Source organism: Lysinibacillus sp. RS11 (assembly GCF_042019215.1).
GTDB lineage: Bacteria > Bacillota > Bacilli > Bacillales_A > Planococcaceae > Lysinibacillus > Lysinibacillus xylanilyticus_A.
Genome location: NZ_CP168124.1, coordinates 4,471,029 through 4,867,385 on the forward strand (window position 1 = coordinate 4,471,029; position 396,357 = coordinate 4,867,385).

A 396,357-nucleotide genomic window follows, 5' to 3' on the forward strand; every position below is an offset into this window, starting at 1 on the left:
CGCCTTTACTAGATGGTGTGGTAGTTTGCTGACGAAACCAACTGTATCTGTTAATAAGAATGTCTTTTTATCTGGCAATTCTATTTGACGGACAGATGTTTCAAGTGTGGCAAAAAGCATATCCTTTTCAAACACTTGTTTATGATCTTCTTGCCCTATCTTAGCAAGTAGCTGATTCATAATAGTTGACTTACCAGCATTCGTATAACCAACAATGGAAACGACAGGGATAGCGTTTTTGCGTCGTTGCTTACGCTGCGTCTCTCGTTGTTCCTTTACATGCTCTAGCTCCTTCCTAATTTTCGCAATCTGATCCTCAATTTTCCGACGGTCTAGTTCTAGTTTTGTCTCACCAGCACCACGGTTTTTAAAGCCACCACCTGTGCCACCACCTTGACGGCTGAGCGACGCATGCAAGCCGACTAATCGCGGTAGCATATATTGCAATTGAGCTAACTCGACCTGCATCTGTGCTTCACGTGTTTTAGCACGACGTCCAAAAATATCCAAAATCAACATTGTTCTATCAATAACCTTCGTCTCTAAATCACGCTCTAAATTACGGATTTGTGAAGGTGATAATTCATCATTAAAAATCACTAAATTCGCTTGTGCTTCATCATAAAAGTTTTTTATTTCTTCAATTTTACCAGTACCAACATAATGAGATGGCGTAATGCGCTCTAAATTTTGCGTGATAATGCCAGCAACTTCAACATTTAAAGCTTCAGCTAAATTTTTCAGCTCCTCCATCGAATAATCAAAATGCTCATCATTCCGTAAATTTACGCCAACCAAAATGGCTTTTTCCAATAAAATATCTACTTCTTTAATTCTATCCATCCACAAACCTCCCACTAATACCTTAGTACTACTACGACAAATTTTCTCCATCTTACCATATAATGCACAAATCCATGTCGTTTAAAAGCTAACTCTTGCTTTTACTAACGTTCATACCTAAAAATGCGCCCTCCTATGCAAAAGGCGCATTCTCATTCATTTACTACTACCGTTCTTCTTTTAGTAATACTTCAGTACGATTGAATTCATCTTCAATATCCTTATTCGGTTTATAAGTTACAATGCTGACAACTACTGCAACGATTAAGCATACTACGAAACCTGGAACAATCTCATATAAGGCATCTGATAAAACGTCAATTTTCCCCCAGATGAAAGCTGTCGCAGCCCCTGTCACCATCCCACTGAGTGCTCCGTAATTCGTTAATTTTCTCCAATATAGTGACAGCAATATTACAGGACCAAATGCCGCACCGAAGCCTGCCCAAGCGAAGCCCACTAAATTTAAAATAGAACTGTCTGGATTCCATGCTAAAATCGCTGCGACAATAGCTACAACTAAAACAGCGACACGGCCAATAAAGACATAATGCTTATCGTCCGCTGTTTTATTAAACAACGCTTTGTAAATGTCTTCTACAAGCGCTGACGAAGTAACAATTAATTGTGATGAAATGGTACTCATTACTGCGGCTAATATAGCAGCTAGCATGATGCCTGCAATAAATGGATGGAATAATATTTGACCAAGCACAATAAATACTGTCTCAGCGTCCTTTAACTCACCTGCATTTTGCTCAAAATACGCCACACCTACCAATGCTGTGGCAAGTGCCCCGAATAGGCTTAACATCATCCAGCCAATACCGATACGACGAGCCTGCTTTGTTTCTTTTACTGAGCTAATGGCCATAAAGCGTACGATAATATGTGGTTGTCCAAAATAACCTAGTCCCCATGCAAGTGATGAAATAACGACTGCCGCTGTTACAGTGGATGGTAATAAGCTCAAATGTTCAGGATCCACTATTTTAATAGAGTCTATTGTGTCTCCAATTCCACCTGTTAAAAATAATCCGAATAACGGTACAGTAATAAGCGCTAAAAACATAATTAGACCTTGTAAAAAGTCTGTATAACTTACTGCTAAAAATCCTCCAAATAATGTATATGCCACAACAACCCCAGATACAATTAGTAAGCCTGTGTGATAGTCATATCCAAAGGAACTATCGAAAAATTTGCCTCCCGCTACCATTCCTGAAGAAACATAAAATGTAAAAAAGATTAAAATAATAATACCTGACGCAATTCTTATTAACTTTGTATTGTCACGTAAACGATTGTCTAAATAACTCGGAATGGTAATTGAGTCATTAGAAACTTGTGTATATACACGTAACCTTGGTGCTACCAATAACCAATTCAAATAAGCGCCAATTGTTAAACCAATGGCAATCCAAGCCTCAACAAGTCCATTTAAATAGATTGCACCTGGTAAACCCATTAACAACCAGCCAGACATATCTGCCGCACCTGCGCTCAACGCTGTGACAGCAGGACCTAGCGAACGCCCACCAAGCATGTAATCCGTTAAATTCGATGTTTTAATAAATGCATACCAACCGATCCCTAGCATAGCGACCATATAAATAATAATCGCAAGTAATTGATACATGTTTGCTGACATATTTCTCCCCCTCTTTCCCAGTTAGTCTTCTTTAGTAAAAACCTTATAATAAAAATACCATAAATATGGCTCAGCACCATAACGTGTAATTGATTTCCATTCCGACTGGGCGCTTTGTTGCTGCCGCTACGTAGCGGCAGCAGCAGGATGTTGGTCACGAAGGCGTTATCACAGGACGTGATGCTCTTAGCATTCGTTCCTTTATCGCTGATCCCCAAGGAGTCGCCCAGTCTCCATTCCAATCAACTTATACACAATACATATATCTTAACAAATGTCATCCACAACTTTGGGTGAAGATTAACAAATAGACAATTTAACCTATAATCATTCAGAAAACTAATTCCGAAATGTAAAGTAACATTGTACTGCATAAAATGTGATAAACTAGTGCCATCTATTACACGATAAAGAAGGCGAAATGTATGACATTTGAAGAAATGAAAGCCCAGCTTATGGAGCTAATTTTACAACAGCAGCTCGTTACTGCTACAATCAGTCAACCCCGTATGAAATCAAACGAAGTAAAACGCATCAAACTAAAGCCTCTGTTGCTTAAGGATGTTTATCATATACAAATTGAATACCAATTTGAACGTATTTTAAAACACGAAAACATTCTATTAGAAGATTTCCCTGCGAAGCTAGAAGCCATTTTGAACGATTACCGTCAAGCACATATTGATTTTATGGATGAAAAAGTACATGTACAACTATCAAAAAAGAACAAAGTACTATGGAAATCTGATAAATCCTCGGCTCCAAAGGAAGTAAACTTAGCACATAATCGTAAGAAAAACTATTTACTAACTGAGGATAAACCATACCCCTTTTTAATTCGTCTTGGGGTGCAAACAGAAGAAGGAAAAATAAAAAAACAAAAATACGATAAATTTAAACAAATTAACCGCTTCATCGAATTTATAGATGATGCATTAACATATTTACCAAAGGATCGTCAGGTTCGTATTTTAGATTTCGGCTCAGGTAAATCCTATTTAACATTCGCCCTATACCATTATTTAAAAGTTGAAAAAGGCCTAGATATCCGTGTCACTGGCTTAGATTTAAAGAAAGAAGTCATTGAAGAATGTTCACGAATTGCACAGGATTTAGGCTATGAGCAACTCGAATTTCAAGTAGGAGATATTAATGATTATAATGATGAGTCTGCTGTGGACATGGTGGTGACGCTTCACGCCTGTGATGTTGCTACAGATATGGCATTAGCTCGCGCTGTAAAATGGGGAGCGAGTGTTATTTTAAGTGTTCCTTGTTGCCAACATGAGCTAAATCGCCAACTTAACACACCAGCACTTGATATCATGCTTCAGCACGGCCTAGTACGGGAACGTTTCGCAGCGCTCGCAACCGACGCAATCCGAGCAGAAATTTTATCACTTGTTGGCTACGAGGCTCAATTACTGGAATTTATTGATATGGAAAATACACCGAAAAACATTCTCATCCGAGCATATCGTACAGGCAAAAAGCCAAGCTTAGAACAACGTGCTAACTATGATGCATTTTTAAAGTTACTAAATGCTACACCATTTTTAGCAAAAGAGTTACAAGAGTACTTGTAACCTATTCACGAATATTTGTGATCGAAGTGAGCGTATTTGTCTTCTTGCTGCTCGTATTTCTAAATTTTGTTCAATCAAATGGAAAGGGCAGTCCAAAACATCTGGACCGCCCTTTCAAATTATAGTTCTTGTCGTAACGCTTGGATTACGTCAATTTTAGTGGCCTTACGCGCTGGGCGATAGCCTGAAATCATCGCTACACCAATACTAATCGCTGATGCAATGATAACAAGCTGCCACGGAATTAATGAAAATATAATATCACTTTTACTAAAAGCATCTTCACCTGTTGCTGCTTCAAGAATTAAAGGCAATGCAGCATTTGCCACAAAGCTAATGACATACGAGATTGCTACAGCTATCAAAGTACCCACAATACCGATGAAGGTGCTTTCCATTAAGAACAATCGTTGAATAAGCTTCGGACTTGCCCCGATTGCCTTTAAAACACCGATTTCACGAGTACGCTCTGTAACTGCCATTGTCATAGTATTGAAAATACCAATTGATGCGATTAATACAGCAATTGTTCCTACAAATATTAAACCGATTTTTAACACTAGGAAAAATACATTCATTTGATCCAGTTCTTCAGTAACCGAGTATACGCTATAACCTTTATCTTTTAGTTTGTCTAATATCGGCTTAACATTTTCCATACTATCAGCAAAAATATTAAACTCCGAATAAAACATTTCATCCTCTTTAACATCACCTGCTACTAAATTTGCAGCTAGCACAGGCTTTTGCTCTACATCCACATAAATTGAGTTATTTATCATCCAATCATTAGAAGGCTTCTCCATCACACCGACAATTGTATATTTCATCTTCTCTGTCTCTTCTACAGTACCCGTATTAGGAACTAAAGACATTTCAATCTCTTTACCGATTAAAGATTCCTTATACCCTTCTTCATTGCCATCATAATACGTGCCTTCCACTTCAGCTTTTTTATTTTTTTCAACAATAATATTGCGCTCAGCATCATTTAATAATGTTTGAGCAAAATGATAACCTACAATGATTTCGTTTGGCTTTGATGGATACTTCCCTTCCGCAAGCTTGCCATTCACTTGCTCAAAATTCTGCATATTAGTAACGTACAAATTAGAGTTTGTATCACGTCCCTCAAAAAATGAGTGTGCTGACGCATTGACAGTAATCGTTTCGAGCACCGTTTCCACATGCTCTATACCTTTTATTTCATGTATTTCATCTTCAGTAAATTGTTTATCGCCAAACACTTGAATTTTCGTAACTTTTTCATTTGATAGTATTTCATTGCGTAATGAATCTTGAAGCCCAAATCCGACTGATGCAAGGACAATTAAAAATGCACAGCCCATTGTTGCTGCTAACACAGTCATAAAAACGCGTACTTTATTTTTCTTTATATGCTGTGTTACAAAATCTAATTGATCTTTAAATAACATGCTATGCTTCCTCCTTCACAAGCTCACCATCGTACATACGGAAATGTCGATGTGCTATTGTCGCTACTTCCTCGTCGTGAGTAATAATGACAAATGTTAAACCAAGCTCACGGTTTAAACTTTGAATAAGCAACAATATATCTTGCTCTGTTTCTGAATCAAGACTTCCTGTCGGCTCATCCGCCAACAAAATAGGTGGATTTGTAATCAGAGCTCTGGCAATACTAACACGCTGTTGCTGACCACCTGATAATTCATTTGGATAATGGTCTGCCACCTCCGTTAGACCCACCTTGTCCATTATTTTTTTCACCTTTGCTTTACGCACAGCTTTCTTAGTACCCTGTAATTTTAATGGCAGTTCTATATTTTCAAACGCCGTTAAGCCAGGCATCAGTTGAAAGTTTTGAAAGATAAATCCGAACTGTTGCAAGCGAAAAGCTGCACTCTCTGCTTCCGTGAGATTAGCTATTTCCTTTCCGTTGATCTTAATAGACCCTTGTTCAGACTTCATAAATCCAGCTAACGTTTGTAATAAAGTTGATTTTCCAGAGCCACTTTTACCAACAATTGCGACAATCTCCCCTTTTTTCACCTCGAAGTTGACACCTTTTAATACCGGAACCTGTTTTTCCTTGCCTTTTTTTCCTATTAAAAATGTATGTTGTAAGTTCTCGACTTGAATCATTGTCAAATAAACGCCCCTTCCTCATGCTTTCTCCATTGTAGTCAAGACTTCTTAATAAAGTTGAAGAATAAAAATGAAGATATTCTTAAGAAAAAGGGAAAACTTTTAGCAAAGCGACATCTTTACATTTCCTTTACAATTCGACTGAAAATTTTTCTGGAATATTATGTACAGATAGTATAATTTGTGTATTAAACAGCAGGTATGAATCTTTAAAAATACTATTTTTAAAGTGTTTATCTGTATTAATAAAAACAAATACAGTGATACTTTTATTATTTTGTGAACAAATTGTATATTACAGGATTGTAAATTTTTTTGTAGAATCGAAGAATTTTATGTAGATAATTTAAAGATTTTGTTATGATAGTAAAGTTTAGAGGCCAATTTAATTATATCCAGGAGGATTCGATTTACATGCTTAACTCAAAAAAACAAGACCCTTTCTTTATAGCTTTGCATAAAATTGCTGAGAATATGAGAGAGGCCGTACATTACGCAAATGATTTTCGTATTAACAGTGTAGCTGACCTAAAAGAGATTAGCATTACTATGAAAAATTACGAAACAGCTGGTGATAAACTTATTCATGAACTGATCGTGATGCTAAACAAATCATTTATGACACCTATCGAACGCGAAGATATTCTCGAATTTGCTATTCGTATGGACGATGTATTAGATGGTACAGAGCATTGTATCGCTCATTTTGAAATGTTTTCCCTAACAGAAGTTGATGAATCAATGCGTATTTTCTTAGGCTATATTTCAAAAAGTGCTGACGAAATTGTTAAAGCAACAGAAGAGTTAAAGAAAAAGAATCTTATTGGCATGCGCCCACACGCAATTCTTATTAAAGACTACGAGCGTGAATGTGATGAAGTACAACGTTCATCTATTAAAAAATTATTTGTAAATGAAAAAGATCCAATTCGACTTATTAAATATAAAGATATATATGAGCAACTTGAAGATATCGCTGATCATTGCCAAAACGTTGCAAATACAATGGAAACAATTATCATGCGTAATGCGTAATTAGGAGATGGGCACTTACAATGAACACAATCATTATTCTAACCGTACTGGTCGTTATCTTTGCCCTAACATTTGACTTTATCAATGGCTTCCACGATACAGCAAATGCTATCGCAACTTCAGTTTCCACTAGAGCATTGAAACCTCGTGTAGCTATCCTGCTGGCTGCAACGATGAACTTTATCGGAGCGATTACCTTCGTCGGAGTTGCAAAGGCTCTAACAAAAGACATTGTAGATCCATTCGCTTTAAATGCCTTTCCAGGAGACACGACAGGCTCAGTCGTTATTTTAGCAGCATTAATTTCAGCTATTGTTTGGAACTTACTAACATGGTATTTCGGTATTCCATCAAGTTCTTCTCACACTCTGATTGGATCCATTGCTGGTGCAGCAGTTGCATCTTCCGGCTTCGGAGTTCTAAACTATAGCGGTTTTACTAAAATCATTATGGCACTAGTGCTATCTCCAATCCTTGCGATTTGCGCTGGCTTTATTATGATGACACTATTTAAATTATTGTTTAAAAACTTGAATTTATATCGTACGAACAAAGGTTTCCGTACAATGCAAATTTTCACTGCTGCCATTCAATCTTTTACACATGGTACAAACGATGCACAAAAAGCAATGGGAATTATGACGATGGCATTAATCGCCGCTGGTTTGCATACAGGAGATGAAATTCCTTTTTGGGTACGAGCATCAGCAGCAACTGCAATGGGGCTTGGTACCTCTATCGGTGGCTATAAGATTATTAAAACAGTCGGCGGTAAAATCATGAAAATCCGTCCTGTAAATGGGGTAGCAGCAGATTTAGCTTCTGCTTCAGTTATCTTTGGTGCTACATTAATTCACCTGCCAGTATCCACAACACACGTTATTTCTTCCTCTATCATGGGTGTCGGCTCGGCACAACGTGTTCGTGGTGTAAACTGGGGAATGGCACGTAAAATCGTAACTACTTGGATTATTACAATGCCAATTTCAGCCGTTATGGCAGCTGTTATTTACTTCTTGTTAGCTTTATTCTTTTAACTTCTTTCCTGAAAGAAGTTAAAGCCGATTCCGGACGAAATTATGCCAAGGCATAATTGATTTTGATCGCATACTAAGACTCCTGTTCCTTATCGGACAGGAGTTTTTACATTATCACACGACAAAATGTGACACATCCTTTACACTATTTATAAGGAGGATCGTACACTACTATGAAAACTTTTTCAGCCTTTATTACAGCTCACGCAAAAGCTATCGTGGCAATATGGTTCGTCATTTTTATAGCGATGTCTATGTTTGCCATACAACTTCCAAGCAAGCTTCAAGGAGACGGCTTTTTTGTTGAAGGAGATCATACCTACGTCACAAATGAGCTGGCAGAAACATTTGATTTGCCTTCTGATACAATCTTAGTCGTATTTGATCCGGCCGAGGATAAGAAAATTCAAGATACTTTAAAAAAGTTAGAAAAAGTAAAGGAGATTCATTCAATCCAGTCACCGCTTGATGATCCTTCTTTACAAAAGAATGGTATAGCCTATGCAATGGTTCATATTAAAAATGATGTTAACAATCTACCTGATGTAGTGAAGGACATCCGTTCTTTAATAGAGGATGACGGAGTGAGCATTACAGGTGGGCCTGTTATTTCAGAGGACATTAATACAGCCAGTCAAAAGGATTTGGCGTCAGCGGAAGCAATTGGCTTACCAATCGCCATCATAGTGCTATTACTAGCTTTTGGTACTGTTGTAGCCTCAATCTTACCGATCATTATTGGTGTTGTCACTGTTGTAACTGCGTTCGGAATTTTAACACTGCTTAGCGGTAATGTGAATTTATCGATTTTTGTGTTAAATATAGTACCTATGCTTGGACTAGCATTAAGCATTGATTTCGCCTTATTGTTTATTAACCGATATCGCGAAGAACGTGCCCATACATCCATTGTACAAGCTATTCAAACCGCTATACAGACAGCTGGCCGTTCTATCATCTTTTCTGCTGTTTGCGTCATGATCGGTTTAGGTGCCATGATTGTCATTGACGTCGAAATATTTCACAATATCGCTTTAGGAGGCACCATTGTTGTATTACTTGCCGTACTTTCTGGCTTAACCTTGCTTCCTGCTACTATGACACTATTAGGGGACCGCCTAAATAAATGGCGATTATTACGTGTAAAGCCTGGTGGCGCAAATCGTTGGCGTGGCTTTGCAGGTTTTGTTATGAAACATCCAGTTACCATCGTTATTGTAGCATTATTATTACTAGGTATTGGTATGATTCCATTGAAGGATATTAAACTTACCATTCCTCAGGTGGATTCATTACCGACAAAATATGAGGCACGTGCAGCGTATGATAAATTAGATGAAACGTTCGGACTTGGTGATACCTCAACTTTATATTTACTAGCAGAACGTAAGGAAGGCTGGGAAGATAGTGAGGCCCGAGAGCTTATTTACACTATTCAAGAAAAGCTACTCGATGACCCACTGGTAAATGATGTCGCAACCATTTATACGACTGCGAACATTAAGTCACCCGAGGAACTAACTGCTTCTTTGGAAATTCCACAAGTGGCAGAACAATTAAAACCAATTCAAGATACGTTTTCTAAGGGCAATCAACTCTTTATCCCAATTACATTGGATGCAGCTGGTTCATCAACTACCGCTCAAAAATTCGCTCGAACTTGGAAAGATCAAGATTTAGGTGTCAATTTTGCACTCGGCGGTCCTGCGAAATTCAACCAAGAAATTTTTGATGAAATCTCTAGTAAAATTCTCTTGGCCGTATCCATTATTATCATATCAACATTCTTTATTTTAATGCTCGCTTTCCGTTCGATTTTAATCCCACTGAAAGCGATTATTATGAATATCATTGGACTTTCATCAGCCTTCGGTATTCTCGTCTATATTTTCCAATACGGACATTTGGGATTTGAAGCTGGAACGATTGTACTCATAATTCCAGTCATTGTATTCTGTCTTGTATTCGGCTTAAGTATGGACTATGAAGTCTTTTTAATATCACGTATTCAAGAGGAATATCAAAAAGGTGCGGATAATACACGCGCTACGATTGAGGGTCTAACCTCTACAAGTCGTATCATTACATCAGCAGCGCTTATTATGATTGTCATAACAGGGGCATTCGCTTTCACAGATGTGATGCCAGTGAAGCAAATTGGTGTTGGTATAGCCATTGCAGTCGCCATCGATGCAACTATTATTCGTCTAATGCTCGTACCAAGTCTTATGAAGCTCCTCGGGGATTGGAATTGGTGGCTACCCTTTGCGAAGAAACAGAAATAAAAACTTTTGATAAAAAAATCCGCTTCCTTTATGGGCTTCACTCACACAAAGGTTGCGGATTTTTCTTATTTTGAATAAATACGGTCGTACCATTCTTTTGCTGCTTCTACCTCAGGCATCGTTAGCTGATGACCATAATGAAACCATTTCGTCGTCACCTCTGCCCCTGCCGCCGTTAAAAGCGCCTGTAAGTCTTCCGATTCCTGTGCAGAACACATTGGATCATTCGTTCCAGCACCAATAAAAACAGGGATTGAAGAAAGTACAGGCAACTCAATACCACGTCTAGGCACCATTGGATGATGCAGTATTGCGCCTGTTAGAGCATCCTCAAAATGGAATAATAGGCTAGCAGCAATATTTGCACCATTTGAATAGCCAATAGCTACAACTCGATTACGATCAAAGCCATACTGCTGCGCTGCCTCTAATAGAAAGTCATTTAATTCCTTCGTACGGAAAATTAAATCCTCTAGATCAAAAACACCCTCCGCCAATCGACGGAAAAAGCGTGGCATGCCATTTTCAAGCACATTTCCACGCACACTTAAAATGCTTGCCGTATCATCAATTTCCTTTGCAAGACCAATTAAGCTTTGTTCATTTCCACCTGTACCATGTAACAGTAAAAGAATCGGCTTTGTTTCATCTGTTCCTTTATGAAAAACGTGCTGCATTGACAGTCCACCTCTCGATTATCTTGAATTCGAGATAATTGTAGCCTGTGGCAAAATTAAATTCAAGCTCTTGGACTTATTAATTTCTCGATTTTCACGATTTGGCTGTTCCACATTGTTTTTATAAAAGTTTTTTATCGAAAATACTGAAATTAAACATACAGCTATAACAGAAACAATCACTATTCCCACTATTTTTTTCCCATTCATTTGTTATGATCCCCCGGGTTACTTATTTCTTTTTACGAAAGCCCTCTTCTAGTAAATATTCTTTCGCAGCATCATGTGTACCAAAGGCTTCCTCTAAATTTTCGCCATGATAAACATTCCATGAACGTTGCTCAAAGGCTAGCTTTAATTGAACACCTTCACGACTTTGCCATATCTCTTCAATTGGCTCTTGCTCTTCTTCTTCCGATAAATATTGAATGGCATCTTCAATAATCTCACGAAGCTGTTGTTCATTGTAGTCACGAATATTTACGAGCCCTTTATCGTTTGCTTCTTCCTCATAGCGCAATAAATCACCAACAAAGACAAAGCCGTTGCCATTTGGATGTAGCTTTTCTACAACAATGGTCTTCTCATAAAGGCTATCCATCAAGTGATAATTTAAGCGTTTTAATGAAATCTCCTTCTTTGTAAGTTCAGGAAATGACTCAATAATAGTTTGTTTTTGTTCAAATGTTAGCATATAAAAATGCTCCTTTTCTATTCAATCTACCTTACAGTATAACTTATTTTTCCTGTTAGTTTGAAGTAAAATAAGCAGTTCTAAAAGTGAAAATAGTGGCTTCTTGTCCATAGTGTGTGGTTGATTTCCGTTCCAACAGGGCGCTTTCCTGGGGGCGTCCGATGAGCCGCTTCGCTTCGCTGCAGGGTCTCATCTGTGACGCTGATCCCCAAGGAGTCGCCCTGTTTCCACTCCAATCAACTTATATACATGAGATTTGTTTTTTAAAAAATTTTATTCTCAATTTTTAATAATGAGGCAAAAATAGTATTTTTATGCGGGAAGATACTAATTATTTTCTGATATAAAGATAAAAATCCGCGTATGCCTCTGCGGGGAAAGCCAGAGAACGAGACCAGACCCACCATGGAGTTAGCGAAACTATGTTGTGCGACGAAGCGTGATTAGACGCAGCGTCAGGAGCACAGCACTTTGGCTCGTACCTTGCCCGCAGGAGGCGAAGCGGATTTTACCATTTACAATTATGCTAGAATTCTTATGAAGTGCTTTCTCAGACATCCTCCACAATTCATAACTTTTTATTAAACATTTTTTCTTTTACAAACTGAATAACATGCGCAACGTATAGTTCTCGATAAGGGACAAATTGTGCAGTACTAACTGGGCGCACAATTTTCACTCGTTTACCATCAGGGAAATATTCATAGCCTTCAATATTAAGAGTAGCTGTTCCGCCTAAAAAGAATGCCTCTGCCTCATCAAGCTTTGCTCTAACGACCCCTGATACTTCTTCATATTGAAGTTCAAACGAATCCCAATCATGTTTGAATGGATATGTAAAAACATGACAAAATTCATTGTCGATCATATTTTCCGAAACGATACTACAAGACGTCATGCCCATTTTAACAACCTCGTGAACGTGAATATCAAGTCCTAGCTCTTCCTTCACTTCACGTATTCCTGATTCTACTGTCTCGGCGGCTAACAGATGCCCTGCCGCTGTAATATCAAGTAAACCAGGGTAGTCCTTTTTTTGTGCACTACGGATTTGGAAATAAATATAGTCCTCATTGACAAGCCAACAGTGGAATGTTTCATGCCACAGCCCTTTTTCATGTACTTCTGCTCTTGTTGCTGTCCCAATCTGTTCATGCTGCTCATTAAAAACTTTCACAATTTCCTGTTCCATTTTTTTCGACTCCTATACTGACTTCGTAGCCTTATTCTTAATCGCGTTACGCTGATCATAAATATTGGATACAATCACTTTTAATACGGCATAGAATGGTACAGCAATAAGAATGCCGATGAAGCCTGCAATATTACCCGCAGCTAAAATAATCGTAATAACTGTTAACGGATGTATATCGAGTGTTTTCCCCATAACATTAGGTGTTATAAAGTTACTATCAATTTGCTGTGCCACGAGTGTGACAACCGATACCCATATTACTAGAACGGGATCCTGAATAACTGCTACAACTACTGCTGGTGCAAAGGCAATCCAAGGTCCAATAAACGGAATCATATTCATAAAGAACGCGAATATAACAAGTAGCAACGAATACTCTAGACCCATCATTAAATACCCGACAAACATAATGAGCGCTAGTAAAAAACTAATTTGCAGCTGCCCTTGAATATAGCTACGTAATACACTATCAATTTCACTTAACGTCTTCTTCACCCATTCACGGCGCTCACCGCTGAAATATTTATAAATTGATGGTGCAAATTTTTCATGATCCTTCAACATAAAGATAAAGAAGAATGGAATTAAAATAGCTAATAAAGAGGCAGATACAATTGATTGTAAAAACGAAACTAGCCCCTTACTTGCCACAATGGCAATATCTTGTACAGAATTCGCGATACTATCGATCATCTCTTTTAACTGTGGTGGGAAATTTTCCATATTTCTCACCACGTAGTCAGTTGCATCCTGAATACCTTTACTAATCATTGGTGCATTTTTCACTAGCTTATTTAACTGTTCCGCAATCGGATTACCAACAACCCAACCAAAGCCAACAGCGATTGCTATAAGTCCAACAACTATTGCCAATATACTTGACCATCTCGGCCATCCATGTTTTTCTAAAAACCTTTGAATTGGCTCTGTTACATAGTACAAAACACCACCAAGTAACAAAGGGACAAAAATAGTTTTTAAAATAATGACAAGCGGTGAAAAGATCCAATGAATCTCTACAAAATATTTAATGATTAATAGAACAAGTAAAAACCCTACACCTACTTGAAACCAAACTTTCCTCGTCACTTTCATTCACTTCCTTTTATCACATATAATGAGAATACTACTTATATATTTACCATTTCGCAAGTATCCTATTATTTATTATCAAATAAAATAGGTTTTGAAACAAAAAAATCCGCTCCCCTCCCACGGACGTTCCGCAAGCCTCTCTATGCAAAAGCATCTAAAAGGGCTTGCATAACTTGTTTTCCCGTAGGAGTATAGCGAATCTTCACTTCTGTTGCATAACTTAACTGTTTATAATTTTGTATCGTCTACTGAATTTAAGTAATCTTCAATATCACCGATTACAGATTCAACACAGCCGTCCTCGAATGGCGAAATTAACCCTGCTTCTTTTACAAGCTTTGTAAAGGACATAGAGCCTCCTAAACCACATAAATGGATATAATCCTTCCAAGCAGCTTCAAATTCTTCACGTGAACGTTTCCAGAATTGGAATGCACAAATTTGTGCTAACGTGTAATCAATATAATAGAACGGGCTCGCATAAATATGTCCCTGACGTTGCCATATACCACCCGCCTCTAGATAGCTATTATGATCATAGTCACGGTGCGGTAAATATGTTTCCTCAATCTTTTTCCATGCAGCCTTGCGTTCAGCTGGTGTCATATTCGGATTTTCGTAGATAACATGCTGGAACTCATCAACTGCAACACCGTAAGGAAGGAATAATAAACCGCTACTTAAGTGTGTAAACTTATATTTTTCTGTATCTTCCTTAAAGAATAACTCCATCCATGGCCATGTGAAAAATTCCATACTCATCGAATGAATTTCACAAGACTCATATGTTGGCCATAAGTATTCTGGGATACCAATATTACGACTTGAATAAACTTGGAAAGCATGTCCTGCTTCATGTGTTAACACATCGATATCGCCTGAAGTACCATTAAAGTTCGAGAAGATAAATGGTGAGTGATAGTTTTCGATAAATGTACAATAACCACCACTCTCTTTTCCTTTCTTCGCCACTAAGTCCATTAAATCATGGTCAATCATGAAGTTGAAGAATTCACCAGTTTCAGGTGATAGCTCTTCATACATTTTTTTACCGTTCGCAACAATCCACTCCGGATCGCCTTTTGGTGTAGCATTTCCTGATAAGAAGTTTAATGCTTCATCATAGAACTTAAAGTCAGAAATACCAATACGTTTCGCCTGACGTTCGTATAATTTTGTTGCAAGTGGTACGATCAAATCACGAACTTGGTCACGGAATTTCTGTACCATTTCTGCGTTATAATCAATGCGATTCATTCGAACATAGCCTAACTCAACATAGTTTTTATATCCTAATTTAACAGCAATTTCATGACGCACCTTGACAAGTTCATCATACAATCGATCAAATTCCTCTTCATGGCCCGCAAAAAAGCCAAAGCGTGCATCTGTTGCCGCTTTACGCATTGCACGATCAGTAGACTCCGCATATGGTCCAAGCTGTGCAAGTGTTAATGTTTCACCATTAAAATCAATTTGCGCAGAGGCAACTAGTTTATTGTATTCTGAAACAAGCTTATTCTCCTTTTGCATTAAATCAATGACTGTTGGTGAAAAGCCTTTAATTTGATAGGTTGCTAAATCGAATAACTGCTGACCCCATTTTTCTTCTAACTGTTCACGGAATGGAGAAGCGATTAGTGCTTTATAATATTCTGTCGTTACCTCTTCTAGCTCAGGGCCAACCTCGTCGAAATAATCGCGTTCTGCATGATAAAATTCATCATTTGTATCAATTGAAGCACGAATATACACTAAGTTCGCCATTGTAGCATAATCATTACTTAATGCGTTTAACTTTCCGATTATCCCACTTTGTTCGTCCATCGTTTGAGCATTTTTAAATTGCTCAATTAAAGATAATTGTTGCTCTTTCATTACCTCAATATTTGGACGGCTGTATTCATAGTCTTTAAACGTTTTCATAGAAATCCCCTCTTTCTGTCATATACCCCGTTATCTCTCTATTATATGCCAAATCTATCATATTAAGAAACAATTTAGTAACCAATTATATATGTTTTTAATAGTGCTGCTCTTTCACGTAGTTCTAGCTTTGCTTCCACTGATTTTGGTGTTTTTGCCGCAACGACATCTACTTCAAAATCTAAAGTCTCAGCTAAATATTTTGCACGTTTTAAATGAAAATCATTAGAGACAATCGTGATTCGCTTTGTTCCTGTAGGCAATAGTTCTTTAGAAAACAATAAATTCTCATAAGTGGATGTAGATTGGTCTTCCACTAATATTCTGTTCGTATCAATACCGTTATCCTGTAAGTACTTAAGCATTACAGAAGCCTCTGTTCGATCTTCATCCGCTCCTTGCCCGCCTGAAACAATCACTTTCACATGAGGATACTTATTTAAATACTTAACAGCCTCCTCTAATCTATTTTTCAAAGAAAGCGATGGAACTCCCCCCGGTTTTACCTTCGCCCCTAGCACAATCACGTATTCAGCTGTGCCGTTTGCAACCGGCTGGACACCTTGTTTCATCTCCTCGCCAAGCCAAATATAAACAACACCACCCACAGCGAGTAGCAAAATACCAACCCATAACACCCATTTTTTCACAATTCTCCCCTCCTTTACCTTTTATTAACGATAAGTGAAGAAAAAGGATGCTTGTACGAGTAATTTTGTACAAGCATCCTGATTGATTATCTTAATATAAAGCGCTTAATAGAGTCCTGTAATGCCGTTATTTCATCTGTTAAATCATTGGAAGATTCACTAACAATTTGAATGGCATGCTGTTGTTCATCAACAGATGCCGTTACTTCCTCTGAAGCAGCAGCATTTTTCTCACTAATCATCGCAATACTTTCGATAGATTGTATAATGTTATCCTTTGAGCTATTCAAATATTCTACGCCCGCAGTCATGTCCCCAATGACAGCAATAATTTTCTCTACGGCTAATTCGATTTCCTTAAAGGATAATTCTGTTATGGCAACCGAATCATTTTGCTGACGAACAATGACATTTGTTTTTTTCATCTCATCGTTTACTAAATTAGTTTCACTTTCAATCCCCTTTATGGTTGTACGCACTAGCTCGGTTGCTACAGATGTTTGATCCGCAAGCTTACGTACCTCCTCAGCAACAACTGCAAATCCTTTACCATGCTCACCGGCTCTAGCTGCTTCTATTGATGCATTTAATGCAAGTAGATTCGTCTGATTTGAAATTTCAGTTATGGTACCGACAATACCTTCAATTTCCCTAACTTTCACAATTAAGCTATTAAATACAGCCTGAACGTTATTAATCAACTCAGAAGACTCATGTGATTTCTCTTTTAAACCATTTACATTAACGAGACCTTTTTGATTTGATTGCTTCATATGTTGAGATGCATCAAGCATTACTTCATTTTTATCATGTAATATTTCAATCTGCTGAGCAAACTCAATGGCAGTTCTATTTGTATCCTCAGCATCTGAAGCTTGCTTTAATGCACCGCTTGAAACCTCGTTAATTGCTTTTACTATTTCATCTCCATAAGCGTTTGTTTCCTCTGCCACAGATGTTAAATTTGACGATGTCGATTGAATTTCTACAATAGCTTCCTCAACATCTGTAATTAGTGTTTTTAATTGATGTACCATGTCGTTAAAGCCTTCATTTAGCTGACCAATTTCATCTGTACGTTGTAGATCTTCAATTTCTACAGTCAAATTCCCCTTGGCTACCTCACGTACGCGTTTAGATAGTTTTTGGACTGGTAAAGCCAAATGTCTAGAGACCATTATGACAACTACTGTACCCATAATGATAGCTCCTACTAATGTAATACCAATAATGAGTAATAATGAGTTCGCTTCTTTATTAAAGTCTTGCATATATGTACCTGATGCTATGATCCATCCCCAGTGAGGATCTTTTGCAGAATAAATGATTTTATCAGCGATTACATCTTGACCCGGCAACTCAAATTCATATTGCGTGAAGCCCCCACCAGCAAGTGCTTTTTTGGTTACTTCCCGAATAAAATAGTTACCACTACTATCTTGATCATTCCATAGGTTGTCCCCTTCTCGAGTCGGATGAGTTGTTAATGTCCCTTTTTCATCTAAGATGTATATATATCCGTTCTCTCCCAAATCCCCAGGATAATTGATTGGTCTCTTTCCTTCACTATCCTTCGGTCCGAGTATCGCCTCCCGCACTCGCTCCTGCGCAACTTCTAAAGGAATATCACCCTTTTCAACACTTTCATTGGCTAACTCGATTAATTGCAAAGTAGTTTCAACACTATTCTGAATAACTTGTTCTCCAATATCCTCCATACCATTTTTAGCTTTACCATAACTAACCAAACCTATAATCAGGCTTGGTATAATTAATAATGCTAATGAAATAATAATTAGTTTTCCCTGTATCGAACGTAAAAATTTCATGCTTTAGCCCCCTTTTCTTCTTCATTAACCAAGACTATTAATCTATATTATGTTATGGTTTGATTTTTTTCACAATGGGTAAATTGCAATACAAGGACGAATTATTTGCTTTTTTAGCCAAATACGGATTAATAATGAGGGATTGATTTCCGTTCCGGTTGGGCGCTTTCCTGGGGGCGTCCGATGAGCCGCTTCGCTTCGCTGCAGGGTCTCATCTGTGACGCTGATCCCCAAGGAGTCGCCCAACCTCCACTCCAATCAACTTATGTACACGGAATATGTTTTAATAGTTAAGAAAAAAACTATCTTTCTACAGAGGCATACCCTATTAGAAAAATAGTTTTTTGATTTTTATCCTAGTTTGAGATTCAATCCATGATTTTGGAGGTTCTAACCACCACTTTGACGTTTCTATCCACGATTTTGGACGTCCTATCCATCACTTTGACGTTTCTATCCACGATTTCGGACCTATCCCTCACTTTGACGTTTCTATCCACGATTTTGGACGTCCTATCCCTCACTTTGACGTTTCTATCCACGATTTTGGAGGTCCTATCCATCATTTTGACGTTTCTATCCACGATTTCGGAGGTCCTACCCACCACTTTGACGTTTCTATCCACGATTTTGGAGGTTCTATCCACCACTTTGACGTTTCTATCCACGATTTTGGACGTCCTATCCACGATTTTGGAGGTTCTATCCACCACTTTGACGTTTCTATCCACGATTTTGGACGTCCTATCCATCACTTTGACGTTTCTATCCACGATTTTGGAGGTTCTATCCACCACTTTGACGTTTCTATCCACGATTCTGGAGGTTCTATCCCTCACTTTGACGTTTCTATCCACGATTTTGGACGTCCTATCCATCACTTTGACGTTTCTATCCACGATTTCGGAGGTCCTATCCCTCTTTGGAGATCAGCGATAGAGGAACGAAGGCTAAGAGCATCACGTCCTGTGATAACGCCTTAACGGAAATCACCCCCTCATTTTGCCGAAGAGCCATACTTTATCTAATACGCTATCTTAATTTACAATAGTTTTTCATAATAAAAAAACCAGTAGCTTTAAACGCTACTGGTTCTATTAATTATTTTCTTATTCGCCTAAATCTGCATTATGGTAAACATTTTGTACATCTTCTAAATCTTCTAATGCATCAATTAGTTTTTCAAATTTCGCTACATCGTCACCAGTTAATGTTACTTCTGTTTGCGGCAGCATTGAAAGCTCTGCTACTGTAAATTCTTGAACACCAGCAGCTTTTAATGCTTCTTGTGCAGCAAAGAATTGGTCCGGCTCTGCATAAATAATGACAGCCTCATCTTCTTCTAGAATATCACGAGCATCAACATCTGCTTCCATTAAAATTTCAAGAACTTCATCTGCTGATTTACCTTCTAAACCGATAACCGCTGTTGAATCAAACATATAGGCAACAGATCCACTGACACCCATATTCCCATTATTTTTACCAAATGCCGCACGTACATCAGAAGCTGTACGATTAACATTATTCGTTAAAGCATCAACGATTAACATCGTGCCTGCTGGTCCGAAACCTTCATAACGTAATTCGTCGAAGTTTTCATCGCCGCCACCCTTCGCTTTATCAATGGCTTTTTCAATAATATGTTTAGGAACACTGTATGTTTTTGCTCGTTCAAGAACAACTTTAAGGGCACGGTTTGACTCAGGATCTGGCTCGCCTGATTTAGCTGCCACATAAATTTCGCGTCCGAATTTTGCATTAATACGGCTTGTACTTTGGTCTTTAGACGCTTTCTTTTCTTTAATATTGTTCCACTTACGACCCATAGTTTCCACTCTCTTTCAATGTTTAAGTTTATAAAAAATCATAGATGCGCAGCTGCACATCTGTAAATGGTAATTAAATACTCATCGTATCTTTACTCTGCAAATAATATCATAAATGATGATTACAAAGCTAGATATGTCAATGTTTAAGGTGACTTTCTTAAGGATTGATTGTCAAAAAAATAGAATTTTCAACATAACGTGTGGTTGATTTCCGTTCCGACCAGGCGCTTTGTTGTTGTTGTTGTCGCTTCGCTTTCGCGCAGATAAACATTGTTGCTGTCGCTTCGCTTTCGCACAGAGCAAAGCTTCCTGGGGGCGTCCGATGAGCCGCTTGGGCCAACAGATGTTTTTTGCGCGAAAGCGTAGTGCTAACGTAGCGGCAGCAGAGGGTTTTGTTTGTGCGAAAGCGCAGCGACAGCAACAGCACGATGTTGGTCACGAAGGCTTTATCACAGGACGTGACGCCCTTAGCCTTCGTTCCTCTATCGCTAATCCCCAAGGAGTCCCCCAGTCTTCACTCCAATCAACTTATTTACATGACAAACGTTTTAACAAATGTCATACCTAGCTTTCGGTGATGGATCAAAAAATGTGTCATTTATAGTCACTTTACAATTGGTTTTCTATTTTGATTTTTTCTAACAAGGCATGACAACCCTCTAAAACTAAATCATAGGTTTCTTGAAAATTTCCTGTATAGTACGGATCAGGTACGTCTTTTTGATGGTCAGTTAAATCTAAAAAGCGAAAAATCTTTGGTGAATCAGGATTGCCTACCATCGTTCGGATATTACGTATATTACTTTCATCCATGCCAATAATGTAATCAAAATGGTTAAAGTCAGCCTTTTGTAATTGTCGGCCCTGCATGCCTTTCGTTGAGATGTCATATTCTTTTAGCTTATCTTGTGTTCCTCTGTGAGGAAGTTCTCCTATATGCCAAGAGCTTGTCGCAGCCGAATCTACTTCAATTCTATGACTTAAATGCTCCTTCTCTACCAAATCACGCATGACCGCTTCAGCCATTGGCGAGCGACAAATATTTCCCAAACATACAAAAAGTACTCGAATCATTTTTTGCTCCTCCTATAACAAGACACTCAAAATCAACTTGATTCTGAGTGCCTTCTAAGTTGTCCCACATTTTACTGGCATGAATGATGTTTCAAGTTATTTCTTTTCCGCTGTAACTCGCTTCTCTAATTCTTCAGTTAATGCTACTAATTCATGCTCAAGGCGATGCGTAAATTCCTCGCGCCCTTCTTTACCCTTGCCTGTTACATAAAATGGCTCGCCATAAATTAGATAGCCTTTACCACGCTTAAAAAGATCACCAGCATTACGCGCACCAATATACGCGGCTGGGACAATTTGCGCTTTTGCCAGCTGTGCTATTGTAATTGCACCTTGTTTTAAATCCGTACCTTCAGCATTTCGCGTACCAGATGGGAAAATCCCAACAATTTTACCCTCTTTCAATAACTGTGAAGGAATTTTAATAACACTTGGTCCTGGATTGTCACGGTCAACCGGAAAGGCATTTAAACGCTCTATAAGCCAACCAAGACCCTTTATATCAAACAATTGCTTTTTAGCCATAAAGTGAATTTCCCGAGGGTATACTGCAACACCAAGATTTAAAATATCAACATAACCCGTGTGTGTACATGCAATAATAAACCCACCTTCCTTCGGTAAGTTTTGCTCTTCATATACACGCGCTTTTGAGCCCGATAATTTTAATATCACTTTTACAACACTTGCTATAAATTTATACACTGTTTTATTCCTACCTTATTCAATAGTTACTCCCATTGTAATCGAAAATGTCCATGTACTGCAATTGCATGTGAAATAAATCAATTATGCTTCGGCATAATTACGTCCAGATTCGGCTTTGTGCTTAGGCGTGCACGAAGGCAGACACGATGTCGGTCATTTCGGTAATGCCACAGGACGTGGCGTTATTACCGATGTAGGTCAGTTAGCCGTTATCGTATGGATACGATGATTTTAGGCTAACATCCTTTGTGAATTCCTTTCCGAATTCCGTGACATCCGCCTGCATCTGCTGAAATAAGTTAAACCCTTCCCACTAATACATCCACATCAATCGTAATTTCTTCTAATTGGATATTGGCTTCCTCTTTTTTATGCCAGCCCATTGGTGTCATTTCAAGCAATGCCGGTACAAGCTCAGTAGCAAGCGGTACCGTATAAGTAATACGCTCTACACTAACATCGGCAAAGCTGTCTTTAAAACGAGCAACTATTTGTTCATTCGAATATGACTCTTTGGTAGAATCCGCATACAATTGTGCTCGAAGCTCATGTAAGTACCCACTTTGAGGCACAACCTTAACAACACAACCATTCTGAGTTAATAGACGTTTAAATTCTTCGTAATTGGCAGGAGATAAAATATTTAATATGGCATCGAAGCTTGATCTTGCAAATGGACTTTTCGCTAAATCACCAACACACCAAATTTGCTCTGGATAATGTCGAGCTGCAGCAAGTATGCCTTCTTTTGCTATATCAATACCAATGCCAATCCCTTGTTTCTTCGCCATAATACGTGCTAAATGTGAACCTTCACCACATCCTGTATCAAGCACGGTTTCTGCATTAGCAATTAGCTCCCCAATCTTATCTTCTACTAAATCATAGATCCCACTATCAATAACCGCTTTTCGAGATTCAAAGAGTTCTTTACTGTACTTAGAAATAGCACCATGTGTCAGCATATTGACATAGCCCTGCTTGGCAATATCAAATGAATGATTTGAGGAACATACTAGTCTTCCCTGTTCAAAAACACCTATTGACTCTTGACATATTGGACAAGCGAAAAGCGTTATATTTTCATCCATTAAGGCTGCCCCTGCAGCTCTTTTTGAAAGTGCCCCCATTAATTTACCTCCTTCTGTTCTGTAGGTGAAACAAGTGCGAAACGCTCCCACTTACGACTTCTCCATCTAAAGTATACAATAATGGCTCGCATCCATTCATCTGCCGAAATCGCTAGCCAAATACCTACTAAGCCCCAATCTAAAACAAAAACGAACAAGTAACCGAGTGGAAGGCTCATACAAACCATCGATAAAAAACCTATTTTCACTGGAAATCTCGCATCCCCTGAGGCACGCAAAGAGTTAATAACCACAATATTCATTGTACGGCCTGTCTCAAGCAGAATACTTAATGCTAGCACAGATGCTCCGATGGCTATTACCTCTGGATTATCAGTAAAAACGTGCATAAGTTGCTTCCGGAATATTGTCACAACTGCAACCATAATGATCGTAAAGATAAAAGCTGCACGCACACTTAACCAAAGCTGCTGATAAGCTTCATCCTTTTTACCAGCACCAACATAACGCCCAATAATAATAGCTGTTCCTGTACCGATTGCAATCGCAAACAAATACGTAAACATCGAAATATTCATGGCATATTGTCTTGCTGCAAGCGTCTCTGAGCCTAAGTACGTTGCATAATATAGGAAGACAATCTGACAAAACTGATAAAGAACTTGTTCAAATGCAGACGGCAAGCCTATATTTAATATTTTTCGAACATATTCCTTTGAATACTCGAAATAATAATCTAGCTTCAACCTTACTTCCATAACTTGATACAACAGCCAGAAAAACACAAGAACTGCTAATCCACGACTTATAACTGAGGAAATAGCTGCACCTTTTACACCTAGCTCCGGTAATCCTAAGTTACCAAAAATTAAACCGTAATTTAATACAACATGCAGCACATTCATACCTAGTGATACATACATCGTTTGCTTTGTCCTACCATGTACACGGATAATCGCTGCTAACGCATTTATAATTGCCTGTAAAAAAATAAAACTTCCGATAATAGCTAAATAGCTTTGTGCGTATTGAAGCACTTCCCCCTGCAAGTTCATCATCGTCATTAAATGACTTGAAAAGAAGAAAAATAAAATACTCATCACGAGTCCAACGATCAAATTCATCGTTACTGCTAAAGCGGATATCTTCGCAGCTTCCAAAAAACGCCTTGAGCCTAAATATTGCGACACAACAATTGAAGCACCATTACCAACTACTTCAAGTATTAAAATGGCAATATGAATATATTGATTGGCAGCACCCACCCCTGATACAGCATTATCTGATAAAGCACTGAGCATAAAAGTATCGGCTAGTCCCATCAACATAAATAAAAATACTTCTAAAAATATCGGCCACGTTAAATGAAACAAACTTAACTTATTAGTCTCTTTTCTCTCACTTTCTCTTAATGGATCTGCCAATACGTTTCACTTCTCCTATACGCGTCATAAAATAATAGTATCTTATCATAGATTATTAGGCTGTAAAGAGTTTTAGTATTTATTATCAAAAAGATTAACACTTCACAAAAAAATCCCTTTCACAAGACCGTGTGAAAGGGTTGCCTACTAAGTTAAGCAATACGCCTGCAATTGCTCACGCTTTTCTTTTGTTAGACCAAATTCTTGCTCTAAAAATGCTGTCTTTGAGCCAAATCGGTTATCCATTGCATCAAATGCCGCCTGTAAATAATCCTCACGGGCAGACATTAATGCATAAAATTGCTGTAATTCTCGATCATTATAATCTTGCTGAATTGCCTGAGCCATCTGTTCTACCAAGGACCGTAAATGTATATTTGTAACTAAATAGTCCTCCATGATTGTTTCCTCAGGCACATCTAAAGCGAGCAAAATAAGTGCACCACCGATACCTGTTCGATCCTTTCCTACCGCACAATGATGTACAAGCCCTAAATTTTCAGGGTTTTGAATCGTTACCATTAACTCCTTAAACGACGCATTATTAAAAGGCATTTGTGCATAAAATTCTCGGAACATCTCTGGATTTACAACCTTATAAAAATCTTTTTTTCCAGCGTTTGTAGGCATCTCAAAAGCATGATTGCCCTTTGCTGGAATTTGAATATATTTAGCTTGCGGGAAGATCGGATTAGGATTATTTTGTGCCTCATGGTTGTCGCGATAATCGAAAATTGTTTTCACACCTAGCGTTCCAAAAAGCTCCTTATCTGCTTTCGTCATTTTGCCAAGCGCCGCTGAACGATAAAACAAGCCATTCTTTACTGAACGCCCATCTCTCGTCTTATATCCACCCATATCACGAAAATTATGAACAGCCTCAAACGGAATAATCTTCATATCAAACTGTTTCATTTACTGCACCTCCCTCTATTAATAAACATTCTTATTTATATTCTATAAAACAATTCGCTATAATACCAATTTTCACACTAGGAAATGTCACCAGCTAGTCTCAAGCCGAGTGATGTATGGTTCTATTCGAGCACTTCTTCATCGAAGCGAAACACCTGTACAATGATCATTAGATTCGACCAACATCAAAAAAAGCTGCCCTGGATAAAGGACAGCTCTAAAATACTTTTCAATATAGATTATTTAAATAACTCAGGATATGCTGCTTTTGCTACTAGCTCAACAGCTTCACCAATACGTGGACCTGGACGGTTCGAAATATCAGTATCTATATAATAAACCGCTTTGTTTTGAATGGCTGTGATTGAATTCCATCCATCACGTGCAAGAATTTCTCCCACTGAGTTTTCTACATAGCTTACTGTTGTTAAAATGACTTCTGGATTTTTCGCAATGACATCTTCCTCAGATACCTTTGCCCAGCTTTGAACGTCAGCAAATACATTTTTCACATTAGCAGCATTTAAAATCTCTTGTTGGAATGTATCAGAACCAGCTGTATAGATGTCTGGCTTTGGACTAATTTCTAAGTAAATATTTTTTGGTTCTTTTACATCTTTGACTTTTGCCTGGACTTCCGCAATTTTAGCTTTAATATCTTCGTTTAACTTTTCGCCTTTATCTTCAATCCCCATAACAGATGCAATTTGTTGGATATCCCCGTAAACATCATCAAATGAAGCAGCTGATTTGATAGCAAAAACTTTAATTCCTGCATCTTCAAGAGTTTTTAGAGCATTTAAGTTTTCATCATCACCACCAGTTGTATAGGCAATAACAACATCTGGCTTTAACGCTAAAATACGCTCACTATTGAAAGTTGCAGCAGTAGAGACGCGCTCAATTTTTTGCGCTTCTTCTGGATACGTATCATACTCTGTTGCACCGACGATTTTATCACCAACACCTAGGGCAAACAAAATTTCTGTATTACTTGGTTGTAATGAAACAATAGTTTTAGGTACTGCATCAAACGCTACTTCTACACCACGATCATCCGTAACTTTATAGCTTGTGCTCTCAGTTTGTTGCTCGTCCTTAGAAAAAGTGTCTTTGTTAGCATCCTCTTTTGTGCCGCAGCCTACTAATACGAGTGCTAACATTAATACAGAAAGCCATTGTAGATTAAACAATTTCTTCATTTCATTGATTCTCCTTTTTCTTTTTCATTGGGTATGACTTACTAATAAACGGTATTTCAGCAATACCAGCGCGCTGATTCATATAGACAGCCATAACAAAAAATACATTGGCTAGTAATCCTATATAATCAAACAGAATAGCTGGTACTTCCCGTTCCTCAGAAACTTTGTGTAAAATACGGTATGATTTTTTCGACTCACTACGACATACATGTAATGCAGCAGCAGCCTCTGTTCCTTGTGGTAATACAAAATTCTGAATCTCATCTTTCACATGACTAACATAAAAATCATAACGATCACTAAGCCACGCTAAGTCATCTTCAGTTACTGCTAATTTCCCTCGGACGGAGCCATTAACATGGTAAGCCATTGGCAAAATAGCTAATAAATCATCTGCCACTACCCTTACTGTCTCTTTATTTACTGCTACTAAAGCGACACCCATATGTGTTGTAAGACTATCTGTTCGAATTTCAAAATCTACTGTTGATGCCTTTTCACGCATAAATGGATAACAAGAATAACGTGCATCTTTTTTCAACTCTAGTCCCCGCTTTCCTTCGTGAAAAATTCTTACTAATAGTGAGTATACATAAAAAAACGTCGCCCCTACTCCTAAGGGACGACGAAAATAGCATAAATAGTGTCGCATAGACACGACAAAGCCTATGTATTTGCCGCATATCCTCCTAGCTTCCGAAGAGCATCTATACGTTCAAATAAAGGTCGGTCTCCTGGCTTGTACATCCAATCATGTTATGAGTCATAAAAACCTGCCCATCCGATATTTCGACAAAGGTATATCTTTATGATTCCTGTACTTACAGTTGCGGAAACAGCTTCGGTCTTTCACCGAATTCCCAATTATGCTTGTTAACACCTTTATTTTGCAAAAATAATTCACTTGTAAAGCAGTTTAACACATATTGATAGGAAAAAATAGCTTTGAAATGAACGGAAAACAAATGAATACGAACAACAGTAAGCCTATTTCTACATAGCTATACAAAATCATTCTCTAATCTAAATTCAAGACATTTGAAGTATGCCCCTTCAACTTGACTGCACATTCTGTGGTGAAACGCTCTCTGCAAACGTATCCTCCCTCCACAATATGTACTTTCATCAGCATACTTCTTTAATCAAGAACAGATCCAAGTATTGATTCAAAGTTTTATAAAATTTTTTCAATAGCTTGCTCAACATCAAGCTGTGAATCTGTCGGTTCAAAGCGGGCAACTGTTTTACCATTTGTATCTATTAAAAATTTTGTAAAGTTCCAGCGAATATTACGACCGTCTAAAAAACTAGGTGCAATTTGGATAATTGCTTCTGCTAACATTTTTTCCTGCATACTTGCCTTGCCAAATTCACGATAGTCTATCTCGTGCTTTAAATAATTGAATAATGGATGTGTCGCATCTCCGTTTACCTGCACGAGTTCAAAAATCGGGAATGTTACCCCATAGTTGATTTTGCATAGGTGTGTAGTTTGTTCGCCATCTTCAGGATTTTGGTTATCAAATTGATCACAAGGAAAACCTAAAACGACAAAATTATCCTTCCCATATTTATCATACATTTTTTGCAAGTCTTCAAATTGATATGTAAAACGGCACTTGTTTGCTGTATTAACAATTAACAGCGTTTTTCCTCGATAAGTTTCCATTGATAGTATCTCACCGTTTGGCTTCTTAACTAAATAATTATAAATACTCATTGTTTAACTCCCTTTTTCCCTAAATTGTCAGGAATGTTGATTAACAATATTAATTGATTAGAATATGTAATTTTCTGCCACAATCAGTTAAACATGGTTCATCATGTTCATCACCAAAAGTTGCGAATGACATTTGTTTAGACGTATGTCATTTAATCTTCATTCAGTACAGACGAAATCAACCCTATGTTATGCCGATGGACCTTAAAAATAGGCATACAATAGTGAAACAGCCACAAAAAATCATATTATCGGTCAATAATAAACCTATATTTTCCTACTCAGCACGCCTGATATATTATAAACTATTTCTCTATTAGCGAAAGAATTTTCACAAAACAAATAGCCATTCCACGTCTTTAATGGATGGCTTTCATATATTTCTTTTTGTATTTAACATCTTTTTCTTCCGCAATTAAACGCTCCGCAATTTTTAGTAGCTTCGGGTCTTTCGTTTCATCAAATAGCTTTTTAAAAGATACAATAATATCATAGCGCATTAATGCCGGTTGTTTTTCGTCTAAGCATGTTTGAAATCTTTTTGCCAAATATGAAACGACTAAATCTTTTTGTACTTTCCCCGCTAAACCTATTTTCCAAATTGCCTGCAAAGTATGTCTCGCCGTTTCTGTTTTTTCATCATAGGTCACTGCCCAAATCTTTAAGAAATCCTCTAATACTCTCTCTTCTGGATCACTTTTTGCTGCCAATGCGCATAAAATTTGTGCCGCGCTTGCACGAACATGCCCATTTTTGTATGTAAGAGCCTGAACAAGTTGTTCCCAAACTGCATATGTCCAATCAACTGGTTCCTGCATTATTTTCATCAATTCTTCGTAAGATTCATATTGAATATCGCTGTCACGTTCTGTTAAATTACTAAAAAGTTGCATAATCTTTTTTTCCATGATTCATCCCTACCTTTATTGTTTCAGACCGTAATAATATTTTTATGTTTTATGGTACACTTAACTTACTTTGCGCAAAGAAGGTGAGTTTATGAATAAAATTAATTCTAGGAAACTGATTTTTAGAATGATTATGATTATTACTTTAATTGTAGCTGCATATTTTATTATCCCAGTTTCCGTTCCCGTTATATTAGCTGGTGTTACTGCATTTTTTTTAGAGCCAATTGTTATGTTCTTTAAACGGCGATGGAAAATGTCTCGGAAAATTGCAGTTGCGTTTATTTATATAGTGAGCGTTATTTTAATTTCCATTATTTGCTATTTTACTATTACACAACTTATGTCGCAAATAATTTCAATTTCAAAGCAAGCTCCCTATTATATTTCAAAACTATCAGAAATGTGGCTTAGTATGCAAGAAAACATTTCTAAATACACAGAAGACTTCCCTCCTGAAGTAAGTGCCTCGCTTCAAAGTACAACAATGGATTTCATAAAGAAAATCGAAGAATCTTTTTTAAACTTTTTTAATTATACTAAAGTTACAGCCTTCTTTGCTGAAATCCCAAGCCTATTTATCAGTCTTCTCGTTTATACGATTGCTCTATTTTTATTTATGCTAGATTTACCCAAGTTAAAACAAATCACCTATAAATATTTAAAGCCTAGCACTGCAAATAAATTAAAAATCGTCGCGAATCGTTTAAAGGATGCTATTTTCGGATATATGAAGGCACATTTACTCGTTAGCTTTATTATTGGGGGCGTCACACTTATTGGGCTATTACTAATCCAACCAAAATACGCGATAACGATGACAATTATTATATGGCTAATTGATATTATTCCTTTCCTCGGTTCTATTATTATTTTGGCACCATGGGGGCTTTATCACCTGTTAGTAGGAAATATATCTATAGCTGTAAAATTATTCATACTAGCTGCTATTTTACTCATTATTCGTCGAGTAGTCGAGCCTAAATTAATGGGTCACCATATCGGTTTATCAACTTTACCTACATTAATTGCCATGTTTATTGGTCTTCAGTTATTTGGTGTGATCGGTTTACTCGCAGGACCTTTTGTCATTATTTTCTTTATTGCATTAAAAGAAACAGGTATTATCAAGCTGAATTTTAAAATATAGCATTTTATATAAACATCAATTCAATCATCCCCTAAACAAAAAAAGTCATCTTTGTATTTTTTCTTTACAAAGATGACTTTTTTGTCATTTCAAACGTCTATATAATGTAAGGCTTATTGAACACGACCGAAGCCTACTAAATATTGGTTCCACCAGTCAAGTGACTCAATGACAACACCCTTATTTTGAGCGTCAATCATCGTGTTGTTACCTAAGTAAATGCCAACATGCGCTACACCTGAACCATAGCTGAAGAATACTAAGTCACCTACACGAGCTTCACTTGCTGAAATACGTTGTGTTGCTGAATATTGTTGTGATGCTGTACGTGGTAAAGATACACCTGCTTGCTTGTAAGACCATTGTACAAGACCTGAGCAGTCAAATCCTGTCGATGGGTTATTGCCGCCCCAAACATAGCTAGAGCCTAGGAATTGCTTCGCAGTGGAAATAGCATCACCTGAAGATGCAGTGCCTGCGCCAGACCCAACAACGACTTTTTGTGAATTACCTTTTTTACCATCGCTATCATTGTTTTCATTGTTACTATTGCTATTATCGTTACCATTGCCGTTTGTTGCTTGTACAACTGGAGTAACTGCTTGAAGCGCACGTAAACGAGCTGCTTCTTCCTCTGCTTTTTTACGTTCTGCTTCTAAACGTTCTTCTTCTTGTTTCGTTGCAATTTCTGCCTTTAATGCAAGAGATTTCGCTTCGTTTTCAGCTTTTTTTACTTCCATTTCGCTTTCCTTTTGTTGAAGCTCTTGGAATTGCTTTTGAAGCTCTTTTTGTTTTTCATCTAATGTTGCTTTTTGTTTCTCTAAGTTAGCCTTATCTGCTTCTTGTTGATCTACTAATTCTTGGTCAGCATCCATTAATGTTTTTACCGCTACGACACGGTCCATTAAATCTGCAAAGCTTTTTGATTCAAGAACAACGTTTAAGTAAACACCCACAGTGTCATCTTGCGCTTGATACGCAGCCATACGCTCACTTAAAATTTTAGAACGTTGCTCAATACGCTTTTCAGTTTCTGTAATATCTGCATCAACGTCTTTAATATCTGTTTGTACTTTGTTAAATACTTTTACTTTTTCATCGATCTCTTTTTGTAAATTTGTTAATTCTTCTTGTAGCTTTTTAACTTCTGTATCTATTTTAGCTTTCTTATCAATCATTTGTTGAGATGTTTCTTCTGCGTGCACTTCTGTCGGTTGAACTGTGTTAAATAATAAGCCACCAGCTAGCGCTAATGCTAGCACCATCGACTTACGCCATTTATTGCGCTTACCCACGTTACTTCTTTCCCTTCATTAGTCAATTTCGCTCTTGGAGTTTTAATGTAATCAATTGAACGATTTATTTTGTAATTTCTTATATTTATATTAGCCTTTTAAAGTTTAGCATTATCAGCACAACTTTTATACTATTTCACACCTATTTAATCGTTTAGTAAAACTCGAAATATATTTGTAACATTCGTGTAAAATCTAAAATATTCTACAAAATACCGTTTCTTTCTACAAAATATCATTTTCAGCTACTTTCCTATTAGATTCGCTCACTAATTTGTAATGTTTTTGTAATATTTCTCGACGACGTTTTGAACATAAAAAAAGGTAAGGGAACATCTCCCCTACCTATTGCTTCATAGAACGTAACGCTTGAATAGAAAGCCGAACTAACAGAATAGCACACAAAAATAAACCTATGTATGCAGCTGTATTTAAGTAAACGGCGTATGAATCGTGAATAAATTGTGAGATTGCTAAAAGTGCTACAGAAATAATACCAAAGGTAATACCAACGAGAAGTAAGACCAAACGGGAAAACAGATTTGTAATAAAACGTGCATTATGCTCATCCGAAAAAACATCGTGATGTAAAATAATTTTTCCGCTCTCTACTCGTTGAATAAGCTGATCAACCCGTCTTGGCATTTTGCGTAATGTCGGAATAAGCATTGATAGTTCTTCTTGCAAGCGTTCCTTTGTTGCCATCGGTTCTTTAAATGGCTTTAGGAGAGATGCCCGCATATACGTAGATGAAAAATCTTTCGCTTCCATAAAAATATCAAAACGCGAATCAATTACCCGTAACGTCCCATCTAATGTTACTAATGATCGTAGCGCTAAACCTACTGCGGGATAGAAAGCAAGACCGAAATCACGGACAACCGTAAATAACGCATGTATCAATTCTTCTGTTGGAATTCGATCCACGTAAGAAATCTTCAACAAAATTTGATCAATGGCTTGCTCCATCTTTGCACGCTCTGCATGATCAGCATTTTCAACCAATAGTGTTAGACCATCATATAAAATATTTGAATCATTTAGCTGAATCCCCATTAAAAATAGCTTTAAGCCCTCTTGTTGTGTAGCCCCCAAACGACCAACAGCCCCAAAATCAAGGAGGATTGGTGTACCATCCTTCTCATCAATATGAATATTTCCCGGATGAGGATCTGCATGAAATATACCTGAAAATAGCATCTGCTCAAAGAAGGAATATAAAACAGTACGCGCAAACTGCCTACGATCAATTTCTAAACTATTAAAAACAGCCGCACCATCTGCAACACTTTTCCCCCGTACGTATTCCATGACAATAATATTTTCATCACAATATGCTGTATAGATTTTAGGAATACGCACCTTATAATCGCTTTTAGCAAGGGCATTAGTCACTTGCAATGTATTCCGAACCTCAATATCTAAATGAATTTCCTCGCGTAATCCATCTGCAAATCCTCTAGCAAGTTCTCGAAAGCCCAACGATTCAGCCCATGTAGACTTGCTTGTTAGCCAATTAGAAAATTCCTCCAAAATCTCAAGGTCGTCTCGCATGATCCCCTTTATTTCTGGTCGCAGTAGCTTCACCACGACTTCATCATAATTCTTTAATCGCGCCTTATGTACTTGTCCAATAGACGCTGCCGCAATAGGCTCCATTTGAAAACTTGCAAATATCTCATTCACCGGCTTAGGAAGTGAGCCTTCTAAAATTTGAGTTACCTGCTCTGACGGTAAAGGCTTCACACGATGCTGCAGCCTCTCCAATTCGTCAATAAAGATGGGTGAAAACAGTTCCTTACGTGTAGAAAGCACCTGACCAAATTTAATAAATATCCCACCACATTGCTCCAAAGTAGACCTTAAAGCAATCGCAAGCTCCTTTTCATTTTCTCGTTGTCTTGCGTATTTAATCGTTTGCACAACACCATTTGTCACAGCTATTTTTAACACCTGTCGTAAGCGCTTTTGTTGTCGCCAGTAGCTACGAAGGCGCAACAATAAATTTTTTTGGTCATTACGACGATCTCCAGCTGTAATACCACTTGAGTCAAAAAGCTCAAAAACAAGGTAGAGCAGCATAGAAATTAGCAGCATGCTACCAAGCCAAATAAGTGTACTGACCTCTGTCACCGTTTGCATCACTGTTTCAGACAAAAAATCTGTATGGCGCAAATAAGAATACCAGTAGACAAAGGACGTCAGCGTCACACTAATAACTACAGAAAGAACCCTACGAACAAAATTGATATTTGAGCCAATTAATCGACCACTTACAAAATAAATAATCCCTGATACGGCAATGATTTGGATTAAAAATTTCAAAAAAATCAACAGCGTCACCTCCGATGCTACTTCCTAATACTGCTAGTATAACAAATTACGATCTGTACTTCTTTTAATATAAAACGAATCCATTTTGAAAAAAGATCTCTCAAAATGGATTCTGTATATTTAAATACCTGTTTTTACAAAAGATTAATCACTCTTGTTACTTACTGTATCATTTATCGATTTTCGGCTTTATCATTGCACCTTTTTTCGGCATTAAATCGCCATCTATCTCTTCAAAAAATAGAGGCAGTCCTTCTGCTAAGACAGGGTGAATAACTTTAGTAGGATCTTGTCTTTGATGATGAATATGTAAATGAGGCTCTGAGGATGAACCGCTATTCCCAACACGTCCAATGACATCTCCTGGCTCTACAGTATCTCCCACTTCAACGGTGACGCTATCTTTTTTCAAGTGATTAAGTAAAAGATAAGTGCCTGTTTCTTTTATTTTTATGTACACATAATTTCCTTCTATTGACGTAAAATCTTCTGTCCCTGGTGTAATGTCAACTTCATCATTTGAAACAGCGACAACAATTCCAGAAACCGGTGCATTAATTCCTTTATTCCATATCCCGTAATCCTCATTGCTATCACTGTTAATGTTATAAGGCTCCATTACTAAATCATAGGCCCATCGCTCTGATGCCCATACTGCATGTGGTAAATTATCTTTAACACGATTACCGCCCCACCCAACAACAGTTTCTTCAGTTAAAGGCCAACCTACAGTTATAGATGGTTGAGTACGTTCAATAGTGTTCGGATAAGCACAAAGAATAATATTCATAGTCATTAAAATTGGAAAGATGAATATGATGTTTATCACTATATTCATAAACAACTTAAAACTTCTTTGCTTTTTAACAATTAATATGATTAACATGACAAAATTAATCATCAATCCTATAGCTCCTACTACTGGTAAAATTAATTTAAGTATTGTCCATGAATATATACCGAATATATCACCAATAAAAAATGCACTGATCCATAATAATAAAATAAGCGCTATTAACACGCCATTTGTATAACCATACTTCCGCAACAATTTTTTAAAAATAAACTCGTTCCTCCCTATGTCAAAAATCCACAATCATCATTACTAAATATAGCAATTTAAGGATAAAGTGCCCATACGACCTGAGGTGTAAATTTAGAAGGCTATAATAAAAAATACCTTTAAACAAAAATTGTCTAAAGGTAAAAGGCATTGAACGTTTTATAATTTTTTCGAATTTGTTACGTAATTTATCTCATCGTTTCTAAATAGCTTGTAAGAAATTCTGTCAATTCACAGCATCCTTTAATTTGTTGAAAGGACCTTCTCCCAATCTATTGTGCCATTTTTAACTTGTTCCCGTTTTTCTTTATTCATAATATCATTAGGACGTCCACCGTTTGGCCAATCTTTATCATGATTAGCCCATTCAGGTCGATCCTGCGATAAAATATAGGCTGCTAAATCTGCAGCATCTTGATCTGTCAAAGTTCCAGCTGCTCCTATTGGCATATTGGTTTTAATGTAGCCAGCCATTTTTGACATACGTGCCATACCCGCTCCATCATTAAATGAATTTTCACCCCATAATGCCGGACCTGTATTAGCACCAGTACCTGAACCATCAACTGCATGGCAAGTAATACAAGACTGGGCATATAACTCTTCACCGTTCGTTACGTCCGGTATAGGAACGTTTTTCATAGTACTTGTACCTGCCCATTCACGCTCCGCTCCAATAGGTACACCTTCTGAAATATAGGTGAAGTATGAGACCATAGCTTCTAACTCTTCGCTGTTCATGTCAAATTTTTTACCGTTCATACTACGAACCATACAACCATTAATACGCTCTTCAATCGTTACAACATCTCCTGATCGTGCAATATATTGCGGATAATTCGCTGTAACCCCAACTAATGACGCAGCTTGCTCATCAATGCCTGCTCCTGCATGACAGCTTGTGCAAGACAATTGATTCCCAACATATTCATCTGCAGCTACATGTGTATTATTGACAAGCTCATAGCCATTTAATATCGTTTCTTTCATAGGTCCATCTGGTACTTCTTCAATACTCGGCGGTGCATAGACAGCTGACTGAGCAGCTGCTGTTGTTGGTATTTTTGCCAGTTCTGCGGCTTCTTTGCTTTCTCCGTTAGCATCACCTAAAATTTTATCACTAATGACTGCCCCGACAAAAAGTGTACCTGCTAATAATACTGTCCCCGCTACTCCCGCTACTAAAGGTTTCATCTACAATACCCCCCTTTGTATAATCACCTATATTTTAGCAAAATAGCATATTTTTCGATGTGATTTTCCTCACACCTCGTGCAAATAGAACCATTCAGATGATAAAAATGGATAAATTTTGTAGTAATCATTGTTATACAACACAAAAAACACAACTTAATACCTGTTGCAGTATGTATAAATTCCTCCAAAAATGCCGAGCACAGCATTGTACCCGGCATTGTAGAATTCCCTTATAATTTACATTCACCATCAGCACAAGTAGCTTCACCGTCGCCTACCATCTTTAAGACCGGCTGAATACCCGCTATCTCTGCCGCTTGATGCAAAGTTCGTACGAAAACCTCATTCGGCTCCGCCCCTTTAATTCCGTAACGATTTTCAAAAACAAAGAACGGTACACTTTCTACACCTAGCTGTTGAGCATCATATCGATCCTTATCAAAATCTTCACTGAAGTCCTTTGACGAAAAAACACTCTTCGCTATTTCAACATCTAAGTCTAAATCTTTTATGACTGTTAATAAAAATGTATCCTCATTTAAGTCTTTTCCTTCTGTAAAATAGCCACTCATAAGTGCCTCTGTATAGGCTCCCTCTTTGTCAAACTGCTTTGTCCACTTTGCCAATCGATGCGCTTTTTCAGTATGCGCTGTTTTCATATTTTGAAAATCGTAATGTAACCCAACCTCTTCAGCACGCATTGCTATACCCTTAGTTAGTTCCTTTACTTCTTCTAAAGTTGAATCATATTTTACAGCCATACTCTCATATAAAGCTGGCGCATTTTCCTTAGGCGTATCTATACCAATTTGATATGCTTTGTATTCAATTTCTACTTGCCCTGTATAACCTGCTATGTCAATGGCACGTTCCAATTCTCGTTTGCCAATGTAGCAAAACGGACATGTAAAATCTGAGAAAACCTCAATTTTCATTTTCTACAACCCCTCTACAATATATCCATCCAAATTTTAATGGCCGTTGCTAAAATAAGCACCGCTAAACTGCCTTGTAAAACTTTTGTATTTAATTTTTTCCCTGCCTTTGCACCTAGTGGGGCTGCTATTAAGCTAGCTACAATCATAATGAATGCAGGATAGTAATCAACTTGACCCGTCATCAATTTTCCAATTGTCCCACCTATTGAGGATATTAAGGTAATGGCAAGGCTTGTAGCGATTGTCATACGTGTTGGTATCCCTAATATCACTAGCATTATAGGTACTAACAAGAAGCCACCAGCTGCCCCAACAATCCCCGACCCAACACCAACAATAAACGCTAATATAGCTGCTATTGGCTTATTGAACGTTACTTCATCCAACGGCTTGTCGTCAATTTGCTTCTTAGGAATAAACATCATCACCGCTGCAATCAACGCCAACACACCATAAACGACGTTAACCCCCGCTTCTGATAAAAATTTGGAGCCATAACTACCAACGAAGCTTCCTACTAATATGGCACCACCCATATAAATAATCAGTGATTTATTTAAATAGCCACCTTTTCGATATGCCCATACCCCAGCAAGAGAAGCAAAAAATACTTCTACTGCACTAATACCTGATACCTCATGTGCCGAAAATGTAGCAAAACCAAATAAAGGTGGGATATATAATAACATTGGATATTTTATAATCGCCCCGCCAATTCCTAGCATTCCCGATATATACGAACCCACAAAGCCAATCAAAAATATTGTAACGACCCATGCCAAATCCATCTTTTTTCCTTCTTTCTAGCCACTCATCCCTACCAATATCAAATGAAAGGAGGGTTGTTCTAAACTTCAAACCGAAGAAACAACCCTCACTAGCCTTAAGCTTTTTGAATAAAGAATGTAATGACACCAGCTTCTTCACATTTATCTAAAATTGCATGACCGCCAGCTTTTGCCCAAGCAGGAATATCCGCCAAAGATCCCTTATCTGTTACTTGAACCTCTAAAATTTCACCTGAAGCCAATGTATCGATAGCTTTTTTTGTTTTCACTATAGGCATTGGACAAGATAAGCCCTTTGCATCTAAATGTAAGTTTGATTTCATATTTTTCTCCTTTGGAACAGCAAAGGTTGTAAACCATTTTGCCGGTTCTAATTGTTTTCACACAACTTTACAAAAATAGGATATAGCATATTATCGAACTGCACAGCGATTCGGACCAATTTCCATCTCTGTTTGCTCATCTTGCGCAGGGGTCAGCTTCCCCATATTTACTTGACGAATTTCTTGATAGGCATTTGGCTGCGGAGGCAAATGATCTGTCACAATGCTACGGAAATTAACTGCATCTTCAATATTTAAACCGTGATTTTCTACAAATAATTGCCCGAGACGTTTTGCAACAGTCCCATCTCCATTTAATTCATCAATAATCATAAAATGAGCTGGTAAAACAATCAGTTCATCCGATAATTCTCTATATCGCTTGTAAAGTGTTTCACGCAAATCACCCACCCAATCTTCAGCAAGACCCGCTAAATCAGGGCGTCCAATTGAATCAATAAATAAAATATCTCCGGTTAATAAATACTTGTTGTCCACAACGAATGACGTTGAACCAATTGTATGACCAGGTGAATAAATCGCTCCTACATCAATTTGGGATGCGCCAATTTGGACAGTTGTTCCATCAATTAAAGGTGCATAGTCAAACACAACCTCTTCTGCATCTTTTGGCGGTAAATAATACGTTGCACCAGTTGCAGCTGCGATATGGCGTCCACCAGATATATGATCCGCATGCAAATGTGTATCAAATACATATTTAATTTTTACGTTTTTATCATCTGCAAAGCTTGTGAATGCGTCTGTAAAACGCACAGCATCGATAATAGCCGCTTCGCCACCAGAGATGACCATATAAGAAAGACAACCCTTCCCTAAACGAACAAATTGATAAAGCTCACCACCACCTGTTAAATCCCCTACTTTAATCGGTTCTAAATATTCACTCCACGTTTTCATTCCACCTGCTAAATAAGCAACTGTACGTCCTGCTTCTGATAGCATCTCAGCTACCATCATCGATGAACCTTCTTTCGCACAAACGACTAACACATCTTTATCCGTTGGAATCTCCGGTAAAATATCCTCGACACCATCTAAAAGCTCAAAATACGGAATATTAAGATACTCAAATTTACGCCCATCAATTTTCCAATCTTCGAATGCATCTGCATTTCGAACATCTAAAATAAATAACTCTTCATTGTTAATTACCTTTTCCGCCACTTGGGCTGCGCTCCATTTTAGAACTGACACTTCACTTACCCCCTGCAGTATTATTCTGTTGATTTTTTTAGCGGGTGTTTGGATACCCGCTAAAAGAAGTTAAATTAGAATGTTAATGATGGTGCTGCATCTTTAGCAAACTCCAAGAATGTCACCGCTCCCCCAACTTCGATACCATCAATAAAATCCTCTGTCGTTAAACCCATTACATCCATCGTCATTTGACACGCGATAAATTTCACACCTAATTCCTGTGCCATTTCTACTAATTGCGGAATTGCTGGTACATTGGCTTTCGCAAACCCTTCTGCATAATGCTCCGCCCCTGCAGGCATCGGCAATGCATACATTCCTTGTTTATGAATTAAATTCAACCCTTCGAATGTGAAGAAAATAGCCACTTCTTTCTCTGAAGCTGCCGCCGCCGTTGCAATATTAAACACCTTATACGCATCAAAAAGACCACCGTTACTTGCAATTATCGCTACTTTATTTGACATAATAAAATTCCTCCTAAATGTTTTTTATTAAAGTACCCTTCCAGGATGTCATACCTGGCAAAACGTTATATACCTTCGCAAAGCCATGTGCCGAGAGCCTTTGTGCAGCTAAATCACTGCGCTTCCCAGTTCGACAAATAATATAAATCTCTTGCTCTTTATCTAGCTCAGAAAGGCGTACCTCCAGCTCCCCCATCGGTATAGACTTTGCTCCCTCAATATGACCAAAAGCAAATTCTACCTCCTCACGCACATCAAGAATTAACCCTTCTCTTTTCGTGACTTGCTCTAAATCAATTGTGTGTTCAAACGTTTTTTCATCCAACATGTCATTTGAACATTTACGAATGTAATGCTTAAGCACATTTTCCTCTTCCACTGTCCCAATATATTGGTGACCCACAGTTTCAGCCCATGCAGTAAGATCCGCTTTTGAACCTTTATCTGTTGCTAACACCTCTAGAATTTGACCATCCACTAACTCAGCCATCATCTTCTTTGTTTTAACAATCGGCATCGGACAAGAAAAACCTTTGGCATCCAGCTGAAAATCCACCTTAATACTCATAACTTCCGCCCCTTCATACCTATATGGGTATTATTTTTACTAAAAAAATATAGCAAACGCTACAGATTCCCTTACTTTACTTCACCTTCCCAAGCGAGCATACCACCTACCATATTAGATACATCAAAACCTTGGCTTTCTAAAAATCGAGTAGCATTACCACTGCGACTACCAGATCGACAGACTATAACATATGGTTCATTTTTATTCAGCTCATGCATCCGAAATTCAAGTAAGCCTAGTGGAACATGAATGATACCCGGAATATGTCCTGACTCCACTTCGTCTAATTCACGTACGTCAATTAAATTTAATGCCCGACCTTGTTCTATAACTTGTTGTACTTCCTTTGCTGAAATCTCTTTCATGCTATTCTCCTCCTAATATGCGCTCATGCCACCACGGACATTTGTTACACGCTCAAAACCCTGTTTTTTCAATCGCTTACAAGCCTGACTACTACGCATGCCACTTTGGCAGATGACAATGATCTCTTTATCCTTTGGTAATTTGTCAAAGCTAGAACCGAGAGGAATATTTTTGAATTGCGGGATGTTTCGCCCCTTATATTCGGCCGGCGTGCGTACATCGATAAAAACTTTATCCTTGTCATTCAGTATATTTTTCAATTGTGCCGCTGAAATTGTCTTTACCCCTTTCGTTGGCTTCATTCTCCACACGAAGAATGCTATTACAACAGCAAGTATCACCCATGTTTCCAAGTAGTATTGCCTCCTCTCTTATACTATTTAGGGTATATAAAATTTATCTACTTTTCACGACTAGATCCATTGCCTCCCGGATGACTTCATTCATTTTTTCAGCATCCCCTTCAGCAGTCGTTACACAATCCAATAAATTTTCACTAACAATAACTCCAATAGTCCGATCAACCGCAGAACGCACGGCAGTTAGCTGTGTAATCACATCTTTGCAGTTTTTTTCTTCTTCCATCATGCGTAAGACACCACGCAGTTGACCTTCTATACGCTTCACTCGATTAGCTGTTTTTATACCGTAAGCCATACCGTTCACGCCCCCTTTCAAAACGATTGATTGCACTCGCTTACGAGATTTATAATATACCCCATTAGGTATATTGTCAACATGAATGCTCGGACTTTTTGAAGCGCACGATCTGGAGAGTTCTTGTTCTATCTGTCGCTCCGCTACCTCTATCCGCTCTGAAGATTCTATCCGTCACCTTGCCACTTCTATCCGTCGCTCAACATCCCCACCAAAAAAAATCCCTGCCATGAGCCGTTACTCATAACAGGGAAATCCATTATTATTATTTTGCTAGCTGCATTGCCGGACCAAAGAATTCATAATGAATTTTTTCGTCTTTCACGCCAATTTCATGTAACTTTTTAATAACTGCTTCCATAAAACCAACAGGTCCACAAACGTAAACATCTGTATTATTGGCTACTTTTTCAGCTAATAATTCTGTTGTGATCAGTTTATCTTCATCTGAATATAACGCTGTATAAGTTGCATTTGGTAGTGCATTCACTTTCCCTTGAATATCATCACTAAATGCTACTACTTTTTCATTGCGCGCACATTGGATAAAGTTCACTTCATTAGCTGCATCATCTTTCAATGATTGCAACATACTGTTTAATGGTGTTACACCGATACCGCCGCTAACAAATGTAATTGGAGCAGCAGTTTCTTCTAAAACAAATAGCCCTCCTGGAGCACTTACATCTACTAAATCTCCAACTTGTAATACGTCGTGAATAAAGTTTGATACTTTACCATTTGGTGTATGATCGCTTTCACGCTTCACTGAAATGCGATAGCCCTCTTTTGCACTCGCTTGTGAAAGTGTATATTGACGGTTCAATAAATACTCTTCGCCTGGTACTTTCACACGGATACTGATGTATTGACCTGGCTCATACGCTGGTAGAGGAGAACCATCTTCATTTTCAAAGTAAATAGATGTGACAAGATCACTTTCTACTACTTTTTTCGCCACTTTCAATGGTTTAAATAAACGCCATCCACCATTACCCTCAGCTTTTTGATAGAGCTCTTCTTCTACTTGAATAAAGATATCTGCAATGACACCATATGCTTCAGCCCAAGCATTAATGATGTCGTCTGTTGCCGCATCACCAAGCACTTCTTTAATTGCTTTCAATAAGTTTTCTCCAACAATTGGATAGTGCTCAGGTAAAATACCTAGACTACGGTGTTTATGAGCAATTAACATAACTGCCGGTAAAATAGCTTCTAAATTTTCAATATGAACTGCAGCAGCATAAACTGTGTTTGCTAACGCTGTTTGCTGACGACCTTTTTCTTGGTTTGTATGGTTAAAAATATTTAATAATTCCGGATGAGCTTGAAACATATTTCTGTAAAACGTCTTCGTAATCTCTACACCATGAACCTCTAATACAGGAACTGTTGCTTTAATAATTTGAACTGTTTCTTGTTTTAACATATCGCTTACCACCCTTTCGTGATTACAATATAACGCTATCAACACGTTAAAGCAATATATAAAATACATCTTTAACAAAATAGACATAATTGATGTATTATAAATACATCTTTAAAAAAGTATTGAATTTATTATACTTCAATGTAAAAATGCTATAATTATTTTGAACTATAGAAAGTAGGGTGTTCTTATGCGCTTAACTTTATACACAGATTATTCTCTTCGAACACTCATATATTTGGGTGCGAAGGATGAAGGCCAATTATCAACGATCCAAGAAATTTCGGATGCTTATAATATATCGAAAAACCACTTAATGAAGGTGACACACCAACTTGGGTTATTAGGCTATATTGAAACGATTCGTGGGCGCGGTGGCGGTATACGTCTAGCAATTGATCCAACAACTATCACAATTGGTGAAATAGTACGTCATACAGAAGAGGATTTTCATCTTGTCGAATGCTTTGATAAAGAAAATAATCTATGTAAAATTGCACCAGAATGTCAGCTAAAAGGCGTATTATATGAAGCACTACAAGCCTATTTAGCCGTCCTAGATCGCTATACACTTGATGATTTTTTACATTCGAAAGAGAAGTTGATGGCACTGTTGCTTGGCGAATAAAAATACCCGCACAACTCAAAGTTGGACGGGTATTTCTTTATTATAATGCCTTAGAAAAGAAAATCATATCTAGTGCACGAATTCCATTTTCATAGATTGGCTCTGGGTAATTACTGAAAAAATCTTTTTCAATTGCTTCCATACGAAAACCAGCTTTTTGATAGAAGGCAATATTATCAATACTAGAATTTGCAGTTCCAACTATTATCGTTTTATATCCCTGAGATCGACAAACTGTTGTTATATGTCGTAGTGCTTCTTTCCCAAGCCCTTTACCTTGATACTTCGGTACAATCGCAATATTTTTTAACTCAACTGTCGTATCAGACTGTTCAAGAAGTAACGCTACACCCGCTAACTGCTCGCCACATTTAATCTCATATAATTCACCATCATTTAAATATTCTCGAACAGCGACTTCACTTTCATCAGCTAATAATAATTGTGGTACATAGTCTTCCCGTACACCTTCCACTTTCTTTAAGGCTGTGCGATATCGAACAAAATCTTCGCGCTCAAAAACATTTAAAACACACGGCTGCTTTTCTTTAACCTCTAACCATGAATGCTCCTCAGGAAAATCCTTTTCTACTCCTAATTGAATAAAAGGCAACTTCTCCTGTGCCTTTTGCGAGCGAATATTGACCATTCTAGCGCCTGCAAAAACACGCTCTAGCCCTAACTCAAAAAATGCTATATCTAAAATGGCCATTTTAGATTGGAGATTGTAGCCTTTTCCCCAAAATTCATAGCCAAGCCATGAACCAATATGACAACTCTTTTTATTGTGATCAATAAACATTAACGCCGTCACACCAATAAGTTGTCCTTCTTCATCTAAAACAACACGAGGGACTGTCTTTCCAGCCTCTTCGTCCACACATTCACGTTTAATAAAGTTAATCGTATCTTCAACTTTGCCAACAGGTAACCCTAGTGCATCTCGAACCTGTGGCATGGAAGACAACGCATGCATTGCTTCAGCATATTTTATATCGTGTCTTACTAAAGTTACTGTCATATTCTATTCTCCTTTTACCGTAATTTCGCCTTATTGCATCGGATTTTTTGTATCATCCTCTACCGGCATATGAAGTTAAGTTATTATTCAGTTCAATTATACGTTAGCTGCCAGGACACACCGAAGCGATCCTGAACCCAGGCAAATTGCTTAGAAAATCCATAATTATCAAGTGGCATTAACGCCTGTCCACCTTCTAAAACTTGAGCTACAAGACTGCCGATTTCTTCAGCAGACTCACATTCCACATAAATAGATGTTGACGGCGTAAATGTAAAGTTATGCTTTATCACACTATCATTGACCATAATTTTCAAACCTTTTAAATGAAGAACAGCCATTGCAACCTGTTGTGAGTTTTCCATATAAGTTAAGCTTTCTATCTGTAAATCAGAAAACCACTGTTGATACTGCTGAATAGCTTCATCGGCTTGTCCCTGAAACATTAAAAATGTAGTGGCACTTTTCATTTATTAATCTCTCCCTCGTATTTTGAAATCCATTGTGCTGGTGTCATTTTTGAAACAAGCTCTCCAATTAATTCATACGGAATAGTTTTAGTGCTTGTAAAACGAATACAACTTTTCCCCATATTGAGCTTTGTTGGTACTCGTTTGGCATATTCCTCTTGGAACCAGGAGAGCAACGCTGGATCTGAATAAATACCCATATGATAAACCGCAATATGACGTTTTTGTGTAGCTAGGCTTATAAAGGGTAACGGAGTATTCGGTGTACAATGATAACCCTTCGGATACGTTGATAAAGGGACAACGTAGCTGATCATGTCATAATTCATACTTTCTTCAAAACCTTCTGGTAAGTTACTTTCGACCACATCCACAAGTTTGGCAAAACTCTCTCGCCATTTTTCATCTACTTGTTCAATATATGTGTTTTTCATACTCTGCCCTCTCTTCAACATAGTATTAGTGCTACCTGATGAACCTTCACACTACGCGATAAATTAAATGATAGGATGACCAATTTACATTGAATTTAGCATCGTCAATAGGTCACCTCAAACATCCTAAAGACCATTCGTCATTTACGCCTTACCCTCTGCTTTTGCCTTACGATACAATTCCTTTGTTTTGTAGCCTAATCTTATAATTTCACGCATTTCCCCCAAGCGTGCTACCTGTGTTTCTTCCTTTTTCGCACTATAAATATAACGAGCCCAGTCCTTTTGATAGCCTGGTGTTAATCCATCGTAAAATGCTAAATCATCTGGATGTTCTGCAAGTGAATTACGCAATGGAGGAACCATACTTTCATAGTCACTTACGCACTGACTACTGGCTGTTTTTTTCTTACCTCGCCCCTTGCCATCTTTCTTGATGCTCAATATAGAGAACGTCTCATCTAACGACATAAGACTTGCAAATTTATAATCACTGCCTACAATATATTTTTCATCGTCCACTTGAATAGCCGGGAAAATCTCATCCCGATGGATGAACTGTTCATATTTCTTATTTCCCTTTTTCGGATAAACAAAAAATAAATAGCCCTGTTCTATGAGCGTGTTTAACTCTAATGCATTTTGTAAGTACGTTACCATTTCGTCAATATTAAACACAAAAGCAATAATACGATCATATGGCATTTCCCCTGATTGAGAAACCCCCTCTAGTATCAAATCCTGTGGCTGATGATGAATTGCAATGGATAATCCATCCTTAAGTTTAAATTTCTTTTGCATAGCTTTGGCCCTCTTCTAATTTTCCTCTTGGTTTTGATAGTATAGCTGATTTAGTGAAATTTTCGCACCAAAAAACGCTCGAACATTTTCTCGAGCGTTTGAGATTTACTTTATTTTTATAGTGGCCACTATTCCTTTAATAATCGGAATAGCTGTTCCAATCAGCACTATTGGTAGGAACCACCACCCTAGAGACGCTGCCTCTCCTAGAGAAATACGCACCATTTGGAATGATATAGCTGCAAATAAAATTAGGCAGAAGTTTTTTAATTCGTTTAACATTTTGCGGCTATTCAAATAAAATGCCTCTACATTTCTTTCGTTTAAGCGCGCTGGGTAATTATGCATATGCGGGGCTTTTTCGAGTAAACCTAGGAAAATCCATAGAAAAATTCCGATAAACGGAAGTATGAATAATTCTATTTTTGAGCCCCAACGATCAACTTCTCCTGCACCATTAAAATGACCTGGAATCTCTTTAGGTAATTTGCCCCACATGACAAAAATATAAAAAATGGATAGCACAAATAACCCGCCACCAATACAGTCCCATATCTTTTCATATTTTGTTTTTGGTAATTTTAAAATAGGTCTATACATCTTCCCACACCCCCGCTTACTTCTTTATTCATTCTACGTTGCTATCGCTTATCAAGTTTCAAATTTACGAAAATTGTCATAATTAAAAATGTTTTATCGGTAATTATCCGCTTCCACTAACAGTAAAACGGCAATTTATTCTGCTTTTTTTATTATTCTAACTACAACCTACTTCCTTTTTTGATACTATTGATCAATGTGAAAATACTCATAATACTTTGTAAAATTCATATAATCTGATATAAATGGTATATATACATATTTCAAATTTTTGTAACATTTCTACTAAATTACTGAGAAAGGGAACTACAACTATGCGATTTACAATCTATAAGAAATTAATACTCGCTTTTTTTATTGTTATTTTAGTGTTGGTCGGCACAATCGGATTAAATATCAAACAACTTAATTCCGTAAACGAGACGAATCGTTTGTTACTCGAAGAACAAACAACTAAATCTCTTAGTATTCAAGAACTACAAGTGATTGCTAAACAAGAAATTGTAAGTATGAGGGGTTATCTATTACTTGGGGATAAACACAATCTTCAAAGTAATACAGAGTCACGTGAAGAATTTAAAAAGAAATATGATGAATTAATGGCATCATTCGATTCTAAAAAATCTATTGAATTATTAGAGGCTATCCATAAAAGTGAGCAAGATGTCCAACGGTTCGCAGATCGCATGTTTTCATTAAGGGCTGCCGGAGAAACAGAGAAATATGAAAAACTGGATAGCACACAAGGCCGCCTTATTATTAAACAATTTGACGAACGCGTAGAAAACCTTGCCGACTATCAAGAAGAATATATAGCAGGGAATATCGCTGCTACATCAAAAGAGATAGAAGCCATTAAATCCCAAATGATTATTCTTGGCGTGTTTGCTGTTGTCCTTAGTCTGATCATTGCTATTGTCATAGGAAGACTTATTTCCCGCCCTATTAAAGGTATGGCAAAGACTGCTAAAAAGATTGCTGAGGGCGATTTAACAGCTGAACAAATTCACATAAAAAATCGAGATGAAGTGGGTGATTTAGCGCTTGCCTTTAATCAAATGGCGCTAAATTTAAAGGATCTTATTACAAATGTACGTCATAACACCGTGCAGGTAAGTGGCTCTGCTGCTGAGTTAACCGCAAGTGCCGAGCAAACAATCCAAGCAACAGAACAAATTACTTCCTCCATACAAGAAGTTGCAAGTGGCTCCGAAGCTCAAGGCAAAAATGCTACTGAGAGCTCAGAGGCTATGAAAAATATGACAAAAGGCATTCAACAATTAGCTACAACCACAGCTGCCGTTTCTGAACTGGCTATAGAAACAAATACAGAAGCTTACAAAGGGAATGAATCACTACACCGTGTGATTGCACAGATGGACACAATTAATTCAGCAGTTTTAGAATCTGCTAGCGTTGTGAAAAATTTAGGAAATCATTCCGTTGAAATCGGAAATATTATTGGCCTCATTACGGATATCGCGGAGCAAACAAATTTACTAGCACTGAATGCTGCAATTGAAGCAGCTCGCGCAGGGGAACACGGTCGTGGCTTTGCTGTAGTTGCCGAAGAAGTAAAGAAATTAGCGGATCAATCCAAGCAATCTGCTGAACAAATTGCCAGTCTGATTTCAGAAATACAACGAGAGACAAATCGTGCAGTTACCGTAATGGATAATGGAACACAAGAGGTTCAAATAGGTATGCAAGTTGTAAACGTGGCTGAAGAAGGCTTTTCAAAAATCGTTGACCTGATCGCACAAGTATCCAATCAAATTCAAGAGGCAACGACAGTTTCTGAAGAAATGTCATCAAGTGCTGAGCAAATTTATGCATCCTTCGATGAAATTGCAATCATTGCACAAACGTCCTCTTCAAATCTACAAAATGTAGCTTCTGCTTCTGAAGAACAACTAGCAACTATTGAAGAAGTTGCCGCTTCTGCTGCTACATTATCAAACATGGCCGAAGAATTACAAACACAGGTTTCACGTTTTAAGGTGGAGTAAAAATGATAAGAGTAGGTGAAACTCCCCTTTCAGCAAAGCTTAACATTAACGACCTTAACCTAAATTTATTAACGAAATAATAGCATTAATTTCAAAACTGTTAAAATCCATTTTTTCAGGTATTCAAGCATAATTTGATAATTCAAATGAACTCTAAGAAACTTGATTAATCTATCTTGTTTTTTCTCTAAAAAGGGAGAGGAAATATGATGCCTCTCCCTTCTATATTATTTTTATCTACTTCTTATGTCATTTCATGCTCAATTACGAAACCAACTTGATACACCATTGAGATACTACGGGAAGATGCGCCCATCAACTGTTCAGGTGCCAAGGAATCCGCTTAGGAAAAGCCGCTTATTTGTACTTTTCACTTAACGTTTGTAGCATTTCAATTACTGCTGCTTCCTCACTTGATACTTGTAAGGACGCAAGCTCACGCACTTTATGCTCACCTACACAAACACTTTCTTTGGCCTTTACAAACATAGACGCATCATTCGCGTCATTACCAAATGCAATGAAATCACGTTCAGCAATACCTAGCTTCGTTAAACCATTCCATTTATCTATGCCATTTGGGCTCATATCTACAATATTTTCTGATGTATGTTCATATATCGAGATTGGTAACTTCTTTAACTCTACTAATAGTTCATTTAGATGCTCTCCAGGAAATAATACAATTTTCACTATATCCTTAAGGTCCTGTAACGCTACTTTTCTTGCAAGCTTTAACGGATCTAAATTTTGATAAATTGGATGTGCCTCACTACCTGTATATGCATAATCCCAATCACCATCTACTAAATACAGCAGTTGGTATGCTGAAATAATGTTTTGAATCGCTTCTACTATTTCTGCCTCAAATGCTGTTACCTCAAGTGTTTCGCCATTTCGTGCAACAAATGCCCCATTTCCCCCGACCATTGGAAATTGACGCATTGTTTCAGGTAATACCGGCAATAAATCACGAATTGGACGAGCTGATGCAAAGATGATTTCATGCCCATTCTCTATACAAGCTTCTAGAGTACTAGTAATTCCCTCACTTAATGGTTGTCCCTTAAAACAAATCGTACCGTCTAAATCAAATACAAATTTCATAGTCACACCTTCTTTCTAAACTGTTAATTACCTAAATATTATCTCATAAATTTTTACATTTATTGCGAAAAATATTGATTATTATCATAACGTGGGATTGATTTCCGTTCCGGCTGGGCGCTTTGTTGCTGTCGCTTCGCTTTCGCACAGATAAAACCTTGTTGCTGTCGCTTCGCTTTCGCACAGATAAAACCTTGTTGCTGTCGCTTCGCTTTCGCACAGATAAAACCTTGTTGCTGTCGCTTCGCTTTCGCGCAGATAAAACATTGTTGCTGTCGCTTCGCTTTCGCACAGATAAAACCTTGTTGCTGTCGCTTCGCTTTCGCACAGATAAAACCTTGTTGCTGTCGCTTCGCTTTCGCACAGATAAAACCTTGTTACTGTCGCTTCGCTTTCGCACAGATAAAACCTTGTTGCTGTCGCTTCGCTTTTGCGCAGAGCAGAGCTTCCTGGGGGCGTCCGATGAGCCGCTTGGGCCAAAAGGATGTTGGTCACGAAGGCGTTATCACAGGACGTGATGCTTTTAGCCTTCGTTCCTCTATTCGCTGATCCCCAAGGAGTCGCCAAGTCTCCACTCCAATCAACCTATATACATGGCATACGATTTAACAACACCATCCCCAAATTCCGGAGATAAGTCATAAATAAGGGGGTTTTTTATTACTATCAAATGATTAACTTTATAATAAATTGTTGCCCCATTACGACAAGACAGAAAAAAAATAATTTTTAGAATATTATTGACATTCACGCGATATCCAAGTAATATTGCTTTCAACAACACATTGTAGGCCAAGATTGGAAATAGTAGAAATGCAAGTGTACTTGTAGAGAGTCGGTGGTTGGTGCAAACCGATAGACACACATTTTGAACTCGTCCATGAGCTACTCCCCGAACCTTAAGTAAGGGATGTCGGTTTCCTCCGTTAACGGGATAGACAGTAATGGCTGTCGATAAGGGGACTTTCTCTGTAAAGAGAGGGTCAATTAGAGTGGTACCGCGAGCATAAACTCGTCTCTATATTTTTATAGAGACGGGTTTTTTTATTTTTGTAAAAATCCATTGGCCTAGGTGTAGATTTCGTCTCTATTGCGCAAGGCTGAGACATGATCAATATAATAACAACTACTACAAAAGGAGTGTTTGAAAATGGGAAGAAAAATTTGGGTGTTTGATACAACTTTACGTGATGGCGAGCAAGTGCCAGGTGCAAAACTGAATTTATACGAAAAGGTAGAGATAGCACAGCAACTCAAAAAATTAGGCGTCGATATTATCGAAGCCGGTTTCCCTGCTTCATCACAAGGTGATTTTGATGCAGTCAAAGCTGTTGCACAAAGAGTTGGTAATACAAGTGACATAATGATTACTGCTTTAGCACGTGCTGTAAAGTCAGATATTGATGCTGTTTATAACGCTGTAAAATACGCTGAAAATCCTATGATTCATATGGTACTTGGTACTTCTGATATTCATGTTGAGAAAAAATTTAGCAAGTCCAAAGATCAAATTCTACAAATTGGCGTGGATGCCGTAAAGTATGCAAAAACACTTCTACCGCAAGTCCAATATTCAACAGAAGACGCATCTCGTTCAGATTTCGAGTATCTTTGGAAAACGATTGAAGCCGTTATGAAGGCTGGTGCAACAATGATTAATGTACCTGACACAGTCGGCTTTGCAGAGCCAGAAGAATTTGGGGCCATGATTTATAAACTAAATGATCGCATGAAAAATTTAAACGATAGTGTTTTACTAAGTGTTCATTGTCATAACGATCTTGGTATGGCAACTGCTAACACACTTGCTGCAATTAAAAATGGCGCTGACAAAGTAGAATGTACAATTAACGGCATTGGCGAACGTGCAGGTAATGCGGCCTTAGAAGAAGTTGTAATGGCGCTAAAAACACGTAGCTCTGTGTACAATGCTGAGACACGTATCAACACAAGAGAGATTATGAATACATCACGTCTTGTTTCTAGCTTTATGGGTCTAGACGTGCAAGTAAACAAAGCCATTACTGGAGATAATGCCTTTGCACATTCATCTGGTATCCATCAGGACGGTCTTCTTAAATCACGTGATGCTTATGAAATTGTTCATCCAGAAGATGTAGGTCTTGACGATATGGAGCTGGTTCTTACAGCTCGCTCGGGGCGTCACGCAGTGAAAAATGCCCTTGAAAAACTTGGCTTCTCAAACCTGTCGACCGATGAATTTGAAGGGATCTTCGAAGGCTTCCTGAAGCTTGCGGATGCGAAGAAAGAAGTTTACGATCACGATTTATACGTTATTGTGGAAAGCTACTATGAAAAACATGACGCAAACAATGCGAATGCCACTCATTATAGCGATCAATTCTTTAATTTCGATGATTTACAAGTCGTCAGCAACGCGAGCTTCCCTTCAGCCAGTGTAAAAGTTCGTAAAGGTGACGAGGTATATAAAGCAAGTGCAGTTGGCTCAGGTCCAATCGACGCCCTTTATTCAGCTATCGCAGAAATTACAAACATTGATGTAAAACTTGTGGAATATAATATCAATAGTGTTTCTCGTGGTAAAGAAGCGCTTGGTAAAGTAAAAATTACAATCGAGCACGAAGGCGAAAAGTATATCGCAAAAGCTGCAGATACAGATATTTTAAAAGCCAGTGCGCTAGCTTATATTAATGCCATCAATAGCATTGTGGTTGCTAAATTAACGCCTGTTATGAACTAAATAATTACCTTCGGAAAGAAGTTAAAAGCAGTATGACATTATTGAGTCATACTGCTTTCGTATTTTTCCTATCGACTGCCTTCCACTAACTTTTGATATTCCTCTTCAATCAATTCAACATTAAGACGTTCAAACAGTGGTGTCACTTCACTAATGCTTTCTGGCAATTCTACTTGCTCACGCCACTTCACTTCATCTATGCCTAACATTTTTCTCACTTTCTCAGCTGAAAACGGTAAGAATGGATGGAGTAGCTGACCTAGATTAGCAATTATATAAACACATGTTGCAAGTGTCTGATTCCCAGCTTCCACATTGTCCTTCACCTGTAGCCATGGCTGTTGCTCGTCAAAATAGCGATTAGCTGCACGAATATATTCAAAAATAGCCTCTAAAGATTGTTTAAAATGACCCGCTTCAATATGTGCCCCAACATCATGAAACAGCTGAGTCGTGTGCTTTTGAATAGTACCATCTACCTCTGCATGAGGAACTTTACTATCGAATGATTTCTCTAAAAACTTCAATGTACGATTAACAAAATTACCATAAGCGCCAAGTAACTCACCGTTATGACTATAAATAAATTCTCGCCAAGAAAAATCAGTATCACGGTTTTCAGGTGCGTTCATGGTTAAAAAATAACGAATAGAATCTGCATCATAACGACTTAAAATATACGGCACCCATACCGCCCAGTTTTGGCTCGTCGATAATTTTCGTTTTTCTAATGTTAAATATTCATTGGATACAATATGTGAAGGTAAAGCCTTTGCTCCGATTCCCATTAGAATGGCCGGCCAAATAACTGTATGGAACGGGATATTATCCTTCCCATGCACATAATACGAAATCGTTTCTTCATTCCATAAATCTTCAATAGCTATTTGATGTTGCTTTGCCCATTCGATACTTGCTGTGAAGTAACCTGCTACTGCTTCAATCCACACATATATTTTTTTGCCTTCAAAGCCTGGTACTGGTACATCTATTCCATTTGGCAAATCCCTCGTTACAGCGCGGTCTGGAACCCCTTCTGCTAAGTAACGCTCCGTTAAACCTATAGCGTTGTCTCGCCAACGTTTCTCTGCCTTTGCTTCTGCTAAATAAGTTTCGAGCCTCCCTTGAAACTGACTAAATGCAAAATAAAAATGCTCTGTCTCCTTGATTATTGGCTCATTCCCACAAATTTTGCAGCGTTTATCAATTAAATCGAGCGGATCTAAAATTGTAGCGCAATGATCACATTGGTCACCTCGTGCCTTCGCACCACAGTTTGGACATACCCCCTCTACAAATCGGTCCGGTAAAAACTGATTATCCGTTTCACAATAGGCTTGTTCAATTTTCTTTCTATATAAAAAATTGTTTGCTAGTAGTTGTAAAAAAATTGTCTGAACAGATTCATGATGGTGCTTAGCGTCTGTTCTCGTATACAAATCATACGTAAATCCTAAATCATTAAAGCATTGCGTAAACTCCTCGTGGTAATGATTAGCAATAGCCTCCGTTGTCGTGTTTTCCTGTGCAGCCCGAATCGAAATCGGGGTACCATTACAGTCACTACCTGAAACATATAAAACCTTCTCGCCCTTTTGTCGGTAATATCTAGCCAAAATATCACCTGGTAATAATGCGGCAACATGCCCTAAATGCAATGAACCATTTGCATATGGCCATGCCCCTCCAATAACAATCGTCATCCTAACTTGCTCCCCTCGAAAAAATTATAAAAAAGTGTAAGGTGTGTTGATTAACCATTTTTATCTAATCAACATACCTAAAAAAGTGTATAAAAAAACGCCCTAATCAAAATTGATTAGGACGAGTATACCCGTGTTACCACCTATATTTACAAATAGCTCACACTATTTGCCTCCATCAGTGCGTCTCATTTTATTTAATCAATTATGCCTCGGCATAATTGCGTCCGGAATCGGCTTTGTGCTTAGGCCTGCACGATGCAGGTCATTTAGCCGTTATCGCATGGATGCGATGATCTTAGGCTAACATCCCCTAAGAACTCCTTTCCGATTCCGTGACATCCGCCGGAGGCTTGAACTTCTTCCAGCGGGTGTTTAGACACCTGCTGGAAGAAGTGAGAGATACTGCCGCTGTTGTAACGAGTGCCCATCTCGTCGTAATCTACTCACAAACTTGCTTTCGGTACGAAGCTCAAAGGTCATTTTCAAAAGGGGTCATTTACCTCATTTCCACCAACAGAGGCTCTCTATTTAACGCTTACCCAATTTACTTTTCCTTCTCAACGCTTTCACTATAGATTGGTATCATTTTACTATTTTCCCTTATGAATTGCAATGAATGTCGATAAATGACTGAAAACGTTCGATAAACTATTCATAGTTCTCGATAAAATGAAAAAGTTGGGCGGTAAAATAGAAAATGTAGTCGATAAAATTTTATCCTAGTTTTAAATAGAGTAACTCATTTAAATTATTTATGACGATGTCTGCTTTTTCTAATTCCGTTTCTTGTGCAAAGTCGAAACGTACTCCAACTGAGAGTAACTGATTGTCATGAGCTGCCTGAATATCAGAGGAACGATCCCCTACAACTGCTCCACTTTGAATAGCATTTTCCTCGATGACCTTTTTGGCCAAATCAGATTTATGGCCACTCGAAATAGACTGAATGCTATATGTACCTTTAATAAAACGCTGTAATTGATAAGTTTCTACTATTGCTTGTAAATACTCAGTTTGTCCATTACTTGCTATGAATAAATGAAAGTTTTCTGCCAAAGCCTCAAGTGTTTGCTCTGCATTTGGATACAGTGCGCCCTGGTGATTACGTATTTGTTCAATCAGCTTAACATGGAATAATGCATTGCTCTCTTCACGTGTCTCTAACGTATGCATAGGACATAACGTTTCCCACACAACAGATAATGGAACACCCATAATTTCTCGGTACTTCTCTAGCGGTGTATCTCCCTGCCACAAGCCCTTTGCACGCAATACATCGAATGTTGCTGATAGCGCAGGCTCTAATATTAGATTTGTTTGAAATAAAGTACCATCCATATCAAAAATAATCGCTTTTTTCATAAAAACACCCCTTCTATAGTATCAACGTATTTATTAGAAGGAGTGTTTCAACTATTAGACATCAAAAAACTCCATATGCGTTTTTTCCTTCTTATAGTAATCCAATCGATCCTGTAAAGTCCCTGTATGGAATTCGAATTTATGACCGTCTGGATCTGTGAAATAAATCGACTTTTTATCTCTTACATCTCTTTGTCTACCTTCTAGAACGTTGACATTATGTTGGATTAGCTTTTCATACATTTTGTCAAAATCATCCTCATGGATAGAAAATGCGATATGAGTATAGGATTGATGTATTTCATCGCGTGGAATATCCTTTTCTACATTAAGAGCAAGCCACAGCCCATTTACATCAAAATAGGCTGTACTGCTCCCCTTCACCAATAACTTTGCGTCAAAAACTTTTTCATAGAATGCAATGGATTCCTCTAGATTTGACACCGAAAATAATAAATGGTTAATGTTTTGGATTGTCATGCCTGTGCCCCTAACTTTGAAATCGCTGATAGAAGTGTGATTATCGCTGATAAACTGTTTAAAATCGATGATAAATCCTATCCCACCGCTGATAAATTACTATCTGCGCTGATAAAACCTTCAATATCGCTGATAACTCGCTCGTTCTTAGATCAAGAGTCATTTATTTTGATTTTTTACCTTTCTTTAAGCCTTTCGAGATTTGCTTCCATTTGCGTTGCTCAGTTAGTTTTGCCTGCGCATTTGTTTTTCGTTCAATAAAGGCAAGCTCTTTCTGTAGCTTAAAATAGCTTTGGAGACGCGATTGTTCCAGCACACCATCTGTAATCGCTTGCTGTACAGCACAATGTGGCTCCTTTTGATGTGTGCAATCCCGATAATGACAGGCTGCCGAAAGTTCCTCGATATCCTTAAAGCTAGAGGATAAACTATCACCCTGATCCCATAATTGTAGCTCTCGCATTCCAGGTGTATCGATTAAACAGCCCCCACTCGGCAATACAACTAACTCACGATGTGTTGTTGTGTGGCGCCCCTTTGCATCATCTTCACGAATACCCGCAACCTTCATAAAGTCCTCACCACTTAGAGCATTTGTCAATGTGGATTTCCCTGCACCAGAAGAGCCGAGCAAAGCACCTGTCACGCCTTCTGTAAATAGCGCGCGAATATCTGCTAAGCCCTCACCCGACAAAGCGCTAGTGACAAAAACATCCACGCCGAACGCTACAGACTCAACCTCACGTATCATACTAGAAATATCTTCACATAAATCGGCCTTCGTCAATACAACAACCGGCTTTGCACCAGAATCCCAAGCAGCTACTAAATAGCGTTCTAAACGACGAATATTAAAGTCTGCATTTAAGCTCATAACTAACAGCACAATATCAACATTTGACGCTACAATCTGCTCTTGTATTTCCAGCCCTGCGACCTTGCGGGAGAAGACTGATTTTCGTGTAAATAATTTATGAATAATCGCCTTTTCCTCACCTGGCATTTTCTCAACTAGCACCCAATCTCCCACTGCTGGGAAATCCTCACGTGCCAATGATGTATACGCGTAATGTCCAGCAATCGTCGCTAGCCACTCTCCTTCTTCAGCGAGTACACGATAGGAATGCTTATGCTCTAAAGTTACCCTTGCCGGCACACAATTCGCTAACTTAGCCTCCTGTTTAAATCCAGTCATTTGCTCTTCAAAATATGTTGAAAATCCTAAAGTTGTTAAATTCAATTTGTTTTCCTCCTAAATGTGCATATCATTTGTCATCAATTGATAAAAAACATAAAAAAACCTTGTCTCTGCGCAATTCGGCAGTTACAAGATTCACAGGCACATTTAAGAGAATATACAAATCACCACCATTGTGATTTAAATACACTGCGTGGTTAATTTATATATTTTAGGCGTGTGAAATTGAACAAACCGAATTGCAGTTCGTTAAAAACGGATCTATTCATCATGTCACATCACCTACTTCCGATATTAGTTGTTTTTAATATATCGGAATTTTCCTAAAATGTCAATTACAATCTTACAAGCATGTATCCCCTCCTCCATTGCATACAATAAACTAGACCACTATTTGCGAAGGAGATGTTGAATTGTCAAAAATCACTTCTATCAGTACATACCAACCACCATACACATTACAACAGACAAACGCGGAGGGGCTAACGAAGGAGCTGTTTCATGCAAAAATCCCTAAATTAGAGCGCTATTTAAAAGTTTTTGAGAATGGTGGTATTGAAACACGTCATTTTTGTGTGCCGCCAGAATGGCATCGTACGGATCATTCCTTTGAGGAACGTAACAATTTATATATTGAGCTAGCTACACAATATAGTGTTGAGGTCATTCAAGCCTGTTTACAAAATGAAGCGTTTTTAGAAACACCAATTTCTCCTAAAGATATTGATGCCATTATTTTCGTGAGTAGCACCGGCATTTCAACTCCAAGTATTGATGCCCGAGTTATGAATAAACTTCCTTTTTCAGACAGACTTAAACGTATTCCACTCTGGGGACTTGGTTGCGCTGGTGGTGCGGCCGGCATTAGTAGAGCCTATGATTTTTGTCGTGCCCATCCAGAAGCAAAAGTTCTAGTCGTTTGTGTCGAGCTTTGTAGTCTAACCTTTCAGCCCAATGATTTTTCAAAAAGTAATTTAATCGGCGCCTCTCTTTTTGCAGATGGAGCCGCATGCATACTTGTCTGTGGAGATGAGGCGGAAATTACAGTAAAAAAATCAGTACCTGCTATTATCGGGACTGGATCTAAATGGATGCCTGATTCCGAAAATGTGATGGGGTGGAATATTAAAAATAATGGTCTACATGTCGTTTTTCAGAAAAGTATTCCTGCCATCATCACCAAATGGTTCGGGCCATTCATTGAACAATTTTTATTGGAACATGAGCTATACAGTGAACAGCTTAACCATTTCATTGCACATCCTGGCGGTAAAAAAGTGTTAAAGGCTTATGAGGATACTTTGTACCTAGCTTCCAAAAAAACTGATATTTCTCGGGAAATATTGAAATTTCACGGAAATATGTCATCTCCTACGGTGCTATATGTATTGGAGCAATTTATGTTAAATGAAGGACAGGTGGAAGATACTGCCCTGCTAGTCGCTCTCGGCCCTGGCTTCTGTGCTGAAGCTATATTACTTAAATGGAGGGAGTAGCATGATTTTCTACATTATTTTATTTCTCGTCATTCTACAAAGATTGACAGAAGTTTCAATTGCAAAACGCAATGAAAAATGGATGCTTTCACAAGGTGCCTATGAAGTGGGTGCCTCTCATTATTCATATATGGTTACGATGCACATTAGTTTTTTCCTCTTTTTAATTGTTGAAGTAATTACTAATGACACTGGTTTATCGCCCTTATTTCCGTTATTGTTCTTTTTGTTTGTGATCGTGCAAGCATTGCGTATTTGGTGTATTCGATCACTAGGAACTTTTTGGAACACCAAAATATTGATTCTACCTAACGCAGAGGTGGTAAAGAAAGGGCCTTATACATTTATGCGCCACCCAAATTACGCAGTTGTTTGTTTGGAAATTCTTCTTCTACCTTTAATGTTTCAAGCATATTTTACGGCATTTTGCTTTACACTTTTAAATATGACAATATTATCAGTACGCATTCCAATTGAGGAAAAAGCTTTGCGTGATGCTACGAACTATAATCATGTATTTCAAAAGAAGACTTCGGAATCCTAGCCGAAATCTTCTTTGTTTTTTTCGTTAATGCCATTCCCAATTGAATGGATCTTGTAAACTCTCCCACGGTTTCTTAAACTCATCTTCCGTTAATAAACATTTGTCCAATTCTTTTATAATCGATTCTTTCTCTAGATTAATCCCAATGAGCACAAGCTGGGTCATCCGATCTCCGAATTTTTCATCCCAATCTTCTAGTACCTCAGGGCTCTGCAAGAAAACATCTTGCTGCTGTTCCTTTGGCAAAGCGGCTACCCAATAAGAAACGGGTTCTATTTTTGCCGATGAGCCTGCCTGTGATAGTAATAATGCAACATCTTGATGTTTCGCACTCCAAATAATCCCCTTTGCTCTAACAATCGATTCTGGCATATGATCACACCATTCTACAAAACGCATTGGATGAAATGGTCTACTACGCTTATAGGTGAAAGAAGAAATACCGTACTCCTCTGTTTCTGGTGTATGATTTTCATGACCTAGCTCTAATTCCTTTAACCAACCAGCAGATTCAGATACCCTTTCAAAGTCAAAGTGCCCAGTATTTAAAATTTCAGTTGGCTCTATGACACCATTAACTGTACGAATTAGCCTAGCTTCAGGTTGTAAAGCGCGCAAAATACGCTCTAATCTTTCAAGCTCGTCCACTGATACTAAATCACATTTGTTTAATATAAGGACATCACAAAACTCAATTTGGTCGATGAGTAAGTCGGCAACATCCCGCTCATCTAATTCACCTACTGCCTCCTTACGCTCTAAAAGACTTTCACCTGATTGGTAATCGTGCCAAAAACGATTCGCATCGACAACAGTCACCATCGTATCAAGCTGGCAAAACTTTGTTAAATCAATACCAAGCTCCTCGTCTAAATAGCTAAACGTTTGGGCAACGGGTATTGGCTCACTAATCCCTGTCGATTCAATTAAAATGTAATCAATAGTACCAAGCTTGGCGAGACGTTCCACTTCCAGCAACAAATCCTCACGCAACGTGCAGCAAATACAACCATTCGATAACTCCACAAATTTTTCCTCTGTTCGTGAAATGCCGCTTCCATTTGCGATTAGCTCTGCATCAATATTAATGTCACTCATATCATTGACGATTACAGCCACACGCATATCCTTTTCATTTTGTAGAACATGATTCATCATCGTTGTTTTACCAGAACCTAAATAACCACTTAAAACTGTAACAGGAATTTTCTTTACCATTTTTACAACTCCTCAAATCGTAATCATTACTATTTATAGTTTGTAATTAAAACACAGATTCCTACATAATGCAACGATCAATTATGCCTCGACATAATTTAGTGAAATTACCTTATTGACATATTTCATTAAAAATAATAATGTATAAAGCGTAATGATTACTATTTAAAAGAGGAGGCTTTTTATGCGCGTACAAGTAACATTAGCCTGTACCGAAACAGGTGATAAAAACTACATCACGACGAAAAATAAACGAAATAATCCTGAGAGACTGGAACTTAAAAAATATTCCCCACGTTTGAAAAGAGTCACACTGCACCGAGAAACGAAATAATTCCCCTAATCACATAAAAATGGCTGTTTCAAAAGTGACTTCACTTACTTTTGAAACAGCTTATTTAAAACGGGAAGAAAAAAAGATATGATCCCCTTTCAACAACCTACTTTATACGGTTTTATTAGTGTTTATTTCTATAGCTAGCTCGTTCAATTTCTGCTCCATTTCATCAAGAAAACGTAATTTATGATCCAGCTGCCCTTCAAAATCTACAGATTGAGCCAATACTTTATTTACCTGAGCATCCAATTGTGTAAAAACTTCCGGATGAATTATCGTTTTTCCATTCAAGGAAGAGATTTGTTTTTTTTCATTCGCTAATTGTTGCGATAATTTTTCTATCTCGCTGTTTTTTTCCTCTATTTCTTTAGTTAAATATTTATTGAGATTATCTGAATTGGCTTGTTCTAAGCGCGATCTCTCCATTGCTTCAACGATTGCCTCCATTTGTTCGCTTATTTCTTTTGTAAAATCACTCACCTTGTTTTCAAGGCCAGCAATGTCCGCCCTATAATTAACATCTGTATTCACTGAAAGTAATTCAACTTTAGTGTCTTTTAATAGTTTATTTTCTGCACGCAGCTCTTCTATTTCTTTTAATAATGTCTCTATCGAAGAAATTTGTTTTTTTTTGTGAATTTCTCTAATTTGAATATCATCATTGTAGGCTTCTGTTTCTTTTTCATAGTCTCTCTTCAGCTTTAAAAGCTCCATCGAAAGCTCCTTCTTTTGATTGGTTAATTGGACATTTTCTCGCTCTAGTCTTAGTACTAATGAATAATAATCGCTATCTCTGAGCCTGTTAACTTCATTTTTATATTTCGCTAATTCGGCTCTTAAAAAAATGATCATTTGCTGCAGTTGAGCAGGATCATTGTTTTTGACAATATCATTATCCACAATTGCACCTCCTATCACGACATTTTTTTAAGTAAACTTATCACTTCTTCAAATTGCTCCTTACTATCCTCTAACATTTCATCAAGCTGCTTTATAATCTTCAATTCTAGTTCTTTGTTGTAAATTTCTTTATGACCAATTTCTCCAGTTTTTCTCTTTTCTCCTGACATTAAATAGGCAATGAGTAGATTCAATGTGCCTTTTTCGAGATACGCAAAGCTGTTATTTTTCGTATTACTAGAGTTAGATAGATTCGTAAGTTGTTCCTTTATTAGTTGATGGACAACACTATCTATTTTTTGATTTATATTTTCAGACTCACTCATTTTCATCCTCCTGTGCATAACTAATGCCATTGAGATTAATAGGATTTAAGACAACGACACCATCTTTTAGCTGATCACAATATGTAAAACCCATGATACTTCCTGAATAAGAAAAATTATGACTCCATTTAATTTGAAAGTTAGGAAATGATAATGTTTCGTTTGGCTCTAACGTTGTTTTTCCAATAGGTCTAAGCCAGAACTCCTCCTTGCTTGATTGATCATTGATTCTCTCCCAACTACTGTTTCCTTTTAATTTTGGTGCGAAATGTTCATAGACATACCTTCCAGAGAAGGAGAATGGAGAGTCTTCAGGCAGTTTTATACATAGATGCGGATTTGTTATAGGCTGATTACCTATATTGCGAATATGATAAGAGCCCAAGCATAAGCTCTCCTCATCAGGATTATAAGAAATATTGAACGAGGATGTGAAATAACTAATGATATTTACATTTTCCGGAATAACAAGCTCCTCAACCTTTTTTTTAATTTCATGAACATAAAAATCCGTTTGTTTTTTTAGTTCATTTATCTTTTGTTCCACATGATCGATACGAGTAGTCATAATTAGAACCCCCTTGCCAATAGTATTAAATTAATCAACCCACTGTCTGAAATCCTTTCATAAAAAAAAGAGAGGATTATCCTCTCTTTACAATATGATTTTGTTCTATGTGTTAGTACCATTAACGGACAGGTGGAAATACAGCAGGGCATTGCGCTGGGCGAACTACACCCGGACACGCAAACGGTAATTCTGCTCTTGGCTCGCAGAAAGTTGCTAAGAATTCCACTGTAACTGGGAATGTAGATTGAATACTTTGGCAAACTGATATAGTAACTGTTAATGCAGTAAACGTAATTGTGCCTGCTGCAGCAGTTAGAGTTCCTGTTGAACAAACGAAACAATCTAAATCTGTGAATACAATTTCTACATCTGTCCCTTTCGGCGCGCATAATGTAACTTGTTCACAACGTGAAACTGTAATAGGATTGCTTGTAAACTTAGTACCATTTGGTAAAGTAACAACTAACGTAACAGTAAAGTTCTTTTGAATAGTCAGATTTTGAAGACATACCGTTGCACCATCAATAGTGAATTGACGATTCTCACGGTTCAAAATAACAACAGGGTTAGTTGCTCTTGGAACTACATTACATGTAACCATTGCACCAGTTAAATCAGTCGTGGCTGTTACTCCTGGAAAAGCAATTGGGCCAGTAGGAGAAAACTCAAACGTAGCTTCCTTTACAATCCAGTCAAACACCTTATCGACGTTTATACAAATCGGTTCCTGCAATTGGGATGGCATATTATCGTGCATCCTTTTGACACCTCCATAATTTTTTTACCTTTCGTTTGTATCTTATGTTTTCTGACTAAAAGTGCATGGGCTAAAAAGTAATGCGTTCTGATTTTTATTAAAATACTTAAGTATCACTATGTACCGTTTTTGCTTACATCTCCTCTTCTTAAGGAGAAACTAAAATGTTTGAAAGGACCAGTATATTTGTAACAAAAAGTAAATATTTTTAATAAAATATTAGTGGACTGAAAGGGGTGAATTGCTATGGAAAATTCAAAATTGTACTCCACGCAAGACATTGAAAATTTGAAGCAAAGGATTGAAACGTATAGGGAAACGTTAACCTCATTAAAAATGGGGACTTCAATAGAAGATTACCTATTTATGAAAAAGGAATTTGATGCGATTAAAACACAAATCGCCCATTTAGAAGGGCTAACGGAAACATTAGACGATAAGCAAAATTCACAAATTAGGGGCTATGAGGGGCAGATAAGACTTCTTTCGACGCAAATCGAGTCTCTGAATCAAACGATTGAGGAAATGAACCAAGAAATACTAAGGGCTTTAAACAAATTACTTACGATTGAAAATACTGAAGCTCCAATCACTACACCTAAAACTGAAAACACATCTAAATTTATTGCTAACGGTTTACAAAGGGATCCGATCATTACACAGACAACAAGCCAATCGGCGATTGTATTTAAACAGCCCTCTTATAAAATGCTACAAAGTCTGGCAGGTAAAGCAAGAAATGCACAATTAGATGTAAATAACGGTATACCTCCTACTCACAATGGAAATCAAAGAAATACACCCGAAGATCGCCATTTTAATCAACAATATTTTCAATCCAAAAATACTCATCCAAGCCGAATATATAATGGTTTATATAAAAATACCACTACCGAATCCACCTTACATTTTAAAAACGCTACCAATGCACAGGAAATTCCAATTAGTGTTTATGAATCTAATACTTTACCGCATGCAGAAATCCATTATTCTACTGACCATGACTTTAAAGCGGAAGGTTCAGCTAATTATAGAGAATCCGAAGATATTAATAACACTGTCACTTTAGATGGAGTGAGCTCTGTAATAACAAATGAGCCTGTTATTCCTGTAGCTTCTGAAGTAATTAATGAACCTGCCTTCCCTGAAGCTTCTAAAGTTGTTAATGAACCTGTCATTCCTGTAGCTTCTGAAGTTGTTAATGAACCTGTCATTCCTGTAGCAGCTAATGCGGTTAATGAGCAAGGGGACGTAAATAAATCCCCTATTTTAAAAAGTGATGAATTTGAGATTTTTGAACCCACTTCAATTGAAGAGATCAACAAGCAAACCGAGCTAAAAGAAGAATTTCCTGAAGAAAGCCAAAAAAAGGAAAAAGGTTCTTTGTTTTTCAATTTCTTTCGAAAATGGAGCTAGCTTAACGTTGCGGTGTACAGTGTATAGTTACAGTGGAGATTTATACGATAAACCGTCCAATAAGTATGAATATACATATTGGACTTTTTTCTGTTCAATTAACAAATTAGCAGAAAGTCATATCATTAGAGAATACTTGCCATTGACAAAAACACCTCTAAAGAAGCCTCCATATTTTCACATATAAAAACTGCAATGTAGTTAATGGCCCTACCCCTATACTCTTAGTTGAATAGAATAATGAAGAAAGGGGGTGTAAAAATGTGTATGAATAATTCAATGTGCGGCTGCTCTAATAATCAAAACGAGTGTCATGCACTTGGTCCTTTCGAGGCTATAGACGCTGCATGTATTACTACTCCACCAGCAACAGGCTCCATTATCCCATTCGCATCAGGAAATGTGCCTGTTATTTTAACATCAGTTCTTGGTGGCGCGATCGGCACAGTAAGTTTGGTAGGATTCGGTACTTCTATTCCAGGGGTAACTCTTACTGGTACAAATATAGATTTAACAGCTGCTACAGGAACGGAAGCCTTTTCAGTTCCACGTGACGGTACTATTACATCTATTTCTGCATCTTTGTCTGCAACAGTTGCTGTAACCCTTACAGGAACAGCAACAGTCAGAGCACAAATTTACCGCGCGGTTGCGGGAAGTAATGTTTTCAGCCCTACAGATGCATTTGTTGATTTAGCTCCAGCTCTCTCAACAATAGCAGTAGGTACTATTACATTTGGTACTAGAAACGTTACACCAGTGCCAGTAGCTGCTGGTGATCGTTTATTAATGGTGTTCTCCATTACTTCGTCGGGGATTGTTGCTACTGTTACCGGTAACGCAAGTGCAGGTATTAATATTGTATAAAAGATTATGTTTGTAGGTTAGATTAAAGCTACCATATAATATCATTATCCGTGTAACATACGATATTTACTTGAAAACAATTTCAAAAATAGGCGATTTTCTTCTAGATCAGAAAATCGCCTATTTTTCTCTCTGGAAAAATTTTTTATTTAGCCAAAGCAATTTGAATATGAGCAAGATGATGCTTTCCATGCCATGCATATAAAGCTAAGGCTTTTTCAAGCGTCATCAACCCTGAATCAGGATGATTAAACGCTCGCTGTAATTGGTCTTCTGTTAAGCTTTTCAGCAAAAAAATCCAACGTTCATGTAAACCTTCAATTAATTGATATGAGGCTGCGACAGGCATTTCTGCATCCGGAAGTTTTGCCCATTCCTCCTCATTGTAAGGCTTAATCGTTGGAGCATCTTCTGTCAAAGCTAACTTAAAACGGATAAAGCTATTCATATGACTATCTGCAATATGGTGAACAAGCTGTGTAACCGTCCAGCCATTTTCTCGGTAGGATTTTTTTAATGCTTGCTCACTTACTCCTTTAAGTTCCTCTGCTAGTTGTTTCGGTAATAGACGAATATCCTCCATCCATTCCTGTACTTGCTGTGCTGTAACTACTTCAGGAAATTGAAATTGTCCAATTGGAAATCGTAAGTCGGTCATGTAGCTCTCCTCCATTTCTATTTTCTTACTTTTCATATTACCAATTTAATATTTTCCGTGCCACTATGTATAAAACCCTCATTTTGCTAGAATTGTAGCTTACAAAACAAAGGTCATTGCTTGAACCATTAACTTTTCTATTCATTAATATCATAGATCAACGTATCAAAATAGCTTCCATTCGTATAAAGTAAAATCGCCCATTCACCAGATTTCGGTATTTTTACACTTGAAGGTGTATGAGCATCTGCACCATTAACAGGCCCACCAAGCCCTATAGTCCAACCATCTACTAAGATAGGATGCACTGTTTTAGATTCTTTATGATACCCGACAATGGTTAACTTGCTATCTCGACCTTCTTCAATTCCCCAAAGATGCCACATCCATTTTTGAGTGCTTAAACTTGGCATATTGACCCCGATAACACCTGATTTATTCACATTACCGACAATACCTCTGTCTCCAAACTCTACTGCCTTTTTGTCCCAATCAATTGATGTAAAGTCACTTTCTTGTACAAAATCAGGTAAATCATCGGGCAGAGCGACTACTTTCTCGTTATTTGCGCAGCCTGCTAACAATAATATCACTGTAAGAAAAAGTATACATCGCCTCAAAACATCACTCCTAGTTCAGGGTATTTCCTATGAAACGATTCTTTCACACACTTTGTTACAGATTATTCAGAAAATCACCCCTCTATTAATCTCATTACAAATTTAACTAATGACTTTAACGGGTGAGTAATCGTTGACGCAGACTCCTTTTCGAATTGCTGTGCAGCATCAACCATCGAAAGCTGTGCAACTGAAATTCGTCGTCGTTGCTCCCTCGCTATATCATGAAAGGTTTGTATAATAGCGTTATTATACGCTTCCTTTTTCCCCTGCATAATTAGCTCAAACGTATTGTCGATAACCTTTGCTACAACATCTATCGACTTTCCATGCTGTTCGGCATATTGCTGAAGTCTGTTCATCGTACCTTCTACGGTTTCCGGATTTGTAAAAAGAATCGTTTGAGGCTGCTTTTCTTCACATATGGTTTCAAAATAGGGCTCATCTATTTTAATAATTGGAATAGAGAGTTCCAGCCGTTCTTCCTCTAACACTGCAATATAATTCGTGCACGTTATTAAGATGGCGTCCATATCACAACGTTCCATCCATTTAAGTTGCTCTTTAACCTCAAAAGCTAACCCGTCAGTCCCTTTTGAAACTTGCTGTATAAGACCTGGATCCACAAAATGAACTAGCTCTACATTCTCAATGTTTTGAAATGCATATTCTATATACTCAATATTTGAATGGTGTGCATGTAAGCAGCCAAGCCTTTTCCTCAAGAGCAGTCCCCCCTATTACGTAAGCTGTTTTTCCATGGTTGCGATAGCAAGAGAAATCCCATTACAGTTTTCTCCCTGTGTCAACACTCCTTTAGATTAAAAATACAATACATTGCATTTATAATCAAAAACAAACCACATCATCACAAGATAATGCAGTTTGTCCTATTAATTTTTATTTAAAAAACGAATTGCTCTACTCATAACCGTTGGAACAATTGAAGCATGATTTTCCTCCAACGCTTCATAAAAAGCAATATCCATAATTTTCTCTAAATCGCCGGCAATCTGTTTTGCATCATCCACCATAAAGGTTTCCAGTTCCCCCACCCCTATGAATAATTTTTCATAAGCAAATGGACGCTCTTTTATAAATGTTGGAGCATACTTTAATAGTTCATGCTCATTCCACCAAATAGAAGGGCTAATCGCAATATAACGTTGGAAGTTTGCTTGATGATGGAATAATTGCCAAAGTACAAAGTAACCCGCTAATGAATGGCCGAACAGTGCTTGTTGCTGTACATTTACAGGGAATTGCGCCTGAATGCTTGGCTTTAATTCCTCCTCTAAAAATCTACTAAAGTTCTCAGCTCCTCCATGTTTCTTATGGCCCTTCCCTTTAAATCTTGCAGGATACGTATACGTCTCAGCTTGTCCTGTAAAATCATAAAACCGTCGTTCGTGCATATCAGCTCCATGCCCAATGCCAACTACAATAGCTGGTAAAATACCTGTTTTCGATGCATTACGACTTTGCAGGCGGACTGCTTCCTTCACAAGGTGAAAATATGATGAACCGTCCAATACATATAAAACTGGAAAACCACCTTCTGGTACGTCTCCGCTCGGTACATAAATGTTTACTGTATACGTATAATCCGTAAAATTCGATGTTATTTGCTGCGATGTATAATCAGATGCTGCTGCAATTTTGTCTATCATCATTTGTCGGCCTCCTTCAAAACATCATAGCCATAGCATACGGGTGTTTTCGTAACAGGATCTTCCATAATACGTGCATTTATATTGAATACTTCTCGCATTACATCTGCACATAAAATTTCCTGAGGTGTTCCCGTTTTCATCACAACTCCCTGTCGCATCGCAATTAAATGATCGGAATATCGTGCAGCGTGATTAATGTCGTGCAATACCATAACAATCGTACAACTATGCTGCGCGTTCAGATTTTTAACAATTTCTAGTACCTCTAACTGATGCGCCATATCTAAATAAGTTGTCGGTTCGTCTAATAACAAAATATTGGTTTCTTGCGCTAAGGCCATTGCAAGCCATACACGCTGGCGCTGTCCCCCTGACAACTGTCCAAGCTCGCGATTGCGATAGTCATTTGTATTTGTAACAGTTAAGGCCCACTCAATCATTTCCTCGTCCTTCTTTGTTAAGCGATTCACATTATTTCGATGCGGATAACGACCATAAGCAATAAGCTCCTCAACCTTTAGCTGACCTGGTGCAATAGGCGTCTGAGATAAGATCGCTAGCTTTTTCGCAATTTCCTTTGTCGATAAATTTTGCATGTTTTGGTCCTGCAAATAAACCGTGCCCTGCTGCTTCTTTAATATACGACCAATTGTTTTTAATAATGTTGATTTTCCACATCCATTAGGTCCTATGATGGTCGTAATCTTCCCATCCTCTATCGTTAAATTTAAGCCTTCAAACACACGAACCTGCTCATAGCCAGAAGATAAATTTTCCATTCTAAATGCCGTTTGCACACCTATTTCCTCCTATGCTTTTGATTTCACTAGTAAATATAAGAAATACGGAATCCCAATAATCGAGACAACGATCCCAACCGCTAGCTCAGACGGTGCAAATACTGTTTTTCCTATAAAATCAGCTATAATAAGCAATCCTGCGCCAATCAATGCACTTACTGGCATGACATAACGATGTTGTATACCGACAAGCTGTTTTGCAATATGTGGTGCCATCAATCCGATAAACCCGATGCTACCTGATACTGATACACAAGCACTGACTAAGCCAACGCTTTCCAATAACAGCTTCTTTTTCTCTTTTTCTACCGCTATCCCTAAACTTGTAATACTATCCTCTTCCAGTTGAAAATAATCGAGCAAATACGCTTTCCGATGGACATAAAAGCCCAATAATATAAGCCAAGGTAGCATAGTCACAACAAAAATCCAGTTTGCATTATAAATAGAGCCTGCCATCCAAACTGCGGCAGATTCAAAATCTTGAGCACTCATTTTTAATGATAAAAACAGTGACAGTGCCCCAAAACCACTGTTTATAGCAATCCCGGTTAAAATAAGTCGCTGCATATCTAAATGACCATTTTTCTGGGCAAATGAAAAAATAAGTAGCGCAGCCAAAGCACCGCCTACAAACCCGAACATGGGCATCATTAAAATCGATAACCAGCTACTCATATCTGCAGATGTGAGACGTAATTGAAAGAAAAACATGAATATAACCACTGCTGCCCCAGCACCCGCATTAATCCCTAAAATACCTGGATCAGCTAAGCCATTTCGTGTTATGCCCTGTAGCACCACCCCTGCCATCCCTAGGCCAACACCAACAAGCGCTGCAATGACAATACGTGGTAAACGGAATTCAAAAATGACAAGATCAAATTTTGGATTTGGTTCAATACGTAACAATGTTTTGACAACATCTATCACCGACATATCAAAGACCCCATTTGTCATATGGAGATAGCTGGTACCCAAAATAAATAAAATGAGTATTGAAACAGTCATAACGAATACACGCGAGGTTTTTTTACGCACCTTTTTCACCTCCGTGTTTACGAACTAAATATAAGAAGAACGGGACACCAACTAATGCTGTTAATACGCCAATTGGAGTTTCATATGGGTAATTAACAAAACGACTAAGCACATCACAAAGTGCTAAGAAGAACGCACCGATTACAGCTGCACATGGAATGATAAAGCGGTAATCTACTCCAACAAGAAAACGCGTAATATGAGGAATGACTAACCCTACAAAGGCTATCTTCCCTACAAGTGCAACTGCCGTACCTGTTAAACAGACAACAGCTAGCATACTTATGATTCTCACCGCTTTTGTTTTTTGGCCAAGTCCAATAGCGATATCTTCGCCTAATGACGTGATCGTAATAGCTTTAGCTGAAGCGAATGCAAGGATTAAACCAATCAATCCAAATGGAATCGATAGCAAGAGCATATCTACATCCACCATATGTACCTTTGTGTTATACCAAGCACTTACTGTTTGTGATACTTGGAAATACATCGCAATGGCTGTGGCTATACTGCTTAAAAATGTACCAATGACTGTCCCAATAATGGCAAGTCGTACTGGTGATAAACCATTTCGAATTAAAGAGCCAAAACCAAATACAATACCTGCCCCTAATGCAGAACCGAGCATAGAGAGTAGGATCATTTGGTAATTTGGAAGCCCTGGGAAAAATACGATCGCTAACGTAATCACAAATGCAGAACCATCATTAACGCCCATTAATGAAGGAGACGCCAAATAATTTCGTGTTATACCCTGCATAACAGCGCCGGCTACTGCTAAAAATGCTCCCACTAGTAAAACTGCGGCGATTCTAGGAATTCGTCCTGTTCGCACAATTTGGTGGTCCACATTTGAAGGGTCGAATGCAGAAATCGCCTGCCACACCGTTATTGCGCTAATGTCTTTTGTACCGTACATTACGGAGACTAATGCCACAATCGCAATGAGGAATGGAGAAGCTGCTAATATTGAAAATGCCGCAATGTTTGTTTTTTTCAACTTCCACACCTTTTTCTTTATCAATTTCTCTCTCAATCTTATAAAAGGCTGGTAATAGCCTGGTGATGCCACCAAATCTACTACCAGCCTATCTATGCCGAGGCATAATTGATACTATTTAAGTAATTTTTCAGCTGCGACATCTAAGAATTTTACCTTAGACCATGCAGTACCACCTTGCGCTAAAGGATCAATCGCATTGACGAAAATTTGATTATTTTGTGATGCCTTCAAGCTTGCAAAAATCGGATTCTTTTGTAGCTCTTCCAGCGCTTTTGGTGCATCGGCATTTTCTGATACCTCGAACTGAAGGAAAATAGTATCAGGATTTACCTCTGCTAATGTTTCAAGAGATAGTTCAGCCTGAGCCTTTGTAGTTTTTAAAATTTCTGGTATTGGAGCTCCTAAATCTTCATATAGCACAGGATTTAAGTAAACTCCTGCAGGATAAATATACATTACGCCACCGCGTACTCGAATAACTAGAATCTCCTTGTCCGCTAGTTGCTCTTTAGATTTGGCTTGCGCATCAACAACCTTCGCTTCATAATCTGCAATGATTTTTTTAGCATCATCTTCTTTACCTGAAAGCTGTGCAAGTAATGTTAAGTTCTCTTTCCAATTTGTAGAGACATGTGAATACGGAATCATCGTTTGAATTTTATTTAGTTTTTCGGCAGTTTCCTCAGGGAACTTTGAGGTACCTAAAATAACATCTGGATCAAGACTTAGAATGGCCTCTGCATTCGGCTCCATTTTATTTCCTATAAGCTGAGCACCCTCTAATTCTGAAGCAAGATATGATGGAATTTTGCCACCTACTTCTAGTACACCAGCAGGCTTAATACCAAGCATCGCCGCATCTTCCATAGATTCTAAGCTTGCCGTTACAATGTTTTTCACATCTGCAGGAACTACATATTTTTCTCCCAAATATGTAATCGTTTGTGTTTTCGTTTGATCTGCTTGCGTTTCTGTTGCACTTGTTTCTGACGCATTATTTGTTGATGTAGTAGACTCTTCTGCCTTATCCGTCCCACACGCAGCCAAGGATAGCGCTAATAGAGCAGGTGCACACATTTTAAAATATTTATTCATAATATTCTCTCCTAACAAATCGCTACATACCGATAATGATAATCATTTTCAACTATAAGTCAATAGGAATTAGCGATTCAATTGATATTCATTATCATTTACGGATACTATCCTAACAAAGCGAAAAACAATTGTGAATGGATAATTTCATGAACAACATGGACTTTTGCCGATTTCCAACTTCTTTCAACAGATATTTTTGTACCGAAAGCGTAGCGGCAGGTACAGAAGTCTCCTACCTCTATAGGTTGTGAGATGAATGCGGGTCTAAGTTACATCTTGTTGGCCCAAAGCCTCTGGCAAATGTCACAAAAAAAGCTGCTTCTTTTTCAAGAAACAACTTGTTTATACGTATTTTGCTTCCTCAAGCATTTTTTTTCGATACGCTGTCGGGGACACTCCCGTACACTTTTTAAATACCCGACTAAAATAAAAACAATCTGCATAGCCTACACATTCTGCTATTTCCGCTACTGTAGCATCGTCATATTGCAGTAAATCCTTCGCCCGTCGTAAGCGATACTCCGTTAAGTAGGCGCTAGGGTTCATACCCGTATGCTGTTCAAACAAATAGGCAAACCTACGACGCTCCACGCCAAATTCCTCAGCAATTTTTGAAACAGAAAGTTGTGTAGCATAGTTCTCATGTATGTATTGTAAAGCTTGCTCCATCTGGTCGCTTGCTTTATCGAGAACCTTCACTTTTGCCGACACAAGAATAGCTTCCAAAAGATTCATAAACAGAGTCTTTGCTTTGAAAATGGACATATTACCTGGCAGTGAATAGCTTTCTATTAATTGCTGTACATAGTCAATAATTTTAGTATGATAGCCCGTATGAATTAAAAAGTGCTGAGCTGCTAATGGATATAAAGATACTTCTTTCTGAGGAATATTATAATGTACAACCGCATACTCCCATACTTTATCGCCAGAAACTTTAATTTCAATTGGCATTTGTGGCCCTGCGTGTACGACCATACCTGGCTCCATTACATAAGGGATACCATTAAAACTAAATATGGCACTACCAGCAAGTGGCACAACTAACCCGCACTTCCCAGGAGCTGTTGTACGTCCTGTATCTACTTGACCTGGCTCCATTTTATTTGTAAAAACATCTGTAAAACTTACAGACGCATGTGCATAGTAATCAATTAAATGCTTGATATCCACTTTATAGCTCCTACATTCTTTAAAACTTTTTGGATTTGTGAAAAGTGAAGCAAATCATGATCTACTAAACTAGCAAAATACCCGTAAAGCGTTAATTCAGATGTACCTATTTTAAAAGACTTTTGCCATTGCTGATCATCTATTGGATAAAGTGCGTTCATTAGCTGATGTCTCTGATTTATAAAATTGGCTATCGTTTCTTCTTTACTTTGTACACAGCTGTTATATGACGCGCTTGCATTCATTTCTTCTACAGCTGGCCCTTTTGGTAGACTTTCCTCTGTAAAAAGAAACGGAAGACGTTGTTTTAACACGAATTCATCCCATGGCGTAAGATGTCCAATCACCTCTGCAACCGTCCATTTGCCAGCTTCAATAGGCGTACGCCATTGTTCTTCCGTAACATTTGCTAAACTTTCCACAAATGCTATAGATTTTTCATAATGTAAGATTATTTGATTTTTATCGTGACACAAATTCTTCAGCCCCTTCACTTCTTTTTAGTAGACAACCTGTAGCTTCAGCCAAATTGATTTCCACTGCTTGCTTTGAATCCTCTTCTCATAAACCTCATGCATTTGTGAACCTTTTTGAAAATATGATGTAGGAGCGACAATCCCAGAAATTAAGTGCTCGATCCCATGAGGTGCAGCAATCTCAAGTTTTCCATTAGCAAGCCTCACACCGATAGCTGTCGGTATTTCTGGAAAATGTGCAATGCCATCAATCGATGACCGATAAGGTTTACTGTTATTTACTACATGCATCCTTGCTTGATTTTTCACAGACCAAGGCTCATCCGGTAAATATTTCTTCAGTTCTTGTTCATACTGCTTCTCATATTTTTCTAAAGAGTTTACTTTATCAAAATATATCACATCAATATCAGCTAATGGTGTTCTGTATTTTTTTCATGCAGAACATCCCACACCTTAGACCGAACAAATCCAGCACATACCGATGAATCCGGTAATTGTAGCTTTTCTTTTGTTTTTATCAGTTTCATTTACCTCTGATTTTGTCATACCAATGTTTGCGCTGTTTTTTTATGAATGATTCATAAGCCATGCTCTTATTTTTTCAGCGACATCCTTAGGTGCTTCACGAAAAATATCATGACCTGCATCAGCGATTGGTTCAATATCAAGGTTTTTCATTCTCGATTGCAAAGTTTGAATACTCTTCCTTCTAGTAGATTCTAATTCAACTGGTTTCGTTGCACGTATTAACAAAGCTGAGCAATACACCTGCTCTACGAAATCTGTCACTGGTTCCGCATAAATACCTTTTATGATGGATTGCCCTGTAAAAGTAGATATCGTTAGTCTAATTTCCCCATCCTGTTCCTTAACTTGAGCCCTTGATGCTTCTTCAAGCTCTTCCGACCATCGAAAAAGCTCTTCTTTTTCCGATTCAAAAAATACGTCCCAAGATGGAAATCTCACTTCATTACAAAATTTCTCTATACCTTGTAATTCGTTTTCTAATGTCATACCTAAATCTTGCGATGACAAATAACCGCCATCTAACAAGATAATACCCTTTATCTGTTCAGGATATTTAGCAGCATAATGCAATGCTAAATCAGCTCCAAAAGAATGGCCAATTAAAAAATGCGATTTACTACCTAACTGCTGATTTATTATTTTTTCTATACCTACAATCAAATTGGAAGGAAAATAAGCATTCTCTTCTTCCAAAGCTTTTGCATAGCCGTGTCCAGGTAAATCAAAGGCGACGATATGATACTCCAGTAAATGTTTCGCTAGTTCCCCAAATGCTAAGCCCGTACTCCCTAGCCCATGTAAAAAGATTAACGTTGGATTTTGTGTGTTACCCCATTGATATATATTTTGCTTCATTTCTACCATCCCCCCTTGTTAAATAATTACTTCCATTAATTACAATAATAACTATTTTTAGTTCTATTTCAAAGGGGCTAAGGGGATAAAAATAAGCATGGCAAACTAGGTGAGGTTAGAGCTTTAAGGGGCCTGTATTTCGAGTAGTATTTATAGCAGAAGAGAGAAAATTTGCCGTATATTATACAGATTATATTTATAAATCTAATTTATACAAAACGAAAAATAATATATTAGAATTATATTTTATTTACCAGTACCCTTTAACTAATAACGTTAAAGGAGACGCGTATGAAAAAATCTTTTATTTTGATTGTGTCCTTTGCCATTGTAATTGGACTTTTTTATACAAAGCTTTCAATGACGCTTGTTGGTATCGGAATTATTGCCGCTTTTATCGGTACCCTTGCTGGGGGTGGTGGGCTTATTACGATCCCTGCTATGATGCTTGTTGGCATACCTATTCAAACAAGCATTGCTACGAATAAATTTTCATCAGGCATTGCAGCGTTGTCGAGTATCTTTTATCTTCTTTATCATCAGGAACTTCGTCTAACATTTATTATAAAATACGTTGCAGTAGCCATTGCAGGAGGTATTTTCGGAGCACTTCTAACTGTATCTATGTCAGAAAAGACCATGAATATTATTGTTTGTATTTTACTTATTTTCGCCCTATTTGTAACGTTGAAAAATAAAGAATGGACTGTTACTTCGGAAGAAAATGACACGAAGCACACCAATAGATTATGGCAGCCATTTTTAATTGCGGTTTATGATGGAGGCTTTGGACCTGGCTCTTCAACCTTCAGCATACTACATTATTTACGCTACCATTACTCCTACATAAAGGCAGTACAGCTCACACGTGTGCTTATATTCGGGAGCTGTACTGGAGCATTTTTAGTATTTTACCAAACCGGCTTTATTCAATGGCACTATGCGATTGCGATGGCTGTAGGGTCTATTATCGGCTCTCAACTCGGACTTTTAGTTCTACCGAAAATTCCGATAAAAGCAGCTAAAATACTACTAATCGTTATTATTTCATTACTACTTATTCAAGTAGCCATAAAAATAATTTAACTACTCAAATGCTCATGAATTAACTTCCATTCATTATTTAAGAGAGTAAAAATATTCGTTGCTCTACCGCTACCTGATACAAATTTTCCGTTATGATAGCCTTCATAATGGTATGTATAAATACAGGTAGCAGATTTTTCATCCACCGTAAGCCATTGAACATCAGTAGCAGAATAAACTTCTTCCTTTATCAAATTCCATGCATTATTAAAATAAGCTCCTATTTCTTCTAAGGTTGTGCATGATTTATCGCTAAACCAATACACTGCTTGAGGATGCAAAATTCCCTTTACGTTATTAAAATCATGGGAATTTGTCGCTGTAATATAACGCTCTAAAGCTTTTTGATACATCAAGAAACCCTCCTTTCCCAACAATATTAGCTGAAATCCCATTATATAGGAATATCATTATGGCTAATTACGAGAAGTACATGCTAGTAGTATTGCTTGTTTAATAATTTTCACTTCTAGTTAACATAGCTGGATTAATGATATCTGCTACAGCCAAATATAGATTCTCCGGATATTCAGCAAGACGATGGCATAAGTATAAATACCAATCAGTTCCATACGTAAGATAAATCTTACAGCGGTACCCCTTCTCTTTTAATTGACGTATCAAATCAGGCTGGATACCATAAAGCATTTCTATCTCAACATTTGGCTGATTAAAATATTGTCTTTGTTCCATTTCTTGAATCAATACTTCATCATGCGTAGCTATCGAGATAGAATGCTTGGCATCAATCAACTGCTCTACATAATGAAGATAACGTTCATTCAGTGCTTCTGATCTCTTCATAGCAAGGTCGATCGGCTCCTGGAAAGCACCTTTAACAAGCCTTATTTTCCCTGGATATTGAATAAGCTGCTGTATATCCTCCTCTGTACGATAAAGATGAACTTGTAATGTAATCCCGACATTGGAATATTGGCTTGCTATTTTTTTATAAATATCGAGGATATCGCTCGTCTTTGATGACTCCTCCATACTAATCATTAATGTAATTCTGAACTGATATGCTTTTTTAGCTAGCTCGATTAAGTGTTTATATGCTAGTTCTGCATTAACAGAAAGTCCAATATGCGACAAATCTAATGACACTGTTTGTCTTATCTCCAATGCACCCATACCCTCAATAAGCTGCAAATATTCATCTTTAGCCTTTTGACATTCCACCAAAGCAGTTGTATTCTCCCCTATAAACTCTAGGGATATTTGATAATCCTTGGAGATGAATTCTCGAGCAATTGGAATAGCATCCTTTCTCCCTTTACCGGTAACATACCGTTTCGCTGCCTTCCATAATAACGGATAGAGTTCTGTTGACTGTTGAACGTCCTGTTTCATTTGAGCATTTCTTGCTGCAGATTTTAATGCTTGAATCACTATTTCTTCTGTCTTTTTCATTTTTATTCCTCCTCTTTTCTATTTCCCAGTACTTTAACATGATAAAATTGGTAGGAGTAGAACCACTTTATAGAATTTTTTAAGGTACCAATTTTAAGTAGGAGGAGAGAAAGTTGTTATGGATACCAATCGATCGTTCTTCAGATATACCTCTAAACCGGCAAGTTTATCAGCAAATTCGGGAAAAAATATTAAATGGCCATCTTCAAGCAGGTGAAAGGCTAGCATCAACACGTGAGCTCTCTTTCGAGCTGAAGGTTTCAAGAAATGTCATACTGGAAGCTTACGATCAATTGTTAGCAGAGGGATTTTTAATTGCACGAAGTGGTTCAGGTACATTTGTTGCAGAGGGAGCCTTTTTAACACAGCATGAGGCACCATTTTTATTTGAAGTCGATGAAAAAAAGCTGAAAAATCATATTATTAATTTCCGTTCAGGTATTCCAGCATTGGACTTATTCCCCCGTAAAACATGGGCCAAGCTATCACATCAACTGTGGAATGATATTGAATCAACTAATTTTGGATATGATTTTCCAGAGGGTCGTTTAGAATTAAGACAAACGTTAGCACACTACTTATTAAGAACTAGAGGTGTTCACTGTCATCCAGAACAAATTGTCATTACATCCGGCGCTACACAAGCATTGACACTTGTTTCTCGATTGCTTTTATCACCTAATGATATAGCCATTATAGAAGATCCTATTACGAATGATATTCAAACGATTTTTAAATCTTCAGGTGCCTCTCTTTATCCAATACCTGTAGATGAATATGGGATGAAGACAGCCTTAATACCAGAAAATTTGCATCCTAAATTTGTCTTCCTAACTCCATCACATCAATTCCCACTAGGGGGTACGTTACCAATACAGCGCAGAATTCAATTAATCAATTTCGCCAGAAGGAATAATTGTTTTTTAGTTGAGGATGATTATGATAGTGAGTTTCGCTATGAAGGTCCACCTGTCAGCTCTTTACAAGGTTTAGATCTAGAACGTGTACTCTATATAGGCTCTTTTAGCAAGATTCTCTCTCCAGCATTAAGAATAGGTTACATCGTTCTCCCAACTCATTTAATCGAGAAATGTCGGCAGCTGAAATGGCTTACTGATTTACACACACCATCATTAGATCAGCTTATTCTTGCTCATTTTATTAAAGAAGGCTATTTAGAAAGACATATTGCAAAGATGAAGAAGTTTTATAAAAACCAGCGAGATTTTCTTATCCAATGTTTGCAAACAACCTTTTCAAATAAAGTGAAGATTTTAGGTTACTCTACTGGTATGCATTTAATTGCTGAATTAGAGGATATTCATTTTTCTAAAGAGCTATTGTTTAAAATCGAGCAACTTGGTGTAAGGGTATACCCTGTAGAGGATCATTCGATAGAGAAAGGGAAAAATACTAATCGGATTATTTTAGGGTATGGACATTTAAAGAAGAATGAAATAGAAGAAGGCGTGACAAGACTATTTCAAGCAGTCTATGACGAGGTAAAGTAAAAAAGGGGGATATCAAATGCTCGCTACTATTCAGAAACAACAAAATAACTATGTCGTAAAATTCAACCGTCCGCTGTCCCATTCAGTTGATGCTGTTTGGGCTGTATTAACGAAGAATGGCAAGCTTCAAAAATGGATGAACAATTTAGAAATTATTGATCTTCGAAAAAACGGTAAAATCCATTTTAATATGAATGATGGAACGGATGCTTATATGGAAATAGCAATTACAGACTATGTTGAGAAGGAAGTGCTCGAATTTGAATGGGGCAAAGATACAGTCAGATTTGAACTCTCCCCCACTAGCAGCGGTTCCATATTAGTATTACTTGAACCGATTGGTGAGCTAACTGAGCATACACCAAAAGATTTAGCTGGCTGGCATATATGCTTAGACCTGCTTTCAGACTTATTAAATGGAACTGTACATGAAGAATTTCCAATGGAAGAATGGCAAAAATGGTTTGCAGAATATAAGCAACTTGTGGATGACGTAGAAATGATTTAAGCCATCATAAATAAAACTCCTAGGGTGTAAAGTGCCCTAGGAGTTTTTATGTTAAAAAACAAAATGGTCAAGGAAATCTTTGTGAATGTTGCGGCGATTTAAATGAGGTTGCTTTCGTTCCATGCTACTCGCTTTCAGACAGATAATAACATTGTCGCTGCCGCTACGTTTGCACTTCGCTTTCGCATTTTATCACTATAAATTAGAGTGACATGCGAGAAGATACACACCATGTGAAGTGGTTGATTGGAGTGGAGACTGGGCGACTCCTTGGGGATCAGCGTCACAGATTAGACCCTGGAGCGTAGCGAAGCGGCTCATCGGACGCCCCCAGGAAGCTCTGCTCTGCGCGAAAGCGAAGCGTCAGCGGCAAATGTTTTATCTGTGCGAAAGCGAAGCGACAGCAACAAATGTTTTATCTGCGCGAAAGCGAAGCGTCAGCGGCAAAGCGCCCAGTCGGAACGGAAATCAACCCCTCGTTTTGCCGAAGAGTCGTACTTTATTAATATGGCACCTTACAATATTATTTAATGGTAAAAAGCTGTAGCCATTTCAAGTGCTTTTAGCGGATCCTTGATTGAATCAAGCGTATAGACAAGCTTGTCGTCCTGCCACACGATTAAATTTCCTGATTCATTTACATCTAAATGTGCAGATCCGTGTTGCTTTGGAATAGGAAGCATATGCGATTCTAAAAATTGTACCGCCTGCTTAGCAAGCTTTACACCGGCTTCCGGATTGTCTGTTCTTGTTTGAGTCGCTATTGCCCATCTTCCCTCATTCCAACCAGTCCATAAAGAGCCTGCCCCTGCATCCTGATAGCCTTTAATATTGGAACCAAGATCAACTTCTTGACCGCCACTTTGGCTAAAGTTCTCAAAAGAAATTTGCTTACTTGCTTCGTCTGCACTTTCATATTGCTTCACTAAGAGACGAGCAATAACGGTCGCTCTATCTGGTTGTTTTAGTTTAATATCGTTGATTGGCAAATACTCTTTGCTTTCAAAAAATACTATTTCAACTTCGTTAGCTTCTGCCTTCGTTGTTGCCGTTAAAAATGTACCTTCTGTGATTGGTAGCCCTTTGGGTAAAGTTATAGGTAAATCCGTTTTAAGCTGGTCCTTAACATTTTTTAATGCCCCAGCCTGTGTAATCGATGCTACTGTGTTTTCCTTATTCGGTTTAGAAGATTCCTGTTGATTTTCCTGCGATTGCTGCTCTTCTTGCGGCTTGTTTGGCACGTTAGGTTTTTCTTCTTTATCAGAGCATGCAGTGATTATACTGAAACTTAAAAGCATGAAGGCAAAAAGTACTTTTTTCATGGCGTTGGCCCCCTTTATTAAGAGTGATCGAGTTGACCTTAGAAGTAATCTGGTATGCCCCGAAGAACTGATCGGGTTCGATCCGAAACTGATCAGGTCCCCCGGGTTCATCTCAGAACTAATCGTGTAAGGTCACTTCTTTCTTCCCTACCTAAAAACTATTGTAGTTACTTAAGTTCATTAATCTGCTTCGTCAGTTCGTTAAACTTTTGATCAAGCATAGCGTAATCCTTATCCTTTGCCGTAAGAAAACTAAGCTTGCCGAGTATTTCTTGTCTTTCATTTTCAAGTTTTAAACGAAGAGCGGCTTTATCATCGGCTTGAGAAGGAGCACTGTTTCTCCATTTTTTCTCAATACGTTTATTTTGAACTTCCCACACACTATCAGTTACCTTCTCAAGAAGATATCTATCATGTGAGACAACAAGTAATGTTCCCTTATATTGCGCAAGTGTTTTCTCTAACTGCTCACGAGAAGGTAAATCAAGGTGATTCGTCGGTTCATCTAAAATAAGCACATTTTTATCCTCTAAAATATATGCCATTAGTTTACACTTTACACGCTCTCCCATACTCATTTTGCCTATTGGAGCAGTCCAATGTGCTGGTGTAAAACCTAAATGCTTCATTAAATTTCGGACTTTCCCTTGCTCCTCAAAGGTTTCTTTATAAAAGTATTGCTCCGGTGTCTGATCCAGTGGTAAATCAAATACTTCCTGTGTTAAATAGCCGATGTTTGCTGCAGGAGATAGCCAAATTTCCCCTTCAGCCTCTACCTGCCCTAAGAGTATCTTTAATAATGTTGTTTTGCCACTACCATTTGTCCCAATAATAGCAATTTTCTCACCAAACTTTGCAATTAAATTTACATCCTTCAATAAAACTCGTTGCTCAAAGCACTTCGTTAAACTCTTTGTCTCTAAAAAACGCTTGCCCACTCGTTGATTTGTGTCTAAAGAAAAACGAATCTCTTCTTCAGGTTCTACAGCTTCAATTTTAACCTTCGCAAGCTCCTTCTCTAATCGTTTTTTCTTAGATTTAACTTGCGAGTCCATACGCTTTGCTTTTACACGATAGAATTCCTTAAAGCCCTCCTGCTTTGTAGACTGCGCATGTGCCTTCTGTGACCAGGATGTTAACTCTTTCATCTGTGCCTCTATACGTTCAATATTTTTTTGCTGTTTATCATAGGCACGTTGTTGTGTTAGTCTTTGGTGTTCTCTAGCGGCTATATAGCTACTATAATTGCCACTATGCTCCATGAGCTTCCCTTCTTCTAGCGACCAAATTTTAGTCGCAATCTCGTCTAAAAAATAGCGATCATGGGAGACAACAATGATGGTACCATCGTAATTTTTTACTTGCTCAATTAACAGTGTAGTACTTCGCTCGTCTAAATGATTCGTTGGCTCATCTAGTAAAAGTAATTGAGCATTTTGTGCAAAACCATCAGCAAGACGCATTTTTAGCTTCTCTCCACCACTTAATGCTGAAAATAACACATCTGGAACCTGCCATTTAGCAAGCAAATCAGCCTCGTTTGCAGTTACCTCCAGCGTATCAAAATGCGCACTCTCCTGTTCTACATAAGCAATTTTAGCAGACTGCAACCAACGTAACTGTCCCGAAGTCGGCACTATCGAGCCTGCAATCAACTGCAATAATGTGGATTTGCCCGCCCCATTTCTACCAATAATGCCGATGACCTCGCCCATCTTCACCGTTGCTGTTATATGCTCAAAAATCTTTGCATCCTGTATTTCATAACGTACATCTTGTAATTTTAAAAGTTCCTTCATAACATCCATCCTTTTCCGTTCGAAGGGACAAAAAAATCCCTCCAAGTATTTTGGAAGGATTAGTCTTAAAAATTATCATACACAAAAAAGCTTATGAACAAAGCTTTGTTTGTGTTCCATTACTAAGTAAGCCACTTCTCCTATCTGCTTCTAAATAAAGAGGTTCAGATGGAAAATGAAGCACTTGTAAGTATCGTACAACCTCGTATCGACAAAGCTTCGTCGATACGAGATGCGCGTTTTGGAAAATGGGCAGACTAATCCTATTTTTGATTGAAATATAATATTCCATACGCAAAAAATAAGATTAGTTAATCATTAGCCACCCATCGTCCCTTCATCAGTAATTACAATAATTGTAACATCATTGTCTCTAAAACAACAACGGTAAAGTTGTAAAATAATTCTTCACAAGTAACATCATACTAATCAGAGAATTCTTATTGGTTCATAGTGTCCTACTCTTCATTACCATCTCGAGCAATCATACGAGCGAATCTCTCTTCTTGCAATGGTTTGGAAGCGCCAACCCCTTCTGCTACTCCATCGGAACCCAGCAATAGACTCTCTCCCTACAGCAGTTAGGAAGAACCAAAAGCTTGATCCATTAAACATCCATATATACGTATTTCTAAATAAGCATGATTGAATACCACTTGTACCTATTCCCCACGGTGGAGTCGATGGCACAAAACTAGGTGGTGGGCCAAGAGGCATTTGACCTGCTGGTGGTGGTCCAAATCCAGGTGGTCCAAAATTAGGCGGGCCAAATGATGGTGGTGGGCCAAATCCAGGTGGGCCAAATCCAGGCGGGCCAAATGATGGTTCGAAATTAGGTTCATTCCCGCTTGGAGGTCTGAAATCCTCTCCATATGGATTGTTATACATTAAAAACTCCCCCTTCTACATATTTCAATATATGTAAAAAGGCGAATAACCGTTGAGCAATTGCCTATCTTCAGGGGAGCTTTGTAGACTACACTCAACCAATTATTCCATTGGCTAATATTGTATAATGGGAGAGTATTTCCAAGAAAAGGAGCACTCATGCGTAAATTACTTTTCAACATTACTACTATAATTGTGTTACTAAGCATTTGGTTACTAATTTCTTCGAAGCAAGCCACTGAATCTACAACAAGGATCCAAGCGAAGCTAGCTAACGTAAAGGATTACAAATATTATTTAGATCAAGGAAACGATAAGATTGGCAAGGAAATGGCTAACTTGGATTTGGTCATTGTGGAGCCAATCGAAATGCAGCAGAAGTATATCGACCTTGCTCAAAAAAATGGAGCACTAATATACGGCTATATAAACGCTATGGAAGCAGACAAATGGAATTCAGCGCTTTATAGTCAATTAAATGAAGCAGATTTTTATAAAGATGCGCATGGAGAAAAGATGTATTTCGCTGAGTGGGATTCGTATTTAATGGATATGACCTCTCAACACTATCAAAAGCTTTTACTAGAAGAAATTCAGAAGCAAATTGTTCAAAAAGGGTTAGATGGTGTGTTTTTAGACACTGTGGGCAACATTAATTCTTATTTACCTGAAAAAGAGCAGGAAGCACAAAATGAAGCAATGTTATCCTTCATCAAAAAAATAAAACAGCAATATAACGGCTTGTCTGTTGCGCAAAATTGGGGCTTTCAAACATTAGCTGACTATACAGCGCCATATATCGACTTTATAATGTGGGAAAACTTCTCGTATGATGTAGTTGGAGAAGATGACTGGGCATTGGATGGGATGAAGCAATTAGTTCACATACGAGATAAATTCGGTACTCAGGTGATGGCGATTGGATTTGAGGATGAAGAAAAAAGTCGTGCTTTAGCAGAGAAATATCAATTTAAATTTTTCTATAGCCCCGCTGGATCTCACTACAATACTTGGCAGTAACGTCCTTTAATAGCATTATAATACCCTCTGCAACACTCATCAGAGGGTATTTTTTAGAAGTGAAATTATATCACTAGCGTCGCATTAAAATAATTCAACGTATTTTAAAAAACTTCAACGTATTTTAAAAAACTGAATTTTCTGCAATATTATCCGTGCACAAAAAAAGCCTTTATAATGGTTGGGTGGTAGTAAACCATCCAAATCCAAAATAAAGGACATAAGCATGGATAAGTTTACACGAAAAACTTCATTTGAACAATGGTTTTCACCTATTTCTTCTACACAAATGGAGAAATTAGTTGAAATTCATCAATTAAATTACTATACAAAGAAGCTTCACATCGCTTCATTCTTGAAATTATTACTGTTTGCGCAACTGAATGAAACCGAAAGTCTACGTGCCATTAGTGACACGTTGTTATCAGACGACTTACAAAAAGCAACGTATTTAGAGTCCATCAGCTTTTCGCAGTTAGGTCGGCGATTAAACCAAGTGCCAACTGAGTTTTTCCAACAAATTTTTCTAGACTTAATCGGGCAAATTCATGAGAAAACGCATTTTGAGCAGCGCCGAAAAACCACAACACCACTAAAAATCATTGATTCTAGCACATTGCCATTGAACTTAAACAACCATAGATGGGCTGAATTCCGTAAAACAAAATCAGGTGTGAAGTTACATTTGCGCCTTGTTTACCTAGAAAAAGGTTGTTCGTACCCTGATAAAGCGGTGCTGACGAATGCGAAAGAACATGATCGTGGTCAGCTTGAAATTCTCGTTGATGACAAGGAGTGCATGTACGTGTTTGACCGAGGCTACTTAGATTATGAGCGCTTTGACCGCATGACAGATGACGGACTTTTCTTTGTCTCACGCTTGCGAAAAAACGCCGTAACACGTGTGATTGAATCATTTAAAGTACCTGAACAGTCATCGGTGTTATCGGATGAAATGATTCTGATTGGCAACACGCAAAATCGTGCTGAAAATGTATTTCGCCGTATCGAAGTACTAGATCCAAACGGTAAAGAGCTACATCTGATTACGAATCGTTTTGATTTAAGCGCAGATGAAGTCGCTGAACTGTATAAGTCACGCTGGGCAATCGAACTGTTTTTCAAGTGGATGAAACAGCATCTGAACATTAAAAAGTTCTACGGGCAAAGCGAGCAAGCTGTGCATAATCAGGTGTACATTGCGATGATCGTTTACTGCTTAAACGTGCTAGCACAGCTTTACACAAACAGTTCACTGACGTACTTACAAATTAGTAGGTACTTAAAAGCAACACTATGGAAGCCCGCACGTATTTGGCTTCGGGAAATCGAAGGAACTACGGTACCATAAGGATTTAGAACTGTCAGTTGCCCCAGTCAAAGGTTATAGTAAAAAAATGGATGTTTACTATCTCTATTTAAGTATCTTTCATTTTCTTTAAAAACGGAAGGAATAGAAAACAGAAAATTCAATTAAAATTCATGCGACATTAGTGAAATTATATAGATAAATAAGATTGCATCACTCGCCAATCCTCAAGCTTTTCCTCAAAAGATTTAATATTTTTACCTGGTATCGGACTAGTTGAGGGCATTTTTTGATAGGCCCGACCAACTAAAACCTCAAAGCCAATATGTTTTTTAAAAACTTCGAATGCCTTTCCACCATTAAAAAGCACCAACTCAATATTTGGATACTGTTCAAAAAGCATTTTAAAATCATTCGGTTTTTCATTACGAATAGCTGCATCTAAGCTTCCTTTACGCTCACACGATTCTATCGTATCCCAGAGACCGATATGATTGCTCTTTAACAATTTTAATCTTCGTTCATAGTCATCTGGTATATTTACCTCTAATATTTCCCCTACAATCGGCCAAAAGTGATTGCGTGGATTGCCATAATACTGCTGTTTCTCTAATGATTGCTTTCCTGGCATTGAACCGACAATTAGCACCTTTGTTGACGAATCAATAACTGGTCGTAAGACATTTTTTAGTTCATTTGACACTACAATCACTCCTCCCCTTTATTGTAGCGGAAAATTAGAGCCGACAAGTATTTCCTTCGAACTTTTCACATGAAGTTTATTTGATGAAAAATTTTTTATATAAGACCTTACGATTTCATAACCAATACAGTACCCTATCCATTTAGGAAGCTTTCCACCATATAAAAATTCAATATGATTGTCTAATCCTTGAATATTAATTTTAGGCAAAAAACGCTTCTTCCATATCTTCAACATTTTATCCAAAGAGTAGTAACTCAACCAAGGGGCTAACCATTTATCTCCGTAAATTTCTTCAACTGCACATTCTGCTAATCCTTCTAAAATTAAAGAATCCAACAAGGACACTTCGTCTAGCGTCTTATTTAAAAATTGTAAACGACAAACATGATTGTACTCATGTGCAAATAACGCTTTAAGTTCCTCTTTTTCAAGCTCTCCTATAAATAAAAACAAAGCATTTGGATAGGCGACACCATTTTTATTTGTCATTGTTTGTTCCTGTGTTATCGGAAAAATATAGATTGGTATATTTGGACCGCTCCATCTCTTTTTTAAATAAATAAATTCCTTTTGGACAACTTCCCACACATTTTGTTCCTTTAACTTTTTTATATCTATTTTTTCATGTGGCTGAAAAAGACCCTGTTGCTGTAGTTCAAATTGTAGTTCTTCCGGATATCCACCATTAAAAATTTCAACTAAACGACTACAAAGAATGTAACACTGTATTTCATTAAAATTCCTACTGTGATTTTGCCTTTGATTCTCTATTAATTCATTAAGCCACTCATCGGTAGGTATTACTGACATCCCCTCACCTCCTGCTATAGCTTATGTCTCAAATAGACAATCGGCTAGTGAGGAATGTATGAAACAGCATATATTAACTTGTAAGGAAGTCGAAAGGAGGGATATTTTATGAATCCAGCTGATACTTATAATCTTTGCTGTAAATATCATGGTAAACGTGTAAGAATTACAGATACATCTGGCAGAGTACATGTTGGAGAGATAACGATGGTGGATAGAAAACATGTGTGGATTCTACCTGATAGACGATATGGAGGATATGGTTTAGGTTTTTTTGGTCGTCGGAATTTTAGAAGACCAGGTTTTGGCGTTGGGATTGTACTCGGAACTATTATCGGAATTGCACTCGCGCCTCTATTATTTTTCTAAAATGAAATGTCCAATGCTCAATATCCGCTGCGATATGGCAGACTCATTTTTTTATTTGAGGAAAAAATAAGCCATTTCAATGGTTGAGATGGCTTATTTCCCCTTACTGTACTTGCTCTTGTTGTTGTTTGCGTTCAATCAACTCGGATATTGTGACAAATGTATAACCTTGTTTTTTAAGTTCTGGTATTATTTCTTCCAGTGCCTTAATGGTTTGCGTGCGATCGCCGCCTCCATCATGGAATAAAACAACATCTCCAGGCTTTGATCCCTTCAATACCTTTTGTGTAATTTTTTTCACACCTGGTTGTTTCCAATCTTGAGTATCCTGATGCCAAGACCACATAACTACTTTGTATCCATCCTTTACAGCAGCATTTATCATTTGATCGTTATAATTACCACCTACAGGACGGAATAAAACTGGGGAAAATCCAGTAATACTATTAATGATTCCCTTTGTCTGACGCAGTTCCTTCTGCAATTCAGCTACGGAAACATTAAACGGATGTGAATACGTATGATTGGCCAACTCATGACCTTCAGAATAAGACCTTAAAACTAGCTCTGGATATTTTTCTGCATTTTTTCCAAGAATAAAAAAGGTAGCCTTTGCATCATACTTTGCCAATACATCTAAAATTGCTGCCGTATATTTGGGATGAGGTCCATCGTCAAAGGTTAGAGCAATTATTTTGTCTTCTGTTTTAATATCCCACACAACTTCCCCTGTCTCCTCATAATAAGGTCGACCTTTATCCGCATAGATGGTCAGCTCTGTAAAAAATACCGATATGATTAAAAAACAAAGGGTTAAACTTAATACATATTTACGTGTCATAGCATCACCTCCCAAGTTCAAATTCACATAACTCCGTCAACTTACTATTTACGATTTACAATGAATTATACTCGTAAAGGATTGGCGGTTTTCATACCTTGTCACCGAAAAATTGCTGTTAAATTTTGAACGAATTGTGAAAACACTCACAAACCACTTTATTTTTTTACTAATTGATGTAAAATAAAAAACACAAACTGATATATAACAACTATAAGTTTAATTAATTTTTCTGCCGATTGTTATAGTACAAAAAAACAATAAAGGGGATCTCATTATGTGGATTATTACAGTTTTTGAACAAAATACTTATCGTATGTTCGAGTACGACACTAAAAACGAGGCAACAATTGCATTAAAAAAATTCAAGCATACAGCAATGCTTTCTTATACGAAATAAATAAAAAGAATCAACTCATTCTTACAAAAGGGAAATCGAGTTGGTTCTTTTAGTTTTTTACGAACAACATATCTTATTTAAGGTGGCAGAATTACGCTTACAATAATTTTTTTACGGAAAATGTCGAACACCTTTTTATCTATTGCCATATGTATATAGAGAAAAGGAGTGATATTAATGGTGACAATTGAGCCTATTATGATTAAGGGTCATTTTTTCACTGCAGTGATTGTTCAATTACCTAAAACAACACTACTAACAATTTCAAATGAAACGGGCTACATCATGTGTGGGGCTTTAGATATCGGTTTATTAAATGATCGCTTAGCTGACCGTAAAATTATTGCAGGTCGTGCAGTTGGTGTGAAAACAATCGATGAACTATTGACAGCCCCATTAGAATCCGTGACGTATGAAGCGCAGCAGCTCGGTATTACAGAAGGAATGCCTGGTGTAGAGGCATTATTAAAAATGATATAACCGGAAGTTTTTATGTATAAACAAAGCGTCAGTTCAATTTCGACTAGACGCTTTTTTTTGATGTATTATGTACAGTTTGAATAAGCTAGACACTCTTTCCCTATACTTTGGGCAAAGGAGTGTTCATTTTGGATAAAGATAAACATTGGAAAATACATGTAATCTTATTATTAATAGTCGTTATTATTTTTGTCTGGTCTGTCATAAAACCAGCTACCTATTTGGATTGGCTCGCAGAAGTTAGCCCTGCTGTGGTTGCTATTATTATTGTAGTCGCTATTTACAACAAATTCCGCTTCACAACTTTCTCATATGTGATCATTGCCCTTTTATCCATCTTAACATTTATTGGCGGGCACTATACTTATTCAGAGGTTCCACTTTTTAATTGGATAAAAGAAGAATTTCACTTACAGCGGAATGACTACGATCGTTTTGGACATTTTCTTAAAGGTTTGATGGCCATTGTCATAAGGGAAATATTAATACGAAAAACACCACTAACGAAAGGTGCTTGGTTAACAGGTATTACAATAAGTATTATGCTGGCAATTGCTGCTCTCTACGAAATCATTGAATGGCTCAGTACAAAAGTTTCAAAAGGCGGCAAGGGTGCTAAAGACTTTGTAGGGATGCAGGGAGATCCCTGGGATGCACAATGGGACATGTTTTCGGCCTTCCTTGGAACCATTTTAACTTTACTGCTATTTACAAAATTCCATGATAAATTATTGAAAAAGCAGGCAAAGTAAATCAATTTCACCTTGGCGTATACAAAAAATATTTGCTAAATGATGATAAACAATTTTCCTCTATAGTAAGCATAGCATAACTAATATGAACCTTTCGAAGGGTGGTATTCTATGTACTATGCAAATATAAGTCAGCACTCGCCCCATCCATCTCGTGTGATTGACGTCACTGGAAATGGAAAAGTAATGGCTACTCCAAGTTATGTTCAACTTCAAATTGAAGTCCAGACAAGAGGAAAAAATGTACAAGAAGCACAGCAGGAAAATGCAATCATTATGAATCGTGTTATCCAAGCTCTTTTAAATCTTCATATCCCAAGGGAAAATATTCAAACAGCTGTCTATACGATTTCACCACTTTATGATTATGAGGACGGCAAACAGATTTTTAAAGGCTATGAAGTCACAAATGGTATTACCGTTAAAGTAACGGATATGAATCAGATTGGTGTAATTATTGATACAGCCGTGGAAAATGGTGCAAATCGAATCTCCTCTATCCAATTCAATATTGACAATGCCGATGCCTATTATCAACAAGCTCTTAGTTTAGCCCTTCATAATGCGCAAATGAAGGCTAAAACGATTGCCGAGACAATGCATTTGCCTTTACAACCACAACCTATCGAAATTGTTGAGGAACTAGAGCGCGCCCCAGTTCTGTATAGATCCATGGCGATGGCCGATTCCAAAATTTCTACGCCTATTGAACAGGGTCAAATAGCCGTTAATGCGACTGTTCGAGTGAAATTTCAATATTAAAATGTATAATTCCAAAGCGAAAACTCCTCTCTTGATTTGTCTCGACAACAATTAAGCTATGAGAGTTTTCGCTTTTCTTCTACAGTAAAATGACAATGACACTCTCATTCCATATTTAATCTAATTGCAACGTAGCATTGCGGACTTGATACTATTGGTTTCGTTTGCAACAGCATTAAATTTGGTATGGTGATGATATCAAATATAAAAAGGAATGATAAAAATGAAAATTAGCAAATCGATTTTAGATTATCGTAAAAGTAATAATTTAAGCCAAGAACAATTGGCAAATAAAATCGGTGTGACTAGACAGGCCATTTCAAAGTGGGAACAAGAAAAAGGTGCCCCAGATATTGAAAATTTAATTTTATTAAGCGATGAAATGAATATTAGTTTAGATCATTTGATTAAAGGTAACAGCCCTATAAAAAAGCAAATCGCGAATAATGAAAAAGCAGTAAAGTTTCATTTTCTAGTAATTTTATTTTTAGTTGCTATTGTAATTTATATAGCTTATTTTGCACTTGTACACGAAATTTTTATGATTGGATTTTTAATTGCAACGCTCTTTATGCTAGGTATTGAACTTTATGTTTACATGAGAAAACATTCGAATTAGTTACGTCAAAATCCCAAGGAAAAGAGGCCTATCCGCTTTTCCTTGGGATTCAACACACATGCCAATACATATGGACATCAAGAATATTCCGCATACATGACTATATATTATTTAGGATTAAGTAAATTTTTTTCTAGACATACTACTTCATCAGATGTTTTAAAAATAATATCAAATGGCTGACTATACGAATGCATAAACAATTCATATTGAATCCGACGTTCTTCATGGGACTGCCTTAAATAATTGATATCGGTTCCTCTTTCAAGTACATCACGACCCAACCTTCTTATTAATTCCGTCTCACTATCTGTATAAAAATAAATTTTTAAATCAAATAATTCGGGATTAATAAATGCTACACTCATTCCCTCTACAATCGTTACTTTAGTTTTTGAAGAAATTAACGTACTTTTCATATAATGCGTATCTATTGTCAATAAATCTAGACCTTCTCGAACCATCTGAATATCTCTTTCTAAAGAAGGCAAATGATGGGCTGCTGGATGACAAGCCGTCATTTTAAAACAATGGTTTTCATTTTGATATGTATAGTCGATAATTGTTTGCTTACGTATATCTGAACTAACAATATACGGATCTGTATTCATATAATTCACTTCATTTTGATGTAGACAATTAACAAATTTATTGGCAAACGTTGTTTTCCCTGCTGCTCCATGTCCTGAGATACCAATTATAATCCTTTTATCATTCATCTTTATCCAATTCACTATTTCTTGTAGAATCTTCTCCATCTTCCTTCTCCTTTTACCAATAATCACAAAATAGGTGGTATGAAATTCGTTTCATACCACCTGATTAATTCGCAATTTTTTTATATGCTCCTGCTGCCGCCCTAACCACCGCAGGAAAACGTAGCTACAGAAGCGATCTTCTTCCTGTATCGGGAGGCGATTTTAAGCAAAACAAACTTTTATCATTTCCATACACGTTCTATTGTTATTTCATTATGCTTAGTGCTACATTGAAAAATATCTGGATTACTTAATTTTCCCCAAACTTGAAAATCGACCTCATTATTATAATACTTCAATAGTAAAGTAATTATATTTCCATGACTAACAATAATGGAATGCTCAGCACCACTTTGGAAAGTTTCCTCAACTACGTGAATGATCCGTTTCATTGCTTCGCTACTTGACTCTCCACCGTCAAACTTTAACTCCATATCGGTAAAAGTTGCTTGAAGTTTTTCATACCAATCAGGTAAATCTCTAGTGCTTAAAATACGTTCTGAAAGCCGTTCATCGATTTCAATATTTATATTTTTCCTATTACTTAACGGTTCTATAGTTTGAATTGCACGTAAAAAAGGACTGGCAATGATTCGATCAATTTTTATGTCAGCGAAAAAATCAGCTAAATCTTCTGCCTGATGAAAGCCATCTTCTGTTAAAGGAGCAGCCGCCGATTGTCCTTGAGCTTCGCAATGTCTAATTACATAAATATGCTTAACCATATAAACCTCCTAGAGAAAATATGGAGAACCGACATCATTGTTATTAATCACAATATCTGCATTGTCTTGAGGGTTATGTTCCTTTAAATATAAACTTGATGCAGCATGATACCGGTTAATGAACATAGCCTCTGCACTTTCATAGCTTCCAAATGCAATCGTCTCCCGTTTTGCTCCCCTATTTCGGGCTAGCTCAAAATCTGTCTGTACGAAAATTTTATAATCGAATAAATGTATTAGTTCTTTTTTAAATAAAAATGTTCCATCCACAATGAAAATGGTATCGTCTGTTGCAAGCAGTTGTTCTGGATTTACATATGCATCCTTTTCTAAATCTAACGAAACTGTCTGATACTGCCGATCTCCATCCTCTCCTAAAGGAATTAACAGCTTTTCCTTAAATGCTTGATAATCGTGTGCATCTTCATAATACCCGATTGCTGAATCCTTTCCCTGCCTATAGCGAATCGCTCTTGGATTATGAAAATTGTCAATGCTTGTTCGTACTACTTCCCTTTTTCTTCGACGAAGCTCTTCAGCAAGTTCATTGGCAAGAGTTGTTTTCCCTGAAGCTGTTATTCCACTAATTGCTACTCTAATTGGATGGTGAAGTTTTAAATCTATAATAGTATTGGCTACTTCTGAAATCAGTTCTCGTCTTAACATCTCTCGTTGACCTCATAGATTTTTAGATTTTAATTTACAATTATTATACCTTCTTTACTAATTAGTTCCAATTTATTTAATGCGTCACCAATCTTACCTTTCTTTAATTGCTCCGTATGTTCTTCTTTCTGATAACCTTCTAAATCAACGCTTATGTCGGATGATTCACTATTCGCCATAAGCTCTAATGATTTGGGTGCCTCTTTGTAGGATATTGTAATATCTCCCGAAGCAGTCTCTACAAATAATGCTTTTCCTTCGATGATTTCTTTCATAAAAACTTCACCGCTAGTCGAAGTAATTTTCGTTTTCGAACTGTTGACTCTAGTCATATAGCTATCACCATTCGTAGAGGCGATCGTTAATTCATTCACGGTACTATCCATCATTTTCAATTCTCCATCCTTTGATGTAATTTCACCTTTATCGGCCGATAGTCCCTTAATGATTTTAGAGCCCGAATCCGTTGAAATCGACAGTTCCTCTGTTTCAATGTTGTTCATTTTAACATCACCATAGCTGTTTTTTATTGCAATCTTATTCACAGCATTTTTAGGAACAGAAATGTGAATAGTACCCTTTTTTCCAAAGCTAAAGTTTTTCATAACCCCTCCTTCAGTGTCTTGTTGATATACTACAACTTTATTTCCGTCTTTCTTAATTTCAACAGGGTTATTTTCCTGCTTTTCTTGTAGTTTACCTTCAGTTTCAATTGTTATTTTTTCAGAATCTGTATTTTCTAATGCTATATCCCAAGACTCACCGTTTATTTCAAGTTCTTCAATTTGCTGAACATCAAAGGACTGTTCTTCGTTAATACCCTTTTCACCATTTGTTTTAAGGGTGAATATAATTCCTCCTATTGCAATTACAAATATCAAAGCTATGATCGCTTTTTTCACTTTGCATCCTCATTTCTCATATCAATTACGCCTCGGTACAAACAACATTTGCTGAAAAAATTTACGTTAAATCTACTTTGTCGACTTTATAATAAGAGAGATAACCAATAATAAGCCCTAATAGACACATGCTGATTGGGACGCCGACAAATTGGAATAAGCTAGCGGATGAATCCCCATTTGAAACTGTTGCATTAATAACAAATCCAATTAAGACCGCTGATGTAATTGTCGAAGCTGTTGATTTTCTTCGCATACCAAAGTACAAAGGAATTAAGCTTACCCCAGCCATCATAAAAGCATTAACAAAAGTAGATGGAATTGTAGCTACCATCTCCTGAATCTCTACAGGCGTATCAAACAGGTTCATCATTGGATTTAAGAAATAAACAGCAATATTAATCATAAAAGTTGCAATAATAATACTAAAGAAACAAAATCCGAAAACTAAAGACAGTTTAGCGAGAATTATTTTTTTCCTTTTTAATGGATACGTAAATAATAATTGGACCGTTTTATTTTTATATTCGTCAATGACTAAACGCGATAAAATCACACTCGAAAAAATAATAAAAACAATTCGAATTAAAATATTTGTTAAAGACATAAAATCTGTATAATCCCGAAACACCTGTTCATCTCCGGAACCCAAGGCCATAAGCACAACCGCCGCCAAAATCCCAACAATACAACTGATTAATCCTTTAAAATAACCAGCTATACAATTCTTTTTCCATTCAAGCCTTAATAGTTTAAGCAATTTGATTCCCTCCATTAATAAGATTTAAGAAATACTCTTCTAAATGCTGTTGCTGTTTTTCAATTCCATTGATAACAATGTCATTTAAAATAAGCTCTTTATTAATTTGAGATTGAGAAATATCATGTTCAAAAATTCGAATACAATGCTGATTCACAATTTCATATTTCCGAATTCCTAACTTGTTCTCTAGCACACGAATCGCTTTTTTCAAATCGTCTATTTTGATTTCCAGGTACTCCATGTTTTCTTTTCGAATATCCTCCATTTTTACTTCCTTTAATAATTTCCCATGGTGAAGGATGCCAATAGTATCTGCTATTGATTCAACTTCTGACACGATATGACTTGATATTAAAATAGTGATTCCATGCTCTTCTTTTAACAGCATTAAAAGCTCGCGTATATCTTTAATACCTATAGGATCAAGACCATTTATCGGCTCATCCAGAATTAGAATCTCTGGTTTCGTAACAATTGCCCGTGCGATGCCTAATCTTTGCTTCATCCCTAGCGAAAATTCATGTATTTTTTTATGTTCCACTCCATCCAGACCTACAATAGCTAGTGCCTCTTGTATAGCCCCTTTTTCATAAACACCAACATACTCACAGTGAAGCTCTAAATTCTCCTTTGCTGTTAGCCTTTCATAAAATTCCGGATACTCAATAATGCTGCCTATTTTGTTTAAATATTGATAGGAGGACGTTGTGATTAGATTATTAAAAATCTTTATTTCACCTGAAGTTGGTTTTACTAAATTTAATATCATCTTCATAATCGTCGTTTTCCCTGCCCCATTCGGACCTAAAAACCCATAAATCTCTCCCTTCTTAACATTCATATTGACATTCGAGACAGTTTCGACTCCTTTAAAGCTCTTACTTAATTGCTGTATTTGAATAACAGTTTCCATGTTGTTTACTCCTTACCATTTTGAATTCGTTACATTTATCTTAATAAGTGAAAGTAAAAACAAAGTAAACTCGATGGAAAATGACAGTAATTTTTGCAAGAGAGTAAGGATATAACAATCAGAAGCTGTTATGATGAAATTGAAATGAGGGATAAAAATGGAATCTACAGAAAAAATCTTAATCGTAGATGATGAGATTGGTATATTAAAATTATTAGAAATTACACTTAGAAAAGAAAACTTTACAAATATTGATACTGCATCGACGGGCAAAGACACATTGCAGCTTGTCAAAACCAATATATACGATATTATTTTGCTCGATATCATGCTGCCAGATATAAGTGGCTTTGAGCTCTGTACGGAAATACGGAAGCATACAAATACACCGATCATTTTTGTCAGTGCTCGCTCTACAGATTTTGATAAATTAACAGGACTAGGGATCGGTGGAGATGATTATATTACAAAACCTTTCAATCCTTTAGAGGTCATTGCTCGGATAAAGGTCATCCTTCGACGTCAAAAAATGTATGAGAATTCACAGCAACAGCAAAGTGTGAAGTTCGATTTCGGTTATTTTGCTCTTAATCCTGAATCTGCAACATTAATCGTTAATAATCAGATCGTCGAATGTACAGCTAAGGAGTTAGAGCTACTGCAGTTCTTTTGTAAAAATCCTAACCGTATTTTCACTACTACACAGCTCTATGAATTTGTTTGGGGAAATGACGTTTATGGTGAGGAGAAAACCGTTACGATCCATATTTCGAAGCTAAGGAAGAAACTTGGAGATGATACGCGTAACCCTAAAATCATTGTAAACTTACGTGGAATTGGTTATAAATTTATTCCACCAAAAGAGGATTCACGATGCGAATAAGTACACGATTTATGTTTCACCTCGCGTTGGGGATAATTTTGTGGATATTTGCATCAGGTATTTGTATTTTGATTAGTGTAGAAGGAATCCTTCCACTTATCAATAAATCTGTAAATGAAGATTCTGAGAATATGATTGTACTATGGACTTTCGGGTTCAGCACTATAGCTTGTATCGGAGCATTTGGATGGTATTTTGGGGGTCCCCTTGGATTTATCATGACATGGATTCATCAGCTTTCACAAGAAAATTACGAAAAGCCGGAGGGATTCTCTAAAATCTATACTCGAAAAGGAAAGCTTCGTATGCGCTATCTTTTATATCAAGAGGTACTTCAACATTTACAAAGCTTATCTTTCAAATTACAAGCAGCGGAGATAGAACGAGAAAAAGTAGAGCAAGCTAAACAAGAATGGATTGCGGGTATTTCGCACGATTTAAAAACACCATTAACTTATGTTACAGGCTACTCTACTCTGTTATTAAACGAGCAATATGAATGGTCTAAAGGGGAAGCCCAATCCTTTATTCAAGAAATTGCAGATAAAGGCAAGCATATGGAGGAACTTATTCAAGATTTAAGTCTCGTTATTCAGTTAAATAGTGCGAATGGCTACTTACCTTTGCATAAAGAAAATCTGGATATAATTGAATTTACTAAACGAATTGTTGCCACTATGAGCAATAATCCACAAGCTAATGCCTATAGGCTTCATTTTGACACGGATATTTCAATACTTAACGTTGAATTTGATGCTAAATTCATGCAACGGATATTGCAAAACATTCTTATGAATTCAATTATCCACAATCCACATAACACAGATATTTATACACAGATTTTTAATAGGTCCGAGCATGTAGAAATTCACATTGTGGATAACGGTGTGGGGATATCCAAGCACATGTTAGATAATATTTTTCAGCAGTATTATCGCGGAACTACGACAGATGCTTCTTCTGAAGGTACTGGACTGGGCATGGCGATCGTTTATAAGCTTGTTCAAGCTCATAAAGGCTCCATCGCCGTACAAAGTGAACCTTCTAAAGGGACGACGTTTATTATTACATTGCCTAAAAAATAATAGGATACTGGACTTTACCTGAGCTGTTCTTCTGCGGGCCCGAGCGATTGTTGACTCTTCTTGGTCCCGCTAGAAACCATTCATGAAATTATATTGTATGTCATATATTTAGACATTATAAATAGGTTCAATAAGGAGGGTTCCATGCAATCTGAAAAATTGCGACTAAAAAAGATTCAACATCTAGCCTATGAAATTACGGATGAAATGAACAGAGGGAAAGAACTTACTCAGTTAGATACATTGATTCCTGTTATTGATAATTTATCGCGTGCAATTGGTGATCTAACTGATTCATTTGGAAAGTATTCTTTAGACAATGTTGAGGAAAGAGTAAAAAATGCTCATTCATTATTGTTTAATAAGGACAGCGTAAATATGTACTAATCGAACGTTTGGAAAAGGGTAATCATAAAAATAATGATTACCCTACCTCAATTAATGCGTATCAGGTTCAAATGTTTTGCAGTCGGTTTCTTCACTATTAGATGCCTGCTGTCCCTTTTGACTTACAACATAAATTTTTTCTGCAGTACATTTGTTTCCAGAATCCCAAAATGTACAGTTATTTACTTCACAGAGAATTTCTTGTGCCATTTTTTTCACACCTCCTCTTTTGTTATCATTAACAAAATCGAGGTATTCAATACTTATTAATAGAAGGTTAATCCGCAAATCCCGTAGCGGAAATCAGAGCCTTCAAATCAATCAAGGTGGATAAAAATAGTTAATCAACACACCTGAAAAATTATATTTATCTTCAAAAGCTTCATTCTAATTATGCTATGATTACTTTATCCGCAAGTGATGATATTTGGGTTTATATACAAAAATACTATTACCTATTTGGAGGTAATAGCATTTTTATGTTGCATGATACGTTGTTATTCAATAACTTCTGTTGCTGTTGCCTCTTGAACAAGAATAATGCCATCATAAGCTTCTTGAGGTGTCATTTTAATTGTATAAAGCATCTGTGTGTACTTGTACCAAAAGCTAAAGTCATCACCGATATTCCCCATTCTCTGCTTCTCAGCAAGAATTTCTGCTAACTCGTCAGATTCACTTGCTTTTTCAAAATCTACATAGAAAATATTTTCCTTAACTTCGCTGAAAGCATCGATTAATGCATTATGATGCTTAACTGTATAAGTTTTTCTTTCACCAGATCCATTTTGTGCCTGAAACGTATTGTTAACAAAGTCCGTCCCAATGGCAAAGTACGCATCTTTATACTCTTCGTCTAAGTATTGACCCATAGATGTGTATCCTGCCATATTTGCAGAAGTTTTCTCTATATGTCCATTATGAGCAGACATTAATACTTTATCATGACCTTGAGCCGCTTCAAATTCAACAATCCACTGTAAGTTGTTAGCTAAATATTTATCACGAAGATTCATATAATCACTGTCATTTAAAAATAATTGCGTGCGTTGTTTCATGATTTGTGCATATTGGGCAGCAAATAAATAGGCTTCTTTCGATGATTGCTTTATGTAAGCTTCTTTATTTGTTTGCAAATCCTTTATCATTGCATCAATATTTCCGTCTAGTTCTTTTAGTTGATCACTCTTTAAATCGCGCATTGTCTTATTTGAAACGTGTTGTAATTGGACTGCATATTCCTTTGCTTTGTCCTGATCAACTGCTTCATAATAATCCAATAACCCTTTTTTACTAAAATCATAGCGTTGCATATCATTACCGTAAAAATAAATTTTATCTTTCTCATCGGCAGTCAAGTTATAATCATGCATCCATTGAACAAAGTCAATCATTTGCTCCGTTTTATAGATACCATAATCCAAAGCTTTTACCGCTTCCTCAGCTGTGCCAGTACCATTTAAAATGAACTGATTGATTTGCTGAGCGCCACCAAAATCGCCTTCTAATACAAAAACACGGACATTTTCATTTTTTATTAAAGCCTGAAAAACATCCTTCTTTAATGTTTGAAATTCAACATTTCCGTGTGTCGCTTCGCCGAAACCAATTACTTTCACATCATTCGGAATATCTATATCTTCAACTGCAGATGTATACTTTGGAGCATCCTTAACGGCTTCTCCCTTTCCACAGCCCGCTAAAGATAATAAAAGAAATAATGCTGAAATTAATAAAAAGCTCCTTTTAACAAATACCATTTTAAGAAATCTCCCTTACTCTATTAAATGCCCGTACTCGCCCAATTAGTGAAGGCTGATCATCAGTGAAGATGAAGTAAATCCCCACTGTTTAAAATTCACTTTATACAGCTTTTCGTTGGAAGTATAAATATCCTCCAAGGAAAAACAGTAAGAACCCTCCGCCTACAACTGTTAATAATTGATCCCAAGGCACAAAGAATACCTCCCCTGTATCGCCACCAACATTCATCATCAAGAAGGGCTGACCCCATGGATAGTAAGGTCCAAAACGTTTGGAATTGACTGCTAAGATAGAAGGTAAAGTAAAAATGACGTTTACGGCAAATGGAGCAGCAAAGCTTTTAAACATAACGGACGTCCACAGCTGCAACGCGACTAATGGCAATGTCGCTATCCATCCTCCAAAAATACTTTTCCATACAATCTCCATTGGGAAAGGATCTGTGTAGCCTTTTATAAGACCTACTGCATATATAGAGCATAAATATAGTACCTGCATCGCCAACACAAGAAGCATAATTAATAGATACTTTGCAACAAATACTTTCCCTCTTGTAACAGGTAATGCTAAAAGTTGTTTCCAGCCACCCGATTGATGTTCATATCTACAAATAACACTCGCAAATACTCCTGAAATTAAAGGCAGGAATAATAATGCATATGTTAAATTCATGGAAATTAAAGAGACGTACCATTCATTAATTTCAGAACCTATTAAACCATTCATAGTGTTTGATGCTAATCCTATAAAAAGTCCGATTATAGGTCCTGCCAAAATTAATGGCACCATTTTAGATTTTCGCAATTTAAACCATTCAGCGCTCAGTATAGATCCCATTACTTTACATCCCTTCTAGCAAAATCGATCGTTCCGATAATATACAGTACAATACCAATGCCTATTCCAAGCATGACATTAATAATCGGCTCATCCCATTGATTCATTAACGATGGCCATTTCCAAATCATCCAATCAGGTAAAAAATATGATAAGTAGGCAAAAATCACGCCAAAAATACCTACTGTTATTGGTATCCCCTGATTATGACAAACACTTGCAATCCAAAGCTGAAGTGCCAATATTGGCAACGCAGCAAAATATGGATAATAACTAAATTTAGCAATTTCCCCAATTGGTATGCTATCACCTAAATCTAAAAACACGCCATAAGCCATCGTAACTAACATTAACAACGTGGAAGACAAAAACAATAAAATGGCTAGCACTGTGAATTTCGATAAGTACACCGTTAATTTTGAGACAGGTAGTGCAATTAATTGCTTCCAAGCATTTGTTTCGTTTTCAATGCTTGCCATAAATGAAGTTAAAATAGCAATCCCTAAAACAATAGCAAGCGGTGTAAATGAATGAACATTTAATAAATAGTAGCCCCAATCGTCCTTGCTTTGCTCTAACAAATAGTCCTTCCTTACGCCGTAATTCACCATTTGTAGGGCAACAACACCTATGGGTCCTAAAGCTGTTAAAAACCATAATCCTTTGCGTTTAATTTTCAAAAAGTCAGAAGTTAATAGTTTTCCTATCATAGCGCTTGCTCTCCTGCTGTCATTTGAAGGAAAATCTCTTCTAATGATCGTTTCTCTTCCTCTACTCGGTATACCGAAATGCCTTCTTGTACGAGGATTTGTACAATATGTGCTACTTTTTCATCTGAGCATTCATCGAATAAAATCAGGTCATCCTTATGTTCTGCCTTAATACCATTTGCTACTAGTGAACGCCAACCCTTTTCGCCATTACTCACCTTAATTAATACCTTTGGCTGAGCAAATCTGCGCATTGCCTCAATTGAATCTTGGAAAATCATCTTTCCCTTCGTAACGATCCCCACCTGTGTAGCCATTTGATCGATTTCTGATAGTAAATGACTTGAAATAATAACCGTCATTCCATATTCTGAAGGCAATCGTTTAATCAAATTACGGATTTCGATAATACCTGATGGATCAAGACCATTCGTTGGTTCATCTAAAATAAGTAATTCAGGATTGTGTAACAAGGATGCTGCAATACCTAAACGTTGCTTCATCCCAAGTGAAAAGCCCTTTACTTTTTTATTGGCAACATCCTTTAAACGAACAATCTCTAGTACTTCATCGATGCGTGATTTCGGTACACCTAAAATTTTTCTTAACGCTTCTAAATTTTCATAGGCTGTTAAATGTGGATAATAGGAAGGGTTCTCTACCAATGAACCGACCTTTGCTAAAATATTTATTCGTTCTTTCGTTAAATCTTTTTGGAAGATTTTAATTGTCCCCGAAGATGGCTTCATCAGCCCAAGAAGCATACGAATAGTCGTCGTTTTTCCCGCTCCATTCGGTCCTAAAAATCCATATATTTCACCTTTACGTATTTTTAAATTTATATTTGATACAGCTTGCTCTTTACCAAAGCTTTTTGATAAATTTTCTGTTTGTACGATATATTCCATTGTCCTCACCTCTGTCATTATCATAAGTAATGAAGGTTAAAAACAGGTAAGGCCCAAGTTTAAATTTTGTTTAAAAAAGACACTTTATCATAACGTGGATTGATTTCCGTTCCGGCTGGGTGCTTTCTTTGGGGTGTCCGATGAGCCGCTTCGCTTCGCTGCAGGGTCTCGGGCCAACACGATGTTGGTCACGAAGGCGTTATCACAGGACGTGATGCTCTTAGCCTTCGTTCCCCTATCGCTAATCCCCGAGGAGTCGCCCAGCCTCCACTCCAATCAACTTATTTACATGGCGTACGTTTTAACAAATGGCATCCCTACTTTTGTGATGAGCATTAAAAAGAAGATAGCAATTCAATTCCAATCGCCTTACTATTAAGTACTGCTCCATTCTACTTTCCCAAGAAGTCCGTATGTATTATGAATTAAAAAAAAGCATGCCATAAGCTTTGCTGGCATACTGTTTGGACATTACTGAAATGAAGCATGCCTTAACATGCTTCACAAATTATTCTATTTGTAGTGTTTAATTTTAATCTTTGTGCCGGATTCGCTTGACTCAATATCCCAGTCTAAATCCATGCCCTTTACCATGATATCAACGATAGATAAGCCGATGCCCGCACCTTTAGCATTGGATTCATTTTTCATGCCGTTTCCGTGATCTTTAATGATAAATGCATCATAGTGCTCCGTCGATTCAGTTTCCACGCCAATATATTTCCCGCTATTTGCATGGCGTAATACATTTTGAAATAAATTATCAAATATACGCCCAAGCCAAATCGGATCAACTTGCCACTCATTTTTCTCAAATGGATGTACCTCAATATCGATTTCAAAGCCTTCTTTTTCGAATACCGGATACCATGTTGTCATTTGCTCACGTACAAATCGTATAACGTTGATTTCTTTTTGTTCAAATTTATATTTACTAGCCATTAGTAAAGTATAGGACATTAAATTTTCTATTAAAGCATCGATATTTACAATCGAAATTTCCATTGCTTTAATAGCCTGTTGCCCCTCTTCTGATAGTTCCTCTTTGCTGAGAGAAAAAGATTGCGCTCTAATTTTCGTTAAAGGGGTACGTAGGTCATGTGATAGATTAGCAATCAGCTCTCTTCGTAACTGTTCTTCCTGCTGCTCACGATTTTTACTCTCCCTAAGCTCACACACCATTCGGTTAAAGCTTTGTTCAAGTTGACCAATCTCGTCCTTCTTTTTGACCTTCGTTTCAATAGGTAAGCCATCTACATCACGAATTTCCATCGCTTCTTGAAGGTGCAATAGTCTTTTCCGAATCCCTCTGAAAAATAAAAAGGAAACTACAATGAAAAACAAAATAATGGAAATAACACCCAATAATATAATGGCACCATATTTTTCATAAACATTCACAAGTGGTGGTTTAAATAATTCTTTTGGCATTTCAAAAACAATAAATCCATTGGACTCGTCATCTCCTAAAAAAGCGATAACTGTAAACGGATCACCACCATAACGCTCTTTAATAAATTTTGTAGTATACGCTGGTGTCCATTTGGATGGAATCTGTTCCTCCACATTCACTTTTGTGAGTAAAGTTCCATCCTCACTTACCCAAAACATAGAAGCTTTTGGATATTGCTTCTGCCAATCCTCAAAACGTTGAGTAATTGTTTCCTCTGTAATGATTTTTATACTTTTAGCTTCCGCATGCCATTTTTCCTCTATTTCGCTTTCCCTGAGAACTTCACTTGAAAAATCAGTTTTTCCTATTCCAAACACAAAAGCAGCAATAGCAAAGTATGATAATTGAACAATAGAGATGGCTAAAAAAATAATCAACATATACTTAGCTAATAATGATCGGAAAAATTTCATAGCTTCACCCTATAGCCAATACCACGAATGGTTTCAATAATTGTCGGCTTCGCTGGATCTATTTCTATTTTTTCTCTTAAGTATCGAATATGCACCATTAATGTTTTATCGCCTTCTATGTAGCTTTCACCCCAGACACCCTCATAAAGCTGTTCCTTTGTTAGGATTTGATTTAAATGGCGAACAAAATATTGAAATAAATAGAACTGCTTGCCTGTTAATTGAACCTCTTCATCTGTCTGCGTATTCATGATTCGCATTTCTTTCGTAAAAATTTTAAGATGCTGAAGATCCAGTACATCGTCGTTCTTTTGATATCTTCTTAACAATACTTCCACACGCGCTACTAGTTCATCAGGATGGAATGGCTTCGTTAAATAGTCATCTGCGAAATTAAGCCCCTCTATTTTATCCTCCACAGCCGTACGTGCTGATAACATCAAAATAGGAATTTCTTTATTTTCTCGCTTAATTCTTTTACCAATTGAAAAGCCGTCTAATCCAGGCAGCATCACATCCAATATCGCGATATCCTTAGAGGCTATGTGCTGATCGACCTCTTCACCAGATTCTAGCCATGTCACTTCATAGCCCCTTTCGGTTAAATCCTTCGTCACCCATTGGCCAATCTCTTTTTCGTCTTCTATGTACAATATGCGAAACAATGTTCATCCTCCTATTCTATGTATTCATATAGCCTTAAAAATAACGTTATACTAAAAACCCATATTTTGCATTATATAATTTCAAATAGGGTCTTCACCCTAACGTGTGGTTGATTTCCGTTCCGGCTGGGGGCGTCCAGCCTCCACTCCAATCAACTTATATCAATTTCGCCTTGGCGTAATTGCGTCCGGATTTTGAATTGTGCCAGCACAATTCATTCCTTTGAAATCCGTGACATCCGCTGGAGGCTTTATCTTCATTCAGTAGAGGTGGAAACCTATTGACGGGAACCACATCCGCATTTATCTCACTACCTTCAGAGGTGGGAGTCTTCTATTGAATGAAGATAAAAGGCATATACCTTAACAAATGTAAATCTACAACTTTTGGTGAAGAGCCTTCAACTATTTATTCTATTTGAAATTTATGTAACAGCTCTTCTTACTATCTCTCCCATCTCCATTGCCAAAAAGATTGCGTTTTTTACTCATGTGTCCTTTCGGATTGAATAATAAACTTGACGTACTGATGAAATGAAGGGAGCAAAAAAGATGAATACATTAGTATCCGCAAAAAATGTGACAAAAATTTATAACAAAAATCAAGTGCCTGGACTCAATAAAGTATCTTTTGACATTCAATCTGGTGAATTTGTTGGAATTATGGGGGCATCTGGATCAGGAAAAACAACTTTATTAAATATTCTATCTACGATTGATACGCCTACAGATGGTGAAATTTTAATTGATGGTGTTGATATAAAAACACTCAATGATAACCAATCTGCTGATTTTAGAAAGGATCATTTAGGCTTTATTTTTCAGGAGTATTTTTTACTTGATAGCTTATCCGTAAAGGAAAATATTGCAGTACCCCTTACTTTACTGCACAAATCTCCAGAAGAAATAGATTCAACGATCAACTATTTAGCAAAGCGTTTTGGGATATTCGAACAATTATCAAAGTACCCTAGTCAGCTTTCTGGCGGGCAAAAGCAAAGAGTTGCCGCAGCCAGAGCAATTGCGAAACAGCCAAGTATTTTATTTGCTGATGAACCAACAGGCGCATTAGATTCACACTCTGCAACTGAGTTACTTCAAAAGTTAAGAGAAGTAAATGAGGAACTCCATACTACTATTTTAATGGTAACTCATGATGCTTATGCAGCAAGTTTTTCAAGTAGAATTCTGCTATTTAAAGATGGAAATATCATAAAGGAATTAAAAAGAAACAATCAAACCAGAAAACAATTTTTTGAAGAAATATTAAAGGAAATCTCTAAATAAAGACTAAAGGGTGAAAGGAATGCATCATGGTGGGATTATTAACAATTGCAAAAAAGAATTTGAAGAATAATTTTTCCTTCTATTCGTTCTATTTCGTTTCTGTAGCCTTTGTACTGACGGTATTCTTCTCCTTTATTTCATTTTCCATGAACAGTATTGTTTTGGAGAAAATTTCGTCAGATGGCCGAGTAGAAACAATGTCAAGAGTAGTAGTGATGTTTGTTATGGCATTTGTATTATTCTATATGTCTTATTCTAATACCTTTTTTATGAAAAAAAGAACGAAAGAACTTGGGATTTATTCGCTCTTAGGGTATCGGAAGTCGACTATGGTAAAACTATTAACGCTCGAAAATATTTTAATTTGTTTCGCTGCTTTAATTGTTGGAATCATTCTTGGTGCTGTTGCTCATAAAGGAATTGTTGGAGCGATCGTCAAATTATTAAAATTACAAATTGAAACTTCCGAAATTCCATTTATTAATATAAACGCTGTTGTATTTACATTTATTTTTATATTCGCTATTTTAGCTGTCTTATTATTATCAAACTGGATAATCCTTCGGAAAAGTTCGTTACTGATGTTAGTACGATTGGATAAGAAGGAAGAAAAACAAATAAAAATTAATACAGCTTTCTCGTTCATTGGTCTACTTCTTATTTTGTTCGGCTATTTCTTAGCGCTTGATATGACAAGAGGAACTCAATCGTTGTGGAAAACAATAGGTTTTTCACCTATTGCACTTGTAACAATGATAAGTGTAGTTCTAGGTACTATTTTCTTTATTCATTCTTTTTTACCATTCGCTATTCAAAAATTAAAGATGAGGAAAAGTTGGTTTTATAACGAATCCAATATTATTATCATTCCAAATTTTATTTTTAAAATCCGTTCAATGGCAAAGACTTTAATTTTATTAACTTTATTAGTTTCAGGAACTTTAGCTTTATTAGGCTCTACTGTCCTGACTCTTTACCATCCAGTTGTTGCCACAGAACGTATTATTCCGTCAGCTATAGAATTCCCGGTGGAGGACAAACAACTGGCTACTGAGGCAATCAAAATTGCAGAGGGTACTGCTGGCAAAGAAAATGTGAAACACAAAAAAACAACTATTATCTATATAACATCGCCTTCTAATAATTTACCCCAAGAATACAGTATTAAGGAAGAGCCAGGGTTTGATCTCATCTCCGAATCAGATTATAAGGAACTAATACGTAATCAGGGAAAAAATGTAGAATTCGAAAATTTAAGTGAAAATGAAAGTATTTTAGTTAAATATCGACCTGACAAAAAGAAGCTAGATAAAGGGAATATTTATACCTTAAACTTAACACCTACAAATAGCGTAGATATAAAAGTCAAAGACACGACATTACTTAACCCAATAGGATTTGCCAATAGTGTCGGAACGCTTATAATATCGGACAAACTTTATAAAGAAGTAAAATCCTTCGGGTTACCAGAAAAGACGATAATCAGCATTAATGGGACGAATATGAGGGAAAGTAAAGAAGTTTACGAAAACTTAGCTCCGCTATTTAAAAATAACAACTATTTTTCAAGTAGCTACCAAAAAGTAGATTTTCTTATCCAACAAAATAGTTCAACATTCTTACTTATTAGCTTCGTCACAATTATCTTTTTTATTGCAACAGGTAGCATTCTGTATTTCCAAAATCTATCAAATGCTATGTCAAAAAAAGATGAGTTTACTATTCTACAAAGAATGGGCTATAACAAGAAAAAAGTAAAAAAAATAATTAGTAAAGAAGTTTTTGCGATCTTTAGCATCCCCTATGTATTAGGATTAGCACACAGTATTTTTGCAGTAATCACTTACAAAACCGCTTTAATGGACGACTTATTAGGAAAAAACAGCGCCTTTATATTACCTATTCTATTCGCAGTCATAGTTTTCACTCTAGTATATATCATTTATTATTTGTTAACGAAACAAGCATGTAATAAAATTATTTTTGATAGTAAATAGTAAAAAATTACAGATATAGCTGATGTACATGCATCAGCTTTATCTGTATGTAATCTAGTAAAGGTATGTGAATGGATGAAAAAGTACTATGAACACAAACAACTTTTTATTTTAATACATCAACTTTTTTTAATTATTTTTTTATGCTATGAGTTTTTGCAGGAAAGTATTATAGGAACAACAAAAATACTACCATTAATACTTATAACGATTATGGTTTTCTACGGAGCATATATCCATTTTATAAATATTAAAGAAAATAAAACACTATCGCAATTTTCTAATTTGTTAATTCTTACAGCATGGCAATTTTTACTTACCCTTAATGGAAATCCCTTTTTTTATACACTAAGCATAGTACTTAGTGTAGTCATTCTATATATGACCGTACAATTTTTGCTCGTGTTCTTTTTCCAAGATTCCAACTATATTTATAAAAAAGAAAAAGATTCGATTTTAAAAATGATATGCCTATTAACACTCATTTCAAAATTGATTAATGATACACTGTTCGCCTTTCTATTTTCATTTCAAATAATTGTAAGTTTCACTTGCATGGTCTTTCTATTTTTGAAGCATCGAAAACGAATTATATTTGTCTTAAAAAATGAAAAAAAGCATTTACTTCAATCTGTTGCGATTCTTATAGTTCCCCTTTTTGGATATGCTGTGTTGTTTGCAAATAGCCCTGAACACTTAAATAATTTTGGATGGTATACAGTCATTTTTTTACCTTTATTTAGTATCCACGCAATTGCTTTTAAAAACCATAAATTTATGAGGAAGTATTTTCTTTTAAAAGAATATAAAATGGGGCTATTATTGTTATGTTTTCTCGTTTTCATTAGTTCACTTGGCATGTTGTTTCAATTCAATATGATTACCTATTTTATTATCCTACATACAATTTTTTGGTTTGTGTTGCTTTATTTCACCTTGTTATTTCATGACATTAAAACTAAAACGCTATATTTTGATACAGAACAACCAAAAACATTCCCTGAAAGTTCTTACGTACAGCATCTTATACAGATAGTTAAAGAAGAGAAGTTAAAAGTTTCTTTTTCAAATTATTTACATGATGAAATATTACAGGATATATTAGCCGTAAAAATTATGATGAATAAATCTAATAAACAAGAGGTTCGTGAAATAATCGTGAATACGCTGGATGACTTAAACTTGTCTATCCGTGAACAGATGCAGGAATATCACCCGACCATATTAAAAACGCTCACATTAAAAGAAAATTATAGTAATTTAATTAATATGATTCAGCAGAAATTTGGAAATAAAAATATAGACATCACATTTAACTGCAATGATGATTTCTTTTTAGTTGAACCTTATCATTTAGTTATATATCGAATAGTAAAAGAACTAGTAACAAATGCGTTCAAACATTCTAAATGTACTAATCTGGTAGTAAAACTTGCACTGAATAATGACGAAATAGAGCTTATAGTAAAGGATAATGGGATTGGTCAAGTAGATCATGAAAATTATGAACCTAATGACCATAGAGGTTGGGCTTCTATCAAAGAGCAGTTATTTTTATTGAATGGCAACATGTTAATTTCAAAATGTTCCCCTTCTGGCTTATGTATTACTATTGTTATTCCCATGAAAGGAGATGAATCCTATCAATATTTTATTAATAGATGATCACGCTCTGTTTGCTAAAAGTCTTGAGATTGTCTTAGCAGATTCCCCTGAAATAGAACAATTTCATTCATTACAAAATATTGAAAATGTCATTTCAGTTATCAATGAAATTAAACCTACAATTACGTTAATAGATATAAATTTAAGTAACATCAGTAGTGAGGACGGACTAGGATTAGCAAAGAACATTTTAGCTAATAAATGTTCTACAAAAATAGTCATATTAACAGGGTATGATTTGCCTGTTTATCGGTATGAAGCTCAAAAAATTGGCGTCAGCGGGTTTATTAATAAAAACATTATGCCAGATAAGTTACTACAAACTTTAGTAGAAATTAATGAGGGTACCTACTATTTTCCGTTACCCGCGGATTATATCGAGGAATTGACCGACAGTGAAAAACAAATATTACAATTGCTATGCGATGGATATAAGCGTAAAGAAATTGCATCTATGTTATTTGCAAGTGAACGTACAATTTCAAACCATATTCAGCATATATTTAATAAGCTAGATGTGTCCTCCTCGCTAGAGGCAGTGACAAAAGGAATAAAATTAGGCTATATTCAGCCAAATTATTAACAAATGTAAAAACAGAGCGTGACAATCACAATGATGAAGTCATGCTCTGAAATGTCACATATATGGTTTTACGTAATAATCAACATATCATTATCATCAAACTGCCACATGTCTCCGTAGGCCACTTCCCAATAATAGCCGTTTGGATCTTGAAAATAGCCACTATAGCCTCCCCAGAATACTGTTTCGGGTTCCTTCACGATTGTTGCTCCTGCTTCTTTAGCCAAATCAAATACTTGATCAACTTCTTCTTTAGACTTTCCGTTATAAGCAAGTGTCATTCCGTTAAAGCCGTTGCCGATCGCTGGTGGATTTGCTTCGTTAATATCTTTTGCTAAACGGTCAATCGGAAACAAGGAAATTTTTGTTCCTCCATTATTAAAGAAAATAACATCAGGATTTGTTTCTTCCCCATAAACAATCACTTCAAATCCTAGACCTTCTCGATAAAATCTAAGTGACTCGACCATATCTTTTACACCCAATGTGATTAAATTTAAACGGTTCATCTCACGATCTCCTTTATAAAAGTCTTAATTACTTATTCTCTTTTTAGCATTGAATTCCCTTTTCGCCTTTGTAAACCACTCATTTTGCTACAGACTAAATACTTTATTAAAGCTGAACCATGTGGACAAAGAAAAATTTCTTACGATGAACCTTTGATATCTCACAAAAGTAACCTCCACGTTTCTATGAAACCAAAAAGTGCGTACTTTATTTTGCATTGGCATGAAAGCATAATAAGTAAGCAACGAAGCACTAATAAAAATCGGAGGACAGAACAATGATTAATCATTTACAAGATAAAATTACATTAAATAACGGCTTACAAATGCCTGGTATGGGGCTAGGCGTATTCCAAGTACCGAATGATGTTACAGCAGAAATGGTGAAAAATGCGATTGAGGTTGGTTACCGTAGTATTGATACTGCAGCTATTTATGGTAATGAAGCAGGTGTCGGTGAAGGAATTAGACAAGCATTAGCATCTACAGGTCTAAAACGTGAGGATTTATTTATTACGTCTAAAGTCTGGAACGATGGCTTGAGCTATGAAGAGACAATTGCAGCATACGAAGACAGCTTAGAAAAATTAGGGCTAGATTATTTAGACTTATATCTCATTCATTGGCCAGGTAAAAATAAATTTGCCGAAGCTTGGAGAGCACTCGAAGATTTATACGAGCAAGGGAAAATTAAAGCTATCGGGGTATGTAACTTCCAAGTTTCACACTTACAGGATCTTCTTAAAATAGCTCGTATCAAACCAGTTATTAACCAAGTGGAACTTCATCCACGATTACAACAAACTGAAGTACGTTCATTCTGCGAAGAACACAATATCCAAGTGGAAGCTTGGGCACCATTAATGCAAGGTGGACTTCTTGATAATGAAACTATTTCAAAAATAGCTGAAAAATACGGGAAATCAAATCCTCAAGTTATCTTGCGCTGGGATATTCAAAATGGTATCGTCACAATTCCAAAATCTGTGCGCAAAGAACGTATGATTCAAAACGCTGATATTTTTGATTTCACACTAACTGATGAAGAGATGGCAATCATTAACGCCATGAATCTAGATCAACGTGTTGGACCAAACCCAGATGAGTTTGATTTTGTCATGTAAACAATAGCTATGTAAACGTGAAAGAGACTGTCTTATTTTCTTCTCTTAGACAGTCTCTTTCCAATCTATTTAAGATGTATGCTTAATCGCGATATCTTCATCACGTTGCATTAACAGTACATCTTCACCTTTATCTTGTAGCACTTCGATATGTTTTTCACCCCAAGTGCAAAGCATGTTCAGCACAGGGTCCATCTCTTGACCATAAGGTGTTAACGAATATTCAACTTTTGGCGGTACCTGATTGAAAACCTTGCGATTAATTAACCCAGACTGCTCTAATTCACGTAATTGGCTCGTTAGCATTTTTTGCGAAATGCCTGGAATCAATCGGCGAAATTCATTCGTACGAATCTTACCATGGTGGTTAAGGTGACAAAGAATAATAGGTTTCCATTTGCCCCCAATGACTTCAAGAGTGGCTTCAACACCAATATTATAAACTTTTTTCATTGTAAACCCCCTGTAATATTCAAAAGTAACTAAAAGTACCCTATATGACTTTTAGATGTATATGAATATTACTATATACTATAAAAAAATCAAAGGAGATATTATTAGAATGAAAGATACAAAAGTGCCGAATGCCAAACTAACATTACTCGCACTTGCAATCAGTGCATTTGGTATCGGCTCTACAGAATTTATAAGCGTCGGACTTCTTCCATTAATTACAAAAGATTTTGATATAACATTAAGTACTGCAGGTTTAACCGTATCCATATATGCACTAGGTGTAACTATTGGTGCACCGCTTTTAACAGCATTAACATCGCGCCTTAGTCGCAAAAATGTGTTGCTGCTCGTCATGGTACTGTTTATTATCGGTAACTTACTTGCAGCCTTAGCACCCTCATTCTTATTACTACTAACTGGGCGTGTTATTTCAGCATTGGCACATGGTGTGTTTAGTCCATCGCCTCTGTTATAGCTGCAGATGTTGTGGCACCTAATAAACGAGCAAGTGCAATAGCTTTTATGTTTACAGGACTAACATTAGCAACTGTGACTGGTGTCCCACTAGGAACTTTTATTGGACAAGTAACTGATTGGCGAATGTCGTTTATTTTCATAGTTATCATAGGTATTATTGGATTAATTAGTAATGCCCTACTTGTACCTAGTCAATTGTCTAAAGGGAATCCAATATCTATTCGAGATATCGGGAAAGTATTAGGGAATATAAGAATGCTCTTAATTCTCTTTATTACTGCAATTGGATATGGTGGCGCATTCGTTGTATACACCTATGTTTCTCCTATTTTAGAGCAGTATATGGGCTACTCACCTAAAGCAATTGTCGTAATCTTAGTTGTATATGGTATTTGTGTTGCCATCGGTAATACATTAGGTGGTCGTTTTGCGAATAATAACCCTTTACGTGCTATCTTTTTTATCTTTATAGGCTTAGCATTAGCACTACTCGGCATCAACTTCTTTTTAGAATCAACAATCGTTGGATTAATAATGGTCTTTATGATGGGGCTATTTATGTTTATGAATGTACCGGGATTACAGCTTTATGCCGTTCAGCTTTCAGAAAAATATATACCATCAGCTATTTCAATGGCTTCAGCATTAAATATTTCAGCCTTTAACATTGGTATTTTTCTAGGTTCGTACATTGGAGGAATCATTGTTCGCCACCAATCATTAGCTCATACTCCTATATATGGATTCGGCATGGTGATGATTGCCGCGGTTACTACGTTCCTATGGTTACTCTTTGATAGAAAGAAGCAATAGATCCCTTGCTATGTATTTATTAGAATAAAATGATGAAAGGAAGCTTTAACAATAGCCAGGGCTTCCTTTTGTTATTCATCCTATTTAAGGAACGTAGCATCAAAGTATGCCTTGAAATTTGGATACAGATAGTCTAATGACGCTTTAATATCGGCGTTATCATCAAATAAAACTTCATGTTCAATTTCATATATTGCACAAGTTTCTTCATCTGCATTGTCATTTAAATCAATGCAAAATATTTTTCCATACTCTTCATCCCATGAAAACGGAAGATATCCTAAACTACATAACGATGGATTATACATATCTCTAACGTTATTTAAAGGTTCATTAACACTTTGTTCCGGTATGACATCAAAATAATGATGATACGTTGAAATAAAGGCTTTATACCATTCAGGAAATGGAAGTCCGAACTCTTTTTCTAAAGCTTGAATATCATCTTCCGTTACTATAGAAGGGACCAGCTTCCATCTTGACCATTCTTCATCAGTATCTGCTAATTTCATCTCAACAGGAACATCCGGACGCATCCATCTGCAAAATCCATCTTCCGAAACCTGATTATAGTGCTCGTAGTAAACTTCAAAACCTTTTTTTATATATTCACGAATATTCATCTTTAAACCCCTTTTTATCTCAGAGTAAAATCTTTTCTCCCTAATCCCCTACAGTCCTAGGTTTTTCACATCAGTCACTAACACCTAAAACATTTTTATACATAAGATAGAGTATCAACTATAGGATAGGAGGAATTTAGTTGTATTACAATCCTTATCCGTATTTTGTCTACCCTAACTATTATCCAACATGGGCAATGGCCACTCAACAACCTTCAAGATATCTAGCAATGCCGACGAACCCAGCAAACAGCAATCCATTCCCACCCGTCAATATAAATAAATTGAAGACTTCTGCGAAACGAATTAAGGCCATTATGCAGCAAGCACAATTACTTACGGATAAAATTGACGAATCCGAGCAATTTGCCCATGATCTGATGAACGCAGCACAACTGTCAAATAAAACAGAAGTTGAAAAATTAATTGCGTCGACAGGTATTACCATCAAATTCGAAACTAACTATACACCAGATGGGATCCGTATAATATTTACTGACAGTGACTGTTGTAAGCTCACCTTAAATTTGACCTGGTGAGTTTCATCTAATCTATAAATTACCACAAATTGACACTCTGAAGGTTCTGGAAATTTTTTAACTATGTATCCCTATTGAACTTGTAAACTATAAATAAATATGCTAAAGTATTCGTAATCTATTTCTGAAAATTCTTATATTACTTTTTCTTATCAAGAGAGACGGAGGGATTGGCCCTATGATGTCTCAGCAACCAGCCTATAGGTATGGTGCTAATTCCAATTGGCGAAATCAGCCTTGAAGATGAGAAGACTTACTTAGTTGCTTTGCACAAGGGTCCTCTTTCTACAAGGAGGGCTCTTTTTTATATTCACTAGTAAGTAAAGTCTAAGCATCCAAAAATAATTACAAGAAAGCAGGAAAATATTATGACAAACGACCTTTTACAAGCACTTCAACTATTGAAATCGAAAGAATGGATAGATTTAACACATACATTTGGTCCTAATTCACCTCATTTCTTTATGTTTGATGATGCAAAATTTGAAACATTATTTTCCCATGAGGATGGTTTCTTTGCGCAACAATTCTCTTTCCCTGGGCAATATGGAACACATATCGATCCACCTATCCATTTTGTGCGAAATACACGCTTTTTAGAAGAATTGGCGTTAAAAGAACTTGTCCTACCACTAATCGTTATTGATCAATCTAAGGCAGCCGAATTGAATAACGATTACACATTAAGTATCCAAGATATTCTTGACTTTGAGGCTGAATATGGGGAAATTGAAGCGGGTACCTTTGTTGCGCTTCGTACTGATTGGAGTAAGCGTTGGCCAGATAAAGAGGCTTTCAGCAACAAAGATGCTGATGGTAATAATCATATTCCTGGCTGGGGATTAGAAGCGTTACAATTTTTATTCAACGAACGAAACGTTAGTGCGATTGGTCACGAAACTTTTGATACGGATTCAGCAGCTGATTTTCGTAAAAACGGTAAGTTAGATGGCGAATATTTTGTGCTTGAGCAAGATACTTACCAAATTGAACTTATGACAAACTTGGATAAGCTACCTCCTAAAGGTGCTGTTATTTTCAATATTGTACCAAAACCTGAAAAGGCCTCTGGATTCCCTGTGCGTTCATTTGCAATAGTGCCTTAAAAATAGCAATAGGTCTGAATCAAACCATGATAGGTATTGAATCAGACCCTTTTTATTTAGGTGAATTCCTTTTTTTAAAAATAAAATAAACGATCAAAATTATTATGATGAACAATGCTATAAGATACATACTGTAGCGGGATAAATATAACCCAACATAACGCCATTCCTCCCCAAGTACTTCTCCTAAGGTAATAAAAGTAAATGTCCATATAATTGCTCCCGTATAAGCAAAGAAAGCAAACTTTTTAAAAGGATAATTATTAATAGCCGCAATATATGCTGTTAGATGACGTACACCAGGAATAAAATATCCGACTACTAATAATATCGGTCCTATTTTTGCAAATAATTTTTTAGTAACGTCAATTTTCTGTTCAGTAATATGGATTTTTGGACCGTATTTTCGCAATAATGGTAGCCCGAATCTATAGCCTATATAGTAGCTTAAGGTAATTCCCCCTGCCGCACCTACCACAGCGCTGATTAGAGCTGGAATATGCGAGAGAGTTTCTCGATATACGCTATATCCTACATAGGTTAAAAATATCTCATCAGGAAGTGGCAGCCCGACAATCCCTCCAATTAGGATAAGAATAATGCCAAAATACCCGTAATGTTCAATAAGAGATTGCACATGATGCGCCATAAATCCATCCCACCTAAAGCATAATGATTTCTTTTCAATGTTAGCTTTATAATAACTCAAAGTAGACAGCATTATGAGTATTATAACGTTCATAAAGTTTTCCCCAACGTATAGTGGCTAGTCCATGCTATAAATATAGTTTTCTTAAACTATTATTTGTAGCTCACGTAGAGCAAACTCAATACCACCATCAGTTGATTTCTTCGTTATAAAATCAGCGACATTTTTTAAGGCTTCACTACCATTGCCCATTGCAATACCAAAGCCAACCTGTTCCAGCATGTCGATATCATTATCTCCATCCCCAAAAGCAAGTGCTTCCTTAGGACTCAAGTTGAAATAATCTAGTACAGCTTGAACAGCAATCGATTTGGAAACATCTTGCTGCAAAACATTTGTAATGTACGGATGCCATCTTTTGAACAATAAATGAGGGAATTGTGATGCATATCTTCTCTCTATCTCCTCATCGGCATATAGACACATTAAATATACCTCTTGCGTTAAAATATCTTCATTAATAACGGGAAACTCTAGCAAAGATAATGTCTCTTGCATAGCTGTTAATGTCTCTTTCTCTTGGACGTTATTCATCGATAATTGTTCTGTAAAAAACGAGAGACTTTGTTTATTTTCTTCAGCAAAAGCCTTAACTACTTGGACAATTTCTTTTGCAATAGGTATTTTATGTATTACTTGATCTTGATGCTTAACATACGCGCCATTAGCCGTAATAAACGTCTCTATTCCTATGTTTCTTAACTGTTGGCACATCGATAAAGGTCTTCCTGTAGCAGCAACAATACGAATTCCTTTGTTTATTAATTGTTGTATAGCCTTCCTTGTGCTTTCTTCTATACAGCCATCTTCATAATTAACAAGCGTTCCATCTACGTCAAAAAATACAATTTTATAATCCATCGTTTGCTCCTTATCGTTTTATATAATTTTTAACCGGGTGTGTAAATTTATTATCCATTTCCATTAATCAGAGGATCATCAACATAACGTGTGGTTGATTTCCGTTCCGACCGGGCGCTTTGTAGCTGTCGCTTTGCTTTCGCTACAGATAAAACATTTGCCGCTGACGCTTCGCTTTCGCGCAGATAAAACATTTGTTGTTGCTGTCGTTGCACTTTCGCACAGATAAAACATTGTTGCTGTCGCTTCGCTTTCGCACAGACAAAACCCAGTTGCTGCCGCTACGTTAGCACTACGCTTTCGCACAGAGCAAAGCTTCCTGGGGGCGTCCGATGAGCCGCTTCGCTGCGCTCCAGGGTCTCGGGGCAACAGGATGTTGGTCACGAAGGCGTTATCACAGGACGTGATGCTCTTAGCCTTCGTTCCTCTATCGCTAATCCCCAAGGAGTCGCCCAGTCTCCACTCCAATCAACTTATATACATGGCATACGCTTCCCTACTTTTGTTGATGATTCCAATTAGAAAATGCAAAACAAGTTCAAGCTGCTTCATTGTCACTGTCTCTTCACTTAAGAATCCTTTTTTAGTCAAAAATATCCCTATATTTACCTAATCAGTATATCTCTAATTTTACATGAATAATTGAAAAGATGGCATTTTTCTTCTTATATTACAGATAGTTAATTTAACCTATATAAGCTATTGTAAAATATAAAAATTAGCAGCAATTTAGTTAAACATTTGTACATAATTTTACAAACTAAAATAAATGTGTAACTTATTTCAACTGCACAGATAAATACTATTACGAATACGTTTCACAATTTCAAAAGACTAAAAAAATAATGCTCATTTTAATTTTTATAATTCTAAAGGAGTATACCAAAGAACACAGAATTGTTAATATAGAAGATAGTTAATTAAACATATTGGACGATATAATCATCGTATACATAGAACAAAAGAAATAATAACCTAATTGGATGTAAAGGAGTTGATTCTTATGGCATTTAACATTTACTACTATGAAAGTAGTGTGGATTGCAAGTTTTGTAAAAAGCATTTTACCACATATAAAGTACGTCCCAATCGTTATAAAGTAGTCGATGAGCAAACAGACTTCATGCCAGTCTATGAAGGTTTAAATCCGCTGTTATATGAAGTTGCTGTTTGTCCGCATTGTGGCTATGCCTATCACAAATCTATGACAAGAACTTATGGGCCTTTTATGCTTCTTATTGATGAGCTGTACATTAAAGAACTCCAAAAACCTATGGATATATGTAAGGAACGTACTATCGATGATGCCATTATAAGCTTTAAATTAGCTTATCTTGTATCAAGAGCATCCATGGAAGAATCACTTCTTATGGCCAATTTCGCCCTGAAAATAGCTTGGCTGTATCGCTTAAAAAATGATGATCAATCGGAAATGCACTACCTCTTTGCGGCTAGAGACTTTTACAGTAAATCTTTTGCTTCCAATCAAGAGGGCGGAGAACGAATTCAATTTTTGCATGCTGAAATAAGCCTCCGACTTGGTGATATTACTGAAGCGAAGAAAGGTTTCTCACGATTAATTGCGGACCGAAATGTTTCCAATAAATATCGAAAAATAGCACGTAATCGTTGGGAAAACTATAAATATGACGTGGAGCCTATTAATGTGAATGAAGGTGTAAGCGAAATCATCAACTGAAGTAAACGAGGAGCGGAATAGACATGCAGCTATTTACAAAAAGAATTGATGTGAGAGAAGAAGATATTTTTTCAGAATTACATCATTTTTTACTAAGAAAAAATAATCGCTATTTAACGAATGATGAAGTAGTTGCAATAACAGGGGTTTCATCCGAGCTACTTTATAAATGGGTAAAATCAGGGAAATTAAAAAAATCAATTTTTCCTAATTTAGGCGCACCTTGTGAACGATGTGGACAGATTACTCAAGCAAAAATCTGTGTTAGCTGCTCATCAACCATCGTTAATACATTAAAGCAAGAGGAAAAGGATCGTGCATGGTTCAACCAAATACAACGAAATAATGTAAGAGCTAGCACGTATCACTATAAATAATAAATAGCATCTGCAAAGCGTGCTCTATCATTGCACTTACTTAATAGATTCAATAATGGCTCATCACCAAAAGTTTTGGATGACATTTGTTAAAACATATACTATGTAAATAAGTTGATTGGAGTGGAGGCTGGGTGACTCCTTGGGGATCAGCGGTAGAGGAACGCGAGTGAAGCGGCTCATCGGACGCCCTCAGGAAGCTTTGCTCTGTGCGAAAGCGAAGCGACAGCAATGTTTTATCTGTGCGAAAGTGCAACGACAGCAACAACAAATGTTTTATCTGCGCGAAAGCGAAGCGTCAGCGGCAAATGTTTTATCTGTAGCGAAAGCAAAGCGACAGCTACAAAGCGCCCAGTCGGAACGGAAATCAACCACACGTTTTGGTGACGAATCTCAATAATGGAAATCAACCCAAAATTATCACAACAAACCAAATTTAAACAAAATTTAAACAAATACCCCCTTTACTTTAAACTTACCAACCTATAATTAGCCTTAACATAAAGAGAAGGACTGATAGAAAGTGTCAAAAGGGAAGAAGCGTAAGGTTTTATTATCATTAAGTATTGCGTTGACAAGCTTTGCAGCGTTCAACGGAGTATCAAATGCATCAACAGCAGTTCCGGCATTAGAAGAGCGTGTAGCTGTAGAGAACAATTCGGAAGTAAAGCAAGCCCGCACATCCAATGAGACATTACAAGATTGGAAAAAGTGGACAAACGACCATGCCTATAGCTTAACGTCTATTCAGCCTGAAACAGTTGGTCAACAAAAAATCTCGTCAGATAAATTTGAAGATTTAGAAATGCTTAAGCCTTTATTACAAGATAAACGTATTGTTTTTTTAGGGGAAAGTTCTCATGGTGTGGCTGAATTTAACCTAGCAAAAACACGTATTATTCAATTTTTACACCAAGAAATGGGCTATAACGTTCTTGCCTTTGAAAGTGGTATGGGGAATGCCATGAATGCCCAAGGTCAAATTGATAAACAAACAGCGCAACAAACAATGAAGGATGCTATTTTTGGTGTATGGTGGTCGAAAGAAACACTACCGTTATTTGAATATACTAAAAAAACACAGAATACAGATCAACCATTAAAATTAGCAGGCTTCGATATTCAACAGCAAGGTGCATTTACGAACGGTGACTGGCTACAAAATAGTCAGCTCGCAAAACAGTTCAGTGAAGCAGAGAAGCAACTTGCAGAATGGAGCTTCGGTAAGGATTTAAAGGGTTATCAAAAGGCAAAACCAAGCATTATCGAAGTATATAAACAAGTAAAATCACAAGTACCGCTTAAAGAAAAAGAGTTAAAAGCGGCTTATCCGAGCGAGCCTCATATTGTAAAGCTTATGGAACGTACTTTAGCTGACCGTATCCGTTTAGCAGACGAATATGTAGAACTATGCATTCAATCAAATATTGATCTAGAACAATATAACCCTGAGTCTTTTTATAAGACAATGGAATGGCGTGACCAAGCAATGATGGAAAACTTACTTTGGTTAGCGGAGGAGGTTTATCCAACTGAAAAATTTATCGTCTGGGCGCATAATGACCATATTCGTAAAGCACAATCCGAAGTAATGGGTTCTCCTTATCCGGTAAAATTAATGGGTGAGCGTCTACCAGATATCTACAAGAAATATAGCTATGTGCTTGGCCTTTATATGGCTGGTGGTGAAACATCAGACAATCTGGGGGAACCTATGGCCGTTTTACCGCCAATAAAAGGATCTATCGAGGATATTCTTTCATCGACAAATAAACCATACACATTTATCGACTTACGCAATCGTCAAAATGAACGAGGAAACTCATGGATGTTTGAGCCACGCTTATCGTATAGCTGGGGATCCATGCAAGAAAGCCTTGTTCCACGCGATCAATATGATGGCATTCTTCTGATTGATAAAGTAAGTAAACCAAATTATATAAAGTAAAACTTTAATCAGTGGGTTTTCTTCATCCCCACTGATTATTAGTCTTTACCAATCGGGCTTTTACGGGCAGTCCTTTCTTTGCCTTCATTGAATTTGGAGGTGCAGTCTTGTACCTGACTTTTCGCTTTCGGTACAGACAAATTACTGCCCGTTAATGCGGGATAAAATAAGGATATAAAAATAGCAAACTAGTTCATTCTTCTAGTTTGCTATTTTTTTAAAATTTAAGTATCCATCGAAATTGTATCCCAAGCTTCATCGCGATGCCCTATCATCCAGAACAACCCTCTACGTCTTTCCATGACGATACTTTCATTCATATTCGCAGGAGCTGTGTGTTCTTTTATCCGACTATCTACACAAGCCCAATGGTATCTGTAAATCTTGTCGGCCTCATCCAAAATCTCTTCCTGACTTCGCATAACAGTTTGTAGATAAAACTGTTCAAACGTTTCACAGTTAGAAACAACTTTAATGGCATGCTCGCAATCACATACTTCATCAGGAACATCAAGCTCTTCAACTAAGCCAAGAGCCCAAATAAGCGTCCAATAAGCCTCATATTGCCATGAAATATTAATGGCCTCTTGCACACCTGGTTGTGAAGCTTGTAAAAAGTCTCTTTCATTGCTAGTTAGATCGTCTTCCACTTTATATGTACGTAACATATTGATGAAAAAGTCTCGCGATTCTTCCACATTTCCACCTTGCGCTACATCACAGGCAAATTGAATGACAATTAACAGGGCTACAGCTCTTCTAGCAATGTCTTCTTGGCTTTTAAACTGACAAGCCTTTATTGTTGGGAGTTGAGGAAGGGAAGCTGTATATGGAATAGCTTTTTCTTTTAAATATGCTATCGTTTTATTTTTTCTTTGTTCGCCTTCTTCTGATGACACCTCTTGTCCCCCTACTTTTCGTGTACAAGCGTGGGGTCTAAAGTCAGATGGTCCTGATTGCCCGTCAGGATAAACAATAACCGCCCCTTCATCGTCTAATAAAGTGCCATTCGGTAAAAAGCCTATGCCACCTATACTCGATAACAACCTCGAAAATAACTGCAGCTGCTCTTCATTTATCTCTTTTTCTGATTCAATAGCAATCACTGTATTTAAAACGGATATTTGAGTCAACACTAATTCTTTTAAATGATCATCTTCAAAAGGAATGTTATCGTAATACCCCATCATCCCAGGAATGTTTTTAGTGAAGTAATCTGGATTCGTGTCTTCAGATATGACTCTTATTATAAATTTATGTTTTTTAAACAATGCTTTGGATTTTATCGAATACTCATTTTCACCTTTAACAATAGCAAAGCCCTTTGCAAAAGCATCTGAAATTTTTAACTCGATATCATCAATGTCATTTTTAGAAGCAAATATCGTGAAATGGTTCAATCTTCTCTCTCCTTTACAATGAATTATCCAAACCTTCGAGTGCTTGGCTAAATAGCTGTTTGTTTTTTCTTAGTATTTCATTTTCTTTCCAAAAGCTAAGCAATTGTCGCCATTTCTCCTTATCTATAAGAGTCGTTGGTTTCATTCCTTTCTGCATCATTTGACATACTGTGCGAATAGCCGTAAGTCGCTCTACTTCACTGCCATTTAGCCATTCAAATAGTGTCTCTGCACTTGGCTGTGATTCCGAAAAAAGTGTGTCCCACCCATCTATAGGAAATGCAACATAATGCTTCATCCACGTTATAATTTTTGGATTATGGAAATGGCGTAGTCGATGTAAAGCTGTATAGGCATCAATTTTCTGTTTCTCGATATCTAGAAGAACAAGAGATAACCCTTCTTCTGCTGGTAGACAATAGGCTGTTAAAAAATCACGAATTGAGCTAAGGAAATCATTTTGGTCTTTCCAAAGCGTTCTTACCCAGTCTCTTGCCTCCACTGCACAGACATTTACTAATACTTCACTCCAAGCTTTTTTATCAGCTGGTGGCAGTGCTTGTTCAATTTTACTCCGAAGTGCATGATACACTTTCGATGCATCAAACTGCGCAAAGGCTTCCTGTATACTAGCATCTTTCACCCCATGCATGGATACATAAATTAATAATGACTCTAAATTGAACATCGCTTGCTTAACAGTTAGTGTTAAAAATTGTTCAAGCCACTTTAGCCATATTTGAGAGCTAGTTAGGCTTAAATCCAATCCACCCTCACTACAAAACTGTCGATGCTGTCCACAATCTGCTCCTATACACCCTAAAGTCGTAACTCGCTCTATATAATTATGAAAGCCCCCTGCAAGTAGATCAAATTCATCCTCCTCATGACTCCAATACCAAACAGAGCCATCCTCAATCCTAATAAGGAGCGCATCACCGTTGCCAGCCGTATGAAACTGTAAATATAGTTGTTCGTCTAAATTTTCATCATCTCCCCCAAAACAAGGGAAATCTAGCTCTTCCAAGCTCCAACCGAAGTCACCAGAAGGCGTATTATCTAGTTCAATAGGAAGCAGCGCCTCGTCTGGTAATGACCAATACACCCCCACTTGTTGAGAGCAATGTCGTAATAAATCACGTAACTCAGAAGGAATTCGAACGCCAAGCCGCTCTTCTACTATTATTAGCTCTTGCTCTGTAGCTACAGGCTTAATCTCAAGCGGATGTACCCAGGCCCCTTGCTGTTCTAGCTGTTTTAATAAATGATGCCAACGTTCAATCCACATCCTATTTCCTCCCCCACGTTAAGAAAGATACTTTTATTTAAGTTTGCACCAAGTATTACTATTATTTATAGATTCTCTACTATATCGTCAGGAAATCATTCACTTATTAGGATTAGACTTCAATTTACTTTAAAACACTAGGATTTTACTTCCATTAAAGCGCCATACACATGCTAAATTGCTTACCTTTACTAGTTCTTTTCTAATTGTTTAGAGTGACTCTTTCTAATAGTAAGTTGTTGATAAGCAAAAACGTTATCAACAACCTTTTTTAATTTCCACCATAATTTTCGTTACATATTCCTCCTCACGATTTTTAATAACGGCATCATAAATATATTCCTCATAAACGTACTGCCCTAATTCGTAACCTTTTTCTCGCATGACTTTAAATAATCGCTCGTATGTTTCACCAAGTGTAGTGGCCAGCCCTACGTGATAGCCAACGATAAAATTCCCTTCAATCGCTTTAAAATAGGGATGGCCCTCTCTCGGCTGTGGCTGCTCTATATATAAGTAACTATAATTATCATAGTTTCCGGCTAATACTTGCTCTCTTCTTGTCATACCTCCAATAGGATAACCCGTGTCTAATTGAGAGCGGTCTAATTCATCTATAAAGTCTGAAACAGCCTTCGTAAACTGCTCCTCCTTCGAATCCTCGATATTTTTACTTAAATACAATGTTGCCTCTGGCAGATGCTCGATCGTAATGCTATCAAAATCAAGGTGTAAGGCTTCCTCTGTTAAATCGATTTTTACATCGATAATGTTTTCAATCATCTCAAGCTCTCGACGTTTTTTCGCTACAATGTCCTTTTGCTGTCGCATCAAGTCTAAGAAATTTTCAGGTGATTTTTCTGCCATGTATGTTTGAATATCCTTTAAAGACATACCAACTGCCTTTAATAGCTCTATCACACTAAAAAATTCATATTGCGCAATGGAATAATAACGATAGTCCTTACTATCCTTCATGATTGGTGATAATAAACCAATTTGATCGTAGTAAATGAGTGTTTGTTTATTCACCTTACAAATTTTAGCGAATTCACCAGTTGTAAAATATTTTACATTTTTATTAAACATTTTTAAATTTCCCCTCCTTGACTATATAGTTACTATATACATTAAATTGTAGCTATTCGCAATCAATTATGCTACGGCAAAATTGCGTCCGGAATCGTCTATTTCAGCGGATTTCTGGACATCTACTGAAAGAAATTATAAACAGAAAGGTTTTGACATTATGTTCACGGAAATTCGTGACATTACAGCTTTAAACAAAAAGGAAATTTTATCATTACGCATTGCAGATAATCAGCAGGATTTTATTGAGAGTACCGTGCAATGTTTGGCGGAGGCAGAAGCTGATACACGTTTTATTCCAGTCGGATTGTATAGAGAGGACATTGCAGTTGGCTTCGCTATGTATGGTGCGTTCCCATATAAGAACAATACGCAGCGTATTTGGTTAGATCGCTACTTCATTGATGAACGCTATCAGCACCAAGGATTGGGCAAATACTTTTTACAACAACTTATTAAATATTTAGTAGCTAACTTCAGCTGCCAAAAAATATATTTAAGCGTTTATGACAACAATATAGTAGCCATTCAGCTATATGAAAAATTTGGGTTCGTTTTTAACGGTGAACTCGATGAAAACGGCGAAAAGGTAATGCTATTGGAGGTACATGCTCATGACAACCATTAATCCTATTGAGACCAGGCCACTAAAGCCATTATTTTTATCATACTTATTCCCAGCGATGATTGGCATGTTGTTGATGTCAGTAAATATTTTAGTGGATGGTATTTTCGTTAGTCACGGAGTTGGACCAACCGCTCTAGCAGGAGTAAATATCGCCGTACCAATTTTCTCTATTTTGCTATCCATTTCCCTTTGGATTGGTATGGGTGGAGCTACGCTATTTTCAATCTCTCTCGGTGAAGGCAATAAGAAACAAGCACACCAGCTTTTTACATTAGCATTTACAACCATGGTCGTTGTGGTTATGGCAATCGTCCTATTACTTTTATTAAATTTAAAGGAAGTTTCCTATATATTCGGGGCAAGTGATGCTACCTATCCTTATGTCCAAGAGTACCTACATGTTATTTTAGTATTCGGTGTTTTTTATACGATTGAAAACCTATTAAGCATTTTTATTCGCAATGATGGTAATCCAAAGCTCGCCATGATGGGCTTAATTACTACATCTGTTTTAAACATTATATTAAACTATATCTTTATTTTCGTGCTCGATTATGGCGTAACAGGCTGTGCCTTAGCTACATCTCTTTCCACAATAATCGGTATGTCCGTGCTCTGCCTTCATTTCTTCAGAAAGCAATCCGAATTAAAATTTGTACGTAATTTTTTCAGCCTATCTGATTTAAAGAAAATGTTTGCTATTGGGCTACCAAGCTTTATCGTTGAAGCTTCTGTCGCCGTAATGGTCATTTTATATAACGTGACATTTTTACATTATTTAGGATCAAACGGAGTTACTGCATACGCCATGATTAACTATATTCATACGGTACTGTTAATGGTATTCCTTGGTATTGGCATGGCTCTACAGCCTCTAGTTAGTTATCACCACGGCGCCAAATTAACAGAGAGATTAACAGCGCTGTTGAAAATCGGTATTGCCACTGCCCTTATTTTAGGTTTAACTACTGCCATCATCGCTATGTTATTCCCTTCACAGCTAATAGCACTATTTGGTGATAGCACGCTTGAAATTCGCAACATGGCGGCACAGGGCTTTACACACTTTGCAATTGGCTATGTATTCCTTGGTATGAATATGGTGTTTGCGGAATTCTTCCAATCGATTGAAAAAATCCGACTTGCAACTACCATTATGTTATTACGGAGCATTATACTATTTATCCCTACGCTCATACTGTTACCTAAATTGCTTGGCCCACAAGCTATTTGGTGGACCTTCCCTGTCGCAGAAGGCATTACTGCATTGCTCATTTTTATCTTTCTGAAGAGAAAAGCACATACGATTTTCTCAGAGAGGAGCAGCTTAAATTAGTGCTATAAACGAAGAAGAAAACCCCTTTCGATTATTGTTTCGAAAGGGGTTTAAATTGTTTAATTTCTATTTTTCACAAGCCCAACCATCTTTATCTCTGTCAAGCTTATCTTGATAGGCAGGGTGACCTTTTTTCACACCATTAGGACATTTTTTGTTTAATTCTTTACAGTTTTTAAATGTCTCTTTCGCTTGTACATCAGCATTAAATGATGTGACTGAGAATACTAAAGTTGCTGTTAATAAAGTTATAAGTAGTTTTTTCACTATAACACCTCCTAATGGATAATATTACAGAATATAGAATACAGAAACAATACTAAAGTAACAGACTTACTGAAAGAAAATACAAAAAGGACCTTAAATAGGCCCCTTTTTCTTGATTATTATTCGTTTAAATATTTAATGACAGCCATTTCTTTACCAAAGCGATCACCATAATCTTTGAATCCCAAGCTTGAATATAAATAATGTGCACCTTTATTTTCTGGATGATAACCTACTATAATTTTTTGCGCATTTGGTAATTTAGCTATTTCTGCAATCATTAGCTCAGTAGCTGCTTTCCCTATACCCTTACCTTGAAAATGCTTATCTATCATAATTCTATATATCCAATAGCCATCAAGCTCTTCTATTACAGAATTAAACATTAAGAAACCTACTACTCGCTCTTCAAAATAAATAACGTATGGTTTTAATGTTGGGTCAAACTTTGATTGTGCTATTGAAATAGCGTTTGGTTCAATATAATCTCTTTGCTCTTCTGATATTTGTAATAGGCAACACTCATACCAATTCTCTGCATTGACTTCTACAATTTTCACAGCATTCTTATTCATACATTTTTCCCCTTCCGAATTCAGGGAAACGCTTCATATCATTGTTAATTATGCGTTATCCCCCAGTATTTCATCATAAAAACAGTTTTGTTTGTCATAATGACCGCCCCCTTTAACTGTATTTCTATAAAAGTATATCATATTTTACCATTTGTAACTCTTATTACTTAAATATAGAAAAATCTTGTATTTTTATCTAGGACTCTCCTTTTTTAAGAAACTAGTTAAGGCATTTCTCCATAAAGATTAAGTCATCCCTTTTATAACCCTGTTTTTCATAAAAGTCTTGAACATTATGATTACTTAATTCAATTAATAAATTTACTTTTTCACAGCCAACTTGCCTTCATGCCTTCCAATGTATCCGAACGTGAAGGTATTAATCCTGATTTTCGCCATAAGTCTACCACCTGCTCAAAATCATCTAAATCAAAATTACGAAATTGTATATTCTCCCCTCAGATTTATTTATGACGATCTATCATAAAAAAATCCAGCACTACTAAATCAGCGCTGGCAACGATCTATATTTTCTAATGGTTCTTTTTTAGTTCCATATATTCATCACGAAGAATACTCATAATAATTTCATCAGAATACTTATCGTTCATATATAAGGATTGCCTTAGTATGCCTTCCTTCTTGAAACCTACCTTTTCGTACGATTTTATCCCCCGGAGATTATGGGAGTACACTTGTAATTCTAAGCGATTAAGCTGAAGCTCCTCGAACGTGAATTTTTGAGTAAGCTGAACCGCTTCAGCCCCATATCCCTTGCCGCAATTCTCTATACTGTGTAAAGCTATACGGAACATGGCCTTTTTATTGTCCAAATCTATTTCCATAATGGCTAAATCACCAATAATTTGACTATTCTCTACTAAACAAATAGCAAAATCATAACGTGTGGAATCTTCGCTAAATCGATTCAAAGCCTCTTTAATCTGACCTTTCGTTAAAAGGTGACGAGTGCCCGTCATATACATAATTTCTTCATTTTGAAAGCACATGAAAATACTATCTACATCATTTTCAGTAATTGGTCTTAAAAATACATCTTGTCCTATAATCATTAAAAACCCCTCCCTTGAACTATATTAAAAGGGATTTCGATTAGAAATAATATGCCTAGTTCCTTTAAGAAACGTTTTAGACATACGAAAAGCACCAACATTTCAGCTGTTAGTGCTTCTACGAGTTACCTTGTATAAACAATTTTTTTAATCGTTTCTACCGCTAGATGATGCTGGGTAGATAGTTGTTCAATTGAAGTTCCATTCGTAAACGCTTCTTTTATCGACTTATTTCTACCTTCAATATATTTCTTTGTGCCTGAACGTGCACCCCACTCTAAATAAGTGTTTTCTATTTTAGGAATATAAATCATTTCACCTTGAACATATTTTTGGATTTCTAGTAAAAGCTCTTTCGGTAAGATAACTGAAGCCTTCTTATAAGCCATATTGCCAACCCCTCATTTTTATATTGAAAATAAAATAAGGTAGCAAAGCTAATTTTATAAGAAATACTTCGAGGCAAATAATCAATTATGCCTCACCACCTATAGAAGTGGGAGACTTTTGCTGAAAGAAGTTAAAATTTACCCCATGCAAAGTATTGCCATATTAAAATTAAGCTTTGCATGGGCTGCTTCCGTATCTAGGAAATTACTATATTCACTCACTTCTATCCCCCCTTACGTTGTCAATTTATTCAAGTTTATCTTAGCATATATATTTTTTTCAATTAACAAAGACAAAAAGGAATCATACACACTTGATTCCTTTTTGAACAAAAACTTTATTCACTTTACTTACCTGGCACTGCCGTGGCATGTTGCTCTTCACCCTCTGAGGACGTAACCCCCAGAATATCGAGTAAGAACATAAATAATGGGATACCGATAATTAAGCCCCACACACCGAAGAAATGCTCTGAGAAGAGAATAACGATAAATGTATAGAAAATCGGTAAATCTGTCTTCGCCGACATAAGCTTTGGATTTAAGAAGTATGCCTCTATAGCATGTAAAATCATAACAATAACCAAGATATAAAAAATGTACATGAAACCACCGATACTGTATGCAATGATACTTAGAGGAATCAAAGACATAATGACCCCTGCGACAGGTACTAACCCTAATATAAAGAGCATAATCCCTAATGCAATCAAATGTGGGAAGCCCATAATATATAGGGCAATAACAGATAAAACACAATTGACGGCTGCAATTATAAATTGTGCCTCAATCACTTTACCAAAAGAACGAATGAATATTCTTGAGAAATATTGTAACTCATAGTAAAGGTGACTCACTTTACTATCCTTAAATTTCGCTGTAAATTCCGTAATACGTTTCTTCTCAAGCAAAATAAACAAGCTTAAAATTAGGGCGATGAACACATGTAAGATGATTTTACCAATATTCGTAATATTTTTAAGAGTTAGGTCCACACCCTGCTCTAAATATTTGCCAAGTTCAATTTTCTCAAAAGTTGGAGCTAAATACCTTGTAATCTCGTTATCATCTGGATCGAGACTAAAGCTAGCAATAAGGTCAAAAAGCTGCGTAATTTGTTGGGTTACGACGGGCAAATACTTATAGATAACAGCCACAATCCCTGCAACAAGTAAAAGATAGAGGGTAACTGTCACGGCTTTCTCGTTCATTGGTACATACTTTCTAATCTCTTTTGTTGTCTTTGTGGTAAGCTGATTCATCAAGTAAGTAATAATGAACGTGAGAAGAACAAGATTAATCATACTTCGCATCAAATATAGTGCAACAGCGATCCCGACTAGAATTATAAATCGTTTAAATCCATTACTTCGAAAGAAATTACTCATGTATTCACTCCTTCTACAATACGGCTTCGCTGTCTTTACTGCCTGGGTGTCGCTATCAAATGAACATAAGCAAGTAAAAAATTGATGTAAAACATTACGTATCATCCTTATGTAATTTCCCTCCTTCATTGGAATATTATTCCTATTACCACTTAAATGCATGCGCTTTTTAAGTCTTATTAGAAAATAATTAATCCAAGGAGCGAAAAGAATTGTATGCCTTATCATAATAAAAATTAATGACACTACTTTTGTACTTTATTGAAAGCTGTATCAGCGTTATAAGCCTTGATTCTATTATTCTATTATAACCTTTTCAACCACCATATCCAATGTAAGTTCTTTCATGATGGTAGTAAAATTAGAATTAGTTTTAGTATGATATTATCATTACAATTTTCACCATAATAGAAAGGATTGATTATATGAAAGTTGCAAGAAACCCGGAGGACATTCATCTACCAGTTGCTCCTTATGTACATCAGATTGAGGTGACAGGACCACAGAGATGGTTAACATTATCTGGACAAATAGGAATGGAGAAAGACGGGACTGTACCTGAAGAGCCATTAGCTCAAATGAAGTTAGCATTAGAAAATATCCGAAAGAATCTTGAAAGTGCAAATATGGAAATTCAAGATTTAACGAAGCTAGTCTTTTATTGCGTTGGGGAAATGAATGCAGATCAAAGAAAACAAATAATAAGTGATTTTCTTGGTGATCACCTTCCATGTACGACATTAATTTACGTAGTAGCACTCGCTGCCCCTACCCTAAAGGTTGAGATTGATGCCTGGGCATGTCAGGAAATTTAAACCTATAATATGTTGGTATGAACAAGAATGTGCGTCCAGCTCTGTATGTAAGTTAGTTAGTTAGTTATAAAAACACCCCTTTAGAACCAAAGGGGTGTATGTCACATTTATAGATTTTCATTTTTAGCGTTCATTTTAGCATGTTTATATCCATAGGCAAAATAAATAACTAAACCTATTGCCAACCATAACAAAAAGCGTAGTATCGTAAATAATGGGAGACTAAAAATTAATACAAGACATCCTCCAACACCTACAGTTGCTACAAGCCATAACGCTGGTACTTTGAATACACGTGGTTGATCTGGTCGTGTATAGCGAAGGACAACAACACTAACTGTTGTTAAAGCAAAAGCAGTTAAACCGCCGATATTAGCAAATTCCGCTAATTCTCCGATCGATAAAAATCCTGATAAGAGAATTCCTGTTCCAACCACAATTAAAGTTGATAATACAGGTACTCCTGTTTTCTTATTTGTTTGTGCAATACGTTCTGGTAGAAGTCCATCACGGCTCATTGCAAACAGCACGCGTGTCGCACTAGTTGTATTGGCAATCATCGTAGCAAGCAATCCAAAAATAACTGATACTGCAATGATAGCACCTCCCCATTGAATACCAACAGATTGTAGTGCATATACAGTAGGATTTGGAACATCTAACTCAGGGGATGGTACAATACCTGTTAATACTAGTGCAACAAGTGCATAAATAAGCGTTAATACACTTAAACCACCAATTAAAGCTTTTGGTATTGTTTTTTGCGGATTTTTTACTTCTTCCAGAACAGTTGTTACACCATCAAATCCAGTAAAAGCAAAGAACACTAATGCCGCTCCCGCCATTACACCTGACCAGCCAAACGGTGTAAATGGTGTCCAGTTTATAGGGTTAACGTGAAAAGCCCCAATAGCAAGGAATAAGATAATCGCGCCAACCTTTGCAGCTGTAAATAACATATTTGATCGGCCCACATTTTTAATTCCGCTTAGTGCAATCCAAGCCACAATAAGCCAACCAGCCACAGCAGGTAGATTCACAATCCCACCATGAGCAATATCCTTTGTTAAAACTCCTGGCAAGTGAATTCCCACCGATTGTAAAAACGAATTGACGTATCCACTCCAACCAACTGCAACTGTACTAGAAATAACGATAAACTCTAATAGTAAGTCCCAACCGATTATCCAAGCAATAATTTCACCTAATGCAATATAAGAATAAGTATAAGCGCTCCCGGCGACAGGTACCATCGCTGCGAATTCGACATAAGCAAGTCCAACTGCAATTGTTACAAGACCCCCAATTAGGAAAGAAACAACGACACCAGGACCTGCATGTAAAGCAGCTGTAGTTCCTGGCAGTACAAAAATCCCCGCTCCAATTGTGGCTCCTAGTACATACAGCAATAATTGCAACGATCCCAGTTCACGTTTAAGTTTAAAGCGTTCAACTTCAGTTATTTTATTGGCTTGCTCGATTGACTTTGTTCGTAAAAAATTTGCCATAATAACCACTCCGTATTCAATAAAAATAGTAAACATAATATTTATACATTTTTTAAAATAATTATTATATTATCTATCTTTTAGAATTGAGTCAATAATAAGATTATTGACTCAATTAATACCTTGCTTAAAATGAAGCTATCCGACATATTATTTTATACAGAATTTACCGATCTCAGGTTATTAATTTACAGGGAAGCGCGACGATAGAAGATGCTTCAATTTCCATATGTGAGGGTTTCAAAATATGAATAATGGGATTTCTTGCTTTAATTGTCTACTACTTTACAAATTTGAGTTTTGCTTATGCTAAAAAATAAATGATTGCCTTTATAATATTAAAAATGTAACTATTAATAATTCACACGTACAGATTAAATTATTTTAGAAGTTAGGAGCGGGCAAAATGGAGTCCTATGAAGTATCGACATTAAAAAAAGGCATTTTGATTTTGGATGTATTACGTCAAAAACATTCTCTTACATTAACTGAAATTATGGAAGAATTATCAATGAACAAGACATCCGTTTTTCGCATGCTTTATACACTAGAAAAAATGAACTATGTGATTAAATATCATAAGTATTATCAATTAAATCCGCATATTTTTAGGGATGAACATTTATTTTGGCATAAAGATATCCAGTGGACATCTCTCGTAGCGCCCTATCAATTAGCCCGGCAAGAAGAAATAACGACTTATATTGGTATTTTGGAAGATTGTGAGATGGTGATAAAAAATGTGATCAGGGAGCCTTTTGAACAGCCTGCTTTTCACGCAATCGATACTCGAACACCCATGCATTCAAGCGCACTTGGAAAAGTAGTATTAGCTCATCTGTCACCTAAAAAACAACGTGAACTATTAAATAGTATTGAACTGAATACATTTACAGCAAAAACCTTCTATGATTATGGTCTTTTGATTCCTCACTTACAGGTCATTAAAGCACAAGGATATGCTGTTGATCATGAAGAAACGAATCTAGGTAAATGTTGTATTGCCGTCCCGATTTATGTGAATGAAAAGGTCCTCGGTGCGATTGCTTTGCATGGTTCAACGGAACAAATTAAGAAAACTGCCATTCGTTCGTTTGCAAAAAAATTAGTGGAGGCAAGTCAGCAATTGACAGAAGAAATCCATTATCTTTTAACATAATGTTAATTTCTTTGGAAAGTTCTATTTGCAATTAAAACGCATTTGTTTCTATATATGAAACTGCAGCTATGTATGTTGGTAATTTAATTTTTTTACTCTATTCTGATTACAGAAAAGCGAGGAGGTAGGAATATGAAATTCCATACATTAAAAAAAACGAATATCAACATTTCAGAAATTGGTCTTGGGACGAATGCTGTAGGTGGACATAACTTATATGAAAACTTAAATGAACAAGATGGGAAGGAGCTAGTCTCAGCTGCACTTGATTTAGGGATAAATTTTTTTGATACAGCAGACATATATGGAACAGGGCGTTCAGAAGAGCTCGTCGGCGAAGTATTAAAGAAATATCCAAGGGAAGATTTCGTTTTAGCGACAAAGGGAGGTAGACATTGGTTTGAGGATGGTTCAGTAAAGACAAATAATCATCCGCAATATTTACGAAGTGCACTCGAAAATAGCTTGAACCGACTACAGATGGATTATGTAGACCTTTACTATTTACATTTCCCGGATAATGAAACTCCTCTTGCTGAGGCGATTGGTGAATTATCACGCTTGAAAGAAGAAGGAAAAATCCGAGCAATAGGCATTTCAAACGTAACATTAGATCAGCTTATAGAAGCGAATGTGCATAATGATATTGCTGTCTTACAATCTCCATACAATATGTTGAATCGATCAGCAGAACAAGATTTATTGCCATACTGTGTAAAAAAGGAGATTTCATTTATTCCATATGGTCCACTTGCATATGGCCTACTCGGTGGAAAATATACAAAAGACTTTAAATTAAATACAGGAGACTGGCGAATTTCAGATCCTTTATTCCAAGATGAATTATTTGAGCGTACGTTAGTAAAAGTGGATGCATTAAAGAAAATTGCTGAGGAAAAGGAAACCACATTACCAAATCTAGCACTTGCTTGGTTATTAGATCAAGATGGCGTTGATGCAGTTATCCCAGGCGGGAAACATAAAAAACAAGTAGCTACCAATGTAAAAGCAACCGATGTCCTTTTAACAAAAGGAGATTTACTGAATATAGAAGGAATTTTAATAAAAAAATAAAACAAAAAATGCGAAAATGCTGTTATATCAACATTTTCGCATTTTTTATTGAGGACGTTCTAGCGCAAATATGTCTCCATTTTTTGCGTAATTTGAGCCAGCCAGTCTGCTAACCGCTTTTAATTCCCTCGGGTCAATACGACCTTCATTATAAATGGTTTCATCTATATGAAATTGTACAACCTGACCAATGAACAAATCACCTGTCTGTTCGTCACCATTCATCAAAGGAATCGTCTGTACTAAGCTGCATTCCATTCGAACCTTTGCCTCTTTAATACCTGGTACAGATATACACTGGCTATCGGTTAATGTAAATTGAGCTCTATCAATTTCACTTTCAGTTACAGGTAATGAAGCTGCCGTTTCATTCACCTGCTTAACATTCCCCTCATCTACAATATGCACAACAAATTGTTGCTGATGATGAATATGTCGAGCGGTATCTTTTAAGCGCTCCTGTGGTCTTTGAACCGCTAGAGAAATCATAGGTGGATTTGATGACACAATATTAAAGAAACTAAAAGGTGCGCCATTGATGACTCCTTGCTCTGACTTCGTCGTAACAAAGGCAATTGGTCTCGGAATAATACTGCCAATTAATAATTTATAGTTTTCACGCTCAGTATTTTTAGTAGGATCAATCGAAATCAAACGACTCATCCTCCTTAATCAAGCGCACGCACTTCGATTGGAATTAATGTTCTTTCTAATTGTTCACGATGCTGTTCATATTGAGCTGGTAACATTAATTGGCTACCCATTGTCTCAGGTGTTTCATCATGAGCAAATCCAGGTGGATCTGTCGCAATTTCAAATAAAATCTCACCAGGTTCACGGAAATATATCGCATTAAAATAATTACGATCTTTCACTTCAGTTACATGTTGTCCATGATTCATTACATACTCTTGCCATTCTAGGTGGTCCGCATGATCTTGGGCTCTCCAAGCAATATGATGAACTGTTCCGACTCCCATTTGACCACGCATACCAGGAACAACTTTTAAATCTACTGTATTACCAATATCTGCGCTAGATTTGTAACGAGTATACTCACCTTCCGTTGCTACTTTTTCAAGTCCCATGACTTCAGTTAAAACTTTTGCTGTTTCTTCAGGATGACTTGAATAAAGTGTTACACCACCAAATCCTTTAATCGCAACCTCAGGAGTTACTTCACCAAATGTCCATTCATTCAATTCGCCTTCTGGACGTGCCACTAATTCAATATGAAGTCCGTGTGGATCATCAAATTGTATTACTTGTTCACCAAAGCGTTCTGCTTTTTGGAATGGAATAGCGAATTTTGCAAGGCGATTAGTCCAATAAGATAGTGCTCCCTCTTGTACAACATAAGTAGTTACACCAACTTGACCATCACCAATGCGACCTTGATAAGCATTCGCCCATGGGAAGAATGTAATAATTGTCCCCGGCTTACCACCTTTGTTACCGAAGTAAAGATGATATGTGCCTGGGTCATCGAAATTTACCGTCTGTTTAACTAAACGAAGGCCTAAAACACCAGCATAAAAATCAATATTTTCTTGTGGATGCCCTACAATGGCTGTGATATGGTGAATACCCGCAGTATGTTTTTTCATGTTAACAGTCCCTTTCATGATAAATGTATTTCTCACCTATACTTTATCCAATACCGTTCTACCTCAATCTTTGAACAAAAATCAATTATGCCTTGGCATAATTGCGTCTGGAATCGGCTTTGTGCTTAGGCCTGCGTGATGCAGGTCAGTTAGCCGTTATCGCATGGATGCGATGAATTTAGGCTAACATCCTTTATTGAACTCCTTTCCGATTCCATGACATCCGCCGGAGCTTTGGGCCAACGTGATGTTGGTCACTCAGTCGTCGCCACAGGACGTGGCGTTCTTAGACTGAGTTCCTCTATTTCAGCGGGCGTTTGGACACCCGCTGAAAAACAGCTTATATTCGCATTCAATTCACCACCTATAGAGGTGGGAGACTTCTGTACCTGTCGCTACGCTTTCGGTACAAAATACTTTTGCTGAAAGAAGTTAACGAATTGTATATAAAGCTTTTGACCAAGGAATTAATTGGTCTAACATTTGGTTAACAGAATCTGTTTGTACCTCTTTTGGTTTAAAATCAGTACCATTTTCAAAGTCTGTGAATAGTGACAATGCTGGATGTACACGGACATCTGCAATTAAAAGCTCGCCCATAATACCACGTAAATGTTCAGCTGCACGTGCACCACCTACAGAACCATACGATACAATACCTGCAGCTTTGTTATTCCATTCTACACGTAAATAATCTAGTGCATTTTTTAGAGCACCTGTAATAGAGTGATTGTACTCTTGTACGATAAATACAAACCCATCTTGTTTTGCAATAATTTCTGACCAACCTTGAGCGCCTGAAGCATCTTGCTCTGGTTCACCTAGTAAAGGTAATTTGTAATCCGCAATATCAATAATTGTATAATTAGCATCTCCTCGTTGATCTGCGATTTCTTTTACCCATTGTGCTACTTGTGGACTAACACGCCCTTCACGTGTTGATCCGATAATAATCCCGATATTTAATTCTGCCATTGTTTTTTCCTCCTCTTTTTTTGAACTGAAAAATTTATTTAAAAAACCCATTATGATTACCTCCTTATGATGTGAAAAGTTAAACTTTCCACCCGGATTAAAAGGTTAGAATTCATTTATCTCGAATTCAGTTATCTTGAATTCGAGATAATAGTAACACGCTGGTTTAATTTACGTCAACAAGTTTGTTTAATGTTAAAAAAAGCAAGGATGTTATCTTAACAACATCTCTGTTTAACTATAAACAAAAGAATAAATTTAAATTAATATGGCTCATCACTATAAAATAGGGTGATTTTCGTTCCTGCTGAGCGTTTTCCTGAGGGCGTCGGGGCAACAGGATGTATTATTGCATGAATATTCCATCTCCAACTTTTGGTGAATAGCTAAATATAGAAATGAACAAAGGTGAATTATCATTCAAAAAAACACTTCCGCAAAAGTTCAAAGATTACTTTATCACAGGATGAATCGCTAAGCTGGAATCAAAATAGTACTATGCCATACTAAACTATCAAGAGAATCAGACAAATTAGAATGAGATATGTTTGATATTTTTCATCCAATGTAAACCTCACCATGGAGGAAACGAGATTTAGCAGAGTTGTTGTGATACCAACATTTCTGCCTTCGACTCTCTATCCTTGTCCTAAATTCTCATAAACTTGCGATTTTAAATAGCTATATTGAGCATCATTGGTATCTTGAAAAGCCTCTTCTCTGCTTGAACAAAGGTCTTGATATTCGAGGTTGTACGAAAACTGCTCTTCTGTAAAATCTCTTCTTTCCCCTGCGAGCATATTATAGAAATGCCAGCCTTCATCAAGCCATGTTTTATAAATCTCGCCTCCAAGAATATCATTTACAACTAATGCAGTAACTCCGCATTGTCCTCTTGCCGGATTATCTAGACTCCATTTTGAACTTGATTGACTTGACCAGGATTTTTTTAAAGCTCTTAGCAAATCTTTTTCTGTGTACATTCCACTACACCCTTTTCTAACCTAAAATTTTTAATAGGGTACATCATCCATTTTTATAGGCGTTGTTCTACCTAACATCCAATCATCTTTAATTGCACCATATAAGATACTATCTGTCACCGTACCATCTGCATTTTCCCAAGCATTTCTTAAATAACCTTCTTTCACAAAACCTGCTTTCGTAAAGCATTTTCTCATACCAATATTATCAACTCTCGTATAACCTTCAATACGAATCTTACCTCTTTCTTCAAACAAGTAATCTTGTAACCAGAGAAGTGTCTTTACCCCGTATCCTTTTCCTCTATAACGTGCATCTAAACGGATATCGAATAATGGGATTGTGTCATTTATGTCATGAATTATGATAATCCCAACCTTTTCTTCATTATCAATAATCCAATGCGTTTCGCGATCGTTGTGATAGTATCCTTCTGCATACGCTTTTCGAATAGATTCCTCTTTTAAAATTTGGTCAACATGATGAATCCACTTATTTTGAGTTAGTAATTCCACTAAATTTTCAATTTCGTCTACTAATAGTTGATATTCCATTCATATAATCCTCCAATGAATAAAATTAGCGTTCTTGAACTTAAAATACCACATTTCCTTTATGCTGCATGATATATGCTTTGAAATTTTATGTCCTCCCAAAAGTATTCGTAACAAAAACATATACTTGAAAGAAGTATATACTTTTGTTAAAGTCAATTTATGGATAGAACAAGTTTAATAAAAGGTCATTTAGAAATGTGCGTGTTGTCTATATTGTCGCAGAAAAAAAGTTATGGTTATGAAATTATGAAGGAGTTAGAAAAACACAACTTAAAACTGAAAGGAGTAGGCAGCATTTATCCCATTTTGACTAAGCTGAAGGATCATGAATGGGTTGATACTTACCGTGAAATGACGGACAACGGGAAGGTTAGAGTTTATTATGAAATCAATGAAAAAGGAGAAGTGTATCTTCAAAAAAAAATCAGCGAGTGGTTGGCGTTACAACAAGATATAAAATCACTACTGCAAAGTGGTTTGAAAGGAGAACTTTTTGAATGACTATGGAATTGAGTTTAGCAGAAAAGCAATATTTAAACGAAGTCCTAAAGGAATTGAAACAGTATCGTATCAGCACAACAGAAAGAAGGAATATCAAACAGCAGCTGGTAGAACATATTCAAGAATGTCGTGACTATGGAATAGATAGTATAGATGAATTGGGAGATACTACGACATTTATTAAAGATTTTCTAGAGATTAAGGGGATCGACCTTCATTCGGAAATACAACAAATACGGAAAAGTAGACCAGGATTATCATTAATTATTGGATTTTGTACTTTTATTGTTGCCTATCTTGGCTCCCAACTAATACTATCAATGTTTTTAACGGATTCCTTTAACCCGCAACATATGAACGCAACATTTGATTATCATATTGTCTACCAAATTTCTAATAATGCTTGGTGGAATTCCTTACTGATGTTAATGAGTATTTCTATTTCCTTTTCAATATCTATACTTGCAGTAAAATTTATTAGAAGAAATAGGTGAAATAACGATGAAAACATTTCCGATATTTAAAGTTATATTAATATGTTTATTATTTATTCCGTTCAATCTATTTCTCCCAGTCTCACAAATTTCCGCACAACAAGATATTGAGCGTACTTTAGATAATTATGTCGAAAACTTTTTGAAAGAACAGCGAATTCCTGGGGCATCTATTGCCATTGTTCATAATAATGATCTTTTTTACTCCAAATCGTGGGGCGTAACGGGCGAATCTGCTGAAAAAGTAACTACTGACACTCCTTTTGCAATTGGCTCTATTAGTAAATCATTAACAGGCTTAGGCATAATGAGATTAATTGATGAAGGCAAGGTTCAATTAGATGATCCAGTCCAAAAGTATATTCCATGGTTTACGCTTAAAGATAAACAAGCAGCATCCCAAATTACCATCAAACATTTACTCACACAAACTAGTGGGATAAGCACTTATTCTGGCTTATCTATTTCTGATAAAGAATCTAAAGATTTAAGTGCTATAAAAGACAATGTAGAAAGTTTATCGAATGTTAAGTTGACTGCTGCACCTGGGGAAAAACATCAGTACAGTAATGCTAACTTTTCTATTCTTGGTGCTCTCATCGAAGAAGTTACCAATCAAACCTACTCTGAGTATATGGAAGAACAAGTTTTTTCACCATTAGGGATGAAAAATGCAGCCGCTAATGAAAGCATGGCCTATAAAAAAGGATATTTATCTGGCTATCAGTCATGGTTTGGTCTTCCAAGAAAAAGCTCAGTAACCTACGATAATGGCGGGGCACCATATGGATATATAACAGCAAGTGCAACAGATATGGTCCAATACATTAGACTTCTTAGTCAATCTGACAATAATAATTTTTTAAGCAAAAATGCTATGGACCTTTATGTATCCCCTCTCGTTCAAACTAGTAAAAATCGATATTATGGCCTTGGTGTACGAATCACAAATCCAAACTCAAAAGAAGAGATGATATGGCATTCTGGTTCAAACCCTGATGCACGTTCAGAAGTATTTTTTATACCAGAAACAGGTTGGGGCGGTGTGATTCTTACTAATAAAAGCCATATATTAGAAGAAGAGGCACTTCTATATCTTAAACAAGGGATTATCAATATTTTAAACGGAGAAGAACCGGTTGATGTACCTAAATATAAACCTACTATTCAACTCATAACAATTGCTCTATTATGTTTACTTTTCGCGATGTTTATTTGCCTACTAATAAAGGCAAAATCAAAAAAATCGAAAAAAAGACGTGTATGGCGTATTTTCGGTATGATACTTTTAGTTTTGGCAATTTTCACCGTTCCGTTATTAAGTTATAGTACAGGATCACCTTGGAACACTATTAGATCTTTTTCTCCTGACATTGCCTTTTTGACTATATTAATGGTTACTCTTTTAACATTAAATGGCTTATTATCTATTTATATATCATTTAAACGACATCAAAAAAGACAACTTCTCTAAGTAGGAGTTGTCTTTTTCATTAAACCTTAATCACCTGCAGCCATCGCATCTGCTTTCGTAACATGTACAGTGCCAAATGGGTGGTTTGGCGGAGCATATATCGTGTAAAGTTTTAGGGGTATATTCCCTGTATTCGTTACGTTATGCCACGTACCAGCCGGAACCATTATTGCGAAATTTTCATTTACATTTCTTTGGAAGTTTAAATTGTCTTTGCTAGGACCCATCTGAGTGACTCCATTGCCTTGTTCAATACGTAAAAATTGATCAACATGAGGGTGCATTTCTAAGCCAATATCTTCTCCAACATTAAGACTCATAACTGTAACCTGCAAATTTGATCCCGTCCATAGCGTAGTACGGTAATTATTGTTCTGCTTAGTAGCTTCTTCGATGTTAACGACAAAGGGCTTTGGTCCATAATCCTTTAGCTGGGGATTGTTGTTGCCATTGTTGACATAATAGAAGGAATTCGGTCCGTTATCATATGCTACATTGTTAGGATAAGCCCAGTACACAGGTTGATAACCATAATTATACACCGATGTATTTCCGTAATAAGGATAGTACATTTACTTCAATCCTCTCATACATATTATCAATTTCGCCTTGGCGTAATTGTAGCTGACGCTTCGCTTTCGCTACAGATAAACAATGCATCCGGATTTTGACCTGTGCCTAGGCCTGCACGAGAGCCGACACGATGTCGGTCATTTCAGTAATTCCACAGGATGTGGCGTTTTTACCGATGCAGGTCAATTAGCCGTTTTCGCAGGATGCGAAGGTTTTAGGCTAACATCCTTTCAAAATCCGTGACATCCGCCGGAGGCTATCTCTTCATTCAGTAGATGTTTGGATACCCTGAAAAGAAACCACATCCGCATTCATCCCAGCTTCTTCAGAGGTAGGAACTTCGCTTTCATTACAAACCATTTGCTGAATGTAGATAAAATTATCGTATGCAAAGCACGGACGGAATGTACTTCATTTTCATATATCAGAGAGGATTACCCGTAGTGGAAATAGAGCTTTGTGATGAATAAAAGTGGTTAAACAACACACCTGCAGTACTATACAAGAATTTTATATCTCGGACAATTCTTTTTTTAGTTGCATACGAAACTTCTCTTCTTTTAAAAATTTCAATTGAAAACCATTCAGGTTTTTAGATAATTTTGCTTGTTCTATCATATTTAAGTTATTAGCAAAAAAAGCAATCTCCGTCTGATTACCATCTTTATCTTTTGCATAGAACGCTAGTGTCAAAACAAATGCAGTAGATCCACCCTTTTGACCTGCATGAGTTAGCCATTCGCGATTTTTAGGATTTTGCATTAATTGTTCCAAGACTGGATCAAGATACTTATGTACATCTTCATGAAAGTATTTTTTACTATTGAGCTTTTCTAAAATAGAAATGTAGTCCGCTGTAGTTGCTTTTACCAAACGATCAGACCATACTTTTTGTATATCCATATTTAGAGTTTTTAATGACTGTTTTTTCTCCTCATCAGTAAGAGGATTCTTTAACCAGTTATAATGAATATTCAGCGCTCGATCCCGATATTCAGCCATATCCATATTTTTCATAACTTTTAATGTTTCTTCTTTAGTTATATTCTTTTCATTCATCAATTGAGTAGGAATATACGTTGCACTTGTGCTTGGATATAAAAGTTCATGATCTACTAGATCCAAACTCTTTAGAACCTCATTAATATTTTGAAGCCCTAGTACTCGCATTAAATATTCCGTATTTGCATTAGAACTGTAAGCAATCATTCCATTTGCTACTTCACTTAAAGGTACGCTATCAATATTTTTGCTTTGATTTAACTCAGAGATCCATGCTTCATGTGCCCCACCGTCTGTTTCTGGAATATAAAATGTTTCTAATTCCTTTAAACTAACTTGTTGTTGAGGACTTATACGTCCGTCTGCTGCCTGTTGTGCATATTCTATGGCTATAATAATTTTAACCGTGCTGGCTAAAGGAAATTGCTTATTCGTATTAACATCTACCCATTTCTCATTATTGTAATTAATCGCTAAGGATACATTTTCACTAGCTATATTGTCCCTGATGAATTGTACAATATAGTCAGGATTCTCTTCATTTATTTCTTTCTTAAACATCCAAAATCCAATTCCCATCACTAAACCACCGCAAACTAATATACCTGCGATAATCCAAAGTACTATATTCAAATTAATACCTCCATTATTAATAAGCCCCTTCCTGCAATGCTGTGGAGTTTGATACTATGTCAAGAAAATGGACAGGGAAAATTGAGATTTTGCTTTAAATCTAAGCGCGCTATCGCTTGCTCGCCTCACAAACAATTTAAGGGGCGTAACCCTTAAATTATTTGTAAGGTTAAAGGGGTTTAATTATATGACCTTAGTTTTCTGTGAAGTTTTGAAATATTGCTTTTCGTATGCAATGGGCGACATATAATTTGTAAAAGAATGGATACGCTTGTAGTTATAAAAACTAACGATGTATTCAATGATACTTTTCTTGGCTTGATCTCTCGTTTTATACTTTTCATGAAAAACTAACTCTCTTTTGATGACGCTATGAAATGACTCGATACATGCATTATCGTAACAGTTTCCTTTTCTGCTCATACTTGTAATCATTTTGTTAGTTCGTAATACTTGTTGGTATTCCTTCGACGCATACTGGCTCCCACGATCTGAATGATGAATGAGCTCAGGCGTTGGAGTCTGAGTTCTGATTGCTCGTTTTAAGGCGAGGATCACTAATTCCTTTGTCATTCTCTCATCCATTGCCCAACCGATGATTCGTCTTGAAAACAACTCCATAATCGTTGCTAGATAGAGCCAACCTTCACTGGTCCATATATACGTAATGTCAGCTACCCACGCTTGTCCAGGGCGTTCTACTTTAAATTGTTGGTCTAATAGATTTGGATATACCGGTAGATTATGTTTTGAATTCGTCGTCGCTTTGTATTTTTTCACTGTTTTTGAGCGAATGCCTTCTTCTTTCATAATTCGCGATACTGTTTTTTGCGATACAGAGACTCCTTCTGAATTCAATTGTTTTGTGATTTTCGGACTACCATAATTTCTTCTTGAGTCCAAATACACTCGTTTTATTTGGCTTGTTAACTTTTCTTTCCGTTCTTTTTGATTACTCTTTGATCGGTTCAGCCACTCGTAGTAACCACTTCTTGAAACACCTAATACTTCGCACATCTTTGCCACACGGAATTCATGTCGGTGCTGTTGAATAAAGTTGTAAACTACTTCCGGTCTTTTGCAAAGATGCCCATAGCCTTTTTTAAGATGGCATTTTCCTCTTCTAGGTCACGTATTCTTTTTTCTAATTCTTTATTTTCCTTATCCTCAGGCTTTAAATTCCCACTACCAACAAATGCAGCTTCGCCATCTTTACTAAATTTCTTTACCCAATTGTGTAATGTCTGTTCTGCAAGATCCAGCTCACGTGCAACCTCGGCAACCCTCTTGCCACTTTCAACTAATTGTACTGCCTCTAATTTAAATTCTTTGTCATAACTTTTTCGTTTTGTCATCTTAGACACTCCTCGTAAATTGTTAAGATTATTATACTTTATAAACTCCCAATTCTCTGTGTCCATTATTTAGACTAACATCAGTTAGCATTATCCACACGCAATGCTATCTGCACTTTTAGTAACTCCCCACTTCAATGCCTCCGAGATGTTAAGAGCCTAGACCTCCTTAATAGTGTAACTTACTATATTTATATAGGCAATTTTTCAAAAATACCCCAATTTACACCAATATTTCCGGCATCACCATTGGCCATCTCTTCTACGCAAATATACTATTCAATTTTCTCTCTGACAAAGGACATACTAACAATTACAGATTTATCACAAATGAACATTCCAAAAAGTATATAATATGAATAGAACTTGATATAGTATGTTCTTTAGGAAAAAATCAATTTTTTATGGTGGTGTGTGTATGAAGAAATACATTATGGATATTTTAATGATTATGGTTGGGTCGCTGCTTTTTGCGCTGGCTGTAAACTTATTTGTTATTCCTAATGATTTAGGTGAAGGTGGCGTAACAGGTATAACAATTATCGCGTTTTATCTGTTTGGTTGGTCGCCAAGTATTGTAAGCTTTTTGCTAAACGCAGTTTTATTAGTGATTGGTTATAGATTCTTAAGTAGACAAACGACGATTTATACGATTATTGCCGTATCCTTCCATTCACTCTTTTTACATTTGACAGAATCATGGTCTATTTCTTCAAATGAAATTATTGTGAATACTATTTTTGGCGGGGTTTTTGCTGGCGTTGGCATAGGCTTAATTATAAGAGTTGGTGGAACAACAGCAGGTTCAACAATCTTAGCTAGAATGACGAACAAATATCTAGGCTGGAGTGTTAGTTATGGCTTATTATTCTTTGATTTAATTGTTGCTTTTTCATCTTATTTTATTATTGGGGCAGAAGCATTAATGCTCACTATTATTATGCTATATGTCGGAACGAAGGTAATGGAATTTGTAATTGAAGGTGTGAACCCTAAAAAGGCAGTTACGATCATTTCGAAAAAGCCCGAAGAGATTGCCAGCCATGTGAGTGGTTTTATGAATCGAGGCGTCACAGTCCTATCAGGTCATGGCTATTATACGAAAGAGCAAAAAGAAATTCTTTATATTGTCATTAGTAAACAGGAAGTTGTAAAGCTAAAGAAAATCGTTAAAGAAATAGACAAGGATGCCTTTATCGCCATTCACGATGTAAGAGATGTGTTTGGACAAGGATTTATTGAATTATCGAAAGCTTAGTTTATAAGAACTGAATTTGAAAAACACCTTTTGTTGAAACAGGGATTATCACCTGTTAACGTAGAGGTGTTTTTTTATTATGCATACTTACTCGCTTTTCCTAACCTTTAAGGAGGATTCAATTATCATATCCAACAATTTCGTATAACTGATTCCAGCCGCAAGTGCACTTTTAGGTAGCAAGCTTTTTTGGGTCATCCCTGGCAATGTATTGACCTCCATGACATACGGGATTCCATCCTTCACCATCAAGTCAACTCTGGCATAAACACTGCATTTTAATGCGTTATAGCAGGCTTTTGCGGCTTTAGCAACACGTTCATGGGTTGCAGGCGGTAACTCAACAACCTCTTCAATCGTTGCTGCATCATCATACTTCGCCTTATAGTCAAAAAACGCCGCTGTATGGCTAATTGAGATGATAGGTAAAAGCTTGCCATCAATAATGGCACATGTTATTTCATCGCCCTTAATATACTTTTCAATAATGATTTCAGAGCCCCATTTGAATACTTCAGCAACAGAGGCTAATAAAGATTCACTATCATGTACTATTTGTACGCCTACACTAGAGCCACCCGAATTTGGTTTTACGACTAAAGGATAGCCCATTTTTTCTACTTGATCTAACTGAAGCTCTTCTCTATTTGAATAATGAAGCCAGTCCGGTGTTTCAACGCCCTCATAACGAAGAATTTTTTTGGATACATTTTTATCCATACAAATACTGCTTGATAGTATCCCACTTCCCGTATATGGAACACCCAACGTTTCTAGGGCACCTTGAATCGTTCCATCCTCTCCAAATTCACCGTGAAGCGCTAACAAGGCTATATCCAGGTTTTTCACCTTTTCTATAAGCTCTTTTTTGTCATGTAGTTCAATTGCTACAACTTCATATTTACTTTTATCTAAATGAGCAATCATTTCTTGCCCTGTCATAATTGAGACTTGTTTTTCTGAGGATACCCCTCCCATAACAACGCCAACTCTCATTTTTTCAACTCCCCATGTCATTTTTTAAAGTATCACCAATGATTTGAATACCACGGACAATATCCTCGTCCTGTAACCGAGAAAACCCTAATCGAAATGTGTTACTTCCCCCACCATTCGTGTAAAAAACATCTCCAGGATAAAAAACAACTCCTCTTTTATAGCACTTTTCCAATATGATCCGAGCGTTTATTCCTTCCTCTAACTCAATAAAGAGATGAAGTCCACCATCTCCAGTCATTCTTTTAAAAGAAATGTATTGCTTGCAAGCTTGACGCGCTAGTTCATATTTTTTCTTATAGACCGATCTGGCCTTTTTTAAGTATTTTTCAAAATAGCCGTCTTGTAAATATTGATAAAGAACAGCCTGATCTAGTGTTGATGTATGAATAGTCCGCGCTCTTTTCATACTTTCTAAACAGTGGATGAGTTGCTTATCTGCTAAAATCCAACCGACACGTAAGCCTGGGAATAAAATTTTTGAAAAGCTACTAATATAGACAATACTGTTACCCGCTCCAATGAAAGTCATAAGCGGCGCTAAATGGGAGCCTGAATAACGTAATTCCTCATTAAAGCCGTCCTCTACAATAGGGATTTGGTGTTTCGAAAAAAGTTGAATGATTGCATTCCTTTTTTCAGAGGAGGTAACGATCCCTGTCGGATTATGATAGGACGGAATTAAATATGCAAAATCAAAATCCTTTTCTAATAAGCTTTTCTCTACTTGATCAATATCGATACCATCATCCTGCATGTCAATTCCGTGTATTTCAAGTCCATGTAAGCGAAAAAGCTTTATTGCAGCATGGTGTGTAGGGTTTTCACAAAGTACTCGGCCAGATTTTTTAGCTAAGGAGGATATTAAAATATCCAGTCCCTCCGTAAAACCATTCGTAATCAAAATGTCTTTATTGGAAATATCGACGCCCTTTATTTCCATATAGTGCAGGAGGTACTCGATTAGAGGTTTATAGCCCTTCGCATAGCCATAATTCAAAACGATATCCCCTTCCATAGACATCCTCGTCAAAAAAGCTCTCTTAAAATTTTCAACGTCAAATAGCTTTTCTTCCGGAGCAACACTATTGAATGAAATCATCCCTTTTTTCCAATGAATATCTTGCCTTATTAAATCTAATTCATCAGCTAACAGGGTAGCCTTATTAAGTCTTTCCTTCCAGTTCAATTCAATGGATGGTGTTTTCAATGTTGTGACCTTTCCTACAAAATTGCCTTTTCCCTTCACCGCATAGATGATGCCCTCTTGCTCTAAATCTGCATATGCATTCAGTACCGTATTTCTGCTGACTGCTAATAATTTACTTAGTTCACGGGTAGAAGGAAGCTTTTGATGCTCCAGCAGATGTCCCTTCACAATCATTTCCTTTAAATAATCCTTTAACTGCACATATACCGGACGATCATCTATAAGCTTAAAATCATTAAACACTCCCTTGACCCCCTTGCCTCATTTTTGCATAACTACATTTAACCTAAAAGGTCCACACCATATGTATTTTTCTTTCGTAGTGGTTGCTCAAAGAAACCACATTTATTGCAAGCGTTGTGTTTATAATAAAAGAAAAACTCCCTTTTTGAAAAAAAATAGATCAAAATGGAAGTTATATTCATTCACAGGTGTATTGATTAATCATTTTTATCCACCTTTATTGATCAGTTAAGATAGAAATTGATACTATGTCAAGAAAATGGACAGGGAAAATTGAGATTTTGCTTTAAATCTAAGCGCGCTATCGCTTGCTCGCCTCACAAACAATTTAAGGGGCGTAACCCTTAAATTATTTGTAAGGTTAAAGGGGTTTAATTATATGACCTTAGTTTTCTGTGAAGTTTTGAAATATTGCTTTTCGTATGCAATGGGCGACATATAATTTGTAAAAGAATGGATACGCTTGTAGTTATAAAAACTAACGATGTATTCAATGATACTTTTCTTGGCTTGATCTCTCGTTTTATACTTTTCATGAAAAACTAACTCTCTTTTGATGACGCTATGAAATGACTCGATACATGCATTATCGTAACAGTTTCCTTTTCTGCTCATACTTGTAATCATTTTGTTAGTTCGTAATACTTGTTGGTATTCCTTCGACGCATACTGGCTCCCACGATCTGAATGATGAATGAGCTCAGGCGTTGGAGTCTGAGTTCTGATTGCTCGTTTTAAGGCGAGGATCACTAATTCCTTTGTCATTCTCTCATCCATTGCCCAACCGATGATTCGTCTTGAAAACAACTCCATAATCGTTGCTAGATAGAGCCAACCTTCACTGGTCCATATATACGTAATGTCAGCTACCCACGCTTGTCCAGGGCGTTCTACTTTAAATTGTTGGTCTAATAGATTTGGATATACCGGTAGATTATGTTTTGAATTCGTCGTCGCTTTGTATTTTTTCACTGTTTTTGAGCGAATGCCTTCTTCTTTCATAATTCGCGATACTGTTTTTTGCGATACAGAGACTCCTTCTGAATTCAATTGTTTTGTGATTTTCGGACTACCATAATTTCTTCTTGAGTCCAAATACACTCGTTTTATTTGGCTTGTTAACTTTTCTTTCCGTTCTTTTTGATTACTCTTTGATCGGTTCAGCCACTCGTAGTAACCACTTCTTGAAACACCTAATACTTCGCACATCTTTGCCACACGGAATTCATGTCGGTGCTGTTGAATAAAGTTGTAAACTACTTCCGGTCTTTTGCAAAGATGCCCATAGCCTTTTTTAAGATGGCATTTTCCTCTTCTAGGTCACGTATTCTTTTTTCTAATTCTTTATTTTCCTTATCCTCAGGCTTTAAATTCCCACTACCAACAAATGCAGCTTCGCCATCTTTACTAAATTTCTTTACCCAATTGTGTAATGTCTGTTCTGCAAGATCCAGCTCACGTGCAACCTCGGCAACCCTCTTGCCACTTTCAACTAATTGTACTGCCTCTAATTTAAATTCTTTGTCATAACTTTTTCGTTTTGTCATCTTAGACACTCCTCGTAAATTGTTAAGATTATTATACTTTATAAACTCCCAATTCTCTGTGTCCATTATTTAGACTAACATCAAAATATATTAGCAAAATAGCAATAAAAAAATCCTTTTATCGCTCAAAAATAAACCTATTTTTTCCTAATCAACACGCCTGATTCATTTATACAGTTTAAAATAACTAACTTCTATTTAATTTTATTATGATTCCATTCAATCAGATTGAGGGTTTCTCTCTATCAGGACATAATAGAGATGAGCTCTGGTTTCAGAACATATTCATAATCAATTTCACTTAAAGTATCTATGAAATTTGGCACTTCATCTGCTTATTTCTTTTTAAATAAACCTACTAAAAATCCTTCTAACCCGAAATATGGCTCTTCATTAGACATGGCTATCATTTCTCGTATTTCAAGCGCTTCTAATGACTGAAATACTTCTCTTAGCTGATTTTTTGTATACCCTAATCCACCTTCTAAACTACGTTTAATATAAACTTCTTCATCCGAGATGGTAGAACCACCATATGCACCTTGTTCTTCAAACGAGCATAAAGCAAAGTATCCATTAGGTTTTAATAATGTATGAATCAATTCAATATACGTCACACGTCGGTGAGGGGCTATGTGATGGAAACAGCCTGAATCATAAATAAAATCAAAACTCTCCTCTTGTAGATCCAGCTCAAAGATATTGGAACCAATTAACTCTACATTTATGTTAGCTTTATCAACCCTTTCTTGCGCCAATTGTAAGGCTCTATCCGATACATCAACACCAACAACTGAACAACCTTGCTTCGCTAAGTAAATGGCATTTCGTCCTGCACCGCAGCCTAGCTCTAAAACTTTACTAGGCTGAATCATCTTTTTTTCTAAATAACTGACTAGATTTTCATCAGGTTTATTAACAAAGAAAGGTATCTTTTTAAATGTTTTATCATAAAATTCATTCCAAAAATTTTGTGGTTCACGCAATAAATTATCCAGTAAAACAAGCAATTGTTCATTCGACTTAATTAGCATTTTACGCCAACCATTCTGAATTTTTCACATTCTTAAAATAGACAAAATATTCTTTCTCCTTATTATATTATATTTATAGATATTTCCTAAATCAATTACACTGAACATAAGATAAACAGAAAGGAGCATACACAGTAAAAATCAAAAACAGCTTCAACCTCATATTTTTATGAGATCAAGCTGTTTTTTGGAGCATTTTATTAAAGAGGTGCAACTCCATCTTGAATCATTATGTATAAATAACTTGGTCTAATCGGATCAAGTTATTTTTCATTTGCTGGCTTTTTATTAGCTAAAACAAAAATCAAATATAATACAGAGATCATTACAGCAATACTCGCACCAATATTATAAGCTTCTATATTGTATAAATTTATAAATGTAATGCCTACATTATCTAAAGTTCCAGATAGATTGTCAGTTCCCCTTACATCAACTTCGATTTTATCCAATAACCCAAAAACAATAAAAATCCCAAGTAAGGTCACTAACGTAGAAATAAGGGCTTTAGATTTATCCACAATTACCCTCCTTTAAACTACATCCTAAAAAGCTTTTCTCTCATATATACGAATAGACAGTAGCCACGATCCAATATATAAAATAACCGTTGTAAGGATAGCTACGAAATACATTTGCGTTTCTTGTAAAGTCAGGAAGTTCTGAACAAACCCTCTTAATATATCATGGAGATTAGGAAGTAAAATGGTGATTGTTACTAGATAGATACCACCTAAAGCAACTAAAATCATCAATAAATGTTTGCTTTTGAATTTATAAGAGATTGGCAGTATAAAAGATATTGTAACCATAACAAGCCCCATAATAAGCAGTATTTCTCTCCATAAAAACACTTCTCCCATTCCATTCAAGAAGAAATCGCCAAGATATATGATAAAAATAATAACGGATGTAAATATTAATGCACCCATATATTTAGAACTGACGACTTCCTTTCTTGTATATGGAAGTGAATTTAGAAGAATATTCGCGTTACCTTTTTCATCCGTAGAAAAAGCAGTCATGATAAATACGACACTATATAAAACTCCTAAGAAGATTGGCGAAACATCTACCAACAAATAGAGTATAATCGTAGAAATGTAGAATATTATCGTATTCTTTTGTATTATAATATCCTTAAGTATAAGGTTAACCATACAATTACCGTCCTTTTTTCGTATAATACATAATATCTTCAAGCGTTGGCTTTTCCACAATAACAGTATCTCCAAATATGTTTATCACACGATTTTTATCCGCTGTTAATGCCTCAAAACCTGTGTTCGTTTTTCGGATTGAAATAAACTCCTGTTCCGTTTCACGATCCAATAAATCTAATGTCCCTTTTACAATGGCATATTCTTCTTCAATTTTATAAAATTCTTTCGTGAAAATATGTTCCCCATTATGAACAAAGGTAATATAGTCCGCAATGCGATCTAAATCTGTTGTTATATGCGTCGAGAAGAAAATCGTTCTATCTTCATTCTGCATTAGTTCATGTAGAATATTTAGTAACTCTCTACGAAATATTGGATCGAGCCCGGCAGTTGGCTCATCCATAATAATTAATTCCGCATGATGAGCTAGTGCAATCGCTAACGAAGCTTTCATCTTCATTCCCTTTGAAAATGTTTTCATACTTTTGTTCAGTGGCAGTTCGAATTCGTTAACATAGCGTTGAAAAGCGTTATCATCCCAGTTTTTATAGGCTGGTTTAATAATCCTTTTCATATCCTTTAACGTTAAATTTTCATAAAAGATATTTTCATCATAGACAAAACCAATACGTTCCTTTATTTCTTTTTCATGCTTCTTATAATCCATGCCAAACACTGAAACCGTACCACTATCTTGCTTAAGTAAGTTCATAATCAACTTAATCGTCGTTGATTTACCTGCACCATTTCCTCCAATAAATCCAGTAACAAAGCCTTTTTTCACATTAATAGAAAAATCCTTTATCTCAAATCCTTTAAAAGATTTATGAATATGCTGTAATTCAATAACATTTTCCATCATGCATCCTCCGTATACAATAATGTAAGCATTTCCTTAAGCTCTGCTAAGCTTAGATTCATTTCTTTTGCGTTTTGGATAGCAATCAACAAATTTTCTTCGATTACCTTTATTTTTCTTTCTCTCATCATTTCCTTATTTTGTTCGGCGATGAATGAACCTTTTCCAACAATCGAATAAATAAACCCGTTTTTTTCAAGCTCTTCATAAGCACGTTTTGTTGTAATAACGCTAATTTCTAAATCCTTTGCAAGCTGTCGCATAGAAGGCAATGCCTGCCCTTCTTGTAATTCACCTGTTAAAATAAGCTTTTTGATTTGAGCATAAATTTGCTCATAAATTGGCTCTTTTGAGCTATTTGAAATTATAATTTGCATGCAAATACCTCTCTAGGATATATTGTATATATACTTTATATACAATATATCTACATTTTTATTATTTTGCAAGTAAAATTAGTATTGAACACAAAAAAGAAAACATGAGATTGAAAAAACAAACCTCATGTTTTCTGTATTTAAATATGTTGTTAACCTTGCCTATTCATCATCACAACTCGTTGAAAAATTTGAATTTGACAGACGGCTAATGATTAGAATCATTCTTCCAAAGGTAATGTATAAACTGCAATATTTGACCATTCATTTCGAACATATCATCACTTATACAGATTTGTTTAAAGCCACTTTTTTCAAGAACCTTTTGAGATGCAATATTATTTGTTGTTGTTTTTGCCTTAATCTTTTGTACACTGATCTCTGTTTCTAAAAGTAGTTTTAAGGCTGTAGCCCCTATCCCTTTGCCGCCATATTCTTTACCTACTCTATATCCAACTTCTGCAATATTATTCGTTGTATCAATATCTACTAAATTTATTCTTCCAACAATATTGCCTGAGTTGTCCCTTATTAAATAGAATTTTGATTTTTCTTCTTGTTGTTCTGCTAATAGCTCTCTATGTTTTAATTGAAACGTTTCAAACTTATAATAATCTTCCCCACGACTAGGTACCATTTGTTCAAAAAATAGTCTATTATTCTTCTCAAACTGATACAATTCTCCTGCGTCATGTTCTTGTAAACTATTAATTGCTATGTCCAAGCTAAATTGCCTCCACATCTTCAATTCTAAATTCTCTTAGTAATACTTCACCACAGTCGATTGTAAATAAATTGTTAATAGCCATCCCCTAGTCCTTATTGATATAAGTGAAAAAATACAGATCAATACTCGTCATTCTTCTTCGAAAACTCTGTATGCAATAAACTATAGATCAACATATCTTTACATTCTCCCGTAACACTATGGCATTCAAATTGTCTTAAGCAGCCTTCTTCCTTAAAGTTGAATTTCGTCAATAACTTCTTTGAAGCTATATTTTCTTCCGTAACAATTGCCTGTATTCTCACTAAACCTAACTGATTAAATCCTATTGATAATACTTCTTTAACAGCTTCCGACATAATACCACGATGCCAATATTCTTCAGATAATTCATAGCCAATTTCAGCTCGTTTGCCTGCAAATTCACTCAAGAAAATGGTCCCAATAATTTCATCAGTTACTTTGTTGGCAATAGCAAAACGTAAAATCCAACCTTCATCATAGCCTTCATTCCAAGCATTCATTACTTCATAACATCTTTCTAAACTTTCTGGTCCATTCCAATCGAGATGACGATATACATTTTCATTTGAATAATAATTGAATAATGTAGGGGCATCCTCCAATCTCAACTTCCTTAATTTAATTTGTTCAGTTTGTACTGTTGGGAAAGTGGTTCCTAATAATTTGGAAAAGTTCATTTTTTTCTCTCCTATTTTTTGAATAGAAATCAAAAGAAGCTGATTAGATTATAGCTGACCTATATTACTAGAAAAAACCTTATACATATTTCATAAAAGAGAATAAGCCATTGCAGTCAAAAACCACACTGGCTTATTCTATTCTTCTTCTTTTCTCTTTTAGTACAATTCTTTGAATACTCTTTGAGGACAAATAATATTTTTCACCTAAAGTACCCGTATCCACTCCCGATAGATAATCGTTATAAATATTAGAATTTCTTACTTCCAATTCTTTTCTAGTTGCAGTACTGGATCCCCAGGTCTTTTTATGTTCTGTTCTTCGCGGTATATAAATATATTCACCATCAACAAATTCTTGTATCAACTCAAGTAACTCCACTGGTAGAATATGCTTTGCTTTTTTATAGCTCATATTGCACTCCTAAACATTCGTATTTTTTAGGAAGAGCAAAGGCCATTTCATCTTATTGCAATAGCCTTCGCTATGCAGAAATAGTATACCTTCTCATCAAACAATCCCCCTTGTTTTCTGTAAGTTTAATCCATATTATACCATATAATTTGAAGTATAGGCTCATCACCATAACGTGTGGTTGACTTCCGCTTTACCAACTTACTATATATTTTAAACAGGCATTTTCGACCTATTCAAAACTTCAAAACTCATTAAACAACAAAGGGACTTTTACACCTTAATTTCTTATTTATTAAGTAATAAGCCTTATATAATCTGTTATTGACAATCCGTCTTTTTTGCATAATACTAAAGTTGAAAATTATGCATTTATTGAGTTTTCATAGGCATAAAGAACCTCAATAACTGAATTTACATATAAATTATTTAAAAGGGGGAAACTATTTGAAAAGCAAAAGTATTAAGCGTCGATTATTGTTATTTACATTAGGTTTGCTGTTATTGTCATCTGTGGTCAATTCTTTATTTGGAGTATGGTTTGTTGGAAAAAACAGCAAAGAAGTTTTAATTGAAAAAGCCAACGAACAGGTCTTTGAAATGGCAAAACAAGCGGAGACTATCTTAAATTCAGAAAGTGACCCCATTCCATCTTTACAAGATTTTGTGGAATCAAAGGCAAAACAAGATAATGTAACTTATGCTGTTGTCATTGATACAAACGTTCAAGCGGTGGCACATAGTGATACAAATAAATTAGGAAAAGTGTATGAAGACGAATACACGATTGATGGAGCTAAAAACGGGAAAAACCAATTTACAAGATGGTATGCTGAAGTTCAAGGTATATGGACATATGACATCATGGAGCCTATATATAAAGATGGCAAGCTTTATGGCGTGCTCGACATTGGGGTGCCTGAAAGCGGCATTCAATCCATTACAAACTCTGTACTAAGCTATCAGATTATTACTGGTGTAGTAAGCTTTTTAATTATTGGTGCTTTAATGTGGTGGATTATTGGTCGCATTGTGGCTGCCATTAAAAATCTTGAAAAAGCCATTCATCAAACAGCAAGTTTAGACTTTACAGAAAACCTAGAATTAGAGAAGTTATTAAATCATCAAGATGAAATTGGGCTTATGGCAAAAGGAATCTCTGGCATGCGGTCGGCATTAAAGGATGTTACCGTCAATATACATAAAACCAGTTCCGAGTTATCAGATTCTTCTAATATTTTATTGCAAATTTCTGAAGATTCAGTACGTACAACTGATGAAATTAGCTTAGCCATTAATGAAATAGCAAAAGCTACCGAAGAACAGGCTCATGATACAGAAAAAAGTGCTGAACAATTAAATCAGCTTTCTGTAAATATTGACAGCGTTATGGAGCGTACAGAGAAGATTGCTTCCATGACAGAGGATATTGATCATTTAAGTAATCAAGGTGTGGAAACCGTCAACCAACTCTCTATTTGGTCAGAGAAGAATCGCGTGTCTTCACAACAGGTAAGTAGCATCGTTCAAGAAGTAGATAAAACATCTTCTGATATATCAAGTATTGTCAATACCATTACAGATATCGCAAATCAAACGAATTTATTAGCTCTAAATGCTTCCATTGAGTCAGCTCGTGTAGGCGAAGCAGGAAAAGGTTTCGCAGTTGTTGCTGATGAAATTCGAAAATTATCAGAACAGACATCTAAAGCAACTGAAGTTATTAAAAACAAAATCACCGCAATTCAGGATATTTCTAAAAGTGCTGTACAGGAAATTAGTACGAGCCTTAGCATTGTTGAACAAAACGCTAAAGCTACAGAGGATACGAGTGAGATCTTTAATACAATAAAGGCAGCTCTAGATCAAACAAGTGAAGTAGCACAAGAGGTGAAACATTTATCTTATGAGATGAATGAGCGCAAAGAGCAAATCATTGGTGTGATTCAAAACATATCTGCTTCTGCAGTCGAAACCTCTGCAGGGACAGAACAAGTTTCTGCTTCCGCAAATGAACAAATTAACAGCATCGAGACTGTTTCTGAAAAAGCTAAGGACCTGAATGCTATTGCTGATGCTTTACGAGGAGAAATGAAAAAATTCACTATTTAAGGATAAGTTAATTATATTGAGTTCTATAGTAAAAAAGCTGATTCATTGAATCAGCTTTTTCTATGGATGTATTAGAGATCCACTTTTTAAAATATAGTTTGATTACAAACACTTCGTAAAAAAGGATCTATCTACGCTATTGAATTAATGGTTTTTCCAATCTTTTGTTTCTTTATTTTAAATCGTTTTTCAATACCAAGGTAACGGTCTAAGCTTAAAACATAGCTACGATTTAAAAATAGCAATATACAAAATGCACTAGTATAAAGAGTTAAACTAATTAAATTCATATTTCCGGAAAGAATAAAATTAATATGCATAAGAAGACAAATGATAACGGAAGGAATAATCATTAATCCCATTATTAAAACAATACCAATTATAATCTGAGCAATTGGAATCATGTAATTAAAAAACATAATATGTTTTAATGCGAAATGTGCAATGAAGTACTTATAAAATTCTGGCACATTTGGTTTATCAAGTGCCATTATTAAATAGTTTTTTATAAATACTCCAGGTTCACTAAACCAATTTTTCTCCGTAATTTTCGTTATACCAGCAAAAAGCCACCCAACCCCAAAAAGAAGACGCATTAAAGTAACTAGTAATTGAAAGACTTGTTCTCCAAATCGTTTTGATAATAATGTCATAAGCTTAAATTATCCCCTATTATTAATATTCTAACTTACTATTTTTTATAGACCTATCAGACTTAATTTATTGGTTCGTGGAACTCTTCCAAATTTTCAACGTGACGATCTCAGTCATCTTCCCTCTTTTCCTTTAAGGGTATATAAACAGCCTTAATCTCCATTCCATTTTCAGTCCTATGAATTATCATTACATCTCCATCCATTCCTTCGTGGTGTTTAGCAACTGATACTATTAAGATCGTATTTAGTGCAAAATTGTCATGATTTTTTCAATGGATTTACCTTTTATAATTGATAATGATAATCATTACCGAAAGATAATATCAATATTAATTATTATCGTCAATGGTATATTTAGGAGAGATTTATAAGGTTTACTAGTGATAATAACGAATTCAGATCTCCATAAAAAATGGAGTGGTTGCAACGGAAAGTTGACCACTCCTCTTACCCCTTATTTTAAAAATCTTACAAATCGTTTCTTCCCTATTTGTAAAACCTCCCCATTCATTAAAATTTGGTCAGTGTCATCTACTGTAATTTTTTCACCATTTAAAGAAACACCATTTTGTTTAATTAATCGCATAAATTCACTTTTACTTTTAATATAGTTTCTTCGGCTACGTTTAGAAACAGATCGCCGATTTTGTCACCCAAAATTTTGTCGATAAGTATTCTTTTGAACTTATCAATTTTTGTTCTATTTATTACAAAAATTGATAAAAAGCAAAGAAGGCGGAAAACACGATTTAAATTAGGAACTATTTCATGTAGATATGAACACAAAATATTGATTAAGTGAAAGATAGTAACTTATTACACTATAAAAACAAGCAAAATTAAAACAAATTTCTCGGAAGTAATAGATAATTTACTGACTTTCCCTAATTTTTGTTCAATTATCAACAAAACTTGATTTCTTAATATTCATAACTAATGATATGTTATTAACATACCCGGGGAAAAGTAAAAAAAAGAGGAACATGAAAAAGATTGATAGCAATGAACAAAAGAATGTTCAGAATGCGTAGGTAAGCAAACGGAAACTACTAACGAAAGGAATGATAAATTATGCTTAAAAAAATAAGACTAATGTTATCAGGAGTTTTAGGCATAATGGCTTTTTTTTCGCTTCTAACCTTTTTAAAAATAATTGATATCCCTAATTTTATTTCAAATATCCCTTATTCTATTCCCTTTGTTTTTATTATCGTTTTATTATTAATTGTTTCATTATTGAATCAATTTCATAAATCATATTTTTCAAAAGCCTAGACTACTCCTATTAAGAAAACTTGCGTTTTTAAAAATTATGCTGCTTGAATTTGTACTTGTGAAAAAGCATTCAGACGATCCACCGCTAACTTGCAGGCATTATAAATAAACGTCACCAGGTTGAAATGTAGTTTAGCTTTTCTTCCTGTTCTGTGACGGACATTGTTTAACTGAAAATATTGCTTTAGGTATGCATTTACACGTTCAACGGCTGTACGTTCCTTATAAAGTTGCTTCCATAGTTCGGAGCCTCGTGCTGGATAAGTGAATTTTCGTAAATCCGTGTCACATTTGATTTTGAAACCTTTCTGACAGAGGGAATCATCACGTAACGGACAGGTTGCACATTGCTTTGGTCTTGTGAATTTTAGTGTACGGTACTTTTCATCGAAGCTGTCGTAACGGTAGCTATGTTCACGTACACAAGTCGGTCTGAAATTCTCATCAAATCCAAGATATTCGCCTTCATTGCGGACATTATAGGGAATGACTGCACGCATTTGATACTTATGTAGTTGACGGTAAATTGGTTCATAATCATACCCTGCATCGAATATAGCGGTCGTGAAATGTTCAGGAAATTGGTTTTCTACTTTCTTTAAAAGAGGAATCGCGGCTTTACTATCTGACAAATTGGCAGATGTCATAAGGCGTCCAACGATATATTGCCCTTTTGTTGTCACGGCGAGATGACCTTTAAAGCCAAACCAAAACGTATTTTTGCCGTCACTGTTCTTTTTGATGCCCCAATTCGGTTCGATGGGCGCATCTTGCCACAGTGTCTCCAGCGGTGTGTCGAGTTGGTCCTTGATTTCTTTTTCATAAGTTGACTGATTGGCTTTGATTTCTACTTGTTTCGTCAGCCAAGCATCGCGTTCTTTTTTTGATTTCCGTCCTCGTTTTTTAAGTGGTGTAGGTTCTTTTTTCTCAGAAGGTTTCGCTGCATCGCGTGATTCGAAATGCGTGGCATCAATCGCGAGGTGCTCATCACAAAGAAACCCTTCTATAAAGGCTGTTTCAATCAATGTATCTTGCATGCAATCGAGGACATCTGATTGACTAATGACGTCGATCATACGCGAATAAGACGCTTCAGAAGGCACAACATCTGAAACAAGAAAACCACAATCTAAGCGGAATAAAGGGTCATTGACCAAACGTTTGATTAAATCCTTAATCGTTGGAATACGCTCGACAATGCGAATAATCAGTGATTGGATCATCGCACCATAGTTTAGTTCACGTGGGGCACCACGCAATGTCCTTTTTAAAAATAACTGAAAAATAGGTTGTACGTCGAAAGTGGCAAAAATCGCATCAAAACGACGGGAACTTTCCATTTCCAATAATTCTTGGATGTCAAATAGGCTCATTTGCTTTACAATAGTCATAGGGCATTCACCTCATTCAGTATGTTAGTTTCGTCGCTATCATTATACCGAATTTGGGGAGGTGCCCGTTTTTTATTGTTTCAGAACCCCTGATGCTAAAGGGATTAGAATTATGAAATTAACTCTATTGGAAAAAAAAAATCTTAATAAAAATATGTAATTCTAAAAAGAGTAAAGGAGTAGCATTCGCTACTCCTTTACTCTTTTTCCATTCGGTCTAACAGTTCTCTTCGCAACAAAGCAATATAGTCTTGTTCTTCTGGCGACCGCTGATAGATACGGTTATAGTGACTGTAAGCTTCCAGCAATTCTTTATTGACCATTTCACTTGGATGTTTTCGTTCCTCTTTTATTATATTAATTGCTCCTCCTAACAAATGAAATAATTTTGCGCCTTCCAGTTCCACTGGATAACAATCGAATACTCTTTTTCTTCAACATCCGAATCCTCATCATCCACCCGTATCAAATCACCAACTTCGATGTCATCCAAGTTCAATTGCTTATGTATTTCTTTCAGCAATCCGCCATATGAAACCATACGTTTTCGATACAATTCTTCTTCCAAATCTTTGAGCGGACGTTCCAACGAAAGAACGAACTAACGTTGATTCTAAGATGATTTAAACGAACCAATAAAGGAACAACGAGATTGTTCTTGTTTGTACGATTCGTTTTATTACCTATGGCTCTTAGTAATTTTGATTCAAAAAAATGAGTTAATTGAAACTAGTTTAAACTAATTTACTTTTTCTAATTATCATATTTTCCGCAACATGGGGCCCGTCAGATTTATGCGTATAACGTTACAGAAATATACAGGATTTTATGCAAAGTGAAGAACAAACCAACAAGTAAAAATACTGCTACATCAACCGTTTGCGCCACATGTATAAAAAGATGTATAAACAATGTTCACAAGAAAAGCCACGAAACGTTGATTTAACAACATTTGTGGCTTTTTGATGTGTTTCCAAACTTTCATTTGAGAACGTTTATTAGGTTTGTTTTGTATATTGTATAAATCCTTGTTGCACTAAAGCACCTATTAGTGGAATATCAATTTATATTTTATCTCTAATGTCTTCCAGTATTTCTATTACACGATTGTTTTTTTTTAATAGATTTTAACCTTTTTTCAATTATGCTTGAAGAGAAAAACACAATAAGTACAATAGCTATTCCAATTATTAAATCCATTTTAATTGTAAGCGTCAAATATTCCCCACCTACTAGTTTAAGTCCCTATCACTATCTTCTTTATTTGTTTGAAACACTCCCCAATACCGATTGAAAAATAAAGAAGAAATTGATAAAGTCTTGCCATGGTCAACGGATATGCCATCCAGTTGTAGTGTGCCGAAAAAAGTGAGGTAAACAAAAAATAACTCCAAAATCAACTTTTATCGTATATTTTGGAGTTACTTTACATTTACTTATATACCGGATTGGTACAAATCAAATAGGTAAATCAAAAGGCTTCCAATTGTATAGTTGGAAGCCTTTACTTATAACAAGAGTTGATTGCTTTTTGAAGTCGAGAGATCCCTTCAGTAATATCATTTATATCTACTTTTCCATATGATAGACGGATATAACCATCTTTTGCACCAAAAATACTGCCAGGCATAAAGGCAACTTGTTGTTTTAAACCTTGAATAGTGAGTTGTTTTTCTTGTATAGGTTGCGTTAATTTTCCCCATATGTAAATGCCACCTGTCGGCACGGGGAATGAGAGTTCCTTCTGTAGGGAGCATTGTAATGCGTCTACCAATACATTTCTTTTTTGCAATAATTTAGAACGTAGCTGTTGTAAATGTGTTTCAAATGGAACTGTTTCAAAGAATTGTTGCATAATCCATTGCGGAAAGATACTTAAGCCTAATTCCATTTGGTGCCTTGCATCTGATAATCGTTCAATAACGGACTGAGGAGCAACGAGCCAGCCGATTCGCAAGCCTGGTGCTATCAGTTTAGACAGAGAATGAACATAAATGACTGTTCCGTTTGTATCGATTGATTTTAATGTTGAACATGTTTGTTCTCTATTTTCTAATGTTAATAAACTAGAAGGGTCATCTTCGACAATCGGAATTCGTAAATCGGCACATAAAGATAGAAGTGTTTCTCTTCTTTTTGGATGAAGGAGTGTCCCTGTTGGATTTTGATAATTGGGATTTAAGAAAATCATTTTAATCCGGTGCTTTCGATAAAGTTCATGAACATCATCTGGATGAATGCCATGTTCATCAACAGGTAATGGGAAAATGCGAATGCCAGCTGATTGAAAAAGAGGTAAGGAATAACAATGCGACGGACTTTCAAATGCTACTGCATCACCTGGATTTAATAAACATTGCACAATAAGGTGCAGTGCTTGTTGCGCACCGGAAGTAATCATAATCGATTGTTCGGTTGCATCAATTTGTAAATGCTCCTTCATATACTTAGCTACAATTTTTCGTAAAGGAAGATATCCTTGTGGGTGATCATAGCTTAACGATTGCGTTAGTGGTTGTTGATGCAAAATTGCTTGTAATTGCTGATGCGGAAATAAATCACATCCAAGTTCACCATTTGCAAAATCAATGATATTTTCATTTTGCTGTACTTCCTCACGAATATAACGAAGTAGTGGTAAGTTAGGTAAAAATGTCCCACCTTCCACAAAACCACTCCAATTCGGTGCGAATTTTGGTGATACACCCCACATCTGTGTACTCACCCTTGTTCCTTTTCCAGTTGTACTCTCAACAATTCCAATTGCACGTAGTTCATTATAGGCTGTTGTAATTGTACTTCGATTTACTTGAAGCTGTTCTGCTAGCTTGCGTTCCGAAGGGAGAAAACTCCCTGGTGGAAGCTCTCCGTACATAATACGCCTTTCAATATAATCAAGAACTTGTAGATAAATCGGAATTTTACTATCTAGATCTAACTTCCATTTCAATTGTAACGTCTCCTTGTTCCTTCATTCTAACCATTATAGCAAATTGGCTGTGTGAAAAAACAGTGAATTGGCTGGTGTAACAGGGGGCCAATTTCTCTATACTAAATATGTGAAGGAGAGATTTGGATGAAACAAAAGCAAATGGAATGGCTCCTAATGTCAGTTGCTTTAGTATGGGGAGCAAACTATTCGATAGGAAAATATGGAGTGGCATATATGTCATCCATTCAATTTAATAGTATGCGATTTTTAATTGCATCACCAATTTTGCTACTTATTACCTTTATTATGGAACGTTCATTACGTATAGGGAGGAAAGACTGGTTGAGACTTTTGGTGGTTGGTATTGTTGGGACAACATTATATCAAACGCTATTTATGCTTTCAGTAAAATATACTTCTGCGACGAACGCCTCATTACTAATTGCGATGTCACCAATCTTTACAGGGATTTTAGCTGTATTGCATAAACAAGAACGTTTTTCTCTGAAAATACAAATCGGATCTATGCTCTCTTTCGGAGGAGCAGCACTTGTACTATTAACTGGGCATACGAACCAATCTGCATATGAATATGCATGGTTTGGAAATATAATTGGATTGGTTGCGTCAATCGCATGGGGCTGGTATCCAATCCTTGCTCAGCCGCTAATTACAAAATATTCTGCGATGCGAGTAACCGCTTGGTCAACGTTATTAGGAATTGTCCCGCTTGTTTTATACTGCTTAATAAATGTAGACTCCTTAACATTGCCGTCTGATACGCTAAGTTGGGGATCGTTAGGATATTCTATTATATTTGCAACGATTTTTGGACTAGCAATGTGGTATGTTGGAATTAGTAAAATTGGTTCAACAAAAGTAATGGTTTATATGTATCTTGTTCCACTATTTGCAGTTATATTTGCAGCTGTAACGATAGGCGAACAGGTGAATATCATGCAATTGTTTGGTGGACTTGTTATTTTCGCTGGGTTATATGTTGTGAAAAAAGGAGCAGTGATAAAACCAGCCCTCAATTTAAAAAAGATAAGTTAGTATGAAAAGTGACCACGTCCTAAGAGTGGTCATTTTTGTTTACAAAACAAGTTTGATTGCTTCATGGCTCGCGTTTGAAAAGGTGTCTAACTCAAATTCTTCTTTTACAATAGCCGCTAGCTCATCAATTGATTTACGTAAATCTGTTGCCCCTTATGCAAGATATACTTTTTCAATTACGATTTCTGATATCATTCCTCGTTATGCACACTCATCCAATCATACCTAGCCTTATATGAGATTCGTGTTCCTTGGACCGGTGTTTTACCTTCAGATTCCGCGTCGCCACGGATACCCTTGCTCTTGGCTAACCTCTTCTTCTGTCTTCGGGGTTCGGGACTTGCACCCTATAGTTGGGCAGCCACTGAGTATGTAAGGAGGTACCTTGTTCGACAGCAATAACCGAACAAATGTCAAACAGACCAAATCTGCCTGAGTTCAGATTTTGGCCTGTTTATGCTCTTCTTTATGGTCTTGATCTTGATCATCAATAAACAACGTACCCAAGCGAGAGACTTTTATTGATAACCTTCTCCATAATTTTTACTATTTATTTTTGCTAAGAAGCTACGGTTGCGCTGAGAGGCTTGGCATCTTTAAATTTATCTTGAATCTTGGCAATGATGTTCCCTGTCGAGTCGTCAAGCGAAACCGTCAGTTTTTCTTCCTGACCCGTTTGCGGTACATATTTTACAACAATTGTTTGAGATCCTGTTTTGTCTACGTTCTTCTTCGCCTGTTCGATCATTTGCGTAAGTATTTCCTTCGGAGGAACGCTTCCCGTAAATCCGATCGCGTTTTCAGGTTCTGTTCCCGGCTGCACTTTGACAGACACGCTTGTGATGCTACTCGCAGCCGAACCGTTTATCTCCTGCTTGCCTACGGGAGCTGCGGTTGCGCTAAGAGGCCTAGCATCTTTAAATTTCTTTTGAATCTTGGTAATGATGTTCCCTGTCGAGTCGTCAAGCGAAACCGTCAGTTTTTCTTCCTGACCCATTTGTGGTACATATTTTACAACAATTGTTTGAGAACCTGTTTTGTCTACGTTCTTCTTCACCTGTTCAATCATTTGCGTAAGTATTTCCTTCGGAGGAACGCTTCCCGCAAATCCAATCTCATTTTCAGATTCTATTCCCGGCTGCACTTTGACAGACGTGCTATAAGTGTTGCCAATCTTTCCTCCGAATTGTGCCCCATTTTCCGCATATGCACTGAGCGGGGCGAGTGCAGTTGCCAATACAAATGTGCCTAACAAAAGTTTTTTCTTCATGGTGAATCCCTCCATTTTGGTTTGAGGAAAATTGTTTTTGTTTTTCAATTTCCTCTTGTCTATAAATCTAACAGGGCTAACTGGAGTTGATTTGTAGTTAATCTGGAGTTTGTGTGTATTTTACCCGGGAATATCGGCACTAAATAAAACGCCTTGCTCCGTATTTCTCATTGAAAAATTGATCGACAGCGCTTCGAGTACCATCTTTACAATATATAATCCCAACCCACTGCCTCCGGTATTTCGGTTTCTTGATTTTTCCAGACGGTAAAAAGGCTCAAAGATTTGATTGAAAGCATCCTCCGGTATATGGGCGCCTGTATTTAAAACTTGAAACTTTAATATTCCGCTCTCCGTCTTTTTTAATTGAATCATCACTTGCTCTGACGAATGGGAATAGACAATCGCATTATGAATCACATTTTTTAACGCTTTTTCTAAAAGCTTTGGATCCGTATGAATAAAAAGATCGGCTTCAATATCAATGATTACTCGAATATTTTTCTCCATTGTAAAATAATCGAAGTCTTTAATAATCGCTCCGATCAATGCAGACAGGTTGATATACTCCGATTTTGGAGAAACGATTTGGTGTTCGAATTTAGATATATGTAGGATGTCATGGATCAAATGCTCCATGTTTTCCAATATCTTATAGGACCTTCTCAAATACGTATCTCGATCCTTGTAAATGCCAATTTCGTGAATCATCCCGTCAAGCTGCCCTTTCACAGCTGTAATCGGCGACTTTAGTTCATGGGAAATGACTCCGAATAGCTCCCGACGTTTGGTTTCGATTTGCCTTTCCTTCTCCACTTCGCTTCTTAATTTCATATTCGTTGTTTTCAAGTCCTGCATCGTTCTCTGCAATTTTGTCGACATGTCATTTAAGCTATCAGACAGCTCGCCGATTTCATCCGTCAACTTATGTTCGATTTTAACCGCAAAGTCCAGATTAGACATTTTCTTGGCCGCCTGGTTAATCGCCAGCAGCGGCTTGGATACGATTCGCGAGTACACCAACGCCCCGCTAACCGAGACAAAGAAAATAAAAAGGCCGATATAGGGAATCAACATAAGTAATACTTGTGATGCTTCATTTATCGGCTGCAGTGTTGTATTTACTCTAAGCGTCAATACACGATCCTTAAAAGCAATTGGTTCGGTAATGATGTATTGATTCGGAGAATGTTCCGTTAGGGGACTGCCCGACGATATAAAAATGGATATATCATCCACGGAAGAACCGCTCACAACCGCGCTGCCGCTTGACGAAACAAAATTGGGGTACACGATCTGCTGTTGATCATTAAACAAAAATGGCATAGCATTCGTCTTTTGTCCAAATTCATCGAGGCGTTGACGAGCATCTTGAAAAGAAAGACTATGGGCGTCTGTTATCAATTCCTTTACAGCGGTATCCATTTGCGCCTTTTTATAGTTTTCGTAAAATATCGGCAGAAAAAAATACAAGGTAGAATAAATAATCGCCGCAGATATAAATAAAAGCAGCGTAGTCACGACAAATATTTTCCAGGTTATACTTTTCCAGAAAGCCCGTTTTCGCAGTTTATTGATCAATTTTATATCCCACACCCTTCACCGTTTTGATATAAGGAACATTTATTTTTTTTCTAATGTTCTTCATGTGGGTATCGATAATGCGGGTATCCCCATAGAAGTCGTAGCCCCAAAGCTTGTCTATCAGGGTTTCTCTTGTTACAATCTTGCCCCTGTTCTCGAGCAGTGTCTGAACGATATCGAATTCTTTGATAGTCAGAGTCACTTCGCTTCCATTTATGAACACTTTATACCCATCACAATCAAGCTCAAGTTCGTGGAACTTAAGGATATTTTCATTTTCCTTAGAGTGGCTTCTTCGGAGAATCGCCTCGACTCTTTTGATAAAAATGTGAAAAGAGAAAGGTTTCGTTATATAATCGTCAATGCCTAATTCAAAGCCTTTCACTTGATTCTGCTCTTCATCAAGTGCGGTCAGCATAATGATCGGTACGTTCGATTTACTTCTGATCAATTGAGATACTTGATAACCGTCCAAGTTCGGCATCATAATATCTAGAATCACCAAATCAAAATCGAATCGGTTAAATAATTGTACGCCTTCCAACCCATCCGATGCCGCATGGACAATATAATTCTGAGCCAATAAAAACTCTTTTATGACTTCCTGAATATCTTGGTCGTCTTCGATTACTAAAATATGGTATGACATGTTTTGATCCCTCCTATTCTAATCATTATAGTCTCGCAATCTGTATTTTGTATGAAGTTGTAACACACTTACTTTTTTAATCGTGTGTGCACTGAATAGAGTGAGAAATCGGGGCCATGCAAATTTCGAATGGTTTAGGAAACGATAAACCGTATCTTTTCCTGGATATTGATCACTTTTTTACTTTGAAGTAGGGTAAACCAGCTTTTGTGTTGGAATACGAGGCAAAAGACAAGCTGAAATAAATAGCTTGTCGAAAAGCCAAATACTTTTATAATCCCGGCGTTTTTTAGATGTTTATTAATTTCTAATTCACGAAATTCTTTTGGTAGTTGATTCTTTTGGTCATTCTGTTCTATCATAGTGGAAGCACCTCTTCTGCTTGGTAGTGTTTTCTAGTCAATCACACTATACCAAAGAATGAGGTGCTTTTTGTATACCTAAAATTGTGTCAAGAAACATAAATCCATATAGTGCAACCTACAGCTATCTGTTTTGAACTGGTTTTTCTAGCTGCGAAGTTTGAGTTAATGACTTTAGGATTTCACCTTGTTCATTAAAATAAATAAAAAACTCGATCCATGACTAATGGATCGAGTTTTTTATTTGATTTTATTTTTTCTACTCTCATTTATATCGTTGAATGTCAGTTCCCGACTTTTTTGTCATTCCACAGCTACAGCGGTAATAATCTTTTTTTTCAAGTAACGCACTTTTTTAACAAGTGTCAATCTTTTTTTCGATACAACAATAGTTGTTGGTTTGGAATAAAGTTTGATCAAAAGTATGTTGCAAACGTTGATTTTATAATAGAAGAAATCCATACATTTTGAAAAAAGATTGATCAAAATGTGTAGGTTTTTTTTGACATGATGAAAGTTTTTATAAAAAAGATTGATCAAAATATTAAATAAAATGGCTTCTGAGTTTTGCAGGTGCCACCTTTTCAAGCTCCTTTTGCTAGGTCAATTTTGTAGGGGATTTTTCTCCCTTTGTCGCTATCGGACAAACTTTTTTACCTATTAGAGGACTTGGTAAGTTACAGATCCCTTTAGATTATTTACTCGAAATGTAAAATCAAATTTGACAACCGTAGAACGAGAATTTTTCATCTTTTCATGATCTGTACTTTGTAAGGTTTTTTAGCAACTACTACACCCCTGTAATTTAAAAAATAGGCCAAGACTCTGTTTTAAATATTCGTTCTCGACGTTTTGTGAGGAGTCTCGAAGTCAATATATTGCCAATGTAACCTATTTCATTTAGATGTTCATTAGTAAGTGCTTCCACATGGAATTCCTTCTTACATGCATGTTCATATAATTCTAAATCAGATACAGGTAGCTTTTCTGCAATTTCATGAATAGAGTATCCCGTTTCCCTTTCTTTTTTTAAAACCAAGTCTTCTATCTCAATTCTTGTCATACTAGGACTAAACATTTTTTCACCTCCTTCTTTTTTCTTCAATGTCATCTCCCCCCTCTACGTATTTCATAAAGACAACTTTATGTTAGAGATATTGTCTCATAAAAAATTTTTCTTTTGGACTCTCTCATTTTTATTTTTTTGAGATACCCCTTTGCTTAAAAAAACACGCTCAATTGAGCGTGCTTTTATTTTGCTATTCATAATAGTCATCATCTAACCCATTTAATTTGCCTAATCGTTTAAGTTCCGACTCGATTATTTGTAATGACTCTTCAGTTATTTTTGGTGGTGGTGGCTCATTAAGATCCTCTTCATACATTTCCAACGCTTTTTGTAGAGCCTCATACGGAGGGATATATTCCCCTTCTTCCTCTTCTTTATCTGATCGTAATACAAAATATGGATGACCTTTATAATCCTGCTCTTTAAATCGCTTAAGCTCATTTCGCGCCTCAGATTCTGATAAGGAGAATCGGGTAGTTATCGTGTCATAGAAAATTCTGACAAGTTCATGATTCTTCTTTTTACTATCTAACAAAATTTTCACGACTAATCGATCTAGTTCTTCTCTTTCGGGGTAAAGTTCAACATTTTCATTACGTTCAATTGCTCTCAAACTCGCCATAATCACTTCGTCATTACGAATTTCAATCATATTCTTGCGAACTTCCTCAAACTTCTCTTTCAATAAACTAAGCTCCTTAACGTAATAAGAATAAAGCTCAATTTCATCAAATGGATTAAGTGTTTCACTTAAAGATACAGCGGAAATACTCTGAACAAAATTATTAAATTGAATTCGTATATTGTGCGTCATAAATTCGACAGTAGCTAGTTGCCTATGTAATTCTTTTTCATCTTCAATTTCAATTGTTAATAAACTTCGTAAGTTTGTTGTCAATTCATCAAGAAGAAGAGTATCTCTTTTGTCAGGATGCATTTTCATTAATTTTTTATACACTGAATGATGCTCTATTAAATTTTTTACAAATTCCTTAGACTCCTCTTTAAATTCGTAATTGTTTCCATTTTTAAAGATCAATTCATCAATCGCCACACTATTCAAAACTTCTACTAAATACTTGCAATTATTGGAGTATTGGCTATCAAAATCTTTCTTTTCACTTTCTCCTTTTTCTTTTAAGAGCTCCTCTGTAATTTTATAAATTGTTCTTGTCACTTCTATCACCGTCCGTATAAAGGGAGTTTATTCAATTATATACAATCAATTCTTACTAATCCCAATATTCCATCCAACTATATTTTCACCACACGCCTTTTAATAAATATATAAAACTGTTGATTTGGAAAACGTTTTATTAAAAGTATGCTGCAGACGTTGATTTTATATAAAAGAAATCCAACCAATTTTGAACAAAGTTTGATCAAAATCAATTGGATTAGTCTTAATATTAAAGATTGATTAAAATGTATGTACAGGACTTTCATCGATTATCAACTCATAATAGTCACAGAAAACAGCACTCAAATCTTTATAAATAATTTCTAAATCTTTGTAGTCTTGATTATTTTTTTCACGGAACTCTATTTTTTCTTTAAGGGCTTTCCGTTTCATTCTTATCTTTTCTAAATTAAATAATATCTCATGTCTCTTTAAATATAATTTTAATTCTTCATGTATGTACTGACCCAAGGATGTTTTATATATAATTTTACCATCTATATCTCTGCCGAGGTGTATATCGTATTCATCCGTACATGGGTCAACAAATCCTTTATTTCCCACAACCGCTTCTTTGGATGTCTTTCCTATCCATTTATTTGACTTAGCTATATTACAGTAAGGACAACTGTATAATAAATTATCATAAGTGAACTCTAACTCTCCAAATTTCTCTTTAGGAGCGAAGTGTTCAACATGATATACATTGTACCCTCCACTGTAAATATCATGATCTCCACAATAGCCACACTTATTGTAAAAGTCTACTGCTAGTCTTTTTTTGTTAGATGAATTAGTACGCCATACTTCACCAGTATGGCTTCTTATAGGTTTAGTGTCGTGAATTTTACCCAAACTTATCTACTCCTTATCTAAAATAGAGTCGATTTTATCTATTAACTGAAGTAATTTATTACTATCCAAATCCTTTTTTAATTTTTCAGGTAAAGCAACGTTAGAATTAATAGATCTTTCCAATTTAGAATCTATCTCTAATATTTTTTCATCGATTTCCCTACTCTCACCTGCTCTTGGTAACAGTTCTTTTATATCTTCTTCCCATTTTTGAACTTGCTTTTTTGATTTTAATATTTGCTCAATGATTTTATAATTTAATTCAATTCGTTCTGATTCTTCATTTAAATACCTTTCAAAATCAAACACTTGATAGGCATTAAAAATTTCATTTAAGAAAAGATCATCTTCGAATGAAGTTAGAATAAAAATAGGGAAATCCTGGATGATGCTATCCATTTTCTTAGCAATATCAATCCCAGAATAATCAACATTTTTATATGAGGAAAGCTTATAATCAACTAATAAACAATCCAATTCCTTCTCAAGAATATCTTTCAATATTTCTTCAAATTCTTCTTTTATTTCAATTTCAACAGGTTCTAACCTATAGTGCGAATACTTACTTTGTTTTTCAGCACTAGCATTGTCAAACCCTTGCTTTAATTTAATCATTATTTGTGTAACTTTTGCTCGATCATCATCGATAATCCCGATCTTAAATTGCATCAATTTTCCTCCCTTAAATAGAGAATGTGATTTCTATTCCAAATCCCGATTGACTTTTGGTAATCTTATATTTAGCATCGTATTCTCTCAATGTTGATTCTACAATATACATTCCTAATCCTGTTCCTATTGGTATGCCATCTTTGTCTAACTTACTTGTGACACCATACTTAAATATATCATAAGGATTTTTGAAAATAGTAGAAATACCACTCCCATTATCTTCATAATGAATAACAAATTCTTTATCCGTACTTAAAGTAATATCAATATTTCTATTTCCTACTTTATTTCGTTCAAAAGACTCTACAGAATTGATGATCAAATTATACAAAATGCTTTCAAAATCAGAAATATAAATTTTTTTTAAGGTTTCTTTTCCATCATCATTAACATTTATAGCAATATTCTTTTGTTTCAATATCGAGCTAATTAAATTTACACTACTCTTTACCGCTTCATATAAATTTTGCTTTGGACGCTTACGTTTGTCATTTTTCTGATGTGTTGATATAGTAATCCAAGCTTTTAAAAATTCATCAGAATTCCTTAAATCCTCTAAACTACGCTTGAGTAAATCTTGTTCGTTATTTTCCATTAAATACTCAATAGAATCTACCCTATTAATAAAGGTAGCTTTTATGCTCTTCAAATCATGAACAATTGAAGAAGTCATCAATCCGTTTGTTGCTAGCCTTCTCAAAAGTTTATTTTCTGATATTAATTCTTCTCGTTCTTCTTTAAAATATGTTACAGCTTTCGCTAATTTTTCAACTCTTTGATTATTATTTTGTTCATCAGCAACAATATTTAAGTTTTTATTTTGAAGAGGATCTTTACTATTTTTTTCATTGCTTTTCTTTTGGTCATCAATAATTTCCTTAGCTATCTTACTACCTTCTATTTTTGCAATTTCTTTTTCGTTTACCATATTATTGTATTTTTTTATATATCTTGCAATATATGCTCGGTCATTTTCAAATATGCTAATGATTTTTTTTATGACATCTTTTAGAATGTTAAAATACTCATTTTCAATTAAACCTTCTCGACTAGATTTATCGATAATATTGTAATTTTCTACTCTAGATATATGTAAAGTGCCTTGAACTTGTCTATGAGCAACTCCCCAAGTACCAGAATAATGACTTACTGAAGTCGGATTACCTGTTTTTTTAGCGTCAATTCCTAACCAATCAAAAGAATTTGAATTAGGATCACCATACGGCCTAACTAAAAAATTATCTCTGTAAATTTTTACTCCGTTGTGCAGCCGCATCCATTCATTTCTATTTTTACTGATGGCTTTATAAAAATAATTATTTTTATCTGCTTCTTTCATAGTCAACTTCATAAATGTAAAATCAAATTTAAACTTACCTAGTTCTTTTACTTTATGAATATACTCTTCGTTATTAGTTTGCATTAACTCAGAAACTTCGTATTCATAATTCAAACTTTTTTGTTTAAAATCCTCCAATGTATATGGAGCTAATTTAAATTCTTCCATTTCAAATAAATCTTTAGGCATTCGATTTATATCGAATTCATTTCTATTTAAATGAATTTTAAACTTATTATCTATAAATTCAGCACAGATTCGATAATCGTACTCTTCGGAGATTTTATTTTCAATAATATAAGCAGGACTACTAACATTTTCTTGCACACAAATAATATAATCTTTTTGTTCGGATGGAGGGATTAAATAACCTAATGAGTCTAGTACATTATTTATACTTTTAGAAGTCCATTCATCTCTTAAATCACTTATTTTTAGAAGTGTTCCCGTTTTTAAATCCTTAGTATTAGGACTGTCTAATGTATGTTCAATATTGTCCAGTATAGATTCAGGTATTATTTCAATAAATAATCTTGAGTCATATTCGAAATCTGCTTCTATCTGATCTATTGTCAGTCCGCTCTGCTCAAACATAGACCAATCATTTTTCCATATTATTAATTGTTCTTCTTCGTTTTTAGTAAACATCTCGCATATACTACCTAATCTATCTAGCGCAAACCTTCCTATACCTTTTTCTCCAGACTTAATTCTACTCTTGCTTGATTTATATTCTTCTCTTTTATTATCAGTACCAATCATCATCCAATGATTTTCGATTATCCTTTTTGTCATACCAACGCCATTATCTAGAATATATATGCTATCGTTATCTATATCAAAAAAGATATAACACAATTCAGCATCAGCATCATAAGTATTTTTAACAAGTTCTATTATGGCACTATCAACTTTTGAAACACTTTCTCTACCAAGTAAAATAGTTGCTCGAGAAGAAATTTTATATTTCATTTTCCCCATGATTGATTAGCATCTCCTTTTCAAACTCAAAATTGCCTATATCTTTCACAGTTATTCTCAATGAATTACCACTAGCATTTATTCCAATTAATTTAACATAATCATAAAAATCTTTATTAGATAGTATTTTTTTTGCTACTTCTAATTCAATGTCTTCTTTTTGTGTAATATAGATTCCTGAATAAGGAATACATGAGGCTGGTAGCTCGTAGATATTCACTGTTTTAGTTACGACAGTCGACAATAGTAACTTAGGTTGATTTAAATGTTTTAATGCCTGGGTTCTCCCATATTCAAACCAGGAAACATTTTTACTTGACTTTCTTTTTTTTAATTTTGAATAGAACGATTGCAAATATTTTGTTGCTTCTGGAAATTTCTCTTCAAAGACTTTTGTCTCGTATCTTTTTAGAATACCTTTATCGTAATGATACGGAAAAATTATCATTTCGTTCTTTTTATAAGCTAAACTTTTAGGACTTGCTGCAGTTCTAACTAATTCTTTTTCTACTTTGTATTCACCAACTATTAAATATTCATTATCAACTATGTAATCATTAATAACAAATGCTTTATTTAGCAAAGTAGCTATAGAAATAGATACGTTAAAATAATCACTAAATCTACATTTCTCTTTTACTAATAAATCAGAGGGGTTTGAAAATACCCACTTATCACCGAATTTACTTTTATCAAGGGCTTGTATATTTTTTTCATTCATATCATAATAATTTATGTGATTTAAATTCTCACCACTATCTACAACAATGATTGCAGAGGAAGTTAATGCTTCCTTAAATAACTTCTTTCCTTTATAATCATATACTTCTGTTAATTTCGGTAATAAAATTTTTCTTAGCTCTTTTCCAAACACATTTTTAAAAATACTATTCGGTATTAAATACACCATCTTTCCATTAGTATTTAAATTATTTATACTATTTTCAATAAATGCGTAACAATAATCAAATTTTCCATTAATACATGACTTATAATTTTTATTTAAAAATAATCTAGACTCTACGTCCATCTCACTATATTTAATATACGGTGGATTCCCTATAATAAAATCGAATTTTACTTTCCACTGTATTTTCAGACTATCTTTGTTTATAATGTTCCACTTAACGTCATGGATATTATATCCATTAATTAATTCATCTAAATTTTGTATACATTTTTTGTAGTATTTTTCATCAATTTCCGCTGCATAAATATCCTTTTCTAATCCCATTTTAATATCTTCAAGGGGGATTTTATTGGCTAAGGCACTTTCAATATATCTAATAACTATTCTCTTTAGAATATTTCCGTCTCCACAAGAATTTTCTAATACTTGTTTCCCAAATAAATCACCTTCGTAATTAACAATATTCAGCATTTCTTCTGCAATATCTTCCGGAGTAAATATCTGACATTTTTCATTCATTATAGTGTTCCTTTCAATACTTAAAACTTACATATTTAAAAAATGTATTTTCCCCATCAGCATCTTCGCTCTCTGGTATATATTTTTATTTGTATGTCTACATTTTACAACTCTATCACCATAATTCTCGACTCTTTTTAAAGAGTCGAATTTCCATGTGCCTCCATCATTTACTAATGACTTTATTAATACTCTATGTATCCTATCATATATGTCTCTTTGAATTGAAGAAAAAATTAATGTAGAAAGAGATTTACCTTCTCTCTCTATTTCAACAATATTATAACTATTACCACTTTTCATAGATACTTCAGCAATCACATATTTTCTCTCTGTCACACCATCACTCAAATATACAAAACGTTTCGTACTAGAAAATTCCTTTAAGCTGCCTTGAATAATATTAATGGACTGTACTTCAGGAAAATCCTGCAACACTCTCATTACTTTAATAAACTCACCCAATTCACCATCAATCTTTACATCTGATAATACTTGCTTCTCTAATCCTCTTGTAACTTGATTTCCACCAACATCAGCTGTTGATCGTTTTAAAGAGTCATTAATAAATCGTTTCTTAGTATGCTCATCCTCAAAATCACGTCTCTTATTGGAATTTCTACGAAGTTTAGTTATTTTAGGCATCTGAATATATTCATGCTTTTGATTATCCATTTCGACAACATCAAAGTCATCGCTTGTTCCTTGCATTTCTTCATCTAATAATAATTCATCTTGTGGACCACTTAGCTTTTTCTTATTATGTAATGTAAATTTCTTAGGCTCACTTGATTTTTCAGATTGAACTACTTCAGGGTGCTCAAATGAGATTTCGTTATAAGGAATATGTTTATTCTTCACACTTACAACACGTAGAATTGTGCCACCGTTTATATTAGGTTTCACTATCGCTTTAATACTAATTGGCTGTTTAAATGACCAATCAAACTTTAAAATCCCAGTGTTGTTAAATGTAAATGCTACATTCTCAAATACATTTCTTAAATCTTGATTTGTAAGCAGCCATACAAGTTGGTACAGATAATTTGATTGCGTATATTTTGGGTGGTATTGCGATGAAAAATACAAATGAATTTTATTACTCTCATAGTTCTCTATAAAATATTGAGGAAAGGAATTCGCCTCAAAAAGCCTATATAATAAAAAACGATTCGGTGCTAAAATGCTACGAACCACTTCAATTAAGGGCAAGATATAACTCTGATTCCCTTGCTTTACAATAAAGCTCCTTGAAACATCTTTATCATTAGTCCCTTGCACACGCCATTCCTTTTCATACATAGCAACATTGTTTGGATAAATGGTGATTTCTACTTCCTCTGTTTCTTCAGGGGGCGCACTTTTTCTAATATCACCATCAATATAATAATGTTGAATGGCTAGTACTGGAAGTGTTCCCCAATCAACTAATAATTCCTCTGTTTTTCCACCTGCTCTAAAGTAGGCATACATCATTACTTTCTTTTCATATTGGAAAGGAGAGCTAATCCAAATTAATTGTGCTTGCTCTCCCTCTTGAAATGGCCAATTTTTTAGTTTAACTTGTTGTTCGCTCATTTTCGGTTCACTTCCTGCTTGATTTCAATATAACGTTTTAATTGAGGTTTTATTTCATGAAAATGATGTGATTTAATTGCTGCAACTCCCTGGATTCTCCATAAATCAATTGTGCTGTTCTGCTTTAATAATTCATCAATGATTTTATAACATCGACGTAATTGAAACTCTGGGACAGACTCGGTAATATCGTGCAATAACTTATTTGTTTTTGGGAGCTTATCTAAATGACGCTCTAAATTGGCTAATATACCTAATCGTCTGCCTAAAACGGATTTTGTTATTCTAATGGGCTTAGGTTCTTGTATTAGTTTCAGATATAATTTTTTTATTCGCTGAACATATTGCTGATCGCGTTTCAACCAGTTCACAGATGTTGTTGGTTTATTCTGTCTCTGTACTTTAGGTAACATGCTTTCTAAATAGCTTTTTTCATTACGATATAAATACATGTATTGCTTTGGAAATTGTTCTCGTAATTCAGTATGGGATAGTCTTGGATTCTGTCGAATTTCATTTAACAACTCTTTTTTGTATTGACTCAATTTATTAACACTGTGTTCATGGCTTGCTGCTTGTTTTAATTCGACACTTCCACTTAAATACCTTTTGATTGTTTTAGAATCTACCCCTAATATTTTTGCCATCGCTCGAATGCTCAATTTTTCTTGTGTAAGAGTTTTTAATTTTTCTATCCATACACCACCAAATGCCTTTACTCGACCTATTTCAAACATATCCGTTGTTTGCTTCCTTGCATAAATAAAACCACATGAACATGTAAATGTACCAATCAAATTTTTGGATTTATAGTCTCTGGTCACTTCTACCTTTTGAATTATTAGTTGCTTGTAATGCGATGCAGCCTTATTCAAACAAGGGAATGGTCCTGTACCAAAAGCACCTAAGTCTTTTGTAAGCACAACAAGTTCCTCTATATCGTGCTTTAAAAAATAAAGAAAGAGCAAATGACGAAATGGATGTACATGACGCTTCATATTACGAGTTAATACCTTTATCCAATTATATTCATCTTCCTCACTTAACTCGCTTTGATAACATTTTAAAAAGTCACTTGAAAATGTAATCTTAAAAGCTTGATACAACTCATGCTGACGAACTCGATTCGAAGCTGTTATTAAATTATGCTCTCGTAACAATGCTTTATATTTAGAATTAATGTCTTCCCTTGAAAGTTTGTGCAACGGTAAATGAAGCAATTTGTAGGCCTGCTTTGCTAAATATACTGACATCTCTTTATGTGGATCAATCTCATATAACTCTGATAAATTCATATGGTTTAATTCGAAACGAATATACTCAATGCGACTATCTTTAATTACAGGGTATTCTCTTAATAGAACTTCATGGTGGGGACAATAATCTATTCCTTGTAGTTGATGCTCCCGATGAATATATGGCTCTCCATATTGCTCTATATCTGATTTTGCACAAATAGCACAATAATAGATACCGTTTTTAATACAAATGCTTCCAGCGATCATCCCTAGCCTTGTATAAAGTGCCTTACCATCTTCTTTTACATCGTTTAATATTTCTTGTTGACGCTGCTTCGACAAAAATGAAGAATAATAAGGATAAATTGTATGGTTAGCCAATAGCGATTCTACAGAATATTGAGCACCTAGTTTTTCTGCTAAAACAGAAAAATAGCTACCAATTCCTACACTCGGTATCACAGAACGATTGTCAAACAACTCTTCCAACGTATCTTTACAATCAATATTGCCACTATAAAAATGATACCGGGCAATTGCTGAATAGATTAATTCATTTGGATAAGGATTTGTAAAAAACGGTAACATCTAATGTCCTCCTAGGAATACTCGACTTATTTCTATAGTGCCGATATAACTAGCTTTTCAGACATAAGATGTGCCAATAGTTATGAAATAGTATTATAAATCATTTAATAAATTCCTCTACAAATGGTTTTATATATCCATTTATTTTTAATAATTCATACGGATGCTTTTTTCTTTCTAACGCTTTTGCTCTTAACCTTACTAAAGGTAACAATTCATCTTTATGTGTATGATTTAATTTCTGGTCTTTTTTCTTTTGATTTAAAGTCATTGCATTCTGTATAGCTTCTAACTTTAAATTGTTATATTCACTTTCAATTGGCTGGTTAGCTACAACTTTGGAGACTACCTTTCTTATATCATTAGGATTTAAGGTATCGAAAATTCCTAATGAAGCAATCTCATAACTAAGATTTTCAGTTATCTCTAGTCGTCTGTACTGAAGAGTATTTTGACGCTCTGTCATAGCTTCCTTGACTTTACCCTCATATTCGGTATTCTTTTTATGATTAATCATAAGATCATCTAGATTAATCATAATATCCTCATATTTATACATTGCCTTTAAGTCATTTGTACGTAATGCATTCATCATTGGTTGGATAATTTTCATATCTTCTCTTGCTGTTTTCTTTATTACTTTCGGTGTAATTCTTTCTTCTCCATTTGCTTCATCAAATATGGCTCTTTCTTGAGCTAAAATGAACAAGTTAACTGCTACTGAGGTAATTCCTTGGCATTCTTCAAAAAATGTTTTTTTCAACTCTTCTGTTAGTTCTGAATGAACCTTTAAACATTGAAATGCCCATAGAGTTTCTAAGAAGAATTCCCACTCTTCACTATCTTCTACCATACGATCCCATATAATTGAACCATCACTTGCTGCACGGCGAGCTTGCCGAAAGTTCCCTTTAAATAGCTGTTGTGCTTTCGAGGTACCAATTAATACTGTTGGTATACCTACTGTGTTTGATAATGTCACAAAGAAATTCAGCATTTCTTCCTGGTCATTTTTAGAATGAAGTAAATGTTGAATTTCATCAATAACAAGAATACCAATACCGTACATACTAGCTAATGATGTCATGTGTAATAACATTGTTGATGTAACACGATTTAAATAACCGAATTTCTCCAAATAACGTGTGCCTAATAAATCATCAATTGCTTTGAAAAAACTTTTACATAAGGTCGATAAACTACCGTCATAAGGACAATCTATTTTAAGCCAAACGATTTGAGTGCGATTAAAAGGCTGACCTCTATACAATTCATGCTTAATGACTTGAGGATACATTAACAACAAACGTTCAATTGCAGTTGTTTTACCTATACCTGAGATGCCAATAATCGATAGACTATCTGCTGTTGAACGAATATGGTTTAAGCGTTCATCAATATATTGATGTGCCTGCTCTTCATCCTCACGTAGGTGATGCAATATTCGAATCCGTTCAAGGAATGATTTATCTAACGGATTACGGGCTAAATAACCACGACGAATCAAAGTCGATAACCGACGTTCTACTTCAAAATGGATTGGCAAGGGCTGAATGAAGTTTTTCACACGTTTTAAAACATGGTACCGAATATTCGCTGCACTCTTCTTATCTTGTTCACTAATACGTGGCGTCACCATAAAACGATCCAACACATCATCTTCATCAAAGATTGGCGGTAGGGCTTCAATAAAAGGATTATGAGCATATTCAGTAAGCATTTGAGTCTTATAACTTGCTTCTTCCATATCTCCTTTTAAGACGACATTATTCATCTTTTCCAAATTCCTCATCTCGCTTCCTCTTTAATTTTTCCATAAGACGTGAAGGTGATTTCTTTTGCGGTCGCTCTTCTAGTTTTATTCTTGATGTAAAATCTATGATTTCTGTTGATTGTTCAGCTACAGTGTGTGACAAATCAAATTTTTCTCCCTCGCGATTAGCTTGTTTTTCATTCGCTTTATTATCTCGAATCGCAGCTAGTTTTTCTTTTTTACTTGTTGGTTGATGTAGGGCTTGTTTTTTCTTTTGCTCTGCTGCCTTAATAATTTGATCCATCATCGTATCTGTATTAATTGTCAGTTGCACTTGCTTAGAGCGCTCCTCTTCCTCTAATTCATTTCGTAGTTGTTGCTGGAAAACAACTTCTTCTAAAAAATCCAATTTATATTGCTGGCTAGGCTCTAATAAAATGCACGTTTCATAATCCATTCCGTTATCATTTGGGATATAAATTTTGTCTAAATGACGTGGATCATACACAATATCAATACTTTTGTTTTTCAGCTTTGCATACCATTGTTCTTCGATTGCTCGCTTTGATCCATATAATAAATTTTTGAACTTGATACCTGCTCGTGAAATTGTGGCTTTACCACGTGGCAACACATTTAAACGTAAAATATCCCTATCTACTGTACGAAGACGACCTTTCCGATTTTGAATACTCCAGTTCCATAAATTTACAGGAGTTGGCACAATGCCATCTGTAATCATCGCTTTTTCCATCGGATACTTATCAATGATTTTATGGTTATGCTGAAGCATCATCGTAATGATTAATGCCGTAAACTCCTTTAAATTCAGCGTAGCATCGAGCCTATAATCTCTATCTCCACGCTCTCGATATTCTTTTTGAATAGCACCAGGCGCTTTCTGCTTTACTTTGCCATTAATTGTACGGAATTTACGTTCAACGATACCTTTTAAATCCCCTCGATACGCTGTTGTATTTTCGATTTTGATATTTAAATTATTAATAAGACCAGCTACTGCGTAGCCTTCAAATTCGCCTCTGTCAGCAATAATTATTTCGGGTAAATGATAAGTTGGCCATTGCTCATCAGTAATCTCAATATCATATTGCTTACAAAATTCAACCTTATCAGCAACCATATTATCTAAAGCCATCATTGCTCCTAGCCAAGACGGGCCTTCCAATCCTACATATATCCCTGTAACGATACGTGAATATACGTCAATAATTGCATAAACAACAGGTCTACCTATAATTCGATTTATATCAAAAGAGCTAACCAAATAAATATCCGCAATCGTTGCATCGATTTGAAAGCGTGTGCCAGGTCCGTTTGTTTCAATTTTAGAATTACTTAAAATAGGACGATGTTTTAACTCGTATTCCTTAGCACTTTTACGAAATTCAATATCTTTTTTAGGGTCTTCAAGCTTTTTAAACCAGTAGTAAAATTGATGATATGAAGGAATACGATTTGCTTCCCAAATACGATATTGAATTTCTCCATCTTCTTTATAACGGTCTGCATAAAAATCACGCAAAATAAAATGGTACACATCTTTTAACGAATAGTTGTTGGCTTTGCGGTAGTATTTATTAATGGCATGTTCAAATTGCGTCTTAATCTCCTCAGTTATATTAATGCCACTTCGATATTCACCATTTACAGTTACTCTACGTGGGCGACCAACCTTATCATTGCTAAGATTTTTAGTCTTCCCTCGACCACCTGAGTTTGCGTAATCGGGTAACATAGCATTTTTGTTCATACCACGTTGCCAATAGCGACTTAGCAGTTTTTTCACCTTTGTTTTGCCTAGTCCACTCTCAGCGGTAATCTCTATTATTTTTACTTCACGTCCCTTTTTCTTTAGTAGCTCTTTCATATTAGGGAGGATAAAATTTTCTACAGTTGCCCAGTCCTCATCTCGTTTGCTAATTTGAACAGACGTTAATTCATCATCTGGAATTGCTTTTGCAAAAGGATCGCTTATTCTCAATAATTCACCTTGCTCAAGCTCTATCTCTAAATGGCTATATAGCTCTCTTTTAGGCATAGCACTCGTTGTGTCGATATTAACTATATAGGCGTACGATTCTTCAATTTCAATAATACGAATGCGTTGTGAATCAGCTGTATATTGAAGTACTTGATTAATATAAATCATCCGTATTTCACCTTCTTCAACTTGCTTTCATCTATTGATTGAATAACAACTATTTGTTCCACGTTTAACGGCTCTAACATGTCTACCCGAATGATTTTCTGTGCCAGTAAATGATAAAATAGCGTCATACCACTTCCTAAAGGCATATGTGTCTCTTTATCAAATACATTTGTAACTTCTCTAATGCTTTTGCTTTCACATAATATTCTCTGTAACAGTGCCATTGCTAAATCTTCAATATGTTGTCGGTTCACATTTTGAAATGCATCATATTGTTGAATATCATAATAATCATGAAAATAGCTAATATTCCGAGCCATTTCTTTAGGAATCTCCAACTCTGTTACAATGCCCCAATCAATTTGCCTTCGCTCCCAATAAACTCGTTCAATCTCAAACTTTTCAATAACTCGCTGTTTTAGTAGCTCATCTTTCATTTTTATTGTTCGTGCAAGCTCTACTAACCCATCTCCTTTTTCTACAGTTAATAAAAAATCCGTTGTCATTACAACTGGCTCATTCGTTTTAGGGTCTGTAGGATGTTTTAGACCTAATTCATCAGCAATGACAATTGTTTCTTCCAACGGCAATAAAGGAAATTGTTCTCGAATATCAACAACAAAATCCGAATATTCAATTAAATAAAAGTAGTTTCGTTCCAAATCTGATAAAAATTCATGCTGCCTTTTCGTTTTAATACCTTTTAAACGAGTGGATCTTCCCAATGAGGAAACATCTTGAATATTCAACCACGGTTTATAATCGGCACCAATTCCCGAGCCACGACCTTCTTTAATCCACTTTTCAACTTTAGATGTTCTAGTTCTTTTAGACATAAAAAACACCCCTTTGGCTAAATAATAACCAAAGGGGTAAAGATTCGCAACTTTTTTACAATCGTCGCGACTTTATTTTAAACGTCGCATCTTTTTTATAAACATCGCGACTTTGTTTCAAAGCTACAATAGTAGCGAACTCTAACTAATCAACTACTCAACAGTTACCGATTTAGCTAAGTTACGTGGTTTATCTACATCACAGCGGCGGTGTAAGGCAGCATAATAGCTAATTAATTGTAATGGCACTACAGATACAAGAGGCGTTAGTAATTCATGCACATGAGGGATTACTAAACGGTCACCATCTTCATCTACGCCAGCCATTGCAATAATGCATGGGTATGCTCCACGTGCAGCTACCTCTTTGACGTTACCACGGATATTTAATGCTACTGCTTCTTGTGTTACAAGGGCAAACACTGGTGTACCTTCTTCGATCAAGGCAATCGTACCGTGTTTTAGCTCGCCTCCTGCAAAACCTTCTGCTTGGATGTAAGAGATTTCTTTTAACTTTAAGGCACCTTCAAGGCTTACATAGAAGTCTATGTTACGGCCGATGAAGAATGCGTTGCGTGCGATCTTTAAGTAGTCCTCTGCGATATCCTCTAAGACATCTTTTGAATCGATAATTGTTTGGATACCGTTTGCTGCAATCGCAAGCTCTTGTTTTAAATCGAATTCTAAGCCTTTGCCATTAGCTTTCGCAGTTACATATGCTGCTAGAGCAAGTACAGCTACTTGTGCTACATACGCTTTTGTTGAAGCTACTGCAATTTCTGGGCCTGCATGTAATAAAAGCGTATGATCCGCTTCACGTGATAGTGTAGAGCCTGGTACGTTTGTGATTGTTAACGTTGGGTAGCCTAGCTCTTTAATTTTCACTAGTACTTGACGGCTATCTGCTGTTTCACCTGATTGTGTAATAAAGATGAACAATGGTTTTTCTGATAGTAATGGCATATTGTAGCCGAACTCACTTGAAATATGAACTTCCACTGGAATACCAGCCATTTTTTCGAAATATTGCTTACCGATTAAGCCCGCGTGATAGCTTGTGCCGGCTGCAATAATGTATAGACGGTCTGCTGCTCGTAATGCTTCTAAAATATCAGCGTCGATTGTTAATTCGCCATTTTCGCCTTCGTATGCTTGAATAATTTTACGCATAACTGTTGGCTGTTCATCCATTTCTTTTAACATATAGTGAGGGTAAGTACCTTTTTCAATATCGCTCATATCAAGCTCTGCTGTATAAGGTGCACGCTCTACTACTGTACCGTCTAATGTCGTAATTTCAACGCCAGCTTTGTGTACGATTACGACTTCTTTATCGTGTAGCTCCACATATTGATCTGTTACTTGTAGCATCGCCATCGCATCTGAAGCTACAACATTGAAGCCGTCACCAACACCTACTAAAAGTGGAGATTTGTTTTTCGCAACGAAAATCGTATCAGCCGATTCTGCATCTAAAAGAGCTAATGCATAAGAGCCGTGTAATAAAGATAAAGTTTTGCGGAACGCCTCAGTCGTACTTAGACCTTCTTTCACAAATAACTCTACTAATTGCACGATGACCTCTGTATCTGTATCAGATTTCATTGGAATGCCTTTTAAATAAGTTTTTTGTAATAAATGATAGTTTTCAATCACACCATTGTGTACTAGCGTAAAGCGTCCTGATGCACTTTGGTGAGGGTGCGCGTTTAAACGGTTCGGCACACCGTGAGTTGCCCAACGTGTATGACCAATACCTACTTTAGCAGCAACGTCTTCGTCTACAGCTTCACGTAAATCTGCAATACGTCCTTTTTCTTTGAAGACTGTTACACCATCTTCATTGCGTACTGCAATACCCGCTGAGTCATAACCACGGTATTCTAGTTTCTCTAAACCTTTTAATAAAATTTCCTTTGCATCTGATTCACCAATATATCCTACAATTCCACACATAAATTTCTTATCCTCCGATATTGTCAATTTGACGCAATGACAAATTTGACCTCAGCCTATCGAAATTTTTTATGAACGTAAAAGCTATGCTTATTTATCATTTTGCCTCGGCATAATTGCGTCCGATTTAGCAGGTGTTTGGACACCCACTAAAAGATAAAATAAACATACAAATACATGCATATTATCAACACTCATTCAGCCGTCTGAAGAGTTATCATTCGATACGAGAGATTCTCTATTTATCTATTGCTTTAACTATACCTTCTCCATCTTCTGTACATTCAATCACTCAAATGCTTTCAAAATGAAAAGTGACAATCGGGTATGTCGATCGGGAGGCATCCGCCGAACTTTCGATAAACCTCCACCTCGTCTGCTGAAGATACTTTCGTCCAATTTCTTCAGCTCAGGCGCTATAATTGTTTTCCGTTTTTGCGCTTCCTTCCCTCCTTATGCGCTCGTTAAATGATAAGGTCGGACCTCATCTTCAACTTCACTATCATACTCAATCATATGCTGTACGTCAAATTTTCGTTATAAAAAACACCTACTTACCCTTCTTTTTAGTGACAAAATGTAGACAAACATCTGCTATAAAACAATAACTGGAAATTCTATTAGAAATATGATGCTAATTCTTGTTATTGTAACTTCTTACTACAAGGGATTCATGTCAAGGCAGAAGCACAATATGAAGCTTCCCCAAACGTTCTGGCGGCTTATAAAGTTCTACCCATCACCTTGGCTCTTCTATCCTCCGTCACTCTTGTTTCTACAGGTACAATAGGAAACTTGCACCCTGTATTCATAATCGCCTTTAATTGTACAGATACTCCAACCAATATTATGGAACCTAAAAAAACTCGACCTCCTTGTTTAAGGAAATCGAGTTATAGACTGTTTATTCTGTTAAGCCCATTTCAGCACGGACAACATCTGCAATACGCTCTACATAACGCTCACAGTCTGCCTCTGTAGCCGCTTCCACCATTACTCGTACAAGTGGCTCTGTACCAGAAGGACGCACTAAAACGCGACCGTTCCCAGCCATCTCAGCTTCTACCTCAGCAATCACTGCAGCAACCTTTGCATTCTCCGTTACAGCATGCTTGTCTGTTACACGTACGTTGACTAAACGCTGTGGGAAAATTTTCATTTCAGAAGCAAGCTCTGACAGTTTTTTACCTGTAGCTTTCATGATGTTGACAAGCTGAATACCTGTTAATAAGCCGTCACCCGTTGTATTAAAGTCTAGGAAAACAATATGACCAGATTGCTCGCCACCTAAATTATAATCATTGGCACGCATCTCTTCTACGACATAACGATCACCTACAGCTGTTTGTACACTTTGCATATCATGATCTTCAACAGCTTTGTAGAAGCCCATATTACTCATAACCGTCGAAACAATTGTTTGCTTTTTCAAACGACCAACTGTATTCAAGTGCTTCCCAATGATGAACATAATTTGGTCACCATCAACAATATTACCTTTTTCATCTACTGCGATTAAACGGTCACCATCGCCATCGAATGCTAGACCAACATGAGCACCCTTTTCAGTAACGAATTTAGCTAAGCCCTCTGGATGTGTTGAGCCAACACCGTCATTAATATTTAAGCCTGTTGGTGAGGCACCCATCGTTGAAATATCAGCTTCTAAATCTGCAAATAGGTGTGTAGCTAGTGAAGACGTAGCACCATGCGCACAATCTAATGCTACATGGATACCATCAAATTCTTCATCCACTGTTTGTTTTAAGTATTGAATATATTTTTGTCCACCCTCGAAGTAGTCGGTTACAGAGCCTAAATCTGCCCCGATTGGACGTGGCAATGTATCCTCTGGTGCATCTAGTATCGCTTCGATTTCGGCTTCTTGCGCATCTGTTAGCTTAAAGCCATCAGGACCGAAAAATTTAATACCATTGTCAGCAACTGGGTTATGTGAAGCTGAAATCATGACGCCTGCATCTGCGCTCATAATTCGAGTAAGATAAGCCACACCTGGTGTAGAAATAACACCAAGACGCATTACCTCTACGCCGATTGATAAAAGACCAGCTACAAGTGCACCTTCAAGCATTTCACCTGAAATACGTGTGTCACGACCGATTAAAACCTTTGGACGGTCAGTTGCATCCTTTGTTAAAACATAGCCACCTACGCGGCCAAGCTTAAATGCAAATTCCGGTGTTAATTCACTATTCGCGACGCCACGGACGCCATCTGTTCCAAAATATTTACCCATTTTGATTATTCTCTCCTTCAATGCAAGATGGTGGTCATGCTTGTCTACACTGACAACTAGACCGCTCATCTGCTTACTTTTGGAAAAGTCTATTTTCGTTCATTTACTGTAACCATTAATTATGCCCCTATCCAAATTTATCTGGGCTTGTAATGCGTTACACTTTCTAGTCAGCACAGATTAATTTAGCATAGGCTATTTTGATTTTAGCCTGAGTACCTCGTTTTCGTTAATGCTTCAAATTCGAAAATGAATACCCTTACCGATAGAGAACAAAATCTCTACTGAATCAAAATAAAATTATAGTCAGTTATTGTTTAAGAATCAATATCTTCTGTTTTCTCAGTAGTCGTGTTGTCCTCAGAATGATCGTTAGATTCCTCTGAAGGAGGCGACGGATTAAGATCAGGCTTAGTATCAGGCTTACTATCAGGCTTAGTATCGGGCTTAGCATCAGGTGTAGGTTCAGGAGTCGTAGTCGTTGTTGTAGTCGTTGTTTTTTCCTGCTCTACCTTCGTAATATCTGCTTTCACTTTAATTTTTGAAGCAGAACTACTTGTGACACCTTCTGGTAATTTCACATCAAATTCATAAGTTTTTGATTCTGTAATTTTTGATAGATCCACCTCTATTGGTATGGCCGTTAAAGCATCTATGATAGATTTTCTACCATACACTTTCACCGTTGTAGGATTAAATGTTAATTTGTTGACGATAATACCATCCGCCGCTTTCCCTACTTCTTTAAGCACAACAGGCAGCTCTCTGCTATATGCTCCAATATCTACTTGTACCTTCACAGTTTCTGGTTCAATCTTCACATCTAACTTATTTAAATCACGATCTAGTACTTTAACTGTCGCTACCTGTGAGAACGGTTCTTTCATGCCTTGCTCACCCGTTACAGTAGCTTTTACATAACTAATGTTTTCAATAACACTTTTGGGACCTGTAACATACACCGTAGCTGGATTAGCAGTCATGCCTTCTAATATATAGCCTTGTTCAATTAAACGATTATTCATCTCAGGGTCAACACGAAATTCCTGCGTGACCTTTTCCTCAATACTTACCTTTACAGTCGCTGGGTCTAATGTAACTTGCAACTTATCAGAAATATTCTCGTACTTCAACGCTACGGTATGTTCACCAATTAGTAATTTACTTAAATCTGCGAATATGGAGAAATCCTTCGATGTCTGTGCTTGTATAACAAGCGGCATCGGTCCTTTTATTGTAACATCCACAGTCTTTGGTATCCCTGTAACAATAAGGTTCTTATCGTCGTAAAAAACATCTACTGGTACATCGCGAATTACCGTTGTTTGCTCACTTGTTATTGTTTTACTTAAAGGAGATAATTCAGTACGAACGGAGAAAAATAACAAACAAGCTAGAACTAATGCGATGATTCGTAACACCCAAGGGCTATCCATCATTTTATCCATTCTTTTTCCCCCTCCAAGTCAACTTAGAGGCTGCATTTGATTCTTGTGTTGATCCGAACCACATTTTACGTAACAGACCTTCGAATTCCTCTAGAGTAAGATTTCGGTGTAGATTACCATTCAGTGTAATACTGATGGCACCAGTTTCCTCTGATACAACAATAGTAATGGCATCTGTCACTTCACTTAAGCCAAGTGCAGCACGGTGGCGTGTCCCAAGCTCTTTTGAGATAAACGGGCTTTCAGAAAGCGGTAAATAACAGGCTGCTGCCGTTACTTTATCTTTCTGCATAATAACCGCTCCATCATGAAGTGGTGTATTAGGTATAAAAATGTTGATCAGTAACTCTGATGAAATTTCAGCATTTAGACCTATGCCTGTTTCGATATATTCATTTAGACCAGTTTCCTTCTCAATAGAAATTAACGCCCCAATACGACGTTTGGCCATATAACTAACAGATTTCTTCATGGCCTCAATAAGTCTGGTTTGCTCTTCCTCCACTTGACTAGTTGAACGTTGGAATAACTTACCTCGACCAATTTGTTCAAGACCACGTCTTATTTCAGGTTGGAAAATGATAATAATCGCCAAGAAACCGAACTCGATGACTTGATTTAGCATCCAACCTAAAGTTTGTAACCCTAAATAATCAGTAGCGATGCGCGCAATAATAATCACGAAAATTCCTTTTAATAATTGGACAGCCTTCGTACCTTTAATGAGGGTTAAAATTTTATAAACAACGTACCAAACAAGCAGTACATCTATGAAGTTAATAACAATATTCACGGGTGTTAAATCTGTGAATTGTTCGATAATTTGCATGTGGCATCCCCCACTTTTCATTGCGAATACATACACATTTTAGTATAGCACATCCTTAACAAATGTAACTTTTTTCAAATAAAAAGTCTACTCAAAAGAGTAGACCTTTCAGCCTCTCACGTGCACTATCTTTTAGGACGTATAGAGTGTTATTTAGTTTCTTGGTTCTCTTCGAATGTTATGGCATCTTTTACTGAATTTTTGATCGTATACCAGAGCCATTCGAATGCTTCGTCAATTTCCTCTATTTTACCTGAAACAACTGCTGAAGATGCCATATACTGTCCGTTAATAACTGTGACATTGCCATCCACTTCACCTTCAACAATTAAATCACCATTTTTAACAACAATGTCGCCTTTTACAACTTCTCCCTCAGGCACAATAACCGTCTGCCCTTCAACAACTAGGTTTGGTTGTGTGGTCACGGAGAAATGCTGGTCATCCATAAAATTACCAAGTAAAGTTGCACTCATGAATAAACAAAAAACTGCTGCTGCCACAAAGAACGGATGCCGGCGAATCCATTTTTGTATGCCTACACGACTTTTGGGTTTCGGTAAACGAGCCATCACAGCTTCTTCAAAATGCGGAGGTGCTGTAATATGGGAAGCACTCTTCACAAAGGCGATTGTTTCACTCAATTCCTGCATCAATTGTTTACAATCACTGCATGTATGCAAATGTTGTTTTAACTCTTGCTCATGCTCACGACTAATGTCACCATCTAAATAATCATGCATATAGTCTATAATATGCTCTGGACAAGTATTCATGACGCTTCCCCTCCTACAGATTGTTTAATTGCTTACGTAATGCTTCACGTCCGCGGTGAATTCTCGTTTTCACCGTTCCAAGAGGCATATCTAAAATCTCACTAATTTCCTGCAACGATAATTCTTCAATATATTTCAACACTATAACTGAACGGTATTTATCCGGCAAACATCCAATCTCATATTGAATCCGATCTTGTAATTCCATTTGCTCTACCTGTTCCTCTGGTAGCTGATCATCTGCTGCGATTTGCGAATACATATCAAGCCCTTCTGTACCAGCTACTTCCGCATCTAAATAATAATCCGGCTTTTTCTTCCGGATGCGGTCTATACAGAGATTTGTCGCTATACGATAAAGCCACGTCGAAAATTTTCTTTTCTGATCAAAAGTATGCAAGTTCATATAGGCACGAACAAACGCTTCCTGAGCAATATCCTCAGATTCTTGCTTGTTTGCTAACATCCTATAGCATACTTGGTACAGTTTGTGCTGATAGAGACTCACAATATCGGCAAATGCGTTTTGATCGCCCTTAAGCACTTGTTTTATTTTCTTGTTTACGAACGCATCCATTGTGTTGATTTCTCCACCTTTACAACTGTCTTATACTATACGACCCAACTATAAGAAAAGTTTCATTTTGTTATTAATTATATCAAAAGATTTTTATACATTGTGGCAATAGGCAAATTTTTGTTAAATTTCTTTAAACTAGTGTTTCACCAAATAAAGAACCCATTAATGCAACAGCAACATCTGCTGTTCTATTCTTTTCATCTAAAATCGGATTAACCTCAACAAATTCAGCAGATGTTAGCATACCTGATTCCTGAATCATTTCCATCGCTAAATGACTTTCTCGATACGTAATACCACCAGGTACAGGTGTCCCCACCCCTGGCGTATAAAGTGGATCTAACCCATCTAAATCGAGTGATAAATGCAAACCATCTACATTGCGCTCTCTTAAATAGGCCAGAGCATCTTCCATTACACGCGTCATACCAAGACGATCTATCTCATGCATTGAGTACACCTTGATTCCTTGTTGACGAATCAATTCACGCTCTCCTGGATCTACAGAACGTGCCCCAATAATAATAACGTTTTCCGGTTTAATTTTTGGCGCATAATTACGAATTTGCACTAAGCGTTCATGACCGAGCCCAATGCTAACAGCTAACGGCATACCATGTATATTACCAGACGGTGTCGTTTCAGGAGTATTTAAATCAGCATGTGCATCAAACCAGATAACGCCTAAGTTTTTGTAATGCTCGCCAAGCCCTGCAAGTGTACCAATAGCAATACTATGATCACCACCAAATACAAGTGGAAACTTCTTCTGTTCCAATGCTTCATTTACATTGTTTGCTAAAGATGTACTTACATCAATAACTTCCTCTAAATTTAATAGTTGTTTATCCACAATAGTACCTTCTTGTTTCTGACTAACACGTATATCCCCTTGATCCTGTACCTCATGACCAATTGCCTCTAAGCGTTCTACAACACCTGCGTAGCGAATAGCACTTGGTCCCATATCTACTCCTCTACGTGTTTGCCCATAATCAGTAGGCACACCAATAATAGAAATATTTAATTTATTCATCTTTCCATACCCCCTTTGAGTTGTAAGACTATTGTAAAGCCTACATCTACCTTGGCTCAACTCAACAGTTTTTCGCATATTTATACAACTAAAATCTAGTCTTCATTAAAAGGTTTGTTGTCATGAAAGCATATGGCGCGAAGGAAGGCGAGAAGCTACGGTCGCTTTGTTGTCGTCACAGAGCAAAACTTTCTGGAGGAATAGCCGTGAGATCTCAGACACCGCAGGAGCGAAGTATGAGCAACGAGGAGGCTTTAGACTATGTTTGTAGAAAGCGCTCTCCCGGAGTAGAATGTGCAGTTAAGTACATATTTCGATGAAGAGTCAGAAAAAAAACATAAAAAAAATCTCCTACTGTTTTCAGCAAGAGATTAGTATCTGTAGTTAATGTAACACTTTTGAATAAGTTTTATTCTATAAAAAAGTGAGCCATGAAGGACTCGAACCTTCGACCCTCTGATTAAAAGTCAGATGCTCTACCAACTGAGCTAATGGCTCATAAAAGAAAAAAATGGCTGGGGTACTAGGATTCGAACCTAGGCATGACGGAATCAAAATCCGTTGCCTTACCGCTTGGCTATACCCCAATCATTTATAAAAACTGGTGGAGGGGGACGGATTCGAACCGCCGAACCCTAAGGAGCGGATTTACAGTCCGCCGCGTTTAGCCACTTCGCTACCCCTCCGAAATAACACATTATGGTGGAGGATGACGGGCTCGAACCGCCGACCCTCTGCTTGTAAGGCAGATGCTCTCCCAGCTGAGCTAATCCTCCATAGAAACAGGTGTTTATTTCTTAACAGTTTATATTCTTTTTAAGCCTTCGCATTACTACAAAGCTTTTAAAATGGTGACCCCTACGGGATTCGAACCCGTGTTACCGCCGTGAAAGGGCGGTGTCTTAACCACTTGACCAAGGGGCCATTTTTCAATGTCTCAAACAAGACAATATTTATTCTAACACTATTTGTTTTTTAATGCAACACTTTTTTAAAATTATTTATATGTATAAGATTATCTTAAAAATGAGCAAAAAAATGGCTCCGAAGGCAGGACTCGAACCTGCGACAACCTGATTAACAGTCAGGTGCTACTACCAACTGAGCTACTTCGGAACAATAGTATTCAATTTGGTTTTTAAAACCTCTTAAGTACATTTATTATTATAGCAAGCACACTAAATTATGCAATACTTTTTGTGAAAATTTTTATATTTTTTGTCGAAGCCTTCCTGGACATTAACAAATACCATAATAGTTCTCTATTAAATCTAATATTTCTATCCTATGTATAAAATATTCTTGCTGTATATTATTGTAATTGTTAAAATGAGAATAGTTTTATGAATTTTCTATTAAATTTGTTTGGGGGAGGAATGTTCACATGGTAACAAACGATTTAATTGCACCAGAATTTTATAATATTACAGAGGAGTTAGAGAAATTTTCCCAGGATAATGACCGTCAAGCAATACGATGGCTAAATACTCAACAAGAGCGCCAGACAATTTCCTATGTTGAGCTTGTACAAAAAATGAATCAATACGCGCATGCCTTTACGAAGAAGGGGCTTCAAAAGGGAGATCGCGTATTAGTTATTATTCCACGTTTGCCTGAGGCTTACTTTGTCTTCCTTGGCTGCCTAAAAGCTGGTATTGTTCCTATTTCATGTTCAGAAATGTTACGTGCTAGTGATTTAGAGTATCGTATGGAGCACTCTTCTGCAAGTGCCGTAATTGCCTATGAAGCGTTCATTGGTGAGGTTGATCGTATTACTTCTTCAGTAGAGGCTTTAAATAATAAATTGATTATAGGTTCTGCTATAGGTGATTGGACATCTTTAAATGAATTGGCTAGTACACAGCCAGATACATTTACGGCAGCTGCTACTAAACGAGATGATATGGCATTCCTTTCTTATACGTCTGGTACAACTGGCAAACCAAAAGGAGCTGTTCATTCTCATGGTTGGGGATATGCACATATTAGAACAGCCGCGTCTCAATGGCTTTGTGTACGCGAAGGTGATTTAGTATGGGCTACAGCAGCTCCAGGATGGCAAAAATGGATTTGGAGTCCATTTTTATCCACAATTATGTTGGGCGCAACTGCATTTGTATATCACGGAGGATTTGATCCAAAAACATACCTTCAGCTAATTCAAGATGAAAAGGTCAATGTATTATGCTGTACTCCAACGGAATATCGAATTATGGCGAAGCTTGATAATTTAAAAGACTATAATCTATCTTCTCTACGTAGTGCAGTTTCTGCTGGTGAGCCATTAAATCGACCAGTCATCGAAACATTTAAGAACAACTTTGATCTTAAAGTGCGCGATGGCTATGGCCAAACGGAAAACACTTTATTAATCGGCACACTTGAAAACACTGAGTTACGTCCGGGGTCAATGGGTGTTCCTACCCCAGGCAATATTGTCCGTATTATAGATCATGAAGGCAACGAGGTACCGATTGGAGAGGTTGGAGATATCGCAATACACAAATCATCTCCTGCTCTATTTAAAGAGTACTATCGCGAACCTGAACGCACACAAGCTGCCTTCCGTGGCGATTGGTATATTACTGGTGACCAAGCAAAATGTGATGAAGACGGTTACTTCTGGTTTGAAGGTCGAGGAGATGACATTATTATTTCATCAGGCTATACAATTGGTCCATTCGAGGTAGAGGATGCTTTAAATAAACATGAAGCTGTACAAGAATGTGCTGTTGTTGCAGCACCAGATGAAATTAGAGGACATATTGTTAAAGCCTTCGTCATCTTACGAGAAGGGTTCAGAGATCGAGATGAAGAGGAGTTAACAAAAGAGCTACAGGAGCACGTTAAAGCATTAACAGCTCCTTATAAATATCCTCGTAGTATTGTCTTTATCGATGAACTACCAAAAACAACTTCGGGCAAGATTCGTCGTATAGAGTTACGAGCAGCAACTGTATAAAATAATAAAGGAGACATTTCACCAATTACTCGGTTGAAATGTCTCCTTCTACTTTTGAACATAAAAAAAGCCACTACTGATTTTATCAGCAGCGACTTTTTGCGCCTAGCGACGTCCTACTCTCACAGGGGGAAGCCCCCAACTACCATCGGCGCTAAAGAGCTTAACTTCCGTGTTCGGTATGGGAACGGGTGTGACCTCTTTGCCATCATCACTAGACTATTGTCGGCTTCCAATATACGTCGTATTTCTTCGTCAGCTTCTGTCGCTCAGTCAGTCACGTACTTGAGTACGCTCCTTCCCTCTCTCCATCGCTTCCTCGAACTACTCGTATCTTGAAACCCTTATATGAAAGGTTTTGTTCTTTCAAAACTGGATAAACGTGCATTGAATGTTTCAAACATTTTGGTTAAGTCCTCGATCGATTAGTATTCGTCAGCTCCATGTGTCACCACACTTCCACCTCGAACCTATCTACCTCATCGTCTTTGAGGGATCTTACTTACTTGCGTAATGGGAAATCTCATCTTGAGGGGGGCTTCATGCTTAGATGCTTTCAGCACTTATCCCGTCCACACATAGCTACCCAGCGATGCCTTTGGCAAGACAACTGGTACACCAGCGGTGTGTCCATCCCGGTCCTCTCGTACTAAGGACAGCTCCTCTCAAATTTCCTACGCCCACGACGGATAGGGACCGAACTGTCTCACGACGTTCTGAACCCAGCTCGCGTACCGCTTTAATGGGCGAACAGCCCAACCCTTGGGACCGACTACAGCCCCAGGATGCGATGAGCCGACATCGAGGTGCCAAACCTCCCCGTCGATGTGGACTCTTGGGGGAGATAAGCCTGTTATCCCCGGGGTAGCTTTTATCCGTTGAGCGATGGCCCTTCCATGCGGAACCACCGGATCACTAAGCCCGTCTTTCGACCCTGCTCGACTTGTAGGTCTCGCAGTCAAGCTCCCTTGTGCCTTTACACTCTACGAATGATTTCCAACCATTCTGAGGGAACCTTTGGGCGCCTCCGTTACCTTTTAGGAGGCGACCGCCCCAGTCAAACTGTCCGCCTGACACTGTCTCCTGCCCCGCTAAGGGGCATGGGTTAGAATTTCAATACAACCAGGGTAGTATCCCACCGACGCCTCCTTCGAAGCTGGCGCTCCGAGATCTCTGGCTCCTACCTATCCTGTACAAGTTGTACCAAAATTCAATATCAGGCTACAGTAAAGCTCCACGGGGTCTTTCCGTCCTGTCGCGGGTAACCTGCATCTTCACAGGTACTATAATTTCACCGAGTCTCTCGTTGAGACAGTGCCCAGATCGTTACGCCTTTCGTGCGGGTCGGAACTTACCCGACAAGGAATTTCGCTACCTTAGGACCGTTATAGTTACGGCCGCCGTTTACTGGGGCTTCAATTCGCAGCTTCGCTTGCGCTAACCACTCCTCTTAACCTTCCAGCACCGGGCAGGCGTCAGCCCCTATACGTCACCTTACGGTTTTGCAGAGACCTGTGTTTTTGCTAAACAGTCGCCTGGGCCTATTCACTGCGGCTCTCATGCGCTTGCACGCTCAAGAGCACCCCTTCTCCCGAAGTTACGGGGTCATTTTGCCGAGTTCCTTAACGAGAGTTCTCTCGCACACCTTAGGATTCTCTCCTCGACTACCTGTGTCGGTTTGCGGTACGGGCACCTCTCACCTCGATAGAGGCTTTTCTTGGCAGTGTGAAATCAGGAACTTCGTCCATACGGACTCGCCATCACAGCTCAACGTTACAGTGTGCGGATTTGCCTACACACACGCCTTACTGCTTGGACGCGCACAACCAACGGCGCGCTTGCCCTATCCTACTGCGTCCCCCCATTTCTCAAACGGTGAGGAGGTGGTACAGGAATATCAACCTGTTGTCCATCGCCTACGCCTATCGGCCTCGGCTTAGGTCCCGACTAACCCTGAGCGGACGAGCCTTCCTCAGGAAACCTTAGTCATACGGTGGACGGGATTCTCACCCGTCTTTCGCTACTCATACCGGCATTCTCACTTCTAAGCGCTCCACCAGTCCTTCCGATCTGACTTCAACGCACTTAGAACGCTCTCCTACCACTGACATCGTAGATGTCAATCCACAGCTTCGGTGAATCGTTTAGCCCCGATACATTTTCGGCGCAGCGTCACTCGACCAGTGAGCTATTACGCACTCTTTAAATGATGGCTGCTTCTAAGCCAACATCCTGGTTGTCTGTGCAACGCCACATCCTTTTCCACTTAACGATTACTTTGGGACCTTAGCTGGTGGTCTGGGCTGTTTCCCTTTTGACTACGGATCTTATCACTCGCAGTCTGACTCCCGTGTATAAATATCTGGCATTCGGAGTTTGTCTGAATTCGGTAAACCGGGATGGCCCCCTAGTCCAAACAGTGCTCTACCTCCAGTATTCTCATCACGAGGCTAGCCCTAAAGCTATTTCGGAGAGAACCAGCTATCTCCAAGTTCGATTGGAATTTCTCCGCTACCCACACCTCATCCCCGCACTTTTCAACGTGCGTGGGTTCGGGCCTCCAGTAAGTGTTACCTCACCTTCACCCTGGACATGGGTAGATCACCTGGTTTCGGGTCTACGACCACGTACTAATTCGCCCTATTCAGACTCGCTTTCGCTGCGGCTCCGCCTTCTAAAGCTTAACCTCGCACGTAATCGTAACTCGCCGGTTCATTCTACAAAAGGCACGCTATCACCCATTAACGGGCTCTAACTACTTGTAGGCACACGGTTTCAGGATCTCTTTCACTCCCCTTCCGGGGTGCTTTTCACCTTTCCCTCACGGTACTGGTTCACTATCGGTCACTAGGTAGTATTTAGCCTTGGGAGATGGTCCTCCCGGATTCCGACGGAATTTCACGTGTTCCCCCGTACTCAGGATCCACTCAGGAGAGAACGAACTTTCGACTACAGGGCTTTTACCTGCTCTGGCGGACCTTTCCAAGTCGCTTCATCTAACTCGCTCTTTTGTAACTCCGTATTGAGTGTCCTACAACCCCAAGAGGCAAGCCTCTTGGTTTGGGCTCTTCCCGTTTCGCTCGCCGCTACTCAGGGAATCGATTTTTCTTTCTCTTCCTCCAGGTACTTAGATGTTTCAGTTCCCTGGGTCTGCCTTCAAGACGCTATGTATTCACGTCAAGATACTACGCGATTAAACGTAGTGGGTTCCCCCATTCGGAAATCTCCGGATCAAAGCTCACTTACAGCTCCCCGAAGCATATCGGTGTTAGTGCCGTCCTTCTTCGGCTCCTAGTGCCAAGGCATTCGCCGTGCGCCCTTAATAACTTAACCTACAGCTTTCAATACACATCGTATTTCGTCGTCAGCTTCACTCGTTCAGTCAGTCACGTACATAGGTACGCTCCTTCCTTCTCTCGTTTGCTTCCTAGAACTACTCGTGTCTTGAAACCTTCTTAAATTATTAAGCCTATAAAAAAAACTTAAAAAATAAATGTGTTTGTTACAATTTCAATGTCGTTTTATCCAGTTTTCAAAGAACAAGTTTTGAAGTATTTCATTCAGAAGAATGAACCTTCAAAACTGAACGCAAAACGTAATCTTACAAACCCTAGGTTTGTATTCCGAAAATATCCTTAGAAAGGAGGTGATCCAGCCGCACCTTCCGATACGGCTACCTTGTTACGACTTCACCCCAATCATCTATCCCACCTTCGGCGGCTGGCTCCAAAAGGTTACCCCACCGACTTCGGGTGTTACAAACTCTCGTGGTGTGACGGGCGGTGTGTACAAGGCCCGGGAACGTATTCACCGCGGCATGCTGATCCGCGATTACTAGCGATTCCGGCTTCATGTAGGCGAGTTGCAGCCTACAATCCGAACTGAGAACGACTTTATCGGATTAGCTCCCTCTCGCGAGTTGGCAACCGTTTGTATCGTCCATTGTAGCACGTGTGTAGCCCAGGTCATAAGGGGCATGATGATTTGACGTCATCCCCACCTTCCTCCGGTTTGTCACCGGCAGTCACCTTAGAGTGCCCAACTAAATGATGGCAACTAAGATCAAGGGTTGCGCTCGTTGCGGGACTTAACCCAACATCTCACGACACGAGCTGACGACAACCATGCACCACCTGTCACCGTTGTCCCCGAAGGGAAAACCATATCTCTACAGTGGTCAACGGGATGTCAAGACCTGGTAAGGTTCTTCGCGTTGCTTCGAATTAAACCACATGCTCCACCGCTTGTGCGGGCCCCCGTCAATTCCTTTGAGTTTCAGTCTTGCGACCGTACTCCCCAGGCGGAGTGCTTAATGCGTTAGCTGCAGCACTAAGGGGCGGAAACCCCCTAACACTTAGCACTCATCGTTTACGGCGTGGACTACCAGGGTATCTAATCCTGTTTGCTCCCCACGCTTTCGCGCCTCAGCGTCAGTTACAGACCAGAAAGTCGCCTTCGCCACTGGTGTTCCTCCAAATCTCTACGCATTTCACCGCTACACTTGGAATTCCACTTTCCTCTTCTGCACTCAAGTCCCCCAGTTTCCAATGACCCTCCACGGTTGAGCCGTGGGCTTTCACATCAGACTTAAAGGACCGCCTGCGCGCGCTTTACGCCCAATAATTCCGGACAACGCTTGCCACCTACGTATTACCGCGGCTGCTGGCACGTAGTTAGCCGTGGCTTTCTAATAAGGTACCGTCAAGGCACAGCCAGTTACTACTGTACTTGTTCTTCCCTTACAACAGAGTTTTACGATCCGAAAACCTTCTTCACTCACGCGGCGTTGCTCCATCAGGCTTTCGCCCATTGTGGAAGATTCCCTACTGCTGCCTCCCGTAGGAGTCTGGGCCGTGTCTCAGTCCCAGTGTGGCCGATCACCCTCTCAGGTCGGCTACGCATCGTCGCCTTGGTGAGCCGTTACCTCACCAACTAGCTAATGCGCCGCGGGCCCATCTTATAGCGACAGCCGAAACCGTCTTTCAGTATTTCACCATGAAGTAAAATAGATTATTCGGTATTAGCCCCGGTTTCCCGGAGTTATCCCAAACTATAAGGTAGGTTGCCCACGTGTTACTCACCCGTCCGCCGCTAACGTCGAAGGAGCAAGCTCCTTCTCTGTTCGCTCGACTTGCATGTATTAGGCACGCCGCCAGCGTTCGTCCTGAGCCAGGATCAAACTCTCCATAAAAAGAAATTTGATTAGCTCAAATTGTTTTGCTGGCATCATGTTTGATGTCCAAAATTTTGTTTTGTTCACTAACTCAAGGTTAGTTACTAAAAACTTTATTGATTACGTTTTGCTTGTTCAGTTTTCAAGGTTCATTTTTTCGTTTAATGCGTCACCTCTTGGCGACTTATACATAATAACATCGATTATTCATGAAAGTCAACACTAAATCATAAGTTTTTTTAAGAACTTTATTTTTATCTAGAAACGAGGTCGTTATGATGTTTCGTAAAACGTTGATTTCACTGCTTTTTATTGTAATACTCTTTGTCTTTATAAAGCCGATAAATTCTACTATGATTTCTGTATTTAACATCGCTGATGCTCCAGCAGTTGTAACAAAAGGATATTATGGTACATCACTTATTGTCGAAATTTCTTTTTCTGATGAAACTCTGTTGGACTGGCTTAAAACTGTAAAAGCACCTTATCCGCTTCTCTTGTTAGATGCTGCTTGGATTGAACGTTCACCCGAACACATAAAAATTATTCAAGAGAGAAAACTACCTATAGGATTATTAGGACCTGAGGATTCAGTGGATAAACCCATTGATCTTGCCGTCGTGCAAAAAGATATTGATATTTACGAAAAACACATGAAAGAAACACCGCTTTGGTTTGCAACTCGAAACCATCAATATTCTCAGGGTTTACAAAAAAACTTATTTCAACAGCAGATGAATATACTTTCTCCCTCTCTAATCTGGAAAGGGGAAAAAACACCAAAAATACAAAAGGGAGATTTTGTTTTTATTTCTTTACACCAAAATAATCAAATCTCGTTTAAAGAGCTTAACACATTTCTACAACAAAATAAATTTATGTCGGTTGAGGAAAATATATTTGGCTATAAAGTGCAAACTAAAAAATCACCATAACAAAAAAGTTGCCACCTACGTTTTCTAGGGGCAACTTTTTCTTTAAATTATTATGCATTTTTTGCTTGTTCAAGACGTGCTTTACGGCGTGCTTCTAATTTTTGACGATCCTCATCGGATTTCGCATTATATTTTGGTAATACTAATAATTGATAAGCATTTACCGCGAGTAGTGGAAATAGTAATAATGCAACATACTCGTTAATATTTTCATCGCGACCCATTAATGCAATTGTCCATTCCAATGTTGTAACGACAACCATAAAAAATAAAGCTGAAATGAAAACATGTTTTTTTCCTGTTAATTTTACTTTTTGAACGGCTGTTGCTACGGCTCCGAATATTAATACAATTAACAAGCCAATATAGAACACCCAACTTTGCCCATCCTTGACGCCAGGTACAAAACGGAAGAAAATAATATCGAAAATAGTAATAGCAATTAATAACAGCTGTACCCAATTCCATAATGTAAGTGTTCTGAAAATATTAACTCCCACTTGATGGAGCGTTAAATACGCAAAAAAGCCTGCCTGTGCAATAACACTCATTGTAAATCCTAAGAAGACCATCCATAAAAGTCCGGCCAAAAATTCACCCCATTGACCATTTGCCGCATATGGTTGGAAGAATTCCCATCGAATAAATAAACTGCAAATTCCGTTGACTGCGCCACCAACGAGCATCGCAAAGAAGAAAAACTTTGCCCAATTTCGTATCGTCACAACTAAAAGTCCCCCAATTTCTCAATGTATATCTGTATTCATTTTAACAATGCATCGTTAAAAAAGCTATTTCTCATCCTAACCAATACATAAAGTCATCGTAAATGTGAACAATAATTGAAAGAGTCTATCTATAGAAAGGACTGATTATTAATGCGAAAATTTACCTTATTGCTATTTCTAATACTTTTTCTTTCTGCCTGTTCACAAGAGAAAACCTCTACCATGTCCTATGATGAAATAAAAAAAATAATGATCGACTCTTTACAAACCGAGGATGGTAAAAAGGCGTTGCGGCAGCTTTTAGAGGACCCCAGTTTCCGTGAATTATTGGTTTTGGAACATGAAGAAGTGAAGAAGGCTACCGAGGAAACCTTGCTTTCCCCGAAAGCAGAAGAATTTTGGAAGAAAACATTTGAAGATCCAAAATTTAAGGAAACCGTAGCTAAAAGTATGCAAAAGCAGCAGCAAGATATTATGAAGGAATTAATGAAAGACCCTGCTTTCCAAAAGGATATGGAGGCATTCTTTGGTCAGCCAGATATGCAAAAACAGTTAGAGACTATTTTAAAATCCTCCAACATGAGGAAACAAGTGGAGGAAATTGTGAAAGAAACGATAGAAAGTCCACTTATGCAAGCAAAATGGCAGGAGCTTATTAAGAAGAGCGGCGGTGAAGCTGGGAAAGCTGAAGGCAGTGGAAAAAAAGCAGCTGGCGGTGAAGGTACAAACAAAGAAGGAAAGAGCACTCAGTAACCCCTTATATGTAAAAAACGGATTTCCTCTATTGTTTGAGGAAATCCGTTTTCATTATTTATTTAATTTATTAATGATTTTCGTCGCGATGTCTAAATAAATTTGTCCTGTTGTGTGTTTTTCAGCATAAACAGAAGGTGCAAAATCTGCATCTGACCAGTCAGGTTGACCAAGAGGAATTTGGCCAAGTAGCTCTGAACGTAGCTCTTCTGCTAATTTCGGACCTCCCCCTTGACCGAAAACGAATTCACGTTCACCAGATTTCGATTCATACCATGCCATATTTTCAACAACACCTAAAATTTCATGGTCTGTTTGTAGAGCCATTGCACCTGCACGAGCTGCTACGAACGCTGCCGTTGGATGTGGTGTTGTTACGACAATTTCTTTAGATGAAGGAAGCATCTGGTGAATATCTAATGCAACGTCACCTGTACCTGGTGGTAAATCCAATAGTAGATAATCTAGCTCGCCCCATTCTACATCACGGAAGAACTGATCTAACACTTTACCTAACATTGGTCCACGCCATACAATCGGTGCGTTATTTTCAACAAAGAAGCCCATTGAAATCATTTTCACTCCAAGGCGATCAACAGGGAAAATTCGATTATTTACCACTTTTGGCATATCTGTAACACCCATCATATCAGGTACACTGAATCCGTAAATATCAGCATCAATCAAGCCAACCTTCTTACCTAGACGAGCTAATGCAACAGCTAAGTTAACTGATACTGTAGATTTCCCTACACCGCCTTTACCAGAGGCAATTGAAATAACTTGTACCGTGCTAAGCGGAGATAAAATATCTTGTGCCTCAGCCTCAGTTGCAACTCCACGGAAGCTTTGAAGTTTTTCTGCAGACATCTCTTCGAAACGAATACCAACTGTATCAGCACCCGCTTCTTTCAAAATTTCAACAATTTTCATTTGGAACTGTAATTGTTCAGGTGTATTTGTTTTTGCAATCGCAATTTTTACACTGACATGATTTTTCTCTTCTTTTATTGCTACATTTGTAATACCGTCTGTTTCTGCAAGTGATTTATGTAAAAATGGATCTTGTAGTTGTCCTAATATTTCATGTACTTGTTGTTCAGTTATCACGACGAACACTCCCCTTATATTATCTCAATGTTAGTATATCATAAATGATTTGATTTACGTTGTGTTGTTGCTCTATTCAATTTTAGCTAATAAATACGCTTCAATACCTTCAACAATTGCATCTCCCATTTTTTCTTGGTATTTTTTATCAGTTAATAGTGCACGTTCCTCATCATTACTTATAAACCCTGTTTCTACTAGAGCAGCAGGTACCTCAGCTTTTTTCAGTAAATATATTTGTTTTATAGACAACGCTTCTCGATCGGTATTTTTCAAATTAGTACGAATAGATTCTTGAATGCTCTTGGCTAATAATTCACTTTCAGCATGTCCCTCTTTATGATAAAACACCTGTGCTCCACGCCATTTTGTTTCAGGAATGGCATTTGCATGAATTGTAATAAAAACATCCGGTTTTTCCTTTTCTACTATGTCTTTTCTTAGAAAGATGTCCTGCTTCTTTCGTTCTCTTAATGTTCCATACTTTTCTGATGACGCGTGCTCGTCGATAACATCTCCATCTTTTGTTCGTGTCATTACGACTGTTGCGCCTTTTTTCTTTAATTGCTTCTCCACATGCTGAGCAATTGCAAGTGTAATCTCCTTTTCAATTACTTCGCCCTTTGAAGCCCCTCCATCCTGACCTCCGTGCCCCGCATCAATAACTATTTTCAGGCCACCAAGTGGGTCCGGTAAGAAGAAGTTGCGGTCCGAAGCATTCGTTTCGTATGCCACGACCACTATACTCATCAGCATAATTACTCCTAGTGCAAGCCAGCGCTTCACCTATATCCACCACCCTTTTACATTCAGTGTACGAAGTTAGTGATTAAACTATGCCAGAAAGTAAAAAAAACTCTCAAGTATTGAATTTGAGAGTTTGATCTTGATCTGCACGAGGACTATTGCTGTTTATTTTAGTGTAAATTCTGGTTTAAACTTACCTGTATAAGGCTCATGCTCAACAAATACTGTTATATCCTTACCATCTTTGCCTTTGCCAGTTCTTTTATACGTGAACTTCTTATTATTTAGCTCAGTAATTTCGAGTACAGCTCCATATTTATTATCGCCAATTGAAACATGTGCTCGTAATTTATTGCCATCGATAACATTATAGTAACCATAGTCACCACGGCTGTTACCCGTGTCAAGGTTGAAAAATTCATATTTATTCGTATTAGCATCATATTTCGCAAGGCTAATAAAATTAGTATTATATTGTGTTACATCATTTTTGTTTACATCTAATACAACGGTTCCCTGCCAAAGTGTATCGGCTAAAATCTTATCTCCATCAACATCTTTTACGATAGTGCCTGTAGAAGTATTTAAAGTTTTATCTGGTTCAGTAAATGTAAGCTTTTTATCCTTATAAGGGACATGCTCAACGAATACTTCTACATCGTTACCATTTGCATCTTTCCCCATTCGTTTATAAGTGAACATATTATTTTTTAGCTCAGTAATTTCAACAATTGCTTGATAATTTTTCGTCTCTGAAATCAATATTCTATGTTTTCCATCATTCGTAATAAAGAAAACACCTTTATCGTCGCGGCTTCGACCTGTATTTGGATCGAAGAATTCATAACGTCCTGACTTAGCGTCATATTTGGCTAAACCAATAAAATTTGAATTTTCAGCTGTTAAATCTTTTTTATTTTTATCGTAAACTTTTGTTCCCTGCCAGTTTGTACTACTAAGAATATTGGCATTTGCTTGACCTTTTGTTATTTCTACTTGCCTTTTATCTGCAGTATTTTCTGTTTTTACTTCCTCCATTTTTTTAACATCTTCCTTATTTTGACATGCAGCAAGTAGTGCCATTGTTGCAAGTGATACAATTAATAGCTTTTTCATAGGTACTAACCTCCATTTTTTAGCATAAATAATCAACCTATAAGTAGTATCAACCATTTTCACATTAAATACTCATCCTTGTTTATTACTAAATCAGCGGTAACTTTTTATCGGTAAATGCAAATACTTGATATATGTTTATTTTTCTAGTACTAAAAAACGCAAAAAACCCGCCACTAAAGTGAAGTGACAAGGTTTTTGCAATTCTATGCAGTTATGTATGCAGTTGCAAATGATTTTTAAGTAATTCGATAAAGTGTTGGGCGGTATTGGACAAGCGATAATTCTTCATCCATATTAACCCAGCAGGTGACGAAAACTCAGTTGCACCTGAAATTTTATAAGCATGTATAGCATACCCTTTATGACGTTTAAGCAATGTCTCTGGAACAATCGATGTGCAAAAATCAGATGAAATTAAATCCATTAACAGAGAAATATCAGAGCACTCACCAACTAGATTAGGATTTAAATCCATTCGAGAAAAAGCTTCCAAAATCAAATAGTGAACACCTAAACCTTGTGTACTTGGTAGTATTATTGGATAGTTTTGAACATCTGTAAGCGTCACTTCATGATTGAACGGTTTCTGTTTATTAGATGTGATGAAATAAAAGGGTTCATTATAAAGATGGACAACTGAAAAGTCATTTAACTCAAGCGGTAATCGAATAATTGCTAACTCAATTACACGATCTCTTACTAATTGACAAAGGACAGCAGACTCATTTTGCTGAATTTTAAACGTCACCTTAGGGTAGTAATTTCGGAACTGATGGAGGATTTCAGGTAACGAAACATCCGAAAACGTATTTATACCTATCGTTAGTCTACCTTTTACTCCACTTCCTACTTCCTTCACTTCCATCTTTGCCTCGTCCATTAACTGAATCATTTGTAAAGCATATTTATATAAGGCTTTCCCTGCTTCCGTTACTTCTAAATGTTTTTTGCTTCTCTCTATTAATATTGAGCCTAGTTCTTCTTCCATTGCTTTCAATTGTTGACTTAATGGAGGCTGAGAAAGATGCAGTCTCTTCGCAGCAGCTGAAATGCTTTTTTCCTCTACAATTGCAATAAAATATCGCAGTTGTCTTATGTCCATCGAAGAAAACCTCCTTTTATATATGAAAAACTTAAGTAATTGATAGTATTAATATATTTTTTGTTTAAATATCTTCATGTTACCATATTTTTAATGAACGATGAAACGAGAATCGGAAAGAGGCATAACGATTATCCCTGCTTCAACGCGGACATGTTCAATCTGACGCTGATACAAGTATTGGGGATAGAGATGGGATGACACCGTTGCAACGTGCTCGAAAACTAGGATTTCATGAAATTCGACAACATATTAATAAAAGTTGGAGAGGAAAATAATAGGTAAATCTTAGGCAATGGCTCGTTAATTGGAAAGCGTTTATGAAAGTTCATTACTTAATATCGTAAGTTACTTCTAATATTCAAGGAGGATTCAACATGATAAACGAGACAGATTTAAAGCATCTAAGACGCTGTATTGAACTTGCAAAATTTGCTTTGCAGATTGGAGACGAGCCATTCGGTTCAGTTCTCGTTTCTGCTAACGGAGACGTGCTTGCGGAAGACCATAATCATGTTTCGGGCGGGGATTATACTCAGCATCCAGAATTTGCGCTGGCACGTTGGGCTGCTGAAAACATGACTACTGAAGAGCGAGGCAAGGCAACCGTATACACCTCTGGTGAACATTGCCCAATGTGCGCTGCCGCTCACGGATGGGTTGGCTTAGGTCGGATTGTTTATGTAAGTTCCTCAAAACAGTTAACACAATGGCTGAATGCGATGGACGTCGTTTATACATCACGTGTACGCAGTTTGCCTATTCATGAAGTCATACGTGATACTACAATAGAAGGCCCTGTTCCTGAGCTTGTGGAGGAAGTTCATAAACTTCATCGCCAGTTTTATGCGGCGAAGCATTGAACTTATCGTCGGGAAAGGCTTATGAATAATTTTCATCAGAATAGCGCGAGAAATCAACGTTTCTAAAATTGATTTCTCGCGTTTTTTAAGGGTTTGGCCCAGTTTTGTTCCAGCCCTTTTCTGTTATAAAAGAAGAATTGTATCTATCTTTTTTGGTAGGTATCTGTGACTCCTAACTTAAAGCTACCTGCCATTCTTTGTACTTTCTTATAGCATTAACATTTGGGTGCCCCTTTCGCATGAAGTCGGTTGACCAGACCAAACTTTATTGTGCGTTTGGGGTATTTTCCTACCAGCTTTCCAGAACCACTCACATAGCAAAGGGGTTCAATGCATACAAAAAACCCTTTCCCGACAGAACCGGGAAAGGGCTTGAAAACGTTGATATAATCGTATGATTAACGTTTTGAGAACTGAGGTGCACGACGAGCGCCGCGTAGACCTGGTTTTTTACGTTCTTTCATGCGTGAATCACGAGTAAGTAATCCAGCAGATTTTAATGCAGCACGGAAATCTGGGTCTACTTGAAGTAGAGCACGAGCGATACCGTGACGTACTGCACCAGCTTGACCAGTGTATCCACCACCGTTAACGTTTACGTGGATATCGTAGCTTCCAGTTGTTTCAGTAGCCACTAATGGTTGTTTAATTACTTCGCGTAATGCAGCGAATGGTACGTATTCTTCGATTTCACGTTTGTTGATAACAATTTTACCTGTACCTGGTACTAAACGTACGCGAGCTACAGAGCTTTTACGGCGACCAGTGCCGATGTATTGAACTTGTGCCAAAGTAATATCCTCCTCTTAATTTATATTATCCGCGAAGCTCGTAAGCTTCTGGTTTTTGTGCAGCATGTGGATGCTCTGTTCCAGTGTAAACGTTAAGTTTAGTGAACATTTTGCGACCTAAAGAGTTTTTAGGAAGCATCCCTTTAATTGCTAATTCGATCATTCGTGTTGGGTATTTATCTAACATTTCACCAGCAGTACGAGTTTTTAAACCACCCGCAAATTGAGTATGGTGACGGTAAAGTTTACCCTCTAATTTGTTACCAGTTAAATGGATTTTGTCAGCGTTGATGATGATTACGTGATCACCTGTATCAACGTTTGGTGTGAATGTTGGTTTATGTTTACCACGTAAGATAGCAGCTACTTCAGAAGCTAAACGTCCAAGAGTTTGGCCTTCTGCATCAACTACTAGCCATTTACGGTCTACTTCGTGACCTTTAGCCATGAATGTTGTACGCATGTATATATCCTCCTAATCGATTCGATTACCGTTATTTTTCATTAAACTACACTATAAGTTTTCGGGGCTTATTTGTGGTGGTAATGAAAATACCATCTGTTATCATATAATGAATGACTTTTAAAGTCAAGCAATTTCAATAAACACCTGGAGAAGTTGTTCAGATTCATTAATTGTTAAAATTAAGGCGTCTGTGAGCCTTTATTTTGTAAAAATACAATGATATTTCGCTTCAAGGATTCTATAACATTTGCTAGTTGTTCTTCTTAATGATTCGTCACCATAACGTGGGGTTGATTTCCGTTCCGGCTGGGCGCTTTGCCTCTGACGCTTCGCTTTCGCGCAGATAAAACATTTGTTGTTGCTGTCGTTGCACTTTCGCACAGATAAAACATTGCTGTCGCTTCGTTAGCACTACGCTTTCGCACAGAGCAAAGCTTCCTGGGAGCGTCCGATGAGCCGCTTCACTCGCGTTGCTCGCTCCAGGGTCTCGGGCCAACACGATGTTGGTCACGAAGGCGTTATCACAGGACGTGATGGTTTTAGCCTGCGTTCCTCTATTGCTGATCCCCAAGGAGTCGCCCAGCCTCCACTCCAATCAACTTATCTGCATGGCATACGTTCTAAAATGGCATCTTAACTTTTGGTGGTGATTCTTTAATAGAAGACTTGCTCAAGATACAGACCTTGTGGAGGTGCAGTCTTACCCGCCTGATCGCGATTCATAGATTTAACGACTAACTCCACGTTTTCAATGTCACGACGTCCTATACCGACTTCCCAAAGTGTGCCTGCGATAATACGTACCATATTATACAAGAAGCCATTCCCTTCAATTACCATATGTAGCTCTTCACCATGCCATTCAAATTGTAGCGTCGTTACCGTTCGCACCTTATCTTTGACACTTGTATTGGCTGCACAAAAGCATGAAAAATCATGTGTACCGATAATAGCTCTTGCTGCCTCCTGCATTGCCTCAACATTTGGTTTTACACCATTTGTCTCTACCGTATAATGTCTACGAAATGGACTCTGTACAGACTCACATGACCATATATATCGATACCGCTTCCCTGTTACACTGTAGCGCGCGTGAAAATCCACAGCTACTTCTTCAATCGACATTACTCGAATATCTCTTGGCAGTTGAACATTCAATGCCTTCATGTATTTATCTACTGGGATCGCAAGTGGTGAATCAAAATGCAAGGTTTGGCCTATTGCATGCACTCTTGCATCTGTACGTCCACTCGCTGTTACCTTTACCTTTTCCCCTTTATGCATAATGGCTAGAACACGCTCAAGTTCTGCCTGTACTGTCCGCTCCCCAGGCTGTATTTGATAGCCAGAAAATTGCGTTCCATCATAACTAATTATTACTTTTAATCGTCGCATAAAGTTACTCCTTTTAACTTCTATAGAAGAATAGTAAAACGGCCATTGCTCCTAATAGCACGAGTGCAAATGTATCACTCATATCCCACTTTAGCTTGCGATATCTTGTACGGCCTTCTCCTCCACGGTAACCTCTTACTTCCATAGCTGTTGCTAAATCCTCGGCTCGTTTAAAAGCACTTACAAAGAGAGGCACCAATAATGGTACAACCGCTTTGATACGATCTTTTATCGGTCCAGAAGATAAATCAGAGCCACGTGCCATTTGCGCCTTCATGATTTTATCTGTTTCATCCATTAACGTTGGAATAAAGCGCAATGATATAGACATCATCAGAGCTAACTCATGCACAGGCACTTTCACCGCTTTTAATGGATTTAGCAGTACTTCAATACCATCCGTAATAGAAATCGGTGATGTGGTAAGCGTTAAGATAGATGTCATAAACACTAGAACTAAGAAACGTATCGAAATAAATATCCCTTGTCGGAGACCTTCTTCATAGATCGTGATAAACTTCCATTCGAAAACTACAGCGCCTTCCCTCGTCATAAAAATATGCAGCAGGAATGTAAAAGCCATTAAAAAGAGCACTGGCTTTAGACCATTAATTAAAAAATACAGGCGAATACGTGACACTAGTACAACGAGTAAGGTAAATGCCAATAGTAGGGCATATGTCACTGTATTGTTTGCTAAAAAAACAATAATAATGAACGCAAACACAAATATAAGCTTTGATCGTGGGTCGAGCTTATGAACTGGAGAATCCCCTGGTAGGAAGCGTCCAAATATCATTTTCTCCATCATGATTCTGCACGCTCCTCTCTTAGCACTCGAGCAATTTCAGTTGCTAGCTCTTCTTCGGTTAAGCATATCTTTGAGAAGGGTGTATTAATCATTTTTTCGATTTTTTGTTGAAAGCGTACGATACGAGGTGGTTCTAAGCGAAGATTTTTTAATGTCTCCACATCTTTGAAAATGTCTTGTGGTGTACCACGTAATACATTTTTCCCTTCATGCATAATGACGATATTGTCTGCATAACGAGCTGCGTCCTCCATACTATGCGTAACGAGAATCGTCGTTAAACCACGTTCCTGATGTAGCTTATAAAACATATCCATAATCTCTTTCTGACCACGTGGATCAAGCCCTGCAGTTGGTTCATCTAATACAATAACTTCAGGCTCCATCGCTAATACACCAGCAATGGCCACTCTGCGCATTTGGCCACCTGATAAATCAAAAGGTGATTTTTCAAGTACGTCCTCTGGTAAACCTACTAAGCCTACAAGTTCTCTTGCTCGCGCTTCGGCCTCTTTCTCCGATACACCAAAGTTCATAGGACCAAACATAATATCCTTTAATACCGTTTCTTCAAATAACTGATGCTCCGGGAATTGAAACACAATACCAACCTTTTGACGTACAGCCTTTAAATCCTTCGCCTTTTTTCCAGCTACAACAATGCGATCTCCAATATGTACTTCCCCTGAAGTTGGTTTTAGAAGTGCATTAAAATGTTGAAGAATTGTCGACTTACCGGAGCCAGTATGCCCAATTATCGCCTGATACGTATGTGAAGGAATTTCAAAATCTACATCGAATAATGCACGTTTTTCAAAAGGCGTACCCTGTGCATAGGCATAACTTATTTGTTGAAGTTTGATGTCCATAAATCATTCACCAACTCTTCTTCTGTCATATGTTGTCCCATTAACGGAACACCTTCCTTTTGTAATAACTTTGATAACTTCATGGCAAATGGTAAGTCTAGCCCGAACTCAACTAACTTGTCCCCCAGCGCAAAAATTTCATCAGGTGAACCTTCAGCAAATTTTTTTCCATCATTCATAAAGAGAACACGATCTGCAAGCATCGCTTCCTCTAAATCGTGTGTAATGGATATTACCGTTAGCCCTGTTTCAGCACGTAATGCTTGTACTGTCTGTAATACCTCCGCACGTCCCTGTGGATCTAGCATTGACGTAGCTTCGTCTAGAATCAGGAGCTTTGGTTTCAATGCAAGTGCACCGGCAATAGCAACACGCTGCTTTTGCCCACCTGATAAGTGATGTGGCTCGTGATCTAAAAAATTACCCATTTTTACTTGTCCGAGTGCTGCATGTACACGTTCCACCATCTCTTCGAACGGTACTCCGTTATTTTCAAGGGCGAAAGCAACATCATCCTGCACTGTCGCTCCAACAAATTGATTGTCTGGATTTTGAAAAACCATGCCCATCTGTGAACGGCTCTCCCATAGGTTTTCCTCATTCAACACTTCGCGCAGTATACGCACATCGCCCTGTTGTGGGTATAGCAAGCCATTCATAAGCTTCGCAATCGTGGATTTACCAGAACCGTTATGGCCGACAATGGCAATCCAATCCCCTTCCTGTACCGAAAAGCTTACATTTTCAACAGCATTACGACTTCGTTCTTCTTCTGGTGTATATGAAAATGTCACATTATTTAATGATAAAATTTCTGGCATTTCTAGAACTCCTCTCTACTTGCTCAGCTCTACTAACTAACTTACACTTTTTTATGTATGAATTCTACTACAATCATTATGTCGATAAAAGAAAAGTGCAAAAAAGACTTTCTTTTGTTTTCCTATATAGTTCTAAATTTAATGTATAAATTATCTTTTAATATACAAAATGATATCTCAAATTTAAGTACATCAAATATTAAAGTAAAGACTTAAAAGTTATCCAAACGTTCTGATAACAATTATTTTAGAAACAAAATATAAAAAGCCCGTATATTAAAAAAAGCACCACTATTGGCGCTATCAAATACTTCTCTAAAAAATAAAAAAGCGCGCACCTCATTCGATAGAAATGCGCTAGTCGTTACATTTTCAAGAAACATGGGTGCTCAAGCCCTTGTTTCCTCTGAATGAGGTGCGGAGAGCTAAACGAGACGCCACACAACAGTGTCCGCTCATCATAACGCTCAGCTTAATTATTTGTCGTATAAATCATTTATAAAGAAAGAGGGTGGTGATTCCACCCTCTTCACCACTTGTCTTCTATTATGATTAAACTAATTCAATCACAACAACAGGTGCACCGTCACCACGACGTTGACCTACTTTAAGAATACGAGTGTAACCACCTTGACGCTCTGCATAACGTGGTGCAACATCATCAAATAACTTTTGAAGTGCAAATGAAGTTGTTTCGTTACCTTCTGCATCAGTAGTTGTTACTAGTTCACGACGGATGAATGCAGCAGCTTGACGGCGTGCGTGTAAATCTCCGCGTTTACCTAAAGTAATCATTTTTTCAACAGCTTTACGTACTTCTTTAGCGCGAGCCTCAGTAGTTTCGATACGCTCGTTGATGATTAAATCAGTAGCTAAGTCACGTAACATCGCTTTACGTTGAGAACTTGTACGACCAAGTTTTCTGTAACCCATGGATGTTTCCCTCCTTTATTAAAAAATATCTGATCTTGTAAGTTTTGTTTAAATCGCTTAGTCTTCTTTGCGTAATCCTAAACCAAGCTCTTCTAACTTCGCTTTTACTTCTTCTAGTGACTTACGTCCAAGGTTACGAACTTTCATCATATCGTCTTCTGACTTATTCGCAAGTTCTAGTACTGTGTTAATACCAGCGCGTTTCAAGCAGTTATAAGAACGAACAGAAAGATCAAGTTCTTCGATAGTCATCTCTAAAACTTTTTCTTTTTGATCTTCTTCTTTTTCGACCATGATTTCAGCAGTTTGTGCCTCATCTGTCATGCCAACGAAGATGTTTAGATGCTCGGTTAAAATTTTTGCTCCGAGCGAAATCGCCTCTTTCGGACCGATGCTACCATCTGTCCACACATCAAGAGAAAGTTTATCGTAGTCAGAAGACTGACCTACACGAGTATTTTCCACTTGGAAATTGACGCGTGATACTGGAGTGTAAATAGAGTCGATCGGGATCACGCCGATAGGAAGATCCTCACGTTTGTTTTGATCAGCAGGAGTGTAACCACGGCCGCGTTGAGCGTACATACGCATACGTAAATGACCGTTTTTAGCGATTGTTGCAATATATAGATCCGGGTTTAAAATTTCTACATCACTGTCATGTGTAATATCAGCAGCCGTAACTGTACCATCGCCTTTTACATCAATCTCAATAACTTTTTCTTCGTCAGAGTAGATTTTAAGAGCTAGTTTTTTCACGTTCAAAATAATTGAAGCTACATCTTCTACTACGCCTTCTACAGTTGAGAATTCGTGAAGAACACCGTCAATTTGAATTGAAGTGACAGCAGCTCCTGGTAATGAAGACAGAAGGATACGACGTAAAGAATTACCCAAAGTGTTTCCATATCCGCGTTCAAGCGGTTCTACAACAAACTTTCCATATTTGGAATCTTCGCTGATCTCCACCGTTTCAATCTTTGGTTTTTCAATTTCGATCATTTCATTTACCCTCCCTCAAAACATCGAATGTATAGGTTCTTTCCATCATAGATTCGATCGTCAATGACGTATCGTTTATTATCTGCACAAGACAGTCTGTACAAAAAATGATGTTCTCATACAATATGAGACGCACCCATTACACGCGACGACGTTTTGGCGGACGGCAACCATTATGAGGAACTGGAGTAACGTCTTTAATAGCAGTTACTTCTAAACCAGCAGCTTGAAGTGCACGAATTGCAGCTTCACGACCTGCACCAGGACCTTTAACAGTTACTTCCAACGTTTTCAGACCATGTTCAAGGGATGCTTTAGCAGCAGTTTCTGCAGCCATTTGAGCAGCGAATGGTGTAGATTTACGTGAACCACGGAAACCAAGAGCACCAGCACTTGACCAAGATACAGCGTTACCTTGCATATCTGTAATCGTTACGATTGTATTGTTAAATGTAGAACGAATATGTGCAATACCTGATTCGATATTCTTTTTCACACGACGTTTACGAGTTTGTTGTTTACGAGCCATGTTAAGAAGGAACCTCCTTTACTTATTATTTTTTCTTGTTCGCAACTGTTTTACGAGGACCTTTACGCGTACGCGCATTGTTCTTCGTATTTTGACCACGAACAGGTAAACCACGACGGTGACGGATACCACGGAATGAACCGATTTCCATCAGACGTTTAATGTTTAATGAAGTTTCGCGACGTAAGTCACCTTCAAGTTTGTATGAATCTAATTGTTCACGGATTTTGTTTAACTCATCTTCAGTTAAGTCGCGTACGCGTGTATCTTCTGAAATACCTGCGTCAGCTAGTACTTTCTGAGCTGTAGTTTTACCAATACCGAAAATGTACGTTAATGAAATTACCACGCGTTTGTCGCGAGGAATGTCAACACCAGCAATACGTGCCATGTACGTTGTGCACCTCCTTTAGAATTAACCTTGTTTTTGTTTGTGTTTAGGATTTTCACAGATTACCATTACTTTACCGCGTCGGCGAATTACTTTACATTTTTCGCAGATCGGTTTCACAGATGGTCTCACTTTCATCTAACCTAACCTCCTTAGTAGTCCGGAGCGCAAAAGATTATTTAAAACGGTATGTGATACGACCGCGAGTTAAATCATAAGGAGATAACTCGATAGTAACCTTATCTCCAGGTAGAATACGGATAAAGTGCATACGAATCTTACCAGAAACGTGTGCTAGAATCACATGTCCATTTTCTAATTCTACCTTAAACATCGCGTTTGGCAAAGTCTCAACAACTGTCCCTTCGACTTCAATTACATCATCTTTCGCCATCTACTCTGTCTCCTCTCTATATGCAAATTAAAGTTCTCATCGTTACATCAAACGGATATCTGCTGCAACCATAGAAGCAACCTCGTTTCAACATATGTTTGGATTGTATGAGAGATGTTTGAAAGACGCTCGTCTGGTTTCGCTTCACACAATCCACGGAATATACAGAACCAGTAAGGGAACTGAATCTCCCATGTTTACACGAATACCGGAATGTCTTTGATGAGATATTCATACCCGTTACACAGATGCTTCCACGAAACCCATTATACTCTTTCAAAAGTAATGTTGCACTTTTTAAAAGAAATATATACCGGGCACAATATGCTTTTGCAACTCTCAAAAAAATTATGTTTCGTTGTTGCTCCCGCATGCCTCCCGCGGAAGCAGTATTCTGCGCCCGGAGCCGGGTATCAGCTGCGGCTGCCCTGTAATAGAGCATCAAGATCAGCAAACACTATATTAATATCTTGCTGTCCATCTATATTTGTTAACACATTTTTTACTTGATAGTAGTCAAGTAAAGGTTGTGCTTGTTTCATATTTACTTCCAGACGGTTCGCAACCGTTTCAGGATTATCATCCGCACGTGTATAAAGCTCGCCACCATCTTTATCACATTTCCCTTCCTCTGCTGGAGGATTGAAAATTAAATGATAAGATGTACCACAAGTTTTACAAATACGACGACCTGATAAACGAGCAATTAGCTCATCCTTTTCAACCTGGATGTTTAACGTATGCTCAATAACTTTGCCAAGATCCGCAAGAATGCTGTCTAAAGCTTCAGCTTGAGGAACAGTACGTGGGAAACCATCAAGTAAGAATCCTTTTTCACAATCAGGTTTAGCAAGTCGCTCACGAACAATACCAATCGTTACTTCATCAGGTACTAGAGCACCTTGATCAATAAACGATTTAGCCTGTAAGCCTAGTTCTGTGCCATCTTTCATAGCAGCACGGAACATATCGCCTGTAGAAATATGAGGAATCGCGTACTTCTCAACGATTTTATCTGCCTGTGTACCTTTACCAGCACCTGGCAGACCCATTAAAACGATATTCATACGGAAATATTCCCCCCACAAAAGGTTTGCTGATTTCAGGAAACGATAGAACGTTCCCTAAAAACCAACATTATTTCATAAAGCCTTTGTAGTGACGTTTAACAAGTTGAGATTCTAGCTGTTTCATCGTTTCTAGCGCTACGCCGACCACGATAATTATACTAGTACCACCGATCTGCACTGTAGCAGGTAGATTCATAAAGTTTGTGAATATAATCGGCATTACAGAAATAACAGTTAAGAAAATCGCACCGACAAATGTCAGACGATATAACACGCTTGTTAAATACGTTTGTGTGCTTTCACCAGGACGAATACCTGGAATGTAAGCACCTTGTTTTTTCAAGTTATCTGCCACATTTTCCGGATTCACTTGTACGAATGCATAGAAATATGTGAACGCGACGATCAATGCAACGTAAATAATCATTCCAACAGGTTTTGTATAATCAAACGTGTTTTCAATGAATGTTGTTACGGCACTTTCACCAAAGAACGGAACTAACGTACGTGGTGTCATTAGAAACGCTGATGCAAAGATTACCGGAATAACCCCTGCAGCATTCACTTTTAACGGTAAATGCGTTTGTTGACCACCAGTTTGTTGGTTACGTCCAGTAACTCGTTTTGCATATTGAATTGGAATTTTACGTAGTGCTTGTTGCACGTAGATAACCCCAACAACAACTGCAAGCATAACTAAAACAAGTAATCCAAGGATCACTAGATTGATAAATAGCTTATCACCAGCGCCCTCAATTTGCTGTGCATAGATTTGGTTGATACTTGTTGGTAATGCCGCAACGATACCTGCGAAAATTATAACAGAAATACCATTCCCAACACCATGCGCAGTAATTTGTTCAGCAAGCCATACTAGGAATGCTGTACCCGCTGTCAATACAATGGAAATCGTAACGTAAGTTAAAACTCCTTCTTCTTTAATCAATGATCCGCCATACATTTTATTAAAGCCAAATGACATCGCGAATGATTGGATAAAAGCAAGAACAATTGTAAAGTAACGAGTAAATTGAGCAAGTTTACGTCTTCCGACTTCACCTTGCTTTGCCCACTCAGCAAATTTCGGTACTACGTCCATTTGCAATAACTGAACAATGATTGAAGCAGTGATGTAAGGCATAATCCCCATCGCAAAGATAGAGAAGTTCTTTAAAGCACCACCGCCAAAAGTATTGAGGAAACCAACGAGATTGAACTCATCAGTTGCCTGTAATACATTAGCGTCAACGTTCGGTACTGGTACAAACGTACCAATACGGAAAACGATTAACATTAGAAGAGTGAAAATGATTTTATTTCGTATATCTCGAACACGCATAAAGTTAGAGATTGTCTGAAACATTAAATCACCTCAGTAGTTCCGCCGGCATTTTCAATTGCTTCTTTAGCCGAAGCTGAGAATTTATGAGCTTTTACTGTAAGCTTTTTATTAAGAGTTCCGTTTCCAAGAACTTTAATTCCAGCTTTTTCATTGCTCACTAAACCTGTTTCAAGTAATAATGCAGTTGTTACCTCTGCACCATCTTCAAAACGGTTTAATGTATCAAGATTAACGATCGCGTACTCTTTACGGTTAATGTTAGTAAAGCCGCGTTTCGGTAAACGACGGAATAAAGGGTTTTGACCACCTTCGAATCCTGGGCGTACACCGCCGCCAGAACGAGAGTTTTGACCTTTATGACCTCTACCTGCAGTTTTACCGTTACCAGAACCGATACCGCGACCTACGCGGTTACGTACTTTACGGGAACCTTCTGCTGGTTTTAACTCATGAAGTTTCATATTGGATGGCACCTCCTTGTTCGTTAATTAAAAATTAGTTTTCTTTTACAGTAACTAAGTGAGCTACTACATCAATCATACCGCGAGTTGCTGCATTATCAGCTTTCTCAACAGTTTGGTTTAATTTACGTAAACCTAATGCTTCGATAGTTTTACGTTGTGCTGGTTTAGAACCAATCACTGATTTTGTAAGGGTGATTTGTAATTTGTTAGCCATTATCTTTCCCCCCTTATCCTAATATTTCTTCCACTGATTTACCACGTAATTTCGCTACGTCCTCTACGCGTTTTAATTCAGTTAAACCTTGAATAGTTGCACGCACCATGTTAATTGGTGTGTTAGATCCAAGTGATTTTGAAAGAATATCAGTAATACCAGCAAGTTCTAGTACGGCACGTACTGGACCACCAGCGATAACCCCTGTACCAGGAGCAGCAGGTTTAATTAGGATTTCTCCTGCACCAAAGCGACCTTGCACTAAGTGTGGAGTTGTTCCACCTACGCGTGGCACTTCGATTAAGTTTTTCTTCGCATCTTCAACAGCTTTGCGGATAGCGTCTGGCACTTCTTGAGCTTTACCAGTACCGAAACCTACATGTCCGTTTTTATCGCCAACAACAACTAATGCTGTGAAGCGGAAGCGACGTCCACCTTTAACAACTTTAGCAACACGGTTAATAGTAACTACGCGTTCTTCAAGTTCTCCAAGTTTGTTTGCGTCAATTCGACTCATGAAATGTGTCCCTCCTTCTTATTAAAATTCTAAACCGTTCTCACGTGCAGCTTCAGCTAAAGCTTTTACACGTCCATGATATAAGTAACCACCACGGTCAAATACTACAGCAGTAATATTTTTTTCCGTAGCGCGTTTTGCGATTGTTTCACCGACTTTAGTTGCAGCATCAACATTGCTACCAGCACCTTCAAAACCATTTTCTTGAGAAGATGCGCTAACAAGTGTTACGCCTGCTACGTCATCGATAAGTTGCGCGTAAATGTTCTTGTTAGAACGGAATACGTTTAAGCGTGGACGCTCAGCAGTACCCGAAATTTTAGAACGTACACGTGCATGACGTTTTTTACGAACCTGATTTTTATCTTGTTTCGTAATCACAAGGGTCACTCCTTTCTAATGCTTAGGCAGCATTATTTACCTGTTTTACCTTCTTTACGACGAACGTATTCGCCTTCGTAACGGATACCTTTACCTTTGTATGGCTCTGGTGGACGAACGTCACGGATGTTAGATGCAAGAGCGCCAACGCGTTCTTTGCTAATACCTTTAACGATGATTTTAGTGTTAGAAGGAACTTCTACTTCTAGACCATCTTCAGGTGTGAACTCAACTGGGTGAGAGTAACCTACGTTAAGAACAAGTTTTTTACCTTGTAATTGCGCACGGTAACCGACACCGATTAGTTCTAATGATTTTTCGAAACCTGCAGAAACACCAGTAACCATGTTCGCTAAAAGCGCACGAGTTGTACCGTGGTTTGTGCGGTGTTCTTTTGAGTCAGAAGGGCGAGATACAGTAATCACGTTACCTTCTTGCTCAATTTTCATATCTTGGTGGAAAGAACGAACAAGTTCGCCTTTAGGACCTTTAACAGTAACAGTGTTGTCAGCTGCAACAGTAACAGTTACGTTAGCTGGTACCTCGATAATTTTTTTACCTACACGAGACATTTAGTTGCACCTCCATTCATTTATTGCTAATTACCAAACGTATGCTAGAACTTCGCCGCCAACTTGTTTAGCGCGAGCTTCTTTATCAGTTAATAGACCTTGTGAAGTTGACACTAAAGCGATACCAAGACCGTTCAGTACTTTAGGCACTTCATTTGTTTTAGCATATACTCGTAGACCAGGTTTAGAAATACGTTTTAAACCAGTGATAACACGCTCGTTATCTTTACCGTATTTTAAGAAGATACGGATAATACCTTGCTTGTTATCTTCTACGTATTCTACGTCACGTACGAAACCTTCGCGCTTTAAAATTTCAGCGATTTCTTTTTTCACGTTGGAAGCTGGTACTTCTAACTTCTCGTGACGAACCATGTTCGCATTACGAATGCGAGTAAGCATATCTGCAATCGGATCAGTCATTGTCATTACATTTACCTCCTTCCCAAATTAGGGGATTACCAGCTGGCTTTTTTCACGCCAGGAATTTGTCCCTTATATGCAAGTTCTCGGAAACAAATACGGCAAAGTTTGAATTTGCGATATACAGAGTGTGGACGACCACAGCGTTCACAACGTGTATATTCTTGCACTTTAAACTTTTGCTTACGTTGTTGTTTAACGATCATAGATTTTTTAGCCACGTTTTCGCCCTCCTTGTTTAATTACTTTTGGAACGGCATACCGAATTGTGTCAATAACTCGCGAGCTTCTTCGTCAGAGTTCGCTGTCGTTACGATCACGATGTCCATACCGCGTACTTTTGAAACTTTATCGTAATCGATTTCTGGGAAAATTAATTGCTCTTTAACACCTAAAGTGTAGTTACCGCGACCATCGAATGCTTTTTTAGAAACACCGCGGAAGTCACGTACACGAGGTAGTGAAATTGAGATTAATTTGTCCAAGAATTCATACATACGCTCACCGCGTAATGTAACTTTAGCACCGATAGGCATACCTTCACGTAGACGGAAACCTGCGATCGATTTTTTCGCTTTAGTTACAACTGGTTTTTGACCAGTGATAATTGTTAATTCTTCTACAGCTGAATCTAATGCTTTTGAGTTTTGAACTGCATCACCAACACCCATGTTGATAACGATTTTCTCAACTTTCGGCAATTGCATAACTGATTCATATCCAAACTTGCTCATAAGAGCAGTTGAAACTTCATTTAAATATTTTTCTTTTAGGCGGCTCATGTGTGTACCTCCCTTCTTTTTATACTAGTTAGTCGATTACTGCACCTGATTTTTTTGCAACACGAACTTTTTTACCGTTTTCGATTTTATAACCTACACGAGTCGGCTCGCCAGATTTAGGATCGATTAGCATTACGTTCGAAACGTGAATTGCAGCTTCTTGGCTAACAATTCCACCTTGTGGATTCAATTGGTTAGGTTTTACGTGTTTTTTCACGATGTTCACACCTTCAACAAGAACGCGATCTTGTTTAGGGTAAGCAGCAAGGATTACGCCTTCTTTGCCTTTGTCCTTACCAGTGATTACCTTAACCTTGTCACCTTTTTTTACATGCATGCTGTCGCACCTCCTTGATTGGCACTATCATGAAATTAAAGAACTTCTGGAGCTAGAGAAACGATTTTCATGAAGTTGCTGTCACGTAATTCACGTGCAACAGGTCCGAAAATACGAGTTCCGCGTGGTGATTTATCATCACGAATAATTACACAAGCATTTTCATCAAATTTGATGTACGTACCATCTTTACGACGTACGCCTGATTTAGTACGAACGATAACAGCTTTAACAACGTCACCCTTCTTGACAACGCCACCTGGTGTTGCTTTCTTAACTGTACAAACAACGATATCACCGATGTTAGCAGTTTTACGGCCAGAGCCACCAAGCACTTTAATTGTAAGAACTTCACGTGCACCTGAGTTGTCAGCAACTTTCATACGACTTTCTTGTTGGATCACTTAGGTTACCTCCCTTCGGAAATTGGTTGTTCCGAAATAGTTATTAAATAATAACCGCTTTTTCTACAACTTCAACTAGACGGAATCGTTTAGTAGCTGATAGCGGGCGAGTTTCCATGATACGTACGATATCACCGATTTTCGCTGTGTTTAACTCATCATGAGCTTTAAACTTTTTAGAGTATTTTACACGTTTACCATAAAGCTTGTGCTTTTTGTGAGTTTCAACTAAAACAGAAATCGTTTTATCCATTTTATCTGAAACAACGCGGCCCGTGTAAACTTTGCGTTGATTACGCTCAGTCATACTTGAAAACCTCCTTTATCAGTTATTTGCACTGATTTCTCTTTCACGAATAACAGTTTTCATACGCGCGATTGCTTTACGCACTTCACGAATACGAGCTGTGTTTTCTAATTGACCAGTCGCCAATTGGAAGCGAAGGTTGAAAAGCTCTTCTTTCAGTGATTTCACTTTTAATTCGATTTCAGAAGTGGCAAGGTCACGGATTTCATTAGCTTTCATTAGATTCACCACCAGTTTCTTGACGTTTTACGATCTTACATTTAACAGGAAGCTTATGTGATGCTAAACGAAGTGCTTCACGTGCTACCTCTTCAGATACACCAGCGATTTCGAACATAACTTTTCCTGGTTTTACTACTGCTACCCAGCCTTCAGGAGAACCTTTACCAGAACCCATGCGGACTTCTAGAGGTTTTTTAGTGTAAGGCTTGTGTGGGAAGATTTTAATCCAAACTTTACCGCCACGTTTCATGTAACGAGTCATCGCGATACGGGCAGATTCGATTTGACGGTTAGTAATCCAGCTAGCTGTTTGAGCTTGTAAGCCCCATTCGCCGAAAGATACTTCTTTGCCGCCTTTCGCTTCGCCACGCATGTTTCCGCGGTGTTCACGACGGTATTTTACGCGTTTAGGCAATAACATATTATTTGCCTCCTTCCACAGATTTCTTCGTAGGAAGAACTTCACCACGGTAGATCCATACTTTAACGCCTAATTTACCGTAAGTAGTGTCAGCTTCTGCGTGTGCATAGTCAATGTCAGCACGTAGAGTATGAAGTGGAACAGTTCCTTCACTATAGTGTTCAGCACGCGCGATATCAGCGCCACCTAAACGACCAGATACTTGTGTTTTAATTCCTTTTGCACCAGCACGGATTGTGCGTTGGATCGCTTGCTTTTGCGCACGACGGAATGATACACGGTTTTCTAATTGACGAGCGATGTTTTCAGCTACTAGACGAGCGTCAAGATCAGCACGTTTGATTTCGATAATGTTAATGTGTACACGTTTACCAGTTAACTCGCTAAGGTATTTACGAAGATTTTCAACTTCAGTACCACCTTTACCGATTACCATACCTGGTTTCGCAGTGTGAATTGTAATGTTTACACGGTTCGCAGCACGTTCGATTTCTACTTTAGAAACAGAAGCGTCTTTAAGAGCCGTTTCAATATATTTACGCACTTTGATGTCTTCGTGAAGTAGAGTTGCATAGTCTTTTTCAGCGTACCATTTTGACTCCCAGTCACGAATAATACCAACGCGTAGTCCTATTGGATGTACTTTTTGACCCACGGATTAACCCTCCTTCTTCTCAGATACCACTAGAGTAATGTGGCTTGTGCGTTTGTTAATTGCGCTTGCGCGTCCTTGTGCACGTGGACGGAAACGTTTTAATGTTGGACCTTCATCAACGAATACTTCAGAAACTACTAAAGAGTTGATGTCAAGATCGTAGTTATGCTCAGCGTTAGCAACTGCAGATTTTAATACTTTTTCAACGACTGGAGACGCCGCTTTTGGAGTATGACGTAAAATTGCAACTGCTTCACCAACTTGCTTGCCTCGGATTAAGTCTACAACTAGACGCACTTTACGAGGAGCAATGCGTACTGTACGAGCGATAGCTTTAGCTTGTGTCATTAGGATTTACCTCCTCTCAAAATTAGCGTCTTGTTTTCTTGTCGTCTGCACCGTGACCTTTGTAAGTACGAGTCGGTGCGAACTCACCAAGTTTGTGGCCGACCATATCTTCTGTTACGTATACAGGAACGTGTTTACGTCCATCATAAACAGCAATCGTTAAACCGATGAAGTTCGGGAAGATTGTAGAACGGCGTGACCAAGTTTTAATAACTTGTTTTTTCTCAGAAGCCTCTTGCGCTTCCACTTTTTTCATTAAGTGGTCATCGACAAAAGGTCCTTTTTTCAAGCTGCGACCCATGTAGGAACCTCCCTCCGTGATTCCACCACGGCTCTCACATAGAACCGTAGTTTAACCACTTTATTTTTTACGACTACGGATGATGAATTTATCCGATTTGTTTTTCTTCTTGCGAGTTTTGTAACCAAGTGCTGGTTTACCCCAAGGAGTCATTGGTGATTTACGTCCGATTGGAGAACGTCCTTCACCACCACCGTGTGGGTGATCGTTAGGGTTCATTACAGAACCACGAACTACTGGGCGTTTACCTAACCAACGGCTACGACCTGCTTTACCGATGTTTACAAGTTCGTGTTGTTCGTTACCAACTTGACCGATTGTAGCACGGCAAGTAGCTAAAACTAAACGTACTTCACCAGATTGAAGACGAACGATTACGTACTTATCTTCACGACCAAGTACTTGCGCAGAAGTACCAGCAGAACGTACTAATTGTCCACCTTTACCAGGTTTTAACTCGATGTTATGGATTGTAGTACCCATTGGAATGTTTGCTAATGGTAATGCGTTACCTGCTTTAATATCAGCATCTGGACCAGATACGATTGTTTGACCAACCTCTAGACCTTTTGGTGCTAAGATGTAAGCTTTTGCTCCATCAGCGTAATTAATTAATGCGATATTCGCAGAACGGTTTGGATCATATTCAATAGTAGCAACTTTTGCCGGAATGCCATCTTTAACACGTTTGAAATCGATAACACGGTATTGCTTCTTATGACCACCACCATGATGACGAACAGTGATTTTACCTTGGTTGTTACGACCAGCTTTGCGTTTAGTTGGTTCAAGCAATGATTTCTCAGGCTTGTTAGTTGTAATTTCCGCAAAGTCTAAAGACGTCATATTACGACGACCATTAGAGGTAGGTTTATACTTTTTAATCGCCATTGTGTTTTCCCTCCTTCTTAAGTGTTCAAATCATAAATCCTTTAAGGATTACATTTCGAATAATTCAATTTCTTTGCTGTCCGCAGTTAATTTAACAATCGCTTTACGACGTTTGTTAGTGTAACCACCGTAACGGCCAACGCGTTTGAATTTACCTTTGTAGTTAAGAACGTTTACTTTCTCAACTTCAACACCAAAGATTTCTTCTACAGCGTCTTTTACTTGAGTTTTGTTAGCGCGAGTGTCTACTTCGAAAGTATACTTTTTCTCTGCCATAAGTTCTGAAGAACGCTCAGTAATGACCGGACGTTTTAAAATATCACGTGCTTCCATTATCCAAGCACCTCCTCAACTTTTTCTACTGCAGATTTTGTGAATACAACTTTTTCATGACCTAATAGATCAAGAACGTTGATTCCATTTGCAGTTAAAACTGTTACACCAGGGATGTTACGAGCAGATAATGCTACGTTTTCATCTAGGTCAGCAGTAACGAATAAAGATTTTTTCTCTAAAGAAAGATCTTTAAGGATTTTTGTAAATTCTTTTGTTTTTGGTGCTGCTAGTGTAAGAGCATCAAGAACTAAGAAGTTTTGTTCTACAACTTTAGCTGATAAAGCAGATTTAAGAGCTAAGCGACGAACTTTTTTAGGTAATTTGTAAGAGTAGCTACGTGGAGTTGGACCGAATACGATACCACCGCCGCGCCATTGTGGAGAACGGATAGAACCTTGACGAGCACGACCAGTTCCTTTTTGACGCCATGGTTTACGACCACCACCAGCAACTTCAGAACGGTTTTTAACCTTGTGATTACCTTGACGAAGAGAAGCGCGTTGTGCTACTACAGCGTCGAATAATACTGCTTCATTTGGCTCGATTCCAAAAATCGCATCGTTTAACTCGATTTCACCAACTGAAGCACCTGTTTGACTAAGTACAGATACTTTTGTCATTCCTGTTTCCTCCTTTCCTTAGGTGATTACTTAGCTTTAATTGCAGTTTTAACTGTAACTAGAGCTTTTTTAGAACCAGGAACATTACCTTTAACAAGTAGTAAGTTACGTTCCGCATCAACTTTCACGATTTCTAAGTTTTGGATTGTAACTACTGTGCCACCCATTTGACCAGGTAATTTCTTTTGTTTGAATACGCGGTTCGGAGCAACTGGACCCATTGAACCAGGACGACGGTGGTAACGAGAACCGTGGGCCATAGGACCACGAGATTGACCATGGCGTTTAATTACGCCTTGGAAACCTTTACCTTTAGTAACACCTGTTACATCAATTACATCGCCTTCTGCGAAAATTTCTACTTTGACTTCTTGACCAACTTCGTATTCTCCCACGTTCACGTTGCGGAATTCACGAATGAAGCGCTTAGGAGCAGTGTTCGCTTTTGCTACGTGACCTTGTTCTGGTTTGTTAGAAAGCTTAACGCGCTTGTCTTCGAAACCAACTTGGATCGCTTCGTAGCCATCTGTATCAACAGTTTTCTTTTGAAGAACTACGTTTGGAGTAGCTTCGATAACTGTTACCGGGATTAAATCGCCGTTTTCAGCGAAAACTTGTGTCATACCAATTTTTCTACCTAAGATTCCTTTAGCCATTTGTCACACCTCCTGTAAGTTTTAAAAAGTTATATTTTTACCATTAAAGTTTGATTTCGATATCAACGCCAGATGGTAAATCAAGTTTCATTAACGCATCAACAGTTTGTGGTGTTGGGTTAACGATATCGATCAGACGTTTATGCGTACGCATTTCGAATTGTTCACGAGAATCTTTGTACTTGTGAACCGCACGAAGAATTGTGTACACAGACTTCTCAGTTGGAAGTGGAATCGGACCTGATACACTTGCACCTGAACGTTTTGCAGTTTCCACAATTTTCTCAGCAGACTGATCTAAAATACGGTGATCATACGCTTTTAAACGAATACGAATCTTTTGTTTTGCCATTATTTTCCCTCCTTCTCGCCTATTTTCTAGACATTCTCCACGAAAATTTTCCAACGCACCGCCATGGCAAAGCGGCCGGGTGTGTCGGCAACCTCTCGCTTCATCGCAGTCAAAGACCAACATTCAACATTATATACAATAAAAAAAGAATAAGCAAGTCTTTTCGCTAAATTCTTTTAAATGTTGCAGGTATTCATACTACTTAATATTTCTCGCTTATCTAAGCCGTTTATTAGTATATAAAATTTCTATGCATATTGCAACACTTAAGGTTGTTATATCAACGTTTTCGAACATTTCAAACAATTAATTAATCCAAGAACGAGTTCACTTAATCGCTGACAAACTTACTTCGAGGATGTAGTGCTATATCCTAGATGAAAATTATGCCCTTAGTTATGTCTTAATTAATAGTCTATCGTTTCTTTAACAATAAAAAAGCAGTCTCTAATATTTAGAAACCGCTCTTTCTATATCTTTATAAGAAGAACACACATGCAACCCAACCAAATATAATAAGTGGGATGTTAATAAATAGGAACGTCGGCACACACGTATCCCAAATGTGATTATGCTGTCCATCTACATTTAAACCTGCAGTTGGTCCAAGCGTAGAGTCTGAAGCAGGAGATCCTGCATCGCCTAAAGCACCCGCTGTACCTATTAGACAAATAATCGCCAAAGGACTCAATCCTAATCCTTGTGCAAGGGGTACGAATAAGGTCGCAATAATAGGTACTGTTGCGAACGATGAACCGATCCCCATCGTTACGATTAAACCAATAACCAACATAATGAATACAGCAAGACTCTTATTCCCTTGAAGAACTGCTAATGCATTAGTAATTAAGCTATCTACTTGACCTGTGGCGTTAATAACAGATGCAAACCCATTTGCAGCGATCATAACAAAACCAATAAAGGCCATCATTTTCATTCCCTCAGAAAGGATTTCATCTGCTTCTTTCCATTTAAGTGCACCTGTAAAATACATAATCATAATCCCTGCAAAAGCACCAACAATCATCGAATCAGTATAAATTTGCGCACATAATGACACGATTAAAGCCGCAGCCGTTGAAAAAATAACATATTTACTAACATTAACATTTAAAGACTCTGTTTCAACATCATTATTTTGATATTGCCGAGGTTTTCGATAAACAAAAAATGCTATACCTAATCCAATTAGCATCCCTAGAACAGGTATAGCCATCGCTACCGGTACATCACGTGAAGATACCTCCATACCAGCTTCAGATACTTGTGTAGAAACGATATCTTGGAAAATAGCTCCGAAACCAGCTGGGACGAAACTATATGTTCCTATTAAACCAACAGCGATTAATGTTGCAATAATTCGTCGGTCAACCTCTAGTATATTTAAAACCTTTAAGATTGGAGGAATCAGTAATGGAATAAAAGCTATATGAATTGGAATTAAATTTTGTGAGAAAATTGACATCAAAAAGATGAGTAAAAAGATTAAGACCTTTACTAAACCTTTTCGATTACTTGAACCGTTTTTATTTAATATCTTTAAAATCCCTGCAATCATTAATTCAGGAATTCCCGTTTTTGAAATGGCAATAGCAAAACCACCAAGCAATCCATAACTTAAAGCAATCGTTGCACCTGCTCCTAATCCCTCTGTAAATGATTGAACAGTTGCTTCTATCCCCATGCCACTCGCTAAGCCTCCTACAAAGGCCCCCAATACAAGAGAAAGAACAACATTGATACGGAGCAAGCTTAATATTAACATGACAGCTACTGCCACTATTACTGCGTTCATTTTAACACTCCACTTTCACACACTAGATTACTAACAGATTAAACTTTAATCGTCTGCTAATTGAAAGTCAAGATATTTTTATACCTCTATAATAATTTTCCAAGTTCAAACGACGCAAAAAAAAACAGTATGATCTTAAATAATCATACTGCTTTTAGTTTTTTTCCTATTACAGTGATTCGCGAATGACTTTTTTATAATAACCAATAGAAAGTACAGCGAAAATAGCATATAACGCTATATAGCAGCCCATAGCAATCCATAATGGGATTGTTAACTCAGTTCCAAAGAAGAACCACCCTGATTTAACAGCAAAGTAACTATGGAGTAACCCTATTATTAATGGAACACCGAAGTTAAAGGCTTGTTTCATATATATACCTTTCATAATATCTTTTTCTGCAAAACCGATTTTCCTTAAAATTGTGTATGAACCTCTTTCCTCTTCAGCCTCAGACATTTGTTTAAAGTATAAAATACTACCTGTTGTCATTAAAAATGCTAAAGCTAAAAAGGCCGTTGTAAAAATTGTTATGCCTAATGTTTCAATATTTTCTTGACGCTCACCTTCATAAGATGTTTGCGTAAATTTCATTGTTCTGCCTTCGCTATCTCTAACAGATATAACACCCGAACCTATTGTTTGTTTATACAATTTCTCAGCTAACTCTATATCGCTTTTCGACTCTAATATAATGGTAGTTTGTTTATGAAATTGGAAAAGATCCGATTTTGTAGCAAGCTTTTCAAATACATCATCTGCTACTACAAAAATAGGTCCTCCTGCCCCACCAGTCACAATTCCACTAATAATACTTTCCTTTTGAATATCTACAACATGGAAAGTTTCCTCAAGCTCTCCCGCAGATACTACAATATCACGGTCTTTCTCTAACTTGAACATCGCTTCCATATAACCACCATAGTTTGTTAAGATGGCTTCATTACCAGATACTGATGCCTCAGGAACTCTTTGTTGATAATCAGAAAGTGGAATTGTATAGACAGTTCCTTCCATAGAATAAAAAGGATTACCTTCTTGTTGATCTTCTTCTGGTATTAATTGTCCAACTGCCGCTGTTACACCCTGTAATCGGTAGTCTATTTTATTATAAGCAATTTTATTTTCCTCTAGCTTTTTTAAAAAATCCTGATCATTATCTTCAAGCAATATATAATCACCTGGTACTGAACTATGTGCATGTGCTTCTGATGAATAATATGAAATATATGCTAATGTGGCAATCCCGAGTGATACACCCGTTAAAACAGTAATGAGCGTCAATGATTTTGCATTACTTTTCATACGATGCATAATTGGTGTTAATGCGAGTACATCATGTACAGATAAATGCCCATTTTTCTTTAGACGAATTGAATTCATAATAAATGCTACAGAGAAACGGAAAACGAGAAATGTTCCGCCAATGGTAGAAGCTAAAATAATGATCATATTTAAAAATAAATTGCCTGAATTGTCAATATCGAATAACTTTGTTGATGCATAGTAGCCATATACAATTAACACAAGACCTAAAAAACCGATGACCATTTGAAGTGGACTAAATCGTTTTACACGCTCATCGGCTTGCTTTGCAGCACTGAATAACGATAGTAATGATACGCGATAAATCATCCAAGCCATTTGCACAAGTACAATTACTAGTAGAATGGCAAATACTACGATAGACTGCTGTAATGCCTCTGTACTAAATTTCATTGCCACAAATGTCTCTTTTTCAAGTATGCGCAGTAAGATCATTGCGAATAAGCGTGAGCTAAAGAACCCCGCAAGTATACCTAAAACGACCGCGCCTACAAATAACAGGATACTTTCTACCGCCAATAAGCGTACGATAAGCCCCTTTGTCATCCCTATCAACTGATACAAACCTACTTCCTTACTGCGACGCTTCATAAATAAATGGTTTGCATATAGTACGAAAAACAAAATAATAAAGTACAACATATATGTTGCTGCTTCAAAGCCTGCTGTGGCTGTACCGCTCTGTTGTACAGTAACTAGCACTTCAGGGTTATTTTGCAATGTCACAAAGGAAAAATATAAAGTAACACTAAAAATAAGTGCGAAGAAATATAAATAATAGTGCTTCATATTTTTCTTCATGCTGCGTAACACGAGTTTACTAAGACTCATAACCGTCACCACCTAGCACACTTTGCGTATGCATGATCTCTTGGAAAAATGCCTGTCTCGTTTTATCCCCTTTATATAGCTCACTATAGATGAGTCCGTCCTTTAAAAATAACACGCGTGTACAAAAGCTTGCTGCCACCGCATCATGCGTAACCATCATAATCGTCGCTTTTTTTGTCTCATTAATACTTTGTAGGTTTTTTAAAAGTGCAGTAGCTGATTTTGAATCAAGTGCGCCTGTAGGTTCATCAGCAAATACAAGCGATGGATTTGTAATAAGTGCACGCGCTGCCGATGTACGTTGCTTTTGGCCACCAGATATTTCGTTTGGGTATTTATTTAAAATCTCGGTAATACCTAATAAGTGTGTAAGCTCCTTTAAACGACTCTCCGCAACAGCCTTCGGTAGTTTACTAATGGCTAATGGGAGCAGAATATTTTCTTTCACCGTCAATGTATCTAATAAATTATAATCCTGGAATATGAACCCTAATTGCTCACGGCGGAAATTAGCCAGCGCCTTCTCCTTCATACCACGTAGGTTTTGACCGTTTATTTCAATAACACCTTCTGTTGCAAAGTCAATCGAACACAAAACGTTTAAAAGTGTTGTTTTTCCTGAGCCTGATGGTCCCATAATGCCGACAAATTCACCTTTATTCACTTCTAAATCAATGCCCTTTAAAACCTCTTGAGCTGTTGATTTTTTTCCATATACTTTTTTTACCTTACGACCAATTAAAACTGCCACTTGTAAACGCCCCTTTCTATAGTTCAAGTGTACCCTGTCTACTCCGTCAATTCGTGCGTTTTACATGACAATATAAAAAGGTAGGTGACAATTTCGTCATCTACCTTTTAGTTTGACATATTCATTTTGTAACGGAAAACGTAAGGTAAATATTGAGCCTTCATCTACAGTTGATTGTACACTAATACGAACACCTATCTTCTGAGCCACGTTATGCGCTAAATACAAACCCATGCCTGTTGACTGTGCAGATTCTCTCCCAGCTGTTCCAGTATACGACTTTTGAAAAATTCGAGGCAGATCCTCCTTACAAATACCAATGCCTGCATCTTTTATATGTAGTAAAGTTGCGCCCATCGGATCTACCTCCGTAAATATCAACACTTCTGAATTTGTAGGACTATATTTAATCGCATTGGATAAAATTTGTCGCACGATAAAAGCTAGCCATTTACCATCCGTCTTCACTGTCTCCGTTAACTCATCCACATCAAAACCAATACCTTTTTCAATACACCACGCTTGCATAGCTCTTATTTCCTTATAGACAACCGTTCTGAGCTCGATCTCTGCCATATAATTATCTTTTTCAATCGAAGAAAAACGTGTTTGATGTAGCTGCTGATCGACCAATAAATGTAGCCTTAACCACTCAGCTTCCAATTTACGACGTAAAGTTAAATCTTCTATACGGTCTAACATTAAATTAATCGAAGTTAATGGTGCTTTTACCTCATGAACCCAGGCCAAGAGCTCATCTGTATATTCCTGTATCTGTACTTTTGCCTGATTTAACTCCGTATCCTTATCGTAAAAGACATCTTCAATCTTTGTAAAATACGCAGCTTGAAAAGGTGATAACGCTAAGTTTCTACTGTGTGCGTCATCAAGATGGCTGTCCACATTTCCCAGGAAATCCTTCAACTGCCCTACTTCAACTACATACCGCCATATAAAAAAAACTATAAAACTAACAATCAAGGAAACATTCACATACCAAATTGAAACACCAATTAATCCAGCATCTAAAGTGAATAAAACGTTAAGAATAACAATAATAAATACAAAAAAGCCTATCCATGCAAGGCGTTCTTTTAAAAATAAAAGTAACATTTTCACTCACGTCCCCTGCGTTACTGCCATATAACCCAGTCCCTTTTTTGTTAAAATAACATCCTGTAAACCGATATCCTCAAGCTTTGCACGTAATCTATTTACGTTTACAGATAAGGTATTATCATTTACAAAACGCTCATCGTCCCATAACTTTCTCATTAAATCATCTCTAGAAACAATTTGATCAGACTTCTCCACTAAAATACGTAAAATAAAAAGCTCATTTTTAGTTAAGGAAACAAGCTGTCCTTCATACATAATTTCACTTCGTGCATAGTCAATAACTGCACCATTAAATCGTGTAACATCCATCGACTCTTCTACATAATCATATGTACGACGTAAAATGGCCTGTACCTTTGCAAGTAGTACGTCCATATTGAAGGGTTTCTGTACGAAATCATCAGCGCCCATTTGCATTGCCATCACCATATCCATTGGGTGATCCCGTGATGATAGAAAGAGAATTGGCACCTTTGAGATATGGCGAATCTCACGACACCAATGAAAGCCATCATAGGCTGGTAGTTGAATATCAATCAATACAAGCTGTGGCTTTTCCTCAATAAAATCATCCATCACTTTTCGGAAATCTTTAGGACCAATAACTTCAAGAGTCCATTGTGCAAAACGCGTCTGAATCATTTCAAAAATTGATGGATCATCTTCGATCAGCAATATTTTCATCTCCACTTGCAAATTCCCCTTCCATGAAGTGTTTTTATGTACTAAATATGCACAGTATCATAACGTGAGGTTGATTTCCGCTCCGGCTGGGTGCTTTGTCGCTGACGCTTCGCTTTCGCGCAGATAAAACATTTGTCGCTGACGCCTCGCTTTCGCGCAGATAAAACATTTGTCGCTGACGCCTCGCTTTCGCGCAGATAAAACATTTGTCGCTGACGCTTCGCTTTCGCACAGATAAAACATTTGTCGCTGACGCTTCGCTTTCGCACAGAGCAAAGCTTACTGGGGGCGTCCGATGAGCCGCTTGGGGCAACAGATGTTTTTTGCGCGAAAGCGTAGTGCTAACGTAGCGGCAGTAGCACGATGTTGGTCACGAAGGCGTTATCACAGGACGTGATACTCTTAGCCTTCGTTCCTCTACCGCTGATTCCCAAGGAGTCGCCCAGCCTCCACTTCAATCAACTTATATATGGCATACATTTTTAACAAATAGTCATCCTAACTTTTTGAAGATGAACTATTTAAACGATTGTTAGCAATTAAAAGGGATGCGATTCTGTACTGTACTTTATTTTAATCTCTGGCACTAGCTTTCATCGCTAGCAGTTCGTAAAAAAGACTACTAATTCTGCTTTTTTGGTATTTCACCTATTATGTATACATAAAATAATCTAATTCAAATAAGATTATCAAATGTTCTTTACTTATTTTAACATAAAAAACCAATCTGTAAGCGTCCCTACAGATTGGTTTTGAAAAATTAGCTTGCGCTAAAATTATTTTTGGATAGAAGCAACTACGCCAGCGCCTACAGTACGGCCACCCTCACGGATAGAGAATTTAGTACCTTCTTCAAGAGCGATTGGAGCGATAAGTTCTACTGTCATTTCGATGTTATCACCAGGCATTACCATTTCAACGCCTTCTGGTAAGTTACAGATACCTGTTACGTCAGTTGTACGGAAGTAGAACTGAGGACGGTAGTTAGTGAAGAATGGAGTATGACGGCCACCCTCTTCTTTTGATAAAACGTAAACTTCAGCTTTGAAGTTAGTGTGTGGAGTGATTGAGCCTGGTTTAGCTAATACTTGACCACGTTGGATTTCTTCACGAGCTACACCACGAAGTAAAGCACCGATGTTGTCACCAGCTTCAGCATAGTCTAATAATTTACGGAACATTTCTACACCAGTTACAGTTGTAGATTTAGCTTCTTCAGCGATACCGATGATTTCAACTACGTCACCAACTTTAACTTGACCACGTTCAACACGGCCAGTTGCAACTGTACCACGACCAGTGATTGAGAATACGTCCTCAACTGGCATCATGAATGGTTTGTCAGTTTGACGTTCTGGAGTTGGGATGTAAGCATCTACAGCGTCCATTAATTCAACGATTTTTTCTTCCCATTCTGCTTCGCCTTCAAGAGCTTTAAGAGCAGAACCTTTGATTACAGGAAGATCGTCACCTGGGAAGTCATATTCAGATAGTAGGTCACGGATTTCCATTTCTACTAATTCTAATAATTCTTCGTCGTCAACCATATCACATTTGTTCATGAATACTACTAAGTATGGAACACCTACTTGACGAGATAAAAGGATGTGTTCACGAGTTTGTGGCATTGGACCATCAGCAGCAGATACTACTAAGATACCGCCGTCCATTTGTGCAGCACCAGTGATCATGTTTTTAACATAGTCAGCGTGTCCTGGGCAGTCAACGTGTGCATAGTGACGAGTAGCTGTTTCATATTCTACGTGAGAAGTATTGATTGTGATACCACGCTCTTTTTCTTCTGGAGCGTTATCGATGTCAGCGTAAGATTTAGCTGTACCACCCATTTTTTTAGAAAGAACTGTAGCGATTGCAGCAGTTAAAGTAGTTTTACCATGGTCAACGTGTCCGATTGTACCAATGTTAGCATGCGTTTTTGAACGGTCAAATTTTTCTTTAGCCATTAGAGATTGCCTCCTCAAAATTATATGTTTATATTTTTTTTGTAATTATAGAATGCTTGCTGATGGTGAACGGGCCCATCCACCATCCCACAATCATAGCTTACAAATTAGTTATACTTTATGCAAGATGAAATTTCAATTATTCACCTTTATTTTTTTTGATGATTTCTGCAGCGATTGATTTTGGTACTTCTTCATAATGATCGAATGTCATTGAGAATACACCACGTCCTTGCGTTGCAGAACGAAGAGTTGTTGCGTAACCAAACATTTCCGATAAAGGAACCATTGAACGAACAACTTGAGAGTTACCGCGAGCATCCATACCCTCAACGCGTCCGCGACGAGAAGTAATGTTACCCATGATATCACCAAGGTATTCTTCTGGGATTACAACTTCAACTTTCATCATTGGTTCTAAAATAACTGCGTCACATTGTTTCGCAGCTTCTTTAAGAGCCATAGATGCAGCAATTTTGAACGCCATCTCATTCGAGTCAACGTCATGGTAAGAACCGAATACTAATTTCGCTTTAATGTCGATTAGTGGGTAACCAGCTACTACACCGCGTTCAAGAGAGTCACGAAGACCCGCTTCTACTGCAGGAATGTATTCACGAGGTACTACACCACCAACGATAGCGTTTTCGAATTCAAAGCCTTTACCTTCTTCATTTGGAGAGAACTCAATCGTTACGTCACCGTATTGTCCACGACCACCAGATTGGCGAGTGAATTTACCTTGAACTTTTGCAGAGCTACGGAATGTTTCACGGTAAGATACCATTGGAGCACCTACGTTAGCTTCTACTTTGAATTCACGGCGCATACGGTCAACTAAGATATCAAGGTGAAGCTCACCCATACCTGAGATGATTGTTTGACCAGTTTCTGTGTCAGTGTAAGCACGGAAAGTTGGATCCTCTTCTTGAAGTTTTTGTAAAGCTTGACCCATTTTATCTTGGTCAGCCTTTGATTTTGGTTCTACAGAAAGAGAAATTACTGGCTCAGGGAACTCCATTGATTCAAGAATAACTAGGTTTTTCTCGTCACATAGAGTATCACCAGTAGTAGTATCTTTAAGACCTACTGCTGCTGCGATGTCCCCAGCGAATACTTTAGAAATCTCTTCACGAGAGTTAGCGTGCATTTGTAGGATACGACCTACACGCTCACGTTTACCTTTAGAAGAGTTTTGTACGTATGAACCTGAATCTAATGTTCCAGAGTACACACGGAAGAAAGTTAATTTACCTACGAATGGGTCAGTCATAACTTTGAATGCAAGAGCTGAGAATGGCTCTTCATCAGAAGATTTACGTTCTAACTCTTCGTCACCATCAACTGAAGTACCTTTGATTGCTGGTACATCAACTGGAGATGGTAAGTAATCGATAACTGCATTTAACATTGGGCGTACGCCTTTGTGTTTGAATGCTGTACCACAGATTACTGGGTAGAATTCTACTGCGATCGTAGCACGACGGATAGCCGCTTTAAGTTCAGCAACAGAAATTTCTTCACCTTCTAAATATTTTTCCATGATTTCTTCATCAACACTTGCAACAGCGTCGATTAGTTTTTCACGGTACTCTTCAGCTTGTTCACGGTATTCTGCAGGAATTTCACCTTCAGTTACTGCTGTACCTTTTTCGTCACCGTAGAAAGTAGCTTTCATTTCAACTAAGTCGATGATTGCAGAGAACTCATCTTCAGATCCGATAGGTAATTGAACAGGGTGAGCGTTTGCTTGTAAACGGTCATGTAGAGTTCCTACAGAATATAAGAAATCTGCTCCTGTTTTATCCATTTTGTTAATGAATACAATACGTGGAACACCGTATGTTGTAGCTTGACGCCATACAGTTTCAGTTTGAGGCTCAACACCAGATTGAGCATCTAGTACTGTTACAGCACCGTCAAGTACGCGTAATGAACGCTCTACTTCTACAGTGAAGTCTACGTGTCCAGGAGTATCGATGATGTTTACACGGTGGCCTGCCCATTGTGCTGTTGTTGCAGCAGAAGTGATTGTAATACCACGTTCTTGCTCTTGCTCCATCCAGTCCATTTGAGAAGCGCCTTCATGAGTTTCACCGATTTTGTGAATCTTACCAGTGTAATAAAGGATACGCTCAGTTGTTGTTGTTTTACCAGCATCAATGTGAGCCATGATCCCAATATTACGAGTATTCTCAAGTGAGAATTCGCGTTTCATAGGAAATTTCTCCTTCCATATTGGGGTAAAGACTGTATAAAAGACCTTGTGTTAGCCAATTAGCTAACACATAGGTTAAATTACCAACGGTAGTGAGCGAATGCTTTGTTCGCTTCTGCCATTTTGTGCATATCTTCACGTTTCTTAACTGATGCACCAGTGTTGTTTGAAGCATCTAGGATTTCGTTAGCTAAACGCTCTTCCATAGTTTTTTCACCACGAAGACGAGAATAGTTAACTAGGTAACGAAGACCTAAAGTTGTACGACGTTCTGGACGTACTTCAACTGGTACTTGGTAGTTAGAACCACCAACACGGCGAGCACGTACTTCAAGAACTGGCATTACGTTGTTTAGAGCAGCTTCGAATACTTCGATTGGATTTTCACCAGAACGTTCTTTAACTAGTTCGAACGCACCGTATAAAATCTTTTGAGAAGTACCTCTTTTACCATCAACCATCATTTTATTGATTAAACGAGTTACTAGTTTTGAATTATAAATTGGATCTGGTAACACGTCACGTTTGGAAACAGGACCTTTACGAGGCATGTGTTTTCCTCCTTTCGAATAGTTATCGATTTATTTTATAAAGTTGCCTTATCGTAGTTGTTATTATATTTCAAATCTGCTAGCAAGATTTGAAATTTGTCACACCTACATAAGACTCTTATTAAGAAACACTATATAGTGTTATATTATTTTTTTTCTTTAGGGCGTTTTGTTCCGTATTTAGAACGTGATTGTAAACGACCGTTTACACCAGCTGTATCAAGAGCTCCACGTACGATATGGTAACGAACACCCGCTAAGTCTTTTACGCGTCCGCCACGGATAAGAACAACACTGTGCTCTTGTAAGTTGTGGCCTTCACCTGGGATATAAGCTGTAACCTCAATTTGGTTAGTTAAACGAACACGAGCGTATTTACGTAACGCTGAGTTTGGTTTACGAGGTGTCATTGTACCTACACGAGTACAAACACCACGTTTTTGTGGAGATTTAACATCAGTTAAAGATTTTTTAAATGAGTTATATCCTTTGTTTAACGCTGGTGATTTTGATTTCGTGCTTTTAGATTGACGAGGCTTACGTACTAATTGGTTAATTGTAGGCATCGATTTTTCCTCCCTTCATTTATTCCTTGTTAATACCACACATCCAGGTGGTTCATTTTTTGGGTAAAAACAAAGTCTTTGTGTTTTATACACAAAAACTACACTACAGCAATAGCAACAACCGCTGCTCCAACGTGGATTCCACAGGCCTTGCCCAGTTCCTTTTTGGACTCAACAAGAATAACTGGCACACCGATTTCTCTCGCGAAAGTAATGGCCAAATCGGTTACCCAATTGTCTGCATCAAGTGCCACAAAAAGTTCTTTCACTGAACCATCGCGCATTGCTTTTACTGCTTGCTTTGTACCTATGATTGTTTGACTAGCCCTTACTCTATCATAAGACATTTTCATATCCTCCAAAGTACAGAACAGTTAACTATCAACCTTCAATATATTATCATTACCAATTTCGACTGTCAACTAATATCTTTAAAAAGCCCGAAGAGATGATGAAAATACATCTCTTCGGCATTTATTTAATGATTATTCAGCAGAAATTAGCTCATCTGTGTCAAGCTCATCTTTTTCGATACGGATTTGACGATAACGTTGCATACCAGTACCTGCAGGAACAAGTTTACCGATAATTACGTTCTCTTTTAATCCAAGAAGCTCGTCACGCTTACCTTTAATAGCTGCATCTGTTAACACGCGTGTTGTTTCTTGGAAGGAAGCAGCAGATAAGAATGATTCTGTTTCAAGAGAAGCTTTTGTAATACCAAGAATTACAGGGCGACAAGTTGCAGGGTTTTTGCCATTTAACACAGCATCTGCATTTGCTTCTGAGAATTGGTGGATATCTAGTAATGAGCCTGGTAATAATTCTGTATCTCCAGCTTCAATTACACGTACTTTACGAAGCATCTGGCGAACCATTACCTCGATATGTTTGTCTCCAATTTCTACCCCTTGCATACGGTATACTTTTTGTACTTCTTTTAGTAAATATTCTTGAACTGTTGAAACGTCTTTAACTTTTAACAATTGTTTTGGATCGATAGAACCTTCTGTTAATACTTGACCACGTTCTACAAAGTCGCCTTCTTGTACTTTCAGACGAGCATTGTAAGGTGCTGCATATTTACGAGTTTCGACGTCACCTTGAACTGTAATTTCTTTTAGACCTTCACGGATTTCAGTGATATCCGAAACAGTACCAGCGATTTCTGAAATAACAGATTGACCTTTTGGATTACGTGCTTCGAAGATCTCTTGGATACGTGGAAGACCTTGTGTAATATCGTCACCGGCAACCCCACCAGTATGGAATGTACGCATTGTTAACTGTGTACCTGGTTCACCGATTGATTGAGCGGCAATAATACCAACTGCTTCCCCAACTTCAACCTTTTCACCTGTTGCCAAGTTCATGCCGTAACATTTTTTACATACACCATGTTTTGTATTACATGTGAATGCTGAACGGATTGTTATTTCCTCGATACCAACCTCGATAATTGTACGTGCGATATCTTGGTCGATTAAACCGTCTTTTTCTAAAATAACTTCACCTGTTTCCGGATGTACGATTGTTTTCTTCGTATGACGACCGATAATACGTTCATCTAACGCTTCAATTAGCTCTGTACCTTCCATTAACGCACCAATTGTTAAACCACGGTCAGTTCCACAGTCATCCTCACGAACGATAACATCTTGTGCTACGTCAACAAGACGACGTGTTAAGTAACCTGAATCGGCAGTTTTTAGGGCTGTATCGGCAAGACCTTTACGAGCACCGTGAGTTGAGATGAAGTACTCTAATACCGTTAAACCTTCACGGAATGAAGATTTAATTGGAAGTTCGATGATACGACCAGCCGGGTTGGCCATCAGACCACGCATACCTGCTAACTGTGTAAAGTTAGATGCGTTACCACGGGCACCTGAGTCAGACATCATGAAAATTGGGTTTGTTTTTTCAAGAGACTTCATCAGTTTCGCTTGAATTTCATCTTTTGCAGCACTCCAGCTTGAGATAACACGATCATAACGCTCTTCTTCCGTGATGAAACCACGACGGAATTGCGCTTGAACTTTATCTACTTTTTCTTGAGCTTCTGCTAAAATTTCACCTTTGTCTGGTAATACGACGATGTCAGATACACCTACAGTAATACCAGCGCGTGTTGAATATTTGAATCCTAGGTTTTTCATACGGTCAAGCATTTTAGATGTTTCAGTAATGTGGAAACGTTTAAACACTTCAGCAATGATATTTCCTAAGAACTTCTTACGGAATGGGTTAACAACTGGTACTGATGCAAAGTGTTTGCGTAATACAGCTGTACGTTGTGCATCAACTTTGCCTTTTTCATCAAGTGCATTATAGGCTGCATCTGCTTCAAGTTCTTTTAACGTTTCTTCATCAATTGTTAAATTAACAAAGAATTTGTCTGGTGTTTCTTGCTCTAAGTTGAAATCAGTTGGCTCGTTAATGTATGGGAATGATTTCGGCAAGATTTCGTTAAAGATTACTTTACCAACAGTCGTTAATAAGAACATATCATTTTGTTCTTCAGTAAACGTTGGGTTATTTAACGAACCTGCTTTAATTGCAATACGAGTATGCAAATGAACATGACCTGTATCATATGCAATTAGTACTTCGTTTGGTCCATAGAAAATTGATCCTTCACCACGAGCATCCTCGCGTTCAAGTGTTAAGTAATAGTTACCTAATACCATATCTTGAGATGGTGTTACAACTGGTTTACCATCTTTCGGGTTCAGGATATTTTGTGCAGCAAGCATTAGAAGACGGGCTTCAGCTTGTGCTTCTGCTGATAATGGTACGTGAACCGCCATTTGGTCACCATCGAAGTCAGCGTTATAAGCTGTACATACTAACGGGTGAAGACGAATAGCACGACCTTCAACTAATGTTGGTTCAAAGGCCTGAATACCAAGACGGTGAAGCGTTGGTGCACGGTTAAGTAATACTGGATGCTCGCGAATTACATCTTCTAAAACGTCCCATACGTCGTTGTTTAAACGCTCGATTTTACGTTTAGCAGATTTAATATTATGTGCAAGACCACGTTCTACTAACTCTTTCATCACGAACGGCTTGAACAGCTCAATTGCCATTTCTTTCGGCAGACCACATTGGTACATTTTTAAGTTTGGACCTACTACGATAACCGAACGACCAGAGTAGTCAACACGTTTACCTAGTAAGTTTTGACGGAAACGACCTTGTTTACCTTTCAGCATATGTGAAAGTGATTTTAATGGACGGTTACCTGGACCTGTTACTGGACGACCACGACGACCGTTATCAATTAATGCATCAACAGCTTCTTGTAACATACGTTTTTCGTTTTGAACGATGATACTTGGAGCACCAAGGTCTAGTAAACGTTTTAAACGGTTATTACGGTTGATTACACGACGATATAAATCGTTTAAGTCAGAAGTTGCGAAACGGCCACCATCTAATTGCACCATCGGACGAAGCTCCGGTGGAATAACTGGTAGTACATCTAAAATCATCCATTCAGGAGAGTTACCTGAGTTACGGAATGATTCAACAACTTCAAGACGTTTAATTGCACGTGTACGACGTTGACCTTGTGCTGATTTTAACTCTTCTTTTAAAGATTGAGTTTCATCTTCAAGATCAATTTTGCCTAATAATTTTTTAATTGCTTCAGCACCCATAGATGCTTCGAATGTGTTGCCGAATTTTTCGCGATATGCACGGTACTCTTTTTCAGAAAGTAGTTGTTTACTTTCTAAGTTTGTAGCACCTGGCTCGATTACAACGTAAGAAGCAAAGTAGATTACTTCTTCTAGTGCACGTGGGGACATATCTAAAATAAGACCCATACGGCTAGGAATACCTTTGAAGTACCAGATGTGAGATACTGGTGCTGCTAATTCGATGTGGCCCATACGTTCACGACGAACTTTAGCGCGTGTTACTTCCACTCCACAACGATCACAAACTACGCCTTTATAGCGTACACGTTTGTATTTACCACAATGACACTCCCAGTCCTTAGTTGGACCGAAAATACGCTCACAGAATAAACCATCTTTTTCTGGTTTTAAAGTACGATAGTTGATTGTTTCAGGTTTTTTAACTTCACCGTATGACCAAGAACGGATCTTGTCAGGAGAAGCTAAACCAATTTTCATATATTCAAATTCATTAACGTCTATCAAGGAGCCTACCTCCCTCTAGTATAGGTCTTTATAAAGACTCTTTTACGCAGCTCGATAATCGTTTGCAAAGAAATGCCTCTTTAACAAAGGATTAAAAATAGAATGATTTATTGAAAGAAAAAGCCGGGCAGGGCGTTAAATCCTGCCCGGCTAGTTTGAAAAATAAGTTTGACCTTATTCACAAAGGCTGTGAATTTGGGTTATCCATTATTCAAAAGACTCTACTGGCTCTTCTTCTTTATCTTGCTGTGGTGCAATGTTAAGAGCATCAGCTGGTTGAAGATCATCTTCCTCGTCTAAGTCACGAAGTTCTACCTCTTCATCATTAACTGTTAACATTTTCACATCCATACCAAGAGATTGAAGTTCTTTAATCAATACTTTGAATGATTCAGGAACGCCTGGCTCTGGTACACTTTCACCTTTAACGATTGCTTCGTATGTTTTCACACGACCAACAACGTCATCAGATTTAACTGTTAAGATTTCTTGAAGTGTGTAAGCAGCACCGTATGCTTCAAGTGCCCATACTTCCATCTCACCAAAACGTTGTCCACCGAACTGTGCTTTACCACCAAGTGGCTGTTGAGTAACAAGTGAGTAAGGACCAGTTGAACGTGCGTGAAGTTTATCATCAACCATGTGAGCAAGTTTGATCATGTACATGATCCCTACTGATACGCGGTTATCAAATGGTTCACCTGAACGTCCATCATACAGGATTGTTTTACCATCACGGTTCATACCTGCTTCTTCCATCGTTTCCCAAACATCTTCCTCGTTGGCACCATCAAATACTGGAGTTGCCATATGAACGCCTAAGTAACGAGAAGCCATACCTAAGTGTAGCTCTAAAACTTGTCCGATGTTCATACGAGAAGGTACGCCTAGTGGGTTTAACATGATATCGACAGGAGTTCCGTCTGGCATGAATGGCATATCCTCTTCCGGTAAGATACGAGAGATAACCCCTTTGTTACCATGACGTCCGGCCATTTTGTCCCCAACGCGAATTTTACGCTTTTGAACAATGTAAGCACGAACTAATTGGTTAACACCTGGTGGTAATTCATCGCCATCTTCACGGTTAAATACTTTCACGTCAAGAATAATACCACCAGCACCGTGTGGTACACGTAATGAAGTATCACGAACTTCACGAGCTTTTTCACCGAAGATAGCATGTAATAGGCGTTCTTCAGCAGTTAATTCTGTAACTCCCTTAGGTGTTACTTTACCTACAAGAATGTCACCGTCACGTACTTCTGCACCGATACGGATGATACCACGTTCGTCTAAGTTACGAAGTGCATCTTCCCCGACGTTTGGAATATCGCGAGTGATTTCTTCAGGTCCTAATTTTGTATCACGAGACTCTGATTCATATTCTTCAATATGAACAGATGTATAAACATCGTCTTTTACAAGGCGTTCGCTCATGATAACAGCATCCTCATAGTTAAAGCCGTTCCAAGTCATGAACGCCACAAGTACGTTACGACCAAGAGCAAGTTCACCATTTTCCATAGATGGACCATCTGCTAAAATATCACGAGGTTTCACACGTTCGCCAACTTTTACAAGTGGACGTTGGTTGTATGAAGTACCTTGGTTAGAACGAATGAATTTTTGTAATTTATATTTTGTTAAATCGCCTTTAACTTCTTTACCATCGACGACTTCAATTCGACGAACATGGATAGAGCGAGCTTCTACATGCTCAACAATACCATCATATTTCGCTACTACAGCCGCACCAGAGTCACGCGCATCAACATGTTCCATACCAGTACCAACGAATGGTGCTTCTGGGTTAAGAAGAGGAACTGCTTGACGTTGCATGTTGGCACCCATAAGTGCACGGTTCGAGTCATCGTTTTCTAAGAACGGGATACATGCAGTCGCAGCCGAAACTACTTGTTTAGGAGAAACGTCCATGTAGTCCATTTGTGCTTTATTGAATACTGTATTATCCCCACGGAAACGACCTACTACTTCGTCTTTAGCAAATGTACCATCAGGATTTAATAGTGAGTTCGCTTGTGCTACATAGTAGTTATCTTCTTCGTCAGCTGTTAAATAATCAATTTGCTCCGTTACTCTACCTGTCTCGTGGTCAATACGACGATAAGGTGTTTCAATGAATCCAAATTTATTTACTTTGGCAAATGAAGATAATGAGTTGATTAAACCAATGTTTGGACCCTCTGGTGTCTCGATAGGACACATACGACCATAGTGAGAATAGTGAACGTCACGTACTTCAAATCCTGCACGCTCACGTGTTAAACCACCAGGTCCTAATGCAGAAAGACGACGTTTATGTGTTAATTCTGCCAATGGGTTTGTTTGGTCCATGAATTGTGATAACTGAGAGCTACCGAAGAACTCTTTAATTGACGCAATTACTGGACGAATATTAATTAATTGTTGTGGTACGATAGCAGCTGTATCATTAATAGACATACGCTCACGTACTACACGTTCCATACGAGATAAACCGATACGGAATTGGTTTTGTAACAGCTCACCAACAGAGCGTAGACGACGGTTACCTAAGTGGTCGATATCATCTGTTGCCCCTACTTGGTAAAGTAAGTTGAAGAAATAACTTACTGAAGATAATACGTCAGCAGGTGTAATATTCTTCACTTCTTCATCGATGTACGCATTACCAATAATATTGATTTCTTTTTGTGCTTCATCTTTTGGTGCATAAATTTTAATAGACTGAATTGTTACGTCATCCTCAAGCACTCCACCTACTTGTGATAAAGTGCGGTAACCGATTCCTTTTGATGAATCTTCTAGATACGGTAAGATTTTATCTAAAGTACGACGGTCAAGAACTGTACCTTTCTCTACTAAAATTTCGCCTGTTTCTGGGTCTACAAGCGTTTCAGCAATCGTTTGGTTAAATAAACGATTTTTGATATGAAGCTTTTTATTCATTTTGTAGCGACCAACATTCGCTAAATCATAGCGTTTTGCATCAAAGAAACGAGAGTATAATAAACTCTTCGCACTTTCAACTGTTGGTGGCTCACCTGGACGTAAACGTTCATAGATTTCTAAAAGTGCTTTTTCTGTACTTTCAGAGTTATCCTTTTCTAGCGTGTTACGTAAATACTCGTTGTCACCGATAATATCGATAATTTCTTGGTCTGAACCGAAACCTAATGCACGAAGTAACACTGTTGCTGGTAGCTTACGCGTACGGTCAATACGTACATATACTACGTCTTTCGCATCAGTTTCATATTCTAACCATGCACCGCGGTTCGGAATAACTGTAGCTCCAAAACCTTTTTTACCGTTTTTATCAGTTTTATCATGGAAATACACACTCGGTGAACGAACTAATTGTGAAACGATAACACGTTCAGCACCATTGATAATGAACGTACCTGTCTCTGTCATTAATGGGAAGTCACCCATGAAGACATCCTGTTCTTTCACTTCGTCTGTTTCTTTGTTGTAAAGACGTACTTTCACACGTAATGGAGCTGCGTAAGTAACATCTCGCTCTTTACACTCATCGACATCATACTTAGGATCACCTAATGAATAATCGATAAATTCTAATGAAAGATTGCCTGTAAAGTCCTCGATCGGCGAAATGTCACGGAACATTTCACGTAAACCTTCTTCAAGGAACCACTCGTAAGACGCCGTTTGAATCTCAATCAGATTTGGAAGCTCAAGCACCTCTTTAATACGCGCAAAGCTTCTACGCTGGCGGTGTTGTCCATACTGAACTAGTTGACCTGTCAACTCATTCACCCCTCAATAAAGCGATATTAGGTCTTTGCAAATTCATACAAATAGTGTATGATTTCGAAAGACAAAAAGAAAACGAGTCTTCAAAAAGATCTCATTTTCGGTTAACTAAACTTATCTTGGCAAGTATACCCACATTTAAACAATCATATACAAAAGGGCACACGACCTCAAAATAATATTTTTGCATTGTATCATGTTATCATAGCCGATTTGTCAAGTCAATATTTTATACATATTTCACTTATTTTTTTGCACGTACTATCCAGTACCCTTTTTTCTTCTCCACAACATCGACTTCTGAAAATTTTTCTTCTAAGTAACTTACCGTTGATGGTGCACCTTGCTTCTTCTGTATAACTACCCACAGCTCACCGGATGTCGCTAACTTATCGTAAGCACCATCGTAAAAACGGAAAACTGTTTCCTTTCCTGCACGAATTGGAGGATTAGTTAATATAGCTGCAGCTTTTACATTTTCTTCGACCATCGATAGTCCGTCACTCACAAATATTCGTACATTTTGAACACCGTTTACTTGCGCATTTTTTTGCGAAAGCGCGACTGCACGTTCATTAATATCCATCATAAAAACGGTACGGTCTGGGTTTGTTTTGGCGATCGATAATCCTATTGGTCCGTAGCCACAACCCACATCCAAAATTGCACCATCAATATCAGGCATTTGAAAAGCATCTATTAAGACACGGGATCCAAAATCTACTTCGCTTTTACTAAATACACCTGCATCCGTTTCAAAGGAAAACGTATGACCTAATAATTTGAAGGTCCAATGACGAGGTTTACTCTCAGTTTGAGGCTTACTTGTATAATAATGATCTGACATTTTCACGCCTCCTCAGAATGAAGAAAAAAGCTCGCCGCAATGACGAGCTTTCCTCTTGTTTAAAAGTAATGCGAGATTACTTAACTTCTACAGATGCGCCAACTTCTTCAAGTTTAGCTTTGATTTGTTCAGCTTCATCTTTAGAAACGCCTTCTTTAAGAGCTTTAGGAGCGTTATCTACTACTTCTTTAGCTTCTTTAAGACCTAAACCAGTGATTTCACGAACCACTTTGATTACTTTAATTTTTTCTGCACCAGCAGATGCTAATACTACGTCAAACTCAGTTTTTTCTTCAGCAGCGCCAGCAGCAGCACCACCTACTACTGCTACAGGAGCAGCAGCTGTTACACCGAATTCTTCTTCGATAGCTTTTACTAAATCGTTTAATTCAAGAACTGTCATAGCTTTGATAGCTTCTAAGATTTGCTCTTTATTCATTATAATTTCCTCCTAATTGGATAATGTTTTATTTTTGCGGGTCAGGCCGCAGAAGTTATAGTGCGTAAGAAATTACGCGCCTTGTTCTTCTTTTTGTTCTGCAACAGCTTTTGTTGCAAGTGCGAAGTTGCGCACTGGAGCTTGAAGTACAGATAAAAGCATAGAAAGAAGACCTTCGCGTGATGGAAGTTCTGCAAGTGCTTTAACATCTTCAACAGAAGAGATTGTACCTTCGATAATACCTGCTTTAATTTCTAAAGCTTCATTTTTCTTAGCGAACTCGTTGATGATTTTAGCAGGAGCTACAACATCTTCATTTGAGAACGCAATTGCGTTAGGACCAACTAATACGTCGTTGATTCCTTCAAGGCCAACAGCTTCAGTAGCACGACGTGTTAAAGTGTTTTTGTAAACTTTGAACTCAACGCCAGCTTCACGAAGTTGCTTACGAAGCTCAGTTACTTGTGCAACGTTAAGACCACGGTAATCCACAACTACTACAGAAGCAGCGTTTTGGAATTTTTCAGTAATCTCTTGAACTTGTACTTGTTTGTTTTCGATTGCTTTGCTCATGATGACACCTCCTATTAGAATGGGTCATTTATACCGTCAAAAGAAAAGCCTCTGGGTCACATAGACACAGAGGCTGAAAGTCATCATCTTTAATAAGAATCCGAATTCCGATGTCCTCGGTAGGATCATTAAGTGACAAGTCACTCCTACTGTCTACGGTACAAATGGATGATTCACAACAGCAACCATCTTATCATAGATAGACAGCGCCGTCAACAGGTTTACATAAAAACTTTAATTATTTTACTACTACGTTTGAAGCGTCAATTTTAATAGCTGGACCCATTGTAGTTGTAACGTTTACAGATTTCATGTAAGTACCTTTAGCTGCAGCAGGTTTTGCTTTTTGCACTACATCAAAAACAGTTAAGAAGTTTTCTACTAATTTTTCTGTAGAGAAAGAAGCTTTACCGATAGGTGCGTGGATGATACCAGCTTTATCTGCACGGTATTCTACTTTACCAGCTTTAATTTCGTTGATAGCTTTTGTTACATCGAAAGTAACTGTACCAGTTTTAGGGTTTGGCATTAAACCTTTAGGTCCTAATACACGACCAAGTTTACCAACTTCACCCATCATGTCAGGAGTTGCAACGATTACATCGAAATCAAACCAACCTTGTTGGATTTTTTGGATGTATTCTGCATCGCCTACATAGTCAGCACCAGCAGCTTCAGCTTCTTTAAGTTTTTCACCTTTAGCGAATACTAATACACGTTGAGTTTTACCAGTACCGTTTGGTAGCACTACTGCACCACGGATTTGTTGGTCGTTTTTACGAGTATCGATTCCTAAACGGAAAGCAACTTCTACAGTAGCGTCGAAGTTCACTGTGCTAGTTTTTTGAGCAAGTTCGATTGCTTCTTGAGCGCCGTATAATGCGTTACGGTCGATTAATTTTGCTGCATCTTGCAGTTTTTTACCTTTTTTAGCCATTATATAATTCCTCCTTGATTGTGGTTATAGCGGATTTTACCTCCCACGAATAAAGGTTGCGCGTTCACAAAGAAACTCCGCAACCTTCCAAAAAAACAAATACATCATCAAGTAATGGGATTAGTCTTCGATAACAATACCCATGCTTCGTGCAGTACCTTCAACCATTAACATAGCAGCTTCTACTGAAGCAGCGTTAAGGTCTGGCATTTTAGTTTCAGCGATTTCGCGAACTTTATCACGTTTAACCGTTGCCACTTTTTTACGGTTTGGTTCACCAGATCCAGATTGGATACCAGCTGCTACTTTAAGTAGAACTGCTGCAGGTGGAGTTTTTGTAATGAAAGTGAAAGAACGGTCTTCGAATACTGAAATTTCAACTGGAATAATAAGACCAGCTTGATCAGCAGTACGCGCATTGAATTCTTTACAGAATCCCATGATGTTCACACCCGCTTGACCTAATGCAGGACCAACCGGCGGAGCTGGATTTGCTTTACCAGCAGGGATTTGAAGTTTTACAACTTTAATAACTTTTTTAGCCACGAGACACACCTCCTTAAGTCCGTGATGTGGTAATTGGGTTGCCCCTCCCACTCAATATCTGTCTGTCAGCTAATTGCCGATAACATTAAAATTATCATTGCAGACGTCAAACCAAAGTATGACAATCTGACCTAGAAATGATACCACTTTTAATTTTTTTAAGCAAGTAGTAATTAACAAAATCTGCGACATACGTCTTAGACATATGTCACTTTAGTTACTAGAACTACATTTTTTGTATTTGCTCAAAATCTAGTTCCATAATTGTTTCGCGACCAAACATGTCGACAGAAACTTTCACTTTTCCTTTTTCAGTATCAATTTCTTCAACACGTCCTTGGAAGTGAGCAAAAGGCCCTTCTAATACTTCTACTGCTTCTCCAACAGAAATATCAATCTCGACAATTTTGTCAGTCATTCCCATTTGTTGTAATAGACGATCCGCTTCTTCAGGTAATAAAGGTGTCGGTTTTGCACCACCACCAGATGAACCGATAAAGCCAGTTACACCTGGCGTATTACGTACAACATACCATGAATCATCTGTCATAATTAGCTCTACTAAAACATAACCAGGGAAAACTTTACGCATCATTGTACGCTTTTTCCCATCCTTCATTTCTGTTTCTTCGTGTTCAGGCACAATAACACGGAAAATCTTATCCTGCATACCCATTGTTTCTACACGTTTCTCTAGGTTTGCTTTTACTCGGTTTTCATACCCTGAATACGTATGAACAACATACCAATTTTTCTCCATAACTACTAGGACTCCTCGTCCGTCCCTCCCTTACCAAATCAATTACGCCTTGGCGTAATTGTGTCTGGATTTTGTATTGTGCTTGCACAATTGGTTCCTTTCAAAATCCGCGACATCTGCCAATGACTTTATCTTCATTCAGTCGGTGTTTTAACACTTACTAAAAAGGAACTGCATTTGCATTTATCCTACCACTTTTAGAAGCAGGAATCTTCTACTGAATGAAGATACAAGTGAAAAAATGAATCGCGATATACACTAAGCGTATCCTTTACTCTTTTCACAAACTACCTATTAGAAAAACATTGCTTCCGCTAATAGTCTAGTGAAAGCCCGATGATCTATACCAAAACTAGCATAGTCATCTATTGCTACCCTCATACTATCCCTAGTAGCATACTTATCATATTGAGAATATTTTACTGCTGTTCACTTCTTCAATTTCACCTTGGCGTAATTCTTTCGCACAGAAAAGATCTGCCGAATGAAGATAAAACAAACGAAAAAACCCGTTTATTGTAATGACGGGCTATTTCAGAAGTATTAACATGCTATTCACTAAATAAATTATAACTCTAAGTACCAGCGGAGTAATGATGAAATACCTAAATCAACTAACACAAAAAATAAAGCCATAATTACAACAGTTGAAATTACAACGACTGTATATTTCGTCAGTTCTTTACTTTTTGGCCAGCTTGTTTTGCGCATTTCCGACATTACATTGCTGAAAAAGCCTTTAATCTTGCCCATTCTAGCCTGACCTCCGAATCAATCATATCTGTCTATTTACAAATTGTTTTATAGCGTTTGTTTATGCATTGTATGTTCATTGCAATGCGAGCAAAATTTCTTTAATTCGAGGCGTACAGTTGAACCTTCCTTAGCAGGAAACGTGTAATTTCTCGATCCACATTTTTCGCAATTTAAAACGACTTTTTTTGCCATATAATCACCTTTTCGGCACTTTGTCTTTTCAAGACTAACACCTATATTTGTCAATGTCAACAAGGGTATGCAACCGCTAGGACATTTCTTCAAGTACTAAATGTCGCTCTAATTTACGCTTTACTCGTTGTAAAGCATTGTCAATGGATTTCACATGACGATTTAATTTCTCGGAAATTTCATGATAAGACTGGCCATCTAAGTAAAGAGCTAATACTTGTAGCTCTAATTCACTTAAAATCTCACTCATCTTTTCTTCTAAGTAACCAAACTCTTCTCTATGAATCATTAATTCTTCTGGATCATCCATAATAGCACCTGTTAACACGTCCATTAATGTACGATCTGATTCTTCATCAAAAATAGGCTTGTCCAAAGAAACGTAAGAATTTAATGGTATATGCTTTTGCCTTGTAGCTGTTTTAATAGCCGTGATAATCTGTCTAGTAATACACAGCTCAGCAAAAGCTCTAAAAGAAGCCAGCTTATCTCCCTTAAAATCACGAATGGCTTTATATAACCCAATCATGCCCTCTTGCACAATGTCTTCCTTATCCGCACCAATTAAAAAATAAGATCTAGCCTTTGCTCTTACTAACAAACGGTATTTCGTAATTAAATAATCCAACGCATCTGTATTACCTTGATGCACCATTTCAATAAGTTCTTCATCATTGAATCGTTCAAAATCTTGTGTCACTTGTACAATACTATTTTTAAACATGGTATCACCTCAGCCACAACAGATAATTAGGAACAGTATAACGGAATTGGAAAATATGAGTCAATCAATCATTTCAAACCACGCCGCCATTTTTCAAAAGCCACAGCAACATCAGGCTTTAGCTCTATCCGAGATGGCGGCTTGCTATCCTGTTTTTGTTTCACATCATGAGAAATTTTATGCTGAATAATGCCCATATCAATTTCTAGCTCTCGGGCCGATTTCCGCAAAGCACCATTACCAAAAATCACACTTTGCTCTGCCATATCCGAAGTAGCTACATGAATCTGAACATTTCTAGCTTTTAGTTCTCGTGTCATCTTTTCAATACGTTCATCTGCTGTTTCGTTTTTTCTTGTATAAATGACTTCGATATCATTTTCTATATAAGATTGCTCCACACCTGGTACAAGATGAGCGTCAAAAACGATAACGACGCGCCATCCCATAGCAGCCTTATACTCAGCCATAAGTTCAATTAATCTCTTACGAGCATCTTCAAAATTCGTATCTCGTAATGGCCGTAGCTCTTTCCAAGCTCCAATCATATTATAGCCGTCAACCAGCAAAATGTTGTTCATTGTCAATCATTCGCTTCTTGACGTTTACGATACACTTCATACATTAAGAGTGCCGCAGCTACCGATGCATTTAGTGATGTGACATGCCCGATCATTGGTAAATGATATAAAAAGTCACATTTCTCTTTTAATAAGCGACCCATTCCTTTGCCTTCACTACCAATAATAATCGCAAGTGGCAACGTTGCATCCATTTTACGATAATCTGCAGAACCTTTTGCATCTGTACCCGCAATCCATACTCCTCGTTCTTTTAGCTCGTCTACTGTCTGCGCTAGATTATTAACACGAACAACAGGTACGTGCTCTATTGCTCCAGTTGACGCCTTTGCCACTACAGCTGTTAAACTCACAGAACGGCGCTTCGGAATAATTATGCCATGCGCACCTATCGCATCAGCAGTTCGCATTATAGAGCCCAGATTATGCGGGTCCTCTAGCTCATCTAAAATTAAGAAGAATGGATCTTCTTGTTTTTTTGCCGCTGCAGCGAATAAATCCTCTAGCTCTGCATATCTATATGCTGCAACAGAGGCAACTATTCCTTGGTGATTGGTATCTGATAATTGATCCACCTTTTTTTTCGGGACAAATTGAACGATAACTCCACGTTCTCTTGCCAAATCTAGAAGTTCATTAACCCCTGATTTTTTCACACCTTCTGCAATCCATACTTTATTCATATCGCGGCCTGAACGAAGTGCTTCTAACACTGGGTTTTTACCGGCAATAATTTCACCATTTTGCTCTGCCATTATTTCGACACTCCTTTTGATTCCTCGATTATTTGAATAGCGTATGCAATGATTGCATACACGCGTTCTAATTCATTTAATAAATACAAACTACCAAGCACCGCCTCAAAGCCTGAGCTATTACGGTATGTTTGAACATCTGTATTTTTTGGCACAGAGCCGGATTTGGCATTGCGTCCACGACGGAACACAGCCAATTCCTCCTCTGTTAAAAAGCCTTCATCCATCATTTGATGTACAATCATAGATTGCGCTTTCGCTGATACATAACGTGTCGCCTCTCTATGAAGTGTATTAGGTTTAACACGGCCAGCACGTAGCAAATGCTCTCGTACCTTTTGCTCTAAAACTGCGTCTCCCATATAGGCTAACGCTAAGGCATTCAATTGCTTGACATCTTCGTTACGGAGTTTATCCAAGTTACTTACCCTCGTTTCCATCTAGTTCCTTGTCGCGTATCTTCTAAAATGATACCTTGCGCTTGCAAATGGTCACGAATTTCATCTGAACGAGCAAAATCACGGTTTTTACGTGCCTCTACACGCTCCTGTAAAAGTGCTTCAATTTCTTCGTCTAATAGCTCTTCTTCTTTTGCAAATTCAATACCTAAGACGTCACCTAACACCTCAAAAGTTTCAGCAAAACGCAATAATACTTTTTCATCGGTATTTGTTTCATTTAAATAAATATTGGCGATACGTGCTATTTCAAATAATACGGAAATGGCATTGGCTGTATTAAAATCATCATCCATCGCTTCTTCAAAATGCGCTTTTTGTTCAGCAATTTTTCCAAGCCATTCTTCCGAATGATCACCTAGGCCAGCAGTTGCTGTTAAACGGTGCTTAACATTGTTGTAGGCAGTACGAATTCGTTCTAAACCAGTTGCTGCTGCATCTACTAAATCCTTCGCGAAGTTAATTGGATGTCGATAATGCACAGAAAGCATAAAGAAGCGTAAAATTTGCGGGTCAATTTGTTTGCGGATATCATTGACGAGAATAAAATTACCAAGAGATTTGGACATTTTTTCATTATCAATATTAATATACCCATTGTGCATCCAATAACGCGCAAATGTTTTATCATTATGAGCTTCAGATTGTGCGATTTCATTTTCATGATGCGGGAATGTTAAATCTTGCCCACCAGCATGTATATCAATAGTATCTCCTAAATGTTCACGTGCCATTACCGAGCATTCAATATGCCAACCCGGACGACCTTTCCCCCAAGGACTTTCCCAATAAATCTCACCTGGCTTAACAGCTTTCCATAGCGCGAAATCTAATGCATCATCTTTTTTCTCGCCGGCTTCAATACGAGCACCGATTTTTAAATCATCCACCAATTGATGCGATAATTTACCGTAGCCATCAAATTTACGAGTTCGGTAATAGACATCTCCAGCTGACTCATAAGCATAGCCTTTATCGATTAAGATTTGAATGAATTGTATAATATCATCCATATGCTCTGTAACGCGAGGGTGTACATCTGCCTTCTTGCAGCCCAATGCTGTAACATCTTCAAAATACGCAGCAATGAAGCGCTCTGTTAATTCGTGAACTTCCTCTCCAAGCTCGTTAGCAGCCTTAATAATTTTGTCATCCACGTCTGTGAAATTTGAGACAAACTTCACATCATAGCCTTTGTATTGAAAATAACGACGCACTGTGTCATAAACAATTACAGGGCGTGAATTTCCAATATGAATATAGTTATAAACCGTCGGACCACAAACGTACATTTTTACTTTACCTTCTTCTAGTGGTACGAAAGTTTCCTTTTGTCGTGTTAATGAGTTGAAAATTTGAATACTCATTGTGTTTCTCTCTCCTTTTGTAAGCTTTCGATTTCCTGTTGCAATGTTGCAATCTGTTTCTCAAAAGCTTGACAACGTTCTTCTACAGGGTCAGGTATATTTTGGTGGTCTAGTTTTTTCTCTAGACGAACTCCATCCTTAATCACTATTTTACCAGGAATACCGACAACTGTAGCATTTGGTGGCACTTCTTTTAAGACAACTGAACCTGCACCAATTTTACTATTCTCACCAATTGTAATAGAACCTAAAACTTTTGCTCCTGTTGCAACAAGTACATTGTCCTTTAATGTCGGATGGCGTTTCCCCTTTTCTTTTCCTGTACCACCTAAAGTTACCCCTTGATATAAGGTTACATTATCACCAATCTCACATGTTTCGCCAATAACAACGCCCATCCCATGGTCAATAAAGAAACGTCGACCAATCTTTGCTCCAGGATGGATTTCAATTCCGGTAAAGAAGCGACTAATTTGTGAAATGGTCCGGGCTATAAAATAAAAGCGCCTTTTAAAGAACCAATGGGCTACTCGATGCGCCCATGTAGCATGTAAACCTGAGTATGTTAGCACAACTTCAAGTACACTACGAGCTGCTGGATCATTCTCAAAAATTGTTTCTACATCTTCCTTCATTCTTTTAAACACAAAAAACTCCCCCTTTTCATCCTGATTGGCCTTGACCCTTTGAAATACTGCAGCAGACGTTGATTTCACCATAGAGTTAGCTGAGTTGTGTTCGCGCACCCCACCATATCAACATGTGGATAAAAAATAAAAAGCGCCCCTATCATCCCTAAAAGGAATGACAGAGACGCTAAATTTGCGCGGTTCCACTCTGATTGAAGGCAAAAGCCCTCCACTCTGGACGTTCTGTAACGGGAACGAATCGATAAAGCCTACTACTGTTCAGCTTTATACTCAAAGGTGCATTTCAGTTTTGCCTAGGCTCAGACCACTTTCAGCCGGTGATGGTCCTCTCTTTAGAGCATGCGCCACTTACTTCTCCTTATCAACGCTTTTTCAATGTAAATTCATTTTACAACGAACTGACAAATTGTCAAACAATTTCGTCTTGGCGTAATTGCGTCCGGAGGCTTTATCTTCATTCAGTAGGCGGTTGGACACCCACTGAAAAAGAACTACATCCTCATTCATCTCACCACCTTCAGAGGTGGGAGTCTTCTGAGCTAGAGCTTTGCTTCTGCTTAAAAAACATTTGCTGAATGAAGATAAAATTCTATTTATTGTGCAAATTTTTCTACACGGTCAATTGATTTCTCTTTACCGATTAAGCAAATTGCGTTAGGAAGCTCTGGACCATGCGTTTCACCTGTCGTTACAACGCGAATTGGCATAAATAGATTTTTACCTTTGTGACCTGTTTCTTTTTGCACAGCTTTAATAGCCGCTTTGACAGCATCAGGTGTAAATTCCGCTATGCCTTCTAGCTGAGCTTTAAATGCAGCCATTACCTCAGGAACTTGCTCTCCCGCTAAAACTGCCTTTGCTTCTTCATCATATTCAATGTGATCATTAAAGAATAGGCGAGATAATTCTACAATTTCAGATCCAAAGCTCATTTGCTCATGATAAAGTGCGATTAAATCTGTTGCCCATGCACGTTCTTCCGCTGTTAGCTCTTCTGGTAATAAACCTGCTTTTTGTAAATGTGGTAAAGATAATGTCACCACTTCTTCTAATGATAGCTTTTTAATGTATTGATTATTCATCCACGTAAGCTTTTGTTTATCGAACATAGATGGTGATTTTGAAAGACGTTTTTCATCAAAGATTTTAATAAATTCTTCTTTTGAGAAAATCTCTTCTTCCCCTTCAGGAGACCAGCCAAGTAATGCGAAGAAGTTGAACATCGCTTCAGGTAGGTATCCTAAATCTTTATATTGTGTTACGAATTGAATAATTGATTCATCACGTTTTGATAATTTCTTACGGTTTTCATTAATGATTAATGTCATATGACCAAAGCGTGGATATTCCCAGCCAAATGAGTCAAAAATCATCATTTGTTTTGGTGTATTCGATAAATGCTCTTCACCGCGGAATACATGGGAAATTTCCATAAAGTGATCATCTAACACTACCGCATAGTTATACGTTGGAATACCATTTGCTTTAACAAGTACCCAGTCACCAATATCTTTTGACTCAAATGTTACTTGTCCACGTACTAAATCCTCAAATTCATATGTTACATTTTCAGGTACACGCATACGAATTGTGTATTGTTCACCAGCAGCTTCTTTAGCCGCAACTTCCTCCGCTGATAAATGACGGCAAGTACCATCATAAGTTGGAGCTGCAACACCTCGTGCTTTTTGCTCTTCACGAGATGCTTCTAATTTCTCTGAAGAACAGAAGCATTTATAAGCTAAACCTTGCTCTAAAAGCTTTTCAGCGTGCTCTTTATAAATATCGAGACGCTCCATTTGACGATAAGGTGCATATGGTCCACCAATATCGATTGACTCATCATATTCGATACCTAACCATTTTAAGTTATCAAGCTGAGATGCTTCTCCGCCCTCTACATTACGTTCAATATCCGTATCTTCAATACGTACGATGAATTTACCGTTATGATGTTTTGCATATAAATAATTGAATAACGCTGTACGCGCTCCACCGATATGTAAGAAACCAGTAGGGGATGGCGCGTAACGAACACGAACTTCTTTCGCCATTATTAAAAGCCTCCTAAATTTTCGTTCAAAAAATTGACTTTGTTCATTTTACCACTCTGTTACAGGAAATAAAAGCGTTGAGAGCCTGCTTTTACTTCTTCACCAATAGGATTGTCGCCATAGATGCAATCCCTTCCTCGCGACCCGTAAAACCTAAACGCTCAGTTGTTGTTGCCTTGACATTCACTTGAGAAGGCTCTGCATGAAGTAATTCAGCAATACGATTTTGCATTTGTTCAATATAGGGTGCCATTTTCGGACGTTGTGCCATAATCGTACAATCCACATTGCCTAGAACATAACCCTTGTCCTCAACAATCTTCCAAATATGCTCTAATAATTTCGCTGAATCCGCATCCTTAAACGCGGGATCTGTATCTGGGAAATGACGGCCGATATCTCCTTCACCGATAGCCCCTAATGCTGCATCCGTGACAGTATGTAATAAAACATCTGCGTCAGAATGCCCTACTAGCCCTTTTTCATGAGGAATTGTTATACCCCCAATAATTAACGGGCGTCCTTCTTCAAATGCATGTACGTCAAATCCTTGTCCTACTCGAAACATATGATATTGAGACTGTCTAATAAGTTAAATAAAATAAATCTATTCAGCTTATAAGGCAGCCTCATTCACCTTCCTTTACTTTTTAATTTTATCTATATTATACCCTCACATTTTAACATATTTCCTAGGAAATTGAGTTAGTAGTGAGCCGTTCGCTCAATGAATATTCAATTATGGTTACAAATCTAAAAATATAAAAGGGGCTGGGACAGAACTCGATTATTTTGAAAAATAGCGAAAACAGATAATAACTTTTTCGCTTCAATGAGTAGAGCGTTCCTTCCTAAATCAAAAAAATGTTAGACCGATATCGGTCTAACATTTTTTCTTTTTGTTCCAGCCTCTTTTTAGTTGGCTATTATAACGTTTCCAAAGCACGTTTACGCAATATCGCTTCTCCGAAAACTAAATCTTCTTGCGTCGTCATTTTTACATTCTCGTAGCTACTTTCGACAATATGCACCTCATGACCAAGACGTTCAACTAGCATTGCTTCATCGGTACCAAGAAAGCCTACTTTCTCAGCGACATCCTCCGCCTCCACAATTAAATCAAATTGGAATGCTTGTGGGGTTTGTATCATCCATAAGCTTTCACGATCAACTGTCTCTTCAATCACACCATCCCGTACTTTTTTCATCGTATCCTTCGCACGAACACCTGCAATCGCAGCGCCAAAGTTATGAGCACTTTGTACAAGATTCGCAATAATGTCATGCGTAATAAATGGACGCGCAGCATCGTGCACAAGCACAATATCGACCTGCTTCATCTCTTTCATACACGAATGAACAGAATGCTGTCGCTCAACACCTCCATCAGGCAGGCCTTTAACTTTAGAAATTTCATATCTCTGGAGCATTTCTTGAATAAATACACGTTCTTCTGGCTTCACAGCAAGCCAAATACCCGTACATTGACGATCCTTTTCAAAAATTTCCAGTGTGTGTATAAGAATCGGTTTCTCTAAAAGATTTAAAAATAGCTTATTTTGCCCCGCTCCCATTCGCTTTCCGCTTCCTGCTGCAGGCAACACTACTTCATATTGCACATTTCCCACTTCCTAGTCATCCTTTGGTTTAGCAAAAATCATACGACCTGCCGATGTTTGTAGAACACTTGTTACGGTTACCGTAATTGCCTGTCCTATATAGCTACGTCCACCTTCAACAACGATCATTGTGCCATCATCTAAATAAGCAACGCCTTGATTATGCTCTTTCCCATCTTTAATGACCATCACTTGCATATTCTCACCTGGAATAACAACAGGCTTCACTGCATTTGCTAAATCATTGATGTTTAGCACCTTCACGTGATGTAGCTCACAAACTTTGTTCAGGTTAAAGTCGTTCGTTACAATCTGTGTATCGTTGCCCATTTTCTTAGCAAGACGTACTAACTTTAAGTCTACTTCTTGTACATCCTCAAAATCCTCTTCAGTAATCTCAACCTTCGTCATACGCTCATCCTGTAATTTCTTTAAAATATCTAAACCACGACGACCTCTTGTACGCTTTAACGTATCCGAAGAATCCGCAATATGCTGAAGCTCAGTAAGGACAAATTGAGGTACAACCAGGATACCTTCAATAAAGCCTGTTTCAGAAATATCTGCAATACGACCATCGATAATAACACTTGTATCTAACAGTTTATAGCTTCCTCGTACTTCTTGAGGTTCTACACCTTCAGGTGATTTTTTCTTCGCGTTGTTACCGCGTAATGTAAAAAGCTGGATTAATTCATCTCGCTTTTTAAAGCCTACACGGAACCCTAAATATCCAAGTACAAATGACAGTATTATTGGTAAAACCTTCGTAAAATTAGGTAAATCAATACTATCAATTGCAAAACCTAAGAAATACGCAACGATTAGCCCGATAATAAGTCCAAGCGTACCAAATAATAAATCCCCAACAGGTACTTTAAATAGCACCTCTTCCATCCAGCTAATGAGCCTTACAAAATAATCGGAAAAGGCAAACGATAATGTAAACAGTAAAAGTGCTCCTAAAGCTACTGATACATAGGGATTATCTAGCCAAGGATTAGATGATAAATGAAGCAATTCGTATAATGGCGGTAAGAAAACAAGGCCTAATGCTCCTCCAATCAGTAAAAAAGCAATTTGAACAAATTTTTTCATAAACTGTCACCTCCAATTCTTAATTTATAATTATACATAGTTTACTGTAGAAAATCCTTTATGAACCCACCAAATTATCATTATTTCATCTACTTTTGAATGAACATTTCAGGTCTACTAAAAAAGGAACAATCAAGCATTCAATTTGTCCTTCTCCCATCATAAAAAGTGCTCTTTGGGCGTCCGAAGAATCATTACAAAAAGCCTTATTCTCGGATGTTATCTAGGACGCCGATTCCCCCCTTTGAGTTTCCTACCTTTATTCTATGAATTCAAAGCTTTCTTTAAGTAAATATCTTCCTTTGTAAGGAAAAGTGCATGTCAGAACATTGTCCAACATGCACAAACTTTTTTATAGCTCTCTAAAGCAAGTATTCAATGCATCTTTTATCGTTTCTACACCAACTATCTGAATACCTTGCGGAAAATCCCAGCCACCGATATTCGAGGCCGGGATGAAGGCTCGTTTAAATCCGAGCTTCGCTGCCTCAATGACACGCTGTTCAATACGAGATACTCGACGCACCTCTCCCGTCAATCCTACCTCCCCAATAAAGCAATCGGTCGCTCCGACAGCTTGATCCTTAAAGCTTGAAACAATGCTTGTCAACACCGCCAAATCAATTGCAGGCTCATCAAGCTTTACACCGCCAGCAACTTTAATATATGCATCCTGCGCCTGTAGCATGAGACCCATTCTCTTTTCAAGGACTGCCATAAGCAGTTGCACACGGTTTTGATCTACACCCGTTGCCATTCGTTTCGGATAATTAAAACTCGTTGGTGTTACAAGCGACTGAATTTCAACTAGAATTGGTCGTGTACCTTCCATCGAGGCAACAATTGTTGAACCTGCCGCCCCTTGTGAACGTTCCTGCAAGAACAACTCAGACGGATTTAAAACTTCCTTTAAGCCTCCTTGAAGCATTTCAAAAATAGCAATTTCATTAGTAGAGCCAAAGCGGTTTTTTTGGCTACGTAAAATACGGTGGTTATGATGTCGTTCCCCTTCAAAATACAATACCGTATCAACCATATGCTCCAAAATACGCGGTCCTGCAATTTGTCCCTCTTTCGTAACATGTCCAACTAAAAAAATAGCGATTCCCTTTGTTTTTGCAATTCGCATTAGCTCCGCTGTACATTCACGCACCTGTGATACACTACCAGGTGCACTCGTTACCTCAGGATGAAAAACTGTTTGAATGGAATCGACAATGACAAACTTAGGCTGCACATCATCGATGGTCTGATTTAAAAACTCTAAATTTGTTTCTGAATATATATAGAGCTCCTGTGATATCACTCCTAAACGCTCTGCCCGTAGCTTTGTTTGACGAATTGATTCCTCACCGGAAATATAGAGCACACGATGTCCTTTATTCGAAAGTAATGCCGATACTTGTAATAATAACGTCGACTTCCCAATCCCAGGGTCTCCCCCGATTAATACAAGCGAACCAGGTACGATGCCTCCACCTAGCACTCGGTTGAGCTCACTCATTTCTGTTGCAACTCGTGATTCCTCAGCTGCTTCAACCTGCATAATAGGGAGAGCCTTTTGGGTAACTGTAGCGGAGTGTTGAAAAGCCCCTCGAGGCCCTTTAGCTACAACCTCTATCTCTTCAACCATCTTATTCCATTCCCCACACCCTGGGCATCTTCCCATCCATTTTGCCGATTCATAGCCACAGCCTGAGCATACAAATTTTGTTTTTTTCTTTGCCAAATTACATTCACCTCGAATATTTGTTCTTATCTATTTATTGTACATAAAAAAGGACAGCTTGGCACTATAGCCTTGCTGTCCTTTTCAAATGAAACATTTATCCGCATTAACGGGCAGAAATTTATCTGTACCGCCAGTAAGTGACAGGTACAAGATCCTCACCTCAAAATTCAGCAAAAGCAAAGAACTTAGGCGGGAAATTAACTACCTGTAAAAGCCCTTTTGGTAAAGACTAATACTCAGTGGATGGGATGAAGAAGCCCCCACTGATGGAGATTATTTAGAAGTAGAAACTTCTTCTTTTTTCTTTACAACAAACTCATCATTCACATAATCAATGACCACTTGATTACCCTTCTCTACATTGCCTTTTAGTAGTTCTTCCGATAGACGGTCTTCTACTTGTTTTTGTAATGCTCGGCGTAGTGGACGGGCACCATATTGAGGATCATAGCCTTCCTCAGCAATTTTCTCTAATGCTGCATCCGTTAACTCTAACGAAATGTCTTGTTCTTTTAAACGTTTTGTTAAAGAATTCGCCATCATTGATACGATTTCTTTTAAGTGTACTTTTTCTAGTGAGTGGAAGACGATCATTTCATCGATACGGTTTAAGAACTCTGGACGGAATGCTTTTTTCAATTCCTCTAACATTGTACCCTTCATATCTTTATACTTCGTGTCAGTACCACCTACATTGAAGCCAAGGTTTTTCTGATATTTTAAAGCATCTGCACCAACGTTTGATGTCATAATAACAACTGTGTTGCGGAAATCTACCACACGGCCTTTAGAATCTGTTAAACGGCCATCTTCAAGTACTTGAAGTAAGATATTGAAAACATCTGGATGAGCTTTCTCAATTTCATCTAGTAATACTACAGAATATGGTTTGCGACGGACCTTTTCTGTTAGCTGACCACCATCATCAAAGCCTACATAACCCGGAGGTGAACCAACTAAACGTGAAGTCGAATGTTTCTCCATGTACTCAGACATGTCAACACGAATCATTGCGTCCTCATCGCCAAACATCACTTCAGCTAATGCTCTTGCAAGCTCTGTTTTACCAACCCCAGTAGGACCTAAGAAAATGAATGAACCAATTGGTCGTTTCGGATCTTTTAAGCCAGCTCTTGCACGGCGAATAGCACGAGAGATTGCTTCTACCGCTTCTCCTTGACCTACAACACGTTTGTGCAACTCTTCTTCAAGCTGTAATAACTTAGAAGATTCTTCAGAAGCAATTTTAGATACTGGGATTCCAGTCCACATTGATACAACCGATGCTACATCATCCACTGTAACTTTGGATTCAGCTTTCCCTTGCTCTTCTTTCCAATTTTTTCTCGTAGATTCGATTTCATCTTTTAGCTTTTGCTCTGTATCTCTTAATGACGCTGCCTTTTCAAACTCTTGACCTGAAACAGCTGCATTCTTTTCAGAGCGTACATTTTCAAGTTTATCTTCAAGTGCCTTTAAGTTTGGTGGCACTGCGAATGAACGTAAACGTACTTTAGAGCCCGCTTCATCGATTAAGTCAATAGCCTTATCCGGTAAGAAACGATCAGAAATATATCGGTCACTCATTTTTGCTGCCGCTTCAATTGCTTCATCTGTAATTTTCACACGGTGATGTGCTTCATAACGATCACGTAAGCCTTGAATAATTAGAATAGCTTCTTCTACAGTTGGCTCATCAACTTGAATCGGTTGGAAACGACGCTCTAATGCCGCATCCTTTTCAATATATTTACGATACTCATCTAGTGTTGTCGCACCGATACATTGGAGCTCACCACGAGCTAAAGATGGTTTTAAAATATTTGAGGCATCAATGGCACCTTCTGCACCACCTGCACCGATTAATGTATGCAATTCATCGATAAATAAAATCACATTGCCTGCTTGGCGAATTTCATCCATTACTTTTTTCAAGCGATCTTCAAATTCACCACGATATTTTGTTCCAGCAACAACTGTCCCCATATCAAGAGTCATAACACGTTTATCACGGAGAATTTCTGGCACTTCATTATTAATAATTTGCTGAGCTAAACCTTCAGCAATAGCCGTTTTACCGACACCAGGCTCACCGATTAATACAGGGTTATTTTTTGTACGGCGAGACAATACCTCGATAACACGAGTGATTTCCTTGCTTCGACCAATGACCGGATCTAAAGTGCCTTCGCGAGCAATTTGCGTTAAATCACGCGCAAGGCTATCTAATGTTGGTGTATTGGCAGCCTGTGCAGCTTGCTGACCAGATTGAGCATTATCGTTATTACCTAATAACAATAGCACTTGTTGACGAGCTTTATTTAATCCGACACCAGCATTGTTTAATACACGGGCCGCTATCCCTTCACCTTCACGAATAAGCGCTAATAGTAAATGCTCTGTTCCGATATAGGAATGACCTAATTTACGTGATTCATCGACCGATAGTTCTATTACTTTTTTAGCTCGAGGCGTGTAGTGGACAATTGGACCAACATCTTCCTTACCTTTCCCTACAAGCTCTTCAATACCCGCTTCAATCATTTGAGGACTAATATCAATGGCTTCTAATGCTTTTGCAGCAATACCACCGCCTTCACGGATAAGCCCTAATAGAATATGCTCTGTTCCAATTGATTCGTGTTTCCAACGAATAGCCTCTTCTTGTGCAAGCTGTAATACTTTTTGCGCGCGTTGTGTAAAACGATTAAACATCAAATGAATCCTCTCCTTTTCCCCCAATAATAGGCTTACTCACATTTTCTCGAAATAATGCCTCACGAAGCATTTCGGCCCGTACGCGATCTCGCTCAGCAGGCGGCAAAACATCCCCTGCATAATTCTGCAAAAAACCAGGTTGCATACTGACAACACATTCGTTTAAAGTCATCGCTTTAATACCTTCAATTAGCTTTAAATCAACCCCTAAACGAACATTTGATAGGCAGGTAGCTGCTTCCTCACTCGTTAAAATTCGAGCGTGTGTTAAGGTACCTAAAGCACGATATACACGGTCTTCTAAAGCAAGCTCTGCTTTTTCCATTAACTTACCTCTTGCATGTCGTTCTTTTTGAATTATTTTTTCAGCGACACTCTGAATGTCCGCTAAAATATCATCTTCTGTTTTTCCTAGTGTAATCTGATTTGATACTTGGTAAACATTACCTAAATTTTCGCTACCTTCTCCATATATTCCTCTCACTGTCATGCCTAAACGCGTCATCGCATTAATGATTTGATTCATCTGACCTGTCAGTGTAAGTGCTGGCAGATGCATCATGACAGATGCTCGCAAACCAGTACCAATATTTGTGGGACAACTTGTTAAATAACCAAATGTATCTCGAAATGCAAAAGGTAAAGCTTTCTCTAAGATACGATCAATTTTATTGGCCTGTTCATATGCTTTTTGAAGTTGAAAACTGGCCGTCATACATTGAATGCGTAAATGGTCTTCTTCGTTCACCATAATGCTAGTTGATTCATCATCAGATAAAAGTATGGAGCCCACTAGCTCTTTTTTTGCAAGCTGAGGACTAATTAAATGTTTTTCTACAAGTATTTGACGTTGTAAAGGTGTTAAATCCTTAATCGCAAAATAAGAGTAATTTTCTTGAAGTTTCGTACTATCCTTTATTGCATGTGTAACTGCCTGCTCTACCTGTAATGCCTCATTCTCTGTAAAGGCTAATGGAAAGCGATAACCATCTAAATTTCGCGCAAGGCGGATGCGTGTACTAATAACAATATCTGAATAATCGTCTTCTACACCCATCCATGTTGGTGTTGCACGTTCTAAAAACGATTCAATCATCACGACACATCACCACCTTCAAATTGTAGCTGCTTCTCAAGTTCCTTAGCTTCATCACGAAGCTTGGCTGCCACTTCAAATTGTTCTTCATCTACAGCAACTTTCATACGTTTACGAATATCTTCAATTTGCTTTTTGATAACATAAACATTGCTTCTGGCACCAGGCATTTTCCCTATATGTTGAGGACCTGCCTGTATACGGTTAAAGAGCTTCGGTAAGTGCTCGCTAAAGGTGTCATAACAAATAGGGCATCCAAATTTACCTTCTTTTAAAAACTGTTTATACGTAAATCCACAGTGTGGACAGGTTTGAGGTTGTGGCTGCGCCTGCTGTTTTTCATCTGCTTTTTGTTGCTGCCATGAAGGAGAGCCAAACCAATTGGATAATAGCTGTTGAATAGATACTGGCTCTTGTTTAAATTCAGCATGAAATGGATGGAACTGAGAGGCGCAGACGTCACAATAATGATGCTCCACCTTTTGACCACTTTGAACTTGTGTTACGGTAACTGTTGCATTACGTTGTTTACAATGTTCACAAATCATTTCCATCACCTCTCTATTTTTGCTGTTCATATTTAATCGTCGTTAGCATCGCCCTTAATATTTTTCCTCGAATATGATCTCGTAAAGGGAGCTGTAAATCTATGGTTGAGCGATCAATCGCTGCTAACATTAATTTCGCTTCTCGCTTTGAAATTACCTGCTCATCAATTAGTCGAAAAACTAAATCTTCCGCCATTGTTTGCGATGCCCCACATTCTATTTGCCCGAGGACATCATCGATTAGATCAATTTGTGAATTCGCGCGGACACGTAAAATTCGAATGTATCCACCACCACCACGTTTGCTTTCAACAAGGTAACCTCGTTCGGCTGTAAATCTTGTATTAATTACATAATTTATTTGTGAGGGTACGCACTGAAATTTATCTGCGATTTCACTACGTTTTATTTCAATATGCCCTTCTCCACCTAATTCAAGTACTTGCTTTAAGTAGCCTTCTATGATGTCTGATATATTACGCATTTTAGGAATACACCTCGCTTACTTCACTGACTTTGACTATCTTTGACTTTCTTTGAGTATATTATACAAAACGCTTAAAAATAATTGCAATTATTTCGCACACTGAAATGTTGAAAGCGGCTGCTCATCTCTATACTCTACCCTTATCATCAATGAAAAAAACGCAAGCATATGCCACTAGCATATACTTGCGTCTATAAAAATTATACCCAGCGACCGACAATTGGATAACGCCAAGGCTCATCAGATAAAGCCTTCACAATACCGATAATTGGGACGACGAATAACATAATACCGAAAATAATTAAGAACGGTATACCAATTAATAAAAAGCTTAGAATACCTGAAATTGCAATTAAAGCCCACATAATAATTTGGAACAGCAATGCCTGAACGGAAATTGTTTTTATTTCTTCATCAGAACTAATTAAGAAAAATATTATGGGTACTACCCATGGCGCGAAAAACGAACTTGCGTGTATGATTACCTTAGACCATTTTGTTTCCATTTATATCAACCCTTCCTTATTATTTTATTTTTTATGTACTATACTTACGGATTTATACCCTAGATAGTTTCAATTTAAATTGAATATATAAATATTTTTGAAAGGAATGTGATACACGATGGAATTTAATAACACACTTGCAAATGAATATGAAAAAGGCATTCGTCGTACGCTACCTAGCTATGATGCGATGCTACGGTTAACACATACCTTTTATCATTCTACATTACCCGAGCAAGCTGAGTTTTTAATAGTTGGCTCAGGAAGCGGCAATGAAATTTTACAGTTCGCTGAGAAAAGACCTCATTGGTCATTTGTTGGTATAGATCCTTCTTCAGCAATGCTACAAATTGCTGAAGAACGTTTAAAGCCTCTACCTAATAATATGTCTTTACATCAAGGCACGATACTTGATTCTTTACTGCCTTCAATAAAATTTGATGCAGCTAGCTGTATTTTAGTGCTTCATTTCATCGATGATGATCAAGAAAAACTTGCAACATTGAAGGAGATAGCAAATAATTTAAAGCCTGGTGCACCATTTGTGCTCGTCTCAAAATACGGGCAACTAGGTTCTTTAGAAACGGAGTTACAATTTGATTTGTGGCGTGCTTATTGGCTACAGCATACAAAGCTATCACCATCAGAGGTAGCAGAAATGGAGAAATCCATACGTTCTCTTTCATTTATGCGTGAAGAGGACATTTTATCACTATTACGGCAGGCAGGCTTTACAGAACCATCTAGATTCTTTGCCACTACTTTATTTGGCGGTTGGATATGCTATAAAGAGGGCGAATAAAATTTAGGGCGCGCCTGTTAGGATAGAGTCAACAGAAGTGAGGTGAATGCTGTGATACGTACAATTGGAATTACAAAAAACCAACAGCTTATAAAGGACTTTCCACTTGAGGATATACACAATAACGAATTTGAATGGTACTGGGTAGATTTTAATTGTCCGACCGACGAGGAAGAACTACTATTAGATACATTCTTCCATTTCCATCCACTTGCTATAGAAGATTGCTTAATGCGTTTACAGCGGCCAAAGCTCGATTTTTATGATGATTTCCATTTCTTTGTTATTCAAAGGGTTAACGAAGAATTAATAGCTGAGGAAGTAAATATTTTTGTTTCTAATAAATTTATTGTTACATTCCACAAAAACGAAGCACCTGAAATAGATCGAGTACAAAAGATGCTAGAAAAAAAGCCAAAGTATTGGGAACGAGGCACAGTATATTTAACGTATCAGGTAATCGATAAAATCGTTGATAGCTATTTTCCTCTTGTCTATAAAATCGAGGATCATTTAAATGTACTTGAAGACGAGCTTACCTATCAAAGTAACCCCAATGCCATGAAAATTGTGTTCGAATTCCGCAGTGATTTGCTTCATTTGCGTCGCACGATTTTACCGATGCGTGATTTATTATATCGGATACTTAATTCTTATCGCTTTTCACTAAAGAAGTCTGAACGAGCTTACTTTGGCGATATTTACGATCATCTGCTAAAGCTTACAGAAATGGTCGAATCCAATCGAGAACTTACAGCTGATATGCGTGATAGCTATATGGCGATGAGCTCTAGCCGTATGAATGGCATTATGATGACATTAACTATTGTATCGACAATTTTTATTCCGTTAACATTTATTGCTGGTGTTTACGGTATGAACTTTGATAATATGCCTGAACTTCATGGTCGTTATAGCTACTTTATTGTACTTATTTTGATGATTTTAATTGCAATATCTATGCTCGTCATTTTTAAATTGAAAGGCTGGTTCAAATTATTTAAACCTTAGGCTTTTCACAGCCTACGTAAACGCAAAGAAATCTGCTTCTTTTTCAGTTTTCACACTGAAGAAGAAGCAGATTCTTGCTAATAACCTTATTTTTGCTTGTACGGCCCACGATTATCAATTTTATCTTCACCCTGCTGTGGAAATAAAAAGTATGCGAGTACCCCTGAAAATAATGTTGCACAAATTGTAATTAGTAATTGATCTAAGCTTGGTACTTCAGCATAGTATTTTCTTAACATATAAACTGAGCCAATTGCTACAATTACCATGACTGGAATAACAAATTTAAAACGTTTTTTCTCCATGTAATCCCCCTCCTGAAACCTATTTTTTCACGTACAATTTTTTATCCAGCTAAACAGTTCGTATTTTACAGGTTTCCTATTTAGAATTCAATTTGCTCATTCTCTATAAAAAAGTCCATTTCATGACGTTTAATCGACAATCGTCTGTCATTATTATAAAAAATTTTAGAAATAAACGAAAATTTTAACCAAATAACCAACAAAAAATAGTAAAATATTAAAATACAATATATTTAGTACATTAACAAAATTTACAAAGAGTCTTTATTTGATCTATTTATTTTGCATTTATAAAGAATGGAGCAAACAACAATGAGTTGGTTTACAAAAAACAGCAATTCTAGCTACTCAATAACGTTAACACCTGAGGCATTTCAAAACAATGTACAATTAAATGTTTCTAATCACCCTAGATTACAAAAACAATTGCAATTATTAGATTTAACGGCTGAGGATTTAGCCGTTATTAAACAACTACAACCTTTAGCTAAAGATCTAATTCCTAAAATGGTAGAACAATTTTATGCAGCTATTAGTTTAAGTCCGGAATTAGTAAATATTATTAATAGAACTTCACATATTGACCGTTTAAAAGTTACTTTACATAAGCATTTAAGTGATATCTTCGAATGCAATATTAATGACTCTTATATTAACGAACGGAAGGCAATTGCGGAGACTCACGTTCGCATCGGTCTACAGTCGAAATGGTACATTGCTTCATTCCAGTCATTAACTTCGACTTTTACAAACTTTGTAAATGAGTTAGACATTTCTAAGAACGATGCAATTCGTGCCATTAATGCCTTCTGCAAAATTATTAACTTCGAGCAACAGCTTGTTATAGAGGCATATGAAAAAGAAGAAGACCGTATTCGTACCGAAGCTACTGAAACAAAGATCTCTCTTGTTACTACCATTCAAAAAACCGCTGAGGAGCTAAACTCAATTAGTGAGGAGACAGCAGCTTCGTTACTAGTCATCTCCTCTCAAACAGATGACATTGCAGTAGCTACTAAGCAAGGGTTAAGCTTCGTTGCTGATACGCAAGAAAAATCTAAAAGAGGACAGCAACAGCTGCAAGAGCAGAATAACTTAATACAAGTCATTTTACAAAGTGTGAACGGTCTTGAGGTAACAATGAACCAGTTACGTACTTCATCTCAGAAGATTTCAGAAATTGTTGGACTTGTAACTGGCATTGCAGATCAAACAAATTTATTAGCACTAAATGCTTCTATTGAGGCAGCTCGTGCTGGTGAGCATGGGAAGGGCTTTGCTGTTGTTGCTGAAGAAGTCCGTAAGCTTGCTGAGGAAACAAAAAATGCCGTACAAAACGTTTCCCATCTCATTAAAGAAACAGAAAGTAATATTACAACAATGTCGAATTCAGTTATTAACGTTGACCAAAAAATTCAACATAGTGTAGATACACAAAACAGTTTATCTAAATCATTTAATGATATCGCCGATGCTGTGTCTGGAATTCAACAGCAATATGTAAATACATCCAGAGATATTTCAGCCATCTCCAATTTAATAACTGAGCTGTCACAAGGAGCTACGCTTGTTTCTTCCTCTTCTGACTCGCTTATCAATGTTGTAAATGAGCTAAATTTGTAAAACCGCAAAAAAGGGAAACTGACAGTATACGTCAATTTCCCTTTTCATTTAATGCGGCAATGCACGTTTTTGTTTCCGATGCTCTCGACGTGCTGGTCCCGTTTCAAACAGACGCTTTTCTGCATCTGTTTCAGGATAAATTGCTGGAACTGGCTTAGGTTTCCCTTCATCATCTATTGCAACCATCGTTACAAAGGATTCCGTTGTTAATTTTTCCTCACCCGTTCCAATGTTTCGTGAAATTACTCGAACATAGACTTCCATTGAAGAACGTCCAGTTGACGAAACAATACTTTCAATTTCTAAAATATCCCCTACATGTGCTGCTGACAAAAAATCAACAGAATCAATAGAGGCTGTGACTACAAGCCCTTTTGCATGCTTCATTGCTGTGATCGCAGCAATTTCATCAATATAAGCTAACACTCTTCCACCGAAAATGGAATTGTGATTATTTGTATCTGGCGGTAATACGAGACGCGTTTGAACCGTACGTGACATGCTCATGGGTACAGCGTTGTTTGTCATAAATCTTATAACTTCCCTTCATGTATGTTCTTTCGTCATCGTATCGCAGAAAAAGAGTTGATGCAAATTTAGAATGATTTTTTCATCGTAATAAACTTCATATCCGTCATTTCCTCAATAGCCCACTTAATGCCTTCACGACCATAACCACTCATTTTTACGCCACCATATGGCATATTATCAACTCTGAATGTCGGAATATCGTTTATAATAACAGCGCCTACTTGTAATTCATCCGCTGCACGTAACGCATCTGGCAATACATTCGTATAAATCCCTGCATTTAAGCCAAGTTCCGACTCATTCACTAGTCGAATAGCGTCGTCTAATGTTTCATATGAAACAATTGAGACGATTGGCGCGAATGTTTCTTGACAAACTACTTTCATATTCGCTGTCACATTCGTCATAACAGTTGGTGTTAATGTACGCTCAGTGAACGTTCCTCCTGTTGCAACTATCGCACCTTGCGCCTTTGCTTCCTCAATCCATTGACGAATACGTTCAACTTCACCAGCATTAATCATCGCACTAACATCTGTATTTTTATCGAGCGGGTCACCTACTACAAGCTTTTCAGTTTCTGCCACAAATGCTTTTGTGAACTCATCAATAATCGATGCATGGACATAAATACGTTGTAATGAAATACAAACCTGGCCAGCAAAATTAAAGGCACCTCCGACACAACGCTGAATAATTTTATCAATTGGTGTCGATGGTTCAACAATTACTGCCGCATTGGAACCAAGCTCTAATGTTATTTTACGTAAACCGATTTTTTCCTTAATGCCCAAACCGACCTTGCCACTGCCCGTGAATGTCACCTTTTTCACGTATGGATGTGTCACGAGTGTATCGCTAAGCTCACCACCGCTACCGGTAACAATCTGTAGCGCACCTTCAGGTAGACCCGCTTGCTGAAAAATTTCCGCCATGACGATAGAACTTAATGGTGTTTGTGTCGCTGGCTTTAACACGACTGTATTACCAACTGCAAAGGCAGGACCTAATTTATGTGCTACTAAATTAAATGGAAAATTGAATGGCGTAATGGCGGAAATCACACCTAAAGGTTCTCGTTTTGTCCAGCCAATACGGTCCCCTGCCCCAGGTGCAGCATCCATAGGCACCGTCTCACCCATTGCTTGCTTAGCACCTTCTGCAGCAAATTGATAAGTTGCTATTGTGCGTTCTATTTCAGTTAAGCCTGCAGATATCGGCTTACCTGCCTCTAAGGCCAAAATCTCAGCTAATTCCGCTTTACGTTGTCGCATTATGTCGACCACTTTATATAAAATTTCGGCGCGTTCGTAGGCTGTTGTCTTTTTAAACGTTTGGAATGCCTCCTGTGCACCTTCTATTGCTTGCTCAACATCAGAAATTGACGCCTTAGCTACCTTTGCAATAACCTCACCACTGTAGGGTGACTTCAGCTCATATGTTTCCTTTGCGTTCTTCCACTGACCGTTTATCCAAAGCTTCGTTTCTTTCATCCTTCAAATGCACCTCCAAAATCAAGTTCTTCTTTATTTTATCACGAAGAACTTGAACTAGAAGCTGCTGCAGAAACTGCTGCTAACATCGCTGTTTGTTGTGCTTGGATTATTAATTGAATAGATGACATAATTGTCATTGATAAAGATTGTTGTACCTTAGCCATATCATACATAGCAATTTGTATAGCCATAAAAAACACGAATTCACGGTGCCATTTCAATAGTTTCATACCCTTCAATTCATGGTATAAATTCACAATCTGTTGAAGGTGTGCACTATTCACTTCAAGAATTGCTAAAAATCCGAGTAATGGATAGTGCATCGTTTTAACCTTTACATCCTGTTTTTTTAATGTGTCACGGATTGTCACCACATTTGGCACTAACTTACTATCATGTTGAGGAGATAAGAACGTCAATATTTGTGATAGCCATTGTAGTTCGTTCCCCGCATTAAAATTATATGTACGCAACTCTTTATAATAACGATTCATTGTTTCAGCACGAAGAACAACATCATCAGATGCGGCACTCAACAATACTGTATAGGGTATATCATCGTTAGCTGTTAAAAATCGATGATGCTTACGGACCTCTTCAAATAATAACCGTGCTGCCTGTGCATGTGCACGTTTCTCACTTTCCACCTCAGTTAAAAACTGTGCACCAATAAAAATAAAGTTGCCGCCTCTAAATTTAGCTTCCTTCAATATGCTTACGTTTGACAGTAGATTTTTTACCGCTTGTTCTGTATCCTCTTGCTCCACCAAATTTGCAGCAATACTATACCTTACTGCTGTTCTTAACGGAGAAGCCCATGAAGATTGCTCTTTCATTTCTTGTAATACTTCTTTATATTTAACGGAATCAAAGGTTTTTCCTGACGCCACATATTTGCTTGCAATTGCTAGTACAATTTTACGATCAACGGTCCATCCGACAGCCTTCGCTACATCCTCCACAGTTTGTGTAAATTGGTTTTCAATCATAGTAAATTCCATTTTCAACACACTCCTTTTTCCATATTTACGTAATAAAACATTAAAAGGATTCATCACTTTTGGCACATCACTATCCCCAAGGGGTCGCCCAGCCTACACTCCCATTAACTTCTATACATGGCAGGATGATGAGCTTCAGTTTTGTAACAATTAACACAAATAGTAAGCTTAATTTAATGTATGTGGCTCGATTTTATATGGTTTAATGAACATAATTAAAAATGAGTGGAGGAACTGATGTTAATTGAAATAACCATAACCAGTAGAAAGGCCTTATTCAAGGAAACCTTACAAGATCGATTACGATTATTTTTGATATTACGTAACTCTCCAAATAATATAGCCTTACATAAACGGTTTCAGAAAAAATAACATAAAAAAGCAGCGACTAAACGTTGTCGTTTTGCCGCTGTTTTCATTTTCAATATAATGACGCTGTTAAATTAACCCCAATTCCCTTAACTCCTCTGTTGAAAAGGCTCTTGATCTTGTTAAAAATCGTTTACCTTCAACGCCTTCAAGCGAGAACATACCGCCCCTGCCATCGACTACATCCAAGATTATTTGTGTATGCTTCCAATAATCGTATTGATTTTTATGCATATAGAAAGGAGTACCACCCATTTCCCCAAGGCAAACATCTTGGTCGCCTAATAGTAAATCGCCTTCAGGGTAACACATTGGTGAGGAACCGTCACAGCATCCACCAGATTGATGAAACATAACGGGTCCATGCTTTTCTTTCAATAATTCGATTAGTGCTAGCGCTTCTGCTGTTGCTAAAACTCGCTCGACCACGCTTATGCACCTCCCTATTAATTAGAAGAAACCAAGTTTGTTTTCGCTATAGCTAACTAGTAAGTTTTTCGTTTGCTGATAATGCGCTAGCATCATTTTATGGTTTTCACGGCCGACACCCGACATTTTATAGCCACCGAACGCTGCATGTGCAGGATAAGCATGGTAGCAGTTTGTCCAAACACGACCTGCTTGAATACCTCGACCGAAGCGGTATGCTGTATTCATATCGCGTGTCCATACACCTGCACCTAAACCATATAATGTGTCATTCGCAATTTCTAATGCTTCCTCTTTTGTTTTAAATGTTGTTACAGCAACAACTGGTCCGAAAATCTCTTCTTGGAAAATACGCATTTTATTATGCCCTTTGAAGACAGTTGGCTTAATGTAGTAACCATTTTCAAAACCAGATCCTACATTATTTTTCTCTCCCCCAATTAGACATTCTGCACCTTCTTGCTTACCAATATCTAAATAAGAAAGGATTTTTTCCATTTGCTCACTTGAAGCCTGTGCTCCCATCATCGTATTCGGATCAAGCGGATTTCCAACTTTAATCGCTTCAACACGTTGTAGGACACGCTCCATAAATTTATCGTAAATGGATTCTTGAATTAATGCACGAGAAGGACATGTACATACTTCACCTTGGTTTAGAGCGAATAATACAAAGCCCTCAACTGCTTTATCTAAAAAGGCATCATCTTCGTCCATAATATCTTCAAAGAAAATATTTGGTGATTTACCGCCCAATTCTAATGTAACTGGAATAAGGTTTTGCGAAGCATATTGCATAATTAAGCGACCTGTCGTAGTTTCACCAGTAAAGGCAATTTTACCGATGCGTGGATTCGATGCTAGTGGCTTCCCTGCCTCTAAGCCAAAGCCGTTGACAACATTCAGTACACCCGCTGGCAATAAATCTTCTATTAATTCAACGAGTAACATTATCGAAATTGGTGTTTGCTCTGCAGGCTTTAACACTACACAGTTTCCAGCTGCAAGTGCAGGTGCTAGCTTCCAAACAGCCATTAATAACGGGAAGTTCCAAGGGATAATTTGACCTACTACCCCAATTGGCTCATGGAAGTGATACGCAACTGTATCATTATCGATTTGGCTTACTGCGCCTTCTTGTGCACGTAAAGCCCCTGCGAAATAACGGAAATGGTCAATGGCAAGAGGGATATCTGCATTTAATGTCTCACGTACCGCTTTACCGTTATCCCATGTTTCCGCAACAGCTAGCTTTTCTAAGTTTTGCTCAATGCGGTCCGCGATTTTAAGTAAAATGTTTGCACGCTCTGTTGCGGATGTTGTTCCCCATGCATCTTTTGCGGCATGTGCTGCATCAATTGCAAGTTCAATGTCCTCAGCAGTAGAACGAGCTACTTGTGTAAAAACTTGTCCAGTAACAGGCGTAACATTATCAAAGTATTGACCTTTCACTGGGGATGTCCATTCTCCGCCGATAAAATTATCATATTTCTCTTTGAATTGAACTACCGATCCTTCAGTGTTTGGAAATGCATAAACCATTTTACTTCTCCCCTTTACACAAAATAATGAGAATATATCTACAAAAATCGATATTTTTATCGAAATAACAATATTTTCATAGAAGCTCTCTTACCTAATATATTGTCAGAAACAAAAAATAATTTCAACTTTTTTAAAAATTCTTTCGACAATTTATTTTTACTAGAAAAGCCTCTAGGATTCACGGTGTGATCAACGATAATGTATACTTAAAATAATATAAATGTATAGGAGAACAGTATGCGAATTAATAAATATTTGAGTGAAACAGGCATCGTATCTCGTCGCGGCGCAGATAAATGGATAGCAGAAGGTAAAGTAACGATTAATGGTGAACTTGCTACAGTTGGCAGTCAAGTTGAGGCTGGTGATATGGTTTGCGTTGATGGAAAAGAGGTAAAAAAAGAAGAACAGCTCGTATATATTGCCTTGAACAAACCAGTAGGAATTACAAGTACAACTGAACGTCATATAAAAGGAAATGTTGTTGATTTTGTCAATCACCCTCTACGTATTTTTCATATTGGACGACTCGACAAAGAATCCGAGGGGCTATTATTACTGACAAATGACGGTGATATAGTCAATAAAATTTTACGTGCGGAAAACCATCACGAAAAAGAGTATATCGTACAAGTTGATAAACCTATTACGGAGCAATTTATTAGAAAAATGGGAGCTGGTGTAGATATTTTAGATACTACAACTTTACCTTGTTATGTTGAAAAAATATCTGATAAAGTCTTTAAAATTATTTTAGAACAGGGCTTAAATCGTCAAATACGTCGTATGTGTTCGGCACTTGGCTACTCTGTAAAACGTCTACAACGTATTCGTATTATGAATATTAAGCTTGGAAATTTAAAGGTTGGTCAGTGGCGCGATTTAACAGAAAAAGAACGAACAGAACTATTCAGACTACTTAAATACACACCAAAATAAAGCAATTTAAGGGGATGAGACTATGCTGTCAATTCAAAGTACTGCGCAGTTAACAGGGGCACGAGTTAGTGGGGATTTTTGGGATTTAGATGAGCTGATTAATGCCATTTACAAAATAACTGGGGATGAAAATAAGTATTATGATTATCAAGGCGCACGCTTTCGCATCCTTAGTGTCTGCTATAATCTACGCCAAGCTACCAGGGGAGAGCATCAGCTTGAATTTGTCAGTAATGGACTTAATAAAAGTGTACTGACACAGCATGGACTAATTTTTCCAAACAAAAATGTTTATTTCGCAACAGAGGTTCTATGGCCAGAGCTGATTTTTACTGCTATCGCATTAAATGATTTCATTCGACTACATCAGGAGCTAATTGATTCCTCTGATTGGAATATGGACATTGCTGCAGTTCGTAAATTCCAATCAGCAGTTGCTGAATGTCTAGAGCAGGAGCTTAAAGAGGAAGAATATTTAGTATTTATAAGAATGCTGCATACTAAAAGTCCGTTAACATTCCGTTATGCGACACAATATGTTGATATATTGAATCTAGAGTATATTCAACTAGATTTGGAGGCACGTAAAGCTCGTTTAGCGTCATTTGCTCTCCGATTAATGTTAGAAGATGATGAGTATGTAGCGCTAAAATCACAGCTCATGAAAGCTGCGATTACTACTAAAAAAGCGTTGCATGAAATTGAAATTACAGCTAAATATCCTGAAACTATTTTGTGGTAAATAGGAAGCGCCGTCTCAACTAATTTTGAGACGGCGCTGTTCTTCTATTGAATCTTCTTGTAAGCCATTTTTAGAATAACTTCCTCGTGTTGCGGATAGTCAGCTAAAAGCTCCTCTTGTGTAAACAATTCAAAGTCCTCAAAATCAAAACCTGGTGCAACCATACAGCCTACCAAACTAAAAGTATCTGCATCCTCTACGGACGAGCCAAATATAGTGTTTTTTGGTACTGCTATTTGCGGTACTTCTCCTGCTTCAACATTTAATCCAAGCTTCTTGGCCTCATATGTACCATCCGGAAAAATCATATGGACTGTTAACGGACTGCCAGCATGATAATACCAAAGCTCGTCTGATTTCAAACGATGTAAATGCGATATATCCTGGGAACGTAGTAAGAAATAAATGCTCGTATAAATTGGCCTCTGCACATCACTTACAGCCATATCCTCAGATGCCCGAAACGAGGATATATAATAACCTCCTTCTGGATGTTCTGCTAAATTTAATTTTTCAATAAAATATTGTGCTGAGTAATTCATAAACTTCACTCCTTTCTTTCACATTACCAAATGCTATTGCTTCATTTGATCATTCTACGTCGTTTTGACTGTTCTATCCATCACTCTGGACTTTCTTTTCGTCGTTTTGATAGCTCTATCCGTTGCTCTAGCCTTTCTTTCCGTCGCTTTGATTGTTCTATCCGTCGCTCTAGCCTTTCTTTCCGTCGTTTTGATTGCTCTATCCGTCGCTCTAGCCTTTCTTTCCGTCGCTTTGATTGTTCTATCCGTCGCTCTAGCCTTTCTTTCCGTCGCTTTGATCTTTCTACGTCGCCCCGGCCTTTCTATCCGTCACCTTGACTCTATCCGTCTGCTCACTCTCTTCGCTCATACAAAAAAGACGTCCCAGAAACCAAGACGCCTTCTCCCTCTATAAACCACCTAAATAAGCTGCCTTTACTTGTTCACTCTCTTGAAGCTCTTTTGCTGTACCTGATAATACAATACGTCCTGTTTCAAGTACATACGCACGATTTGCTACTGATAAAGCCATATTCGCATTTTGCTCAACCAGCAACACGGTTGTACCCTCTTTATTTACTTGCTCAATAATATTAAAAATATTTTTTACCATAAGTGGTGCAAGCCCCATTGAAGGTTCATCCATCAATAACAATTTCGGTTTTGCCATTAATGCCCGCCCCATCGCCAGCATTTGTTGCTCACCACCAGATAATGTACCTGATTGCTGTTTACGACGCTCTAAAAGACGGGGAAATAGTTCAAACACATGGTCCATATCTTTTTTAATGCCAGCTTTATCGTTACGCAAATATGCCCCAAGCTCTAAGTTCTCTTCAACTGACATATTGGCAAAAACACGACGCCCTTCTGGAACATGTGAAATACCTGATTTTACAATTGTCTGTGCAGCCTTTCCTGCGATGGAGAACCCCTCATATTCTATGATGCCGCCCTTTGGTTTTAATAAACCTGATAATGTTTTTAATAATGTACTTTTACCAGCACCGTTTGCACCGATTAACGTTACAATTTCACCCTCATTTACTTCTAAAGAGAGGCCCTTTAATGCTTGAATGTTTCCGTAAAATACATCTATATTTTGTACTTTTAGCATTAGCTGATAACCTCCTCGCCAAGGTAAGCTTCAATTACCTTTGGATTGTTGCGTATTTCTTCTGGTGTTCCATCAGCGATTAATTGACCGTGATCGAGCACATAAATGCGTTCACAAATCCCCATTACTAAGCTCATATCATGCTCAATTAGAAGAATGGTTAAGCCAAACTCTTTTCGAATAAACGCTATTAATTCCATTAAATCTTGCGTCTCCTGCGGGTTCATCCCCGCTGCTGGCTCATCTAATAATAGCAGCTTAGGTTTCGCTGCTAGGGCACGAGCAATTTCTAGACGGCGCTGCATCCCATAAGGTAAATTTTTCGCAAGCTCATCCTTATAACCATCTAAGCCAAAGATTTTTAGGAACTCAATAGATTGATTCTCCATTTCTGCCTCACCTTTAAAATGATTCGGCAAACGGAAAATAGAAGACCACATGGAATGCTTGGCAAGCGAATGGTTCGCTACTTTAACATTATCTAGAACAGAGAGCTCTTTAAATAAACGAATATTTTGGAACGTACGGCTAATACCTTTTTGTGTTACTTGATATGGTGCAAGCCCGTTCAACTTTATACTGTCAAATCTAATCGTGCCTTCAGTTGGCTTATACACTCCGGTAAGCATGTTAAAGCTAGTTGTTTTACCAGCACCATTTGGCCCTATCAGACCTACTAGTTCTCCTTGGTTTAGGTACATATTAACGCCCTGTACCGCCTTTAAACCACCGAATTGAATGCCCATGTTTTCAACATTGATAAGAAGGTTTCCAGTCATTATTTTGTACCTCCTTTTTTACCAAACTTAAATAAATCCGTCACTTCTTTTGTTCCCATCAAACCTGTTGGACGGTACAGCATTACGACTATTAATACTAAACTGTAAATAATCATACGTGTTTCTGGGAAGTTTGCTAGATATGCCGAGACTACTGTTAAGAAAATCGCAGCGATGACCGATCCTGAAAGACTTCCTAAGCCACCAAGAACGACATAAATTAAAATATCAAATGATTTTAAGAAACCGAAAGTTGTCGGTTGAATAATGTAAAAGTTATGTGCAAAGATGGCCCCTGCAAGACCAGCAAAGAAAGAACCAATCGCGAACGCTACAACTTTATAATAGGTTGTATTAATGCCCATTGCATCAGCCGCAATTTCATCCTCACGAATCGATATACATGCACGACCGTGGCGAGAATTTGTAAAGTTAGAGATTACTAGAATTGTTAAAACCACACCTACGAATGCATAAGTCCAGTTTGATAAATATTTAACTTGCATTCCCGCTGCGCCACCAACATAATCCGTATTTAAAAAGACAATACGAATAATCTCCGCAAATCCAAGTGTTGCAATCGCTAAATAGTCACCCTTCAAACGTAATGTTGGAATACCTACGATTAAACCGGCAACCGCTGCTGCAAGCGCCCCTAAGAAAATGGCTAAAGGGAAAGGAAGCATTAATTTAGTTGTAATAATCGCAGAAATATACGCTCCTACCGCTAGGAAACCAGCATGCCCAATGGAGAACTGACCAGTAATCCCAATAACGATGTGCAAGCTGACCGCAAGCATAATGTTAATACACATTGTAATTAGCATATTTTGATAGTAAATATCAAGAACACCTGAAGAAATAAGTACTTGTACTATCGCATAGATGACCAACGCTAATACGGCATAGCCCCAAAAAACTTTAGACTTTTTCATAATACCGCTCACCTACACTTTCTCACGGGCGTTTTTACCAAAGATACCCGATGGTCTGAAGATTAAGATTAAGATTAAAATAACGAATGCCGCTGCATCGCGCCATAAAGAAAAACCAAGTGCACTTACTAATGATTCCACAACACCTAATAACATACCGCCAACCATGGCACCAGGAATAATACCAATACCACCTAGTACTGCAGCGATGAACGCTTTAACCCCTGGAATAACCCCCATTAATGGATCGATTTTCGTATAGTAAATGCCAAAGATAACACCTGCTGCGCCAGCTAGAGCAGAACCAATTGCAAATGTTGCTGAAATTGTATTATCTACGTTAATCCCCATTAAACGCGCTGCATCGGCATCATGAGAAACCGCGCGCATAGCTTTTCCGATCTTTGTTTTATGAACGATGAATTGTAAAAGAATCATCAGTACAATTGCTACAGTTAAAATTAAAATAGATGTACTACTAATTTGAACCCCGAAAACATCAAAAGATTTATTTTTAATGACTTCAGGATATGCGGCTGGTTGCGCACCTCTGAAGAAAATAGTCGTGTATTCGATTAATAGCGATACACCGATTGCTGTAATTAAAGCTGCAATACGTGTTGCATTTCGTAAACGCTTATAAGCAATACGTTCAATTAAAACACCAAAGATTGCACAAACTGCCATCGCCAATAATAGTGCCGGGAAGAAGCCAAGCTCCCATTTAGCAATTGCATAAAAGCCAATAAATGACCCAATCATGAAGACATCACCGTGGGCAAAGTTAATCAGCTTAATAATGCCGTATACCATCGTATACCCTAACGCTATTAACGCGTAGATACTACCGAGTGAAATACCATTCACAAGCTGTTGTATCCATTCCATGAGCGTTCACTCCTTTTATTTTTTGAAAAATACAAAAATTTAACTTACTTCTACATGTTATTATCGAATGTAGAATTACTTGTGTCCTCTAAAAAAAATTTTTATAAAATACAAAAAGGAAGACGTGTTTACCCGCCTCCCCTTGCCTAGAAAACATTAAGGATTAACTTTAGAGTTGAACACTTGTTTACCGTCTTTAAATTCAAGAACTGTTGCTGTTTTAATTGGGTTATGATCTTTGTCAACTGAGAAAGTACCTGTTACTAAAGAAAGATCTTTAGTGTCAGCTAATGCTTTTTGAATTGCTTCCCCATCCGTAGAGCCTGCACGCTTAATAGCATCTGCAATGTAGTAAATTGTGTCATAGCCAAGTGCATTGAATGCATCAGGTGCTTTGTCTTTGTTCGCTGCTTTAAATGCCTTTACAAAGTCTTGAATTTTTTGATCTGGGTCTTCTGCAGAGTAATGGTTTGTAATATATGTGTTATTTAACGCATCTGCACCAGCTAGCTCTACTAATGTTGGTGAATCCCAACCATCAGCTCCCATCAGTGGTACATCGATACCCATTTCACGTGCTTGTTTAACAATTAAACCAACCTCTTCATAGTATCCTGGGATAAAGATAAAGTCTGGTTTAGCTGCTTTAATAGTTGTTAATTGTGTACGGAAGTCCGCATCCTTAGCTACATACGCTTCTTCTTCTACAACTTTCCCACCATTTTTAGTAATCGTTTCTTTAAATGATTTTGCTAAACCTTTTGCATAGTCGGATGCATTGTCCGCAAAAATAGCTACGTTTTTAGCTTTCAATTCACCAGAAGCGAAGTTCGCTGCCACAATCCCTTGGAATGGATCAATGAAACAAGTACGGAATGCGTATTCATTAACGCTGCCATCATCATTTACTGTAATGTTAGGAGCTGTACCAGAACCAGTAACGATTGGAATTTTATTGTCGTTCGCAATTTGCACAGTTGCAACTGTATTACCAGAAGTTGCTGGGGCTAGCATTGCTACTACTTTATCTTGTGTTGCTAGTTTAATAGCTGCTGTAGTTGCCTCTGAGTTTTCTGATTTATTATCTACTTTAATAAGCTCGATTTTCTTACCGTCGATACCGCCCTTATCATTAATTTCTTTAACTGCTAGCTCTGCGCCTAGAGCAATTGAAGAACCATAAGAGGCTACGTTACCAGAAAGCTCTAAATTTGCACCAATTTTAATCGTATCGCCGTCAGAGGAACCGCCTCCTGATGAAGATCCACCTCCTGAACTTGAGCTGTCTCCGTTTCCACAACCAGCAAGAACACCCGCAAGTAATGAAGAAGCAACTAGAAGTGAACCGAACTTTTTAAGCTTTTTGTTCTCTCTCATAATTTTATCCCCCTTTAAATTTCTCAAAAATTAGATATTTCTGATAATTATAAACAATCAGATCCATTTCCTCAATAACAAAAATGACCAAAACTATTATTTATAACTATACTAAAACTAATTTAGAATATTATTCATTTAAGCCTTTTACATTGTAAAGCATTCTTTATATTTAGTCTAGAGTGATTTTTCAGTATAATTAGTAATTTGTGAATTATCTATTAATTATTGGTGTTTATTTCTACTAAACTATCATTTACAATTATTTGAAATCTCAATTGAAGATGTCTTTTTTGCGAAAATTGCAAGATCTTTAATGATTTTTATTTCCGGGAAAATAAACAATGATTGCAACAAGAATTTCATAAATAGAAAAAAGCTTAGAGTCGGGTTTCCCACAGCTCTAAACTTTTTTCAATGCAAACACGCAGAGGCGTTCGTTAATATTTGTTTCATTCTCTAGATGAACCTCATGAATTAATTCAAAAGGTGTCCCGTGATGTAAAAACTGCAAATAATCATAAGGCGGATAGTATAAAATAATATGAATTTCACGCATATGCTGCTCATAAGACTTCCAAATATTGTGAATGACCGTGCGGAAAATATGAATAGAAAACGGATTGAAAAAAAAGAAAACCGTGTCGCGTGATTGAATAGCATAGTTCTCCGCTATTGAATGAATAAAGGAAATTGAAGCTTGAGCATTCTTCTTTTGAAGATAACCCTTTTTATTGTTCTCTGCCTCTGCATAAAAACCTGCATCCATTTCTATTCCAATTGTCGGGATATGAAATTTATGATGCACATAAATAGGTACTCTCCCTTTTCCACATCCCATATCGATAAACACTGGATTATCTGGCATTTCATACTGTGAAAATAATTGTTCTAATCCGACATATGGTGTTGGCTCATAGCGATGGTAATGAGCTAATTTAGGGAAACCATACTGTTCACCAACTGTATTAATATGCAATAACTTATCAAATTGATGTTCATTCATACTATTATACTCCTAAAAAGAATGCTTTATTTTAGCACGATAAAAGGCAAAAACCATACCAAAAAGGTTTGAAAATGGCTATTTTTTTAGCGACCTCTTCAATTATATTTACAATTTACACGACTCTTCTATTGACAATGTCTTCCTATGCCAATTATCATTGATTGCGAATGATAATCACTGATAACTCATTCGAATAGTAGATTTTTTCTAACTAGAAAATGATTAGGGGGGAAAAGCATGATTATTGTTACAAATCGTATTCAAGTTAAACCAGGCTTTGCTGCAAAAATGGCACCGAACTTTACAAAACCAGGACCACTACAGCAATTCGAAGGCTTCCATAAAGTAGAGGTGTTAGTTTCAACTGATGATCCGACTTATGACGAAATGAGCGTCAATATGTACTGGGAGTCTAAGGAACATTTCCAAGCTTGGCGTAATAGCGATGCATTCGCCGCTGCACATCAACGCCCAGAAGCAGGCTCTGAGGGAGCAAAACCTGAAAATAGCCCAATGATAGGTAGCAAAATAGTTATAGCTGAATTAGCTTCTTCCATTGAAGCATCACGCTAATTTTTAATTTGTATATGAAAAACTAAAAAAATCTAAAATATCTTCTGATTCTATCTAAAAAAATCCTGCATATTCGAATATGCAGGATTTTTTCGAAATATTTTATCACATAAAAATGACTAATACATACCCTATTATCGATAAACAAACCGAACCGATAAGTCCTGCAATAAATGCTTTTACACCTAATTGTTTAAAGGTTTTTATCTCTACATTTAAACCTAGGCCAGCCATCGACATCCCAATTAAAAGATACGAGATATTTACAAATGTTTGCGCTACATTGGCTGGTATAATCCCTAACGAATTAATCGCACTCATTGCTAAAAATCCGAGAATAAACCATGGAATGATTGACCATGAAAATCCTTCTTTTTCCTGCCCCTTCTCCATTCTCTGATAGAAAATACCGATGATAATGGCTACCGGTACAAGCAATGCGACACGTGTTAGCTTAACAATAACCGCCATATCAACTGCTTCATTTCCACCAGCAGAGGCTGCTGCAATAACATGGGCAATCTCATGTAGAGTGCCTCCTGCGAAAATACCATATTCAGTAGGCGTTAAGTTAAATACTGAGTATAACACTGTGTAGACTAATGTGAATATAGTCCCTAGTAATGCGACAATTGCCGCGCCCACTGCTGTTTCTTTTTCATTTGCTTTAATTTGAGGAGCAATAGCGACAACAGCGGCCGCTCCGCAAATAGCTGTTCCACAAGCTGTTAATATGCCCAACTTCTTCTCCACATGAAATACCTTCGTTAAGCCATATACAACCACTAAAGCAAATACCAAATCAATCAATGCAATGAGAAAGACACCCGCACCAGCATGATAAATATCCGCTAAATTTAAACGCATACCCAGTAAAATAATGCCTAATCGTAATAGCTTTTTACTTGAAAATGATATGCCTGCTTGCCATGAATCCTGTACCTTAAAGGCTGCTCTCCAAGCCATACCTAAAATAATTGCAATAACAAGCTGCCCCAGTATTGAGAAAAACGGAAATGTCGAAATATACTTTGCGACTAAGGCAATAATGAGTGTCAACAATATTCCCTTCAAAAACGCAGGGGTTAGGAAACTTTTTAACCTTTGCCCAATATCCATGTTGTTCACTTCTTTCATCCTTGATGATTATTACTTTATTAAAAAGTTAATCATTAGTAAAATACATATATATAATTGTAATTATTAATATTTCTAATAGTAGGGGTGATGGCATGCAATATGATGCTTTAAAAACATTCATTACACTAGTGGAGGTCAAAAATTTTACGAAAGCCTCCGAAATACTTCATATTTCACAGCCCAGTGTCAGTTTACACATAAAAAACTTAGAGCAGGACTTTCAAACGACGTTGTTTATCCGCTCTCCAAAGTCAGTACAAATTACACCAACTGGGGAAATTTTATATAAACGAGCGAAGCAAATGATGGCAATTGCAGAGGCAGCACGGGAAGATATTTTAGCCTTTCATCATGAAATTCAAGGTACGCTTGTTATTGGCTCTAGTTTTACAATTGGCGAATATATATTGCCACCTATTATAGCGAGTCTGCAACAGCAATTCCCTCAACTTGAGCTTCAAGTTATTATTGGCAATACGGAAGAAATCATTCAATATACAAAGTTGTTACAGGTCGATATTGGCCTTATTGAAGGACAGTCAAACGACAATGAGGTTATTATTAAACCGTTTATGCAGGATGAGCTATTTATTGTTAGTGCTAGCAATCACCCTCTTGTAAAGAAGTCGACTATTACGGTTGCGGACTTACAGCAGCAAAATTGGGTTGCACGTGAAGAAGGCTCTGGCACTCGTTATTATTTAGATCATTTATTTAGAACAAATGGGCTCCAAGTACGTTCACTTCTTACTATTAGTAGCAATCAAGGTGTGAAAGAGAGTGTTATACAGGGGCTTGGACTGTCCCTACTGTCTGCTAGTGTTATTGAGCGTGAACTAAAAAATGGCGATATAAAAATTTTGCCGCTTGAAGGACAGCATTTTATGCGAACATTCTCTTATTTGTACTCACCTACGATGAAAAATAAACGCAATGTTGACACCCTCATAGAAGCACTACTAAAAAGAGCTTAGCGGATTTTTTAGTCGCTAAGCTCCATGTTGTTGAAAAAATTATTATGTCAATGAAATTAAGGTGGCATATTCAATAAAGTATGGCTCTACGGCATAACGAGGGGTTGATTTCCGTTCCGACTGGGCGCTTTGTAGCTGCCGCTTTGCTTTCGCTACAGATAAAACATTTGCCGCTGATGCTTCGCTTTCGCGCAGAGCAGAGCTTCCTGGGGGCGTCCGATGAGCCGCTTGGGGCAACAGGATGTTTTTTGCGCGAAAGCGTAGTGCTAACGTAGCGGCAGCAGCAGGATGTTTTTTGCGCGAAAGCGTAGTGCTAACGTAGCGGCAGCAGCAGGATGTTTTTTGCGCGAAAGCGTAGTGCTAACGTAGCGGCAGCAGCAGGATGTTGGTCACAAAGGCGTTATCACAGGACGTGATGCTCTTAGCCTTCGTTCCTCTTTCGCTAATCCCCAAGGAGTCGCCCAGCCTCCACTCCAATCAACCATTTCGTATAATATGTATCTTCTGACAATATATTAAAACCAAATTTCAGCAAAATGGTGTTTTTTAGGAAAGTGTAGTGTTAACGTAACGGCAACAACAAATGTTTTTCTGCGCGAAAATGAAGTGTCAGCGGCAACAGATTTACAATCTCCTCACTGTTATACGTCTATTCCGTTCGATCATGGTGAGTAGCAACGGGCGCTCACTTGAAAAATGCATAAAATTTCTACACTATCGCTGATTGGAGTGGCAGGCTACTCAAGTGCTCCTGTCGCCTCACTTTCCTCGCAGAGCAAGCTCACTTTATAGTTCTTGGATTTAGACGTTTACGCTCCTGCTTGTGCTCAATAATTTCTACAAATTTCAACGCCGCTCGAGATAACGGTACACTTTTCAAATAACACATACCAATGCTTCGTGTTGGTATACTATCTGTTAATGTTAGCTCATATAGAAGCCCTCGTTGCAAATAATCTTTAGAAAACTCTTTCGTTACACACGCAATGCCTAAATTACTGCGTGCAAAGTCTAGCACAAGATCATGTGAACCGAGCTCAAACTCAGGTTCAATGTGGATTCCCCTCGTAAACAAATAATTTTCTACATACTTTCTTGAATTTGATTTTTTCTCTAGAAAAATAAGTGGAAACTTTAAAAGTTCTTCAAACCTTAAGCTGTTCGACGCTAATGTTTTATATTTTTCACCACATACAAAAATATCTTGAACCTCTGTGCATGCTGTTAACTGTAATGTCTGATCTTCTATCGGAAAATTACAAAGCCCTATATCAACCTCACCAGATTTAATAAAGTTACAAATTTCAGAAGTCGTTCCATTTAACATTTGTAATTTTATATTGGGATACATTGTATGAAACGCCTCTAGATAAGGCATTAAAAAGAAACGGGAAATGGTGTCCCCTACCCCAATTTTCAACTGACCTGTTGTTAAATTTTTAAATTCTAGTAACTTCTCCTCACCAGCATCTATAAGGCCTAATGCTGAATTCGTATATTCATATAGAAGGTTCCCCTCAGTCGTTAATGTTACCCCCTTCGGAGTACGGTTAAAGAGACGTGTACCGAGTTCCTTTTCTAATTGCATCATGGCTTGGCTAACGGCTGGTTGAGTCATATATAAATCTTTAGCAGCCCTTGAAAAGCTATTATTTTTAGCAACAACAGTAAAAACACGATATAAATCTAATTTCCCTACCATATAAGCACTCCTTATAGCTATTATACGAACTATTAATTTTACTTATATCACTAAAGGGGCGTATAGTAAAATCATATTGGTTATATTTATTTATTTAACATACATTTACCATTAATGAGGAGAGATTATTTTGGAACGTGTAGTTGGTACAGTAGTAAGAGGTCTTCGTGGTCCAATTATTAACGAAGGCGATAATATTGAACAAATCGTTGTTGATACAGTATTAAACGCAGCAAAGACAGAAGGCTATTCAATTGAGGACCGCGACATTGTAACAGTAACAGAATCTGTCGTAGCACGTGCACAAGGTAACTATGCATCGATCGATGACATCGCAGCGGACGTGGCTGCTAAATTCGGTGACGATACTGTAGGTGTTATTTTCCCAATTCTAAGCCGTAACCGTTTCGCTAACTGCTTACGTGGTATCGCTAAGGGCGTGAAGAAAGTTGTTCTTATGCTAAGCTATCCATCTGATGAGGTTGGTAACCACCTAGTTGATATTGATGAACTAGACGTAAAAGGTATTAACCCTTGGACAGATACTTTAACAGAAGTTGAATTCCGTGAACATTTCGGCTTTAAAAAACACACTTTTACAGGTGTAGATTATATTGAATACTACAAAGAATTAATCGAAGCTGAAGGCGCTACTTGTGAAGTTATCTTTTCAAACAACCCAAAAACTATTTTAGACTATACAAAGAGTGTATTAGCTTGTGATATTCATTCACGCTTGCGTACAAAACGTATTTTAATGGCAAATGGCGCTGAAAAAGTATACAGTCTTGATAATATTTTATCTGTAACTAATAACGGTTCTGGCTTCAATGCGGAATATGGTCTACTTGGTTCAAATAAAGCAACTGAAGATAGCATAAAATTATTCCCACACACTTGCCAACCAATTGTTGACGGCATTCAAGCAAAAATCAAAGAAGCTACTGGTAAAACAGTTGAAGTAATGATCTACGGCGATGGCGCGTTTAAAGATCCTGTAGGTAAAATTTGGGAGTTGGCTGACCCTGTTGTATCTCCTGCTTATACTGCCGGATTAGATGGCACACCAAACGAAGTAAAGCTGAAATATTTAGCAGATAACGATTTCGCAAATCTTCGTGGTGAAGAGTTAAAAGCGGCAATCTCTGAATATATTCAAAACAAAGATGAAGATTTAACTGGGCAAATGGCTGCTCAAGGTACAACACCTCGTCGCTTAACAGACTTAATTGGTTCACTATCTGACCTAACTTCTGGTTCAGGTGATAAAGGAACACCTATGATTTATATTCAAGGTTATTTCGATAACTATACTAAATAAAGCTATAAGAAAACGAACTCCCACTTCTGTTAGGGAGTTCGTTTTCTTATAGTGACATATTTTTATACTAGCAGGGTTTTTTACACGCACTGCCCCTATAATGTAGTGTCGAATTATTGTTAACTTTTATTTTTGTCATTCAATTTATTACGGTATTTTTTAGTGAGGATGACAGGAATCGAACCTGTAAATCCCTTAAGGGACATGCCACCCACTGCATACTTCCTCATAAACATTATGTATTTTGAACCCCATTAAGAATTACATTTTTCTCAGTCCTTTTGCTTTATAGTAGATTAAATCTTTTCAAGTAAAACTTATTTCAGGTGATTAGGAATCATTTCTTCATTTAACCAATGTTCACTTGTTCGAACATGATTCTGTCTAACATATTTCCCTAGGTTATATTGAAAATCATCATAATGAAAGGCAGCCGTATTTCTAATAACATACCCTTCCTGCTCACCCCCAAGAAGTGATTTCCCTGTAAAAGTCTTCTTTATTTTTTCTTCATCGAAAATGCCTCGATATAAAACAGGTACCGTTTCAATACCCAGTTCAGCTGCATAGTCGACTGTTTCATCCCAACTTAAACAAATATTTTTTTCATTCCACATACTAAATAAATAAAAGTAGCTCGTTAACTCATTATAGTAAATGGAATGTTTGGCAAAAACATTTTCACCACATAATCTCCAATCATCTGGAATCTGAAATGCAAATGTTGCATGAAACGTTTTTACCCAATGCCTAGATGGGTGATCTCCTGAATTTAAGCTTCTAGCATGCATATAGTTTCGATAAAGTGTTGTTCCTTCACCATCTAATTTTTCTGTTACAACAACCTCCTTCCCAATAAAATGATCCACATTTTTAGCAACCTTATCGTCATGTGTATACCCTCTACTCCACGGCAAATGAAAGCTTCTAGGGTATTTCTTTAAATTGGTCATAAACTCACTTCCTTTATTTACACCTATTTAGCAAATTGATCTGCTTCACGAAAGAAATAAAGTTTTGTTAATAAGTCACCATCTAATAAATGATAAATCTTACTTCCTCCCTTATCGCCCCCGTATTGAATTAACATATGAAATTGCACTAAATTAACAACCTTTAAAACAAATTCTTCTTCAAATCCTAGCTCTAATAAAAAATGACATACCATTTGGGCAGATACATTTTCATGTCCGTAATATCCATATCTTTGTTGTAATTCTTTATATTTTTTACAAAATGGTTTGCCTACATCATGAAATATAGCGGCTATTTGTAATGCTAGCTTGTCACTTTCCATATAGTATTCGTTCATATATTCATACACAAAATACGTATGCTGGCATAGTAAAAATTGATGGTATGGATTTTCTTGATTAAACCGATAAATCTCTTCAAATAGTTGGACTGATTTTAACGCCCGAAATAGCTCCTCATATGTGGGCTGGCTTTGGATTAGTGAAATAAATTGGTTTTTTGAGATTTCATATGGACTCGCTTCATGTACAATATGCACCTCATCAAATCCTTCTCCCATTATCGGAAACTCTAGGTTCTTCCTCATTTTATCCATTATCACTAACGGAACTTTCCTCTTTCTTTGTTGATTTCTTGTTACACACAATGCGTAAGGTGTATCAAAATAATAGCATACAACTTTCACATTACTAGACAATTTACCTAGTGCAAATATTCTACGTTCCCTCTCAATATTTGTCGCATCGACAATAACCGATTGACCTTTGGCTACACATTCATTCAAACGTTCATACAAAACACGGAACACTATTCGCGATTGCTGCCTTGTAGCGTCGCCGAATAACTCTTGACGTATAGCATCACTCGAAAGAATAAGTGCATTTTCGCTTTTTGCTAGACTCTTAACAAACGTGCTTTTGCCACTCCCTGGTAGCCCTACTGTAAATATCACCTTCATTTTTTCACCCCCTTTCAAGTGTCATGTATCGAGTTCTATCGTTGATCGCCAAAGAACAACCCAATCAACTTATACACATAATGTCATACCAAAATATTGGTGTCTATCCATAAAAAGCAACATTCTTCAAAAAGGGAAAATCTGGATAAAAATGACTGCACTGACTTTTCGGAACAGTTTTTTATTAAAAATTTGATTTTTTATCACAACTTCATAATATCAATATTTTACAAAAAAATGACTAGACTATATTTCTTTCTTAAATGTAGTACGTATAATCCTCTGGAATAACACGTTTTAAGAATTTCTTCGTGCGCTCCTCTTTCGGATTAACGAATATATCGTGAGGGCTTCCTTCCTCTACAACGACGCCACCGTCCATAAAAATCACTCGGTTTGCGACGTCTTTGGCAAAGCCCATTTCATGTGTGACAACAAGCATCGTTGTTCCTTCAGCCGCAATGTTTTTCATAACCTGAAGGACTTCCCCCACTAGCTCTGGGTCAAGTGCGGAAGTTGGTTCGTCAAATAAAATAATATCCGGATTTAACGCCACTGCTCGCGCAATACCAACTCGCTGTTGTTGACCACCAGACAATTGACTTGGATAGGAATCGTATTTTTCTGATAAACCTACTTTATCTAGCGCCTTTTTGCCAATTTCAATGGCCTCTGCCTTTGGAACTTTACGTCCTATAATTAGCCCTTCTGTCACATTTTCTAGCGCTGTTTTATTCGTAAAAAGATTATAGTTTTGGAATACAAAGGCTACACGTTGACGAATCGAATGTACGTCCTTCTTCTTCACATTTTGAAAATCCACTTGAATATCACCAAATGTCGCATGTCCTTGATCGGCTTTTTCTAAAAAGTTAATGCAACGTAATAATGTCGTTTTTCCTGAGCCGCTGGGACCTAAAATAACAACAACATCACCTTTATCAATAGCTAAATCGACACCCTTTAAAATTTCATTGTCACCAAATGATTTATGAATATTTTTAATCTCTAACATGCGCGTTCACCCCTTAGGCTTTTGCCACTTTGAATTTGCTTAAATATTTTTCATATCGTTTAAAAATGTATTCAACTGTACTACATAAAATTAAGTACACAATGAAAATATCAATATATGCTTCTACGTAATTGTAGCCAACATTTGCAGCTACCTTAGCCTTTAATGTAATTTCAGGTAAGGACATTGCATAGCCTAAAGATGTCGCTTTAATGAGGTTGACTGTAGCCGTACAAATATTTGGCATAGCCACTACTAAAGCTTGTGGAATAATAATACGGCGATAGGCTTGAAATGTTGATAAGCCAACAGCATGAGCAGCCTCTAGTTGGCCTTTTTCAATTGTACTTAAAGCAGAACGAAATACTTCTATTAAAATCGCAGTCGTACTAAAGGCGAAGACAATAAATGCATACCAAATTGGATTAATTTTATAAATATCATACGTAATATTATATTTTTCAAAAATAGCTTTAAGTAGCAGTGGGATACTACTATAAACAATAAAGATTTGAATGATGATAGGTGTACCTCGGACAAAGGAAACATAAATTTTTGCTATATGATGGATCACTGGGATTTTATTAATCCGTGTTAGTGCCAGTAAAAAACCAAGTGGCAGGGCAACGAGCAAAGCAACAACTGTCACAAGGAGTGCGATAGGTACACCTGATAATGCAACAAAAAATGTTTCAATTAAAAATTGATAATTCATGGTTACGCCTCCTTACGTCGTTTCTAATGTCTTTTTCCCCTTGCCAAAAAACTTTTCTAGCATAGCAAAGAACTTTTCTATAATAATCGACAGCACCCAGTAAACAATCGCTAAGGCAATATATATTTCTAATGCATGTGCATTAATATTACTTGCGATAATTAAATTTGCTTTTCCGACAATGTCAATTAAGCCGATTGTATAAGCAAGCGCGCCCTCTTGTAATAACGCGATCATTCCATTCCCAAAGTTCGGTAATGCGATAACGAGTGCCTGCGGGAAAATAATACGTCGATATGCCTGAAATGGTGTTAATCCTACACTAACCGCCGCTTCAAATTGCCCTTTATTAATAGCTAAATAGGCAGAACGAATAACCTCTGACATAATCGCTGCAAACTGCAAAGTAAATGTTACGACTACGAAAATGGCTGTTTCAATTGAATGGAGATTTATGCTGAAGTTTTCCGCTAATGCTGGAACACCATAATAGACGAGGAATAATAAGACAATCGATGGTGTACAACGCATAATCGTTGTATATAAGTTCGCTAATTTTTGTAATAATTTTATTGAACTTAACTTGGCAGCCGCTAAAAGTAAGCCAAAAATTGTGCCTAGTACAATGGAAGACCCTGCGACTAAGAAGGTAACTTTTAAAAACGGCAATAATACAGGAATTGAGTTCCAAATGTATGATGCATCAAAATACTTCTCCATTTCCTCACCAACTTTTATTAAATGTTTGGACTATAGCATAAGTTTTAATGCTCTGTATGAATAAAGACTGCTGAGTTTACTGACTCAACAGCCTTTTATTCAGTACCAACTGTAAAGAGAAATTATTATTAGCGATTCACAGTTTCTAACACTTCAAATAAATCTCGGCCGTAAAACTTAGTGCTTAATTCATTTGTTTTCTTCTGTTCTTTAATTTGAGTGATCGCTTTATCGTAAGCGTCTGCAAATTCCTGTTCCTTTTTATTGAACAATGGCCATGTTTTAATAACGGCAAATTCGTTGTACACTACTTCATCCTTTAAATTATGATATGGGCCATCTTCTGCTAAAACTTGTTGTTTAAATGGACCTTCAATCATGACACCACCATCGACACGTTTTTCATTTACCCATTGCACGACATCGACAGTGAATGCATCTCCAGCCTGTAATTTAACTTGATTGTCAGGGTTGGCCTTATTATATTCATCAATAATTGTGTATTGAGCATTATTCGCAGCAATTGGTGCTAATGAATAACCCTTTTTAGCAAAGTCGGCTAAAGTTTTCACACCTTCATCTTCTTTGCGTAAAACTAAACCTGCACTACTTAAGCCTAAAAATTCTTTAGGGAAAATAAATTTCTCTGTACGTTCCTGCGTAAAGAATGCGTTTTTTACACCTACTTGATATTTCCCTTGCTCTACACCAATCAGTAAATCGTCGCTCGTTGTCCCTACATATTCAAACTTATATTCAGGTAATAGTTCATCCACTAGCTTCATGACTTCCACATCGTAGCCTGTTGGATTTCCTTTATCATCCAGATAACTAATTGGCTTAGACGCCTGGTCAAATGCAACTTTCACTGTACGTACTTCCACGCCATCCTCCGAGTCTTTGTCTGAAGCCTCGCCTGAATTACAGCCTGCTAAAATAGCAAGTGAAGCCAATCCAATTGCGGCCAATTGAAAAATCTTTTTCTTTTGTTTAAACATCTATCATTTCCCCTTATTCTCTATGGTTTCGTCATTGATTTCATCCGATTTCTGCTGTTCAATTGCGGCATTTGCCAATTTAATAATGGTCATATCATCCATAGGTGGATTATGAAGCCCCGCACGAACATTTCGATAATAGCGCTGCAATGGATTTGTTAATTGTAAACTTTTCGCACCTACTATACGCATTGCCTTATCTACAATTTCAATCGCCAAATTGGTTACCGTATGCTTAGCAACTGCCATTTCATTTGTTATAAGCTCACGCCTAGCTGGGTCATCATAAGCCTCAGCTACTCCATATAGAACAAAGCGTGCCTGATGTAGCATCAATTCAATATCGCCTAGAAGTTGCTGTACATTTGGTAATGTACTAATTGGAGCATTCAAGCTATTTGGTTGATGATGATTGGCAAAATGCAGTGCATAATCACGAGCTGCCTGTGCAATACCTAAGTACGTTGCTGGGATATGTAGAATCCAACCATTTATCTTACCACCGCTTGGATGACCTGGTAATTCTACCAAATGGCTTACAGGGACAATTACATCCTTTAAAACTAGATCATGGCTACTAGTACCTCGCATAGCTGACATTTCCCAGTTTTCTTCGATTGAAAGCCCTTGAACATCTTTATGAATAAGGAAGAAGCCGATTTTATTTTTTTCCTCAATCCAAGCTGATGTTAAGAAATAATCTAGGACCGGAGAAGCCGTCGTAAAGATTTTACGTCCATTTAAGAGCCATCCTCCTTCTATAGAGACCGCGTTTGTTCCTGGTCGCCCTCCACGTGTTGGACTCCCAGTTGCCACTTCACTCACGGCTCTATTTATAATTGCGCCGTTGTTTATTTCTTGCGCAAAGAGATTGAGTAAATCATCTGTCCATAGCTTTTTCTCATATAGTTCACCTACAACACCTAATGTCCACCCTAGTGAGAGTGAGGCATTCTCATCATAGCTCGCTAACGTTTCTTGAACGAGCACCATATCATAGACAGATAAACCTTCACCACCATATTCTTTTGGCAAAGTTAGTTTTGGGTAACCGATTTGCAAAAGTAACTTATGTGCTTCGAATGGAAACCGAGATTGTTCGTCTACCTCTTTGGCCTCAGCCTTGATTGGCTCAGAAATAGATGCTAGCTGTTCAAGCCAGTACTGTTGTCGCTTTGTTTTAATAAATAAATCCTTCAAGAAAATCTCCTTCTTCCTAAATTGTATAAAACATATACACTTACTAAGAATTAATGTTGTAAAAAAATCTCTAACTACATTTTAGTAGCGAGATTATAATTCGTACTGAATTTTCTGATTCGTTGACACTTATGATACTTCCCACATTTGGAAATGTCAATGGGTTATTATAAGTTTTTTTATTGGTTTTATATGATATTTGTTGTTTATATTTCTACATTTTACTCACCAAGCCATATTTACAACATATGCTAAAACTAAAGAAAGAGGTGTATGTATGACCAATAATATGAATCCATCTTTAAATAATATTGCTATTTCACCTATGGCTCCTCAGATTATTCAGACGAAATTTGGAGATATTAATGGTGATGGCTATCTCGAAACAGTTCTTTTAATGGGAACTAAAACGCCGGATAGCCCATTGTGGCAAAACCTAACACTTGTTATTTTTTATGGAAATACACAACAATTTGAAAAAATAATGCTCAAACAAAACGTTGGCTATAATCCAACTATATTTTTAGGTGACTTTACCGGCAATCATCTAGATGATATTTTAGCTATTTCCGATACTGGTGGCAGTGGAGGTATTATCAACGGTGAAATATTCTCCTCAATAAACGGGAAAATACGTTCAATTTTTGATGCAGAATCATTTAATAATAAACTAAAGTACACGGTTAATTATCAAGATCAATACAAAGTAGCTGTCCGTAGTATGAATCCTAAAAAGCAATATATCATCGATTTACAATACAAGGGACCGGATTATTTAGCGGAAATTTATAATCAAAATGGTACCCTAAAGCAGCCCATTGAAGGATGGGTTGATCCAATCAGTGGATTGTATCCAGTGGACTTTGAGCGTGACGGAATATATGAGATTTTATCTTATCAAGCGATCGCAGGCAGATTTCATGCTGATCGATTAGGTTATGTCGAAAACATTCTAAAATGGAACGGTTATGAATTTACAATTGACAGCCAAACTGTGGGGATTTTCGGAGAAGACTTAAAATAGACTTACTACCCTTTATTGCGGGATAAATAACTACCACTTCTATAAGAATAAAAAGCAAGAATCTGCTCGACTTCTACATGAAACGATCGAAATCGGACAGATTCCCTTTAAAATTTTTACTTATAGAACAACCATGATTTATTTTTCTACCAATGCAAAATAATTATTTTCGTGATCGGCGAAATTAAAAACTCTACCCATTGGCATCATGACTAAATCGCCTACTTTAACACCTTTTGCTTGGAAATCTTGATATAGATTTTCTATATGATCTGCATAAAACATAATAGAAGGTGTCCCTAAATTTAATTCAGGCTGCATTTTGGCAATGATTTCTTTATTGTGTAAAACCAAAGAAGTTTGAGCTCCTTTAGTTGGCGCAATTTCAATCCAGCGCATTCCCGCCTCTTCTTGGTCAGCAACTACAACGAAACCAATTTTTTCTGTCCAAAACTTAACGGCAGTATCCTGATCATTTACATACAGCATTACTTGTCCAATTTGTCGAATCATGAAGCAATTCCCTCCTCTTTTGAGCATTAGTATACATCAAAATGCAGCTATATATGTCATATTAATGAGCGTTTTTAGAAGAATTTCGATGTATTAATTGATATAGTTACTACTCTATTATTTCAAAATACTTATTCGTAATGAGGCTTCGGCTGATGTCCAGGTTAGTCTACAGCTATCAAAAAATACGAGTAAAAAATTCGCAAGTATTATTAAGAGTTTACGCAAAGCTATTTAAATCTTTTTACATACTAAAAAGAAAGCACGATAAAAAAGGGGTTCCCTATTCATCGTGCTTTTTAGCATTGTTATTATTTATTTTCCTCATGACTAAATTGCCATTCAATACCGAATTTATCAGTTAGTGAGCCGTAACATTTGCTCCAAAATGTTTCTTGCAACTCCATAGTAACCTTTCCACCATCTTTAAGAGCCTCAAAAGCTTTTCGCATCTTATCCTCATCACTTGAGACAACAGCTAACGTTACATTGTTACCGATTGTGAACGGTGAGCTTGGAAATGTATCTGAAAACATTACAGTACTACCGAAAATCGAAAGTCGTGTATGCATTACAAGATCTTTGGCTTCTTCTGGTAATTGATAATTTGGATTTTGCGGTGAATCACCAAATGTCATAATTTCAGCCTTGTCCGTATCAAAAACTTTCTCATAAAACGATACTGCCTCTCGACAATTTCCATTAAAAATTAAATATACTTCTACTGCCATTTCCAACACTCCCTTGTCATTTTTTGAAACAATTCTATTGTACATGGATAGCAAATGATAATACAAATTTTAGATAAGCTAATTTTGTGCAGAGTTTTGCAAAAAAAGATTTTTTAATCAAACTTTTACTTTTCATCTATAACAGGCGTGTTGATTAGAAAAAAACAGGTGTATTATTGAGCGATAAAAAGATTTTTCGATGCTATTTTGCTAATATATCCCCATCATTTTTAACTGATTGTAGCGTAGGGCTCGAGGCTCGCCCGTAGGAAGCCTTGCTCTGTGCGAAAGCGAAGCGTCAGCACCAAATGGTTTATCTGTGCGAAAGCGAAGCGTCAGCACCAAAGCAATAACCCGTAGCAGAAATTTGAGCCTTCCAATTAATAAAGGTGGATAAAAAAAGAGGTCCTTCCCATTCCAGCCTACTAATTTTTTATTTATTTGGACAAAAACTTTGACATTTACTCGAAAATCATGTAAATTACAAAAGGCGAACAATATTAAACAAATCTTAAAAAATATTCGTATTTTAGGAGTGTATATAATGGATAACGTATTTGACTATGAAGATATTCAACTAATTCCCGCAAAATGTATTGTAGAAAGTCGTTCTGAATGTGATACTTCTGTTACTTTAGGCGGTCATACATTCAAACTTCCTGTAGTACCGGCAAACATGCAAACAATTATCGACGAACGTCTTGCTTTGAAGCTCGCTGAAAACGGTTACTTTTATATTATGCACCGTTTTAATCCAGAGACACGAGCTGATTTCATCAAAGATATGCATGGTCGTGGATTAATCGCCTCAATTAGTGTTGGTGTAAAAGAAGAAGAATATGCTTTTATTGAAGAATTAGCAGCTGCTCATTTAGTGCCTGAATTTATTACAATCGACATTGCACATGGGCATTCAAATGCTGTCATTCGTATGATTCAACATATCAAAAAACATCTACCAAATAGCTTTGTTATTGCTGGAAATGTTGGTACACCTGAAGCAGTACGTGAACTTGAAAACGCTGGTGCAGATGCAACAAAAGTTGGTATTGGACCAGGTAAAGTATGTATTACTAAAATCAAAACTGGTTTTGGTACAGGTGGTTGGCAGCTAGCTGCACTACGTTGGTGTGCAAAAGCTGCTACAAAACCAATTATCGCTGATGGTGGTATTCGTACACATGGTGATATTGCAAAATCTGTTCGTTTTGGTGCTTCAATGGTGATGATTGGATCATTATTTGCAGGTCATGAAGAGTCACCTGGTGAAACAATCGAAATCGACGGTAAAACTGTGAAGGAATACTTTGGCTCTGCATCTGAATTCCAAAAAGGTGAACGCAAAAATGTTGAAGGTAAAAAGATGTATGTTGAACATAAAGGCAGCATCAGAGACACTTTAATTGAAATGCAGCAAGACCTTCAATCATCTATTTCCTACGCAGGTGGCAATAAACTTGATGCCATTCGAAATGTAGATTATGTAATTGTGAAGAACTCTATTTTTAATGGAGATAAAGTATACTAACAACTAGAGAAACCCCAACAAGAATGAAGTACTTTCTTGTTGGGGTTTTTTGGATTTCGTTATCTATTCTGTAGGAGTTTTATATTGGGTAGAGTGATTGTGGTTCTTGGTTTATCAGTTCTTCGGACTACCCGAGCAGTTCTGGCTTTTGGCTTACCGTTCCTTTATTTTAAAATGCACCTTTTTAACAAAAGAAAAAATGCTACCAATTAAGTGTAGCATTTCTCTAAAAATTACAGCTTGTTAATAACAGCGTGAATCGTTTCTTTTAATTCTTCATCATGATCAGAAAGGTCAACAAGATTTGCTACACGCTCACGTAATACTGGACGTTCAATTACAAGTTTTTCATCAAGTACTTGTACTAGTAACTCGATAATAAGACGATCACGAACGTTTAACGCCTCTTCTAAACGCTCTGGTGTAATTTTTCCTGTTTTTGCTGCTTTAGCCATTTTAAAAACCCCTTTTAAATTTTATATTCATGCACATCTATTTTAGCATACAGCTAAATTATTTTGAAAACTTTCTTTCGAGAACATATACCAAAACTTTACAAAATCGCACTAAAATATTTACGAAATAATGTTATATTCAAATCATAATGAACTAAATGATTTCTAGAAATATAGCCTGGGATTTACGATCAATACGTAGATAAGATGGGAGGAATTACATGGATCCAAAAAACTCAACATATTTACAACTAATAAAGGCCGTGCCGAAATCTTTACAGCTGTTTCTGAATGTTTGCTTAGTGCTTCTAGCGCTCATTCTATCCTTTTTGCTTTTTAAAGAACTCATCGAATTTCTTAAAATATTAATTTTCAATAAGGGCGACGGTGATTATAAGCTTTTCCTCGCCAATATTCTTATTTTCTTTTTGTATTTTGAATTTATCACGATGATTATTAAATATTTTAAAGAGGATTATCATTTTCCTCTAAGGTACTTTATATATATAGGTATTACAGCCATGATTCGATTAATTATCGTAGAGCATGACCACCCCATCAACACCTTAATTTATTCACTTATTATTTTAATATTAATTATAAGTTATTTTATTATTAATATTACGCCATTGGAACGCCCTGTACGTTCATCACTTTTTGTGAAAAAAGAATAATAATCTTATGGGATGCCTATTTTGGGGCTTCCCTAAAATGCTGTGCTTTATCAAGGACCAAGAAGAATTGATTTTGATGCAGTGCATGTAAATATTGTTCATCACTAATTTTCACTTTACTGAGCATAAACAACGCTTGTACCGTACAACACCCATAACAAGAGAAGATAGCTCTGCAATATCTATCGCTATTTGCACATCATCGTGATCACATTCAAAAATTTTCATTTCACCATTGATAGCCTCTTTAGAGAAGAGGCTCATTTCAAAATCATGAAGTCTCATTGTTTTGATTGTGCATAAAAAGTGTTTTTAACTGCTCTCTCGTCGGCTCTAAACCATCCATCCTTCCTGGATCAGCACCAACCACGATATCAACAAAGTTTATAAAATCTACTTCCTTCACTAATTTTCCCTATGATCTTCATATACATCTCCACCCTACACTAAATTTATTTTAAGAACGCTCTTTTCATAATTTTTATCACATTAATTTCAGGTCTTGATAATAACATATATTACCACGCGTAAATGGTGCTGTATGTTGACAGTATTGGAACCTGAGGTGGTTATTCAGCATCTCGAGCAAGTCGGAAGAAACCGTGAACAGAGTACACTATTCTGGTTGCCTCAGCGATTAGGAAAGTGATTACAAGTAGCTGGGATACAACCAAAGGTACAGCTCAAAAATATATTGTTGGGCACATATAGCTCAACTCAAAAAGTGGACTTAGGATTGCATGAATTATTGAAAGGAGAAGGAAAGAATGAATTTGATTGATGCATATATTCATGAAGTAACTAAAAGGATCAGGAAAGATAAACGTGAGGATACCAGTCTAAAACTAAAATCTACTATTGAAGATATGTTACCTGAAGATTATTCAGATTCAGATATGAAGGAAGTGCTCAAAAAGCTAGGAAATCCTGTAGAAGTTGCAGCAAGCTATCAAAACACACCACGATTTTTAATAAGTCCCAAAGTGTTTGACACTTATATTAGGACAATAAAATTAGTTATTCCTTGGGCAATTCTTATTACAGTTATTGTACAGATGATCGAAAGTATTGTGCTTTATAACGGAGAAGGTGCACTTCTCACCGCCATTATTAAAACAATTTCTCTAACGATCGCGCATATTATTTCAGTAATCATATACGTACTGTTCTGGATTACAGTCACTTTCATTATCATTGAAAGATCTGGTGGAAATAATATTCGAATACCCATTTTAAAAGTACATCCAGAATGGACACCTGATGATTTAACAAAAGTTAAAATCATTCCTAAAGAAAAAATTATTTCACGTAATGAAAATATTTTCAGTCTGTTAGGTATCGTTATTTTCTCCTTTGTCTATTTTAATGCCAATCACCTTTTAGGAATCTATACTTCCCAAAATAAAGGCGACCTGAAATTCGTTATGCCTATATTTAATCAAGATGTCTTACTCTCCTTTGCACCAATCGTTTTATTTTGGATAGCTTTAAGTGTAGCTTTAACATTATGGAAAATGAAGACCGGTCAATGGACTATGTTAATTGCCGTAGCAAATACGCTTCTTCAATGTATAGGAATCATTATTTTTATCCTCATAGTTATTCATCCTGATTTCATACACCGTCCCGCTATACCTTATATCGCTGCGATTACCGAAACAACCTCTGCTAAAATTTTTGTTGCTATAGATCGACTATTATTTCTAAGCATTGCTATTACCATCATCGCCAATGCATTTGATATTTATAGTGGTTTTAAAAAGGCTAAAATCGGAAAATAGCTATAAATTTTATCGAAGGTGTTATCACAGGATGTGAAGGTTTTGCCTTCGTTCCCCCTGTCGCTGATTCCCAAGAAGTCGCCCAGCCTCCATTCCAATCAACTAATATATAGGGTATATATTTTAAAAAATGTCATCCACAACTTTTGGTGAGGAGTCTCAAGATACTGTAAAACTCTAATATTTTGTATAATGGTTCTTTAAATACATTTTAATAATCTGCACGAATTCAAACAGAATATGGGGAAATAATTATGACTATTCTTCTTGTAGATGACAATCAGGTCAATCTATTTGTAATTGAAAAAGTATTAAAAAATGCAGGTTATGATAACTGTGTTTCTCTAACATCGGCTTATGATCTTTTTGATTATGTACAGCTAGATGCACCAAATCCAAAAGGAAATTCAGTGGATTTAATTTTATTAGATATTATGATGCCTGAAGTAGATGGTATAGAAGCCTGCAAACGGATTAAGCAAAATGAACGATTAAAAGATATTCAAATTATCTTTGTCACAGCTCTAGAAGATAAAAACAAGCTCGCAGAAGCATTGGATATTGGTGGCGTAGATTATATTACAAAGCCGATTAATAAAACCGAGCTTCTTGCTAGAATTCGAGTTGCTTTACGATTGAAGGCTGAATTAGATTGGCATACTCAACAAGAAAATAAAATACAATACGAACTAGATTTAGCAACACATGTACAAAGAAGCCTTTTGAGTGCCCCTATAAACGAGGATAATATTCAAATAGGCGTATCCTATCTTCCTTCCTCTAATTTAGCTGGGGATATGTATTATTGGCATAAAATAAACGATCATCGATACGCCATCATTTTGCTTGATATGATGGGGCATGGTATATCTGCAGCGCTTGTTTGTATGTTTATCTCCTCTGTCCTAAGAGAGGCTGTTAAACAATTGGTAGAGCCTGAATTAGTTATCAAAGAGTTAAACCGTTATATGACACTTTTACAAAACGGAAAAGACGGAAATCTTTTTTATTTTACTGCGATTTATTTAGTGATAGATACACAACTAAAAACAGTTGAATATGTGAACGCTGGTCATCCTTCTGGTTATGCTCTTGTTGACGAAAAGACACTCGTACCATTAAATCAAGGTAGCTGTGCAGTCGGCTTTTTCGATGAGATCGACGTTCAAAAGCAATTCATTCAATACAATGAGGATATACAAATTATTTTATTTACAGATGGCGTGTTAGAGGCAATGGGCCCATGTGAAATAGAATCTGAGAAGCAATTGCAAACGCTACTATCTACAAAATGGGATTACTCTCAACACCTGATTGACAACTTACTGCCTAAGGAGCAACAAGAAAATCAACCAGATGATATGTGTGTAGTAATGATTCAAGCACATGCTAAAAACTAAATAAAATAGGGCTGTCGCCTAAGTTGCTACTTGTGAAGAAACTTAGACGACAGCCCCCATCTTATTGTACCTTTTGATAAATTCTTTCATTACCTACGATTTCTTTATATTTTGAAATAATATTTTTGAATCGTCGTTTCTCCTTATCCAAAGGCTGAAATTGATTCATACTTATAAACTTCATTTAGCAATTAGCCATACTTTTAGAACGGATACTAATTGATCTAAATTAAATGGCTTACTTATATAATCTGAAGCACCAGCTTCCAATGATTTATCTCGATCACTTTCCATAGCCTTTGCCGTTAAAGCAATAATCGGTAAATCCGTAAGCTTCATTTGTTTTCGTATAATCGACATTGTTTCATAGCCATCCATATTCGGCATCATTATATCCATAAGAATAAGATCTATTTTATGATTGGCTCGCATAATAGCTAAACACTCTAAGCCATCTTTTGCAACGAAGATATGCATGCCTCGTTTTTCAAGTGCCGTTTTTAACGCATATATATTACGATCATCGTCGTCTACAAGTAAAATATTTTTCCCTTGAAAAACTTCCACCTCACGCTGAGAGACTTCCTGAATTTCTGGTAGCTGTTGTTCTTTTACCTCTCCTGAATCAAATATTTCATTAGTAGCCGCTACCTTATACATCCCCGGTTCAAGGTACCTCTTCACTTTGTAAGGAAACCCAACCGCCAAGTAATTTAGCAAACTCTTTACATATGGATAATCCAAGACCTGTACCACCATATTTACGTACAGTTGCTCCATCAGCCTGTTGGAACGATTCAAAAATGAGCTGATGCTTGTCCCTTGGAATCCCTATACCTGTATCCGAAACTTTGATTTCTAACCAGTCCGTACTAATATCCTGCATATTATTTGTTAACTGTTCTAAATCAAGCTGCTTGATATTTAAATTAACTGAGCCCTGTTCTGTAAATTTAAAGGCATTTGATAATAAATTTTTCACAATTTGCTGGAATCTTTTTTCGTCCGTATAGAAAACATCCATTACATTTTCGGCTTTCGAAATATGGAATTGTAGATTTTTTTTCATTGCTACAGGCACAAAGGTTTGCTCGATTTGTACAGGAACCTCACTCATATTCACTTCACCAAAAATAATATCCAGCTTGCCTGCCTCCACTTTCGATAAATCTAAAATTTCATTGATTAACCCGAGCAGATCTTCACCAGAAGAATAGATAACCTTTGCAAATTCAGCTTCCTCTTCTGTTATATGATTTTGACTATTTTCAGCTAACATTTCAGATAAAATTAATATGCTATTCAGTGGTGTTCGCAATTCATGTGACATATTAGCTAAAAACTCGGATTTATACTTTGAATTTAGTAACAGTTGTTCCGCACTTTCCTCTAATTCCTTTTTAGCCTTTTCTAGTTCTCTCGACTTTGACTCGGCCTCTTTTGTTCTTTCTTCCAGTTGTTCATTCATCATTGTCAGTTCATCTGTTCGCATTTGCAATTCTTCAGATTGTACCTGTAATTCTTCTGCCATCGTTGTTGATTCATTTAATAAACGTACAATTTCCACGCGTCCTAAAACACTATTAATGGTTAACCCAAATGTTCCGATAACTTGCTTCACTAATTCTTGCTGCAGCTCACTATAGCCAGTCATTGTGGCTAATTCAACGACAGCTATTACGTCATTCTCAAATATAATAGGGACGATAAAGATACCTTTTGGCGGTACTTTCCCTAAGCCAGTGCCTATTAAACGAAAGTCTTCAGGAATATCGTTATATATTAAAACTCTTTTTTCTAAAGCACATTGTCCAATTACGCCTTGTCCCAATTTAAAGCTTTCGCTTCCAATGCTATCACTATCATCCGCAAAAGTAGCTTTTTTCACAAACCGTATATTATTATCAATAGATTCACGAATATAAAATGCGCCAAGGGAAGACTGCGTTTTTTGTGCTATTTCTGAAAGGAAGGTTTCAGCTAATTTAGTAATGGCAGAAATGCCTTGATATTTTGTGACAATTTCTGCAATATTCAACTGTAGCCATTCTCTTCTCTCAAGCGCATCCAACAACTCATTTGTAGCACCTGCAAGAGCATTGATTTCATCATTTGTTTTAACATGAATTCTTCCTTTTTGACTGCTCTTGGAAGCAGCAATTTCTCTTATTGTTCGTGTAACCTCTGTTAACGTTTTTACGATTGAACGAGAAATACTACTTGCAATGGTAATCGCAACAACCGAAATAAATACTAGTATGCCAAGCAGTGTAAGTGTTACAATACTATCCCTCTTGTCCAAATCATTTACTTTGGCTTGCATAGTTGCAACCACCGCTGAACGGAGTGATTCAAACTGATTTCGTACTGTTTCCAGTTCTTTACGCACTACATCTACTTCATAGATTTCCCATAACGCTTCTGCATTGTTTTCTTTTTTAAATTTAATGGCTGGTTCCCCTGATGTTGTAATCCAATTCTCAATCGTCGCCTTTATCTCATTTAACTTCTGTTGTTCTGTTGGTTTATTTTCTAAAAGCTGATAAAGTTCATTAAAATCGGATCTCCACTTTTCATCAGCTTCGTAATAGGGCTCTAAATAGCTTACTTCACCTGTAATAACAAAGCCCCTCTGGCTCGATTCCATATCTAAAATGTATTTTTCAATGCGATTGGTTAGAGCATGTATATTTGAATTATTCTTTATAATATAATTTCTTTCTTTTTGTAGAGAGGTAATTTGATTATTTAAGATGATCACTGATGCAAGTAAACAAAGTATGATAACAATATAGCCTAACGTAATTTTGGTTCGTATACCTAGCTTTAATTTTTTTAACATTTGTTTTCCTACCTTCACCTATCATACAAATCTAATTCCAGTATAATTGTACATCAAAAAATAACAAAGTTTCTTTCTCTTAGGTTGAGATAATAATCTCTTTTCGAGAAATATTTAACGCTCATCACCATAACGTGTGGTTGGTTTCCGTTCCGACTGGGCGCTTTCCTATGGGCACCCAGTCGGAACGGGGATCAACTTATATAAATGACATTCGTTTATGTCATGCACAACTTTGGGTGATGATCCATTAAAAGTTAATAATTCTCTTATTTTCTTCATATACATTTTATATTGAACTATTTTGCCGAGGTATAATTTGATAGTAAGGAGAGAAAAATTGTGGACATTTTTGTAAGACCCGGGGATTCTCTTTGGCATTTCAGTGAAGTGTTTAAAATGCCTCTTCAACTAATTATTGATTCCAACCGAAATATTAATCCTCAATTTCTAAGGGTCGGTCAACGCATTCGAATCCCAGGTTTTGTTACGGACAATTATCAAATAAAGCAAGGAGATACGTTTTGGCAGATAGCCCAAAGCAGAAATCTCCCACTAGTAGCCATATTGCTGGTCAATCCTACCCTTAATCCAAATCACTTGCAAATTGGCCAAACCATTCGCATTCCCCAACGAATTACATGGAGGCTCGTCAATGGTAAGCAAAATTATACATCCACCATTATGATGAACGAAATCAAAAAACTACTCGTTGCTTATCCATTTCTACAAAGCTCTGCAGTCGGGCATTCTGTTTTAAAACATGAGATTCCAGAGCTTCTAATCGGGAACGGAACGAAGCGTGTTCATTATAACGGCTCCTTTCATGCGAATGAATGGATTACAACTCCGATCATTTTAACTTTTTTAAATGACTACCTACTCGCTCTCACCAATCAAAGCACAATTCGAGGTCTTTCTACATTCCCACTTTACCAGCAAACAACCCTTTCCATAGTTCCGATGGTCAATCCCGATGGTGTCGACTTAGTGATACAAGGCCCACCTAATGACGAAGCATTAAGAGATCAACTTATTAGTTGGAACAATGGTAGCACCAATTTCTCTAATTGGAAGGCAAATATACATGGCGTCGATTTGAACGACCAGTTCCCTGCAAAATGGGAGCTAGAGAACGCACGCAATCCAAAAACACCTGGGCCAAGAGATTATGGTGGAGAACGACCTTTGTCCGAGCCAGAGACCATTGCTATGGCTGATTTGACAAAAAAGCGCGATTTTGCAAGAGTTCTTGCATTTCATACACAAGGAAGAGTGATTTATTGGGGCTTTGAAAATCTCGAACCACCCGAGTCAGAAATTCTTGTTAACGAGTTTAGTCGAGTCAGTGGCTATGAGCCGATCAATTCGGCAGGCAGTTATGCGGGCTATAAAGACTGGTTTATTCAAGATTGGCGTCGACCTGGCTTTACCGTTGAATTAGGTAGTGGTACAAATCCGCTTCCAATCAGCCAATTCGACAACATCTATGAAGAAGTATTAGGGATCTTTCTTGCAGCATTGTATATGTAATAAACATACTGACATTTCTATAGCTAACAATAAATCATCAATCTCCTTTCACCGTTGAAGTGAAAGGGGATTTTTTTATTGCTCAAAAATTACTTTGACAGGTAGAGTAATGTTTGCTAATATTACTCTGACAGATAGAGCAATAAAAATAAGTAGGTGACTTATGGTTCGAAGTGACATCATCCGCGGACACTTGGATTCCATTATTTTAAGGCTAATTTTAGAGAAAGATCGTTATGGTTATGAAATTTCTCAGGAAATAAGTCTCCGCACAAATAATCGTTTTCAAATTAAAGAAGCAACATTGTACGCAGTTTTTCAGCGTCTAGAAAAAAAGGAAGTTATTGAAGCCTACTATGGCGATGTTTCACATGGAGGCAAAAGAAAGTATTACCGTATTACCCCTTTAGGTAAAGCTTATTTAAACGAGCTAGTAAAAGAGTGGTCGGAAGTAAAAGAAATTATCGACTTATTTATGGAGGGCTTAGAATGAAAAGAATAAAAAACCATATTGATGAGCTTTTTAAAGATATTCCTCGTAACAAAGAAACAGAGATGGTGAAACAAGAAATCATTCAAAATCTTGAAGAAAAAGTATTTTATTTATTGGATCAAGGGAAAGAGCAAGAGGATGCCATTAACAAAGCTATCGTAGAATTTGGAGATATGGAGGATTTGAAAAAGGAATTAGGCGTTAAAGAGCCCAAAAAGAAAAATATGGCCAAACTTAATTTAGAATTTTCTATTTGGGGCAGTGGGTTAATTATTGCATTTTTTATTTTTATTAATCTTTACTATACACCACAGACAATTTGGGCGATTTACCCAATCTTCGCAATATTATGGTGGCCACTCTCTATGTACTTCGTTTGGTCACGTAAGAAATGGAGTGAATAAAACATGAGGAACCTTATTAGCTTTTCGATTGCTGGTAGTTTGATGACTATAATATTTTTAGGCATCGTTAATTATACAACCTCACCTCAAAAAATTTGGTTTATATACCCTTGTTTACTGCTTTTGCTATGGCCAATTACTTTATATTTCATGTCTAAAAAAATGTATAAACAATATTCTCTTATTTGTAGTGCTATGATTATCGCATTTCTTATCATTGAAAATTATTTATATTCACCCGATTATTTATGGTTTATTTATGCGGTTTATCCAATCATCTGGTGGCCACTCCTTATGTACTTAGAAGAAAAAGCAAAAACCTTAAAAATTGCGCTAATAGGCTGCGCAACTACCATCATTTATTATTCCTTATTAAATATTATTTTGTCTCATCCATATCCTTGGGCGATCTATCCAGCATTTTTAGTAATATGGTGGCCCTTAGCTTTGTACCATGCACAAAGAAAAACATTTGTAGCATTTTCCGTTACCTCTACAATTCTTATCAGTATCTTTTTTATTACCGTAAATGTTGTCTCTTCACCAGGAGTAATATGGGCTATCTACCCAATTTTCGTCGTCCTATGGTGGCCTCTAAGCATGTACTTTTATGTTTATAAAAGAAAAATGTACAATTCAACAACTCTACCTAAACGGATCTAAATTTTTGTTTTAATTCACATTTAGCAGAAAGGGGATATATGAAAAATATAAGGAAGTTTTTAATCTATTTTGGAATAATAACTATTATATTACTAATTATAGCAATCATCTTTCCTACATGGACTTCGCATATAAAAGGTGATAACAGTATAAGTTCATTAGAACAAGTGAATATAAACGGTAGCGGTCATGAAATAATGATACGTGGCAAAGATAAGAATAATCCGGTCATTATTTTTGTACATGGCGGACCAGGATGTTCAGAAATACCGTATGCCAGTAAGTATCAAGACTTATTGGAAAACAATTTTACGGTTGTAAATTACGATCAAAGAGCAAGTGGAAAATCATATCATTTTTTCGAGGACTATTCTAATCTTTCATCAGACTTACTGGTAGACGATCTATTAGCTTTGACGGATTATATATCAGAACACCTCGGCAAAGAAAAGGTCATACTAATTGGTCATTCTTATGGTACTTATCTTGCAACACAGGCTGCCTACAAAGCCCCTGAAAAATATGAAGCATACATTGGAATTGGCCAGATGAGTGATATTGTGGAAAGCGAGATTGATAGTTTGAACTTCGTTATTCATCAGGCTCAAAATGCTGGCAATACAGAGGACGTTTTATATTTGCAAGGGTTAACTGAACAAATTAAAAATGGTGATGCGTTTACTCCACGTAACTATATTGCGAAATACGGTGGGGCCTCAAGACTTATTGAAAATCCTGACGGTCATAACATTGGTATGTTATTTAGTAGTGAGTACAACTTATTAGATGTAATCCGTTATAACTATGGGGTATCTTACTCGCAAGAGGCTTTACTTCAGGAAGTAATAAAAACACCATTACCCACTATAGTAAAAAAACTTGAATTACCAAGCTATTTTGTTATGGGGAAATATGATTATCAAACTTCATCTAATGCAGCGAAAAATTACTTTGATATGATTGAAGCCAATAAGAAAGAATTTATTGCCTTTGAGGAATCAGCTCATTATCCGCAATTTGAAGAGAAAGAAAAATTTTATAAATGGATGTGCGATACTTTTATAAAATAACAGGTGTGTTGATTAACCATTTCTATCCACCCTAATTAAATTAGAAGGCTCTGATTTCCGCTGCGGGCGAGCGTCGGGCCGCTTTCCGACATCTCAGTAGTAGCCCCAATTATATATTTGCTATATAATTTAATTATTAAATATTTTAACAGGTGAGATTATATGTCAGAAAACAATCAATTACGTAACGTGGAAATCATTATGAGAGAGATGCTTGAAATACAGCAAACATCGAAAATGTTCGTCAATCTTCTCTCTGAAGGAGAGTCACTATCTCAAAACCAGCTTATCCTCCTTCTCCAACTAAAAATTAATGATGGAATGAAAGCAACTGAAATTGCTGACTTCTTTAGTGTAACACCTGGAGCAGTTACATCCATGTGCGATAAGCTAGAAAAATTAGATTTAGTACAACGGATTAGAGAAAGCGAAGATCGCCGAGTAGTCAAAATGGCTTTAACGAATAATGGCGCACTTAAGGTTCAAGAAATATTTTTGAAATTCCCACAGGAAAAGCTTGAAGATATGGCAAGAGTACTAAGTGAAGTTAATCAGTTAATGAAAAAAATTTTTTAGGATTTCATACAATTGAAATCCCTTTTTTATTGCCCAGAAAATACATAAAAAGCATATTTTCAGGATAGATATTCGGTAAATTTTTAGTTCTTGACAAAACAAAGTAACATATACTTTAATTAATATATGTTTTAATAATTGAAATATATATTAATTAAATTAACATGAGGTGATTATTCTTGATTCAAAAACTACGTACCGTAACCCTTACTAACGGCAATATTAAAGACTTAGCAGCAGACTTTGAACAATTAAATATCCGTGGGTCTGTTGCTATACATCAAGAAGTACGACTACAAAAAATCTCCACTCATGGACATAGTTCTTTTCACTCCCCCGTGGCAGTACAAGTTTTAAATAGTACCGGATCATGTACGATAAAGGATTTTTGTGAGATTAATGAAATGAAGAGTGCCGGCAGTTTAAAAATGCGCAATGGGCAAGTATTGAATTTAAATAGTTCTGGAAAATTAACCATTGAACAAAGACTAGAAGCAGAAACTGTATATTCAATTGGCATTGTAAAAGCAGCAGAAATACTGACCAAACGTTTTCATTTAAAACTGTCTGGTGAAAGTGAAATTGGAGAGCTTATTGCAGATGAAGTGTGGATAGAAAAGGATAAGATTTCTATCCTCCCATTATTAAAGAAAAAATTGATTTGCAATTGTATAAAAGGGAAAAATTTACGTCTTTCCTATACGAATGCGGAAATCGTTGACGGAGATGTTGTGACAGTAGGGAGCAATTGTAAGATCAAAACACTTTACTATACAGAAAGCTATTCAATTGCTCCAAATGCTAAAGTACAACAAATAATACGGAGGGAAAATGAATGACAATCATAAAAATCATTCAAGCCTTTTTTTGCTCATTAGCACTCCTTGTATTATCTGTCCTCTACGCAGGCTTGGTCTTAAGTGCATTATTAGCAATACTAGCTGGCATTTTACGAACGTTTGGCCTTGATCAAATAAAGATGAGCATATGGTATGGCGTCGATCTTCCAGTTATGTTCAGCATTCCTCTAGCCCTCCTTGTCGCTTTATTGCTTTTCTTTTGTTCAATGTATGTCAAACGATCTATCCAATTCTGCTTTTCGAAGCTTAGGTACTAAAATGTAAAAGCACACCTTTTTTTAATAAAAGATGTGCTTCTCCCCCTATTTTATCTTGTATGGTCTATAGGTCGCTCGACAAGGAAGCTGTGTTGCGTATAATCTAGTCGCTACCCTAATTTCAGTACCTTTTATGCTAGGTGGTAATATATTTGTGAACGCATTCTATTTAGAAATTGGATCAATTCGCGGCTTCAATTCCTGGGATCTTTATGTAAGTTATATACGTTCAGATCCTTTTGTTACGAGCCATTCCTCTATATCGTTGTATAACTGTTGTTTATCTTGCTCATATATAATGGCGATTTCTTGCCCGTAGGCATAATTAAATGTTACATAGCCACCTAACATCTGATAGAAAAATTTACAAATATACGAGTTCTCCATTATCAAATCTGGAAGAAAAGCAGCTTTAAACATTTTAGCTAGGTCTTGTAGTGTAGGCCCCTCCTCTTTTGGTGGTAAACGTAAAAAATGATAATTTTGTGAGTCAGAACAAGGCTCGTAATACATGGGGCCTTCTTGAGCTTCGCCGTAAACTTGATGATATAGATTATCTAGCACTACCGTAAATATTTCATCGTCTTCAACCCCGCTCTTTTGCACAGTTAGTACGCGATCAGCGTGGCGAGGCAACCAGAGCAGCTGATCGACCTCAGGATGTACAGCTAGAAAATCACCATCAATTGTTGTGCCAATAACTATGCACTCACCGATTTGTTGCTGAGTAATCGGACTCCCTTCGTTATGCTCCCAGAAATCGTATTCAACAAAAGGCTTTAGTACCTCACTATCGGGTAAGTGAACATATATCCATCCTCTATAAGTTCCTGCTCCAAACTGTTGCAGAAATGTTAGATAGCCTGGCGGAAAAAATATTGCCTCAATCTCCACAAGAAAGTCATGTTGAAATGGTTTAGGCTGACTGACAAAATACATAGACATTCCTCCTACAGTTCCCCCTCAAGAAACTTGATAAGGTATATTTCCGGCTTAACAAGAAAATCTTTAAAACTGCACAAATCTGCATATTCTTGATGCTCTACATCATAGCAACCAATCTGCCCTTTCTTCTTTGAATTCCATACTATCTGTAAATCTGAATAATTGTAAATATTTGCCGATAAACGCAGTAGCCTTTGACGACCACCCTTCATTTCAATCGTATCCGTTAGTGTAAAAAAGTCTATATAGCTAATTCCATAATCATTTGCATCTAGATCAAGGCGTAGCTTGTCTCCCGTAAGAAAGCTAATCAGTTCATCACTCAACTTATATTTTTTCAGCGCATACTTTTTGTTCTCTACATCATGTAGCTCAGATGGCTCTAGTGATTTCAAATAATCGGCCAAAGCTGTATTTTTATTGCCAACTGCAATCGTATATGGACGCTCACCATCTTTTTCTGCTAAAGTAACATCCGCTCCACGCTCTACTAAGTATTGCACCATAGCTAGATTTCCCATTCGTGTTGCCTCTGTTAATGGAGTTGCTTCATAAGGATAAACCATATCTGGACTATTATAGTTGATGTCCACCCCTTGATCGAGTAGATATGTAATGGTCTTCATATCATGGTTTGACACAGCTTGACGCAATACGGGACCACCGTGTTGCTTTACATCCAAACCTAGTTCATGAATGAGTGGAATATTTTTTTTATTACCATAGTAAGCCTGTGAATAGGCGCCAGACCCGACTTGATTGAGCATGTCTAGCTTCGCTCCATGCGCTACAATATAGCGAATTATATCTCCCTTGCAATAACGAACAGCTTGCAAAAACGCTGGATTATTTTCAACGTTTAGGTTAACACCATGATCTACTAATAGCTTTATAACATCTAATCTTTGACAATTAAGCGCCATATCTAAAGGACTTAGCGAGATATACCTACTCAATATAATGTCTTCTTCAATATCCCAGCCTACTTTGATGGCAGCCTGTAAAGCTGGAATATTCCCTTTGTAAATATGCATAGCAATTTCCGGTAGATCATTAAACTTCCCAACACCTTTTAGAGTAATCATCCAGTTCCCGTTCCTCCCTAAAGTTTCATGAAAAATTTGCTTTAATTGAAGGGACATCTTTGATTAATGGTCTCCATTCAACTTTTTTTGATTAAATCATGATGATTTTGTCATTAATTATACTCTACTGTAATATATTTATTAATATGGATGATAGTTTTCAACTATACTTATTTTGTAATTAAAATTTTTTTGGATTATCACCAAAAGTTTTGGATGACATTTTTTTAAGTATATACCTGTATATTAGTTGATTGGAGTGGAAACCGGGCGACTCCTTGGGGATTAGCGATAGGGGAACGAAGGCTAAGAGCATCATGTCCTGTGATAACGCCTTCGTGACCAACATCGTGCTGCTGCTGCCGCTACGTTTGCACTACGCTTTCGCGCAAAAAACATCCTGCTGCTGCCGCTACGTTTGCACTACGCTTTCGCGCAAAAAACATCCTGCTGCTGCCGCTACGTTAACACTACGCTTTCGCGCAAAAAACATCCTGCTGCTGCCGCTACGTTAACACTACGCTTTCGCGCAAAAAACATCCTGCTGCTGCCGCTACGTTTGCACTACGCTTTCGCGCAAAAAAACATCTGTTGGCCCGAGACCCTGGAGCGAAGCGTCAGCGGTAAAGCGCCCAGTCGGAATGGAAATCAACCGCTCGTTATGGTGATGAGCCGATTTTTTGGAAACAAAAAAATAGAACCTTCAATCCAAAATTAGATTGAAGGTTCTATATTATATGTCGTAGAAACATGATGCTTACATCCACTGTTTCTACATCAAAATTTTATTTTAAACGAAGGGCTTCGTCTGTAGAAGCATTAATTTCATTAAGAAGCTCTGGGTTTTCTGCTAATTTTTTGCCATAAGATGGGATCATTTCTTTGATTTTAGGTTCCCATTCTTTAACATTTTGAGGGAAGCATTTATTGATTACCTCAAGCATAACGTGTACAGCAGTAGAAGCACCAGGAGAAGCTCCAAGTAATGCAGCAATTGAGCCATCAGGAGCACTTACAACTTCCGTACCAAATTGAAGCGTTCCTTTACCACCAGCTTGTGTATCTTTAATAACTTGTACACGTTGACCAGCTACAATAATATCCCAATCGTCGCTCTTAGCATTCGGGATGAATTCACGTAGCTCTTCCATACGTTGTTCTTTAGATAGCATAAGTTGTTGGATTAAATATTTTGTTAATCCCATTTCTTTAACCCCTGCCGCTAATAACGTTGTAATATTATGCGGTTTTACAGAAGCAAATAAATCCATATTCGAACCTGTTTTTAAGAACTTAGGTGAGAAACCTGCGAACGGTCCAAATAGTAATGATTTTTTGTTATCAATGTAACGTGTATCAAGATGCGGAACAGACATTGGTGGAGCACCAACTTTAGCTTTTCCGTATACTTTTGCATGATGTTGGTCAGTAACTTCTTGATTTTTACATGCCAAGAATAATCCACTGATTGGGAATCCACCAATATGTTTTCCTTCAGGAATACCTGATTTTTGAAGCAACTCTAGGCTTCCTCCACCAGCTCCAAGGAAGACAAATTTCGCTGTATGGTATTCCATTTTACAGCCGTTTTTGTCATGCACTCGTACTTCCCATGAACCGTCGCTAGTACGTTTCATGCTTTCAACACTATGATTGTAGTTGATATCAACGTCTTTAGTTTTTAAGTGATCGAATAACATACGTGTTAATGCACCAAAGTTAACGTCTGTACCAGTATCAATTTTTGTCGCAGCGATAGCTTCATCTGCTGGACGATCCTGCATAATAAGAGGAATCCATTCCTTTAGTTTTTCTGGGTTATCAGAAAATTCCATACCTTGGAATAAAGGATTTTTTGTCATCGTTTCATGACGTTTCTTTAGAAACTCTACATTGTCTTCCCCTTGTACTAAACTCATATGAGGTAAAGGCATAATAAAGTCTTGTGGATTACTGATCAGTTTATTGTTCACAAGATAAGACCAAAACTGTTTTGAAACATGGAACTGTTCATTAACGTTAATCGCTTTACTAATATCGATTGACCCGTCTTTTTTCTCTGAAGTGTAGTTAAGCTCACAAAGTGCCGCATGCCCAGTTCCCGCATTATTTAATTCGTGAGAACTTTCTTCACCTGCTTTATCAAGCTGCTCAAACACTGTAATTTTCCAATCTGGTGCTAATTCTTTAAGTAATGTCCCCAAAGTAGCACTCATGATTCCGGCACCAATTAAGATAACATCTGATTTAATTTGTCTGTTACTCATTTTTACCTTCCTTATATATTAAGATTTGCAGAAAGGATGTAAGCTCTCCTGCTTCAGTAAGCCATGGAGTAACTTTTGAGCACACCTTTTCTGTATCAATTATTACCTTATTGCAGTTTATCACAATTACCTAAAGATTAAAATATTAACTATCTATATGAGAGTTATGTGCATTTTTCGAGCCTTCCTCTTAATAAATCAAGAGAAAAACCTCCTATTCCCTCATCAAGAAATCCAGCATTTATTGAATCTTTATGGAATAATTGTCCTAAAATTGGCTAGCATTTTCATATAATAATGAGGATTTTTTAATTATTATATCTCTATAATAACATAAAAAGATGGAACCAGTCTTGTTTTTACACCAGCCCCACTCCACATTAAAATATAGCGAATTTTCACAATATTTTCTAGTGCTATTTTAAAATTATTTCTTTTTTATTTTAACGCAAGTTGAAATATCTATACTTCGACGGGACTTTTTATTTTCCAACCATCTATTTCAAAACCACCAGCCTGATTAAATACATGGTTTACTAACTCTTCATAAATCTCGATCATCTTTTGTTTATCCGCTTCTTGTAATGCTTTTAAAAACATTTCTTTAAATATTGAATCGGGAAAAGCCTTTTTCACATATTTCTTACTGTATATTGGATCTACAAGGTAGGACCTAATTTGATAATAAGGAATGCTTTCTAAATTTAAAAACCTACAGTACTCCGAGAATAAATTAGCTAATGAATTATAATAGACAAAGTGGAAATCTTCTTTGTCTTGTTCACAACAATCTTTTAAATTATCTAATGAATCCCATAGTAAATACTTTTTTATTTCTAAAGCTGTTTTATTTAGTTCATCGTATTTTTTATTTAGCCATTTTTCAGCCTCGATTCTTATTTCACTAATTATTCCCGTGTTATCGAATAAAATCTCTCCTGTAATAAACTGAATCATGGACATTGTTCTATGGTTTTGAAAATCCTCTTGAAAGTATTTTTGAATTTGTTTTGGAGGGTTAGCAAAATATTCTATAAGAAAGCCATTAATAATTTTATTTCCTCTCTCTCTCCAATCTACATCATCAGTTAAAATAATATGTATATCTATATCAGAACGCTTTGAAGGATTTCCAGTAACATAACTCCCACATACAAGTGCACCTACGACATCATTTCTGTTCTTCCAATCTTTTAAAAACTCTCCAAGTGCAATTTGCCATTCTTCCATAAAATTATCATCACCTTTCTCAAATATAAAATCGTTCAATACCGATATATTCAATATTTGTTTAGATAACCCTTCCGGAACTAATGACGCTGAATATGAAAAAACACAGCATTTTTAGTTGCATTAATTACGTTATTATCATGAAAGAACTTGGTGATAAAATCATTTTCACCTCCAACATTGTCTCTCCTTCATTTTTTTCCGTTAATGGGTTATTCATTAAACATCCTATTTATATTATTAAGTTCTATCTTTTCTTCTTCTTTTCGATAATCGCGATAATCATTTTCTTCAGTAATTATTAGTCGTTCTTCTTGAAAGAATGATAACAAACGCCCTGCTTCTTTTATTAGCTTTGGCTTGATATCATTTAGTATTTCTCTTCTACTATTAAATTCATTTTTATCCCATTCATCTCCTTGCATTAGTTTAGGTATTGAATCAATTCCTGTTATATATGTAAGCCCTAAAAATCGAAGAAATGAATATCCACTGCAATAATCATCATATAACTGCTCCATTATCTCTACTACATCACCTTTTTCAAATATGATGTTTTTCAAAAGAGAAATAATCCGTGACTGTTCAAACTCTCCAAGTGGAATTTCCATCTTTATTATCTTCACTAATTCAGTTTTAATATGCTTTTTTCTATAATCTAAATCAAGTAAGTTAAAGTAAAAGTCATGGTTATAAATACTTTCAATTTCTTGTGTTTTATAAAGCCATTCTTCAAATTCTGAGATGCTAATATATCCTTTATATATTTTATAAAACTGTTTTTGAATATCCGCTTTACTATTCATTTTTTTCTTCAACTCCTTCAATATTTCTATTTGCAACATAACAAGAACTATTTTGTTTTTTGGTTAAAAGCTTTAGAGGTTAAATAAAAGGAATTGGATAAAAATCCAATCCCTTTTATTTAACCTTGACTCTGTGTCTAGACGGTACATTTCACTTATTTAAAAAAATCAGCCAAATAGGTTTGAATATATTCAGGTAATATTTGAAAGAACAATCCTTCATATTTAATGTCGAGAATACCAGCAATGAAAACCATAATAATGATGACAAATACAAGGGGTTTCTTATTTTTAGAAATCCACTTCAATAGGTTCCCCTCCTCTGAATAACGTAATAGTTTGCAAGTTAAGTATATATTGATTCATGTGAGATATAAACCAATCCTTTTGATGATCATAACATTCTCTGTCACCCAAGTTGGGAATGTTACATAAATTAAAATGATGCTGTTCTAAAGTATTATAAATTGATTTCAAATCAATCCCTTTGGATAAACAATACTTCTGTCTCACCAATACCGTTTAGAAAGGAATGGCTATGGTAAATTTTAAATCGTTTCGTGGGGTCGTTACACAGATTGAAGATTTTTCGATTGGGCAAAATGGAGAAAGAGAAGGCTGTTATAAACTTATGACGGTAGTAGATGATACTGGCGGCATCGTCAATTTTGTCATCTCTCCTTCCACTTACTTTGTAAACCAAGAAATCGTGACTCTCCGTGATCGGATTACTGGATATTATGATGGAGATGCACCTGTACCGTTGATATACCCACCTCAATATCGTGCACTCATCGTTGTTAAGGAAAATAATTTTCAAAATGTTAAAGTCGACTTTTTCAATAGCCAATTAGTGAGTAGTGATGGCCAATTACAACTAAATCTCTCTCCCTCTACTGTTATCTCGCTAAAAAACGGGCAGCCTTTTTTAAAAAGCCCAACAAATCGAAACCTAATTGTTATCTATGGTCCTACTACAAGAAGCATTCCTGCGCAAACCACACCATATAAAATAATCGTTTGGTGTTAACAATACAAAAGTATAACAACAATATTTCCCAGGAAAGAAAGCGAAATGTTTCCTCATCTGCGCAACATTTCTCTAGAAACCGATAATTGACTGCAAGTGAACCTAATGAAAAATAATTAAGCGGCTTAAGCCCTTTTATATTATAGGACTCAAGCCGCTTCATGCATTTTTATTATTTCTATTGTCTACTTACAGAGAGCAATTCAAAATTGAGTAAGTTTATATCTTACTTTTCTTACACTTCATCTTTCATTTCATGTAGCTGTTGCTTGATCTGCTCTAAGTATTCTTTATTTTGTTGGACTGTATCCAAATGCTCACCATATTGCACTGCATTCATAAAAGCATTTTCAGCATGCTCTAGATGATTGAAAGCATGCTCAATTGCTATCTCCTCGGGGTGTGACTTTGCGTGCTTTAATAAACGCTCTGCCTTTTGGACAGAGTTGCCGAACAAAGTGCTTGGATGATCCTTTTTCCAACTCGTATCTGAGTGTTTAGCCAATTATGCCTCTTCCCTTCCTGCTAATTAGATAAATTATCTAGACATAGTATTTTAAAATGTCCAGAAAATATGCACGGATGAATTAGCGAATAACCGCAAACCAAAAAACGCATTTTTAAACAAAAATTAGAAAAAGAGGCGGGGGACTTCTGTACCTGTCGCTACGCCTTCGGTACAAAAGACATTTGCTGAAAGAAGTTAAACTTGTATCTCACTCATTAATGCATGAGTATTATCTTCTGAGTCTTTAAAAAATACCATCCATGTTTCTGTTTGTCCCATTTTCGCTACAACATGTGGTTCATCAATAAAAGTAACATCTTTCCTTACTAAATCCTCGTATGTCTTACTGATATTTTCTACTTGAAAATAAATTACTGAACTGGCATAAGTAAATTCATCTTTTTCTGGAAGGCTTAACAGGAGTCTCAATCCATTACAATCAAAGAACGCCATGCTATCTGTATTAAATAAAAGTGAAAGTCCAAGTATTTCTTTATAAAAATGGATTGCTTTATCTAACTTCTTAACGGGGATTCCGACTTGTCCGACTTTTTGAATCATGTTGATTTTCCTCCTCATGAGTTGTAAGAACATTTCTTTCTTAAAGTTCTTGATTAGCCATCTTCTTATTGTCAGGATGAATGCTTTTCATTCCTTCAAAAAATGGATACTCCCTACTTAAATATTTTTCTAGCTCTCCGTTATCACGAAGAAGCTGCTCTAAGTAATACTTTGAACTATCTATCCTTTTTTGAATTTCCTGTTGATTCTGTGTTGTCGAACCGTGTCCAGGTATGTGCGTCGTTATTTGATGATTTAGCAAAATATTTTCAGCTTTATTGATCGTATTTACATAGTCTTGATAATTGCTAAAGATGAACGGAAACTCAATATCTGACAGGTAATCACCCGAAAGAAATAGACCATCAGGCTCAATCACTGTAAATAAACCATCGTCCGTATGACCAGGTGCTTGATAAAATGTCATGGTAATCGAATCTAATTCTAATTTATGCCCATCCTCTGAAACAACAATATCTACTGTTGGGTATACGGGTGAATAGCTTCTATTCAAATAATATCCTTGGTCAAATTGTTTAATTTTTTGAATGATATCATCTTTGTTCGGATTTTCATCAAATTGTTTAGATGCAATTACCTTAGCATCTGGAAAGGCTCCAGACCCAATAATATGGTCAAAATCGCTATGTGTGTAAATAATATATAGTTGTTTATCACCTTTAATGTTGTTTATGTAGCTCTTAATTTCTTCAATTTCAGTAGGTAACCAATTAGGATCTGTCATAATTATCGCTTCGTTCGTTTGAATGATTGCCGAGGTAGTCATATATAATGCACTTTGAAAAACTGTAATATTATTTTTTTGAAATTGAATCATTATGGACCTTCCTTTTCCCCTTATTATTAATACATATTTCTTTAATTCTTATTCATACGAATAGGTAGCATTTTAAAGTTAATGTGCCAGTTTGTTGGAGAAGAACTTTAATTTGTTTATTTGCTCTCTCTTAATTCAATAGTTCGAGGAATATCGATAAATTCCTTCTTTAGTAAAAAAAGTATGAGAAATCAATTTAAATTTCACATACTCTTAGTTTCTTAACATAGTAACAGTTGATTCATAAATCCCACATTCATCTAAAGAAAAAACATGCTCTTTCTCAAGAACATGTCTTCTAAAATGGCCTTTATTTATGATAAGGTTCTTCGTGACGTGATATGTCTAAGCGGTACTTCTTAATTTTTAATAAACTTAAATCTCCCTATTTAAAAACGCTAAACTTTTGTTTGATATATATCTGATTTTATCGGTTTTAAATTCAAAGGAACTTTAAACTCCTGAAGGCTTTCTATATGATTAAAAAATTCATCTATATCTTCAAAATCCATTGACCATTTTGCTACCTGGAACTTACGTAACTCATCTGTTGGCTCAAATTCAAAACTACAGAAAAGTTGTTCCATATGGGAATATTCATCTTCTTCATCAAGAATAGAAAATTGACGTACAAAGTCAAAATAAAATTTCTTTCCAGTATATTCATAAACACCACATTGAAATAATATTTCTTTTTCTTCTTCTCCTTCAATTGCCTCTTTCGAAAAAGCCTTAAACTCTTCCCAAACCTTTTTAATATCATTGGTATTTTCACCAATTCTGTTTTTTAGACAACTTTCAGTATTACTAACTGTAAGCATTACAACACCTCTGTAAAATTTAATGGTACAACTTAATATACTAATTTACTTGCTACAAAGTTGGCGTACATGAAAATAACTACAAAAGTATATACATTTTAACAATTTTTTTGTACATAGTTAAATGCATATTGGAATTTAATTCTCTACAATATATCACAAAAATTGGTATACAAAGGAATAACAATATAATTAATTTAACAGATATGCATATTATTTCAATTATTGAGTCATAAAATTAATTGAAGCTTAATAATTTTATGTACAAAAAATCCGGTCATATCAATTATTCTCGCCTATAATTAAGTAGAAATCTTTCCATTCAATCGAGGAGTATCAACATGAACAAAAATACAGACAACATAGAAGTCATCTTCCTTTCTGACCCATCCGAATGCTTGCTGCACCCATTTTATACTAAAAAAATCGTCTTTACAGGGGCTCTTTCCACTATGACACGTTCAGAAGCCGCGAAAAAAGTACGAGCTTGTGGAGGGGTTATGCAAGGAGCTGTTACACAGGAGACAGATTTCGTTATTCTTGGAAAGAAACGTCGTGGTATAAGTACGAAACAATCGAAAGCTGAGCAGTTGATTAGCCTTGGCCAAGACATCCAAATTATTTCTGAGGATGATTTTATTTGGCTCATTTCTATGCAAAAGGAAGATCCGCTGCCTCACATTTGAACAGCTTTCTAGAACTCATTTCATTAAAGAAGGATTGTAGCCCTACATAAAAAGACAAATCACAAAATGCTCTTAAGGATTTTTAACTAATTTCTATAATTTTTTTCCTACCTGTTTATTACTACTGTAAAATAAAAAGAATGAGCTATTTGATATGAATAAAGTAAACATTTAATAAGAATTTATATAGGACAACAAAAAAAGATTGGGGGTTCATTTAAATGTCTATCGAACAAACGAGGTATTCTCGACTGGCCAATATAACGAAAATGATCAACATGAAGCAAGATTTACGCGAAGTATTGGAGCAAGTAACACTAGCAATATCTGAAGAAATCGTCACATGTGATTCTGTGGGCATTTATTTACCGAGAAAAGATGGAACATTCAGAGGATATGTAGGAAAACCAGAAGTTATTAATGGTTGGACGTTGAATATGCATGTAATTGACACTGAAATAGATTTACTGGCAAAAGAAGTAATTGAAACAAAGAAAACTATCTATATTCCTGATACTTCAAAGGATAATCGACCTGATCCCAGAGCTGTTGAGGGGTTCCATATTAAATCTTTATTAGTTCTTCCCATCTCCTTTGAACAAGAGTTATTTGGGCTTGTTTTTTTATTTGATTATGGAATTCCAATGAACTTAACAGACGAAGAAATTCAAACGGTTGAGTCATATGTAAATATGGCTGCTGTTGCTATTCAAAACGCAAACAACTTAGCTTATAAAGAACGTCTCATTAACGAAAAGCAGTTGCTGCTTGATGTTACACGTGATTTATCAATGTGCTCCTCACTACAGAAGTGCCTTGATAAATGCTTTTTCTACTTAGAAAAGGTTCTAGATAATAGTAATATAGGCGTTCATCTATTAGATCCTTTAGCAGAAAAAAAAATTAAACCGGTTAAGTTGAGTAGAGATAGTGATTGGACAGAAGAAAATTGGCTAAAAACACATAACAAAATAAAAATTGACCAAAGCAATGATGCTGTCATACAGGAGGTTTTTGAAACCAAAAAAGCAATTCTTATTCCTAATGTATTTGAGGATGAAAGACCTAATCATGAAGTTTGTCGCAATTTTGGTATAAACGGTTTAGTTATGTTTCCTTTGATTTCAATGGGTGAAATTTTAGGACAAATATCTATTGTTAATCTTGAAAAAAAAGCATTTTTCTATTCAGAAACTCAATTACAGCTAGCCCAATCAATTGTTGACACTACAGCATCTGCATTATCAAACCTTTTATATATGGAAAAACAAGAAATCATTATCGAGGAGAGAACCTCGGAGATACTAGTCAAAAATAAAGAGCTTGAAAGAGTTATAGCAGAGTTACAGCAACTTAGCCGTGAAAAAGAGTTAATTCTCAATTCTGCAGGAGAAGGAATCTTCGGGTTAAATCTTGATCGAAATATTACATTCTGCAATCCAGCAGGTGCACTCATGTTAGGGTATGAAACAGAGAAGGAATTAATCGGAAAATCAGTCGATTTAATTATGGGTCGAAGTGAAACAGAGGATAAAATTATGGTTTCATCCTTTTTAAATACAAATTTCAACAACTACAAGAAATTTTTTCGAAAAGACAACTCCATTTTTCCAGTCGAATATGTCACCTCCTTAATCAAAGAAGGGGACAAGATTGTAGGAGAAGTTGTCACATTTAAAGATATAACTCAAAGAAAGCAACTAGAAGAGAAGATTAAATACCACGCTTATTTTGATAGTTTAACGGATTTACCCAATAGAATTCTTTTAAAAGAGAGACTAACTCAAGGACTGAAGTATGCAAAAGAAAATGGAGAAAAATTAGCCGTTCTTTATTTAGATTTAGATCGTTTCAAGTTAGTCAATGATTCTCTAGGACATAGCTATGGAGATCTATTGCTCCAAGATGTTGCCAAACGTTTAACTGCTTGCGTTCCAGAAGGTGCAACCGTATCACGACAGGGAGGGGATGAATTTACAATCTATTTACCTAATATTAAATGTGAAAATGACATTTTGAAGGTTATTAATTGTATAAACGCTTCTTTCTCTAAGTCTTTCAATCTAGTAGACAATGAAATATATATTAAAACAAGTATTGGTATAAGCCTGTTTCCTGAGAATGGTGATACTACAGAAACGCTAATCAAAAATGCAGACACAGCTATGTACAAATCGAAAGAAACCCCAGGTACTAGCTACCATTTCTTCAGCGAAGGGATGGATACAAGAAATTTTGAAACTATCAAACTTGAAAATGAATTATATAAGGCTTTGGAGCAAGATGAACTAATTATCTTCTATCAGCCACAAATAAATTATAAAACAAACAGCATTAAGGGAGTAGAAGCTTTACTAAGATGGAATCATCGAGAACATGGAATGATAGCACCAGATAAGTTTATTCCAATTGCTGAAGAAACAGGTTTAATCGTCCCTATAGGTGAGTGGGTTCTCAAAGAAGCTTGCAAACAATTGAAAAAGTGGCATAATCAAGGATGTCCATTAATTAGTATGTCTGTAAATTTATCGGTCCATCAGTTCGAGCAGAATAATTTATTTTCTATCGTAAAAAATGTCCTAAAAGAAACAGATTTGTCACCTGAGTATTTACAACTAGAGCTTACAGAAAATTTAATTGTTAAAAATACAGAGTTAACATTTAAAACGATGACGCAATTGAATGGAATTGGCGTAAATTTAGCTATTGATGATTTCGGTACCGGCTATTCATCTTTAGGTTATTTAAAGAATTTGCCGATTTCCACATTAAAAATTGATAAATCCTTTGTACAAGAAATGTTAACCGATGATGCAGCAGCCATTACAAATACGATTATTACTCTTGCTCAAAATTTAAACCTTGAGGTTATTGCTGAAGGGGTAGAAACAAAAGAACAGGCAGATTTTTTACTGGCACAAAATTGTCATTTAATGCAGGGATATTTTTTTAGTAAGCCCATGAAGGCTGAAGATATTATGAAAAAATATTTCTATTAGCATTCTATGTTCTATTTTAGAAAGTAAAGGAGAATTATTATGAAAGCAGCTCGTACGGTCTTAGAATATTTAAAAAATAACGGTGTTCAACATATTTTTGGTATTCCAGCAGGTTCCGTCAATGCATTTTTTGATGAACTCAATGATATGAGTGGATTAACACCGATTGTAACAAAACATGAAGGAGCAGCATCATACATGGCTGCAGCTTACGCAAAATACACAAACCAGATGAGTGTATGTATTGGTTGTAGTGGACCTGGTGGGACAAACCTGGTAACAGGTGCTGCAAATGCCATGCGTGAGCATTTACCGGTTTTATTTTTAACAGGTGCAGTTCCAGTTAACACGGTCGGTTTAAATGCTTCTCAAGAGTTGGATGCTGAACCGATCTTTCAACCCGTTACTAAATATAGTATAACGGTTAAAGAATCAAAGGACTTACTGAAAGAAGTAGTAAAAGCCTCCGAAATCGCTATATCTGGGGTGCCTGGTCCAGTGCATATTGCTATACCTATAGATGTTCAACACGAAATAATTCCAAACATAGAAATACCAGCTCCACCTAAGAGAACAGCAATAGTTCCTAACCTAGATACCATTAAAAATGTAGCTGAAGAGCTATTAACAAGAAAAAATGGTTACATATTGGTAGGACAAGGGGTAAGGAATTCAGTTGAGCAATTGCTAGAGTTAGCAGAAATACTAAATTGGCCGATTCTAACAACACCGCAAGCAAAAGGATACATTCCAGAGAATCATCCTCTCCTAGTTGGCATTTTCGGTTTTGCTGGGCACGAAGCTGCCTCAGAATTGATAGCTGAAGGCGATGGACAAGTATTATTAATCGTGGGTTCAAGTTTAGGAGAAACAGCAACAAATAACTACAACTTAAATCTTACAAAAAATCGTTTTTCTATACAAATGGACTATGATCAATCAGTGTTCAATCGAAAATATGAGATTGATCTACCTGTATTAGGTGATATAAATGTAAGTTTATTATTACTTATAGAAGAATTAAGAACTAAAGGGGCAACCCAAAAAAGCACTGCACTTGAGGTAAAAGAAAATAAAGAACTTGTTGGAGATATAGGAGAATATAACACGAAAAATGTTCTATTGAATATTCAAAAATATTTACCATCCTCCACTAGGTACACAATTGATATTGGCGAATTTATGTCCTATGTCATTCATCATATGAAGGTTTTAGATTATGATACCTTTGATATTAATGTACACTTCGGCGCAATGGGAAGTGGGATTGGGTCTGCCATTGGCTCAAAATTAGCTGAACCTGAACGACCTGTTGTATGTATCACAGGTGATGGTTGCTTTTTCATGCATGGCATGGAAATATTAACAGCAAAAGAACATAATTTACCGATTTTATTTATTGTTATGAATAATGCTCGTTTAGGAATGGTATACCATGGACATGCCCTACAGTTCCATCGTACTCACCCATCTTTTGAGCAAAATCCAATTAGTATTAGTGCTTTGGCTTCAGCGATGGATATACCAAGCTTCCGAGTAACGGAACTGCTAGATATTAACCAAGATATGATTAATAACTTATTGAATCTAAATGGGCCTGCAGTTTTGGAAGTAGCTTTAACAGATCATAATACACCTCCTATGGGAGACCGAGTTAAATTTTTATCTTCTTTTGGAAAGTAGGAACTTTTGAAGTTTCATACATCCGCCGGAGGCTTTAAGCCAACGCGATGTTGGTCACTCAGGCGTTTTCACAGGATGTGAAAACGCCTGAGTTCCTCTATTTCAGTGGGTGTTTAGACACCCGCTGAAAAGGAACTTAAACCCATATTCATCTCACCAACTATAGAGGCGGAAGATTTCTGTACCTGTCGCTACGCTTTCGGTACAAAAGACATTTGCTGAAAGAAGTTAATAAAAAAGTCATATAAATCGGGAATCATACTCCCCTTATATGACTTTTTTTATCTTATAGAGATTTTCTATGACACCGTAAACAACCTGTTATGTCTATATAAATACAACTCTATCTTTAACTAATAGCTTACCTATCTACTAGCTTCTTTATACATTTGAGAATGAATTTTTAATGACTCCAAGTATAGCTCCCATTGTTTTTACTTTGAACTCATCTGGAACAGCTTCACCTGTGGGATTTAAGAAATAGTAACTATTGATATTCTCATCGAAGTAATACCCTAAACTCGTTAGTGAATGTTGTAAGTCAATTGGTAATTCTACTAGCCCAGTTTGTTCAGTGAAATAATTTGTAGGAAAGACCTTCACATCAATATCTCTTGCTCCAGTGTATACTACAAATAAGTCTTTTTCATGTTGAACGATCCACTGACCTTTTGAATATAAAGAAATTCCGGATCCTTCTAATGAAGATATTCCGTCTAAATTAACACCAAATATTTTATTGATTATTTTGCGAATTTCTGCGCCTGTTATTTCCCCGTCGTATTGATTTAGATAGTAATCTATTACTTCTCTAGCTACAAGGTCATTTCCTGTTGATGAAGAAACCCCATCTGCCTCTTCCTTCGCTTTAGGTAAAATAGGTACCTTATCTAAATTAATCTTGAAAATTAAATCTACAACATGACAAATCTCAGAACTACTAATATTTTTTCCATAAGAATTTAAATACTTATCCATCGTTTCTGTCTTTTTCATCATTTAACCCTCCCATAACAAATATAACTCTACAAACTATCACCGCGAATGTTATTTCAAATCTATATAACCTCACACAGTCACATTTATTATACCAAAGTTTAACAATATTTGATGTTTCATCTAAAAATAAGGGTTTTTTATACTGATAAAAACCTCATTCTCGGTTGTTATCGATTGCCAACATCTTTTTTATGCTCGTAAGCTTTCTGCATATTTTAATGCCAGCTGCGTTCGTGAAGTTACTTTAAATTTTCGATACAAATTTTGCAGATGCTTCTTTACTGTATTTTCACTGACATATAAATAACTGGCGATTTCTACATTTTTAAATCCCTTACATAAATACATTAACAGCTCTTTTTCACGTCGTGTAATTTGCAATGACTCGCCTGGCTGAACATATTGATGTAATAAATAAACATTTTCAATCATCCGCTTTACATAAGATAGCTTTTGACTATCCCGCTCTGTAAATGGTCTTTCCCCTTCTTTTCGCAAAAAGCCAATAGCTGCTGTTGGCTTTTGCTGCTTGTACAGATACATAACCATTTCATCTATAAAATCATTGAATTGTAAAAAGCGTTCAACATAATACCGCTTTTTCTCCTTCGATATTACTTCATTTCGTAGCATTAATTGAATATCGGGTTGGTTTTGCATATTCACTGGGTGTAAAGGATCATAATATTTATATTCGTGCAGATAGTTTTCTACCGTATATGTCTCTACATTGAAACAAACAGGCTGTTCATTTAACTCTCCATCTGCCACTTCCCAAAATACCGTATGCTCATATTGAAAACATTCACTCAATACTCGCAACATATTCAATTTAAAGTCCTCACTTGTTTGTTGTATATTCATATTCGAAATCCTAAACGTTGCTTCTAATAAATACTCCACCTCTTTTTGCTCATACAATATTAATTCCTCCTTTTCTCCATTAAGTTCATATATTCTCGTTCAAGACAAATTATCCTTTTGGGTAATATCAATTTTTTTCACTTCAATTTAAGATGAATTTGTAAGTCAAAACTATCATGAGGTGATCAAATGAATTTACAGGAATATGCATCATATGACGGTATTGGATTAGCGGAGTTAGTAAAAACAAAGCAAGTGACGCCACACGAACTTACAAAACTAGCGCTACAAGGTATTGAAAAGGTTAATCCTTCGATTAATGCCATTGCCAGCGTGTTAGAAGAACAGGCTGACAAAGCAATTTCAACTTTAAATGATAATCAACCATTTGCAGGTGTCCCATTTTTAATTAAAGAAGTTGTACTCCACGCGGAAGGTGTGCCACATAATATGGGCAGTCGTGTTGCAGAAAATGCTGTAATGTCCGTCGATAGTGAATTAATGAAACGTTTTAAAAACGCTGGTTTTGTATTAAGCGGTACAACCACAACACCAGAGTTCGGCTATAATGCCGCAACGGAAGCTGTCATTTATGGTCCAACACGTAACCCTTGGAATCTAGACCATAGCCCTGGTGGTTCAAGTGGCGGTGCAGCCGCTGCTGTCGCAAGTGGTATCGTCCCAATTGCGCATGGTAATGATGGAGGCGGGTCCATTCGTATTCCTGCATCATGCAGTGGTATCGTTGGCTTAAAGCCTTCACGTGGTCGCGTGCCAATGGGGCCTTATAATAGTGAGGCATTAAATGGGCTAGCAATTGAATTTGCGCAGACAAAAACCATTCGTGATACCGCTACATTACTGGACCAAGTAGCTGGGCCAGATTTAGGATGCTATTCGATTATTCAAAGCCCAGAAATGCCTTACAGTAAAGCCATTCAACAAAAGGTACGTCCACTGAAGATCGCCTGGACAACAGAAACAAATTCGGGTGCATTCGTTGATCCGGAATGTATCGAGGCCGTACATAAGGCCGTAAAATTATTAGAAGAGTTAGGGCATGAAGTAGTCGAAGCTCGACCAGTTTACGACGAAGCACCATTTTCACGCGCAACGGTAAATATTTGGACAGCGAATATTTATAAAATGATTGTGGGGGCAGCAGAATTAACAGGTAAAACACCTTCACGTGATAATATTGAGGCAGCCATTTGGCAATGCTATGAATATGGCAAAAACTTAAAAGCTAGCGCACTTTTAGAAGCCATTAATACGAATGCGCTTGTATCACGTCAAGTAGCGACATTCTTTGAAGATTATGATGTACTTTTAAGTCCAACAATCGGTACATTACCAGCGAAAATTGGTGAGCTAAATGCGGATAATCCAAATATCTCGGCGATTGAATGGACAGAACAAATTTTCACATACGCTCCGTTTACCAATTTGTTTAACGCAACAGGTCAACCGTCGTTATCATTGCCGCTTGCGATGAGTGCGTCTGGCTTACCAATCGGGCTGCAATTTACAGGACGCTTCGCAGATGAGTTAACCCTTCTACAGCTTGGGAAACAATTAGAAGAATCTGCGCCATGGAAAGATCGTAAACCACCCGTACATGTAAGTGCAGAAGTTGCGGAAATTGCTACAACATAAAAAAAGTATTAAAAGGCAGAAATCCCAATCGATTTCTGCCTTTATTTTTATGGTATTACTTTATAGGAACTATGATGGGTTCAATTGCATAAGGTTCTTTAATGAGTTCTAGTGCACCATCACTGTCCTTCATTTTGTAAATACCTACTACAGGAGTAATCATTATCGATGTTGCTTTTTCATCAAAACGGTTTGTAGTAATGCGTGCTTGATTCTCGCTTAGGTCATTAAAATCTGTAAAATCTGTACTATGTCCTGTACCTCTGTGATGAACAATATTATACACATTTCCTAAATCATCGGACACCTTGTACTCAATTGATATTCCACGCCACTCTTCTTCCTCTTTAGCTATTGACGCCATATCTACTAATTCTGAAATTTTCAATGTTGTAGAAACAGGTGTTTCTGTTATTTCTCTAACGATTACTTCTGTACCTTCAGCTTCCGTTATTATACTACCTTTTTCAAATACTTTAGTTTCACTTGCGAGTTTTGCTAAAGTGAATTCAAATGACCAGTCTCCTGCTATTGCATTATTTCCATTATTTAAATCAACAATTTTATTTCCTTGGAAAGTAATTTGTACTTTCTCTGGCTTTGGTCCTTTAATGAGTTCGTAAATATATAATACAGCATACTCTTTGTCATTTATTTTTTTGACAATATAATGATTATCGAATCCACTATGTTTATATCTATTTTCAAATTCATCAGCAGTTATTTCACCCTCTAATTCACCCTCTAAGATCGGCCTTTCCCCTAATTTTTTTTCACTCTTTATTGTGTAAGCTATCGTAATATTTTCTCCATCGTAAACAGCATCTGTTACAGTTACTTCAACATCATTACTTTCTTGAGTCGTTCCAATACTTGTAGAATATTCATCATGCTTTTCGAATACATACTTCTCGTCATCAACGAATAACCCGAATATATTCCCGACAAACGGTATATTTGCCGCAAAAGTAGGGAATGCGTAGCCAATTGAAATACTTGAAGCAACTAAAAATACAACTGCAGCCACAAAAATTCTTGTTAAATGCTTTTTCTTATTTACTTTCATTACATTTCTTTTAATTCTCTCTTTTTCAAGAGTACTCACTTCCATCGGGTCCATATTCATGTCGATTTTTAAGTGATTAAATTGTTTATATAACTTTTTCATGTCACACTTCCCCCTAATCGAATCTGTTGTAACCGTTTTTTTCCACGATACAATCGGTTATCAATAGCAGCCTTTGTCAAACCGTGATGCTCAGCAATTTCTTCATTTCTCATATTTAAAAAGTATTTCATCGTAAAAATATCACGGTCTAATTGGTCTAATTGGCTCATCATTTTTAATAATTCTTCTGTAGAAATCTTTATCAAAAATTCTTCTTCAGCTGATTTTACCGCCTCACTTTTTTCATCTATCTCATAAAACAATGGCGATTTAGATAACTTTCTTTGTTTATTGATTGCTTTATATTTTGCTATTGTGCAAATCCATTTTCTAAAATCCTCTTTATCCCCTTCAAATTGCTTAGCATTTTCGAAAGCTCCCAAAAATGTATCACTTATACATTCTTCTATCATTTGAGGATCATTGTAAGATTTTAAAGCATTATATATAACTGCTTTTACGATACCGACATACTCGTCGATTACATATTGAAGTGCTTCTTCTCGCTTTTTCTTAAGATACTTTATAAAGTTTTCATTAGTTATCCTCATACAAACACCCTTTCTTAAAACATAAGAGCCCCTACACTTAAAACATCGCTCAAAATTAAATTAATTCTCGCAATCATTAGAAAACTTGTGAAATATTTTCAAAAAAAAAAAAAAAATTAAATAAATAAATAGTACGCCATATCAAACATGCTATTTATTTATAAGTTTCTTTTCGTCAATTCAACTTTATTACAAAAGTAGTAAGTATAAACAAAAAAAACAGACCAAATCTTAATCGATTTAGCCTGTTATAGTTTATCTTTTTATACTTTAAGGTCTTCACATAAAAATTCCATAATAAAAAGCAGGGAATTCTTTCGAGATTCCCCTATTTTTTTGATATTATTACAAAATTTGAATTTATAAAGAAAACCTCTAAGCATGTTATATAGTACGTCCCTACGTTAAGTCGCCGCTGCTGAGGAAACAGCAGCTTGGTCAGCCTTTACACAATCAATTGCGACAACGAGCGCAATAATGATAGCTTCCATCTCTTCATTCAATATTTGTACCTTGTAGCTATCGCCCCAAGTGAACCACTCCTTGTTCACTTTACCGACGACTTTACCATGCTGTAAGATTTGAAAATCCATATCCCACCAGTTACCTTCTACCTCAATGCCTGCCGCATCAATTGTATAGCGTGCTTTAAAGAACGAAAACTCCTTCTTAATGGTTAACACCTCTTGACCGTTTACTTCAACAAAAAACTTCGGTAAAAAGCTGAACACCTTTTTCGTAATAAGTGCGACCTCATCTCTTGCTGCATTCATAATGGAGAACGTTTTTGGAATTTGCATAAAACTGCCCTCCACGTAATAAACATCCTTCTCCTGCTGATCCTTTACCGTAAATTTTCCACTTAAACTGAATACCTTCTGCTTTATATAAAGTTGCTTCATACTACGCCTCCTTTTTAATAGCAACCACGATCTTCATTTTTTTAATGGTATGGCACAGCTTTGGCATTTTTTAAATTCTTTCATACTATTACCTCAAAATGTAATTTTATTAAGCTTCTAATGTTTTATAAATCTTTTCGACTCTTTTTAATTGTGGTGCTGTTAGGTATATTTCTCTTTTTCGTAACACATGCAATAATTCCTCTTTATTTTCATCTGTTACGGCTAAGAGCGTACTTTCCGAGTGCTGAGGAATTTCCTTTGGTCTGCAATTCTCAAGGTGATGGAGTAATATTGGAAAAATCACATCATTGTTTTTTTTACTGACGGCTGCTAGCTTCGCAAGAGTTAGGACACCTTTATCAATTGTAATAACTGAACCAACTTTCATAGCATTTTTTAATATGTCAAGATGAGCCATAATGGTTTCTGATGCTTCCTCAGTAATCGTCGCTAATGCCGTCATTCCACCCCAGACCAAACGATTATTACGGCTTTTTAGCAACTCTATAAAAGTCAGGACATACTTACTTATGAGTTCTGGTTTAACTTGTCCAATTTCGTACGCTACTTTAATACAATCGTATTGAATCTTTTTATCTTTGCAAGTTAGGTTTTCAATGATTTCTTCTATGCCCGTATAATTTTCTTCATTAGCTAATTTATGTGCTAGCTCAATATTTGGCCCTTCATCATTTCGACTTAGTTGAGAAGCTAACAGGTTCACAACTGACATGATTATCCCTCATTTATCAAATTTATTTTATGTATATATATCATCACATTTAACCCGTAATAAATCTATATGAGGTTCTCAGCACAATTTAAGTCTGATAATTTGTATTCTCTTATATGTTTTGACGAATTGACCATTGATCATTAATCAAAACAACTAAAATCTCAACCAACCACTATTTAAAATATTGTATATTAAAAACTAAAATATGTAGTATATTCCATAATCTTTATTTATGTTATATACTATACGCTAGAATAATAAAGGAGTTTATAAATTTGGCAAATAATATTAATTTTTTATTGCGGGTTATTTTCTTTTGCCATCAAAGACCAGACCGTTCATTCTATTATAAAGGGAAGAAATTCCCTATATGTGCAAGATGTACCGGTATGGCAGTAGGTTATCTCTTATCCACAATATTAGTCATACTTTTAGGCATATTTGATTTATGGATTATAGCCTTATTAATTTTACCAATGGCTATTGATGGTATAGGACAATTATTTGGTAAATGGACAAGTAATAATACTAGACGGTTCCTTACTGGATTACCTGGTGGAATCGGCATTATTTATATTTTCTACACTATTGGTTACCAGTTTTTTTTATTTGGTCAATATGTTGGAAGAAATCTATAACAAACTATTGGAGGTACTATTATGTATTGTACAAACTGTGGCGAACATATTTCGGAACACGCAGAAATTTGTATCCACTGTGGTGTCCGTGTAAAAAATACAAGTGGTGAAGACAAACCAAACTGGGGTGTTAACATAATTACACTTTGCTGCGTGCCACTTGTTGGATTAATTATGTTCTTTATTTGGAAAGACGAAAAACCAGTTGCTGCTAAATCCGCTTTAACGTTCTTCTTTATTAACATAGGAATTATCGTATTATTCTATATTGCAATGTTCATTATTGGATTAGCAAGTAACTAAAACGAGGGATTACATATGTAATGTACTAATTGCTAAAACGGCAAGGCAAGAAAGATGGTAAATGAGAATTTTCTAATATGCAGGGGGTTTTGATATGTATTGTCCTAATTGTGGTTCTAGCATTAACGAGAATGCTGAAATTTGTGTACATTGCGGTGTTAACGTATTAAAATTTAGCAACCAAGTAACTGCAGCAAAAAATGATACACCAAACATTTGGATTAATGTACTCAGTTTATGCTGTTTCCCGCTACTTGGAATTATTATCTATTTTGTATGGAAAGATACACAACCAAAAGCAGCAAAATCAGCTTTAATATATGCATTGTTTGGTATAGGTATTTCAATTATTATCATGATTATTTCATTTGTAATAGGTTTTACAGCAGGAATGGTGGAAGATAGCTATTATTACTAATAAAAAAGGATTGTTTCATTTTAATTTAGCTGCAATATGCCGCCGCTTAATAATTAAGAAGGGTAGACATTTAGAAAAGTCTCCCTTCTTTTTATTGTATTACTATAAATAAAAACAACAAGCTTAAAATAATGTATATACAAGCCTATCGTTTTTTTATGAAGATTTAATAAGGTTGCCGTCTTTATCAGTAAATTTACCAACAATAATCATTATCAAATCAATTATTGTCCAAATACCGAGTCCTCCTAATGTGAGAACCATTAAAATACCTGTACCGATTTTACCAGCATAAAAACGGTGAATACCTAGACTTCCTAAAAAGAAACAAAGTAATAATGTTGCTACGAAACTTTTGTCTGACATATAAATACCTCCTATAAATTTATAAATACTATATTATGAGACCGTACTCAATAAGTATATTACAGAATAAGTGTTTTTCAACATTTTTTTCCTCGAAACTGTTCTACATTATTGATATTTACTTCCTATAAGAACAATCCTTTTAGAAAGTCGATTTTCTATCATTGACCTTTGATCGTCATCTCTTCTCCGTGATGAATCTAAATGATATTGTTGTTTTTGAGAGCTGCCGCTGTACACTCCATTCTATGAAACTATGTTTAATTAAACCAAGTTAGTCTACTACACAATCTTCTATGCATCTTGGGCAAGTACAAGCTAGTGGCATACATGATTGAAAGAAATGTTGTTCGATGAAGTAATCGCCTGTGTACCCCAGCATGCCTCTAGTTTCATTAAAAAGAACAGGTTTATCTAAAAAGTTTTCAGCTATAAACTTTGCACGAAGTGAATCTTCTGGTAAAAGTATAGCTTCTGCTATTTCTACCCCATTTGGTTTAATATGTGGTGTTTCTTTAATTCATTGTTTTCAATTGATTCTCTTCTTACATCTTTATATCATTGTTAAACAAGATCTTTTGTAATCAAGGTTTTTTCATTTTCAATATAAATGTGACCTCTCCAAACATCCAAATTTAATAAAAAAAACCGCACCTACTTATGGTACGGTTCACCGTAACTAATCTAAATGAGGTTATTGTTCATTATTTTCATAATTAAATTTAACTAAAAAGATAGTGCCTTCCGATCCTGTTTGAATTTCTATTTTTGCATTATGACGGGCAGCAATGGCATAACATACGCCTAACCCCAATCCAGTTCCATTATCTTTGGTCGTGTAAAATGGAGTACCCAGTTTCTCTAATACTTCAGGCCTGATACCTTTTCCTTGATCCCGCACTGCAAGTACCACACAATTTTTACCTTCCTTGTAGGTGCTAATGGTTAGAACTTTCCCTGTGCTCATCGCTTCTAAGCCATTACGGTATAGGTTTATTAATAATTGCCGTATCTCATTACGATTTAAAAGTAATTCCGGAATGTCATTTGTATCGACTTGAATATATTTATTTTGATTATACCCATCAATCTTTATTAAAGGAAAAATATCATGGATAATTGAATTTAAATCTAACATCTGCAAATCGGATTTCCTTGTATTACCTGTTGAGAGAAATTCAGTAATAATAGAATTGGCACGGTCAAGTTCTTCAATCATTAAATTAAAGTACATATTATGTTTCTCATAGGTGTTCTCTTCTTTTAATAACTGCAACAATCCTCGTACTGTTGTCATTGGATTTCTAATCTCATGGCTGATACCCGCTGCCATTTGCCCTATTAAATCTATATTGGATAACCTTTTCAATTCCTTCGCATATTGCTTTTTTTCCGTTATGTTTTTAAAAATACAACAAATACCATTATCATACGGGTATGCAATAACTTCGTGCCAATATTCATCAAAGGTAGAAAGAAATTCGAAATGAACTGTAGTTCGCTCTGACATTGCACGATGAAACTCCTTATACATAACTGTGTCAACGCTACTCGGGAAAACCCCCCATATATTCTTGCCTAATACATCTTTTGCTGTTTTTCTTTGTGGAAAATATTGATGCTTATTTACGTACGTAAATTCCCATTTATTATTCAAAGTAAAGAATCCATCCGTAATACTTTCAATCACACTTGTAACTTTTTCATTAGCGGCAGCTAGTTCTCTCGTTCGCTCTTCCACCATGCTTTCAAGTTGATCCATATATAACAAGTTTGAAAACGTAGGAGCTGTGGCATCAACGATAGATTTAGCCAGTTGAATTTGGGAATTATCGTAATTGTGAGCTTTTTCCTCTTTGCCACCAACGATTACCCCTAATACTTCTCCCATTGAAACCAATGGAATCATCAGTAGACCCTTACTATCTATATTTTTTGTTTGAATAACCTCATGGATCTTGGCTTCATAGCTTTTCTCCATCCAATCCGCTTCTGTCCATTCACAGTCCTTGCTTAACTTCGTTGTTTTAATCGTTGTTTTGTCTAGCGGGTCTAAAAGGTGGACAGCCATGTTTTTACTCTCTAAAATCTGTCCTAAGTAAAAAAAACATTTATCAAAACTCTCCTGTATCGAGGAACACATTGATAAATCACGGGTAACATTTAGTAACAGCTGCTTCTCGGCAATAAGGGTTTCCTTTTGAGTTAAATTATTTGCGTTTTGAATTGCGACGGCAGCCATATTTACATAAGCTTCAACACTTTGAATTTCTGAATCTGTTAAGTTCTTTGGAGCTCCATAATCAAATAAAAAAACCAGACCAAATAACTCTTGCCCAAATGAGATAGGCAGTACTAATAAGGACTTAATTTTGAACGCATAAACTGGTCTCGTATCCAGCCGATGATCCTTTGAGGTATCAGGGATATAGATGGTTTTTTTGGTTTCAATAACTTCTTTTGCCAGTATGTCTATTTCAGGATCAATTACCTGAGTATCGAGTGCTACGCCATTTATAGTCTCTGGTTTTCCTGCAAACCCTCTAAATGTTCCATCTTCCTGAGGTAAAAAAATTCCAACAGCGTTGCATTGAACAATCTCCTCTGATATCGCCATTGTTACACGCTGCAATACTTCACGTAGTTCTAATTTTGTATTTATTATTTTTGTAATATTCGCGAGCCTAGAATATCTCGCCTGATCACTTAACATTCACATAGCCTCCAATTATAGACATAATAAAATAAACATGATAATATCAGTGAAAATCAAGACCAACCTGCCATTTTCGATTTTCTTCTGTATTCTTTTCTTCCCCTTGTTTTACATAGAATACCGCATTTACTTATGATACGGTTCTCCTTTCATAATCCTAAAACTCCTATAAATCTGCTCCACCAACACAAGCTTCATCAGCTGATGTGGTAACGTCATCTTTCCAAAGGACTGCTGCTCATCTGCTCGCTTCAACACATCATCATGTAAGCCAAGGGAGCCGCCGATGACAAAGGCAATTTTGCTTTTGCCATAGGTCATGAGAGATTCGAGATCTGTTGCCATTTGTTCAGAGGTTTTCATTTTGCCATTAATGGCTAGGGCGATAACGTATGTATCTGGGCCGATTTTAGATAGAATACGTTCACCCTCTTTTTTCTTAACGATTTCCATTTCAGCATCGCTTAGTTGCTCAGGTGCTTTTTCATCTGGTACCTCGATTAGATCCATTTTTGCGTAGCCACCGAGACGTTTTACGTATTCGTCTATGCCCATTTTTAAGTACTTTTCTTTTAGTTTTCCGACTGATACAATCGTTATATTCACACGTTATCCACCTTTACAATTCATTTACAAACAAATTATCCACAAAAGTTATCAACATATCCACATAGCATTCCTATATATTGTGTAAAGTTATTTACTTGATACAATATATTCTGCAGGTTGTTCACAGTAGCTACATTTTGTGGATAACTTTTGATCCTCTTCGACTTTATCCATAATTGGGAACTCTTTTTGTTCTGCCACAAACATGTCTAAAGCGTGATCTATATGGTTTTCACAGCTGTATTTTTCCATTTTTACACCTCTTCTTATTTTTCAAAATTTCCACAAACTTATTCACAATTAGGTCTATGTTATCCACATTCTATTGTAACAAAGGTCAAGCCAGTATGGAAGAATAGGCTTTCACCGCTATTCGCCGGTGTAATGTTATTATTCACAATTTTCTAGTTATCCACAATATTTTCTAAATCATTCATTCAACTCCTTTCGAATATTTTTTTCAACATCAAAAAATCAGTGGGAATTCTATAATCCCCACTGATTTTTCACTTACAATGTATTGCTATTTGTTAATGTTAGCGATAGCTCCACCAATTTACCTTGGCGATATACTTTCATCGTTAATTTATCACCAACTTTTTTGTTGTTATATAAATGTTTACGTAAATCGATTGCTGTTTCAATTTTTTTACCATCCATTTCAACAATAACATCGTACTGTTGTGCGCCTGCTTTTGACGCTGGTGAATCATTCACAACATCTGTAATAACAACACCTGTTGTGATGTCTTTTGGCAATTTTAACGTTTCTTGTTGGTAGAATGACGGAACATCCGTTAAGTCTACGAATGAAATACCCATTGTTGGACGGTTCATTTCACCATTTTTCTCTAATTCCTCGATAATTGGAATTGCTGAGTTAATTGGAATTGAGAAGCCTAGACCCTCAACAGAGGATTCAGCAATTTTCATTGAGTTTATGCCGACTAAATCACCAGCAAGGTTAACAAGTGCTCCACCACTATTACCAGGGTTGATTGCTGCATCTGTTTGTAATACTTCTTGTTGCCAATCCACTGTACCATCACCATTTATGTCAACCGGTACAGAACGGTCCTTACCAGAAACAACACCTGTTGTAACAGAGCCATAGAACTCTAAGCCAAGTGGGTTACCGATTGCGATGACTGTTTCACCTTGTTTTAGTACATCTGAGTTACCGAATTTCGCAACTGTTTTAACATCTTTAGAACTGATTGAAATAACAGCTAAATCTGTCCAAGGATCGCGTCCAACTAATTTTGCTTCTTCTTTCGATCCATCTGGCATTGTCACCTCTAACTGTTTTGCACCTTCAATAACATGGTTATTTGTCACGATAAAGGCTGTGTTACCTTGTATTTTATAAATAACGCCTGAACCGCTTCCAGCAGGCTGGCTAGTTGTAGTTGGTGGGTTCCAGAATCCACCACTTGTCACTTCTTGAATATTAGTAATCCCTACAACAGCAGCTGAAGTCTTATCTACCGCTTTCGTTACATCGGTTGTTACTTCCGTTGCAACTTGATTGATGTTTGTTTCATTTTTACCTGTGCTGCTTGTCCCTGGCATTTGATTGACAAGTCCAGGTAACATGAGCCAAACAAGTAAAGCGCCTATGATGACACCGATAAAACCGGTAAATAAATAACCACCCTTACCTCCGACACCGCTTTTCTTTTTATGACGCTTTTCTTGAATCTCTCGCTCCTCTCGTTCGAGTCGCTCCTGAAGAGGTGATTTCTCTATTTTATCGTCTTTTAGAAAATCACTGTTTTTATCATCATCTTGAAAATTGCTCATTCTCCTCATCCTTTCAATTATTAGTATTTGTTAGTTGTTACCCTTATATTACGGTTCAAACATTAAAATCAGATGAAAAATAAATAAAATGGATATAAAAAATAGCTGTTCAAAGCATTTGCTATAAAATGCTATCGAACAGCTCATTAAAGATTCATTTTTTATTGTTTAAACCGTGACTAATTTCGTCGGTTCCTCTGCTTCTGTATCAAATAAATTTAAATACTCTCCGACAATAATTCCGCAAGATTGCAATGTTTGTGTAACACTCATGCGCGCAAGCTCTTTCATGTTATTGTCCTTACTCAAATGTGATAAATAAATATTTGTTGGTTTTTCAAATACTACCTCACTCATTGCAATGGCTGCATCCTCATTTGAAACGTGCCCTACATCACTTAAAATACGACGTTTTATAGACCACGGATAACGTCCCATTTGCAGCATATTGACATCATGGTTACTCTCAAATACAAAGGAATCAGCACCTCGAATGATGCCTTTCATACGGTCGCTTACATAACCTGTATCCGTTATAATAACAAGCTTACGCCCATTTTCATGAAAGCTATAGAACATTGGATCTGCTGCATCATGTGATACGGCAAAGGATTCAATAGCTAATGAGCCGAAATGCTTGACTGTATCCATTTCAAATTCAAAACGTTGCTCTAACGGAATATCACCAACAAGCCCGTCCATCGCCTGCCACGTTTTGGCGTTTGCATAAATGGGTACATTATATTTTCGCGCCAATACACCTATTCCTTTAATATGATCACTATGCTCATGTGTAACGAAAATGCCACTTAGCTGTTTCATATTGCGGTCGATTTTTGTAAATAGTTGCTCCATCTTTTTACCACTGAGACCGGCATCGACAATAAATGCATGATCCTCATTCTCTACATAAATCGAATTGCCTGTACTGCCACTTGCTAAAACACTAAACCGCATCATTCAACTCCCCAGTCTTCTTCTTCGCCCTCTTGCTTGTTTTCTTGGATTTCAATAACATTACCTTCACTAGCATTGACAAAATATTCTTCTGTTTCTCCATCTAATTTCACTTGTACTTCCCATGTCGGTACTAACACTTGCTTTTGCGTTAAATAACCCATTGTCGAGTAACCTAACTTCATTTGCGTAATATGCGAATCTGGCTTTAGTAGTGATTTATTATAAAGTGTCTGGATAATTTGAAGTGGAGGTATGACAGTTTCCTGTTTCTCCATTTCTTCAATATTATCAAGCATCGTTTGTTCATACATTGTAACTTCGTTGTCCATATTCCATTGTACTTTTAATAAGGCACTCTCATTGTAATAGAACATTCGATTACCTTTTTTCTGGAAGAATATGGCGGTTCTTTGCTCACGATCTACCTTCCATAATGCATAAGAATCCCCATCTTTTACGTTTGCACGGACAAACTCTGTAATACTTGTCTCATCATCATTTCGTAATTTCACAGGGTTTATAAAATCAACATGTACAAGTGTATCATCCTCACCTATAATATTTGGTTGCTGATTGCTCTTAGTAAATTCAGTAGGTGTAAATTTATGCACTTTGCCCGTAATATAAACAACAAATTCATTACTATTAGGAAGTGATCCATACGTAATATTATCCTCTTTCAAACGGGCTTCTATTGTTTTTTCACCAGGTATCTCCACGCTCTGCGCTTCATTATAGCGATTTAAATAAAAATAATACAAAAAGATATTTAAGATTAAAAAAACGAATATAAAAATAGATTTTGTTCTATTCCAATCCATTTTTGACACCTCCTAATGTTTCAGGCGTCAGATTCGTCCATACACCGTTACTTATCGCAAACCAGCACGGTTCTAATGTCATATTTTGTTTACTTTTATCTTGCGTTAAATAGTAACCCACAACAATATCATCTATATCTGACAATACAGTGTTATTAAGCTTTTGAATCTTTTCAACGATTTCCGATCCTGATGGCAGTTCTTTAATCTCCTTTTCGGATGGAATGTCTGTACTTAAAGAATAGTACGGACGTTTGTAGCGGAAAATACGATTATCTCCCCAAATAGTTGTAATTCGATTTATAGCTTGATCACTATAAACTGGTAATCCATGTAAATATAGCTGATAATCTAATTGGTTATTATTTGTACTTGTTGATACATAGCGATAATCAGCTGTAAAACCTCCATGTTCATTGATAAATTCAAAGCTATCCGTCAAGAGCTTAGAAGGTTCTATTTTTATACTACTTTCTGCAGTTGGATAAACAAAAATCAATGATTTCAAATTCTTATCAACCGTCATCAGTGACGTACCATCTTGATATTTTACAGAGTTTGGACTTTCATCGGTGCGCTGGACAACATTTGGTTCTGTAAATAACACATCTTTAAAAACATCAGGTGATTTCTCATTGATAAAATACGTATATTTTGTTGATTCAACTTTATCGTTATCAATATAAAGTGAAGTAAAACCATCACGCTCCACTTCTTTAAAAGTGTCGTATGTTTTCGCTGGTTCAATAACATTTCGTACAAATTGATTAGCATTTTGTAGACTGACATGCGAACGCATCAATGTTTCATTATTGCTACTTATGAAAAATACTTGTAATTCTTTGTTATTATAATTACTCCAATCTATAACCATACGATTAAAGGTTGTTTCAGGTAGCTCCTTGTCAGCAAACTGAAAAATTGAGCTAAAGGCGGAGTAAGGAATTTCGCCAGCAAAAAAGATAGTCATACAATTATTAGAACGAATCATCTCGTTTATAGAGCTGGCTGTAAGGTTATTGTTATCGCGCACTAGATCAATATTCCAGCCCACAAATGATTTCATAATATCTTCCATTGCAGCATTAGATACAGTTCCGGTAAATTCCTTATCAAAACGGTAAATAGCCTTATAAGGACGAATTACATCTTCCATTTTTTTTTGTGGTCCAATTTGGATTTCTTTTTCCTCAGTTTTTTCAATCACTTTATAATCTGGCGTGTATGTCCAATTCAAAAAGGTTAAAACCACACTTAGCATAACGAGTAGGAATAATACAACTGATTTAACTGGTTCTATATATTTCATTCCCACTCACCTGCCTCGTCAAAATCATCTAAATCAAGTGGTAATGTGAAGAAAACCGTTGTTCCTTGCCCTTCTTCACTTTCAGCCCATATTTTACCACCATGAGCTTCAATCATTTCCCTGGCAATAGCTAGCCCTAGACCTGTCCCGCCCATAGAACGAGCACGAGCACGATCCACACGATAAAAACGATCAAAAATACGTCCCACATTTTCCTTAGGAATTCCCATACCATCATCAGAAATCATGACCTTTAACATATTCCCTTGCACAGTAAAGCCAAAGCGAATATTGCCTCCATCTGGTGAATATTTAATAGCATTAGAAATGATATTATCGATAACCTGTGTCACCTTATCCGTATCAATTTCTACATAATAAGATGCCTCTGGGAATAACCGTTCAAACATCACTTTGTCTGACTTAGACATTTCAAAGCGATCGATAATTCGGTTAAAGAAGGAATGGAATAGAACAATGTCTTTATTCAACTCATAATCTGTACTATCCATTCGTGATAACTGCAACAAGTCATTTACTAAGCGGATCATACGCTCTGTCTCTGTTTGTGTGACATTCAAAAATGTTGGAGCAATGTTTTCATCTTTCCATGCACCGTCTGCTAACGCCTCTAAATAACTACGCATCGTCGTTAATGGTGTCCGTAATTCATGTGACACATTTGATACAAATTCTCGGCGGTCCATCTCTATCTTTTCCTGCTCTGTAATATCGTGCAGTACAGTAATTAAACCATTAATAAAACCAGTTTCTTTTTGAATAACAGAGAAATTCGCACGTAAAATATACGGCGCGTCTGCTGTACTGAAATCTAAATTCACTGCATCATTCATATGAATTAAATCTTCAAAACTATACTCTTGGTCAATGCCTAAAACAGATGCAATAGGACGACCTACTGTTATATCTCTTGTAATATGCAGCAGCTCGAGTGCGGGATCATTAATAAGAATGATGCGCCCTTTTCGATCGGTCGCAATAACACCATCCGTCATATTACTAAGGACCGAATCGAGCTTTCGCCGTTCTGCCTCTGTAGTAGATTGCGCCTCCTGCAAGCGATTCGTCAAGTGATTAAAGGTTATAGCAAGTTGACCTATTTCATCTGTACCATAAACTCGTACTTTTCGTGAATAGTTTCCTTTTGCCATCGCCTGAGCCTGCTTACGCATATCTGCAATTGGCTGTGTAATTGTTCGTGCCACTAAAATCCCTAAAAAGATAGTAACCACCAAGGACACTGCTGTACCACCGAGGAAAATACGGTTAATGTCATTCACCTGTTCGAAAACAGATTCAATATTAGCTTCAATATAGAGTACCCCAACGATTTCATCATCAGGACCTGCACCATCTCGAATTGGCGAAGCTAACACCCACACTCGATTTCCTGTATTACTATCAAGTTTAATGTTTTCAAATAATGTTTCTGCAGAGATTGCACGGCGTACGAGATCATTATTCGAGCGCTGTCCAATCAAATTTTGATTGTCTATCTCAGATGTGGCGCGAATACGCTGTCTAGTATCGATAACGCGGATTTCTAAAATGTCTTCATTAGAAACATCCTTCAACCCCTCGGAAAACTCCATTACAATTGTTTTCAAGCTTTCTTCAAGAGATGGCATAGTTTCATCGCGTTCTTTTAAGATTTCTTCACGAATGCTATATTCCATCAAATCGACTCGTTGAAAAATGGATTCTCGGAAATTGGTTTTTAAATTGTTCTCTAATTCGCGCGCAAAATAAATACCTATTATTTGCAAAGCTAGCAGTATTAACAAAATATAAATTAATACTAGCTTGACATGAATGGATTTAAAGAAGCTTACTTTCTGCATTCCTATTTACTCCTGTTCAGGATTTCGTAAATAATATCCTACACCACGGCGTGTTACAATCCAAGCTGGGTGACTTGGATTATCCTCTATTTTTTCACGTAAACGACGAATTGTTACATCAACTGTTCGTACATCACCAAAATAGTCATAGCCCCACACAGTTTGTAGTAAATGCTCACGCGTCATTACTTGTCCAATATGCTTACCTAAGTAATGTAATAACTCAAACTCCCTATGGGTTAATTCAATTGACTCTTCACGTTTCAATACTAAGTAGGCATCAGGCTGAATAACAAGTGACCCTACCACAATTTCATTGGACGCTTCTTCAACCTCTTCGGCAGCAGGAGCTACCACTTGTAAGCGACGCATATTTGCCTTTACACGTGCAATAAGCTCACGTGTACTAAATGGCTTTGTCACATAATCGTCTGCGCCCATTTCTAATCCTAATACTTTATCAATCTCAGAGCCTTTTGCTGTTAGCATAATGATAGGAAAATCATATTTTTTACGTATTTCTCTACAAACTTCCATCCCATCACGCTTTGGTAACATTATATCTAAAAGCATTAAATCTGGTTGTTCTTCTTCAACCTTCTCTAGTGCTTCATCTCCATCATAAGCACAAATAACTTTGTAGCCTTCTTTAATTAAATTAAACTGTAAAATATCTGCGATTGGTTTTTCATCGTCAACAACTAAAATTGTTTTGTCCATCTTTTTTCTCCCTTTCGCTATTTATCTATTCTTAAACGAAGTGTAATGATCTATTCTTAAACAAAATGTATTGTTCCGCTGGATGCTTTAGTCCAACAGATTGGTCACTCAAGTGTTTCCACAGGCTGTGAAGTTCTTAGCCTAAGTTCCTCTATTTCAACGGATGCTAGGACACCCGCTAAAATTAACTTTAACCAACATTCATCTCACTACCTATAGAGATGGGAGACTTCTGTACCTGACGCTATGCTTTCGGTACAAAAATTACCTACTGAAAGAAGTTAAAGTCACTACTCTTAACTCTACCATGCTTTTAACTTCTATGCATTATTCTAAATCTAAAGACATTAGACGATATTGTATTGAACTACATTTCGACAAATATTTCTCGGGAAATAACTTGGAATTATAAAAGAACTATACAAAAAGACAGCCCCTTTTTGGCTGCCTTCTATCCGAATGGATTAACGACCTACATATGATAATGGATTTACTAACGAACCATTCTTTTCAACTTCAAAGTGTAGATGTGTACCTGTTGAATTTCCAGTAGAACCCATAACACCTATAACAGAACCTTTTTCTACTATCTGCCCGACTTTAACATTAATTGAAGATAAGTGTCCGTAAAGTGTCGTATAACCATTATTATGATTAATCACGATACGATTACCATAGGTACCTGATTCGCCAGCTGCGGCAACAACGCCATTATCAGAAGCTAAAATATTGTAGTTACTTGGACGGGCAATATCAATACCACGATGGAAATCTCCCCAACGTTCACCCATCTGACTTGAAATATAGCCACCTACAGCAGGCCAAGAAAATTCACCCGTGCCACGAGATGAAATTACTTTCGTACCAACAACTTCAATTTGATCAACAGGTTGCTGTACGATTTTTTCTTCTGACGCAACTTTGGATGTACGATTCCCATTTTCAGACGTTAACAAATAAGTGGTTTCTTTCTTTCCATTAACACCTTGTTGTTTAATTACTTTCTCACCTTTATACATCATCGGATCTTCTTCGATTATTTTCTTAAACGGAATTTGATCAGTAACTTTCTTTTCCTGTTTTACTTCAAGTGTTACAAATGGTTTAGCAACTGTTACATTTAATGCTTGTCCAATTTGTAAAACTGTATCAACCGTGATACCAGGATTTAACGCTAATAGCTCAGCTGTTGTTAAATCATGTTTTTTAGCAACCGAACCTAGAACATCACCTGATTGAATTTTATATATTTCTTGCTCAAGAGCACCTGTCATTAAATATTTCACAGCTTCCTCAGGCGTTACAATAGCATTCGGGGCTACTTTTTGTGCTCCACCTGAAATTCCCTGTTTAAAAGAAATATCTAAAAGTCGTGTTTCACCAGTTTGTAACGGTGGTATATTCGTAGATTGCTGGTTAGTATCTAAACTATTTAACTCTTGCTGTGAAACATATTGTAGCTTTAGCATACGAATAGTATCTTCATAGGCTTTTGCATCTTTTAAGTAAACAACAGGCTTATTATCTACAAATAATGTAAAAGCTGGAGACTGAGCTACTAAAGATTGCTCAATCTTAGCCAAAGTTTCCGCATCTTTTGTTTCATCACTAAACACTTGCTCTGGGATTATTTTAACAGATGAGTTAGCATCGATCGTTAACTCTTTGTATTGTTGTTTTGCCTCTTTTTCCTTGGATGCAATGATTTCTTGGACCGCTTTCTCATTAGAGACCGCACCAATATATTTATTTCCCACGTAAACGTGATAAATTTTATGTAAATCTTCTTGATGATTTTCTTTTGCATAACCTACATTAAACGTTAAACTTGTCATTAAAACTGTAATAATGGATACCTTTTTAATTGAAGAAAAATTGTAAGTGAATCTATCGTTTTTTTCTTTTCTAAACCAAGATGAACTCATCAATAAAGCTCCTTCCAACTTTAACCTATTATAGGATGAATTACCCATAAGGCTTTTTTGCACCACTATACTGTATCATAAAGAAAATACGGTTTGAATGTTTTCATCTTTTTGTAATGTAAATGTATTATTTATCTACTAATTGTTACATAATCCCTATTTTCCGTAGTTTTTTTAATAATAATATTTTCATATAATTAGTCAGGGTAAAATGTAGGCGTTATCACAGAATATGATTTCTTTCACAAACATAAAAGGGTGTACCGCATATGGCACACCCTTTTGTGTTTTTCATTTATTATGCTTCCCAAACGTCTACTAAAACGTTCGTTTGTTCACGTGCAGGACCAACAGAGAAAGTAGCAATTTGAATACCTGTTAATTCACTAACACGTTCTACATAGCGTCGTGCATTCTCAGGTAGCTCTTCTAATGTTTTGCAACCTGTAACATCTTCTGACCAGCCTGGTAGCTCTTCATAAATCGGCTCACATTGTTCAATAATATGAAGATTTGCAGGATACTCCGTAATTGTTTCATCTTTATATTTATACGCTGTACAGATTTTCACTGTCTCTAAACCAGATAAAACGTCAATAGAATTAAGTGCAAGATGTGTAATACCACTTACGCGACGTGAATGACGGACTACTACTGTATCGAACCAACCTACGCGACGTGGGCGACCTGTTGTCGTACCATATTCACGACCTACTTCACGAATTTGTTGACCCACTTCATCAAATAATTCAGTTGGGAGCGGACCATCACCAACACGAGATGTATAGGCTTTAGATACACCAATAACACTTGTAACGCGTGATGGACCAACGCCAGCACCGATCGCTACACCTCCGGCAACAGGATTCGAAGATGTTACAAATGGATACGTACCTTGATCGACATCAAGTAAAATACCTTGTGCACCTTCAAATAACACTTTGCCGCCCTCATCAAGTACATCATTTAAGATTTTAGATGTGTCTGTTACATATTTTGCGATTTCTTGCCCATAGCCGTAATATTCCTCGAAAATTTCTTCGAATGTTACACCTTCAACTTCATAGAATTTCTCGAATAATTTATTTTTAATTGCTAAATTATGACGTAGTTTTTCTTCAAATACTTCTTTGTCTAATAAATCAGCCATACGGATACCGATACGTGCTACTTTATCCTGATAGCAAGGCCCAATCCCTTTACAAGTCGTACCAATTTTTTTATCGCCACGGCTTTCCTCATCAGCGATATCTTGTTTGATATGATAAGGTAAAATAACATGTGCACGATTAGAAATACGTAGATTATCCGTATCAATACCACGCTCTTGTAAACCTCTAAGCTCAGTTACTAATGACTTCGGATTAACAACTAATCCATTTCCGATTACTGAAGTTTTTTCTTTATAAAAAATACCTGATGGAATTAAATGTAGCTTATAAGTCTCCCCATCAAATTTAATTGTATGTCCAGCATTATCGCCACCTGCAAAACGAGCGATTGCTTCGGCTTTTTGTGAAAGGAAATCTGTAATTTTACCTTTCCCTTCGTCTCCCCACTGTGTTCCTACAACTACAACTGATGTCATAATCAGCACCTCCGTTAGATACGTTTGTATCACAATTTTCAAGCCGTTAATTATTGTAACAATGATAGAAACGCCTAGTCAACAAAAAAATAGTTAAAACACGAACGTAAAATCAAATAATTTGATTCAACGTTCGTGTTTAATGACAGAATGGTATGAATATTATCTAACATTCAGATTAATTCCACCTTGGCGTAATTGCTGACGTTAAGTTCCTCTTTAGAGGTAGCGGGCTTCTACTGAATGAAGATAAATAGCATACGTTTTAACAAATGTCATCTCCAACTATTGGTGATGAACCAAATAAATATTTAATCACGTGGAGGTGGTGGCGGCATTTGCGACCAATCCACATTAATGAATTTATTGAATTCTTTTTTAAACGCAAGTGTAACCGTACCTGTTGGACCGTTACGTTGTTTAGCAATAATAATTTCAATCATATTTTTACTCTCGGACTCTTTATCGTAATAATCATCACGATATAAGAAGGCAACAATATCAGCATCTTGCTCAATACTTCCCGATTCACGTAAGTCACTCATCATTGGTCGCTTATCTTGACGTTGCTCAACGCCACGTGATAACTGTGATAATGCGATAACTGGAACCTTTAATTCACGTGCTAATCCTTTTAATGAACGTGAAATTTCAGATACCTCTTGCTGACGGTTTTCACCTGGTTTACCACTACCTTGAATAAGCTGTAAATAATCAATTAAAATCATACCAAGACCATGCTCTTGTGCTAAACGTCGACATTTTGCTCTAATTTCATTGATACGTACACCTGGTGTATCATCAATAAAAATACCGGAATTCGATAAACTCCCCATTGCCATAGTTAGTTTACCCCAATCTTCCGTTGTTAAAGCACCTGTCCGTAAAACTTGTGCATCTATATTTCCTTCTGCACAAAGCATACGCATAACTAGCTGCTCAGCACCCATCTCTAAGGAGAAAATCGCAACATTTTCACGTGCTTGAACGGCAACACTTTGTGCGACATTCAATGCAAAGGCCGTTTTCCCTACAGAGGGACGTGCTGCTACAATAATTAGATCGTTGCGCTGGAAGCCAGCTGTGATATTGTCTAAATCACGGAAGCCTGTCGGAATACCTGTAACGTCTCCCTTTTGTGATTGAAGCTTCTCGATGTTATCGAAGGTTTCTACCAATACGTCTTTAACATGCTTAAAGTCACCCGCATTTTTACGATTGGCTACCTCCATCATTTTCTTCTCTGCTTCACCTAGTAATGCCTCTACTTCATCCTCACGTGTATAGCCATCTTCTACTATTTTAGTAGCTACACGAATTAAGCGACGTAATAGGGCCTTTTCTTCGACAATTTTCGCATAGTGAGCGACGTTAGCGGCCGTAGGGACAGCATTGGCGAGCTCTAGTAAATACGATAGCCCGCCAACGTCCTCAATTTCTTTTTTAGCTGATAATTCTTCAGTAACTGTTACAACATCTATCGCTTTTCCTTGATCACTTAAACGTAGCATCGTTTCAAAAATTTTCTTATGTGCATTCTGATAAAAATCATCTGCTAGTAAAATTTCAGATGCAGTGATTAACGCTTGAGGATCAAGAAAAATTGCACCGATAACCGATTGCTCCGCTTCCCGGTTATGCGGTGGGACGCGGTCCATCATCGGTTCATTCATGGATTGTCGCCCCTTATTCTTCCGTTACATGAACTTTTAATGTTGCAGATACTTCATGATGTAGTTTTACAGGTACATTTGTAAAACCTAGCGCACGAATTCCATCAATTAAAGTCATTTTACGTTTATCAATTTTAATGCCATGCGTTTTTTGAAGCGCTTCTGCAATTTGCTTTGTAGATACAGAACCAAATAGGCGACCACCTTCACCTGATTTTGCTTTTAATTCTACTGTTAACGCTTCTAATTTTTCTTTTAATGCTTTTGCTTCAGCTAATTCTGCAGCAGCGTTTTTAGCCTCTAATTTCTTTTGACCGTCTAATTGACTTAATGCTTGAGCATTTGCTTCTGCAGCATAGCCATTTTTAATTAAGAAGTTTTGTGCATAGCCATCTGCTACATTTTTAACTTCTCCTTTTTTTCCTTTTCCTTTAACATCTTTCAAAAATACTACTTTCATGATTCAGAACTCCCTTCGAGTACCTCATTTATGGCCTCTTCTAAATATTTTTTTACTCCAGCAATGGAATTTGCTTCGATTTGGCAAGCTGCATTCGTTAAATGCCCACCGCCACCAAGTTTTTCCATAATAAGCTGTACGTTTACCTCGCCAAGTGATCTTGCACTTATACCGATTTTGCCATCTGAACGATGCGCTATGACAAAGGAAGCACCAACATCCTTCATGGTTAGTAAAATGTCTGCTGTTTGCGCAATTAGTACAGAATCATATATTTTTGCTTCCTCACCTACAGCAATAGCAATACCTGGCTTCACGAAATTAACAGTCTGCACTATTTTAGAACGCTCAATATACGTATCGACATCTTCTTTTAATAATCGCTGTACTAACACTGTATCTGCACCATTTGTCCGTAAATAAGATGCTGCTTCAAAAGTACGGGCTCCTGTACGCAGTGTAAAACTCTTCGTATCTACAATAATTCCCGCCAGTAATGCAGTAGCCTCTAGCATATTAATCTTTGCACGTTTTGGTTGATACTCGAGTAACTCTGTCACAAGTTCAGCCGTGGACGACGCGTATGGTTCCATATAAACAAGCATTGGATTTTCTATAAAATCCTCACTTCTACGATGGTGATCAATCACTACAACTTTTTCAGCTAGCTTCAATAGGTGTGAATCAATGACTAAATTCGGTTTATGTGTATCGACAATAACGAGCAATGACTTTTCTGTCATTTTTGTCGCAGCTTCCTCTGGTGTTAAGAAATTTTCATAAAAATCCGATTTATTCTCAATTTCATTCATTAAACGCGTTACACTGCCATTTAATTCGTCAAAATTTATGATGACATAGCCCTTTACATCATTCATTTGTGCCATTTTACGTACACCAACAGAGGCACCAATAGAATCCATATCAGGGTTTTTATGTCCCATGATAAACACTTGGTCACTATCTTGAATTAAATCACGTAGTGCATGAGAAATAACACGTGCTCTAACGCGCGTACGTTTCTCAACCGGATTCGTTTTCCCACCATAGAATTTTAACTTTCCAGTAGGTTGCTTAATGGCAACTTGATCACCACCACGGCCTAAAACTAGATCTAGACTTGACTGTGCTAATTCACCAAGTTCTACTAATGAAGATGATCCTGCGCCAACACCAATACTTAATGTTAATGACGTATTTTTTTGTGCTGTTTTTTCTCGAATGGTATCTAAAATAGCAAATTTTTTCTTTTCAAGCTCCATTAAAATGGATTCGTTTAATACAGCTAAAAAACGATCAGATGATATTCGTTTCACAAATATCCCTTGCTCAGCCGCCCAATCATTAACAATTGATGTCACCATCGTATTCGTTAAACTACGCGGCTGATCATCCATCGCTTGTGTAATTTCGTCATAGTTATCAACAAATAAAATCGCAATAACTGTACGATCTGCATAATATTGTTTTTCAATGGCTATTTGCTCAGTAATATCAAAGAAATATAGCAAATTCTCTTCTTTTTTATAATAAACTCGATATTTACGATCACGAAGCGTAATCGTATCTTCGTTGGTCTCCTCGGTCTTCATTAGCACGTAGATGTCATCAGATATATTTACGATTCCTTCACCTACTAAATTTTCCATATTTAAAACACTCTGCATATATGGATTCGACCATTCTATTTCATACTGCTCATTAACAAGTAAAATCCCAATTGGCATTTCCAGCAATGCCTCTTCCCCAACTTTTTTCATGCGGAAGGAGATGGATTCAATATGCTTTTCCGTTTCTTCAAAGGTAATTTGTTCTACCTTCCACGTATAGGCCATTATTAGAACAAACCCTACTCCATAACCGATACCTACTCCGATATTCCAAATACATAGAAGCACGAACGTCACAATGCCAAAAATGGAAAGAACAAAAAGCGGATAGCGGATTGGTCGTTTTCTAAAAGTCCCCATTACATCAGCCCCTTATTCTTTAGTTTTCCCCTTCACAAGTGAACGTAAATCGAAACCTAAATCTACAATACCTAGCAATATCATAAAGGATGATAATGGTAAGGCTAACAAAGTAGCTATCCATTTAACACCGTTCGGCATTTCCTTTTTAGAAATGAAATAATGTAAAAAGGAAATCCCCTGCAGGATTAATAACATCCATAAAACATAAGAAACATTTAAAACAATAACATCTAATGTAGACCCAAATTCTGGACGCATAAATAAATTAATGCACAACACAATCATGTAATACCAAAGAATAGATCGTGGTAGACGCATATTTTGGAACGGTGCAAATTTCGGTACGTCTAAACCAAGACGTTTTAATACAGGTAAATTTAACGTTATGATAATAAATGCTGCGAAAAATGCAGAGATTGTTATTGTTGCAGGCATTGTCAGTTCCATAGTTTTTAACATTGCCTCAATTATCTCTGGCTGAAATACTACTTGACCTGTCACATTTTTTGCAAGTTCATTTGATTGCTCATAATTTTCGCGTAAAATCTCTAAACTCATGTCAATTATGTTGATGCCAGCAAATTGTACATAAGCTACATAGACTATTGTCATTGATAGAAGAAAAGCAATCCCAGATGACATGAATAGGTAAAGTTTGCTCTTCTTTAGATAAATTGCATTTCCTATTACGACACCAATTAACGCCAAAATAAAGGCAAATGGTAACATAGTTATACCACTCGTTAAAGTGGTTAAGGTACAGCCTACTACTGCTACGAGTATTGATGAGGAACGCTTGTAATTTGCGCTATACCAAGCAATCGGTAGTGGGGCAAATATTAGACCTACTATAAAAATGATTGGTACGTATGCAGAAATAAGCATTAGAATCGTAAAGATTGCGACCATCATTGAGCCTTGTACAAGCGCCTTTGTTTGATTATTCGGCATTGAAAACCTTCCTTTTTTCAGTCAAACTTACTGACCTTTATTGTACCATTTTTTCACGTTATTGAACAAAAAACGCTAAGAACAACTGTATGCTTTGTCATTAATTTTGTAAAACCATTGGCTAAAGTGTTAAAAACATAGCTATATAGAAGATTTTTTATCGAAAGAACACTTAATATTACTATTTATCACATAAAAAAAGGCTTTTAACCAAAATGATTATAAGCCGTTTTGTTTATAAATTAAATCTACTTTCACTTAGTCGATTGTTTATTTCATCCGCACATTTCTGTAATAGGATGGCATTTTGTTTTTCAATTACATATTTCATTTTCCGTTTTTCATGCCTTTAAAAGTGTAATCAATTCTTATGATAATGGCAAATGGTAATATATAGAGGCAGGTGTATTGATTTTTATCCACTCCGATTAATTAATAGAATCTGATTTCCACTACGGGCTACAATCCGTTAAAAATGGAAATATACTAGCGAAATAGCAACAAAACGATCCTTTTATCGCTCAATAATAAACCTATTTTTCCCCAATCAATACACCCGATATAGATTGAGATTAAGTTATTCCAAATTCTCCGACCAAACGGTTAACATATCGCTTTCCCTCAGATAAAAGTTATTATTGTATCAAATCTAACTAGACGAACTTTACTATAAAAAAGCACAACATGATTTTATCAACCTTTGTTGTGCTTTATATCTATCTTATTTATCTTCTGCAACGAATGGAAGTAATCCCATGATACATTCTCTTCATTTTTACAAATTCACTCCAACCAATCTCTTTGCATTTATTGTAGAGGAAAAAGATAGTAAGTTCTCTTTTAGAAAAAGCAGTAACTAAAGTTGTGTTAAATCTAGGAAGATTTAGAAACTTAGGTTCAAGGTCAAAATTAATTCGATAGAGAGGACTATTTTCAGTAACAATAATATCAGAAACATATCTTCTCTGAATTGTTCGATATTTTTTTCTGGTTCATTACCCTACATCATTGAGCTGGCTTTCAATATTGCTGAAATGCTTGATTGAATTTCTTCTTTAACTTCTTCAATTCCATATTTTATATCAATAAAATAACCTTCCTCATTAAAAAGTTGCGCACCAATCATATTTATTTTTGGTAAATTATAATAAGCAGTTGAATCAGTAATTGCAATATTAAGGGTTACCTTATCGCATTTTAGCCAATTCCCCGTACGTTAAGGAACCGGTTATTTATTTTACTACCTTTGGAGTTTGTGTAGCAATGGAATCAAAACTTACGTTAAGCATTAGCGGACATGAAAGATCAATTTTGTGTATTAGGATGTCTGTTAATGATACTTATAGGACATTCTCAGTGAAATATGTCCTTAATCATTTTCACAAAATCGTATTTTGCTGTTTCAAGAGAATAAAAAAGCATCTAAAATCAAACCATTTCCATACAAAAATGGCGGTTTTATCACTTCTAATGTCCACTAATGCTTATAGCGTGATTTGGTTCCATTGCTACACAGCCCCCCTCTTAAGTGAGAATTTTTCATGATATTTATGAAAGGGGATTGTTATACTTTTGAAAGAAAAATGAAAGGAATATAAACTAAGATAAACTTACGAATATTGATGTTATATCATTCGTGGATAAAATTATGGGACTGACAATTAGGAAGTACATTTTCACTACTTATATAATAAGTGAATACAAGAAAGATATCTTTCGTTATTAATGAAGGAACAGAGGAGACGGAATGTATGAAAACAAGAATTGCAATTATAGAAGATGAAGATAATATACGAGAGATATGTAAACGGTACTTAGAAAGAGAAGGGTATGAAGTATACACTGCTGTGAACGGAACAGAAGGATGGAATGTATTTCAACAATACCAACCAGATCTAATTATTTTAGATTTAATGATGCCGGAAAAAGATGGATGGGAACTATGTGAGGAAATTCGCCAACATTCTAATGTACCTATTATTATGTTAACCGCGAGAGGAGAAGAAAGAGAGCGGATTTTAGGATTAACAATGGGAGCGGATGATTATGTAACAAAACCCTTTTCACCTCGTGAATTAGTATTGAGGGTACAAATTATATTAAGAAGAGGAAGTCAAGTAACAATTCAAGGAATAGAGCCTGCATCAGGATTGATAGAGTTTCTAGATTTGAAAATTGATCCAAAGAAAAGACGGGTATTTGTTTGTCAATATGAAATAGAGCTAACAGTGAAAGAGTTTGATGTGCTTTATCTCATGGCAAAACATCCTAAACAGGTGTTTTCACGGTCTCAACTTCTTGAACAAATTTGGGGATTTGAGTATGAAGGATGTACAAATACAGTAACTGTATTAATGAGTCGTTTACGTGAAAAGTTGGAGAAGCATGCAACAAAGAACCGTTGGATTCACACAGTTTGGGGCATCGGTTATTGCTTTGAATCAGATGGAGGAAATGATAAGTGAAGTTACGAAATCAACTTTTATTGATGAATCTATTAAGCACGGGTATTATGGTAATTTCTATATGGTATAGTGAAAGGCAAATGTTACTTAGACCAGAACAAACACGGTTATTAATAGTAATTATAATTGTAGCAATGATTATTTCTACGATGATTTTTTGGTTAATGACACGCCCTATCATGAGGTCTATTCAAAATTTAATTGCCTTGACCAAACAATTTAGTGATAGACAATTTGGAACGATGTACATAATAGGGAGAGAACCAGAAGAGTTTAAAGAATTAGCGGAAGCTTTTCGAGAAATGGCCAAAAAACTAGACGAAAGCTTTGCTAAGTTAGAAAAAGGAGAAAAAGCACGTACAGAGCTGATTGCGAATATTTCCCATGACCTACGAACTCCTATGGCTAGCATACAATTGATGGTAGAGGCATTACAAGATGGTTTAATTGAAGACCCTGATATGAAACAACAATATTTAACGACAATCCTAAATGATATACAACGATTAAGCGGATTAATTAATAATTTGTTTGACCTTTCTAAGTTAGAACTTGGACAAGAAGTTTTTAATCCTAGTTTAATACATGTAGATAGTATTCTATTAAAAGTAATAGATTCACATGCCATCTTATTGCAAGATAAAGAGATTGATTTACAATTGTACGTTTCTGAGACATTACCACGACTTTGGATTATGCCATGTAAAATAGCACGAGTTATCAATAATTTGTTGCATAACGCGATTCGGCATTCTCCTACATGTGGAGCTATCGAATTAATTGTTGAGGAAAATAAACAGAAGCAGCAAGTTCAATTCACCTTGCGTGATGAAGGAGAAGGTATTTCCTCCGATGATCAATTACGTATATTTGAACGCTTTTTCAGAACAGACCCATCAAGAAGCTCACAATCTGGAGGTTCTGGACTTGGTTTAGCCATTGCAAAATCGCTAGTTGAAATGCATAAAGGACAAATTGGTGTTCAAGATCGTCAAGATGGGAAACAGGGATGTGAATTTTGGTTTACTATTCCCGTTACATCAGAAAAGAAATAAGATTATGAAAGACTTTTGTAACATTTACGAAAGGGAATTGTTATACTTTGATATTAATATATAAATATGACATTTTAGTCCGTATGAAAAAAGTATAAGCAATGTACGGTACTTAAAAGCAAGGAAGGAAAGAAAGGAAGAAATTATATGATTCATAAGAAAAAAGTGATTCCCACAGCACTAGCATTTGCTGTTTTAGCAAGTCCTGTTTTTTCTTTAAAGGCCGAAGCAAGCACATTACCTTCAGATTCTAGTGCAATTACTTCTGTTGAAAAAGAAAATCAGTCTTTAAATCTTAAAGAGGGACAGGTATCAGAAGAGAATTCCAATGTAAACCAAGAGTTTGATCCAAATTATATCAACAATCATATTATTAAAGCGAATTTTCCATCTGTGACACCACCTCATATTAAGGAAGCAAAACCACTTGAATATCTATATTTAGATTATTCTTATGTAAATGGCAATAAAATTATTGAGGATTGGAGAAATAAAGAGCTAAAACATATGGATCCACCACCTAGATTTTATTACGATTTACAATTCATGGGATATAGCCCGTCTCAAATTGAAGAATACTTTGGAAGTACTTATGGAGAATCTTTTGTAAAAGGCCTTGTTCTGGAAACATTAGAAAACTTTTTCCAAACTCGATATGCACAAGATCCAAATGATCCCGATGTGCAAAAAATATTACAATCTAAATACTACGAAAAAAGTGAAGCTGAAGATTCATTTTGGTTACCAGAATTTTTCCAAGGTGAAGGTGGATTAAAAAGAGCCATTCTAGAGGAATTCGGAAAGAAAAGTTTAGATGAGCTTGGAATCCAAGTTATTTGGGGTGACAATAATTGGGGCGCTGAAAAGGCTGTAACAATTGGTTATTCAGCGAAAACACCATTTAATCCACTAAAAGATGCTGTATTAACGGAAAAGAAATACCTGAAGAAAGTTCCTGGTGGATCAGCATCTATTCCAGCTAAAAATACAGGATATGAAGTAACATTTGACATCAAAACAGGCATGACAAATGAACAATCACAATCATTTGCTCACACAGTAGGTGTAAATGCAGGTGTGGGTATTGAAGATGTTTTCGAAATTGGAGCAAGTTATGAGTTCCAAAGTACATTTGGTACAAGTATCTCATTAAGTGAAGAACAAACAGTTTCCCGTAAGTTTAGTCTTACTAACGAATCAGATCGTTCCATTACAGCTGCATTATATCAAGTTACTGCTGAATATACATTAAAACCAGGTTCAGTAGCTACTGGAATTGTAAACAAAACAGTAAAATCACCTTTCGCGCAGTTCTGGCAAGGTGGCCATTATTGGGATACATCTACAAAAGTAAAAGTATCATCTACTTCAACAGGTGCAATTAAAACGGATGATTTAAAATTAATTCGCTCAGATGTATTAGAATGATAAAATCGATCAAACCGAGCTCCTTTGGACTAAACAAAACCCACAGAAAACATTCTTGTTCTCTGTGGGTTTTGTTTAAATTTTCATTAGGATAGTAACCTTTTATCTTTACAAGTGGTGATTACTCAACAAATCACCAATAACTTCAATATGCCTATAAAATGAACTAACTGTTGCTAAGTAACGATTTAGTGTTGCAGTAGAAACTTTGCCAATAGCTTTCCGATTATCAATAAACTCAATAAAGTTTGGTGTGTCTGATGGATTTACTTCATAAAACTTTAATTTTTCCTGTTCAAGCCATAAATAAAAAATTTTTAAATCTTCTAAGTAGCTTTCCACAGTATTTGGTGACAGTCCTTTTTGCTCTAAAGTATTCGTAAGATCCAAGACCTCTGAAATAATCTTCATATTTTAATTACCCCTTAAAATAAGAACGTATATTCCTAAATATTAAATTATAATATTTTATAAAATTATCCAATTCTTAGGTTCATCACCAAAACGTGTGGTTGATTTCCGTTCCGACTGGGCGCTTTGCCGCTGACGCTTCGCTTTCGCGCAGAGCAGAGCTTCCTGGGGGCGTCCGATGAGCCGCTTCACTCGCGTTGCTCGCTCCAGGGTCTCATCTGTGACGCTGATCCCCAAGGAGTCACCCAGCCTCCACTCCAATCAACTTATTTATATAGTATATGTTTTAACAAATGTCATCCACAACTTTTGGTGATGAGCCAATTCTTAGCACTTAAACCCTCAAATAAAAACAAAAAAAATACAACAAGGACTAATTAAGCCTTGTTGTATTTTTGTTATTTTTATTTATCTTCTGCAACGAATGGAAGTAATCCCATGATACGAGATACTTTGATAGCTGAAGTTAATTTACGTTGGTACTTAGCGCTAGTGCCAGTTACGCGACGTGGTAAGATTTTACCGCGCTCAGAGATGAATTTTTTTAATAAATCCACATCTTTATAGTCGATATGCGTAATGTTATTAGCAGTGAAGTAGCAAACTTTACGGCGTTTGCGGCCTCCGCGACGTGGTGCCATAGTGTGTCTCCTCCTTATCATTTTTTATTTTAGAAGTATTAGAACGGTAAATCATCCTCGGATACTTCTATCGGTCCTTTGCTATTAGCAAATGGATCCTCATCTACACGTGTATAATTCGGCTGATTCATAGGTGGTTGATTTTGCTGATAAGCATCGCCGCCAAATGAACCCTGCCCTGGCATAGCACCACCAAATTGTTGTTGTGGTTGACCACCGCCATATGACGGTTGGTTATTACCGTAAGTCTGTCCACCGTATTGAGGTGATGCAGGAGCACCGCCACCATTACGAGGTTCTAAAAACTGTACGCTATCTGCCACTACATCTGTTGTGTATACTCGCTTACCATCTTGTCCTTCATAACTGCCTGTTTGAATGCGGCCTTCCACTCCAATTAAACTTCCTTTTCGCATGAAGTTCGCAAGGTTTTCAGCCTGTTTGCGCCAAGCAACACAGCTAATGAAATCAGCTTCGCGATCGCCTTGTTGGTTTGAGAATGTTCGATTCACAGCAACTGTAAATCTTGTAGACGCAACACCATTCGGCGTATAGCGCAGCTCAGGATCTTTTGTTAGTCTTCCAACTAATACAACACGGTTTATCATCAGAAATGCAACCTCCTTTTCAGCATTTTGTTAAAAATAAATGATTACGCTTCTTGGCGAACCGCAATGTGACGAATGATATCTTCGCTGATGTTAGCAAGACGTGTGTATTCGTTAATTGCATCTGAAGTAGCGTTTACTTTCACGATTTGGTAGAAACCTTCGCGGAAGTCTTGAATTTCATAAGCTAAGCGGCGTTTGCCCCACTCTTTTGATTCGATGACTTCTGCACCGTTAGAAGTTAAGATTTCGTTGAAACGTTCAACTAAAGCTTTCTTCGCTTCGTCTTCAATGTTCGGACGTACGATGTACATTAATTCGTATTTTCTCATCTGTTTACACCTCCTTATGGACTTAGGCTCTCCTGTATACAGGGAGCAAGGAGCAAGTAATAATTATTACTCACATCAATGAATTGTAACATATAGGTACTTTTCTTTCAAGTCGCAAACAAAGAATTCATTCTATATAATAAAAATAATAGATTTATGAAAGGAGAATCTTCATGTCACTAGATACAGAACCAATCGTAATAGAGTTAGATATAAAAAAACTAATGATGGACAATATTGTTATCACAAGTGGACTTGTCATATTATTTGTAGCGATCCAATATATTTGCTTTAAAGATTTTGATTTTTCATTTTGGAGTATGATTAGTGGGGTCATACTCTTTGCCATCCTGTATATTGTTCTCATTATATTGCATGAAGCCTTTCATTTAATTGGCTTTATGGTCTTTGGAGGCGTGCCCTTTAAATCATTAAAATATGGTCTTAATTTAGAGCTTGGCGTAGCGTACGCAACAACTGAACAACCATTACCAAACCATACAATGAAAAAAGCTTTATTACTTCCATTCTGGACGACTGGCGTCCTTCCGACAATTGCTGGTTTCTACTTTAACAGTACTGTTTTAGTAGTAGTGGGTGCTTTTTTAATAGCTGGAGCAGTCGGTGATTTTGCCATGTATAAAGAATTACGCAAATATCCAAAAAACGCGTTAATACAGGATGACCCTCAATTTCCTAAGCTTTATGTATATATGCCTGAGAAAAAAATAACTTAGATTAGAAAACACTTTTGATACGTTTTCCAAATAGAATCTGCTTGGCTCCAAGCAGATTCTATTTTTTTACATACATTTATGGGGTTAAAAAACCATGCTGTGCAGCTGTATATAAATTTCTCCAAATACGATTGATCGAAGAGGTTTCCGTAATTGCATCCATACCAAGTCTGCGTATTAAGTTATTAGCAATATCTACACATGCTGCAGCGATATCTTTACTCAGTCGTGAAAACTGTTGTAGTTCTTCCTCAGCTAGCTTATGACCTTCTTGATGTTTTTTCCAGTACTCACTCAATATTGAATAAAATTGCTCTTCAAGCTGTCTAAAGTGCTTCTGTTGCTGCATCAATAAAAATTGTAATGCCCCCATACGTTCAGTACGGTTTGGATCATGATTTCTTTGCTTCACTAATATAGACGTCTCTTCTAAGAAATTTTCTGTTATCCCAAGACAAACGCTTAAAAAAGAAGCTTCCGCAAATGCGCCAAATGGAAAACTATGTACTGCACTTTCATACTTGTTTTTAATTATGCCTAATTGAAATGTTGCCTCTTGTGGTACCCAAGTACTTTGCACACGAATTGTATGACTAGCTGTTGCTTTTAAGCCCATTGCCCGCCAATCGTTAAGAACCTCTACCTGGTCACGCTCCACTGAGCAACTAATTATTTCATCTGTCCTAACACCGTCATGTTCGACAAAGCAATTCATTGTAAAAGTTGTAGCATAATCTGCGCCACTACAATACTTCCACTGCCCTGTAACACTATAGCCTCCATCCATTTTTTTTGCTGTTCCTGTAGGATAACCACTGCCTGCTATTACTGCATTTCTTGGTGAATAGATTTTTTCACAAGCAGCTTGGTTTAATGTTGGAATAAATGCATTACCACCTGTACCGATTGTGACAAGCCATCCAAAATTCCCATCGAGTGCTGACATTTGTTGAAATACTTTCATACCCTCTAGTAAATCTAAATCCTTACCTCCTAATTCCTTTGCTGTGAATAACTTAAACAATTGGTGCTCATAAATGACCTCTAACACATCTTCTGGCAATCTACCTAGCTCTTCAATTTCTAAACCACGTTCTTTTATTTGTACTATTTTCATACTATAACTACCCCCTTAAGGATTGAAAATTCAGATAACTATATAGACAAAAAAAGGGCAATCTTCCTATGATTGCCCTGCACATTTTTTATACATTGAAACGGAATAACATAATATCGCCGTCTTGCACTACATATTCTTTACCTTCAAGACGTACTTTACCAGCTTCTTTAGCAGCAGGTTGAGATCCAGCTTCAACTAAATCATCGAAAGCAACTGTTTCCGCACGGATAAATCCACGTTCAAAGTCTGTATGAATGACTCCAGCACATTGTGGTGCCTTCATGCCTTTACGGAATGTCCATGCACGTACTTCTTGTACCCCAGCAGTGAAATATGTTGCTAGTCCTAGTAAATCATATGAAGTACGGATTAATTGATCTAAACCAGATTCTTTAATGCCTAGTTCTTCTAAGAACATTGCTTTTTCTTCATCATCCAGCTCAGAAATTTCTTCTTCGATTTTTGCACAAATTGTGATAACTTGAGCCCCTTCAGCAGCTGCATACTCACGTACCTTTTGTACATACTCATTATTATCTGCGTCAGCTACTTCATCTTCTGAAACGTTCGCCACATAAAGCATAGGTTTAATTGTTAAAAGATGAAGTCCTTTAATAACCTTTAGCTCGTCTTCTGAAAGCTCTGCAGCACGTGCTGGTCGACCGTTTTCCAATTGTTCTTTAACTTTTACAAGAATTGGTTCTTCAATCATTGCTTCTTTGTCTTTTTGCTTTGCCATTTTGCCAACACGTTGTAATCGCTTATCAACCGATTCTAAATCAGCAAGTGCAAGCTCTAAATTAATGACTTCAATATCGTCAATTGGATCTACTCCACCTGATACGTGCGTAATATTTTCATCAACAAAACAACGTACAACTTGGCAAATTGCATCAACTTCACGAATGTGAGCAAGGAATTTGTTCCCTAACCCTTCACCCTTTGAAGCGCCTTTTACGATCCCAGCAATATCTGTGAACTCAAATGCTGTTGGTACTGTTTTTTTAGGTGTTACTAATTCTGTTAATTTATCTAAACGTGCATCTGGTACTTCAACAATACCGACGTTCGGATCGATTGTTGCGAATGGATAGTTTGCAGCCAATGCGCCCGCTTTTGTAATTGCGTTAAATAATGTTGATTTTCCAACGTTAGGTAAACCAACGATTCCAGCTGTTAATGCCATAAATGGACACAACCTTTCTATATCTGTTCAAATTTGCTCTTATCTCCCGTACTAACGGATACTATGAGGGTACAGAAATTCCCCACTGATTAATCACTGTATAACCCTATCTATTATATTGATTCACTCATAAAAAGTCTAATACACATCTATTTCGCCTTGGTGTAATTGCGTCCGGATTTTGAATTGACCGCACAATTCATTCCTTTCATAATCCGTGACATCATCCGGAGGCTTTGGGCCAACGTGATGTTGGTCACTTAGTCGTGTGTTGTTGCTGTCGCTCATGGCGTTCTTAGACTGAGTTCCCCTATTTCAGCAAGTGTCTTTTGTCCGAAAGCGTAGCGACAGGTACAGGTGTTTGAACACCCACTGAAAAGGAACCACATGCGACGCATTCATCTCACCACCTTCTGAGATGGGAATCTTCTGTAACTGATGTTTCACTTTCGCTACAAAACATTTGCTGAATGAAGATAAAAGTTAGTCTTCACTAGAGGAATCTAATATCTTTTTCATTTTTTTCTCAAATTCACGGCGTGGAATCATCACACTATGCTGACAGCCTTCACATTTAATACGTACATCTGCCCCCATACGAATAATTTTCCACTTATTTGTGCCACATGGATGTTGCTTTTTCATTTCGACAATATCATTGAGACTGAACTTTTTAGCTTCCATCTTATTCACTTCTCCCCTCTTCTTTCCCATTAACACCATACAACATCATTTTCGGATGAGCCATTGGAATATTATGTTCTTCAAAGAGTCTAGTAACATCACGACGAATTGCACGCGCCACACCGTATTGTTGCTGTGCCAATGTTTCTGCGACTATACGAATAGTTACCTCTGTACCCTTAACACTTTGTACACCTAAAAAGACTGGTACTGATACAAGCTCTTTATGAATATCTGGTAGAGTTGCTAAATACTTTTTAACAATAGCTTCTGCCTTTTCAAAGTCTGCATCCGTCATCATTTGTAAATCTATAAAGATTTTAGAATTATTTATAGAATAATTGACAACCTCGCCAATCGAACCATTTGGAATAATAAACTGCTCACCGGTAGCACCATTAATCTTTGTTGTTCGTAAACCGATTTCTACAACAGTTCCTTCTGCTGCATTTATTTTTATATAATCACCTACACCAAACTGATCTTCAAAAATAATAAAGAATCCCGTAATGACATCCTTAACTAAACTCTGTGCACCAAAACCGACTGCTAAACCGACAATCCCTGCTCCAGCTAATAATCCCGCTACCTTAATATGTAAGATAGAAAGAATAGCAATGATTGCTGAAAAATAAACGACATAGGAGATGACACTTTGTAATAATCTGGCAATTGTCTTTTGTCGACGTTCTGAGTGGTTTAACGGTGAACTCATTCGTATTAAAAACACTTTTTTAATAAATTTTTTACCTAATCGTACGGCTAGCCACGATGCTATCAAAATAAGCGTAATTTTAATTGAAGCATTTATTATATTTTCCCAAAACTCCTCTGACATCACCGTATCCCAAAATTTCTTCAATACCTTTTCGTTAAAGTAATCCATTAATACCACCTCTTGAATAACTTGCTAAAAATTTGCGTATACTGCATAAAAATCGAGCGCTTCTTACAAATAAAAAGGAAAGTGAGTTTTTTTATGAATACTATACCAAAATTATTACTCCCTTATACTCTTCATCATGAAAGTAAAAATGCCGTTTGGCAGTTAAGTACATTATTTTTAGAACATATACCCTTTCATCATGAACGCCTTATTTTCTGTTGTATTGGAAGTGACCGTTGTACAGGTGATACACTCGGCCCATTAACAGGTAGCTTCCTAAAAAAGTCTGTTAGCTTTCCATATGAAGTTGTAGGTTCTTTAGAAGATCCTTTGCATGCTCTTAATTTAGACACTACTATGCAACAGCTACACAATCATACTATAAAACCTTTCATTATTGCGATTGATGCATGTCTTGGAAGTGAACAAAATGTTGGACATATTTCTGTGCAAAATGGACCTATTTTTCCAGGAAAAGCTGTAAAAAAACAATTACCTCCAATCGGTGACATTTCTGTTAAGGGGATAGTCAATATTGGAGGCTTTATGGAAATGCTTGTTCTACAAAATACAAGACTGCATATTTCCTATGCAATGGCTGAAAAGCTTTCAAGAGCTCTATTACTCGCTGTACATCGGTACTCACTGAAAAGTATAGAGGATAGCAACCGTAACACCGACAACAACGATACCTGGCAACAAGTTAGCAGCCTTGATCTTAGTTAAGCCCGCTATATTTAAACCGATGGCAAAAATCATAACACCGCCTACAGCAGTCATTTCTGTAATAAACATTTGTAATGCCCTATCTGGTATAAAAGAGCTAATGGCACCTGCAAAGAGTGCAATCAATCCTTGATATATAAATACAGGTATAGAGGACAGCAACACGCCAATGCCTAATGTAGATGCTAAAATTATCGATGTAAATCCATCGATCAATCCTTTCGTAATAAGCACATTATGATCATTGCGTAGACCACTATCGAGTGCACCTATTACAGCCATAGAGCCAACTACGAATATTAGTGAGGCTGTTACAAAGCCCTCTGCAATATTAATTTGATTATTATCAGTCCGCTTTTTGCTGAATAAAGATTCTACCCATTGTCCAAGTTTATTCATTTGCTTATCTAAATCTAACCATTCACCAATGACTGTACCTACAACTAAACTTATCACCAAAATAATAAAATTATCACTTTCAAAGCCCATTTTAATCCCTAAAAGTGCAACTGCTAAACCGATAATCGATAATACAGTAGATTTCATTGATTCAGGAATATTTTTGAAAATTCGCCCTACTAATGCACCTGCTATAATGAGTAAAGCATTAATTAATGTCCCTAGTAATACCATGGCCTATCCTTCCTCCTCTCTAGAAAAATAGAGAGCGCCTTTTAGCTCGGCGCTCTGATTACGTGATCGATATTTCTCTTACTCTTCCTGTAAATTTAGTATTTCTAAAATACGTTCTAAATCATCTTCAGAGTAAAATTCAATTTCAATCTTCCCTTTATTGTTAGCTTTCTTAATTTGGACATTTGTTCCAAAATAATCACGCAATTGTGATTCCTTTGCTACAACAAATATATCCTTTTTCTTCGATTGATTTGTTTCACGTGAAACTTCTTCATTTAAATTTTGTACCAACATTTCAACTTGACGGACATTTAAGCCTTGTTTAATGACTTTATTGGCTACTTCTGATATTCTTCTTTTATTTTTTAATCCAAGTAATGCTCGTCCTTGTCCCATCGATAGTACGCCATCGTTCATGAACGCACGAACATCCTCTGGTAATGCTAGTAAACGAACATGGTTGGCAATATGTGGTCTACTCTTCCCTAATCGTTTGGATAGCTCCTCCTGTGTTAGATGTAAGTTTTCCATTAGGCTTTGATATGCCTCAGCTTCTTCGATAACAGTCAAATCTTCACGCTGTAGATTTTCTAAAATCGCTAACTCCATCATTTGCGTATCTGATAGCTCTTTTATAATAGCTGGAATAACCTCTAATCCTGCTAATTGAGTTGCTCTATATCGGCGTTCCCCAGCAACGATTTCATATTTTCGTCCTTTTTTACGTACAGCAATTGGCTGTAAAATACCATGTTCCTGTATTGAGTCTGCTAATTCTTGTAAAGTTTCTTCATCGAAAATTTTACGAGGCTGGAATGGGTTTGCGACGATAAACTCTAATTGTATTTCTTCCACTTGTCCACTTTGCTCTAAAGACTCTCCAGGAAATAATGCACCTATGCCTCTTCCTAAACCTTTAGCCATTTTTAATCACTTCCCTCGCCATCTCCAAATAAACTTCTGCACCTCTTGATCTTGCGTCATAAATGATAATTGGCTGCCCATGACTTGGAGCCTCACTTAATCGTACATTACGAGGGATAATTGTTTTGTATACTTTATCTTGGAAATATTTTTTTACTTCATCAATAACTTGTAAGCCTAGGTTTGTTCGTGCATCAAGCATCGTCAATAATACGCCATCAATATATAATTGCTGATTTAAATGCTTCTGCACTAAACGGACGGTTGATAACAACTGGCTTAGTCCCTCTAATGCGTAATATTCGCATTGTACAGGGATAATAAGTGCATCTGATGCAGTCAAAGCATTAATTGTTAGAAGCCCTAACGAAGGTGGACAATCAATAATAATATAATCATAGTCTTCTTTAACATCTTGAAGTGCATGCTTTAAACGTACTTCTCTTGAAATTGTCGAAACTAATTCAATTTCTGCTCCTGCTAGTGAAATGGTTGCTGGAACAATCGATAAGTTTTCGACATTTGTTTCTTTAATGACATTTTCAACGTTTTCATCATCAATTAACACATCATAAATACAGCCTTGAAGTTCTCCTTTATTAACACCAAGTCCACTTGTTGTATTTCCTTGTGGATCCGTATCGATTAAGAGCACTTTCTTCCCTAAAAACGCTAAACAAGCGCTCAAATTGACTGATGTTGTTGTTTTTCCTACGCCACCCTTTTGATTGGCGATCGCTATAATTCTACCCATTTAAAAGCACCTGCTTTCATTTATCAAAGTTCACTTTGACAAATCAATTGTAAAATCACTGATCAATTATGCCTCCGGCGGATGTTTGGACATCCGCTGCAAGAAGTTAAATACTGCTATCTTACTTTCATTCTATCAAAAAAATAGAAAAGAGTTGTATAAAATATTAAGAATATATACAAAAAAAGGAGACATCACAGAAATATTTCTGTGATGTCTCTAAAAAATTCAATGAATTACTTTCCTAAAATAACTTTAATTCTTGTACTCAAGATTTTTTCTTTTTAGGTATCTTCACTGTAATTTGATAATATTCCTCTGTATCTTCTTCTTCAGTCTTAACTGTTATACCACTCTTCGTTACCATAGATAATGATTGTTTAATAGTATTCAAAGCAATACGCACATCTTTACTAATCGCCTTACGTTTAGGCTTTGCTTTCTTCGGCGTTGCTTCTTCTTGATCTGCCGCCACAGGATGTAATAAAGCATAAATTTGCTCTTCTAACTGACGAACATTCCAATCATTTTCTATCGTTTGTTGTAAAATTTCTAGCTGTAATGGCTGATCTTTTATCGCAATTAATGCACGTGCATGTCGTTCAGAAATTTCACGCTTTAAAATAGCTCGCTGTACTTCTTCAGGCAGCTTTAATAAACGTAATTTATTGGCTACCGTGGATTGTCCTTTTCCAAGTCGTTGGGCCAGAGCTTCTTGTGTTAGCTCATGAAGCTCTAATAATTTTTGATAGGCCACAGCTTCTTCAATTGCAGTTAACTCCTCACGCTGCAGGTTCTCGATTAACGCGATAGAAGCTGTTTCCTTATCAGTTAAATTTCTTATAATGGCCGGAACTTCTGTCCATTGTAGCTTTTTCATTGCTCGATAACGACGCTCACCAGCAATGATTTCATATTGATTTTCCGCAGTTTTACGTACAACAATTGGCTGAATCACACCATGCGTATGAATGGTTCTTGATAATTCTTCGATTTTTTCATCATCAAAAATAGTACGTGGCTGAAAACGGTTAGGCACAATTTGATCAATAGGCAGCTTTATAACTTCTTCTGCTGCATGAACCGTCTCTGCTTGTTCTACTTCATTTTTCACAATAGGCTCTGTTTTATTTCCGCCTCCAAAAAAACGTGAAAAAGGACTTTTCATCCAAGTGGCACCACCTTTAAGTAACTATCTTGCTCTGTGTCATTCTATTATTATTTATTATATTTCTTAAAATGTATATAGTTCATAGATGTCATTTGCGTGAACCATCCATAACTAGTATGTATGCTCAAAATAGAAAAATTATTTTCTACTTTGAGAAGTTTCACATGAAACACTAATTATTGAATCGGTGATTTATTTGGTACACCTGGTTTACGCGGATATTTTTTTGGTGTTCCTTTTATTTTATCAAAGATATATAAAACACGGTCACTTTCTTCAACAGGTAGCTGGAAAGAAAATTCTTCTTTTAGTATAACCCCTAATGTAACTAATGCCTTTTTTGCATCTTTTAATTCTTCTGCGCCTGCTGCTGCTTTTAAAGCAACAAAATAGCCACCTTGTTTTGCTAATGGTACGCATAACTCCGATAAAACCGATAAACGGGCTACTGCACGGGCTGTTACAACGTCAAACTGCTCACGATATTTCGCATTTTGAGCAAATTCCTCTGCTCGCGCATGTACAAAATCCATGTTCTCTAATTGCAACTCATCACTTAAATGATTTAAAAATGTAATTCTTTTATTTAAAGAATCAACAATTGTTACGTGTAAATGCGGGAAGCAGATTTTAATTGGAATACTTGGGAAACCAGCTCCTGCTCCAACATCACAAACTGTTATTACTTTTGAAAAATCAAAATAGAAAGAAGCACTAATCGAATCATAAAAGTGTTTTAAATAAACACCTTCTAAATCGGTAATAGCAGTTAAGTTCATCTTTTCATTCCACTCAACAAGTAACTCAAAATATTTTTTGAATTGAGCCATCTGTTTTTCAGAAAGTTCGATGCCCTTCTCCTTTAGCGCCTCAAAAAATTGTTGTTCGTTCATGTAAAGTCTCCTTTATCTATATAGCTTTACTATCTCTATTATTGACTTGTAAGTATGTAACTACTCACACTACTCACATTTCCGAATCAACTAGTAAAATAGCAAAGCCTTAAAAATAGGAAGCGGGCACAATGGTATGCCCGCCCCTTATTCACTTTACGAATCTTTATTATTCGCCGCTGACACGTGCGATTTTACCTTGCTCAATATAAACGAGTAATATTGAAATATCTGCTGGATTTACACCAGAGATTCGTGATGCTTGGGCAATGGAAAGTGGTGTGACTTGTTTTAATTTTTGTCGAGCTTCTGTTGCTAGACCTGAAATAGCGTCATAATCAATATTTTCAGGGATTTTTTTATTTTCCATTTTATGAAGCTTTTCAACCTGTTGCAATGCTTTTTCAATATAACCTTCATATTTAAGCTGAATTTCAATTTGCTCCTTCACTTCATCCGAAAACTCTATGTCTGCCGGAATTAACGAAGAAACTAATTCATAATGCATTTCTGTACGTTTTAATAAATCCGCTCCACGGATACCATCTTTTAGCTCACTACCACCTACAGAGCGAATAGCAGCTTGTGTTGCTTCATTTGGTTTAATAATAACTTCACGGAGACGTGCAATTTCATTTTCAATCAGCTCTTTTTTCTCATTGAATGTTGCATATCTTCCTTCAGTAACCATTCCCACATTATAACCTAGCTCTACCAAACGTAAATCAGCGTTATCATGACGAAGTAGTAAACGATATTCTGCACGAGATGTTAGTAAGCGATACGGTTCATTTGTTCCCTTTGTTACTAGATCATCAATTAATACGCCAATATAAGCATCTGAACGACTTAAGATTAATTCTTGTTTACCAAGCACATTAGCGGCAGCATTTATCCCAGCCATTAAGCCTTGAGCAGCCGCTTCCTCGTAACCAGAAGTTCCGTTGATTTGACCAGCTGTATATAAACCTTTAATACGTTTTGTTTCTAAAGTTGGCCATAATTGTGTTGGCACGATTGCATCGTACTCAATTGCATAACCAGCACGCATCATTTCCGCTTTTTCTAAGCCAGGAATTGATTTTAGTAAACGTGTTTGTACATGTTCTGGTAAGCTAGTTGATAAACCTTGTACATATACTTCACGTGTATTGCGACCTTCAGGTTCTAAGAAAATTTGGTGGCGCGGTTTATCGTTAAATCGCACAACCTTGTCTTCAATAGAAGGGCAATAACGTGGACCCGTACCTTTAATCATCCCTGAGTACATCGGTGAAAGATGTAGGTTTGCCTCAATAATTTCATGTGTTTCTAGGCTTGTATAAGTTAACCAGCAAGGTAGCTGATCCATAATGTATTCAGTTGTTTCAAAGCTGAATGCACGTGGAACATCATCTCCTGGTTGAATCTCTGTTTTATCATAATCAATTGTACGATTATTCACTCGTGGTGGAGTACCTGTTTTAAAACGCACAAGGTCAAAACCAAGCTCTTTTAAGTTATCAGCTAAACGAATTGACGGTTGTTGGTTATTAGGCCCACTTGAATACTTTACGTCACCAATAATGATTTCACCACGAAGGAATGTACCTGTAGTGATCACAACTGTTTTAGCGCGGTATATAGCACCAATTTGTGTAATAACACCTTTTACTTCCCCGTCTTCAATTATTAGCTCTTCAACCATTCCTTGCTGAATTGTCAAGTTTTCAGTTTCCTCCAAGATGCGTTTCATTTCTTGTTGGTATAAAACTTTGTCCGCTTGTGCACGTAATGCACGCACAGCAGGACCTTTCCCTGTATTTAACATACGCATTTGAATATGCGTTTTATCAATAACTTTCCCCATGACGCCACCTAATGCGTCAAGTTCCCGTACTACGATTCCTTTGGCAGGACCACCAATGGAAGGATTGCATGGCATAAATGCAATCATATCTAAATTGATTGTTAACATCAGTGTGTTAGCACCCATTTTGGCAGCAGCATGAGCAGCTTCAGATCCTGCGTGACCTGCACCAATTACGATAACATCAAACGTGCCTGCCTCATAATTTGTTGGCATAGCTCGTATCTTCCTTTCTTTAGTAAAATTATTTTCCTAAGCAAAACTGTGAAAATAACTGATTGATTAGGCTTTCTTGTACTGTGTCGCCGATAATTTCACCAAGTATTTCCCAAGTTCTAGTGACATCTATTTGCACCATATCAACAGGTACACCAGCTTGTGCTCCAGCTAATGCATCCTCGACCGTTGCTTGTGCTTGATGAAGTAATGCAATATGTCTTGCATTTGAAACATATGTTAAATCGCCCGCTTCAATTTGCCCTTCAAAGAATAACGCAGCAATCGCTTCCTCTAGCTCTGTGATCCCCTCTTCTTGTAAAAGAGATGTTGTCACAATGCGATGGTCACCCGCTAGCTCTTTGACACGTGCTAAATCAATTTTTTGCGGTAGATCTGTTTTATTAATAATAACGATGTAATCCATCGCCTCAATTGTTTCGAATAGACGCTCATCCTCAGCAGTCAATTCTTCTGCGTAGTTTAAAACAAATAAAATTAAATCTGCACCACGCAACGCCTCACGCGAACGTTCAACACCAATTCGTTCAACGATATCCTCGGTCTCCCGAATACCAGCAGTATCGACTAAACGAAGCGGTACACCCCGAACATTGACGTACTCTTCTATAATATCACGAGTTGTACCTGCAATATCTGTCACAATGGCCTTATTCTCCTGTACTAAACTATTTAAAAGAGAAGATTTCCCGACATTTGGGCGACCTAAAATAACAGTTGATAGACCTTCTCGTAAAATTTTTCCTTGAGAAGATGTTTGCAGAAGCTTAATAATTTCATTTCGTACCCATGTACATTTTTCTACTAGTACAGGTACTGTCATTTCTTCTACATCATCATACTCCGGATAATCTATATTAACCTCTACTTGGGCTAATGTCTCTAGTAATGCTTGGCGTAAGTCATTAATTAGACGCGATAATTTGCCATCCATTTGTCCTAACGCTACATTCATCGCTCTATCAGTTTTCGCTCGTATTAAATCCATGACTGCTTCAGCCTGAGATAAATCGATACGTCCATTTAAAAATGCGCGTTTTGTAAATTCACCTGGCTCCGCGAGTCTTGCTCCATTAGTTAATGCTAACTTTAATACACGGTTCACCGAAACTAGTCCCCCGTGACAGTTTATTTCTACTACATCCTCACGGGTGAATGTTTTAGGTCCACGCATTAATGACAGCATGACTTCCTCTACAACCTCATTGGTTTTTGGATCGACCAAATGTCCGTAATGAATTGTATGTGTAGCCTTCGTTGTTAAACTTTTTCCACCAGGCGATCTGAATATTTTATCTGCAATTGAGACTGCTTCGTCCCCACTTAAGCGAACAATGGCAATAGCTCCTTCACCCATTGGTGTGGATATCGCAGCAATTGTATCGAACTCCATTTTAATGACCTCCTTAACATTATCCACATGTGGATAAATAAAACCGACCAATACTTACTAACACCTTAGACTAACATATTTTTCGCAAAATCTAAAGTAAGGATAATTTCCAATTGTGGATAATAAGAAAGCTCTACATTTATAGCACGTATTTCGACAAAAATTGCAAATGCTCAAAAGTTTACTTCTAGATAAAAAAAGTCATTTTATCATGACGATAAAATGACTTTAGCTATGTCTGTATGTTTTTTGCGAAGTTTAATCGTTCTTTACAGGTTCAATTACTAAATAACGATTAGGCTCCGTTCCTTCTGAATATGTTTCAATATCAAAGCGGTTTGCCAATTGATTATGAATAATTTTTCTTTCGTACGACTGCATAGGTTCAAATGTCACACGCTGATTTAAGCGAAGTGCTTTATCCGCCATGCGGTCTGCTAGTAACTCCAAAGCCACTTGACGACGCTCACGATAGTTTTCTACGTCTAATTTCACCATTAAGAACTGCTTGGCACTTTTATTTAACACAAGCTGTATTAATTGCTGCAAGGAATTTAATGTTTGACCACGTTTTCCTATAAGCAGTGCAGCTTTCTCGCTTTTCAGTTGAAATATAACATATTTCCCTTCACGTGTCGTTTCAATTTCAAGATCATGAATATCCAATTGTTCAGCAATATTAACTAAATAAGCCTTTGCATCTTCAATTGGGTTTACTGAGGCTTCTTCTTCCTCTTTTTGATCCTCTACGACTTGTTGAACAGCTTCGAGATCACTTGGTTGTTCAGAAACTTGTGAACTTATTGTTTCAACATCATCTTTTACTGCTGGTTCGTCAAATTGAGCCATATTTTGCTGTTCAGCTTTTTCTGCCTCAATTGTTGGTCGAACCTGTCCTTCCTTAACTGTTACACGAACTTCTGCAGATCGTGCCCCAAAACCTAAAAATCCTTTTTTACCTTCTTGTAAAACTTCAACATCTACTTGTTCACGGGTTTTGCCAAGTTTCTGTAACGCCAATGAGATCGCTTCTTGTGTTGTTGCGCCTATTTGCGTAAGTTGTTTCACTTTTTAGCCCCTCCATTTTGAGCAGGTTGTGTTTTATCTTTTTCCCAAGGTTTATAAATATACAGGTTTTGCATAATCGAGATAATGTTTCCGATTACCCAGTATAGTGATAATGCTGCTGGTAATGCTATACCAAAAGAAATAATCATAATTGGCATAATGTACATCATTATTTTCATTTGAGGGTTATCCATTGCCGGACCCGTACGTAAAACTATAAATTGCATGATACCAGCAGTAATTGCTAATGCCGGTGCAGGATCTGCTAATGGGAAGATAAGGAAATTCCCTAAATCAAAAGTAGATGTAGCATTCATACGACTAATCGCATGATAGAAACCAATTAAAATTGGCATTTGAATGATTACAGGTAAACATCCAGCAAGTGGGTTAACACCTGACTCACTCATAAGCTTCATCATTTCTTGCTGATACTGTTGCTGTGTCTGTGCATCCTTAGAAGCGTACTTCTTCTGCAATTCCTTCAATTTCGGCTGAACTTCTTGCATTTTTTTAGCGTTCTTTGTTTGTTTAATCATCAATGGCAGAATTGCTAAACGAATGATAATCGTTACAACAATGATCCCCCATGCATATGAACCAAGCAAATCAGCGAAGTATTTTATCACTGATACTAAAGGCCAAACAATGAATTCATTCCAGAAGCCTGTGCTGTCTTTGGAGATTGGTTCACTAAATTCTGTACAACCAGATAGTAGTAATGCTACTGATGCTAGCGACAAAATTACCCAAAGTTGTTTCTTCAACCCTCTTCCCCCTACAAATACTATTCACTTTTTCTAAAACTATATGCATTCTTCTTCTTTATTCATTGAAAGTTTGCTACTACTGAATAAAGTTATCAGTTATTTTATCATGCATATAACGTTTCTCTCTACTAATTATTCTAACAATGTACTTGCGTATGTTACTAATTTTACATATATCCTTATGAAACAGTACCACAAAATACCCCTATGTGTATTTTACGGTACTTTAAAACATACTTCTAAAATAAATTCTTTTCGCCACTTTGGCTGCCCTCCGTATTACGCTTTCTTCAATACTTTCGCGACTCGTAGAACATGCTGCAAGCTTTGTTTCACTTCATGAAAATCCATAGTGGCCGCCGGTTGTCTGGCGATAATAACATAGTCCATATTTGGCTTTAACTCATCCTTTAATTCATGAATGCTCTGCCTAATATAGCGTTTGATCTGGTTGCGTGTTACCGCATTCCCAAGCTTTTTACTAACCGATAAACCTACACGAAATTCCGTTTGTCCCTCTTTTTCAAATATATACACGACAAACTGACGATTAGCGAAAGATTTACCCTTTTTAAACACCTTTTGAAAATCATCGTTTTTTTTCACTCGTTGGCGTTTTTTCATTTCTTTCACCTGCTACTAGATAATTATCTTTTGATCCTCATTTCTAGGTTTACCAAAAATAAAGAAAAAAAAGACCACTGATGTGTCTCAGTGGACTTATTTTATGCTGATAATACTTTTCTTCCTTTACGACGACGTGCAGCAAGAACTTTACGGCCGTTTTTCGTGCTCATACGTGCGCGGAAACCGTGAACTTTACTGTGCTTACGTTTTTTTGGTTGGTAAGTACGTTTCATTTATATAGACACCTCCTGAATGAAAGTTGAGTTTTTCAACATACAGACCTGAACATTATATAAAGTAACTAGTTATTTTGTCAATGTATTTCATAAATTTCTTTCTTTAAGCAAGTCTATGTATATCTTTTACCGCTCTCCGCCAATATATGTACTTAAGCGCAGGTATTCCTATAAGGTCTCAGATCTAACACTATCCATTCTCTCTATGCATATTCGTATGCACCTAATTTTTATTTAAGAACGGATTTTAATATTTATCTTTTTTACTTACATTAATTATCCACAGAGTACTTGTTTTTTTTACACAGAGTTGTGTATAGTATTTTTTGCATTATTTTTTATCCACAACATTTATCTACAGCTTTTACACATAAGCAGATACTGTGGACAACTCTAAAGTGTATAAATCAAAGGTATGTGGATAAGTTTCACAAACTATTGAAATGACTTTGTTTTTCTGATACGATATCTGTGCTTCACTTTGTTGAAAACTGAAATGAACATTTATTTTATCCACAACTGTTGATATGCTGTGGATAATTTTTATCACAGCCTTTGGTTAACTTTTATCCACAACTTGTGAGTTTGTGGACGAGTTGTAAAATGAACGTATTTACCATTACTATAAATGCGCTTTTTGATTGCTGTACTTGTATTGAACTGTAAAGGAGATTAGCAGCTTGGAACATTTAGAAGAACTATGGAATAATGTCCTGGCTCAAGTTGAACAAAAAATTTCTAAACCAAGCTTCGAAACGTGGCTAAAGTCTACTAAACTACTTTCTTACAATGGAAGTGGTTCTACTGTGACCATTGCTGCGCCAAATTCGTTTGCTCGAGACTGGCTTGAAAATCATTATATTCATTTGATTACAGGTATATTAACGGAGCTTACAGGCGAAGACTTGCTTATTAAGTTTGTTGTTCAAAAAAACCAGGATTCGGACGATTTCGATCTGCCAGCGCCGATTATCCAAGCAAAAAATAACGATCATCATGATATTTCACCAGGGATGTTAAACCCGAAGTATACTTTTGATACGTTTGTTATTGGCTCTGGTAACCGCTTTGCTCACGCTGCATCACTAGCTGTCGCTGAAGCGCCTGCAAAGGCTTATAACCCGTTTTTTATCTATGGGGGAGTAGGGCTTGGCAAAACACACTTAATGCACGCGATTGGTCATTATGTTTTAGAACATAATCCAAATGCAAAAGTTGTATATTTATCATCTGAAAAATTTACTAATGAATTTATTAACTCAATTCGAGATAATAAGGCACTTGATTTTCGCAATAAATACCGCAATGTAGATGTACTGCTAATTGATGATATTCAATTTCTAGCTGGAAAAGAATCAACTCAGGAAGAATTTTTCCACACTTTTAATACATTGCATGAAGAATCGAAACAAATTGTTATTTCCAGTGACCGTCCTCCTAAGGAAATCCCGACATTGGAAGATCGTTTACGCTCCCGATTCGAATGGGGGCTAATTACAGATATTGCACCACCTGATTTGGAAACTCGTATCGCCATTCTTCGAAAAAAAGCAAAGGCTGATGGTCTAGAAGTGCCAAATGAAGTTATGCTCTATATTGCGAACCAGATTGACTCCAATATTCGGGAGCTTGAAGGTGCGCTTATTCGCGTCGTTGCCTACTCATCACTTGTTAACAAGGACATTAATGCAACTTTGGCTGCTGAAGCATTAAAAGATATTATCCCTAATTCGAAGCCACGAACTGTCACTATATTAGACATTCAAAATGCAGTAGGAGAGCATTTTAATATTCGTTTAGAGGACTTTGCCGCGAAAAAACGTACAAAGTTAATTGCCTTTCCACGTCAAATCGCGATGTTTTTATCCCGCGAATTAACAGATTTTTCGCTGCCGAAAATTGGCGAAGAATTTGGTGGACGTGATCATACTACTGTTATTCATGCTCACGAGAAAATATCTTCTATGTTGAAAAATGACGTTCAGCTGCAACAAGATATTAAACAAATTCGAAGCATGCTAGGGAAATAATTCTGTGGACAACACAATCGTTTAAACACAAACTTATACACAGTCTATCTACATGTGGATAGACTGATTTTATTCACTTAAATACACTTATCCACAAATCCACAGGACCTATTACTATATCTTTTTTATTTTATATAAATAAATAATATAAATATGTGAGGGAAAATGAATGAAATTTGATATTTTACGTGACCGTTTATTAGAGGGTTTAAATGATGTCATGAAAGCTGTAAGTTCTAAAACAACTATTCCAATTTTAACGGGGATTAAAATCGATGTAACAAATGAGGGCATTCGCTTAACAGGTAGTGATGCTGATATTACAATTCAAACATTTATTCCAGTTGAAGAAGATGGTCAACAAATAATTCATATTACTGAAACAGGATCGATTGTTGTACAAGCCCGTATGTTCAATGAGATTGTACGTAAGTTACCAACAAATGAGGTTGAAATTCAAGTAACACCTGGTTTCCAAACTCATATCCGTTCAGGTAAATCTGAATTCCACTTAATTGGCTCAGATGCTGCTGAATATCCTTTATTACCCGAATTAACAGAGGATCAAAAATTTACTATTCCTGCAGATCTATTAAAATCAATTATCCGTGAAACAGTATTCGCTGTTGCCACTTCAGAAAGTAGACCAGTGTTGACAGGTGTAAACTGGCAAATAAAAAATGAAACATTAATCTGTGTTGCAACAGATAGCCACCGTTTGGCAAGACGTAAAGTTCAACTAGATAGTTTACCTGAAGTTGAACATAGTGTTGTAATTCCTGGTAAAAGTTTGAATGAGTTAAATAAAGTATTAGAGGATTCAACGAATCTTGTACAAATTGTTATAACAAGTCAGCAAGTATTATTTAAAACTGGAGAAGTATTATTCTTCTCTCGTTTACTTGAAGGGAATTACCCAGATACAACACGTTTGATTCCTGAAGAATATCAAACAAATTTAACGATTAATGGTAAATCATTATTACAAGCAATTGATCGTGCATCTCTTGTTGCTCGTGGCGATCGTAATAATGTTGTACGTTTCGAAATTTTAGATAATCAAGCTGTTGAAGTTTCTTCTAATTCTCCAGAGATAGGTAAAGTACAAGAGGAAATTCCTGTCGAGTCATTAGAAGGGGAGAACTTAAAGATTTCTTTCAGTGCGAAATACATGATGGAAGCATTAAAAGCAATAGATGGTCAAGATGTGGTTATACAATTCACAGGTGCAATGAGACCGTTTATTTTACGCTCTGTTCATGATGATGCTATTTTACAATTGATTTTACCTGTACGTACTTACTAAAATTTAAACTACTTTCGTTGGAGAAAATAAAACTCCATACTTTTAGGTTTTTATTGCTTTGGAAAACATTCGGATAGTCGCTAATTGCGACTATCTTTTTTTACTTATGACGAAATTTTAGGTATGATAGAGAGATAGACAATCTGTATTTGGAGGGAAACACAGCTATGAAGGACATTGAAATTGATGTAGAGTTTGTCACATTAGGGCAACTTTTGAAAATGACTGATGCTATTAGCTCTGGTGGCATGGCCAAGTGGTTTTTACACGAAAATGATGTATATGTAAATGGAGAAGTAGATGATCGCCGCGGTCGTAAATTACGTGATGGTGACATTGTAAATATTCCTGGATGTGGTCGATTCCGTATCGTTGGTACCGCTGGACAGTAGATTATGCATATAGAGCAATTAAAACTTACAAATTACCGTAACTATGATGCCTTAGCTTTAAACTTCTCTCCAAAAATTAATGTTTTTATTGGTGAAAATGCTCAAGGAAAAACAAATGTTATGGAATCTATTTACGTATTAGCGATGGCTAAATCCCACCGCACGACGAACGATAAAGAATTAATACGTTGGGATTCAGACTATGGTAAAATAGAAGGGGCAGTTCAAAAAAGGCATGGTATTTTACCGATTGAGCTTACGATTACGAAAAAAGGCAAAAAAGGTAAGATAAATCACATAGAACAGAGTCGCCTCAGTCATTATATTGGCCAAATGAATGTCGTGATGTTTGCACCCGAAGATTTAAACGTTGTAAAGGGAAGTCCGCAAATACGGCGACGTTTTATTGATATGGAGATTGGGCAAATTTCTCCTGTCTATTTACATGATTTATTAACCTTTCAAAAAATTTTAAAACAACGTAACCACTTTTTGAAAATGAATCAAGGTAAAGCAATGTCAGATGACGTGATGTACGAGGTTTATAATGAACAATATATTCACGCAGCTACCCAAATTATTCGAAAAAGATTTCAATTTATGGATTTATTGCAGGAGTGGGCAGAGCCAATTCACGCAGGTATTTCACAAGGGAAAGAAACGTTAGTTATTAAATACCGCACAGTAGCTGGTATCGAAAAAGAACATAATTCCAGTGAAATTGAAGGCTTCTTGCATAAAAAACTACTTGAAGCTAAGGAGCGTGAATTTGATCGAGGTGTAACACTAGTTGGTCCACATCGAGACGATTTGCAGTTTTTAGTAAATGGCTATGATGTTCAGACATACGGTTCGCAAGGACAGCAACGTACAACCGCTCTTTCATTAAAACTTGCTGAAATTGAGTTAATTAAACAAGAAACAAATGAAACACCCATACTACTTTTAGATGATGTATTGTCGGAACTCGACGATTATCGTCAATCGCATTTATTAAATACCATTCAAGGTGAAGTTCAAACTTTTGTAACGACTACAAGTGTTGATGGAATTCATCATGAAACGATGGAGCATGCACAACTGTTTCACGTGAAACAAGGAGCGATTGAAGAAAGTTAGCCCGGGGAGTTTTTTAGATTACAAAAGAATGGTAATAGTCAGCTCGGTTGACTGTTCATTCATTTACACACAATGATGTTATGAAGGAGTAGATGAAAGCCGTGGCTATAGAGAACGAAGGTTTACAAAATCAAGCTTATGAAGCCGATCAGATACAGGTATTAGAAGGTTTAGAAGCGGTACGTAAAAGACCGGGGATGTATATCGGTTCAACAAGCTCTAAAGGGCTACACCATTTAGTATGGGAAATTGTTGATAATAGTATTGATGAAGCACTTGCAGGATTTTGTACAGATATAACAGTAACGATAGAAAAAGACAATTGGATTCGTGTAGAAGATAATGGTCGTGGTATTCCAGTAAGTATTCAAGAAAAAATGGGTAAGCCTGCTGTTGAAGTTATTATGACAGTGCTACATGCTGGCGGTAAGTTCGGCGGTGGAGGATATAAAGTATCTGGTGGTCTACATGGTGTAGGGGCATCTGTTGTAAATGCTCTATCAATTGAGACGATCGTTCAAGTTCATCGTGAGGGTCATATACATGAGATTAAATTTGAACGTGGAAAAACGGTTCAAGAGCTAACAATTATTGGTGACTCAGATCGTAATGGAACAACTACACGTTTTAAAGCTGACCCGGAAATATTTAAAGAGACTACAGTTTATGAATTCGATATTTTAGCACATCGTATTCGTGAATTAGCTTATTTGAATCGTGGTATCAGAATTACAATTGCTGATGAACGCGAAGATGAAGAACGTTCTACAACGTATCACTATGAAGGTGGTATTCGTTCGTATGTAGAGCATTTGAATCAATCTAAAGAGCCAATCCATGAACCAATTGACGTTCTTGGAGAAAAGGATGGAATTTCAGTTGAAATTGCTATGCAATATAATGCTGGGTTCTCTTCAAATATTTTTTCATTTGCTAATAACATTAATACGTATGAAGGCGGTACACATGAGTCTGGTTTTAAAACAGCTCTAACACGTGTTATTAATGATTACGCGCGAAAAAACGGGCAATTAAAAGAGTCAGATGCAAATCTTACTGGTGAGGATGTTCGTGAAGGGTTAACAGCTATTGTTTCAGTTAAGCACCCTGATCCACAATTTGAAGGACAAACAAAAACAAAGCTTGGTAACTCTGAAGTTAGCCAAATTACTAACTCCTTATTCTCAGATGGTTTTGAACGTTTTATGTTAGAAAATCCTACTGTTGCTCGTAAGGTTGTAGAAAAAGGTTTAATGGCTGCTCGTGCACGTGTCGCTGCTAAAAAAGCACGTGAATTTACACGTCGCAAAAATGCACTTGAAGTATCAAGTTTACCGGGGAAATTAGCTGACTGTTCATCAACAAATCCATCAGAATGTGAAATTTATATCGTTGAGGGTGACTCTGCCGGTGGGTCAGCAAAATCTGGGCGTGACCGACACTTCCAAGCAATCTTACCGTTACGTGGTAAAATCCTTAACGTTGAAAAAGCACGTTTAGATAAAATTTTATCCAATACAGAAATTCGTGCAATGATTACAGCATTTGGTACAGGTATTGGGGAAGAGTTTACTTTAGAAAAGGCTCGTTACCATAAAATCGTTATTATGACAGACGCCGATGTTGATGGTGCGCACATCCGAACATTACTGTTAACTTTCTTCTTCCGTTTCCTTCGACCTCTCGTAGAGGCAGGTTATATTTATATTGCACAGCCACCTCTTTATCAAGTAAAGCAAGGTAAGCATGTTGAATATTGCTACGATGAAGAAACATTAAAGGGAATTTTAGAACGACTACCAAAAATGCCGAAACCAAATGTGCAACGATACAAAGGTCTTGGAGAAATGAATGCAGAGCAGCTTTGGGAAACTACAATGGACCCTGAGCATCGCACATTGTTACAAGTAGAATTAGATGATGCAATTAAAGCAAACCAAGCATTTGAGCGTTTAATGGGCGATGAAGTTGAACCGCGTCGTCAATTTATCGAAGAAAATGCTGTATACGCTAATTTAGATATTTAATTTTTCTTGAGAGGAGGTCTACACTTTGTCAGAACAAGAACGCTCCGGTGTTAAAGGAGTTAATATAACAAAAGAAATTGAAACATCCTTCCTCGATTATGCGATGAGTGTAATCGTTTCTCGTGCGTTACCAGATGTACGAGATGGATTGAAGCCTGTACATCGCCGTATTTTATATGGCATGCAAGAACTAGGGAATACAGCAGATAAAGCGTATAAAAAATCAGCACGTATCGTTGGGGACGTAATGGGTAAATACCACCCACACGGTGACTCATCCATCTATGATGCAATGGTACGTATGGCGCAAGATTTCAGCTATCGTTATATGTTAGTCGATGGTCACGGTAACTTTGGATCTGTCGATGGCGACGGAGCGGCAGCGATGCGTTATACAGAATCACGTATGTCTCGTATTGCAATGGAGATGCTTCGCGATATTAATAAAGACACAATTGACTATACAGATAACTATGATGGTTCAGAAAAGGAACCTATTGTCCTTCCAAGTCGCTATCCAAACTTATTAGTAAATGGAGCGGCAGGAATTGCGGTTGGTATGGCGACAAATATTCCGCCACATCAACTTGGTGAAACGATAGATGCAGTGATTGCACTTTCTGAAAACCCGGCTATTACAACGGAAGAATTGATGGAAATTATCCCTGGACCTGATTTCCCAACTGGTGGATTAATCTTGGGCCGTAGTGGTATTCGTCGTGCCTACGAGACGGGTCGTGGCTCTATCATTATTCGTGCAAAGGTAGAGATTGAACAAAAATCAAATGGTAAAGAAACAATTCTTATTCATGAATTACCATACCAAGTGAATAAAGCTAAGCTTATTGAAAAAATAGCAGAGCTTGTACGCGATAAAAAAATTGATGGTATTACTAACCTACGTGATGAATCTGACCGACGTGGTATGCGAGTAGTCATTGAAATTCGTAAAGATGCAAATGCTAATGTAGTTTTAAATAATTTATATAAACAAACAGCAATGCAGTCTAGCTTCGGTATTAATATGCTGTCATTAGTAAATGGTCAGCCTAAAGTAATGGGCTTAAAAGAAATGTTGCATCATTACTTAGAGCACCAAAAGGTTATTATTCGTCGTCGTACGGAATTTGACTTAAGGAAAGCAGAAGATCGTGCACATATTTTAGAGGGCTTACGTATTGCCCTCGATCATATTGACGAAATTATCGCTATTATCCGTGGATCTCGTAGTGGTGATGAGGCGAAACCACAATTGATGGAACGATTCAATTTATCTGAACGTCAAGCACAAGCAATTTTAGATATGCGTTTAGTTCGTTTAAGTGGATTAGAGCGTGAAAAAATTGAAGCAGAGTACCAAGAGCTTCAAGTCCTAATTGCGGAATTAAAAGCGATTTTAGCCGATGAAGCTAAAATTGTTGATATTATTCGTACTGAAATATTAGAACTGAAAGAACGCTTTAACGATACACGTCGTACTGAAATTATTTCTGGTGGTATAGAGATGATTGAGGACGAGGATTTAATTCCAGTCGAAAATTCAGTCGTAACATTAACGCACAATGGTTATATTAAACGTTTAGCTGCGAATACATATCGCAGTCAAAAACGTGGTGGTCGTGGTGTACAAGGTATGGGCACTAACGAAGATGATTTCGTAGAGCACCTTATGAATACATCCACACACGATACAATTTTATTTTTCACTTCAAAAGGAAAAGTATTTAGAGCAAAAGGTTACGAGATTCCGGAATTTGGTCGTACAGCGAAAGGATTACCGATTGTTAACTTACTCAATATTGAAAAAGGTGAGAAAGTAACAGCGATGATTCGTGTTGATTCATTTGAAGAAGATGCATACTTCATCTTTACTACTAAAACAGGTATTACAAAGCGTACTCCAGTTTCTCAATTTGCTAATATCCGTACAAACGGCTTAATAGCTATAAGTTTACGAGAAGATGATGATCTTATTTCTGTTCGTTTAACAGATGGCGAGAAGCAAGTGATTATCGGTACACGCGATGGCATGCTTGTACGTTTCCAAGAGGATGATATTCGCTCAATGGGACGTACTGCTGGTGGTGTACGCGGTATCAAACTTCGTGACGGTGACGAAGTGGTCGGTATGGAAATCGTTGAACCAGGACAGGAAATTTTAGTTGTTACTGCAAAAGGTTACGGTAAACGTACTTCTGAAGAGGAATATCGTTTACAAAGCCGTGGTGGCGTAGGATTGAAAACAATTCAAATCACTGATAAAAACGGTCCAATGGTAGCTGTAAAAACTGTTGATGGTTCTGAGGATTTAATGCTTATCACAATTAATGGTATGCTAATCCGTATGGATGTGAATGATATTTCATTAATTGGTCGTAGTACACAGGGAGTTCGTTTAATTCGTTTAGGGGATGACGAACTTGTTGCAACTGTAGCGAAGGTTGAAAAAGAAGAAGAATCAAATGAAGAAAATGATCAAGTAGAAGATCAAGTAGAAGAATAATAATAGGCCGATGACGACAGCTATTGTTGCCGTTCATCGGTTTTTTTAGCATAAATTATGAAAAATAAGTAATTATTTTGAATTCGTGATAAAATGAAATTAACTTTATGTTTAAGTAGTGAAATAGTGAAGAGGTGTTAATCGGGTGGAAACAATATATGTTCCAATTCCAGAATTACGTGTTGGTAAAGTGATTTCTGAAGATATTTTTGCTAATACACAATATCCAATAATTTTTAAAAATACAATAATTTCTTATGATCATTTACACGTTTTTTTTGCTTTTAATATTTCAAGAGTCCCTGTTTATAAAGATGGTAGAGAGATTCAATCAGAGACAATAGAAACAGAATTAGTTGTTCCACCAGAGGTTATTCCAACTTTTAAAAGGGTCTATGACAATTCTGTTGAGCAATTCAAAAAGGAATTTAAAAACTGGGAAGCTGGAGCAAAGGTAGATATTGCGAAAGCACGTAAAATTATCTTGCCATTATTAGAAATGGTTTTAGAAGATCGTACAATAATTTTTGATTTAAATGAGTATTCAAATCCAAAAGACTATTTGTACCATCATTGTGTAGCAACAGCATTGATTTCTGCAGTGATTGCACAAAAATTAGGTTATGACAAAGGAATTACAATTCAAGTTGCAATTGGAGGTTTATTAGCTGATTGTGGGATGGCAAAAGTTCATCCACGTATCCGTGATAAAAAAACAACCTTAACAGAGCAGGAGTTTGATGAAATTTATAAGCATCCGATTTATAGCTATCATATGGTCAAAGATTTAACAATCTTAAAGGATACAATGAAAGAGGCTATTTTCCAGCACCATGAGCGTTTAAACGGTAGTGGCTATCCGAAGGGAGAAAAAATTGCTAATATCTCTACTTTTGCACAAATTATCGCTGTTGCAGATGTATTCCACGCAATGACATGCGAACGAGTTTATAGAACAAAGCAATCTTCTTTTAAAGTTATAGAGATGATTAATGAATCTGAATTTGGAAAGTTTGATATTAAAGTAGTTCGTGCACTTATAGATATTGTTGCTGATCTTCCTATAGGAACAATTGTTGAACTATCTAATCTTGAACATGGCGAAGTAATGTTTGTAAATAAATTTGCACCAACTCGACCACTTATCAAATTAAGTCATTCAGGGGAGATATTTGATTTAAGTAAAAATCGTACCTTCTATATTTCACGTATTATAACGAACTTATAATAGACGAAAGGCAACCCATTAACATTGGCGGTTGTCTTTTTTATTTTTATTTCTGTCGACACAAGTTTATGAGGTGAAACAAAAGCATTCGTAATATCTCTAAATATAAAGAGATGAATACAAGAGAATTATTATCTACAATTCAAAATAAAGAATACCATCTCTTTGAATTAATGAATCAATATTATTTAGAACCTTTAAACATGTTGATGTAATAGAAGAATAATAGATATATAAATTATTTATTGAGAAAGTGTTGACATAGTTTTAGATTCTTGATATTATAAGTAAGTCGCCAAGAGGTGACGCATTAAACGAAA

Annotated in this window: 397 protein-coding genes, 7 tRNA genes, 3 rRNA genes, 11 pseudogenes, 2 riboswitches and 3 other annotated features (1 of these 423 cut by a window edge); of the genes and pseudogenes, 100 read left to right on the plus strand and 318 right to left on the minus strand. The window is 37.0% G+C overall.

From position 1 onward, the window contains the following. Together hflX and putP are read right to left on the minus strand one after the other, a co-directional pair. On the minus strand, positions 1-843 hold the 5' portion of the coding sequence (gene hflX, locus AB9L17_RS23040) for a GTPase HflX (RefSeq protein WP_223553984.1). Its footprint begins 444 nt before the window's first position; 843 of the gene's 1,287 nt are visible here — the first part of the coding sequence; its start codon is at positions 841-843; the stop codon falls past the left edge of the window. A gap of 166 nt (positions 844-1,009) precedes the next feature. Further along, entirely contained in the window at positions 1,010-2,494 is a 1,485-nt protein-coding gene (gene putP / locus AB9L17_RS23045) for a sodium/proline symporter PutP (protein WP_223553985.1), read from the minus strand. Between the two features lie 425 nt (positions 2,495-2,919). On the opposite strand from putP, the gene AB9L17_RS23050 reads away from it, so the two are divergent. After that, on the plus strand, positions 2,920-4,080 hold the full coding sequence (locus AB9L17_RS23050; RefSeq protein WP_375199828.1) for a class I SAM-dependent methyltransferase: 1,161 nt from the start codon (positions 2,920-2,922) through the stop codon (positions 4,078-4,080). 119 nt (positions 4,081-4,199) lie between these two features. On the opposite strand, the gene AB9L17_RS23055 is transcribed toward AB9L17_RS23050, so the two are convergent. Together AB9L17_RS23055 and AB9L17_RS23060 are read right to left on the minus strand one after the other, a co-directional pair. Further along, positions 4,200-5,516: an ABC transporter permease gene (locus tag AB9L17_RS23055; RefSeq protein WP_068984925.1), complete on the minus strand. Its 1,317-nt coding sequence runs from the start codon at positions 5,514-5,516 to the stop codon at positions 4,200-4,202. Position 5,517: 1 nt separating this feature from the next. Then, positions 5,518-6,204: an ABC transporter ATP-binding protein gene (locus tag AB9L17_RS23060; protein WP_223554060.1), complete on the minus strand. Its 687-nt coding sequence runs from the start codon at positions 6,202-6,204 to the stop codon at positions 5,518-5,520. Between the two features lie 417 nt (positions 6,205-6,621). Between AB9L17_RS23060 and AB9L17_RS23065 the strand changes: the two genes are divergently transcribed. From AB9L17_RS23065 to AB9L17_RS23075, 3 genes are all read left to right on the plus strand, one after another. Beyond that, positions 6,622-7,242 (plus strand): DUF47 domain-containing protein, encoded by a 621-nt coding sequence (locus AB9L17_RS23065; RefSeq protein WP_068984926.1) that lies wholly within the window; start codon positions 6,622-6,624, stop codon positions 7,240-7,242. 20 nt (positions 7,243-7,262) lie between these two features. Then, positions 7,263-8,279 carry an inorganic phosphate transporter gene (locus AB9L17_RS23070; protein ID WP_068984927.1) on the plus strand — a complete coding sequence of 339 codons (1,017 nt, stop codon included), beginning with the start codon at positions 7,263-7,265 and terminating at the stop codon, positions 8,277-8,279. A gap of 173 nt (positions 8,280-8,452) precedes the next feature. Further along, positions 8,453-10,564, plus strand: coding sequence for an MMPL family transporter (locus tag AB9L17_RS23075; protein ID WP_223553988.1), 2,112 nt, complete (start codon positions 8,453-8,455; stop codon positions 10,562-10,564). A 65-nt stretch (positions 10,565-10,629) separates the two neighbouring features. Here the strand turns inward: AB9L17_RS23075 and AB9L17_RS23080 are convergent, their stop codons facing one another. The 11 genes from AB9L17_RS23080 to AB9L17_RS23130 form a co-directional block, all read right to left on the minus strand. Then, positions 10,630-11,241 (minus strand): alpha/beta hydrolase, encoded by a 612-nt coding sequence (locus AB9L17_RS23080; protein WP_068984929.1) that lies wholly within the window; start codon positions 11,239-11,241, stop codon positions 10,630-10,632. 232 nt (positions 11,242-11,473) lie between these two features. After that, positions 11,474-11,935: a hypothetical protein gene (locus tag AB9L17_RS23085; RefSeq protein WP_068984931.1), complete on the minus strand. Its 462-nt coding sequence runs from the start codon at positions 11,933-11,935 to the stop codon at positions 11,474-11,476. A gap of 80 nt (positions 11,936-12,015) precedes the next feature. After that, complete coding sequence (locus tag AB9L17_RS23090; protein ID WP_263297466.1) at positions 12,016-12,147, minus strand: hypothetical protein; 132 nt, start codon at positions 12,145-12,147, stop codon at positions 12,016-12,018. A 356-nt stretch (positions 12,148-12,503) separates the two neighbouring features. Then, a complete protein-coding gene (locus AB9L17_RS23095) occupies positions 12,504-13,127 on the minus strand; it encodes an NUDIX hydrolase (RefSeq protein ID WP_223553990.1) in 624 nt (207 codons plus the stop codon). A 12-nt stretch (positions 13,128-13,139) separates the two neighbouring features. Further along, positions 13,140-14,225 carry an AI-2E family transporter gene (locus tag AB9L17_RS23100; RefSeq protein ID WP_083227023.1) on the minus strand — a complete coding sequence of 362 codons (1,086 nt, stop codon included), beginning with the start codon at positions 14,223-14,225 and terminating at the stop codon, positions 13,140-13,142. A gap of 228 nt (positions 14,226-14,453) precedes the next feature. Continuing rightward, positions 14,454-16,151, minus strand: a complete 1,698-nt coding sequence (locus tag AB9L17_RS23105) for a M3 family oligoendopeptidase (protein WP_223553991.1) — start codon at positions 16,149-16,151, stop codon at positions 14,454-14,456. A 74-nt stretch (positions 16,152-16,225) separates the two neighbouring features. Further along, positions 16,226-16,801, minus strand: a complete 576-nt coding sequence (locus AB9L17_RS23110) for a YdcF family protein (protein WP_068984935.1) — start codon at positions 16,799-16,801, stop codon at positions 16,226-16,228. An 86-nt stretch (positions 16,802-16,887) separates the two neighbouring features. After that, positions 16,888-18,630, minus strand: coding sequence for a methyl-accepting chemotaxis protein (locus AB9L17_RS23115; protein WP_068984936.1), 1,743 nt, complete (start codon positions 18,628-18,630; stop codon positions 16,888-16,890). 69 nt (positions 18,631-18,699) lie between these two features. Then, entirely contained in the window at positions 18,700-18,864 is a 165-nt protein-coding gene (locus AB9L17_RS23120) for a hypothetical protein (protein ID WP_223553993.1), read from the minus strand. Between the two features lie 134 nt (positions 18,865-18,998). Further along, positions 18,999-19,487 (minus strand): hypothetical protein, encoded by a 489-nt coding sequence (locus tag AB9L17_RS23125; protein WP_375199829.1) that lies wholly within the window; start codon positions 19,485-19,487, stop codon positions 18,999-19,001. Between the two features lie 252 nt (positions 19,488-19,739). Further along, positions 19,740-20,459 carry a YebC/PmpR family DNA-binding transcriptional regulator gene (locus tag AB9L17_RS23130; protein ID WP_068984938.1) on the minus strand — a complete coding sequence of 240 codons (720 nt, stop codon included), beginning with the start codon at positions 20,457-20,459 and terminating at the stop codon, positions 19,740-19,742. A 325-nt stretch (positions 20,460-20,784) separates the two neighbouring features. Here AB9L17_RS23130 and AB9L17_RS23135 point away from each other — a divergent pair, with 325 nt between their 5' ends. Further along, on the plus strand, positions 20,785-21,030 hold the full coding sequence (locus AB9L17_RS23135; protein ID WP_223553996.1) for a hypothetical protein: 246 nt from the start codon (positions 20,785-20,787) through the stop codon (positions 21,028-21,030). A 41-nt stretch (positions 21,031-21,071) separates the two neighbouring features. Here the strand turns inward: AB9L17_RS23135 and AB9L17_RS23140 are convergent, their stop codons facing one another. The 9 genes from AB9L17_RS23140 to AB9L17_RS23180 all read right to left on the minus strand — a co-directional run bounded on the left by AB9L17_RS23140 (position 21,072) and on the right by AB9L17_RS23180 (position 29,507). Continuing rightward, positions 21,072-21,536: a low molecular weight protein-tyrosine-phosphatase gene (locus AB9L17_RS23140; protein ID WP_068984940.1), complete on the minus strand. Its 465-nt coding sequence runs from the start codon at positions 21,534-21,536 to the stop codon at positions 21,072-21,074. Positions 21,537-21,632: 96 nt separating this feature from the next. After that, positions 21,633-22,241, minus strand: coding sequence for a lysophospholipid acyltransferase family protein (locus AB9L17_RS23145; RefSeq protein WP_375199830.1), 609 nt, complete (start codon positions 22,239-22,241; stop codon positions 21,633-21,635). 302 nt (positions 22,242-22,543) lie between these two features. Further along, positions 22,544-23,374 carry a putative RNA methyltransferase gene (locus tag AB9L17_RS23150; protein ID WP_068984942.1) on the minus strand — a complete coding sequence of 277 codons (831 nt, stop codon included), beginning with the start codon at positions 23,372-23,374 and terminating at the stop codon, positions 22,544-22,546. Further along, positions 23,374-24,759, minus strand: a complete 1,386-nt coding sequence (locus AB9L17_RS23155) for an MATE family efflux transporter (protein ID WP_375199831.1) — start codon at positions 24,757-24,759, stop codon at positions 23,374-23,376. The genes AB9L17_RS23150 and AB9L17_RS23155 overlap by 1 nt, the downstream gene beginning before the upstream one ends. A gap of 147 nt (positions 24,760-24,906) precedes the next feature. Next, the gene (locus AB9L17_RS23160) at positions 24,907-25,674 is read right to left on the minus strand and encodes a tyrosine-protein phosphatase (protein WP_223554001.1); all 768 of its coding nucleotides are present in this window, start codon (positions 25,672-25,674) and stop codon (positions 24,907-24,909) included. A 239-nt stretch (positions 25,675-25,913) separates the two neighbouring features. Continuing rightward, positions 25,914-26,876, minus strand: coding sequence for an ABC transporter substrate-binding protein (locus AB9L17_RS23165; protein ID WP_375199832.1), 963 nt, complete (start codon positions 26,874-26,876; stop codon positions 25,914-25,916). Between the two features lies 1 nt (position 26,877). Then, entirely contained in the window at positions 26,878-27,420 is a 543-nt protein-coding gene (locus AB9L17_RS23170; protein WP_068985092.1) for a hypothetical protein, read from the minus strand. 166 nt (positions 27,421-27,586) lie between these two features. Beyond that, positions 27,587-27,778: riboswitch (cobalamin riboswitch) on the minus strand. A 275-nt stretch (positions 27,779-28,053) separates the two neighbouring features. Beyond that, the gene (locus tag AB9L17_RS23175; protein ID WP_068984946.1) at positions 28,054-28,599 is read right to left on the minus strand and encodes a glutathione peroxidase; all 546 of its coding nucleotides are present in this window, start codon (positions 28,597-28,599) and stop codon (positions 28,054-28,056) included. Between the two features lie 359 nt (positions 28,600-28,958). Then, complete coding sequence (locus AB9L17_RS23180) at positions 28,959-29,507, minus strand: hypothetical protein (protein WP_068984947.1); 549 nt, start codon at positions 29,505-29,507, stop codon at positions 28,959-28,961. 91 nt (positions 29,508-29,598) lie between these two features. Between AB9L17_RS23180 and ytvI the strand changes: the two genes are divergently transcribed. Further along, positions 29,599-30,657, plus strand: coding sequence for a sporulation integral membrane protein YtvI (gene ytvI, locus AB9L17_RS23185; protein WP_068984948.1), 1,059 nt, complete (start codon positions 29,599-29,601; stop codon positions 30,655-30,657). Positions 30,658-30,770: 113 nt separating this feature from the next. On the opposite strand, the gene AB9L17_RS23190 is transcribed toward ytvI, so the two are convergent. The 13 genes from AB9L17_RS23190 to AB9L17_RS23250 form a co-directional block, all read right to left on the minus strand. Next, the gene (locus tag AB9L17_RS23190; RefSeq protein ID WP_317853385.1) at positions 30,771-31,952 is read right to left on the minus strand and encodes an NlpC/P60 family protein; all 1,182 of its coding nucleotides are present in this window, start codon (positions 31,950-31,952) and stop codon (positions 30,771-30,773) included. Positions 31,953-32,297: 345 nt separating this feature from the next. Beyond that, positions 32,298-34,286, minus strand: coding sequence for an ABC1 kinase family protein (locus tag AB9L17_RS23195; protein WP_068984949.1), 1,989 nt, complete (start codon positions 34,284-34,286; stop codon positions 32,298-32,300). A 169-nt stretch (positions 34,287-34,455) separates the two neighbouring features. Further along, complete coding sequence (locus AB9L17_RS23200) at positions 34,456-35,187, minus strand: M23 family metallopeptidase (RefSeq protein ID WP_223554064.1); 732 nt, start codon at positions 35,185-35,187, stop codon at positions 34,456-34,458. A gap of 405 nt (positions 35,188-35,592) precedes the next feature. Beyond that, positions 35,593-36,543, minus strand: a complete 951-nt coding sequence (locus AB9L17_RS23205) for a c-type cytochrome (RefSeq protein WP_223554003.1) — start codon at positions 36,541-36,543, stop codon at positions 35,593-35,595. Positions 36,544-36,776: 233 nt separating this feature from the next. Further along, the gene (locus AB9L17_RS23210) at positions 36,777-37,481 is read right to left on the minus strand and encodes a DsbA family oxidoreductase (protein ID WP_223554004.1); all 705 of its coding nucleotides are present in this window, start codon (positions 37,479-37,481) and stop codon (positions 36,777-36,779) included. 14 nt (positions 37,482-37,495) lie between these two features. After that, positions 37,496-38,272, minus strand: coding sequence for a sulfite exporter TauE/SafE family protein (locus tag AB9L17_RS23215; protein WP_223554006.1), 777 nt, complete (start codon positions 38,270-38,272; stop codon positions 37,496-37,498). A 95-nt stretch (positions 38,273-38,367) separates the two neighbouring features. Next, positions 38,368-38,595: a sulfurtransferase TusA family protein gene (locus AB9L17_RS23220; protein WP_068984953.1), complete on the minus strand. Its 228-nt coding sequence runs from the start codon at positions 38,593-38,595 to the stop codon at positions 38,368-38,370. A gap of 90 nt (positions 38,596-38,685) precedes the next feature. Beyond that, entirely contained in the window at positions 38,686-39,813 is a 1,128-nt protein-coding gene (locus AB9L17_RS23225) for an MBL fold metallo-hydrolase (RefSeq protein WP_223554008.1), read from the minus strand. A 74-nt stretch (positions 39,814-39,887) separates the two neighbouring features. Further along, positions 39,888-40,283 (minus strand): DsrE/DsrF/DrsH-like family protein, encoded by a 396-nt coding sequence (locus AB9L17_RS23230; RefSeq protein ID WP_223554009.1) that lies wholly within the window; start codon positions 40,281-40,283, stop codon positions 39,888-39,890. 13 nt (positions 40,284-40,296) lie between these two features. Next, on the minus strand, positions 40,297-40,851 hold the full coding sequence (locus AB9L17_RS23235) for a sulfurtransferase TusA family protein (RefSeq protein ID WP_223554011.1): 555 nt from the start codon (positions 40,849-40,851) through the stop codon (positions 40,297-40,299). A 71-nt stretch (positions 40,852-40,922) separates the two neighbouring features. Then, positions 40,923-41,219 (minus strand): rhodanese-like domain-containing protein, encoded by a 297-nt coding sequence (locus tag AB9L17_RS23240; RefSeq protein WP_375199833.1) that lies wholly within the window; start codon positions 41,217-41,219, stop codon positions 40,923-40,925. Between the two features lie 12 nt (positions 41,220-41,231). Beyond that, positions 41,232-41,522: a rhodanese-like domain-containing protein gene (locus AB9L17_RS23245; RefSeq protein ID WP_375200830.1), complete on the minus strand. Its 291-nt coding sequence runs from the start codon at positions 41,520-41,522 to the stop codon at positions 41,232-41,234. Positions 41,523-41,616: 94 nt separating this feature from the next. Next, a complete protein-coding gene (locus AB9L17_RS23250; protein ID WP_375199834.1) occupies positions 41,617-41,877 on the minus strand; it encodes a metal-sensitive transcriptional regulator in 261 nt (86 codons plus the stop codon). Positions 41,878-41,962: 85 nt separating this feature from the next. On the opposite strand from AB9L17_RS23250, the gene AB9L17_RS23255 reads away from it, so the two are divergent. After that, entirely contained in the window at positions 41,963-42,124 is a 162-nt protein-coding gene (locus tag AB9L17_RS23255; RefSeq protein WP_375199835.1) for a hypothetical protein, read from the plus strand. A gap of 18 nt (positions 42,125-42,142) precedes the next feature. Here AB9L17_RS23255 and hmpA read toward each other — a convergent pair whose 3' ends face one another. Next, positions 42,143-43,309: an NO-inducible flavohemoprotein gene (hmpA, locus tag AB9L17_RS23260; RefSeq protein WP_223554018.1), complete on the minus strand. Its 1,167-nt coding sequence runs from the start codon at positions 43,307-43,309 to the stop codon at positions 42,143-42,145. Positions 43,310-43,499: 190 nt separating this feature from the next. Here hmpA and AB9L17_RS23265 point away from each other — a divergent pair, with 190 nt between their 5' ends. Beyond that, the gene (locus tag AB9L17_RS23265; protein WP_068984961.1) at positions 43,500-43,937 is read left to right on the plus strand and encodes an Rrf2 family transcriptional regulator; all 438 of its coding nucleotides are present in this window, start codon (positions 43,500-43,502) and stop codon (positions 43,935-43,937) included. Positions 43,938-43,977: 40 nt separating this feature from the next. Here the strand turns inward: AB9L17_RS23265 and AB9L17_RS23270 are convergent, their stop codons facing one another. From AB9L17_RS23270 to AB9L17_RS23290, 5 genes are all read right to left on the minus strand, one after another. Further along, entirely contained in the window at positions 43,978-44,958 is a 981-nt protein-coding gene (locus AB9L17_RS23270) for a GNAT family N-acetyltransferase (protein WP_068984962.1), read from the minus strand. Between the two features lie 92 nt (positions 44,959-45,050). Beyond that, on the minus strand, positions 45,051-45,428 hold the full coding sequence (locus tag AB9L17_RS23275; protein WP_068984963.1) for a VOC family protein: 378 nt from the start codon (positions 45,426-45,428) through the stop codon (positions 45,051-45,053). Next, the gene (locus AB9L17_RS23280) at positions 45,425-45,862 is read right to left on the minus strand and encodes a DUF1801 domain-containing protein (protein WP_068984964.1); all 438 of its coding nucleotides are present in this window, start codon (positions 45,860-45,862) and stop codon (positions 45,425-45,427) included. Before AB9L17_RS23280 ends, AB9L17_RS23275 begins: the two co-directional genes overlap by 4 nt. 144 nt (positions 45,863-46,006) lie before the next feature. Further along, positions 46,007-46,663, minus strand: a complete 657-nt coding sequence (locus AB9L17_RS23285) for a YdeI/OmpD-associated family protein (RefSeq protein WP_375199836.1) — start codon at positions 46,661-46,663, stop codon at positions 46,007-46,009. A gap of 105 nt (positions 46,664-46,768) precedes the next feature. Next, positions 46,769-47,263: a DUF1648 domain-containing protein gene (locus AB9L17_RS23290; protein WP_068984966.1), complete on the minus strand. Its 495-nt coding sequence runs from the start codon at positions 47,261-47,263 to the stop codon at positions 46,769-46,771. 314 nt (positions 47,264-47,577) lie between these two features. Here AB9L17_RS23290 and AB9L17_RS23295 point away from each other — a divergent pair, with 314 nt between their 5' ends. Further along, the gene (locus AB9L17_RS23295; protein ID WP_375199837.1) at positions 47,578-49,272 is read left to right on the plus strand and encodes a methyl-accepting chemotaxis protein; all 1,695 of its coding nucleotides are present in this window, start codon (positions 47,578-47,580) and stop codon (positions 49,270-49,272) included. Between the two features lie 357 nt (positions 49,273-49,629). Here the strand turns inward: AB9L17_RS23295 and AB9L17_RS23300 are convergent, their stop codons facing one another. Then, entirely contained in the window at positions 49,630-50,379 is a 750-nt protein-coding gene (locus AB9L17_RS23300) for an HAD-IIB family hydrolase (protein WP_375199838.1), read from the minus strand. 84 nt (positions 50,380-50,463) lie between these two features. Next, positions 50,464-50,946, minus strand: coding sequence for a hypothetical protein (locus AB9L17_RS23305; RefSeq protein ID WP_375199839.1), 483 nt, complete (start codon positions 50,944-50,946; stop codon positions 50,464-50,466). 218 nt (positions 50,947-51,164) lie between these two features. Then, positions 51,165-51,402: a binding site (T-box leader), on the plus strand. A gap of 127 nt (positions 51,403-51,529) precedes the next feature. Between AB9L17_RS23305 and AB9L17_RS23310 the strand changes: the two genes are divergently transcribed. Then, a complete protein-coding gene (locus AB9L17_RS23310) occupies positions 51,530-53,101 on the plus strand; it encodes a 2-isopropylmalate synthase (protein WP_223554032.1) in 1,572 nt (523 codons plus the stop codon). Between the two features lie 68 nt (positions 53,102-53,169). Here the strand turns inward: AB9L17_RS23310 and metG are convergent, their stop codons facing one another. The 4 genes from metG to rsgA form a co-directional block, all read right to left on the minus strand. Continuing rightward, the gene (gene metG / locus AB9L17_RS23315; RefSeq protein ID WP_375199840.1) at positions 53,170-54,804 is read right to left on the minus strand and encodes a methionine--tRNA ligase; all 1,635 of its coding nucleotides are present in this window, start codon (positions 54,802-54,804) and stop codon (positions 53,170-53,172) included. 717 nt (positions 54,805-55,521) lie between these two features. Further along, positions 55,522-56,169, minus strand: a complete 648-nt coding sequence (locus AB9L17_RS23320) for an HAD hydrolase-like protein (RefSeq protein WP_375199841.1) — start codon at positions 56,167-56,169, stop codon at positions 55,522-55,524. Positions 56,170-56,223: 54 nt separating this feature from the next. Next, complete coding sequence (gene fosM / locus AB9L17_RS23325; RefSeq protein ID WP_375199842.1) at positions 56,224-56,649, minus strand: FosM family fosfomycin resistance protein; 426 nt, start codon at positions 56,647-56,649, stop codon at positions 56,224-56,226. 163 nt (positions 56,650-56,812) lie between these two features. Beyond that, positions 56,813-57,889 (minus strand): ribosome small subunit-dependent GTPase A, encoded by a 1,077-nt coding sequence (rsgA, locus tag AB9L17_RS23330; RefSeq protein WP_068984974.1) that lies wholly within the window; start codon positions 57,887-57,889, stop codon positions 56,813-56,815. 371 nt (positions 57,890-58,260) lie between these two features. On the opposite strand from rsgA, the gene AB9L17_RS23335 reads away from it, so the two are divergent. Both AB9L17_RS23335 and AB9L17_RS23340 read left to right on the plus strand, forming a co-directional pair. Continuing rightward, entirely contained in the window at positions 58,261-59,343 is a 1,083-nt protein-coding gene (locus AB9L17_RS23335) for a type III polyketide synthase (protein WP_375199843.1), read from the plus strand. Between the two features lies 1 nt (position 59,344). Continuing rightward, positions 59,345-59,887 carry an isoprenylcysteine carboxyl methyltransferase family protein gene (locus tag AB9L17_RS23340; RefSeq protein WP_375199844.1) on the plus strand — a complete coding sequence of 181 codons (543 nt, stop codon included), beginning with the start codon at positions 59,345-59,347 and terminating at the stop codon, positions 59,885-59,887. A gap of 24 nt (positions 59,888-59,911) precedes the next feature. Here AB9L17_RS23340 and AB9L17_RS23345 read toward each other — a convergent pair whose 3' ends face one another. Continuing rightward, positions 59,912-61,105: a GTP-binding protein gene (locus AB9L17_RS23345; RefSeq protein WP_375199845.1), complete on the minus strand. Its 1,194-nt coding sequence runs from the start codon at positions 61,103-61,105 to the stop codon at positions 59,912-59,914. A gap of 184 nt (positions 61,106-61,289) precedes the next feature. Between AB9L17_RS23345 and rpmG (AB9L17_RS23350) the strand changes: the two genes are divergently transcribed. Continuing rightward, positions 61,290-61,439, plus strand: a complete 150-nt coding sequence (rpmG, locus tag AB9L17_RS23350; RefSeq protein ID WP_004231780.1) for a 50S ribosomal protein L33 — start codon at positions 61,290-61,292, stop codon at positions 61,437-61,439. Between the two features lie 111 nt (positions 61,440-61,550). Here rpmG (AB9L17_RS23350) and AB9L17_RS23355 read toward each other — a convergent pair whose 3' ends face one another. The 4 genes from AB9L17_RS23355 to AB9L17_RS23370 form a co-directional block, all read right to left on the minus strand. Further along, on the minus strand, positions 61,551-62,342 hold the full coding sequence (locus AB9L17_RS23355) for a hypothetical protein (RefSeq protein ID WP_375199846.1): 792 nt from the start codon (positions 62,340-62,342) through the stop codon (positions 61,551-61,553). Between the two features lie 14 nt (positions 62,343-62,356). Beyond that, complete coding sequence (locus AB9L17_RS23360; RefSeq protein WP_068984979.1) at positions 62,357-62,668, minus strand: hypothetical protein; 312 nt, start codon at positions 62,666-62,668, stop codon at positions 62,357-62,359. Further along, a complete protein-coding gene (locus AB9L17_RS23365) occupies positions 62,661-63,236 on the minus strand; it encodes a hypothetical protein (RefSeq protein WP_375199847.1) in 576 nt (191 codons plus the stop codon). Before AB9L17_RS23365 ends, AB9L17_RS23360 begins: the two co-directional genes overlap by 8 nt. A 121-nt stretch (positions 63,237-63,357) precedes the next feature. Beyond that, a complete protein-coding gene (locus AB9L17_RS23370; RefSeq protein ID WP_375199848.1) occupies positions 63,358-63,996 on the minus strand; it encodes a hypothetical protein in 639 nt (212 codons plus the stop codon). 246 nt (positions 63,997-64,242) lie between these two features. Between AB9L17_RS23370 and AB9L17_RS23375 the strand changes: the two genes are divergently transcribed. Together AB9L17_RS23375 and AB9L17_RS23380 are read left to right on the plus strand one after the other, a co-directional pair. After that, the gene (locus AB9L17_RS23375; protein ID WP_375199849.1) at positions 64,243-65,412 is read left to right on the plus strand and encodes a hypothetical protein; all 1,170 of its coding nucleotides are present in this window, start codon (positions 64,243-64,245) and stop codon (positions 65,410-65,412) included. 261 nt (positions 65,413-65,673) lie between these two features. After that, complete coding sequence (locus AB9L17_RS23380) at positions 65,674-66,279, plus strand: exosporium glycoprotein BclB-related protein (protein WP_375199850.1); 606 nt, start codon at positions 65,674-65,676, stop codon at positions 66,277-66,279. Positions 66,280-66,424: 145 nt separating this feature from the next. Here AB9L17_RS23380 and AB9L17_RS23385 read toward each other — a convergent pair whose 3' ends face one another. From AB9L17_RS23385 to AB9L17_RS23440, 12 genes and pseudogenes are all read right to left on the minus strand, one after another. Beyond that, the gene (locus tag AB9L17_RS23385) at positions 66,425-66,937 is read right to left on the minus strand and encodes a YfiT family bacillithiol transferase (protein ID WP_375199851.1); all 513 of its coding nucleotides are present in this window, start codon (positions 66,935-66,937) and stop codon (positions 66,425-66,427) included. A gap of 137 nt (positions 66,938-67,074) precedes the next feature. Then, complete coding sequence (locus AB9L17_RS23390; RefSeq protein WP_068984985.1) at positions 67,075-67,557, minus strand: hypothetical protein; 483 nt, start codon at positions 67,555-67,557, stop codon at positions 67,075-67,077. Between the two features lie 74 nt (positions 67,558-67,631). Continuing rightward, entirely contained in the window at positions 67,632-68,288 is a 657-nt protein-coding gene (locus AB9L17_RS23395; protein ID WP_375200831.1) for a hypothetical protein, read from the minus strand. A 162-nt stretch (positions 68,289-68,450) separates the two neighbouring features. Beyond that, positions 68,451-69,230, minus strand: coding sequence for an alpha/beta hydrolase (locus AB9L17_RS23400; RefSeq protein ID WP_375199852.1), 780 nt, complete (start codon positions 69,228-69,230; stop codon positions 68,451-68,453). Further along, positions 69,227-70,009, minus strand: a complete 783-nt coding sequence (locus AB9L17_RS23405; protein WP_068985095.1) for an ABC transporter ATP-binding protein — start codon at positions 70,007-70,009, stop codon at positions 69,227-69,229. The genes AB9L17_RS23400 and AB9L17_RS23405 overlap by 4 nt, the downstream gene beginning before the upstream one ends. 30 nt (positions 70,010-70,039) lie before the next feature. Continuing rightward, entirely contained in the window at positions 70,040-71,071 is a 1,032-nt protein-coding gene (locus AB9L17_RS23410) for a FecCD family ABC transporter permease (RefSeq protein ID WP_375199853.1), read from the minus strand. Further along, on the minus strand, positions 71,064-72,071 hold the full coding sequence (locus AB9L17_RS23415; RefSeq protein WP_375199854.1) for a FecCD family ABC transporter permease: 1,008 nt from the start codon (positions 72,069-72,071) through the stop codon (positions 71,064-71,066). The genes AB9L17_RS23410 and AB9L17_RS23415 overlap by 8 nt, the downstream gene beginning before the upstream one ends. 114 nt (positions 72,072-72,185) lie before the next feature. Then, positions 72,186-73,169, minus strand: coding sequence for an ABC transporter substrate-binding protein (locus AB9L17_RS23420; RefSeq protein WP_375199855.1), 984 nt, complete (start codon positions 73,167-73,169; stop codon positions 72,186-72,188). 345 nt (positions 73,170-73,514) lie between these two features. Then, on the minus strand, positions 73,515-74,345 hold the full coding sequence (locus tag AB9L17_RS23425; RefSeq protein WP_375199856.1) for a helix-turn-helix domain-containing protein: 831 nt from the start codon (positions 74,343-74,345) through the stop codon (positions 73,515-73,517). Continuing rightward, on the minus strand, positions 74,327-74,821 hold the full coding sequence (locus AB9L17_RS23430; RefSeq protein WP_375199857.1) for a DinB family protein: 495 nt from the start codon (positions 74,819-74,821) through the stop codon (positions 74,327-74,329). The genes AB9L17_RS23425 and AB9L17_RS23430 overlap by 19 nt, the downstream gene beginning before the upstream one ends. Positions 74,822-74,845: 24 nt before the next feature. Beyond that, a pseudogene (locus tag AB9L17_RS23435) lies at positions 74,846-75,351 on the minus strand (nucleotidyltransferase family protein). Between the two features lie 40 nt (positions 75,352-75,391). Further along, on the minus strand, positions 75,392-76,207 hold the full coding sequence (locus AB9L17_RS23440; protein WP_375199858.1) for an alpha/beta fold hydrolase: 816 nt from the start codon (positions 76,205-76,207) through the stop codon (positions 75,392-75,394). 291 nt (positions 76,208-76,498) lie between these two features. Here AB9L17_RS23440 and AB9L17_RS23445 point away from each other — a divergent pair, with 291 nt between their 5' ends. Beyond that, positions 76,499-77,293 (plus strand): sulfite exporter TauE/SafE family protein, encoded by a 795-nt coding sequence (locus AB9L17_RS23445; protein ID WP_375199859.1) that lies wholly within the window; start codon positions 76,499-76,501, stop codon positions 77,291-77,293. Here AB9L17_RS23445 and AB9L17_RS23450 read toward each other — a convergent pair. After that, positions 77,290-77,649 (minus strand): YybH family protein, encoded by a 360-nt coding sequence (locus tag AB9L17_RS23450; protein ID WP_375199860.1) that lies wholly within the window; start codon positions 77,647-77,649, stop codon positions 77,290-77,292. The genes AB9L17_RS23445 and AB9L17_RS23450 overlap by 4 nt on opposite strands. A 97-nt stretch (positions 77,650-77,746) precedes the next feature. Continuing rightward, positions 77,747-78,706: a proline dehydrogenase family protein gene (locus AB9L17_RS23455; RefSeq protein WP_375199861.1), complete on the minus strand. Its 960-nt coding sequence runs from the start codon at positions 78,704-78,706 to the stop codon at positions 77,747-77,749. Positions 78,707-78,819: 113 nt separating this feature from the next. On the opposite strand from AB9L17_RS23455, the gene AB9L17_RS23460 reads away from it, so the two are divergent. The 3 genes from AB9L17_RS23460 to AB9L17_RS23470 all read left to right on the plus strand — a co-directional run bounded on the left by AB9L17_RS23460 (position 78,820) and on the right by AB9L17_RS23470 (position 81,272). Further along, a complete protein-coding gene (locus tag AB9L17_RS23460; RefSeq protein ID WP_375199862.1) occupies positions 78,820-80,217 on the plus strand; it encodes a PLP-dependent aminotransferase family protein in 1,398 nt (465 codons plus the stop codon). A gap of 16 nt (positions 80,218-80,233) precedes the next feature. After that, entirely contained in the window at positions 80,234-80,725 is a 492-nt protein-coding gene (locus AB9L17_RS23465) for an SRPBCC family protein (RefSeq protein ID WP_375199863.1), read from the plus strand. Between the two features lie 238 nt (positions 80,726-80,963). Further along, entirely contained in the window at positions 80,964-81,272 is a 309-nt protein-coding gene (locus AB9L17_RS23470) for a hypothetical protein (RefSeq protein WP_375199864.1), read from the plus strand. Here AB9L17_RS23470 and AB9L17_RS23475 read toward each other — a convergent pair. From AB9L17_RS23475 to AB9L17_RS23485, 3 genes are all read right to left on the minus strand, one after another. After that, positions 81,253-82,047, minus strand: coding sequence for a hypothetical protein (locus AB9L17_RS23475; protein WP_375199865.1), 795 nt, complete (start codon positions 82,045-82,047; stop codon positions 81,253-81,255). The genes AB9L17_RS23470 and AB9L17_RS23475 overlap by 20 nt on opposite strands. Before the next feature lie 167 nt (positions 82,048-82,214). Next, on the minus strand, positions 82,215-83,846 hold the full coding sequence (abc-f, locus tag AB9L17_RS23480) for a ribosomal protection-like ABC-F family protein (protein WP_375199866.1): 1,632 nt from the start codon (positions 83,844-83,846) through the stop codon (positions 82,215-82,217). Positions 83,847-84,314: 468 nt separating this feature from the next. Next, positions 84,315-84,734 carry a hypothetical protein gene (locus tag AB9L17_RS23485; RefSeq protein WP_068984999.1) on the minus strand — a complete coding sequence of 140 codons (420 nt, stop codon included), beginning with the start codon at positions 84,732-84,734 and terminating at the stop codon, positions 84,315-84,317. A 159-nt stretch (positions 84,735-84,893) separates the two neighbouring features. On the opposite strand from AB9L17_RS23485, the gene AB9L17_RS23490 reads away from it, so the two are divergent. Then, positions 84,894-85,754, plus strand: coding sequence for an endo alpha-1,4 polygalactosaminidase (locus tag AB9L17_RS23490; protein ID WP_068985000.1), 861 nt, complete (start codon positions 84,894-84,896; stop codon positions 85,752-85,754). Between the two features lie 226 nt (positions 85,755-85,980). Beyond that, entirely contained in the window at positions 85,981-87,105 is a 1,125-nt protein-coding gene (locus AB9L17_RS23495) for an IS4 family transposase (protein ID WP_375199867.1), read from the plus strand. A gap of 148 nt (positions 87,106-87,253) precedes the next feature. Here AB9L17_RS23495 and AB9L17_RS23500 read toward each other — a convergent pair whose 3' ends face one another. Further along, the gene (locus tag AB9L17_RS23500; RefSeq protein WP_068985001.1) at positions 87,254-87,766 is read right to left on the minus strand and encodes a DNA-deoxyinosine glycosylase; all 513 of its coding nucleotides are present in this window, start codon (positions 87,764-87,766) and stop codon (positions 87,254-87,256) included. Positions 87,767-87,784: 18 nt separating this feature from the next. Continuing rightward, positions 87,785-88,579 (minus strand): DUF2268 domain-containing protein, encoded by a 795-nt coding sequence (locus tag AB9L17_RS23505; RefSeq protein WP_068985002.1) that lies wholly within the window; start codon positions 88,577-88,579, stop codon positions 87,785-87,787. Positions 88,580-88,687: 108 nt separating this feature from the next. Between AB9L17_RS23505 and AB9L17_RS23510 the strand changes: the two genes are divergently transcribed. Continuing rightward, positions 88,688-88,948 (plus strand): hypothetical protein, encoded by a 261-nt coding sequence (locus AB9L17_RS23510; protein ID WP_068985003.1) that lies wholly within the window; start codon positions 88,688-88,690, stop codon positions 88,946-88,948. Between the two features lie 103 nt (positions 88,949-89,051). Here AB9L17_RS23510 and AB9L17_RS23515 read toward each other — a convergent pair whose 3' ends face one another. Beyond that, positions 89,052-89,789, minus strand: a complete 738-nt coding sequence (locus AB9L17_RS23515) for a polysaccharide deacetylase family protein (RefSeq protein ID WP_375199868.1) — start codon at positions 89,787-89,789, stop codon at positions 89,052-89,054. A gap of 277 nt (positions 89,790-90,066) precedes the next feature. Between AB9L17_RS23515 and AB9L17_RS23520 the strand changes: the two genes are divergently transcribed. The 5 genes from AB9L17_RS23520 to AB9L17_RS23540 all read left to right on the plus strand — a co-directional run bounded on the left by AB9L17_RS23520 (position 90,067) and on the right by AB9L17_RS23540 (position 92,802). After that, a complete protein-coding gene (locus AB9L17_RS23520) occupies positions 90,067-90,189 on the plus strand; it encodes a hypothetical protein (RefSeq protein ID WP_263297471.1) in 123 nt (40 codons plus the stop codon). Between the two features lie 177 nt (positions 90,190-90,366). Next, entirely contained in the window at positions 90,367-90,669 is a 303-nt protein-coding gene (locus AB9L17_RS23525; protein WP_068985005.1) for a YunC family protein, read from the plus strand. Between the two features lie 128 nt (positions 90,670-90,797). Beyond that, positions 90,798-91,421: a DUF2238 domain-containing protein gene (locus AB9L17_RS23530; RefSeq protein ID WP_375199869.1), complete on the plus strand. Its 624-nt coding sequence runs from the start codon at positions 90,798-90,800 to the stop codon at positions 91,419-91,421. Positions 91,422-91,532: 111 nt separating this feature from the next. Then, a complete protein-coding gene (locus tag AB9L17_RS23535) occupies positions 91,533-92,183 on the plus strand; it encodes an SIMPL domain-containing protein (protein WP_375199870.1) in 651 nt (216 codons plus the stop codon). Positions 92,184-92,406: 223 nt separating this feature from the next. Then, a complete protein-coding gene (locus AB9L17_RS23540; RefSeq protein WP_068985007.1) occupies positions 92,407-92,802 on the plus strand; it encodes a helix-turn-helix domain-containing protein in 396 nt (131 codons plus the stop codon). A 107-nt stretch (positions 92,803-92,909) separates the two neighbouring features. Here the strand turns inward: AB9L17_RS23540 and AB9L17_RS23545 are convergent, their stop codons facing one another. The 6 genes from AB9L17_RS23545 to AB9L17_RS23570 all read right to left on the minus strand — a co-directional run bounded on the left by AB9L17_RS23545 (position 92,910) and on the right by AB9L17_RS23570 (position 97,529). Then, complete coding sequence (locus AB9L17_RS23545; RefSeq protein WP_223554048.1) at positions 92,910-93,560, minus strand: uridine kinase family protein; 651 nt, start codon at positions 93,558-93,560, stop codon at positions 92,910-92,912. Between the two features lie 182 nt (positions 93,561-93,742). Beyond that, positions 93,743-94,285 carry a histidine phosphatase family protein gene (locus AB9L17_RS23550; RefSeq protein WP_223554049.1) on the minus strand — a complete coding sequence of 181 codons (543 nt, stop codon included), beginning with the start codon at positions 94,283-94,285 and terminating at the stop codon, positions 93,743-93,745. Between the two features lie 9 nt (positions 94,286-94,294). Further along, complete coding sequence (locus AB9L17_RS23555) at positions 94,295-94,951, minus strand: uridine kinase (protein ID WP_068985010.1); 657 nt, start codon at positions 94,949-94,951, stop codon at positions 94,295-94,297. A gap of 29 nt (positions 94,952-94,980) precedes the next feature. Then, positions 94,981-95,853, minus strand: a complete 873-nt coding sequence (locus AB9L17_RS23560; protein ID WP_223554051.1) for a DUF4097 family beta strand repeat-containing protein — start codon at positions 95,851-95,853, stop codon at positions 94,981-94,983. Between the two features lie 61 nt (positions 95,854-95,914). Then, positions 95,915-96,613: an ABC transporter permease gene (locus AB9L17_RS23565; RefSeq protein ID WP_068985012.1), complete on the minus strand. Its 699-nt coding sequence runs from the start codon at positions 96,611-96,613 to the stop codon at positions 95,915-95,917. Next, positions 96,606-97,529, minus strand: a complete 924-nt coding sequence (locus AB9L17_RS23570) for an ABC transporter ATP-binding protein (protein WP_068985013.1) — start codon at positions 97,527-97,529, stop codon at positions 96,606-96,608. Before AB9L17_RS23570 ends, AB9L17_RS23565 begins: the two co-directional genes overlap by 8 nt. A 157-nt stretch (positions 97,530-97,686) precedes the next feature. On the opposite strand from AB9L17_RS23570, the gene AB9L17_RS23575 reads away from it, so the two are divergent. The 3 genes from AB9L17_RS23575 (at position 97,687) to AB9L17_RS23585 (ending at position 99,884) form a co-directional block, all read left to right on the plus strand. Next, a complete protein-coding gene (locus AB9L17_RS23575; RefSeq protein WP_068985014.1) occupies positions 97,687-98,412 on the plus strand; it encodes a response regulator transcription factor in 726 nt (241 codons plus the stop codon). Beyond that, on the plus strand, positions 98,403-99,497 hold the full coding sequence (locus tag AB9L17_RS23580; protein ID WP_223554054.1) for a sensor histidine kinase: 1,095 nt from the start codon (positions 98,403-98,405) through the stop codon (positions 99,495-99,497). Before AB9L17_RS23575 ends, AB9L17_RS23580 begins: the two co-directional genes overlap by 10 nt. A 144-nt stretch (positions 99,498-99,641) precedes the next feature. Continuing rightward, a complete protein-coding gene (locus AB9L17_RS23585) occupies positions 99,642-99,884 on the plus strand; it encodes a group-specific protein (protein ID WP_068985016.1) in 243 nt (80 codons plus the stop codon). Between the two features lie 51 nt (positions 99,885-99,935). Here AB9L17_RS23585 and AB9L17_RS23590 read toward each other — a convergent pair whose 3' ends face one another. The 7 genes from AB9L17_RS23590 to AB9L17_RS23620 all read right to left on the minus strand — a co-directional run bounded on the left by AB9L17_RS23590 (position 99,936) and on the right by AB9L17_RS23620 (position 106,634). Then, a complete protein-coding gene (locus AB9L17_RS23590; RefSeq protein ID WP_068985017.1) occupies positions 99,936-100,094 on the minus strand; it encodes a DUF1540 domain-containing protein in 159 nt (52 codons plus the stop codon). A gap of 287 nt (positions 100,095-100,381) precedes the next feature. Then, complete coding sequence (locus AB9L17_RS23595) at positions 100,382-101,644, minus strand: erythromycin esterase family protein (protein WP_375199871.1); 1,263 nt, start codon at positions 101,642-101,644, stop codon at positions 100,382-100,384. Positions 101,645-101,747: 103 nt separating this feature from the next. Further along, complete coding sequence (locus AB9L17_RS23600) at positions 101,748-102,485, minus strand: ABC transporter permease (protein ID WP_375199872.1); 738 nt, start codon at positions 102,483-102,485, stop codon at positions 101,748-101,750. Then, a complete protein-coding gene (locus AB9L17_RS23605; RefSeq protein WP_375199873.1) occupies positions 102,485-103,195 on the minus strand; it encodes an ABC transporter permease in 711 nt (236 codons plus the stop codon). Before AB9L17_RS23605 ends, AB9L17_RS23600 begins: the two co-directional genes overlap by 1 nt. Next, positions 103,192-104,103: an ABC transporter ATP-binding protein gene (locus tag AB9L17_RS23610; protein ID WP_068985021.1), complete on the minus strand. Its 912-nt coding sequence runs from the start codon at positions 104,101-104,103 to the stop codon at positions 103,192-103,194. The genes AB9L17_RS23605 and AB9L17_RS23610 overlap by 4 nt, the downstream gene beginning before the upstream one ends. Before the next feature lie 513 nt (positions 104,104-104,616). Beyond that, a complete protein-coding gene (locus AB9L17_RS23615) occupies positions 104,617-105,969 on the minus strand; it encodes a sensor histidine kinase (RefSeq protein ID WP_068985022.1) in 1,353 nt (450 codons plus the stop codon). Further along, positions 105,966-106,634 (minus strand): response regulator transcription factor, encoded by a 669-nt coding sequence (locus tag AB9L17_RS23620; protein ID WP_068985023.1) that lies wholly within the window; start codon positions 106,632-106,634, stop codon positions 105,966-105,968. Before AB9L17_RS23620 ends, AB9L17_RS23615 begins: the two co-directional genes overlap by 4 nt. A 552-nt stretch (positions 106,635-107,186) precedes the next feature. Between AB9L17_RS23620 and AB9L17_RS23625 the strand changes: the two genes are divergently transcribed. The 4 genes from AB9L17_RS23625 to AB9L17_RS23640 all read left to right on the plus strand — a co-directional run bounded on the left by AB9L17_RS23625 (position 107,187) and on the right by AB9L17_RS23640 (position 112,166). Continuing rightward, positions 107,187-107,921: an ABC transporter ATP-binding protein gene (locus AB9L17_RS23625; protein WP_375199874.1), complete on the plus strand. Its 735-nt coding sequence runs from the start codon at positions 107,187-107,189 to the stop codon at positions 107,919-107,921. 29 nt (positions 107,922-107,950) lie between these two features. Next, positions 107,951-109,918: an FtsX-like permease family protein gene (locus tag AB9L17_RS23630; protein WP_375200832.1), complete on the plus strand. Its 1,968-nt coding sequence runs from the start codon at positions 107,951-107,953 to the stop codon at positions 109,916-109,918. A gap of 75 nt (positions 109,919-109,993) precedes the next feature. Next, on the plus strand, positions 109,994-111,583 hold the full coding sequence (locus AB9L17_RS23635; protein ID WP_375199875.1) for an ATP-binding protein: 1,590 nt from the start codon (positions 109,994-109,996) through the stop codon (positions 111,581-111,583). Continuing rightward, complete coding sequence (locus tag AB9L17_RS23640) at positions 111,552-112,166, plus strand: response regulator transcription factor (protein WP_375199876.1); 615 nt, start codon at positions 111,552-111,554, stop codon at positions 112,164-112,166. Before AB9L17_RS23635 ends, AB9L17_RS23640 begins: the two co-directional genes overlap by 32 nt. Positions 112,167-112,234: 68 nt before the next feature. Here AB9L17_RS23640 and AB9L17_RS23645 read toward each other — a convergent pair whose 3' ends face one another. Further along, positions 112,235-112,675 (minus strand): VOC family protein, encoded by a 441-nt coding sequence (locus AB9L17_RS23645; RefSeq protein WP_068985027.1) that lies wholly within the window; start codon positions 112,673-112,675, stop codon positions 112,235-112,237. Between the two features lie 278 nt (positions 112,676-112,953). On the opposite strand from AB9L17_RS23645, the gene AB9L17_RS23650 reads away from it, so the two are divergent. Beyond that, positions 112,954-113,799 carry an aldo/keto reductase gene (locus AB9L17_RS23650; RefSeq protein ID WP_368638346.1) on the plus strand — a complete coding sequence of 282 codons (846 nt, stop codon included), beginning with the start codon at positions 112,954-112,956 and terminating at the stop codon, positions 113,797-113,799. Positions 113,800-113,868: 69 nt separating this feature from the next. On the opposite strand, the gene AB9L17_RS23655 is transcribed toward AB9L17_RS23650, so the two are convergent. Continuing rightward, complete coding sequence (locus tag AB9L17_RS23655; RefSeq protein WP_068985029.1) at positions 113,869-114,252, minus strand: winged helix-turn-helix transcriptional regulator; 384 nt, start codon at positions 114,250-114,252, stop codon at positions 113,869-113,871. Positions 114,253-114,361: 109 nt separating this feature from the next. Between AB9L17_RS23655 and AB9L17_RS23660 the strand changes: the two are divergent. Then, positions 114,362-115,545: pseudogene (locus tag AB9L17_RS23660) on the plus strand (MFS transporter). An 80-nt stretch (positions 115,546-115,625) separates the two neighbouring features. Here AB9L17_RS23660 and AB9L17_RS23665 read toward each other — a convergent pair. Beyond that, entirely contained in the window at positions 115,626-116,168 is a 543-nt protein-coding gene (locus AB9L17_RS23665; RefSeq protein WP_375199877.1) for an SMI1/KNR4 family protein, read from the minus strand. Positions 116,169-116,308: 140 nt separating this feature from the next. Between AB9L17_RS23665 and AB9L17_RS23670 the strand changes: the two genes are divergently transcribed. Together AB9L17_RS23670 and AB9L17_RS23675 are read left to right on the plus strand one after the other, a co-directional pair. Next, positions 116,309-116,707 (plus strand): hypothetical protein, encoded by a 399-nt coding sequence (locus AB9L17_RS23670; RefSeq protein ID WP_068985032.1) that lies wholly within the window; start codon positions 116,309-116,311, stop codon positions 116,705-116,707. A gap of 146 nt (positions 116,708-116,853) precedes the next feature. Continuing rightward, positions 116,854-116,957: riboswitch (SAM riboswitch) on the plus strand. 118 nt (positions 116,958-117,075) lie between these two features. Next, positions 117,076-117,813 carry a cyclase family protein gene (locus tag AB9L17_RS23675; protein ID WP_375199878.1) on the plus strand — a complete coding sequence of 246 codons (738 nt, stop codon included), beginning with the start codon at positions 117,076-117,078 and terminating at the stop codon, positions 117,811-117,813. Between the two features lie 52 nt (positions 117,814-117,865). Here AB9L17_RS23675 and AB9L17_RS23680 read toward each other — a convergent pair whose 3' ends face one another. The 3 genes from AB9L17_RS23680 to AB9L17_RS23690 form a co-directional block, all read right to left on the minus strand. Beyond that, the gene (locus AB9L17_RS23680) at positions 117,866-118,462 is read right to left on the minus strand and encodes a DedA family protein (RefSeq protein ID WP_374967630.1); all 597 of its coding nucleotides are present in this window, start codon (positions 118,460-118,462) and stop codon (positions 117,866-117,868) included. Between the two features lie 144 nt (positions 118,463-118,606). Further along, positions 118,607-119,383: a Cof-type HAD-IIB family hydrolase gene (locus AB9L17_RS23685; RefSeq protein ID WP_068985035.1), complete on the minus strand. Its 777-nt coding sequence runs from the start codon at positions 119,381-119,383 to the stop codon at positions 118,607-118,609. A gap of 78 nt (positions 119,384-119,461) precedes the next feature. Then, a complete protein-coding gene (locus AB9L17_RS23690; protein WP_375199879.1) occupies positions 119,462-119,689 on the minus strand; it encodes a hypothetical protein in 228 nt (75 codons plus the stop codon). Positions 119,690-120,386: 697 nt separating this feature from the next. Here AB9L17_RS23690 and AB9L17_RS23695 point away from each other — a divergent pair. The 4 genes from AB9L17_RS23695 to AB9L17_RS23710 all read left to right on the plus strand — a co-directional run bounded on the left by AB9L17_RS23695 (position 120,387) and on the right by AB9L17_RS23710 (position 123,407). Continuing rightward, positions 120,387-121,082, plus strand: coding sequence for a DUF2225 domain-containing protein (locus AB9L17_RS23695; RefSeq protein WP_068985037.1), 696 nt, complete (start codon positions 120,387-120,389; stop codon positions 121,080-121,082). Positions 121,083-121,105: 23 nt separating this feature from the next. Further along, positions 121,106-121,459 (plus strand): hypothetical protein, encoded by a 354-nt coding sequence (locus AB9L17_RS23700; protein WP_068985038.1) that lies wholly within the window; start codon positions 121,106-121,108, stop codon positions 121,457-121,459. Positions 121,460-121,601: 142 nt separating this feature from the next. After that, positions 121,602-121,859: a hypothetical protein gene (locus AB9L17_RS23705; RefSeq protein WP_375199880.1), complete on the plus strand. Its 258-nt coding sequence runs from the start codon at positions 121,602-121,604 to the stop codon at positions 121,857-121,859. A 123-nt stretch (positions 121,860-121,982) separates the two neighbouring features. Next, positions 121,983-123,407 carry an erythromycin esterase family protein gene (locus tag AB9L17_RS23710; protein WP_223555870.1) on the plus strand — a complete coding sequence of 475 codons (1,425 nt, stop codon included), beginning with the start codon at positions 121,983-121,985 and terminating at the stop codon, positions 123,405-123,407. 224 nt (positions 123,408-123,631) lie between these two features. Here AB9L17_RS23710 and AB9L17_RS23715 read toward each other — a convergent pair whose 3' ends face one another. The 3 genes from AB9L17_RS23715 to AB9L17_RS23725 form a co-directional block, all read right to left on the minus strand. Beyond that, the gene (locus AB9L17_RS23715; RefSeq protein ID WP_375199881.1) at positions 123,632-124,807 is read right to left on the minus strand and encodes a DUF4272 domain-containing protein; all 1,176 of its coding nucleotides are present in this window, start codon (positions 124,805-124,807) and stop codon (positions 123,632-123,634) included. A gap of 13 nt (positions 124,808-124,820) precedes the next feature. Further along, the gene (locus AB9L17_RS23720) at positions 124,821-126,095 is read right to left on the minus strand and encodes an SMI1/KNR4 family protein (RefSeq protein WP_223555873.1); all 1,275 of its coding nucleotides are present in this window, start codon (positions 126,093-126,095) and stop codon (positions 124,821-124,823) included. Positions 126,096-126,353: 258 nt separating this feature from the next. Beyond that, on the minus strand, positions 126,354-127,184 hold the full coding sequence (locus tag AB9L17_RS23725; protein WP_223555875.1) for a MerR family transcriptional regulator: 831 nt from the start codon (positions 127,182-127,184) through the stop codon (positions 126,354-126,356). A 160-nt stretch (positions 127,185-127,344) separates the two neighbouring features. Between AB9L17_RS23725 and AB9L17_RS23730 the strand changes: the two genes are divergently transcribed. Then, complete coding sequence (locus AB9L17_RS23730) at positions 127,345-127,812, plus strand: GNAT family N-acetyltransferase (RefSeq protein ID WP_068985044.1); 468 nt, start codon at positions 127,345-127,347, stop codon at positions 127,810-127,812. After that, positions 127,799-129,148 carry an MATE family efflux transporter gene (locus tag AB9L17_RS23735; RefSeq protein ID WP_223555877.1) on the plus strand — a complete coding sequence of 450 codons (1,350 nt, stop codon included), beginning with the start codon at positions 127,799-127,801 and terminating at the stop codon, positions 129,146-129,148. The genes AB9L17_RS23730 and AB9L17_RS23735 overlap by 14 nt, the downstream gene beginning before the upstream one ends. Before the next feature lie 66 nt (positions 129,149-129,214). Here the strand turns inward: AB9L17_RS23735 and AB9L17_RS23740 are convergent. From AB9L17_RS23740 to AB9L17_RS23760, 5 genes and pseudogenes are all read right to left on the minus strand, one after another. Further along, a pseudogene (locus AB9L17_RS23740) lies at positions 129,215-129,334 on the minus strand (excalibur calcium-binding domain-containing protein); the annotation flags it as partial. 200 nt (positions 129,335-129,534) lie between these two features. Then, complete coding sequence (locus AB9L17_RS23745; RefSeq protein WP_068985047.1) at positions 129,535-129,990, minus strand: GNAT family N-acetyltransferase; 456 nt, start codon at positions 129,988-129,990, stop codon at positions 129,535-129,537. Positions 129,991-130,523: 533 nt separating this feature from the next. Beyond that, a complete protein-coding gene (locus AB9L17_RS23750; RefSeq protein WP_223555879.1) occupies positions 130,524-131,063 on the minus strand; it encodes a GNAT family N-acetyltransferase in 540 nt (179 codons plus the stop codon). A gap of 125 nt (positions 131,064-131,188) precedes the next feature. After that, positions 131,189-131,452: a CD3324 family protein gene (locus AB9L17_RS23755; protein ID WP_068985049.1), complete on the minus strand. Its 264-nt coding sequence runs from the start codon at positions 131,450-131,452 to the stop codon at positions 131,189-131,191. A 347-nt stretch (positions 131,453-131,799) separates the two neighbouring features. Further along, positions 131,800-132,840 (minus strand): AI-2E family transporter, encoded by a 1,041-nt coding sequence (locus AB9L17_RS23760; protein ID WP_068985050.1) that lies wholly within the window; start codon positions 132,838-132,840, stop codon positions 131,800-131,802. Positions 132,841-133,265: 425 nt separating this feature from the next. On the opposite strand from AB9L17_RS23760, the gene AB9L17_RS23765 reads away from it, so the two are divergent. Then, complete coding sequence (locus AB9L17_RS23765) at positions 133,266-133,655, plus strand: RidA family protein (RefSeq protein ID WP_068985051.1); 390 nt, start codon at positions 133,266-133,268, stop codon at positions 133,653-133,655. A gap of 107 nt (positions 133,656-133,762) precedes the next feature. On the opposite strand, the gene AB9L17_RS23770 is transcribed toward AB9L17_RS23765, so the two are convergent. Further along, positions 133,763-135,163 (minus strand): amino acid permease, encoded by a 1,401-nt coding sequence (locus AB9L17_RS23770; RefSeq protein WP_068985052.1) that lies wholly within the window; start codon positions 135,161-135,163, stop codon positions 133,763-133,765. 406 nt (positions 135,164-135,569) lie between these two features. Between AB9L17_RS23770 and AB9L17_RS23775 the strand changes: the two genes are divergently transcribed. Next, entirely contained in the window at positions 135,570-136,322 is a 753-nt protein-coding gene (locus AB9L17_RS23775; RefSeq protein ID WP_375199882.1) for an IclR family transcriptional regulator, read from the plus strand. A gap of 132 nt (positions 136,323-136,454) precedes the next feature. Beyond that, a complete protein-coding gene (locus AB9L17_RS23780) occupies positions 136,455-137,396 on the plus strand; it encodes an aldo/keto reductase (RefSeq protein ID WP_223555883.1) in 942 nt (313 codons plus the stop codon). Between the two features lie 45 nt (positions 137,397-137,441). Here the strand turns inward: AB9L17_RS23780 and AB9L17_RS23785 are convergent, their stop codons facing one another. The 5 genes from AB9L17_RS23785 to AB9L17_RS23805 form a co-directional block, all read right to left on the minus strand. Further along, positions 137,442-138,050: a flavin reductase family protein gene (locus AB9L17_RS23785; RefSeq protein ID WP_223555885.1), complete on the minus strand. Its 609-nt coding sequence runs from the start codon at positions 138,048-138,050 to the stop codon at positions 137,442-137,444. Positions 138,051-138,064: 14 nt separating this feature from the next. After that, a complete protein-coding gene (locus AB9L17_RS23790) occupies positions 138,065-139,003 on the minus strand; it encodes a ring-cleaving dioxygenase (protein ID WP_068985056.1) in 939 nt (312 codons plus the stop codon). Between the two features lie 432 nt (positions 139,004-139,435). After that, positions 139,436-140,029, minus strand: a complete 594-nt coding sequence (locus tag AB9L17_RS23795) for an NADPH-dependent FMN reductase (RefSeq protein WP_068985057.1) — start codon at positions 140,027-140,029, stop codon at positions 139,436-139,438. Positions 140,030-140,616: 587 nt separating this feature from the next. After that, positions 140,617-140,961, minus strand: a complete 345-nt coding sequence (locus AB9L17_RS23800; protein WP_223555886.1) for a YunG family protein — start codon at positions 140,959-140,961, stop codon at positions 140,617-140,619. A gap of 30 nt (positions 140,962-140,991) precedes the next feature. Beyond that, positions 140,992-141,516: a GNAT family N-acetyltransferase gene (locus tag AB9L17_RS23805; protein WP_223555888.1), complete on the minus strand. Its 525-nt coding sequence runs from the start codon at positions 141,514-141,516 to the stop codon at positions 140,992-140,994. 162 nt (positions 141,517-141,678) lie between these two features. On the opposite strand from AB9L17_RS23805, the gene AB9L17_RS23810 reads away from it, so the two are divergent. The 3 genes from AB9L17_RS23810 to AB9L17_RS23820 are packed head-to-tail and all read left to right on the plus strand — an operon-like array spanning position 141,679 to position 143,988. Beyond that, positions 141,679-142,020, plus strand: a complete 342-nt coding sequence (locus AB9L17_RS23810) for a PadR family transcriptional regulator (protein WP_223555890.1) — start codon at positions 141,679-141,681, stop codon at positions 142,018-142,020. Continuing rightward, positions 142,017-142,514, plus strand: a complete 498-nt coding sequence (locus AB9L17_RS23815) for a hypothetical protein (RefSeq protein ID WP_223555893.1) — start codon at positions 142,017-142,019, stop codon at positions 142,512-142,514. The genes AB9L17_RS23810 and AB9L17_RS23815 overlap by 4 nt, the downstream gene beginning before the upstream one ends. Before the next feature lie 7 nt (positions 142,515-142,521). Further along, a complete protein-coding gene (locus AB9L17_RS23820; RefSeq protein WP_223555895.1) occupies positions 142,522-143,988 on the plus strand; it encodes a serine hydrolase domain-containing protein in 1,467 nt (488 codons plus the stop codon). Positions 143,989-144,014: 26 nt separating this feature from the next. Here AB9L17_RS23820 and AB9L17_RS23825 read toward each other — a convergent pair whose 3' ends face one another. From AB9L17_RS23825 to AB9L17_RS23840, 4 genes are all read right to left on the minus strand, one after another. After that, positions 144,015-144,560, minus strand: coding sequence for a cupin domain-containing protein (locus tag AB9L17_RS23825; RefSeq protein ID WP_068985063.1), 546 nt, complete (start codon positions 144,558-144,560; stop codon positions 144,015-144,017). Beyond that, positions 144,523-144,648: a hypothetical protein gene (locus AB9L17_RS23830; protein WP_263297580.1), complete on the minus strand. Its 126-nt coding sequence runs from the start codon at positions 144,646-144,648 to the stop codon at positions 144,523-144,525. The genes AB9L17_RS23825 and AB9L17_RS23830 overlap by 38 nt, the downstream gene beginning before the upstream one ends. Positions 144,649-145,071: 423 nt before the next feature. After that, a complete protein-coding gene (locus tag AB9L17_RS23835; RefSeq protein WP_223555898.1) occupies positions 145,072-146,196 on the minus strand; it encodes a serine hydrolase in 1,125 nt (374 codons plus the stop codon). A 183-nt stretch (positions 146,197-146,379) separates the two neighbouring features. Beyond that, a protein-coding gene (locus AB9L17_RS23840; protein ID WP_375199370.1) for an IS3 family transposase occupies positions 146,380-147,551 on the minus strand; the annotation gives its coding sequence in 2 pieces (ribosomal slippage) (positions 146,380-147,290 and positions 147,290-147,551; 1,173 coding nt in all). A gap of 418 nt (positions 147,552-147,969) precedes the next feature. Between AB9L17_RS23840 and AB9L17_RS23845 the strand changes: the two genes are divergently transcribed. Continuing rightward, complete coding sequence (locus AB9L17_RS23845; protein ID WP_068985064.1) at positions 147,970-148,809, plus strand: YitT family protein; 840 nt, start codon at positions 147,970-147,972, stop codon at positions 148,807-148,809. Positions 148,810-148,896: 87 nt separating this feature from the next. On the opposite strand, the gene AB9L17_RS23850 is transcribed toward AB9L17_RS23845, so the two are convergent. From AB9L17_RS23850 to AB9L17_RS23900, 11 genes are all read right to left on the minus strand, one after another. Further along, on the minus strand, positions 148,897-149,805 hold the full coding sequence (locus AB9L17_RS23850) for a D-alanine--D-alanine ligase (protein WP_223555901.1): 909 nt from the start codon (positions 149,803-149,805) through the stop codon (positions 148,897-148,899). A gap of 4 nt (positions 149,806-149,809) precedes the next feature. Further along, positions 149,810-151,258 (minus strand): PLP-dependent aminotransferase family protein, encoded by a 1,449-nt coding sequence (locus tag AB9L17_RS23855; protein WP_223555903.1) that lies wholly within the window; start codon positions 151,256-151,258, stop codon positions 149,810-149,812. A 375-nt stretch (positions 151,259-151,633) separates the two neighbouring features. Further along, positions 151,634-152,805 (minus strand): IS3 family transposase gene (locus AB9L17_RS23860; RefSeq protein WP_375199370.1). Its coding sequence is split into 2 segments (ribosomal slippage): positions 151,634-152,544 and positions 152,544-152,805, totalling 1,173 coding nucleotides; the frame shifts between segments, so codons are not numbered across the junction. 335 nt (positions 152,806-153,140) lie between these two features. Next, positions 153,141-153,839 carry a class I SAM-dependent methyltransferase gene (locus AB9L17_RS23865; RefSeq protein ID WP_223555905.1) on the minus strand — a complete coding sequence of 233 codons (699 nt, stop codon included), beginning with the start codon at positions 153,837-153,839 and terminating at the stop codon, positions 153,141-153,143. A gap of 263 nt (positions 153,840-154,102) precedes the next feature. Further along, a complete protein-coding gene (locus AB9L17_RS23870) occupies positions 154,103-154,360 on the minus strand; it encodes a hypothetical protein (protein ID WP_068985068.1) in 258 nt (85 codons plus the stop codon). 24 nt (positions 154,361-154,384) lie between these two features. Then, the gene (locus tag AB9L17_RS23875) at positions 154,385-154,999 is read right to left on the minus strand and encodes an ABC-2 transporter permease (RefSeq protein WP_375199883.1); all 615 of its coding nucleotides are present in this window, start codon (positions 154,997-154,999) and stop codon (positions 154,385-154,387) included. A 4-nt stretch (positions 155,000-155,003) separates the two neighbouring features. After that, a complete protein-coding gene (locus tag AB9L17_RS23880; protein WP_223555908.1) occupies positions 155,004-155,861 on the minus strand; it encodes an ABC transporter ATP-binding protein in 858 nt (285 codons plus the stop codon). Then, entirely contained in the window at positions 155,861-156,238 is a 378-nt protein-coding gene (locus AB9L17_RS23885; RefSeq protein ID WP_068985070.1) for a GntR family transcriptional regulator, read from the minus strand. Before AB9L17_RS23885 ends, AB9L17_RS23880 begins: the two co-directional genes overlap by 1 nt. A 208-nt stretch (positions 156,239-156,446) precedes the next feature. Further along, positions 156,447-156,962, minus strand: coding sequence for a GNAT family N-acetyltransferase (locus AB9L17_RS23890; protein ID WP_375199884.1), 516 nt, complete (start codon positions 156,960-156,962; stop codon positions 156,447-156,449). Between the two features lie 122 nt (positions 156,963-157,084). After that, on the minus strand, positions 157,085-157,666 hold the full coding sequence (locus AB9L17_RS23895; protein WP_068985072.1) for a GNAT family N-acetyltransferase: 582 nt from the start codon (positions 157,664-157,666) through the stop codon (positions 157,085-157,087). Between the two features lie 133 nt (positions 157,667-157,799). After that, on the minus strand, positions 157,800-158,081 hold the full coding sequence (locus tag AB9L17_RS23900) for a CD3324 family protein (protein WP_375199885.1): 282 nt from the start codon (positions 158,079-158,081) through the stop codon (positions 157,800-157,802). 447 nt (positions 158,082-158,528) lie between these two features. Here AB9L17_RS23900 and AB9L17_RS23905 point away from each other — a divergent pair, with 447 nt between their 5' ends. Beyond that, positions 158,529-160,193 (plus strand): methyl-accepting chemotaxis protein, encoded by a 1,665-nt coding sequence (locus AB9L17_RS23905; protein ID WP_375199886.1) that lies wholly within the window; start codon positions 158,529-158,531, stop codon positions 160,191-160,193. A 131-nt stretch (positions 160,194-160,324) separates the two neighbouring features. On the opposite strand, the gene AB9L17_RS23910 is transcribed toward AB9L17_RS23905, so the two are convergent. From AB9L17_RS23910 to AB9L17_RS23930, 5 genes and pseudogenes are all read right to left on the minus strand, one after another. Then, complete coding sequence (locus AB9L17_RS23910; RefSeq protein WP_068985075.1) at positions 160,325-160,846, minus strand: DoxX family membrane protein; 522 nt, start codon at positions 160,844-160,846, stop codon at positions 160,325-160,327. Between the two features lie 1,313 nt (positions 160,847-162,159). Continuing rightward, positions 162,160-163,515 carry a transposase gene (locus AB9L17_RS23915; protein WP_375199215.1) on the minus strand — a complete coding sequence of 452 codons (1,356 nt, stop codon included), beginning with the start codon at positions 163,513-163,515 and terminating at the stop codon, positions 162,160-162,162. A gap of 197 nt (positions 163,516-163,712) precedes the next feature. Continuing rightward, entirely contained in the window at positions 163,713-163,922 is a 210-nt protein-coding gene (locus AB9L17_RS23920; protein WP_375200834.1) for a hypothetical protein, read from the minus strand. Then, positions 163,886-164,092, minus strand: a pseudogene (locus AB9L17_RS23925) (protein rep); the annotation flags it as partial. The pseudogene AB9L17_RS23925 and the gene AB9L17_RS23920, both read right to left, overlap by 37 nt. Before the next feature lie 927 nt (positions 164,093-165,019). Beyond that, complete coding sequence (locus tag AB9L17_RS23930) at positions 165,020-166,465, minus strand: PLP-dependent aminotransferase family protein (protein ID WP_068985078.1); 1,446 nt, start codon at positions 166,463-166,465, stop codon at positions 165,020-165,022. Positions 166,466-166,591: 126 nt separating this feature from the next. Between AB9L17_RS23930 and AB9L17_RS23935 the strand changes: the two genes are divergently transcribed. After that, positions 166,592-167,503 carry a DMT family transporter gene (locus AB9L17_RS23935; protein WP_375199887.1) on the plus strand — a complete coding sequence of 304 codons (912 nt, stop codon included), beginning with the start codon at positions 166,592-166,594 and terminating at the stop codon, positions 167,501-167,503. Between the two features lie 559 nt (positions 167,504-168,062). Here AB9L17_RS23935 and AB9L17_RS23940 read toward each other — a convergent pair. From AB9L17_RS23940 to AB9L17_RS24070, 28 genes and pseudogenes are all read right to left on the minus strand, one after another. Next, positions 168,063-168,773, minus strand: coding sequence for a hypothetical protein (locus AB9L17_RS23940; protein ID WP_375199888.1), 711 nt, complete (start codon positions 168,771-168,773; stop codon positions 168,063-168,065). A gap of 120 nt (positions 168,774-168,893) precedes the next feature. Further along, positions 168,894-170,351, minus strand: coding sequence for a sensor histidine kinase (locus AB9L17_RS23945; RefSeq protein WP_223555956.1), 1,458 nt, complete (start codon positions 170,349-170,351; stop codon positions 168,894-168,896). Further along, a complete protein-coding gene (locus AB9L17_RS23950; RefSeq protein WP_223555928.1) occupies positions 170,344-171,006 on the minus strand; it encodes a response regulator transcription factor in 663 nt (220 codons plus the stop codon). The genes AB9L17_RS23945 and AB9L17_RS23950 overlap by 8 nt, the downstream gene beginning before the upstream one ends. Before the next feature lie 45 nt (positions 171,007-171,051). Beyond that, positions 171,052-171,368, minus strand: a pseudogene (locus AB9L17_RS25385) (IS4 family transposase); the annotation flags it as partial. Between the two features lie 805 nt (positions 171,369-172,173). Beyond that, positions 172,174-172,473: a hypothetical protein gene (locus AB9L17_RS23955; RefSeq protein WP_375199889.1), complete on the minus strand. Its 300-nt coding sequence runs from the start codon at positions 172,471-172,473 to the stop codon at positions 172,174-172,176. A gap of 154 nt (positions 172,474-172,627) precedes the next feature. After that, complete coding sequence (locus tag AB9L17_RS23960) at positions 172,628-173,614, minus strand: hypothetical protein (protein ID WP_375199890.1); 987 nt, start codon at positions 173,612-173,614, stop codon at positions 172,628-172,630. A 243-nt stretch (positions 173,615-173,857) separates the two neighbouring features. After that, complete coding sequence (locus AB9L17_RS23965; RefSeq protein WP_375199891.1) at positions 173,858-174,472, minus strand: HNH endonuclease; 615 nt, start codon at positions 174,470-174,472, stop codon at positions 173,858-173,860. 6 nt (positions 174,473-174,478) lie between these two features. Further along, positions 174,479-175,141 carry a hypothetical protein gene (locus AB9L17_RS23970; RefSeq protein ID WP_375199892.1) on the minus strand — a complete coding sequence of 221 codons (663 nt, stop codon included), beginning with the start codon at positions 175,139-175,141 and terminating at the stop codon, positions 174,479-174,481. Positions 175,142-175,154: 13 nt separating this feature from the next. Further along, the gene (locus AB9L17_RS23975) at positions 175,155-177,464 is read right to left on the minus strand and encodes an ATP-binding protein (RefSeq protein WP_375199893.1); all 2,310 of its coding nucleotides are present in this window, start codon (positions 177,462-177,464) and stop codon (positions 175,155-175,157) included. Continuing rightward, complete coding sequence (locus AB9L17_RS23980; RefSeq protein WP_375199894.1) at positions 177,445-178,893, minus strand: Eco57I restriction-modification methylase domain-containing protein; 1,449 nt, start codon at positions 178,891-178,893, stop codon at positions 177,445-177,447. The genes AB9L17_RS23975 and AB9L17_RS23980 overlap by 20 nt, the downstream gene beginning before the upstream one ends. A gap of 27 nt (positions 178,894-178,920) precedes the next feature. Next, on the minus strand, positions 178,921-180,471 hold the full coding sequence (locus AB9L17_RS23985; protein WP_375199895.1) for a Tn7-like element transposition protein TnsE: 1,551 nt from the start codon (positions 180,469-180,471) through the stop codon (positions 178,921-178,923). Beyond that, positions 180,468-182,297, minus strand: coding sequence for a TnsD family transposase (locus AB9L17_RS23990; protein ID WP_375199896.1), 1,830 nt, complete (start codon positions 182,295-182,297; stop codon positions 180,468-180,470). The genes AB9L17_RS23985 and AB9L17_RS23990 overlap by 4 nt, the downstream gene beginning before the upstream one ends. Before the next feature lie 100 nt (positions 182,298-182,397). After that, positions 182,398-184,089, minus strand: coding sequence for an ATP-binding protein (locus AB9L17_RS23995; protein ID WP_375199897.1), 1,692 nt, complete (start codon positions 184,087-184,089; stop codon positions 182,398-182,400). Next, entirely contained in the window at positions 184,064-186,220 is a 2,157-nt protein-coding gene (locus AB9L17_RS24000) for a Mu transposase C-terminal domain-containing protein (protein ID WP_375199898.1), read from the minus strand. The genes AB9L17_RS23995 and AB9L17_RS24000 overlap by 26 nt, the downstream gene beginning before the upstream one ends. After that, entirely contained in the window at positions 186,217-187,056 is an 840-nt protein-coding gene (locus AB9L17_RS24005) for a TnsA endonuclease N-terminal domain-containing protein (protein ID WP_375199899.1), read from the minus strand. Before AB9L17_RS24005 ends, AB9L17_RS24000 begins: the two co-directional genes overlap by 4 nt. Before the next feature lie 153 nt (positions 187,057-187,209). Beyond that, the gene (glmS, locus tag AB9L17_RS24010) at positions 187,210-189,012 is read right to left on the minus strand and encodes a glutamine--fructose-6-phosphate transaminase (isomerizing) (protein ID WP_223557080.1); all 1,803 of its coding nucleotides are present in this window, start codon (positions 189,010-189,012) and stop codon (positions 187,210-187,212) included. A gap of 904 nt (positions 189,013-189,916) precedes the next feature. Continuing rightward, on the minus strand, positions 189,917-191,269 hold the full coding sequence (gene glmM / locus AB9L17_RS24015) for a phosphoglucosamine mutase (RefSeq protein WP_068985084.1): 1,353 nt from the start codon (positions 191,267-191,269) through the stop codon (positions 189,917-189,919). A 317-nt stretch (positions 191,270-191,586) separates the two neighbouring features. After that, positions 191,587-192,717 carry a CdaR family protein gene (locus tag AB9L17_RS24020; RefSeq protein ID WP_083227030.1) on the minus strand — a complete coding sequence of 377 codons (1,131 nt, stop codon included), beginning with the start codon at positions 192,715-192,717 and terminating at the stop codon, positions 191,587-191,589. Next, positions 192,710-193,546 carry a diadenylate cyclase CdaA gene (gene cdaA / locus AB9L17_RS24025; protein WP_068985085.1) on the minus strand — a complete coding sequence of 279 codons (837 nt, stop codon included), beginning with the start codon at positions 193,544-193,546 and terminating at the stop codon, positions 192,710-192,712. The genes AB9L17_RS24020 and cdaA overlap by 8 nt, the downstream gene beginning before the upstream one ends. Before the next feature lie 149 nt (positions 193,547-193,695). Then, positions 193,696-194,322 carry an anti-sigma factor family protein gene (locus tag AB9L17_RS24030; protein ID WP_068985086.1) on the minus strand — a complete coding sequence of 209 codons (627 nt, stop codon included), beginning with the start codon at positions 194,320-194,322 and terminating at the stop codon, positions 193,696-193,698. Between the two features lie 13 nt (positions 194,323-194,335). Continuing rightward, positions 194,336-194,899: an RNA polymerase sigma factor SigW gene (gene sigW, locus AB9L17_RS24035; RefSeq protein ID WP_068985087.1), complete on the minus strand. Its 564-nt coding sequence runs from the start codon at positions 194,897-194,899 to the stop codon at positions 194,336-194,338. Positions 194,900-195,032: 133 nt separating this feature from the next. Beyond that, on the minus strand, positions 195,033-195,938 hold the full coding sequence (rocF, locus tag AB9L17_RS24040; protein WP_068985088.1) for an arginase: 906 nt from the start codon (positions 195,936-195,938) through the stop codon (positions 195,033-195,035). Between the two features lie 425 nt (positions 195,939-196,363). After that, a tRNA-Lys gene (locus AB9L17_RS24045) sits at positions 196,364-196,436 on the minus strand. Between the two features lie 14 nt (positions 196,437-196,450). Continuing rightward, a tRNA-Gln gene (locus AB9L17_RS24050) sits at positions 196,451-196,525 on the minus strand. Positions 196,526-196,540: 15 nt separating this feature from the next. Beyond that, positions 196,541-196,624 (minus strand) — tRNA-Tyr (locus tag AB9L17_RS24055). Between the two features lie 14 nt (positions 196,625-196,638). Further along, a tRNA-Val gene (locus tag AB9L17_RS24060) sits at positions 196,639-196,714 on the minus strand. Positions 196,715-196,787: 73 nt separating this feature from the next. Continuing rightward, positions 196,788-196,862: transfer RNA gene (locus tag AB9L17_RS24065), tRNA-Glu, on the minus strand. 115 nt (positions 196,863-196,977) lie between these two features. Further along, positions 196,978-197,054 (minus strand) — tRNA-Asn (locus AB9L17_RS24070). A 268-nt stretch (positions 197,055-197,322) separates the two neighbouring features. Between AB9L17_RS24070 and mbcS the strand changes: the two genes are divergently transcribed. After that, positions 197,323-198,900: an acyl-CoA synthetase MbcS gene (gene mbcS, locus AB9L17_RS24075; RefSeq protein ID WP_068985089.1), complete on the plus strand. Its 1,578-nt coding sequence runs from the start codon at positions 197,323-197,325 to the stop codon at positions 198,898-198,900. A 103-nt stretch (positions 198,901-199,003) separates the two neighbouring features. Here mbcS and rrf read toward each other — a convergent pair. From rrf to AB9L17_RS24090, 3 genes are all read right to left on the minus strand, one after another. After that, positions 199,004-199,119, minus strand: a 5S ribosomal RNA gene (rrf, locus tag AB9L17_RS24080). A 186-nt stretch (positions 199,120-199,305) separates the two neighbouring features. Then, a 23S ribosomal RNA gene (locus AB9L17_RS24085) occupies positions 199,306-202,233 on the minus strand. Positions 202,234-202,539: 306 nt separating this feature from the next. Further along, positions 202,540-204,091 (minus strand): 16S ribosomal RNA (locus tag AB9L17_RS24090). The 16S, 23S and 5S rRNA genes sit together here, the layout of an rRNA operon. A gap of 257 nt (positions 204,092-204,348) precedes the next feature. Between AB9L17_RS24090 and AB9L17_RS24095 the strand changes: the two genes are divergently transcribed. Next, positions 204,349-205,008 (plus strand): hypothetical protein, encoded by a 660-nt coding sequence (locus AB9L17_RS24095; protein ID WP_254660219.1) that lies wholly within the window; start codon positions 204,349-204,351, stop codon positions 205,006-205,008. A 50-nt stretch (positions 205,009-205,058) separates the two neighbouring features. On the opposite strand, the gene AB9L17_RS24100 is transcribed toward AB9L17_RS24095, so the two are convergent. Beyond that, entirely contained in the window at positions 205,059-205,733 is a 675-nt protein-coding gene (locus AB9L17_RS24100; protein ID WP_068986522.1) for a KinB-signaling pathway activation protein, read from the minus strand. 153 nt (positions 205,734-205,886) lie between these two features. Here AB9L17_RS24100 and gerD point away from each other — a divergent pair, with 153 nt between their 5' ends. Then, a complete protein-coding gene (gene gerD / locus AB9L17_RS24105) occupies positions 205,887-206,489 on the plus strand; it encodes a spore germination lipoprotein GerD (protein WP_068986523.1) in 603 nt (200 codons plus the stop codon). A gap of 54 nt (positions 206,490-206,543) precedes the next feature. On the opposite strand, the gene AB9L17_RS24110 is transcribed toward gerD, so the two are convergent. The 4 genes and pseudogenes from AB9L17_RS24110 to AB9L17_RS24125 form a co-directional block, all read right to left on the minus strand. Further along, positions 206,544-207,599: a P-loop NTPase gene (locus AB9L17_RS24110; RefSeq protein ID WP_068986524.1), complete on the minus strand. Its 1,056-nt coding sequence runs from the start codon at positions 207,597-207,599 to the stop codon at positions 206,544-206,546. A gap of 72 nt (positions 207,600-207,671) precedes the next feature. Continuing rightward, positions 207,672-208,385 carry an N-acetylmuramoyl-L-alanine amidase gene (locus AB9L17_RS24115; RefSeq protein ID WP_068986525.1) on the minus strand — a complete coding sequence of 238 codons (714 nt, stop codon included), beginning with the start codon at positions 208,383-208,385 and terminating at the stop codon, positions 207,672-207,674. 126 nt (positions 208,386-208,511) lie between these two features. Next, positions 208,512-209,336: pseudogene (locus tag AB9L17_RS24120) on the minus strand (DUF4822 domain-containing protein); the annotation flags it as partial. Positions 209,337-209,676: 340 nt separating this feature from the next. Continuing rightward, a complete protein-coding gene (locus tag AB9L17_RS24125; protein ID WP_375199900.1) occupies positions 209,677-210,567 on the minus strand; it encodes a LysR family transcriptional regulator in 891 nt (296 codons plus the stop codon). A 377-nt stretch (positions 210,568-210,944) separates the two neighbouring features. Between AB9L17_RS24125 and AB9L17_RS24130 the strand changes: the two genes are divergently transcribed. Beyond that, complete coding sequence (locus AB9L17_RS24130) at positions 210,945-211,430, plus strand: nucleoside deaminase (protein WP_068986528.1); 486 nt, start codon at positions 210,945-210,947, stop codon at positions 211,428-211,430. 398 nt (positions 211,431-211,828) lie between these two features. Here AB9L17_RS24130 and rpsI read toward each other — a convergent pair whose 3' ends face one another. The 74 genes and pseudogenes from rpsI to AB9L17_RS24500 form a co-directional block, all read right to left on the minus strand. After that, positions 211,829-212,221: a 30S ribosomal protein S9 gene (rpsI, locus tag AB9L17_RS24135; protein WP_004233744.1), complete on the minus strand. Its 393-nt coding sequence runs from the start codon at positions 212,219-212,221 to the stop codon at positions 211,829-211,831. Positions 212,222-212,246: 25 nt separating this feature from the next. Continuing rightward, a complete protein-coding gene (gene rplM, locus AB9L17_RS24140; RefSeq protein WP_049662886.1) occupies positions 212,247-212,684 on the minus strand; it encodes a 50S ribosomal protein L13 in 438 nt (145 codons plus the stop codon). 277 nt (positions 212,685-212,961) lie between these two features. Beyond that, positions 212,962-213,258, minus strand: coding sequence for a hypothetical protein (locus tag AB9L17_RS24145; RefSeq protein ID WP_068986529.1), 297 nt, complete (start codon positions 213,256-213,258; stop codon positions 212,962-212,964). An 83-nt stretch (positions 213,259-213,341) separates the two neighbouring features. Then, positions 213,342-214,082 (minus strand): tRNA pseudouridine(38-40) synthase TruA, encoded by a 741-nt coding sequence (gene truA, locus AB9L17_RS24150; protein WP_068986530.1) that lies wholly within the window; start codon positions 214,080-214,082, stop codon positions 213,342-213,344. Between the two features lie 13 nt (positions 214,083-214,095). Next, the gene (locus tag AB9L17_RS24155) at positions 214,096-214,893 is read right to left on the minus strand and encodes an energy-coupling factor transporter transmembrane component T family protein (RefSeq protein ID WP_068986531.1); all 798 of its coding nucleotides are present in this window, start codon (positions 214,891-214,893) and stop codon (positions 214,096-214,098) included. Further along, positions 214,890-215,762, minus strand: coding sequence for an energy-coupling factor ABC transporter ATP-binding protein (locus AB9L17_RS24160; protein WP_068986532.1), 873 nt, complete (start codon positions 215,760-215,762; stop codon positions 214,890-214,892). Before AB9L17_RS24160 ends, AB9L17_RS24155 begins: the two co-directional genes overlap by 4 nt. Next, the gene (locus AB9L17_RS24165) at positions 215,738-216,583 is read right to left on the minus strand and encodes an energy-coupling factor ABC transporter ATP-binding protein (protein ID WP_068986533.1); all 846 of its coding nucleotides are present in this window, start codon (positions 216,581-216,583) and stop codon (positions 215,738-215,740) included. The genes AB9L17_RS24160 and AB9L17_RS24165 overlap by 25 nt, the downstream gene beginning before the upstream one ends. Before the next feature lie 552 nt (positions 216,584-217,135). Continuing rightward, on the minus strand, positions 217,136-217,516 hold the full coding sequence (rplQ, locus tag AB9L17_RS24170) for a 50S ribosomal protein L17 (protein ID WP_068986534.1): 381 nt from the start codon (positions 217,514-217,516) through the stop codon (positions 217,136-217,138). A gap of 57 nt (positions 217,517-217,573) precedes the next feature. After that, on the minus strand, positions 217,574-218,518 hold the full coding sequence (locus tag AB9L17_RS24175; protein ID WP_004233733.1) for a DNA-directed RNA polymerase subunit alpha: 945 nt from the start codon (positions 218,516-218,518) through the stop codon (positions 217,574-217,576). Positions 218,519-218,657: 139 nt separating this feature from the next. Next, entirely contained in the window at positions 218,658-219,047 is a 390-nt protein-coding gene (gene rpsK, locus AB9L17_RS24180) for a 30S ribosomal protein S11 (protein ID WP_036151912.1), read from the minus strand. Positions 219,048-219,072: 25 nt separating this feature from the next. Continuing rightward, positions 219,073-219,438 carry a 30S ribosomal protein S13 gene (gene rpsM, locus AB9L17_RS24185; protein WP_004233729.1) on the minus strand — a complete coding sequence of 122 codons (366 nt, stop codon included), beginning with the start codon at positions 219,436-219,438 and terminating at the stop codon, positions 219,073-219,075. 24 nt (positions 219,439-219,462) lie between these two features. Further along, positions 219,463-219,576, minus strand: a complete 114-nt coding sequence (gene rpmJ / locus AB9L17_RS24190) for a 50S ribosomal protein L36 (RefSeq protein ID WP_000868344.1) — start codon at positions 219,574-219,576, stop codon at positions 219,463-219,465. Positions 219,577-219,613: 37 nt separating this feature from the next. After that, positions 219,614-219,832: a translation initiation factor IF-1 gene (gene infA / locus AB9L17_RS24195; RefSeq protein ID WP_004233690.1), complete on the minus strand. Its 219-nt coding sequence runs from the start codon at positions 219,830-219,832 to the stop codon at positions 219,614-219,616. An 86-nt stretch (positions 219,833-219,918) separates the two neighbouring features. Then, positions 219,919-219,996, minus strand: a pseudogene (locus AB9L17_RS24200) (type I methionyl aminopeptidase); the annotation flags it as partial. 249 nt (positions 219,997-220,245) lie between these two features. Next, complete coding sequence (locus AB9L17_RS24205) at positions 220,246-220,899, minus strand: adenylate kinase (protein WP_068986535.1); 654 nt, start codon at positions 220,897-220,899, stop codon at positions 220,246-220,248. A gap of 70 nt (positions 220,900-220,969) precedes the next feature. Next, positions 220,970-222,265, minus strand: a complete 1,296-nt coding sequence (secY, locus tag AB9L17_RS24210) for a preprotein translocase subunit SecY (protein ID WP_068986536.1) — start codon at positions 222,263-222,265, stop codon at positions 220,970-220,972. Continuing rightward, positions 222,265-222,705, minus strand: a complete 441-nt coding sequence (rplO, locus tag AB9L17_RS24215; protein WP_010860592.1) for a 50S ribosomal protein L15 — start codon at positions 222,703-222,705, stop codon at positions 222,265-222,267. The genes secY and rplO overlap by 1 nt, the downstream gene beginning before the upstream one ends. 34 nt (positions 222,706-222,739) lie before the next feature. Next, positions 222,740-222,922 (minus strand): 50S ribosomal protein L30, encoded by a 183-nt coding sequence (gene rpmD / locus AB9L17_RS24220; protein ID WP_068986537.1) that lies wholly within the window; start codon positions 222,920-222,922, stop codon positions 222,740-222,742. Between the two features lie 13 nt (positions 222,923-222,935). Further along, a complete protein-coding gene (gene rpsE, locus AB9L17_RS24225) occupies positions 222,936-223,439 on the minus strand; it encodes a 30S ribosomal protein S5 (protein WP_068986538.1) in 504 nt (167 codons plus the stop codon). Positions 223,440-223,460: 21 nt separating this feature from the next. Beyond that, entirely contained in the window at positions 223,461-223,820 is a 360-nt protein-coding gene (gene rplR, locus AB9L17_RS24230; RefSeq protein ID WP_083227117.1) for a 50S ribosomal protein L18, read from the minus strand. 32 nt (positions 223,821-223,852) lie between these two features. Beyond that, positions 223,853-224,392 (minus strand): 50S ribosomal protein L6, encoded by a 540-nt coding sequence (rplF, locus tag AB9L17_RS24235; protein ID WP_068986540.1) that lies wholly within the window; start codon positions 224,390-224,392, stop codon positions 223,853-223,855. 30 nt (positions 224,393-224,422) lie between these two features. Further along, complete coding sequence (gene rpsH, locus AB9L17_RS24240) at positions 224,423-224,821, minus strand: 30S ribosomal protein S8 (RefSeq protein WP_008181717.1); 399 nt, start codon at positions 224,819-224,821, stop codon at positions 224,423-224,425. 29 nt (positions 224,822-224,850) lie between these two features. Beyond that, complete coding sequence (locus AB9L17_RS24245; RefSeq protein ID WP_004233656.1) at positions 224,851-225,036, minus strand: type Z 30S ribosomal protein S14; 186 nt, start codon at positions 225,034-225,036, stop codon at positions 224,851-224,853. 21 nt (positions 225,037-225,057) lie between these two features. Continuing rightward, entirely contained in the window at positions 225,058-225,597 is a 540-nt protein-coding gene (gene rplE / locus AB9L17_RS24250; protein WP_068986541.1) for a 50S ribosomal protein L5, read from the minus strand. 28 nt (positions 225,598-225,625) lie between these two features. Continuing rightward, on the minus strand, positions 225,626-225,934 hold the full coding sequence (gene rplX, locus AB9L17_RS24255; RefSeq protein ID WP_053482809.1) for a 50S ribosomal protein L24: 309 nt from the start codon (positions 225,932-225,934) through the stop codon (positions 225,626-225,628). A gap of 35 nt (positions 225,935-225,969) precedes the next feature. Beyond that, on the minus strand, positions 225,970-226,338 hold the full coding sequence (gene rplN / locus AB9L17_RS24260) for a 50S ribosomal protein L14 (protein ID WP_004233650.1): 369 nt from the start codon (positions 226,336-226,338) through the stop codon (positions 225,970-225,972). A gap of 43 nt (positions 226,339-226,381) precedes the next feature. Next, the gene (gene rpsQ, locus AB9L17_RS24265) at positions 226,382-226,645 is read right to left on the minus strand and encodes a 30S ribosomal protein S17 (protein ID WP_053482810.1); all 264 of its coding nucleotides are present in this window, start codon (positions 226,643-226,645) and stop codon (positions 226,382-226,384) included. A gap of 18 nt (positions 226,646-226,663) precedes the next feature. Further along, the gene (gene rpmC / locus AB9L17_RS24270; RefSeq protein ID WP_004233646.1) at positions 226,664-226,864 is read right to left on the minus strand and encodes a 50S ribosomal protein L29; all 201 of its coding nucleotides are present in this window, start codon (positions 226,862-226,864) and stop codon (positions 226,664-226,666) included. Continuing rightward, entirely contained in the window at positions 226,854-227,288 is a 435-nt protein-coding gene (gene rplP, locus AB9L17_RS24275) for a 50S ribosomal protein L16 (protein ID WP_054767906.1), read from the minus strand. The genes rpmC and rplP overlap by 11 nt, the downstream gene beginning before the upstream one ends. A gap of 1 nt (position 227,289) precedes the next feature. Beyond that, positions 227,290-227,943 carry a 30S ribosomal protein S3 gene (rpsC, locus tag AB9L17_RS24280; protein WP_025116438.1) on the minus strand — a complete coding sequence of 218 codons (654 nt, stop codon included), beginning with the start codon at positions 227,941-227,943 and terminating at the stop codon, positions 227,290-227,292. A gap of 3 nt (positions 227,944-227,946) precedes the next feature. Beyond that, positions 227,947-228,291 (minus strand): 50S ribosomal protein L22, encoded by a 345-nt coding sequence (gene rplV / locus AB9L17_RS24285; protein ID WP_004233639.1) that lies wholly within the window; start codon positions 228,289-228,291, stop codon positions 227,947-227,949. Positions 228,292-228,313: 22 nt separating this feature from the next. Beyond that, the gene (gene rpsS / locus AB9L17_RS24290; protein WP_004233637.1) at positions 228,314-228,592 is read right to left on the minus strand and encodes a 30S ribosomal protein S19; all 279 of its coding nucleotides are present in this window, start codon (positions 228,590-228,592) and stop codon (positions 228,314-228,316) included. A gap of 60 nt (positions 228,593-228,652) precedes the next feature. Further along, a complete protein-coding gene (gene rplB, locus AB9L17_RS24295; RefSeq protein WP_068986542.1) occupies positions 228,653-229,483 on the minus strand; it encodes a 50S ribosomal protein L2 in 831 nt (276 codons plus the stop codon). Between the two features lie 48 nt (positions 229,484-229,531). After that, positions 229,532-229,816, minus strand: a complete 285-nt coding sequence (rplW, locus tag AB9L17_RS24300) for a 50S ribosomal protein L23 (protein WP_068986543.1) — start codon at positions 229,814-229,816, stop codon at positions 229,532-229,534. Continuing rightward, positions 229,816-230,439 carry a 50S ribosomal protein L4 gene (rplD, locus tag AB9L17_RS24305; protein WP_012296062.1) on the minus strand — a complete coding sequence of 208 codons (624 nt, stop codon included), beginning with the start codon at positions 230,437-230,439 and terminating at the stop codon, positions 229,816-229,818. Before rplD ends, rplW begins: the two co-directional genes overlap by 1 nt. Before the next feature lie 26 nt (positions 230,440-230,465). After that, positions 230,466-231,095: a 50S ribosomal protein L3 gene (gene rplC, locus AB9L17_RS24310; RefSeq protein WP_068986544.1), complete on the minus strand. Its 630-nt coding sequence runs from the start codon at positions 231,093-231,095 to the stop codon at positions 230,466-230,468. A gap of 43 nt (positions 231,096-231,138) precedes the next feature. Beyond that, positions 231,139-231,447 carry a 30S ribosomal protein S10 gene (gene rpsJ, locus AB9L17_RS24315; protein ID WP_004233624.1) on the minus strand — a complete coding sequence of 103 codons (309 nt, stop codon included), beginning with the start codon at positions 231,445-231,447 and terminating at the stop codon, positions 231,139-231,141. A gap of 478 nt (positions 231,448-231,925) precedes the next feature. Next, positions 231,926-233,242: a Na+/H+ antiporter family protein gene (locus AB9L17_RS24320; RefSeq protein WP_068986545.1), complete on the minus strand. Its 1,317-nt coding sequence runs from the start codon at positions 233,240-233,242 to the stop codon at positions 231,926-231,928. 169 nt (positions 233,243-233,411) lie between these two features. Beyond that, complete coding sequence (locus AB9L17_RS24325; protein WP_068986546.1) at positions 233,412-235,400, minus strand: FtsX-like permease family protein; 1,989 nt, start codon at positions 235,398-235,400, stop codon at positions 233,412-233,414. Continuing rightward, entirely contained in the window at positions 235,390-236,151 is a 762-nt protein-coding gene (locus AB9L17_RS24330) for an ABC transporter ATP-binding protein (protein ID WP_068986547.1), read from the minus strand. Before AB9L17_RS24330 ends, AB9L17_RS24325 begins: the two co-directional genes overlap by 11 nt. Before the next feature lie 96 nt (positions 236,152-236,247). Further along, a complete protein-coding gene (locus AB9L17_RS24335) occupies positions 236,248-237,264 on the minus strand; it encodes a sensor histidine kinase (protein ID WP_223553760.1) in 1,017 nt (338 codons plus the stop codon). A gap of 6 nt (positions 237,265-237,270) precedes the next feature. Beyond that, the gene (locus AB9L17_RS24340) at positions 237,271-237,954 is read right to left on the minus strand and encodes a response regulator transcription factor (RefSeq protein ID WP_068986565.1); all 684 of its coding nucleotides are present in this window, start codon (positions 237,952-237,954) and stop codon (positions 237,271-237,273) included. 57 nt (positions 237,955-238,011) lie between these two features. Beyond that, positions 238,012-238,230, minus strand: coding sequence for a hypothetical protein (locus AB9L17_RS24345; RefSeq protein WP_375199901.1), 219 nt, complete (start codon positions 238,228-238,230; stop codon positions 238,012-238,014). 500 nt (positions 238,231-238,730) lie between these two features. Further along, positions 238,731-239,918 (minus strand): elongation factor Tu, encoded by a 1,188-nt coding sequence (gene tuf / locus AB9L17_RS24350; RefSeq protein WP_068986548.1) that lies wholly within the window; start codon positions 239,916-239,918, stop codon positions 238,731-238,733. Positions 239,919-240,057: 139 nt separating this feature from the next. After that, a complete protein-coding gene (fusA, locus tag AB9L17_RS24355; protein ID WP_068986549.1) occupies positions 240,058-242,136 on the minus strand; it encodes an elongation factor G in 2,079 nt (692 codons plus the stop codon). Between the two features lie 80 nt (positions 242,137-242,216). Continuing rightward, a complete protein-coding gene (gene rpsG, locus AB9L17_RS24360; protein ID WP_024364378.1) occupies positions 242,217-242,687 on the minus strand; it encodes a 30S ribosomal protein S7 in 471 nt (156 codons plus the stop codon). 146 nt (positions 242,688-242,833) lie between these two features. Then, a complete protein-coding gene (gene rpsL, locus AB9L17_RS24365) occupies positions 242,834-243,253 on the minus strand; it encodes a 30S ribosomal protein S12 (RefSeq protein WP_008181595.1) in 420 nt (139 codons plus the stop codon). A gap of 98 nt (positions 243,254-243,351) precedes the next feature. Next, positions 243,352-243,600, minus strand: coding sequence for a ribosomal L7Ae/L30e/S12e/Gadd45 family protein (locus AB9L17_RS24370; protein WP_068986550.1), 249 nt, complete (start codon positions 243,598-243,600; stop codon positions 243,352-243,354). 138 nt (positions 243,601-243,738) lie between these two features. Beyond that, positions 243,739-247,425 (minus strand): DNA-directed RNA polymerase subunit beta', encoded by a 3,687-nt coding sequence (gene rpoC / locus AB9L17_RS24375; RefSeq protein ID WP_068986551.1) that lies wholly within the window; start codon positions 247,423-247,425, stop codon positions 243,739-243,741. 207 nt (positions 247,426-247,632) lie between these two features. After that, positions 247,633-251,199: a DNA-directed RNA polymerase subunit beta gene (gene rpoB / locus AB9L17_RS24380; RefSeq protein ID WP_068986552.1), complete on the minus strand. Its 3,567-nt coding sequence runs from the start codon at positions 251,197-251,199 to the stop codon at positions 247,633-247,635. 250 nt (positions 251,200-251,449) lie between these two features. Further along, positions 251,450-252,052, minus strand: a complete 603-nt coding sequence (locus AB9L17_RS24385) for a class I SAM-dependent methyltransferase (protein ID WP_068986553.1) — start codon at positions 252,050-252,052, stop codon at positions 251,450-251,452. A 76-nt stretch (positions 252,053-252,128) separates the two neighbouring features. Further along, entirely contained in the window at positions 252,129-252,491 is a 363-nt protein-coding gene (gene rplL, locus AB9L17_RS24390; protein WP_068986554.1) for a 50S ribosomal protein L7/L12, read from the minus strand. Positions 252,492-252,563: 72 nt separating this feature from the next. Continuing rightward, positions 252,564-253,064, minus strand: a complete 501-nt coding sequence (rplJ, locus tag AB9L17_RS24395; protein WP_068986555.1) for a 50S ribosomal protein L10 — start codon at positions 253,062-253,064, stop codon at positions 252,564-252,566. A gap of 32 nt (positions 253,065-253,096) precedes the next feature. Continuing rightward, positions 253,097-253,241 (minus strand) — a sequence feature (ribosomal protein L10 leader region). 61 nt (positions 253,242-253,302) lie between these two features. Beyond that, entirely contained in the window at positions 253,303-254,001 is a 699-nt protein-coding gene (gene rplA / locus AB9L17_RS24400) for a 50S ribosomal protein L1 (RefSeq protein WP_068986556.1), read from the minus strand. 120 nt (positions 254,002-254,121) lie between these two features. After that, positions 254,122-254,547, minus strand: a complete 426-nt coding sequence (gene rplK, locus AB9L17_RS24405; protein ID WP_004233593.1) for a 50S ribosomal protein L11 — start codon at positions 254,545-254,547, stop codon at positions 254,122-254,124. Positions 254,548-254,773: 226 nt separating this feature from the next. Continuing rightward, positions 254,774-255,307 carry a transcription termination/antitermination protein NusG gene (gene nusG / locus AB9L17_RS24410; RefSeq protein ID WP_049662801.1) on the minus strand — a complete coding sequence of 178 codons (534 nt, stop codon included), beginning with the start codon at positions 255,305-255,307 and terminating at the stop codon, positions 254,774-254,776. Positions 255,308-255,874: 567 nt separating this feature from the next. Beyond that, positions 255,875-256,060: a preprotein translocase subunit SecE gene (gene secE, locus AB9L17_RS24415; protein WP_068986557.1), complete on the minus strand. Its 186-nt coding sequence runs from the start codon at positions 256,058-256,060 to the stop codon at positions 255,875-255,877. A 48-nt stretch (positions 256,061-256,108) separates the two neighbouring features. Then, a complete protein-coding gene (rpmG, locus tag AB9L17_RS24420; RefSeq protein ID WP_004233588.1) occupies positions 256,109-256,255 on the minus strand; it encodes a 50S ribosomal protein L33 in 147 nt (48 codons plus the stop codon). Between the two features lie 76 nt (positions 256,256-256,331). After that, positions 256,332-256,979: an RNA polymerase sporulation sigma factor SigH gene (gene sigH, locus AB9L17_RS24425; RefSeq protein WP_068986558.1), complete on the minus strand. Its 648-nt coding sequence runs from the start codon at positions 256,977-256,979 to the stop codon at positions 256,332-256,334. A gap of 68 nt (positions 256,980-257,047) precedes the next feature. Further along, the gene (locus AB9L17_RS24430; RefSeq protein WP_068986566.1) at positions 257,048-257,560 is read right to left on the minus strand and encodes an NYN domain-containing protein; all 513 of its coding nucleotides are present in this window, start codon (positions 257,558-257,560) and stop codon (positions 257,048-257,050) included. 2 nt (positions 257,561-257,562) lie between these two features. Further along, positions 257,563-258,315 (minus strand): 23S rRNA (guanosine(2251)-2'-O)-methyltransferase RlmB, encoded by a 753-nt coding sequence (rlmB, locus tag AB9L17_RS24435; RefSeq protein WP_068986559.1) that lies wholly within the window; start codon positions 258,313-258,315, stop codon positions 257,563-257,565. Beyond that, positions 258,315-258,734, minus strand: coding sequence for a Mini-ribonuclease 3 (locus tag AB9L17_RS24440; protein ID WP_068986560.1), 420 nt, complete (start codon positions 258,732-258,734; stop codon positions 258,315-258,317). Before AB9L17_RS24440 ends, rlmB begins: the two co-directional genes overlap by 1 nt. Before the next feature lie 5 nt (positions 258,735-258,739). Then, positions 258,740-260,140, minus strand: a complete 1,401-nt coding sequence (cysS, locus tag AB9L17_RS24445; RefSeq protein WP_068986561.1) for a cysteine--tRNA ligase — start codon at positions 260,138-260,140, stop codon at positions 258,740-258,742. Then, positions 260,137-260,787: a serine O-acetyltransferase gene (gene cysE, locus AB9L17_RS24450; RefSeq protein ID WP_068986567.1), complete on the minus strand. Its 651-nt coding sequence runs from the start codon at positions 260,785-260,787 to the stop codon at positions 260,137-260,139. The genes cysS and cysE overlap by 4 nt, the downstream gene beginning before the upstream one ends. A 159-nt stretch (positions 260,788-260,946) precedes the next feature. Further along, positions 260,947-261,164, minus strand: a binding site (T-box leader). A gap of 219 nt (positions 261,165-261,383) precedes the next feature. Continuing rightward, entirely contained in the window at positions 261,384-262,844 is a 1,461-nt protein-coding gene (gene gltX / locus AB9L17_RS24455) for a glutamate--tRNA ligase (RefSeq protein ID WP_068986562.1), read from the minus strand. A gap of 91 nt (positions 262,845-262,935) precedes the next feature. After that, a complete protein-coding gene (gene ispF, locus AB9L17_RS24460) occupies positions 262,936-263,412 on the minus strand; it encodes a 2-C-methyl-D-erythritol 2,4-cyclodiphosphate synthase (RefSeq protein WP_068986563.1) in 477 nt (158 codons plus the stop codon). Between the two features lie 358 nt (positions 263,413-263,770). Then, the gene (gene ispD, locus AB9L17_RS24465) at positions 263,771-264,463 is read right to left on the minus strand and encodes a 2-C-methyl-D-erythritol 4-phosphate cytidylyltransferase (RefSeq protein ID WP_068985830.1); all 693 of its coding nucleotides are present in this window, start codon (positions 264,461-264,463) and stop codon (positions 263,771-263,773) included. Positions 264,464-264,475: 12 nt separating this feature from the next. Beyond that, on the minus strand, positions 264,476-265,561 hold the full coding sequence (locus AB9L17_RS24470) for a PIN/TRAM domain-containing protein (protein WP_068985710.1): 1,086 nt from the start codon (positions 265,559-265,561) through the stop codon (positions 264,476-264,478). A 352-nt stretch (positions 265,562-265,913) separates the two neighbouring features. Then, complete coding sequence (gene radA, locus AB9L17_RS24475) at positions 265,914-267,290, minus strand: DNA repair protein RadA (protein ID WP_068985711.1); 1,377 nt, start codon at positions 267,288-267,290, stop codon at positions 265,914-265,916. 276 nt (positions 267,291-267,566) lie between these two features. Next, on the minus strand, positions 267,567-270,011 hold the full coding sequence (locus AB9L17_RS24480; RefSeq protein WP_068985712.1) for an ATP-dependent Clp protease ATP-binding subunit: 2,445 nt from the start codon (positions 270,009-270,011) through the stop codon (positions 267,567-267,569). Then, positions 270,001-271,110 (minus strand): protein arginine kinase, encoded by a 1,110-nt coding sequence (locus tag AB9L17_RS24485; RefSeq protein ID WP_068985713.1) that lies wholly within the window; start codon positions 271,108-271,110, stop codon positions 270,001-270,003. The genes AB9L17_RS24480 and AB9L17_RS24485 overlap by 11 nt, the downstream gene beginning before the upstream one ends. Then, entirely contained in the window at positions 271,107-271,655 is a 549-nt protein-coding gene (locus AB9L17_RS24490) for a UvrB/UvrC motif-containing protein (RefSeq protein ID WP_068985714.1), read from the minus strand. Before AB9L17_RS24490 ends, AB9L17_RS24485 begins: the two co-directional genes overlap by 4 nt. Positions 271,656-271,668: 13 nt before the next feature. Continuing rightward, entirely contained in the window at positions 271,669-272,139 is a 471-nt protein-coding gene (locus AB9L17_RS24495) for a CtsR family transcriptional regulator (protein WP_068985715.1), read from the minus strand. A gap of 203 nt (positions 272,140-272,342) precedes the next feature. Beyond that, entirely contained in the window at positions 272,343-272,648 is a 306-nt protein-coding gene (locus tag AB9L17_RS24500; RefSeq protein ID WP_068985716.1) for a DUF4870 domain-containing protein, read from the minus strand. A 118-nt stretch (positions 272,649-272,766) separates the two neighbouring features. Here AB9L17_RS24500 and AB9L17_RS24505 point away from each other — a divergent pair, with 118 nt between their 5' ends. Both AB9L17_RS24505 and corA read left to right on the plus strand, forming a co-directional pair. Then, positions 272,767-273,450, plus strand: a complete 684-nt coding sequence (locus tag AB9L17_RS24505; RefSeq protein WP_068985717.1) for a class I SAM-dependent methyltransferase — start codon at positions 272,767-272,769, stop codon at positions 273,448-273,450. A 51-nt stretch (positions 273,451-273,501) separates the two neighbouring features. Further along, complete coding sequence (gene corA, locus AB9L17_RS24510) at positions 273,502-274,461, plus strand: magnesium/cobalt transporter CorA (RefSeq protein ID WP_223553748.1); 960 nt, start codon at positions 273,502-273,504, stop codon at positions 274,459-274,461. Positions 274,462-274,547: 86 nt separating this feature from the next. Here the strand turns inward: corA and AB9L17_RS24515 are convergent, their stop codons facing one another. Continuing rightward, positions 274,548-274,766 carry a hypothetical protein gene (locus AB9L17_RS24515; RefSeq protein WP_068985719.1) on the minus strand — a complete coding sequence of 73 codons (219 nt, stop codon included), beginning with the start codon at positions 274,764-274,766 and terminating at the stop codon, positions 274,548-274,550. 312 nt (positions 274,767-275,078) lie between these two features. On the opposite strand from AB9L17_RS24515, the pseudogene AB9L17_RS24520 reads away from it, so the two are divergent. Both AB9L17_RS24520 and AB9L17_RS24525 read left to right on the plus strand, forming a co-directional pair. Continuing rightward, positions 275,079-275,624 (plus strand): annotated as a pseudogene (locus AB9L17_RS24520) (protoglobin domain-containing protein); the annotation flags it as partial. Positions 275,625-275,930: 306 nt separating this feature from the next. Next, a pseudogene (locus AB9L17_RS24525) lies at positions 275,931-276,389 on the plus strand (methyl-accepting chemotaxis protein); the annotation flags it as partial. 48 nt (positions 276,390-276,437) lie between these two features. On the opposite strand, the gene AB9L17_RS24530 reads toward AB9L17_RS24525, so the two are convergent. The 5 genes from AB9L17_RS24530 to adh form a co-directional block, all read right to left on the minus strand. Beyond that, a complete protein-coding gene (locus AB9L17_RS24530) occupies positions 276,438-276,917 on the minus strand; it encodes an acyl-CoA thioesterase (RefSeq protein WP_068985721.1) in 480 nt (159 codons plus the stop codon). A 68-nt stretch (positions 276,918-276,985) separates the two neighbouring features. Next, positions 276,986-278,413, minus strand: a complete 1,428-nt coding sequence (locus tag AB9L17_RS24535; RefSeq protein ID WP_068985722.1) for an aldehyde dehydrogenase family protein — start codon at positions 278,411-278,413, stop codon at positions 276,986-276,988. Between the two features lie 41 nt (positions 278,414-278,454). Beyond that, the gene (locus tag AB9L17_RS24540) at positions 278,455-279,417 is read right to left on the minus strand and encodes a DUF4003 family protein (protein WP_375199902.1); all 963 of its coding nucleotides are present in this window, start codon (positions 279,415-279,417) and stop codon (positions 278,455-278,457) included. Positions 279,418-279,855: 438 nt separating this feature from the next. After that, complete coding sequence (locus tag AB9L17_RS24545; protein ID WP_068985723.1) at positions 279,856-280,215, minus strand: DUF779 domain-containing protein; 360 nt, start codon at positions 280,213-280,215, stop codon at positions 279,856-279,858. A 21-nt stretch (positions 280,216-280,236) separates the two neighbouring features. Continuing rightward, positions 280,237-281,757 carry an aldehyde dehydrogenase gene (adh, locus tag AB9L17_RS24550; protein WP_068985724.1) on the minus strand — a complete coding sequence of 507 codons (1,521 nt, stop codon included), beginning with the start codon at positions 281,755-281,757 and terminating at the stop codon, positions 280,237-280,239. Positions 281,758-281,997: 240 nt separating this feature from the next. Here adh and rluF point away from each other — a divergent pair, with 240 nt between their 5' ends. After that, positions 281,998-282,699 (plus strand): 23S rRNA pseudouridine(2604) synthase RluF, encoded by a 702-nt coding sequence (rluF, locus tag AB9L17_RS24555; RefSeq protein WP_068985725.1) that lies wholly within the window; start codon positions 281,998-282,000, stop codon positions 282,697-282,699. Between the two features lie 22 nt (positions 282,700-282,721). Next, entirely contained in the window at positions 282,722-283,441 is a 720-nt protein-coding gene (locus tag AB9L17_RS24560) for a DUF6904 family protein (protein ID WP_068985726.1), read from the plus strand. 44 nt (positions 283,442-283,485) lie between these two features. Here AB9L17_RS24560 and AB9L17_RS24565 read toward each other — a convergent pair whose 3' ends face one another. Next, positions 283,486-283,983, minus strand: coding sequence for a cupin domain-containing protein (locus tag AB9L17_RS24565; RefSeq protein ID WP_068985727.1), 498 nt, complete (start codon positions 283,981-283,983; stop codon positions 283,486-283,488). Between the two features lie 106 nt (positions 283,984-284,089). Between AB9L17_RS24565 and AB9L17_RS24570 the strand changes: the two genes are divergently transcribed. Beyond that, on the plus strand, positions 284,090-284,377 hold the full coding sequence (locus tag AB9L17_RS24570; RefSeq protein WP_375199903.1) for a hypothetical protein: 288 nt from the start codon (positions 284,090-284,092) through the stop codon (positions 284,375-284,377). Here AB9L17_RS24570 and AB9L17_RS24575 read toward each other — a convergent pair. The 6 genes from AB9L17_RS24575 to AB9L17_RS24600 form a co-directional block, all read right to left on the minus strand. Further along, entirely contained in the window at positions 284,372-285,079 is a 708-nt protein-coding gene (locus AB9L17_RS24575; RefSeq protein WP_068985728.1) for an ABC transporter ATP-binding protein, read from the minus strand. The two genes, AB9L17_RS24570 and AB9L17_RS24575, sit on opposite strands and share 6 nt — an antisense overlap. Further along, positions 285,079-285,858 carry an ABC transporter ATP-binding protein gene (locus AB9L17_RS24580; protein WP_068985729.1) on the minus strand — a complete coding sequence of 260 codons (780 nt, stop codon included), beginning with the start codon at positions 285,856-285,858 and terminating at the stop codon, positions 285,079-285,081. Before AB9L17_RS24580 ends, AB9L17_RS24575 begins: the two co-directional genes overlap by 1 nt. Further along, positions 285,858-286,793 carry a branched-chain amino acid ABC transporter permease gene (locus tag AB9L17_RS24585; RefSeq protein WP_068985730.1) on the minus strand — a complete coding sequence of 312 codons (936 nt, stop codon included), beginning with the start codon at positions 286,791-286,793 and terminating at the stop codon, positions 285,858-285,860. Before AB9L17_RS24585 ends, AB9L17_RS24580 begins: the two co-directional genes overlap by 1 nt. Before the next feature lie 12 nt (positions 286,794-286,805). Then, a complete protein-coding gene (locus AB9L17_RS24590; RefSeq protein ID WP_068985731.1) occupies positions 286,806-287,681 on the minus strand; it encodes a branched-chain amino acid ABC transporter permease in 876 nt (291 codons plus the stop codon). A 156-nt stretch (positions 287,682-287,837) separates the two neighbouring features. Further along, on the minus strand, positions 287,838-289,058 hold the full coding sequence (locus AB9L17_RS24595; RefSeq protein WP_223553742.1) for an ABC transporter substrate-binding protein: 1,221 nt from the start codon (positions 289,056-289,058) through the stop codon (positions 287,838-287,840). 403 nt (positions 289,059-289,461) lie between these two features. Next, the gene (locus AB9L17_RS24600) at positions 289,462-290,064 is read right to left on the minus strand and encodes an SAM-dependent methyltransferase (RefSeq protein ID WP_068985733.1); all 603 of its coding nucleotides are present in this window, start codon (positions 290,062-290,064) and stop codon (positions 289,462-289,464) included. Between the two features lie 240 nt (positions 290,065-290,304). On the opposite strand from AB9L17_RS24600, the gene AB9L17_RS24605 reads away from it, so the two are divergent. Then, the gene (locus tag AB9L17_RS24605; RefSeq protein WP_068985734.1) at positions 290,305-290,640 is read left to right on the plus strand and encodes a heme oxygenase; all 336 of its coding nucleotides are present in this window, start codon (positions 290,305-290,307) and stop codon (positions 290,638-290,640) included. Between the two features lie 105 nt (positions 290,641-290,745). On the opposite strand, the gene AB9L17_RS24610 is transcribed toward AB9L17_RS24605, so the two are convergent. Next, the gene (locus AB9L17_RS24610) at positions 290,746-291,759 is read right to left on the minus strand and encodes a YeiH family protein (protein WP_375200833.1); all 1,014 of its coding nucleotides are present in this window, start codon (positions 291,757-291,759) and stop codon (positions 290,746-290,748) included. 113 nt (positions 291,760-291,872) lie between these two features. Between AB9L17_RS24610 and AB9L17_RS24615 the strand changes: the two genes are divergently transcribed. Next, a complete protein-coding gene (locus AB9L17_RS24615) occupies positions 291,873-292,754 on the plus strand; it encodes a LysR family transcriptional regulator (RefSeq protein ID WP_068985736.1) in 882 nt (293 codons plus the stop codon). 42 nt (positions 292,755-292,796) lie between these two features. On the opposite strand, the gene AB9L17_RS24620 is transcribed toward AB9L17_RS24615, so the two are convergent. Together AB9L17_RS24620 and AB9L17_RS24625 are read right to left on the minus strand one after the other, a co-directional pair. Further along, a complete protein-coding gene (locus tag AB9L17_RS24620; protein WP_375199904.1) occupies positions 292,797-292,991 on the minus strand; it encodes a hypothetical protein in 195 nt (64 codons plus the stop codon). Between the two features lie 544 nt (positions 292,992-293,535). After that, positions 293,536-294,456 carry a LysR family transcriptional regulator gene (locus tag AB9L17_RS24625; protein ID WP_068985738.1) on the minus strand — a complete coding sequence of 307 codons (921 nt, stop codon included), beginning with the start codon at positions 294,454-294,456 and terminating at the stop codon, positions 293,536-293,538. A 130-nt stretch (positions 294,457-294,586) separates the two neighbouring features. On the opposite strand from AB9L17_RS24625, the gene AB9L17_RS24630 reads away from it, so the two are divergent. Further along, the gene (locus AB9L17_RS24630) at positions 294,587-295,777 is read left to right on the plus strand and encodes a coenzyme F420-0:L-glutamate ligase (protein ID WP_068985739.1); all 1,191 of its coding nucleotides are present in this window, start codon (positions 294,587-294,589) and stop codon (positions 295,775-295,777) included. A 163-nt stretch (positions 295,778-295,940) separates the two neighbouring features. Here the strand turns inward: AB9L17_RS24630 and AB9L17_RS24635 are convergent. The 8 genes from AB9L17_RS24635 to AB9L17_RS24670 all read right to left on the minus strand — a co-directional run bounded on the left by AB9L17_RS24635 (position 295,941) and on the right by AB9L17_RS24670 (position 302,358). Beyond that, positions 295,941-296,005 (minus strand) — tRNA-OTHER (locus tag AB9L17_RS24635). Positions 296,006-296,094: 89 nt separating this feature from the next. Then, the gene (locus AB9L17_RS24640; RefSeq protein WP_068985740.1) at positions 296,095-296,730 is read right to left on the minus strand and encodes an RNA ligase family protein; all 636 of its coding nucleotides are present in this window, start codon (positions 296,728-296,730) and stop codon (positions 296,095-296,097) included. A 23-nt stretch (positions 296,731-296,753) separates the two neighbouring features. Continuing rightward, the gene (locus AB9L17_RS24645; RefSeq protein ID WP_068985741.1) at positions 296,754-297,710 is read right to left on the minus strand and encodes an AAA family ATPase; all 957 of its coding nucleotides are present in this window, start codon (positions 297,708-297,710) and stop codon (positions 296,754-296,756) included. 259 nt (positions 297,711-297,969) lie between these two features. Continuing rightward, positions 297,970-298,725, minus strand: coding sequence for an amino acid ABC transporter ATP-binding protein (locus AB9L17_RS24650; protein WP_068985742.1), 756 nt, complete (start codon positions 298,723-298,725; stop codon positions 297,970-297,972). 13 nt (positions 298,726-298,738) lie between these two features. After that, entirely contained in the window at positions 298,739-299,440 is a 702-nt protein-coding gene (locus AB9L17_RS24655; RefSeq protein ID WP_068985743.1) for an amino acid ABC transporter permease, read from the minus strand. A 12-nt stretch (positions 299,441-299,452) separates the two neighbouring features. Next, a complete protein-coding gene (locus AB9L17_RS24660) occupies positions 299,453-300,160 on the minus strand; it encodes an amino acid ABC transporter permease (RefSeq protein WP_068985744.1) in 708 nt (235 codons plus the stop codon). Positions 300,161-300,288: 128 nt separating this feature from the next. Next, entirely contained in the window at positions 300,289-301,158 is an 870-nt protein-coding gene (locus AB9L17_RS24665) for a transporter substrate-binding domain-containing protein (protein ID WP_068985745.1), read from the minus strand. A 3-nt stretch (positions 301,159-301,161) separates the two neighbouring features. Next, complete coding sequence (locus tag AB9L17_RS24670; RefSeq protein ID WP_223553735.1) at positions 301,162-302,358, minus strand: acyl-CoA dehydrogenase family protein; 1,197 nt, start codon at positions 302,356-302,358, stop codon at positions 301,162-301,164. 277 nt (positions 302,359-302,635) lie between these two features. Here AB9L17_RS24670 and AB9L17_RS24675 point away from each other — a divergent pair, with 277 nt between their 5' ends. Further along, the gene (locus tag AB9L17_RS24675) at positions 302,636-303,382 is read left to right on the plus strand and encodes a hypothetical protein (RefSeq protein ID WP_068985747.1); all 747 of its coding nucleotides are present in this window, start codon (positions 302,636-302,638) and stop codon (positions 303,380-303,382) included. A gap of 138 nt (positions 303,383-303,520) precedes the next feature. Here the strand turns inward: AB9L17_RS24675 and AB9L17_RS24680 are convergent, their stop codons facing one another. Together AB9L17_RS24680 and AB9L17_RS24685 are read right to left on the minus strand one after the other, a co-directional pair. Then, positions 303,521-303,895: a VOC family protein gene (locus AB9L17_RS24680; RefSeq protein WP_068985748.1), complete on the minus strand. Its 375-nt coding sequence runs from the start codon at positions 303,893-303,895 to the stop codon at positions 303,521-303,523. A 311-nt stretch (positions 303,896-304,206) separates the two neighbouring features. Continuing rightward, positions 304,207-304,626, minus strand: coding sequence for a VOC family protein (locus AB9L17_RS24685; protein ID WP_068985749.1), 420 nt, complete (start codon positions 304,624-304,626; stop codon positions 304,207-304,209). 544 nt (positions 304,627-305,170) lie between these two features. Here AB9L17_RS24685 and guaC point away from each other — a divergent pair. Next, a complete protein-coding gene (gene guaC, locus AB9L17_RS24690; protein ID WP_223553733.1) occupies positions 305,171-306,154 on the plus strand; it encodes a GMP reductase in 984 nt (327 codons plus the stop codon). Positions 306,155-306,387: 233 nt separating this feature from the next. Here the strand turns inward: guaC and AB9L17_RS24695 are convergent, their stop codons facing one another. Beyond that, positions 306,388-306,609 carry a phosphate-starvation-inducible protein PsiE gene (locus AB9L17_RS24695; protein ID WP_068985751.1) on the minus strand — a complete coding sequence of 74 codons (222 nt, stop codon included), beginning with the start codon at positions 306,607-306,609 and terminating at the stop codon, positions 306,388-306,390. Positions 306,610-306,830: 221 nt separating this feature from the next. Here AB9L17_RS24695 and psiE point away from each other — a divergent pair, with 221 nt between their 5' ends. From psiE to AB9L17_RS24710, 3 genes are all read left to right on the plus strand, one after another. Continuing rightward, complete coding sequence (gene psiE / locus AB9L17_RS24700; RefSeq protein ID WP_068985752.1) at positions 306,831-307,283, plus strand: phosphate-starvation-inducible protein PsiE; 453 nt, start codon at positions 306,831-306,833, stop codon at positions 307,281-307,283. A 767-nt stretch (positions 307,284-308,050) separates the two neighbouring features. Beyond that, positions 308,051-309,064 (plus strand): hypothetical protein, encoded by a 1,014-nt coding sequence (locus AB9L17_RS24705; RefSeq protein WP_068985753.1) that lies wholly within the window; start codon positions 308,051-308,053, stop codon positions 309,062-309,064. A gap of 254 nt (positions 309,065-309,318) precedes the next feature. Continuing rightward, the gene (locus AB9L17_RS24710) at positions 309,319-310,464 is read left to right on the plus strand and encodes a SpoIIE family protein phosphatase (RefSeq protein ID WP_068985754.1); all 1,146 of its coding nucleotides are present in this window, start codon (positions 309,319-309,321) and stop codon (positions 310,462-310,464) included. Positions 310,465-310,644: 180 nt separating this feature from the next. Here AB9L17_RS24710 and AB9L17_RS24715 read toward each other — a convergent pair. After that, a pseudogene (locus tag AB9L17_RS24715) lies at positions 310,645-313,306 on the minus strand (response regulator). Positions 313,307-313,648: 342 nt separating this feature from the next. On the opposite strand from AB9L17_RS24715, the gene AB9L17_RS24720 reads away from it, so the two are divergent. From AB9L17_RS24720 to AB9L17_RS24750, 7 genes are all read left to right on the plus strand, one after another. Beyond that, positions 313,649-314,839: a M14 family metallopeptidase gene (locus tag AB9L17_RS24720; protein ID WP_068985756.1), complete on the plus strand. Its 1,191-nt coding sequence runs from the start codon at positions 313,649-313,651 to the stop codon at positions 314,837-314,839. 163 nt (positions 314,840-315,002) lie between these two features. Beyond that, a complete protein-coding gene (locus AB9L17_RS24725) occupies positions 315,003-315,332 on the plus strand; it encodes a PadR family transcriptional regulator (RefSeq protein ID WP_068985757.1) in 330 nt (109 codons plus the stop codon). Next, positions 315,329-315,736, plus strand: a complete 408-nt coding sequence (locus AB9L17_RS24730; RefSeq protein ID WP_068985758.1) for a permease prefix domain 1-containing protein — start codon at positions 315,329-315,331, stop codon at positions 315,734-315,736. Before AB9L17_RS24725 ends, AB9L17_RS24730 begins: the two co-directional genes overlap by 4 nt. Before the next feature lie 3 nt (positions 315,737-315,739). Beyond that, entirely contained in the window at positions 315,740-316,399 is a 660-nt protein-coding gene (locus tag AB9L17_RS24735) for a hypothetical protein (RefSeq protein WP_068985759.1), read from the plus strand. A gap of 38 nt (positions 316,400-316,437) precedes the next feature. Further along, positions 316,438-317,469 (plus strand): alpha/beta fold hydrolase, encoded by a 1,032-nt coding sequence (locus tag AB9L17_RS24740; RefSeq protein WP_068985760.1) that lies wholly within the window; start codon positions 316,438-316,440, stop codon positions 317,467-317,469. A gap of 162 nt (positions 317,470-317,631) precedes the next feature. Next, positions 317,632-318,045: a MarR family transcriptional regulator gene (locus AB9L17_RS24745; RefSeq protein WP_068985761.1), complete on the plus strand. Its 414-nt coding sequence runs from the start codon at positions 317,632-317,634 to the stop codon at positions 318,043-318,045. A gap of 179 nt (positions 318,046-318,224) precedes the next feature. Further along, positions 318,225-318,884 carry a hypothetical protein gene (locus tag AB9L17_RS24750; RefSeq protein WP_068985762.1) on the plus strand — a complete coding sequence of 220 codons (660 nt, stop codon included), beginning with the start codon at positions 318,225-318,227 and terminating at the stop codon, positions 318,882-318,884. A 497-nt stretch (positions 318,885-319,381) separates the two neighbouring features. Here AB9L17_RS24750 and AB9L17_RS24755 read toward each other — a convergent pair whose 3' ends face one another. Both AB9L17_RS24755 and AB9L17_RS24760 read right to left on the minus strand, forming a co-directional pair. After that, positions 319,382-320,101 carry a hypothetical protein gene (locus tag AB9L17_RS24755; protein WP_068985764.1) on the minus strand — a complete coding sequence of 240 codons (720 nt, stop codon included), beginning with the start codon at positions 320,099-320,101 and terminating at the stop codon, positions 319,382-319,384. 11 nt (positions 320,102-320,112) lie between these two features. Then, positions 320,113-321,192: an ankyrin repeat domain-containing protein gene (locus AB9L17_RS24760; RefSeq protein WP_068985765.1), complete on the minus strand. Its 1,080-nt coding sequence runs from the start codon at positions 321,190-321,192 to the stop codon at positions 320,113-320,115. Between the two features lie 278 nt (positions 321,193-321,470). On the opposite strand from AB9L17_RS24760, the gene AB9L17_RS24765 reads away from it, so the two are divergent. After that, positions 321,471-321,707: a hypothetical protein gene (locus AB9L17_RS24765; RefSeq protein WP_375199905.1), complete on the plus strand. Its 237-nt coding sequence runs from the start codon at positions 321,471-321,473 to the stop codon at positions 321,705-321,707. Between the two features lie 270 nt (positions 321,708-321,977). On the opposite strand, the gene AB9L17_RS24770 is transcribed toward AB9L17_RS24765, so the two are convergent. From AB9L17_RS24770 to AB9L17_RS24785, 4 genes are all read right to left on the minus strand, one after another. Then, the gene (locus tag AB9L17_RS24770) at positions 321,978-323,459 is read right to left on the minus strand and encodes a malate:quinone oxidoreductase (RefSeq protein ID WP_375199906.1); all 1,482 of its coding nucleotides are present in this window, start codon (positions 323,457-323,459) and stop codon (positions 321,978-321,980) included. A gap of 462 nt (positions 323,460-323,921) precedes the next feature. Further along, positions 323,922-324,689, minus strand: a complete 768-nt coding sequence (locus tag AB9L17_RS24775) for a nucleotidyltransferase domain-containing protein (RefSeq protein WP_068985767.1) — start codon at positions 324,687-324,689, stop codon at positions 323,922-323,924. Between the two features lie 212 nt (positions 324,690-324,901). After that, complete coding sequence (locus AB9L17_RS24780; RefSeq protein ID WP_375199907.1) at positions 324,902-325,495, minus strand: hypothetical protein; 594 nt, start codon at positions 325,493-325,495, stop codon at positions 324,902-324,904. 155 nt (positions 325,496-325,650) lie between these two features. Next, complete coding sequence (locus AB9L17_RS24785; RefSeq protein WP_223553724.1) at positions 325,651-325,803, minus strand: hypothetical protein; 153 nt, start codon at positions 325,801-325,803, stop codon at positions 325,651-325,653. Between the two features lie 230 nt (positions 325,804-326,033). Here AB9L17_RS24785 and AB9L17_RS24790 point away from each other — a divergent pair, with 230 nt between their 5' ends. Beyond that, on the plus strand, positions 326,034-326,525 hold the full coding sequence (locus AB9L17_RS24790) for a hypothetical protein (RefSeq protein WP_068985769.1): 492 nt from the start codon (positions 326,034-326,036) through the stop codon (positions 326,523-326,525). A gap of 235 nt (positions 326,526-326,760) precedes the next feature. Here the strand turns inward: AB9L17_RS24790 and AB9L17_RS24795 are convergent, their stop codons facing one another. From AB9L17_RS24795 to AB9L17_RS24810, 4 genes are all read right to left on the minus strand, one after another. Next, a complete protein-coding gene (locus AB9L17_RS24795) occupies positions 326,761-327,030 on the minus strand; it encodes a hypothetical protein (RefSeq protein ID WP_068985770.1) in 270 nt (89 codons plus the stop codon). Positions 327,031-327,228: 198 nt separating this feature from the next. Beyond that, entirely contained in the window at positions 327,229-327,594 is a 366-nt protein-coding gene (locus AB9L17_RS24800) for a VOC family protein (protein ID WP_223553722.1), read from the minus strand. A 40-nt stretch (positions 327,595-327,634) separates the two neighbouring features. Continuing rightward, the gene (locus tag AB9L17_RS24805; RefSeq protein WP_223553720.1) at positions 327,635-328,432 is read right to left on the minus strand and encodes an MBL fold metallo-hydrolase; all 798 of its coding nucleotides are present in this window, start codon (positions 328,430-328,432) and stop codon (positions 327,635-327,637) included. Between the two features lie 398 nt (positions 328,433-328,830). Continuing rightward, the gene (locus tag AB9L17_RS24810; RefSeq protein ID WP_068985772.1) at positions 328,831-329,253 is read right to left on the minus strand and encodes a hypothetical protein; all 423 of its coding nucleotides are present in this window, start codon (positions 329,251-329,253) and stop codon (positions 328,831-328,833) included. A gap of 341 nt (positions 329,254-329,594) precedes the next feature. Here AB9L17_RS24810 and AB9L17_RS24815 point away from each other — a divergent pair, with 341 nt between their 5' ends. From AB9L17_RS24815 to AB9L17_RS24825, 3 genes are all read left to right on the plus strand, one after another. Further along, entirely contained in the window at positions 329,595-329,939 is a 345-nt protein-coding gene (locus AB9L17_RS24815; protein WP_068985773.1) for a BRCT domain-containing protein, read from the plus strand. A 221-nt stretch (positions 329,940-330,160) separates the two neighbouring features. After that, positions 330,161-332,938 (plus strand): bifunctional diguanylate cyclase/phosphodiesterase, encoded by a 2,778-nt coding sequence (locus tag AB9L17_RS24820; RefSeq protein WP_068985774.1) that lies wholly within the window; start codon positions 330,161-330,163, stop codon positions 332,936-332,938. Positions 332,939-332,977: 39 nt separating this feature from the next. Continuing rightward, a complete protein-coding gene (locus tag AB9L17_RS24825) occupies positions 332,978-334,621 on the plus strand; it encodes a thiamine pyrophosphate-binding protein (protein WP_375199908.1) in 1,644 nt (547 codons plus the stop codon). A 381-nt stretch (positions 334,622-335,002) separates the two neighbouring features. Here AB9L17_RS24825 and AB9L17_RS24830 read toward each other — a convergent pair whose 3' ends face one another. Together AB9L17_RS24830 and AB9L17_RS24835 are read right to left on the minus strand one after the other, a co-directional pair. Continuing rightward, positions 335,003-335,620, minus strand: a complete 618-nt coding sequence (locus AB9L17_RS24830) for a hypothetical protein (RefSeq protein ID WP_254660196.1) — start codon at positions 335,618-335,620, stop codon at positions 335,003-335,005. A 189-nt stretch (positions 335,621-335,809) separates the two neighbouring features. After that, positions 335,810-336,541: a response regulator transcription factor gene (locus AB9L17_RS24835; protein WP_068985777.1), complete on the minus strand. Its 732-nt coding sequence runs from the start codon at positions 336,539-336,541 to the stop codon at positions 335,810-335,812. A gap of 132 nt (positions 336,542-336,673) precedes the next feature. On the opposite strand from AB9L17_RS24835, the gene AB9L17_RS24840 reads away from it, so the two are divergent. After that, positions 336,674-338,140: an amidase gene (locus AB9L17_RS24840; RefSeq protein WP_068985778.1), complete on the plus strand. Its 1,467-nt coding sequence runs from the start codon at positions 336,674-336,676 to the stop codon at positions 338,138-338,140. Between the two features lie 55 nt (positions 338,141-338,195). On the opposite strand, the gene AB9L17_RS24845 is transcribed toward AB9L17_RS24840, so the two are convergent. The 4 genes from AB9L17_RS24845 to AB9L17_RS24860 all read right to left on the minus strand — a co-directional run bounded on the left by AB9L17_RS24845 (position 338,196) and on the right by AB9L17_RS24860 (position 341,497). Beyond that, the gene (locus tag AB9L17_RS24845) at positions 338,196-339,308 is read right to left on the minus strand and encodes a DUF4179 domain-containing protein (RefSeq protein WP_068985779.1); all 1,113 of its coding nucleotides are present in this window, start codon (positions 339,306-339,308) and stop codon (positions 338,196-338,198) included. Then, entirely contained in the window at positions 339,305-339,859 is a 555-nt protein-coding gene (locus AB9L17_RS24850) for a sigma-70 family RNA polymerase sigma factor (protein ID WP_068985780.1), read from the minus strand. Before AB9L17_RS24850 ends, AB9L17_RS24845 begins: the two co-directional genes overlap by 4 nt. Before the next feature lie 404 nt (positions 339,860-340,263). Further along, a complete protein-coding gene (locus AB9L17_RS24855) occupies positions 340,264-340,761 on the minus strand; it encodes an LURP-one-related/scramblase family protein (RefSeq protein WP_068985781.1) in 498 nt (165 codons plus the stop codon). Positions 340,762-340,870: 109 nt separating this feature from the next. After that, positions 340,871-341,497, minus strand: a complete 627-nt coding sequence (locus AB9L17_RS24860) for a hypothetical protein (RefSeq protein WP_068985782.1) — start codon at positions 341,495-341,497, stop codon at positions 340,871-340,873. A gap of 278 nt (positions 341,498-341,775) precedes the next feature. Between AB9L17_RS24860 and AB9L17_RS24865 the strand changes: the two genes are divergently transcribed. The 3 genes from AB9L17_RS24865 to AB9L17_RS24875 all read left to right on the plus strand — a co-directional run bounded on the left by AB9L17_RS24865 (position 341,776) and on the right by AB9L17_RS24875 (position 342,859). Then, entirely contained in the window at positions 341,776-342,138 is a 363-nt protein-coding gene (locus AB9L17_RS24865) for a DUF2085 domain-containing protein (protein WP_083227084.1), read from the plus strand. Between the two features lie 21 nt (positions 342,139-342,159). Continuing rightward, entirely contained in the window at positions 342,160-342,441 is a 282-nt protein-coding gene (locus AB9L17_RS24870) for a zinc ribbon domain-containing protein (protein WP_068985783.1), read from the plus strand. 94 nt (positions 342,442-342,535) lie between these two features. Further along, positions 342,536-342,859 carry a zinc-ribbon domain-containing protein gene (locus tag AB9L17_RS24875; RefSeq protein ID WP_068985784.1) on the plus strand — a complete coding sequence of 108 codons (324 nt, stop codon included), beginning with the start codon at positions 342,536-342,538 and terminating at the stop codon, positions 342,857-342,859. Between the two features lie 156 nt (positions 342,860-343,015). Here AB9L17_RS24875 and AB9L17_RS24880 read toward each other — a convergent pair whose 3' ends face one another. The 17 genes and pseudogenes from AB9L17_RS24880 to AB9L17_RS24960 form a co-directional block, all read right to left on the minus strand. Continuing rightward, a complete protein-coding gene (locus AB9L17_RS24880; protein WP_068985785.1) occupies positions 343,016-343,225 on the minus strand; it encodes a TM2 domain-containing protein in 210 nt (69 codons plus the stop codon). Positions 343,226-343,583: 358 nt separating this feature from the next. After that, positions 343,584-343,745, minus strand: a pseudogene (locus AB9L17_RS24885) (purine-nucleoside phosphorylase); the annotation flags it as partial. Between the two features lie 174 nt (positions 343,746-343,919). Next, positions 343,920-345,938, minus strand: a complete 2,019-nt coding sequence (locus AB9L17_RS24890) for a GAF domain-containing sensor histidine kinase (RefSeq protein WP_068985786.1) — start codon at positions 345,936-345,938, stop codon at positions 343,920-343,922. A gap of 129 nt (positions 345,939-346,067) precedes the next feature. Continuing rightward, the gene (gene rlmH / locus AB9L17_RS24895) at positions 346,068-346,547 is read right to left on the minus strand and encodes a 23S rRNA (pseudouridine(1915)-N(3))-methyltransferase RlmH (RefSeq protein ID WP_068985787.1); all 480 of its coding nucleotides are present in this window, start codon (positions 346,545-346,547) and stop codon (positions 346,068-346,070) included. Positions 346,548-346,637: 90 nt separating this feature from the next. After that, a complete protein-coding gene (locus AB9L17_RS24900) occupies positions 346,638-346,802 on the minus strand; it encodes a CxxH/CxxC protein (protein ID WP_068985788.1) in 165 nt (54 codons plus the stop codon). Between the two features lie 258 nt (positions 346,803-347,060). After that, positions 347,061-348,353 (minus strand): S1C family serine protease, encoded by a 1,293-nt coding sequence (locus AB9L17_RS24905; RefSeq protein ID WP_223553708.1) that lies wholly within the window; start codon positions 348,351-348,353, stop codon positions 347,061-347,063. Between the two features lie 168 nt (positions 348,354-348,521). Beyond that, the gene (locus AB9L17_RS24910; RefSeq protein ID WP_068985790.1) at positions 348,522-349,310 is read right to left on the minus strand and encodes an MBL fold metallo-hydrolase; all 789 of its coding nucleotides are present in this window, start codon (positions 349,308-349,310) and stop codon (positions 348,522-348,524) included. Continuing rightward, positions 349,310-350,134, minus strand: a complete 825-nt coding sequence (locus tag AB9L17_RS24915) for a two-component system regulatory protein YycI (RefSeq protein WP_068985791.1) — start codon at positions 350,132-350,134, stop codon at positions 349,310-349,312. The genes AB9L17_RS24910 and AB9L17_RS24915 overlap by 1 nt, the downstream gene beginning before the upstream one ends. Next, positions 350,121-351,443: a YycH family regulatory protein gene (locus AB9L17_RS24920; protein WP_223553707.1), complete on the minus strand. Its 1,323-nt coding sequence runs from the start codon at positions 351,441-351,443 to the stop codon at positions 350,121-350,123. Before AB9L17_RS24920 ends, AB9L17_RS24915 begins: the two co-directional genes overlap by 14 nt. Then, on the minus strand, positions 351,440-353,305 hold the full coding sequence (gene walK, locus AB9L17_RS24925) for a cell wall metabolism sensor histidine kinase WalK (protein WP_068985793.1): 1,866 nt from the start codon (positions 353,303-353,305) through the stop codon (positions 351,440-351,442). The genes AB9L17_RS24920 and walK overlap by 4 nt, the downstream gene beginning before the upstream one ends. 6 nt (positions 353,306-353,311) lie before the next feature. Next, on the minus strand, positions 353,312-354,025 hold the full coding sequence (gene yycF, locus AB9L17_RS24930; protein WP_068985794.1) for a response regulator YycF: 714 nt from the start codon (positions 354,023-354,025) through the stop codon (positions 353,312-353,314). A gap of 464 nt (positions 354,026-354,489) precedes the next feature. Continuing rightward, positions 354,490-355,950 (minus strand): M23 family metallopeptidase, encoded by a 1,461-nt coding sequence (locus AB9L17_RS24935; protein WP_223553705.1) that lies wholly within the window; start codon positions 355,948-355,950, stop codon positions 354,490-354,492. A gap of 298 nt (positions 355,951-356,248) precedes the next feature. Next, a complete protein-coding gene (locus tag AB9L17_RS24940; RefSeq protein ID WP_375199909.1) occupies positions 356,249-357,538 on the minus strand; it encodes an adenylosuccinate synthase in 1,290 nt (429 codons plus the stop codon). Positions 357,539-357,849: 311 nt separating this feature from the next. Then, on the minus strand, positions 357,850-359,211 hold the full coding sequence (dnaB, locus tag AB9L17_RS24945; RefSeq protein WP_068985797.1) for a replicative DNA helicase: 1,362 nt from the start codon (positions 359,209-359,211) through the stop codon (positions 357,850-357,852). Positions 359,212-359,224: 13 nt separating this feature from the next. Then, positions 359,225-359,671, minus strand: a complete 447-nt coding sequence (gene rplI / locus AB9L17_RS24950) for a 50S ribosomal protein L9 (RefSeq protein WP_068985798.1) — start codon at positions 359,669-359,671, stop codon at positions 359,225-359,227. Beyond that, complete coding sequence (locus tag AB9L17_RS24955; RefSeq protein WP_223553703.1) at positions 359,668-361,641, minus strand: DHH family phosphoesterase; 1,974 nt, start codon at positions 361,639-361,641, stop codon at positions 359,668-359,670. Before AB9L17_RS24955 ends, rplI begins: the two co-directional genes overlap by 4 nt. A gap of 12 nt (positions 361,642-361,653) precedes the next feature. After that, complete coding sequence (locus AB9L17_RS24960; RefSeq protein WP_223553701.1) at positions 361,654-362,595, minus strand: YybS family protein; 942 nt, start codon at positions 362,593-362,595, stop codon at positions 361,654-361,656. Positions 362,596-364,346: 1,751 nt separating this feature from the next. Here AB9L17_RS24960 and AB9L17_RS24965 point away from each other — a divergent pair. From AB9L17_RS24965 to AB9L17_RS24975, 3 genes are all read left to right on the plus strand, one after another. Beyond that, positions 364,347-365,060 (plus strand): response regulator transcription factor, encoded by a 714-nt coding sequence (locus AB9L17_RS24965; protein WP_068985801.1) that lies wholly within the window; start codon positions 364,347-364,349, stop codon positions 365,058-365,060. After that, on the plus strand, positions 365,057-366,115 hold the full coding sequence (locus AB9L17_RS24970) for a sensor histidine kinase (protein ID WP_068985802.1): 1,059 nt from the start codon (positions 365,057-365,059) through the stop codon (positions 366,113-366,115). Before AB9L17_RS24965 ends, AB9L17_RS24970 begins: the two co-directional genes overlap by 4 nt. Positions 366,116-366,262: 147 nt before the next feature. Next, entirely contained in the window at positions 366,263-367,543 is a 1,281-nt protein-coding gene (locus tag AB9L17_RS24975; RefSeq protein WP_223553699.1) for a hypothetical protein, read from the plus strand. A gap of 108 nt (positions 367,544-367,651) precedes the next feature. Here AB9L17_RS24975 and AB9L17_RS24980 read toward each other — a convergent pair whose 3' ends face one another. The 5 genes from AB9L17_RS24980 to rpsF all read right to left on the minus strand — a co-directional run bounded on the left by AB9L17_RS24980 (position 367,652) and on the right by rpsF (position 369,535). After that, on the minus strand, positions 367,652-367,954 hold the full coding sequence (locus tag AB9L17_RS24980; protein ID WP_068985803.1) for a site-specific integrase: 303 nt from the start codon (positions 367,952-367,954) through the stop codon (positions 367,652-367,654). Between the two features lie 57 nt (positions 367,955-368,011). Continuing rightward, a complete protein-coding gene (locus AB9L17_RS24985; RefSeq protein ID WP_068985804.1) occupies positions 368,012-368,191 on the minus strand; it encodes a hypothetical protein in 180 nt (59 codons plus the stop codon). 167 nt (positions 368,192-368,358) lie between these two features. After that, positions 368,359-368,595, minus strand: a complete 237-nt coding sequence (gene rpsR, locus AB9L17_RS24990) for a 30S ribosomal protein S18 (protein WP_012296211.1) — start codon at positions 368,593-368,595, stop codon at positions 368,359-368,361. 38 nt (positions 368,596-368,633) lie between these two features. Continuing rightward, positions 368,634-369,203 (minus strand): single-stranded DNA-binding protein, encoded by a 570-nt coding sequence (ssb, locus tag AB9L17_RS24995; RefSeq protein WP_068985805.1) that lies wholly within the window; start codon positions 369,201-369,203, stop codon positions 368,634-368,636. Positions 369,204-369,247: 44 nt separating this feature from the next. Continuing rightward, positions 369,248-369,535 carry a 30S ribosomal protein S6 gene (rpsF, locus tag AB9L17_RS25000; RefSeq protein ID WP_068985806.1) on the minus strand — a complete coding sequence of 96 codons (288 nt, stop codon included), beginning with the start codon at positions 369,533-369,535 and terminating at the stop codon, positions 369,248-369,250. A gap of 173 nt (positions 369,536-369,708) precedes the next feature. Between rpsF and AB9L17_RS25005 the strand changes: the two genes are divergently transcribed. Further along, positions 369,709-370,272 carry a DUF3267 domain-containing protein gene (locus AB9L17_RS25005; protein ID WP_068985807.1) on the plus strand — a complete coding sequence of 188 codons (564 nt, stop codon included), beginning with the start codon at positions 369,709-369,711 and terminating at the stop codon, positions 370,270-370,272. Between the two features lie 76 nt (positions 370,273-370,348). Here AB9L17_RS25005 and AB9L17_RS25010 read toward each other — a convergent pair whose 3' ends face one another. From AB9L17_RS25010 to AB9L17_RS25025, 4 genes are all read right to left on the minus strand, one after another. Then, positions 370,349-371,389, minus strand: coding sequence for an acyl-CoA dehydrogenase (locus tag AB9L17_RS25010; RefSeq protein WP_375199910.1), 1,041 nt, complete (start codon positions 371,387-371,389; stop codon positions 370,349-370,351). 88 nt (positions 371,390-371,477) lie between these two features. Beyond that, positions 371,478-372,578: a redox-regulated ATPase YchF gene (gene ychF / locus AB9L17_RS25015; RefSeq protein WP_068985809.1), complete on the minus strand. Its 1,101-nt coding sequence runs from the start codon at positions 372,576-372,578 to the stop codon at positions 371,478-371,480. Positions 372,579-373,061: 483 nt separating this feature from the next. Further along, the gene (locus AB9L17_RS25020) at positions 373,062-373,262 is read right to left on the minus strand and encodes a DUF951 domain-containing protein (RefSeq protein ID WP_068985810.1); all 201 of its coding nucleotides are present in this window, start codon (positions 373,260-373,262) and stop codon (positions 373,062-373,064) included. A 1-nt stretch (position 373,263) separates the two neighbouring features. Beyond that, entirely contained in the window at positions 373,264-374,148 is an 885-nt protein-coding gene (locus AB9L17_RS25025; RefSeq protein WP_068985811.1) for a mechanosensitive ion channel family protein, read from the minus strand. Between the two features lie 93 nt (positions 374,149-374,241). On the opposite strand from AB9L17_RS25025, the gene yyaC reads away from it, so the two are divergent. Then, positions 374,242-374,874 (plus strand): spore protease YyaC, encoded by a 633-nt coding sequence (gene yyaC / locus AB9L17_RS25030; RefSeq protein ID WP_068985812.1) that lies wholly within the window; start codon positions 374,242-374,244, stop codon positions 374,872-374,874. On the opposite strand, the gene AB9L17_RS25035 is transcribed toward yyaC, so the two are convergent. The 11 genes from AB9L17_RS25035 to rpmH all read right to left on the minus strand — a co-directional run bounded on the left by AB9L17_RS25035 (position 374,791) and on the right by rpmH (position 385,429). Further along, on the minus strand, positions 374,791-375,507 hold the full coding sequence (locus tag AB9L17_RS25035; protein ID WP_223553692.1) for a DUF554 domain-containing protein: 717 nt from the start codon (positions 375,505-375,507) through the stop codon (positions 374,791-374,793). The two genes, yyaC and AB9L17_RS25035, sit on opposite strands and share 84 nt — an antisense overlap. A gap of 78 nt (positions 375,508-375,585) precedes the next feature. Continuing rightward, positions 375,586-376,434: a ParB/RepB/Spo0J family partition protein gene (locus AB9L17_RS25040; RefSeq protein WP_068985814.1), complete on the minus strand. Its 849-nt coding sequence runs from the start codon at positions 376,432-376,434 to the stop codon at positions 375,586-375,588. After that, positions 376,427-377,188, minus strand: coding sequence for a ParA family protein (locus tag AB9L17_RS25045; RefSeq protein WP_068985815.1), 762 nt, complete (start codon positions 377,186-377,188; stop codon positions 376,427-376,429). Before AB9L17_RS25045 ends, AB9L17_RS25040 begins: the two co-directional genes overlap by 8 nt. 268 nt (positions 377,189-377,456) lie before the next feature. Further along, on the minus strand, positions 377,457-378,356 hold the full coding sequence (gene noc, locus AB9L17_RS25050) for a nucleoid occlusion protein (RefSeq protein ID WP_068985816.1): 900 nt from the start codon (positions 378,354-378,356) through the stop codon (positions 377,457-377,459). A 179-nt stretch (positions 378,357-378,535) separates the two neighbouring features. After that, positions 378,536-379,252 (minus strand): 16S rRNA (guanine(527)-N(7))-methyltransferase RsmG, encoded by a 717-nt coding sequence (gene rsmG / locus AB9L17_RS25055; protein WP_375199911.1) that lies wholly within the window; start codon positions 379,250-379,252, stop codon positions 378,536-378,538. Positions 379,253-379,421: 169 nt separating this feature from the next. Further along, complete coding sequence (gene mnmG / locus AB9L17_RS25060) at positions 379,422-381,317, minus strand: tRNA uridine-5-carboxymethylaminomethyl(34) synthesis enzyme MnmG (RefSeq protein WP_068985818.1); 1,896 nt, start codon at positions 381,315-381,317, stop codon at positions 379,422-379,424. Between the two features lie 28 nt (positions 381,318-381,345). Then, positions 381,346-382,731 carry a tRNA uridine-5-carboxymethylaminomethyl(34) synthesis GTPase MnmE gene (gene mnmE / locus AB9L17_RS25065; RefSeq protein ID WP_068985819.1) on the minus strand — a complete coding sequence of 462 codons (1,386 nt, stop codon included), beginning with the start codon at positions 382,729-382,731 and terminating at the stop codon, positions 381,346-381,348. 258 nt (positions 382,732-382,989) lie between these two features. After that, positions 382,990-383,799, minus strand: a complete 810-nt coding sequence (gene jag, locus AB9L17_RS25070) for an RNA-binding cell elongation regulator Jag/EloR (RefSeq protein WP_068985820.1) — start codon at positions 383,797-383,799, stop codon at positions 382,990-382,992. Further along, the gene (yidC, locus tag AB9L17_RS25075; protein WP_068985821.1) at positions 383,796-384,566 is read right to left on the minus strand and encodes a membrane protein insertase YidC; all 771 of its coding nucleotides are present in this window, start codon (positions 384,564-384,566) and stop codon (positions 383,796-383,798) included. The genes jag and yidC overlap by 4 nt, the downstream gene beginning before the upstream one ends. A gap of 282 nt (positions 384,567-384,848) precedes the next feature. Further along, entirely contained in the window at positions 384,849-385,193 is a 345-nt protein-coding gene (rnpA, locus tag AB9L17_RS25080; RefSeq protein WP_223553676.1) for a ribonuclease P protein component, read from the minus strand. A gap of 101 nt (positions 385,194-385,294) precedes the next feature. Then, complete coding sequence (rpmH, locus tag AB9L17_RS25085) at positions 385,295-385,429, minus strand: 50S ribosomal protein L34 (RefSeq protein ID WP_004233310.1); 135 nt, start codon at positions 385,427-385,429, stop codon at positions 385,295-385,297. 683 nt (positions 385,430-386,112) lie between these two features. Between rpmH and dnaA the strand changes: the two genes are divergently transcribed. The 7 genes from dnaA (at position 386,113) to AB9L17_RS25120 (ending at position 396,037) form a co-directional block, all read left to right on the plus strand. Further along, positions 386,113-387,462: a chromosomal replication initiator protein DnaA gene (gene dnaA / locus AB9L17_RS25090; protein ID WP_068985823.1), complete on the plus strand. Its 1,350-nt coding sequence runs from the start codon at positions 386,113-386,115 to the stop codon at positions 387,460-387,462. A 169-nt stretch (positions 387,463-387,631) separates the two neighbouring features. Next, positions 387,632-388,768: a DNA polymerase III subunit beta gene (dnaN, locus tag AB9L17_RS25095; RefSeq protein ID WP_223553674.1), complete on the plus strand. Its 1,137-nt coding sequence runs from the start codon at positions 387,632-387,634 to the stop codon at positions 388,766-388,768. A gap of 167 nt (positions 388,769-388,935) precedes the next feature. Continuing rightward, the gene (gene yaaA / locus AB9L17_RS25100) at positions 388,936-389,160 is read left to right on the plus strand and encodes a S4 domain-containing protein YaaA (RefSeq protein ID WP_068985825.1); all 225 of its coding nucleotides are present in this window, start codon (positions 388,936-388,938) and stop codon (positions 389,158-389,160) included. A gap of 3 nt (positions 389,161-389,163) precedes the next feature. Next, positions 389,164-390,279, plus strand: coding sequence for a DNA replication/repair protein RecF (gene recF / locus AB9L17_RS25105; protein ID WP_068985826.1), 1,116 nt, complete (start codon positions 389,164-389,166; stop codon positions 390,277-390,279). Between the two features lie 92 nt (positions 390,280-390,371). Continuing rightward, the gene (gene gyrB / locus AB9L17_RS25110) at positions 390,372-392,306 is read left to right on the plus strand and encodes a DNA topoisomerase (ATP-hydrolyzing) subunit B (protein WP_223553673.1); all 1,935 of its coding nucleotides are present in this window, start codon (positions 390,372-390,374) and stop codon (positions 392,304-392,306) included. Between the two features lie 25 nt (positions 392,307-392,331). Then, entirely contained in the window at positions 392,332-394,809 is a 2,478-nt protein-coding gene (gene gyrA / locus AB9L17_RS25115; RefSeq protein WP_223553671.1) for a DNA gyrase subunit A, read from the plus strand. 145 nt (positions 394,810-394,954) lie between these two features. Continuing rightward, on the plus strand, positions 394,955-396,037 hold the full coding sequence (locus tag AB9L17_RS25120; RefSeq protein WP_223553669.1) for an HD-GYP domain-containing protein: 1,083 nt from the start codon (positions 394,955-394,957) through the stop codon (positions 396,035-396,037). Positions 396,038-396,357 lie beyond the last annotated feature (320 nt).

Coding starts and splice junctions, on each gene's coding strand:
- AB9L17_RS23555 (WP_068985010.1), bottom strand. CDS start 94,951: ATGTTAAGACGAGAACTGATTTCAGAAGTAGCCAATACTATTATAGAT.
- AB9L17_RS23795 (WP_068985057.1), bottom strand. CDS start 140,029: ATGGGTTTTTTAAATAAATTTTTCAGTTCAAAAAAAGAGGAGGAAAAA.
- AB9L17_RS23465 (WP_375199863.1), top strand. CDS start 80,234: ATGCTCGCTACTATTCAGAAACAACAAAATAACTATGTCGTAAAATTC.
- AB9L17_RS24610 (WP_375200833.1), bottom strand. CDS start 291,759: ATGGATATTGGGCAAAGGTTAAAAAGTTTCCTAACCCCTGCGTTTTTG.
- AB9L17_RS24800 (WP_223553722.1), bottom strand. CDS start 327,594: ATGATTCAAAAAGTCGGACAAGTCGGAATCCCCGTTAAGAAGTTAGAT.
- abc-f (WP_375199866.1), bottom strand. CDS start 83,846: ATGAAGGAACTTTTAAAATTACAAGATGTACGTTATGAAATACAGGAT.
- AB9L17_RS23985 (WP_375199895.1), bottom strand. CDS start 180,471: ATGAGCGAACAACAAGTTAAACTAAAAAATTGGCCATTTCAAGAGGGA.
- AB9L17_RS23775 (WP_375199882.1), top strand. CDS start 135,570: ATGGAGTCCTATGAAGTATCGACATTAAAAAAAGGCATTTTGATTTTG.
- AB9L17_RS24805 (WP_223553720.1), bottom strand. CDS start 328,432: ATGATTCAATTTCAAAAAAATAATATTACAGTTTTTCAAAGTGCATTA.
- AB9L17_RS23895 (WP_068985072.1), bottom strand. CDS start 157,666: ATGAACTTTTCCAAATTATTAGGAACCACTTTCCCAACAGTACAAACT.
- AB9L17_RS24675 (WP_068985747.1), top strand. CDS start 302,636: ATGACCAATAATATGAATCCATCTTTAAATAATATTGCTATTTCACCT.
- AB9L17_RS23770 (WP_068985052.1), bottom strand. CDS start 135,163: ATGGCAAATTTTTTACGAACAAAGTCAATCGAGCAAGCCAATAAAATA.
- fosM (WP_375199842.1), bottom strand. CDS start 56,649: ATGACAATCCAAAACATTAACCATTTATTATTTTCGGTGTCAAATCTA.
- AB9L17_RS24685 (WP_068985749.1), bottom strand. CDS start 304,626: ATGGCAGTAGAAGTATATTTAATTTTTAATGGAAATTGTCGAGAGGCA.
- AB9L17_RS24830 (WP_254660196.1), bottom strand. CDS start 335,620: ATGATGAAAAAGACAGAAACGATGGATAAGTATTTAAATTCTTATGGA.
- AB9L17_RS24325 (WP_068986546.1), bottom strand. CDS start 235,400: ATGAGTCTTAGTAAACTCGTGTTACGCAGCATGAAGAAAAATATGAAG.
- rplO (WP_010860592.1), bottom strand. CDS start 222,705: ATGAAACTTCATGAGTTAAAACCAGCAGAAGGTTCCCGTAAAGTACGT.
- rplE (WP_068986541.1), bottom strand. CDS start 225,597: ATGAGCCGCCTAAAAGAAAAATATTTAAATGAAGTTTCAACTGCTCTT.
- AB9L17_RS23885 (WP_068985070.1), bottom strand. CDS start 156,238: ATGCAAATTATAATTTCAAATAGCTCAAAAGAGCCAATTTATGAGCAA.
- rplI (WP_068985798.1), bottom strand. CDS start 359,671: ATGAAAGTAGTATTTTTGAAAGATGTTAAAGGAAAAGGAAAAAAAGGA.
- AB9L17_RS23525 (WP_068985005.1), top strand. CDS start 90,367: ATGGTGACAATTGAGCCTATTATGATTAAGGGTCATTTTTTCACTGCA.
- AB9L17_RS23365 (WP_375199847.1), bottom strand. CDS start 63,236: ATGACTACTCGTATCGATCATGTGGAACAAAAGATAAATGAACTAAAA.
- rpmJ (WP_000868344.1), bottom strand. CDS start 219,576: ATGAAAGTGAGACCATCTGTGAAACCGATCTGCGAAAAATGTAAAGTA.
- AB9L17_RS23250 (WP_375199834.1), bottom strand. CDS start 41,877: ATGGCTTACGGTATAAAAACAGCTAATCGAGTGAAGCGTATAGAAGGT.
- rpmC (WP_004233646.1), bottom strand. CDS start 226,864: ATGAAAGCTAATGAAATCCGTGACCTTGCCACTTCTGAAATCGAATTA.
- AB9L17_RS24850 (WP_068985780.1), bottom strand. CDS start 339,859: ATGAGGATAACTAATGAAAACTTTATAAAGTATCTTAAGAAAAAGCGA.
- rplJ (WP_068986555.1), bottom strand. CDS start 253,064: ATGAGCAAAGCAATCGAAAACAAACAAGTACAAGTTCAAGAGATTACT.
- AB9L17_RS23160 (WP_223554001.1), bottom strand. CDS start 25,674: ATGAAACAGTTTGATATGAAGATTATTCCGTTTGAGGCTGTTCATAAT.
- AB9L17_RS23385 (WP_375199851.1), bottom strand. CDS start 66,937: ATGACCGACTTACGATTTCCAATTGGACAATTTCAATTTCCTGAAGTA.
- AB9L17_RS23210 (WP_223554004.1), bottom strand. CDS start 37,481: ATGAAAATTGAGGTTTTCTCAGATTTTACATGTCCGTTTTGCTACATT.
- AB9L17_RS23505 (WP_068985002.1), bottom strand. CDS start 88,579: ATGTCAGTAATACCTACCGATGAGTGGCTTAATGAATTAATAGAGAAT.
- rplP (WP_054767906.1), bottom strand. CDS start 227,288: ATGTTATTGCCTAAACGCGTAAAATACCGTCGTGAACACCGCGGAAAC.
- AB9L17_RS23245 (WP_375200830.1), bottom strand. CDS start 41,522: ATGAAGCCAACGAAAGGGGTAAAGACAATTTCAGCGGCACAATTGAAA.
- AB9L17_RS23615 (WP_068985022.1), bottom strand. CDS start 105,969: ATGAAATTTTTCCGATCATTATTAGCTAAGTATATGTTGATTATTTTT.
- ispF (WP_068986563.1), bottom strand. CDS start 263,412: ATGTTTCGAGTAGGACAAGGATTTGACGTACATGCATTTGAAGAAGGA.
- AB9L17_RS23060 (WP_223554060.1), bottom strand. CDS start 6,204: ATGATTCAAGTCGAGAACTTACAACATACATTTTTAATAGGAAAAAAA.
- rplL (WP_068986554.1), bottom strand. CDS start 252,491: ATGAATAAAGAGCAAATCTTAGAAGCTATCAAAGCTATGACAGTTCTT.
- AB9L17_RS23340 (WP_375199844.1), top strand. CDS start 59,345: ATGATTTTCTACATTATTTTATTTCTCGTCATTCTACAAAGATTGACA.
- AB9L17_RS24600 (WP_068985733.1), bottom strand. CDS start 290,064: ATGAATGAACATCAATTTGATAAGTTATTGCATATTAATACAGTTGGT.
- rplQ (WP_068986534.1), bottom strand. CDS start 217,516: ATGGGTTACAGAAAACTTGGTCGTACAAGTTCTCAACGTAAAGCGATG.
- gerD (WP_068986523.1), top strand. CDS start 205,887: ATGCGAAAATTTACCTTATTGCTATTTCTAATACTTTTTCTTTCTGCC.
- AB9L17_RS24495 (WP_068985715.1), bottom strand. CDS start 272,139: ATGCGTAATATATCAGACATCATAGAAGGCTACTTAAAGCAAGTACTT.
- AB9L17_RS24855 (WP_068985781.1), bottom strand. CDS start 340,761: ATGAAGCAACTTTATATAAAGCAGAAGGTATTCAGTTTAAGTGGAAAA.
- AB9L17_RS24960 (WP_223553701.1), bottom strand. CDS start 362,595: ATGCCGAATAATCAAACAAAGGCGCTTGTACAAGGCTCAATGATGGTC.
- AB9L17_RS24645 (WP_068985741.1), bottom strand. CDS start 297,710: ATGAAGGTGATATTTACAGTAGGGCTACCAGGGAGTGGCAAAAGCACG.
- yycF (WP_068985794.1), bottom strand. CDS start 354,025: ATGGACAAAACAATTTTAGTTGTTGACGATGAAAAACCAATCGCAGAT.
- rpsH (WP_008181717.1), bottom strand. CDS start 224,821: ATGACAATGACTGATCCGATTGCAGATATGCTTACTCGCATTCGTAAT.
- AB9L17_RS23725 (WP_223555875.1), bottom strand. CDS start 127,184: ATGTTTAATAAAAATGTAAAATATTTTACAACTGGTGAATTCGCTAAA.
- AB9L17_RS23320 (WP_375199841.1), bottom strand. CDS start 56,169: ATGAAAAAAGCGATTATTTTTGATATGGATGGTACTTTATTTCAAACA.
- AB9L17_RS23625 (WP_375199874.1), top strand. CDS start 107,187: ATGAATACATTAGTATCCGCAAAAAATGTGACAAAAATTTATAACAAA.
- AB9L17_RS23850 (WP_223555901.1), bottom strand. CDS start 149,805: ATGAGAGTTGGCGTTGTTATGGGAGGGGTATCCTCAGAAAAACAAGTC.
- AB9L17_RS24165 (WP_068986533.1), bottom strand. CDS start 216,583: ATGCCAGAAATTTTATCATTAAATAATGTGACATTTTCATATACACCA.
- AB9L17_RS23865 (WP_223555905.1), bottom strand. CDS start 153,839: ATGCTAATTAAGTCGAATGAACAATTGCTTGTTTTACTGGATAATTTA.
- putP (WP_223553985.1), bottom strand. CDS start 2,494: ATGTCAGCAAACATGTATCAATTACTTGCGATTATTATTTATATGGTC.
- AB9L17_RS23290 (WP_068984966.1), bottom strand. CDS start 47,263: ATGTATAGACCTATTTTAAAATTACCAAAAACAAAATATGAAAAGATA.
- rpmG (WP_004231780.1), top strand. CDS start 61,290: ATGCGCGTACAAGTAACATTAGCCTGTACCGAAACAGGTGATAAAAAC.
- rpmH (WP_004233310.1), bottom strand. CDS start 385,429: ATGAAACGTACTTACCAACCAAAAAAACGTAAGCACAGTAAAGTTCAC.
- AB9L17_RS24740 (WP_068985760.1), top strand. CDS start 316,438: ATGAAAAATATAAGGAAGTTTTTAATCTATTTTGGAATAATAACTATT.
- glmM (WP_068985084.1), bottom strand. CDS start 191,269: ATGGGTAAATATTTTGGAACAGATGGCGTCCGTGGCGTCGCGAATAGT.
- AB9L17_RS25020 (WP_068985810.1), bottom strand. CDS start 373,262: ATGGAAGCTAAAAAGTTCAGTCTCAATGATATTGTCGAAATGAAAAAG.
- rpmD (WP_068986537.1), bottom strand. CDS start 222,922: ATGGCTAACAAATTACAAATCACCCTTACAAAATCAGTGATTGGTTCT.
- AB9L17_RS24125 (WP_375199900.1), bottom strand. CDS start 210,567: ATGGACATAAGACAACTGCGATATTTTATTGCAATTGTAGAGGAAAAA.
- AB9L17_RS24775 (WP_068985767.1), bottom strand. CDS start 324,689: ATGGAAGAATGGCAAATTGCACTTGGAGAGTTTTTAAAAGATTGGAAG.
- AB9L17_RS24975 (WP_223553699.1), top strand. CDS start 366,263: ATGATTCATAAGAAAAAAGTGATTCCCACAGCACTAGCATTTGCTGTT.
- AB9L17_RS23750 (WP_223555879.1), bottom strand. CDS start 131,063: ATGATTATAGGACAAGATGTATTTTTAAGACCAATTACTGAAAATGAT.
- AB9L17_RS23095 (WP_223553990.1), bottom strand. CDS start 13,127: ATGGAACAGGAAATTGTGAAAGTTTTTAATGAGCAGCATGAACAGATT.
- AB9L17_RS24640 (WP_068985740.1), bottom strand. CDS start 296,730: ATGACCAATTTAAAGAAATACCCTAGAAGCTTTCATTTGCCGTGGAGT.
- AB9L17_RS23585 (WP_068985016.1), top strand. CDS start 99,642: ATGCAATCTGAAAAATTGCGACTAAAAAAGATTCAACATCTAGCCTAT.
- rpsJ (WP_004233624.1), bottom strand. CDS start 231,447: ATGGCAAAACAAAAGATTCGTATTCGTTTAAAAGCGTATGATCACCGT.
- ychF (WP_068985809.1), bottom strand. CDS start 372,578: ATGGCATTAACAGCTGGAATCGTTGGTTTACCTAACGTTGGAAAATCA.
- AB9L17_RS23300 (WP_375199838.1), bottom strand. CDS start 50,379: ATGAAATTTGTATTTGATTTAGACGGTACGATTTGTTTTAAGGGACAA.
- AB9L17_RS24825 (WP_375199908.1), top strand. CDS start 332,978: ATGAAAGCAGCTCGTACGGTCTTAGAATATTTAAAAAATAACGGTGTT.
- AB9L17_RS24890 (WP_068985786.1), bottom strand. CDS start 345,938: ATGTTAAGTGATCAGGCGAGATATTCTAGGCTCGCGAATATTACAAAA.
- AB9L17_RS23820 (WP_223555895.1), top strand. CDS start 142,522: ATGAAAACATTTCCGATATTTAAAGTTATATTAATATGTTTATTATTT.
- AB9L17_RS24910 (WP_068985790.1), bottom strand. CDS start 349,310: ATGCGGTTTAGTGTTTTAGCAAGTGGCAGTACAGGCAATTCGATTTAT.
- AB9L17_RS24500 (WP_068985716.1), bottom strand. CDS start 272,648: ATGGAAACAAAATGGTCTAAGGTAATCATACACGCAAGTTCGTTTTTC.
- dnaN (WP_223553674.1), top strand. CDS start 387,632: ATGAAATTTGATATTTTACGTGACCGTTTATTAGAGGGTTTAAATGAT.
- AB9L17_RS23275 (WP_068984963.1), bottom strand. CDS start 45,428: ATGAAAAGTGCCACTACATTTTTAATGTTTCAGGGACAAGCCGATGAA.
- AB9L17_RS23575 (WP_068985014.1), top strand. CDS start 97,687: ATGGAATCTACAGAAAAAATCTTAATCGTAGATGATGAGATTGGTATA.
- AB9L17_RS24650 (WP_068985742.1), bottom strand. CDS start 298,725: ATGTTAGAGATTAAAAATATTCATAAATCATTTGGTGACAATGAAATT.
- AB9L17_RS23490 (WP_068985000.1), top strand. CDS start 84,894: ATGCGTAAATTACTTTTCAACATTACTACTATAATTGTGTTACTAAGC.
- gyrB (WP_223553673.1), top strand. CDS start 390,372: ATGAAAGCCGTGGCTATAGAGAACGAAGGTTTACAAAATCAAGCTTAT.
- AB9L17_RS23950 (WP_223555928.1), bottom strand. CDS start 171,006: ATGTCATACCATATTTTAGTAATCGAAGACGACCAAGATATTCAGGAA.
- AB9L17_RS24540 (WP_375199902.1), bottom strand. CDS start 279,417: ATGGAATTTACTATGATTGAAAACCAATTTACACAAACTGTGGAGGAT.
- secE (WP_068986557.1), bottom strand. CDS start 256,060: ATGGGCAAGATTAAAGGCTTTTTCAGCAATGTAATGTCGGAAATGCGC.
- AB9L17_RS24515 (WP_068985719.1), bottom strand. CDS start 274,766: ATGGAGAAAAAACGTTTTAAATTTGTTATTCCAGTCATGGTAATTGTA.
- ssb (WP_068985805.1), bottom strand. CDS start 369,203: ATGATAAACCGTGTTGTATTAGTTGGAAGACTAACAAAAGATCCTGAG.
- AB9L17_RS23495 (WP_375199867.1), top strand. CDS start 85,981: ATGGATAAGTTTACACGAAAAACTTCATTTGAACAATGGTTTTCACCT.
- AB9L17_RS23765 (WP_068985051.1), top strand. CDS start 133,266: ATGAAAGTTGCAAGAAACCCGGAGGACATTCATCTACCAGTTGCTCCT.
- mbcS (WP_068985089.1), top strand. CDS start 197,323: ATGGTAACAAACGATTTAATTGCACCAGAATTTTATAATATTACAGAG.
- AB9L17_RS24955 (WP_223553703.1), bottom strand. CDS start 361,641: ATGGGGACTTTTAGAAAACGACCAATCCGCTATCCGCTTTTTGTTCTT.
- AB9L17_RS23270 (WP_068984962.1), bottom strand. CDS start 44,958: ATGACAGTAACTTTAGTAAGACACGATATAAAATATGCTGAAGCAATG.
- AB9L17_RS24770 (WP_375199906.1), bottom strand. CDS start 323,459: ATGAGTAACAGACAAATTAAATCAGATGTTATCTTAATTGGTGCCGGA.
- rplD (WP_012296062.1), bottom strand. CDS start 230,439: ATGACAAAAGTATCTGTACTTAGTCAAACAGGTGCTTCAGTTGGTGAA.
- AB9L17_RS25040 (WP_068985814.1), bottom strand. CDS start 376,434: ATGGCTAAAGGTTTAGGAAGAGGCATAGGTGCATTATTTCCTGGAGAG.
- AB9L17_RS23910 (WP_068985075.1), bottom strand. CDS start 160,846: ATGACATTATTATCAAAACGATTTGGAGAACAAGTCTTTCAATTACTA.
- AB9L17_RS23975 (WP_375199893.1), bottom strand. CDS start 177,464: ATGGGGAAAATGAAATATAAAATTTCTTCTCGAGCAACTATTTTACTT.
- rplF (WP_068986540.1), bottom strand. CDS start 224,392: ATGTCTCGTGTAGGTAAAAAAATTATCGAGGTACCAGCTAACGTAACT.
- AB9L17_RS24605 (WP_068985734.1), top strand. CDS start 290,305: ATGATTATTGTTACAAATCGTATTCAAGTTAAACCAGGCTTTGCTGCA.
- AB9L17_RS23605 (WP_375199873.1), bottom strand. CDS start 103,195: ATGATAGGAAAACTATTAACTTCTGACTTTTTGAAAATTAAACGCAAA.
- AB9L17_RS23075 (WP_223553988.1), top strand. CDS start 8,453: ATGAAAACTTTTTCAGCCTTTATTACAGCTCACGCAAAAGCTATCGTG.
- adh (WP_068985724.1), bottom strand. CDS start 281,757: ATGGTTTATGCATTTCCAAACACTGAAGGATCGGTAGTTCAATTCAAA.
- AB9L17_RS23755 (WP_068985049.1), bottom strand. CDS start 131,452: ATGGCTTATAAGAAGGCTTCAGTTATCTTACCGAAAGAGCTTTTACTA.
- AB9L17_RS25005 (WP_068985807.1), top strand. CDS start 369,709: ATGTCACTAGATACAGAACCAATCGTAATAGAGTTAGATATAAAAAAA.
- AB9L17_RS24680 (WP_068985748.1), bottom strand. CDS start 303,895: ATGATTCGACAAATTGGACAAGTAATGCTGTATGTAAATGATCAGGAT.
- AB9L17_RS23595 (WP_375199871.1), bottom strand. CDS start 101,644: ATGGTATTTGTTAAAAGGAGCTTTTTATTAATTTCAGCATTATTTCTT.
- AB9L17_RS23730 (WP_068985044.1), top strand. CDS start 127,345: ATGTTCACGGAAATTCGTGACATTACAGCTTTAAACAAAAAGGAAATT.
- AB9L17_RS23940 (WP_375199888.1), bottom strand. CDS start 168,773: ATGAAGAAAAAACTTTTGTTAGGCACATTTGTATTGGCAACTGCACTC.
- AB9L17_RS24725 (WP_068985757.1), top strand. CDS start 315,003: ATGGTTCGAAGTGACATCATCCGCGGACACTTGGATTCCATTATTTTA.
- AB9L17_RS23510 (WP_068985003.1), top strand. CDS start 88,688: ATGAATCCAGCTGATACTTATAATCTTTGCTGTAAATATCATGGTAAA.
- AB9L17_RS23680 (WP_374967630.1), bottom strand. CDS start 118,462: ATGGCGCATCATGTGCAATCTCTTATTGAACATTACGGGTATTTTGGC.
- metG (WP_375199840.1), bottom strand. CDS start 54,804: ATGACGATTGTTATTGGAGGGGCATGGCCATATGCAAATGGTTCATTG.
- AB9L17_RS24840 (WP_068985778.1), top strand. CDS start 336,674: ATGAATTTACAGGAATATGCATCATATGACGGTATTGGATTAGCGGAG.
- AB9L17_RS24175 (WP_004233733.1), bottom strand. CDS start 218,518: ATGATCGAAATTGAAAAACCAAAGATTGAAACGGTGGAGATCAGCGAA.
- rpsM (WP_004233729.1), bottom strand. CDS start 219,438: ATGGCACGTATTGCTGGTGTTGACATTCCTCGCGACAAACGCGTGGTA.
- AB9L17_RS24980 (WP_068985803.1), bottom strand. CDS start 367,954: ATGAAGATTATTTCAGAGGTCTTGGATCTTACGAATACTTTAGAGCAA.
- sigW (WP_068985087.1), bottom strand. CDS start 194,899: ATGGATGCGTTCGTAAACAAGAAAATAAAACAAGTGCTTAAGGGCGAT.
- AB9L17_RS23380 (WP_375199850.1), top strand. CDS start 65,674: ATGTGTATGAATAATTCAATGTGCGGCTGCTCTAATAATCAAAACGAG.
- AB9L17_RS23230 (WP_223554009.1), bottom strand. CDS start 40,283: ATGTCAAATAAAGTAGCGATAATTGCAAGTAACGGTGGTCTTTTTGAT.
- AB9L17_RS23800 (WP_223555886.1), bottom strand. CDS start 140,961: ATGTACACAGAAAAAGATTTGCTAAGAGCTTTAAAAAAATCCTGGTCA.
- AB9L17_RS24535 (WP_068985722.1), bottom strand. CDS start 278,413: ATGAAAGAAACGAAGCTTTGGATAAACGGTCAGTGGAAGAACGCAAAG.
- AB9L17_RS23665 (WP_375199877.1), bottom strand. CDS start 116,168: ATGAATATTCGTGAATATATAAAAAAAGGTTTTGAAGTTTACTACGAG.
- AB9L17_RS23640 (WP_375199876.1), top strand. CDS start 111,552: ATGAATCCTATCAATATTTTATTAATAGATGATCACGCTCTGTTTGCT.
- rlmB (WP_068986559.1), bottom strand. CDS start 258,315: ATGGCAGAGCAAAATGGTGAAATTATTGCCGGTAAAAACCCAGTGTTA.
- AB9L17_RS24130 (WP_068986528.1), top strand. CDS start 210,945: ATGATAAACGAGACAGATTTAAAGCATCTAAGACGCTGTATTGAACTT.
- AB9L17_RS23115 (WP_068984936.1), bottom strand. CDS start 18,630: ATGAAATTTTTACGTTCGATACAGGGAAAACTAATTATTATTTCATTA.
- yyaC (WP_068985812.1), top strand. CDS start 374,242: ATGAATACTATACCAAAATTATTACTCCCTTATACTCTTCATCATGAA.
- AB9L17_RS23655 (WP_068985029.1), bottom strand. CDS start 114,252: ATGAAAAAAGTTTATAATATTGGTGTTGAAGCCACTCTTGAAGTCATT.
- AB9L17_RS23900 (WP_375199885.1), bottom strand. CDS start 158,081: ATGAGCTATAAAAAAGCAAAGCATATTCTACCAGTGGAGTTACTTGAG.
- AB9L17_RS23915 (WP_375199215.1), bottom strand. CDS start 163,515: ATGACTATTGTAAAGCAAATGAGCCTATTTGACATCCAAGAATTATTG.
- AB9L17_RS23420 (WP_375199855.1), bottom strand. CDS start 73,169: ATGAATAAATATTTTAAAATGTGTGCACCTGCTCTATTAGCGCTATCC.
- mnmE (WP_068985819.1), bottom strand. CDS start 382,731: ATGGAGTTCGATACAATTGCTGCGATATCCACACCAATGGGTGAAGGA.
- AB9L17_RS23550 (WP_223554049.1), bottom strand. CDS start 94,285: ATGGTTAAGCATATTTATGTAATTAGACATTGCGAAGCTCAAGGACAA.
- AB9L17_RS23540 (WP_068985007.1), top strand. CDS start 92,407: ATGAAAATTAGCAAATCGATTTTAGATTATCGTAAAAGTAATAATTTA.
- AB9L17_RS23135 (WP_223553996.1), top strand. CDS start 20,785: ATGAGCCGCTTGGGCCAACAGATGTTTTTTGCGCGAAAGCGTAGTGCT.
- AB9L17_RS24595 (WP_223553742.1), bottom strand. CDS start 289,058: ATGAGAGAGAACAAAAAGCTTAAAAAGTTCGGTTCACTTCTAGTTGCT.
- AB9L17_RS23100 (WP_083227023.1), bottom strand. CDS start 14,225: ATGAAAGTGACGAGGAAAGTTTGGTTTCAAGTAGGTGTAGGGTTTTTA.
- AB9L17_RS23685 (WP_068985035.1), bottom strand. CDS start 119,383: ATGGATTATAAAATTGTATTTTTTGACGTAGATGGAACGCTTGTTAAT.
- AB9L17_RS23875 (WP_375199883.1), bottom strand. CDS start 154,999: ATGGTTAACCTTATACTTAAGGATATTATAATACAAAAGAATACGATA.
- AB9L17_RS24005 (WP_375199899.1), bottom strand. CDS start 187,056: ATGTCTAAAAGAACTAGAACATCTAAAGTTGAAAAGTGGATTAAAGAA.
- AB9L17_RS23475 (WP_375199865.1), bottom strand. CDS start 82,047: ATGAAAAAAGTACTTTTTGCCTTCATGCTTTTAAGTTTCAGTATAATC.
- psiE (WP_068985752.1), top strand. CDS start 306,831: ATGGATCCAAAAAACTCAACATATTTACAACTAATAAAGGCCGTGCCG.
- AB9L17_RS23570 (WP_068985013.1), bottom strand. CDS start 97,529: ATGGAAACTGTTATTCAAATACAGCAATTAAGTAAGAGCTTTAAAGGA.
- AB9L17_RS24625 (WP_068985738.1), bottom strand. CDS start 294,456: ATGGTAGGGAAATTAGATTTATATCGTGTTTTTACTGTTGTTGCTAAA.
- rplX (WP_053482809.1), bottom strand. CDS start 225,934: ATGCATGTAAAAAAAGGTGACAAGGTTAAGGTAATCACTGGTAAGGAC.
- AB9L17_RS23445 (WP_375199859.1), top strand. CDS start 76,499: ATGAAAAAATCTTTTATTTTGATTGTGTCCTTTGCCATTGTAATTGGA.
- rluF (WP_068985725.1), top strand. CDS start 281,998: ATGCGAATTAATAAATATTTGAGTGAAACAGGCATCGTATCTCGTCGC.
- AB9L17_RS24560 (WP_068985726.1), top strand. CDS start 282,722: ATGCTGTCAATTCAAAGTACTGCGCAGTTAACAGGGGCACGAGTTAGT.
- AB9L17_RS24705 (WP_068985753.1), top strand. CDS start 308,051: ATGAATTTGATTGATGCATATATTCATGAAGTAACTAAAAGGATCAGG.
- AB9L17_RS23255 (WP_375199835.1), top strand. CDS start 41,963: ATGCTCGGACTTTTTGAAGCGCACGATCTGGAGAGTTCTTGTTCTATC.
- AB9L17_RS23545 (WP_223554048.1), bottom strand. CDS start 93,560: ATGGAGAAGATTCTACAAGAAATAGTGAATTGGATAAAGATGAATGAT.
- infA (WP_004233690.1), bottom strand. CDS start 219,832: ATGGCGAAAGATGATGTAATTGAAGTCGAAGGGACAGTTGTTGAGACT.
- AB9L17_RS23580 (WP_223554054.1), top strand. CDS start 98,403: ATGCGAATAAGTACACGATTTATGTTTCACCTCGCGTTGGGGATAATT.
- AB9L17_RS23485 (WP_068984999.1), bottom strand. CDS start 84,734: ATGTATAACAATCCATATGGAGAGGATTTCAGACCTCCAAGCGGGAAT.
- AB9L17_RS24205 (WP_068986535.1), bottom strand. CDS start 220,899: ATGAATATCGTTTTAATGGGTCTGCCAGGTGCTGGTAAAGGTACACAG.
- AB9L17_RS23790 (WP_068985056.1), bottom strand. CDS start 139,003: ATGAAAAAACATACTGCGGGTATTCACCATATCACAGCCATTGTAGGG.
- AB9L17_RS23265 (WP_068984961.1), top strand. CDS start 43,500: ATGCGCTTAACTTTATACACAGATTATTCTCTTCGAACACTCATATAT.
- AB9L17_RS23995 (WP_375199897.1), bottom strand. CDS start 184,089: ATGAGGAATTTGGAAAAGATGAATAATGTCGTCTTAAAAGGAGATATG.
- AB9L17_RS23745 (WP_068985047.1), bottom strand. CDS start 129,990: ATGAATAAGAATGCTGTGAAAATTGTAGAAGTCAATGCAGAGAATTGG.
- AB9L17_RS23375 (WP_375199849.1), top strand. CDS start 64,243: ATGGAAAATTCAAAATTGTACTCCACGCAAGACATTGAAAATTTGAAG.
- AB9L17_RS24155 (WP_068986531.1), bottom strand. CDS start 214,893: ATGATGGAGAAAATGATATTTGGACGCTTCCTACCAGGGGATTCTCCA.
- AB9L17_RS24430 (WP_068986566.1), bottom strand. CDS start 257,560: ATGAACAACATTTTGCTGGTTGACGGCTATAATATGATTGGAGCTTGG.
- dnaB (WP_068985797.1), bottom strand. CDS start 359,211: ATGAATGAACCGATGATGGACCGCGTCCCACCGCATAACCGGGAAGCG.
- AB9L17_RS23220 (WP_068984953.1), bottom strand. CDS start 38,595: ATGAAATCAAACTTACATTTAGATGCAAAGGGCTTATCTTGTCCAATG.
- AB9L17_RS25010 (WP_375199910.1), bottom strand. CDS start 371,389: ATGAAAATAGTACAAATAAAAGAACGTGGTTTAGAAATTGAAGAGCTA.
- AB9L17_RS23650 (WP_368638346.1), top strand. CDS start 112,954: ATGATTAATCATTTACAAGATAAAATTACATTAAATAACGGCTTACAA.
- AB9L17_RS25025 (WP_068985811.1), bottom strand. CDS start 374,148: ATGGATTACTTTAACGAAAAGGTATTGAAGAAATTTTGGGATACGGTG.
- AB9L17_RS24845 (WP_068985779.1), bottom strand. CDS start 339,308: ATGAAAAAGTTATATAAACAATTTAATCACTTAAAAATCGACATGAAT.
- AB9L17_RS23370 (WP_375199848.1), bottom strand. CDS start 63,996: ATGCACGATAATATGCCATCCCAATTGCAGGAACCGATTTGTATAAAC.
- AB9L17_RS23610 (WP_068985021.1), bottom strand. CDS start 104,103: ATGGAATATATCGTACAAACAGAAAATTTATCAAAAAGCTTTGGTAAA.
- AB9L17_RS24875 (WP_068985784.1), top strand. CDS start 342,536: ATGTATTGTCCTAATTGTGGTTCTAGCATTAACGAGAATGCTGAAATT.
- rpsL (WP_008181595.1), bottom strand. CDS start 243,253: ATGCCTACAATTAACCAATTAGTACGTAAGCCTCGTCAATCTAAAAGC.
- AB9L17_RS23405 (WP_068985095.1), bottom strand. CDS start 70,009: ATGGAAAATTTATCTTCTGGCTATGAGCAGGTTCGTGTGTTTGAAGGC.
- noc (WP_068985816.1), bottom strand. CDS start 378,356: ATGAAAAGTCCTTTTTCACGTTTTTTTGGAGGCGGAAATAAAACAGAG.
- rpsE (WP_068986538.1), bottom strand. CDS start 223,439: ATGAGTCGAATTGACGCAAACAAACTTGGAGAACTTGAAGAACGCGTA.
- AB9L17_RS23515 (WP_375199868.1), bottom strand. CDS start 89,789: ATGACACGTAAATATGTATTAAGTTTAACCCTTTGTTTTTTAATCATA.
- AB9L17_RS23440 (WP_375199858.1), bottom strand. CDS start 76,207: ATGAAGCAAAATATATATCAATGGGGTAACACACAAAATCCAACGTTA.
- AB9L17_RS23175 (WP_068984946.1), bottom strand. CDS start 28,599: ATGAGTATTTATAATTATTTAGTTAAGAAGCCAAACGGTGAGATACTA.
- rpsG (WP_024364378.1), bottom strand. CDS start 242,687: ATGCCTCGTAAAGGTCCTGTTTCCAAACGTGACGTGTTACCAGATCCA.
- AB9L17_RS23830 (WP_263297580.1), bottom strand. CDS start 144,648: ATGCATTGTTTATCTGTAGCGAAAGCGAAGCGTCAGCTACAATTACGC.
- AB9L17_RS24695 (WP_068985751.1), bottom strand. CDS start 306,609: ATGGCTAAAGCAGCAAAAACAGGAAAAATTACACCAGAGCGTTTAGAA.
- AB9L17_RS24565 (WP_068985727.1), bottom strand. CDS start 283,983: ATGAATTACTCAGCACAATATTTTATTGAAAAATTAAATTTAGCAGAA.
- AB9L17_RS24580 (WP_068985729.1), bottom strand. CDS start 285,858: ATGACTGGAAACCTTCTTATCAATGTTGAAAACATGGGCATTCAATTC.
- AB9L17_RS23085 (WP_068984931.1), bottom strand. CDS start 11,935: ATGCTAACATTTGAACAAAAACAAACTATTATTGAGTCATTTCCTGAA.
- AB9L17_RS24965 (WP_068985801.1), top strand. CDS start 364,347: ATGAAAACAAGAATTGCAATTATAGAAGATGAAGATAATATACGAGAG.
- tuf (WP_068986548.1), bottom strand. CDS start 239,918: ATGGCTAAAGAAAAATTTGACCGTTCAAAAACGCATGCTAACATTGGT.
- AB9L17_RS23180 (WP_068984947.1), bottom strand. CDS start 29,507: ATGGAAAAAAAGATTATGCAACTTTTTAGTAATTTAACAGAACGTGAC.
- rplM (WP_049662886.1), bottom strand. CDS start 212,684: ATGCGTACAACATTCATGGCTAAAGGTCACGAAGTAGACCGTAAATGG.
- rplB (WP_068986542.1), bottom strand. CDS start 229,483: ATGGCGATTAAAAAGTATAAACCTACCTCTAATGGTCGTCGTAATATG.
- recF (WP_068985826.1), top strand. CDS start 389,164: ATGCATATAGAGCAATTAAAACTTACAAATTACCGTAACTATGATGCC.
- AB9L17_RS23635 (WP_375199875.1), top strand. CDS start 109,994: ATGAAAAAGTACTATGAACACAAACAACTTTTTATTTTAATACATCAA.
- AB9L17_RS24870 (WP_068985783.1), top strand. CDS start 342,160: ATGTATTGTACAAACTGTGGCGAACATATTTCGGAACACGCAGAAATT.
- AB9L17_RS24790 (WP_068985769.1), top strand. CDS start 326,034: ATGGTAAATTTTAAATCGTTTCGTGGGGTCGTTACACAGATTGAAGAT.
- AB9L17_RS23695 (WP_068985037.1), top strand. CDS start 120,387: ATGGCATTTAACATTTACTACTATGAAAGTAGTGTGGATTGCAAGTTT.
- AB9L17_RS25045 (WP_068985815.1), bottom strand. CDS start 377,188: ATGGGTAGAATTATAGCGATCGCCAATCAAAAGGGTGGCGTAGGAAAA.
- rplV (WP_004233639.1), bottom strand. CDS start 228,291: ATGACACAAGCTAAAGCTATCGCTCGTACAGTACGCATTGCTCCTCGT.
- secY (WP_068986536.1), bottom strand. CDS start 222,265: ATGTTTCAGACAATCTCTAACTTTATGCGTGTTCGAGATATACGAAAT.
- mnmG (WP_068985818.1), bottom strand. CDS start 381,317: ATGCCAACAAATTATGAGGCAGGCACGTTTGATGTTATCGTAATTGGT.
- AB9L17_RS24710 (WP_068985754.1), top strand. CDS start 309,319: ATGACTATTCTTCTTGTAGATGACAATCAGGTCAATCTATTTGTAATT.
- ytvI (WP_068984948.1), top strand. CDS start 29,599: ATGAATAAAATTAATTCTAGGAAACTGATTTTTAGAATGATTATGATT.
- rplA (WP_068986556.1), bottom strand. CDS start 254,001: ATGGCTAAAAAAGGTAAAAAACTGCAAGATGCAGCAAAATTAATCGAC.
- AB9L17_RS23700 (WP_068985038.1), top strand. CDS start 121,106: ATGCAGCTATTTACAAAAAGAATTGATGTGAGAGAAGAAGATATTTTT.
- AB9L17_RS24730 (WP_068985758.1), top strand. CDS start 315,329: ATGAAAAGAATAAAAAACCATATTGATGAGCTTTTTAAAGATATTCCT.
- gltX (WP_068986562.1), bottom strand. CDS start 262,844: ATGGCGAAAGAAGTTCGTGTTCGTTACGCGCCATCCCCTACTGGTTTC.
- AB9L17_RS24575 (WP_068985728.1), bottom strand. CDS start 285,079: ATGCTAAAAGTACAAAATATAGATGTATTTTACGGAAACATTCAAGCA.
- AB9L17_RS24030 (WP_068985086.1), bottom strand. CDS start 194,322: ATGAATACTTGTCCAGAGCATATTATAGACTATATGCATGATTATTTA.
- AB9L17_RS24590 (WP_068985731.1), bottom strand. CDS start 287,681: ATGGAATGGATACAACAGCTTGTGAATGGTATTTCACTCGGTAGTATC.
- AB9L17_RS23880 (WP_223555908.1), bottom strand. CDS start 155,861: ATGGAAAATGTTATTGAATTACAGCATATTCATAAATCTTTTAAAGGA.
- AB9L17_RS23240 (WP_375199833.1), bottom strand. CDS start 41,219: ATGAAAGAGATTTCAGCAAAGGAAGTACAACAAGTTATAGAACAAGGT.
- AB9L17_RS23760 (WP_068985050.1), bottom strand. CDS start 132,840: ATGAGTAATTTCTTTCGAAGTAATGGATTTAAACGATTTATAATTCTA.
- cysS (WP_068986561.1), bottom strand. CDS start 260,140: ATGAGTATTCAAATTTTCAACTCATTAACACGACAAAAGGAAACTTTC.
- AB9L17_RS23140 (WP_068984940.1), bottom strand. CDS start 21,536: ATGATTCGAGTACTTTTTGTATGTTTGGGAAATATTTGTCGCTCGCCA.
- rsmG (WP_375199911.1), bottom strand. CDS start 379,252: ATGAACGAACAACAATTTTTTGAGGCGCTAAAGGAGAAGGGCATCGAA.
- AB9L17_RS23055 (WP_068984925.1), bottom strand. CDS start 5,516: ATGTTATTTAAAGATCAATTAGATTTTGTAACACAGCATATAAAGAAA.
- AB9L17_RS23215 (WP_223554006.1), bottom strand. CDS start 38,272: ATGGATTTGGCATGGGTCGTTACAATATTTTTGATTGGCTTTGTGGGT.
- AB9L17_RS23280 (WP_068984964.1), bottom strand. CDS start 45,862: ATGAAAAACACATATATTGAACAAGTAGATGAAAAATGGCGAGAGAGT.
- cdaA (WP_068985085.1), bottom strand. CDS start 193,546: ATGCAAATTATCGAACAATTCACAGATTTAACACCCGTGAATATTGTT.
- AB9L17_RS23990 (WP_375199896.1), bottom strand. CDS start 182,297: ATGTTACCGTTTTTTACAAATCCTTATCCAAATGAATTAATCTATTCA.
- rpsK (WP_036151912.1), bottom strand. CDS start 219,047: ATGGCTCGTAAACAACAAACTCGTAAACGTCGTGTGAAAAAGAATATC.
- rpsS (WP_004233637.1), bottom strand. CDS start 228,592: ATGGGTCGCAGCTTGAAAAAAGGACCTTTTGTCGATGACCACTTAATG.
- AB9L17_RS24160 (WP_068986532.1), bottom strand. CDS start 215,762: ATGGACATCAAACTTCAACAAATAAGTTATGCCTATGCACAGGGTACG.
- AB9L17_RS24660 (WP_068985744.1), bottom strand. CDS start 300,160: ATGGAGAAGTATTTTGATGCATCATACATTTGGAACTCAATTCCTGTA.
- AB9L17_RS24370 (WP_068986550.1), bottom strand. CDS start 243,600: ATGTCTTATGATAGAGTAAGGGCTAGTCAAACAATCATAGGTACAAAG.
- AB9L17_RS24920 (WP_223553707.1), bottom strand. CDS start 351,443: ATGAAATATATAGAACCAGTTAAATCAGTTGTATTATTCCTACTCGTT.
- AB9L17_RS24585 (WP_068985730.1), bottom strand. CDS start 286,793: ATGAAAAAGTCTAAAGTTTTTTGGGGCTATGCCGTATTAGCGTTGGTC.
- AB9L17_RS24615 (WP_068985736.1), top strand. CDS start 291,873: ATGCAATATGATGCTTTAAAAACATTCATTACACTAGTGGAGGTCAAA.
- AB9L17_RS23070 (WP_068984927.1), top strand. CDS start 7,263: ATGAACACAATCATTATTCTAACCGTACTGGTCGTTATCTTTGCCCTA.
- AB9L17_RS23455 (WP_375199861.1), bottom strand. CDS start 78,706: ATGAAAAAGACAGAAGAAATAGTGATTCAAGCATTAAAATCTGCAGCA.
- AB9L17_RS24820 (WP_068985774.1), top strand. CDS start 330,161: ATGTCTATCGAACAAACGAGGTATTCTCGACTGGCCAATATAACGAAA.
- yaaA (WP_068985825.1), top strand. CDS start 388,936: ATGAAGGACATTGAAATTGATGTAGAGTTTGTCACATTAGGGCAACTT.
- AB9L17_RS23285 (WP_375199836.1), bottom strand. CDS start 46,663: ATGCAAAAGAAATTTAAACTTAAGGATGGATTATCCATTGCAATTCAT.
- AB9L17_RS23600 (WP_375199872.1), bottom strand. CDS start 102,485: ATGGGATCTATACTGAGCGCTGAATGGTTTAAATTGCGAAAATCTAAA.
- AB9L17_RS23815 (WP_223555893.1), top strand. CDS start 142,017: ATGACTATGGAATTGAGTTTAGCAGAAAAGCAATATTTAAACGAAGTC.
- AB9L17_RS24815 (WP_068985773.1), top strand. CDS start 329,595: ATGAACAAAAATACAGACAACATAGAAGTCATCTTCCTTTCTGACCCA.
- AB9L17_RS24470 (WP_068985710.1), bottom strand. CDS start 265,561: ATGAAAAAATTTGTTCAAATTGCTTTTTTACTGATTGGAGGAGCATTA.
- AB9L17_RS24880 (WP_068985785.1), bottom strand. CDS start 343,225: ATGTCAGACAAAAGTTTCGTAGCAACATTATTACTTTGTTTCTTTTTA.
- rplC (WP_068986544.1), bottom strand. CDS start 231,095: ATGGCTAAAGGAATCTTAGGTAGAAAAATTGGTATGACACAAGTTTTC.
- AB9L17_RS23535 (WP_375199870.1), top strand. CDS start 91,533: ATGTACTATGCAAATATAAGTCAGCACTCGCCCCATCCATCTCGTGTG.
- AB9L17_RS24760 (WP_068985765.1), bottom strand. CDS start 321,192: ATGATTACTCTAAAAGGTGTTGGGAAGTTTAATGATCTACCGGAAATT.
- AB9L17_RS23810 (WP_223555890.1), top strand. CDS start 141,679: ATGGATAGAACAAGTTTAATAAAAGGTCATTTAGAAATGTGCGTGTTG.
- AB9L17_RS23735 (WP_223555877.1), top strand. CDS start 127,799: ATGACAACCATTAATCCTATTGAGACCAGGCCACTAAAGCCATTATTT.
- AB9L17_RS23845 (WP_068985064.1), top strand. CDS start 147,970: ATGAAGAAATACATTATGGATATTTTAATGATTATGGTTGGGTCGCTG.
- AB9L17_RS24340 (WP_068986565.1), bottom strand. CDS start 237,954: ATGAAAATATTGCTGATCGAAGATGATCCATCAATTTTTGAAATGATT.
- AB9L17_RS24755 (WP_068985764.1), bottom strand. CDS start 320,101: ATGTATTTTGTCAGTCAGCCTAAACCATTTCAACATGACTTTCTTGTG.
- AB9L17_RS24665 (WP_068985745.1), bottom strand. CDS start 301,158: ATGTTTAAACAAAAGAAAAAGATTTTTCAATTGGCCGCAATTGGATTG.
- AB9L17_RS24505 (WP_068985717.1), top strand. CDS start 272,767: ATGGAATTTAATAACACACTTGCAAATGAATATGAAAAAGGCATTCGT.
- AB9L17_RS23935 (WP_375199887.1), top strand. CDS start 166,592: ATGAAACAAAAGCAAATGGAATGGCTCCTAATGTCAGTTGCTTTAGTA.
- nusG (WP_049662801.1), bottom strand. CDS start 255,307: ATGGAGAAAAATTGGTATGTTGTTCATACGTATTCAGGGTATGAAAAC.
- AB9L17_RS23825 (WP_068985063.1), bottom strand. CDS start 144,560: ATGTACTATCCTTATTACGGAAATACATCGGTGTATAATTATGGTTAT.
- AB9L17_RS24860 (WP_068985782.1), bottom strand. CDS start 341,497: ATGTCAGTTGTGAACCTGTTAGCTTCTCAACTAAGTCGAAATGATGAA.
- sigH (WP_068986558.1), bottom strand. CDS start 256,979: ATGTTTAAAAATAGTATTGTACAAGTGACACAAGATTTTGAACGATTC.
- rnpA (WP_223553676.1), bottom strand. CDS start 385,193: ATGAAAAAACGCCAACGAGTGAAAAAAAACGATGATTTTCAAAAGGTG.
- AB9L17_RS24385 (WP_068986553.1), bottom strand. CDS start 252,052: ATGTCAGATCATTATTATACAAGTAAGCCTCAAACTGAGAGTAAACCT.
- AB9L17_RS23080 (WP_068984929.1), bottom strand. CDS start 11,241: ATGCAGCACGTTTTTCATAAAGGAACAGATGAAACAAAGCCGATTCTT.
- AB9L17_RS23590 (WP_068985017.1), bottom strand. CDS start 100,094: ATGGCACAAGAAATTCTCTGTGAAGTAAATAACTGTACATTTTGGGAT.
- rocF (WP_068985088.1), bottom strand. CDS start 195,938: ATGAATAAATTAAATATTTCTATTATTGGTGTGCCTACTGATTATGGG.
- rpsR (WP_012296211.1), bottom strand. CDS start 368,595: ATGGCACCACGTCGCGGAGGCCGCAAACGCCGTAAAGTTTGCTACTTC.
- walK (WP_068985793.1), bottom strand. CDS start 353,305: ATGCAGAAAGTAAGCTTCTTTAAATCCATTCATGTCAAGCTAGTATTA.
- AB9L17_RS24940 (WP_375199909.1), bottom strand. CDS start 357,538: ATGACATCAGTTGTAGTTGTAGGAACACAGTGGGGAGACGAAGGGAAA.
- AB9L17_RS24905 (WP_223553708.1), bottom strand. CDS start 348,353: ATGAGCAATTTTCAAGATGATGATAAAAACAGTGATTTTCTAAAAGAC.
- AB9L17_RS24335 (WP_223553760.1), bottom strand. CDS start 237,264: ATGTTACTTTTATTTTTAAAAGAACGCCTTGCATGGATAGGCTTTTTT.
- AB9L17_RS23200 (WP_223554064.1), bottom strand. CDS start 35,187: ATGATTAATTTTGTCATGTTAATCATATTAATTGTTAAAAAGCAAAGA.
- AB9L17_RS23360 (WP_068984979.1), bottom strand. CDS start 62,668: ATGAGTGAGTCTGAAAATATAAATCAAAAAATAGATAGTGTTGTCCAT.
- AB9L17_RS23310 (WP_223554032.1), top strand. CDS start 51,530: ATGGGAAGAAAAATTTGGGTGTTTGATACAACTTTACGTGATGGCGAG.
- AB9L17_RS24320 (WP_068986545.1), bottom strand. CDS start 233,242: ATGAACGCAGTAATAGTGGCAGTAGCTGTCATGTTAATATTAAGCTTG.
- AB9L17_RS23400 (WP_375199852.1), bottom strand. CDS start 69,230: ATGATGATAGACAAAATTGCAGCAGCATCTGATTATACATCGCAGCAA.
- guaC (WP_223553733.1), top strand. CDS start 305,171: ATGGATAACGTATTTGACTATGAAGATATTCAACTAATTCCCGCAAAA.
- AB9L17_RS24810 (WP_068985772.1), bottom strand. CDS start 329,253: ATGCTTACAGTTAGTAATACTGAAAGTTGTCTAAAAAACAGAATTGGT.
- rpsF (WP_068985806.1), bottom strand. CDS start 369,535: ATGAGAAAATACGAATTAATGTACATCGTACGTCCGAACATTGAAGAC.
- rpsQ (WP_053482810.1), bottom strand. CDS start 226,645: ATGACTGAGCGTAATCAACGCAAAGTTTACACGGGCCGCGTTGTTTCA.
- AB9L17_RS23675 (WP_375199878.1), top strand. CDS start 117,076: ATGACAAACGACCTTTTACAAGCACTTCAACTATTGAAATCGAAAGAA.
- AB9L17_RS23780 (WP_223555883.1), top strand. CDS start 136,455: ATGAAATTCCATACATTAAAAAAAACGAATATCAACATTTCAGAAATT.
- AB9L17_RS23105 (WP_223553991.1), bottom strand. CDS start 16,151: ATGAAAACGTTTAAAGACTATGAATACAGCCGTCCAAATATTGAGGTA.
- AB9L17_RS23065 (WP_068984926.1), top strand. CDS start 6,622: ATGCTTAACTCAAAAAAACAAGACCCTTTCTTTATAGCTTTGCATAAA.
- AB9L17_RS23345 (WP_375199845.1), bottom strand. CDS start 61,105: ATGGTAAAGAAAATTCCTGTTACAGTTTTAAGTGGTTATTTAGGTTCT.
- AB9L17_RS23720 (WP_223555873.1), bottom strand. CDS start 126,095: ATGTGGATTGAACGTTGGCATCATTTATTAAAACAGCTAGAACAGCAA.
- AB9L17_RS23150 (WP_068984942.1), bottom strand. CDS start 23,374: ATGGGGGCACTTTCAAAAAGAGCTGCAGGGGCAGCCTTAATGGATGAA.
- AB9L17_RS23295 (WP_375199837.1), top strand. CDS start 47,578: ATGCGATTTACAATCTATAAGAAATTAATACTCGCTTTTTTTATTGTT.
- AB9L17_RS23050 (WP_375199828.1), top strand. CDS start 2,920: ATGACATTTGAAGAAATGAAAGCCCAGCTTATGGAGCTAATTTTACAA.
- rplW (WP_068986543.1), bottom strand. CDS start 229,816: ATGGAAGCACGTGATATTTTAAAACGTCCGGTCATTACTGAGCGTTCT.
- AB9L17_RS24490 (WP_068985714.1), bottom strand. CDS start 271,655: ATGATTTGTGAACATTGTAAACAACGTAATGCAACAGTTACCGTAACA.
- AB9L17_RS24745 (WP_068985761.1), top strand. CDS start 317,632: ATGTCAGAAAACAATCAATTACGTAACGTGGAAATCATTATGAGAGAG.
- fusA (WP_068986549.1), bottom strand. CDS start 242,136: ATGAAACGCGAATTCTCACTTGAGAATACTCGTAATATTGGGATCATG.
- AB9L17_RS23805 (WP_223555888.1), bottom strand. CDS start 141,516: ATGGAATATCAACTATTAGTAGACGAAATTGAAAATTTAGTGGAATTA.
- AB9L17_RS25035 (WP_223553692.1), bottom strand. CDS start 375,507: ATGGTATTACTAGGGACATTAATTAATGCTTTACTCATTATAGCAGGT.
- rpmG (WP_004233588.1), bottom strand. CDS start 256,255: ATGGCAAAAAAAGTCGTTTTAAATTGCGAAAAATGTGGATCGAGAAAT.
- AB9L17_RS24780 (WP_375199907.1), bottom strand. CDS start 325,495: ATGAATAGTAAAGCGGATATTCAAAAACAGTTTTATAAAATATATAAA.
- AB9L17_RS24900 (WP_068985788.1), bottom strand. CDS start 346,802: ATGGAAAAATACAGCTGTGAAAACCATATAGATCACGCTTTAGACATG.
- truA (WP_068986530.1), bottom strand. CDS start 214,082: ATGCGACGATTAAAAGTAATAATTAGTTATGATGGAACGCAATTTTCT.
- hmpA (WP_223554018.1), bottom strand. CDS start 43,309: ATGTTAAAACAAGAAACAGTTCAAATTATTAAAGCAACAGTTCCTGTA.
- AB9L17_RS23520 (WP_263297471.1), top strand. CDS start 90,067: ATGTGGATTATTACAGTTTTTGAACAAAATACTTATCGTATGTTCGAG.
- AB9L17_RS24655 (WP_068985743.1), bottom strand. CDS start 299,440: ATGAATTATCAATTTTTAATTGAAACATTTTTTGTTGCATTATCAGGT.
- AB9L17_RS23235 (WP_223554011.1), bottom strand. CDS start 40,851: ATGAGTATTAAGGTGGATTTTCAGCTGGATGCCAAAGGTTTTTCTTGT.
- AB9L17_RS24935 (WP_223553705.1), bottom strand. CDS start 355,950: ATGAGTTCATCTTGGTTTAGAAAAGAAAAAAACGATAGATTCACTTAC.
- AB9L17_RS24020 (WP_083227030.1), bottom strand. CDS start 192,717: ATGGATAAAATGATGGATAGCCCTTGGGTGTTACGAATCATCGCATTA.
- AB9L17_RS24915 (WP_068985791.1), bottom strand. CDS start 350,134: ATGGATTGGAATAGAACAAAATCTATTTTTATATTCGTTTTTTTAATC.
- glmS (WP_223557080.1), bottom strand. CDS start 189,012: ATGTGTGGAATTGTAGGATATATTGGTGAATCAGATGCAAAGGAAATT.
- AB9L17_RS23165 (WP_375199832.1), bottom strand. CDS start 26,876: ATGAAGAAATTGTTTAATCTACAATGGCTTTCTGTATTAATGTTAGCA.
- AB9L17_RS23645 (WP_068985027.1), bottom strand. CDS start 112,675: ATGAACCGTTTAAATTTAATCACATTGGGTGTAAAAGATATGGTCGAG.
- AB9L17_RS23970 (WP_375199892.1), bottom strand. CDS start 175,141: ATGCAATTTAAGATCGGGATTATCGATGATGATCGAGCAAAAGTTACA.
- AB9L17_RS24095 (WP_254660219.1), top strand. CDS start 204,349: ATGATGTTTCGTAAAACGTTGATTTCACTGCTTTTTATTGTAATACTC.
- AB9L17_RS24000 (WP_375199898.1), bottom strand. CDS start 186,220: ATGATTTATATTAATCAAGTACTTCAATATACAGCTGATTCACAACGC.
- AB9L17_RS23980 (WP_375199894.1), bottom strand. CDS start 178,893: ATGAATGAAAAATGTCAGATATTTACTCCGGAAGATATTGCAGAAGAA.
- AB9L17_RS23130 (WP_068984938.1), bottom strand. CDS start 20,459: ATGGGTCGTAAGTGGAACAATATTAAAGAAAAGAAAGCGTCTAAAGAC.
- AB9L17_RS24530 (WP_068985721.1), bottom strand. CDS start 276,917: ATGACAAACAACGCTGTACCCATGAGCATGTCACGTACGGTTCAAACG.
- AB9L17_RS23205 (WP_223554003.1), bottom strand. CDS start 36,543: ATGAAACCTTTAGTAGCGGGAGTAGCGGGGACAGTATTATTAGCAGGT.
- AB9L17_RS24735 (WP_068985759.1), top strand. CDS start 315,740: ATGAGGAACCTTATTAGCTTTTCGATTGCTGGTAGTTTGATGACTATA.